351 protein-coding genes, 8 tRNA genes, 9 rRNA genes and 8 pseudogenes (1 of these 376 running past the window's edge) are annotated in these 425424 nt (G+C 65.3%); 224 read left to right on the top strand and 152 right to left on the bottom strand.

The window, feature by feature from the left end; all coding sequences use genetic code 11:
• Positions 1–392 precede the first annotated feature (392 nt).
• The 5 genes from rpmH (at position 393) to mnmE (ending at position 4395) form a co-directional block, all read left to right on the top strand.
• Entirely contained in the window at positions 393–527 is a 135-nt protein-coding gene (rpmH, locus tag IM543_23345; protein QOY94356.1) for a 50S ribosomal protein L34, read from the top strand.
• Between the two features lie 33 nt (positions 528–560).
• The gene (gene rnpA, locus IM543_23340) at positions 561–971 is read left to right on the top strand and encodes a ribonuclease P protein component (protein ID QOY94355.1); all 411 of its coding nucleotides are present in this window, start codon (positions 561–563) and stop codon (positions 969–971) included.
• On the top strand, positions 968–1231 hold the full coding sequence (gene yidD, locus IM543_23335) for a membrane protein insertion efficiency factor YidD (protein QOY94354.1): 264 nt from the start codon (positions 968–970) through the stop codon (positions 1229–1231). The genes rnpA and yidD overlap by 4 nt, the downstream gene beginning before the upstream one ends.
• Positions 1232–1241: 10 nt before the next feature.
• A complete protein-coding gene (gene yidC / locus IM543_23330) occupies positions 1242–2933 on the top strand; it encodes a membrane protein insertase YidC (protein QOY94353.1) in 1692 nt (563 codons plus the stop codon).
• 85 nt (positions 2934–3018) lie between these two features.
• The gene (mnmE, locus tag IM543_23325) at positions 3019–4395 is read left to right on the top strand and encodes a tRNA uridine-5-carboxymethylaminomethyl(34) synthesis GTPase MnmE (protein QOY94352.1); all 1377 of its coding nucleotides are present in this window, start codon (positions 3019–3021) and stop codon (positions 4393–4395) included.
• On the opposite strand, the gene IM543_23320 is transcribed toward mnmE, so the two are convergent.
• From IM543_23320 to coxB, 5 genes are all read right to left on the bottom strand, one after another.
• On the bottom strand, positions 4370–5287 hold the full coding sequence (locus IM543_23320) for a cytochrome c oxidase assembly protein (protein ID QOY94351.1): 918 nt from the start codon (positions 5285–5287) through the stop codon (positions 4370–4372). The two genes, mnmE and IM543_23320, sit on opposite strands and share 26 nt — an antisense overlap.
• Positions 5275–5730, bottom strand: a complete 456-nt coding sequence (locus tag IM543_23315; GenBank protein QOY94350.1) for a hypothetical protein — start codon at positions 5728–5730, stop codon at positions 5275–5277. Before IM543_23315 ends, IM543_23320 begins: the two co-directional genes overlap by 13 nt.
• Before the next feature lie 12 nt (positions 5731–5742).
• Positions 5743–6267, bottom strand: coding sequence for a heme-copper oxidase subunit III (locus IM543_23310; GenBank protein QOY96834.1), 525 nt, complete (start codon positions 6265–6267; stop codon positions 5743–5745).
• Positions 6268–6341: 74 nt separating this feature from the next.
• Complete coding sequence (gene ctaD, locus IM543_23305; GenBank protein QOY94349.1) at positions 6342–8282, bottom strand: cytochrome c oxidase subunit I; 1941 nt, start codon at positions 8280–8282, stop codon at positions 6342–6344.
• 9 nt (positions 8283–8291) lie between these two features.
• Positions 8292–9260 (bottom strand): cytochrome c oxidase subunit II, encoded by a 969-nt coding sequence (gene coxB, locus IM543_23300; protein ID QOY94348.1) that lies wholly within the window; start codon positions 9258–9260, stop codon positions 8292–8294.
• 321 nt (positions 9261–9581) lie between these two features.
• Here coxB and IM543_23295 point away from each other — a divergent pair, with 321 nt between their 5' ends.
• From IM543_23295 to IM543_23285, 3 genes are all read left to right on the top strand, one after another.
• Positions 9582–9971: a cupin domain-containing protein gene (locus tag IM543_23295; protein QOY96833.1), complete on the top strand. Its 390-nt coding sequence runs from the start codon at positions 9582–9584 to the stop codon at positions 9969–9971.
• A gap of 70 nt (positions 9972–10041) precedes the next feature.
• Positions 10042–10617 (top strand): DUF1439 domain-containing protein, encoded by a 576-nt coding sequence (locus tag IM543_23290; GenBank protein ID QOY94347.1) that lies wholly within the window; start codon positions 10042–10044, stop codon positions 10615–10617.
• Between the two features lie 316 nt (positions 10618–10933).
• The gene (locus IM543_23285) at positions 10934–11149 is read left to right on the top strand and encodes a hypothetical protein (GenBank protein QOY94346.1); all 216 of its coding nucleotides are present in this window, start codon (positions 10934–10936) and stop codon (positions 11147–11149) included.
• Here the strand turns inward: IM543_23285 and IM543_23280 are convergent.
• On the bottom strand, positions 11146–11775 hold the full coding sequence (locus IM543_23280) for an Hpt domain-containing protein (protein QOY94345.1): 630 nt from the start codon (positions 11773–11775) through the stop codon (positions 11146–11148). The genes IM543_23285 and IM543_23280 overlap by 4 nt on opposite strands.
• Positions 11776–11777: 2 nt before the next feature.
• On the bottom strand, positions 11778–12737 hold the full coding sequence (locus tag IM543_23275) for a CAP domain-containing protein (protein QOY94344.1): 960 nt from the start codon (positions 12735–12737) through the stop codon (positions 11778–11780).
• 111 nt (positions 12738–12848) lie between these two features.
• Between IM543_23275 and pssA the strand changes: the two genes are divergently transcribed.
• Positions 12849–13667: a CDP-diacylglycerol--serine O-phosphatidyltransferase gene (gene pssA, locus IM543_23270; GenBank protein ID QOY94343.1), complete on the top strand. Its 819-nt coding sequence runs from the start codon at positions 12849–12851 to the stop codon at positions 13665–13667.
• A 7-nt stretch (positions 13668–13674) separates the two neighbouring features.
• Here pssA and IM543_23265 read toward each other — a convergent pair whose 3' ends face one another.
• The 11 genes from IM543_23265 to IM543_23215 all read right to left on the bottom strand — a co-directional run bounded on the left by IM543_23265 (position 13675) and on the right by IM543_23215 (position 23738).
• A complete protein-coding gene (locus IM543_23265; GenBank protein ID QOY94342.1) occupies positions 13675–13986 on the bottom strand; it encodes a metal-sensing transcriptional repressor in 312 nt (103 codons plus the stop codon).
• Positions 13987–14000: 14 nt separating this feature from the next.
• Positions 14001–14927: an aldo/keto reductase gene (locus tag IM543_23260; protein ID QOY94341.1), complete on the bottom strand. Its 927-nt coding sequence runs from the start codon at positions 14925–14927 to the stop codon at positions 14001–14003.
• A gap of 206 nt (positions 14928–15133) precedes the next feature.
• A complete protein-coding gene (locus IM543_23255) occupies positions 15134–16279 on the bottom strand; it encodes a D-alanyl-D-alanine carboxypeptidase (protein ID QOY94340.1) in 1146 nt (381 codons plus the stop codon).
• A gap of 102 nt (positions 16280–16381) precedes the next feature.
• On the bottom strand, positions 16382–17011 hold the full coding sequence (locus tag IM543_23250; GenBank protein ID QOY94339.1) for an alpha/beta hydrolase: 630 nt from the start codon (positions 17009–17011) through the stop codon (positions 16382–16384).
• Between the two features lie 17 nt (positions 17012–17028).
• Positions 17029–17355: a (2Fe-2S) ferredoxin domain-containing protein gene (locus tag IM543_23245; protein ID QOY94338.1), complete on the bottom strand. Its 327-nt coding sequence runs from the start codon at positions 17353–17355 to the stop codon at positions 17029–17031.
• 72 nt (positions 17356–17427) lie between these two features.
• Positions 17428–18609 carry a VanZ family protein gene (locus IM543_23240; protein QOY94337.1) on the bottom strand — a complete coding sequence of 394 codons (1182 nt, stop codon included), beginning with the start codon at positions 18607–18609 and terminating at the stop codon, positions 17428–17430.
• Positions 18606–19232, bottom strand: coding sequence for a membrane integrity-associated transporter subunit PqiC (locus tag IM543_23235; GenBank protein ID QOY94336.1), 627 nt, complete (start codon positions 19230–19232; stop codon positions 18606–18608). The genes IM543_23240 and IM543_23235 overlap by 4 nt, the downstream gene beginning before the upstream one ends.
• Positions 19229–20176, bottom strand: coding sequence for an MCE family protein (locus IM543_23230; GenBank protein QOY94335.1), 948 nt, complete (start codon positions 20174–20176; stop codon positions 19229–19231). The genes IM543_23235 and IM543_23230 overlap by 4 nt, the downstream gene beginning before the upstream one ends.
• A 1-nt stretch (position 20177) precedes the next feature.
• Complete coding sequence (locus tag IM543_23225; protein ID QOY94334.1) at positions 20178–21044, bottom strand: ATP-binding cassette domain-containing protein; 867 nt, start codon at positions 21042–21044, stop codon at positions 20178–20180.
• Positions 21044–22186 (bottom strand): ABC transporter permease, encoded by a 1143-nt coding sequence (locus IM543_23220; GenBank protein ID QOY94333.1) that lies wholly within the window; start codon positions 22184–22186, stop codon positions 21044–21046. Before IM543_23220 ends, IM543_23225 begins: the two co-directional genes overlap by 1 nt.
• 67 nt (positions 22187–22253) lie before the next feature.
• Positions 22254–23738 (bottom strand): DUF4080 domain-containing protein, encoded by a 1485-nt coding sequence (locus tag IM543_23215; protein ID QOY94332.1) that lies wholly within the window; start codon positions 23736–23738, stop codon positions 22254–22256.
• A gap of 133 nt (positions 23739–23871) precedes the next feature.
• On the opposite strand from IM543_23215, the gene IM543_23210 reads away from it, so the two are divergent.
• The 4 genes and pseudogenes from IM543_23210 to IM543_23195 all read left to right on the top strand — a co-directional run bounded on the left by IM543_23210 (position 23872) and on the right by IM543_23195 (position 25464).
• Entirely contained in the window at positions 23872–24186 is a 315-nt protein-coding gene (locus tag IM543_23210; GenBank protein ID QOY94331.1) for a YbjQ family protein, read from the top strand.
• 3 nt (positions 24187–24189) lie between these two features.
• A complete protein-coding gene (locus IM543_23205; protein ID QOY94330.1) occupies positions 24190–24657 on the top strand; it encodes a heavy metal-binding domain-containing protein in 468 nt (155 codons plus the stop codon).
• A 149-nt stretch (positions 24658–24806) separates the two neighbouring features.
• Positions 24807–25148: pseudogene (locus IM543_23200) on the top strand (M48 family metallopeptidase).
• A gap of 64 nt (positions 25149–25212) precedes the next feature.
• Entirely contained in the window at positions 25213–25464 is a 252-nt protein-coding gene (locus IM543_23195; protein ID QOY94329.1) for a M48 family metalloprotease, read from the top strand.
• Positions 25465–25522: 58 nt separating this feature from the next.
• Here IM543_23195 and IM543_23190 read toward each other — a convergent pair whose 3' ends face one another.
• Positions 25523–26701, bottom strand: a complete 1179-nt coding sequence (locus IM543_23190; GenBank protein ID QOY94328.1) for an OmpA family protein — start codon at positions 26699–26701, stop codon at positions 25523–25525.
• A gap of 424 nt (positions 26702–27125) precedes the next feature.
• Between IM543_23190 and IM543_23185 the strand changes: the two genes are divergently transcribed.
• The 6 genes from IM543_23185 to rrf (IM543_23160) all read left to right on the top strand — a co-directional run bounded on the left by IM543_23185 (position 27126) and on the right by rrf (IM543_23160) (position 35126).
• Positions 27126–29444: an acylase gene (locus IM543_23185; GenBank protein ID QOY96832.1), complete on the top strand. Its 2319-nt coding sequence runs from the start codon at positions 27126–27128 to the stop codon at positions 29442–29444.
• Positions 29445–29953: 509 nt separating this feature from the next.
• Positions 29954–31488: ribosomal RNA gene (locus IM543_23180) — 16S ribosomal RNA — on the top strand.
• An 82-nt stretch (positions 31489–31570) separates the two neighbouring features.
• Positions 31571–31647: transfer RNA gene (locus tag IM543_23175), tRNA-Ile, on the top strand.
• A 24-nt stretch (positions 31648–31671) separates the two neighbouring features.
• A tRNA-Ala gene (locus IM543_23170) sits at positions 31672–31747 on the top strand.
• A gap of 240 nt (positions 31748–31987) precedes the next feature.
• Positions 31988–34879, top strand: a 23S ribosomal RNA gene (locus IM543_23165).
• 134 nt (positions 34880–35013) lie between these two features.
• Positions 35014–35126, top strand: a 5S ribosomal RNA gene (rrf, locus tag IM543_23160).
• The 16S, 23S and 5S rRNA genes sit together here with 2 tRNA genes alongside, the layout of an rRNA operon.
• A 160-nt stretch (positions 35127–35286) precedes the next feature.
• Here the strand turns inward: rrf (IM543_23160) and IM543_23155 are convergent.
• From IM543_23155 to IM543_23145, 3 genes are all read right to left on the bottom strand, one after another.
• The gene (locus IM543_23155) at positions 35287–36876 is read right to left on the bottom strand and encodes a response regulator (protein QOY94327.1); all 1590 of its coding nucleotides are present in this window, start codon (positions 36874–36876) and stop codon (positions 35287–35289) included.
• A 17-nt stretch (positions 36877–36893) separates the two neighbouring features.
• Positions 36894–39836, bottom strand: a complete 2943-nt coding sequence (locus tag IM543_23150) for a response regulator (GenBank protein ID QOY94326.1) — start codon at positions 39834–39836, stop codon at positions 36894–36896.
• Between the two features lie 125 nt (positions 39837–39961).
• Complete coding sequence (locus IM543_23145; protein QOY94325.1) at positions 39962–40372, bottom strand: DUF2061 domain-containing protein; 411 nt, start codon at positions 40370–40372, stop codon at positions 39962–39964.
• Between the two features lie 537 nt (positions 40373–40909).
• Between IM543_23145 and IM543_23140 the strand changes: the two genes are divergently transcribed.
• The 6 genes from IM543_23140 (at position 40910) to aqpZ (ending at position 47172) form a co-directional block, all read left to right on the top strand.
• A 16S ribosomal RNA gene (locus tag IM543_23140) occupies positions 40910–42444 on the top strand.
• Positions 42445–42524: 80 nt separating this feature from the next.
• Positions 42525–42601, top strand: a tRNA-Ile gene (locus tag IM543_23135).
• A 104-nt stretch (positions 42602–42705) separates the two neighbouring features.
• Positions 42706–42781 (top strand) — tRNA-Ala (locus tag IM543_23130).
• A 226-nt stretch (positions 42782–43007) separates the two neighbouring features.
• Positions 43008–45883: ribosomal RNA gene (locus IM543_23125) — 23S ribosomal RNA — on the top strand.
• Between the two features lie 140 nt (positions 45884–46023).
• A 5S ribosomal RNA gene (rrf, locus tag IM543_23120) occupies positions 46024–46136 on the top strand.
• A gap of 286 nt (positions 46137–46422) precedes the next feature.
• A complete protein-coding gene (gene aqpZ, locus IM543_23115; protein ID QOY94324.1) occupies positions 46423–47172 on the top strand; it encodes an aquaporin Z in 750 nt (249 codons plus the stop codon).
• Between the two features lie 43 nt (positions 47173–47215).
• On the opposite strand, the gene IM543_23110 is transcribed toward aqpZ, so the two are convergent.
• Entirely contained in the window at positions 47216–48433 is a 1218-nt protein-coding gene (locus IM543_23110) for a M20/M25/M40 family metallo-hydrolase (GenBank protein ID QOY94323.1), read from the bottom strand.
• A 246-nt stretch (positions 48434–48679) separates the two neighbouring features.
• Here IM543_23110 and IM543_23105 point away from each other — a divergent pair, with 246 nt between their 5' ends.
• The 3 genes from IM543_23105 to IM543_23095 all read left to right on the top strand — a co-directional run bounded on the left by IM543_23105 (position 48680) and on the right by IM543_23095 (position 52241).
• On the top strand, positions 48680–49123 hold the full coding sequence (locus tag IM543_23105; GenBank protein ID QOY94322.1) for a hypothetical protein: 444 nt from the start codon (positions 48680–48682) through the stop codon (positions 49121–49123).
• Positions 49124–49269: 146 nt separating this feature from the next.
• Positions 49270–50751: a DUF2868 domain-containing protein gene (locus tag IM543_23100; protein QOY94321.1), complete on the top strand. Its 1482-nt coding sequence runs from the start codon at positions 49270–49272 to the stop codon at positions 50749–50751.
• Complete coding sequence (locus IM543_23095) at positions 50748–52241, top strand: DUF3482 domain-containing protein (GenBank protein ID QOY94320.1); 1494 nt, start codon at positions 50748–50750, stop codon at positions 52239–52241. Before IM543_23100 ends, IM543_23095 begins: the two co-directional genes overlap by 4 nt.
• Here IM543_23095 and IM543_23090 read toward each other — a convergent pair.
• Positions 52238–54307, bottom strand: coding sequence for a TonB-dependent receptor (locus IM543_23090; GenBank protein QOY96831.1), 2070 nt, complete (start codon positions 54305–54307; stop codon positions 52238–52240). The two genes, IM543_23095 and IM543_23090, sit on opposite strands and share 4 nt — an antisense overlap.
• Positions 54308–54912: 605 nt before the next feature.
• Here IM543_23090 and IM543_23085 point away from each other — a divergent pair.
• The 6 genes from IM543_23085 to IM543_23060 all read left to right on the top strand — a co-directional run bounded on the left by IM543_23085 (position 54913) and on the right by IM543_23060 (position 60629).
• Positions 54913–56447: ribosomal RNA gene (locus tag IM543_23085) — 16S ribosomal RNA — on the top strand.
• Between the two features lie 80 nt (positions 56448–56527).
• Positions 56528–56604, top strand: a tRNA-Ile gene (locus IM543_23080).
• Positions 56605–56708: 104 nt separating this feature from the next.
• Positions 56709–56784, top strand: a tRNA-Ala gene (locus tag IM543_23075).
• Positions 56785–57010: 226 nt separating this feature from the next.
• A 23S ribosomal RNA gene (locus IM543_23070) occupies positions 57011–59886 on the top strand.
• 137 nt (positions 59887–60023) lie between these two features.
• Positions 60024–60136 (top strand): 5S ribosomal RNA (gene rrf, locus IM543_23065).
• A 217-nt stretch (positions 60137–60353) separates the two neighbouring features.
• Positions 60354–60629, top strand: a complete 276-nt coding sequence (locus IM543_23060) for a hypothetical protein (GenBank protein QOY94319.1) — start codon at positions 60354–60356, stop codon at positions 60627–60629.
• A 113-nt stretch (positions 60630–60742) separates the two neighbouring features.
• Here IM543_23060 and IM543_23055 read toward each other — a convergent pair whose 3' ends face one another.
• Both IM543_23055 and IM543_23050 read right to left on the bottom strand, forming a co-directional pair.
• Positions 60743–62128 carry a DHA2 family efflux MFS transporter permease subunit gene (locus IM543_23055; protein QOY96830.1) on the bottom strand — a complete coding sequence of 462 codons (1386 nt, stop codon included), beginning with the start codon at positions 62126–62128 and terminating at the stop codon, positions 60743–60745.
• Between the two features lie 363 nt (positions 62129–62491).
• Positions 62492–63061: an acyloxyacyl hydrolase gene (locus IM543_23050; GenBank protein ID QOY94318.1), complete on the bottom strand. Its 570-nt coding sequence runs from the start codon at positions 63059–63061 to the stop codon at positions 62492–62494.
• Positions 63062–63204: 143 nt separating this feature from the next.
• On the opposite strand from IM543_23050, the gene IM543_23045 reads away from it, so the two are divergent.
• Complete coding sequence (locus IM543_23045; GenBank protein QOY94317.1) at positions 63205–63903, top strand: suppressor of fused domain protein; 699 nt, start codon at positions 63205–63207, stop codon at positions 63901–63903.
• Positions 63903–64796 (top strand): NAD(P)-dependent oxidoreductase, encoded by an 894-nt coding sequence (locus IM543_23040; protein QOY94316.1) that lies wholly within the window; start codon positions 63903–63905, stop codon positions 64794–64796. Before IM543_23045 ends, IM543_23040 begins: the two co-directional genes overlap by 1 nt.
• Positions 64797–64903: 107 nt before the next feature.
• Here the strand turns inward: IM543_23040 and IM543_23035 are convergent, their stop codons facing one another.
• Positions 64904–66097 (bottom strand): amidohydrolase, encoded by a 1194-nt coding sequence (locus IM543_23035; protein ID QOY94315.1) that lies wholly within the window; start codon positions 66095–66097, stop codon positions 64904–64906.
• A 148-nt stretch (positions 66098–66245) separates the two neighbouring features.
• On the opposite strand from IM543_23035, the gene IM543_23030 reads away from it, so the two are divergent.
• The 4 genes from IM543_23030 (at position 66246) to IM543_23015 (ending at position 73127) form a co-directional block, all read left to right on the top strand.
• A complete protein-coding gene (locus IM543_23030; protein ID QOY94314.1) occupies positions 66246–68348 on the top strand; it encodes a molybdopterin oxidoreductase family protein in 2103 nt (700 codons plus the stop codon).
• 25 nt (positions 68349–68373) lie between these two features.
• Positions 68374–69498: an aminopeptidase gene (locus tag IM543_23025; protein ID QOY96829.1), complete on the top strand. Its 1125-nt coding sequence runs from the start codon at positions 68374–68376 to the stop codon at positions 69496–69498.
• Positions 69499–69654: 156 nt separating this feature from the next.
• Positions 69655–71340, top strand: a complete 1686-nt coding sequence (locus IM543_23020) for a long-chain-fatty-acid--CoA ligase (protein ID QOY94313.1) — start codon at positions 69655–69657, stop codon at positions 71338–71340.
• A gap of 104 nt (positions 71341–71444) precedes the next feature.
• Positions 71445–73127 carry a long-chain-fatty-acid--CoA ligase gene (locus IM543_23015; protein ID QOY94312.1) on the top strand — a complete coding sequence of 561 codons (1683 nt, stop codon included), beginning with the start codon at positions 71445–71447 and terminating at the stop codon, positions 73125–73127.
• Between the two features lie 6 nt (positions 73128–73133).
• Here the strand turns inward: IM543_23015 and IM543_23010 are convergent, their stop codons facing one another.
• Positions 73134–74711 (bottom strand): alkaline phosphatase D family protein, encoded by a 1578-nt coding sequence (locus IM543_23010; GenBank protein QOY94311.1) that lies wholly within the window; start codon positions 74709–74711, stop codon positions 73134–73136.
• Positions 74712–74715: 4 nt separating this feature from the next.
• Entirely contained in the window at positions 74716–75156 is a 441-nt protein-coding gene (locus IM543_23005) for an acyl-CoA thioesterase (GenBank protein QOY94310.1), read from the bottom strand.
• Positions 75157–75218: 62 nt separating this feature from the next.
• Between IM543_23005 and IM543_23000 the strand changes: the two genes are divergently transcribed.
• The gene (locus tag IM543_23000) at positions 75219–77078 is read left to right on the top strand and encodes an ABC transporter ATP-binding protein/permease (GenBank protein QOY94309.1); all 1860 of its coding nucleotides are present in this window, start codon (positions 75219–75221) and stop codon (positions 77076–77078) included.
• Between the two features lie 42 nt (positions 77079–77120).
• On the opposite strand, the gene IM543_22995 is transcribed toward IM543_23000, so the two are convergent.
• Positions 77121–78407 (bottom strand): amidohydrolase family protein, encoded by a 1287-nt coding sequence (locus IM543_22995; GenBank protein ID QOY94308.1) that lies wholly within the window; start codon positions 78405–78407, stop codon positions 77121–77123.
• A gap of 91 nt (positions 78408–78498) precedes the next feature.
• A complete protein-coding gene (locus IM543_22990; protein ID QOY94307.1) occupies positions 78499–79761 on the bottom strand; it encodes a dicarboxylate/amino acid:cation symporter in 1263 nt (420 codons plus the stop codon).
• 217 nt (positions 79762–79978) lie between these two features.
• Between IM543_22990 and IM543_22985 the strand changes: the two genes are divergently transcribed.
• From IM543_22985 to IM543_22960, 6 genes are all read left to right on the top strand, one after another.
• A complete protein-coding gene (locus IM543_22985; GenBank protein ID QOY94306.1) occupies positions 79979–80704 on the top strand; it encodes an amino acid ABC transporter ATP-binding protein in 726 nt (241 codons plus the stop codon).
• An 86-nt stretch (positions 80705–80790) separates the two neighbouring features.
• Positions 80791–81840, top strand: coding sequence for a dihydroorotase (gene pyrC, locus IM543_22980; protein QOY94305.1), 1050 nt, complete (start codon positions 80791–80793; stop codon positions 81838–81840).
• Positions 81841–81846: 6 nt separating this feature from the next.
• Positions 81847–82641 carry a DUF3025 domain-containing protein gene (locus IM543_22975; GenBank protein QOY94304.1) on the top strand — a complete coding sequence of 265 codons (795 nt, stop codon included), beginning with the start codon at positions 81847–81849 and terminating at the stop codon, positions 82639–82641.
• Positions 82642–82664: 23 nt separating this feature from the next.
• On the top strand, positions 82665–83693 hold the full coding sequence (locus IM543_22970; GenBank protein QOY94303.1) for a Gfo/Idh/MocA family oxidoreductase: 1029 nt from the start codon (positions 82665–82667) through the stop codon (positions 83691–83693).
• 64 nt (positions 83694–83757) lie between these two features.
• Entirely contained in the window at positions 83758–84096 is a 339-nt protein-coding gene (locus IM543_22965; GenBank protein QOY94302.1) for a hypothetical protein, read from the top strand.
• Between the two features lies 1 nt (position 84097).
• The gene (locus tag IM543_22960; GenBank protein QOY94301.1) at positions 84098–84466 is read left to right on the top strand and encodes a VOC family protein; all 369 of its coding nucleotides are present in this window, start codon (positions 84098–84100) and stop codon (positions 84464–84466) included.
• A gap of 36 nt (positions 84467–84502) precedes the next feature.
• Here IM543_22960 and recG read toward each other — a convergent pair whose 3' ends face one another.
• Positions 84503–86566 carry an ATP-dependent DNA helicase RecG gene (gene recG, locus IM543_22955; GenBank protein ID QOY94300.1) on the bottom strand — a complete coding sequence of 688 codons (2064 nt, stop codon included), beginning with the start codon at positions 86564–86566 and terminating at the stop codon, positions 84503–84505.
• A gap of 117 nt (positions 86567–86683) precedes the next feature.
• On the opposite strand from recG, the gene queA reads away from it, so the two are divergent.
• The 5 genes from queA (at position 86684) to secF (ending at position 92396) form a co-directional block, all read left to right on the top strand.
• Entirely contained in the window at positions 86684–87715 is a 1032-nt protein-coding gene (gene queA, locus IM543_22950; GenBank protein ID QOY94299.1) for a tRNA preQ1(34) S-adenosylmethionine ribosyltransferase-isomerase QueA, read from the top strand.
• Positions 87716–87736: 21 nt separating this feature from the next.
• Entirely contained in the window at positions 87737–88876 is a 1140-nt protein-coding gene (tgt, locus tag IM543_22945; protein QOY94298.1) for a tRNA guanosine(34) transglycosylase Tgt, read from the top strand.
• A gap of 199 nt (positions 88877–89075) precedes the next feature.
• Positions 89076–89408, top strand: a complete 333-nt coding sequence (yajC, locus tag IM543_22940) for a preprotein translocase subunit YajC (GenBank protein QOY94297.1) — start codon at positions 89076–89078, stop codon at positions 89406–89408.
• 63 nt (positions 89409–89471) lie between these two features.
• Positions 89472–91370 carry a protein translocase subunit SecD gene (secD, locus tag IM543_22935; protein QOY94296.1) on the top strand — a complete coding sequence of 633 codons (1899 nt, stop codon included), beginning with the start codon at positions 89472–89474 and terminating at the stop codon, positions 91368–91370.
• A 3-nt stretch (positions 91371–91373) separates the two neighbouring features.
• Entirely contained in the window at positions 91374–92396 is a 1023-nt protein-coding gene (gene secF, locus IM543_22930; GenBank protein ID QOY94295.1) for a protein translocase subunit SecF, read from the top strand.
• 263 nt (positions 92397–92659) lie between these two features.
• Here the strand turns inward: secF and IM543_22925 are convergent, their stop codons facing one another.
• The gene (locus IM543_22925; protein ID QOY94294.1) at positions 92660–93580 is read right to left on the bottom strand and encodes a LysR family transcriptional regulator; all 921 of its coding nucleotides are present in this window, start codon (positions 93578–93580) and stop codon (positions 92660–92662) included.
• Between the two features lie 23 nt (positions 93581–93603).
• On the opposite strand from IM543_22925, the pseudogene mdcA reads away from it, so the two are divergent.
• The 9 genes and pseudogenes from mdcA to mdcH all read left to right on the top strand — a co-directional run bounded on the left by mdcA (position 93604) and on the right by mdcH (position 101029).
• A pseudogene (mdcA, locus tag IM543_22920) lies at positions 93604–95236 on the top strand (malonate decarboxylase subunit alpha).
• Positions 95237–95253: 17 nt separating this feature from the next.
• Positions 95254–96147, top strand: a complete 894-nt coding sequence (locus tag IM543_22915; GenBank protein QOY96828.1) for a triphosphoribosyl-dephospho-CoA synthase — start codon at positions 95254–95256, stop codon at positions 96145–96147.
• A gap of 2 nt (positions 96148–96149) precedes the next feature.
• Positions 96150–96449, top strand: coding sequence for a malonate decarboxylase subunit delta (locus tag IM543_22910; GenBank protein ID QOY94293.1), 300 nt, complete (start codon positions 96150–96152; stop codon positions 96447–96449).
• Positions 96446–97312 carry a biotin-independent malonate decarboxylase subunit beta gene (locus IM543_22905; GenBank protein QOY94292.1) on the top strand — a complete coding sequence of 289 codons (867 nt, stop codon included), beginning with the start codon at positions 96446–96448 and terminating at the stop codon, positions 97310–97312. Before IM543_22910 ends, IM543_22905 begins: the two co-directional genes overlap by 4 nt.
• 20 nt (positions 97313–97332) lie before the next feature.
• Positions 97333–98154: a biotin-independent malonate decarboxylase subunit gamma gene (gene mdcE, locus IM543_22900; GenBank protein ID QOY96827.1), complete on the top strand. Its 822-nt coding sequence runs from the start codon at positions 97333–97335 to the stop codon at positions 98152–98154.
• A 100-nt stretch (positions 98155–98254) separates the two neighbouring features.
• Positions 98255–98674: a malonate transporter subunit MadL gene (gene madL / locus IM543_22895; protein ID QOY94291.1), complete on the top strand. Its 420-nt coding sequence runs from the start codon at positions 98255–98257 to the stop codon at positions 98672–98674.
• Between the two features lie 15 nt (positions 98675–98689).
• On the top strand, positions 98690–99463 hold the full coding sequence (madM, locus tag IM543_22890; protein ID QOY94290.1) for a malonate transporter subunit MadM: 774 nt from the start codon (positions 98690–98692) through the stop codon (positions 99461–99463).
• A 7-nt stretch (positions 99464–99470) separates the two neighbouring features.
• Positions 99471–100103 (top strand): malonate decarboxylase holo-ACP synthase, encoded by a 633-nt coding sequence (locus tag IM543_22885; protein QOY94289.1) that lies wholly within the window; start codon positions 99471–99473, stop codon positions 100101–100103.
• The gene (gene mdcH, locus IM543_22880; GenBank protein QOY94288.1) at positions 100100–101029 is read left to right on the top strand and encodes a malonate decarboxylase subunit epsilon; all 930 of its coding nucleotides are present in this window, start codon (positions 100100–100102) and stop codon (positions 101027–101029) included. The genes IM543_22885 and mdcH overlap by 4 nt, the downstream gene beginning before the upstream one ends.
• Before the next feature lie 298 nt (positions 101030–101327).
• On the opposite strand, the gene IM543_22875 is transcribed toward mdcH, so the two are convergent.
• The 4 genes from IM543_22875 to IM543_22860 form a co-directional block, all read right to left on the bottom strand.
• Positions 101328–103670: a family 43 glycosylhydrolase gene (locus IM543_22875; protein ID QOY94287.1), complete on the bottom strand. Its 2343-nt coding sequence runs from the start codon at positions 103668–103670 to the stop codon at positions 101328–101330.
• Positions 103671–103811: 141 nt separating this feature from the next.
• Positions 103812–104657: an HDOD domain-containing protein gene (locus tag IM543_22870; GenBank protein ID QOY94286.1), complete on the bottom strand. Its 846-nt coding sequence runs from the start codon at positions 104655–104657 to the stop codon at positions 103812–103814.
• A 79-nt stretch (positions 104658–104736) separates the two neighbouring features.
• Positions 104737–105018 carry a hypothetical protein gene (locus IM543_22865; GenBank protein ID QOY94285.1) on the bottom strand — a complete coding sequence of 94 codons (282 nt, stop codon included), beginning with the start codon at positions 105016–105018 and terminating at the stop codon, positions 104737–104739.
• Entirely contained in the window at positions 105015–105482 is a 468-nt protein-coding gene (locus tag IM543_22860; protein ID QOY94284.1) for a MarR family transcriptional regulator, read from the bottom strand. The genes IM543_22865 and IM543_22860 overlap by 4 nt, the downstream gene beginning before the upstream one ends.
• Before the next feature lie 180 nt (positions 105483–105662).
• Between IM543_22860 and IM543_22855 the strand changes: the two genes are divergently transcribed.
• From IM543_22855 to IM543_22810, 10 genes are all read left to right on the top strand, one after another.
• The gene (locus IM543_22855; GenBank protein ID QOY94283.1) at positions 105663–106604 is read left to right on the top strand and encodes a helix-turn-helix domain-containing protein; all 942 of its coding nucleotides are present in this window, start codon (positions 105663–105665) and stop codon (positions 106602–106604) included.
• Positions 106605–106774: 170 nt separating this feature from the next.
• Positions 106775–108016, top strand: a complete 1242-nt coding sequence (gene astC / locus IM543_22850; protein QOY94282.1) for an acetylornithine/succinylornithine family transaminase — start codon at positions 106775–106777, stop codon at positions 108014–108016.
• A gap of 93 nt (positions 108017–108109) precedes the next feature.
• The gene (locus IM543_22845; protein QOY94281.1) at positions 108110–109138 is read left to right on the top strand and encodes an arginine N-succinyltransferase; all 1029 of its coding nucleotides are present in this window, start codon (positions 108110–108112) and stop codon (positions 109136–109138) included.
• Positions 109139–109149: 11 nt separating this feature from the next.
• Positions 109150–110184: an arginine N-succinyltransferase gene (gene astA, locus IM543_22840; protein QOY94280.1), complete on the top strand. Its 1035-nt coding sequence runs from the start codon at positions 109150–109152 to the stop codon at positions 110182–110184.
• Complete coding sequence (gene astD, locus IM543_22835) at positions 110177–111658, top strand: succinylglutamate-semialdehyde dehydrogenase (GenBank protein ID QOY94279.1); 1482 nt, start codon at positions 110177–110179, stop codon at positions 111656–111658. The genes astA and astD overlap by 8 nt, the downstream gene beginning before the upstream one ends.
• 14 nt (positions 111659–111672) lie before the next feature.
• Complete coding sequence (astB, locus tag IM543_22830; GenBank protein ID QOY94278.1) at positions 111673–113016, top strand: N-succinylarginine dihydrolase; 1344 nt, start codon at positions 111673–111675, stop codon at positions 113014–113016.
• 152 nt (positions 113017–113168) lie between these two features.
• Complete coding sequence (locus IM543_22825; GenBank protein ID QOY94277.1) at positions 113169–117896, top strand: NAD-glutamate dehydrogenase; 4728 nt, start codon at positions 113169–113171, stop codon at positions 117894–117896.
• Positions 117897–117900: 4 nt separating this feature from the next.
• Positions 117901–118914 carry a succinylglutamate desuccinylase gene (locus IM543_22820; protein ID QOY94276.1) on the top strand — a complete coding sequence of 338 codons (1014 nt, stop codon included), beginning with the start codon at positions 117901–117903 and terminating at the stop codon, positions 118912–118914.
• Positions 118915–119019: 105 nt separating this feature from the next.
• Positions 119020–120129 carry an NADH:flavin oxidoreductase/NADH oxidase gene (locus IM543_22815; GenBank protein ID QOY94275.1) on the top strand — a complete coding sequence of 370 codons (1110 nt, stop codon included), beginning with the start codon at positions 119020–119022 and terminating at the stop codon, positions 120127–120129.
• Positions 120130–120241: 112 nt separating this feature from the next.
• Positions 120242–121111 (top strand): DUF2807 domain-containing protein, encoded by an 870-nt coding sequence (locus tag IM543_22810; GenBank protein ID QOY94274.1) that lies wholly within the window; start codon positions 120242–120244, stop codon positions 121109–121111.
• A 123-nt stretch (positions 121112–121234) separates the two neighbouring features.
• On the opposite strand, the gene hmpA is transcribed toward IM543_22810, so the two are convergent.
• Positions 121235–122425, bottom strand: coding sequence for an NO-inducible flavohemoprotein (gene hmpA / locus IM543_22805; GenBank protein QOY94273.1), 1191 nt, complete (start codon positions 122423–122425; stop codon positions 121235–121237).
• A gap of 295 nt (positions 122426–122720) precedes the next feature.
• On the opposite strand from hmpA, the gene IM543_22800 reads away from it, so the two are divergent.
• Both IM543_22800 and IM543_22795 read left to right on the top strand, forming a co-directional pair.
• Positions 122721–124184 carry an amino acid permease gene (locus tag IM543_22800; GenBank protein ID QOY94272.1) on the top strand — a complete coding sequence of 488 codons (1464 nt, stop codon included), beginning with the start codon at positions 122721–122723 and terminating at the stop codon, positions 124182–124184.
• Positions 124185–124196: 12 nt separating this feature from the next.
• The gene (locus tag IM543_22795; protein QOY94271.1) at positions 124197–124856 is read left to right on the top strand and encodes a hypothetical protein; all 660 of its coding nucleotides are present in this window, start codon (positions 124197–124199) and stop codon (positions 124854–124856) included.
• Here IM543_22795 and IM543_22790 read toward each other — a convergent pair.
• The 4 genes from IM543_22790 to IM543_22775 form a co-directional block, all read right to left on the bottom strand.
• Positions 124837–125925, bottom strand: a complete 1089-nt coding sequence (locus IM543_22790) for an alpha/beta hydrolase (GenBank protein ID QOY94270.1) — start codon at positions 125923–125925, stop codon at positions 124837–124839. The two genes, IM543_22795 and IM543_22790, sit on opposite strands and share 20 nt — an antisense overlap.
• Before the next feature lie 181 nt (positions 125926–126106).
• Complete coding sequence (locus tag IM543_22785; protein ID QOY94269.1) at positions 126107–128266, bottom strand: S46 family peptidase; 2160 nt, start codon at positions 128264–128266, stop codon at positions 126107–126109.
• Positions 128267–128409: 143 nt separating this feature from the next.
• Complete coding sequence (gene cls, locus IM543_22780) at positions 128410–129687, bottom strand: cardiolipin synthase (GenBank protein QOY94268.1); 1278 nt, start codon at positions 129685–129687, stop codon at positions 128410–128412.
• A gap of 69 nt (positions 129688–129756) precedes the next feature.
• Complete coding sequence (locus tag IM543_22775) at positions 129757–130026, bottom strand: GlsB/YeaQ/YmgE family stress response membrane protein (GenBank protein ID QOY94267.1); 270 nt, start codon at positions 130024–130026, stop codon at positions 129757–129759.
• 284 nt (positions 130027–130310) lie between these two features.
• Here IM543_22775 and IM543_22770 point away from each other — a divergent pair.
• A pseudogene (locus tag IM543_22770) lies at positions 130311–130826 on the top strand (hypothetical protein).
• Between the two features lie 486 nt (positions 130827–131312).
• Positions 131313–131828: a hypothetical protein gene (locus tag IM543_22765; GenBank protein QOY96826.1), complete on the top strand. Its 516-nt coding sequence runs from the start codon at positions 131313–131315 to the stop codon at positions 131826–131828.
• Positions 131829–131895: 67 nt separating this feature from the next.
• On the opposite strand, the gene IM543_22760 is transcribed toward IM543_22765, so the two are convergent.
• From IM543_22760 to IM543_22750, 3 genes are read right to left on the bottom strand one after another with little or no spacing between them, the layout of a single operon-like run.
• Entirely contained in the window at positions 131896–132471 is a 576-nt protein-coding gene (locus tag IM543_22760; GenBank protein QOY94266.1) for a polyisoprenoid-binding protein, read from the bottom strand.
• A gap of 54 nt (positions 132472–132525) precedes the next feature.
• A complete protein-coding gene (locus IM543_22755) occupies positions 132526–133074 on the bottom strand; it encodes a YceI family protein (GenBank protein ID QOY94265.1) in 549 nt (182 codons plus the stop codon).
• 8 nt (positions 133075–133082) lie between these two features.
• Positions 133083–133619 carry a cytochrome b gene (locus IM543_22750; protein ID QOY94264.1) on the bottom strand — a complete coding sequence of 179 codons (537 nt, stop codon included), beginning with the start codon at positions 133617–133619 and terminating at the stop codon, positions 133083–133085.
• Between the two features lie 223 nt (positions 133620–133842).
• Here IM543_22750 and IM543_22745 point away from each other — a divergent pair, with 223 nt between their 5' ends.
• The gene (locus IM543_22745; GenBank protein ID QOY94263.1) at positions 133843–135798 is read left to right on the top strand and encodes a TonB-dependent receptor; all 1956 of its coding nucleotides are present in this window, start codon (positions 133843–133845) and stop codon (positions 135796–135798) included.
• Positions 135799–135930: 132 nt separating this feature from the next.
• On the opposite strand, the gene purB is transcribed toward IM543_22745, so the two are convergent.
• Positions 135931–137322, bottom strand: a complete 1392-nt coding sequence (purB, locus tag IM543_22740; GenBank protein QOY94262.1) for an adenylosuccinate lyase — start codon at positions 137320–137322, stop codon at positions 135931–135933.
• A gap of 157 nt (positions 137323–137479) precedes the next feature.
• Between purB and IM543_22735 the strand changes: the two genes are divergently transcribed.
• Both IM543_22735 and IM543_22730 read left to right on the top strand, forming a co-directional pair.
• Positions 137480–138094, top strand: coding sequence for a glutathione S-transferase N-terminal domain-containing protein (locus IM543_22735; GenBank protein ID QOY94261.1), 615 nt, complete (start codon positions 137480–137482; stop codon positions 138092–138094).
• Positions 138091–139041 carry a fructokinase gene (locus IM543_22730; protein QOY94260.1) on the top strand — a complete coding sequence of 317 codons (951 nt, stop codon included), beginning with the start codon at positions 138091–138093 and terminating at the stop codon, positions 139039–139041. The genes IM543_22735 and IM543_22730 overlap by 4 nt, the downstream gene beginning before the upstream one ends.
• A 152-nt stretch (positions 139042–139193) precedes the next feature.
• Here IM543_22730 and bfr read toward each other — a convergent pair whose 3' ends face one another.
• Positions 139194–139664 carry a bacterioferritin gene (bfr, locus tag IM543_22725; protein ID QOY94259.1) on the bottom strand — a complete coding sequence of 157 codons (471 nt, stop codon included), beginning with the start codon at positions 139662–139664 and terminating at the stop codon, positions 139194–139196.
• 118 nt (positions 139665–139782) lie between these two features.
• Positions 139783–139992 (bottom strand): bacterioferritin-associated ferredoxin, encoded by a 210-nt coding sequence (locus tag IM543_22720; protein QOY94258.1) that lies wholly within the window; start codon positions 139990–139992, stop codon positions 139783–139785.
• A gap of 217 nt (positions 139993–140209) precedes the next feature.
• Here IM543_22720 and IM543_22715 point away from each other — a divergent pair, with 217 nt between their 5' ends.
• Genes IM543_22715 through IM543_22705 form a run of 3 tightly spaced genes read left to right on the top strand, consistent with a single transcriptional unit; the run spans position 140210 to position 142636 of the window.
• Positions 140210–140470, top strand: coding sequence for a ferrous iron transport protein A (locus IM543_22715; protein ID QOY94257.1), 261 nt, complete (start codon positions 140210–140212; stop codon positions 140468–140470).
• Between the two features lie 3 nt (positions 140471–140473).
• Entirely contained in the window at positions 140474–142354 is a 1881-nt protein-coding gene (locus IM543_22710; protein QOY94256.1) for a ferrous iron transporter B, read from the top strand.
• Positions 142355–142363: 9 nt separating this feature from the next.
• Positions 142364–142636 (top strand): hypothetical protein, encoded by a 273-nt coding sequence (locus IM543_22705; GenBank protein QOY94255.1) that lies wholly within the window; start codon positions 142364–142366, stop codon positions 142634–142636.
• 15 nt (positions 142637–142651) lie between these two features.
• On the opposite strand, the gene IM543_22700 is transcribed toward IM543_22705, so the two are convergent.
• The gene (locus tag IM543_22700) at positions 142652–143035 is read right to left on the bottom strand and encodes a hypothetical protein (protein ID QOY94254.1); all 384 of its coding nucleotides are present in this window, start codon (positions 143033–143035) and stop codon (positions 142652–142654) included.
• Between the two features lie 241 nt (positions 143036–143276).
• Here IM543_22700 and IM543_22695 point away from each other — a divergent pair, with 241 nt between their 5' ends.
• The 3 genes from IM543_22695 (at position 143277) to IM543_22685 (ending at position 145231) form a co-directional block, all read left to right on the top strand.
• Positions 143277–143957 carry a glutathione S-transferase gene (locus IM543_22695; GenBank protein ID QOY94253.1) on the top strand — a complete coding sequence of 227 codons (681 nt, stop codon included), beginning with the start codon at positions 143277–143279 and terminating at the stop codon, positions 143955–143957.
• A 77-nt stretch (positions 143958–144034) separates the two neighbouring features.
• Positions 144035–144820, top strand: coding sequence for a 5'-3' exonuclease (locus IM543_22690; protein QOY94252.1), 786 nt, complete (start codon positions 144035–144037; stop codon positions 144818–144820).
• 12 nt (positions 144821–144832) lie between these two features.
• Positions 144833–145231, top strand: coding sequence for a response regulator (locus IM543_22685; protein ID QOY94251.1), 399 nt, complete (start codon positions 144833–144835; stop codon positions 145229–145231).
• A 28-nt stretch (positions 145232–145259) separates the two neighbouring features.
• On the opposite strand, the gene IM543_22680 is transcribed toward IM543_22685, so the two are convergent.
• On the bottom strand, positions 145260–145979 hold the full coding sequence (locus IM543_22680) for an excisionase family DNA-binding protein (protein ID QOY94250.1): 720 nt from the start codon (positions 145977–145979) through the stop codon (positions 145260–145262).
• 181 nt (positions 145980–146160) lie between these two features.
• On the opposite strand from IM543_22680, the gene IM543_22675 reads away from it, so the two are divergent.
• Positions 146161–147921 (top strand): EAL domain-containing protein, encoded by a 1761-nt coding sequence (locus IM543_22675; protein QOY94249.1) that lies wholly within the window; start codon positions 146161–146163, stop codon positions 147919–147921.
• Positions 147922–148033: 112 nt separating this feature from the next.
• Here the strand turns inward: IM543_22675 and mnmA are convergent, their stop codons facing one another.
• Complete coding sequence (gene mnmA / locus IM543_22670; GenBank protein ID QOY94248.1) at positions 148034–149146, bottom strand: tRNA 2-thiouridine(34) synthase MnmA; 1113 nt, start codon at positions 149144–149146, stop codon at positions 148034–148036.
• A gap of 63 nt (positions 149147–149209) precedes the next feature.
• Positions 149210–149692 carry an NUDIX hydrolase gene (locus IM543_22665; protein QOY94247.1) on the bottom strand — a complete coding sequence of 161 codons (483 nt, stop codon included), beginning with the start codon at positions 149690–149692 and terminating at the stop codon, positions 149210–149212.
• 261 nt (positions 149693–149953) lie between these two features.
• Here IM543_22665 and IM543_22660 point away from each other — a divergent pair, with 261 nt between their 5' ends.
• The 3 genes from IM543_22660 to IM543_22650 are packed head-to-tail and all read left to right on the top strand — an operon-like array spanning position 149954 to position 152884.
• Entirely contained in the window at positions 149954–151066 is a 1113-nt protein-coding gene (locus IM543_22660; protein QOY94246.1) for a Re/Si-specific NAD(P)(+) transhydrogenase subunit alpha, read from the top strand.
• A gap of 22 nt (positions 151067–151088) precedes the next feature.
• On the top strand, positions 151089–151430 hold the full coding sequence (locus IM543_22655) for an NAD(P) transhydrogenase subunit alpha (protein QOY94245.1): 342 nt from the start codon (positions 151089–151091) through the stop codon (positions 151428–151430).
• Positions 151427–152884 (top strand): NAD(P)(+) transhydrogenase (Re/Si-specific) subunit beta, encoded by a 1458-nt coding sequence (locus tag IM543_22650; protein QOY94244.1) that lies wholly within the window; start codon positions 151427–151429, stop codon positions 152882–152884. The genes IM543_22655 and IM543_22650 overlap by 4 nt, the downstream gene beginning before the upstream one ends.
• A 66-nt stretch (positions 152885–152950) precedes the next feature.
• Here the strand turns inward: IM543_22650 and IM543_22645 are convergent, their stop codons facing one another.
• Genes IM543_22645 through IM543_22630 form a run of 4 tightly spaced genes read right to left on the bottom strand, consistent with a single transcriptional unit; the run spans position 152951 to position 157268 of the window.
• Entirely contained in the window at positions 152951–154111 is a 1161-nt protein-coding gene (locus tag IM543_22645; GenBank protein ID QOY94243.1) for an FAD-dependent monooxygenase, read from the bottom strand.
• Positions 154101–155456, bottom strand: coding sequence for a Xaa-Pro aminopeptidase (gene pepP / locus IM543_22640; protein QOY96825.1), 1356 nt, complete (start codon positions 155454–155456; stop codon positions 154101–154103). Before pepP ends, IM543_22645 begins: the two co-directional genes overlap by 11 nt.
• 14 nt (positions 155457–155470) lie before the next feature.
• Positions 155471–156193: a nucleotidyltransferase family protein gene (locus IM543_22635; GenBank protein QOY94242.1), complete on the bottom strand. Its 723-nt coding sequence runs from the start codon at positions 156191–156193 to the stop codon at positions 155471–155473.
• Positions 156194–156209: 16 nt separating this feature from the next.
• Complete coding sequence (locus IM543_22630) at positions 156210–157268, bottom strand: phosphotransferase (protein ID QOY94241.1); 1059 nt, start codon at positions 157266–157268, stop codon at positions 156210–156212.
• 96 nt (positions 157269–157364) lie between these two features.
• On the opposite strand from IM543_22630, the gene IM543_22625 reads away from it, so the two are divergent.
• The 6 genes from IM543_22625 to IM543_22600 all read left to right on the top strand — a co-directional run bounded on the left by IM543_22625 (position 157365) and on the right by IM543_22600 (position 164737).
• Positions 157365–159644: an LPS-assembly protein LptD gene (locus IM543_22625; protein QOY94240.1), complete on the top strand. Its 2280-nt coding sequence runs from the start codon at positions 157365–157367 to the stop codon at positions 159642–159644.
• A 102-nt stretch (positions 159645–159746) separates the two neighbouring features.
• Positions 159747–161150, top strand: a complete 1404-nt coding sequence (locus tag IM543_22620; GenBank protein ID QOY96824.1) for a peptidylprolyl isomerase — start codon at positions 159747–159749, stop codon at positions 161148–161150.
• An 8-nt stretch (positions 161151–161158) separates the two neighbouring features.
• The gene (gene pdxA / locus IM543_22615) at positions 161159–162196 is read left to right on the top strand and encodes a 4-hydroxythreonine-4-phosphate dehydrogenase PdxA (GenBank protein ID QOY96823.1); all 1038 of its coding nucleotides are present in this window, start codon (positions 161159–161161) and stop codon (positions 162194–162196) included.
• Positions 162197–162218: 22 nt separating this feature from the next.
• The gene (gene rsmA, locus IM543_22610) at positions 162219–162998 is read left to right on the top strand and encodes a 16S rRNA (adenine(1518)-N(6)/adenine(1519)-N(6))-dimethyltransferase RsmA (GenBank protein ID QOY94239.1); all 780 of its coding nucleotides are present in this window, start codon (positions 162219–162221) and stop codon (positions 162996–162998) included.
• 207 nt (positions 162999–163205) lie between these two features.
• Positions 163206–163379: a hypothetical protein gene (locus IM543_22605; GenBank protein ID QOY94238.1), complete on the top strand. Its 174-nt coding sequence runs from the start codon at positions 163206–163208 to the stop codon at positions 163377–163379.
• A gap of 146 nt (positions 163380–163525) precedes the next feature.
• A complete protein-coding gene (locus IM543_22600; GenBank protein QOY94237.1) occupies positions 163526–164737 on the top strand; it encodes an ISL3 family transposase in 1212 nt (403 codons plus the stop codon).
• A 146-nt stretch (positions 164738–164883) separates the two neighbouring features.
• Here the strand turns inward: IM543_22600 and IM543_22595 are convergent, their stop codons facing one another.
• Together IM543_22595 and IM543_22590 are read right to left on the bottom strand one after the other, a co-directional pair.
• Positions 164884–165531 carry a hypothetical protein gene (locus IM543_22595; GenBank protein QOY94236.1) on the bottom strand — a complete coding sequence of 216 codons (648 nt, stop codon included), beginning with the start codon at positions 165529–165531 and terminating at the stop codon, positions 164884–164886.
• A gap of 19 nt (positions 165532–165550) precedes the next feature.
• Positions 165551–166144, bottom strand: a complete 594-nt coding sequence (locus tag IM543_22590; protein ID QOY94235.1) for a hypothetical protein — start codon at positions 166142–166144, stop codon at positions 165551–165553.
• A gap of 265 nt (positions 166145–166409) precedes the next feature.
• On the opposite strand from IM543_22590, the gene IM543_22585 reads away from it, so the two are divergent.
• Positions 166410–167120, top strand: coding sequence for an HAD family hydrolase (locus tag IM543_22585; GenBank protein ID QOY94234.1), 711 nt, complete (start codon positions 166410–166412; stop codon positions 167118–167120).
• Between the two features lie 83 nt (positions 167121–167203).
• Complete coding sequence (gene hrcA, locus IM543_22580) at positions 167204–168220, top strand: heat-inducible transcriptional repressor HrcA (protein QOY94233.1); 1017 nt, start codon at positions 167204–167206, stop codon at positions 168218–168220.
• Between the two features lie 53 nt (positions 168221–168273).
• On the opposite strand, the gene fur is transcribed toward hrcA, so the two are convergent.
• A complete protein-coding gene (gene fur / locus IM543_22575) occupies positions 168274–168702 on the bottom strand; it encodes a ferric iron uptake transcriptional regulator (protein QOY94232.1) in 429 nt (142 codons plus the stop codon).
• Positions 168703–168869: 167 nt separating this feature from the next.
• On the opposite strand from fur, the gene IM543_22570 reads away from it, so the two are divergent.
• From IM543_22570 to IM543_22460, 23 genes are all read left to right on the top strand, one after another.
• Entirely contained in the window at positions 168870–169406 is a 537-nt protein-coding gene (locus IM543_22570; protein ID QOY96822.1) for an outer membrane protein assembly factor BamE, read from the top strand.
• Positions 169403–170212 (top strand): 4-hydroxy-tetrahydrodipicolinate reductase, encoded by an 810-nt coding sequence (gene dapB / locus IM543_22565; GenBank protein QOY94231.1) that lies wholly within the window; start codon positions 169403–169405, stop codon positions 170210–170212. The genes IM543_22570 and dapB overlap by 4 nt, the downstream gene beginning before the upstream one ends.
• Positions 170213–170214: 2 nt before the next feature.
• A complete protein-coding gene (locus tag IM543_22560) occupies positions 170215–170541 on the top strand; it encodes a barstar family protein (GenBank protein ID QOY94230.1) in 327 nt (108 codons plus the stop codon).
• Between the two features lie 174 nt (positions 170542–170715).
• The gene (locus tag IM543_22555) at positions 170716–173358 is read left to right on the top strand and encodes a leucine--tRNA ligase (GenBank protein ID QOY94229.1); all 2643 of its coding nucleotides are present in this window, start codon (positions 170716–170718) and stop codon (positions 173356–173358) included.
• A gap of 3 nt (positions 173359–173361) precedes the next feature.
• Positions 173362–173883: a hypothetical protein gene (locus tag IM543_22550; GenBank protein QOY94228.1), complete on the top strand. Its 522-nt coding sequence runs from the start codon at positions 173362–173364 to the stop codon at positions 173881–173883.
• Between the two features lie 9 nt (positions 173884–173892).
• The gene (locus IM543_22545; protein QOY94227.1) at positions 173893–174906 is read left to right on the top strand and encodes a DNA polymerase III subunit delta; all 1014 of its coding nucleotides are present in this window, start codon (positions 173893–173895) and stop codon (positions 174904–174906) included.
• Between the two features lie 130 nt (positions 174907–175036).
• Positions 175037–176302 carry a glutamate-5-semialdehyde dehydrogenase gene (locus IM543_22540; GenBank protein ID QOY94226.1) on the top strand — a complete coding sequence of 422 codons (1266 nt, stop codon included), beginning with the start codon at positions 175037–175039 and terminating at the stop codon, positions 176300–176302.
• 27 nt (positions 176303–176329) lie between these two features.
• Positions 176330–176743 (top strand): CopD family protein, encoded by a 414-nt coding sequence (locus tag IM543_22535; GenBank protein QOY94225.1) that lies wholly within the window; start codon positions 176330–176332, stop codon positions 176741–176743.
• 133 nt (positions 176744–176876) lie between these two features.
• Positions 176877–178076 (top strand): class I SAM-dependent RNA methyltransferase, encoded by a 1200-nt coding sequence (locus tag IM543_22530; protein ID QOY96821.1) that lies wholly within the window; start codon positions 176877–176879, stop codon positions 178074–178076.
• A gap of 6 nt (positions 178077–178082) precedes the next feature.
• Positions 178083–179372 (top strand): multidrug effflux MFS transporter, encoded by a 1290-nt coding sequence (locus IM543_22525; GenBank protein QOY94224.1) that lies wholly within the window; start codon positions 178083–178085, stop codon positions 179370–179372.
• 329 nt (positions 179373–179701) lie between these two features.
• The gene (locus IM543_22520) at positions 179702–181879 is read left to right on the top strand and encodes an HDOD domain-containing protein (GenBank protein QOY94223.1); all 2178 of its coding nucleotides are present in this window, start codon (positions 179702–179704) and stop codon (positions 181877–181879) included.
• A gap of 3 nt (positions 181880–181882) precedes the next feature.
• Positions 181883–184096 carry an EAL domain-containing protein gene (locus IM543_22515; protein ID QOY94222.1) on the top strand — a complete coding sequence of 738 codons (2214 nt, stop codon included), beginning with the start codon at positions 181883–181885 and terminating at the stop codon, positions 184094–184096.
• A gap of 7 nt (positions 184097–184103) precedes the next feature.
• Positions 184104–185693: an SEL1-like repeat protein gene (locus IM543_22510; protein ID QOY94221.1), complete on the top strand. Its 1590-nt coding sequence runs from the start codon at positions 184104–184106 to the stop codon at positions 185691–185693.
• Between the two features lie 174 nt (positions 185694–185867).
• On the top strand, positions 185868–188651 hold the full coding sequence (locus tag IM543_22505; protein ID QOY94220.1) for an insulinase family protein: 2784 nt from the start codon (positions 185868–185870) through the stop codon (positions 188649–188651).
• Positions 188652–189109: 458 nt separating this feature from the next.
• Positions 189110–190477, top strand: coding sequence for a group II intron reverse transcriptase/maturase (gene ltrA / locus IM543_22500; protein ID QOY94219.1), 1368 nt, complete (start codon positions 189110–189112; stop codon positions 190475–190477).
• A 192-nt stretch (positions 190478–190669) separates the two neighbouring features.
• Complete coding sequence (locus IM543_22495; protein ID QOY94218.1) at positions 190670–191899, top strand: putative DNA modification/repair radical SAM protein; 1230 nt, start codon at positions 190670–190672, stop codon at positions 191897–191899.
• Positions 191896–193404 (top strand): UdgX family uracil-DNA binding protein, encoded by a 1509-nt coding sequence (locus IM543_22490; GenBank protein ID QOY94217.1) that lies wholly within the window; start codon positions 191896–191898, stop codon positions 193402–193404. Before IM543_22495 ends, IM543_22490 begins: the two co-directional genes overlap by 4 nt.
• 228 nt (positions 193405–193632) lie before the next feature.
• Positions 193633–194382 (top strand): choline dehydrogenase, encoded by a 750-nt coding sequence (locus IM543_22485; protein QOY96820.1) that lies wholly within the window; start codon positions 193633–193635, stop codon positions 194380–194382.
• Positions 194383–194402: 20 nt separating this feature from the next.
• Entirely contained in the window at positions 194403–196442 is a 2040-nt protein-coding gene (locus IM543_22480; protein ID QOY96819.1) for a HAMP domain-containing protein, read from the top strand.
• Between the two features lie 94 nt (positions 196443–196536).
• Positions 196537–197556, top strand: coding sequence for a TraB/GumN family protein (locus IM543_22475; GenBank protein ID QOY94216.1), 1020 nt, complete (start codon positions 196537–196539; stop codon positions 197554–197556).
• A 63-nt stretch (positions 197557–197619) separates the two neighbouring features.
• A tRNA-Gly gene (locus tag IM543_22470) sits at positions 197620–197693 on the top strand.
• Between the two features lie 158 nt (positions 197694–197851).
• On the top strand, positions 197852–198763 hold the full coding sequence (locus IM543_22465) for an aldo/keto reductase (GenBank protein ID QOY94215.1): 912 nt from the start codon (positions 197852–197854) through the stop codon (positions 198761–198763).
• Positions 198760–199452, top strand: a complete 693-nt coding sequence (locus tag IM543_22460) for a hypothetical protein (protein ID QOY94214.1) — start codon at positions 198760–198762, stop codon at positions 199450–199452. The genes IM543_22465 and IM543_22460 overlap by 4 nt, the downstream gene beginning before the upstream one ends.
• Before the next feature lie 204 nt (positions 199453–199656).
• On the opposite strand, the gene IM543_22455 is transcribed toward IM543_22460, so the two are convergent.
• A complete protein-coding gene (locus IM543_22455; protein ID QOY94213.1) occupies positions 199657–200415 on the bottom strand; it encodes a PEP-CTERM sorting domain-containing protein in 759 nt (252 codons plus the stop codon).
• A gap of 148 nt (positions 200416–200563) precedes the next feature.
• Positions 200564–201691 carry a succinylglutamate desuccinylase/aspartoacylase family protein gene (locus IM543_22450; protein ID QOY94212.1) on the bottom strand — a complete coding sequence of 376 codons (1128 nt, stop codon included), beginning with the start codon at positions 201689–201691 and terminating at the stop codon, positions 200564–200566.
• Between the two features lie 180 nt (positions 201692–201871).
• On the opposite strand from IM543_22450, the gene trmB reads away from it, so the two are divergent.
• Positions 201872–202552, top strand: a complete 681-nt coding sequence (gene trmB / locus IM543_22445; GenBank protein ID QOY94211.1) for a tRNA (guanosine(46)-N7)-methyltransferase TrmB — start codon at positions 201872–201874, stop codon at positions 202550–202552.
• Positions 202553–202693: 141 nt separating this feature from the next.
• Here the strand turns inward: trmB and IM543_22440 are convergent, their stop codons facing one another.
• From IM543_22440 to IM543_22430, 3 genes are read right to left on the bottom strand one after another with little or no spacing between them, the layout of a single operon-like run.
• Entirely contained in the window at positions 202694–203995 is a 1302-nt protein-coding gene (locus tag IM543_22440; GenBank protein QOY94210.1) for a sugar MFS transporter, read from the bottom strand.
• 35 nt (positions 203996–204030) lie between these two features.
• A complete protein-coding gene (gene recQ, locus IM543_22435) occupies positions 204031–205854 on the bottom strand; it encodes a DNA helicase RecQ (protein QOY94209.1) in 1824 nt (607 codons plus the stop codon).
• 23 nt (positions 205855–205877) lie between these two features.
• On the bottom strand, positions 205878–206711 hold the full coding sequence (locus tag IM543_22430) for an undecaprenyl-diphosphate phosphatase (GenBank protein ID QOY94208.1): 834 nt from the start codon (positions 206709–206711) through the stop codon (positions 205878–205880).
• A gap of 253 nt (positions 206712–206964) precedes the next feature.
• On the opposite strand from IM543_22430, the gene IM543_22425 reads away from it, so the two are divergent.
• The 3 genes from IM543_22425 (at position 206965) to IM543_22415 (ending at position 211402) form a co-directional block, all read left to right on the top strand.
• Positions 206965–207375, top strand: coding sequence for a hypothetical protein (locus IM543_22425; GenBank protein QOY94207.1), 411 nt, complete (start codon positions 206965–206967; stop codon positions 207373–207375).
• Positions 207376–207459: 84 nt separating this feature from the next.
• Positions 207460–207669 carry a hypothetical protein gene (locus tag IM543_22420; protein QOY94206.1) on the top strand — a complete coding sequence of 70 codons (210 nt, stop codon included), beginning with the start codon at positions 207460–207462 and terminating at the stop codon, positions 207667–207669.
• A 112-nt stretch (positions 207670–207781) separates the two neighbouring features.
• The gene (locus IM543_22415; protein ID QOY94205.1) at positions 207782–211402 is read left to right on the top strand and encodes a hypothetical protein; all 3621 of its coding nucleotides are present in this window, start codon (positions 207782–207784) and stop codon (positions 211400–211402) included.
• 139 nt (positions 211403–211541) lie between these two features.
• Here IM543_22415 and IM543_22410 read toward each other — a convergent pair whose 3' ends face one another.
• Complete coding sequence (locus tag IM543_22410) at positions 211542–211757, bottom strand: proteinase inhibitor (protein ID QOY96818.1); 216 nt, start codon at positions 211755–211757, stop codon at positions 211542–211544.
• A 69-nt stretch (positions 211758–211826) separates the two neighbouring features.
• Between IM543_22410 and IM543_22405 the strand changes: the two genes are divergently transcribed.
• The gene (locus IM543_22405) at positions 211827–213491 is read left to right on the top strand and encodes a recombinase family protein (protein ID QOY94204.1); all 1665 of its coding nucleotides are present in this window, start codon (positions 211827–211829) and stop codon (positions 213489–213491) included.
• 38 nt (positions 213492–213529) lie between these two features.
• Here IM543_22405 and IM543_22400 read toward each other — a convergent pair whose 3' ends face one another.
• The 5 genes from IM543_22400 to IM543_22380 all read right to left on the bottom strand — a co-directional run bounded on the left by IM543_22400 (position 213530) and on the right by IM543_22380 (position 218109).
• Positions 213530–215278 carry an AAA family ATPase gene (locus IM543_22400; protein QOY94203.1) on the bottom strand — a complete coding sequence of 583 codons (1749 nt, stop codon included), beginning with the start codon at positions 215276–215278 and terminating at the stop codon, positions 213530–213532.
• Between the two features lie 123 nt (positions 215279–215401).
• A complete protein-coding gene (locus tag IM543_22395) occupies positions 215402–216103 on the bottom strand; it encodes a conjugative relaxase (protein ID QOY94202.1) in 702 nt (233 codons plus the stop codon).
• The gene (locus IM543_22390) at positions 216097–217305 is read right to left on the bottom strand and encodes a type IV secretion system DNA-binding domain-containing protein (protein QOY94201.1); all 1209 of its coding nucleotides are present in this window, start codon (positions 217303–217305) and stop codon (positions 216097–216099) included. Before IM543_22390 ends, IM543_22395 begins: the two co-directional genes overlap by 7 nt.
• A gap of 1 nt (position 217306) precedes the next feature.
• Positions 217307–217633 carry a hypothetical protein gene (locus IM543_22385; GenBank protein ID QOY94200.1) on the bottom strand — a complete coding sequence of 109 codons (327 nt, stop codon included), beginning with the start codon at positions 217631–217633 and terminating at the stop codon, positions 217307–217309.
• Entirely contained in the window at positions 217630–218109 is a 480-nt protein-coding gene (locus IM543_22380) for a hypothetical protein (GenBank protein QOY94199.1), read from the bottom strand. Before IM543_22380 ends, IM543_22385 begins: the two co-directional genes overlap by 4 nt.
• 674 nt (positions 218110–218783) lie before the next feature.
• On the opposite strand from IM543_22380, the gene IM543_22375 reads away from it, so the two are divergent.
• The 4 genes from IM543_22375 to IM543_22360 are packed head-to-tail and all read left to right on the top strand — an operon-like array spanning position 218784 to position 221237.
• The gene (locus IM543_22375) at positions 218784–219062 is read left to right on the top strand and encodes a hypothetical protein (protein QOY94198.1); all 279 of its coding nucleotides are present in this window, start codon (positions 218784–218786) and stop codon (positions 219060–219062) included.
• 7 nt (positions 219063–219069) lie between these two features.
• Positions 219070–220209, top strand: a complete 1140-nt coding sequence (locus IM543_22370; GenBank protein QOY94197.1) for a hypothetical protein — start codon at positions 219070–219072, stop codon at positions 220207–220209.
• A 7-nt stretch (positions 220210–220216) separates the two neighbouring features.
• Positions 220217–220849 (top strand): DUF3885 domain-containing protein, encoded by a 633-nt coding sequence (locus tag IM543_22365; GenBank protein ID QOY94196.1) that lies wholly within the window; start codon positions 220217–220219, stop codon positions 220847–220849.
• A 46-nt stretch (positions 220850–220895) separates the two neighbouring features.
• Positions 220896–221237 carry a hypothetical protein gene (locus IM543_22360; GenBank protein ID QOY94195.1) on the top strand — a complete coding sequence of 114 codons (342 nt, stop codon included), beginning with the start codon at positions 220896–220898 and terminating at the stop codon, positions 221235–221237.
• 77 nt (positions 221238–221314) lie between these two features.
• Here IM543_22360 and IM543_22355 read toward each other — a convergent pair whose 3' ends face one another.
• Entirely contained in the window at positions 221315–221575 is a 261-nt protein-coding gene (locus tag IM543_22355; protein QOY94194.1) for a YkgJ family cysteine cluster protein, read from the bottom strand.
• 331 nt (positions 221576–221906) lie between these two features.
• Here IM543_22355 and IM543_22350 point away from each other — a divergent pair, with 331 nt between their 5' ends.
• The 6 genes from IM543_22350 (at position 221907) to glf (ending at position 227549) form a co-directional block, all read left to right on the top strand.
• Positions 221907–222791 carry an SDR family NAD(P)-dependent oxidoreductase gene (locus tag IM543_22350; protein ID QOY94193.1) on the top strand — a complete coding sequence of 295 codons (885 nt, stop codon included), beginning with the start codon at positions 221907–221909 and terminating at the stop codon, positions 222789–222791.
• 121 nt (positions 222792–222912) lie between these two features.
• Entirely contained in the window at positions 222913–223557 is a 645-nt protein-coding gene (locus tag IM543_22345) for a TetR/AcrR family transcriptional regulator (protein ID QOY94192.1), read from the top strand.
• Between the two features lie 163 nt (positions 223558–223720).
• Positions 223721–224374 carry a protein-L-isoaspartate O-methyltransferase gene (locus tag IM543_22340; protein ID QOY94191.1) on the top strand — a complete coding sequence of 218 codons (654 nt, stop codon included), beginning with the start codon at positions 223721–223723 and terminating at the stop codon, positions 224372–224374.
• Between the two features lie 7 nt (positions 224375–224381).
• Positions 224382–224714, top strand: coding sequence for a sulfurtransferase (locus tag IM543_22335; protein ID QOY94190.1), 333 nt, complete (start codon positions 224382–224384; stop codon positions 224712–224714).
• Positions 224715–224754: 40 nt separating this feature from the next.
• Positions 224755–226128 (top strand): TolC family outer membrane protein, encoded by a 1374-nt coding sequence (locus IM543_22330; GenBank protein QOY94189.1) that lies wholly within the window; start codon positions 224755–224757, stop codon positions 226126–226128.
• Positions 226129–226394: 266 nt separating this feature from the next.
• Positions 226395–227549, top strand: coding sequence for a UDP-galactopyranose mutase (glf, locus tag IM543_22325; protein QOY94188.1), 1155 nt, complete (start codon positions 226395–226397; stop codon positions 227547–227549).
• A 102-nt stretch (positions 227550–227651) separates the two neighbouring features.
• On the opposite strand, the gene gloA is transcribed toward glf, so the two are convergent.
• The 3 genes from gloA to IM543_22310 all read right to left on the bottom strand — a co-directional run bounded on the left by gloA (position 227652) and on the right by IM543_22310 (position 229009).
• Positions 227652–228065 (bottom strand): lactoylglutathione lyase, encoded by a 414-nt coding sequence (gene gloA, locus IM543_22320; protein ID QOY94187.1) that lies wholly within the window; start codon positions 228063–228065, stop codon positions 227652–227654.
• 178 nt (positions 228066–228243) lie between these two features.
• The gene (locus IM543_22315; protein QOY94186.1) at positions 228244–228675 is read right to left on the bottom strand and encodes an OsmC family protein; all 432 of its coding nucleotides are present in this window, start codon (positions 228673–228675) and stop codon (positions 228244–228246) included.
• A 10-nt stretch (positions 228676–228685) separates the two neighbouring features.
• Complete coding sequence (locus IM543_22310; GenBank protein ID QOY94185.1) at positions 228686–229009, bottom strand: hypothetical protein; 324 nt, start codon at positions 229007–229009, stop codon at positions 228686–228688.
• A gap of 147 nt (positions 229010–229156) precedes the next feature.
• On the opposite strand from IM543_22310, the gene IM543_22305 reads away from it, so the two are divergent.
• From IM543_22305 to IM543_22265, 9 genes are all read left to right on the top strand, one after another.
• The gene (locus tag IM543_22305; GenBank protein QOY96817.1) at positions 229157–230059 is read left to right on the top strand and encodes a DUF3667 domain-containing protein; all 903 of its coding nucleotides are present in this window, start codon (positions 229157–229159) and stop codon (positions 230057–230059) included.
• 160 nt (positions 230060–230219) lie between these two features.
• A complete protein-coding gene (locus tag IM543_22300; protein ID QOY94184.1) occupies positions 230220–231131 on the top strand; it encodes an NAD kinase in 912 nt (303 codons plus the stop codon).
• A 22-nt stretch (positions 231132–231153) separates the two neighbouring features.
• Entirely contained in the window at positions 231154–232818 is a 1665-nt protein-coding gene (recN, locus tag IM543_22295) for a DNA repair protein RecN (protein QOY94183.1), read from the top strand.
• Positions 232819–232993: 175 nt separating this feature from the next.
• Positions 232994–234097 carry a ferrochelatase gene (locus tag IM543_22290; GenBank protein ID QOY94182.1) on the top strand — a complete coding sequence of 368 codons (1104 nt, stop codon included), beginning with the start codon at positions 232994–232996 and terminating at the stop codon, positions 234095–234097.
• Positions 234098–234482: 385 nt separating this feature from the next.
• Positions 234483–235097 carry a nucleotide exchange factor GrpE gene (gene grpE / locus IM543_22285; GenBank protein QOY94181.1) on the top strand — a complete coding sequence of 205 codons (615 nt, stop codon included), beginning with the start codon at positions 234483–234485 and terminating at the stop codon, positions 235095–235097.
• A 114-nt stretch (positions 235098–235211) separates the two neighbouring features.
• A complete protein-coding gene (dnaK, locus tag IM543_22280; protein ID QOY94180.1) occupies positions 235212–237143 on the top strand; it encodes a molecular chaperone DnaK in 1932 nt (643 codons plus the stop codon).
• 144 nt (positions 237144–237287) lie between these two features.
• A complete protein-coding gene (gene dnaJ, locus IM543_22275; protein ID QOY94179.1) occupies positions 237288–238421 on the top strand; it encodes a molecular chaperone DnaJ in 1134 nt (377 codons plus the stop codon).
• Positions 238422–238528: 107 nt separating this feature from the next.
• On the top strand, positions 238529–239224 hold the full coding sequence (can, locus tag IM543_22270; GenBank protein QOY94178.1) for a carbonate dehydratase: 696 nt from the start codon (positions 238529–238531) through the stop codon (positions 239222–239224).
• Positions 239196–239570, top strand: coding sequence for a nucleotide pyrophosphohydrolase (locus tag IM543_22265; protein ID QOY94177.1), 375 nt, complete (start codon positions 239196–239198; stop codon positions 239568–239570). The genes can and IM543_22265 overlap by 29 nt, the downstream gene beginning before the upstream one ends.
• A gap of 42 nt (positions 239571–239612) precedes the next feature.
• Here the strand turns inward: IM543_22265 and IM543_22260 are convergent, their stop codons facing one another.
• Positions 239613–241223 (bottom strand): MCP four helix bundle domain-containing protein, encoded by a 1611-nt coding sequence (locus IM543_22260; GenBank protein ID QOY94176.1) that lies wholly within the window; start codon positions 241221–241223, stop codon positions 239613–239615.
• A gap of 330 nt (positions 241224–241553) precedes the next feature.
• Between IM543_22260 and IM543_22255 the strand changes: the two genes are divergently transcribed.
• From IM543_22255 to IM543_22240, 4 genes are all read left to right on the top strand, one after another.
• Entirely contained in the window at positions 241554–242918 is a 1365-nt protein-coding gene (locus IM543_22255) for a hypothetical protein (protein ID QOY96816.1), read from the top strand.
• Between the two features lie 335 nt (positions 242919–243253).
• On the top strand, positions 243254–244036 hold the full coding sequence (locus tag IM543_22250) for a gamma-glutamyl-gamma-aminobutyrate hydrolase family protein (GenBank protein ID QOY94175.1): 783 nt from the start codon (positions 243254–243256) through the stop codon (positions 244034–244036).
• A 131-nt stretch (positions 244037–244167) separates the two neighbouring features.
• A complete protein-coding gene (locus IM543_22245; protein ID QOY94174.1) occupies positions 244168–245538 on the top strand; it encodes a glutamine synthetase in 1371 nt (456 codons plus the stop codon).
• Positions 245539–245566: 28 nt separating this feature from the next.
• Positions 245567–247021 carry an aspartate aminotransferase family protein gene (locus IM543_22240; GenBank protein QOY94173.1) on the top strand — a complete coding sequence of 485 codons (1455 nt, stop codon included), beginning with the start codon at positions 245567–245569 and terminating at the stop codon, positions 247019–247021.
• A 97-nt stretch (positions 247022–247118) separates the two neighbouring features.
• Here IM543_22240 and IM543_22235 read toward each other — a convergent pair whose 3' ends face one another.
• Positions 247119–248582, bottom strand: a complete 1464-nt coding sequence (locus tag IM543_22235; GenBank protein ID QOY94172.1) for a sodium:solute symporter family protein — start codon at positions 248580–248582, stop codon at positions 247119–247121.
• A 143-nt stretch (positions 248583–248725) separates the two neighbouring features.
• On the opposite strand from IM543_22235, the gene IM543_22230 reads away from it, so the two are divergent.
• Positions 248726–250213 carry an aldehyde dehydrogenase gene (locus IM543_22230; GenBank protein ID QOY96815.1) on the top strand — a complete coding sequence of 496 codons (1488 nt, stop codon included), beginning with the start codon at positions 248726–248728 and terminating at the stop codon, positions 250211–250213.
• Between the two features lie 11 nt (positions 250214–250224).
• Here IM543_22230 and IM543_22225 read toward each other — a convergent pair whose 3' ends face one another.
• The 3 genes from IM543_22225 to IM543_22215 form a co-directional block, all read right to left on the bottom strand.
• On the bottom strand, positions 250225–250968 hold the full coding sequence (locus IM543_22225) for a response regulator transcription factor (protein ID QOY94171.1): 744 nt from the start codon (positions 250966–250968) through the stop codon (positions 250225–250227).
• Positions 250965–252014, bottom strand: coding sequence for a histidine kinase (locus IM543_22220; protein QOY96814.1), 1050 nt, complete (start codon positions 252012–252014; stop codon positions 250965–250967). Before IM543_22220 ends, IM543_22225 begins: the two co-directional genes overlap by 4 nt.
• Positions 252015–252170: 156 nt before the next feature.
• Complete coding sequence (locus IM543_22215; GenBank protein ID QOY94170.1) at positions 252171–253763, bottom strand: response regulator; 1593 nt, start codon at positions 253761–253763, stop codon at positions 252171–252173.
• A gap of 178 nt (positions 253764–253941) precedes the next feature.
• Here IM543_22215 and IM543_22210 point away from each other — a divergent pair, with 178 nt between their 5' ends.
• The 3 genes from IM543_22210 (at position 253942) to IM543_22200 (ending at position 256540) form a co-directional block, all read left to right on the top strand.
• A complete protein-coding gene (locus tag IM543_22210) occupies positions 253942–254418 on the top strand; it encodes a GNAT family N-acetyltransferase (protein QOY94169.1) in 477 nt (158 codons plus the stop codon).
• Between the two features lie 276 nt (positions 254419–254694).
• Positions 254695–255117 (top strand): hypothetical protein, encoded by a 423-nt coding sequence (locus IM543_22205; protein ID QOY94168.1) that lies wholly within the window; start codon positions 254695–254697, stop codon positions 255115–255117.
• On the top strand, positions 255104–256540 hold the full coding sequence (locus tag IM543_22200) for a peptidase (GenBank protein ID QOY94167.1): 1437 nt from the start codon (positions 255104–255106) through the stop codon (positions 256538–256540). The genes IM543_22205 and IM543_22200 overlap by 14 nt, the downstream gene beginning before the upstream one ends.
• A 66-nt stretch (positions 256541–256606) precedes the next feature.
• On the opposite strand, the gene IM543_22195 is transcribed toward IM543_22200, so the two are convergent.
• The gene (locus IM543_22195) at positions 256607–259333 is read right to left on the bottom strand and encodes a DUF4214 domain-containing protein (protein QOY94166.1); all 2727 of its coding nucleotides are present in this window, start codon (positions 259331–259333) and stop codon (positions 256607–256609) included.
• A 232-nt stretch (positions 259334–259565) separates the two neighbouring features.
• On the opposite strand from IM543_22195, the pseudogene IM543_22190 reads away from it, so the two are divergent.
• A pseudogene (locus IM543_22190) lies at positions 259566–259942 on the top strand (VOC family protein).
• A gap of 114 nt (positions 259943–260056) precedes the next feature.
• On the opposite strand, the gene thpR reads toward IM543_22190, so the two are convergent.
• The 7 genes from thpR to IM543_22155 all read right to left on the bottom strand — a co-directional run bounded on the left by thpR (position 260057) and on the right by IM543_22155 (position 265854).
• Positions 260057–260572, bottom strand: a complete 516-nt coding sequence (thpR, locus tag IM543_22185; protein ID QOY94165.1) for an RNA 2',3'-cyclic phosphodiesterase — start codon at positions 260570–260572, stop codon at positions 260057–260059.
• A gap of 9 nt (positions 260573–260581) precedes the next feature.
• A complete protein-coding gene (gene panB, locus IM543_22180; protein QOY94164.1) occupies positions 260582–261430 on the bottom strand; it encodes a 3-methyl-2-oxobutanoate hydroxymethyltransferase in 849 nt (282 codons plus the stop codon).
• 72 nt (positions 261431–261502) lie between these two features.
• On the bottom strand, positions 261503–261976 hold the full coding sequence (gene folK / locus IM543_22175; protein QOY94163.1) for a 2-amino-4-hydroxy-6-hydroxymethyldihydropteridine diphosphokinase: 474 nt from the start codon (positions 261974–261976) through the stop codon (positions 261503–261505).
• A complete protein-coding gene (pcnB, locus tag IM543_22170; protein QOY94162.1) occupies positions 261973–263391 on the bottom strand; it encodes a polynucleotide adenylyltransferase PcnB in 1419 nt (472 codons plus the stop codon). The genes folK and pcnB overlap by 4 nt, the downstream gene beginning before the upstream one ends.
• The gene (locus IM543_22165; GenBank protein ID QOY94161.1) at positions 263384–264058 is read right to left on the bottom strand and encodes an HAD family hydrolase; all 675 of its coding nucleotides are present in this window, start codon (positions 264056–264058) and stop codon (positions 263384–263386) included. The genes pcnB and IM543_22165 overlap by 8 nt, the downstream gene beginning before the upstream one ends.
• A complete protein-coding gene (hda, locus tag IM543_22160) occupies positions 264055–264738 on the bottom strand; it encodes a DnaA regulatory inactivator Hda (protein ID QOY94160.1) in 684 nt (227 codons plus the stop codon). Before hda ends, IM543_22165 begins: the two co-directional genes overlap by 4 nt.
• A 33-nt stretch (positions 264739–264771) precedes the next feature.
• Positions 264772–265854 carry an AI-2E family transporter gene (locus IM543_22155; protein ID QOY94159.1) on the bottom strand — a complete coding sequence of 361 codons (1083 nt, stop codon included), beginning with the start codon at positions 265852–265854 and terminating at the stop codon, positions 264772–264774.
• Positions 265855–265986: 132 nt separating this feature from the next.
• Between IM543_22155 and purM the strand changes: the two genes are divergently transcribed.
• Positions 265987–267030, top strand: coding sequence for a phosphoribosylformylglycinamidine cyclo-ligase (purM, locus tag IM543_22150; protein QOY94158.1), 1044 nt, complete (start codon positions 265987–265989; stop codon positions 267028–267030).
• Between the two features lie 70 nt (positions 267031–267100).
• On the opposite strand, the gene IM543_22145 is transcribed toward purM, so the two are convergent.
• The 5 genes from IM543_22145 to IM543_22125 form a co-directional block, all read right to left on the bottom strand.
• Entirely contained in the window at positions 267101–269140 is a 2040-nt protein-coding gene (locus IM543_22145; GenBank protein ID QOY94157.1) for a S9 family peptidase, read from the bottom strand.
• A 132-nt stretch (positions 269141–269272) separates the two neighbouring features.
• Entirely contained in the window at positions 269273–271345 is a 2073-nt protein-coding gene (locus tag IM543_22140; GenBank protein QOY94156.1) for a cation acetate symporter, read from the bottom strand.
• Positions 271342–271659 (bottom strand): DUF4212 domain-containing protein, encoded by a 318-nt coding sequence (locus IM543_22135; GenBank protein ID QOY94155.1) that lies wholly within the window; start codon positions 271657–271659, stop codon positions 271342–271344. Before IM543_22135 ends, IM543_22140 begins: the two co-directional genes overlap by 4 nt.
• Positions 271637–273085 carry a sensor histidine kinase N-terminal domain-containing protein gene (locus tag IM543_22130; GenBank protein ID QOY96813.1) on the bottom strand — a complete coding sequence of 483 codons (1449 nt, stop codon included), beginning with the start codon at positions 273083–273085 and terminating at the stop codon, positions 271637–271639. The genes IM543_22135 and IM543_22130 overlap by 23 nt, the downstream gene beginning before the upstream one ends.
• Before the next feature lie 196 nt (positions 273086–273281).
• A complete protein-coding gene (locus tag IM543_22125; GenBank protein QOY94154.1) occupies positions 273282–273983 on the bottom strand; it encodes a response regulator transcription factor in 702 nt (233 codons plus the stop codon).
• 250 nt (positions 273984–274233) lie between these two features.
• Between IM543_22125 and recA the strand changes: the two genes are divergently transcribed.
• The 7 genes and pseudogenes from recA (at position 274234) to ltrA (IM543_22090) (ending at position 281654) form a co-directional block, all read left to right on the top strand.
• Positions 274234–275334 carry a recombinase RecA gene (gene recA / locus IM543_22120; protein QOY94153.1) on the top strand — a complete coding sequence of 367 codons (1101 nt, stop codon included), beginning with the start codon at positions 274234–274236 and terminating at the stop codon, positions 275332–275334.
• Positions 275335–275343: 9 nt separating this feature from the next.
• The gene (recX, locus tag IM543_22115) at positions 275344–275802 is read left to right on the top strand and encodes a recombination regulator RecX (protein QOY94152.1); all 459 of its coding nucleotides are present in this window, start codon (positions 275344–275346) and stop codon (positions 275800–275802) included.
• Between the two features lie 542 nt (positions 275803–276344).
• Positions 276345–276920 carry a DUF2889 domain-containing protein gene (locus tag IM543_22110; protein ID QOY94151.1) on the top strand — a complete coding sequence of 192 codons (576 nt, stop codon included), beginning with the start codon at positions 276345–276347 and terminating at the stop codon, positions 276918–276920.
• 71 nt (positions 276921–276991) lie between these two features.
• The gene (gene sucC, locus IM543_22105; GenBank protein QOY94150.1) at positions 276992–278161 is read left to right on the top strand and encodes an ADP-forming succinate--CoA ligase subunit beta; all 1170 of its coding nucleotides are present in this window, start codon (positions 276992–276994) and stop codon (positions 278159–278161) included.
• Positions 278162–278178: 17 nt separating this feature from the next.
• Positions 278179–279060, top strand: a complete 882-nt coding sequence (gene sucD, locus IM543_22100) for a succinate--CoA ligase subunit alpha (GenBank protein QOY94149.1) — start codon at positions 278179–278181, stop codon at positions 279058–279060.
• Positions 279061–279403: 343 nt separating this feature from the next.
• On the top strand, positions 279404–279850 hold the full coding sequence (locus IM543_22095; GenBank protein QOY96812.1) for a pilin: 447 nt from the start codon (positions 279404–279406) through the stop codon (positions 279848–279850).
• A gap of 463 nt (positions 279851–280313) precedes the next feature.
• Positions 280314–281654, top strand: a pseudogene (ltrA, locus tag IM543_22090) (group II intron reverse transcriptase/maturase).
• Positions 281655–281778: 124 nt separating this feature from the next.
• Here the strand turns inward: ltrA (IM543_22090) and IM543_22085 are convergent.
• From IM543_22085 to IM543_22075, 3 genes and pseudogenes are all read right to left on the bottom strand, one after another.
• Positions 281779–283884: a S9 family peptidase gene (locus IM543_22085; GenBank protein QOY94148.1), complete on the bottom strand. Its 2106-nt coding sequence runs from the start codon at positions 283882–283884 to the stop codon at positions 281779–281781.
• 329 nt (positions 283885–284213) lie between these two features.
• A pseudogene (locus IM543_22080) lies at positions 284214–285472 on the bottom strand (IS3 family transposase).
• A 54-nt stretch (positions 285473–285526) separates the two neighbouring features.
• A complete protein-coding gene (locus IM543_22075) occupies positions 285527–286195 on the bottom strand; it encodes a flagellar brake protein (GenBank protein QOY94147.1) in 669 nt (222 codons plus the stop codon).
• A gap of 342 nt (positions 286196–286537) precedes the next feature.
• Between IM543_22075 and IM543_22070 the strand changes: the two genes are divergently transcribed.
• The gene (locus IM543_22070; protein ID QOY94146.1) at positions 286538–286942 is read left to right on the top strand and encodes a LysM peptidoglycan-binding domain-containing protein; all 405 of its coding nucleotides are present in this window, start codon (positions 286538–286540) and stop codon (positions 286940–286942) included.
• 49 nt (positions 286943–286991) lie between these two features.
• Here IM543_22070 and moaC read toward each other — a convergent pair whose 3' ends face one another.
• On the bottom strand, positions 286992–287498 hold the full coding sequence (gene moaC, locus IM543_22065; GenBank protein ID QOY94145.1) for a cyclic pyranopterin monophosphate synthase MoaC: 507 nt from the start codon (positions 287496–287498) through the stop codon (positions 286992–286994).
• A 4-nt stretch (positions 287499–287502) separates the two neighbouring features.
• Here moaC and IM543_22060 point away from each other — a divergent pair, with 4 nt between their 5' ends.
• Complete coding sequence (locus tag IM543_22060) at positions 287503–289164, top strand: M48 family metallopeptidase (protein QOY94144.1); 1662 nt, start codon at positions 287503–287505, stop codon at positions 289162–289164.
• Positions 289165–289346: 182 nt separating this feature from the next.
• Here IM543_22060 and IM543_22055 read toward each other — a convergent pair whose 3' ends face one another.
• Genes IM543_22055 through IM543_22045 form a run of 3 tightly spaced genes read right to left on the bottom strand, consistent with a single transcriptional unit; the run spans position 289347 to position 291168 of the window.
• Entirely contained in the window at positions 289347–289934 is a 588-nt protein-coding gene (locus IM543_22055) for a DUF2946 family protein (GenBank protein QOY94143.1), read from the bottom strand.
• Between the two features lie 4 nt (positions 289935–289938).
• Positions 289939–290925: an alpha/beta fold hydrolase gene (locus IM543_22050; protein ID QOY94142.1), complete on the bottom strand. Its 987-nt coding sequence runs from the start codon at positions 290923–290925 to the stop codon at positions 289939–289941.
• Positions 290926–290973: 48 nt separating this feature from the next.
• Positions 290974–291168: a zinc-finger domain-containing protein gene (locus tag IM543_22045; GenBank protein ID QOY94141.1), complete on the bottom strand. Its 195-nt coding sequence runs from the start codon at positions 291166–291168 to the stop codon at positions 290974–290976.
• Positions 291169–291414: 246 nt separating this feature from the next.
• Between IM543_22045 and IM543_22040 the strand changes: the two genes are divergently transcribed.
• The 12 genes from IM543_22040 to IM543_21985 all read left to right on the top strand — a co-directional run bounded on the left by IM543_22040 (position 291415) and on the right by IM543_21985 (position 304129).
• Positions 291415–292188 (top strand): AzlC family ABC transporter permease, encoded by a 774-nt coding sequence (locus tag IM543_22040; protein QOY94140.1) that lies wholly within the window; start codon positions 291415–291417, stop codon positions 292186–292188.
• Positions 292181–292525: an AzlD domain-containing protein gene (locus tag IM543_22035; GenBank protein QOY94139.1), complete on the top strand. Its 345-nt coding sequence runs from the start codon at positions 292181–292183 to the stop codon at positions 292523–292525. Before IM543_22040 ends, IM543_22035 begins: the two co-directional genes overlap by 8 nt.
• Before the next feature lie 68 nt (positions 292526–292593).
• Complete coding sequence (locus IM543_22030) at positions 292594–293772, top strand: phosphoglycerate kinase (protein QOY96811.1); 1179 nt, start codon at positions 292594–292596, stop codon at positions 293770–293772.
• A gap of 85 nt (positions 293773–293857) precedes the next feature.
• The gene (pyk, locus tag IM543_22025) at positions 293858–295318 is read left to right on the top strand and encodes a pyruvate kinase (GenBank protein QOY96810.1); all 1461 of its coding nucleotides are present in this window, start codon (positions 293858–293860) and stop codon (positions 295316–295318) included.
• A 19-nt stretch (positions 295319–295337) separates the two neighbouring features.
• On the top strand, positions 295338–296402 hold the full coding sequence (locus IM543_22020) for a fructose-bisphosphate aldolase class II (GenBank protein ID QOY94138.1): 1065 nt from the start codon (positions 295338–295340) through the stop codon (positions 296400–296402).
• 275 nt (positions 296403–296677) lie between these two features.
• Positions 296678–297574: a phosphoribosylaminoimidazolesuccinocarboxamide synthase gene (locus IM543_22015; GenBank protein QOY94137.1), complete on the top strand. Its 897-nt coding sequence runs from the start codon at positions 296678–296680 to the stop codon at positions 297572–297574.
• A 4-nt stretch (positions 297575–297578) separates the two neighbouring features.
• Positions 297579–298088: a 5-(carboxyamino)imidazole ribonucleotide mutase gene (gene purE / locus IM543_22010; protein ID QOY94136.1), complete on the top strand. Its 510-nt coding sequence runs from the start codon at positions 297579–297581 to the stop codon at positions 298086–298088.
• Complete coding sequence (locus tag IM543_22005; GenBank protein ID QOY94135.1) at positions 298081–299292, top strand: 5-(carboxyamino)imidazole ribonucleotide synthase; 1212 nt, start codon at positions 298081–298083, stop codon at positions 299290–299292. The genes purE and IM543_22005 overlap by 8 nt, the downstream gene beginning before the upstream one ends.
• Before the next feature lie 2 nt (positions 299293–299294).
• Positions 299295–300353: a threonylcarbamoyl-AMP synthase gene (locus IM543_22000; protein QOY94134.1), complete on the top strand. Its 1059-nt coding sequence runs from the start codon at positions 299295–299297 to the stop codon at positions 300351–300353.
• A gap of 244 nt (positions 300354–300597) precedes the next feature.
• A complete protein-coding gene (locus IM543_21995; GenBank protein QOY94133.1) occupies positions 300598–301968 on the top strand; it encodes an SGNH/GDSL hydrolase family protein in 1371 nt (456 codons plus the stop codon).
• Positions 301969–302025: 57 nt separating this feature from the next.
• On the top strand, positions 302026–302709 hold the full coding sequence (locus IM543_21990; GenBank protein QOY94132.1) for an OmpW family protein: 684 nt from the start codon (positions 302026–302028) through the stop codon (positions 302707–302709).
• A gap of 232 nt (positions 302710–302941) precedes the next feature.
• Complete coding sequence (locus IM543_21985) at positions 302942–304129, top strand: MFS transporter (protein ID QOY96809.1); 1188 nt, start codon at positions 302942–302944, stop codon at positions 304127–304129.
• On the opposite strand, the gene IM543_21980 is transcribed toward IM543_21985, so the two are convergent.
• From IM543_21980 to IM543_21970, 3 genes are all read right to left on the bottom strand, one after another.
• Positions 304109–305041: a LysR family transcriptional regulator gene (locus IM543_21980; GenBank protein ID QOY94131.1), complete on the bottom strand. Its 933-nt coding sequence runs from the start codon at positions 305039–305041 to the stop codon at positions 304109–304111. The two genes, IM543_21985 and IM543_21980, sit on opposite strands and share 21 nt — an antisense overlap.
• 189 nt (positions 305042–305230) lie before the next feature.
• Positions 305231–306433: a DUF4861 domain-containing protein gene (locus IM543_21975; protein QOY94130.1), complete on the bottom strand. Its 1203-nt coding sequence runs from the start codon at positions 306431–306433 to the stop codon at positions 305231–305233.
• A 17-nt stretch (positions 306434–306450) separates the two neighbouring features.
• Positions 306451–307863 carry a glycoside hydrolase family 88 protein gene (locus IM543_21970; protein ID QOY94129.1) on the bottom strand — a complete coding sequence of 471 codons (1413 nt, stop codon included), beginning with the start codon at positions 307861–307863 and terminating at the stop codon, positions 306451–306453.
• Positions 307864–308029: 166 nt separating this feature from the next.
• On the opposite strand from IM543_21970, the gene garD reads away from it, so the two are divergent.
• From garD to IM543_21940, 6 genes are all read left to right on the top strand, one after another.
• Positions 308030–309571, top strand: coding sequence for a galactarate dehydratase (garD, locus tag IM543_21965; GenBank protein QOY94128.1), 1542 nt, complete (start codon positions 308030–308032; stop codon positions 309569–309571).
• A gap of 148 nt (positions 309572–309719) precedes the next feature.
• Entirely contained in the window at positions 309720–310538 is an 819-nt protein-coding gene (locus IM543_21960; GenBank protein ID QOY94127.1) for an NAD(P)-dependent oxidoreductase, read from the top strand.
• Positions 310539–310542: 4 nt separating this feature from the next.
• Entirely contained in the window at positions 310543–311424 is an 882-nt protein-coding gene (locus IM543_21955) for an aldose 1-epimerase (GenBank protein QOY94126.1), read from the top strand.
• The gene (locus IM543_21950; GenBank protein ID QOY94125.1) at positions 311421–313874 is read left to right on the top strand and encodes a family 43 glycosylhydrolase; all 2454 of its coding nucleotides are present in this window, start codon (positions 311421–311423) and stop codon (positions 313872–313874) included. Before IM543_21955 ends, IM543_21950 begins: the two co-directional genes overlap by 4 nt.
• 57 nt (positions 313875–313931) lie before the next feature.
• Positions 313932–314327, top strand: a complete 396-nt coding sequence (locus tag IM543_21945) for a cupin domain-containing protein (protein QOY94124.1) — start codon at positions 313932–313934, stop codon at positions 314325–314327.
• A gap of 2 nt (positions 314328–314329) precedes the next feature.
• Positions 314330–314626 (top strand): hypothetical protein, encoded by a 297-nt coding sequence (locus tag IM543_21940; protein ID QOY94123.1) that lies wholly within the window; start codon positions 314330–314332, stop codon positions 314624–314626.
• Here the strand turns inward: IM543_21940 and IM543_21935 are convergent.
• Positions 314607–315416, bottom strand: coding sequence for a YdcF family protein (locus IM543_21935; protein ID QOY94122.1), 810 nt, complete (start codon positions 315414–315416; stop codon positions 314607–314609). The genes IM543_21940 and IM543_21935 overlap by 20 nt on opposite strands.
• 129 nt (positions 315417–315545) lie before the next feature.
• Here IM543_21935 and IM543_21930 point away from each other — a divergent pair, with 129 nt between their 5' ends.
• Positions 315546–316046, top strand: coding sequence for a hypothetical protein (locus IM543_21930; protein QOY94121.1), 501 nt, complete (start codon positions 315546–315548; stop codon positions 316044–316046).
• 28 nt (positions 316047–316074) lie between these two features.
• Here the strand turns inward: IM543_21930 and IM543_21925 are convergent, their stop codons facing one another.
• The 8 genes from IM543_21925 to IM543_21890 form a co-directional block, all read right to left on the bottom strand.
• A complete protein-coding gene (locus IM543_21925; GenBank protein QOY94120.1) occupies positions 316075–316545 on the bottom strand; it encodes a DUF4426 domain-containing protein in 471 nt (156 codons plus the stop codon).
• A gap of 170 nt (positions 316546–316715) precedes the next feature.
• Entirely contained in the window at positions 316716–318533 is a 1818-nt protein-coding gene (locus tag IM543_21920) for a glycoside hydrolase family 28 protein (GenBank protein QOY94119.1), read from the bottom strand.
• Between the two features lie 45 nt (positions 318534–318578).
• Positions 318579–319730, bottom strand: a complete 1152-nt coding sequence (locus IM543_21915) for a pectate lyase (GenBank protein QOY94118.1) — start codon at positions 319728–319730, stop codon at positions 318579–318581.
• Between the two features lie 102 nt (positions 319731–319832).
• Complete coding sequence (locus IM543_21910) at positions 319833–322679, bottom strand: TonB-dependent receptor (protein QOY94117.1); 2847 nt, start codon at positions 322677–322679, stop codon at positions 319833–319835.
• A gap of 371 nt (positions 322680–323050) precedes the next feature.
• Positions 323051–323749, bottom strand: a complete 699-nt coding sequence (locus IM543_21905) for a FadR family transcriptional regulator (protein QOY94116.1) — start codon at positions 323747–323749, stop codon at positions 323051–323053.
• 143 nt (positions 323750–323892) lie between these two features.
• Positions 323893–324276, bottom strand: a complete 384-nt coding sequence (locus IM543_21900) for a BlaI/MecI/CopY family transcriptional regulator (GenBank protein ID QOY96808.1) — start codon at positions 324274–324276, stop codon at positions 323893–323895.
• Between the two features lie 107 nt (positions 324277–324383).
• Positions 324384–327602 (bottom strand): hypothetical protein, encoded by a 3219-nt coding sequence (locus IM543_21895; protein QOY94115.1) that lies wholly within the window; start codon positions 327600–327602, stop codon positions 324384–324386.
• Entirely contained in the window at positions 327599–328318 is a 720-nt protein-coding gene (locus tag IM543_21890) for a rhamnogalacturonan acetylesterase (protein QOY94114.1), read from the bottom strand. Before IM543_21890 ends, IM543_21895 begins: the two co-directional genes overlap by 4 nt.
• A gap of 169 nt (positions 328319–328487) precedes the next feature.
• Between IM543_21890 and IM543_21885 the strand changes: the two genes are divergently transcribed.
• From IM543_21885 to IM543_21855, 7 genes are all read left to right on the top strand, one after another.
• Complete coding sequence (locus tag IM543_21885; GenBank protein ID QOY94113.1) at positions 328488–329216, top strand: FadR family transcriptional regulator; 729 nt, start codon at positions 328488–328490, stop codon at positions 329214–329216.
• Between the two features lie 150 nt (positions 329217–329366).
• Positions 329367–330284 carry a 5-dehydro-4-deoxyglucarate dehydratase gene (gene kdgD / locus IM543_21880; GenBank protein ID QOY94112.1) on the top strand — a complete coding sequence of 306 codons (918 nt, stop codon included), beginning with the start codon at positions 329367–329369 and terminating at the stop codon, positions 330282–330284.
• Between the two features lie 2 nt (positions 330285–330286).
• Positions 330287–331867, top strand: a complete 1581-nt coding sequence (locus IM543_21875; GenBank protein ID QOY94111.1) for an aldehyde dehydrogenase (NADP(+)) — start codon at positions 330287–330289, stop codon at positions 331865–331867.
• Between the two features lie 122 nt (positions 331868–331989).
• Positions 331990–333393 (top strand): MFS transporter, encoded by a 1404-nt coding sequence (locus tag IM543_21870; protein QOY96807.1) that lies wholly within the window; start codon positions 331990–331992, stop codon positions 333391–333393.
• Positions 333394–333401: 8 nt separating this feature from the next.
• The gene (locus IM543_21865) at positions 333402–334289 is read left to right on the top strand and encodes an SMP-30/gluconolactonase/LRE family protein (GenBank protein ID QOY94110.1); all 888 of its coding nucleotides are present in this window, start codon (positions 333402–333404) and stop codon (positions 334287–334289) included.
• Between the two features lie 60 nt (positions 334290–334349).
• Entirely contained in the window at positions 334350–335285 is a 936-nt protein-coding gene (locus IM543_21860) for a cupin-like domain-containing protein (GenBank protein ID QOY94109.1), read from the top strand.
• A 143-nt stretch (positions 335286–335428) separates the two neighbouring features.
• Complete coding sequence (locus IM543_21855; protein ID QOY94108.1) at positions 335429–337564, top strand: PAS domain-containing protein; 2136 nt, start codon at positions 335429–335431, stop codon at positions 337562–337564.
• A gap of 139 nt (positions 337565–337703) precedes the next feature.
• Here IM543_21855 and IM543_21850 read toward each other — a convergent pair whose 3' ends face one another.
• The 4 genes from IM543_21850 to IM543_21835 all read right to left on the bottom strand — a co-directional run bounded on the left by IM543_21850 (position 337704) and on the right by IM543_21835 (position 342247).
• On the bottom strand, positions 337704–337916 hold the full coding sequence (locus IM543_21850; GenBank protein ID QOY96806.1) for a hypothetical protein: 213 nt from the start codon (positions 337914–337916) through the stop codon (positions 337704–337706).
• A gap of 129 nt (positions 337917–338045) precedes the next feature.
• Complete coding sequence (locus tag IM543_21845) at positions 338046–340022, bottom strand: EAL domain-containing protein (GenBank protein ID QOY96805.1); 1977 nt, start codon at positions 340020–340022, stop codon at positions 338046–338048.
• 316 nt (positions 340023–340338) lie between these two features.
• Positions 340339–341532, bottom strand: a complete 1194-nt coding sequence (locus tag IM543_21840; GenBank protein ID QOY94107.1) for an acyl-CoA dehydrogenase — start codon at positions 341530–341532, stop codon at positions 340339–340341.
• A 208-nt stretch (positions 341533–341740) separates the two neighbouring features.
• Complete coding sequence (locus IM543_21835) at positions 341741–342247, bottom strand: flavin reductase family protein (protein ID QOY94106.1); 507 nt, start codon at positions 342245–342247, stop codon at positions 341741–341743.
• A gap of 118 nt (positions 342248–342365) precedes the next feature.
• On the opposite strand from IM543_21835, the gene msrA reads away from it, so the two are divergent.
• Positions 342366–342905, top strand: a complete 540-nt coding sequence (msrA, locus tag IM543_21830) for a peptide-methionine (S)-S-oxide reductase MsrA (protein ID QOY94105.1) — start codon at positions 342366–342368, stop codon at positions 342903–342905.
• A 30-nt stretch (positions 342906–342935) separates the two neighbouring features.
• Here msrA and IM543_21825 read toward each other — a convergent pair whose 3' ends face one another.
• Together IM543_21825 and pdxH are read right to left on the bottom strand one after the other, a co-directional pair.
• Positions 342936–344138 carry a class I SAM-dependent methyltransferase gene (locus tag IM543_21825; GenBank protein ID QOY96804.1) on the bottom strand — a complete coding sequence of 401 codons (1203 nt, stop codon included), beginning with the start codon at positions 344136–344138 and terminating at the stop codon, positions 342936–342938.
• A gap of 75 nt (positions 344139–344213) precedes the next feature.
• Complete coding sequence (gene pdxH, locus IM543_21820; GenBank protein QOY94104.1) at positions 344214–345431, bottom strand: pyridoxamine 5'-phosphate oxidase; 1218 nt, start codon at positions 345429–345431, stop codon at positions 344214–344216.
• Between the two features lie 88 nt (positions 345432–345519).
• Between pdxH and tcdA the strand changes: the two genes are divergently transcribed.
• The 4 genes from tcdA to IM543_21800 all read left to right on the top strand — a co-directional run bounded on the left by tcdA (position 345520) and on the right by IM543_21800 (position 348847).
• The gene (gene tcdA, locus IM543_21815; GenBank protein ID QOY94103.1) at positions 345520–346413 is read left to right on the top strand and encodes a tRNA cyclic N6-threonylcarbamoyladenosine(37) synthase TcdA; all 894 of its coding nucleotides are present in this window, start codon (positions 345520–345522) and stop codon (positions 346411–346413) included.
• A 35-nt stretch (positions 346414–346448) separates the two neighbouring features.
• Positions 346449–347018 carry an FKBP-type peptidyl-prolyl cis-trans isomerase gene (locus IM543_21810; GenBank protein QOY94102.1) on the top strand — a complete coding sequence of 190 codons (570 nt, stop codon included), beginning with the start codon at positions 346449–346451 and terminating at the stop codon, positions 347016–347018.
• Positions 347019–347147: 129 nt separating this feature from the next.
• The gene (gene cysK / locus IM543_21805; protein QOY94101.1) at positions 347148–348080 is read left to right on the top strand and encodes a cysteine synthase A; all 933 of its coding nucleotides are present in this window, start codon (positions 347148–347150) and stop codon (positions 348078–348080) included.
• A 95-nt stretch (positions 348081–348175) separates the two neighbouring features.
• The gene (locus IM543_21800; protein ID QOY94100.1) at positions 348176–348847 is read left to right on the top strand and encodes a type II secretion system protein; all 672 of its coding nucleotides are present in this window, start codon (positions 348176–348178) and stop codon (positions 348845–348847) included.
• Positions 348848–348852: 5 nt separating this feature from the next.
• Here the strand turns inward: IM543_21800 and IM543_21795 are convergent, their stop codons facing one another.
• From IM543_21795 to IM543_21775, 5 genes are all read right to left on the bottom strand, one after another.
• The gene (locus IM543_21795) at positions 348853–349833 is read right to left on the bottom strand and encodes a cation transporter (protein QOY94099.1); all 981 of its coding nucleotides are present in this window, start codon (positions 349831–349833) and stop codon (positions 348853–348855) included.
• The gene (locus tag IM543_21790; GenBank protein ID QOY94098.1) at positions 349830–350156 is read right to left on the bottom strand and encodes a winged helix-turn-helix transcriptional regulator; all 327 of its coding nucleotides are present in this window, start codon (positions 350154–350156) and stop codon (positions 349830–349832) included. The genes IM543_21795 and IM543_21790 overlap by 4 nt, the downstream gene beginning before the upstream one ends.
• Before the next feature lie 85 nt (positions 350157–350241).
• Positions 350242–353067, bottom strand: a complete 2826-nt coding sequence (locus tag IM543_21785) for an insulinase family protein (GenBank protein ID QOY94097.1) — start codon at positions 353065–353067, stop codon at positions 350242–350244.
• Positions 353068–353078: 11 nt separating this feature from the next.
• The gene (locus IM543_21780) at positions 353079–354020 is read right to left on the bottom strand and encodes a metallophosphoesterase (protein QOY94096.1); all 942 of its coding nucleotides are present in this window, start codon (positions 354018–354020) and stop codon (positions 353079–353081) included.
• A gap of 13 nt (positions 354021–354033) precedes the next feature.
• Positions 354034–354579 (bottom strand): CinA family protein, encoded by a 546-nt coding sequence (locus tag IM543_21775; protein ID QOY94095.1) that lies wholly within the window; start codon positions 354577–354579, stop codon positions 354034–354036.
• 453 nt (positions 354580–355032) lie between these two features.
• Here IM543_21775 and IM543_21770 point away from each other — a divergent pair, with 453 nt between their 5' ends.
• Complete coding sequence (locus tag IM543_21770; GenBank protein ID QOY94094.1) at positions 355033–357078, top strand: response regulator; 2046 nt, start codon at positions 355033–355035, stop codon at positions 357076–357078.
• Positions 357075–359720 carry an EAL domain-containing protein gene (locus IM543_21765; GenBank protein ID QOY94093.1) on the top strand — a complete coding sequence of 882 codons (2646 nt, stop codon included), beginning with the start codon at positions 357075–357077 and terminating at the stop codon, positions 359718–359720. The genes IM543_21770 and IM543_21765 overlap by 4 nt, the downstream gene beginning before the upstream one ends.
• Before the next feature lie 74 nt (positions 359721–359794).
• Here IM543_21765 and thiL read toward each other — a convergent pair whose 3' ends face one another.
• Positions 359795–360757: a thiamine-phosphate kinase gene (gene thiL / locus IM543_21760; protein QOY94092.1), complete on the bottom strand. Its 963-nt coding sequence runs from the start codon at positions 360755–360757 to the stop codon at positions 359795–359797.
• A 211-nt stretch (positions 360758–360968) separates the two neighbouring features.
• Between thiL and IM543_21755 the strand changes: the two genes are divergently transcribed.
• From IM543_21755 to IM543_21735, 5 genes are all read left to right on the top strand, one after another.
• Positions 360969–363251 (top strand): NADP-dependent malic enzyme, encoded by a 2283-nt coding sequence (locus IM543_21755; GenBank protein QOY96803.1) that lies wholly within the window; start codon positions 360969–360971, stop codon positions 363249–363251.
• Between the two features lie 282 nt (positions 363252–363533).
• Positions 363534–364577: a GDP-mannose 4,6-dehydratase gene (gmd, locus tag IM543_21750; protein ID QOY94091.1), complete on the top strand. Its 1044-nt coding sequence runs from the start codon at positions 363534–363536 to the stop codon at positions 364575–364577.
• Between the two features lie 3 nt (positions 364578–364580).
• Complete coding sequence (locus IM543_21745) at positions 364581–365522, top strand: GDP-mannose 4,6-dehydratase (GenBank protein QOY94090.1); 942 nt, start codon at positions 364581–364583, stop codon at positions 365520–365522.
• Between the two features lie 35 nt (positions 365523–365557).
• Positions 365558–366655, top strand: coding sequence for a glycosyltransferase family 4 protein (locus IM543_21740; protein ID QOY94089.1), 1098 nt, complete (start codon positions 365558–365560; stop codon positions 366653–366655).
• Positions 366656–366664: 9 nt separating this feature from the next.
• Entirely contained in the window at positions 366665–367834 is a 1170-nt protein-coding gene (locus tag IM543_21735) for a glycosyltransferase family 4 protein (GenBank protein QOY94088.1), read from the top strand.
• 122 nt (positions 367835–367956) lie between these two features.
• Here IM543_21735 and IM543_21730 read toward each other — a convergent pair whose 3' ends face one another.
• Positions 367957–368949 (bottom strand): response regulator, encoded by a 993-nt coding sequence (locus IM543_21730; GenBank protein QOY94087.1) that lies wholly within the window; start codon positions 368947–368949, stop codon positions 367957–367959.
• Between the two features lie 21 nt (positions 368950–368970).
• A complete protein-coding gene (locus tag IM543_21725) occupies positions 368971–372306 on the bottom strand; it encodes a PAS domain S-box protein (protein ID QOY94086.1) in 3336 nt (1111 codons plus the stop codon).
• 235 nt (positions 372307–372541) lie between these two features.
• On the opposite strand from IM543_21725, the gene IM543_21720 reads away from it, so the two are divergent.
• A complete protein-coding gene (locus tag IM543_21720) occupies positions 372542–373309 on the top strand; it encodes a transporter substrate-binding domain-containing protein (GenBank protein QOY94085.1) in 768 nt (255 codons plus the stop codon).
• Between the two features lie 200 nt (positions 373310–373509).
• On the opposite strand, the gene IM543_21715 is transcribed toward IM543_21720, so the two are convergent.
• Together IM543_21715 and IM543_21710 are read right to left on the bottom strand one after the other, a co-directional pair.
• Positions 373510–373719: a cold-shock protein gene (locus IM543_21715; GenBank protein QOY94084.1), complete on the bottom strand. Its 210-nt coding sequence runs from the start codon at positions 373717–373719 to the stop codon at positions 373510–373512.
• 634 nt (positions 373720–374353) lie between these two features.
• Positions 374354–375440: pseudogene (locus IM543_21710) on the bottom strand (IS3 family transposase).
• Positions 375441–375494: 54 nt separating this feature from the next.
• Here IM543_21710 and IM543_21705 point away from each other — a divergent pair.
• Both IM543_21705 and IM543_21700 read left to right on the top strand, forming a co-directional pair.
• Complete coding sequence (locus IM543_21705) at positions 375495–375857, top strand: glucosaminidase domain-containing protein (protein QOY94083.1); 363 nt, start codon at positions 375495–375497, stop codon at positions 375855–375857.
• A gap of 99 nt (positions 375858–375956) precedes the next feature.
• Positions 375957–376490 carry a DUF1353 domain-containing protein gene (locus IM543_21700; protein QOY94082.1) on the top strand — a complete coding sequence of 178 codons (534 nt, stop codon included), beginning with the start codon at positions 375957–375959 and terminating at the stop codon, positions 376488–376490.
• Between the two features lie 62 nt (positions 376491–376552).
• Here IM543_21700 and IM543_21695 read toward each other — a convergent pair whose 3' ends face one another.
• The 14 genes and pseudogenes from IM543_21695 to hutC form a co-directional block, all read right to left on the bottom strand.
• Positions 376553–377113, bottom strand: a complete 561-nt coding sequence (locus IM543_21695; GenBank protein QOY94081.1) for a PEP-CTERM sorting domain-containing protein — start codon at positions 377111–377113, stop codon at positions 376553–376555.
• Between the two features lie 362 nt (positions 377114–377475).
• Positions 377476–378453: an IS481 family transposase gene (locus IM543_21690; protein QOY94080.1), complete on the bottom strand. Its 978-nt coding sequence runs from the start codon at positions 378451–378453 to the stop codon at positions 377476–377478.
• Positions 378450–378770, bottom strand: a complete 321-nt coding sequence (locus IM543_21685) for a hypothetical protein (GenBank protein QOY94079.1) — start codon at positions 378768–378770, stop codon at positions 378450–378452. The genes IM543_21690 and IM543_21685 overlap by 4 nt, the downstream gene beginning before the upstream one ends.
• Positions 378771–378900: 130 nt before the next feature.
• The gene (locus IM543_21680; protein ID QOY94078.1) at positions 378901–379473 is read right to left on the bottom strand and encodes a hypothetical protein; all 573 of its coding nucleotides are present in this window, start codon (positions 379471–379473) and stop codon (positions 378901–378903) included.
• A gap of 312 nt (positions 379474–379785) precedes the next feature.
• The gene (locus tag IM543_21675; GenBank protein ID QOY94077.1) at positions 379786–380031 is read right to left on the bottom strand and encodes a hypothetical protein; all 246 of its coding nucleotides are present in this window, start codon (positions 380029–380031) and stop codon (positions 379786–379788) included.
• 24 nt (positions 380032–380055) lie between these two features.
• Positions 380056–380850: pseudogene (locus tag IM543_21670) on the bottom strand (site-specific integrase).
• Between the two features lie 169 nt (positions 380851–381019).
• Positions 381020–381104 (bottom strand) — tRNA-Leu (locus IM543_21665).
• Positions 381105–381243: 139 nt separating this feature from the next.
• Positions 381244–381711 carry a hypothetical protein gene (locus IM543_21660; GenBank protein QOY94076.1) on the bottom strand — a complete coding sequence of 156 codons (468 nt, stop codon included), beginning with the start codon at positions 381709–381711 and terminating at the stop codon, positions 381244–381246.
• A 238-nt stretch (positions 381712–381949) separates the two neighbouring features.
• Positions 381950–383671 (bottom strand): glycosyltransferase, encoded by a 1722-nt coding sequence (locus IM543_21655; GenBank protein ID QOY94075.1) that lies wholly within the window; start codon positions 383669–383671, stop codon positions 381950–381952.
• A gap of 127 nt (positions 383672–383798) precedes the next feature.
• Positions 383799–384068, bottom strand: coding sequence for a type B 50S ribosomal protein L31 (locus IM543_21650; GenBank protein QOY94074.1), 270 nt, complete (start codon positions 384066–384068; stop codon positions 383799–383801).
• Positions 384069–384269: 201 nt separating this feature from the next.
• The gene (gene rho / locus IM543_21645; GenBank protein QOY94073.1) at positions 384270–385532 is read right to left on the bottom strand and encodes a transcription termination factor Rho; all 1263 of its coding nucleotides are present in this window, start codon (positions 385530–385532) and stop codon (positions 384270–384272) included.
• 151 nt (positions 385533–385683) lie between these two features.
• Positions 385684–386010 (bottom strand): thioredoxin TrxA, encoded by a 327-nt coding sequence (gene trxA / locus IM543_21640; GenBank protein QOY94072.1) that lies wholly within the window; start codon positions 386008–386010, stop codon positions 385684–385686.
• A gap of 231 nt (positions 386011–386241) precedes the next feature.
• On the bottom strand, positions 386242–386661 hold the full coding sequence (locus IM543_21635) for a response regulator (protein QOY94071.1): 420 nt from the start codon (positions 386659–386661) through the stop codon (positions 386242–386244).
• Between the two features lie 92 nt (positions 386662–386753).
• Entirely contained in the window at positions 386754–387470 is a 717-nt protein-coding gene (hutC, locus tag IM543_21630; protein ID QOY94070.1) for a histidine utilization repressor, read from the bottom strand.
• Positions 387471–387629: 159 nt separating this feature from the next.
• Between hutC and ada the strand changes: the two genes are divergently transcribed.
• From ada to IM543_21585, 9 genes are all read left to right on the top strand, one after another.
• The gene (gene ada / locus IM543_21625; GenBank protein QOY96802.1) at positions 387630–388685 is read left to right on the top strand and encodes a bifunctional DNA-binding transcriptional regulator/O6-methylguanine-DNA methyltransferase Ada; all 1056 of its coding nucleotides are present in this window, start codon (positions 387630–387632) and stop codon (positions 388683–388685) included.
• The gene (locus IM543_21620) at positions 388682–389371 is read left to right on the top strand and encodes a 2OG-Fe(II) oxygenase (protein QOY94069.1); all 690 of its coding nucleotides are present in this window, start codon (positions 388682–388684) and stop codon (positions 389369–389371) included. Before ada ends, IM543_21620 begins: the two co-directional genes overlap by 4 nt.
• A 99-nt stretch (positions 389372–389470) precedes the next feature.
• Complete coding sequence (locus tag IM543_21615) at positions 389471–391141, top strand: amidohydrolase (GenBank protein QOY94068.1); 1671 nt, start codon at positions 389471–389473, stop codon at positions 391139–391141.
• 232 nt (positions 391142–391373) lie between these two features.
• Positions 391374–393077: a urocanate hydratase gene (locus IM543_21610; protein QOY94067.1), complete on the top strand. Its 1704-nt coding sequence runs from the start codon at positions 391374–391376 to the stop codon at positions 393075–393077.
• A 12-nt stretch (positions 393078–393089) separates the two neighbouring features.
• The gene (hutH, locus tag IM543_21605; protein QOY94066.1) at positions 393090–394652 is read left to right on the top strand and encodes a histidine ammonia-lyase; all 1563 of its coding nucleotides are present in this window, start codon (positions 393090–393092) and stop codon (positions 394650–394652) included.
• Between the two features lie 19 nt (positions 394653–394671).
• Positions 394672–395472 (top strand): N-formylglutamate deformylase, encoded by an 801-nt coding sequence (gene hutG, locus IM543_21600; protein QOY94065.1) that lies wholly within the window; start codon positions 394672–394674, stop codon positions 395470–395472.
• Positions 395469–396857 (top strand): formimidoylglutamate deiminase, encoded by a 1389-nt coding sequence (locus tag IM543_21595; protein QOY94064.1) that lies wholly within the window; start codon positions 395469–395471, stop codon positions 396855–396857. Before hutG ends, IM543_21595 begins: the two co-directional genes overlap by 4 nt.
• Positions 396854–397474 (top strand): HutD family protein, encoded by a 621-nt coding sequence (locus tag IM543_21590; protein QOY94063.1) that lies wholly within the window; start codon positions 396854–396856, stop codon positions 397472–397474. The genes IM543_21595 and IM543_21590 overlap by 4 nt, the downstream gene beginning before the upstream one ends.
• A complete protein-coding gene (locus IM543_21585) occupies positions 397467–398699 on the top strand; it encodes an imidazolonepropionase (protein ID QOY94062.1) in 1233 nt (410 codons plus the stop codon). Before IM543_21590 ends, IM543_21585 begins: the two co-directional genes overlap by 8 nt.
• A 299-nt stretch (positions 398700–398998) precedes the next feature.
• Here IM543_21585 and IM543_21580 read toward each other — a convergent pair whose 3' ends face one another.
• The 4 genes from IM543_21580 to IM543_21565 all read right to left on the bottom strand — a co-directional run bounded on the left by IM543_21580 (position 398999) and on the right by IM543_21565 (position 402012).
• Positions 398999–399487, bottom strand: coding sequence for a GNAT family N-acetyltransferase (locus tag IM543_21580; protein ID QOY94061.1), 489 nt, complete (start codon positions 399485–399487; stop codon positions 398999–399001).
• Positions 399484–400422: an EamA family transporter gene (locus IM543_21575; protein ID QOY94060.1), complete on the bottom strand. Its 939-nt coding sequence runs from the start codon at positions 400420–400422 to the stop codon at positions 399484–399486. The genes IM543_21580 and IM543_21575 overlap by 4 nt, the downstream gene beginning before the upstream one ends.
• A 151-nt stretch (positions 400423–400573) precedes the next feature.
• Positions 400574–401020, bottom strand: coding sequence for a DUF962 domain-containing protein (locus IM543_21570; protein QOY94059.1), 447 nt, complete (start codon positions 401018–401020; stop codon positions 400574–400576).
• Positions 401021–401052: 32 nt separating this feature from the next.
• Entirely contained in the window at positions 401053–402012 is a 960-nt protein-coding gene (locus tag IM543_21565; GenBank protein ID QOY94058.1) for a LysR family transcriptional regulator, read from the bottom strand.
• A gap of 142 nt (positions 402013–402154) precedes the next feature.
• On the opposite strand from IM543_21565, the gene IM543_21560 reads away from it, so the two are divergent.
• The 7 genes from IM543_21560 to IM543_21530 all read left to right on the top strand — a co-directional run bounded on the left by IM543_21560 (position 402155) and on the right by IM543_21530 (position 411629).
• Positions 402155–402370, top strand: a complete 216-nt coding sequence (locus IM543_21560; GenBank protein QOY96840.1) for a hypothetical protein — start codon at positions 402155–402157, stop codon at positions 402368–402370.
• The gene (locus IM543_21555) at positions 402367–403218 is read left to right on the top strand and encodes an alpha/beta hydrolase (protein QOY94057.1); all 852 of its coding nucleotides are present in this window, start codon (positions 402367–402369) and stop codon (positions 403216–403218) included. The genes IM543_21560 and IM543_21555 overlap by 4 nt, the downstream gene beginning before the upstream one ends.
• Positions 403219–403549: 331 nt before the next feature.
• Positions 403550–404776: an efflux RND transporter periplasmic adaptor subunit gene (locus tag IM543_21550; protein QOY94056.1), complete on the top strand. Its 1227-nt coding sequence runs from the start codon at positions 403550–403552 to the stop codon at positions 404774–404776.
• A 3-nt stretch (positions 404777–404779) separates the two neighbouring features.
• Positions 404780–407965: an efflux RND transporter permease subunit gene (locus IM543_21545; GenBank protein ID QOY94055.1), complete on the top strand. Its 3186-nt coding sequence runs from the start codon at positions 404780–404782 to the stop codon at positions 407963–407965.
• Between the two features lies 1 nt (position 407966).
• Positions 407967–409466, top strand: a complete 1500-nt coding sequence (locus IM543_21540; GenBank protein QOY94054.1) for an efflux transporter outer membrane subunit — start codon at positions 407967–407969, stop codon at positions 409464–409466.
• Positions 409467–409737: 271 nt separating this feature from the next.
• Entirely contained in the window at positions 409738–411012 is a 1275-nt protein-coding gene (locus tag IM543_21535) for an alpha-amylase (protein ID QOY94053.1), read from the top strand.
• 80 nt (positions 411013–411092) lie between these two features.
• Positions 411093–411629 (top strand): DNA-deoxyinosine glycosylase, encoded by a 537-nt coding sequence (locus tag IM543_21530; GenBank protein QOY94052.1) that lies wholly within the window; start codon positions 411093–411095, stop codon positions 411627–411629.
• 36 nt (positions 411630–411665) lie between these two features.
• On the opposite strand, the gene IM543_21525 is transcribed toward IM543_21530, so the two are convergent.
• The 3 genes from IM543_21525 to IM543_21515 form a co-directional block, all read right to left on the bottom strand.
• Positions 411666–412805 carry a tetratricopeptide repeat protein gene (locus IM543_21525; protein QOY96801.1) on the bottom strand — a complete coding sequence of 380 codons (1140 nt, stop codon included), beginning with the start codon at positions 412803–412805 and terminating at the stop codon, positions 411666–411668.
• A gap of 125 nt (positions 412806–412930) precedes the next feature.
• The gene (locus IM543_21520; GenBank protein QOY94051.1) at positions 412931–413179 is read right to left on the bottom strand and encodes a DUF1272 domain-containing protein; all 249 of its coding nucleotides are present in this window, start codon (positions 413177–413179) and stop codon (positions 412931–412933) included.
• 45 nt (positions 413180–413224) lie between these two features.
• The gene (locus IM543_21515) at positions 413225–414082 is read right to left on the bottom strand and encodes an HDOD domain-containing protein (protein ID QOY94050.1); all 858 of its coding nucleotides are present in this window, start codon (positions 414080–414082) and stop codon (positions 413225–413227) included.
• A gap of 179 nt (positions 414083–414261) precedes the next feature.
• On the opposite strand from IM543_21515, the gene IM543_21510 reads away from it, so the two are divergent.
• A complete protein-coding gene (locus IM543_21510; protein QOY94049.1) occupies positions 414262–414831 on the top strand; it encodes a DNA-3-methyladenine glycosylase in 570 nt (189 codons plus the stop codon).
• Between the two features lie 83 nt (positions 414832–414914).
• Here IM543_21510 and IM543_21505 read toward each other — a convergent pair whose 3' ends face one another.
• Both IM543_21505 and IM543_21500 read right to left on the bottom strand, forming a co-directional pair.
• Entirely contained in the window at positions 414915–416642 is a 1728-nt protein-coding gene (locus IM543_21505) for an MCP four helix bundle domain-containing protein (GenBank protein ID QOY94048.1), read from the bottom strand.
• Positions 416643–416678: 36 nt separating this feature from the next.
• Entirely contained in the window at positions 416679–417146 is a 468-nt protein-coding gene (locus IM543_21500) for a cache domain-containing protein (protein QOY94047.1), read from the bottom strand.
• 256 nt (positions 417147–417402) lie between these two features.
• On the opposite strand from IM543_21500, the gene IM543_21495 reads away from it, so the two are divergent.
• The 4 genes from IM543_21495 (at position 417403) to IM543_21480 (ending at position 423771) form a co-directional block, all read left to right on the top strand.
• Positions 417403–419388, top strand: a complete 1986-nt coding sequence (locus IM543_21495) for an acyltransferase (protein ID QOY94046.1) — start codon at positions 417403–417405, stop codon at positions 419386–419388.
• A 210-nt stretch (positions 419389–419598) separates the two neighbouring features.
• Positions 419599–421023 (top strand): 4Fe-4S cluster-binding domain-containing protein, encoded by a 1425-nt coding sequence (locus IM543_21490; protein ID QOY94045.1) that lies wholly within the window; start codon positions 419599–419601, stop codon positions 421021–421023.
• A gap of 44 nt (positions 421024–421067) precedes the next feature.
• Positions 421068–422357 (top strand): MFS transporter, encoded by a 1290-nt coding sequence (locus tag IM543_21485; GenBank protein QOY94044.1) that lies wholly within the window; start codon positions 421068–421070, stop codon positions 422355–422357.
• Between the two features lie 97 nt (positions 422358–422454).
• Positions 422455–423771, top strand: a complete 1317-nt coding sequence (locus tag IM543_21480; protein ID QOY94043.1) for a sorbosone dehydrogenase family protein — start codon at positions 422455–422457, stop codon at positions 423769–423771.
• 34 nt (positions 423772–423805) lie between these two features.
• Here IM543_21480 and IM543_21475 read toward each other — a convergent pair whose 3' ends face one another.
• Together IM543_21475 and ctaD (IM543_21470) are read right to left on the bottom strand one after the other, a co-directional pair.
• The gene (locus IM543_21475) at positions 423806–424135 is read right to left on the bottom strand and encodes a hypothetical protein (GenBank protein QOY94042.1); all 330 of its coding nucleotides are present in this window, start codon (positions 424133–424135) and stop codon (positions 423806–423808) included.
• 2 nt (positions 424136–424137) lie between these two features.
• Positions 424138–425424, bottom strand: partial view of a cytochrome c oxidase subunit I gene (gene ctaD / locus IM543_21470; protein QOY94041.1) — the 3' portion only. It continues 1236 nt past the right edge of the window; only the last 1287 of its 2523 coding nucleotides appear in the window; its start codon lies off the right edge, out of view; the stop codon is at positions 424138–424140.

Here is a 425424-nt window from a genome sequence, read left to right as displayed (position 1 = left end):
ACTTCGCTAGTTGATACGTAACACGCTATTTTACCTGTCTCGGCCGAAGTTATCCACAGGTTAGGCCCACTATTTTCAACCGGCGCCGCGCTTTTTGCAGCATCGCAGAAGACAGGGCGGGTGCGCACCGCAGCGCATCAGGAGAGGGGCGGGGGAAGGACGGAGAAACAACGGCCTCCTTGACAGCTGGACTGGAAATCGAGTCTAATTCAGGGTTCCCCGTCCGTGTGTCCGATCAAGCCGATAAATGTCGGTGTGGCGCAGCCCGGTCGATACGAGTATTTGCTAAGGCGTGACGCTGGCTTAACCATCTGCGAACTGTCATTGGCGACGAATCCTGACACGACGTCAGACCCGATTTTGCACTTTCTTTTGCTTTAAGCGAGACCACCATGAAACGTACTTACCAACCTTCCGTCGTCCGTCGCAAGCGCACGCACGGCTTCCGCGCACGTATGGCTACCCGTGGTGGCCGTCAAGTCCTGAACGCTCGCCGCGCCAAGGGCCGCAAGCGTCTGGCTGTCTAAGTTTCTTAGATCAGCAGATCGACGCGGTCAGCCATGACAGGCGAAGGTTCGCACGACTTCGCGCGCGTTCGGCGTATCGTTAAAACGGATGAGTTTTCATCCGTTTTTCGTTTGCGGCCGGCGCAAAAATCCGCGCATTTCGTGCTCTATACCCGGCCCAACGCCTTGCCGCATGCGCGGCTGGGCGTCGTTGTGGCCAAGCGTTTCGCACCGCGCGCCGTCACCCGCAATACGATCAAGCGCGTCACGCGTGAGCTGTTCCGCAGCACCCGGCTCGAACCCTTCGATTGCATCGTGCGCCTGTCGCGTCCGGTCAATGGCAAGGACGGGCCGGCGACCACGCGCGCCCTGAAGGCCGAGCTGCGCGCCGAGCTGACCCGCCTGTTCGCTTCCCAGCGCGCGCGCCGCAGCACGCCGGCGCCGGCAGCGCCCCCGACGCCATGAAGACGCTGCTGGTCTGGTTCCTTCGCGGCTACCAGCTGCTGCTGTCCCCGCTGCTCGGGCAGAAATGCCGTTTTTATCCGACCTGCTCCAATTACGCGATCGAGGCGCTGCGCGTGCACGGCGCCGCCCGCGGCTCGCTGCTGGCCGCGCGCCGCGTGTGCCGCTGCCATCCGTGGAATCCGGGCGGCGTCGATTTCGTGCCTGCGGCGGACGAGAACAAGCAACCTCCACCAGCCGCTCGCGGTTGTAACCACTCCTGACTAGACTCCAATGGAACTCAATAAACGTACCGTCCTGTGGATCGTGTTCGCCATTTCCCTGATTGTTCTCTGGAACAACTGGATGGTGGCTAACGGCAAACAGTCGCTGTTCTCGCCGGGCGTCGCCACGCCGGCCCCGCCAGCCGCCCAGGTGGCGCAGCAGCAGGCCAAGACGAATGACGTGCCGGCCGCCGCGCAAGCCGGCGCCGCCGCAGTCCCGGGCGCGCCCGGCGCACCGGGCGCGGTCCCGGCCGCCGCCACCATCCCCGCGACCCAGCGCGTCACCATCACCACCGACGTGGTGAAGGTCGACATCGACACCCTCGGCGGCGTCATCAAGCGCCTCGAACTGCTGAAATTCCCGGACCACTTCGACAAGACCAGGAACCAGGTGCTGTTCAACGTGGGCGGCAACGACACCTACCTGGGCCAGACCGGCCTGGTCGGCAGCACCCCGGCCGGCGTGATGCCGAATCACCAGACCCCGTTCGTGGCCCGTCCGGGCGTGCGGTCCCTGGACGCCAACGGCACCGTGCAACTGGTGCTGGACGCGGAGCAGGGCGGTGTGCGCCTGACCAAGACCTTCACCTTCCGCAAGGGCGACTACACCATCGGCGTGCGCCATGACGTGACCAACCTGACGGAAGCGCCGGTACAGCCTTCGCTCTACCTGCAGCTGCAGCACGACGGCAACAAGCCGGCCAACGATTCGTGGTTCATGTCGAGCTACACCGGTCCGACCCTGTACACCGCCGAAGACAAGTACCAGAAGCTGAGCTTCGAAGACATCGAGAAGGGCAAGGCCGAGCACTCGGCCAAGGCCAACAACGGCTGGGTCGCGATCTCGCAGCACTTCTTCGTCTCGGCCTTCATCCCGGCCGACAAGGCGCAGCGCGACATCTACACCAGGAAGATCGCCACCAACCTGTATGCGATCGGCACCGTGCAGCCGCTGGGCGCCGTGGCGCCGGGCGCGACCGTCTCGAGCGACGCCCGCCTGTACTCGGGCCCGCAGGACGAGAAGACCCTGGAAACCATCACCCCGGGCCTGGAGCTGGTGAAGGACTACGGCGTGCTGACCATCATCGCCAAGCCGATCTTCTGGGTGATGGATCAACTGCACGCACTGCTGGGTAACTGGGGCTGGACCATCGTCGCCCTGACCGTGCTGATCAAGCTGGCCTTCTTCCCGCTGTCGGCGGCCGGCTACCGCAGCATGGCCAAGATGCGCGTGGTGACCCCGAAGATGCAGGCGATCCGCGAGCGCTACAAGAACGACCCGCAGAAGATGCAGCAGGCCACCATGGAGCTGTACAAGACCGAGAAGATCAACCCGCTGGGCGGCTGCCTGCCGATCCTGGTGCAGATGCCGGTGTTCTTCGCGCTGTACTGGGTGCTGCAGTCGTCGGTCGAGATGCGCGGCGCGCCGTGGATCCTGTGGATCCAGGACCTGACCCAGCCCGACCCGTTCTACATCCTGCCGGTCGTGTACGCGGTGTCGATGTTCATCACCACCAAGCTGAACCCGCAACCGACCGATCCGGTGCAGGCGAAGATGATGCTGTTCATGCCGCTGGCATTCTCGGTGATCTTCTTCTTCTTCCCGGCCGGCCTGGTGCTGTACTGGGTGGTCAACAACATCCTGTCGATCGCGCAGCAGTGGGTCATCACCAAGAAGTTCGAGACCGGGGCGGCGAAGTAATCGTCCTTCCGGCTTCACCCGAAAGCCCGCGCTTGCGCGGGCTTTTTACATTCCGCGCTTCACCGTATCCCTTACAATCCCCCCCATGAAACTTGACACCTCCCCCATCGCCGCGATCGCCACCGCCCCGGGGCGCGGCGGCATCGGCGTCGTGCGCGCCTCCGGCAAATCGCTGGCCGGCCTGGCCGACGCCCTGTTCCCGGGCGTGAAGCTGGCGCCGCGCCACGCCACCTACCTTCCGTTCAGGGCCGCGGGCGGCGACGTGATCGACCAGGGCCTGGCCCTGTACTTCCCCGGCCCGCATTCCTACACCGGCGAGGACGTGCTCGAACTGCATGGCCACGGCGGCCCGGTGGTGCTGCAGATGCTGCTGGGGCGCGTGCTGGAAGCAGGCGCTCCCCTCGGCCTGCGCCTGGCCGAACCCGGCGAATTCACCCGCCGCGCCTTCCTGAACGACAAGCTCGACCTGGCCCAGGCCGAGGCCGTGGCCGACCTGATCGACGCCTCCACCGAAGCGGCGGCAAAATCGGCCTCGCAGTCGCTGTCGGGCGCGTTTTCCCAGGTGGTGCACACGCTGGTGGACCAGACCATCAATCTGCGCATGCTGGTCGAGGCGACCCTCGACTTCCCGGAAGAAGAAATCGACTTCCTCGAAAAGTCGAACGCGCGCGGCCAGCTGGCCGGCATCATCGAGGCGCTGGAAAACGTGTTCCGCCAGGCCGCGCAAGGCGCCCTGCTGCGCGAAGGCCTGAACGTGGTGCTGGTGGGCCAGCCGAACGTGGGTAAGTCCTCGCTGCTCAATGCCCTGGCCGGGGCGGAAGTGGCGATCGTCACGCCGATCGCCGGCACCACGCGCGACAAGGTCACCGAGACCATCCAGATCGAGGGCATCCCGCTCAACATCATCGACACGGCGGGCATCCGCACCGATGAAGGCATCGACGTGGTCGAGCGCATCGGCATCGAGCGCACCTGGGGCGAGGTCGGCAAGGCCGACGTGATCCTGCACCTGCTGGACGCCAACCTGGGACCGAGCGCGGAAGACGAAAACATCGTGGCCGCCTTCCCGCCGGGAGTGCCGGTGCTGCGCATCTGGAACAAGATCGACCTGTCCGGCCACAAGCCCTCGATGGACGTCTCGCCCGACGCCACCCACCTGTACCTGTCGGCCAACGAACAACTCGGCATCGACCTGCTGCGCGCCGAGCTGCTGCGCATCGCCGGCTGGCAGCAGACCGGCGAATCGCTGTACCTGGCGCGCGAGCGCCACCTGATCGCCCTGCGCGGCGCGCGCGAGCACCTCGAGCTGGCGCGCCAGCACGCGCTGCAGGACGACCAGTCGCTCGACCTGTTCGCCGAGGAGCTGCGCCTGGCGCAGGACCAGCTCTCCAGCATCACCGGGCAGTTCACGCCGGACGACCTGCTGGGGGTGATCTTCAGCCGTTTTTGTATCGGGAAATAGCGGGCGCGTGGCGGCGCTCTTCGTCGCGCAGCCATTCCATGCAGAGCAGCCCGAGCAGGCCGAGGTGCACGATGCTGGCCGGCACCCACATGATCAGTCCCGCCAGTTGCTGGTCTTGCAGCGCCGCCTGCATGGCCGCTTCGGGCAAGCCGGCGGGAACGTAGAAGGGGCGCTGCGAAAAGGTCAGGATGGCGCCCAGGAAGCCGTTCTCGATGCCGAAGCCGACGCCCAGCAGCAAGGCGCCGCCGAAGCCGAGCCGGGCCCGCCCGCGCGGTGCGAACAGCAGGTAGAACAGCGCCAGCGACGTCAGGAAGAAGCAGGCGTGTTCGAGCGTGTGCACGCCTTCGTCCGCCAGGGCGCGCAGGTAGGGACCGGGCAGGTGCCAGAACCACAGCACGAACGAGGCGGCGCCCCACACCAGCAGCGGATGCAGCAGCACCTGCAACAGCCGGCGCGGGGCGGCGTTGCCGGCCCAGCGCCGCGTCAGCGCCTGCCGGCGCGCCGGGGGCAGGCTCCAGGTCCAGGCCAGCACCGGGGCCGCATGCACCAGCAGCGGCGGCGCCACCAGCATCAGCAACAGGTGCTGGGTCATGTGGGCGGCGAACGAGTGCTCGGCCATCGCGTCCAGCGGCGACAACAGCGCCACCACCAGTACCAGCATGCCGGCAGCGAAGGCCTGCGCGCGCCAGCGTCCGATCACGCCCGCCTTGCCGGCGCGGCGCAGCCGCGCCAGGCCGGCCGCATACGCCAGCGCGCTGGCCGCCAGCAGGGCGCTCAGCCACCAGTCGGCGATCCAGGCCGGGGTAGCGTCGTGCTCCTGGCCCAGGTGGGCCAGCGCCACGCCTGGCGCAAACAACAGGCAAGCGAGGACTGCGGCGTTCAGAGTCCGCATGGCGGCACCAGGAGCAGCACGCTGGTGGTCAGCAGCAGGCCGCCCAGGAACAGCAGGCTGCTGATCACGCCGCACAGGGCCATGAAGCGGCTGCGCCCCTCGCCGGTTTCGAGCAGGTGACGGTGGCCGCCCGGCAGTTCGGTACGCGTGTGGCGCAAGTCGCGCCAGGCCAGCAGCGCGCACAGGAGCGCGACCGCGATCGCGGCGGCGCTCAGGATCGCGAGCGCCAGCTGCAGGTGCGGCAGCACCGGCCGGGGCAGTGACGTGTCCTTGGGGTAGCAGGCATAGGCGGCGGCGCCGTAGCCGAGCGTGATCTGCACCGTCCACGCCAGCGGCGCCCCGGCCAGGATCAGCAGCTGGCGCAATGCGCTGATCCTTCCGGCGTGCGGGGACGGGTGGCCGGCATCGGCGCGCGCCTGTTCGGTGCTGTCGGCATGCGTCATGTCGGTCTCCGGTCAGCTCAGGCGCGGGCTCAGGAACAGGCTGGCATACACCGCCAGCCAGACCACGTCGACGAAGTGCCAGTACAGCACCCCGATCGACAGCGGGGCATGGCGCCGGGGCGTGAAGTAGCCGAGCAGCGCCCAGGCCAGCAGCGCCGCCAGCATCAGCATCCCGACCGCCACGTGCAGCATGTGGAAACCCGTGATCGTGAAGTACAGCGAGCCGTAGGCATCGGTGGAGAGCGTGAACGGCTTGCTGTGCCATTCGCCGAACTGGACGCCCATGAACACGCCGCCCAGCACCAGCGCGCCCAGCAGGCCGGAAGCCTGGGCGGCGCGGCTGCCGTGGCGCGCGCCGCGCTCGCTCCACCACGCGCAGGCGCTGCTGGCCAGCAGCAGGCCGGTGTTGAGGCTGGCCTTGAACAGTTCCGGCGGCCCCTGCGGCGGCCAGCGTCCGGCATGCTGCGAGGCCATGTAGAAATAACTGAACAGGAGGTAGGCGAACAGCGAGGCCTCGGTACCGATCAGCGTCCACATGCCCCACAGGCCGGTCGAGCGGTGGTATGTGGTGCCGACCGGCAGGGCGTCGGCGGTGCCTCCATGCGCACTTGTCACGATGGCTCCTTCTGCAATAGTTCAGCGCGTGGCCACAGCCAGGACAGGAGGGCGGCGCCGGCGGCAAGGGCGCCCAGGCCGGCCCCGATCCAGCTGTGCAGCAGCAGGGCGGCGCACAGCAGCGTGGCCGCGGCCGCCAGCATGATCGGCGCCAGCGAATCGCCCGGCATGCGCAGGATGATTTCCGGATCGGCGTCGAGGGCGCTGGTGCCGACGGTCTCGCGCCCATGGTCGAGCAGCATGCCCTGGCCCAGCGTGGACGATGGATTGCCGTCGTCCAGGTCGTCCTCCCAGAGCGGATGGCGGCTGCGAATGGTCGGGATGACGACGAAATTGTAGGGCGGCGGCGGCGAGGGCATCGACCATTCCAGCGTCGCCGCCCGCCACGGATTGGGGCCGGACGGCGCGCCCTTGCGCAGGCTGCGCACCAGGTTGAACAGGAACAGCAAGATGCCGGCGGCGAACACGAAGGCGCCGATCGAGGTGAGCATGTTCGCGGTGTTCCAGCCCAGGCCGTCGGGGTAGGTATAGATCCGGCGCGGCATGCCCAGCAGGCCCGAGATGTGCATCGGGAAGAAGCCGAGGTTGAAGCCGACGAAGGTGAGCCAGAAGCTCCACCTGCCGATGCGCTCGTCCATCATCTTGCCGGTGACCTTGGGGAACCAGTAGTGGATGCCGCCGATCACCGGGAACACGTTAATCCCCAGCAGCACGTAATGCAGGTGGGCGACCACGAAATAGGTGTCGGTCAGTTGCCAGTCGAGCGGCACGGCGGCCGTCATGACGCCCGACACGCCGCCGACCACGAACAGGAACACGAAGGCCACGAAATACAGGAAGGGCACCGCACGGACCGGGTTGCCGGTCCAGATCGTGGCGATCCAGGCAAACACCGAGACCGCGCTCGGGACCGCGATCACCATGCTGGCCACGCCGAAGAAGGACAGCGACAGCGGCGGCAGGCCGGTGGCGAACATGTGGTGGACCCACACGCCGAACCCGATGATCATGGTGGTCACGGTGGCCAGCGCCACCGCGGTGTAGCCGACCAGGGGCCGCCGGCAGAAGGTCGGCAGGGCGTCGGACACGATGCCCATCGCCGGCAGGACCAGCGCGTACACCCAGGGGTGGCCGAACATCCAGAACAGGTGCTGCCACAGCAGCGGGCGCCCGCTTTCCGCGTCGAAGAAGTGGGTGCCGTACTGGCGGTCCATCCAGAGCAGGAAGAAGGCCAGGCTGACCGCGGGCACCGCGAGCAGGTTGCCGACCGAGGCCGTCAGCGTGCCCCAGACGATGATCGGCACCCGGTTGATCGACATGCCCGGCGCCCGGGTGCGGAACAGCGTGACCACGAAGTTGGCGGCGCCGACCGTGGTCGAGATGCCGAGCAGGACCATGCCGAGCGCGTAGATGTCGATGTTGACGCCGGGGTCATAGGTACGGTTGGCCAGCGGGACATAATTGAACCAGCCGGCGTTCGGCGCCAGGCCGAGCGGGAAGCTGGCGTACACGAACAGTCCGGCAAACAGGAAGACCCAGTAGGACAGGGCGTTCAGGCGCGGGAAGGCCATGTCGCGTGAGCCCAGCATCAGCGGCCACAGGTAGTTGGAAAATCCCGACAGCACCGGCAGCGCGTACAGGAAGATCATGGTCACGCCGTGCATGGTGAACAACTGGTTGTACTGTTCCGGCGACAGCAGGGCCTGGTCGGGACGGGCCAGCTGCACCCGCATCACCAGCGCCTCGAGGCCGCCGGCGACCAGGAACAGCATCGCCGTGACGATGTAGCGGATGCCGATTTCCTTGTGGTCGACGGTGGACAGCCAGCCGAGCAGGCCGGGTTTGGTTTTCCATAAGTGCTGCAGTTCCGCGGCCACCGGAGAGTCATAGCCCGCCTGGACGTTGGCGGGCTGGCGAAGCAGGTCGGCGTCGTTCACGGTCGGCTCCTAGCGCAAGGTGGTGAGATACGCGACGACGTCGCGCAGCTCGCTGTCCGACAGGACGACGGCGGGCATCCTGGCTTCGGGCTTGACCTGCTGGGGATGGGCGATCCAGCGGGCCAGGTGGGCGGGATCGTTGGGCAAGGTGCCGGCGGCGATGGTCCGGCGTGACATCAAATGGGTCAGGTCCGGCCCGAGCAGGCCGTCGGCGTCGGTGCCGCGAATGGCATGGCACACCGCGCAATGCTGCTGCACCAGGCGTGCGCCGGGCAGGGCCGGGCCGGGCGCGGCCGGCGCCGCCGCCGCGAGCTGGGCCTGCCACCAGGCGCGGAACGCTGGCTCGGGCTCGGCCACCACCTGCATCGCCATGTGGGCGTGCTGGGCGCCGCAGTATTCGCCGCACTGGCCCCGGTAGACGCCGGGGCGGTCGGCCTGGATCCAGCTGACGTTGGTGAGGCCGGGAATGGTATCGGTCTTGCCGCCGAGGCGGGGCACCCAGAACGAGTGGATCACGTCGCCGCCTTCGAGCTCGAGGCGCACCGGCTTGCCGACCGGGATGTGCAGCTCGTTCGCGGTGAGAAAGGCCGCATTCCCACCTGCCTCCGCGCCTTCGTAGCGCAGGCGCCACCACCATTGCAGCCCGGTCACGCGCACCGTGAACGCCGGCGCGACGGCGGGCCTGGTCACCGCCGACAGGGCCAGCAGGGTCCAGATCGCGCAGGCCGCCAGCACCACGCTGGAAATGCCGGTGCCGATGTAAATCCAGCGCAGGCCGGAGTTGGCCGAGGTGCGCTCCACCGCGCCGAAGCCGGGCCGGTGCGGACGCCGGCGCAGCACGGCGCCCAGCAGCAGCGCCGCAATGATCGCCACCACCGCCAGCGAGACCGCGATCAGGCCCCAGTTCAGGCGCGTGACCGGATCGGCCGCAGGCCCGGCCGTGACCAGGTAGGACATGGGCGTATCGGCCGGGTTCATGATGTTCCCTCGTGTCCTCGATCCTTCCCGTCTGCGTGCCCGTGCGTCTTCATGTTGTTGTTCGCGGTGACATGAATACTCACTGTACGACCGGCGCGGTTGCCGGTATGTTAAATAGATAACATAGCAAAACATTTGTGCAAATGCATTTGACGCTGACCGCCGCCGGTGGAACCGCTGCTGCCGGCCTCGGCCTCGGCCCCGGGCCGCTTCGCACGCCACGGCTGGCTGCGGGTAGAATGGCCGGCGTCACCACTACCGACAGAGAGAGCAGCGCATGTGCACATTCGATTCCCAGGCTTCTTCGCAGCGGGCGATGCCATGCTGAGCATGACCAGCGTCGCCGTCGACGAGGCCTTGAAGGAAGTGACGGCCTACTGGACGCCGCGCATCATCGGCCAGGTGAACGACCAGTACGTCAAGGTGGCGAAGCTGAAAGGCGAACTCGCATGGCACGATCATGCCGAGGAAGACGAAATGTTCTTCGTCGTGTACGGCAAGCTGAAGATCGAGTTCGAAGACCGCGAGGTCCTGCTTGGTCCCGGGCAGTTCTGCATCGTCCCGAAAAAGACACGCCATAACCCGGTTGCCGAGGAAGAGTGCGGCATCATGCTCATCGAGACGGTGTCGACCAGGCACACCGGCGAGCTGGTCATCGCGCGGACGGTCCCGATCGAGGCCCAGCTCGGCCAGGACCGTCCCGCCCCGTGAATCGTCACGGCGCTGTCGGGAACGCCATGCTAGGCTAGCCTCCTACAGACTGGACAGGAGGGCGGCAAAGATGGCGGACAAACACGGTTTCAATCGGCGGCGCCGGCTGGTGCACGCAGGCGTGCTGCTGGCGGCCAGCGCGCTGCTGTCTTCCTGCGCCAGCCTGTCCGGCCCGCGCAAGGTCGAGGTCCCGCTGGGCAAGCTGCAGGCCGGCCTGGAGCGTCGCTTCCCCCTCAATCATCCGCTGATGGGGCTGTTCAACATCCGTTTGTCGCGGCCGATGCTGTCGATCCAGCCGGAGCCCGACCGGGTAGCGCTGGCGCTGGACGCCAGGGTGTCGCCGCCGTTCGCGCGCGACGCCTGGGTCGGCAGCCTGGCCTTCTCCGGGCGGCTCTACGTCGATCCCGGCCGCCCGGCCGTCATGATGGCCGAACCGCGCGTCGACCGCATCGCGATCGGCGCCAGCCCCGAGGCCGAACGCCAACTGGCGCGCGTGGCCAGTTCCCTCATCGACACCGTGGTGCGCGACACCCCGGTCTACACCTTCGACATGCACGAACTGCGCTATGCAGGCGTCCAGTACATCCCAACACGGATCGAAACCACACGTTCTGGTTTGCTGGTGACGCTGGAACCGGCGAAGTAAGCCTCAGTGGCATCCGCGCCACGCGCACGTTTGCTTGCGTACAAAGAAGTTAGCAGTACGTTATTATTTTTTCCGCCCGTGGACGCGTTTATTGGCAGATACAACGTTAGTACTTGGGGGAATTGTTGTTCGGACGCCGAATCGGAAGTTCAAGATTGCAGAGCCGGTTCATTCGGCGCACACTGAGGCGCTTGGATTTGCATAGAACTGCCGTGGCGTGAACCTGCTGCTGCGCGCGCTTGAGGTTTCTCATGGGCACGATGTTCCGCTGAAGTAATCTTGGTTGGACTTCAGTCTGTCGTGTAGGGGGTGGATCTTGGAAACGACACAGGAAAGTTTTCCGGACAAGGGGCTGGTTGCCGAGCCAGTGCTGGCCGCGGTCACCGCCGTGTCTCCAGTCATGCCGTCGCGAGCGGCGCTGCCTGCGAAAGGCTCATGCTGGTACTGCGAGAAACCGCTCGACAGCGTGCGACGGTTTTGCGGCAAGGGCTGCGCCGATTCCTTTGACGAGGAAGCGGAATTTACCCGCTAGGCAGAAGCGCCGGGGCTGGCTGCCTGGCGCTCTTGCCTCGTACGAAGAATGTCCAGGGCCCGTTCGTAATCGAACGCGGCCACTGCCGACTCCAGCTCCGCCATGCGCGCGGCGCCCAGCCGGGTGCACAGCCCGGCGCGCTTTTTCGCCATGAGGTCCTGGGCGCGGCTGTCGCCGATGTCGAGCAGCGCGCACAGCCGTGTGACATCGCCTTCGGCCAGCACGGCCTCGACCGTGCCGGGGCTGCCGGACGGCGGTGCGGCGATCAGCCCGTCTATCTGCGCGATCACGCGCGCCAGCTGTGCTTCCAGCCGGTCGAGCAGCAGGGAGTCGGCAGGCAGGCCGGCGCGCAGGATCTGTTCGGTCTCCATCGCCAGCGCCCGCAGGGCGCGCGCCTCGATCATCGCCGCCGCACCCTTCAGCGTATGGGCCAGCCGGTGCGCCAGCGTGGCGTCGCCGGCGGCGATCGCGTCGCGCAGGCTTGCCACCTTGCCGGTGTAGTCGGATCGGAAACGGCCGAGGATGCGCCGGTACATGGCCTCGTCGCCCATCACCCGTTCGATGCCGGCGGCGACATCCAGCGCCGGCGTGGGGGCAGCGTCCGCGCTGCCAAAAGGAGAGAGCATGCTCACCGCGTCACAAACGACCAGTCGCGCGTGACCGGCGCGCCGTTCACCGTGCCGGAGAAGCTGACTTCGTAGGTGGTGGCGCTTTTCAGCGGCGCCAGCGGGACGATCGCGATGGCGGTGCGCTGCCTGGCGGTGGTCGAGGAATTCACTACCTGCACCTGCAGGTTGGCGCCGCCGCGCGGACGCACGGTGAAGGTCTGCATCGTCAGCGGGGCGTCGATGTTCGCATGCACGCTGATCGGGTAGCCCACGTCGTTGATGCCGGCGACCGGGTCCGGGTCTTCGCTGTCGCTGTGGAAGACCGGCGTCACCCCGGTCTGGCCGCTGAACGGCCAGATCACGACGCTGTTGGCGCCGATGCCGGGGCCGAAGCCGTCGCGCGTCGCGAAGTCGGCGGTGAAGTAGTGATACCGGCTGGCGGAAGTGGCGGCGCCGGTGCCGAGCTCGCGGAACTTCGGCTCGAACATCACGAAGCGGTGGTAGATCGCGGTGATCAGTTCTTCGGCCATGAAAAAGCCGTTGCCGTTGGTCGTGCCCGAGATCACCTCGCCATAGGCGTACCCATTGGCCGGAATGATATAGCCGGCCGCGTTCAGGCGATCCAGCAGGGTGGCGCCGGTAAAGCCCGGGCTGCCCGGCTTCTGGTCGTGGCTCATCACGTTGTTGGTGCGCAGGTATTCGGAATGGCCCTGCGCGGCGTTGTTGATCAAGGCATTCTCGGTGACCGCCGGCACGCCAAGCTGGGCACGGCGATAGTTGATCCAGTTGCGGCCATCGACCGCGATGTCGTTCGTCAGCGCAGGTGCGGCAGGATCCGCGGCGGTCGGGGCGCCCGGCACCGGCGCCACGGACATCGGGCTGACGGCGCCCGTGCTGTCGCCACCACCACCACAAGCGGCCAGGGTCGACGCGGCCACCAATGCGGCAATGAGGGAACGCCAGCGCGGCATATAGCTCATGTTGCAACTCCTGTAAATACGTGGGAAACGAAGCGACATTCTAGAGCAAAAGAGCGGTCGCTGCCCGCGGTCGTGGTGTGAGGCGCCGCCATATTTTGCTCCCTGTAGAATATGGCATCGATCCTATTGCCGAGCCATCAATTGTCGCAACCTAAGCCAACCAGTCGGCAGCGCCTCGCGCGCGCCAAGTTTGCCCTGCCCAGTTTCGTGACGCTGCTGTCGATCGCGTGCGGCTTCGGCAGCATCGTGATCTCGGTGGATAACGCGCACGTCGGCGATCCGGGCGATTATCGCCTGGCCGCCATCCTGCTGGTGCTGGCCGGCGTGTTCGATGCGCTCGACGGCTACGTGGCGCGTCTCACCAAGACCCAGTCCAGCTTCGGCGTGCAGCTCGACTCGATCGCCGACGTGATGAACTTCGGCTGCGCGCCCGGCCTCCTGTTGTATTGCTATGGCTTCGCGCAGATGAGCGTGGCCCATCCGACCCTGGTGCGCATGGGCGGACTGGCCTGCTTCGTGTTCGTCGCTTGCGGCGCGCTGCGCCTGGCGCGCTTCAACGTCATGGTGGGCCGCACCGACCCGCGCTATTTCGTCGGCATGCCGATCACCGCCGGCGCCGCCTGCGTGGCCTCGGTGGTCGTGGCCTGGCCCGATCCGGCCACCACCATGGCGCAGTGCTTCGCCATCATGGCGCTGATGGTCGGGGTGGGCACGCTGATGGTATCGACCATCCGTTTCCCCAGCTCGAAGCACCCGAGCGGCAAGGTGATGCTGGTGCTGGTGGCGGTGTGCCTGGTGCTGCTGGCCGTGCTGCAGACGCGCTTCTTCGTGCTGTTCTTCCTGCTGTATGTGTGCGCGACCCTGCTGCTCAACATCGCCTGGCGCACCGGCTGGACCGGGATCGCGCCGCCCAAGGTCTACGAGGAATAATGTAGGCTCAAACGAATTTGTCGAGCATCGCGGCCAGGTGCACGGCGCGGGCCCGGGCTTCCTCGAGGTCGGCGGCATTGCCGGCCTGGGTCTGGATCGCGCCGGCGAGCAGCTGCACGAAAGAGCGATCGAGCGCCTTGCGGGCTGCCGCCATCTGCTGGGCCACGGCATCGACATCCGATGGCGCCGCGGCGAGCGCGATCAGCTTCTGCACCCCGCGCAACTGGCCCTCGATGCGCGCCAGCCGGTTCAGTAAATCCTTCTTCTGCTGCGCGCTGAGGGCACTGCCCTCGACGATCTTGAGCGGGGTGTCGGCCATGTATGCACCGTTCTTCAGGCGACTTCGTGCCCGCGCGCGGCGCGCAGGATGCGGAACCAGTCGCCGCGTTCGAGCCGGAACGCGGCGCCGGCCACCGCTTCCCGAATCGCGTCGATGCGGCCGGTGCCGGTGAGCGGGATCGGGCGGCTCGGCAACTGCATGATCCAGGCGAACAGCACGCTGGCGAAGGACTGTTCCATGCGCTCGGCGATCTGGCCGATGACGGCGCGAACCTCGACCGCCCTGGCGTCGTCCGAGGTGAACAGGCGCCCGCCGCCCAGCGGCGACCAGACCATCGGCGCGATGCGCAGGTCCTGCATGCCGTCGAAGGTCTGGTCGAACATCGCGCTTGTCAGCATCGGCGAGAACTCGACCTGGTTGGTGCTGAGTGCCACGCGGCGGTTCAGGCATTCGAACTGGTGGCGCGTGAAGTTCGACACGCCCACGTGCCGCACCTTGCCGGCCTGCTGCAGGCGGGTGAAGGCCTCGGCGATCTCGTCGAAGTCCATCAGCGGGTCGGGGCGGTGGATCAGCAGCAGGTCGAGGTGGCCGGCGCCCAGCTGGCGCAGCGATTCCTCGGCCGAGGCAATGATATGGTCGGCCGTGGTGTCGTAGTGCTGGATGCCGTGCTGCGGGCGCTTGCTCGATACCAGCTTGATGCCGCACTTGCTTACCAGCTCGATGCGCGCGCGCAGCGATGGCTGGGCGCGCAGGGCTTCGCCGAATACGTTTTCGACGCCGTAGTTGCCGTAGATGTCGGCGTGGTCGAAGGAGGTGACGCCAAGCTCGATGCACTGCTCGATGAAGGCCACGCGCTGCCCGACCGACATGCCCCAGTCGTTCATGCGCCACATGCCGGCCACGATGCGCGAGAGTTCGAGACCGCCCTCGCGGGTGGCGATGCGGGGGCAGTGCAGGGCGGCGGGGAGCGGGTGGGTCATCGCGGGCTTTCGTGTGGACTTGAATGCACGATTATAGCGGCACTGCGATGTGCTTTTCGTAGGGTGGGCGGGTCTTCCCGCCCACCCGGCGATCGCTGGAGGCGCCGATGACGATCCGGATGATCTTGCGTCGAACTATCACCGCGTGGGCGGGCAAGCCGCCCACCCTACCGAAACAATAAAAAAGCTGCGCGGTCAGGCTTTGCTTACTGGATCCACAGGCGCATCGCATCCCATGCGCGGCCGAACATGCCGGCTTCCGGCACTTCTTCCAGCGCCACCACCGGCAACGCGATCAGCGGTTTGCCGTCGACCATCATCTTGAGCGTGCCGACCTGCGCGTGGCGCGCCAGCGGCGCGACCAGCGGGTCCTTGCGCTCGAGGACCGGCTTCATCTTGCCGGCCACGCCCTTCGGCACGGTCACCAGCACGTCGCGGGTGAAGCCGAGCTTCACGTTCGCTTCCGAACCTTTCCATACCGGCACGGTCGACACTGCCTGGCCCTTCGAATACAGCTTGACGGTGTCGAAGTTCTGGAAGCCCCAGTTCAGCAGCTTCTGGCTTTCCTGGGTGCGGATCCCGTCCGAGCTGGTGCCCAGCACCACCGAGATCAGGCGGCGCTGGCCGGCGTTGCCGTTCGGGCGGCGCGCCGAAGCGATCATGCTGTAGCCCGACGACTCGGTGTGGCCGGTCTTCATGCCGTCCACGGTCGGGTCCAGCCACAGCAGGCGGTTGCGGTTCTGCTGGGTGATCTTGTTGTAGGTGAACTGCTTGATCGAGTCGATCTTGTAGAACTCCGGGAAGTCGCGGATCACGTTCGCGGCCAGCACCGACAGGTCGCGCGCGGTCGAGTAGTTGTTCGCGTCCGGCAGGCCGTGCGGGTTGGCCCAGCGGGTGTTCTTCAGGCCCATGCGCTGGGCCTCGCGGTTCATCAGGGTGACGAAGGTGCCTTCGTCGCCCGCCACCGCTTCGGCCAGCGCCACCGCGGCATCGTTACCCGACTGGATCATCAGGCCGTGCAGCAGGTCGTCGACCGACACCGGCGTGGCCGGGTCGATGAACATCTTCGAGGAGCTGCCGTCCACTTTCCAGGCGCGGGTCGACACGTTCACCATCGTGTCCAGGGTCAGGCGCTTGTCGCGGATCGCGGCAAAGGTCACGTAGGCCGTCATGATCTTGGTGAGCGATGCCGGTTCGATACGGGCGTTCGGGTCTTGGGCGGCGATGATCTGGCCGCTGGTCGCGTCGAGCAGCAGCCACGACTTGGCTGCGATGGTCGGTGCCGGCACGGTCTGTGCGCTGGCCGAAGCCATCAGCAGGCTGGCGGCCACGGCCGCTAACAGTTTTTTCATGGGAGTGTTCGTCTGTAAAAATTACTAATGCAGAAGTGCGCAAGGCAATACCCCTGAGGTATTGCCTCAAATGAAGAGACTAATTATTGCACAGCGAAAGCGTCAAATGTCACGCCGCCACATTTCTACGACAAGATTTTTGATGTGGCCAAGCTTGCGGTGGAAGAAGTGGTCGGCGCCCGGGATCACGGTCACCGGGATGTCGAGCGGGCGCGCCCAGTCGAACACTTCCTGCAAGGTGATCGTGTCGTCGAGTTCGCCGTGAATGAGGATGGTCTCCGGCGGGACCGGCGGCATCGGCCACTTGCCGGCCGCGGTGCCGACCAGCACCAGGCGCTCGGCCGGGCGGCCCTCCTCGATCAGGCGTTGCTGGAACTGGGCCTGCACGAACGTGCCGAAGGAAAAGCCGGACAGGGCCACCGGCAGGCCCGGGTATTGCTGCGTCATGTGGCGGTACATGATGTCCATGTCGTCGACCTCGCCGCGGCCGTCGTCGTGCACGCCCTCCGATTCGCCCACGCCGCGGAAGTTGAAGCGCGCGGTGGCGTAGCCGAGGGTGACAAAGGTGCGCGCCAGGGTCTGGGCCACCTTGTTTTCCATGGTGCCGCCGTACAGCGGGTGCGGATGCGCCACCAGGGCGATGCCGCGCGGTGCGCCTTCCGGCAGGTCGAGGATGCACTGCATCTTGCCGGCGTGGCCGTCGAGGGTAAACTTGTGCGAATACTTGTTCATTACGTGTGGGTGCTGGTTCAGATTTTCAGGCGCTCGACGACCTTGCCGCCCACCAGGTGGGTGTCGATGATGTCGTCGATGTCGTGCGTGTCCACGTAGGTGTACCAGGTGCCTTCCGGGTAGACCACGAGCACCGGGCCTTCCTCGCAGCGGTCGAGGCAGCCGGACTGGTTGATGCGCACCTTGCCCTCGCCGTTCAGGCCGAGTTCCTTGATGCGCTTCTTGGCATGCTTCTGGGCTTTCTCGGCGCCGCACTTGCCGCAGCTCTGGCGGGCATCCTTGCCATCGCGCTCGTTCATGCAGAAAAAGACGTGGTGCTTGTAGAAGGATTGATCGTCGTTCATGTCGTTCTCGTCAAAAGGTGGAGCAAGGTCGGCGCAAGGCGCCATGATACGGCAAATGGCGCAGGCGCCCCGTCAGGGAGTGCTGTCGGCAGCCTCGGGCTGCGGCTCCTGGCGGTTCAGCTTGTGCGAGGGCAGCAGCAGGAACCACAGCGCAAAAAAGGGCCACAACAGCGACATGAACTGGGCCGCCCCATTGAAGTTCAGGAACTTGCCCTGCACCCAACCCTGCAGGGTGGAAACGAAATACGGGTTCACCGGGATGGTGTTGACCACCACCAGGCTCAGGACCAGGGTGACCACCGCCAGCCGCCGCTGCGCCACCTGCGGCGCGAACACCAGGCCGGACAGCATGAGCATGCCGATGATGAAGCCGCCCTCGGCGCCCGGCGTCACCCACACGAAGGCGTTGTCCGGCCGGAACAGCAGCGAGCTGGCCAGGGCCTTGACCAGCAGCCCCGTGGCCAGGAAGGCAAGCATCAGCAGGAAGCGCGGGGCAGTGCGCCGCACCAGGCACATCAGCGTGAGCACGGCGCCGGTCATGCCGCAGGCGGTGATGATGGTCTCGGACAGCCAGAACTGCTCCACCGTCATCATGGTATCGGGCCGCAGCAGGGCCACCAGGTCGATCTCGGTATCGAGCCAGCGCGACAGCCAGTCGGAGACGATGGGCAGCACCTGGCCGTGACCGAACAGGTAGCTTTGCGGGTAGATCTGGGCCAGCGGCCACAGGGCCACCAGCACCAGGCCCTGGCTGGCGTAGGGCGCGAACCAGCGGCGGCGCAGTTGGAACAGGCGGCTGCGGTCGAGCAGGCCGGGCGCCCACCAGGCGCCCAGGACCGCGCCCACCAGGCAACCGCCCGCATTGGTGAGCAGGTCGAGGTTGGACGGCACGCGGCTGGGCAGGAAGTTCTGTACGGTCTCCATCGTGATCGTGACCAGCACCCCGCCGATCGCCGCCAGCAGCACCGCCCACACGCCGCGGACGCGCGGGTACATCGACAGCACCATCAGCACGCCGAGCGGAACATAGCCGACTACATTGACGCCGACGTCGAAACCGGTCCAGTAACGCTGCTTGACCAGGTTCAGGAAGGTGAATGGCGGCACGCCGCTATCGCGCCAGCCCGTGAACGGGTACCAGCTGGCATAGACGATCAGCAGCAGGTAGGCCAGCAAGGCCGCGCGTGCGATCGGCGAGCCGCGTCCTTCGCGCGGGCGCTCGCGCTGCTCGACGGCGACGCTTGGCGCGGTCATTGCTTGCGGGTGTCGAGCGTCGCCAGCCAGGCCAGGATGTCGGCGGCAACGGCGTCGGTGCTGGCGGCCAGGGCCTGCGCGCCGCCCGGCGCGTCGGCGCTGGGAGCCGGCGTGGCGCGCGTGAAGCTGCGCTGGTCGATCAGGCGGTGGTCGTTGAACAGCGAAGCGCGCAGGGTCAGCTGGCCTTCGCTGCGGCCCACGCCGCTGAAGGCATGGACGAAGTCGTCGACTTCCACGCGCAGCAGCGGCACCCCGGTGGAGGCATCGGTGGCCGACAGCACCTTCATGCCCGACTGCGCCAGGCGCGCCTTGACGCGCTGGGTGAGCATCTGCAGCGGGTTGCTGGACCAGCGGCTGTTGGCATAGGTGCGGGCCTGCAGCGCGTCGGCATAGTTCAGGCGGTAGTACATGCGCTCGTTCTCGAGGGCGGACGGGCCGGTGGCGTCCATCACGACCAGCGCCGGCATCCCCGCCGGCGCGGCCGCCTGCTGGCTGCCGGGGGCCGCCGGACCGAAGTCGTAGGTGGTGCTTTCCCGGACCTTGGTGCTGGCACAGCCTGCCAGGAAGAGGGCGGTAGCGGTCAGGGCGATCAGGGAACGGTGTGCAGTCACGGTGGTCCTCATTTGGTCGGGGGCACGAAGCCCGGTTCACCCGGGCCCGGCTGGGCGCTCGGCGCGCCGAACAGGATGCTCTGCGGGCGGTCGGACAGCGAGGTGGCGGTACGCTTCACGGCGCGCAGGGCGCCGCGCGCCTCGTCGGTCATCTGGACGACATGCGGCAGGGTTTCGAGTTCGAGTTCGCTGGTCGCGGATTGCAGCGAGCCGACCGCGCCGTTCAGGCGCTCGATCGGACCATCCGGCGCCTGCAGGCGCGTGGCCAGCTCGCCGTAGCTGTTGGCGGTGGCCTGGATGCTGGTGGCGGTGGCGTCGAACGTGCTCAGGCTGCGTTCGAGCTTGCTGGTGATGGCCGGCAGGCGTTCGATGGCCGGCTCCAGCTTGCGCGGGATCGCGGCATAGGCGTCGGCCGCCTTGCCGATGCTGTCGAAGGCGCCGACGATGGTCTTCTGGTTCTCGTCGGTGACCATCTTGCTCAGGCTGTCGGTGATCTGTTCGGTTTTCTCGAGGATGGACAGGCCGCGCTTTTCGAGGATGTCGAGCAGGCCGGGACGCAGCGGGATGCGCGCCGGCTGGCCCTCGCGGGTCGACAGGCGCGGCGAACCGGTGCGGTCGTCGTCGAGCTGGATGAAGGCGATCCCGGTCACGCCCTGGTAGCCGAGCGAGGCGAAGGTGGTGGTGGTGATCGGCGAATCCTGCTCGACCGAGAGCCTGATCAGGATCTGGCCGGTGACGCGCGGGTCGAACACGATCTCGTCGACGCGCCCCACTTCCAGGCCGCGGTAGCGCACCGTGGCCTGCGGGTTCAGGCCCGGGATCGACTGCGTGGTGACGATCTCGTAGGGCAGCAGCTCGGTGCGGTCGCGGTTGAACCACAGCCCGGCCAGCACCGCCGCAACCACCAGGGCGATCGTAAAGACGCCTGTCATCAGGGCATACGACCTGTTTTCCATACTAGTCCTCCGAATCGTTCCGGGCGTGGCGCTCTTCGAGCACTTCCAGTGCCCGCTGGCCGCGCGGGCCCAGGAAAAAGTGTTTGATGAACGGATGCTGGACCCGCAGCACGTCGCACGCCGGTCCCACCGCCAGCACGTGCTTCTCGGCCAGCACCGCAATGCGCGACGACAGCGCGAACAGGGTATCCAGGTCGTGCGTGACCATGACGACGGTGAGCTTCAGTTCGCTGTGCAGGGTCTGGATCAGCGACACGAAGGCATCCGACAAATCGGGATCGAGGCCCGCCGTGGGCTCGTCCAGGAACAACAAACGCGGCTCGAGCGCCAGGGCGCGCGCCAGGGCCGCGCGCTTGATCATCCCGCCCGACAGGTCGGACGGCATCTTGTTGGCATGTTCGGGGCCGAGACCCACCATGTCCATCTTGAGCAGCACCGCGTCGCGGATCACGTCCTCGGGCAGCGCGCGCAGTTCGCGCATCGGGAAAGCGATATTGTCGAACACGCTCAAGGCCGAGTATAGCGCGCCCTGCTGGAACAGCATGCCCCAGTGGTTGCGCATGTGTTGCAGCTGTTCCGGATCGGCCTGGGTGATGTCCTCGCCGAACACCTTCACGCAGCCTTCCGACGGGTGCTCCAGGCCCAGCATCTGGCGCAGCAGCACGGTCTTGCCGGTGCCGGAGCCACCGACGATGGTCAGGATCTCGCCCGCATAGATGTCGAGATTCAGGTCCTGGTGCACCACGGTGCGGCCGAAGCGCGTCCACAGATTGCGGATCTCGACCACCGGCGCGCCGACGTCTTCGTCGGGGCGCTTGTTCAGTTGCTGCGGCTGGCGCTGATTGGGTTGCTGGGTGTTGTCGGCCATCAGAACCCCACGTCGTTGAAGATGATGGCGAACACCGCGTCGGCCAGGATCACCACCGTGATCGCGGTGACCACGGCGGTGGTGGTGCCGCGTCCCAGGCTTTCGGTATTGGGCTCGATGCGCAGCCCGAAGTGGCAGGAAACCAGCGCGATGAGCATGCCGAACACGCAGCCCTTGAGCAGGCCGATCGTGTAGTTCACCACCGGCACCGCGTCCGGCAGCTTCTGGATGAAGTAGCGGAACGACAGGCCCAGCTCGATCTTGGCCGAGACCATGCCGCCGATCAGCGCCATGGCGTCGGTCCAGACCACCAGCAGCGGCATCGAGACGGCGAGGGCCAGCACCTTGGGCATGATCAGGCGCTGGCCGTGCGAGATGCCCATCACCAGCATGGCGTCGAGTTCCTCGGTCACGCGCATCACGCCCAGCTGCGCGGTGATCGACGAGCCCGAGCGGCCGGCCACCAGGATCGCCGCCAGCAGCGGGCCGAGTTCGCGGATCACCGACATGCCCAGGATGTTGACGATGTAGATGTCGCCGCCGAACATGCGCAGCTGCTGCGAGGACAGGAAGGAGAGCACGACCCCGATCAGGAAGCCGACCATCGCCGTGATGCCGAGCGCCTGGAAGCCCGAATGGTAGATATTGGCCGAGATCTCGCGCCACGGACCGGCCTGCGGGCGCCGCAGGAAGCGCCCGATGTCCATCACCAGCTGGCCGATCAGGCCGACAAAGCCGCGCAGGTGCTCGAAGAAGGACAGGATGCCGCTGCCCAGGACGATCAGCCAGTTCAGCGGGCTGACCTTCTGGCGCGGCAGCGTGATCGCGCTGGCCTTCTCGATGCGGCCGAAGATTTCTTCCTGGCGTGGGTCGAGCTTGAGATGCGCGGGGCGTTGCTTGCCCCAGGCGTTCCAGAACATCTGGGCGCCGACGTGGTCGAGGCGCTCGATGCCCGACAGGTCCCAGTCGAGGGTCTGCTTGTGCTTGAGCGAGGCCAGGGTGCGGTTGATCGCCTTGAGGACGCCGCGCCGCCCCAGCGTATGGACTTGCCAGACCCCGCCGGCAACGACAGATTGTCCCGCGCCGCCGCCGCCGGGCTCGGGATGCTGGATGGTTAATATTGGCGCATTTTCAATCTGCATTGCGCCAGTGTAAAAGAGAATCGTTATCGCTGCTACACGCTTACTCTAGCGTGCCTTGCAGCCGGTGTCATGCCGCCAGGTGGCGGACCTGGCGCTGCGGTGCGGCGGCCACCGGTTTCTGCGCCGGCGCCGCATCCACCTTGCCCGCGTAATCGCTGGCCAGCAGCGCCGCGGCGTCTTCTTTCGCCATGCCGCGCAGCTGCAGCCACTCCTGCACCAGCTTCGCCAGCTTCTCGAGCGCGATGCGGTGGGTGGCGTCGGTCTTGGTGTAGATCCAGTCCGAGAAGGCCATGAAGTTGTCGAACGGGGCCTCGCCCAGCAAGCGACGCGTGGTGTTGGCGAAGCGCCCGGAATTGGCGACCAGGTCCCAATAGCGCGCGAAGCGCACCAGGCGCTGCATGGTCGCGAAGTCGACCTGCTTCGTCGCCAGCACGGTATAGGGCGGGTAGGGGTCGTAGACCATGCCGAAGGCTTCGGTGTGGCGGATGATCGGCGTGCCGCGCAGACGCTTGAGGATGCCGAACTGGATTTCCTGGGCGCCCAATCCGACCAGCTGGTCGAAACCGCGGGCGAAGCTGGCCACGTCTTCGCCGGGCAGGCCGGCGATCAGGTCCACGTGCAGGTGGGTGGTCGAATGTTCGGTCAGCCAGCGGATGTTGTCCGCCGCCTTGGCATTGTCCTGGCGCCGGCTCACCAAGGCCTGCACCTCGGGGTTGAAGCTCTGGATGCCGATCTCGAACTGCAGCGCCCCGGGCGGGAACTTGGCGATGCTTTCCTTCAGCGCTTCCGGCAGGTGGTCGGGAACCAGCTCGAAGTGCGCGTAGACCGGGTCGTCCGGGTTGGCCGCGAGTTTGTCGAGGAAGAACTGCATGATGCGCAGGCTGGTCTTGACGTTCAGGTTGAAGGTGCGGTCGACGAACTTGAACAGGCGCGCGCCGCGCGCATACAGCGATTCCATCTCGGTGAGAAAAGCGTCGAGGGGGAAGGGCCAGGCGGTCTTGTCGAGCGAGGACAGGCAGAACTCGCACTTGAACGGGCAGCCGCGCGAGGCTTCCACGTACAGGGTGCGATGGGCGATGTCTTCGTCGCTATATAAAGAATAGGGCAGGGCGATTTCCGCCATGGGCGGCTGCACGCCGGCCTGCACCTTCATCAAGGGCTTGGGGCCGTTCAGGATCTCGCCGCACAGCTTGGGGAAGGTGACGTCGCCCCAGCCGGTGACCACGTAGTCGGCCAGCCGCACGATGGCCTGCTCGCCGGTCTCGTGCGACACTTCGGGGCCGCCCAGCACCACCGTCACCTGGGGCGCCACGCGCTTGAGCATCGCCACCAGGCGGGTGGTCTCTTCCACGTTCCAGATGTAGACGCCGAGGCCGACGATGCGCGGCTGGTGCGCCAGGATGCGCTCGACCAGGTCGCTGGTCTTGGCGCCGATGACAAATTCCTGGATCCGGGTCTGCTCCTGCAGCGGTCCCATGTTCGCCAGCAGGTAGCGCAGGCCGAGCGAGGCGTGCGTGTAGCGCGCGTTGAGCGTGGAAAGCAGGATGGACATGATGGGGAACAGGCGGGAAAAGGCGTCATTCTACTGCGCCGAGGGCGTGCGCCGGCGAGGATATGCATCATGAATTGCTTCTGCAACAGACCCGTATCTACAATCAGACACTTTTTTTTTAAATGGAACCGCCATGCTACTTACCAATATCGAAACCATTCCTGGCAAGGAGATCGTCGTTTGCCATGGCGTCGTCTCCGGCAGTTCGGTGCGCGCCAAGCACGTGGGTCGCGACATCATGGCCGGCCTGAAGAACATGGTCGGCGGCGAGCTGCGCGGCTATACCGAGCTGCTGGAAGAATCGCGCGCCCAGGCCACCGAGCGCATGAAGGCGCAGGCGGCGCAGCTGGGCGCCAATGCGATCGTCAACGTGCGCTTCTCGACCTCGTCGGTAGCGACGGGCGCCGCCGAGATCTATGTGTACGGCACTGCGGTGACGGTCGGCTGAACGATGGAATATCTCCTCCTGCTGGCTTTCTGGACGGTCCCGGTGGTGCTGGGCTACGTCTTCGGCCGCGCCGCCGAGTCGCGCCACTACCGCTCGATCATCGCCAGGGAAAAGGAACAGCTGAAGCTTCCGGCTACCTCGCTGAAAACACCGGTACGCGGCGGGCCGGTGGCGCGCAGCGAACTGGTGACGGGCAGCGTCGTCGTCTCGGTCGACTATTTCAAGAAGGCGGCGTCGGCCCTGCGTTCGCTGGTGGGCGGCCCGGTCAAGTCCTATGAAACCCTGCTCGACCGCGCCAAGCGCGAGGCGGTCCTGCGTCTCAAGGAGAGCTGTCCGGACGCGGACGAGATCGTCAACCTGCGCCTGGAAACCATGCCCCTGGCGGGAAACCAGCGCAACCAGGTCACCGGCGTCGAGGTGCTGGCCTACGCGACGGCCATCTATTACGAGGCGGATGCGGTCGCGGCATGAAATACCAGACTTCGCTGCCCGAGCATAACGACAACGTCTCGCACGAGCACCCGCTCAAGGACTTTGTCCTGATCCTGCTCGGCCTGTCGCTGGCGGTGCTGGCGGGTATCTGGGCCCTGGGCCTGCTGGTGGACCAGGTGGTCGACTCGATGCGCCCGGAGACGCAAGCGCGGCTCACCCGGCTGATCGCGCCGCCGCCCTTGCCGCCGACCCGGCCCGAGACCGCGCCGCGCGAAGCCTGGCTGCAGTCGCAAGTCGATGCGCTGCGCCGCTGCGCCGGCCTGGACGCCCCGGTGAACGTGCGCCTGGTGGCGTCCGACGAGGCCAATGCCATGGTCCTGCCTGGCGGGACCGTGTTGGTGCATGCAGGCCTGCTGGACCGGGTGGAATCGGAGAACGGCCTGGCTTTCGTGCTGGCCCACGAACTGTCCCACCTCGTCCATCGCGACCACCTGCGCGCGCTGGGACGCAGTCTTGTCATGATCGCTGCGGCGACCGTATTGACCGGCGACGGATCGTGGACGGCCGGGGTGCTGGCGCCGGCCCAGCACCTGGGTGAGGCCGGTCATTCGCGCGCGCGAATCGCTGGCCGATGCCAGGGCGCTCCAGATTCTCCAGTGCCGCTATGGTCACGTGGGCGGCGCCAGCGAATTCTTCGAGGCGCTCGGCAGGCAGGATGGCGAAGCGCCGGCCTTCACCCATTACCTGGCATCGCATCCGTCGATGGCGGCCCGCATCGAAGCGCTGCGGCTGGCGATGCGCCAGGCCGGCCTGCGCAGCGGTCCCGTCCAGCCCCTGCCGCGCTGACCAAAAACAAAGAGCCGCACCGGCTTGCGCCGGGCGGCTCCTTGTCGATGTGCCGAGCTTACTGCTTGACGGTACGGGTGCCGACCACTTCGATGGTCACGCGACGGTTCTTGGCGCGGCCTTCGGCGGTGGCGTTGTCGGCGACCGGCTGGGACTCGCCCTTGCCTTCGGTGTACAGACGGGCCGGATCCAGGCCTTTCGACACCATGTAGGCCTTGACTGCTTCGGCGCGGCGCAGCGACAGCTTCTCGTTGTAGGCGTCGGTGCCGACCGAGTCGGTATGGCCGACGGCGATCATGACTTCGGTGTCCAGGCCTTCCAGCTTCGCCATGAACTCGTCCAGTGCAGCTTTGCCTTCCGGCTTGACGATTGCCTTGTCGAAGTCGAACAGGGCTTCAGTCGCGATCGAGACCTTTTCCGAGGTCGGGACCGGTTCCGGTGCCGGCTGCACCGGTGCGGCGACCGGTGCCGGTGCTGGTGCCGGCGCTGCCTCGACGACCGGTGCCGGCGCCACATAGGCCGGTGCGGTCGGACGGCCGAACTTGTACACCAGGCTCAGCGAGGTCAGGTGCACGTCGCCGCTGTTGTACGAACCGTCGGTCACGCGGTAGCGTTCGATTTCTGCGCGCAGCGCCAGGGCTTCGCTCAGTTTGAACTCGGCGCCCAGGCCCAGTTTCGCGTGACGGCGGCCTTCGTTTGGCGGATTCGGGTTGGTCACCGCGTTCAGCACATTGCCCGAGTAGCTGGTACGTGCTTTCGCGTACTGCACGCCGGCGCGGGCCAGCAGCGACAGGCGCTCGGTCAGCGGCAGCTGGCCGACCAGGTCCAGGTTCACGCCGCGGAAGTCGGTCTCGCCGCGCAGCGCGCCGCCGGTGGTGGTGGCGTCGAAGCTGAAGTCGCCCAGGTCGAAGTAACCGGCTTCGACTGCGAAATAGCGGTTCAGCTGCTTGCCGAAGAACAGCTTGTAGCCGGTGTCGCGATTGTCCGCGTTATACGAATTCAGCGGGAGGCCGGCTTCCGACATGCGGCGTGCCAGGTCGCTGTTGTAGATCTTGGCGCGCGAACGGCCAACGCCCGCACCCATGTACCAGGCGCTGTTGGCCCAGTCAGGGTTCACGAAGGTCGCATCGGCTTGCGCCGGCTGCTGGGCCATGGTGTCTTGCGGCGCGGCGTGGGCGCTCATCATGCTTGCGCAGGCCAGTGCGATCAGTGCGGCGAGTTTGCTGGAAGTTTTCATTGTTTTATTTTCACTCAATAACATGGTTGATAATCGGGCCCAAGGGACACGAATCTTGGGTTACTTGCTCAGCAAAGTATTACCTTTTGGCATCTTGCTTACTGTTCGTTATCTCGCATAAGAAGCAATATTCTCGAAATAACAACACCGGATTGTACTAAATAGTACGGCTGTCTTGAGATTCCGTGCGAAGCGGGGCGGGTCGGTCTTTTGCTCATCCATTTAATTCGCTCGGCATATCGTGCGGACAATCTTCGGAGGTAAAGTGGCGCGCTAACGTTAACTCGCGTTCCAACGCAGAAAGGCTCCCATGCAAGGTCGTCCCGGCTCCCTCCGGCTTCCTGTCAGGCTGGTGTTCGCAACCTCGATCGCTCTGGCGCTGGGCGCCTGCGGCCGCGGCCAGGACTCCCAGCAGACCGCCACGATGTCGCAAACCTCGGCCCGCACCGCGGCTGCCCCGCACATCAAGGTCGATGTCGCACGGACGACCCACGGCGTGCCGCACGTTCGGGCTACCGATTTCCGCAGTCTCGGCTATGGACTGGCCTATGCCTATGCCCAGGATAATGTCTGCATGTTTGCCGACTCCGTCCTGACCGTGCGCGGCGAGCGCGCGCGCTTCTTCGGCGCCGATGCGCGTCCGCGCCAGCGCACCGGCGACGAGTACGGCGGCGGCAGCGGTTTCATGGACCTGAAAAACGAAGACAGCGATTTCTTCTTCAAGGGCTATGTCGACCTCGACCGCCTGCGTGCCGACTATGCCGCCGGCCCTGCGGAGCCGCGCCAACTGCTCGACGGCTTCGCCCAGGGCTATAACCGCTACCTCAAGGACCATGCCGGGAAGCTGCCCGCAGCCTGCGCCGGCGCCAAGTGGGTCAAGCCGATCAGCTTCGACGACATGGTTCTGGTGGTGGCCGAAAAGGCGCTGCATGCCTCGGGCCAGGTATTCGCAGCGGACTTCGTGGCCGGCGGCCGCACTCCCGGCGAGACGGTGAGACTGGCCAAGCTGGCGCCGCGCAAGCTCGATACGCGCAGCCTCGTGGCCCAGCTCGAGCATCTCAAGCGGCAAGGCATCGGCAGCAATGCGCTGGCGATCGGCAAGGAGGCATCTTCCAACGGCCGCGGCCTGCTGCTGGGTAACCCGCACTTCCCCTGGACCACCACCGACCGCTTCTACCAGGCGCACCTGACGGTCCCGGGCCGCTACGATGCGATGGGCGTGATCATCGGCGGCGTGCCGGCGGTCGTCATCGGCTTCAACCGCGACGTGGCCTGGAGCCACACCGTGACCACCGCGTACCACTTCACGACCTTCCGCCTGGCCCTGGACGCCGGGGACCCCACCGGGACCACCTATCTATATGACGGCAAACGGCGCAAGATGACGTCGAAGACCGTGACGGTCGAGTCGGTGCAGCCGGACGGCTCGGTACGACAGCGCAGCAAGACCTTCTATTTCAGCCACCAGGGCGCGGTCATCGTCCGTCCCGAAGCAGGCATGGACTGGAGCTCGACCGCCGCATTCGTGCTGGCCGACCCGAACCGCAACAATGCCCGCATGCTCGAGCAATGGCTCGGCATCGGCAGGGCCGGCAGCGTGCGCGAACTGAAAGCGTCGATCGACAAGGTGGTCGGCCTGCCGTGGGTGAACACCATCGCCGCCGACCGTGCGGGCAACACGCTGTACGCGGACGCCAGCGTGGTGCCGCACATGAACACCGACAAGTTCATCAACGGCTGCCTGCTGCTGGAGGCGGCCCTGCTGTTCGACGGTTCGCGCAGCAGTTGCGGCTTGGGCCAGGACCAGGGCGCGCCGCAAGGCATCTATGGCCCGAACAACGCGCCATGGATGATGCGCACTGATTATGTCGGCAACTCCAATGACAGTTATTGGCTGACCAATCCAAAAGCCTTGCTGACCGGCCCCGCGCCATTCGGCTATTCGCCACTGTATGGCAGCGTCGGCGTCGAGCAGAGCCTGCGCACCCGGCTTGGCTTCCGCCAGCTCGAGGAGCTGCTGGCGCAAAAGCGCACGCTGGCGCTGGCCGACATGCAGGCCTTGGCCTTCTCCAACCGCGTGCATGCCGCCGAACTGGTGCTGCCCGAATTGCTGACCGCCTGCGCGGGCGCAAGCGATGCGCTGGTGCGCCAGGCATGCACGACGCTGCAAGCCTGGGACCGTCGCGCCGATGTCGACAGCCGCGGCGCTGTCCTGTTCCGCGAGTTCTGGAGCATCGCTTCGGCGATTCCGGACAAATGGGCCACGCCCTTCGACCCTGCCGATCCGGTACACACGCCGCAGGGCGTGGCGCCGGCAGCGATGCCGGCGATGGTGGCGGCCTTGCGCAGCGCGGCCGACAAGCTGCAGTCGCTCGGCGTGCCCTTCGATGGCCGGCTCGGCGACTACCAGGTGGAGCCGCGTAACGGCGTGCGTATTCCCCTGCATGGCGGGAATGGCGACGAAGAGGGCAGCTACAGTTCGCTGACCATGGCCACTCCGCTCGGCTCGACCGGCTACGTCGGTGTGGTCTGGGGCCAGAGCTACATCCAGACCGTCGGCTTCGACGCCCATGGACCGGTAGCGCAGGCGGTGCTGACCTATGGCCAGTCGACCGACCCGAAGTCGCCCTGGTACGCGGACCAGACCGCGGCATACTCGCGCAAGGAATGGCCGGTGCTGCCGTTCACGCAGCAGAAGATCAAGGCTGATCCGCACTACGCGACCATGACCCTGCGCAATTAAGAAAGAGGCAGGCGGCTGTATGGATGAGCGACATGTTCCGGCGAAGGCAGGAACATGTCCGCTCCTGGCCTTGTGATCATTTCGACGCAGGCCGGCTTGAAATGTCTCCAAAAATCACGTCTGGCACTTGCGTCAGCGCCGCCGGGTTTGATATAGTTCTCTTCCTCCGACGCTGCTTCGATTCGCAAAACGAACGACAGCGAAAGAAAAAAAGAGAAGCTTGACGATCGACGCAAAACACCGCATAATCTCGCTTCTCTGCTGCTGACGAACACAACGCTTCGTACGGTGCAGCAAGGTAGTACAGAACAAGTTCTTTAACAATCAACAGTCGATAAGTGTGGGCGTTTGATGAAGGTGCCGGCTGGGTTCGCTCAGCCGCATACTTAAATTATCAAATGTTCACAAAAGTATTAAGCGTTGTCTCAGCAATGAGATAACGGTCAGTATCTTGAGTGAGCGACTCCGTAGCAATACGGATGACTCGAAAGAGTCAACAAACAGAGATTGAACTGAAGAGTTTGATCCTGGCTCAGATTGAACGCTGGCGGCATGCTTTACACATGCAAGTCGAACGGCAGCACGGGCTTCGGCCTGGTGGCGAGTGGCGAACGGGTGAGTAATACATCGGAACGTACCCAGAAGTGGGGGATAACGTAGCGAAAGTTACGCTAATACCGCATACGATCTACGGATGAAAGTGGGGGACCTTCGGGCCTCATGCTTTTGGAGCGGCCGATGTCTGATTAGCTAGTTGGTGGGGTAAAGGCTCACCAAGGCGACGATCAGTAGCTGGTCTGAGAGGACGACCAGCCACACTGGAACTGAGACACGGTCCAGACTCCTACGGGAGGCAGCAGTGGGGAATTTTGGACAATGGGCGCAAGCCTGATCCAGCAATGCCGCGTGAGTGAAGAAGGCCTTCGGGTTGTAAAGCTCTTTTGTCAGGGAAGAAACGGTGCGGACTAATATTCTGCGCTAATGACGGTACCTGAAGAATAAGCACCGGCTAACTACGTGCCAGCAGCCGCGGTAATACGTAGGGTGCAAGCGTTAATCGGAATTACTGGGCGTAAAGCGTGCGCAGGCGGTTTTGTAAGTCTGATGTGAAAGCCCCGGGCTCAACCTGGGAATTGCATTGGAGACTGCAAGGCTTGAATCTGGCAGAGGGGGGTAGAATTCCACGTGTAGCAGTGAAATGCGTAGAGATGTGGAGGAACACCGATGGCGAAGGCAGCCCCCTGGGTCAAGATTGACGCTCATGCACGAAAGCGTGGGGAGCAAACAGGATTAGATACCCTGGTAGTCCACGCCCTAAACGATGTCTACTAGTTGTCGGGTTTTAATTAACTTGGTAACGCAGCTAACGCGTGAAGTAGACCGCCTGGGGAGTACGGTCGCAAGATTAAAACTCAAAGGAATTGACGGGGACCCGCACAAGCGGTGGATGATGTGGATTAATTCGATGCAACGCGAAAAACCTTACCTACCCTTGACATGGAAGGAATCCTGAAGAGATTTGGGAGTGCCCGAAAGGGAACCTTCACACAGGTGCTGCATGGCTGTCGTCAGCTCGTGTCGTGAGATGTTGGGTTAAGTCCCGCAACGAGCGCAACCCTTGTCATTAGTTGCTACATTTAGTTGGGCACTCTAATGAGACTGCCGGTGACAAACCGGAGGAAGGTGGGGATGACGTCAAGTCCTCATGGCCCTTATGGGTAGGGCTTCACACGTCATACAATGGTACATACAGAGGGCCGCCAACCCGCGAGGGGGAGCTAATCCCAGAAAGTGTATCGTAGTCCGGATTGTAGTCTGCAACTCGACTACATGAAGTTGGAATCGCTAGTAATCGCGGATCAGCATGTCGCGGTGAATACGTTCCCGGGTCTTGTACACACCGCCCGTCACACCATGGGAGCGGGTTTTACCAGAAGTAGGTAGCTTAACCGCAAGGAGGGCGCTTACCACGGTAGGATTCGTGACTGGGGTGAAGTCGTAACAAGGTAGCCGTATCGGAAGGTGCGGCTGGATCACCTCCTTTCTAGAGTAGCACCAGGAGCTTGTCTCCATCATCAAGCGTCCACGCTTATCGGCTGTTAGTAAAGAGAACAACAGTGTATGTCGGGGCTGTAGCTCAGCTGGTTAGAGCACCGTGTTGATAACGCGGGGGTCGTTGGTTCGAGTCCAACCAGCCCTACCAAGTTATCGTCATCCGGATTAGTCTGGGGGATTAGCTCAGCTGGGAGAGCACCTGCTTTGCAAGCAGGGGGTCGTCGGTTCGATCCCGTCATCCTCCACCATTACCTGGTTCTGAAAGCACAAACGTAAGCCTCTGCGGTTTAGGTTTGGTCTTTTCGAGATCACTGTTTTTTCGTTCTTTAACAATCTGGAAGAAGTAAAGTTTTTTTAAGCGTGTAAGCGAGTCAGCAATGATGAGCGAGCACACTTAGGGTAGTAATCAAGTATCAACAAACATGCAACAAGCTGTACTCTTGATTTTCTATGACGATCCCTGTTGTCAGCAGGGGCCAACGTTATAGGGACAAGCGAATAAGTGCACATGGTGGATGCCTTGGCGATTACAGGCGATGAAGGACGTAGTAGCTTGCGATAAGCTGCGGGGAGTGAGCAAACACACTTTGATCCGCAGATTTCCGAATGGGGAAACCCGGCCTTATAGGTCATTGCATACTGAATACATAGGTATGCAAAGCGAACGCGGCGAACTGAAACATCTAAGTAGCTGCAGGAAAAGAAATCAACCGAGATTCCCAAAGTAGTGGCGAGCGAAATGGGATGAGCCTGTACGTGATAGTCGATTGGATAGTGGAAGCTTCTGGAAATAAGCGCCATAGCGGGTGATAGCCCCGTACACGAAATCCAAACGGTGGTACTAAGCGTACGACAAGTAGGGCGGGACACGAGAAATCCTGTCTGAACATGGGGGGACCATCCTCCAAGGCTAAATACTCGTAATCGACCGATAGTGAACCAGTACCGTGAGGGAAAGGCGAAAAGAACCCCGGGAGGGGAGTGAAATAGATCCTGAAACCGTGTGCATACAAACAGTCGGAGCCTCTTCGTGGGGTGACGGCGTACCTTTTGTATAATGGGTCAGCGACTTACATTCAGTGGCGAGGTTAACCGAATAGGGGAGCCGTAGAGAAATCGAGTCCGAACAGGGCGACAGTCGCTGGGTGTAGACCCGAAACCAGGTGATCTACCCATGGCCAGGATGAAGGTGCGGTAACACGCCCTGGAGGTCCGAACCCACTAATGTTGAAAAATTAGGGGATGAGCTGTGGGTAGGGGTGAAAGGCTAAACAAACCTGGAAATAGCTGGTTCTCTCCGAAAACTATTTAGGTAGTGCCTCAAGTATCACCATCGGGGGTAGAGCACTGTTATGGCTAGGGGCTCATTGCGAGTTACCAAACCATTGCAAACTCCGAATACCGATGAGTGCGAGCTTGGGAGACAGACGTCGGGTGCTAACGTCCGGCGTCAAGAGGGAAACAACCCAGACCGCCAGCTAAGGTCCCAAAGATTGGCTAAGTGGAAAACGAAGTGGGAAGGCTAAAACAGTCAGGATGTTGGCTTAGAAGCAGCCACCATTTAAAGAAAGCGTAATAGCTCACTGATCGAGTCGTCCTGCGCGGAAGATGTAACGGGGCTAAGCCAGTCACCGAAGCTGCGGATATATTTCTCGTGATTTATCACTTGATCTATATGGTAGGAGAGCGTTCTGTAAGCCTGCGAAGGTGTCTTGTGAAGGATGCTGGAGGTATCAGAAGTGCGAATGCTGACATGAGTAGCGATAATGCGGGTGAAAAGCCCGCACGCCGTAAGCCCAAGGTTTCCTGTTCAACGTTCATCGGAGCAGGGTGAGTCGGCCCCTAAGGCGAGGCAGAGATGCGTAGCTGATGGGAAGCAGGTTAATATTCCTGCACCGTCGTATGATGCGATGGGGGGACGGATCGCGGAAGGTTGTCTAGCTGTTGGAATAGCTAGTTTTTGACTCATAGAAGGCGCTTAGGCAAATCCGGGCGCGGAATTCAAGGGGTCGAGACGAGTGGCTTTATGCCGCGAAGCAATCGGAAGTGGTTCCAAGAAAAGCCTCTAAGCTTCAGTCATACGAGACCGTACCGCAAACCGACACAGGTGGGCGAGATGAGTATTCTAAGGCGCTTGAGAGAACTCGGGAGAAGGAACTCGGCAAATTGGTACCGTAACTTCGGGATAAGGTACGCCCCGGTAGCTTGACCACTTTACTGTGGAAGGGTGAAAGGGTTGCAATAAACTGGTGGCTGCGACTGTTTAATAAAAACACAGCACTCTGCAAACACGAAAGTGGACGTATAGGGTGTGACGCCTGCCCGGTGCTGGAAGATTAAATGATGGGGTGCAAGCTCTTGATTGAAGTCCCAGTAAACGGCGGCCGTAACTATAACGGTCCTAAGGTAGCGAAATTCCTTGTCGGGTAAGTTCCGACCTGCACGAATGGCGTAACGATGGCCACACTGTCTCCTCCCGAGACTCAGCGAAGTTGAAATGTTTGTGATGATGCAATCTACCCGCGGCTAGACGGAAAGACCCCATGAACCTTTACTGTAGCTTTGCATTGGACTTTGAACCAATCTGTGTAGGATAGGTGGGAGGCTTTGAAACCGGGACGCCAGTTCCGGTGGAGCCAACCTTGAAATACCACCCTGGTTCGTTTGAGGTTCTAACCTTGGTCCGTTATCCGGATCGGGGACAGTGCATGGTAGGCAGTTTGACTGGGGCGGTCTCCTCCTAAAGTGTAACGGAGGAGTTCGAAGGTACGCTAGGTACGGTCGGACATCGTGCTAATAGTGCAATGGCATAAGCGTGCTTAACTGCGAGACCGACAAGTCGAGCAGGTACGAAAGTAGGACATAGTGATCCGGTGGTTCTGTATGGAAGGGCCATCGCTCAACGGATAAAAGGTACTCTGGGGATAACAGGCTGATTCCTCCCAAGAGTTCATATCGACGGGGGAGTTTGGCACCTCGATGTCGGCTCATCACATCCTGGGGCTGTAGCCGGTCCCAAGGGTATGGCTGTTCGCCATTTAAAGTGGTACGTGAGCTGGGTTTAAAACGTCGTGAGACAGTTTGGTCCCTATCTGCCGTGGGCGTTGGAAATTTGAAGGGGGCTGCTCCTAGTACGAGAGGACCGGAGTGGACGAACCTCTGGTGTACCGGTTGTCACGCCAGTGGCATTGCCGGGTAGCTAAGTTCGGAAGAGATAACCGCTGAAAGCATCTAAGCGGGAAACTTGCCTTGAGATGAGATTTCCCGGAGCCTTGAGCTCCTTGAAGGGTCGTTCGAGACCAGGACGTTGATAGGCTGGGTGTGGAAGTGCAGTAATGCATTAAGCTAACCAGTACTAATTGCCCGTACGGCTTGTCCCTATAACCTTGGTAGGATATAGAACAAGTCAGGAATACAGCTGCAGTTTGTTGATACTGCTACCCAAGAATAAAAAGAACTTACTTCTTCCCGGATTGTGAGTTTTACCGATTGGTAAAACTCAGACAAGTCAAAGCCTGATGACCATAGCAAGTCGGTCCCACCCCTTCCCATCCCGAACAGGACCGTGAAACGACTTTGCGCCGATGATAGTGCTGCAACCAGTGTGAAAGTAGGTTATCGTCAGGCTAGTTATATGAAAAAGCCCGCAGAGTGATCTCTGCGGGCTTTTTTGCGTTTGCACGCAACACGCCATCACCCTGATCCGTACTGCGCATCCTCGCCTTGCTGGGGGATGCGTGTTAAAAAGCGGAGCCGCAGCTTCGCTGGCCGACTCCCCGCCAGGCCCTCAGTCTTCCTGCAGCAGTTGCTGCACCAGCCGCGACATCTCATCCAGCCGGTAGGGCTTGCGCAGCAGGTGAGTTCGTTCGAGGATCTCGTCGTCCGTCCCGCCTTCGCCCGGATAACCCGATGCAAACAGCAGTTTCGCCTGCGGAAGGTAGGTCGCGATGGCCGCCGCAAGTTCCTGCCCGCGCACCTGACCGGGCATGACCAGGTCGGTGAACACGAGGTCGATGGGCAGGCGTTGGCGAATCATGCCCAGGGCCGTCTCGCCGTCCTTGGCTTCGAGCACACATAGTCCGAGCTTGCGCAGGACCTCGACACAGACCTGGCGCACCGCGGCTTCGTCTTCCACCACCAGCACCGTGTGGACCGGCGCCGCTGCCGTAGGCGCTTGCGCCGCCGCATCGGCTGCCGACTGCAGGGGGAAATACATGCTCACGGTGGTCCCCTTGTCCGGCACGCTGGCCAGTTCGATCTGCCCGCCGCTCTGTTTGACGAAGCCGAAGGCCAGGCTGAGTCCCAAGCCGGCCCCGCGCTTACCCTTCTTGCTCGAGAAGAAGGGTTCGAATGCGCGCCGCTGTAGCTCCTCGCTCATGCCGCTACCGTTATCGGTCAGGCGCACCCGCAGCAGGGCTGGCGGCTCGCCGGACCCGCTGTCCGGCAACTGCGTCGCGTCGACCGCAATCTCGAGCCAGCCATCGCTTTCCATGGCCTCGGCCGCATTCTGCACGAGGTGCAGAATCGTCTTTTCGAACTGGCCCGGGTCGAGGCAGGCGCTCAGGCCGGCCTCCGCCGCCAGGCTCAGCCCATGGCTGCCCAGCGCCTGGCGGATCGTTTCTTCCATGCTGCGCAGGTGGCCACCGACGTCGAGCGTCGTGGGCGCGAGGGGCTGACGGCGTGCGAAGGCCAGCATCTGCGACGCCAACTGGGCGCCACGGCGCACACCTTCCGACGCGGCGTCCAGGCGCTTCACCGTCCGCTCGTCGCTGCGGTGCGCCATGCGCAGCAGCTGCAGGTGTCCGTTGATCAGCTGGAGTACATTATTGAAGTCGTGCGCCACGCCGCTCGTCAGCTGGCCGATCGCTTCCATCTTTTCCGCTTCGTGCAGCGACACCTGCGCATGCGCCAGCTCGCGCGTGCGTTCGAAGAGTTCGGCCTGGCTTGCGCGCAGCGCGTCGTGGGCGCGGTCGCGGTCGCGGATCGCGAGATAGGCGCGCGAATGCGCGAGCAGTCGTGCCATCAGCTCGACCCGGTCCGGCCACTTCACCAGATAGTCGATCGCGCCCGCCTCGAAGCCGTCCGCCTTGACGCGCGCACTGGTGTTCGAAGACAGCATGATGACCGGGATCTCCGCCACGCGCGGGTCGTTCTTGAGCGCCTTGATCACGTCGAGCCCGTCGATCAGCGGCATGTGGAGGTCCACCATCATCACGGTCGGCAGAAATGCCACCGCCGTCTCGAGCGCCTTCGTGGGATCCTGCTGGTACTCGAGCACAAGCCCGGGCTGGTCCTCCAGCATGCCGGCGACCAGCTCGGCATTGATCCGATGGTCGTCGATCAGCAGGACCCGGGTTGCGGTCGTTGTGGTGAACATATCGTCTGGGGTCCGCGTCAGGGGAAAGGTTCGCCGGCTTCTAGCGCGGCCAGGGCGATGCACTGTTCGAGCTGCAGGAGATCGTAGGGTTTGGGTAGCACGACAATGCCGCTATCCGGCGGAACGCTCACGTTGTGTCCTTCACCCGAGGTCAGGATGACCCGCAGCGCGGGCTGTATGGCGACTGCGCGCGAGGCAAGCTCGCTGCCCGACATGCGCGGCAGATTCAGGTCGGTAAACAGGAGATCGACCTCGTGCTCACCCAGCAGCATGAGCGCGTGCTCGGCCGAACCGCTGCCGCTGGCGGCATGGCCCAAAGCGGCGAGCAACTCGCAGGCGAGTTCGCGCGTGTCCGGATCGTCTTCGACGACCAGAATCCGGCGCGCCTCGTCATGCACCGACACCGTGCGCACGGTATCGTCCGCAACGGCCGGCGCCGCCATGGGGACCGACAGGCCCGCCACCCCGAGCTGACGGCGGATCGCCTGGGCCAGCTGCTCCCGGTTGTAGGGCTTGGGCAGCATTTCGATCGCATCGTCACACGAGCCGGCGGGCAACTGGCCCGTGGTCAGGAGGATACGCGTATCCGGCGCGAGCTGGCGGGACTGCGCCACCAGTGACGCACAGTCGACCGCTCCGGGCATCGACAGGTCGCTGAACAGCAGATCGACCGGCAATCCCGAGCGCAGCACGGCGAGGGCCTGCTCCCCGTTTTCCGCGCTCAGCACCTTGTAGCCGAGACCGGAGAGCAGTTCGGTCGTGCTGTCGGCCACCGCCGCGTCGTCATCCACCACCAGGATGGTTTCGTCGCCGCCCGGCACGCTGGCATTCACGGCGGCCCAGTCGTGCACCGCGTCGCCATCGGCGCGCGGCAGCAGGATCGTGATCGTCGTCCCCTGGCCCGGGCTGCTGTCGATGCGGATCTCGCCACCGCTCTGCTTCACGAATCCGTAGACCATGCTCATGCCGAGGCCGGTGCCTTCGCCGGTGGCCTTGGTCGTGTAGAAGGGGTCGAAGATCTTGTCGAGGACATCGGGCGTCATGCCGCAGCCGGTGTCGGTGATCGACAACAGCACGTGCGCATCGGACGCCGCTCTCCGGTCATTGCTGACGCCGATGGTCAGGCGCCCGCTGCCGCCCATCGCGTCGCGCGCGTTGATCGCCATGTTGAGGATCGCATTCTCGAGCTGATTGCGGTCCACGCGCGCGTTCCAGAGTCCCGGGCTACGGCGCAGGTCGAGCACCACCCGGTCGCCCAGGGCGCGCAGCAACAGCGACTCCATGTCGGCGAGCAGGCGCCCGAGGTCGGTCGCCACCGGTTGCAAGGGCTGCCGGCGTGCGAACGCGAGCAGTTGCGAGGACAGCTTCGAACCGCGTTCGACGGCCGCGACCGCGCTCGCCACGCGTGCGCCGAGCACGCTGCCGATGCCGTCCAGCTCCATCAGCTGCAGGTTGCTGGAGATGATCTGCAACACGTTATTGAAGTCGTGGGCCACGCCGCTGGCCAACTGGCCGACCGCTTCCATCTTGTGGGCCTGGCGCAGCGCATCCTCGGCCTTGAAGCGCTCGGCTTCTTCGATGACGACCTTGCGCTCCAGCGACTGGTTCAGCGCGCGCAGCGCGGCTTCGGCCTGGCGCAGGTTCTCTTCGGTGCGCTTGCGTTCGGTAATATCGAAGGCCACCCCGAGGTAGCGCCGCTCGCCCGCGACCGTGCTCGGCACCGCCTGGCCGCGCCGGGCGATCCAGCGCCGCTCGCCGGTATCGGCCCGCATGATCACGAATTCGGAGAAGCCGAGTGGATTCGACTCGCTGCCCAGGCGATTCGGCCCCGCCAGGTGCAGATAGGACGGGTCCACCAGGCTGACCAGCAGGTCCGCAGTGATCTCGGTATCGGGTGCAAAGCCCCAGATGCGGCGGTAGGCGTCCGACACCACCACCTTGCCGGTGCTCGGGTACCATTCGAAGGTTCCGATCTCACCGGCCTCCTGGGCGACACGCAAACGCTCCTCGGTCAGGGCGTGATCGGTCACGTCGACGCCTTCGACGAAGATGCCATAGGTGCGTCCGCCAACATCATCCTTCAGGGGCTGATAGACGAAATCGATGATCCGGCGCTCCATCCCTGCGCCATTGCCACGGTCCAGCTGGACTTCGATGTTGCGGCCATGATAGGGCTCGCCGCTCTGGTAGACACTATCCAGCAGTTCGTAGAACCCCTGTCCTGCCAGCTCGGGCAAGGCAAGCCGGACCGGCTTGCCGAGCACCGCCCGATGCTGTACCAGTTTGGCGTAGGCGTCATTCGCCAGCTCGAACACATGCTCGGGCCCGGTCACCACCGCCATGAAGCTCGGCGCCTGCCGGAACAAGGTGTTGAGGAAGTCCATGTCGCCGCTCAAGCGGCGATTGGTGTGTTCGAGGCTGCGGCGCAGCGTATCGAGATCGGCGTTGACCTTCTGGAGGTGGTCTTCGTGCTGTTGCCGCTGCTGTTCCGCGCGCACGCGCTCGGTGGTTTCGATGACGGTCGCCAGCACGCCCCGCACCGCGCCATGTTCGTCCACGGCCGGGCCGTAATACAGATCGAACCAGACTTCTTCGGGAGCGCCGTGGCGGTGAAGCACGAAGCAGGCATCGCGGAAGACCCGCTCTTCACCTGCGAAGCAGGCGTCGAACACTTCCTTGTTGAAGTTCCAGGCTTCCGGCCAGGCCTCACGTACCGAGCTGCCGAGGACGTGGGGGTGTTTGTCCCCGCATACCTGCGCATAGCCGTCGTTATAGATCAGGATACGGTCGTCGCCCCAGACCAGGGCCATGCTGGCGGGAGAACGCAGGACGACATCGGTCAACGTGCGCAGGGCAGCCGACCAGTTGTCGAGGGGACCGAGCGGGGTCTTGCTCCAATCCCGCGTTCTAATCAGCTCGGCTGCTTCGGAAGGCGAGGCGGGCCAAACGATCTTGCTCATCACTCCCTCGCTCGTGGATGGCGAAGATCGCCAGGGGCCGCGTTGCGGACAACGTGTCCGCCTCAGCGCGACAGTGTAACACCGGAGGCTGAGCTCCTAATGTCTTTACTGAATGCCAACGCAGCTCAGGCAGGGCGCAAGCTGCCGGTGAAGCGACACGCCAGCCTGTCCCAAAGACGGTCATGGACCGGAAGAAGCAGGACGTTGCAGATTGGCTCGATCGCGGCGGCTATCCCGCCGAGTGCGAGCGAGCCCGTGGCGAAGTACATGACGCCGAAGGCAACCACCGTGTGCAGTGTGGTCTGGCTCAGCTTTTCCGCGGCAATGCGCAGATAGTGATTGCGCTCCCGCCCGGCGCGCGCACGGAATCCGGCCCAGGCCTTCTCATGCAGTGGAAGGAGTAACACATTGATCAACGGTTCGATGATGATCGCCATGCCCCCTAACACGACCGAGCCGGTGAACGCATAGGCGATCATGAACCCGATTGTCATGTGAGCGAGCACTTGGCTGGTTTTCTTGGCGACGATGACCATGCTTGTCTTCCTTATGCTCCGCAAACAATGCTGAAGGTAAAGGATAGCGATGCTCGTCCATAGTGGGAATTGAATAAATTTTAATGAAGTGATAGTTAGGGTCTATTAAGTAAAGTGGACAACGGCGACGCAGAAGCGCAACGATTTTGTTGACCACCTACTTGCCAGGCATGCTCTCCTTTGCTATAGTCTTGCTCCTCGACGCGAAACGCAGCTTCTAAGGCAGCGGTAGCGAAAGAGGCGAGGGGTTGACGAGTTAAGCGAAACATTGCATAATCTCACTTCTCTGCTGCTGACGAACACAACGCTTCGTACGGTGCGGCAAGGTAGTACAGAACAAGTTCTTTAACAATTAACAGTCGATAAGTGTGGGCGTTTGATGAAGGTGCCGGCTGGGTTCGCTCAGTCGCATACTTAAATTATCAAATGTTCACAAAAGTATTAAGCGTTGTCTCAGCAATGAGATAACGGTCAGTATCTTGAGTGAGCGACTCCGCAGCAATGCGGATGACTCGAAAGAGTCAACAAACAGAGATTGAACTGAAGAGTTTGATCCTGGCTCAGATTGAACGCTGGCGGCATGCTTTACACATGCAAGTCGAACGGCAGCACGGGCTTCGGCCTGGTGGCGAGTGGCGAACGGGTGAGTAATACATCGGAACGTACCCAGAAGTGGGGGATAACGTAGCGAAAGTTACGCTAATACCGCATACGATCTACGGATGAAAGTGGGGGACCTTCGGGCCTCATGCTTTTGGAGCGGCCGATGTCTGATTAGCTAGTTGGTGGGGTAAAGGCTCACCAAGGCGACGATCAGTAGCTGGTCTGAGAGGACGACCAGCCACACTGGAACTGAGACACGGTCCAGACTCCTACGGGAGGCAGCAGTGGGGAATTTTGGACAATGGGCGCAAGCCTGATCCAGCAATGCCGCGTGAGTGAAGAAGGCCTTCGGGTTGTAAAGCTCTTTTGTCAGGGAAGAAACGGTGCGGACTAATATTCTGCGCTAATGACGGTACCTGAAGAATAAGCACCGGCTAACTACGTGCCAGCAGCCGCGGTAATACGTAGGGTGCAAGCGTTAATCGGAATTACTGGGCGTAAAGCGTGCGCAGGCGGTTTTGTAAGTCTGATGTGAAAGCCCCGGGCTCAACCTGGGAATTGCATTGGAGACTGCAAGGCTTGAATCTGGCAGAGGGGGGTAGAATTCCACGTGTAGCAGTGAAATGCGTAGAGATGTGGAGGAACACCGATGGCGAAGGCAGCCCCCTGGGTCAAGATTGACGCTCATGCACGAAAGCGTGGGGAGCAAACAGGATTAGATACCCTGGTAGTCCACGCCCTAAACGATGTCTACTAGTTGTCGGGTTTTAATTAACTTGGTAACGCAGCTAACGCGTGAAGTAGACCGCCTGGGGAGTACGGTCGCAAGATTAAAACTCAAAGGAATTGACGGGGACCCGCACAAGCGGTGGATGATGTGGATTAATTCGATGCAACGCGAAAAACCTTACCTACCCTTGACATGGAAGGAATCCTGAAGAGATTTGGGAGTGCCCGAAAGGGAACCTTCACACAGGTGCTGCATGGCTGTCGTCAGCTCGTGTCGTGAGATGTTGGGTTAAGTCCCGCAACGAGCGCAACCCTTGTCATTAGTTGCTACATTTAGTTGGGCACTCTAATGAGACTGCCGGTGACAAACCGGAGGAAGGTGGGGATGACGTCAAGTCCTCATGGCCCTTATGGGTAGGGCTTCACACGTCATACAATGGTACATACAGAGGGCCGCCAACCCGCGAGGGGGAGCTAATCCCAGAAAGTGTATCGTAGTCCGGATTGTAGTCTGCAACTCGACTACATGAAGTTGGAATCGCTAGTAATCGCGGATCAGCATGTCGCGGTGAATACGTTCCCGGGTCTTGTACACACCGCCCGTCACACCATGGGAGCGGGTTTTACCAGAAGTAGGTAGCTTAACCGCAAGGAGGGCGCTTACCACGGTAGGATTCGTGACTGGGGTGAAGTCGTAACAAGGTAGCCGTATCGGAAGGTGCGGCTGGATCACCTCCTTTCTAGAGTAGCACCGGAGCTTGTCTCCACATCAAGCGTCCACGCTTATCGGCTGTTAGTAAAGAGAACAACAGTGTATGTCGGGGCTGTAGCTCAGCTGGTTAGAGCACCGTGTTGATAACGCGGGGGTCGTTGGTTCGAGTCCAACCAGCCCTACCAAGTTATCATCGTCGGGTTTAGTCTCTAAAAATCATCTGGCTTTGCCAGTGATTTTTACCTGGATCCACGAAAAAGTAGGTTTGTACTTTTTCGTGATGATTTATGGGGGATTAGCTCAGCTGGGAGAGCACCTGCTTTGCAAGCAGGGGGTCGTCGGTTCGATCCCGTCATCCTCCACCATTACCTGGTTCTGAAAGCACAAACGTAAGCCTCTGCGGTTTAGGTTTGGTCTTTTCGAGATCACTGTTTTTTCGTTCTTTAACAATCTGGAAGAAGTAAAGTTTTTTTAAGCGTGCATGTAAAAGTGCACACTTAGGGTAGTAATCAAGTATCAACAAACATGCAACAAGCTGTACTCTTGATTTTCTATGACGATCCCTGTTGTCAGCAGGGGCCAACGTTATAGGGACAAGCGAATAAGTGCACATGGTGGATGCCTTGGCGATTACAGGCGATGAAGGACGTAGTAGCTTGCGATAAGCTGCGGGGAGTGAGCAAACACACTTTGATCCGCAGATTTCCGAATGGGGAAACCCGGCCTTTTAGGTCATTGCATACTGAATACATAGGTATGCAAAGCGAACGCGGCGAACTGAAACATCTAAGTAGCTGCAGGAAAAGAAATCAACCGAGATTCCCAAAGTAGTGGCGAGCGAAATGGGATGAGCCTGTACGTGATAGTCGATTGGATAGTGGAAGCTTCTGGAAATAAGCGCCATAGCGGGTGATAGCCCCGTACACGAAATCCAAACGGTGATACTAAGCGTACGACAAGTAGGGCGGGACACGAGAAATCCTGTCTGAACATGGGGGGACCATCCTCCAAGGCTAAATACTCGTAATCGACCGATAGTGAACCAGTACCGTGAGGGAAAGGCGAAAAGAACCCCGGGAGGGGAGTGAAATAGATCCTGAAACCGTGTGCATACAAACAGTCGGAGCCTCTTCGTGGGGTGACGGCGTACCTTTTGTATAATGGGTCAGCGACTTACATTCAGTGGCGAGGTTAACCGAATAGGGGAGCCGTAGAGAAATCGAGTCCGAACAGGGCGACAGTCGCTGGGTGTAGACCCGAAACCAGGTGATCTACCCATGGCCAGGATGAAGGTGCGGTAACACGCCCTGGAGGTCCGAACCCACTAATGTTGAAAAATTAGGGGATGAGCTGTGGGTAGGGGTGAAAGGCTAAACAAACCTGGAAATAGCTGGTTCTCTCCGAAAACTATTTAGGTAGTGCCTCAAGTATCACCATCGGGGGTAGAGCACTGTTATGGCTAGGGGCTCATTGCGAGTTACCAAACCATTGCAAACTCCGAATACCGATGAGTGCGAGCTTGGGAGACAGACGTCGGGTGCTAACGTCCGGCGTCAAGAGGGAAACAACCCAGACCGCCAGCTAAGGTCCCAAAGATTGGCTAAGTGGAAAACGAAGTGGGAAGGCTAAAACAGTCAGGATGTTGGCTTAGAAGCAGCCACCATTTAAAGAAAGCGTAATAGCTCACTGATCGAGTCGTCCTGCGCGGAAGATGTAACGGGGCTAAGCCAGTCACCGAAGCTGCGGATATCTAGCAATAGATATGGTAGGAGAGCGTTCTGTAAGCCTGCGAAGGTGTCTTGTGAAGGATGCTGGAGGTATCAGAAGTGCGAATGCTGACATGAGTAGCGATAATGCGGGTGAAAAGCCCGCACGCCGTAAGCCCAAGGTTTCCTGTTCAACGTTCATCGGAGCAGGGTGAGTCGGCCCCTAAGGCGAGGCAGAGATGCGTAGCTGATGGGAAGCAGGTTAATATTCCTGCACCGTCGTATGATGCGATGGGGGGACGGATCGCGGAAGGTTGTCTAGCTGTTGGAATAGCTAGTTTTTGACTCATAGAAGGTGCTTAGGCAAATCCGGGCACGGAATTCAAGGGGTCGAGACGAGTGGCTTTATGCCGCGAAGCAATCGGAAGTGGTTCCAAGAAAAGCCTCTAAGCTTCAGTCATACGAGACCGTACCGCAAACCGACACAGGTGGGCGAGATGAGTATTCTAAGGCGCTTGAGAGAACTCGGGAGAAGGAACTCGGCAAATTGGTACCGTAACTTCGGGATAAGGTACGCCCCGGTAGCTTGACCACTTTACTGTGGAAGGGTGAAAGGGTTGCAATAAACTGGTGGCTGCGACTGTTTAATAAAAACACAGCACTCTGCAAACACGAAAGTGGACGTATAGGGTGTGACGCCTGCCCGGTGCTGGAAGATTAAATGATGGGGTGCAAGCCCTTGATTGAAGTCCCAGTAAACGGCGGCCGTAACTATAACGGTCCTAAGGTAGCGAAATTCCTTGTCGGGTAAGTTCCGACCTGCACGAATGGCGTAACGATGGCCACACTGTCTCCTCCCGAGACTCAGCGAAGTTGAAATGTTTGTGATGATGCAATCTACCCGCGGCTAGACGGAAAGACCCCATGAACCTTTACTGTAGCTTTGCATTGGACTTTGAACCAATCTGTGTAGGATAGGTGGGAGGCTTTGAAACCGGGACGCCAGTTCCGGTGGAGCCAACCTTGAAATACCACCCTGGTTCGTTTGAGGTTCTAACCTTGGTCCGTTATCCGGATCGGGGACAGTGCATGGTAGGCAGTTTGACTGGGGCGGTCTCCTCCTAAAGTGTAACGGAGGAGTTCGAAGGTACGCTAGGTACGGTCGGACATCGTGCTAATAGTGCAATGGCATAAGCGTGCTTAACTGCGAGACCGACAAGTCGAGCAGGTACGAAAGTAGGACATAGTGATCCGGTGGTTCTGTATGGAAGGGCCATCGCTCAACGGATAAAAGGTACTCTGGGGATAACAGGCTGATTCCTCCCAAGAGTTCATATCGACGGGGGAGTTTGGCACCTCGATGTCGGCTCATCACATCCTGGGGCTGTAGCCGGTCCCAAGGGTATGGCTGTTCGCCATTTAAAGTGGTACGTGAGCTGGGTTTAAAACGTCGTGAGACAGTTTGGTCCCTATCTGCCGTGGGCGTTGGAAATTTGAAGGGGGCTGCTCCTAGTACGAGAGGACCGGAGTGGACGAACCTCTGGTGTACCGGTTGTCACGCCAGTGGCATTGCCGGGTAGCTAAGTTCGGAAGAGATAACCGCTGAAAGCATCTAAGCGGGAAACTTGCCTTGAGATGAGATTTCCCGGAGCCTTGAGCTCCTTGAAGGGTCGTTCGAGACCAGGACGTTGATAGGCTGGGTGTGGAAGTGCAGTAATGCATTAAGCTAACCAGTACTAATTGCCCGTACGGCTTGTCCCTATAACCTTGGTAGGATATAGAACAAGTCAAGAAATACAGCTGCAGTTTGTTGATACTGCTACCCAAGAATAAAAAGAAACTTACTTCTTCCCGGATTGTAGAAGTTTGACCATGTGGTCAAATTTCTAGACAAGTCAAAGCCTGATGACCATAGCAAGTCGGTCCCACCCCTTCCCATCCCGAACAGGACCGTGAAACGACTTTGCGCCGATGATAGTGCTGCAACCAGTGTGAAAGTAGGTTATCGTCAGGCTAGTTATATGAAAGAGCCCACCAGGTGATCCTGGTGGGCTTTTTTGCGTCTTCAAGCAATACGCCAGCGCCCTGATGCGCACTGCGTACACACGATGCCGCTTCGATCCACTGCCAAGCAGCGTCAAATAGTTCTGCACCAGCACGTCACAAACCACTGTAAGTTTGTGGTACATCAAAGAACCCCAGACTCTCGCCCTAGGTACTTCCTCCCACAACTACAATCCATTGAGCGGCACCTGTAAAATCAGTGCCGCCGCCGCTTGTGTTCCATTGCGGAGGAAATCATGTTCAGTAAACTGCTCGCAGAGTTCATTGGTACGTTTTGGCTGGTCTTGGGGGGCTGTGGCAGCGCAGTGCTTGCCGCGACATTTCCCGAGGTCGGTATTGGCCTGACGGGCGTCTCGCTCGCTTTTGGCCTGGCTGTCCTCACCGGCGCGTATGCACTCGGTCCGATTTCGGGAGGCCATTTCAATCCGGCCGTGTCGGTCGGCTTGTGGGCGGGCGGCCGCTTCCCGGCACGCCATGTTGCACCCTATATCGTTAGCCAAGTGGCCGGCGCCGTGGTCGCGGCCGGCTTACTCTATCTTATCGCCAGCGGCAAGCCGGGCTTCGATGTGCAGGCAGGATTCGCTGCAAACGGTTATGGCGCCCACTCGCCTGGAAATTTTTCCCTGGGAGCGGGTCTGGTCTGTGAACTCGTGATGAGCTTCATGTTCGTCCTGGTGGTACTCGGTGCAACCCATGCCAGCGCGCCGGTAGGCTTTGCCGGTATCGCCATTGGTCTTGCGCTCACCTTGGTCCACCTGGTCAGTATTCCGGTCACGAATACCTCGGTCAATCCGGCGCGTAGTACCGGTCCTGCCCTGTTCGTCGGCGGATGGGCTGTCGCGCAGCTATGGCTGTTCTGGCTTGCGCCCTTGCTCGGCGGTGCGCTGGCAGGGCTGCTGTATCGGACGGTGCTGCAACGCGACCTGAGCGAACCCGCGGTCAAGGGACAGCCGAGGCCGGAAAGTGCGCAAGCCGCACATGTCTGAGCGAACTGGCCTGGATGCGACACCGGGTGGAGAGCCGTCCCGCCTATTCGCTGGATAGCTCGACCACGTAGGCCGCAGCCAGGCGCGCGAACTTCAGCGCGTGCGTGGCTTGCCCGCCGGAGTTGGCCAGGGTGTCGCGGGAACTGTGGATTGCCGGGTTGTCGCGCGCCATTGCCGACTCGAAGGGCATCGAGACAGGGTAGCCTTGGGCGTCCCAGCTTGCATGGTCCGAGCAGGCGTAGCCGCACTTGTCATACCCCAGTTTCAGATCCGGAAGATAGGCGCCGACCAACTGGGCGATGAACGCGTTCTGCGCACTGTTCGTATAGTCGGTGAGCAGGTAGATGTCCTTGTCCGCGCCTTTGTAATTGGTCATGTCGAGCTGGAGCACCCCTGCGACCTTGCGCCTGGCCTGCCTGAACTGGCGGGCGATATCCTGCGAGCCGCGCAATCCCACTTCTTCCGCAGCGTAAGCAATGAGGTGGATCGTCCTGCGCGGGCGGTAGCCACTCGCGATGAGCGCGCGCAGCGCTTCGGTCATGCTCGCCACACCGGAAGCATCGTCATCCGCGCCCGGCGCCCGTGCGGTCTCGCTCATGCCGAAGCTGAGGATGGAATCCAGGTGCGCGCCGACCACGACGCTTTCATCGGCCAGGTCGGTGCCGGCAATGGTCAAGATGATGGAAGGCTGGGGATAGGCCGGGTGTGCGAGCTGGGCGACGGCAATGTCCTCGCGGCCGGCGGCGAGTTCGCGCCATGTCGACAGCAGCCAGTTCGAGGCCTCGACCCCGCTTCGACTGGTGTAATAGCGGTTCGCAAAGCCGCTCAAGGCCAGGATCGTCGAAGCGATATGGCTTTCGTGCATGCTCGCCAATATGGCCTGGACGCGCTCGCGCTCTCGGATGCCATACGAACGCAGCTCGGGAACGCTTGGACGCCGGTCCAGGGCAGCGCGTGCAGCGGCTTCGCTGGCGTGATACATGAAGCCGCCGCACAGCCCCATTCGCTGATGGATGACACCGGCGATCGCCGCCAGCCGGTCTTCGTCCAGCACGACCGCATGCACTTTTTCCGAGCCGCCGTCCACCTGCAGTTGCCGGCTTTCGATCGACACCAGCTCGGGCGCGGCCGTTTTCGCCTGCCGAAAGGCAGCGTCGCCCATGGTCATCCACGCCTTGTTCCCGGCCGATGCGCCGGCGGCCGCGGCAAGGCTGAGGCAAAGGGACGCAAACAGGCAGGGCTTGAGCAGGCGCGACCTCATGCTGTTTCCTCTTGGCATGGCAGAAGAAAAATCCTAGCAGTCCGGATAACGCCAGCGTTTGGCGATTCTCAAGTCATTCGGAAGACGTCGCTGCGGACAGTCGTCGAAGCGGCTGATTTTCTGCCCACTTGACCGGAGCGTGACCGTACGCTGATTCCTACACTGGCTCGGAGTCCGCGCCTATACAGGCTCACTGGTTCGGCGCGCATGATCGATCCATCGGTTCAGCGAAGCGAAGGAGGAATCATGAAATCGAAAGAAAAGAACCTCGGTGGAGACAAGCGTTCGCGCGGCATCCACAAGCCGAAAGGCGTCACGGTTGCCGAGGGCAGCATGCAGACCCGCGCGCCGGGCGCCGTCATGCCTGGTGGCCCGGAGTCGCCATTCCCGATGGCCCACACCGGCTCGCAGCAGTCGGACACGAACGGCCGCGGTCAGCGCGGCGGCGCCGGCGCGGTCCACCAGGGCTGGAGCGCACGCCAGCGCGGCCAGCGGATGCAGGCGCAGGCGGAACAGAATCGCATGGGCGAGCCCCAGCAATCCGGGCAGGGCGGCATCGAGCAGTACCAGCATGCGGGCTCCCAGCAGTCGGATTCGGGCAAGGGCGGCGCGAAAGGCCTGGAACGCCGGCCGGACCAGCCCGCGTCCGACTTCGTCAGCAAGCCGAACAAGAAGAATCCCGGCAGCTGAGCGCCGCGCAAGCCACTGCGACCCGGGTCTCCCGGGTTTTTTGTGCCCACGACGTGCGCAGCACAAGCGTGGGAACTGCCGCCTTCGCGCAAACTGGGGCACAATGCACCTGTCAGCCTTGCTATTTCAACCATGACAGGAGAAGCATGAACGAACAGGTTGCACGCAATGTCGTGCTTGTGCGCGCCATCGAGTCCGCCGACGTCAAGCACGAGGTCTTGAGCGACGACGATCGCAAGTATGCCAGCCGCAGCGCCAAGGAGCTCGCCGCCTGGCAGGCCGCAGACAGCAAAACGGCCGTCACCCAGCATCACTTCCTGCAGCAGCGTTCCGAGCAGATCCTCAAACGCCTGGGGGAACGCTCGCCTGCGTTCGGCGCCTTCGCCCGTCGCAGGCTGGGCCTGGGCGGGGTCTGGCTGGCCCTGCCTTTCCTGGCCCTCGTCAGCGGCGCGGCCATCGACCGCATCGCCGACCCGCAGCGCGTCGACCTGCTGTCCGCGCCTTTCCTGCTGATCATCGCCTGGAACCTGCTGGTCTACCTGGGCATGCTGGTGTGGGCACTCGTTCCGGGCAAGCGCCATGGATGGGCGGGGCCGAAGCTGCTGGGGCGCCTGAGCGTCGGCAAGGCGGTGGTGCCGCGCAAACTGCCTACGCCCCTGGCCGAGGGGCTGGCCGTCTTCATGGGCGAATGGGCTGCGCTGAGCGCACCGCTCACCCGCGCGCGCCTGAGCCGCACCGTCCATCTTGCCGCTGCCTGCTTCGCGCTCGGCGCCATCGCTTCGCTGTATGCGCGCGGGCTGCTGACCCAATACGTGGTCGGCTGGGAAAGCACCTTCCTCGACGGGCGCCAGGTGCACACCCTGCTGTCCTGGCTGTTCATGCCGGCGATGAACGTCTTCCCGTTCCTGGAGGGCTTCTCGCTGGCCGAGATCGAGCTGCTGCGCTTCGGCCGCACCGTCAGCGCCGCGAGCGGCGAGCGCTGGGTCCACCTGTACGGCGCCACGCTGCTGCTGTTCGTCGTGTTGCCGCGCCTGCTGCTGGCAGCCTTTGCTGCATGGCGTGCACGGCGCCTGGCGCGGCACTTTCCGCTCGACCTCGACCAGCCCTATTACCGCAAGCTCGCCGACAGCATCGGCGCCGGCACGCCGGCACTGCTGCGCGTGCTCCCCTACAGCTACACGCTGGACGAGGCGCGCGACCGCGGCCTGTGGGCAATCGCGGCCGGTGCATTCGGTGCGCAGACACGGGTCCAGCTGCGCCCCACCAGCGCCTACGGCGCCGAGCCGAAGGATGTGTTGCGCGACACCGCGCTCGACGAACCGGGCGTGACCGTGACCGCCGTCCTGTTCAGCCTCGCGGCCACGCCCGAGAAGGAAAACCACGGCGCCTTCCTCGACTACCTGAGCAAGCGGGTGCGGCGCGGCGTTGCCGTACTGGTGGACGAGTCGCCGCTGGTCGAGCGCATCGGCGAGGGGCAGGACAATGCCGCGCGCGTCGCCGAACGTGTCGCCTTGTGGCGTCAGTTCTGCAGCTTCCACGGCACCTCGGCCACCTTCGTCAACCTGCTCCAGCCCGACAAATATCCGCTCGAACTGGGCGCGGGGCTCAGCTTGCCGGAGCTGCGATGAACGACACGCTGAACAACCCGGCGACAAAAATCCAGTTCGCGCTCGTTTCGCATACCAATAACGGCAAGACGACGCTGGCCCGCACCCTGGTCGGGATGGACGTTGGAGAAGTGCGCGACGCCGCCCACGTGACCCAGTTCGCCGAAGCGCACCTGCTGCAGCAAAGCGACGCCGGCGATACGCTGCTGCTGTGGGACACGCCTGGCTTCGGCGACTCGGTGCGCCTGCTGAAGCGCCTGTCGATGACGGGCAACCCGATCGGCTGGTTCCTGCGCGAGGTCTTCGACCGTTACCGCGACCGCCCGTTCTGGCTCAGCCAGCAGGCGCTGCGCGCGGCCAAGGAAGAAGCCGACGTCATCCTCTACCTGGTCAACTCCTCCGAGTCGCCGCAGGACGCCGGCTACCTGCCGTCCGAGATGAAGATCCTCGAGTGGCTCGGCAAGCCGGTCGCCGTGCTGCTCAACCAGATGGGGCCACCGCGCCCGGGCGACGACGAGTCGGGAGAGCAAGCACGCTGGCGGCAGCACCTGGCCCGGTTCCCGGTGGTGAAGGACGTGCTGGCGCTCGACGCCTTTGCCCGCTGCTGGGTGCACGAACACGTCTTTTACGAAGCGATCGGACGCCTGATCGACGAAGCAAAGCAGCCCGGCTATGCACGGCTGCTCACGGCCTGGGCCGCCACCAACCAGTTGCGCTACGACGGCGCGCTGCGCGTCTCGGCGGAACTGCTTGCCGCGGCTGCGCGTGACCTCGAACCGATTCCGGACGAGGGTAGGAGCATGCTGCGCAGCGCGCTCAAGGCGGTCGGGCTGGGCAAGGACGAACAGCGGCGGCAGGAGCTCGCGATGGCGGCGCTGGTCGCGCGCCTGAACGACCGCATCAACGGCGCGACGGCGCGCATGCTGGCCCTGTACCGGATCGATCCGGGCCAGGCGCTGGCGATCAATGCGCGCGTGCGCGATAACTTCGCCGTGCGCGCGCCGGTCGACAAGGCCCAGGCAGGGCTGCTTGGCGCGGTGGTCTCGGGAGCGGCCACGGGCCTGTCGGCCGACCTGATGGCCGGCGGCCTGACCATGGGCGCCGGGGCATTGCTGGGCGCGATCGTCGGCGGATTGACGATGGCCGGCGCGGCCTGGGGTTTCAACCAGCGCCTGGACCGCAACAAGCCGAGCGTACAGTTCGCCGACCCCTTCCTGCAGTCGTTGTTGACGGGGGCGGTGCTGCGCTACCTGGCGGTGGCGCACTTCGGCCGCGGACGCGGCAACTGGGTCGAAGGGGAAGCGCCGGCCTTCTGGCAGCTCGAGGTCGAGCGCGCCCTGGGCGAGCGTGCGGCGGCGCATCCGGATCTGTGGCAGTCGGTGCGCGCGGCGCCGGACGCCGCCGCGGCGGCACAGCTGGTGGTCGCCGTGCTGCGTCCCGCTACCGACGCCACGCTGGCCAAGCTGTATCCGGGCGTGGCGCTGCCCGGCCTGGTGGCCGTCAAGCCCTAGAACTGATACTGCGCGCTGGCGCCCACGACCCAGTTGCGTCCGGGCGCGGGTTCGTAATAGCGGCGGTTGGCGTCGCCCACGATGACCGAGCCGACATAGGTCCGGTCGAACAGGTTGTTCAGGCGTGCGAACTGCCTGAGCTTCCAGCCGCCCAGCTGCTGGCTGGCCTGTACCCGCGCGTTGACGATGGCATAGCCCGGCGCCGGCGTGGCGCTGTTGGTGTCTTCCGCGTAGACGCGGCCGTTGGCGATCGTCTCCAGTGCCGCGCCGAAGCGCCCGGACTGCTCCTTCCAGCCCAGCTCCCCGTACAGGCTGGTCTTCGGAATGCCCGGCAGGCGGCTGCCTTCCGGCACGGCGCCGAAGCCCTCGTCGTAGATGGCGCGCAGCGCCGTGAGCGCCAGGCGTGCATTCCAGCCGGCGCCGAGCTCCGCATCCAGCGACAGCTCGCCGCCGCGGCGCAGCGTGGCGCTGGCATTGCGGTAGCTGGTGCGGCCGCCCGAGGAGCGGTCGACCACCAATTCACCCTCGGTGCGCACCTGGTAGACGGCGGCGTTGACGCGCACCCCGGGCGCGAGCATCGCCTTGACGCCCGCTTCGAGGTGCTTGCCGATCGCCGGAGCCAGGCCAAAATTGAAACCGTCGCCGCTGCCCGAGTAAAACTGCTCGTTCAGGGTCGGGGTTTCGAAACCGCGCGCGGCGCTGGCATACACGTTCAGCGAAGGCGAGACCTTGTACAGCACGCCAAGCAGCGGCGCAGTATGGCTGTAGGAGACGCTGCCGCTGTCGTCGCCGTTGGCCAGGAAGCGGTCGCTGACGTCGAAGCGCACGCGGCTGCGGCGCACGCCGCCGGTAAGCACCCAGGCGCCGCGCTCCCATTCCAGCTGGGCGTAGGGGTCGACACTGCGTACTTCGTCCTGTTCGTCGCGTCGCAGCGCGCCCTGCAGGCCGAAGGTATCGCCGATGAAGTTCTCGAACCCCAGGCGCGCGTCGACCGAGCGGGCCAGTTCGATGCCGACCGTGGCGCGCAGCGTGCCGCCGGCCAGTTCGCGCACCGCGCGCCAGTTGGCGTCGATGCCGTGGAAGTCACGGTCGAAATCGACCACGCCGCCGGAATTAGTGGGTGCTGCCTGGAAGCCGCGCGAGAAGGACAGGTACTGGACCACGCGGCGGTTGCCGCCGTAGGCGGTCAGCAGGAGGCGGTCGGGGCCGAAGCGCTGCTCCCAGCTCAGGCCGAACTGCTGGTGGTCGATGCTCTTGCGCGTGTTGTAGCGTTCCGCCAGCGTGCGCTGGGGCGATTGGGTGTCGGTAGCGTCGGTTTCAGCGGCGCGCGGGTCGCGCTGGTACGTGGCCCAGGTGATGCCGAGCGGGTCCTGGGTGTCGTCCTGGCGCAGGCCGCTCGCGGTCAGGACCAGGCGGCTGTGCGCGCTCGGTTCGACCACCAGCTTGGCATAGGCCTGGTCGCGGGTGGCGGCGCTGTGCGCGCGGTAGCCGTCGGTCTCGAAGCGCGACGCGTCCAGCAGGTAGCCCAGTTTGCCGCTGCGGCCCTCGGCATTCACATCCAGCTTGCGCAGGCCATAGCTGCCGGCAGAGAAACTGGTCTCGACGGCGGGCGCGCCTTTCGGTTCGCGCGTAAAGAGCTGGACCACGCCGCCGGAGTGGTTGCCATACAGGGCGGAGAAGGGGCCGCGCAACACTTCGATGCGCTCGGCCATGTCGAGGTTGAAGGTCGCGGCCTGGCCCTGGCCGTCGGGCATGGTCGCAGGGATACCGTCCGCCACCAGGCGCACGCCGCGCACGCCGAAGGCGGAGCGGGCGCCGAAGCCGCGCGACGAGATCTGCAGGTCTTGCGCATAGTTCTGGCGGTCGCGTGCGACCAGACCCGGCACCGCCGCCAGGGCTTCGGAAGCATTCACGCGCGGCTGGGTGTCACGGATTTGCGCTGCGTCGACGATATCGACGGCGGCGGGCAGGTCGAAACTGCTGTGTTCGGAGCGGGTGCCGGTTACCACCACCACATTGATCGGGTTGCGCACATCCTGGGCAAGGCCATAGAGCGGCACGCACATGCATGCGGTCGCAAGGGCGCTGCGGCGGAACAGGTCTCGCTTCACTGGTTCTCCATTCGCTTTATAAGACACCCGCGAGCGCGGGGCGTATCCTGGCACGCAATATACCCCCCATGGCAAAAACATACACACACCGCTCCGGGGCAGTTTTTTCCAAAAGGGCCTTGCGGGCACGGAAAACGTTTGCTATAGTTCGCCTCCGCTTCCGGGAGCGCTGCAAAGCGTCACCGAAAACGTCAACGAAATCAGAGGCTTAGCTTGCCGAGATCAGTTGATGAGGTCGAAAGAAGAAATTCTGGGACGAAGCGAACAAGGAGTTGACGAGTTAAGCGAAACGCTGCATAATCTCTCTTCTCTGCTGCTGACGAACACAACGCTTCGCACGGTGCAGCAAGGTAGTACAGAACAAGGTTCTTTAACAATCAACAGTCGATAAGTGTGGGCGTTTGATGAAGGTGCCAGCTGAGCAATCAGCTGCATACTTAAATTATCAAATGTTCACAAAAGTATTAAGCGTTGTCTCAGCAATGAGATAACGGTCAGTATCTTGAGTGAGCGACTCCGCAGCAATGCGGATGACTCGAAAGAGTCAACAAACAGAGATTGAACTGAAGAGTTTGATCCTGGCTCAGATTGAACGCTGGCGGCATGCTTTACACATGCAAGTCGAACGGCAGCACGGGCTTCGGCCTGGTGGCGAGTGGCGAACGGGTGAGTAATACATCGGAACGTACCCAGAAGTGGGGGATAACGTAGCGAAAGTTACGCTAATACCGCATACGATCTACGGATGAAAGTGGGGGACCTTCGGGCCTCATGCTTTTGGAGCGGCCGATGTCTGATTAGCTAGTTGGTGGGGTAAAGGCTCACCAAGGCGACGATCAGTAGCTGGTCTGAGAGGACGACCAGCCACACTGGAACTGAGACACGGTCCAGACTCCTACGGGAGGCAGCAGTGGGGAATTTTGGACAATGGGCGCAAGCCTGATCCAGCAATGCCGCGTGAGTGAAGAAGGCCTTCGGGTTGTAAAGCTCTTTTGTCAGGGAAGAAACGGTGCGGACTAATATTCTGCGCTAATGACGGTACCTGAAGAATAAGCACCGGCTAACTACGTGCCAGCAGCCGCGGTAATACGTAGGGTGCAAGCGTTAATCGGAATTACTGGGCGTAAAGCGTGCGCAGGCGGTTTTGTAAGTCTGATGTGAAAGCCCCGGGCTCAACCTGGGAATTGCATTGGAGACTGCAAGGCTTGAATCTGGCAGAGGGGGGTAGAATTCCACGTGTAGCAGTGAAATGCGTAGAGATGTGGAGGAACACCGATGGCGAAGGCAGCCCCCTGGGTCAAGATTGACGCTCATGCACGAAAGCGTGGGGAGCAAACAGGATTAGATACCCTGGTAGTCCACGCCCTAAACGATGTCTACTAGTTGTCGGGTTTTAATTAACTTGGTAACGCAGCTAACGCGTGAAGTAGACCGCCTGGGGAGTACGGTCGCAAGATTAAAACTCAAAGGAATTGACGGGGACCCGCACAAGCGGTGGATGATGTGGATTAATTCGATGCAACGCGAAAAACCTTACCTACCCTTGACATGGAAGGAATCCTGAAGAGATTTGGGAGTGCCCGAAAGGGAACCTTCACACAGGTGCTGCATGGCTGTCGTCAGCTCGTGTCGTGAGATGTTGGGTTAAGTCCCGCAACGAGCGCAACCCTTGTCATTAGTTGCTACATTTAGTTGGGCACTCTAATGAGACTGCCGGTGACAAACCGGAGGAAGGTGGGGATGACGTCAAGTCCTCATGGCCCTTATGGGTAGGGCTTCACACGTCATACAATGGTACATACAGAGGGCCGCCAACCCGCGAGGGGGAGCTAATCCCAGAAAGTGTATCGTAGTCCGGATTGTAGTCTGCAACTCGACTACATGAAGTTGGAATCGCTAGTAATCGCGGATCAGCATGTCGCGGTGAATACGTTCCCGGGTCTTGTACACACCGCCCGTCACACCATGGGAGCGGGTTTTACCAGAAGTAGGTAGCTTAACCGCAAGGAGGGCGCTTACCACGGTAGGATTCGTGACTGGGGTGAAGTCGTAACAAGGTAGCCGTATCGGAAGGTGCGGCTGGATCACCTCCTTTCTAGAGTAGCACCGGAGCTTGTCTCCACATCAAGCGTCCACGCTTATCGGCTGTTAGTAAAGAGAACAACAGTGTATGTCGGGGCTGTAGCTCAGCTGGTTAGAGCACCGTGTTGATAACGCGGGGGTCGTTGGTTCGAGTCCAACCAGCCCTACCAAGTTATCATCGTCGGGTTTAGTCTCTAAAAATCATCTGGCTTTGCCAGTGATTTTTACCTGGATCCACGAAAAAGTAGGTTTGTACTTTTTCGTGATGATTTATGGGGGATTAGCTCAGCTGGGAGAGCACCTGCTTTGCAAGCAGGGGGTCGTCGGTTCGATCCCGTCATCCTCCACCATTACCTGGTTCTGAAAGCACAAACGTAAGCCTCTGCGGTTTAGGTTTGGTCTTTTCGAGATCACTGTTTTTTCGTTCTTTAACAATCTGGAAGAAGTAAAGTTTTTTTAAGCGTGCATGTAAAAGTGCACACTTAGGGTAGTAATCAAGTATCAACAAACATGCAACAAGCTGTACTCTTGATTTTCTATGACGATCCCTGTTGTCAGCAGGGGCCAACGTTATAGGGACAAGCGAATAAGTGCACATGGTGGATGCCTTGGCGATTACAGGCGATGAAGGACGTAGTAGCTTGCGATAAGCTGCGGGGAGTGAGCAAACACACTTTGATCCGCAGATTTCCGAATGGGGAAACCCGGCCTTTTAGGTCATTGCATACTGAATACATAGGTATGCAAAGCGAACGCGGCGAACTGAAACATCTAAGTAGCTGCAGGAAAAGAAATCAACCGAGATTCCCAAAGTAGTGGCGAGCGAAATGGGATGAGCCTGTACGTGATAGTCGATTGGATAGTGGAAGCTTCTGGAAATAAGCGCCATAGTGGGTGATAGCCCCGTACACGAAATCCAAACGGTGGTACTAAGCGTACGACAAGTAGGGCGGGACACGAGAAATCCTGTCTGAACATGGGGGGACCATCCTCCAAGGCTAAATACTCGTAATCGACCGATAGTGAACCAGTACCGTGAGGGAAAGGCGAAAAGAACCCCGGGAGGGGAGTGAAATAGATCCTGAAACCGTGTGCATACAAACAGTCGGAGCCTCTTCGTGGGGTGACGGCGTACCTTTTGTATAATGGGTCAGCGACTTACATTCAGTGGCGAGGTTAACCGAATAGGGGAGCCGTAGAGAAATCGAGTCCGAACAGGGCGACAGTCGCTGGGTGTAGACCCGAAACCAGGTGATCTACCCATGGCCAGGATGAAGGTGCGGTAACACGCCCTGGAGGTCCGAACCCACTAATGTTGAAAAATTAGGGGATGAGCTGTGGGTAGGGGTGAAAGGCTAAACAAACCTGGAAATAGCTGGTTCTCTCCGAAAACTATTTAGGTAGTGCCTCAAGTATCACCATCGGGGGTAGAGCACTGTTATGGCTAGGGGCTCATTGCGAGTTACCAAACCATTGCAAACTCCGAATACCGATGAGTGCGAGCTTGGGAGACAGACGTCGGGTGCTAACGTCCGGCGTCAAGAGGGAAACAACCCAGACCGCCAGCTAAGGTCCCAAAGATTGGCTAAGTGGAAAACGAAGTGGGAAGGCTAAAACAGTCAGGATGTTGGCTTAGAAGCAGCCACCATTTAAAGAAAGCGTAATAGCTCACTGATCGAGTCGTCCTGCGCGGAAGATGTAACGGGGCTAAGCCAGTCACCGAAGCTGCGGATATCTAGCAATAGATATGGTAGGAGAGCGTTCTGTAAGCCTGCGAAGGTGTCTTGTGAAGGATGCTGGAGGTATCAGAAGTGCGAATGCTGACATGAGTAGCGATAATGCGGGTGAAAAGCCCGCACGCCGTAAGCCCAAGGTTTCCTGTTCAACGTTCATCGGAGCAGGGTGAGTCGGCCCCTAAGGCGAGGCAGAGATGCGTAGCTGATGGGAAGCAGGTTAATATTCCTGCACCGTCGTATGATGCGATGGGGGGACGGATCGCGGAAGGTTGTCTAGCTGTTGGAATAGCTAGTTTTTGACTCATAGAAGGCGCTTAGGCAAATCCGGGCGCGGAATTCAAGGGGTCGAGACGAGTGGCTTTATGCCGCGAAGCAATCGGAAGTGGTTCCAAGAAAAGCCTCTAAGCTTCAGTCATACGAGACCGTACCGCAAACCGACACAGGTGGGCGAGATGAGTATTCTAAGGCGCTTGAGAGAACTCGGGAGAAGGAACTCGGCAAATTGGTACCGTAACTTCGGGATAAGGTACGCCCCGGTAGCTTGACCACTTTACTGTGGAAGGGTGAAAGGGTTGCAATAAACTGGTGGCTGCGACTGTTTAATAAAAACACAGCACTCTGCAAACACGAAAGTGGACGTATAGGGTGTGACGCCTGCCCGGTGCTGGAAGATTAAATGATGGGGTGCAAGCTCTTGATTGAAGTCCCAGTAAACGGCGGCCGTAACTATAACGGTCCTAAGGTAGCGAAATTCCTTGTCGGGTAAGTTCCGACCTGCACGAATGGCGTAACGATGGCCACACTGTCTCCTCCCGAGACTCAGCGAAGTTGAAATGTTTGTGATGATGCAATCTACCCGCGGCTAGACGGAAAGACCCCATGAACCTTTACTGTAGCTTTGCATTGGACTTTGAACCAATCTGTGTAGGATAGGTGGGAGGCTTTGAAACCGGGACGCCAGTTCCGGTGGAGCCAACCTTGAAATACCACCCTGGTTCGTTTGAGGTTCTAACCTTGGTCCGTTATCCGGATCGGGGACAGTGCATGGTAGGCAGTTTGACTGGGGCGGTCTCCTCCTAAAGTGTAACGGAGGAGTTCGAAGGTACGCTAGGTACGGTCGGACATCGTGCTAATAGTGCAATGGCATAAGCGTGCTTAACTGCGAGACCGACAAGTCGAGCAGGTACGAAAGTAGGACATAGTGATCCGGTGGTTCTGTATGGAAGGGCCATCGCTCAACGGATAAAAGGTACTCTGGGGATAACAGGCTGATTCCTCCCAAGAGTTCATATCGACGGGGGAGTTTGGCACCTCGATGTCGGCTCATCACATCCTGGGGCTGTAGCCGGTCCCAAGGGTATGGCTGTTCGCCATTTAAAGTGGTACGTGAGCTGGGTTTAAAACGTCGTGAGACAGTTTGGTCCCTATCTGCCGTGGGCGTTGGAAATTTGAAGGGGGCTGCTCCTAGTACGAGAGGACCGGAGTGGACGAACCTCTGGTGTACCGGTTGTCACGCCAGTGGCATTGCCGGGTAGCTAAGTTCGGAAGAGATAACCGCTGAAAGCATCTAAGCGGGAAACTTGCCTTGAGATGAGATTTCCCGGAGCCTTGAGCTCCTTGAAGGGTCGTTCGAGACCAGGACGTTGATAGGCTGGGTGTGGAAGTGCAGTAATGCATTAAGCTAACCAGTACTAATTGCCCGTACGGCTTGTCCCTATAACCTTGGTAGGATATAGAACAAGTCAAGAAATACAGCTGCAGTTTGTTGATACTGCTACCCCAAGAATAAAAAGAAACTTACTTCTTCCCGGATTGTGAGTTTTACCGATTGGTAAAACTCAGACAAGTCAAAGCCTGATGACCATAGCAAGTCGGTCCCACCCCTTCCCATCCCGAACAGGACCGTGAAACGACTTTGCGCCGATGATAGTGCTGCAACCAGTGTGAAAGTAGGTTATCGTCAGGCTAGTTATATGAAAAAGCCCACCAGGTGATCCTGGTGGGCTTTTTTGCGTTTGCACAAGCAAAATCCCGCAGAACGGATCCGGTGCAAGGTCGACCCAGGACCTTGTTTCTGCAATAAGGAAGCGGGTTAGCAAACGTAACTTCCGTTGAAACCATCCTGCGTGCGCCTAGACTGAACCCAGGTTCACCATCAGGAGGCGCAGATGACTGCTCGAAGCATGCATGTAATGAAACGGTGTGCGGCCGGATTGTTGTTGGCTGCCGGACTCGGCGGTTGTGCGGTATATGGCCCGCCTTACGCGGGCTACGACCCGTATTACGGCGGCGGCTACTCCACGTATGCCGGCCCGCCGGTCGAACTGAATCTTGGACTCGGCTACTACGGCGGCTCGCGCCATGGCTACGACCGCGGCCACGGCTGGCGTAACGCGCGGGGCCACCATGACGGTCGGAGCTGGGGACGCGGCCGCGGCCGGGGGCACGGCCGTCATTGACGGGTCTCTGCCGGCGTTCGATGCCCCGGGGGGGGCGGTCCAGGGGCTTGCGGCTACGGGGCGGCCACCGTGCCGCTCCTGGCGCAAGCGAGCGCCAACGGCCTTGGCTGACGCTACCGGCCCTGGCCGGTCTCGACCGGTTCCGCTTCCTTGGCCTTGACCTCGCCGCGGCTGATGCTGTCGCCGTCGTTGCGGCGCAGGCGCCAGAACACCGCGGAGGACAACAGCGTCATCGCCGCCAGGGTCGCAAAACCGTGGTGCAGAGCCTGCGCCACCATCGCCCGGTTGTCCTGCGCCACCGGTCCCAGGAACCAGGCCGTCACGATCGAGCCCGCCGCCAGGCCGAAGCTCATCGACAGCTGCTGGAAAGAGCTCGACATCGTACTGGCCATGCTCGAATCCTGCGGTTCGATGTCGGCGTAGGCAAGCGTGTTCATGCTCGAGAACTGCAGTGAGTTGAAAAAGCCCTGCGCGAGGCTGATCGCGACGATGAGGTAGAAAGACGTGCCCGGTCCGACCAGGGTGAACATGGCGATCGTCAGCCCGATGCACATGGTATTCACGGTCAGGATGTTGCGGTAGCCGAAGCGCGCCAGCAGCCTCGGCGCAAATAACTTCATGCCCATGGCGGCCAGCGCGGCGGGCATCATCAAGAGGCCCGACTGCCAGGCCGGCAGGCCCAGGCCGAGCTGGTACAACAATGGCAACAGGAAGGGCAGGCCGCCCACGCCCAGCCGGGTCACGAAGCCACCCGCCACAGAAATGCGGAAGGTACGCACCTTGAACAGGCTCAGCCGCAGTAAGGGGTAGCGGGTGCGCAGGGCGTGCCAGCTATAGGTGCCCAGCAGGCAGAGCGACAGCGCCAGCATCAGTCCGCCTGTTATCGCCCCAAGCGTGTGCTCGCCGAACACTTCCAGCAGCCAGGACAGGATCGCGGTGCCACTGCTGAACAGGAGCAGGCCGATGACGTCGAGTGGGCGTTTTTCGTGTCCCTGGTAGTCGGGCATGTGCTTCCAGACCAGGTAGAGCGCGGCCAGTCCCACCGGCACGTTGACGAAGAAGATCATGCGCCAGGTCGTCCAGTGCACGATCAGCCCGCCGACCGTCGGCCCCAGCAGCGGGCCGATCAGGGCCGGAATGATGACGAAGTTCATCGCACCCAGCAGTTCGTTCTTGGGGAAAGTGCGTACGATGGCAAGGCGCCCGACCGGCATCATCATCGCCCCGCCCAGGCCCTGCAGCAGGCGGGCGGCGGTCATCATCTGGGCATTGATCGAGAAGCCACACAGGACCGAGGCAATGGTGAAGATGCTGATCGCGGTGAAGAACACGCGCCGGGTGCCGAAACGGTCCGCCATCCAGCCGCTGAGCGGGATGCCGACGGCCAGGCCGAGGATGTAGCTGGTGACCACCGATTTCAGGCTCAGCGGCGTGACTTGCAGGCTGGCCGCGATGCTCGGGATGGCGGTGTTGACGATGGTGGCGTCGAGCTGCTCCATGAACAGGGCAGTGGCGACCAGCCATGGCAGATAGCGCTTGATGATGCTGGGGTCGGTCAATCGGGCCTCGTGATACCGGCCGGCCGGGCGGCCCGCCTCGGCCCGATTGTGTCATACATGGCAGCGGGCGCTTGTACGTTTGCCACTGAAAAACAAGCTGGGCGCGCCGAACAATTCCCCCAATAGCTGCGTGGCCGCGTCGCGCCGTACTGGCGTACGGTCTCGGCGCCGCGCCTGGCTTTCGCGGTGTTGATCAAGGCGCCGTAATACTCGCACTACGGCGCACTCGCCGCCTTGCATCGCATCGGCAAGCCGCAGCGCCGGTTCTGTTTGCCGAAACGCCCATTTATTTCTCGCGAGTACTTAGAAGCGGTAGGCCGCCTTGGCGACGATCCAGTTGGCGCCGGCGTTCGGGCTCTTGATGCTGGCGTTGGAGTAATGCTGGAACCTCAGGCCCAAGTCCCACCTGGCGGTCGTGTAGCCGACACCGATGTGGTCGCCGAACTGGAAAGCGGTGGACAGTTCCTTGTCCTCGTTCTTGTACAGGCTGGAGAACAGATTGACGCCGATGCCGACCTCGCCATACAGGCCGAGCCTGCTGTCGCTCTGGTAGCGCAGCACGGGCGTGAAGCCGGCCACGGCAATATTCTTCTTGCGGCCAGGGACGTTCTGGTAGGCGCGCAGGCGCCACAAGGCCAGGCTGGTTTCCCAATAGCCCGACAGGTGGTAGCCATTGCGTGCGAACCAGCGCTGGTCCCAATCCTTTTGCACGGCGAGGCGCAGCATGCGCTGCTCGGGATTCGTGCCGATGCCGAACGAGGCCGAGTCGATCCAGCCACCCAAGACCTGGGAGGTTTGTGCGTAGGCGGTCTGGACGCAAAAAACGGCGGCAAAGGAAGCGGCGATGCCGGCAAGTTTCTTCATGGTGGACATGTCTTACTTTCTTAACAAGACCAAAATATTGTGCAATGCACTATTGTACTAGCGTGAACAAATAGTCGCCGTTCGCCACCTTGCGCTGCCACGCAGGTATGATAGACGCCCCGCAGAACGCAAATTCTTTTCTCCAGTCTCGCATGACCGAACCGACCAGCACTCCCCTGTATCCGCTTGCCGCGCCGACCCAGCAGCAGGTAGCGCCTGCCATCCTGCCGCACGATCCCATCGCGGACCACATTGCCGCTCACCTCGGCCGGATCGATACCGTGTTCCACGACACCATCGCCGACCCGGTGCAGGTCGACATCCACGTGGTGCCGGCCAGCGAGCGTACCCCCTTCATGCGCCTGGTGACCTCGGGCATGAGCAGCCGTCCGATGACCGTGCCGGACGGCGCGCCGCCCTTCGCCGAGCTGATGCTGGCCTTGCCGGCGGACTGGAAGCTGGACGAGCAATCGGTGCAGGACGAGCGCTGGTACTGGCCGGTGGCCCTGCTGCGCCACCTGGCCCACTATCCGCACCGGCACGCCACCTGGCTCGGCCTCGGCCATACGGTGCCGAACGGCGATCCGGCCAAGCCCTACGCGAAGGGTGTCGACTTCAGCGGCGCCATCCTGCTGCCGCCGGCGTCGGCGCCGGAAGCGTTCGCTTCGCTCGAGCGCGATGGCAAGGATATTTATTTCCACTGCGTGGTGCCGCTCTACGAGGCCGAGCTGAACCTCGTGAAGCGCAAGGGTTTCCCGGCATTGCTGGATGGTTTCAACGCCAAGGGCGTGACCGACCTGATCGTCCCGGGCCGCAAGAACACCGTCAAGAAATTCCTGGGACTGTTCTGATGACAAGCATCGCCTTCCTCGGCATCGGGCTGATGGGAGGGCCGATGGTGAGGCGCATTGCGCAGTCTGGATACACCGTGCGCGCCTGGAACCGCACATTTGCCAAGGCCGAGGCCGTGCGCGGCAGCGGGGTGCACGCGGTGGCCGAGCTGGCACAGGCGGTGCATGGCGCGCAGGTGGTCATCTCCATGCTGGAAGCGGGACCGGTAGTGGGGGCGGTGATCGAGGCCGCGCTGCCCGCGCTCGACCCGGGCGCCCTGTGGATCGACATGAGCTCGACCCGGCACGACGAAGCACTGGCCTTCCACGCGCGCCTGGCGGAGCATGGATGCCGCTTCGTGGATGCGCCGGTGTCGGGCGGCGTTGGCGGCGCCGAGGCCGGGACGCTGGCCATCATGGCCGGCGGCGCGCAGGCGGATGTCGACCAGGTGTTCGACCTGCTCGCGACGATGGGCCGGCCGCAGCGCGTCGGGCCGGTCGGCAGCGGGCAGGTGGCCAAGCTGTGCAACCAGCTGATCGTCGGCGCCACGCTCAACGTCGTGGCCGAAGCCTTGCTGCTGGCACAGGCGGCCGGCGCCGATCCGGCGGCGGTGCGCGAGGCAATCCGCGGCGGCTTCGCCGGCAGCCGCATTCTCGAGGTGCACGGCCAGCGCATGCTGGACCGGAACTTCATGCCGGGCGGGCAGGTCAAGAGCCAGTTGAAAGATTTGAGAAATGTGCTGGCGGCAGCAGAGGCGGCGGGCTTGACGCTGCCGGTGACGGAACTGGTGACGCGGCAGTACGAGACGATCGAGACGCTGATGCCGACGGCGGATCATGCGGCCGCCTTGCTCGCATTGGAACAGATCAATCCCGGCTTGAGGCTGGGCGACGGGGCGGACCGACTGCCGTAGGGTGGTCGGCTCTGCCGACCGCGCGTTCAACCAGCAATCGAACAGCCGCGCTGGCTGCATTTCCGTGACGTGAACGCGCGGACGGCGAAGCCGCCCACCCTACAACATCAGCCCTTCGGCAGGCTCATCTCCACCAGCCGCACCCAGAAGCTCGCCCCGATCGGCAGCAGATTGTCATTGAAGTCATAACTGGTGTTATGCAACTGGCATGGCCCCAGCCCGTGTCCGCCGGCGCGATGCGCGCCTTCGCCGTTGCCGATGAAGACATAGCAGCCGGGCTTTTCCTGCAGCATGAAGGCGAAATCTTCGGCCCCCATGGTCGGCTCGACGTTCGTGTCGACCCGCTCCGCCCCCACCACGTCGCGCATCGCCTCGACCGCGAACCCGGTCTGTTCCGGATGGTTGATGAGGGGCGGGTAATTGCGCTTGAAGTTAAAGTTGACCGAGGCATGGAAGGCTGCCGCCACGCCGTTTGCAATTTCTTCCATACGGCGCTGGATCAGGTCCAGCACGCCGGTCGAGAAGGTACGCACGGTGCCGACCAGCTCGGCCTCGTCGGGAATGACATTGGTGGCGCTGCCCGCATGGATCTGGGTGATGGACAGCACCGCCGATTCCAGCGGATTCTTTTCGCGCGACACGATGGTCTGCCAGGCCTGGGCGATCTGCACCGCCACCATCACCGGATCGATGCCGCGGTGCGGCTGCGCCGCATGGGCGCCCTTACCGCGCACGGTCACGCGGAACTCGTTGCTGGAGGCCATCATCGGCCCGGAAACGACGCCGAAGTTCCCCTCCGGGATGCCGGGCCAGTTGTGCATGCCGTACACGGCCTGCATCGGGAACTGCTCGAACAGGCCGTCGTCCATCATGCGGCGTGCACCGCCGCCGCCTTCTTCGGCCGGTTGGAAGATCAGGTAGACGGTGCCGTCGAAGTTGCGATGCTGCGCAAGATGGTGCGCGGCGCCGAGCAGCATGGCGGTATGGCCGTCGTGGCCGCAGGCGTGCATCTTGCCCGGATGGCGCGAAGCATGGGCGAAGCCATTGATCTCTTGCATGGGCAGGGCATCCATGTCGGCGCGCAGGCCGATCGCGCGTTCCGAGCTGCCGTTCTTGATGATGCCAACCACACCGGTCACGCCCAGGCCGCGCACGATCGGGATGCCCCATTCGGTCAGGCGTGCCGCCACCATGTCGGCGGTGCGTTGCTCTTCGTAGCACAGTTCCGGATGCGCATGCAGGTCGCGCCTGATCTCCTGCAGTTCCGCTTGATGCGCAAGGATAGGTTCAACGAGTTTCATCTGACTCTCCATTTTTTGTCATGCTTGCATTGCATGGTGTGAACCATTGTAGCCTGCCTCAAACAGTCGATCAAAGAGGGGGGCACGGAGCGCGCCGGAATCGGATAGAGTATTGGTTTCACGAAGTAATTCCCCCCTTATCCCGCCCATGTCAGTCACACAAGTCCGCGCCGCCTGCCCCCACGATTGCCCCGATACCTGCGCCATCCTCGTCACCGTCGACAAGGGCGTGGCGCTGGAGGTGAAGGGCGATCCGGAGCATCCGACCACGGCCGGCGTGCTGTGCACCAAGGTGTCGCGCTATGTGGAGCGCACCTACCACCCGGACCGCGTGCTGTACCCGATGCGCCGCGTGGGCCGCAAGGGCGAGGGCAAGTTCGAACGCATCAGCTGGGACGAAGCGATCGACGAGATCGCCGCGCGCCTGACCGGGATCGCCGCGCGCGATCCGCAGGCCATCCTGCCCTACAGCTATGCCGGCACCATGGGGCTGGTGCAAGGCGATTCGATGTCTTTGCGTTTCTTTAACAAGCTCGGGGCCTCGCTGCTGGACCGTACCATCTGCGCCACGGCCGGCGCCACCGGCTACAAGTACACCATCGGCGGCGCGATCGGCACCGACATCGAACACTTCCAGGACGCCAGGCTGATCCTGATCTGGGGCGGCAACCCGATCGCCTCCAACCTGCACCTGTGGATGCGGGTCCAGGAAGCCAAGCGCCGCGGCGCCAGATTGATCGCGATCGACCCCTATCGTTCGCTGACGGCCGAGAAGTGCCACCAGCACATCGCCCTGCTGCCGGGCACCGACGCCGCGCTGGCGCTGGGCATGATGCATGTCCTGATCACCGAAGACCTGATCGACCACGACTACGTGGCGAACTACACGCTGGGCTATGCGGAACTGAAGGCGCGCGCCCTCGAATGGACGCCGGAGCGCACCGCCGACACCTGCGGCATCACGGCCGGCGAAGTGGTCGAACTGGCACGCCTGTACGGCCAGACCGCACGCAGCGGCGAGGGCGCGGCGATCCGCATGAACTACGGCCTGCAGCGCGTGCGCGGCGGCGGCATGTCGGTGCGTAACATCGCCTGCCTGCCGGCCCTGGTCGGCGCCTGGCGCCACAAGGCCGGCGGCGTGCAGCTGTCGACCTCGGGTTCGTTCCCGGCCAACCGTCCGGTCCTGCAGCGCCCGGACCTGCTCGATGGCCGCATGCCGCGCACCATCAACATGACCACCATCGGCGACGACCTGCTCAAGGATGCCTCACCCGCATTCGGCCCGAAGATCGAAGCCGTCATCGTCTACAACGCCAACCCGCTGGCGATCGCGCCCGATTCCGCCAAGGTGCAAAAAGGCTTCGAGCGCGAAGACCTGTTCACCGTGGTGCTGGAGCACTTCCAGACCGACAGCGCCGACTATGCCGACATCCTGCTGCCGGCCACCACCCAGCTCGAGCACGTCGATGCCCACCTGGCCTATGGCCACCTGTACATGATGGCCAACAACGCCGCCATCGCACCGGTGGGCGAAGCGAAACCGAACACCGAATTCTTCCGCCTGCTGGCCGCGCGCATGGGCTTCGACGACCCCTGCTTCCGCGAGACCGACGACGAACTGGCCGCCCAGGCCTTCGACAAGCGCCATGCGCGCGCCGTGCACTTCGACTGGGAATCGCTCAAGCGCAAGGGCTGGCAGAAACTCGATATGCCGGAGGCGCCGTTTGCCGAGGGCGGCTTCCCGACCCCGTCGGGCAAGTGCGAATTCTATTCGAGCAGCATGGCGCGCGACGGGCTCGACCCGGTCCCGGCGTATATCCCGCCGTACGAGTCGAGCGCCTCCAATCCGGAACTGGCGCGGAAGTACCCGCTGGCGATGATTTCGCCCCCGGCAAGGAACTTCCTCAACTCAACTTTTGTCAATGTACAGAGCCTACGCGCAACTGAGGGCGAGCCGCACCTCGACATCCACCCGAACGACGCCGCACGACGCGGCATCGATCACGGTGACATGGCGCGTATTTTCAATGACCGCGGCTCGTTCGTTGCCCGTGCACGCGTCACCGACAAGGCGCGCGAAGGGCTGGTGGTGGGCTTGTCGGTCTGGTGGAAGAAACTCGCCAGCGACGGAAAGAATGCCAACGAAGTGACCAGCCAGCGCTTGACCGACATGGGCAGGGCGCCTACTTTCTACGATACCCTGGTGCAGGTCGAAAAGGCCGCATCATCGACGCGAGATGAAATCCTCTAGATTTTCCCAGGCCTTCCGGCCCCTGATGGCCGCCGCAGCGGCGGCCCTGATGTTGTCAAGCTGCTCATCCCTCAGTTCCTCTCTTTCCTACTACTCCCAGGCCGCCCAGGGCCAGCTCGAACTGCTGACGGATTCCCGTCCGATCGATGACTGGCTGGCCGATCCCGCCACCAATACCAGGCTGCGCCACCGCCTCGAAGCGGCGCGCCAGATCCGGCGCTACGCCATCCAGGAACTGGCGCTGCCCGACAACGGCAGCTACACCAACTTCACCAACATCAAGCGTCCCTACGTGCTGTGGAACGTGGTCGCCACGCCCGAGCTGTCGCTGAAGCCCATGCAGTGGTGCTTCCCGGTGGCCGGCTGCGTGAACTACCGCGGCTACTACAGCAAGCGGGAAGCCCAGGCCTATGCGAGACAACTGCGCAGCCAGGGCCACGACGTGGAAGTGGGCGGCGTCAGCGCCTATTCGACCCTGGGCTGGTTCAGCGACCCCCTGATCTCGACATTCATCCACTACCCGGACGCCGAGCTGGCGCGCCTGATCTTCCATGAGCTGGCGCACCAGGTGGTCTACGTGCCGGGCGATTCGAAGTTCAACGAATCCTTCGCCAGCGCGGTCGAGCAGGCCGGCGTCGAAGGCTGGCTGGAGCGCTTCGGCAACCCGGCGATGGTCGAGGCCTTCGAGCGCTACACGGCGCGTAAAAGGGACTTCATGGCGCTGCTGGTGCGCTACCGCGGCGAACTCGAGAAGACCTATGCCAGCGCCATGAGCCGCGACGAGAAACGCAGCACCAAGTCACGCCTGTTCATCGCGCTGAAGGACGACTACCAGGTACTGAAGGCCAATTGGGGCGGCTATTCCGGCTACGACCGCTTCTTCGCCGAGCCGCTGTCGAATGCCCACCTGGCCTCGATCGCCACCTACAACGACTTCGTCCCGGCCTTTCGTGCGCTGCTGCGCAAGGAGCGTTCCTGGGGCGCCTTCTACAAATCGGTCAGGCGGCTTGCCGCGCTGGACAAGACCGACCGCCACCGTGTGCTGGCGACGCTGGCGGCGCCGCCCCTCACCGTACCGCTCGTGGTGCAGCGCACCATGGGCGAGGGAACCGGTTTGGAAACGGGTTTGGGAACGGGTTTGGCAAGATAAGCTCATGTAGAGGACACGTTCCAATCGACTTAAAAGAACTTGCGTCAGTTGTCGCTGCCCGATAGCATCACAAACAGGCGATAGCAAAGGCGCAAGCTTCGCGCGCGCGCGGCCGCTCGGACCACAACGACAATATACGAGACAAAAGGGCACCCGATGGACAAGATCTGGCTGAAGTCGTACCCCCCGAACGTACCAAGCGAAATCAACCCGGACCAGTACGGCTCACTGGTGCACATGCTGGAGGAATCCTTCAACAAGTACGCCGACCGCAACGCCTACGTCTGCATGGACAAGTACCTGACCTACGGCGAACTGGACGCCTGCTCCAGGAAGCTGGCGGCCTGGCTGCAGAGCCGCGGGATGGAGCGCGGCGCGCGCGTGGCGATCATGATGCCGAACGTGCTGCAGTATCCGATCGCGATCGCGGCCGTGCTGCGCGCCGGCTACACGGTGGTCAACGTGAACCCGCTGTACACGCCGCGCGAACTCGAGCACCAGATCAAGGACTCGGGCAGCGAAGCGATCATCGTGCTCGAGAACTTCGCGCACACGGTGCAGCAGGTCATGGGCAAGACCCCGCTCAAGCACGTGGTGGTGGCGAGCATGGGCGAGATGCTGGGCGGCGCAAAAGGCATGCTGGTCAATTTCGTGGTCCGGACAATCAAGAAGATGGTGCCGGAATACTCGCTGCCGAACATGGTGCGCTTCAAGGAGACGCTGTCGCAGGGCGCGAAGATGCCGTTCACGAAGGTCGAGCTCAAGTCGTCGGACGTCGCTTTCCTGCAGTACACCGGCGGCACCACCGGCGTGTCGAAAGGCGCGACGCTCACGCACCGCAACGTGATCGCCAACGTGCTGCAGACCGAAGCCTGGTCGGCGCCGGCCATGGGGCAGTCGAACGAGCAGACCGTGATCGTGTGCGCGCTGCCGCTGTACCACATCTTCGCGCTGACGGCCTGCGCGATGTGGGGCATGCGCACCGGCGCGCTGAACATCCTGATCGTGAATCCGCGCGACATCCCGGCTTTCATCAAGGAGCTGGGCAAGTACAAGGTCAACATGCTGCCGGCGGTGAACACGCTGTACAACGCGCTGGTGAACCACCCCGACTTCGCCAGCCTGGACTTCTCGGGCCTGAAGGTGTCGAACGGCGGCGGCATGGCGGTGCAGAAGGCCGTCAACGACAAATGGAAGCAGATCACCGGCTCCAGCATCATCGAGGGCTACGGCCTGTCGGAGACCGCGCCGGTGGCCACCTGCAACCGCGCCGACGTGAAGGACTTCACCGGCACCATCGGCCTGCCGATCCCGTCCACCGACATCGCGATCCTGGACGACGAAGGCAAGCCGATGGGCGTCGGCCAGATCGGCGAGATCGCGATCCACGGCCCGCAGGTGATGGCTGGCTACTGGAACCGCCCGGACGAAACGGCCAAGGTCATGACGCCGGATGGCTATTTCAAGTCCGGCGACGTCGGCATCATGGACGAGAACGGCTACGTGAAGATCGTCGACCGCAAGAAGGACATGATCCTGGTCTCGGGCTTCAACGTCTACCCGAACGAGCTGGAAGGCGTGATCGCCGGCCACCCGGGCGTGCTGGAATGCGCCGTGATCGGCGTGCCGGACGAGCATTCCGGCGAAGCGGTGAAGGTGTTCGTGGTGCGCAAGGACCCGAACCTGACCACCGAGCAGCTGATGGATTACTGCAAGCAGCAGTTCACCGGCTACAAGAAACCGAAGTACATCGAGTTCCGCGACGAGCTGCCGAAGACCAATGTCGGCAAGATCCTGCGGCGCGCATTGCGGGACGAGAAGCAGGCGGAAACCACCGCCTGACGCAGCACGACGGCCGGCCTGAAGGGCGGGCCTGCGAAGCCGCCCGTGTCCCGGGCGGCTTCGCGTTTTATTGGACAGTATCAGACACGGAAGGTGAGGCACGGATGGACAAGTTTTGGCTCAAGTCGTACGAGGAGGGGGTGCCCGCGGAGATCGACCCGACGCAGTACCGCTCCCTGACGCATCTGCTGGAGGAGGCGTTCCGCAAGTACGCCGACCGCCAGGCCTATGCGTGCATGGGCAAGACCCTGACGTTCTCCGAACTGGACCGCCTGTCCAGCCGCATGGCCGCCTGGCTGCAGGGCAAGGGCCTCAAGCCCGGCGCGCGCGTGGCCATCATGCTGCCGAACGTGCTGCAGTATCCGGTGGCGATGGCCGCAGTGCTGCGCGCCGGCTACGTCATCGTCAACGTCAATCCGCTGTACACCCCGCGCGAACTGCAGCACCAGCTCAAGGATTCGGGCGCCGAGGCCATCGTGGTGCTGGAAAACTTTGCCCACACGCTGGAGCAGGTCATCCAGCACACCCAGGTCAAGCACGTGGTGGTGGCGAGCATGGGCGACCTGCTGGGCGGCGTGAAGGGCCTGCTGGTCAACCTGGTGGTGCGCAAGGTCAAGAAGATGGTGCCGGCCTGGTCGCTGCCGGGCTCGATCGCTTTCAAGCGCATGCTGGCCGAGGCTTCCGGCGCGACCCTGCATCCGGTCGCCATCGGCCATGACGACATCGCCTTCCTGCAGTACACCGGCGGCACCACCGGCGTCTCGAAGGGCGCGGTCCTGCTGCACAAGCACGTGATCGCCAACGTGCTGCAGAACGAAGCCTGGTTCGGGCCGACTTTAGCCAAGCTCAAGCCCGGCGAGCAGGCGCAGTTCGTGTGCGCGCTGCCGCTGTACCACATCTATGCGCTGACCGTCTGCGCGCTGCTGGGCCTGCGCGTGGGCGGCATGAACCTCCTGATCCCGAACCCGCGCGACATCCCCGGCTTCATCAAGGAGCTGGCCGACTTCCGCATCAACATCTTCCCGGCCGTGAATACCCTGTACAACGGCCTGGTGAACAACCCGGAATTCGCCAAGCTCGATTTCTCGGGCCTCCTGGTGTGCCCGGGCGGCGGCATGGCGGTGCAGAAGGCGGTGGCGGACAAGTGGCTGGCGATCACGGGTATTCCGATCGTCGAGGGCTACGGCCTGTCGGAGACCTCGCCGGTGGTCACCGCCAACCGCTGCGACATCACGAACTTCACCGGCACCATCGGCCTGCCGCTGCCCTCGACCGAGATCCGCATCCTGGACGAAGCCGGCAACCAGGTTCCGTTCGGCACCGCCGGCGAAATCGCCGTGCGCGGCCCGCAGGTGATGGCCGGCTACTGGCAGCGCGACGACGAGACGGCCAAGGTCATGACCCCGGACGGTTTCTTCAAGACAGGCGACGTCGGCATCATGAACGACGAGGGCTATACCCGCATCGTCGACCGCAAGAAGGACATGATCCTGGTGTCGGGCTTCAACGTCTACCCGAACGAGGTCGAAGACGTGGTGGCCGCGATGCCGGGCGTGCTGGAAGTAGCCTGCGTCGGCGTGCCGGACCAGCACTCGGGCGAGGCGGTCAAGCTGTACATCGTCAAGAAGGACCCGGCGCTCAGCGGCGACCAGGTCATGGCGTACTGCAAGGAGCAGCTCACCGGCTACAAGCGTCCCAAGTTCGTGGAATTCCGCGAGACGCTGCCGAAGACCAACGTCGGCAAGATCCTGCGGCGCGAGCTGCGCGACGAGAAGACGTCGGCCTGAAGCTCGTCAGGCCAGGCGCTCGGCGCCGGCCACGCCATCGGCCACGCGGAACGCAGCCAGTTCCGCGATGGCCGACTTCGCATCGCGCACGTCGTCCAGCCCCATGAAGTGCGTCAGCGTTTCTTTCTGCCCCACCTCCAGCAGCATGTAGCCGCGCCGGTCGCTGCGCCCGTACAGCAGGTGCGGGTTGTTGTCCACGTGTGCCAGCGTGCGCTCCTGCGAGCGTGAATTCGAGGTCACCGAGGTGCCCACGAATTCCGTCGCCACCACCGCATTCTGCTTCGATGCCGGCCTGGAGAAATCCGGGCGCAGCGAGGCCGCATAGAAGGTGTGCACGTCTCCTCCCAGCACCAGCGGATTATGCGCGCCGTGCTTCACGATGGTGTCGAGCAGGCGCCTGCGCGCCGCCGGGTAGCCGTCCCAGCCGTCGGTCCAGAAGCGCCCGTCATCGGGCTTCACGACCGGCACGCTGCTCGACTGCGCCATCAGGGTCTGCTGCGCCAGGATGTTCCAGGTCGCGCGCGAGCTCGTCAATCCCTGTTCCAGCCAGGCTTCCTGCCGCGCCCCCAGCATCGTGCGGCGTGGGTCGCGCAATGCATCGCAGGCGCGCGCGAACACGGCGTTCGAGCCGCCGCGCGTGGTGGACTTGGCGCACGCCTGCGGCGAGCGATACTGGCGGTCGTCGAGCACGTGCAGGCGCGCCAGCCGCCCCCAGTCATAGCGCTGGAACAGCGGCACCGACGCGAAGCCGTCGCGTGTCACCCGCGGCAGGCGCAGCGGCATGTGTTCGTAAAAAGCCTGGTAGGCGGCGGCGCGCCGGGCTGCGAAGTGCTGCGCCATGCGTTCGTCGCGCAGGCCGGCGTAATCGTTGGCCACCTCGTGGTCGTCCCAGGTCACGATCCAGGGCGCGGCGTGGTGCGCCGCCTGCAGGTCGGGGTCGCTCTTGTACTGCGCATAGCGCTTGCGGTAGTCCGGCAGCGTGAACGATTCGTCGCTGCGCACCGCCCGGTCCGGATGGCGCAGCTGGTAGGGGCCCCACTCGTAGATGTAGTCGCCAAGGAAGGCGACCAGGTCGGGATGGCTGGCCGCGATGTGGCGGTGCGCCGCATAGCTGCCGAACTCCCAGTGCTGGCAGGAGGCTACCGCCAGCCTGAGCCCGGCCGGCATCTCGTCGCGGGCCGGCGCGGTGCGGGTTCGGCCGACCGGGCTGACGGCGTCGCCCAGCATGAAGCGGTACCAGTACCAGCGCCCCGGCGCCAGGCCTCTCACGTCCACGTGCACGCTGTGCGCCAGTTCGGGCGCGGCGAGCGCCGTGCCTTTCGCGGCAATCCTGTGAAAGCCTTCGTCGGCGGCGACTTCCCAGCGCGCCGTCAGTGCGACCGGCGGCGTGGATTCGGGCTTGAGCGGGTCGCTCAGGATGCGGGTCCAGAGAATGACGGCATCGGGCAGCGGCGAGCCGGACGCGACGCCCAGGCTGAAGGGGTAGGGGCCTTTCGAGCCCGATGCGCAGCCGGCCAGGCTGCCGCCGGCCAGCGCACTCGAGAAGCGCGCCGCGTCGAGCAGGAAGGAGCGACGCGACGCCATTGGCCTAGCTATGCGAAATGAGCGAGTCGAGCGGCGGCAGCTGGCGCGGCTTGCGGTCCGGGCCGGTGGCGACATAGGTCAGCTGCGCCTCGGTCACTTTCACCACATCCGCCTGCAGGCGGTTGCGCTCGGCATAGACTTCGACGCATACGGTGATCGAGGTATTGCCGACCTTGACGATGTTGGCATAGAAGGACAGCAGGTCGCCCACGAACACGGGCTGCTTGAACAGGAAGGAATTCACGGCGATCGTCGCCACGCGTCCGTTCGCGCGGCGGGTGGCCGGCAGCGAGCCGGCGACGTCGACCTGGGCCATGATCCAGCCGCCGAACACGTCGCCGTACACGTTGGCATCGGACGGCGCGGGCATCACGCGCAGCTCCGGCATCTTGCCTTCTGGCAGGCGGGTGGTCGGGGCGGCGGCGGCATTTTGTGGCGTGGTCATCTTGTTTTCTCGGTAAAAGCTACAATCGTCCCGAATTGAACCATAAATCCCCCAGCCCTGCCATGCGCCGCACACCCTCCAGTAACGTACCCCTGCCGCCCGATTCGAAGGGCGTTCCCCGCAATGACTGGGCCACCCTGCGCACCCTGTTCCCTTATCTGTGGGTTTACAAATGGCGGGTGCTGGCCGCGCTCGGCGCGCTGATCGGCGCCAAGATGGCCAACGTCGGCGTGCCGCTGGTGCTCAAGCAGCTGATCGACCAGCTCACGATCGACCCGAAAGACCCGCAGGCGCTGCTGGTGCTGCCGCTCGGGGCGCTGGTCGCCTACGGCCTGCTGCGCCTGTCCACCACGGTGTTTACCGAGCTGCGCGAGTTCCTGTTCGCGCGCGTGACGCAGCGCGCGGTGCGCACCATCGCATTGAAAGTGTTCCGCCACCTGCACGCGCTGTCGCTGCGCTTCCACCTGAACCGCCAGACCGGCGGCATGACGCGCGACATCGAGCGCGGCACGCGCGGCGTGAATTCCCTGATTTCCTACTCGCTGTTCAACGTGCTGCCGACGCTGGTGGAAATGACGCTGGTGCTCGGTTACCTGGTGCTCAACTACGACATCTGGTTCAGCGTGATCACCGCGGTGGCGCTGAGCAGCTACATCGCGTTCACCGTGATCGTGACCGAGTGGCGCACGCACTTCCGGCGCACCATGAACGAGCTCGATTCCAAGGCGAATACCAAGGCCATCGACTCGCTGCTCAACTACGAAACCGTGAAATACTTCGGCAACGAGGAGTACGAGGCCACGCGCTACGACCAGGGCCTGCAGAACTACGAGAACGCCGCGGTGCGTTCGCAGACCTCGCTGTCGTTCCTGAACACCGGCCAGTCGCTGATCATCGCCACCGCGGTCACCCTGATCCTGTGGCGCGCCACCGAAGGCGTGATCGCCGGCACCATGACCCTGGGCGACCTGGTGCTGGTCAACTCCTTCATGATCCAGTTGTACATTCCGCTGAACTTCCTCGGCGTGATCTACCGCGAGATCAAGCAGAGCCTGGCCGACATGGAGCGCCTGTTCTCGCTGCTCGACCAGAACCGCGACGTGGCCGACGGCCCGCATGCGCAGCCGCTGGTGACCGATGTCGCCAACAACGGCGCGCAGGTCGAGTTCTCGCACGTCGAGTTCAGCTACGAAGCCAAGCGCCAGATCCTGTTCGACGTCGATTTCACTATTCCCGCGGGCACCACGACCGCGGTGGTGGGGCATAGCGGCTCGGGCAAGTCGACCCTGTCGCGCCTGCTGTTCCGCTTCTACGACGTGAACGGCGGCGCGATCCGCATCGACGGCCAGGACCTGCGCGACATCACGCAGGCCTCGCTGCGCGCGGCGATCGGCATCGTGCCGCAGGACACGGTGCTGTTCAACGACACCATCGAGTACAACATCGCGTATGGCCGCCCGGGCGCCTCGCGTGACGACATCGTGGCGGCGGCGCGCGCGGCCTCGATCCACGACTTCATCGAGAGCCTGCCGGACGGCTATGCCAGCATGGTGGGCGAGCGCGGCCTGAAGCTGTCGGGCGGCGAGAAGCAGCGCGTGGCGATCGCGCGCACGCTGCTCAAGAACCCGGCGATCCTGATTTTTGATGAGGCGACCTCGGCGCTGGATTCGAAGTCGGAGCAGGCGATCCAGGCGCAGCTGAAGGAAATCGCCAAGGACCGCACCACCCTGGTGATCGCGCACCGCCTGTCGACCATCGCCGACGCGCAGCAGATCATCGTGCTGGACCACGGCCGCATCGTCGAACGCGGCACGCACGGCGCACTGCTGGCGGCGCGCGGGCTGTATCAGCAGATGTGGGAACGGCAGCTGGCGCGGCCGGATGAAGAGCTGGCTTCTCCGCCGCTGGAGGCGGCCAAGTGAGAAGGTGGGCGCCGTAGCACACGGCGCCCATGGTGCACGATGTTACGGCTGCTTGTAGACCACGCCGTCCTTCATCACGAACTTGACCTGCTCGAGGGTCTTCACGTCGCGCAGCGGATCGCCTTCGACCGCGATGATGTCGGCGGCAAAGCCCGGCTCCACCGAACCCAGGCGCTTGTCCTGGTCGAGCAGGGTGGCTGCGTGCACGGTCGCGGCGCGGATCGCCTCGACGGGCGACATGCCGGCTTCCACCATGTAGCCGAATTCCTTGGCATTCTCGCCGTGCGGGAACACGCCGGCGTCGGTGCCGAAGGCGATCTTGACGCCGGCCTTGTGGGCGCGCGCGAAGGTGGCCTGCAGCTGCGGGCCGATCGCCGCCGCCTTTGGACGCACCAGGGCCGAATAGTAGTTCGGGTCCCTGGCCTTGTCCGCCACGTAGCGGCCGGCCGAAATGGTCGGCACGTACCAGTGGCCGGTCTTCTTGAACAGGGCGATCACCTCGTCGTCCATCAGGGTGCCGTGCTCGATCGAGTCGACCCCGGCGCGCAGCGCGCGCTTCATGCCCTCGGCGCCGTGGGCGTGGGCCGCGACCCGGAAGCCGTAGTCCTTGGCGGTGCTGACGATGGCCTTGAGCTCGTCTTCGGTGTACTGCGAGTTCTGGCCGTTGGCGGCCTGGCTCAGCACGCCGCCGGTGGCGGTAATCTTGATCAGGTCGGCGCCTTCCTTGTAGCGCTGGCGCACGGCCTGGCGGCCTTCTTCCGGGCTGTCGATCACGCCCTGCTCGGGGCCGGGCGTGCCCACTTTCTCGCTCAGGAAGTGCGACAGGTTGTTGGTCGGGTCGGCGTGGCCGCCGGTGGTGGCGATCGACTTACCCGCCGTGAACATGCGCGGGCCGGGAATCTCGCCGGCCGCAATGGCGCGCTTGAGCGACACGTTCAGGCCATCGGCCGCGCCCAGGTCGCGCACCGTGGTGAAGCCGGCCATCAGGGTACGGCTGGCATATTTCACCGAACGCAGGGCCATGTCGGCCGGATCGGCGGTCAGGCGGTCGCGGTAGGCGTCCACGGCCGGCGCCGTTTCGCTGGTCAGGTGCACGTGCATGTCGATCAGGCCCGGCAGGCAGGCGTGGCGCGACAGGTCGACATTCCCCTGGGCCTGGGTCGTCGGCCCGACCGACTTCACCACGCCATTCTCGACCACAATGCTGACGCGCTCGCGCCAGCTGCCGCTCTTGACGTCCAGCAGGCGGCCGCAGTCGATGGTCTGGGTGGCGGCGCTGGCGCCGGTCGCGACCAGCAGCAGGCCTGCCGCGGTGCTCAGTTTTTTCATGTCTCGCTCCTCATGTTGTTATAGGCAGTGATGGAAAAAAGGCCCTCCATTGCTGGAAGGCCTTCGGTAGTGCAATCGCTTCGCGGCGTTGTCAGCGCAGCGGCGAGATGGCCGGATCCTTGTTCGGATCCGCCAGGTCGCCTTCCCACTTCGCGACCACGGCGGTGGCGATGCCGTTGCCGATCACGTTGGTGGCCGAACGGGCCATGTCCAGGAAGTGGTCGATGCCCAGCAGGAGCAGCAGGCCGGCTTCCGGGATGTTGAACTGGGCCAGGGTGGCGGCGATCACGACCAGCGAGGCGCGCGGCACGCCGGCCATGCCTTTCGAGGTCAGCATCAGCACCAGCATCATGGTCAGCTGGGTCGACAGCTCCAGCTCGATGCCGTAGGCCTGGGCGATGAACACGGCCGCGAAGGTGCAGTACATCATCGAGCCGTCGAGGTTGAACGAGTAGCCGATCGGCAGCACGAAGGCGGCCAGGCGGTTCTTGACGCCGAAGCGCTCCAGGCCCTCCAGGGTCTTCGGGAAGGCCGCTTCCGACGAGGCGGTCGAGAAGGCCAGGATGGTCGGGCCGCGCAGTTCGGCGATCAGGCGCAGCACGCGCGGGCCGAGGAAGGCCATGCCGATCAGGATCAGCACCACCCACAGCAACAGGATGCCGACATAGAACTCGGCCATGAAGATGCCGTAGGTCGACAGCACGCCCAGGCCGCTCTTGGCGATGATGCCGGCCACCGCCGCGAACACGGCGATCGGCGCGAAGTTCATCACGTAGCCGGTCAGCTTCAGCATGATGTGGGCGATACCGTCCACCGCGTCGATCAGCGGCGTGGCGCGGGCGCCGACGGCCGCCGCCGCGGTGCCGAAGAAGACCGAGAACACGACGATCTGCAGGATCTCGTTGCGGGCCATGCCGTCGAAGATCGAGGTCGGAATCAGGTGGGTGATGAAGTCCTTCATGGTCAGGCCGGTGGTGGTGATGCCCGACGCGGTGCCGACCGGCGGCACCGCACCCGACAGCGCCATGGCGTCGCCCGGACGGAACAGGTTCACCAGGATCAGGCCCAGCGACAGCGAGATGAGCGAAGCGATGAAGAACCAGCCCAGCGCCTTGATGCCGATGCGGCCCACTTCCTTGGCGTCGCCCATCTTGGCGATGCCGACCACCAGGGTCGAGAAGACCAGCGGTGCGATGATCATCTTGATCAGGCGAAGGAACATGGTGGTGATCAGCGACATGGTGTCCGCGAATCCGGCCGGGTCCGCCAGATTGATGTTGGCCACATAGCCGACGACGATCCCCAGCGCGAGGCCGACCAGGATATAGGTTGTCAGGCGGTTCTTTTTATCCATAATGCTTCCTGTCTCGTGGAGCTGTGCAAAACCCGCGGCAGGGATCGCACTGTCGCAAGGCGAATAATCGGGTGAAATCCGGGGAGAACGGCGGGTCGTTCTGGTAGGTAAGGCAAGTTCCGAAGTATCCTTGTCGCTAGAAATGCTGTCAAGCATGCTTACAACGCGTGCAACAGTGCGCAACAGCCGTCGCGGACGGCGCAAATACAGGCACCAGATGATCGAAATCGAGAATGTCAGCAAGTGGTACGGCAATGTACAAGTGCTGCGCGACTGCAGTACCCGGGTCGCGCGCGGCGACGTGGTCGTGGTATGCGGGCCGTCCGGCTCGGGCAAATCCACCCTGATCAAGACCGTCAACGGGCTGGAACCCTTTCAGGAAGGACAGGTGCGGGTGGACGGCATTCCGGTGGGCGACCCCAGGACCGATCTGCCGCAGCTGCGTGCGCGCATCGGCATGGTGTTCCAGAACTTCGAACTGTTCCCGCACCTGTCTGTACGCGAAAACCTGACACTTGCCCAGGTCAAGGTGCTGGGCCGCAGCAAGACGGAAGCGCTCGAGCGCGGCCTGGCCTATCTCGACCGCGTCGGCCTGCTGGCGCACAAGGACAAGTTCCCGAGCCAGCTCTCGGGCGGGCAGCAGCAGCGGGTGGCGATCGCGCGCGCGCTGGCGATGGATCCGGTGGCGATGCTGTTCGACGAGCCCACCTCCGCGCTCGATCCGGAGATGATCGGCGAAGTCCTCGACGTGATGGTCGGGCTGGCGCAAGAAGGCATGACCATGATGGTGGTCACCCATGAGATGGGCTTCGCGCGCAAGGTGGCCGACCGGATCGTTTTCATGGACCACGGCAGCATCGTCGAGGACAGCCCGAAGCAGGACTTCTTCAGCGCCCCGCGTTCGGAGCGGGCACGCGAGTTCCTGGCCCGTATTATTCATTAGTCAAGCTCGCGCCGGGGACGACGCTGGACGCGCTGCGCGGGCGACGCTGCGGGTAAAATGTCGGCATCCGCAATCCGAGAGCCGCCATGTCCCCTATCGACACCCCTGACACCATCACCATCACCCGCCCCGACGACTGGCACCTGCACCTGCGCGACGGCGCGGCGCTGGCCAGCGTCCTGCCGCACAGCGCGCGCCAGTTCGCGCGTGCGATCGTGATGCCGAACCTGAAGCCGCCGGTCACCACCACCGCCATGGCGGCAGCCTACCGCGACCGCATCCTGGCGGCGCTGCCCGAAGGCGTCTCCTTCGAGCCGCTGATGACGCTGTACCTGACCGACAACACCGATCCGGACGAGATCCGCCGCGCCCAGGATTCCGGCTTCGTCCATGCGGTCAAGCTGTACCCGGCCGGCGCCACCACCAATTCCGACGCCGGCGTCACCGACCTCAAGAAGTGCTACCGCGTGCTGGAAGTGATGCAGGAAGTCGGCATGCCGCTGCTGGCGCACGGCGAAGTGACCGACAACGACATCGACCTGTTCGACCGCGAAGCGGTGTTCATCGAGCGCGTGATGCGCCCGCTGCGCAGCGCCATGCCGGTCCTGAAGGTGGTGTTCGAACACATCACTACCAAGGAGGCGGCCCAGTACGTGGCCGAGGCCGAGGGGCCGATCGCGGCCACCATCACCGCCCACCACCTGCTGTACAACCGCAACGAGATCTTCCGCGGCGGCATCCGCCCGCATTACTACTGCCTGCCGGTGCTCAAGCGCGAAGAGCACCGTCTGGCGCTGGTCACCGCCGCCACCAGCGGCGACGAGCGCTTCTTCCTGGGCACCGACTCGGCGCCGCACGCGGTGCATACCAAGTACGCCGCCTGCGGCTGCGCCGGTTGCTATACCGCGCTGCACGCGATGGAGCTGTATGCCGAAGCCTTCGCCCAGGCCGGGGCGCTGGACAAGCTGGAAGCATTCGCCAGCCTGAACGGCCCGGCCTTCTACGGCCTGCCGGTCAACGAAGGCACCATCACGCTCAAGCGCGAAGCCTGGACCCTGCCGGAAACCCTGCCGCTCGGCGAACACCAGCTGGTGCCGCTCAACGCCGGCGAAACCATCAACTGGAAGATGGTGTAAGCCTGCATGCTGTCGCAGATCGACTGGCCGCGTCCGTGGTACGACACGGTGCGGCCCGTTTTCGAAAGCCTGGCGCTGGAGGGTGAGGCGTTCCTCGACGCCTTCAACCGCAGCGCCGCAGCCCTCGGCCTGCGCAACCACCAGGGCCTGCCGCTGCGCTTCGTACCCCAGGACGCGCTGCCCGAAGGCACGGCCTACGAAGCGTTCATCGGCGCCACCGGCCAGGTGCCGACGCGCGACAACCTGCACGACTTCTTCAACGGCCTGGTGTGGCAGAGCTTCCCGCTCATCAAGCGTGAGCTGAACGCCCTGCAGGCGGCGCAGATCGCCCAGGCCGGCGTCGGCAAGTCGCGCGGTCCGGCGCGCGACGCCGCCACCATTTTCGACGAGAACGCCGCGCTGCTGCTGGTGCGCGAGGGCAGCGCCGGACGCGCGCTGGTGGACGCGCTGCGCGCCCACGCCTGGGCCGACGCGCTCCATGAAAAGCGCGCCATGTTCGATGGCGATGTGCGAATCTGGCTGTTTGGCCACGCGCTGATGGAGAAGCTGGTGGCGCCGCGCAAGGCCATCACCGCGCATACGCGCGTCGTCTTCGCCGGGGAGGATGTGCTCGCGCTGGCGCCCGATGCGCAGCGTGCCTGGATCGATACCCACGTGGCGCAGCAGCTGGCCGCCGAAGGCTTGAGCAACGCCGGCTTCACGCCGCTGCCGGTGCTCGGCGTACCGGGATGGTGGCCGGAGCAGGACCTGGATTTTTACCTCGACACAAGCATCTTCCGTCCCAAGCGCCAGGCGCGTTGACGGAAGCACTGAAAGGAATACCGATGGCAAACGCAGTACGCTGGGGCATCCTCGGCACGGGCAAGATCGCGCGCGCCTTCGCCAACGCACTCAAGGACGTGCCCGGCGCCGTGCTGGCGGCGGTCGCATCGCGCAGCCCCGACAAGGCGCAGGCCTTCGCGCAGGAATTCGCGCAGGGATCGACGACAGCCGCCATGGCCTATGGCAGCTACCAGGAGCTGCTTGATGCGGCCGGCATCGACCTGGTGTATGTGGCCACGCCGCATCCCCAGCATGCCGACAACGCCCTGATGGCGCTGCGCGCCGGCAAGGGCGTGCTGGTCGAGAAGCCGTTCACGATGAATCTGCGCGAAGCCGAGCAGGTGGTGACGCTGGCGCGCTCGCGCCGCCTGTTCCTGATGGAGGCGATGTGGACGCGCTACCTGCCGGCCTTCGACGAAGTCAGGCGCATCATTGCCTCCGGCGAGATCGGCACGGTGCACCAGGTAGTGGCGGACTTCGGCTTCACCGCCAACTTTGGCGCCGAACACCGTGTATTCAATCCCGATCTCGGTGGCGGGGCGTTGCTGGACCTGGGCATCTACCCGCTCTCGATCGCAACAGCGCTGCTCGGCCCGGTCGCCGAGATCAGGGCGCAGGCCGAGCTGGGAACCACCGGCGTCGACGTGCAGACCGGCTTCACGCTGCGGCACGAGGGCGGCGGCCTGTCGGTGTGCAGCTGCTCGTTCCAGGCCCGCACCCCCTGCGAGCTGACGGTGTCGGGGACGCGCGGCCACGTGCGCATGAACACCATGTTCCACCGTGCGACCAGCGTCACGGTCAGCCTCGACGACGGCAGCACGCGCACGGTCGATACCCCGTACATCGGCAACGGCTACGTGCACGAAGTGATCGAAGCGCAGCGCTGCCTCAAGGCCGGCCTGCTGGAAAGCCCCGGCATGAAGCTCGAGGAAACGCTGGCGCTGATGGGCGTGATGGACGAGATCCGGCGCCAGATCGGCCTGAGCTACGCGAGCGACCGCGGGAGCGTGCGACGCGCCCATGCGGCTTGAATTGACAAGCCGGGACACTGCGCGAATACTGGGGCGGATCGGCTCACCATCCAGCGGAGTTTCCATGCGCATCGCTTGTTCCCTTGTCCTGGCCGCCGGCCTGTTTTCCAGTGCCGCCGTCTGGGCCGATCCGGTCCCGGCCGACAAGATGGCCTATGTCGGCGCCTGGCAGGGCAAGGACATGCGGCTGTCGCTGTCGAAGGACGGCAAGATCAAGTACCAGCGCGACCAGGAAAAAAAGAAGGTCGACCTCAGCATCGACCTGCTGGGCTTCAATGGCAACCATTTCGATGCCGGCTGGGGCTTCGTGCGCTCCACCTTCGTGGTCAGCAAGCCGCCGCACCGCGAGGGCGGCAGGTGGAAGATGACGGTGGATGGCGTCGAGCTGACCCGGGAGGAATGAGATGGGGCTGCGCACCGTCACCCCCATCCTGCGCATCTTCGACGAAGCCAAGGCGCGCGAATTCTACGTCGGTTTCCTCGGCTTCCAGGTCGACTGGGAGCACCGTTTCGAGCCCGGCCTGCCGCTCTACCTGCAAGTGTCGCGCGGCGCTTGCCGGCTGCACCTGAGCGAACACCACGGCGACTGCTGCCCCGGTGCGGCAATGCGCATCGAGGTCGACGACATCGATGCCTACCACGCTGAACTGGTGGCGCGGCAGTACGGCTACGCCCGCCCGGACATCGGCGACACTCCCTGGGGCTCGCGCGACATGTCGGTGAAGGATCCGTTCGGGAACCGGCTGACGTTTACGAATGCGATCAGTACCTGAGCGCTTCTCGCCGTTCAGTCCGGTATCGATCCCGGCTCAGACCCTCAGGAACTCTTCCCGCCCGCCCAGCCAGCGCGTCAGGTGCGCATCGATGACCGCCATGTACTCCGGCCGGTCGCCGTTGTCCAGCAGGTACTGCGCCACGTCGCGCGCCTTGTCCACGATCCACTGGTCGCTTTCCAGGTCGGCAAAGCGCAGCATCGCTTCGCCCGACTGGCGCGCCCCCAGGAACTCGCCGGGGCCGCGGATCTCCAGGTCGCGCCGCGCGATCTCGAAGCCATCAACGGTCTCGCGCATGGTCAGCAGGCGCTGCTTGGCCACCTGGCCGAGCGGGCTTTGGTACAGCAGCAGGCACACGCTCGCGGCCGAGCCCCGTCCCACGCGGCCGCGCAGCTGGTGCAGCTGCGACAGGCCGAAGCGTTCGGCATGCTCGATCACCATCAGCGAAGCGTTCGGCACGTCGACCCCGACCTCGATCACGGTGGTCGCCACCAGCACGTGGATCTCGCCTGCGATGAAGGCGTCCATGATCAGCTGTTTTTCCGCCGGCTTGAGGCGTCCGTGCACCAGCCCCACCACCAGGTCCGGCAGGGCCTCGGCCAGGGTTTCGTAGGTCTCGGTGGCGGTCTGCAGCTGCAACACCTCGGATTCCTCGATCAGTGGGCAGACCCAGTACACCTGGCGTCCTTCCTGCGCCGCCGCGTGCACGCGCTCGATCACCTCGTCGCGCCGGTTCTGGTCGATGGCGCGGGTGACGATCGGGCTGCGTCCCGGCGGCAGCTCGTCGATGACGGATACCTCGAGGTCGGCGTAGTAGGTCATGGCCAGGGTACGCGGAATCGGCGTGGCGGACATCATGAGCTGGTGCGGCACCAGGCCGTCGCTGCCCTTGTTGCGCAGGGTGAGGCGCTGGCCGACGCCGAAGCGGTGCTGCTCGTCGACGATCACCAGGCCCAGGCGGGCGAACTGCACCGTGTCCTGGATCAGGGCATGGGTGCCGATCACCAGCTTCGCTTCGCCCGACTCGATCAGCTCCTTGGCCGCGTCCTTTTCCTTTTTCTTGAGGCTGCCCGTCAGCCAGGCCACCTTCACGCCGAGCGGCTCCATCCAGGCGGCGATCTTGCGGAAGTGCTGCTCGGCCAGGATTTCGGTGGGCGCCATCAGGGCGGCCTGGTAGCCGCTGTCGATGGCCTGGGCGGCGGCCAGCGCCGACACCACGGTCTTGCCGCTGCCGACGTCGCCCTGCAGCAGGCGCTGCATCGGGTAGCCTTCGCGCAGGTCGGCGCCGATCTCTTTCACGACGCGCTGCTGCGCGCCGGTGAGCTGGAAGGGCAGGGCGTCCAGGAAGGCCGAGGACAGGGCCCCGACCGCAAGCAGCTGCGGTGCGCCTTTTTCGCGCCGGGAGCGCTGCGCCCGCTTCAGGGACAGCTGCTGCGCCAGCAGCTCGTCGAACTTCATGCGGGTCCAGGCCGGGTGGCTGCGCTCGGTGAGCGCATGGTCGTCGACGTCGGCCGGCGGATAGTGCAGCAGGCGCACCGCGGGTTCGAAGTCCCACAGCTGCAGGCGCGAGAGAAAGGCGTTGGGCAGGGTGTCGCGCCAGTCGATGCGCTTCATGGCGTCGGCGATCGCGCGCCGCATCACGGTCTGCGACAGGCCTTCGCCGGCCGGATAGACCGGCGTGAGCGAGCTGGGCAGCGGCGCGCCCTCGTTGATCACCTTGTACGTGGGGTGGACCATCTCGGCGCCGAAGAAGCCGTGTTTCAGTTCGCCCCGCGCGCGTACCCGCACGCCCTCGGACAGCTGCTTGACCTGGCTGCCGTAGAAATTCATGAAGCGCAGCTGCAGCTCGCCGGTGTCGTCGGCGATCTGCACCAGGAGCTGGCGCCGCGGCTTGTACGTGATCTCGTTTTTGGTCACGACCCCTTCGACCTGCCAGGTCTGCAGGCCGCGCATGCTCGCCTCGCGGATCGTGACGACCCGGGTCTCGTCCTCGTAGCGCATCGGCAGGTGCAGCACCAGGTCCATGTCGGTGCGCAGGCCGAGCCGGAGGAGCTTCGATTCGATCGTTTTGGGAGCGGATGTGGTCTTGGTGGCGGGCATATTGCGGCAGTTGAGGCTTTGCTGGCGTAAAATAGAGGGTTCGCCGCACGCGTTGCAGCCTCCGGGTTTCCCCCTATTGTAAGGCTGACAGGCTTCATTTTCCCAGAATTGACAACAATGTACTCGCTTTCCGATTTCGATTTCGAGCTGCCGCCAGAGCGCATCGCGCAGCATCCGCTGCCTGACCGGAGCGCCTCGCGCCTGCTGCAGCTCGATGGCGACCAGATCACCGACCGCCATTTTGCCGACATCGTCGACCAGCTCCAGCCGGGCGACCTCTTGGTGATGAACAATACGCGCGTGCTCAAGGCGCGCTTCTTCGGCGTCAAGGAAACCGGCGGCCAGGTCGAGGTGCTGGTCGAGCGCGTGCTGGACAACCGCACCGTGCTGGCACAGGTGCGCGCGTCCAAGTCGCCCAAGCCGGGCAACCGCATCCGCCTGGCCGAGGCCTTCGAGGTCACGGTCGGTGAGCGCGCGGGCGAATTCTTCACCTTGCATTTTCCCGGGGAGGGGGGCGATGTGTTCGAGCTGATCGAAGCCCACGGCCGCCTGCCGCTGCCGCCCTACATCGAGCACAATGCCGACGCATTCGACGAGCAGCGCTACCAGACCGTGTACTCGAAAGAGCCGGGCGCGGTGGCCGCGCCGACCGCCGGCCTGCATTTCGACCAGCCGCTGCTCGACCGCCTCGCCGAAAAAGGCGTCAAGCTCGCCTACGTGACCCTGCACGTGGGCGCCGGCACCTTCCAGCCGGTGCGGGTCGAGGACCTGTCGGCGCACCAGATGCACTCGGAGTGGTACACGATCCCGCAAGAGACGGTGGACGCCGTGCGTGCGGCAAAAGCGGCGGGCCGCGACGTGGTGGCGGTCGGAACGACCAGCCTGCGGGCGCTGGAGTCGGCCTCGCAGTCGGGCCAGCTGGTGGCGGGCAGCGACGATACCGCGCTGTTCATCACCCCGGGCTACCGCTTCAAGACGGTGACCCGCCTGATCACCAATTTCCACTTGCCGAAGTCGACGCTCATGATGCTGGTGTCGGCCTTTGCCGGCTACGACCAGATCCGCACGGCCTACCAGCATGCGATCGCCAACGAATACCGCTTCTTCAGCTATGGCGACGCCATGCTGCTGACGACAAGCTCACGTTAAATACGCCCGTTAAAGAAACCGATGCTCGAATTTACCTTACTGAAAAAAGACACCAGCGGCCTGTCGCATGCGCGCCGCGGCCGCCTGAAGCTCAACCACGGCACCATCGAAACCCCGATCTTCATGCCGGTCGGTACCTACGGCTCGGTCAAGGCGATGAACCCGGTCGAGCTGAAGGAAGTGGGCTCGCAGATCATCCTGGGGAACACCTTCCACCTGTGGCTGCGCCCGGGCACGGCGGTGCTGGACAAGTTCGGCGGCCTGCACAAGTTCATGGGCTGGGATGGCCCAATCCTGACCGACTCGGGCGGCTTCCAGGTGTTTTCGCTGGGCGCGATGCGCAAGATCACCGAAGAGGGCGTCAAGTTCGCCTCGCCGATCGACGGTTCGCGCCAGTTCCTGTCGCCGGAAGTGTCGATGCAGATCCAGCGTTCGCTGAACTCGGACATCGTGATGCAGTTCGACGAGTGCACGCCGTATGAGATAGATGGGCGACCCGCCACTAGCGAGGAGGCGGCCAAGTCGATGCGCATGTCGCTGCGCTGGGCGCAGCGCTCGATGAACGAATTCAAGGCCGGCGAGAATCCGAACGCGCTGTTCGGCATCGTCCAGGGCGGCATGTACGAGCACTTGCGCGACGAGTCGTTGGCGGGGCTGGAAGACATCGACTTCCCCGGCCTGGCGATCGGCGGCCTGTCGGTGGGCGAACCCAAGGAAGACATGCAGCGCATCCTGGCCCACGTCGGCCCGCGCCTGCCCGAGAACAAGCCGCACTACCTGATGGGCGTCGGCACGCCGGAAGACCTGGTCGAAGGCGTGGCCAACGGCGTGGACATGTTCGACTGCGTCATGCCTACCCGGAATGCGCGCAACGGCTGGCTGTTCACCCGCTTCGGCGACGTCAAGATCAAGAATGCCCGCTACAAGGACGACACGGCGCCGCTGGACGAGAGCTGCGATTGCTACTGCTGCAAGAACTTCTCGCGCGCCTACCTGCACCACCTGCACCGCTCGAACGAGATCCTGGGCGCGCGCCTGAACACCATCCACAACCTGCACTTCTATCTGAAGATCATGCAGGAGATGCGCGATGCGATCGACGCCGACAAATTCAACGAGCTCCGGATCCAGTTCCGGGCGGATCGCTCGCGCGGCGTGTAAGCGGGCGCTTACTGCTCGGCTGGCAATCGGGTTCTTGCGAGAACCCTTTTTTTTACCATTGCCAGGCGCTTGCGCTTATTTTTCCTGCAACATCTTGCAATCTGGAATTGCAAGCCTACATAGCCCCAGATTGTCCCCGGCCGCAGTGCCGGTGCTAGAATACACCGCTTATTTTTTAATCCTCACAATTGGAGTCCTTGTGTTCATTTCCAATGCGTACGCGCAAACCACGACCGCAGCCGATCCTGGCCTGATGGGTAGCCTGACCACGTTCCTGCCGCTGATCCTGATGTTCGTGGTCATGTATTTCCTCTTGATCCGCCCGCAGCAGAAGCGCCAGCGTGAGCTCAAGACGATGATGGACGCGCTGACCAAGGGCGATGAAGTGGCGACCGCCGGCGGCATCCTGGGCCGTGTCGTGAAAGTGGCCGACACCTATGTGACGATCGAAATCGCGGCCGGTACCGAGATCGTGGTCCAGAAGAACGCAGTGACGACGCTGCTGCCGAAAGGCACCCTGAAGGCCTTGTAAGCCGGTAAGCACCATCCGCGGCCTCCGGGCCGCATCGTGCCCAACATTGAACGCTGGAACACTATGAATCGCTATCCCGTCTGGAAATATCTATTGATCGCCGTCGCGCTCCTGCTGGGTGCGTTGTACACGGCGCCGAACTACTTCGGCGAAACGCCGGCCCTGCAGGTCACTACCGGTAAATCGACGGTCAATGTCACCAGCGCCACCGTCGGCATGGTCGAGGATGCGCTCAAGCGCAACGGTGTTCCGGCCACTGCGGTCGGCCTCGAAGGCAGCGGCAACAGTACCTCGGTGCGTGCGCGCTTCCCCAGCACCGACGCCCAGTTCAAGGCCAAGCTGGCGCTCGAACGCGACCTGAACCGCGACGCGGAAAATCCGGATTACATCGTCACCGTCAACCTGGCCAAGAACACCCCGGCCTGGATGGAAAAGATCAACGCCAAGCCCATGAACCTGGGCCTGGACCTTCGCGGCGGCGTCCACTTCCTGCTGCAGGTCGACGGCAAGGCCGTGCTCGACACCAAGGTGAAGGGCGTGCAGGCCGGTGTGCGCAGCCAACTGCGCGACAAGAACATCCGCCACGCCGGCATCGAGCGCGTGGGCGACAGCATCGAAGTGCGCTTCCGCGACGCCGAGACCCGCGCCGCCGCGCGCGAGGCACTGGCCGCGCAATTCCAGGAGCTGGCCTTCCTGGACGCCGCCGACGGCACCGAGCTGAAACTGGTCGTCACCCTGAAGCCGGACGCGCTCAAGCGCACCGTGGAAGACGGCGTGAAGCAGAACATCGCCACCCTGTCCAAGCGCATCAACGAGCTGGGCACCAGCGAACCGCTGATCCAGCAGCAGGGCGCCGACCGCATCATCGTCCAGCTGCCCGGCGTGCAGGACGTGGCGCGCGCCAAGGACATCATCGGCCGCACCGCCACCCTGGAGCTGCGCATGGTCGATTCGACCGTGACCCCGGGCACCGAACTGACCGCCGCCATCCCGCTGAACTCGGAACTGTTCACCGAGGGCCGCGGCGCCCCGATCGTGGTCTCGAAAGACATCATCCTCACCGGCGACTACATCTCGAGCGCGGTGGCCAGCTTCGACTCCAACCAGCAGCCGGCCGTGTCGCTCGACCTGAACGGCGACGGCGGCCGCCGCATCCGCATGGCCACCCGCGAAAACGTCGGCAAGCGCATGGCCATCCTGCTCAAGGAAAAGGGCAAGTACAGCGTGCTGTCGGCCCCGACCATCCAGAGTGAGCTGGGTTCGACCTTCCAGATCACCAACATGGGTACCTCGGAAGACGCCAACGAACTGGCGCTGCTGCTGCGCTCGGGCGCGCTGTCGGCGCCGATGGAATTCATCGAAGAACGCGTGATCGGCCCGCAGCTGGGCGCCGAGAACATCGAGCGCGGCCTGAAGTCCACCATCTGGGGCTTCGTCGCGATCGCCATCTTCATGGTCATCTACTACCACGTGGTCGGCTTCGTCAGCGCGCTGGCGCTGGCGGCCAACGTGCTGTTCCTGCTGGCGCTGCTGTCGATGATGCAGGTCACGCTGACGCTGCCGGGTATCGCGGCAATCGCGCTGGCGCTGGGTATGGCGATCGATGCCAACGTCCTGATCAACGAGCGCATCCGCGAGGAATTGCGCGCCGGCGCCGCACCGCAGGTGGCGATCAACGCCGGCTTCAAGCATGCCTGGGACACCATTTTCGACTCCAACATCACCACCCTGATCGTCGGCCTGGCGCTGCTGATCTTCGGTTCCGGTCCGGTGCGCGGCTTTGCCGTGGTGCACTGCCTGGGCATCATGACCTCGATGTTCTCGGCCGTGTTCGTGGCCCGCGGCATCATCAACCTCTGGTATGGCCGCAAGAAGAAACTGACCAGCATCTCGATCGGCACGGTCTGGAAAGACGGTTTCACGCCTAACAAGCAAAACGCGACTCAGGGAATTCAGGAATAAACCATGGAATTTTTCAAGATCAAACGGGACATCCCGTTCATGCGTCACGCCCTGATCCTCAACGTGATCTCGGCGCTGACCTTCCTGGCGGCGGTGTTCTTCCTGGCGACCAAAGGCCTGCATCTGTCGGTGGAATTCACCGGCGGCACCGTGATGGAGCTCAGCTATCCCCACGCGGCAGACCAGGAAAAAATCCGCAACACGCTGCGCGGCATCGGTTACGAAGCGCCGGAAGTGACCAGCTTCGGCAATGCGCAAACCGTCCTGCTGCGCCTGCCGATCATCGAGGGCCAGGCGGCGGCCGGCTCCTCGACCAAGGTGTTCGACGCCGTCTGCGCATCGGAACAGGGCACGCCGAAGGTCACCCAGGTCACCACCGACAAGGGCGAACAGGTCAACCGCACCAGTTGCGTGAACGCGGGCGACCAGGAACTGGTCAGCCTGCAGCGCGTCGAGTTCGTCGGCCCGGCGGTCGGCGACGAGCTGGCCCAGAACGGCCTGAACGCCCTCATCATGACGATCATCGGCGTGGTCGCCTACCTGGCGATCCGCTTCGAATGGAAGTTCGCGGTCTCGGCCATCATCGCCAACCTGCACGACGTGGTGATCATCCTGGGCTTCTTCGCCTTCTTCGAGTGGGAATTCTCGCTGACGGTGCTGGCGGCGACCCTCGCGGTGCTGGGCTATTCCGTCAATGAGTCGGTCGTCATCTTCGACCGGATCCGCGAGATGTTCCGCAAGCAGCGCAAGATGAGCGTGCCGGAAGTGATGGACCACGCAATCACCAGCACCATCTCGCGCACCATCATCACCCACGGCTCGACCCAGATCATGGTGCTGTCGATGCTGCTGTTCGGCGGCCACGCACTGCATTTCTTCGCGCTGGCGCTGACCATCGGCATCTGCTTCGGCATCTATTCCTCGGTGTTCGTCGCCGCGGCCATGGCCATGTGGCTGGGCGTGAAGCGCGAAGACCTGATCAAGCCGGTCAAGGAAAAGGACGAGACCGACGGCGCCGTCGTCTAAGGCCCGCCCCACCAGAACATGCCGCCCCGGCCCCGCCGCGGCGGCATGTTTGCATGTAGATCAAGCCGATGTCACAAATTTGGCAGTTTTCGTGCGGTAACGCACAGAGTTGCGTAATGGCGATCCCTATAGTGGACCTGTCTCTTTCAGGACATCCCTAGTTTTGGACTTCACCCGCTCCCCAACCGGAGCGGTTTTTTTTTGCCCGGAGCGCGGCCTTGGCAATACTTTGCCAACAATGCGCTGGTGTGGCGCCAGGCGCGTCAGGCGACCAGATCTTTTCGCCGCGCATACATCCTGCACTCGGCCGCCAGCGCCAGCAGGTTCGGATCGCGCTCGCGCCGCTGGGAATAGAGCAGGGTGATCGATTGCTTCGATGCGAACTTGCGTGCCAGCGGCACCAGCCTGATGCGGGTACTGAAGGACGCGATCCGGCCAGGCAGCAGCGCAAAACCCATCCCTTCGCCCACCAGGTTGATCAGCGAGAAAATGTCGCTGACCTCCATGGCGATCTTGGGCTTGTGCCCACTGCCGTCAAAAGCGTGGAAGAAACTGTGCGCGGTCACAAACCCTTGTTTCAAGGTCAGGAACTTCTGGTCCAGGGTGTCTGCCAGGTCGACTTCGGGAAGCTTGGCGAACGGCGAATCGGCCGGCACGGCCAGGTAGATCGCGTCGTCGAAGATCGGCACCGACACCAGGTCGCCGCCCGTGGGTGGCTCGATCAGGCCGATGATGACGGCATCGAGGTTGCCTTCGCTCAGGTCGCGCAGCAGGGCCTGGTTCGAGCCCATGGTCAGGCTGACCTCGACGTCCGGCTTGCGCAATTTCAGTTCGACGATGATGCGTGGAATGCAATGCAGGGTCAGCGAATGCAGCGTGCCGATGCGCAGTTTAGTAGCGTTCACATTCGCGAGCTCGCGTACGCGCTTGACGCCCTGCTGGCAAGCGTCGAGCGTCCTGCGCGCATGCTCGGCGAAGACGTGCGCCGTCTCGAGGGCAATCAGGTGTCGTCCAGAGCGCTTGAACAGCGGACAGCCGAGGCCTTCCTCCAGGGTATGCAAGGCCCGGTGGATGCTGACCGCGCTCTGGCCAAGTACTTCCGACACGCGCGCCAGGCTGCCTAGCTCCATGAAGGCCAGGAATATCTCGAGTTTCTTGAGCGTGATTTCTTCGTCGATGATCATGTTGTCACAGAAAACTCGCCCAAGTGGAGCCGCCGGCGACAGGAAAACAGCGCCGCCTCGCACTTGCCCAACCGTATGCATCCGGCCGGGTGATCCCGACCGATCAGATCGTTCCAGCGCTGGAAGCCCTGATCTCCCCCCGGCGACCGCGTCGTCCTGGAGGGCAACAACCAGAAGCAGGCCGATTTCCTGGCCCGCGCGCTGGTGCAGGTGGATCCCGCGAAAGTGAACCATCTGCACCTGATCATGCCCAGCGTCAGCCTGCCCGAGCATCTCGACCTGTTCGAACTCGGCATCGCCCGCAAGCTCGACTTCGCGTTTGCCGGCGGGCAGAGCCTGCGCATCTCCCAGTACCTGAAGGACGGCCAACTGGAAGTCGGCGCCATCCACACCTATGTCGAACTGTATGCGCGCCTGTATGTGGACCTGACGCCGCAGGTGGTCATGGTGGCCGGCTACAAGGCCGACCGGCAGGGCAATCTCTACACTGGCCCGAGCACCGAAGACACGCCCGCCCTGACCGAAGCCGCGGCCTTCCGCGACGGTATCGTGATCGCCCAGGTCAACGAGATCGTCGACGACCCGGCCGACCTGCCGCGGGTCGACATCCCGGGCTCCTGGGTCGACTTCGTGGTGCAGTCCGACAAGCCGTTTTTCATCGAACCGCTGTTCACGCGCGATCCCCGGCTCATCAAGCCTGTTCACGTGCTGATGGCGATGATGGCCATCCGCGGCGTGTACGAGCGCCACCAGGTGCAGTCGCTGAACCACGGCATCGGCTTCAATACCGCCGCGATCGAACTGCTGCTGCCGACCTACGGCGAACAACTGGGGCTCAAGGGAAAGATTTGCCGCAACTGGACGCTGAACCCGCACCCGACCTTGATTCCCGCCATCGAATCGGGCTGGGTCGAGAGCGTCCACTGCTTCGGCGCCGAGCTGGGCATGGAGAACTATGTTGCCGCCCGCCCCGATGTGTTCTTCACCGGCCGTGACGGTTCGCTGCGCTCGAACCGGCTGCTGTGCCAGCTCGCCGGACAGTATGCGGTCGACCTGTTCATCGGCTCGACCTTGCAAATGGATGGACTGGGCAATTCGTCGACCGTGACGCGCGGCCGCCTGACCGGCTTCGGCGGCGCGCCGAACATGGGCCACGACCCGCACGGGCGGCGCCACGCCACGCCGGCGTGGATGTCGATGATCGATGCAACCGATCCCTTAAATCGCGGCAAAAAGCTGGTCGTGCAGATGGTGGAGACCTTCCAGGACAACGGTCAGCCGAGCATCGTCGAGAGCCTGGACGCGGTCCAGGTGGGCCGCGACACCGGCATGCCGCTCGCCCCGGTGATGATCTACGGCGACGACGTGACCCACGTGCTGACCGAGGAAGGCATCGCCTACCTGTACAAGTCGCAGTCGCTCGAGGAGCGCAAGGCCATGCTGGCGGCCGTCGCGGGCGTCACGCCGATCGGCATGCGCCACGATCCCAAGGAGACCCAGCGCATGCGCAGCGCCGGGCTGATCGCCCTGCCCGAGGATATCGGCGTGCGGCGCGCCGACGCTACCCGTTCGCTGCTGGCAGCGAAGAGCATCGGCGACCTGGTCGACTGGTCCGAGGGCTTGTACGAACCCCCGGCAAAGTTCAGGAGCTGGTAATGAACAGCCCGGACATCATGGACGCCCTGATAGCGCGCACGGCCGGCGCACCCACCCGGCCGACGGCCCAGTCCGCCACTCTGCTGGCCGACGGCGCCGTGGCCGCACTGATCGACGAAGCCATGCTGACGCCCAAGCCCGGCCTGGTCGACCTGCGCGGCCGCGGGGCGCACAGCGACATGGACTGGAGCCTGATGTGCCATTCGGCGCGGGTGCTGCATCCGACCTTCGATGCGCTGGCCCAGGCCGGCGGCACGATACCCGACATGCCCACGCTGCGCGCCCGGATCGGCCAGATCGGCCGGCTGGGCGAAGCGGCCATGCTGGAGGCGACCGGCGGTATCAACACCCATCGCGGTGCGATCTGGGCGCTGGGCCTGCTGGTCACGGCGGCCGCCCAGGTCCCGGGCGCGGCCTGCGCATCGGACATCGCCCGCCGTGCCGGCGCGCTCGCCCGTTGCCCCGATCGCTTTGCCCCGGTTCATACCAATAACAAAGGCGAAGCCGCATGCAAGCGCTATGGCGTGGGCGGCGCGCGCGCCCAGGCCCAGGCGGGCTTTCCGTCCGTGGTCGACAGCGCCCTGCCGCGGCTGCGCGCTTCGCGCCGGCAGGGAAACAGCGAGATCACCGCCCGGCTCGACTGCCTGCTGGCCCTGATCGCGCAGCTCGACGATACCTGCGTGCTGTCGCGCGGCGGCACCGAGGCGCTGGCGGCCATCCAGGACGGGGCGGCGCAGGCGCTTGCCGCCGGCGGTGCAGGCACGGCCAGCGGCAAGCGTGCGCTGCGCACGCTGGATGGGCTGATGGTCGGGCTGAGGGTTTCGCCCGGCGGCGCGGCGGACTTGCTGGCCGCCACCCTGTTCCTGGACCGCCTCCAGCACCAACGATCGAACCGACAGCGCAAGGACTAAACATGGAAAAATTCACGAGACAATTCGCCGCCGCCGCACCGGCGCCGCGGCGCGCCATGGCCGGGGTGGTGGGTTCCGGCGACCTCGAAGTGCTGGTCGAACCCGCCAGCGACGGCGCCACCAGCATCACGGTCACGACCTCGGTCGACGGCAAGCAGGCGGTCTGGAACGCCGTGCTGGAGCGGATGTTCGACGGCGCCGGCCTGCCGGCCGTGAACATCGACATCAACGACTGCGGCGCCACGCCGGGCGTGGTCCGCATGCGCCTGGAAGAGGCGATGGAAGAGGCGAAGAAACCATGAGTACGACAGCCATGAACAGCACGGATTTCCGGCAACGCGACAGTTTCATCGAGCTGGGCGCGCGCCAGCGCGCCATTGCATTGCTCGACCAGGGCACCGCCCGTGAACTGCTGGGGCCGTTCGACCGCGTCAAGTCGCCCTGGCTCGAACCGCAGGGCATCACGGCGCAGGCCGACGACGGCGTGGTGGTGATGAAAGGCACGCTCGGGCAGCAGCCGGCCGTCGTGCTGGCGATCGAAGGCGGCTACGAGGGCGGCAGCATGGGCGAAGTGGGCGGCGCCAAGATCGCCGCCGCGCTGGAATTGGCGGCCGAGGACAACCGGCAGGGCGTGCCCACCTGCGCGGTCATCCTGTTCGAAACCGGCGGCGTGCGCCTGCAGGAGGCCAACCTCGGCCTGGCCGCCATCGCCGACATCCACGCGGGGATCGCCGACCTGCGCCGCTATCAACCGGTGATCGGGGTCAGCGCCGGCACCGTCGGCTGCTACGGCGGGATGTCGATCGCCGCCGGACTGTGCAGCTACCTGGTGTGCACCCGCGACGCCCGCCTGGGCCTGAACGGGCCGCAAGTCATCGAGCAGGAAGCCGGCATCGCCGAATTCGACTCGCGCGACAAACCCTTCATCTGGAGCCTGACCGGCGGCGAGCAGCGCTACCAGAGCGGGCTGGTGGATGCCTACGTGCAGGACGACCTGGCACAGATCCATGCAGCCGTCCTGCAGTGCCTGCGCGCCGGCCTGCCGCGGCAGCATCGCAGCGACCGCTTCCGCGACTACCTGGCCCGGCTGGCCGAGGTCGACACCTCGGTCCAGGCCACCGCGGAGAGCGTCCGCCACATTTACACGAAAGGAAGCGCATCGTGAGCACCGTTCCGAATCCGAAGCTGAATCCCAGCCGCGGCCTGACCTGGTTCTCCAGGCTGACCGGCCAGGCCTCTCCCGTCCCCGGCTACAGCCAGGCGCTGCGCGTCGCGGATGCAGACCTGGACGGCCACCCGGCGCGCTTCATCGCGGTCGTGCCCGATCCGGACAACCGCTTCCCACGGGTACGCGACGGCGAAGTCGGACTGGTCGAGGGATGGGAAATCGCCAGGGCCGTGCGTGAACTGGCCGAGGCCGAGCGCGAGCAGGACAGCAAGAGCGCGATCGTCGCGATCGTCGACGTCACCAGCCAGGCCTATGGCCGGCGCGAGGAAGCCTTCGGCATCCACCAGGCGCTCGCCGCCGCCGCAGCCGCCTACGCCGATGCGCGGCTGGCCGGGCATCCGGTGATTGCGCTCATCGTCGGCAAGGCGATTTCCGGCGGCTTCCTGGCGCACGGCTACCAGGCCAACCGCATCATCGCGTTCGACGACGACGCGGTCAGCGTGCATGCAATGGGTAAGGCATCGGCGGCCCGCATCACGCTGCGTTCGGTCGAAGCGCTCGAACAGCTCGCCGCCCAGGTTCCGCCGATGGCCTACGACATCCGCAATTACGCCTCGCTCGGACTGCTGTGGCGCCTGTTGTCGGTGGCCGACGCCGACGCAGCGTCCGACGGCGATGTCGAACTGGTGCGCAGCAGCTTGCTGGCGGCGCTGGCGGACATCCGGGCCACGCTTGATCGCGGCTTGAGCGGACGTCTCGACGCCGACAACCGCAGCGCCTCGCGCAAGGTCCGCGAACTGATGCGGGCCCAATGGCAATCCGACCCGACTCACGGCTGAAAGGAGACCGGCACCCGCTTGTTCCCACGACGCTGCCCAGCGGGCAGCAGCAGTAAGCACAACAATAAAAGCAAGACAACCAATCTATTGGAGACTGATCATGATTGTTTTTGGTGTAGCACTTCTCGCGTTCTGCACATTGGCCGGGCTGTTCATCGGCGATGTCCTTGGCGCCTTGCTTGGCGTGAAAGCGAATGTCGGCGGTGTCGGCTTTGCCATGCTGCTGCTGTTGTTCCTGACCGACCTGTTCAAGCGGCGCGGCATGCTGGTCCACGCATCCGAGCAAGGCATCGGATTCTGGACTGCGATGTACATTCCGATCGTGGTCGCGATGGCGGCGCAGCAGAACGTGGTCGGCGCCGTCAAGGGCGGGCCCGCGGCGATCCTGGCCGGCGTGCTGGCTGTCGTGGTCTGCTTCGCGCTGATTCCGCTGGTCGCGAAGATCGGCAAGGGCCGCTACGGTCCCGGCCCGCCGGTCGGCGCCCCCGACCCGTCCGGCGCCGCCAGTGCGCAACGTTGATCCAGGGAGAACGGCATGAATACGACGCAAGACATCCTGGTCGACCTGTTGGCCAAGAACGGCCTGCTGACCGCCTTCGCGGTGGTCGGCCTGACGATGTGGATTTCCTACTTCCTGTCCGCGCGCCTGACGCGTGGACACCTGCACGGTTCGGCGCTGGCCATCATGATCGGGCTGCTGCTGGCCTACATGGCCGGCACCGCGACCGGCGGCACCAAGGGCGTGGTGGACCTGAAGCTCCTATCGGGCATGGGCCTGCTGGGCGGCGCCATGCTGCGCGACTTCGCCATCGTCTCCACCGCCTACGGCGCCAGCCTGTCCGACATGCGCCGTTGCGGACTCTCGGGCATCGTCGCGCTGCTGCTCGGCGTGGTCCTGTCCTTCGTGATCGGGGCCGGCGTCGCCTATGCGTTCGGGTATACCGACGTGGTCAGCATGACCACCATCGGCGCCGGCGCGGTCACCTATATCGTTGGCCCGGTGACGGGGGCCGCCATCGGCGCCAGTTCCGATGTGGTGGCGCTGAGCATCGCCGCGGGACTGGTCAAGTCGGTGCTGGTGATGGTGGGGGCGCCGTTCTTCGCCAAGTCGATCGGCCTGGATAACCCGCGCACCGCGATGGTGTACGGCGGGATGATAGGCACGACCAGTGGCGTATGCGGCAGCCTGGCGGCGATCGATCCCAAGCTGGTTCCCTACGGCGCCATGACCTCGACCTTCTACACCGGGCTCGGTTGCCTGATGGGGCCATCGGTCCTGTTCTTCGCCACCAGGGCGCTGTTCGCCTGAGGCCATCATGCACGCCCATCTCCCACCGCTGCGCCCACACGATCTGCTGTGGGTATCGGACTGGCAGGCGTTCGAGCCCGACGGCGCCCTGCCGTCGTGGGCCGAGGCGGCGCAGCGCCGCGGCTGCCCGCTCGTCGTGCGGCGCGCGCGCACCGCCAGCGATGCCTTGCTCCCGGTGGGACTGCGCGGCGAAGCACGCAGCGAGCGGCTGGCCGGCGTGCTCCGGCGCTCGGCGGTACGCGCGTGCGCCAGCCCCGAGACGCTGGTCCGGCGCGAGTTGACGCAGCCAGGCGCGGCGCCGATCCTGACTGCGCTGCGCCGGCTCGCTCCCCGACTCGATGGCAGTGGCCTGGCGTGGGGGCCCACCGGCGGGCTCGGCTTCGCCCTGGCGACCGGCTGGCCGGTCCTCCATCCGGCCAGCGATATCGACTTGCTGGTACGCGCCCCGACTCCGCTGACGGCAAGCCAGGCAAGCCTGCTGCAGGAGGTGAGCGCGGACGCCGCATGCCGCGTGGACCTGCAGATCGATACCGGACATGGCGGTTTCGCCTTTGCCGAATGGATCAGGAACGGCGGCCGGGTGCTGCTCAAGACCGATACCGGACCGCGCATGACCGACGATCCGTGGGAGGCGCCATGACCGTGCTGTTCACCTTCCCCGGCCAGGGCGCCCAGCGCCCGGACATGCTGCACCGCCTGCCGGACCATGCCGAGGCCGCGCGCACGCTGGCCGAAACCGGCGAGGTGCTCGGGACCGACCCGCTGGCGCTGGACACGCCCCAGGCGCTGGCGTCCAGCAGGGCGGTTCAGCTATGCCTGCTCATTGCCGGCGTGGCAATGGCACGCAGCTTGACCGCGATGGGCGCGCAGCCGGGCATGGTGGCGGGATTGTCGATCGGCGCCTATCCGGCGGCGGTCATTGCGGGCGCGCTGGATTACCCCGACGCCGTCGCGCTGGTCGCGCGGCGGGGCAGGCTGATGGACGAAGCTTTTCCCCATGGCTACGGGATGGCGGCCATCGTCGGCCTGACCCAGCCGCAACTCGACCCCCTGATCGACGGGGTGCACACGGCGGCCAGTCCGGTCTACCTGGCCAATCTGAACGCCGAGCGGCAACTGGTGATTTCCGGCGCCGACGCCGCACTCGATGCCGTGATGGCATTGGCGCGCGCGCAAGGCGCCAGCAAGGCGGAACGCCTGGCCGTCAGCGTACCCTCGCACTGCGCGCTGTTCGACGCCGCGGCCGACGACATGCTGGCGGCCTTCGGCCAGGTCGCCCTGCGCCGTCCGCACACGACCTTCCTCAGCAGTAGCATGGCGCGCATGCTGGCCGATCCGCTGCGCATTGCCGAGGATCTCGCGACCAATATGGCGCGCCAGGTGCGCTGGGGCGACACCGCGCGCCTGGCCTGGGAGCGCGGCGCCCGCCTGGCGGTGGAAATGCCGCCGGGCCTGGTGCTGACCAATCTGACCGCCCCGGAACTGTGCGAGGGACTGGCGATTGGCTGCGACAATACAGGCACCGACACTGTCCTGGCGCTGTGCGCGCGCTTTGCACGCACCTGACGCTGCATTAGCCCGTCACCGTCGGGCGCGCCAAGGTGTGTCAGCGCACAGAGCGCCTGGACCGACACGCTTATAGTGGAACTGTCTCTTTCAGGACATCCCTAGTTTTGGACTTCACCCGCTCCCTCACCGGCGCGGGTTTTTTTTGCCTGTCGCGCCGGCGTGAAGAAATGCGCTCCTGTGTGAACCAGCGCACGGAAGCGGGCTCGTGCGAGACCTATAGTGGAACCGTCTCTTTCAGGACATCCCTAGTTTTGGACTTTGCCCGCTCTGTGGAGCGGGCATTTTTTTGTCCGGCTCAGCGCGCCAGGGCGGCGATGTCGGCATCGCCCAGGGCGCCGCCATAGATGCGCAGCTCATCCATGGCGCCCTGGTAGGGCGCATCCCACCAGTTCACCCCCAGCGCGAACACGCCGCCGGTGGTGCTGAACACGTTCGGGAAGTTGCTGCCGCTGAAGCGCTTCACCCCGTCCACGTAGACATTGACGGCGCCGTTCCTGACGCTGAAGGCCACGTGCGACCAGCGGCCCACCGGCAGGTTCATGCCGACGCCGGCGTCGTACCAGGCCGTTCCCGACCACAGCATCGAGGCGCCGTTGACGAATTCATGTCCCTTCGGCAGGAAGCTGATCCAGGAATCCGTGGTCCGGGCGCCGAAGAAGGTGGGCGTGAACGCCGTCAGTTGCGCCGGCTTGAGCCAGAGTGCGACGGTGTAGCTGTTGGAGCTGATCAGGCCGTTGGGCAGGCGGATGCCGCTGGCGCCGTTGAAGACTGCGGCCTTGCCCTTGACGCCCGCCTCGAAGCCGATGCTGCCGCCCGCGGCGTCGATCCGGTTGCCGACGACCGCGCCCGCTGCGGATGCGCCGCTGGCGTCGAGCAGGTTGCCGTCGAAGGGGTAGTGCGCCAGCAGGCCGCCGGCCTTGCGCACCGTGACCGTGAAGGTTTTCACCATGCTGGCCGGGCCCTTGCTGATGCGTGCGCTCAAGGTCACAGTGAGGTCGGTCGCGGCCGGCGTCACGACCCCGCTGTTGCTGACGACGGCCGGGTTCGACGAGCTCCAGCCGATGGTCGCGCCGCGCGCCGCCGAGGTCGGCAGGTTCAGGTTGGCGCTCACGGCCGCGGTATTGCCCAGGCTGAGCTCGTCGTAGATGGCCTTTACCACCTGCGGATCGCTACGCTGGACCAGGCGGCTGCCGAACACCGCCACCCCTTCGCGCGACAGGGCCGACAGGGTCATGACGTAGCTTTGCGAGGTTTCGTCCCACTGGTTCAGCAAGACCCCCTTGTAGGGCGAGGGGGAGCCGGACAGCCGCAGCTCGACGCCATTGCTGCCGGACAGCAGCCAGCTGCCCGTCACGGCGCCGCTCACCGCGCCATTGGCGTGCAGCGTGACCGGCTGGGACTTCTTGACGGCGGCAGAGATGTCCTTGCCATGGTTGACGAACAGGTAGTCGCCATGCACGAAGCCGCGCGGCACGGCGCTCGCGCTTTCTTTTGCGTAGCGATAGGGCGCGACGACCGGCCAGCCGTCGGCATTCATGAACATCTGGTGTACCCGGACTTCGTGCTGTTCGCCGCGCTCGGGGAAGCGCGCATGGAACACCAGGAAATGCTTGCCGGTCGCGGCATCGTAGTAGGCCGAGTTATGGCCGGGCGACACGTAGCCGGTGCCGATGCCGGTCCCCGCTTCGCCGAGCTTGCGCTCGAACAGGTAACTTCCCATCAGCTTGACGCCGTAGGGCGCGATCGAGGCGTCGTCGAACAGCGGCCTGGCCGGATCGGACTTGACCCTGGCCATGTCGTTGCCCTGGGCGTCCAGGTAGGGGCCGTCCGGCTTGAGCGAGCGCGCCACCCGCATGTTGTAGCCGCCGTTCGCATCCAGGCCGCCGAAGGAGGTGAACAGGTAGTAGTAGGACGTGGCCGGGCTGTACAGTACGAACGCCCCTTCGATGCGGCTGTAGTTGCCGCCCATCAGGCGCTTGCCGTAGCCCTGGCCCGGCAGCGGCATGCCGTTGGTCGGGTTCATCTGCATGATGAAGATGCCGCCCGAATACGAGCCGTAGACCATCCACAGGCGGCCGGCATTGTCGGAGAACACATGCGGGTCGACCGTGTTCGGATGCTTCAGGGCGTCGTACACCGTGCCGTCGGGGCTGGGCTGGCCCCACATGCCCGAGCGCAGGATGATGCCCTTGTCGACGTAGGGTCCTTCGATGCGCTCGGCCACCGCCACGCCCAGGGCGGAGCGCGGGGAGTCGCCCTTGCAGGCGTTGTAGTACATGTAGAACCTGCCGTCGGCCAGTTGCCTGACGTCGGCCGCCCACAAGGTGTTCGATTGGGCCCAGGCAAAGGTGTCGGCCAGTTCCGTGAACACGTTGGCGGCGCCGTTCAGGAACAGGGGATTGCTGGCGCCGACGCCGTTGCTTACCTGCTGCCAGTTCATCAGGTCGGTGGACTTCGCGGCGGCCAGGTGCGAGCCGAAGACGTAATAGGTGTCGCCGGCCTTGATCACCGAAGGGTCGTGGACCGATGCGTTCTTGAAGCTGATCGGGGTGACGCCCGGACGGGCGGCGGCGTGCGAGGATGCCAGGGAGGCGGCCAACAAGGCCCCCATCCCCCATAGCGAAAGGGTGTTCTTCATTGCATGTCTCCGTGATCGTTATTGTCGTGATTCCGGCCCGGACGAGCGCTGCATGCAAGAGTGAAGAAGTCTCTGTCGTTTTACTAATGAGATTAATGCGGCGGCCGATACCCGTATCGGTATCGGCGCATCGTCGCCCGCTTACAGCAGGGCGGTAGTCAGGCTCTTGACTTCGTCGGCCGACTCGGCCAGCACGTGCGCCAGGGTGCCTTCGCCGACGGTGAAGTCGATGGTGGCTGCCGAGTCGAGCGTGGTCGCGCCCGGGCGCTCGTACAGCGGGGAGGGGAAGGGGGCCAGGTCCTTGGCCAGCAGCAGGGTATCGCCCAGGGTTTCCGGCGGCAGGGCGCGCATGCCGTTCCACAGGGCTTCGATGGCGCCCATCACCGGCACCGGCACGCCCAGCTTGAGCAGGACGCCGCGGCCGATCGCCACTTCGCCGTGTTCGATCCACTCGTCGGCGCCACCCTCGGCGGCGCCGTCCAGCAGGCCCGGAAACTCCTCGGCACGCGAGAGCACGTAAAAGCCGCCGACGTCATGCACGATGCCGGCGAACATGGCCGTTTCCGGATCGACGAAGGAGACGCGGCGCGCGATCACCTGGGCCAGCGCGGCCACGTGGGCCGAATGGATCCAGAGGGCGTCGGCCTTGGCGCGCAGGCCGGGGTCGACGATTTCGCTGGCCAGTTGGCGCACGATGACCGAGGCCGCCAGTGCACCGAGCGTACGGAAACCGACCCGCTGCACCGCTGCGCGGACATTGGTGACGTCGTGTCCGGCGCGGTTGTAGGCCACCGAATTGGCGATCGCCACGGTGCGCGCGGCCAGCAGCGGCTCGGCCTGCACCAGGCGCGCCGCCATGTCGGTGTGGCAGTCGGCTTCGTTCAGGGCGCGCTGCAGCTTGAGCGTCGCGTCGACGTTCGTAGGAAAGCTGAGTTCGCCGCGGCTGACCTCGGCGGCGATGCTCTTGAGGGCGGAGAGTCGGTCCATCAAAAAATTATACGCCGATCCCACTGTCCAGTCGTAAAAAATTGCCTTATGGCATTGTTTTCACGACCTGGTTGGGGATTCAGGGTTCGCTGAAGATGGCGTCGCAGCCTTCTTTCTGCTCTTCGGTATCCTGCAGTTCGTCGACCAGGCCAAGGTCGAGCAGCTCTTCGGTGGCATTCATGAAACTGTTGAGCTTGGTGGCGCCGATGAGGCGGTAGATCTCGCCGGATTCGTTGCGCACGCCGATCAGCATGACTTCCTGCTGGACTTCGTCCAGGGGCGCGACGTCGAGCAGGATGTTACCGATGATGTGTTTGTCGAAATGGGCAGGCTTTTTGCCGTCGATCAGGGATGTTTTCAAGGCAATTCCTTTGCTTGTGATGGGTGGGGAGGAAGGCCGGCGGCGGCGATCTGGTCGCGCAGCTTGCGCAACACGCTGTCCAGGGCGTCGAAGTCGGCATCGGCGTAATGGTGGAACAGCTGCCTGCCGCGCGCCACCACCTTGGGAAACACGTTGGCGAAGGCCGTGTCGCCGGCGGGCGTGAGGCGCACGAAGAAAGAGCGCTTGTCGTCGCTGCTGCGTTCGCGCACCACCAAGCCCTTCTGTTCCAGCCGCTCGATCACGCCGGTGAGTGTGCCCTTGGTGATCAGGGTACGCTCGCCGAGCTCCTTGTAGCTCATGCCGGGCGTATTGCCCAGTGTGGCAATGATATCGAACTGCGCGTGCGTCAGTCCGTGCTGGCGCACCGCTTCGCCGGAAAAACGTTCGAAGCCCTGCATGCACTCGGCCAGCAGCCGCACACTCTTTAGATATCGTTCCCCCATGGGCAGGATTATAGCCGCCCCTCGGGCTTTTGCCGGATCGGCATCACGTGGCGGACGGGGCCGTGGTGCTTGTTCGCCTGCTCTTTATCCTTCGCTCTTTATCTCCGGTATCATAACGGCCGATGCGGTCCGCCGGACGCCATGCCCTTTCCCCCTTGATGACAGCGCCGATCCATTCCGATGCAGCCTGCTGACCTGTCCCAACTGGCGCAGGAGCGGCCGCTGCGCGTGCTGCTGGTGAACGCGGGCGAGCCGGACATGCTGACCTGGTCCGGCCTGGTCCAGCCGCTGCGGCTGGCGGCCAAACTGCTGGGCCCCGAGCTGCTGCACGTCGACGTGCGCAGCCCCGACAAATTCACGGGCGACGCCGCGCGCCATTGGCACCTGGTGCTGCTGGTCGCCGACGAGGCCGAGGCCGCCCTGAAGCCGGCCAACTGCCGCGCCCTGGTGGAACGCTGCCGCGCCGCGCCGTTCTGGGGCGGGGTCGGCGCCGGGGTGCTGTGGCTGGCCGATGCCGGCGCCCTGCACGGCGTGCGCACCGCGCTGCCCTGGGCGCTGTACCCGGACACCAATGCGCTGGCCGAGCAGGCCCTGTTCACCCCCAACCTGTACGAATTCGACCGCAACCGCCTGACCTGCTGCGGCGGCGCGGCCAGCATCGATTTTGCGCTGACCCTGGTCGAGATGCTGTTCGGCGCGAAGCTGGAGGCCCAGGTCAAGGAAATCCTGTGCGTGGACCGGGTGCGCGGCCAGGACGAGCGCCAGCGGGTGGCGCTGCAGGCGCGCTTCGGCACCCTGCAGCCGAAGCTGACCGAGGCAGTGGCCCTGATGGAAGCCAACATCGAAGAGCCACTCTCGACCGACGAGATCGCGCAGCTGGCCGGCGTGTCGCGGCGCCAGTTGGAGCGCCTGTTCAAGCAATACCTGGGCAGCCTGCCGTCGCGCTACTACCTCGAGCTGCGCCTGCAACGGGCGCGCAAACTGCTGCTCGAGACCAATAATTCGATCGTGCAGGTGGGCCTGATGTGCGGCTTTTCCTCGGGCTCGCACTTTTCGACGGCCTTCGGGGCCCTGTTCGGGAAGACCCCGCGCGAAGAGCGCCAGCGCAAGCTGGGGCAGTAAAGCGGGGGGGCGCCGGGCCAAGTGGATTGCCAAACCCGCAATATTTCTTCGACTAAAAACGAAAATCCCTGTCGCACTTCTGCAAGAACTTGTCAGGGCGGCTTTCTATAATGGCTCGAGCCTGTGCGGACCTTTCGCCGCGCACAACGATCATTGATGAGGAAGAAGCCATGAACGCAAACCTTGATTCCGGTGTCACCACGCGGCCTGTCACCCGGCAGACCTTCGACGACGTCCTGGTCCCGACCTACGCCCCGGCCGCGATGGTGCCGGTGCGCGCAGCGGGCCTGGACCTGTGGGACCAGGAAGGCAAGCGTTACCTGGACTTCACCTCGGGCATCGCCGTGTCGAGCCTGGGCCACTGCAACCCGGCCCTGGTCTCGGCGCTGACCGAACAGCTGGGCAAGATCTGGCACCTGGGCAACGGCTACACCAACGAGCCGGTGCTGCGCCTGGCCCTGGCCCTGACCGAAGCCACCTTCGCCGACCGCGCTTTCTTCTGCAACTCGGGCGCCGAAGCCAACGAAGCGGCCCTGAAGCTGGCGCGCAAATATGCGCACACCAAGTTCGGCGCGCACAAGTCGCGCATCGTGTCCTGCCTGTCGTCCTTCCATGGCCGCACCCTGTTCACCGTGTCGGTGGGCGGCCAGCCGAAGTACACCGAAGGCTTCGAGCCGCTGCCGCAGGAACTGAGCCACATCCCGTACAACGACATCGACGCCGCGCGCGCCGCGATTACCGACGACGTGGCCGCCGTGATCGTCGAACCGATCCAGGGCGAGGGTGGCGTGATCCCGGGCGATCATGCCTACCTGAAGGCCGTGCGCGAGTTGTGCGACAAGACCGGCGCGCTGCTGGTGTTCGACGAAGTGCAGTCGGGCGTCGGCCGCACCGGCGCCTTCTACGCCTACATGGACACCGGCGTCACTCCGGACATCCTGACCTCGGCCAAGGCGCTGGGCAACGGCTACCCGATCGGCGCCATGCTGACCACCGACGAGATCGGCCAGCACTTCAACGTCGGCTCGCACGGCACCACCTACGGCGGCAACCCGCTGGCCAGCACCGTCGCCCTGAAGGTCGTCGAAACCATCAACACCCCAAGCTTCCTGGCGCGCGTCAAGGAAGCCAGCGCCAGGATCTTCGCCAACCTCGAGAAGCTGGCAGGCGAGTACCCGCAGGTGTTCGGCAAGCCGCGCGGCCTGGGTCTCCTGATCGGCCTGCCGATGGCCGGCGACTACAAGGGCCGTTCCAAGGACTACACCAAGCTCTGCGAAAAACTCGGCCTGATGCTCCTGATCGCCGGCCCGGACGTGGTGCGCCTGGCCCCGGCCCTGGTGGTGTCGGACGAGCAGATCGCGGAGGCGGACCGCCTGATGCGCGAAGCCGTGCAGGCCCTCATCGCCGCGTAACACCGGTGCGACCACGGCCGGCCGGCCCGGGAAAGCATTCTTTCCGGGCCTGGCCGGCCTCGCTGCTTGTTTGATCTCTTTCCAGGAGTCCGCATGTATGTAGTTCGTCCGGTTGAACGCGCGGATATCGGCGCCCTCGAGGCCTTGGGCGCGGTGACGATCCCCGGCGTGCACACGCTGCCGCGCACGCGCGAAGCCATCGTCGCGGCGGTCGAGCGTTCGATCGCCTCGTTTGCCGCCCACGTCGACATCCCGAGCGAGGAGTCGTACCAGTTCGTGCTGGAAGACCTGCGCACGCGCGAAGTGGTCGGCACCTCGTCGATCCACGCCTCGGCCGGCTCGAACGGCACCTATTTCGCGTTCCGCAACGACGTGATCCAGCAGGTCTCGCGCGACCTGAACATCAGCCACAGCGTGCATGCCCTGACCCTGTGCTCGGAGCTGACCGCCTATTCGCACCTGTCGGGCTTTTATATCCGCAACCGCGACAGCGCGGGCGCGGAAGCCGCGCTGCTGTCGCGCGCGCGCCTGCTGTACGCCGTGCTGGCCCCGCACCGCTTCGGCGACCGTTTCTTCGTGCCGCTGGCCGGCGTGACCGACCAGGACGGCCAGTCGCCGTTCTGGAATGCGCTGGGTCGCAAGTTCTTCAAGATGGACTTCCTCGAAGCCGAGCGCGTCATCGAGGGCGCCCGCAACCGCACCCTGATCGTCGAGCTGATGCCGCACTATCCGGTCTACGTGCCGCTGCTGCCGGGCGACGCCCAGGCCGCGCTGGGCCAGATCCATCCGAGCGGCCAGCTCGCCTTCAACCTGCTCACGCAAGAGGGCTTCCAGGCCGACGAGTACATCGACATCTTCGACGGCGGCCCGATCCTGCAGGCCCACCGCAATGCCCTGCGTTCCTTCAGCGCGTCGCAGTTGCGCCAGGTCGAGAGCGCCGGCCGCGCCGCCGGCGGCGACGAGCTGGTCAATTATGCCGTGGCCAGCACCGAACAGAACTTCCGCGCCGTCATCGCCGCCTGCCCGCCGGCCGAATCCAGCCAGGCGATCTGCCTGCCGCGCGAGGCCCAACAGGCCTTGGGCGTTTCCGCAGGCGACAGCGTCACCTGCGTGCGCATCTGAGAGAGGACCCGATGCTCGTAATCCGTGCAGTGAAAACCGACGACCTGGACGCCCTGATCGAGATGGCGCGCCAGGCCGGCAGCGGCATGACCACGCTGAAACCCGATCGCAAGATGCTGGGCGACCGCGTGGCGACCGCAGTGGCCTCCTTCAACCAGACCATTCCGCCCGAACAGCGCGACTACATGTTCGTGCTCGAGCACACCGACCATGGCAGCATCGCCGGCGTGTGCGCGATCAAGGGTGCGGTCGGCCTGACCGAGCCGTTCTACAACTACCGCATCGGCACCCTGGTGCACTGCAGCCGCGAACTGAACGTGTTCACGCGTATGGAGACCCTGTACCTGTCGAACGACCTGACCGGTTCATCCGAACTGTGCTCGCTGTTCCTGCTGCCCCAATACCGCGCCGGCTTCAACGGCAAGTGGCTGTCCAAGAGCCGTTTCCTGTTCATCGCCCAGTTCCAGCAGCTGTTCACCGAAAAGATCATCGCCGAGATGCGCGGCTTCCAGGACGAGAGCGGCACCTCGCCCTTCTACGAAGGCCTGGGCCGCCACTTCTTCAAGATGGATTTCGACCACGTCGACGGCCTGACCGCGCTCGGCAAGAAGTCCTTCATTGCCGAGCTGATGCCGCGCCAGCCGCTGTACGTCGACTACCTGCCGGAATCGGCGCGCGAGGTCATCGGCAAGGTCCACACCTCGACCCTGCCGGCGCGCAAGCTGCTGGAGAAGGAAGGCATGCACTACGAAGGCTACGTCGACATCTTCGACGCCGGCCCGGTGCTGCAGGGCCGCGTGTCCGAGCTGCGCGCGGTGCGCGACAGCGTGCTGGCGCTTGCCGAGGAAGGCATGCCCGAAGGCGAAACCGAACACCTGCTGGTATCGAACACCGACCTGGCCGATTTCCGCATGATCCTCACCCGCGCCGTGCCCGGCGCCACCCGTGTCGCATTGTCGGCCCAGGAGCTGTCGCAGCTGCGCGTGCAGGCCGGCGACGATGTGCGCACGCTGCCCCTCAACACAAGGAAGAACGCGAATGCCTAATCTCTCGAACTACATCGACGGCGAGTGGCTCGCCGGCAGCGGTCCCGAACTGGTCACCATCGACCCGTCGACCGGCCGCCAGACCTGGACCAGCAAGGCCTCCACCGAGGAAGACGTGGCGCGCGCCGCCACGGCCGCCCGCAATGCCTTCGAAGCCTGGGCGCTCGCGCCTTTGGCGCAGCGCATCGCGGTCTGCACGCGCTTCCGCGACCTGCTCAAGGAGCACAGCGAAGAACTGGCATCGATCATCGCCGAGGAAGTCGGCAAGCCGCTGTGGGAAGCGCGCACCGAGGTGGCCACCATGGCCAACAAGATCGACATCTCGGTCCAGTCCCATGGCGCCCGCACCGGCGAGACCGCCTCCAAGGTCGCCGACGGCAATGCCGTGCTGCGCCACCGTCCGCATGGCGTGTTCGCCGTCTACGGCCCGTACAACTTCCCGGGCCACCTGCCCAACGGCCACATCGTGCCGGCCCTGATCGCCGGCAATACCGTGGTGTTCAAGCCGAGCGAGTATGCGCCGCGCACCGCGGTGAAAACCGTGCAGCTGTGGGAGCAGGCCGGCCTGCCCAAGGGCGTGCTGAACCTGGTCAACGGCGGCCGCGACACCGGCGTGGCGCTCGGCCAGAACCCGGACATCGACGGCATCCTGTTCACCGGCAGCAGCCAGACCGGCATGGCCCTGCACAAGCAGTTCGGCGGCCAGCCGGGCAAGATGCTGGCGCTGGAAATGGGCGGCAACAACCCGCTGGTGGTGTGGGACATCCCGCAAGACCCCAAGCTGCTCGACGCCGCCGTGCACCACACCGTGATGTCGGCCTTTATCTCGGCCGGCCAGCGCTGCACCTGCGCGCGCCGCCTGATTGTCCAGGACGGCCCGCAAGCCGCGGCGTTTCTTGACCGCTTGGTCAACATCGCCGCGACCCTGCAGCCCGGCCCCTCGACGGCCGAGCCGCAGCCTTTCATGGGCCCGGTCGTCTCGAGCGCCGTGGCCGCCCGCCTGGTGCAGGCCCAGGCCGACATGGCCGCCAAGGGCGGCAAGGTGCTGTTGCAGATGACGCAACTCGATCCGAATGCCGGTTTCGTCACCGCCGGCATCGTCGACACCACCGACGCGCAGGGCATCCCCGACGAAGAGTGGTTCGGCCCGCTGCTGCAGGTGATCCGCGTGAAGGACTTCGACCAGGCGCTGCGCGTGGCCAACGCCACCGAGTACGGCCTGGCCGCGGCCCTGCTGTCGCCGTCGGAAGAACTGTGGAAGCGCTTCGCGGTGCGCGCCAGGGCCGGCATCGTCAACTGGAACCGCCCGACCACCGGCGCGGCCAGCTCGGCGCCGTTCGGCGGCGTCGGCAAGTCGGGCAACCACCGCCCGAGCGCCTACTACGCCGCCGACTACTGCGCCTATCCGGTCGCCTCGATCGAGACGGCCGAACTCGAACTGCCGGCCAAGCTGTCGCCCGGCCTGACCTTTTAAGACCCATGCCGCTTATGCTGACTGCTCGCGAATACAACTTCGACGGCCTGGTCGGGCCGTCCCATAACTACGCCGGCCTCTCGTTCGGCAACGTCGCCTCGTTCAGCAATGTACGCAGCGCCTCGAACCCGCGCCAGGCCGCCCTGCAGGGCCTGGCCAAGATGCGCGAACTGGCTGCGCGCGGTTTCGCGCAGGCCGTGATGCCGCCGCAGGCGCGCCCCAATTTCCGCCTGCTGCGCCGCATCGGTTTTTCAGGCACCGACGCCGACGTGCTGGCGCGTGCCTTCCGCGAAGCGCCGGTGATCCTGGCCTGCGCCTATTCGGCGGCGCCGATGTGGACCGCCAACGCGGCCACCGTCAGCCCCTCGAGCGACACCGCGGACGGCCGTGTGCATTTCACGCCGGCCAACCTGAACAACAAGCTGCACCGTTCGGAAGAGCACCTGCAGGCTACCCGCACGCTGCGCGCAATCTTCAAGGATTCGAGCCGCTTCGTGGTGCACGACGCACTGCCGCCGGTGCCTGCCTTCGGTGACGAAGGCGCGGCCAATCACACCCGCTTCGCCAGCGCGCACGGCGCGGCCGGCGTCGAGTTCTTCGTGTACGGCCGCACCGAGTTCGACCCGGCGGCACCGTTCCCGAAGAAGTACCCGGCGCGCCAGACGCTGGAAGCCTCGCAGGCGGTGGCCCGCCTGCACGGCCTGGACCCGGCGCGTACCGTGTTCGCCTCGCAGAACCCGGACGTGATCGACCAGGGCGTGTTCCACAACGACGTGATCTCGGTCGGCAACGGCAACGTGCTGTTCTACCACGAGCAGGCCTTCGTCGACGAAGCGGTCACCCTGGACGCGCTGCGCCGCGCCCTGGCCGGCGTCGATACCGACCTGGTGCCGGTGCGCGTGGCCAGCGCCCAGGTGCCGGTGGCCGACGCCGTGGCCAGCTACCTGTTCAACAGCCAGCTGCTCACCAAGCCGGATGGCCGCATGGCCCTGGTGGTGCCGCACGAGTGCCGCGAGAACGGGGCGGTCGACCGCTACCTGGGCGGCATGGTCGCCGGCGGCGGCCCGATCGACGAACTGATCGAGTTCGACCTGCGCCAGAGCATGCGCAACGGCGGCGGACCGGCCTGCCTGCGCCTGCGCGTCGCCCTGACCGCGGACGAAGCGCAGGCCATGCACGGCGGCGTGATCATGAACGATGCCCTGTACGCGCTGCTGGTCGCGTGGGTCGAGAAGCACTATCGCGACCGCGTCGAGCCGAAAGACCTGGCCGACCCGCAGCTGGCCATCGAATGCGCCGCGGCGCTCGAGGAGCTGGAACGCATTCTCGGCCTGCCTGGTCTTTACGATCTGTCGTAAAGCGCCGCCGGCATGTTCTAATAACGGATTGGCGCGCCGGGAATACGGGCGCGCACGGAATTCGGACGGGAGACCCCCGTCCATATAAAGCCGGGTCGGCGCGAAGCCACAAGCAAGAGCGCGCCCCTGCACACAAACTTTGGAGAAGCAACATGAAAGACATGTCTCAAGACTTGCGTAGCCAGACGCTCGCGCTGGTGGACGCAAACCAGTCCACCGGCGCCAATGCGCAGGTGGGAGCGCTCATCAGCGCCTGGCTCGGTTCGCTCGACGACGAGGACCTGGCCGGCACCGCGCCCGAGAGCCTGGCCCCGGTGCTGTGGGAAGGATTCTCGCAGCTGGCCCAGCGCAGCGGCCCCGGCTGCCAGATCGCCACGATGCGCTATGCGGACAGCCGCGGCGGCATGGCGACTGCCCTGCTGATCCTGAACGACGACATGCCTTACCTGGTCGATTCCTTCGTCATGGCCCTGCGCAAGGAGCGCCAGAGCGCCGCCGGCGTGATGAACGCCGTGCTGCCGGTGCGCCGTGACGCGAGCGGCCTGGCAAGCGCCGTCGGCGAAGCCGGCGCACCGCTGGAATCGATCGTGCTGATCCTGATGAGCGACGAGCTCGAATTCTCCGAACTGGATGCCCTGACCGCGCGCATCCGCATGGTCGCCAACGACGCCGCCACCGTGAACCGCGACGCCGTCAAGATGGCCGACCGCTTGACCGCGGTGGCCGCGGCTGCTGCCAACGCCGGCACCCCGGAAGGCCAGGAAGTGGCCGCCTTCCTCGAGTGGGCCAAGAACGAAGGCTTCGAGCCGTTCGGCTACGCCTACTATGTGGTGAAAGAGGGCGTGCGCGAGCTCGAGCGCGACATCCCGAGCCGCATCGGCGTGCTCGCCGACACCGCCCACCCAGTCTATGGCACCTGCCTGGCGAACATCCCGGGCGACTTCGAAACCCTGTCGCGCCGTGCCGACACCCTGTCGATCGTCAAGGCCGACGTCGAGGGCACGCTGCACCGCGACCAGCCGCTCGACTTCATCGGCGTGCGCGACACCGATGCCCAGGGCAAGATCCTGGGCGAGCACTGCTTCGTCGGCCTGTTCACCCGCGCCGCCACCGCGACCCCGCTGGCGCGCCTGCCGTTCGCGCGCGGCCGCGTCGCCAAGGTGCTGTCGATCGCCGGCGTGCGCCAGGAAGGTTTCCGCGCCGAGAAGTTCGTCGAGATCCTCGAGTCGCTGCCGCGCACCGAAGCGCTGGAAGCCGATCCGGAATGGCTGGCCCAGGTGTGCAGCTCGGTCGTGTCGCTGTACAAGCAACCGCGCCCGAAGGTCTTCGCACGCCGCGACGTGTATGCGCGCCACCTGAACGTGCTGGTCTACCTGCCGCGCGAGCGCTTCAGCGCCGCCGTGGCATCGAGCCTGGCCTCGGCCCTGAAGGACAGTTCGGGCGCGCGCGACGTGCGCGTCCAGACCCTGGTGGCCGACGGCCCGCTGGCGCGCGTCTACCTGATCGCGCATGCCGCCCGCTACCCGCTCGACCTCGAAACCGACATCCAGCAGCCGCTGCTGGCGGTGCTGGATGGCTGGCATGACCGTTTCGCCGCCATGTGCAACGCGGTCGAAGACCACGCGCATCGCAGCAGCCTGCGCAAGCTCGGCGCCAACCTTCCGGTCTCGTTCGTCACCGCCACCGCGCCGGAAATCGCTTTCCGCGACCTGCAGGCGGTGCTGAAGAACGGCCAGCACGACCGCGTCAGCGTGCGCATCGAGCCGGGCGCGAGCCGCGGCACCGCGGCGCGCGACGCCTCGATTCGCCTGTACTCGGGCGAGACCGTGCCGTCGCTGTCGCGCATCCTGCCGGCCCTGCAGAACGCCGGCATCGCGGTCGACCGCGAGCAGACCTGGTCGTTCACCACCGCGGACGGCAAGCGCCACAACGTCACCGCGCTGGCCGTGGACGATGAAAGCGGCGCCAAGCTGATCAAGCCGGGCATCGCCGAGGTGGCCGAAGAGCTGTTCACCGCCCTGTTCAACGACGAGGCCGAAGACGGCCGCATGAACGGCCTGACCATCGAGGGCGGCCTGTCGGTGCGCGAAGTGCAGCTGGTGCGCGCCTACATCAGCTACTGGCGCCAGCTGGGCTCGAAGTTCTCGGTGCGCTACATGGCCGAAACCCTGCGCACCCAGCCGGCCCTGGCGATGGAATTCGTCACCGGCTTCCTGCTGCGCTTCGATCCGAAGCTCGGCGAGGCCGAGCAGGCTTCGGGCACCGCCAAGCTGGTCGCCCTGAAGGCCGGCCTGTCGAGCGTGAACCACGCCGACACCGAGGAAATCATGGCGGCCCTGGTCGACCTGGTGCTGGCCACGGTGCGCACCAACTACTTCCAGAAGCTGGAGCAAGGCTCCAGCGGTGACAAAATAATCTTCAAGGTCGACACCAGCAACCTGGCGCTGGCGCCGGAACCGCGTCCGTACCGCGAGATCTACGTGTTCTCGCGCCGCTTCGAAGGCGTGCACCTGCGCGGCGGCCCGGTCGCCCGCGGCGGCCTGCGCTGGTCGGACCGCATGGAAGACTACCGCACCGAAGTGCTGGGCCTGGTGAAGGCGCAGATGGTGAAGAACGCCGTCATCGTGCCGGCCGGTTCGAAGGGCGGCTTCGTGTGCAAGCAGATGCCGGCCAACGCCCCGCGTGAAGTGGTGGCGGCCGAGGGCGAGTCGGTATACCGCCTGTTCATCTCCAGCCTGCTGGAAGTGACCGACAACCGCTTGCGCGGCACCATCGTTCCGCCGGAGAACACCGTGCGCTACGACCAGGACGATCCGTACCTGGTGGTGGCCGCCGACAAAGGCACCGCGACCTTCTCGGACATCGCCAACAGCATCGCCGTCAAGCGCGGCTTCTGGCTGGGCGACGCCTTCGCCTCGGGCGGCTCGAACGGCTACGATCACAAGAAGATGGGCATCACCGCCAAGGGCGCGTTCGAAGCGGTCAAGCGCCACTTCTACGAACTGGGCCACGACATGAACACAACCCCGGTGACCATGGTGGGCGTGGGCGACATGTCGGGCGACGTGTTCGGCAACGGCGTGCTGCTGTCGCGCCAGCTCAAGCTGCTGGCCGCGTTCGACCACCGCCACATCTTCCTGGACCCGACCCCGGATGTCGAAGTCTCGTTCAAGGAACGCGAACGCATGTTCGCGCTCCCACGCTCCTCGTGGGAAGACTATGACAAGAGCCTGATCTCGCAGGGCGGCGGCGTGTACCCGCGCAATGCGCGCTCGATCGACCTGAGCCCGGAAGTGCGCGCCGCGCTCGACATCGCGGAAAGCTCGCTGTCGCCGGAAGAGCTGATGCACCGCATCCTGCTGGCGCCGGTGGACCTGTTCTACAACGGCGGCATCGGCACCTACATCAAGTGCTCGAGCGAGACCCACGCCCAGGTCAAGGACCGCGCCAACGACCGCATCCGCGTCGATGGCAACGAATTGCGCTGCAAGGTGGTGGCCGAGGGCGGCAACCTGGGCGCGACCCAGGCCGGCCGTATCGAGTTCGCCCTGTGCGGCGGCCGCATCTTCACCGATGCGATCGACAACTCGGCCGGCGTGGACTGCTCGGACCACGAAGTCAACATCAAGATCTGGCTGGACACCGAAGTCAACGCCGGTGAGCTGACGGAAGAAGACCGTAACCGCGTGCTGAACGATATGACCGGCGCGGTCGAAGACCTGGTCCTGCGCGACAACACGCTGCAGACCCACCTCCTGACCCGCGAAGCGCAGGCGCAGGCCACCGCTTCGGTGGTGGACGGCTATGCCGCCCTGATCACCAACCTGGAATCGGAAGGCGCCGTCTCGCGCGAGCTGGAACAGCTGCCGACCGATGCCGAGCTTGCCCGCCGCAAGGCACTCGGCCTGGGCCTGAGCGCACCGGAACTGGCGGTCGTCGTCGCCAACGTGAAGAACCGCTTCAAGCGCACCCTGGCGGCGCTCGATCTCACCAAGGAGGTCTGGGCCGAATCGCTGCTGCGTCCGTACTTCCCGGCGCAGCTGGTCGCTACCCGCGATCCGCTGAACCACCCGCTGGCCAATGCCATCCTGGCCACCGTGCTGGCCAACGAGGCGGTCAACCGCTGCGGTCCGCTGATGCTGCGCGACCTGGCTGCCGAGCACCGCGTCGACGAAACCGAAGTGGTCAAGGCCTGGGCGCGCGCCTGGTCGGCGCTGCACCTGGCGCCGGTGTTCGATGCCCTCGACGCCGACGCGCTGAAGGTGCCGCGTGACGTCTCGATGGCGGTCGATGCGCGCACCCGTTCGCTGCTGCGCGCCGTGATCGAAGGCGTGCTGTCGCTCCCGAGCGGCACCGACGGCATGGCCGAGCTGTCGACCTTGTTCGCCCAGGCCGACCAGCTCCGCGTCTTGAGCCCGGCCCGTTCGGAAGCGGACGGTCACAGCGGCCTGCCGGCGCCCTTCAACGCGGCCTGGAAAGCGGTCGAGACCATCGAGTCGCTGGCCACCTTCCTGTTCGCGGCGGTTTCGGTGCAGCGTCCGGGCGGCATGAGCCTGGCCCAGTTCCTGCAGGTCGGCATGGCCCTGCGCCAGCAGGCCGGCATCGACATGCTGGAGCGCGGCCTGAAGCTGCCGGCGCAGAGCAAGGCGCAGGAACAGCTGCGCAACTACGCGATGCAGGCCCTGCGCCGCACCCAGCAGCGCCTGCTGCTGCAAGTGATCGAGCGTGCCGGCCAGGGCGTCGACCCGCTCGCAGCTGTCGAGGAAGTGACCAAGGCGCGTGGCCTGACCGGCTTCGCACAGCCGGTCGAGCTCGAGCAGGCCATGCTGGACGTCTGGGCGCTGTCGGAAGGCTCCAGCCCGGAACGCCTGGCGGCATAAGCAGATGAGCGCGGACGCCAACAAGGGTAACAGCGCTGCGCTGCCGGAGGCGGTGCGTGCGCTGGCCGAAGCCGATTTCGGCGCGGTCGCGCAGCGCTTCGCACAGGCCGGCTTCGCGGTCGGCCTGCCGGCGCCCGGCATCCTCACCGTGAAGGGCGCCGCAGCCGACGTGCAGCGCCCGAGCGTGCTGGTGTCGGTGGGCGTGCACGGCGACGAGACCGGGCCGATCGAGATGCTGGCCTGGCTCATCGAAGCCCTGTCGCGCACTCCGGAGGCGCTGGCGGTGGACCTGATGCTCTGCGTCGGGAACATCGACGCGATCGCCGCCGGCAAGCGCTTCATCGACGCCGACCTGAACCGCATGTTCCGTGCGGACAGGGGGGCGCTGGCCACGGCCGCCGAAGCGGGGCGGGCCGATGCGCTGATTGCTGCCACCTGCGCCTTCTTCGACGGGGCGGGGCCGCAGCGCTGGCACCTCGACCTGCACACGGCCATCCGGCCCTCGCACTATCCGATGTTCGCGATCGTGCCCGAGATCATTGCCGATGCACCGCGCAAGGTCTTGCTCGACTGGCTGGGGCAGGCGGCGATCGGCGCCGTCATCATGAACCCGAAATCGGTGGGCACCTACAGCTACTACTCGGCGGAGCACCATGGCGCCGCCGGCAGCACGGTGGAGCTGGGGCGGGTCGGTACGCTGGGGCAGAACGACCTGTCGCAGTTCGCCGATGCCTCCAGCGCGCTGGACCGTCTGCTGCGTGGCCTGCCCGGCCTGCCGGCCAAGGCGGCGCCGCACGTGTTCGCCACCGCGCGGCAAGTGATCAAGCTGTCGGATGCATTCAGCATGTCGGTCGGGCGCGAGACCTGGAACTTCACGTCGATGAAGAAGGGGGAGGTGATCGCGACCGATGGCGAGACCGTGTACCGCGTGGAGCATGACGAGGAACTGGTCGTGTTTCCGAATCCGGATGTGCGGATCGGCTTGCGTGCGGGCCTGATGGTCACGCGGATCGGCTGAGCAGATACACCGGGGGAGCATTGCTCCCCCTTTTTTTCAGGCAAGCCCGCAGCACCGAAACCGCCACCAAGCTAGACTGACGCCTTTGCGCAAAGCGGAGGCCGCATGAGCAGCATGCTTTTTTCCCCAGCCAACCTGGGTCCCCTGCACGTCCCCAACCGTATCGTCATCGCCCCGATGTGCCAGTATTCGAGCATCGACGGCCTGCCGACCGACTGGCACACCATCCACCTCGGTAACCTGGCGCTGTCCGGCGCCGGCCTGCTCATCATCGAAGCCACGGCCGTCACGCCCGAGGGACGCATTTCCCCGGACGACCTGGGCCTGTGGTCCGACCTCCACCAGCAAGCGCTGGCGCCGGTGATCCGCGCCATACGTCGCTATTCCCCCATCAAAATCGCGATCCAGCTGGCCCACGCCGGCCGCAAGGCCTCGACCGCGGTCCCATGGGAAGGCGGCGCCCAGATCGCGCCGGACCAGGCGCGCGGCTGGCAGACCCTTGCGCCGTCGGGCCTGGCGCACACCGAAGGCGATGTGCCGCCGCTGGCGCTCGACGCGCAAGGCCTGGCGCGCGTCAGGCAGGGTTTCGTGGATGCCGCCCGCCGCGCGCATGCACTGGGCCTGGACGGCATCGAGCTGCATGCGGCCCATGGCTACCTGATGCACCAGTTCCTGTCGCCGCTGTCGAACACGCGCGACGACGACTACGGCGGCTCGTTGGAAAACCGCATGCGCTTCCCGCTCGAGGTCGTCGATGCGGTGCGCGCCGCCGTGCCGCGCGAGATGGCGGTGGGCGTGCGCATCTCGGCCACCGACTGGGTCGAGGGCGGCTGGGAGATCGAACAGAGCCTGCGCTTCGCAGCCGCGCTCAAGGAGCGCGGCTGCGACTTCATCCACGTTTCCAGCGGCGGCCTGTCGCCACTGCAGCAGATTCCCCTCAAGCCGGGCTACCAGGTCGATTTCGCCGAGCGCATCAAGCGCGCCACCGGCATGCCGACCATCGGCGTGGGCCTGATCACCGAGGCCCGGCATGCGGAAAGCATCCTGCAGCAGGGCCAGGCCGACTTCATCGGCATGGCGCGCGCCATGTTGTACGACCCGCGCTGGCCCTGGCATGCGGCGGCGCAGCTGGGCGAGCAGGTGTTCGCGCCGCCGCAGTACTGGCGTTCGCAGCCGCGTGAACACAAGGATTTGTTCTCCTCCTCACGCGTCTGACGACGCCCAGGCGCAGCTCAGCCGGCGTTTCTTGCAGCCTGTCGCACGCCGCGCGCGGCGCGACAGGAGGGTTGTTAGAGTCATATCCGTCAACAACCACGAAGGAAACACCATGCGTTCGCTTATCGCCCTTGCCACCATCGCCGCCGTCGCCTCCCTGGGCGGCTGCGCCATCATCGTGTCGCCCAACGACGGCGACGTGCGCATGCATACGGTATTCAGCGACAGCACGGTCGAGGGCGACGGCGTGGCCGCGCGCGACCAGCGCCAGGTGGCGGCGCTCGGCGAACTGGACGTGAGCGGCTCGATGCAGGTCGAGGTGCGCGTCGGCCCGGCGCCCTCGCTGCTGGTCGAAAGCGACGCCAACCTGCTGCCCTACATCCGTACCGAGACGCGCGGCAATACGCTGCAGATTTCCAACGAGCGCCACCTGCGCAGCAAGACGCCGGTGCGCATCGTCTACACCACGCCGCGCCTGAGCGAAGTGCGGGCCTCGGGTTCCGGCCAGGTGTTCGTGCGCGACCTGAACGGCGCGCCGCTGGAAGTGCGCAAGAGCGGTTCCGGACGGGTAGCGCTGGCCGGGAAGGTCGACAGCCTGCATGCGCGCGTGAGCGGCTCGGGCGTGCTCGACGCGGGCGAGCTGCGCAGCGCCAGTGCGGATCTCGGCCTGTCGGGTTCGGGCCGCGTGCACATCGGCGAGATTCGCGGCGACTATGCGCGCGTGAGCGTGGCCGGTTCCGGCGTGCTGCAGGCGGCGGGCGCGGTGCGCTCGCTGAATGCCCGCGTCGCCGGTTCGGGCAGCCTGGACCTGGCGGCGCTGTCGACCCAGGACGCCGACCTGGCGGCCGACGGTTCGGGCGGCATCCGCGCCACCGTGAAGCAATCGCTGGTCGCGCACGGCGGCGGTTCGGGCGGGATCCGGGTGTACGGCCATCCGGCGCAGCGCAGCGTCACGGGGCGTAACGTGCATCTGCTGGATTGATGTTGTAGGGCGGTCGGGTCTCCCGACCGCGCGTTCAACTATCGGATGCGTCGATGCACAGCATGCACTGCTTGAACGCGTGGGCGGCAAAGCCGCCCACCCTACGCGTTGTGGTGCTTGAAATTACAGCAGGTTGTCCAGCAGGTCCGGACCGAACACCTCGCGGTGCAGGCGGGCCGCCGGCGCGCCTGCCGCCAGCAGGGCGTTCCACTGGGCCTGCATGAAGGGCAGCGGTCCGCACAGGTAGACATCGGTCTCGCCGCGCGGCCACGAGGGCAGGCGCTCGAGGTCCATTTTTCCCTTCAGGGCGTCGGCTGCTTCCCCGTCTTCGTAGAAGGTCACCACGTGCAGGTACGGCATGCGCGCCCTGGCGGCGGCGATATCGGCCTGGTGCGCATGGTGCGCCTCGTTGCGTGCGGCGTGGGCGAAGATCACGCGGCGCTCGGGATTGACCGTCGCGATGCGGTTGAGCGCCGCGATCATCGGCGTGATGCCGACGCCCGCCGACAGCAGCACGACCGGTTCGTTCGACTCGGTATCGGGCAGGAAGTCGCCGAACGGATGGGTCACGTTCAGCACGTCGCCCACGTTCACGTGATTGTGCAGCCAGGTCGACACCTCCCCGGGCGCCGCCACGCTGTTGCCATCTTCGCGCTTGACCGAAATGCGCATGCTGTCCTTGCCGTTGGCGTCCGACAGGCTGTACTGGCGCAGTTGGCGGCGGCCGTCCTTGAAATCGACCGCCACGCTCACGTACTGGCCGGCCTTGAAGGGCGGCAGGGCGCCGCCGTCCAGCGGGACAAGGCGGATCGAGATCACGTTGTCGCTCTCGCGCACCACTTCCGTCACGCGCATCGCGCGGGTCTCGCCCGGCCGCACGCCGGCTTCCTCGTACATCTTCGCTTCCGCATCGATCAGCAGGCGGGCCAGCGAGGTATAGGCCTCTTCCCATGCCTTGAGCAGTGGCTCGGTGGCGGCATCGCCCAGCACGGTCTTGATCGCGCCCAGCAGGTGGTGGCCGACGATCGGGTAATGGTCGGCACGGATGCCCACCGAGGCGTGCTTGTGCACGATACGGCCCACCACGGGACCGAGCGCGGCGGCGTTGCCGATATTGGCGGCATACGCGAACACCGCCGAGGCCAGCGACTGTTGCTGCACGCCGCTGGTCTGGTTACCCATGTTGAACAGGTTCTTCAGCTCCGGATGGGCTTCGAACATGCTGCGGTAGAAGGTGGTGGTGATGGTCAGGCCGTGTTCGCGCAGGACGGGAACGGAAGCGTCGATGTAGGGACGGGAAGCGCTCGAGATCATGTTGGTTCCTTATGGATGCCGCTTATAGATGCCGCTTATAGATGCATAAATAATGCATGTTTAAAGCCAAAAAAATGGTCCGGACTGGCAGGTGGATGGGTGCGGACGCCGCCATTCTATCAAAAGATGCTGAGTAAATGCATCTTTGGGCAAACAATTTTATTGAGCGTACGCAAAACCCCTATAATCGCTGGTTTGACTGGTTTTGATCAGTAACTAAGAAATTGGTAACCACGCAAGCTGCCAATGTGAGACAAACCGCGCCGCGCAAGGCTGCGCCACCAAAGGACATGCCGTGAATCTGACCCTGGGCCAAAAGCTGATTCGTACCAAACAGGCTGAACGCCATCGTGAAGGCGAACACACGGGAGGGGGCCTGCAGCGTTCGCTCGGCCTGTTCCCGCTGACGATGATCGGCGTCGGCGCCACCATCGGCACCGGCATCTTCTTTACGATGGTCGAGGCGGTACCGAAGGCGGGTCCGGCCGTGGTCCTTTCCTTCCTGCTGGCCGCGCTCACCGCCGGCCTGACCGCGCTGTGCTACGCCGAACTGGCGGGCCGGGTGCCGGCCGCCGGTTCCTCGTATTCCTTCGCCTATGCGACCGTCGGCGAGTTCGCCGCCTTCATCGTGGCCGCCTGCCTGCTGCTCGAATACGGCCTGGCCGGCAGCGCCGTGGCGATCGGCTGGTCGGACTACCTGAACAACTTCCTGGTAAACGCCTTCGGCTGGGAGATTCCGGCCCACCTGCGCTCGCCGATGTTCGTATCCGATCACCATAACGTCCACTTCAGTCCGGGCAATTTCAACCTGCCGCCGGTGATCCTGGTGGCGATGTGCTGCCTGCTCCTGATCCGCGGCACCAAGGAATCGGCGACCACCAATGCCATCATGGTGCTGATCAAGCTGGCGATCCTGATCTTCTTCGCGGTGATCGCCTTCACCGGCTTCGATGCCGCCAACTTCACGCCTTTCTTCAACCCTGACCGGGAGAGCGGCTATGTGGGCATGGCCGGCGTGACCGCCGCCGCCGGCACCGTGTTCTTCTCCTTTATCGGCATCGACACCATCGCCACCGCCGGCGAGGAAACCAACAACCCGCGCCGCAACGTGCCGCTCGGGATCCTGGCAGCGCTGGTGATCGTCACCGCCTTCTACCTGCTGGTGGCGGTGGCCGCGGTCGGCGCCCAGCCTTCGCACATGTTCGCGGGGCAGGAGGCCGGCCTGGCGGTGATCCTGCAGAACGTGAGCGGCAAGGCCTGGCCGGCGCTGGTGCTGTCGCTCGGCGCCGTGGTGTCGGTGTTCTCGGTGACCCTGGTGACCATCTACGGCCAGACGCGCATCCTGTACGCGATCAGCCGCGACGGCCTGATCCCGAAGACCTTCCAGAAGGTGAACCAGCGCACCCTGGCCCCGGTCAGCAATACCATCATCGTCTGCCTGGTGGTGGGCGCGGTGGCCGGCCTGGTCGATTCGACCTTCTTGTGGGACATGGTGAGCATGGGCACGCTGACCGCCTTCATCGTGGTCTCGATCGCGGTGCCGGTGATCCGCGCCAAGCAGGGCCACGGCGAGCCGGGCGCCTTCCGCGTCCCTTTCGGCCCCTACGTGATCCCGGGCCTGTCGGTGCTGGCCTGCCTGTACATCATGAAGGACCTGTCGCCGGCCACCTTCCGCGTATTCTTCATCTGGATGGGCGTGGCGGTGGCGACCTACTTCCTGTACAGCGTGCGTCACAGCCGCCTGAACAAGGCGCAGTAAGCAGGGGTGGTGGTGGAGAATTTCGAACGGCGGCGCGACCGCTTCGCGCTGTTCGACGGCATGGACAGCGCGGCGGTCAACATCTGCTTCCCGCTCGCGCTGCCGGATTTCCGGCCCTGGTGCAAGGAGCAGGGCCTGGCGCCGTTCCACGTGCTCTTGTGCGCCGTGCTGCGCGCGGTGCTCGAGGTGGAGAATTTCCGCTACCGCGTCCTCGACGGCGAGGTGATCCGCATCGACCGCCTGATTCCGTCCTTCACGGTGGTCAACCAGCACCATGACCTGAACTTCGCCCAGTTCGACTGGAGCGACGATGTGCGCGAGTTCGTCGCGCGCGGCATCGCGGCGCGCGAAGCGGCCAGCAGCATGGCGGCGCTGAACATGGCGTATGCCGCCCGCACGCCGCTGCAGGCCAAGGAGCAGGTCTTTGTCACCTGCATCCCCTGGCTGGCCTTCACGGCGATCCAGCATCCGAGCGCCTCGCTGGCGCAGCCGGACATCCCATCCTTCGCCTGGGGCAAGTTCCGCGACGCCGGGAGCGGCCGCCTGGAGCTGCCGTTCTCGGTGCAGGCGCACCACGGCTTTGTCGACGGCTTCCACATCCACCGGCTGGCCGAGCAGATCGCGGCCGAGCTGGAAGCGATCATGCGCAGTCTCACTTCACCAGCGGCCTGACCACCTCGAGCAGGCTGACGAGAAGCTTGCCCGGTTCTTCCCAGGGAATCATGTGCGCCGAGCGTTCGAACCAGACGATGCGCTTGTAGGGCGCGTCCACCTTCTCCATCCAGGCCACCGTGGGCGCGGCCGGCGTGGTGTAGTCGTGCCGCCCCAGGAACATCACGACCGGGATCGGGAAGCGCTTCACGCCTGAAAAATCGACTTCGAGGAATTCCGGCAGTACGCGGCCCAGCGTCAGCACGCTGCCCTGGTCGATGTCCTTCACCTGGGCCGGCGTGTAGTCGGGCGAGAGCAGGGGGCCGCGGAAGAAGTAGGCCGACTCGCCGCGGAAGGCCGACAGGCCGCCGTAGTATTGCGGCCACTTGCGCGCGATGATGATGCGTTCGCGCGTGATCGGCTGCCCGCCCGGGTAGGGCGCGATCGAGGCCATCTCCTTGACCGCTTCGGCATTGTTCTCGCGCCTGGCGCGCTCGAAGGCATAGTCGAAGCTGATGCGCTCGTTCTCGCGCATGTTCAGCACCTGGCCGATGCCCACGTAGGCATGGAACAGGTCGGGACGCTTGAGCGCTGCGCGCATGCCGATGATGGTGCCCCAGCTGTGGCCCATCAGGATCAGCTTGCGCTTGCCGTAGCGCGCCTGCAGGTGCTCGGCCACCTCGATCGCGTCATCGACGTAGCGCGCGATGCGGATGGTGTCGGCCACCTTGTCGGGATCGGTCTCGCCGTAGCTCTTGCCGGCGCCGCGCTGGTCCCAGTTCGCCACGGTGAAGTATTCCTCGATCGGGCGCTGGAACTGCCACATGGTCGGCGTCACGGGCGACGCCGGGCCGCCGTGCACGAACAGGATCATGGGATTGTCGCGGTCCTGGCCACGCACGTTCAGCCACTGCTCGACCCCGCCGATGCGGGTCTTGTACGACTCCTGCACGCCGCTCGGCGCGCTGATGCGGCCCAGGTCTGCGACGATGGCGCGCGCCTTCGCATACGGGTCGGGCGCATCCTGCGCCAGGGTGCATGCCGAGGCCGAGGCCAGCAGCGCACCGATCAACAGCCAGATTTTCTTCATAGGTGCTCCTTTCCTGTCGATGGAAGGAGCATAGCGCCGCATCTGCATGCCTGCATCCGGCGCGCGACGGACTGCAGGATCGGCGGCACGAACGGCGCCGGCCATCCGGGAAAAGAAAAGCCACGCGGCCTTGCGGCGGCGTGGCTTCTTTATTCCGGCCCCGCCGGTGCCGGGAGAACGTTTATTGCACGTTCATTTCCTTCAGCAGGTTGTCCGCCTTGTCCACGTGTTTCATGTTCCACAGGATGTAGCGGATGTCGACCTGGATGTCGCGGGTCATGGCCTTGTTGAAGTCCCAGTCCGAGATGATCGAGTCCAGGGTGCCGTCGAAGGCCAGGCCGATCAGCTCGGCCTTCGAGTTCAGCGCGGCCGAACCCGAGTTGCCGCCGGTGATGTCCAGCGTCGCCAGGTAGTTGACCGGCACGGTCTTCAGCTTCGGATCGACGTACTTGCCGAAGTCCTTGGCCTTGATCGCGGCCAGCTGGGCATCCGGCGCATCGAACTCGCCTTCGCCGGTGTGCTTGGCCACCACGCCCTTGACGGTGGTGAACGCGGTCCAGCCTTCGGTGCCGTCGGCGCCGACGTCACGGCCGGCGATCTTGCCGAAGGTCGCGCGCAGGGTGCCGTTGGCATCCGGATAGACGGCCTGGCCCTTGCTGTTCATGAAGGCGATCTTGGCCTTCATGTAGTTCGCGTAAGCCTGCTGGATCTTGCCGGCCAGTTCTTCTTCCTGGGCTTCTTCGCGCATGGCGGCGTCGTACATGGCGACCGCAGCCTTGATGAAGCTGTCGTCCGAGGCCTGGAATTCGGCCGGCGACTTCGTCAGCCACGCAGTGCGCGCTTCCTTGTTGGCCAGCTTCGAACCGGCGTAGATGCGGTCCAGCGCGGCCTTCAGCTCGGCATCAGTCATGCCCGGCTTGATGCCCAGGGCGGCGTCGAAGGCGGCGTCATGCTCGCTGGACGGTTGCGCGTTGTACTTGGTCAGGAAGTTCAGCACCAGCGCCTTGTCGACCTTTTCGTCGTAGGTGCGGTCCTGGCCGGCGATGATCGAGTTCCAGCGCGGCAGGTCGCGTTCCTGGTAGCCCGACTTGCGCTCGGCGTCCGGCTTGGTGCGCTCGTTGGCCAGGCGGTACAGCGAACGTGCCGAGGACAGGAACTTCGGCTGGGAGTAGCCCAGGAAGAATTCCTTCTTGGCATTGGCGTCGCGCTCGGCGATCAGTTTCTCGGCCGCTTCGATGTCGGCGGCGTATTGCGCCTTGCGCGCCGGATCCGCGTTGACCCAGGCCTTCAGGGCATTGTGTTCGGCGGTCTTGCGCTGCAGGAAGTCGCTGTTCGCGTACGACGTCAGCATGCCCTTGCGGTTTTTGTAGTAGTTGTTGACGCCGGCAATCTGGCCGGCATACTTCAGCCTGGCAGCCGGATCGTTCTTGGTCTCACGCTCGATGATCGCCAGGACTTCGCCCGATGCCTGCACGAAGGCCGGGTAGTTCCAGGTGAAGGTCGACGCCACTTCGGATGGCAGGCGGTGGCGGTTGGTGCGGCCCGGGTAGCCCAGCACCATGATGAAATCGCCTTCCTTCGAGCCTTCGGTGGCGATCTTCAGGTGGTGTTTCGGCTGGTAGGGCACGTTGTCCTTGGAGAACTCGGCAGCCTTGCCGTCCTTGCTCACGTAGGCGCGGTAGAAACCGTAGTCGCCGGTGTGGCGCGGCCACATCCAGTTGTCGGTGTCGCCGCCGAACTTGCCGACGCCGGCCGGCGGCGCGTGCACCAGGCGCACGTCACGGATTTCGAGCTGCTTCAGGCGATAGAACTCCAGTCCGCCGTAGTAGCTGGCCACGGTGCAGCGGTAGCCGGCTTCCTGTTCGCATGCGGCCACCAGCTTCTTCTGGTTCTTCTCGATGGCGTCGATGCGTGCCTTGCCGTTCAGCTTGGCCACTTCCGGGGTGATGACCTGGTTGGTGACGTTCGCCACTTCCTCGGTCACGTAGACGCGGCTGCCCGGCGCGGCCGGCAGCTCGTCGCCCATGGTCTTGGCCAGGAAACCGTTGGCGAGCAGGTCGCGTTCCGGGGTCGAGTTGACCGCCACGCTGTTGTACACGCAGTGGTGGTTGGTGACGACCAGGCCCTGCGGCGAGACGAACGAGGCCGAGCAGCCGCCCAGGCTCACGATCGCGCCCATCGGGAATTCGGTCAGCTTGGTCAGGGACGCCGGGTCCAGCTTGAGGCCGGCGGCTTTCAGTTGCTTGGCTACTTGTGGCAGCTGCTGCGGCATCCACATGCCTTCGTCCGCTTGTGCGGCGAAGCTGGTCAGGATGGCCAGCGAGAGGAGGGTCTTTTTCATTCGCGTCTGTCTGGTTGGGATGGGAACTCATGGGCTCCGCGGAGCATCCATGAGTATCCGTAATCCACATGTGCATCGTCAACCACTATTTCGCCCTGCCAAAGGATTGTTTTGCCTTTACGACCTTGTCTGGCAGCTTGTTCTTAGAGTTGGGCACCGACCAACGAGGCCATTTTGGTGGTGAAGCGCTGCCACCATGAGCGCTCCCGGAATTCCGCCTTCGTCACCCGGTTCGCATGCCGCCAGTCATCCTCGAAGATCGCCGTCTGTTCGCGTGCGAAGCCCGCATGCAGGACGTTGAGGTTGGCTTCGTCGTTGATGCTGAACGAGCGGTTGTCGAAGTTGGTCGATCCCACCGACACCAGCAGATTGTCGACGATCAGCGCCTTCACGTGGTACATCGTGGGCTGGTATTCGGCAAGCTGCACGCCGGCGGCCAGCAGTTCGCCCCAGCGCTCGCGCGAGGCCGCCTTGACCAGGTCCGAGTCGATATGCTTGCCCGGCATCAGGATACGCACGCGCACGCCGCGCTTGGCCGCGGCGATCAGGGTGCGGATGGTGAGGTCGTCGGGCACGAAGTAGGCGGCCGACAGGTCGATGGCGTGGCGCGCCGCGGTGATCGCCATCAGGTACATCAGGTGCATCGATTCCGCGCCGCCGGTCGGCGAGCTGGAGAACATCTGGGCCGGCATGTCCCCGACCGGTTCAAGGGCCGGAAAATAGTCGGCACCGTCCAGCACGGTACCGGTCGCCTTGGTCCAGTTATCGTTGAACACAGCCTGCACCTGGCCGACCACCGGGCCCTGGATGCGGAAATGCGTGTCGCGCCAGTGATCCTGGTCCTGGGCGTTGCCGCGCCATTGGTCGGCGATCCCGACGCCGCCGGTGAAACCGATCTTGCCGTCGATCACCAGCAGTTTGCGGTGGGTACGGTTGTTCAGTCGCGCCAGCTTCCACCAGACCGGCTTATGGTAGCGCTGCACCTGCACGCCGGCCTGCTTCATGGCGTCGATCTGCGCGAGGCCAAGCTTGATGCTGCCCATGAAATCCAGCATCACATGGACCTTGACGCCGGCACGGGCACGCTCGATCAAGGCTTCGGTGAATTCGCGTCCGATGCTGCCGGACCAGTAGATATAGGTTTCGAAAGTAATCGATTTCTCGGCCGAGCGGATCGCGTCCAGCATGGCTGGGAAGATCTGGTCCCCGTTGAGCAGCACATCTACCTTGTTGCCTTCGAGGATGGGCGGGCCAAGCAGGACGCCGAGCGAGCGACGGAACTGCGGGTCGTTGGTGTCGTACTGCCGTGTCAGGCGGCTTTCGATCTGCGTTTCGCCTGGCATGAAGTTGAGCACGAATATGCCGGCGACCAGCGTGAGTGCGGCCGTGACCAGGATCGTCCAGAATCGTTTTGGTGTCATGATGAATTGCAGGCGTAAAAAAACCAACGCACGAAGCGTTGGTTTTTAGAAAGAGCTTTTCACTGCAGATTAACGGACACGGCCGCGACGCAGCAGGTTCACGATAGCCAGCAGGATGACAGCACCCAGGAACGAGACCAGCAGCGACGAAACGCTGAAGTCGTCCGAGTTGATGGTACCCGAGCCGAACAGCGGCGACAGGAGCCAGCCGCCCAGGAAGGCGCCGACAATACCAACCACGACATTGAGAATCATGCCCTGCTCAGCGTCGGTTTTCATGACCATGCTGGCGAGCCAGCCCAGAATGCCACCGACAACGATCCAAATGATGAACAACATGGTGTACCTCCTTCAAGTGTAAGAAAACATACCCCCAGGCCGATGAATTGCCGTGGCCATGGAGAAAAGTCTAGAGACCAGTCCCCTTCAGGTCGGTGCGGCAACGAACGTTAGACGGCGAATCTGCAAGCCCGTTCTTGTCCGCCGTACGGCTGAGCGAAAAGAAACGGATAGAGTGCGTCAGCGAACAGAAGAGGTCTGGTGCGGCGCATAAGGTTTCAACACTTGCAATACCAATTCCCGTTTGCAGGACCAAGCACCTGAACCTTCTGAAAGGATTCGCCATGAGTAACTACGATTCGAATAACAACCAGAGCCGCACCCAGAATTCCCGCATGGTCACGGGCCTGTTCCCTGACCGCGCCAGTGCAGAACGTGCCTACTCCTCGATCTCGACCCGTGGTTACGGCAAGGACGACGTCAACCTGATGATGTCGGACGAGGCCCGCAAGACCCACTTCAAGGACACCGACACCGAACTGGGCAGCAAAGCCGCCGAAGGCGCCGGCATCGGTGCCGGCATCGGCGGCACCATCGGCGCCGTGCTGGCAGGTATTGCCGCCGTCGGCACCACCCTCGTACTGCCGGGCGTTGGCCTGGTGGTGGCCGGCCCGCTGGCCGCGGCCCTGGCCGGCGCCGGCGCCGGCGGCATCACCGGCGGCCTGATCGGCGCACTGATCGGCGCCGGTATTCCGGAAGAGCGTGCCGCGCACTACGAAGAAGGCATCAAGCGCGGCGGCATCGTGATGGGCGTGCACGCACGTTCGGACGAAGACGCACGCCACATCGAACAATCGTTCACCGACAATGGCGGTAGCCACGTGATCGGCGCCGGCATCGGCGCCGCCGGCGGCGCGGTCGCCGGCGCGGCCATCGGTTCGGCAGCCGGTCCGATCGGCACCGTGGCGGGCGCCGCCATCGGCGCGGTCACCGGCGGCATGGCCGGCAAGGGCGTGGGCGAAGTCGTCAACCCGAAAGCGGGCGACGACCTGTCGGAACACTACCTGGCCAAGGGCGTCGGCTCGAGCGGCGGTGCCGCGGTCGGCGCCATCGCAGGCGCGGCGGCCGGCCCGATCGGCATGGCTGCCGGTGCGGTGGTGGGCGGCCTGGCGGGCGGCGCAGCCGGCCGCGGCGCGGGCGAAGTCGTGAACCCGAAAGGCAATGACGACCTGAACGACCATCACCTGGCACAAGGCGTCGGCGGCGCCGGCGGCGCGGCCGTGGGTGCGGCGGCAGGCTCGGTGGCCGGCCCGATCGGCACCGCCGCAGGCGCCGTGATCGGCGGCCTGGCCGGCGGCGCGGCTGGCCAGGGCACGGGCGAAGTCGTCAACCCGAAACGCGACGACGAACTGCGTGACCACCACCTGGCGACCGGTGCCGGCGCCGGCGCCGGCGCCGCTGTCGGCGGTGCGGCCCTCGGTGGCGCGGTGGGCGGCCCGATCGGTGCGGTGGCAGGGGCCGGCATCGGCGCGGCCATCGGCGGCATGGCCGGCAAGGGCGTGGCCAAGATGGTCAACCCGCAAGAGGAAGACGCCCACTGGCGCGGTCAGTACCAGACCCAGCCGTATTACACCCCGGGCTACACCTACGACGACTATGCACCGGCCTACGCGCTGGGCTACAACTCGGCAGGCCGCTATCCGGGTAGCTACGACATGCACGAGCAGGACCTGTCGAGCGAGTGGGAGCGTACCAAGGGCACGTCGCGCCTGAACTGGGACCAGGCCAAGCACGCCTCGCGCGCCGCATGGCACAAGGTCGAGCGCGCCATCCCGGGTGACGCGGACCACGACGGCCGCTAAGCAGCGGTTCTCGTAGAACGAAAAAAGCCTCGGTGCTGCACCGAGGCTTTTTCTTTGGTGAAACGGATTACTGCTTGACCGCTTCCACCTGGATCGCCAGCTTCACTTCCGGCGAGAAGCGCGGCAGGCCGTAGTTGATGCCGAAGTCGCTGCGCTGGAAGCTGCCGCTCACGTCGGCGCCGCACACCTCGCGCTTGAGCATCGGGTGGTCGATGCACTTGAACTTGCTGATGTTCAGGGTCAGCGGCTTGGTCACGCCATGCAGGGTCAGCTCGCCTTCGGCCGCGGTCGGGACGTCGCCGGTGAACTTGATCGACTTCGACTTGAAGGTCGCGGTCGGGAATTGGGCGGCGTCGAAGATGTCCGGCGATTTGGCGTGCGCATTCATCTTGTCGTGGCCGAAGTCGATGCTGTCGATGTCCACGGTGATGTCGAGGGTGCCGGTCTTGGCCTTGCGGTCCAGGGTGACGGTGCCTTCGGTCTTGTTGAACTTGCCGCGCCAGACCGAGATGCCCATGTGGTCGGCTTCGAAGCTCGGGTAGGTGTGGTTCGGTTCGATCTTGTAGGTGTCGGCGGCGAAGGCGATGCCGGCGCCAAGGGTGCTCGAAGCGGCCAGGGCCGTGATCAGGTGCTTGATTTTCATGGATTTTTCCTTGCGTGTGTTGAAGTGCTTGTGACCTTGATGCGGGGGCCGCGCTTATTGGGCTGCAACGCGGAATTTAATGACGACTTCATCGGCGACCATGCTGGTGTCCTTCCACTCGCCTTCGCCGATGTTGAAGGCCAGCCGCTTGATCGGCAGCTGCCCTTCGAATACCTGTTTGCCGCCTTCGGTCTTCACGCTCAGCGGGAAGCGCACGTCGGCGCTGCGGCCTTTGATGCTCAGCTTGCCTTTGACGTCCAGCTTGCCCGGGCCGGCCGGGGCGATGGCCGTGGACACGAACGTCGCCTTCGGGAACTGGGCGGCGTTGAACCATTCCTTCTTGGCGACTTCCTTGTTGTATTCCGGGTCGCCCAGGTCGAAGCTGGCGGTCTGGATCTCGACGCTGGCCTTCGAGGCGGCCGGCCTGGCGGCGTCGTAGTCGATCTGCGCGCTGAATGCCTTGAACTTCGCCTCGACCGGCACGCCCATCTGCTTGAACGTGGCCGTCACGCTGCTTCTTGCGGGGTCGGTCTTCAGCACTGCGGCGCCGGCGAGGGCGCTGGCCAGCGCGGAGGCCAGCAGCAGGCCCTTGATTGTCTTCATGAGAACTCCTAACGGGTAGAAAAAGGCAGCATGCGCGCCATCACGCCGTCACGGTCGACGAGCAGGTGCTTGAACGCGGCCGCCACGTGCAGGCCGACCAGCCCGGCCAGCAGCATGTTGAGCCAGTAGTGGATGTCCTTCAGTACCGGCTTGAGAGCAGGATCGGGCCCGATCAGCACCGGCAGCTCGAGCACGCCGAACCAGACGATCGGATAGCCGCTCGCCAGGCTGTAGAGGTAGCCCGACAGGGGCACCGCGAACATCAGGAAGTACAGCAGCCAGTGCAGGCCGTGCGCCGCACCGCGCTGCCAGGCCGGCATGCTGTCGGCGTAGGCGGGCGGGTGGCGCAGCAGCCGCCACAGCAGGCGCAGGGCGGCCAGCAGCAGCACGCTGACGCCGGCCCATTTATGCCAGTTGAAATACTTCAGCTTGGTCGGCGTGATGCCGGGGATGTCGGTCATCACCCACCCGAGCGTGAAGGTGCCGACGATCAGCAGCGCGAGCAGCCAGTGCAGCACGATGGCCGGGGTGGTGTAGCGTTGCATAAAGATGATTATGTTGGAAAGTTGTACGTGTTAGAACTAACTATACCAGTCTTTACTTCATGCTGCTGCCCGCCGATATTTTCGCTGGGTACACTAGCACGGATTGCAAAACATGCACAGCAGGCGGCGGCGGAATGTAAAATCGCCTCAACAGAACATTTAGCAGAAATAACTGGCGAAACCATATGGTGCCAGTACGCAAAAGATGATCGTCAACCACACTATGCCGTGTCCTTCCATTTTCACGCTCAGGGTCCTGGTGGCCGCCTGCGTGGCGCTGTCGCCGGCCATGCCGGCGCTTGCCGAGGAGCGCGACCTCCAGCCTGAGCAGCTGGTCGACCTGTCGATCGAAGAACTGGCCAACATTCCGGTGCTGTCGGTGTCCAAGCGCCCCGAGCGGCTGCAGGACGCCGCCGCGGCCGTGTTCGTCATCACGGCGGACGACATCCGCCGCTCCGGCGCCACGACCCTGCCGGGCGTGTTGCGCCGGGCGCCCAACCTGCATGTGGCGCGGCTCAGCAGCTACGCCTATTCGATCAGCGCACGCGGCATGAACCAGAGCGGCAACAGCCTCTCGAACAAATTGCTGGTGCTGATCGACGGCCGTTCGGTGTACACCCCGCTGTTTTCCGGCGTCTTCTGGGATGCCCAGGACGTCCTGCTCGAAGACATCGAGCGCATCGAGGTGATCAGCGGCCCGGGAGGCGTGCTGTGGGGCCTGAACGCCGTCAACGGCGTCATCAACATCACCACGCGTTCGGCGCGCGCCACCCAGGGCACGCTGGCCGTGATGCAGGCCGCGACCGACGGCGCCATGGCCGGCTTCCGTCATGGCGGCAGCACGGCGAGCGGCATCGCCTGGCGCGCCTTCGGCAAGACCACCTACCGGGAGGACAGCGAACTGGCGAGCGGCGCACCGGTCGACGACGGCTACCGCCGCACCCTGCTGGGCGTGCGCGCCGATTGGGAGCGTGGCGGCGACCGCTACAGCCTCATCGGCAACGCGTATCGCGGCCGCTTCGGCCAGCCCGCGCCAGGCGAGATTACCGGGCCAAGCAGGCCGGCGGCGCTGGGCGGCGTGCGTTCGGACGGCGTCAACCTCAGTGTGCGCTGGGACCGCGCGCTCGACGCGGGCGGCAGCCTGATGGCCCAGGCGTATATCGACCATACGCTGCGGCGCGCCGACCCGTTCTTCGGCGAGCGCCTGACCACGACCGACCTGCAGTTCCAGCACACGCTGGCCCCGGCCGGCCGGCACAACATCGTCTGGGGCGCGAATTACCGTTCCAGCCGCGACCGGGTCGACAACAGCGAGTTTGCCGCCTTCCTGCCGGCGCACGTCACGCAGCAGTGGGCCAGCCTGTTCATGCAGGACGAGATCGCGCTGGCGCAGGACTGGCGCCTGGCCCTGGGCAGCCGCCTCGAGTACAACGAGTACACCCGCCTCGAATGGCTGCCGAGTGCGCGCCTGTCGTGGCGCCTGTCGCCGCGCCACGCGCTGTGGGCGGCGGCCTCGCGCACGGTACGCGCACCCTCCCGGCTCGATGCCGATGCCTTCCTGCCGGGACGCGCTCCCTACCTGCTGCGTGGCGGACCGCGTGTGCGCGGCGAAGTGTCGCAGGTGTTCGAGCTGGGCTACCGTGGCCAGCCGATCGCGCCGCTTTCGTATTCGGTCACGCTGTTCCATCACGATTACGATCACCTGCGCACCACCGAATTCGATCCGACGCGCAGCTTCATCACCTTCGACAGCCTGATGGAAGGACGTTCGAGCGGCATCGAGGCCTGGGGCAGCTTGCAGGTGATGCCGCGCTGGCGCCTGTCCGCGGGCTGGACGGCGATGCACCAGAAGCTGCGCCTCAAGCCCGGCAGCACCGACGTCAACGCGACGCTGGCGGCGGCGCGCGACCCGGCGCACACCGCGCAACTGCGTTCGCTGTACAACATCGACGACCGCCGCGACCTGGAAGTGAGCGTGCGCAAGGTGGCCGGCAAGTCCGCGCCGGACGTGCCTTCCTACACGGCGCTCGACGCGCGCCTGGGCTGGCGCGTCCGGCCGGGGCTGGAGCTGTCGGTGACCGGCGAGAACCTCACCGGCGGGCATGGAGAGTACGGGACGATCGTGTACCGCGCCGAGGTCGAGCGGCGGGTGGGCGTGAAGCTGATGTGGGAGTATTGAGACGCGTGTAATGCGCGTTTTGCGTAGGATGGGCGGGTCTCCCGCCCGCGCGTTCGCGTCAACCTGATGCTGCCTGCGCGGCCGTTCTTGCGCTGCTTGAACGCGCGGACGGCGAAGCCGTCCACCCTAGGATCAGATGGCCTTGGCCAGTTCGGCGGCCAGGCCGGTGTAGTTCGCCGGCGTCATTTGCAGCAGCAGCTCCTTGGCTTCCTGCGGGATCGCCAGCTTGCCGATGAACTCCTGCAGCGCGTCGCGGGTGATGCCCTTGCCGCGGGTGAGTTCCTTGAGCTGTTCGTACGGGTTCTCGATGCCGTAGCGGCGCATCACGGTCTGCACCGGCTCGGCCAGCACTTCCCAGCTCGCATCCAGGTCCTGCTCCAGGCGCGCCGCGTTCACTTCCAGCTTGTTCAGGCCGCGCAGGCAGCTGTCGTAGGCCAGCAGCGCGTAGCCGAAGCCGACGCCGATGTTGCGCAGCACGGTCGAATCGGTCAGGTCGCGCTGCATGCGCGAGACCGGCAGCTTCTCGGCCATGTGGCGCAGCACCGCGTTGGCCAGGCCCAGGTTGCCTTCCGAGTTCTCGAAGTCGATCGGGTTGACCTTGTGCGGCATGGTCGACGAACCGATCTCGCCGGCGCGCAGTTTCTGCTTGAAGTAACCCAGCGAGACGTAGGTCCAGATGTCACGGTTCAGGTCGAGCAGGATGGTGTTGGCGCGCGCGATGGCGTCGAACATCTCGGCCATGTAGTCGTGCGGCTCGATCTGGATGGTGTACGGGTTGAACACCAGGCCGAGGCGCTGCTCGATGACCTCTTTCGAGAACGCCGGCCAGTCGAAGCCCGGGTAGGCCGCTAGGTGCGCATTGTAGTTGCCGACCGCGCCGTTCATCTTGCCGAGGATCTCGACGTCGGCGATGCGCTTGACGGCGCGCTGCAGACGCGCGACCACGTTGGCGAATTCCTTGCCGAGGGTGGTCGGGCTGGCGGTCTGGCCGTGGGTGCGCGACAGCATCGGCAGCGCCGCGTTGGTGTGGGCGATCTCGGTCAGCCTGGCGATGATGCCCTGCAGGGCCGGCAGCATCACGCCATCGCGCGCGGCCTTGAGCATCATGCCGTGCGAGGTGTTGTTGATGTCTTCCGAGGTGCAGCCGAAGTGGATGAATTCGCTCGCCGCCACCAGTTCCGGCACGTCCTTCACCTGCTCCTTGAGCCAGTATTCCACCGCCTTGACGTCATGGTTGGTGACCGCCTCGATCTCCTTGATGCGCGCTGCCTCGGCATCGCCGAAGTTCGCGGCCATGCGCTCGAGGTGAGCATTCGCTTCGGTCGAGAACGGCTTGATCTCGGGGAAGCCGGCCTGCGACAGGGCCTGCAGCCAGGCGATTTCGACCTTCACGCGGTGGTGCATGAAGCCCGCTTCGGACAGGATCGGGCGCAGCTTGTCGGTTTTCGGCGCGTAGCGGCCATCCAGCGGGGACAGGGCCGACAGGGCAGCCGACTGGGTAGAGGAGGGGACGGTAGAGGTCATGGCGGGCGGTCCGTGCAAAAACGCGGATTTTACCATCGGCCGGGTCGTCCGGCCTTGCGCGCGCTGTCCCGCGCCCCGAGCGGAAAGCCATTTCGGCGCAGACAAGCGCCGAAATGGCGATGCTATACTGGCACCCAATCCTCTTATTCGGGCATGTATGAAACTCATCGGTTCCCTCACCAGTCCCTTTGTGCGCAAAGTCCGCGTCGTGATGGCGGACAAGAAGCTCGATTTCAGTTTTGTGCAGGAAAACGTCTGGGCCGCGGAGACTTCCATCGGGCAGGTCAACCCGCTCGGCAAGGTCCCCTGCCTCGTGATGGAAGACGGCAGCACGCTGTACGACTCGCGCGTGATCGCCGAATACCTCGACACCATCTCCCCCGTCTGCAAGCTGCTGCCGCCGAACGGCCGCGACCGCACCGAGGTCAAGGTCTGGGAAGCGCTGGCCGACGGCGTGCTCGATGCCGCCATCCTGGTCTTCATCGAGCGGCGCGACCGCGCCCCCGAGCAGCAGAGCGCGCAGTGGATCGCGCGCCAGCTGGGCAAGGTGGATGCCGGCCTGCGCGAGATGTCCGCCAGGCTGGGCGACTCCGCCTACTGCATGGGCATCCACTACACGCTGGCCGACGTCGCCGTCGGCTGCACGCTGGGCTGGCTCGCCCTGCGCTTCCCCGACATCGACTGGCGCGGCGCGCATCCGAACCTGGCGCGCCTGGCCGACAAACTCGCCGAGCGCGCGTCCTTCCGCGACACCGCGCCTCCCGTCGCGTGAGCGTCCCGGCCCAAGCCCAGGCGAGCAGCGTCGCCACGGTGGTATTCGGCGAAGCGCTGGTCGACGATTTCAGCACCGAGCAGGTGGTCGGCGGCGCGCCCTTCAACGTGGCGCGCCACCTGGCCGCCTTCATGGCGCCGCAGCTGATGCTCACCCGTATCGGCAACGACAAGCCGGGCCTGGCGGTACGCGCCGAATTCGAACGTTTCGCGATGAGCGAAGCCGGCCTGCAGCTCGACCCCCTCGAGGAAACCGGCCGCGTGCTGGTCGAGCGCGGCGCGCGCGGTCACCGCTTCACGATCCTGCCGAACCAGGCCTACGATTTCATCGACCTCGCCCGGGCGCAGGCGGCGCTGGAGAACACCCGGCCCGGCATTTTCTATTTCGGCACCCTGGCCCAGCGCAACGAACGCTCGCGCACCACCCTGATGGCGCTGCTCGGGGCCACGCCGGCGCTGCGCTTCCTCGACCTGAACCTGCGCGAGGGCCAGGTCGAAGAACGCACCGTCACGCGCTCGCTGCAGGAAGCGAACATCGCCAAGGTCAACGAAGAAGAACTGCAGGCGCTGTTCAGCTGGTACTTCCAGATCAAGCCGGACGATCCGGCCCTGGCGGCCGAGGAAGTACGCGCCTCCTGCCAGGCGCTGCTGCAGATGTTTTCGCTCGACGCGCTGATCGTCACGCTGGGGCACCGGGGCTCGGTGTACTTCGGATCGGACGGCGGCGTGATCATGAACCGCGACAATCCGGCGCCGCCGTTCGTCATCGACACGGTGGGAGCGGGGGATGCCTTCTCGGCGATTTTCCTGCTGGGGAAGATGCGCGGCTGGCCGCTGGATGTCAGCCTGGCGCGGGCCAACGAGTTCGCGGGCGCGATCTGCGCCATCTCGGGCGCGGTGCCGCGCGACCTGGGTTTTTACGACCAGTGGATGAGGAAGTGGCGGTAGTGCTGAGCTAGCGAAATTGGGTTCCGGCCTGCGCCGGAACGACGGTCTTGCGCTTGGCGCGCTTGATACCGCTAACGTTCGATTCGTCATGCGCGCCACTGGCGCCCATGACTCCCGGCGCAGGCCGGGATCCAGGTTCACGCAGCGCAGCCTTACTCGCCGATCTGGCTCTGCAGATAATTCTGAATACCCACCTTCACGATCAGGTCCAGCTGGGTCTCCAGCCACTCGATGTGCTCTTCGGTATCCTCGAGGATCATCAGGAACAGGTCGCGGGACACGTAGTCCGCCGCCGCTTCGGCCGCCGCGATGCCTTCCTTGACCGTCACCTGGGCCGCGCGCTCGAGCTTGAGGTCGCATTCCAGCATTTCCTGGGTCGACTCACCGATGAGCAGCTTGTGCAGCGCCTGCAGGTTCGGCAGGCCGTCGAGCATCAGGATGCGGTCGATCAGCTTGTCGGCGTGCTTCATCTCGCCGATCGATTCGTCGTATTCCTTCTTGGCCAGCTTGCCGAAACCCCAGTGGCGGTACATGCGCGCATGCAGGAAATACTGGTTGACCGCGGTGAGCTCGTTGGTCAGCTGCGCGTTGAGCAGCCGGATGATGTTGGGATCGCCCTTCATGGATTGCTTTCGGTGATGTGAACGCCAACATCATAGCAAACCACGGCGGGCGCAGGGGAAGCGCAAGCTGCGCAAATCGCCCGCCCGGGCCAGGGCGGGAGGAAACAGCGCAATGCGCTCAGGCCGCCTGTGGCGTGCGGCGCAGTTCGGTGACGACGGTCTTGCTTTCCAGGTGTTCGTTCAACACTTCGCGCGCATAGCTGACGCACTTGCCGCACATCGTACCCACCCCCAGCTCGCGGTGCAGGTCGGCGACCGAGGAGATGCCGAGGTCGACCGCCTGGCGGATTTCACGGTCGGAGATGTTGTTGCAGACACAGACGATCATCGTTTGGATTCCTTGACGTTTTTGCCAAATAAATGAGAATCAATCTCATTCGTGTTCTATTCTCCGTAAACTCGATCGCGTTTGCAACAGGAATTTCGCGTTTGTGCGCGCTTTCCGTGGTCTGTGATCAAAGCGCAAATAGAAATAATTCGCATTTAGGTTTATGATGCTCATATCTGTCTCATCAGCGCTACACCAGCACATTCCGGACGCGACCATGACCCTAGCCCCGACCCTCACCACGCTCGATGCCCTGCAAGCCGGCCAGAGCGCCACCGTGATCCACCTGGCGCCCACCGCGCAGCAGGGTGGCATCGACGTCCAGCGCCGCCTGATGGAACTCGGTTTCGTGCCGGGCGAGCGCATCCGCATGCTCAAGCGCGGCCTGCCGGGCGGTCCGCTGGCGGTCAAGGTGGGCCAATCGACCTTCGCGCTGCGCCGCTTCGAAGCGGCCCTGGTGTCGATCCAGCCGGAATAAGCGATGGGCGTCATGGAACAACAGGTGGCGTCGCGCACGCCCCTGGTCGCACTGCTCGGCAATCCCAACTGCGGCAAGACCGCCCTGTTCAACCGCCTGACCGGCGCGCGCCAGAAAGTGGCGAACTACGCCGGCGTGACCATCGAACGCAAGGAAGGCAGCTTCACTTCGCCCGACGGGCGCGCCTTCCGCGTGCTGGATCTGCCGGGCGCCTATTCGCTGTCGGCCCAGACCCCGGACGAAGTCATCACCCGCGACGTGATCGGCGGCCTGCGCGCCGGCGAAGCCTCGCCCGATGCGCTGATCTGCGTCGTCAACGCCACCAACCTGCGCCTGAACCTGCGCCTGGTGCTGGAAGTGCGCCGCCTCGGCCTGCCGATGGTGCTGGCGCTGAACATGGTCGACGTCGCGAAGAAGCGCGGCATCGAGATCGACACCGCGAAGCTGTCGCAAGAACTCGGCATGCCGGTGGTCGAGACCGTGGCCATCCACACCGGCGGCGAAGCCGCCCTGCTCGAGCAGCTCGACCGCATGCCCTTCGCCGAGCGCGTCACGCCCCATCCGCTGGCCGCGATCGACGCCGTGCCGGTGGAACAGACCCAGAAGGAAGTGCGCCGCATCCTGGCCGCCACCGTGGCCGATGCCCACGACAAGGGCAACCTGTCGGAATCGATCGACCATGTGATCCTGCACCCGGTCGCCGGCCCGCTGATCCTGGCGGCGCTGATGTTCGTGATCTTCCAGTCGGTGTTCGCCTGGGCAGCGGTGCCGATGGACATGATCAGCGCCGGCGTCGAAGCGATCGGCGCCCAGGTCGGCAGCCTGATGGCGGAAGGGCCGCTGCGCAGCCTGATCGTGGACGGCATCATCGCCGGCGTCGGCAGCGTGCTGGTGTTCCTGCCCCAGATCCTGATCCTGTTCTTCTTCATCCTGCTGCTGGAAGACTGCGGCTACCTGCCGCGCGCGGCCTTCCTGCTGGACCGCATCATGGGCAGTGTCGGCCTGTCGGGCCGCGCCTTCATTCCGCTGCTGTCCTCGTTCGCCTGCGCGATCCCGGGCGTGATGGCGGCGCGCACCATCCAGAACCCGCGCGACCGCCTGGTGACGATCATGATCGCGCCGCTCATGACCTGCTCGGCGCGCCTGCCGGTGTATGCCCTGATCATCGCCGCCTTCATTCCCGACCGCCAGGTCGGCGGCGCCTTCAACCTGCAGGGTCTGGTGCTGTTCGTCCTGTATTTCGCCGGCATCGTCAGCGCCATGGCCGTGGCCTGGTTCCTGAAGGGCCGCGGCGGCTACCACCAGCAGCCGCTGATGCTGGAGCTGCCGGCCTACCACTGGCCGCACCTGCACACGCTGGCGGTCGGCCTGTGGGAGCGCGCCAGGATCTTCCTGACCCGCGTCGGCACCGTGATCCTGACCCTGATGGTCCTGCTCTGGTTCCTGTCGAGCTTCCCGGGCGCGCCGGAAGGCGCGATCCATCCGCCGATCTACTACAGCGTGGCCGGCATGCTGGGCCGCGCCCTGGCGGTGGTGTTCGCGCCGATCGGCTTCGGCTGGGAGATCTGCATCGCCCTGGTCCCGGGCATGGCCGCGCGCGAAGTCGCGGTCGGCGCGCTCGGCACCGTGTACGCGCTGTCGGGCGGCGAAGAAGTGGCCGACGCGCTGGCGCCGGTGATCTCGCAGGCCTGGCCGCTGGCCACCGCGCTGTCGCTGCTGGCCTGGTACGTGTACGCGCCGCAGTGCATCGCCACCCTGTCGGTGGTGCGCCGCGAGACCGGCAGCGTGAAGTACGCCTGGATCATGGCCGGCTACATGTTCGCGCTGGCCTACGCGGCCTCGTTCATCACCTACCGCGTGGCGCTGTACTTCACCGGGGCATAAGGAAACACCATGTGGCAGGAGTTGATCGTCGGAGTGATCGTCGCGCTGGCGGCCCTGTACGCCGGCGCGAAGTACCTGCCAGCCGCCTGGCGCCGCGCTCTCGTGCACCGCTTATCGCGGGGCGGACAGCAGTCCAGGCTGGTGAAATGGCTGGACACCTCGGCCAGCTGCGGCAGCGGCTGCGACAGCTGCAATACCTGCGGCGACGAGCAAGCGGCCGAACCCGTGCCGCCGCCCGGCAGGGGCAACGGCAAGGTCATCAAGATCCACGAGCGGCGCTAGCCGCGCCGGCAGCGCTCAGGGCGCCGTCACGCTGACGACGTGCCAGGCGCCGCCGACGCCGTCGCCGGTCTTGTCTCCCGCTTTCTTGTCCTTCACGAAGGTGTACAGGGGCTTGCCCTTGTACGCCAGTTGCTTCATGCCGTCTTCGCGCGTGACGACCGAATAAGGCGTCGCCGGGACGCCATCGGCCACCACCGGCGGCCAGTTCCTGGCGCAGGTGGCGACGCACGCGCTCTTGCCGCTGTCCGGCGTGTCCTTGTCGTAGATATAGACCGTCATGCCGGCGCTATCGACGAGCACGCCGTTCGCGGTTTTCAAGGGCGCGCTGTCGGCGCCGAGGGCGGTGGCGGAAAACAGCAGGGTGCTGAGGACGGCGGTACTGACGCGAAGCAATTTCATGATGGCCTCCTGGTCGGTCACTGCGTGGGTGGAGGTCCATTCTAGCCCGTGCGCGCGTCCAGGGACGCCACCGCCGCAATCGAACGCCAACCGGCGGGGGCGTCTCCGGGCTCGCGGCGCCGGCAGGCAAGATCGATGCCACGCGCTCCATGCATGGCCTGACGATATCAGCGGCTCGTCCGTGGGCAGGCGCACGACATGCTAAGCTGGCGGCCTGTCGAACAACCACGAAACCACGCCCATGATCGTCGTCCATCACCTGAACAATTCGCGCTCGCAGCGCATCCTGTGGCTGCTCGAAGAACTGGGGCTCGACTACGAGATCAAGAAGTACCAGCGCGATCCGAAGACGATGCTGGCGCCGCCGGAACTGAAGGCGGTGCACCCGCTCGGCAAGTCGCCGGTGATCACCGACGACGGCCCCGGCGAACCCATCGTCGTGGCGGAGTCCGGCGCAATCGTCGAATACCTGACCGGCCGCTACGACAACGGGCGCCTGGTGCCGGCTGCGGGCACGCCGGAGCGCCTGCGCTACACGTACTTTTTGCATTTCGCCGAAGGCTCGGCCATGTCGCCGCTCCTGATGAAGCTGGTGTTCGACAAGGTCGAGAAGGGGCCGATGCCTTTCTTCGCCAAGCCGATCGCGCGTGCGATCGCGCGCAAGGTCAAGGACGGCTTCATCATGCCGAACATCCGCAGCCAGCTCGACTTCCTCGAAGCGGAGCTTGGCAAATCCAGCTGGTTCGCCGGCGAGGAATTCAGCGCCGCCGACATCCAGATGAGCTTTGCGCTGGAAGCGGCCGCCTCGCGCGGGGGACTCGGCAGCCAGTATCCGAAGCTGGCGGCCTTCCTGCAGAAGATCCACGCGCGTCCGGCCTACGGGCGCGCGCTGGAGCGCGGCGGCAAATACGACTACGCATGACAGGCGGGGCGCCGGCCACTTTCTTCGGCGGCGCGCCCGGTTTATCATGACGGCGCCGTATCAACCATTCCACCACCATGAGCAAACAGGGAAAGCTGCTCGCGATCGATGGCCTGAACATCGTGCGCCGCGTCTACGAGGCCAGCCCCGAACCGGATTCCGACCTGAAGGCCGGCATCGCGCTGCGCCATGCGTTCTCGTCCTTTCGCAAGGTGCTGGAAACGCACGCGCCGACCCACGTGCTGGCGGCCTTCGATTACGGCGGCCCCAACTGGCGCCATGCCATCTACCCGCGTTACCGCGAGGGCCGCGCCGCGATGCCGGCGCCGCTGCGCGCGGCCCTGCCCGAGTTCCACGAGCGCCTGCGCCAGGCCGGCCTGCAGGTGCTGGCGGTGCCCGAGGTCGAGGCCGACGACGTGATCGCGACCGGCGTGATGCGCTGGCTGCAGGAAGGGCGGGGCGAGGCGATCGTCGCGACCACCGACAAGGACCTGCACGTCCTGATCGCGCACGGCGCGCTGGTGTGGGACCACTTCAAGAACGAATGGCATGACGACGCCTGGGTGCGCCAGCGCTTCGGCGTGGCGCCCGAACTGCTGCACGACCTGCTGGCGCTGATGGGCGACCCGACCGACGGCGTGCCGGGCGTGTCGAAGATCGGCATGAAGACGGCGGCGCGCCTGCTCAACGCCTACGGCAACCTGGATGCCGTGGTGGCGGGCGCCGGCATCCTCAAGACGCCGCTGGGCGAAAGACTGCGCGCCGAGCGTGAGATACTCGAGATATCGCGCTGCCTGGTGTCGCTCAAGCTGGACGTGCGCCTGGGCGTGACCTGGAACATGCTGGCTTATGAATCGAACTGAAGGGAAGAGGCGATGCTCAAGGCATTGATCGTGGACGGCAGCGCCATCGCGCGCGGCCTGCTCAACACCGTGCTGACCGACGGCGGCTACGAGGTCGTCGCGCAGACCCATACCGGCACGCTGGGCTATGGACTGGCGATGAAGCACCGCCCGCAAATCGTCTGCATCGCGCGCGAGCAGGTCGAGGACGGCAGCCGCATCGTCGAGGAACTGCGCGCCCAGTTGCCGAAGGCGATGGTGTTCATGGTCTCGGGCACGCTCGACGCGGTCGCCATCCAGCAGGCGCTGGGGCGCGGCGTGCATGGCTTCATCGTCAAGCCCTTCAAGGCCGACGCCGTGCTCAAGACGATTCGCAATACCGTGATCGCGGTGGTGCGCAAGCAGCAGGCCGGCGCCGGCAACGCCGGGTAGCCGCGTCGCGCGCGGCCGTTGCGGGCGCTCAGCCGCGCCGCTTGATCTCGTCCGATGCGATCGCCGCGAGCTCGAGCAGGGCGCGCAGTTCGCGCCCGCGCAAGCGGCGCGGCTCGCGGTCCAGCACGCACAGGGTGCCGAAACGCCGGCCCTGCGCATCTTCCAGCGGCACCCCGGCATAGAAGCGCACGTGCGGCGCCTGCGTGACCAGCGGATTGGCGGCGAACCTCACGTCGCCGGCGGCGTCGCCCACCACGAAGGCTTCGCTGGAAGCCAGCGCCTGGTTGCAGAATGCCCATTCGCGCGGCGTTTCCCGCAGGTCGAGGCCGACGCGCGCCTTGAACCACTGGCGCTGCGGGGTCAATACCGTGACCAGGGCCATCGGGCAGTCCGTCACCTGCGCGGCCAGCCGCACCAGGCGGTCGAAGACCTCCTCGGACGGCGTGTCGAGCAGCGCCTGGCTGGACGGCGCCTTCAAGGCCGGCAATGCATGCTCACCCGGGGCGGACGCCATGCCTGCCCCGGCGTCCGGCGCACCAGGATTGCCGGGCGTGTCGCGCTCTGCTTGCCCCTGCTGCTGGCGCTCCTGCAGTTGGCGCACCCCGCTCAGGCGCACACGCCGGTGTCCGCCGGGTGTCTTCCAGGCCGGCAATGCGCCGCTCTCGATCCAGATCTGCACGGTGCTGACGGCAACGCCCAGCAGGCGCGCCGCTTCCCGCGTGGTCAGGATCGGATCATCCTTGCTCATGTTCTGATGTATTTGTGGTCGATCCGGCCATTCTACCGGAAAAGTGCCAATATTTGACGGAAATGATCGCGATAACAAACTATAATTGACTGTGAGCATTACTTTATCGGGGAAACGCTCTATAATCGTCATTTCTGATAAAAACGTGCGCCTTCTCGGGTGTGCGACTGCCAAGGCCGCCATGCATTCAACGTACGACCTGTCGATACAGGAAGCCAGCCGCCTGGACGCCCTGCGTCAGCTGGACTTGCTCGACACCGCTCCCAGCGAAGCCTTCGACCGCATCACGCGCATGGCCGCGCAGCTGCTTGGCTTGCCGATCGCCGCGGTCTCGCTGACCGATACCGACCGCCAGTGGTTCAAGTCGAAGGTGGGCGTCGAGCACAGCGCAATCCCGCGCGTCAAGGCGCCGTGCGCGGCGGTGGCCGACAGCGGCGCCATGCTGGAAGTGCCGGACCTGCTGGAGAGCGCGAGTTTCCGCGACAGCCCGCTGGCCGACAGCGGGGTCCGGTTCTATCTCGGCGCGCCGCTGGTGACGAAGGCCGGCCACTGCCTGGGGGCGATGTGCGTGCTCGGCACCGAGCCGCGCGCCGTCACCGAGGCGGACCGCAGCACGCTCAGCGACCTGGCGGCCATGGTGATGGCGCAGATCGAACTGCAGCATGCGCTGGGCCGGATCGACCCGGTCAGCGGCCTGCCCAACCGGAACCAGTTCGTCAGCGACGTGCGCGACCTCGCCATCGTCAGCGCCCAGGGCTCGCCCCAGCTGGCCGCTCTGGTCAGCCTGGCCACGCCGGAAGAGCTCAGCGATGCGATGCGCGTGATGGGCAGCGCCTGGCTCGACGAGATCGTGCGTGCGGCCGTGCCGGCGCTGCGCCGCCTGGCCGGCGGCGGCAAGATCTACCACGTCGGCCCGACCCAGTTCGCCTTCCTGGCCCCGCTCGGCCTGTCCCTGGCGCGCTTCAGCGGCATGCTGATGGACTGGCTGGCCGCGCGTATGCCGATGGGGCAGGCGGGCTTCCTGACCACCGCCACCGTGGGCCTGGTGCGCTTCGCCGTCGGCCAGGATGCGCCGCTCGACGTGCTGCGCAACCTGCATAGCGCCGCCCACGACGCGCGCGACGCCGAATCCAGCCTGCGGGTGTACTCGCCCGAGCAGGACGCCGCCTATCGCCACCGCTTCTGGCTGATCAGCGAGCTCGGTCGCGCGCTGGCGCAACCGAGCGAACTGCACCTGGTCTTCCAGCCCAAGGTCTCGCTGATCGATGGCAGCTGCCTTGGCGTGGAAGCCCTGCTGCGCTGGAACCATCCGGAGGCCGGCCTGATTCCGCCCGGCGAATTCATGCCGATCGTCGAAACCACCTCGTTGGCGCGCGCCACGACGGAATGGGTGCTGGCGGCAGCCTTGCGCCAGCTGGCGGCCTGGCGCGCGCTCGGCGTGCGCTTGCAGGTGGCGGTGAATGTCTCCGCGGTGAACCTCGAGGAGCCCGACTTCAGCGACCGCGTGCTCGATGGCCTGGCGCAGCACGGCCTGCCGCCTTCCTGCCTGGCGCTGGAGATGACGGAAAGCGCGCTGATGCGCAAACCGAAGGTGGCGCACGAGACGATGGCGCGCCTGGCCCAGGGCGGCGTGAAGATCGCCATCGACGACTTCGGCACCGGCTACAGCAGCCTGTCCTACCTGCAGGACATGCCGGCCGACGTGGTCAAGATCGACCAGTCGTTTGTCCGCGGCATGGAAAAGGACGAGCGCACGCGAGCGCTGGTGACGACCATGATCAAGCTGTCGCATGACCTGGGCTACCGGGTGGTGGGGGAGGGCGTGGAGACGGAAGCGGTGGCGCAGCTGCTGCGCGCGGCGGGCTGCGACGAGGCGCAGGGCTATCTCTATGGGCGCCCGATGGCGCCGGCGGCGGTGGCTACCTGGCTGGCAAGCAGGTAATGTAGGGTGGGCGGGTCTCCCGCCCACGCGTTCAAATCAAGGAAATGCTGCCTGCTCGGCTGTTCTTCTGCTGGCTGAACGCGTGGGCGGCGAAGCCGCCCACCCTACGAAATCAGAAGGCGTTGGCGTCGATGATCCCGCCGCCCAGGCAAACATCGCCGTCGTACAGCACGGCCGACTGCCCCGGCGTCACCGCCCACTGCGGTTCGTCGAAATCGAGAGAGAAGCGCGCCATCCCATCGGCGCGCACGGTGCAGGCCACGTCGGCCTGGCGGTAGCGGGTCTTGGCCGACAGCACGCGGCCTTCGCCTGGCGGGGCCGGCGGCTCGCCCGCGGTCCAGCTGGCCTGGCCGGCTTCCAGGCGCGGCGACAGCAGCCACGGGTGATCGTGTCCCTGCACGATGTAGAGCGTGTTGGTGGCCACGTCCTTGCGCGCCACGAACCACGGCTCGCTGGTGCCGTCCGCGTTCTTGCGCGATTTCAGGCCGCCGATCCCGATGCCCTTGCGCTGGCCCAGGGTGTAGAAGGACAGGCCGATGTGCTCGCCCACGGTCTCGCCGGTGTCGAGCTTCATCGGGCCCGGCTTGTGCGAGAGGTAGCGGTTCAGGAATTCACGGAAAGGGCGCTCGCCGATGAAGCAGATGCCGGTCGAGTCCTTCTTCTGCGCGTTGGGCAGGCCGAGCCGCTCGGCGATCTGGCGCACCTCGGTCTTCGGAATCTCGCCCAGCGGGAACAGCGACTTCGACAGCTGGGCCTGGTTCAGGCGGTGCAGGAAGTAACTCTGGTCCTTGGTGTGATCGAGGGCCTTCAGTAATTCGAAGCGGCCGTCGTTCTCGCGCACGCGCGCATAGTGGCCGGTCGCGATCAGGTCGGCGCCGAGCTTCATGGCATGGTCGAGGAAGGCCTTGAACTTGATCTCGGCATTGCACAGCACGTCCGGGTTCGGGGTACGGCCGGCCTGGTATTCGCGCAGGAATTCCGAGAACACGCGGTCCTTGTATTCGGCGGCGAAGTTGACCGCTTCGATGTCCACGCCAACCACGTCGGCCACGCTGGCCGCGTCGATCCAGTCCTGGCGCGTCGAGCAGTATTCGGAGTCGTCGTCGTCTTCCCAGTTTTTCATGAACAGGCCGATGACTTCGTAGCCCTGTTCCTTCAGCATCCACGCCGCGACCGAGGAGTCGACACCGCCCGACATCCCGATCACGACTTTTTTCTTGCTCATTTCAATTCCAATTTAAGTAATGGGACATCGGGAAACCGTCGCAGCAGGTTTGCCGATGTTCCATCAGATACCGCCTTCGAAGACCGACGGGTGGGTGTACAGCAGGTGCAGCGGGGTACGGCGGCCGGCCAGGTAGTCGTCCACGCACTGCAGCACGATCGGGCTGCGGTGGCGCTCGGCGGTGGCGGCGATCTCGTCGCGCGTCATCCACATGGTGCGCAGGATGCCGTCGTCGAGCGGCTGGTCCAGTTCGCGGCCGGCGTGGCCGCAGAAGGTGAAGCGCAGGTAGGTGACGTCGGCGCCGCGCGATTTCGAGTAGTAACGCGACATGTACATGCCCACCAGCCCGGTCGGGATGAACTCGTGCGCGGTTTCCTCCAGCGCCTCGCGCACCACCGCCTGTTCGAGCGACTCGTGCGGGTCGAGGTGGCCGGCCGGCTGGTTCAGCTTCACGCCTTCGCTCGTCTCTTCCTCGATCAGCAGGAAACGTCCATCGCGCTCGATGATCGCAGCGACGGTCACGGATGGTTTGAAGATGTCGGTCATGCGCGTCCTTGAAAATGAGCCGACATTCTACCTTGACAGATGGCATCTCTGCTCATCCCTCGACGCTACGGTGTGCTTGCCTGTCGTTAAATCGCCTTGATTTACTGCAAACAATTGGTCCTTGGTGCTAGCCGGCCTGTAAGGTTTTCGCGAGAATCAAGCATTAAGTTTTTAGTATTTGTTTTTCAGCAACTCTCATGCGCACTTGATATAAATACATGTTAGATTGTGGACAGATGTGTCCATTGAACGGAGGGATTCATGAGAATTGGCATACCGGCCGAGACCAGGCCGGGCGAGACCCGCGTTGCTGCAACTCCCGAAACCGTCAAGAAACTGGCCGCACGCCATCAGGTGCTGGTGGAAAGCGGTGCCGGCGTGCGTGCTTCGTATCCGGACTCCGCCTATGAGGCGGCCGGCGCCGCCATCGTCGACGCCGCCGCCGCCTTCGGCGCCGAGATGGTGCTCAAGGTACGCAGCCCCGACAACGCCGAGCGCGAGCGCATGCGGCCGGGCAGCGTGCTGGTCGGCATGCTCAATCCCTTCGATACCGAGAACCTGGCGCTGCTCGCCGGCGCCGGCCTGAGCGCCTTCGCGCTCGAGGCCGCGCCGCGCATCACGCGCGCCCAGTCGATGGACGTGCTGTCGAGCCAAGCCAACATCGCCGGCTACAAGGCGGTGATGCTGGCCGCGAACACCTACCAGCGCTTCATGCCGATGCTGATGACGGCCGCCGGCACGGTCAAGGCGGCGCGCGTGCTGATCATGGGCGTGGGGGTGGCCGGCCTGCAGGCCATCGCCACCGCCAAGCGCCTGGGCGCCGTGATCGAAGCTTCCGACGTGCGCCCGCCGGTGAAGGAACAGGTGGAATCGCTCGGCGCCAAGTTCATCGACGTGCCCTACGAGACCGACGAGGAGCGCGAGATCGCCAAAGGCGTGGGCGGCTATGCGCGGCCGATGCCGGCAGCGTGGATGCAGCGCCAGGCGGCGCTGGTGCACGAGCGCGCCAGGCAGGCCGACATCATCATCACCACCGCCCTGATCCCGGGCCGCAGGGCGCCGGTCCTGATTTCCGAAGAGACGGTGCAGGCCATGAAGCCGGGCTCGGTCATCGTCGACATGGCGGTCGAGCAGGGCGGCAACTGCCCGCTGACGGAACTGGGCCGCACGGTAATCAAGCACGGGGTGCATATCATCGGCGAGCCGAACCTGGCGTCGATGGTGGCGGCCGACGCCTCGGCCCTGTACGCGCGCAACGTGCTGGATTTCCTCAAGCTGGTCATCGACAAGGAAGACAGGTTCGTGATCGACCGCGAGGACGAGATCGTGCGCGCCACCCTGGTGTGCGCGGACGGCGCCGTGTTGCGTACTTAAGAACAGACCCGAGGAGCGAAGCATGGACATCAGCCATACCATCATCAACCTGATCATCTTCGTGCTGGCCATCTATGTCGGCTACCACGTGGTCTGGAACGTCACCCCCGCACTGCACACGCCGCTGATGGCGGTCACCAACGCGATCTCGGCCATCATCATCGTCGGCGCCATGCTGGCCGCCGGCCTCACCGAAGGACTGGCCGGGCAAGTGGCCGGCACCATCGCGGTGGCGCTGGCCGCCGTGAACGTCTTCGGCGGGTTCATGGTCACGCGCCGCATGCTCGAAATGTTCAAGAAGAAGGAGCCGAAACGGTCCGCCGATCCGGCCGCCAAGACCACTGCAACGGAGAAGCGCGCATGAATTTCATCAGCATGAACCTCGTGACGCTGTTCTACCTGGTGGCCTCGGTCTGCTTCATCCAGGCGCTCAAGGGCCTGTCCTCGCCGTCGACGGCGCGCATCGGCAACAGCTTCGGCATGGCCGGCATGGCGATCGCGGTCGTCACCACCATTGCCCTGATGCTCAAGCTGCAGGCCGAGCTTGCCACCGGAAGCGGCATGGGCTTCACCCTGGTGCTGCTGGGCGTGGTGGTCGGCGGCGCGATCGGCGCGGTGGCGGCAAAAAAGGTCGAGATGACCAAGATGCCGGAACTGGTCGCGGCCATGCACTCGCTGATCGGCCTGGCCGCCGTGTGCATCGCGATCGCCGCGGTGTCCGAGCCCTGGGCCTTCAATATCGCCACCCGCGATACCCCGCTCCCCTTCGGCAACCGGCTCGAACTGTTCATCGGCACCTTTGTCGGCGCGGTGACCTTTTCGGGTTCGGTGATCGCCTTCGGCAAGCTGTCGGGCAAATACAAGTTCCGCCTGTTCCAGGGCGCGCCGGTGCGCTTCGCCGGGCAGCACATCCTGAACCTGGTGCTGGCGATCGCGATCGTCGCGCTGGGCCTGGTGTTCTGCTTCGCCGACGGCGTCGCGCCCAGCTGGACGCCGTTCATCATCATGGCCGCGCTGTCCTTCGTGCTGGGCGTGCTGATCATCATTCCGATCGGCGGCGCCGACATGCCGGTGGTGGTGTCGATGCTGAACTCGTACTCGGGCTGGGCGGCGGCAGGCATCGGCTTCTCGCTGAACAATGCGATGCTGATCATCGCCGGCTCGCTGGTGGGGTCGAGCGGCGCGATCCTCTCGTACATCATGTGCAAGGCGATGAACCGCTCCTTCTTCAACGTGATCCTGGGCGGCTTCGGCGGCGAGGCCGTGGTCGACGATGGCGGCGCCAGGGAACAGCGGCCGGTCAAGTCCGGCTCGGCCGACGACGCCGCCTTCATCCTGCAGAACGCGGAATCGGTGATCATCGTCCCCGGCTACGGCCTGGCGGTGGCGCGCGCCCAGCACTCGGTGAAGGAACTGGTCGACAAGCTGATCGCGCACGGGGTGCAGGTGCGCTACGCGATCCACCCGGTGGCGGGCCGCATGCCGGGCCACATGAACGTGCTGCTGGCCGAGGCCGAGGTGCCGTACGACCAGGTGGTCGAGATGGAAGACATCAATGGCGAGTTCGGCCAGACCGACGTGGTGCTGGTGCTGGGCGCGAACGACGTGGTGAACCCGGCGGCGAAAGATCCGAAGTCGCCGATCGCCGGCATGCCGATCCTGGAAGCGTACAAGGCCAAGAGCATCATCGTGAATAAACGCTCGATGGCGTCCGGCTATGCCGGCCTGGACAACGACCTGTTCTACCAGCCGAACACGATGATGGTGTTCGGCGACGCCAAGAAGGTGATCGAATCGATGGTCAAGGCGGTCGAGTAGCAGGGTGGCGGGTCTGCCTGTCCCGTAGGGTGTACGGCGAAGCCGTACACCCTACAAAAACATATGCTAGCGGCGGCCAAACATCATCAGCTCGGCCAGCAGCAGGCGCGCCGGCTTGAGCACATCCAGCGCCGCCAATGACAGCCCGAGCAGCGGCTGCAGCGGGCCGCTGCCGGTAAAGGCGCGCGCCATGGTGTCGGTCAGCGAGATCGTCAGGCGGCGGTCCTGCGCGCGTTCGGCCATGAAAGCATCGACCGCGCCCGGGGTGGCGCCGCGCCCAAGCTGGCGCGCCAGCACGGCGGCGTCGCGCAGGCCCAGGTTCAGGCCCTGTCCCGCCACCGGGTGCAGGGTTTGCGCGGCGTTGCCGATCGCGACCGTGCGGGCGGTGGCGCGCGCTTCGGCGTTCAGGCCGAGCGGGAAGGCCACGCGCGGCGAGGCCGCCGTGAATGTTCCGAGGCGGGTGCCGAAGGCCTCGCCCAATTGCGCAAGAAAAGCGGCATCGTCGAGCAGCTGGACGTCGGTCGCACGCTCCGGCGTCATGCACCACACCAGCGCATATTGATGACCATCATGGTGGGGGCCGGCGCCATCCTGCGGCAGCAGCGCCAGCGGACCCTCGTCGGTGAAGCGCTCGAAGGCGCGGTGGGCGACAGGCGCGCTCACGCTCACGCGCGCGATCAGGGCCGTCTGGCCGTAGTCGCGCTGCTGCGCCAGGCCCGCCTGCTGGCCGAACACGCCGCCCTCGGCCTGCACCGCCAGCTGCGCGAACACGCTGCGGCCGTCGTCCAGGCGCAGCTGCACGCCATCGTGTTCCTCGTCGAAGGCCGCGACCCGGGCCGGGCGCAAGGTGGCGACGCCGGCCTTGTCGCAGGCGCGCGCCAGTGCGTCCACCACGTCGCCGTAGCGCGCCACGTAGCCCAGCGCCGGCAGCTTGTGTTCGGCGCGGTCCATCAGGCTGCGGCCCAGCTGGCCGCGGCGCGAGACGTGGATCTCGTGGATCGGCGTGGCCGGCAGTGGCCAGGCCCGCACTTCTTCCAGCAACTGCACGCTGCCCCAGGACAGCGCGATCGAGCGCGGGTCGGTAATCGCCTGGCCCAGCGACTTGCCGTCGATCAGGGCGATCCGTTTGCCGTCCACGCCACGGCGGACCAGGAAGGCGGCCAGCGCCAGTCCCACCGGGCCGGCGCCGCAGATTGCCACATCGACTTCGAGGCGTTCATCCGTCATTCAAGCGCTCCTCCATCAGCTTTTCAATGTCCGCAACCGTCTTCGGTGCGGCGCCGGACAGCACCCGGCAGCCGTCATCCAGCACGATCACGTCGTCCTCGACCCGGATGCCGATGTTCCAGTACTGCTCCGGCACGCCTTCGGCCGGGCGCACATACATGCCCGGCTCGACCGTCAGCGCCATGCCCGGCAGCAGGGGCCGCGAAGGCCGCTCGGCCGCGCCCAGGTCGCGATACGGTCCGACGTCATGCACATCCATCCCGAGCCAGTGGCCGGTGCCGTGCATGTAGAACTGCAGGTGCGCCTTGTCGGCGACCGCATCTTCAGGCGAGCCGTATTTCGCCTTGTCGAGCAGGCCCAGGTCGAGCATGCCGGCGGCCAGCACCCGCACCGCCGCCTCGTGCATGGCGCTGTAGGGGCGGCCGGGTGCGATCGCGGCGAGCGCGGCTTCCTGCGCCTGCAGCACCAGCTCGTACAAGGCTTTCTGCGGTTCGCTGAAACGCCCATTCACCGGCCAGGTGCGCGTGATGTCCGAGGCGTAGCCATCGAACTCGCAGCCGGCGTCGACCAGCACCAGCTCGCCCTCGCGGCATTGGCGATTGTTCTGGTTGTAGTGCAGCACGCAGGCGTTGCTGCCGGCGGCGACGATCGGGGTATAGGCCGGGAACTGGGCGCCGTGGCGGCGGAATTCGTGCAGCAGCTCGGCCTCGATCTCGTACTCGAACACGCCGGGACGGGTAAAGCGCATCGCGCGCGCATGGGCGCCGGCGGCGATGCCGGCCGCGCGTGCCATCAGGTCCTGTTCGTCGGCATCCTTGAGCAGGCGCATCTCGTCGAGGATGCCGAGCAGGTGGTGGGTGGTGCCGGGCGCCGCGATGCCGCTGCGGCCCTGGGCGCGCACCGCCTTGAGCCAGCCGCCGACCTGGGCGTCGAGCGCGGCGCTGTGGCCGAGCGCGTAGTACAGCGCCGGCGCATTGGCCAGCAGCTTGCCCATTTGGGCGTCGAGTTCGCTGATCGGAAACGCTTCGTCGAAGCCGAATGCCAGGCGCGCGGCTTCCGGGCCGTAGCGGTAGCCGTCCCAGATCTCGCGTTCCAGGTTCTTCTCGCGGCAGAACAGGATCGCGCGTGCCGCCGCGTCGCCGCCTGGCGCGACGAGCACCAGCAGGCTTTCCGGTTCGGTGAAGCCGGTCAGGTAATAGAAATAGCTGTCGTGCCGGTAGGGATACTCGCTGTCGCCGTTGCGCAGGACTTCCGGGGCGGTGGCCAGCACCGCGACCGATCCCGGCTGCATGCGCGCCGCCAGGCGCGCACGGCGTTCGATACAGGACGCGACGGACGCGGTCATGACCCCGGGTGCAGTCATGAACCTGTTTTGGCCGCACCCAGCGGCGCGTTGAGTTCTTCGAGCTGGTGCGCGGTGCCGACGTTGACCCATGGTCCCTGGTACAGCTCGCCGCCGACGCGGCCCTGCTCGATGAACTTGCGCATCAGGGGGCCGAACTTGACGAAGTCGCCGGCCTCGATGCCGTCGAACATCTCGGGACGGTAGACGCCGATGCCGGCAAAATTCCACTTCACCTGGCCTTCGTTGCGCAGCGTGTACATGTCGAGCGCGAAGTCGCCGTCCGGGTTGTGCCAGGGGTTCGGCGTCAGCCACAGCCAGGCGATGTCGCGCTTGTCGGGCGGGTAGGGAATGCCCAGCATGTCCTTGTCCTTCAGGACGTCGACCACCTGCGAAAAGTCGAAGTAGGGCGCGTAGATGTCGCCCGACACCGCGAGGAAAGGCTCGTCGCCCAGCAGGTGCAGCGCATTGGCGATGCCGCCCGCGGTCTCGAGCGGGGTCGGCTCGTGCGAGTACACGATGCGCGCGCCGTACCTGCTGCCGTCGCCGAGTTCTTCCTCGATCATGTGGCCGAGGTGCGAGTGGTTGATGACGATGTCCTTGATCCCGGCGCGCACCAGGTTCAGCACGTGGTAGGTGATCATCGGCCGTCCGCGCACCTTGAGCAGCGGCTTGGGGCAGGCGTCCGTGAGCGGGCGCATGCGCTCGCCGCGGCCGGCGGCGAAAATCATGGCTTTCATGAAAAGGGAATCGTCCTCAGAAGGTGTAGCCGACCGCCGGCGCCTTGTCCTCGAGCGCGTCGAGGAGGCGGAGCAGCGGTTTCAGTTCGGTGTAGCGGTTGGCGGTGCGGCGCACGTAGTTCATCACGGTCGGCAGGTCGCCCAGGTAGTGCGGCTTGTTGTCGCGGTAGTTCAGGCGGCAGAAGATGCCGAGGATCTTCAGGTGGCGCTGCAGGGCCATGAATTCGAAGTCGCGGTAGAAGGCGTCGATGTCCGGGTTGACCGGCAGGCCGACCTGTTTGGCGCTCTGCCAGTAGCGCACCACCCAGTCCAGCACGATCTCTTCGTCCCACTGGATGTAGGCGTCGCGCAGCAGCGAGCCGAGGTCGTAGGTGATCGGGCCGTAGACCGCGTCCTGGAAGTCGAGCACGCCGGGGTTGCCCTGCTCGAGCCACATCAGGTTGCGCGAATGGAAATCGCGGTGCATGTAGACCTGCTGCTGCGCCAGCACGTTGGACGTGATCGCCTCGAACACCTTGTCCAGCTGTTCCTGCTGCTTGGCGTCGAGCTGCACGCCCAGGTGGCGCTCGATGAACCATTCCGGGAACAGGTTCATCTCGCGCAGCACGAAGGCGCGGTCGAACTCCGGCAGCTTGCCGGGCTCGCTGGCAAGCTGGAACTTGAGCAGGGCGTCGACCGCGTCCGAGTACATGAAGGCGGCATTGTCCGAATCCAGGCGCTGCAGGTAGGTGGTCACGCCGTGGTCGGACAGCAGCAGGAACCCGCTATCGACCTTGCGGTCGACGATGGCCGGCACCGTGACGCCGGCGTCCAGCAGCAGTCCCTGCACGTGGATGTAGGCCGGCACGTTCTCGCGCTCCGGCGGCGCATCCATGGCCACGAGGGTGGCGCCGAGTTTCTCGCGCATGCCTGGAACAACGTCGTAGCGGAAATAGCGTCGGAAGCTGGCATCCGCGGACGCCGGGCGGCCGCTTTCCACTTCCACCAGGCCGGTCGAGGCCAGCCATTCTGTCAATTGCTGCAGGCGTGCGTCGGAGCCCGTGGAAGTGGAGGAGTTTTGATACAAAGAAGACATGAAGCGGCCTGGTGAATCCGGTTGGTTGAGCTAATTCCCATATAATAAGGGATTCATTCCAAAAATACCGCCCTTTATGGCGCACGCAGATTCTCCATGAGCTGGTTTTCGGCCCACCCATTTCCCCCGCGGCAGGCGCTTGCGCTGTATGTACTGGCTGCCGCCGCTGCCGGCGCCACGGCGCCGCTGTACGCACAGACTGTACCCCCCGCACCACAGCCGACCGCACATGGCGACGAGCAGGCGCTGCCGATCACGATCAGCGCCGAGGAAATCAGCGGCCGCCCCGATCGCCAGATCAATCTCGAACGCAATGTCGAACTGACACGCGGACAGACCCGCCTGACCGCCGATACCGCCTGCTACCTGCGTGTCGAAGACCAGGTCACGGCAAGCGGCAACGTCAACATGTGGCGCTTCGGCGACCGCTACAAGGGCGACGAACTGCAGCTGAACCTGGAAACCGGCAAGGGTTATGTCCTGCGTCCCGAATACCGTTTGCAGCTGAATAACGCCCAGGGCAATGCCTCGCGCATCGACTTCCTCGGCGAGAACGTGGCGCTGGTGCGCGAAGGCACTTACAGCACCTGCGAAGGCCCGGACCCCGACTGGTACCTCAAATCGAGCACGCTGCGCCTGGATAGCGGCCGCGACGTCGGCCTGGCCGGCAAGACCGTGATCTATTTCAAGGACGTGCCGATCCTGGGCACCCCGGCCCTGTCGTTCTCGCTGTCGGGCGCGCGCCGCTCCGGCTGGCTGGCGCCCACCGTCGGCTTCGGCTCCAAGGGCAAGGCCGAGGTCATGGTGCCGTATTACTTCAACATCGCCCCCAACCGCGACCTGACGCTGTTCCCGCGCCTGATGCTCGACCGCGGCCTGCAGCTCGGCGCCACCGGGCGCTACCTGGGCGTGACCGGCCTGGGCGCCTACAACGGCGAGACCCACCTCGAGGGCCTGCGTCACGACCGCGAGACCGGCGAGGACCGCTGGCGCGTCGACTCGTTCCACACCCAGGCCCTGGGGCCGGGCTGGTCCTACGGCTGGAACCTGCACGCCGCCTCCGACAACGAATACCCGAGCGACTTCTCGCGCACCGTGGCCGCCAGCGCCGAGCGCCAGCTGCTGCGCGAGGTGCGCACCGACTACGTCGGCCAGTACTGGAACCTGTCCGCGCGCGCCCAGAACTACCAGGTGCTGCAGGATCCGGCGGCGACGCCGACCAACGGCCTGTCGGTGCCGCGCCCCTACGACCGCCTGCCGCAGATTAACTTCCACGCCGGCCGCTACGACGTGCAGGGCTTCGACTGGGCGGTCGATGCCGAGGCGGTCAGCTTCTGGCACCCGGACCTGGTGCGCGGCAACCGCGCGGTGGCCGTGGCTTCGGTCAGTTATCCGATCGTGCGCCCGGGCTGGTTCCTCACGCCGAAAGTGATCAGCCACCACAGCAAGTACGACCTGGACCGCACTGCCGCCTATACCGGGCCGACCAAGCTGTCGCGCAGCCTGAATACCTTCTCGCTCGACAGCGGCCTGGTGTTCGAGCGCGACACCCGGCTGTTCGGCGACGCCATGACCCAGACCCTGGAACCGCGCCTGTTCTACGTGTACACGCCGTACAAGGACCAGGACCTGTTCCCGGTATTCGACACCGGCCGCGCCGGCTTCAACTACGCCCAGCTGTTCAGCGAGAACCGCTACGTCGGCGCCGACCGCGTGTCCGACGCCAACCAGCTGACCGCGGCCGTGGTGTCGCGCTACATCCAGCCGGACGGCGCCGAGCGCCTGCGCCTGGCCTTCGGCCAGCGCCTCTATTTCAGCGAGCCGCGCGTGCGCCTGCCGGGCGAGCCGCTGCACCAGAGCCGTTCCGACCTGCTGCTGGCGGCTTCGGGGCGCATTTCCGAGACCTGGAGCTTCGATAGCGGCGTACAATACGACGCGACCGGCAGCAACCTGTACAGCTCGAACCTGAGTACGCAGTGGCGGCCGGCCCCGATGAAGGTCCTGAACGCCGAATACCGTTACCAGCGCGGCAGCTTCCGCAACGTCGACCTGTCGGCGCAGTGGCCCCTGTCGGCCCGCTGGTACGGCGTCGGGCGCGTCAGCTACGCGCTGCGCTCGTACACCGTGGGCAATGCGACGCCGGGCAAGGGCAAGCTGCTCGAGAGCCTGGTCGGCCTGGAGTACAAGGCCGATTGCTGGGTGTTCCGTGCCGGGGTCCAGCGCTTCGTGACCGCCGCCCAGACCACGTCGACGCCGATCTTCTTCCAGCTCGAGCTCAACGGCCTGTCGCGCCTTGGTTCGGGCAACCCGCTCGAGACGTTCAACAAGAGCGTGCCGGGCTATACGCAGCTGAACAGCAATGTGGGGCGTCCCTGAAATTTAAGGACGCCTTAACCGCTGTCAGGTAGACTGCGGGGTTGGCAATTGAATGATTATTCACCCTGAATGAGTGCTTTCCAGATGACGCGTTCCACCCGTATGCACATTTCCCAGCGCGCAGGCAAGCCTGCCAAGGCCGCGCTCGCGGCAGCCCTGCTGTGCGCGCTGGCCGCGGGCCAGGTCATGGCCCAAGCCACGGCGCCGGCTGCCACTGCCGCCACCAAGCCGGGCAGCGGTTTCCTGCCGCCAGCCTCCAGCAACGCCAAGGTGCTCGATTCGATCCACGTGGTCGTCAATGACGAAGTGATCACCAAGAACGAAGTGCGCAATCGCGTGGCCCAGACCGCGCAGAACCTGAAGGCGCGCAACGTGCAGCTGCCGGACCAGGCCACCCTGGAGCGCCAGGTGGTCGAAGCCATGATCGTCGAGCGCGCACAGCTCCAGCTGGCCAAGGAAATGGGCGTGCGCGTCGACGACCGCAGGCTCGACGCCACCATTGGCCGCATCGCCGAAAACCAGAAGATGTCGGTCCAGGAAATGCGCAACCAGATGGAAAAAGAGGGCCTGCCGTATGGGCAGTTCCGCGAAGACATCCGCAACGAGATCATGCTGCAGCAGTTGCGCGAGCACGAAGTGGATTCCAAGATCCAGGTCTCGGAAGCCGAGATCGACACCTACCTGGCCGCCTCCAAGGCCGCGGCAGCCGACAAGGTCGAGATGAACCTGTCGCAGATCCTGGTGGCGGTGCCCGAGAATGCCTCGCCCGAGCAGATCGCGGCGCGCCGCGCGCGCGCCGAGGAAGTGGCGCGCCAGCTGCGCACCGGCGCCGATTTCAGCAAGATGGCCGCGACCTATTCCGACGCGAACGACGCCCTGAAGGGCGGCGAGATCGGCTGGCGCGACCCGGACCGCCTGCCGCCGATCTTCGCGACCGAGCTGCGCAAGCTCAAGCCGGGCCAGGTCACCCCGATCATCAAGACCAACGTCGGTTTCCACATCCTCAGGATGGCGGACCAGCGCAGCCTGCTCGACGCCGCCGCGGGCGAGAACGCCGTGATCCAGAAGACCCGTGTCAGCCACATCCTCATGAAGCCGACGCCGACCATGACCGCGGCCGAGGTCAAGAAGAAGCTGGCCGAGCTGAAGGAAAAGATCGCCAACAAGAGCGCCACCTTCGAAGACCTGGCGCGCCAGAACAGCCAGGAGCCGGCCAGCGCCGCCAAGGGCGGCGACCTGGGCTGGCTCGAGCCGGGCGACGCCGGTCCGGAATTCGACCAGGCCCTGGCCACCCTGAAGCCGGGCGAGGTCTCGGACGTCATCGAGTCGCCGTTCGGCTTCCACATCCTGCGCGTCGCCGAGCGCAAGACCGAGGACCAGAGCATGCAGCGCGAGCGCGACATGGCTCGCCAGGTGCTGCGCGAGCGCAAGCTGCAGGAAGCGCTGGAAGACTGGATGCGCCAGGTGCGCGACCGCGCCTACGTCGAGTTCCGCGAGGAGCAGTGATCATGGCCATGCCGGACGGACGCAGGCCAGCCCTTGCGGTCACGGTCGGCGAGCCGGCCGGCATCGGTCCCGAGATCGCGATCCGCGCAGCCTGGGCGCTGCGCGAAGAGGCCAATTGCGTGCTGGTCGGCGACGCCGCCTTCCTGGCGCTCACCGCCAGCCTGATCGACCCGGGCATCCGCCTGTCGGCCTTGTCCATCCAGGCGCTGCGCAACGGCGGCCTGCCGCACTTCGGCCAGGAGCGGCTGGCCGTCATCGACGTGCCGCTCGCCGCGCACGTGGTGCCCGGCACCCTCGACCCTGAAAACGGCCGCGCCGTGCTGGCCACCCTGGACCTGGCGATCGAAGGGGCGCAGTGCGGCTGGTTCGCCGGCATCGTCACGGCGCCGCTCCAGAAAAGCACGATCAACGACGCCGGCGTGGCGTTTTCCGGCCATACCGAATACCTGGCCGAGAAGACCAGCACGCCCAAGGTCGTGATGATGCTGGCGGGGCAGCCTGCCGGCGACCAGCCGTACCTGCGGGTGGCGCTGGCCACCACCCATCTGCCGCTCAAGGACGTGCCAGGCGCGCTGACGCCCGAGAACCTGGCCCAGGTCATCGACATCGTCGACCGCGACCTGAAGGGCAAGTTCGGCATCGCCGCGCCGCGCATCCTGGTCACCGGCCTGAACCCGCACGCGGGCGAGAACGGCTACCTGGGGCGCGAGGAGATCGAGGTCATCACCCCGGTGCTCGAGGCAGCGCGGGCGCGCGGCATCGATGCGCGCGGCCCGTACCCGGCCGATACGCTGTTCCAGCCGAAGTACCTGAAGGATGCCGACTGCGTGCTGGCGATGTACCACGACCAGGGCCTGCCGGTGCTCAAGTACGCCACCTTCGGACGCGGCATCAACATCACGCTCGGCCTGCCGATCGTGCGCACCTCGGTCGACCACGGCACCGCGCTCGACCTCGCCGCGCAAGGGCTGGGCCTGGCCGACTGCGGCAGCATGGTGGAAGCGATCCGCGCCGCCGTGCAGATGGCGGCCGTCCGCCGCCGCTGAAACGAACAATCACTAGAACACCATGAGCAAACACGTTGCACGCAAGCGCTTCGGCCAGAACTTCCTGACCGACAAACTCGTCCTGGACAACATCATCGACACCATCGGGCCGCAGCGCGGCCAGGCGATGGTCGAGATCGGGCCCGGCCTGGCCGCCATGACGGCGTTGCTGCTCAAGTCGCTCGACCACATGCATGTGGTGGAGCTGGACCGCGACCTGGTGGCGCGCCTGGAAAAGGCCTACCCGCGCGACAAACTCACCGTGCACTCGGGCGACGCCCTGAAATTCGACTTCGGTGCGATTCCGGTGCCGGAAGGGCAGAAACTGCGCGTGGTCGGCAACCTGCCGTACAACATCTCGAGCCCGCTGCTGTTCCACCTGGCCGAGTTCGCCCCGCTGGTCGAGGACCAGCACTTCATGCTGCAGAAGGAAGTGGTCGAGCGCATGGTGGCAGAGCCGGGCACCAAGGCCTACAGCCGCCTGTCGGTGATGCTGCAGTGGCGCTACGACATGGACCTGATGTTCATCGTCCCGCCGACCGCCTTCGATCCGCCGCCGCAGGTGGATTCGGCGATCGTGCGCATGATCCCCAAGCGCCAGAAACTGGAAGTGGATGGCGCCACGCTGGAAAAGGTGGTCGCCAAGGCCTTCTCGCAGCGCCGCAAGGTGATCCGCAACTGCGTGGCCGGCATGTTCACCGAGGCCCAGCTGGCCGAGGCCGGGATCGATCCGGGCGTGCGCCCGGAAGCGGTGGGCCTGGAACAGTACGTGGCGCTGGCGAACCTGCTGCCTGCCGCCTAGGGTGGGCGGCGCCATGCCGCGCGCTCGAAAACCAGCTCTGCATTGCGCCGCACAATGACGGCGTATCCCGCATTTCGTCCCTTCATCCGCCGATTTTCGCATTCCATCGCAAGCCGCTGGAGGCCCCGGGCGTGATTCCGTAAAGTGCTCCCATCGACAGCCGCACAGCAGTCAAGCGGCCCCACAATCACCCGAAGGAGCACGACAATGAACACCCTCAAGCACATGGAAGCCATCTTCATCGCCGCCCTGGTTCTCGCCGGCGTCAGCAGCTATGCGCAGGCGGCCACCAGCCGCGCGGCCGAGGCCTACAATGCCCAGGTATCGGTGGGCGCGTCGCAAGTGGCCGTGGTTAAGGTCAGCGCCAGGCGTCCGGCCTGATCGTCCGCGCGCAGCGGGCGAAAAAAAAGGTTCTTCGCGGGAAATGGGGGAAGACGGTATTGACTGGCTGAGCGGGAGGTGGTGGCGGAGGTCTGATGTTGGTAGATTGATAGTCGCCAAACAAATCAGTCTGTCAAACCACCGCCATGCTCAATGCTATGTCGTCTGTCTCATTTTGGGAAGGCCATATTGTCGACACCGTCCAGGAACAAGAAGACGGGTCGCTGTTAATCGTTCTCGACACCTGCCCGGCAAGTGATGCCGTGTGCGGAGCGTGCCTCCAGCCTTGTGCCCTGGTGCATGAACGCCGAAGGCGTAAGGTGCGCGATCGTGACGTTCTGGACAAGCGCGTCTGGCTCGATGTGCCGGTTCGGCGGCTGGACTGTCATCACTGCAATGCACGGGTGGCCGAGCACATTGTTTGGCTTGACCGGGGAGCTCGCATTACGCACCGCGTGCGCCTTTGGGTCGAGGCGTTGGCGCAGCTGCTCCCGATAGCCCATGTGGCCCGACTGACCGGCCTGCACTGGCACACCATCAAGGACATCGATCATCGGCGGCTGAAACACCTGCATGGTGACTTCTCGGCAGAAGGCGTTCAGCGCTTGGTCATGGACGAATTCGCGCTGCACAAAGGCCACCGCTATGCCACTGTGGCCTTGGATGCCGAGCGAATGCGGGTGCTGTGGGTTGGAGAGGGTAATAGCCGGGAAGCGATCCGACCATTCTTCGAGCTGCTGGGAGAGCAAGGCTGTCAGCGAATCGAAGCCGTAGCCATGGACATGAACACGGCGATGGACCTCGAAGTTCGCCAGCAATGCCCGAACGCGGAAGTCGTCTACGACCTGTTTCACGTGGTGGCCCGCTTCGGCCGCGAAGTGGTAGACCGGGTTCGCGTCGACCAAGCCAATGCCTTGCGTGCCGAATCAAAGGCCCGCAAGGTCATCAAGCGTAGCCGCTGGCTGTTACTGCGCAACCGCGACAACCTGAAAGCCGAACAGGCCGTCAAACTGGAGGAGCTGCTGGCTGCCAACCAGCCTTTGGCGACGGTCTACCTGCTCAAGACCGAGTTGAAGGAAATCTGGTATGCCCCATCGGTCCGGGAAGGTGCTCGTCGATGGAAAACCTGGCTCAAACTCGCCCTTCAAAGCCAAATCGCTCCGGTAATCCAATTCGCCAAACGTTTGGCCAAATACCGGCGCGGCATCCTGGCTTCGGCCATCTATCCGATGAGCTCATCGATCCTGGAAGGCGTCAACAACCGCATCAAGGTCATCAAGCGCATGGCCTACGGATTTCGGGATGCATCTTATTTCTTCCTGAAAATCAAGGATGCGTTCCCCGGCAAAGCGCGATGAACCAAAAAAAAGCCCGCTGTTGAGGCGGGCTTAAATCCAATTCTTTTCTGAGGAGAGTTGGAGGAGACAGGAGCGAGTATGCTGCGTTACAGCATATAAGTCCAATTTCCCTTTCGCATACGCGACATCAATTTATCGAATATCTCTCAGCTGTTCGGTACGCAGGTAATGTCGATATTGGTAACCTGGGCATCGCCCATGGTGCCGGTCGGGTTGGCCACCGTGCAGGTGCGGCCGGTCGGCTGGGACACGATGGTCACACCGTAGGTCTCGCCGTAGGCCACCGGGAGGATCATCGCGTAGTCGAAGGCCGCGCCGGTGGTGTCGGTCGTGGACGGCACGACCGCGGTGGTGCCGGTGGTGCTGCCGTTGGCCAGTACCAGGCCGGTATTGTCCTTGGTCAGGCCGGTGATCTTGCCACCGATGGAGTACTGGTTGATGGCGCACACGAAACGCGCATTGATCGCGGCCAGGCGGCCGGCGGTGTCGGCGGCGCTCAACTGATAGCTCGGATGGACGCCGCAGGTCTGGTGCGGCGGGTTGGCCTTGACGGCGACGCTGTAGGTGTCGCCGTACTCGAGCTTGTCCGGGAAGCTGAAGGTGACCGGCTCGCCCGCCTTGGCCGGCGGGGCGACCGTAATGTCGGTGCCGTTATTGGTCAGCACCAGGCTCGGATAGATCAGGCCTTCGACAGTGCCGGTGACCGTGTAGTTATCGTCGCCGCCGCCGCCGCAGGAGGCGAGGCCCAGTGCCATTGCCAGCATGCTTGCCGGACGGATCAGGGAAAACTTCATCAAGTGTGCTCCAGGTTGATTAAGTACGCGGACCGCAGGTGACCGCCACGTTGGTGACGTCGGTCGCGCCCATCACGCCGCTGCCGTTGGCCACCGTGCAGGTCTGGTTGTCCGGCTGGGTCAGGATGGAGACGCCATAGGGCGCGTCTTCGTTGATCTTGGCCATGGAGAAGGCGGTGGCGCCGGCGGCGACCGGCACGCGGTCGGCGCCGTTGACCAGCACCAGGTTGCTGCCGGTCAGGCCGCTGACCGTTCCCTTCAGCTCATGCTGCTTGAGGGTGCAGATGATCTGCACCGAGCGGATGCTGAACGCCAACTTGCCGGTATTGTCGTATTCCTTGCACTCGAGCGCGTTGCTCGGCAGGCTCTTGACCTTGACGTTGTAGCTCGAATCGGTTTCCAACAGCGTGGAAAAATAGAACTCACCGGTGCCGGTGCTGGTCGGATTGATGACCAGGTCGTCGCCGCCGTTGTTGGTCAAGACCAGGCCCGGCTTGGTCACGCCGCTAAAGCTGCCGCCGACGAACAGGTCGCCATCGCTGCCGCCGCACGCGCTCAGTGCCAGCGCGCATGCCAGCGCAGCAGCACCGGTACGCAGGGTCGAACTCTTCATAATTTCTCCAAAAAATCTGACTGGTGAACGTGCAAAGCGTGTGTCATTGACAAGTGAGTGACAAGTGAGTGACAAGTGGACACGCGCTGGGGCGAGCCTCGCCCAACATATATCGCCCAACATTTTAGTCCATTTGCCAAGCAGCTGGACGGTTTGCCTTTGTATCACGGTGTAAGTGTCGCGCGCCGGACAGGCGTGCCGGATTGCTTTCTACTGGCGTGCTCGCTATGCTTGGCCCAAGCGCCATCTTCCATCGACCCAGACCATGATCCATCGCCGCGCCTGGCCCAAAGCCGTATTGTTCGACCTCGACGACACCTTGTGGCCGATCGCCCCCGTGATCCTGGAGGCCGAGCAGATCCTGTTCGCCTGGCTGCGCGAGCACGCGCCGCGGGTGGCGCAGCAGTTCAGCATCGACACGCTGCGCCATGCCCGGCTCGAACTGCTGGCGCGCCGGCCCGAATTCCAGCTCGACCTGGGCGCCCTGCGCCGGGCCGGCCTGATCGCCGCCTTCGAGCAGGCCGGCGAGGACGCCGGCAAGGTGGAGCTGGCGATGACCGAGTTCTTTGCCGCCCGCAACGCCGTGATTCCCTACGACGACGTATTGCCCGGCCTGCTGCGCCTGAAGGGCAGGGTGCGCATCGCTTCGGTCACCAACGGCAATGCCGACCTGCAGACGATCGGCCTGGCGCGCCACTTCGAGGTCTCGGTGGCCGCGCCCGGCTTCGGCGTCGCCAAGCCCGACCCGCGCATCTTCCTGGAAGCCTGCCGCCTGCTGGGCGTCGCCCCGCAGGAAGCGGTCTATGTCGGCGACGACCTGCTGCTCGACGTTGCGGGCGCCCAGCGCGCCGGCATGCGCGCGGTCTGGATGAACCGGATCGGCAAGCGCAACGACATACCGGAGCGGGTGCGCCCCGACGCCGAAGTGGGCAGCCTGGACGGCCTGATCGACTGGCTCAAGCGCGAACACGCCTGAACTGGCGCCGTGTACGCATCAGCATGCATAATGAGGGTGCATAATACATAGAGCGAACTTTCGCCACTCCGCACTGTCAACCCATGCAACTCGAACCTCGCGCCCAGACCCTGCTGAAAGCCCTCGTCGAGCGTTACATCGCCGACGGGCAGCCTGTCGGCTCGCGCGCACTGTCGAAGATTTCCGGCCTCGACCTGTCGCCGGCCACGATCCGCAACATCATGGCCGACCTCGAAGAGATGGGCTACGTGTCCAGCCCGCACACGTCGGCCGGCCGCATCCCCACCCCGCGCGGCTACCGGCTGTTCGTCGACACCCTGCTCACCGTGCGCCACATCGACGAGCAGGCGGTCGGGGCCCAGCGCATGCACCTGCCCAGCCAGCAGCCCCAGAAGATCATCGCCAACGCGGCCCAGATGCTGTCCTCGCTGTCGCAGTTCGCCGGCGTGGTGCAAAGTCCGCGGCGCGAGTCGGTGTTCCAGCAGATCGAATTCCTGCGCCTGTCCGAGAAGCGCATCCTGCTCGTCATCGTCGATCCGCGCGGCGACGTGCAGAACCGCCTGCTGCTCACCGACGTCGACTACACGCCGGGCCAGCTGACCCAGTCGGCCAACTACCTGAACCAGAACTACGCCGGCCTCACCTTCGACGAGGTGCGCAAGCGCCTGGGCGGTGAGCTTGCCCAGCTGCGCGACGACATGGGCAAGCTGATGCAGGTGGCGGTGGAGGCGGGCAGGGAGGCGATGGCCGAGGGTGACGACATGGTGATCTCGGGCGAGCGCAACCTGCTGTCGGTGTCGGACCTGTCGTCCAACATGAGCTCGCTACGCCAGATGTTCGAGATGTTCGAGCAGAAGACCGGCCTGATGCAGCTGCTCGACGTGTCGAGCAAGGCGGGCGGGGTGCAGATCTTCATCGGCGGCGAGTCGAAGCTGGTGCCGATGGACGAAATGAGCGTGGTGACGGCGCCCTACGAGGTCAATGGCCGCATCGTCGGCACCCTGGGCGTGATCGGGCCGACCCGCATGGCCTACGAGCGGGTGATCCCGATCGTGGACATCACGGCCAAGCTGCTGTCGAATGCCTTGAGCCAGTCCTGAATGGCAATGGGGGGCAATGCCCCCCATCTTGTGCGCCCCGTTCCAGCCTGGATTTACCCCTTGCGCGGGCATCCCACCTTCACGCAATTGCCATAGATTGCCAGCGAATGCTCGGCAATCTTGAAGCCGCGCTCCACCGCGATCTTGTGCTGGCGCGACTCGATCTCTTCGTCGTAGAACTCTTCCACGTGGCCGCAGTCGAGACAGACGAGGTGGTCGTGGTGCGAACCGGCGTTGAGTTCGTAGATGGCCTTGCCGGTCTCGAAATGGTTGCGGTTCAGCAGGCCGGCCTGTTCGAACTGGGTCAGCACGCGGTAGACGGTGGCCAGGCCCACGTCCATGTTGTCGGCAAGCAGGATTTTGTAGACATCTTCCGCCGTCAGGTGCCGAACGGAGCTGTTCTGGAAGATTTCCAGGATCTTCAGGCGCGGCAGGGTAGCCTTCAGGCCGCTGGCCTTCAGGTCGGTGGGGTTGTTACTCATCTCGTTTCGCTCACGTTTGTTGCTCGTAGTTTGGCATAGTGCTTTATGATATAGCGTTTTGGAGCTCCCGCTCAAACGTTTTGAGGTTACCTATGCGCGTCAAACAAGCCGTTCTCCACCGATTCTCCAGCCGGGCAGCCCTCGCGGCCGGCCTCGCGTGCACGCTGATGCTGTCCGGCTGCGCCGCCTGGCGCAACCAGACGCGTCCCGCGCCGCCGGTGGACACGGACCCGGCGGCAATCGTCGCCGACGCACAGAAATCGGCCGCCGCCGCCAACGCCGGCGCCCAGACCGTCCAGGCCTCCAGGCTGCAGAAGTTCTTCTGGATCTTCTCGCCCTACCGTCCGGACATCCAGCAGGGTAACTTCGTCTCCCAGGAGATGCTCAACCAGCTGAAGGTCGGCCAGTCGCGCGACCAGGTCCGCTTCATCCTCGGTTCCCCGCTGCTCACCGACGTGTTCCACGAAGACCGCTGGGACTTTCCCTTCTACCTTGCGCGCGGCAACGGCGAGCTGACCACCAGCCGCGTCACCGTGTTCTTCAAGGACGACAAGGTCGAGCGCTTCGAAGGCGGCAACCTGCCGACCGAGCGCGAGTACATCGACCGCATCGCCGGCCCGGCCAAGGTGAGCAACAAGGCCAAGCAGGCAACGCGTCCGGTCGAACCGGCCAAGGTCGGCGGCGCCCCGGTCATCCAGCCATGAGTGCATTGAGAATCGCCGTCGCCGGCGCCGACGGCCGCATGGGTCGCATGCTGGTCGAGGCGATCCAGGCCGCACCCGACGCCGAGCTGGTCGGCGCGCTGGGCCTGGCCGGATCGCCCTCGATCGGCATGGACGCCGGCGCTTTCTCCGGCCAGACGACCGGTGTGCGCATCCAGTCGGACCTCGCGGCCGGGCTGAAGGACGCCGACGTGCTGATCGACTTCACCCGTCCGGAAGGCACGCTGCAGCATCTGGAATACTGCGCGGCCAACAATGTGCGGATGGTGATCGGCACCACCGGTTTCGACGAGCCCGGGAAGGCCGCGATCCGCGCCGCCGGCGACAGGATCGGCATCGTGTTCGCCCCCAACATGAGCGTGGGCGTCAATGTCACCCTCAAGCTGCTGGAAATGGCGGCCAGGAGTTTCAGCGAAGGCTACGACATCGAAATCGTCGAGGCGCACCACCGCCACAAGGTCGATGCGCCGAGCGGCACCGCCCTCAAGATGGGCGAAGTCGTCGCCAATGCGCTGGGCCGCGACCTGAACGACTGCGCCGTCTACGGCCGCGAAGGCGTGACCGGCGAGCGTGACCCGTCCACCATCGGCTTTGCCACCGTGCGCGGCGGCGACGTGGTGGGCGACCACACCGTGATGTTCCTCGGCACCGGCGAGCGCATCGAGATCAGCCACAAGTCGAGCAGCCGCGTCACCTACGCCCACGGCGCCCTGCGCGCCGCGCGCTTCTTGTCCGGCAAGCCGAACGGCCTGTTCGACATGCACGACGTCCTCGGTCTGAAAGGCTGAACATGGCAGTCGCAGAACTGAACGGCGCGGCGATCGTCGACGAAGCTTCCTTCCACCGTGAATCCCGGCGCGCGCTCGGCTTCCCGGAATCGACCGCGGACAGCATCGACGCCTGGGTCGACTGCATGAGCTACCTGCGCGACGAAGAGAACATGACCAAGTTCCGGCTCAAGCCGGACGAGGTGCTGGAAATCGTCATCCTCGACGCCGACAAGATGAAGGCGGCGGTGCCCGACCTGCTGGAAGAGATCGCGTTCTGCGTCGGCGGCATCAACGAGCGCTACGAGGACTACGGCGAGAAGCCGGCGCTGGAACTGGTGCTGCGCTAAAGTGATGTTGCAAGCGCGAACCGCCATCCAGGCCCGGGCCGGATGGCGGTTTTTCTTTTGCGGCATTGACAACAAGGCGGCCGGGCCGCCTGCACTGCGCCGCCGCACTTCGCCGCAGTGCAAAACGAACCAGTATAATGTCCGGTTCCACCCCTCATTACGTCTGCAGAAATCATGCAAGAAAAATATAGTCCAGCCGAAGTAGAACAGGCCGCCCAGGCCTACTGGAAGTCGATCGACGCCTACAAGGCCGTCGAGCACGACCCGCGTTTCCCGAAAGGCAAGTATTACGCCTGCTCGATGCTGCCTTACCCGTCGGGCAAGCTGCACATGGGTCACGTGCGCAACTATACGATCAATGACGTGATGTACCGCTACCTGCGGATGAACGGCTACAACGTGCTCATGCCGATGGGCTGGGACGCCTTCGGCATGCCGGCCGAGAACGCGGCGATGGCCAACAACGTGCCGCCCGCCGAGTGGACCTATTCGAACATCGCCCACATGCGCGGGCAGATGGAATCGATGGGCCTGGCCATCGACTGGTCGCGCGAGATGACCGCCTGCAAGCCGGAATACTACAAGTGGAACCAGTGGATGTTCCTCAAGATGCTCGAAAAAGGCATCATCTACCAGAAGACCGGCACCGTGAACTGGGACCCGGTGGACCAGACCGTGCTGGCGAACGAACAGGTGGTGGACGGCCGCGGCTGGCGTTCGGGCGCGCTGATCGAAAAGCGCGAAATCCCGATGTACTACGTGCGCATCACCGAGTACGCGGACGAGTTGCTGGACTGCGTCGAGAACAAGCTGCCGGGCTGGCCGGAGCGCGTGCGCATCATGCAAGCCAACTGGATCGGCAAATCCACCGGCGTGCGCTTCGCCTTCCCGCACCAGATCAAGGACGCGTCGGGTGAGCTCATCAACGAGGGCAAGCTGTACGTCTTCACCACCCGCGCCGACACCATCATGGGCGTGACCTTCTGCGCCGTGGCGGCCGAGCACCCGCTGGCCCAGCACGCCGCGCAGGACAACCCGGAACTGCAGGCCTTCATCGCCGAGTGCAAGCTCGGTTCCGTCATCGAAGCCGACATGGCGACGATGGAAAAGAAGGGCATGCCGACCGGCCTGTCCGTTACCCATCCGGTCACCGGCGAGCAGGTGCCGGTCTGGGTCGGCAACTATGTGCTCATGACCTACGGCGACGGCGCCGTGATGGGCGTGCCGGCGCACGACGAACGCGACTTCGGCTTCGCGAAAAAATACGACCTGCCGATCAGGCAGGTAGTGGCGGTCGACGGCCAGGAATTCTCCCTCGACGCCTGGCAGGAATGGTACGGCGACAAGGCGCAGGGCACCACCATCAACTCGGGCAAGTACGACGGGCTCGATTACACCGCGGCGGTCAATGCGGTGGCGGGCGACCTGGCCGCGCAAGGCCTGGGCGACAAGAAGGTCACCTTCCGCCTGCGCGACTGGGGCATCTCGCGCCAGCGCTACTGGGGCACCCCGATCCCGATGATCCACTGCGGCGACTGCGGCGCGGTCCCGGTCCCCGAGCAGGACCTGCCGGTCGTGCTGCCGGAACACCTGGTCCCGGACGGCACCGGCAACCCGCTGAACAAGGACGAGGCCTTCCTGGCCTGCGACTGCCCGAAGTGCGGCAAGCCGGCGCGCCGCGAGACCGACACCATGGACACCTTCATCGATTCGTCCTGGTACTACATGCGCTATACCTCGCCGGGCTCGGCGAACAAGATGGTCGACGAGCGCAACGACTACTGGATGCCGATGGACCAGTACATCGGCGGCATCGAGCACGCCGTCATGCACCTGCTGTACGCGCGTTTCTGGACCAAGGTGATGCGCGACTTCGGCCTGCTCGGCTTCGACGAGCCGTTTGTGAACCTGCTCACGCAAGGCATGGTGCTGAACGAGACCTACTACCGCGAGGACGCGAGCAGCAAGAAGACCTGGTTCAACCCGGCCGATGTCGAGCTGACCTTCGATGACAAGGGCCGCCCGCAGAGCGCCGTGCTGAAATCGGACGGCCAGCCTGTGAACATCGGCGGCACCGAGAAGATGTCGAAGTCGAAGAACAACGGCATCGACCCGCAGGCGCAGATCGAGCAGTACGGCGCCGACACCGCGCGCCTGTTCACCATGTTCGCTTCGCCGCCGGAACAAACCCTGGAATGGTCGAACAGCGGCGTGGAAGGCGCGAGCCGCTTCCTGCGCCGGGTCTGGGCCTACGGCTACGCGCAGCGCGAGCGCATCGCCGCCGCCCTGCAGGGCCAGCAGCAAGGCGCCCTGGACGACGCCCAGAAGACCCTGCGCCGCGAAGTGCACAAGGTGCTGCAGCAGGCCGACTACGACCTCAAGCGCATCCAGTACAACACCGTGGTGTCGGCCTGCATGAAGATGCTCAATACGCTGGAATCGGCCAAGCTGGCCGAAGGTGCGGCATCGGCGGCGGTCGTCGCCGAAGGCTTCTCGATCTTCCTGCGCCTGCTGAACCCGGTGGCGCCGCACATTACCCACGCGCTGTGGCAGGACCTGGGCTATGCCGCCGTGTACGGCGACATCCTCAACGTGCAGTGGCCGGAAGTCGACCCGCAAGCGCTGGAGCAGTCCGAGATCGAACTGATGATCCAGGTGAACGGCAAGCTGCGCGGTTCGGTCAAGGTGCCGAAGGATGCCGACAAGGCCGCCATCGAAGCTGCCGCGCTGGCTTCGGAAGCGGTCCAGAAGTTCATCGAAGGCACGCCGAAGAAGGTCATCGTCGTCCCCGGTAAACTCATCAACATCGTGGTGTAATCGATGAAAACAACCGTGGTGCGCCTGCCGGTTCTGCGTACGATCCTTGCCATCCTGGTCGCCGCAGCCGTCGCCGGTTGCGGCTTCCAGCTGCGCGGCTCGAGCGACCAGTACAACATGCCCTTCCAGAGCATCTACCTGGCCTTCCCCGAGACCTCGCCCCTGGGCACGGAGCTCAAGCGCAACCTGCGCGCGGTCGATTCCGTGCGCATCGAGACCGACGCCTCGAAAGCGCAGGCCTTGTTCGACGTGCTGTCCGAGTCGCGCGGCAAGTCGATCCTGTCGCTGAACAGCCTGGGCCGGGTGCGCGAGTACTCGCTGAGCTACACGCTGGTGTTCCGCGTGCGCGACGCGAACAACAAGGAATTGCTGGCGCCGACCGAAATCACCCTGCGCCGCAACATCGCCTTCGACGAATCGCAGGTGCTGGCCAAGGAATCGGAAGAGCAGCTCCTGTACCGCGACATGCAGGCCGACCTGGTGCAGCAGATCCTGCGTCGCCTCGCCGCGATCAAACCGGTTTGAACGCGAGCCATGCAACTGCGGCCTGAGGCCCTCGAGGGCCACCTGGCCAAGGGCCTCGCGCCCTTGTACGTCATCACCAGCGACGAGCACCTGCTCGCGCTGGAGGCGGCCGACCGGCTGCGCCGCACCGCCCGCGCGCAAGGCTATACCGAGCGCGACGTGCTCACGGTCGAGCGCAACTTCAAGTGGGGCGAACTGCTGGCGGCGAACCAGGCCATGTCACTGTTCGGCGACAAGAAGCTGATCGAGCTGCGCATCCCGGGCGGCAAGCCGGGCAAGGACGGCAGCGCCGCCCTGCAGGCGTACGCGAAGGACCTCAGCCCGGACAACCTCACCCTGATCACCCTGCCCAAGCTGGACTGGCAGACCGCCAAGGCCTCCTGGGTGACGGCGCTGCAGCAGGCGGCGGTGTACATCGAGATCCCGAACGTCGAGCGCGCCCAGCTGCCGGGCTGGATCGGCACGCGCTTGGGGCAACAGGGCCAGAGCGCCGAGCGCCAGAGCCTGGATTTCATCGCCGATCGCGTGGAAGGCAACCTGCTGGCGGCGCACCAGGAAATCCAGAAACTCGGGCTGCTCTACGAGCCGGGCAAGCTGAGCTTCGAACAGGTGCACGACGCGGTGCTCAACGTCGCGCGCTATGACGTGTTCAAGCTGTCCGAAGCGATGCTGGCGGGCGACCCGGCGCGCCTGGCGCGCATGCTCGACGGATTGAAAGGCGAGGGCGAGGCGCTGCCGCTGGTGTTATGGGCCGTCAGTGAAGAAATCCGCACGCTGCTAAAATTGAAGTCCGGGATGGCGCAGGGCCGTCCGCTCGGCGCGCTGCTGAAGGAATACCGCATCTGGGGCCCGCGCGAGCGCATGATGGAACCAGCGCTGCGGCGCGTGTCGATCGCCACGCTGGAAGCGGCCTTGCAAGAGGCGGCGCAGGTCGACCGCATGGTCAAGGGTCTGCGTGCGAAAGCGTTCGCGGGGGATGCGTGGGATGCCATGCTGCAGCTGGCGCTGCGTGTTGCCCGGTAGGGTGGACGGCTTTGCCGTCCGCGCGTTCAACTACACCATGGATTGACGCGTCTCGGCCATTTCCACGCTGGCTGAACGCGCGGTCGGCGGAGCCGACCACCCTACAAAAACCGAATGACGGGGCTATATGATGGACATCACCGAACACATGCACTCGATGGGCCGCAAGGCCCGTGCCGCTTCGCGGGCGATGGCGCGCGCCGACGGCGCTACCCGCAACCGCGCGCTGCTCCTGATCGCCGACGCCATCGAGCGCGACGCCGAGCAGCTGCGCGCCGCCAACCGGCAGGACATGGATGCCGCCCGCGCGGGCGGCCTGGAACCGGCGCTGCTGGACCGCCTGGCGCTGTCGGACAGCGCCATCCAGACCATGGTCGCCGGCCTGCGCCAGATCGTCGCGCTGCCCGATCCGGTCGGCGAAATCACCAACATGAAGTCGCGTCCGAGCGGCATCCAGGTCGGCCAGATGCGGGTGCCGCTGGGCGTGATCGGCATTATCTACGAGGCGCGCCCGAACGTGACCGTCGACGCGGCCGGCCTGTGCATCAAGAGCGGCAACGCCGCCATCCTGCGCGGCGGTTCGGAAGCGATCCACTGCAACCGCGCCCTGGCGAAACTGGTGGGCGAAGGCCTGCGGGGCGCCGGCCTGCCGCCGGACGCGGTGCAGGTGGTCGACACCGTCGACCGCGCCGCCGTCGGCGCCCTGATCACGATGCCGCAGTACGTGGACGTGATCGTCCCGCGCGGGGGAAAAAGCCTGATCGCGCGTCTGATGGCGGAAAGCACGGTCCCGATGATCAAGCACCTGGACGGCATCTGCCACGTGTACATCGACGACAAGGCCGACATCGCCAAGGCGCTGCCGGTGGCCTTCAATGCCAAGTGCCACCGCTACGGCACCTGCAACACGATGGAGACCCTGCTGGTCGCCCGTGCGATCGCCCCCGTCGTGCTGCCGCAGCTGGCCGAGCTGTACAGGACGAAGGAAGTCGAGCTGCGCGCGGATGCCGAGGCGCATGCGATCCTGGCCGGCTACCCCTGGCTGGCGCACGCGACCGAGCAGGACTGGAGTACCGAATACCTGGCGCCGATCCTGGCGATCCGCGTGGTCGAAGGGCTGGACGGCGCGATCGACCACATCAACACCTGGTCGTCGAAGCACACCGAATCGATCATCACCGAAGACTACAGCGCCGCGCTGCGCTTCCTGCGCGAGGTGGATTCGGCTTCGGTGATGGTCAACGCCTCGACCCGCTTCGCGGACGGCTTCGAATACGGGCTGGGCGCCGAGATCGGGATCTCGAACGACAAGCTGCATGCGCGCGGCCCGGTCGGGCTGGAGGGACTCACCTCGCTCAAGTACGTGGTGTTCGGGCACGGCGAAGTACGCCAGTAACGCATACAAAACAAGAACAAGGAAAGCATGTATCTCTGGATCAAGGCCCTGCACATCGTCTTCATCGCGTCCTGGTTCGCCGGGCTGTTCTACCTGCCGCGCATCTTTGTGAACCTGGCCCAGGAAACCAAGCCGGCAGCGCTGGAACGCCTGCTGGGCATGGCTCGCCGGCTCTACCGCTTCACCACCATCCTGGCGGTGCCGGCGTTGGTGCTGGGCCTCTGGCTGTGGCTGGGCTACGGCATCCAGGGCGGCTGGCTGCACGCGAAACTGGCGCTCGTGATTTTGACGATCGGCTACCATCACGCCTGCGGTTCGCTGCTCAAGAAATTCGAGCGCGGCGCGAATGCGCGCAGCCACGCATGGTATCGCTACTTCAATGAAGTGCCGGTGCTGCTGTTGCTGGCAATCGTGATTCTGGTGGTCGTCAAACCGTTCTGACGCAGTTCTGAAGTACCGCGGTAAGGCATCATCCACTGCGCCGGCATGGGCCGGCGCCAAGTGTTTTTTCTGATTTTTCAACGGACAAAGGGTACCCCTCATGGCCTCCTATTTCTGCCCATGCCCGCGCGGCATGGAAGCGGCGCTTGCCGAAGAGCTGGGCGAAATCGCCCAGCACAGCACCACGATGAAGGTGCACAACCAGGTGCCGGGCGGCGTGCACTGCTCCGGCTCGCTGGTGGACTCCTATCGCGTCAACCTGCACTCGCGCATTGCCTCGCGGGTGCTGATGCGCATGGGCCAGCGCAGCTACAACAACGAGAACGACATCTACGACCTGGTGCTCGAGCAGCCCTGGGAAGACTGGTTCGGCGTCAACCACACCATCCGCGTCGACGTCACCGCGGTGAAGTCGCCGCTGAAGAGCCTCGAATTCACCACGCTGAAGATCAAGGACGCCGTCTGCGACCGCTTCCGCGACCAATTCAACAAGCGTCCGTCGGTGAATACCCGCGAGCCGGACATGCGCATCGTCGGCTTCCTCGACCAGCGCAACTTCATCATCTACCTCGACACGTCCGGCGAAGCGCTGTTCAAGCGCGGCTGGCGCGAGGAGACCGGCGACGCGCCGCTGCGCGAGAACCTGGCGGCCGGCATGCTGCGCGTGGCCGGCTGGAAGCCGGGCGTGCCGCTGTTCGATCCGATGTGTGGCTCGGGCACCATCCTGGTCGAAGCCGCCCAGATGCTGCAGGGCATTCCGGCCGGCAGCAGGCGCCGCTTCGCCTTCGAGAAGTTCGCCGACTTCGACCGCGAAGCCTGGGCGGCACTCAAGGCCGAGATCAAGCCGAACCCGCTGCCTGCGGAACCGACCATCTTCGGCTCCGACATCTCGGGCGACATGGTCGCGATGACGCGCCATAACCTCAAGATCGCCGGCATCCTGTTCGAGGTGCCGCTCAAGCAGATCGAAGCCCAGCACGTATCACCGCCGACCTCGACGCCGGGCATCCTGCTGACCAATCCGCCGTATGGCGAGCGCATCGGCGTGCGCGGCGACTCCACCGTGCCGCAGGACGAAATGGCGGTGTCCTTCTACTCCGCGCTCGGCACCACGCTCAAGCAGCGTTTCGCCGGCTGGACCGCCTTCCTGTTCACCGCCGACCTGCAGCTGCCCAAGCTGCTGCGCCTGAAGGAATCGCGCAAGACCCCGTTCTTCAACGGCGCGCTCGAATGCCGCCTGTTCCGCTTCGACATGGTGGCGGGCTTCAACCGCCGCGAGGAGGCCAAACCCGCGCAACCCGCGAAACCCGCGGAACCGAATCAGGAGCAATAAGCCCCCATGCTGCCGCCGATCGAACCCGACGACTTGCCCAAGGATCCGGTCACCCCGGTTCCGCTGCCGGCGCCCCACAAGATCGCGATGCTGACGGCCGGTGGCCTGGCCACGCTGCTGGCCGGGCTCTCGATGCTGGGGCCGTTCTCGATCGACGCCTACCTGCCTGCCTTTCCGCAGATCCGCGCCGAGCTGAATGCCTCGGCGCTGGAGGTCCAGCAAACCCTCACCGCCTACATGCTGGCCTTCGCCGGCATGGTGCTGTGGCATGGCGCGCTGTCCGATGCCTTCGGCCGGCGCAACGTGGTGCTGTTCGCGCTGGTCGTGTTCGCGATCGGCACCTTCGGCTGCGCGGCGGCGTCCTCGGTGCATTACCTGTGGGTGTTTCGCATCATGCAGGGCGTGTCGGCGGGGGCGGGCGTGGTGGTGGGACGCGCCATCATCCGCGACCTGTATTCGGATGCCGAGGCGGCGCGCCTGCTGTCGATGGTGACCATGATCTTCTCGATCGCGCCGGCCATCGCCCCGGTGCTGGGCGGCTGGATCGTCACCCTGTTCGACTGGCGCGCGATCTTCCTTGCGCTGTGCCTGTACACCGTGGCGCTGGGCTGGTTCTCGTGGAAGCACCTGCCGGAAACGGTCCCCAAAGAGAAGCGCCAACCCTTCAACCCGCGCTTCCTGGCGCAGAGCTACGGCGCCATCTTCGGCTCCTTCCTGTTCCACATGAAGTCGGGCGTGGTGGCGATGAACTTCGCCGGCCTGTTCCTGTACATCGCGTCGGCGCCGGTGATGCTGCCCGAGCACCTGGGCCTGGGCCCCTCGCAGTTCGCCTGGCTGTTCGTGCCCACCGTGAGCGGCATCTTCCTGGGCGCGCTGGCGGCCAACCGCATGGCGGGCAAGCTGACGTTCGCGCGCCAGATCCGGATCGGCTTCTTCTTCATGCTGGGGGCGGTGACCTTCAATGTCACCTATCACAGCTTCCTGCCGCCGGCACTGCCGTGGAGCGTGGCGCACATGTTCTTCTTCACGTTCGGCAGTTCGATCATTGCGCCGGGGGCCACGCTGCTGGCGCTCGACCTGTTCCCGCACATCCGCGGCACCGTGGCGTCGTGCCAGTCGTTCATGACCACGCTGATGGGGGCGATCGTGGCCGGGGTGGTGTCGCCGATGCTGTCGCATTCGGTGCTCGCGCTGGCGCTCGGCCAGGCCGGCTTCGCGCTGCTGTCGATCGCCCTGTGGGCCACGGCGCGGCGCTACCGGCGCCAAAAAATCCGCGACGGCGCGATGCTGCCCTGAGCGAATCGGGCTGCTCTTCCAAGGCCCAGTCACACGGGCCTCGTTTCGTTTATGAAATAATATTTCACTAATCGATGCATATTGAAATATTATTGCAATCTTTCCGGGGCATTCCGACGTCGCCTCTACCTTTAGAGCGACTTCTCGACAACACTTTTTACAGAAAGTATTGTTCCCGATCAGAAATGTCTATATGCTAAGATAAGTTTTTCGTGCCCGGAGCAAACGCTGGAACATCGCTCTGATTGGCAGATTGATACGCAAAACTTCATGGCATCCCGTCCTGGGCTGCTTCGGACAACCCACGACAAGCGGCTACGTTTGAGACCATGCAAGCTTCGGATCAGGATATTCGCAATCGCCTGCTGATTGCCCGTCTGCCGGCCATGCCGCAGATCCTCGTGCGTCTCATCGAACACTTGCAGGCCGACGACCTCGGCATGCCGGAACTGGCCGCCCTGATCTCGAAGGATGCCGGCATGACCGGCAAGCTGCTGGCGGTCGCGAACAGCTCCGCGTACCAGCGCCACCATCGCAACGTCAATCTCGAGCAGTCGCTGGTCGCCCTCGGCACCGACATGATCAAGACGCTGGTGATCAGCGATTCGGTGTTCCAGACCTTTAACAACTTCCCGCATTCGGGCAGCACCGACCTGCGCGCCTTCTGGAAGAATTCGCTGGGCACGGCCGTGATCGCGCGCGATATCGCGCGCGCGGTCGAGTACCCGCACCTGGAAGAGGCCTACCTGGCCGGACTGCTGCACAATGTCGGCCGCCTGGCCCTGCTGGCCACCGCACCCAAGGAATACGCCTACAACTTCAGCGCGCGCGACGACGAGGACCTGTGCGCGGTCGAGCAGCGCACCTTGCAGATCACCCACGCCGAAGCCGGCGCCTGGCTGATCGAGCGCTGGCAGCTCGATTCCTTCCTGGCCGACGCGGTGCTGTACCACCACGAGCCGAGCGAGCGCCTGGAGTCGGCCCACCCCTTGATCCGCATCGTGCGCCTGGCCCACGTGCTGTCCAGCCATGCGGACGACGAGCGCCTCGTGCTCGACGCCGCCGCGCTGTGCGGCATCGATGGCGAGCAGGCGAGCCAGATGCTGGCCGGCGCCGCGCGCCAGGTCGACAAGGCGGCCGCCCACCTGGGCATCGACCTGCAAGGGGCCGACGACATCCCGGCGCCGCCGGCCTATGCGCCCCCAAGCCTGGACCCGGTGCAGCAGCGCCTGTCCGAGGAAGTGCGCAACATGGTGCTGGTCTCGGAAGTGGGGCAGAGCTTCGCGCGCCAGCAGGGCGAAAGCGGCCTGCTGGAAGCGATGACGCGCTCGGCGCGCATCCTGTTCGACTTCGGCAATGCCGTGGTCCTGCTGGAGAATCCCACCGGCCACGCCCTGGTGGGCGCGCCCACCCAGGGCAGCCAGCGCATCGCCGAATTCGCCGTGCCGCTGGCCCGGGGCGGCGCGATCGCCAAGAGCGCCCTGGAGCGCCGTCCGGCCTTCATCGGGCGCGAGCCTCACGATAGCAACGCGCTCGGCCTGGCCGAGGAACAGCTGCTGCGCCTGCTCGGCACCGACAGCATGGTGTGCGTGCCGCTGGTGGCCGGTGCGCGCTGCCTGGGCGTCCTGATCGGCGGCATCGCGGCCTGGCAGGTTCCGTACTGCCAGCGGCGCGAGCGCTTCATGCAGTCCTTCGGCGCGCAGGCCGCCACTGCGCTGGAGAACATGCTGTCCGAACGCGGCCATACCCGCCGCCAGCTGGCCCATGTGGCCGAGGAATACCGCGAGGCCTCGCGCCGCGTGGTGCACGAGGTGAACAACCCGCTGTCGATCATCAAGAACTACCTGAGTGTCCTCGACAGCAAGCTGGCGCGCCAGGAACCGGTGAGCGGCGAGATGTCGATCCTGAACGAAGAGATCGACCGCGTCGGCCAGCTGGTGAGCAGCCTGGCCGAGCTCAAGCCGGTCGACACCGGTCCGCGCCCGACCGACGTGGCCAAGGTGGTGGACGAGGTGCAGCGCCTGTTCCGCAGCACCGGCTTCGTCCCGAGCACGGTGGACATCCAGGTGATCATGCACGACGAGGCGAGCCGCATCGAGGGCGACGCCGACGTGCTCAAGCAGATCCTGGTGAACCTGGTGAAGAACGCCATCGAGGCGCTCGGCAATACCGGCGGACGGGTCGAGATCGTCAACCGCGGCCATGTGAACCGCGAGCGCCAGTTGTACCTGGAGCTGGTCGTGGGCGACAACGGCCCGGGCCTGTCGCGCGAGGTGCTGGCGCATCTGTTCTCGCCGGTGAAGAGCACCAAGGACGGCGCCCACCACGGCCTGGGCCTGTCGATCGTGCACAGCCTGGTCAAGAAGCTGGGCGGTCACATCGCCTGCCGCAGCGGCCGCAACGGCACTGCATTCGAAATTCTCCTGCCGGCGTGGTCCGGCACCGGTTCCGGCACGGCTCTAGGTAATCCCATGGCGCTGCCGGCCCGCGCGCTGGGCTCCGCATAAATCATGATCAACGCGCACAACGCCATGTTCGAGCCGGCCGCATACAGCCCGACGCTGGAAACCGACAGCCAGCCGCGCCTGTTGCTGGTGGACGACGAGCCGCGCCTGCTTTCGTCGCTGTACGAACTGCTGCGCGACCGCGGCTACTCCTTGACCACCGCATCCTCGGGCAGCGAAGCCCTGGCTCACCTGTCGCGCCTGCGCTTCGACCTGGTCCTGCTCGACCTGCGCCTGCCCGACATCGGCGGCCACCAGATCATGGACTTCATCAACGAGAAGGGCATCAACGCCGACGTGATCGTGATGAGCGGCGAAGTGGGCATCGATGCGGCGATCGGCGCCCTCAAGCGCGGCGCCTACGATTACCTGCGCAAGCCCTACGCCCGCGAAGAACTGCTGGCCACCGTCGCCAATGCGCTGAAGGGCCGCCGCCTGGCGCTCGAGAACCAGCGCATGGCCACCCAGCTGGAAAACTCGGAGAAGATGTACCGCTACCTGGTGGACTCTTCGCCGGACATCATCTACACCCTGAACCACGAGGGCCGCTTCACGTTCGTGAACGACCGCGCCTACCAGCTGCTCGGCTACGCGCGCGACGAACTGCTCGGCAAGCACTATTCGGTGCTGGTGCACGAAGAAGACCTGGAACGCGCGCGCTACGTGTTCAACGAGCGCCGCGTCGACGAACGCGCCTCGCGCAACGTCGAGCTGCGCCTGAAATGCAGGAACGGCGGCAGCGGCCACGACCGCACCTTCAACACGACCTTGATGACGATCTCGCTGAACGCGATCGGCATGCATGTGCCCGACCAGGAAGTGAAGAAGCTGGAGTTCTTCGGCACCTACGGGGTGGCGCGCGACATCACCGACCGCAAGCGCGCCGAAGAAGTCATCTCCTACCAGGCCTACCACGACATCCTGACCGACCTGCCGAACCGCATTCTGTTCAAGGACCGCCTCGGCCTGGCCGTGATCCAGGCCAAGCGCAAGAAAACCGAGCTGGCGGTGATGTTCATCGACCTGGACCGCTTCAAGCTGGTCAACGATACCCTCGGCCACGTCAAGGGCGACGAGCTGCTGCAGCAGGCCGCCACCCGCCTGAAGGAGTGTCTGCGCAAGGGCGACACGCTGGCGCGCCAGGGCGGCGACGAATTCACCATCGTGCTGCCCGAGCTGCGCGACCGCGACGATGCGCGCATGGTGGCCGACAAGTTCCTCGAGACGCTGCAGGAGCCGTTCGACCTGGACGGCCACGAAGTGCATATCTCGGCCTCGATCGGCATCGCCATCTACCCGACCGACGGCGAGTCGATCGACGAGCTGCTGCGCCACGCCGACATCGCCATGTACCAGGTCAAGGCCCAGGGCAAGAACGGCCACAGCTTCTACCACACCTCGATGCTGGACATCTCGCACCAGAAGATCGCGCTCGAGCAGGCGCTGCGCCGCGCCCTCGAGCAGGGCGAACTGGAGATGTACTACCAGCCGCAGATCGACGCGCTCACGGGGCGCATCGTCGGCGCCGAAGCGCTGATGCGCTGGAACCACCCGACCCGCGGCGTGCTGTCGGCCGGCGAGTTCCTCCCCTTCGCCGAAGAGAACGGCCTGATGCTGCCGATCTCGGACTGGATGATCGGCGCGCTGTGCCGCGACATGCTGCAGTGGAATGCGACCGGTACCGACCACGTGCGCCTGTCCCTGAACCTGTCGCCGCAATACCTGGACCGCGGCGACTTCTTCGAAAAGATGCGCAACGCGCTGGTGCGCTACGGTATTCAACCGGCCCAGATCGAGGTCGAGATCACCGAGAACATCTGCATCCGCAATCCGCAGTACGCGATCGAGCAGCTCAACAAATTGTGCCAGCTCGGCGTGTCGGTGGCGATCGACGACTTCGGCACCGGTTACTCGTCGCTGTCCTACCTGCACCGCTTCCCGATCCACACCGTGAAGATCGACCAGTCCTTCGTCAAGGAAATTCACGAAGAGGGCGGCCACTACCCGGTGATCCTGGCGATCATCTCGATCGCGCGCGGCCTGGGGCTGAACCTGATCGCGGAAGGCGTCGAGACCGAGGAGCAGGCGCGCTACCTGCGCGCCAACGGCTGCATGACGATGCAGGGCTACCTGTACTACCGCCCGATCCCGCTGGGCGAATTCATGAAGTCGCTGCGTACCCAGCCGACGCTGTTCGGCCTGCGCGCGATTCAGGCCTGATGCCGTCATGATCGACATTCCGGCCCAGCCTGGCGAGCCCGAAGCCCGCGACCCGGCCGCGCATCACACGGCCGCGCATCACACAGCCACGCATTACACAGCTGAATTCCTGCGCGTCAAAGGCATGGCCGAGCGCGGCGTGCCGAGCGCGCAGCACAGCCTGGGCTTCATGTACGCCAGCGGCCAGGGCGTCCCCCAGAACCATGAACTCGCGGTGGCCTGGTACCGCATGGCGGCCAGCGCCGACCTGGAGCTGGCACAGTACAACCTCGGCGTGATGTACCAGAAGGGCCAGGGCGTGGCCCAGGACTACGGCCAGGCCGCCTACTGGTACCGGCGCGCCGCCGAACAGGGCTATGCGCCGGCGCAGTACAACCTGGGCTGGCTGTACGCGAAAGGGCAGGGCGTGCCGCACGACGTGCAGCAGGCGCTGCACTGGTTCAGCCAGGCCGCCGACCAGGGCGAGCCGGGCGCGCAACACAACCTCGGCATGATGTACGAAACCGGCAAGGGCGTGCCGCAGGACCAGGAGGCCGCGGCCGAGTGGTACCGCCGCGCCGCAATCCAGGGCCATGCGCGCGCGCAGTTCAGCCTCGCGCTGCGCTCGAGCGGCGCGCAGGCGCTCGACTGGTTCCGCAAGGCCGCGAGCCAAGGCTATGCGCCGGCCCAGTTCAACCTCGGCCTGCGCTACGACAAGGGACAGGACATCGAGCAGGACAGCGCCGGCGCGATCCTGTGGTACGGCCGCGCCGCCGAACAGGGCCACGCCAGTTCGCAATTCAACCTCGCCCTCATCTACGACAGCGGCGCCGGCGTGCCGCGCGACGAATCGCTGGCGCTGCACTGGTACCGCCGCGCGGCAAGCCAGGGCCATGCCGGCGCCCAGGACAACCTGGGCGTGCGCTACGAGCATGGGCAGGGCGTGCAGCAGGACTTTGCGCAGGCCGCGCACTGGTACCGCCAGGCGGCCGAGCAGGGCATGCCTGCGGCGCAGTATCACCTCGGTCAGCTGTACGACGCCGGCAATGGCGTGCCCCAGGATGCGGCCCAGGCGGTGGACTGGTACCGCAAGGCCGCCGGGCAGGGCCATTTGCGGGCGCAGTTCGACCTCGGCCTGCGCTATGAAGGCGGCGTCGGCGTGGGGCGCGACGAAGCGCAGGCGCTGGAATGGTACCGGCGCGCGGCGCACCAGGATTACGCGCCGGCCCAGTACATGGTGGGCGCGCTGCTGGACCGCGCCGAGCATGCCGACCCGCTCGAAGCCACCGGCTGGTTCCACAAGGCCGCCGACCAGGGCCATGCGCTGGCGCAGTTCGAGCTGGGCCTGCGCCACGACTGCGGCAAGGGTGCCGAGCGCGATTACGAAGCGGCGCATTTCTGGTACCTGTGCGCGGCGCGCCAGGGTCATGCGCGGGCGCAGTTCAACCTGGGCGTGATGTACTCGGCGGGGCAGGGCGTGCAACGCGACCCCGTCGAGGCCTATGCCTGGCTGCAGCGTGCCGGCGGCGCGGGCGTGGCGGCGGCAGCGGGCTATCTCAAGAAAATCGCGGCGCGCATGGAGCCGCAGCTGCTGGCACAAGCGCAAGGCTCCGCCTGACTCCGCTTGAGTCTCCGGGTCACCCTGCCGTGCCCAAGACCCAACATATGCATTCATTCCTTCTGGCGCGCGCTCGGCGATTCCTGTAGGGTGGTCGGCTGTGCCGACCGCGCGTTCATCCAACGCTTGCTCGGACGGGACGCATACATACAACAACCAGTCCACGAGACGCCCATGAAAAAACTCGCACTGCCCCTGCTGCTCGGTCTCGCAACCGTAGCCGCCCTGCCTTCCCACGCCGCCACGCCGGCCAGCACCGCCAGCGCCAGGCAGGCGACGGTCTTCGACCGCAAGCCCTACAGCATCGACCACAAGAAATTCGTGCTGCCCAATGGCCTGACCCTGCTGGTCCACACCGACCACAGCGTGCCGGTGGTGGGCGTGAACATGTGGTACCACGTCGGTTCGCGCAACGAGAAGCGCGGCAAGACCGGCTTCGCGCACCTGTTCGAGCACTTCTTCTTCAACGGTTCCGAGAACTACCCGCACGGCTTCCGCGAGGCGATGGACGACCTCGGCGCGAACAACCGCAACGGCACCACCAATACCGACCGCACCAACTTCTTCGAAGACGTGCCGGTGTCGGCGCTGGAGCGCACCCTGTTCCTGGAATCGGACCGCATGGGCTTCCTGGGCAACTACATCTCCAAGGAGATGCTGGAGCGCGAGCGCGGCGTGGTGCAGAACGAGAAGCGCCAGGGCGAGAACCAGCCCTACGGGCGCGTGCGGATGGAAGTATCGAGCAAGATGTACCCATACTCGCACCCGTATTCATGGTCGACCATCGGATCGATGGAAGACCTGCAGGCGGCCTCGCTGGACGACATCAAGGAGTGGTACCGCACCTATTACGGCCCGAACAACGCGGTGATCTCGCTGGCCGGCGACATCACGCCGGAACGCGCCCATGAACTGGTGAGCAAGTACTTCGGCGCGATCCCGCCCGGCCCGCCGCTGCCGCGTACCGAGAAATGGATCCCGCAGCTGGACCGCAACATCCGCGACGAGATGGAAGACCACGTGCCGCAGGTGCGCATCTACCGCAGCTGGCACACCTCTGCTTGGCGCGACGCCGACACCCAGCGCCTGACCCTGCTCGCCAACGTGCTGGCCGGCTCCAAGAGCGCGCGCCTGGACAAGCGCCTGGTGTACGAAAAAGGCCTGGCCACCAATGTCGGCGCCTACGTCAACGATGCCGAACTGGGCGGTACCTTCAACCTGGTGGTGACGGTCAAGCCGGGCGTCGACCCGTTGGTAGTCGAGCGCGAAATGGAGCGCGTGGTAGCCGAGCTGCTGGACAAGGGCCCGAGCGACGCTGAACTCAAGCGCGTCAAGACCCGCGAGCTGGCCGACTTCGCACGCAGCCTGGAGCGCCTGGGCGGCTTCGGCGGCCGTTCCGACGTGCTGGCCGAGAGCATGACCTACGGCGGCAAGCCGGACGCCTACCTCGACCGCCTCGAGACCTTCGCCACCAGCACCCCGGGCGAGGTCAAGGCCGCCGCCAACCGCTGGCTGCGCGCCAATCACTACACGATGACGGTGCGCCCCTCGGCCAAGCTGGCGGCGACCAAGTCCACGCTCGACCGCAAGCAGCTCCCCGGCCTGGGCGACGCGCCCGACGTCAGCTTCCCGGCGCTGCAGCGCGCCCAGCTGAAGAACGGCCTGAAGGTCGTGCTGCTGGAACGCCACTCGGCCCCGATCGTCAACGTGTCGCTGGCGGTCGACGCCGGGGTGGCCTCCGATACGGTGGCCAAGGCCGGCGCCGCCTCGCTGGCGCTCGACCTGCTGGACAAGGGCACCAAGGGCGCCAATGCCCGCGACGCCTTCGCGCTGTCGGACGCACTGGAGAACCTGGGCGCGCGCCTGAGCACCGGCACCAGCCAGGACCAGTCGCTGGTGCGCCTGCAGGCGACCAGCGCCAACCTGAAGCCCTCGCTGGCCCTGATGGCCGACGCCGCGCTGGCGCCGAGCTTCCCGCAAGACCAGTTCGCGCTGTCGAAGAGCCGCCGCATCGCCGGCATCGGCCAGGAAAAGGCCCAGCCGAACAGCCTGGCCCTGCGCCTGGTGCCGTCGGTGCTGTACGGTAGCGAGCATGCTTACGGCAAGCCGGCGTCCGGCTTCGAAAGCAGCGTGCAAAGCCTCACCCGCGACGACCTGGTGGCATGGCACAGCACCTGGTTCAAGCCGGGCAGCGCCACCATCGTCGTCGCCGGCGACACCACCATGGACCAGCTGCTGCCGGCGCTCGAAGCGAGCTTCGGCAAGTGGCAGCAGGGCACGGCGCCCGCCAAGAAGATGGCGGTCGTGCCGCCGACCCAGGGCAAGCGCCTGATCCTGGTGGACAAGCCGGACGCGCCGCAATCGACCATCGTCGCGACCCACGTGTCGCAGGCCTACGGGCAGCCGGAAGACCTGGCGATCGAGCCGGTGATGACCAACTTCGGCGGCATGGCGACCTCGCGCCTGAACCGCAACCTGCGCCTGGAAAAGCACTGGAGCTACGGCACCAGCGCGCGCCTGTCGGACGTGCGCGGCCAGCGTCCGTTCATCGTCATTGCGCCGGTGCAGACCGACAAGACGATCGAGGCGATGCGCGAAGTCCAGAAGGAACTGCGCGGCGTGGCCGGCGAGCGTCCGCTGGTCGGCAAGGAGTACGAGAGCATCATGCGCAGCATGACGGCGCGCCTGCCGGGCCGCTACGCCACGCTGGCGGCGCTCGAATCGGCGGGGCTGGAGACCGTCAACCTGGGCCTGGCGGACGACTACTGGAGCAAGTACGCCTCGGGCGTGCGTGCGCTCACGCCCGAGCAGCTGGGCGCGGCATCGGGCAAGTTCATCAAGCCGGACGAGGTGGTGTGGATGGTGATCGGCGACCTGCGCAGGATCGAGGCGGGCGTGCGCGCGCTGGGCTGGGGCGAGGTGAGCGTGGTGGACGCGGACGGCAAGCCACTGCGCTGATCCACGCTTGACTTGTTGTCATGGAAAGCCCGGTCTGTGACCTGGCTTTTTCCATGGTGCGCCCAGCATGGGCGCACTCCTGCGGGTGAAAGTCCTGCCGCGGGCTGACCACAGTGAGCGAAGTGAAGCGCAACTGCATGAGGGTAACCGAGTGTGGGAAGGAAGCGTGGATCGTAAATCATGAGCCGAGGAACACGAATCGCATAGAAGGCGTTGCCGATCAGGGCGAGCGGGCCATGAACCGCAAAGCTCTTGTGGTCAAGGAGAGGTGGCGTAGATGCGGCGGTTGTGTGATGAAGGAGTGCGGCCCTTACCTGGGGACGCCCCGCCTTGTGCCTGAAAGGGCGACGAAAAAAAAATCGGAGCGGGGTCTCAGCAGAGGTCATAGTAGTTGGAGGTAGCGCTGGGAAGGCTCGACTCCGCCGACGAAGGACCGAACGAGTAGGAGTGAATCCGATATGTCGATGCAGAAGGCACAGCGTCAGATGCCCGCAAACGCGGGGCGGGAAGCCGTAGGGCAAGGTGAAGCCATGCTCGATGCTTTCAGCGACGAAGCGTTCTGCCCGCGGCATGCAACCGGAGGCACGGGGTCAGCGTTGCTGCAAGCGGCGCTGACGACAGAGAACCTGCGGCGGGCGTTCAAGCGTGTGCGTGCCAACAAGGGAGCGGCTGGCGTGGATGGACTGGACATTGACCAGACCTCGCGTCTGCTGGCAACCGAGTGGCCTCACATACGAGAACAACTGTTGGCAGGGACGTACCGGCCCAGTCCGGTACGTCGGGTGACGATTCCGAAGCCCGACGGTGGCGAGCGCGAGCTTGGCATCCCGACGGTGACGGATCGGCTGATCCAGCAAGCACTATTACAGGTGCTGCAACCGATCCTTGATCCCACTTTCAGCGAGCATAGCTACGGCTTCCGACCGGGCAGGCGTGCGCAGGATGCGGTATTAGCCGCTCAGGCATACGTCCAGTCCGGGCTGAGAATCGTGGTGGACGTGGACCTGTCGAAGTTCTTCGACCGGGTCAACCATGACATCCTGATCGACCGCTTGAAGAAACGCATCGACGACGCTGGAGTGATCCGGCTGGTCCGTGCCTATCTGAACAGCGGCATCATGGAGCATGGTGTAGTACAGGAACGGAACGAAGGAACGCCGCAAGGCGGTCCATTGAGTCCGCTGCTTGCCAACGTCATGCTCGATGAAGTGGACAAGGAACTGGAACGGCGCGGCCATCGCTTTGCGCGCTACGCCGACGACGCGAACGTCTATGTTCGTAGCGTGCGTGCGGGCCAGCGGGTGATGAGGCTGCTGCGGCGCTGCTATGCCAGACTGCACCTCGTGGTCAACGAAGGCAAGAGCGCCGTGGCCAGCGTCTTTGGCCGCAAGTTCCTCGGCTACAGCCTGTGGGTGGGGCGTGGGGGCGAAGTCAAACGCAAGGTGGCGGAAAAGCCGTTGCAAGCGTTTAAACAACGCATCAGGGAGCTAACCCGCCGATCTGGTGGACGTAGCATGCCGGATGTGGTGCAGGGACTTCGTTCCTATATGCTGGGTTGGAAAGGGTACTTCCAGTTGGCGCAAACCCCAAAGGTATGGCGCGGACTCGATGAATGGTTGCGGCACAGGCTGCGGGCTATCCAGCTCAAGCACTGGAAGCGCGGAAGCACCATGTATCGGGAGCTCCTTAAACTTGGGGCTTGGCCGTCGGCAGCGAGGCACGTAGCGGCGAACAGCCGCCGCTGGTGGCACAACAGCGATAGGTTACTCAAAACAGTGATGACTATCGGCTATTTCGACCGACTCGGTGTACCTCGCCTGTCTTGACCTCAACTACTCGAACCGCCCGGTGCGGACCCGCATGCCGGGTGGTGTGGCAGGGGAGCGGCCCTCAGGGCCGTCCCCTATGCCGATTCTGTCCCATCTTTGAACCGCCGGCAAGCATGCGCGCTTGACCCGGTCGGCCCTGTGCATACCGCGCGATAGTATACTGTATGCCCATACAGCCTATCGATCGCCATGGAACTCAACGACAAGCTCGAAATCCTGGCCGACGCAGCGAAGTACGACGCGTCCTGCGCCAGCAGTGGCGCGCCCAAGCGTTCGTCCGAGGACAAGGACGGCTTCGGCGCCACCACCGGCATGGGCATCTGCCACAGCTACACGCCGGACGGGCGCTGCGTCTCGCTGCTCAAGATCCTGCTCACCAACTTCTGCATCTACGACTGCCAGTACTGCATCAACCGCCGCACGTCGAACGTGCCGCGCGCCCGCTTCTCGGTCGACGAGGTGGTCAAGCTCACCCATGATTTCTACGTTCGCAACTACATCGACGGCCTGTTCCTGAGCTCGGGCATCATCCAGTCGGCCGACTACACCATGGAGCAACTGGTGGCCGTGGCGCGCCGGCTGCGCGAGGTGCACAAGTTCCGCGGCTATATCCACCTCAAGACCATCCCCGACGCCGACCCGCTGCTCATCCAGGAGGCCGGACGCTGGGCCGACCGTCTGTCGGTCAACATCGAGCTGCCGACCCACGACAGCGTGAGCCGCCTGGCGCCCGAGAAAAACGTCCACACCATCAAGCTGGCGATGGGCTCGATCCGGCGCAAGCTCGACGAAAAGGCCGAGGAACCGAAAGCGCCGAGCTTCGCCCCGGCCGGGCAGAGCACGCAAATGATCGTCGGCGCCGACGCCAGCGACGACCACACCATCCTCAACACCGCCGAAACCCTGTACGGCAGCTATAAACTCAAGCGCGTGTACTACTCGGCGTTCAGCCCGATCCCGCAAAGCCCCAAGAGCGTGCCGGCCGCGCCGCCGCCGCTGCTGCGCGAGCACCGCCTGTACCAGGCCGACTTCCTGCTGCGCGGCTACGGGTTTACTGCGGGCGAGCTGATGCCGCAATCGGGCAACCTGGCGCTCGACGTCGATCCCAAGCTGGGTTGGGCGCTCAGTAACCGCGAGCACTTCCCGCTCGACCTGAACCGCGCCGACGAGACCATGATCGCGCGCGTGCCGGGCATCGGCATCCGCAACGCCAGGCGCATCGTCGAGCTGCGCCGCATCCGCCGCATCCGCTGGGAAGACCTGTCGCGCCTGCGCTGCAGCATGAAGAAGCTGGCGCCCTTCATCGTCACCGCCGACTACAAGCCGGCGCAAGGCGCGGCCGGCTCCCACATCCTGCGGCGCCACCTGGCCGATGCGCCCGAGCAGATGAACCTGTGGCCGGAATTGCAGGCGGCATGAAGCCGGCACCCGCAGCCGCCGTCGCCGCCGGCCAGCCGCTGCAGGTGAGCAGCTTCGCCGAATGGCGCGAAGCGGCGCGCGCATTGCTGCGGGCCGGGGTGCCGCCCGACGCCGCGCACTGGGGAACGACCGAGGGCGGCGACCTGTTCTCGGGTGCGCCCGCCACGGCTGGGCCGGAAGATCATGGCGCCAGCCCCTTGCAAGCGGCGCAAGCGCCTCGACCCGATGCTGCGCGGTCGCCGACGCGTGTGCCGCGGTCCCTGCTGGAGATGCTGGAAAAGGCCGCGTGCTTCCGCGCCCCGGACCGCTGGCCTTTTCTCTACCGCGTGCTGTGGCGCTGGAGCCGTGGCGAACACGAGGTGCAGTCGCCCGCCGACCCCGACGGCAGCCGCCTGCACGGCATGGTCAAGGCGGTGCGCCGCGAGGAGCACGACATGCATGCCTACATCCGGTTCCGCGAGCGTCCGCTCGATGCCGGCGATCCACGCTTCGTCGCCTGGTTCGAGCCGCGCCACGACGTGCTGCCCCAGGTGGCCGAGCATTTCGTCGCCCGCATGGGCAAGGTCAGCTGGATGATCGCCACGCCCGAGGCCAGCGTGGTGTGGGACGGACAGGCGCTGCACCATACCGGCCCGCTGATGTCGAGCGCGGCGGACCTGGTCGATGCCGGCGAGGCGCTCTGGCTCACTTATTACCGCAGCATCTTCAACCCGGCGCGCGTCAACGCCCAGCTGATGCAGAGCCATATTCCTTCGCGCTTCTGGAAGAACCTGCCCGAAGGGGCGATCGTGCCTTCCTTGGTGAGCCAGGCCGAACTCGGCGCGCGCAAGATCGGGCAGGTCGAGGCGCTCGGGCGCAAGAGCGGCGCCACCATTCCGATCAGCGCCGAAGCGGCGCAGCCTGACCGCGAACAGCCCTCCCGGCTCGACGAGTGCCGGCGCTGCGAGCTGTGGCAGTACGCCACCCAGGCGGTCGGCGGCGAAGGATCGACGCGCTCGCCGATCATGATCGTGGGCGAGCAGCCGGGCGACCAGGAAGACCTGGCCGGCAAGCCCTTCGTCGGCCCGGCCGGCAAGCTGCTCGACCAGGTCTTCGCCCAGGCCGGGGTCGATCGCCAGGCCATCTACCTCACCAACGCCGTCAAGCATTTCAAATGGGAGCCGCGCGGCAAGCGCCGCCTGCACAAGACGCCGGTCCAGCGCGAGATCGAGGCCTGCCACTACTGGCTGGAAAAGGAGCTGGCCGAGGTCAAGCCGACGGTCATCGTGGCCATGGGCGCCACCGCGCTCAAGTCGGTGCTGCGCAAGGGCACGGTCACGCTCAAGGAGTCGCTCGGCAAGCCGATTCGCCATGAAGGCGCCTGGGTGGTGACGATCTATCACCCCTCGTATGTGCTGCGGGTGCCGGACGAAGCGGCCAAGCACGAAGCGTTCTCGGTCATGGTCGAGGGATTGAGGCTGGCGCACGCGCTGCTGGAGCGGCCCGGCCCGCCGGATCCGGCGTGAAGTTACCGGATTTGCTGAAGTGTTGCGTGGGCGACGCATAATGGTAAAAAGCTTCTTGTCGAAGTCTTCACATTTCCGTGAATAATCACAATTGTCTCGTAGAATTTCCGTACGGCATTAATTGCTGCACGGCCGGAGGAGTCATTCATGCCTCGGCGACCTATCTACGAGACCGACATGACTTCCCTTTCTTTCCGACTATTACCCGCCTTGTTGTTGGCGCCGGCCATGTGCGGCGCGCAGGCCAACGTCGAGGACGCCTCACCCGCGTCGCCCTCGGCCGCGCTTCCCATCACCGCCACTGTCACGCTGAGCTCGCAGTACGTGTCGCGCGGCATGCGCCAGAGCTGGGGGCGTCCCGCGCTGCAGGCGGGCCTCGACTATGCGCATCCGAGCGGCTGGTCCGCCGGCACCTGGGCCTCGACCGTCAGCGACCGCTTCATCGAAGGCGGCCGCGTCGAATGGGACCTGTACGGCGGCTACGCGGCCACGGTCGGACCGCTGGGCTACAGCCTGATGCTCATGCATTACCGCTATCCGGGCGCCCGCATCGGCAGCACCGGCACCAGCTATGACTACACCGAACTGGTGCCGGGCCTGAGCTTCAAGTCCTTCTACGCGAAGTATTACCGCACCGTGTCGCGCGACTTCTTCGGCATCACGGACGCGCGCGGCACCGGTTACCTGGACATCGGCGTCAACCACGAGCTGGGCGACGGCTACACCCTCGACCTGCACCTCGGTGACGGCCGCGTCGCCGGCCGCGGCAACGCCGTCTGGGACTGGCGCGACGCCAAGCTGGGCGTCACCAGGGCCGTCGACGGCGGCTGGAGCGTGGCTGCGGCCTACACCCGCGCCTGGGGCGCCACCGATGCCTACGACCGTTACACCACGGGCGTGCCGCGCGCCGACGGCAGTATCGCCATGTCCAATCCCGCCAAGGGCACGTTCGCCGTGAGCGTCGCCAGCAGCTTCTGAAACGAAAGACGATCATGAACATGCACCCGACGACGCGCGAGAAGCAGCATGCCTCGCGCCGCTTTTCCCTGTCGCTGAGCGCCAAGATCTGCATCACCGCCACCCTGCTGGTGGTGGCGAGCCTGGGCGTGACCTCGAGCTTCATCGCCGTCAAGAACAGCCGAAGCGCCGAGGAAGCCGCGATGCGCCAGGCACGCACCCTGACCCTCGAAGCCTCGGCCCTGCTCAAGGGCCGCATCGCATCGAACCTGGCGACGCTGGAAAGCGCGGCCGCAGTGCTGTCCTCGACCCAGGCCGGCGGGCAGGCGCTGACGCGCGCCCAGATCGCCGACCTGGTGCGCGCCACCCTGGTGGGTTCGGAAGACTTCATCGGCAGCGTGGCCGCCTACGAGCCGAACGCGCTGGACGGCAAGGACGCCGAGTTCGCCGGCCAGGCCCCGCTCTACGATGCGACCGGCCGCTACATGCCTTACTGGACCCGCAGCCCGGAGGGCAAGGTCAACGTCGAACCGATCGTGTTCGTCACCACGCCGGGCGGCAACGACTGGTACGACGTGCCGAAGGCGACCGGCCACGCGCTCTTCACCGAGCCCTACCTGTACCGGATCAATGGCAAGGACGTGGCGATCGCCACGCTGGCGGCGCCGATCATGGTCGGCGGCCAGTTCATGGGCACCGTATCCGGCGACTTCCCGCTCACCGGCCTCGGCACGATGCTCGACAACATGAAGGTGATGGACGAGGGCACGCTGGCGCTGATCTCGAACGGCGGCGTGTACGCCAGCCACAAGGACCATGCCCGCAGCGGCAAGCAGGCATCCGACCTGCCGGCTGCGGCGCTGGACGCGGTCAGGCAGGGCAAGCCCTATGAGTTTCTGGACGCCCAGGGAATCGTCCACGTGCTGCAGCCGCTGCAGGTCAGCAAGGACATGGCGCCGTGGGCCATTTCGCTGGCCTTCCCGCAAAGCGTGACGACCGCGCCGGCACGCGAGCTGGCGGCTTACGCGGCGCTGGTGGCCGTGCTGTGCGCCGCCGCCGCCGCCGTGGTGATGGTGACCGTATTGCGTCGCCTGACCCGTCCGCTGCGCGTGCTGGGCCATGCCATGACCGATCTGTCGAGCGGGAATGCGGACCTGAGCGCGCGCCTGGCCGTACGCGGCAACGACGAGCTGGCCGAGATCGCCCGCGGCTTCAACGGCTTCGTGGCCAAGATCCAGGACGTGCTGGCGCGCGTGCGCAGCAGCTCCGATGCGGTGGCGGTGGCGTCCGGCGAGATCCGCCAGGGCAACACCGACCTGTCGGTGCGTACCGAGCAGCAGGCCAGCGCCCTCGAGGAAACCGCGGCGTCGATGGAAGAGCTGAACGGCACCGTGAAGCAGAACGCCGACAATGCGCGCCAGGCCAGCCAGCTGGCCGCATCGGCGAGCGAGACCGCCACCCGTGGCGGCGAGGTGGTGGCCCAGGTGGTCGATACCATGGGCGCGATCAGCGAGGCGTCGAAGAAGGTGGTGGACATCATCGGCGTCATCGACGGCATCGCCTTCCAGACCAATATCCTGGCGCTGAACGCCGCCGTCGAAGCGGCGCGGGCCGGCGAACAGGGCCGCGGCTTCGCCGTGGTGGCCACCGAGGTGCGCAACCTGGCGCAGCGCAGCGCCGCCGCCGCCAAGGAGATCAAGAGCCTGATCGGCGACTCGGTCGACAAGGTCAGCATGGGCACCATGCTGGTCGAGGACGCCGGCAAGACGATGGACGCGGTGGTGACCAGCGTGCGCCGCGTCAGCGACATCGTCGCCGAGATCAGTGCGGCAAGCAGCGAGCAGAGCAGCGGTATCGGCCAGGTCAACGGGGCCATCGTGCAGATGGACGGCGTGACCCAGCAGAATGCGGCCCTGGTCGAAGAAGCGGCCGCGGCAGCGGAAAGCCTGCAGCAGCAGGCGGCCACGCTGGTGGCGCTGGTGGGCGAGTTCAAGGTCGAGGCCGGCGACGATGCGCAGCCGGCGGCCCGAGCGCAGCTCGCCAAGGCAGCGCCGGCGCGCCTGGCCATGCAGGCGGCATGAAACGGCGGGGCGCCGCGATGCTTAAGCCATCGCTAAGCGCCTCTTCGTATTGACGGGTTAAGCTTGACGGACAATCAACAACAAGGATGTCCTGATGCTGAAATTCGCAATCCTTCCGGCGCTGTGCCTGAGCCTGTGCGCAGCGCCCGTTCATGCGCAGACAAGCGAAGCTGCAGACCCGCCCTCAGCCGCCGCTCCCAACGACGCTGCGCCGGCAGCACCGGAACAGATCGTGGTCGTCGGCCAGAAGCCCGGTCCGGGCATGTGGAAGGTGTCGAAGGATGACCATGTGCTCTGGATTTTCGGGACTTACTCGCCGCTTCCCATCAAGATGGACTGGCGCTCGCACGAGGTCGAAGCCGTGGTCAAGCGTTCGCAGGAATACCTGGCGCCCCCCATTACCAAGCTCGAAATGTCCTACTTCCAGGCCGCGCTGGCGCTGCCCAGCCTCATCGGCATCAACAAGAATCCCGACGACGCCACACTACGCGACGTGCTGCCGGCCGAGGTCTACGCGCGCTGGCTGCCGCTCAAGGAAAAATACCTGCCCAAGAACAAGGAGCGCGACCGGCCGTTCCTGGTGGCCAATGAGCTGTTCGGCGCCGCGTTGAAGCAGGCAGGCCTGACCTCCAGCATCGACGTGCGCAAGCAGGTCGAGAACATGGTCGACCACGGCAAGCTCAAGGTGACCCGCAGCGTCAACGAACTGAAGGTGGATAACCCGCGTCAGTTGATCAAGGATTTCAAGAAGTCGCAGCTGGACGACGTGGCCTGCTTCTCGTCCACCCTGAAGCGGCTGGAGACCGACATCGATGCGATGCGCGTGCGCGCCAATGCCTGGGCCAAGGGCGATATCGACGCCATTCGCAAGCTCGATTTCGACGAGCAGGAAAGCTGCAGCAGCGTGATCCGCAACAGCGCGGTCCTGCGCGCGCACCCGGCTTTCCAGGGAGCGGAGGAGCGCCGCCGCGCCCTGTGGCTCGCCAATGCGGAGGCCGCGCTGGCCCGGAACGCCTCGACCTTCGCGGTATTGCCGATGAAAGACCTGCTCGATCCGAAGGGATTGATGGCCGCGCTGGCGGCCAGGGGCTATACGGTCGAGCAGCCGGAGTAGGCGCCGTCGCGCGGCATTGAACAATTGTCAAATCGCGACAAACCCGCGTAGAATGCTGGCAACGCGGGTGTAGCTCAATGGTAGAGCAGAAGCTTCCCAAGCTTACGACGAGGGTTCGATTCCCTTCACCCGCTCCATCCCTCAGGACCTCGCTGCCGACCAGGCCCGGTTCTCACGCACCGCATCCAGGCAGGTCCGGCTGACCGGCGCTTCAAGTCCATTCCCAAGACGGCGACATCCGGCGCACACGCGGTATGCTCGCATTCTGCTCGTCTACCCGACAAGGACCGCCCGCATGCATCCCGCTTCCCGTTCGCGCCGCCGCCTGCTCGCTTCACTGCTGGCCCTGCCGGCATTCGCGCATGCGCAGGGCCGGCCCACGATCCTGACACGTCCCGTTCCGTCTTCCGGCGAGCAGTTGCCGGTGGTCGGCCTGGGCAGCTGGATCACCTTCAATGTCGGTCGCGATCCCGCTGCCCGTGCCGACTGCCTGGCGGTGATGCGCCAGTTCTTCGCCGGCGGCGGGCGGCTGATCGATTCCTCGCCGATGTACGGCTCGGCGCAGTCCGTGATCGGCGAAGCGGTCGGCAAGCTCAGGCCGCCGCAGCTGTTTTCCGCTGATAAGGTGTGGACCGGTGCGGCCGGGCGGGGCCTGGCGCAGGCAGAGGCCTCGCGCCGCCTGTGGCAGCTTCCCCGCTTCGACCTGCTGCAGGTGCATAACCTGTTGGGCTGGGAAGCGCACCTGCCGATGCTGCTCAAGATGAAACGCGAAGGGCGGCTGCGCTACGTCGGCATCACCACCTCGGAAGGACGCCGTCATGCCGAGCTTCTGAACATCATGGCAAGCCAGCCGATCGACTTCGTGCAGGTGTCGTACAACGCGCTCGACCGCGACGTCGAGCGGCGCATCCTGCCGCTGGCGCGCGAGCGCCGCATCGGCGTGATCGTCAACCGGCCGTTCCGGCAGGGCGAGCTGACCCGGGCGCTGGCGGGCAAGCGCCTGCCCGGCTGGGCCGCGGAGATCGGCTGCACGAGCTGGGCGCAGGCACTGCTCAAGTTCATCGTCGCACACCCGGCCGTGAGCTGTGCGATCCCGGCCACCACCAGCGTGGCCCACGTGCGCGAGAACATGCTGGCCGCCACCGGGCCGCTGCCGGACGAGGCGCTGCGCCGCCGCATCGTCCAGGACGTCGAAAGGCTGGCATGAGCGAGTGGTGGAGCTATTCGCTATCCGACTTCCTGATGTTCTCGGCGCGCACGTATTATCGCCAGTTCGCGTTGATGAATCGCGCGCTGTGGCCGCTGCAGCTGCCCGCGCTGGCGGCGGGCGTCGCCATCCTGGCCTGCATGCTGCGCGTGCGGCCGGCAGGGACACGGTGTGCGTTCGCGCTGCTGGGACTGGCCTGGCTGTGGGTGGGCTGGGGCTATCACCTGCAGCGCTACGCCGACATCCATACCGGCGCGCCGTATTTCGCGGCCGGCTTCTTCATCCAGGCCGGCTTGCTGGGATGGATGGCGGCACGGCGGCCGGCGCCGCCGCCAACCGCCGGCTTTGCGGCCGGCGCGGCACTGCTGATCGTTTTCCTGGCGCTGACCGCTTATCCCGTGCTGGCGCCACTGGACGGACGCAGCGGGTGGCAAGCCGAGATCTTCGCTATCGCGCCCGACCCGACCGTTGCGGCCACGCTGGGCGTCCTGCTGTTCTGGCGTGCGCCGTGGCTGCTGTGGGTGATACCGCTGCTATGGTGCGCCGCCAGCAGCGCGACGCTGTTCGAGCTGCATGCGGCGCAGGCCTGGGTCCCGGCCGCGGTCGCGCTGCTGGCCGCCGGGATGGCAATCCGGGCCGGGCGAGGCGCCGGGATCGCTCAGGGCCAGGCCCAGGGGCTATCTGACTGAATACATCGTCGTGACAACGACATGCTCGTCATGGCGCGTAGGGTGGTCCGGGACGCGTAGTCGGCTTTGCCGGCCGCCCGTCCAACAGGCACAAGCGCAGTCGCATCGCATGGCGGAGCTGAACGCGCGGTCGGCCGAGCCGACCACCCTACGGAAATCCGCTAGCCCGTGCCGGGCATCAGTCCGGCAGGCCTGGGAGATCTTTTAACGGGCGCGCGCCTTGCGGCGGCTGGCGGCAAGACCGAGCATGGCGATGCCCAGCAGGCTCCAGCTCGCCGGTTCGGGCACGTCGGACGAGGCTTCCTCTTTCACGAAGATATCGGCCTGGAAACTCTTCAGCTTGAAATAATCGTTACCATTGCCGAGGTTCCAGGTGGCCGGGGTGCCGGCATAGGCGGAGTTATAGGCACTGACGAGCCACCAGGAGGCAGTCTTGCCTTCGGCATTGAAGTTCAGCGGCGCGTTCGTACGCAGGCTGCTGTAGTTGCCGACCAGCTCCCAGCCCGCAACGCCGAGCAGGTTGTTGATCTTGGAGGCGCCAAGCACGGGAGCCAGTTCCCCGGTATAACGCAGGATGCTGACATCGGCATCGTTGTAGACCCAGCCGGTGGCCAACTGGTTGAGGGCGACGTCGGTACCGAACTGCATCAGGATCGCATCCGTCGCGCCATTGTTGTCGATGGCATGCTGCGGGCTGCTGGTTTCGCCGCTGCGCAGGATACCGAAGCCTTCCGCATAACGGACCAGGTTGGCGCTGCCGAACTTTCCGGTTGCGGTCGCCGACCAGCCCGTCAGGCTGACGGAATGCGCCAGGCCCGCTCCCGAAGAAGTGCATTCCCGCGCCAGCTTGGTATTGGCGGGCGAGCTGCAACTGGAAGCTTGCCAGACCACGCCAGCGCTTGCGCTGCCCGAGGCGACCAACAGAAACGCGCCACAGGCGATTGCGGAAAACTTCGAGAACATGGTGGCTCCTTGGAATAAAGTTGCGTTGAGATAATAATTATTGCCATCGTATAATTGCGTGGCAAAAAACGCAACAAATTTTCTTAGAAGCCTTAGTCTAGTTGTAAATAATCAACACAATCCGGATTGCCGGCCGGCGCGGCGCCGCTCACGCAGGCAGCAGGTCGCCGCTGCGGAACGATTCCGTCCCCGCGATCTTGCAGACATGCATGCCGCGCAGCAGGTGCCGGTGCGCCGTGCTTGCAAACAGCAAGCCGGCGTGTTCCGCGCATAAGGTGCTGACCTGTCCGCTCACCGGATTGACGATGTCCGCCACCGGCTCGCCCGCGTCCACCATGTCTCCCAGCCGCTTGTGGAACACCAGCACGCCGGCATGTGGCGCGGCAAGCGGTTCGACGGCATTCAGCGGCGTTGCGCGGCAAGCCGTTTCCGGCAGCGGATCGAGCGGGATGTCGAGCACGCCCGCATGGCCCAGGTACTGCAGCAGGGCGCGGGCGTCCTGGCGTGCGTAGTCGTAGCGCACGTCGTTCTCGCCGCGCAGTTCCACCGTGACCGCGGCGCAGGCCGGCGGAATCGCCGCGTCTTCGAAATGGTCCGCCAGGTCCCACCAGAGGCGTCCGCAGGCTTCGTCGAAGGCTTCGCCGCCCGAGACCTTGGCCACCAGCAGCACCCGCGCCTCCATGAGCGCGGCCAGGGGGGCCACGGTGTCCACCAGCGGGGTGCCGGTGTACATGTGCAGCAGCGCTTCGTTATCGCAGTGCAGGTCGAGCACGATGTCGGCATCGATCGCCATCGACAGCAGGGTCTTCTTGAGCGTCTCGGTGTCGTCCTTCGGCTCCCAGCCCGCAATCTGCTTGCGCGCCTCGTCCCGGACCAGGGCGACGTTGGCGTCGGCGTCGTTGCCGAGCCGGCCTTCGAGCGACTTCTTCAGCGCATCGGCCACGTGCCGGTAGGCGCGGTTGAAGTTGGTGCCCGTCCTGAGGTCGTAGCGGCCGAAAGGCGCGCCATGCAAGACCTGCGACAGGCCCAGGGGATTGGCCGCCGGCACCAGGATGATCTCGCCCTTGATCCGGCCTTCGGCATCCAGGCGCTCCAATTCCTGGCGCAGCACGTGCGCCACCAGCATGGCCGGCACCTCGTCGGCATGGATGGCGGCCTGGATGTAAACCTTCTTGCCGCCGCCCTTGCCACTACTGGGGCTGCCGTAATGAAAGGAGGTCAGGTGGGCGGTGGCGACGTTTTCGTCGACGGCGATCGGGTGTTTGATCGAATGCATGAGAAGGCTTCCTGTGCTCGGCAAGTGCAAAGCACGATTATGCGCGATTCCGCAGCCAGGCCTCGCACGCCGGCCGGGGACTGCCCGGCGCGGCCGGCTGGGCTATAATGACAGCCTTTTTTTCCCTCATTTACGCTCCCCATGTCTTCTGATACGCCATCCAACGGCCCGGCGCGGTCGATGCTTTACGATCCGACCGAACACCGCATCCGCAGCTTCGTCACGCGCGCCGGCCGCCTGTCGACCGCGCAGGCGCGCGCGTTCGAGGAGCTCGGTCCGCAGTACCTGATCGACTACAAGAAGGCGCCACTGGACCTGGAAGCCGCCTTCGGCCGCCAGGCCCCGACCATCCTGGAAATCGGCTTTGGCATGGGCGACACCACCGCGCACATCGCGCGCCTGATGCCCGAGAAGAACTTCATCGGCGTCGAGGTGCACACGCCGGGCGTGGGCAGCCTGCTCAAGCAGATCGGCGAGCAGGGCATCGGGAACCTGCGCCTGATCCAGCACGACGTGGTCGAGGTGCTGAACCACATGATTCCCGACGGCGCACTGGCCGGCGTGCACGTGTTCTTCCCGGACCCGTGGCACAAGGCGCGCCACAACAAGCGCCGCCTGATCCAGCCGGCGTTCGTGAAGGTCCTGTGCGACAAGCTGGCGCCGGGCGGCTACATTCACCTGGCCACCGACTGGGAAGACTACGCCGTGCAGATGCTCGACGTGCTGGGCAAGGAGCCGCTGCTGCAGAACACCGCCGACGGCTACGCGCCGCAGCCGGAATATCGTCCGCTGACCAAGTTCGAGAACCGTGGCCTGAAGCTCGGGCACGGGGTGTGGGACCTGGTGTTCAGCAAAAAATAAGCGGCGTTGGCCGAGCTTGGTAGGGTGGACGGCTTCGCCGTCCGCGCGTTCAAACTACGGTAATGCAGCCCGCGCGGATATTCTTGTGCCGGTTGAACGCGCGGGCGGGAGACCCGCCCACCCTACGAACAAGGAACGCCGTCAGCCGGTAGCGTGCGTGCGCCGCGCATACAGCCCGAAATACACGATGACGGCATAGCACACGGCCGGCACGGCCAGCGCCATCTTCAGTCCCACCGCATCCGCCGCGAAGCCGGTCAGCAGAGGCACGATGGCGCCGCCCACGATCGCCACGCAGATCACGCCCGAACCTTCGGCCGTGCGCGTACCCAGGCCGGCGCAGGCCAGCGTGAAGATGGTCGGGAACATGATCGAGTTGAACAGGCCGATGGCCAGCAGCGACCAGCCCGATACCGCGCCCGTGGTGTTGGCGGACACCAGCAGCAGGCCGATCGTCACCGCGGCGGCGCAGGCCAGCACTTTACCCGGCGAGAACATGCGCAGCAGCGCCGCGCCGATGAAGCGGCCGACCATGGCGCCGCCCCAGTACAGCGGCACGTGCTTGCCGGCTTCCTCGGCGCCCAGGCCGAGCACGCTGGACTCCATCAGGTAGTTCACGATCAGCGAACCGATTGCCACTTCGGCGCCCACGTACAGGAAGATGCACAGCGCGCCGAGCGCGAAGCGCGGCTGCCTGAGCAGATCGAAGGCATGCAGGATGTTTTCCGACGGGGCCGGCGTCTCGACCAGCTTGTGGCGGTTCATCCACACGGCGCCGCCCAGCAGCGCCAGCGCGATCGCCAGGCCGATGTAGGTGTTCACCACGACCCGGGTCTCTTCCTGGCGGAAGGCATCCAGCGCCGCGCCGCTCAAGGTGGACGGGTCGACCGTCGCCAGCGAACCCAGGATCAGGATCGCGCCCACGTAAGGGAAGACCGTGGTGCCGAGCGAGTTGAAGGCCTGGGCGAAGGTCAGGCGGCTGGAGGCCGTCTGCGGCTTGCCCAGCATCGAGATCAGGGGATTGGCCACCACCTGCACGATGGTGATGCCGGCCGCCAGCACGAACAGCGCCAGCAGGAAGGTGGCAAACACCCCCGAATACGAGGCCGGGATGAACAGCAGGCAGCCCAGCGCCATCGTCATCAGGCCGACCACGGCCGAGCGCATGTAGCCGATGCGCTGCACGATGCTGGCGGCCGGGATCGAGACGAAGAAGTAGGCGGCGAAGAAGGCCGACTGCACCAGCATCGCCTGCGCGTAGCTGAGCGTGAACAGGTCCTTCAGCTTGGGGATGATGACGTCGTTCAGGCTGGTGATGCCGCCGAAGACGAAGAACAGCGCGAACACGAAGGTCTGCAGGCTGGCGGCGTTGTCTGGAACCTGGGCGTCGGCCCCGTCCTGGGATGGGGCGGCGGTGGTGCTGGTGGGAGTGGGGATGGCCATCGTGTCTATAGGTTGAACAAACTCAACCTGTGACACTACATCATCTCGTTGATGATGGCGACAATTTCATCGCCGTAGGACACCAGTTTCTTTTCGCCGACGCCGGACACGCCGCGCAGCGCATCGATCGAGGACGGTTTGACCTTGGCGATCTCGCGCAGGGTCGCGTCCTGGAACACGACATAGGCCGGCACGCCATGCTCGCGCGCGGTGCCCATGCGCCAGGAACGCAGGCGGTCGAAGATGGCCTGCTCGGAGCGCGACAGTTCGAGTTCCTCGTAGCCGCTGCTGCGCGAGGAGGCGGGACGCTTGGCCTTGACCGGCTTCTGGTACTGGCGCAGCTGCACCTTCTGCTCGCCCTTGAGCACCGGACGTGCGGCGTCGGTGAGCTTGAGCGAGCTGAAGGCGTCGTGGTCGACCGTGACGAAGCCGAGCGCGATGGCCTGGCGCACGATGGCGCGCCATTCCTGCTCGGAGCGGTCGGCGCCGACGCCGTAGACGGTGAGCTTGTCGTGGTGCCACTGGCTGATGCGTTCGGTCTGGGCGCCGCGCAGCACGTCGATCACGTGGCCGGCCGCGAACCGTTGATCGACCCGGTACACCGTCGACAGCAGCTTTTGCATCGGCACCGTGCCGTCGACCTGCACCGGCGGGATCAGGCAGGTGTCGCAGTTGCCGCAGGGGCCGGAACGTTCGCCGAAGTAGTCGAGCAGGCGCATGCGCCGGCAGGACAGGGTTTCGCACAGGCCGAGCATGGCGTCGAGCTTCATCGACAGCACGCGCTTGAAGGTTTCGTCGGCCTCGGATTCGTCGATCATCCGGCGCTGCAGCACCACGTCTTGCAGGCCGTAGGCCATCCAGGCGCTGGCCGGCAGGCCGTCGCGGCCGGCGCGGCCGGTTTCCTGGTAGTAGCCTTCGAGGCTCTTCGGCAGGTCGAGGTGGCAGACATAGCGCACGTCCGGCTTGTCGATGCCCATGCCGAACGCGATGGTCGCCACCATCGTGATGTTGTCTTCGCGCAGGAAGCGCGCCTGGTTCGCGGCGCGCTGGCTGTACTCCATGCCGGCGTGGTAGGGCAGGGCGCGGATGCCGTGCTCGTTCAGGAAGTCGGCGGTTTCCTCGACTTTTTTGCGCGACAGGCAGTAGACGATGCCGGAATCCTGCGGGTGCTCGCTGGTGATGAAGTCGAGCAGCTGCTTGCGGCCGGTGGTCTTCTCGACGATGGAATAGCGGATGTTCGGACGGTCGAAGGACGAGACGAACTGGCGCGCCTCGGTGAGCTGCAGGCGGTGCGCGATCTCGGCGCGGGTCTGCTGGTCGGCGGTGGCGGTGAGGGCGATGCGCGGGATGGTCGGATAGCGCTCGTGCAGGACCGACAGGCGGATGTACTCGGGCCGGAAGTCGTGGCCCCACTGCGACACGCAGTGCGCCTCGTCGATGGCGAACAGCGAGATCGGCGAGGCGTCGATCAGCTCGAGGCAACGCTGCGTCAGCAGGCGTTCGGGCGCCACATAGACCAGGTCGATCTCGCCGCTGCGCACCAGGCGTTCGATGCGCAGGGTTTCCTCGAAGGTTTGCGTGGAATTCAGGAAGGCGGCGCGCACGCCGACTTCTTCCAGCGCGTCGACCTGGTCCTGCATCAGCGCGATCAGCGGCGAGACCACCACGCCCACCCCGTCGCGCAGCAGCGCCGGGATCTGGTAGCACAGCGACTTGCCGCCGCCGGTGGGCATCAGGACCAGTGCGTCGCCACCGCCGGCCACGTGCTCGACGATCTCGGCCTGCTGTCCGCGGAAGGCAGGATAGCCGAAGACCGTCTCGAGGACGTGAAGGGCGCGCGCTTGAAGCTCGGAAGTCATGCTCTTGGTTTACTTGTTTGTGCTTATTCGGCCCACACGACAAGATCGAAGTGCGCGGTCACCAGTACCAGGATACCGAATACGATACGGTACCAAGCGAAGATCGTGAAGTCGTGCGTGCTGATGTAGCGCAGCAGCCAGCGCACGCACAGGAAGGCCGAGCCGAAGGCGGCCAGGCCGCCGAGGCCGAACATCGGCAGGTCGGCCATCGACAGCAGGTGGCGCTCCTTGATCACCGAATAGACGGTCGCGCCGAGCAGGGTCGGGATCGCCAGAAAGAAGGAGAACTCGGTGGCCGCCTTGCGTGACAGGCCGAACAGCATGCCACCGATAATGGTCGCGCCGGAACGGCTGGTGCCGGGAATCAGGGCGAAGGATTGGGCCAGGCCGACTTTCAGCGCGTCGAGGTAGCCCATGTCGTCCACGCTGTCCACGCGCGCCTTGTGCGCGCCGCCGGTGTGCCGGCGTTCCACCCACAGGATGACCAGGCCGCCGACGATGAAGGCGGTCGCCACCGGCACCGGGGCAAACAGTTCCGACTTGATCAGTCCGCTGAACAGGAAGCCGAGCGTGGCCGCCGGCAAGAAGGCGATCAGGACATTCACGGCGAACTTGCGCTGGGTGGGATCCGAACCGAGGCCGGCAACGACCCGCGCGATGCGCTGGCGGTATTCCCAGATCACGGCCAGCATGGCGCCGGCCTGGATGGCGATCTCGAACACCTTCACCTTCTCGCCGGTGAAATCGAGCAGGCTGCCCGCCAGGATCAGGTGACCGGTGGACGAAATCGGGAGGAACTCGGTGAAGCCCTCGACCAGGCCCATGATGATCGCTTTGATGGCGAGAAGTATATCCATGAATTCGTAACAGGTTGCGTGACAGGTGAAGAGCCGGATGCGGGTGGCGTTGGAATGTTCGGTGGAGGTACGGCGAGGTCGAAGCCTAACATGTTCACAACAGGCAAGGTCGCCCGCTGTGTCCGGTCCAAGATTGTACCTCGCCAGCGTTGCCGCCGGGTTAGCTCATGCGCATCAGGGTCAAATTCTGTCGTGCGCCGCTGCCCCCAACGCGTGCTACACTCGACCGCATGCGTATTCCTGACTCAAGCGAATGAGTATCCTTGTTGTCCTCATCCTCGCCGCGCTTGCCTGGGCAGCATTCCACGGTTGGCAATTGCCCAACTCCTTGCGTTACCGGCCCTGCCAGAGCCGGGCCTGGCGCAGCACCTTCCCGACTGCCTCGCGGAAAGACATCCGCGACTTCCTGTCCGTCTTCGTGTCGGCCTTTGCTTTCCGCGAAAGCGAGAAGCTGCATTTCCGCCCCGACGACGAAGTGCTCGGCATCTACCGCGCGGTCAACCCGACCCGCTGGCTGCCCGACACGCAGGTGCGCGAGGCGCTGGCGAAGGCGCTGCGCGACAAGTATGGCCTGATGCTCGACGAAATCTGGCACGAAGGCCTGACGCTGGGCGGATTGTTCCAGCGCGTGCAGCAGGCGCGCGGCGAACCGGTCGCCGCCTAGGCGCGCGCGGCCGTCGCGGCAGATTACCCTGCGCGGGTAAGGGTGCCATCTTGCTTTTTGTAAGGACGGCGCCATGTGGCTGCCATGCTAAAAGAGAAACTGAACTGGCGGCGGCCGCTGTTCTATGCCTTGCTGCCGATCTTCTTCGTGATGGCCTTCCTCGGCTTTCCCCTCCCCGTCGCGCCGCCGCCGGCCACCAAGCCGGCGGTCGAGCATGCCACCGTCGTCAAGAAGAAGAAAAAGCGCCTCGGGCTGCTCATGCCGGAGAAAACGGGGTCCGCAGAGAAAGACTGATCGGCGCAGCACATCTTGAGACCAGGCGGGTTATCAGCCGGCTATCGGTGTAGTTTCGAATCTCCCACAAATGCTATTCTCTGCCCTTTACGCGGCAAAAAGAATGGTTCGAATGAAGCATGCATCGTATGTCGCTGCGACAGAGTTTTGGATGGGTGTCGAGTGCCTGAGTCCCAGCAGTACACCAAAATGCAAGAAGGAGGCGCCAAGCGGCCCTTTGACCTGGGAGATCGGCGTCGATGATCAGATGCCATGGTTGAACTCTGCAAAGCAGGCGGAGGTGCAGGGATTGTTGCGGGCGAAGGCATCGCAGACGAAACAGGCTTTATCCGCATTTACGGTGCAGTACACGGTTTATTGCGGACTGATCGCGCTACCTCAGGTGGTAGAGCTGATCAGGCGGCACTTTGGCCTTGACGCCATCAAGGAGCCGGAACCGCGCAAGCCGGAGCCTGTCGCGACACTCGCGTTGACGCTGGACGCGCAAGGTTTCGTCGTTGGGAAGCCCTTTGTAAGCAGTCTCTTGTGGGCCCTGAATCAGATCCTGTCGGCGAAGCCAAACGAACATCTTGATTTCACCGGTTTTTTCGGCCAGGAGAATTTACTGGAGCGCCTGCTCGGCCAACTTGAGAGAGTGCTCGAGCACCTGTATCTCGTCAAAGCCGAAAGGCAGGATGTAGCGTCTGACAGCGAAGTATCTTCTGAAGGTAAATTGCAGCCCCTGACGATGGCGGCGATTGAAGCGCTTTGTCAGGAGGTCTACGTATCGTGCGGCGGGAGTCCGCCAGATCCGATCGCCACTGTTCGAATCCAGGCAAGAGTTCTCAGCGTGAAGCAGGCGGAGAAAGAAGATTCTTCGGACCTGCTCAACAGTTTTTTTGTCGAAGACCTCGGGAAAATTCGTCAAGAAATCAAACAAGGTAACTACGGTGCTGCGCTTGATACATTCCTGACTGGCCGGCTGCGCGACGACCGCATCGATATCCGCGATAAGAGCAGTACGTCGGTCGACAAAATAGTCCTGCCAGAACTGATGCCGCTTGGCTGCTGGCCGTCCGAACACGCGCTTGTGCGTGCGCAGCAGTTTGCGGTCAACAAAATCATGCAGCAGTTGCGCGACTCACCAGGCATCTTTTCAGTCAACGGCCCGCCCGGCACTGGCAAGACCACCCTGTTGCGCGACATTGTCGCGGCGGTTGTTGTGGAGCGAGCGCAAACGATGAGCGGGTTTGCTGATCCGCTCGATGCATTCAGGGAGCAGATAAAGGTTGAGGGATGGAACTTCGGCAAGACCTGGGCTATCCACCCGAGCCTCAGGAAGAGCGGCATTGTCGTCGCATCGTCGAACAACGGCGCTGTCGAGAACATCACCAAGGAGCTTCCGGCAATAAAAGCATTGCCTGATGGCTCATCGCTGCGTTACCTGTCGGCCCTCTCGGATACGATCGCGTCGACGTCCAAGACGAAACGACATGATGGCGCCACCTGGGGACTGATCGCTGCCGTGATGGGCAGTAAGCCTAACCGGACTGCCTTCTTCCAGAAACTGCGCTGGACTCCCAAGAAGAACCCGGACGCGAATGCGGAAGACGCAGCATTTCCCCACGTATCGCTGTGGGACTTGATGAATCCTGAAGTCTACCCGCCAATTCCATGGCGCGATGCCGTTGAGCGCTTCAATGAAGCCAATGCCAAGGCATCGGTTGCTCTACAAAGAATGCAGTCCATCGCATCGCAGGTCACAAACAAGCGCACATTCGCCGCAGCCGTCGCTCGCTACCAGAGACAACTCGCGGAATCGAAGGCCGCGATTTCGTTGGCAGTAAAGAAAACCGATGACGCAAGGCAAAATGCGGATCAGGCAGCGCGCGATTATCGTCAAGCGAAGCAGGTGGCGGATGCGCTAGGCAGGTGGCACCAGCTTTCCGCACGCGCATCCGACAAGCAGAATCAGCTTGAAAGCGAAGCGTATGGGGATCTCGATGATGAGCTGGAAAAAGTTGAATATGAGTTAGTGCTTTTTCGCGACGACAAGCATGTTGCGGAGCAGCTCCTTACTGCAGTAAAGGGCCGTAAGCCTGGTCTCTTGTCGAAGCTCTTCAGTCTGGGAAAGAAGACTGAAAAATGGGAGCAGGATTGCGAGCGTGCAGAGGGCGAACTGCGTAGCGCAACGCGCAAGCTCAGAGCTGCCGAAAAGGCGCTTGGCGACACCAGGGCAAAGTTCAAGAGCCGAGAACGATTGATTGTCGATATCAAATCGATCGATGCCGAGTTAGCGGCGGCATCAAAGCAATGCAGTGGCCTGGGCATTTCCCAGCCATCGAGCTCACGGGTAAATGAGAAACAGCTCGCCGCATTCACGGATGGCGTTCGCGCTACAACTGCCCTGTATGAAGCGGCCGAGCGTGCCAGGGCCGAGGCCGAAGCGAATCATCAAACCAATGCCAGCAAGCTGAAGCAGGCGCTGGCTGGATTCGAGAAAGCTGCTTCGGCTCTCGTTGCGGAGTCGGTCACCCCGGATATGGAGGAAACGTGGTCAGGCGCCGCACTTTCAGACGATGAATTGCAGCTGGCGGCGCCATGGTTTGACGACGAGTTGTTCCAGGCACGCCAGGAACTGTTCTGCCGGGCGATGGCGCTGCATGAGAGCTTCATTGCGCACAGCTGGTCAAAGCTCAAGAATAATCTGGGAGCCCTCATCGCGCTCAACAAGGGCGAGCTGTCGGCAGGCGACGTCGGCGCCGGAGTGGATCGCTTATGGGATTCGCTGTTCATGGTTGTCCCGGTTGTTTCCACGACCTTCGCATCGTTTGCCCGCATGTTCGATGGCTGGGAGAGGGAGGCTATCGGTTGGCTTTTGATCGACGAAGCGGGCCAGGCGACGCCACAGGCTGCCATGGGCGCTATTTGGCGCTCGCAGCGGGTGGTCGTCGTCGGCGATCCGCGCCAGCTGGTGCCGGTGGTCTCCCTTCCCCGCCAATTGATGGTCCCGCTGATGGACCGATGTGCGGCGGACCACGTATATCACCCTACCGCGTCGTCTGTGCAGGTCCTGGCCGACATGGGCAACCAGTTCGGAACCCAACTTGGTAAAGATGAGGACGCGCAGTGGGTGGGAAGCCCGTTACGCGTTCATCGGCGCTGCCTGGATCCCATGTTCTCGGTCTCCAATGCTATCTCCTACGACAACATGATGGTATATGGCGCCGGGAAGGATAAGGACGATCTGTGGTTTGGTAAGAGCTGCTGGATCGATGTGCCGGCGACCAGCCGGAACGGGAACAGCGTTCCCGAGCAGATCGATGTTGCCGTGCAGATGGCTGCTGAATTTGAAAAGCACTATGACATCAAAGCCGGGGGTAAATACAATCTTTATTTGATCACGCCCTTCAAGGACGTGAGGAATGCGCTTGCGGATGCTCTTGGGGGCCGCTTGAAGAATAAAAAGGAGGTAAGCGGGATGTTCGGCACCGTGCATACCTTCCAGGGCAAGGAGTCTGACGTCGTCATCCTGGTATTGGGCGGTACTCCCGGCAGCATCTCGAGCTTTGCAGCAGACAAGGCCAACTTGCTCAACGTGGCCCTCACCAGGGCGAAAAAGCGGATCTACGTGATCGGGTCGAAAGCTGATTGGGCAAACGCACCGTTTTACTCGACCTTGTACCACAGCACAAAACTCGAGAAGCGAAGCACTGTGCCGGAAATCATTCGCCCGAATAATACGAACGCGTGAGGGTTCCCGTGTCTTGTACGATCGACGTCTTCATGGCGCTGGGCTGATCCAACAACGGATCATCCGTGTCCCGGGGAAGTGCGCTTGAAACGATTTACCCGGCTGGATGCATGTTGCGGTGTCCTGCGCTGTTTCCTCATCAATCAGGATCGGTTTGCCGCTGCAACCAGCCTAGCCAATGCATGGCGTGTTCCCGGTTTGAGCCGCACATCTGTTCATCCGGCTGCAATGAACTACATACCGCCGGACGTTCGGGGTGCTGGAAAATCCTGCATCGCTCCTGGTCGTCAAGCTGCACGCAGCGCACGCCGGCCGGCTTGCCGGAAGTTACCTTAAGGGATGAAAGAGAAACCATTTCAAGTGTAGGGTCAATATAAAACTGCTGCATTTACTGGTTTCCTCCATCTCTTAAGGAACCAGAACCATGACCAGCACCATCACTGTAGCAGCTAAAGAGATTCCCAATCTCTTCCAGGACGACGAACGGCCAAAAGCATATTCGTATGTACGATTTTCTACGAAGCGACAAGCTAAGGGCGACAGCCTCCAGCGACAGCTCGACCGGAGCAGGGAGTATGCTGCCGAGAATAACCTCCATCTGCAAGAGAAGTCGTTCGAGGACCTCGGCGTTTCTGCGTTCGACCGTTCAAATGTCACGAAAGGAGCACTCGCCGCATTTATCCGGGCCGTAGAGTCTGGCCTAATCGAGCGGGGCTCGTTCCTGCTGGTTGAAAACCTTGACCGTCTTTCTCGGGCAGACCTGTTCGATGCAATGCATCTACTTGACGCATTGGTAAAGCTCGGTATCCGTGTCGTTACCCTCGCCGACAAAAGAATTCTTGACGAAGAGAGCGTCAAGGACCAGACGAGCCTCATCTGGGCGGTTATGGTGTTCATCCGAGCCAATGAAGAATCGGCAACCAAGTCGGACCGGGTGAAAAAGGCACATCAGCGCAAGCGCGACAACGGGTCAACGTTCGCTTTCGGCCAAGGACCGGGTTGGCTACGCCCGAACGCCAACAAAACTGGCTGGGATGTCGTTCCCGAGAAGGCCGAGAGCGTAGTCAAAGTCTTTGAGCTCGTTGCGAGCGGCATTGGTTCTACAGCAATCGCACGCATCGCGAATCGGGAAGGGTGGCCAGTGCCAGGGAAGGCAAAGGACTGGCACAAGACCTTGCCTCATAAGCTCGTGCACAACCGCAGGGTTCTCGGTGAATTCGAGCCGTCAATCAAGGATGGGAAGGCTCGCCGGCAGACTGGCGATTGCTGGCCCGACTACTACCCGAGGATTGTCTCGTTGGAGCTTTTCAACGCTGCACAGGCGGCGGCAGAGCGGCGGCGTCACCTACCCAAGCGCCGGGATGCTGGCTATCACAACGTATTTCAGGGGTTCTTGCGCTGCGGGCACTGTGGCGCGACCCTGGCGCGCAAAGGGAAGACGAGCGGTCGTAACAGCGCCGGCTATGCTCTGTACGTCTGCGCCGACCGCGACCGTGGCGTGACCAAATGCCCCAACTGGAACGCGCGTGAACTGGAGACCAAGCTCATCCCGCCGCTCATGACCTCCGTCTCTGCCGAAATACTGAAGGGGAGCGTCAAGCAGAATGCCCTCGAAGCGTTGGACCTGGAGCGCGCTGCACTCTTGCAGGACACGAAATCCTTGCAAAACTTGCTACACATTGTCGAGCAGGCAGGCGGTTCGGCTGCTCTTGCCAACCGCATTCGTGAACTTGACAGCGCGGTGGAAGCGCGCAAGGTCCACGTGATGGAGCTGTCTGCCGTTGCGAATGACCCTGTCGCGGCCGTATGGGAGGATGACGTCGAGCAGGCCATCGTGGACGCGCTTGGCGCAGTCAGGGACATCACGGACGCGCGGATGACCGAACGTGCGGAGCTGCATGAGTCGTTCACCCGCGTCATCAGGAAATTGTCGGTCTGGGCCGGCAGTCATGCCGTACTTCAGCTTCGCCATGACGACGCCAACGTTTTCATCCCTCTGTCCGAGCAGGCACCGCTTCACATGGCGCTCAAGGGCGGACTGTCGTTGCCAATCTGCGCCAGCAATGATGAAACGGCCGTGTTCGGGTGAACACGGCCTTGTCCAGCCATTGGCGAGTCCGTGAGTATCTACAGCCCCATTGCCAAGCGGGGCTTGTCCAGGTCGAGCGCCGCAGACTTCACGTCCGCCCTGGCCATGGCAGCGGGTAGCAGCTGGCGGTCATCAGTGTAGAGCCTGACCTCCTCCCTGGCACGGCTGATGGCGACGTAGAACAGACTCTCGTTCACCATCGCACTGCTTACGTCAGCGTCAATCAGGACACGGGCACAGGTCTGCCCTTGTGCAGAATGGACCGTGGTGCAGTATCCGTGTTCAAGATGCAGCGGGCTCGCACGGTCGAGCGTTACCGTGCGTCCGGTTTCTGTCTTGACCGTGACCCCGAGGCTCGTGACTGCGATTACGGTGCAGAAATCGCCGTTGATGAGGCCTCGGGCGTAGTCATTGGCGCTGACCCGCACCTTATCGCCGGCAGCGAGGTTGCGCTCGGCCACTGCGTAGACGCTAACGTGAGCCAGTAGCGCCGGCCGCCATTTGTGGTTCGTGCCATCTTGACATTGCAGTGCGACTTGGCCGCCTCCTGCCGAAACGACCTTGGCGAAATCTCCCCGGCACAGATTGAGCGATGGGTAGTCCTTCTGAGCTTGCACCAGGTCGCCGACTTGGTAGGACACCGAGCTCCTTTTTTGCGCATCGGTCAGGTCTCGGCTCACAAGAATCGATACCGCCTCACCAACGAGACCGAGGCGAGCGCGGACCTCGGCGTTGATGGCTTCGCGCGCGTGATGGGTGCCGGCCACAATCAGGGTTTGTTCGCGTTGCGCGGGAACGAGTGCGCAGTAGTGACGGGCGATGGTCGCGTACCTGTCACGAGCGTGAGCGACCTCCGCAATTCGAGGCGCAAGAAGCTTTACCGATTCCGCTACATTGCCTTCCGCAGCGTGTTCCACAGCGGTCTTCAGGTTCGCGTTGGTTTGCCGCTGAATCTCGTGCATGATTGCGGTTTCCATGCCCGCTGCCTGGAGCTGTGCGAATGGGACACCCGCACGGACGGCTTTCAACTGCTGGGTGTCGCCTACGAGCATGACGCGTGCGTTGGCGCACTCCACCAGCTCGAGAACGGCTTGCATGTCGCGTGCAGCTACCATGCCTGCCTCGTCCACCACGACCAGCGTGCCGCTATCAAGACCACGGCCACCTCTGGCCAAGAATGCGGCAATGGTCTGGGCTTCGATACCGGCGCCGCCCAGCTCCTGCGCGGCGGCCGCTGACGGTGCCAGTCCCATCGACCGCCAGCCGTTCATGGATGCGATATCGTGTACTTGCGTGAGCATGCGCGTTTTCCCGGTGCCAGCGCGTCCTTGTATGCCGACGACGCGGTGCCGGCTTGTCAGGACAAGTCGCGCCGCGCCCCACTGCCCTGCGTTGAGCTCCGTACCCTCAGTACCTGGCAACCATTGCTGGCGGACGATGGGGGCGAGTGCGTCACGTCCACGTGCTTCGATACCCAGGAATGCCCGCTCTGTCGATTGTGCCTCGGGAGTGGTGTAGACCTTGCCATTCGACAGCAGACGACCACTGCTGACCCGGCTCGCCAATTCCGCCTCGATGTCGGCCCTCGAGGCGGCACCGGTAGCGTGCCCCAATGCCCAGCTGGCCAGTGCTTCATGCCTTATCAGGCCTTGCCTTTCTATCAAGTGCTCGGCCGCAAAGTCGACTGCCGCCGCAACTCGTTGACGTTGCTCGTCCGCGCTCAGGAGCGAGGGCGCCAGCGGTGCGTAGTCGATTCCAAGCGCGATGCTCTTTTCGCGCCATGCCATGCGTAAGCTCTCACGGTCCAGGTCTCCCTTGGCCTTGCGGCTGGCGAGCGCCGCAATCTCGCGTTCTGCTGCCGAGGCGGTGCACCGGTCCTTCCCATGTTTCGCAAGGGCGTGAGCAATGGCTTAGCTGCGGCTACTGAACGCCGCCACGGCACTATCAGAAAGATGTGCGAGCTCGAAGCGGCCGTCATGATGCGTCAAGCGAACCGCATAGCCGAGTGCTTGCACCTCCAACGCCAACTCGGCGCGGTAGAGGGCACCGAGCATTTTCTGCTGGGCGTACAGCGGCGCGGCGTCGAGAGCACGCCACTGTCCATCAGCGCGGCGCGTCAGGTTCAGGACGACGGCATGCGTGTGCAATTGCGGGTCTGCATCGCGTGACAGCTCGTGCCGGAACGTAGCGACTGCCAGATTGCCCGTCAGTTCCGAATACGTCTCACCTGCTTGCGTCACGCGGCATGCGGCCAGGCGCGCCTCCACGTGCGACAGCACGCGTGCGACCGCTGTGTCGTGCGCCTTCAACAGCCGTTCGTCATCGGCAATCAGCGCCTGCATCGATACGCTCTTCGGTGCACTGAACGTCAGGTCTGAACCGGCCCGGCGCTCCCCGTCGCCGCCATGATGCATTGTTGTGCCATCCGGTAGCTTGCCATCGAGAAGCGCTTTGAACGTCGGGGTATCCACGACGCCAGCGAGACACAGTGCCTCCGCGCCCGTGCCCCACCAGGCGCTGGCGGCCTGTCCATCTTCCGAGTAGTAATCGTCAGCACTCTCGTAGTAGCTGGCAGCGGCATCACCCGAGGTCACTTTGGCAAGGCTCAGCATGCGGCCTCCTCCTGGTATGCCTCTGTGACGACATCGCGAATTTGCGGCAGTAAGCGCACTTTGCGCACAAGGCTGTCGCCGGCAAGCGTCAGATAGCCCTGTAAGCTGGGTAGTCCTGCGATTTCCGACGGCAAGACAAGCCGCTCCTGCGCCGTCTGCAGGCTGGTGCCACGGCTGGTCCCCTGCGTGCCTTGTGAACGCGAGGCGTCGGGCCGCTGTATTTCGCATTCGCCCAAGGACCGGGACAGTGCATCGCAAGTGTCCGGGTCGGTACGCGAAATGGCCAGAACCATGAGGTTCCGGAAGCAGCTACGCAACACCGTCGCGGTGTCCTTCCCATAAAGCCCGTCAAGCTGGGCCGTGCTCTGGACGCCTGCGACCACGCAGAGCCCGTGCTTGCGTCCCAAGGTCAGTGCTGATTCAAGCGATGCGAGAGACCCGAGGGCGGCGAGTTCGTCGGCAATGAGCCAGATACGCCGTGCCGGGTCCGGTGGCAGCGAGAGCACGCCATTGGCAAGTACGTCCACCCAAGTTCCCATGAGCGGGGCAAGTGCCGTCTGCATGTCGGAGCGCCAAGTGAGGAACAGACTGCCCGGCTCGTTCTCCAGCCAGCTCCGCAGGGAGAATGCACCCGGCGCGAGATAGCGTTGGGGTGCAAGCCGCGCCGCCAGGACAAACCTGGTAGACGCAAGCGCCTTCGCTGCTTCCGGGTCGAAGAGTCCCGCCGTCGCCGTGCCCGCCAATAGCTGGGCAAGTTCGCTTGCTGGTGCGATGCTGGCCCAGTAGAGCAGCCTGTCCGTCGATGTTTCGCCGGTACGGACCAGGGCGCGGAGGATTTCGCCCAGTAGCGTCTGTGCGTAGCCATGCCAAGCAGCGCTTTCGCCGTGCCCGTCAGGGACGACGCTCCGGGCAAGGCGCTCCGCATCGAAGTCCTTGCGGAACTCGTTGAACAGAGACCAGCGTTCGCTCCGGCTGTCGAACGGATTCAGCAGCCTGTCGCCATCCTGGGCATGATGCGCGAGATATCCGCCGTTGGGGTCACAGATAATGCACCGGTCGCCACGAGCGCGGGTGCCGTCGAGCAGCTCCGAGATGGCAGTAGTCTTGCCAGCACCGGTGGTGCCGGTCAACAGCCAATGCAGGGGCTCGATTTCTCGTGGTAGCGGGATGCCGGCCAAAGTGAGGGTGTCGAACTGCTGCATCTCAAGCCTCCAGCCTGGGGCCGCGGAGGTGCGCGCCCTGTAGCTCTCCCTGGCGTCGCCAGCGTGTGAAGAGCCATACGCATACCCCACTGGTCGCTAGCACGGCAACGGCGAAGGTGAGCACAAACAGCGTTTGGGTCAGGGGAGTTGCCGTTCCCGTGACAATGGACTCAAGCTGCTTGACGCCGACCGACCAGCGAAGCCCAAGGCCACGCTGCCATACTGCTGCCCAGATGACCATAAAGTTTGCCCCGGTCAGCGCCGTCCACACAGCCGCGCGGTCGAGCACGATACGGATGCTGTTCAGAAATGGGTCGCGGATATTCATGCTTTCCCTCCATTTCGCTGGGCCAGTTGCGCGCGCACGCGCGACAGGATTTGCGCATCCCGGGCCGCTGCGAGTTCGCGCAGGAGCAACACAGCTTCCAGAGCCAGCGTGTCGCCCGTGGACTGGGCTGGCGTATCGAGCAGACCACGGAGGGTTGCCAACTCAGCCTTCAAGTCGAGGGTCTTGTGGACCGCGAGCACTTGCTCGCGTACGTACTCGCTCATCGGCTGGCTGGCGATGTCTGCTTGACGGGCAATTGCTGAGTATTCGTCCGGCGAAACGCGGACCTTGATGAACCGGCTGCGCGCGGTTGTCCGTGGTACTGCGGTACCGCGCTGCGTGGCCTGTTTGTGGACCGCCGAAATCGAGGACGGTCCACCCGCAAAGCCAGTATTGGCGCGGGTTTCAGGCGCGAATGCGCCGCAATCGGAGATTGCAGAGGTGTGTACTTTCTTTGCTTGGCTTGCTCTTTGCATGGTTAGGATTTTTCGTATAGCGAACGCGATTCCGAAATCTCGGAACGACGTGGCCCGAAGGACCGGGCGGGGCCAGTCCACGCGGTAGTTAAGCCACGGGATTTATATCGAGGACATGCAAAACGCGTAGACCGTAGAGAACGGGTGGCGCCGCCTGCGAAAGGGCACGCGATTGATGAAATTGGCCGTCATGACGAGCCGCTGGGCTACGTCAACCTGTTAAACTTGCAACACGGGGCGGTATTGCTTCAACGGTTATAGCGCGCTATATGGCAATCGCCGTTGCAATACTGAGTTGTAACGAAATCTGGAGCGATGAGATGAATTTCGTAGATGAGCAACTAGCGATTTGCCAACGATTCAGCTCAGACTTCGTTCCGACGAAAGAAACTCAGAAAGTTGGAATAGCGTTGGACAGTCTGCAAATACTGCCTCTAAACGCACTTCGCCTTCCGCCGAATGAAGGAACCTGCGGTTGGTATATCTGGGGTGGTGAAATGTCGACGTCGCCGGACTTTTTCGCTCCTTTGCACGTTTCCCACCTTCCCGAAAAATGCCCGGCGCTTGTACCCTATCTTGCGCTCTCGCCTGGTTGGCGAGTGCAACTGGCACCGGGACACGAAGATGTATGGTTCGATGATGAGTTGCGATGAAACTTAGGCTGAGGTCTCTGGATGAACTTGAACGATTACCTTGAAGCGGTCGTGGATGAGAGCACCTTCCTTGCGTTCGTCGAGGCGCTAGCGGACGACCGTCGTGTAGCGGACCACACAGCAGCGGATGCAGCCGGCGAAGTTCAGAACGGCTGGGAGAATGATTCAATACAGGATTTTCTCGAAGCGGCGCACGCATGGGCGCAGGATTCTGCATTCGGTGTCAAACAAGGGCTTGCCTCAGCGTCGCCATGGAAAAAGTTTGCGGTCTTTCTTTACTGCGGAAAAATTTACGAGTGAGGCAATCATGAATGCCGCAGTAACGCGTACTATGAATCCTTTGCCGTTCCAAGACTTGGAGCCGAAGCGTTTTGAAGACCTTGTTCGACAACTTGCCTACGATTTCCGTCCATGGCGGCGCTTGGAGGCGACAGGTCGTTCAGGAGGCGACGAAGGGTTTGATGCGCGAGCTCTGGAAATTGTCGAATCGGCCGAGGTATTCACTTCTCTGGATGAGGAGGACGATGAGCCGCTGCAGGCCCTGTCTGACCGACTTTGGCTAATCCAATGCAAACGGGAGCGTGCCATTGGCCCGTCAAAGGCCAAAGGCTATCTGGATGAAATCGTGCTTCAAAAGGATGAGCCGTTGTATGGGATGATTTTTGCAGCGGCCTGCGACTTCTCCAAAAAGACACGTGATGGAATTTTCGAATGGTGTCGAGCGAACGGCATTTCAGAGGTGCACATTTGGGGGCGTGGCGAACTGGAGGATATGTTATTCCAGCCGAAAAACGACAACCTTTTGTTTGCCTACTTTGGTATCTCGCTGGTTATCCGACAGCGGTCATTAGCAACACAACTCAGGGCTGAACTTGCGACAAAGCGCAAGCTGAGCAAGACCGTAGCAACGAGCTCCGCTGAAATTTTGGTTCGTGACCCGGCAGCGTCAGCTTACCCAAGAGTTGAAAAAGGTAAGCGACCAACACAGTGGTGGGTATACCGGCCAGAAGAGCTTACACACCTTGGGTTAATGGTAAGCATTCGGTGGCACTATGCATATGTTGATACCGTGACAGGTGAGTGGGACGCAGCAGACGCAGTCACTGCCATGCCGGGTTATCACCCGTGGCGCGTCGAAGATGCTGAGAGAGATGAGCTTGAGGCGGCCGCACGCAGCTTGTGGGATGCGTTGCCAGAGCAAAATAAGGGGTGGCTCAAAATCTCCGGGTTTATTCCGTTTCGTACGATGGTTGCTATTGACGAGCTGGGTGATGATGTCTTTAAAGGGACACACGTCTATGTGCCTTTTCATCCAACGAAGGGTCCGTTCGACGGAGGGGGGTACTGGAATAGATTAAGCACGACTTCCCCCTATGATGGTGAATTTGAATCCCTAGCCGAAAAACGTATCAAAAAGTTTGATAAAAGACTTCGCATCAAAGATTGAGCCGGCTATGAAATTCAAAAGCATAATTGATGGTTTGACAGAGGCTGGAAGTTACCGGCACGCTTTGTTTTACAACTTTCCCGGTGGACTGCGATTTGAACTGTCTGAGGGTGAGAGTCCACTGGGCCAAGTGTTGACAGCTCTACGTAAGGCAACGGAAATTTGCAACGACGTCTTTGCTGATAGCGATTCAGTTCTCGTCCACTTGCAACGATTTGTGTTTTCAACGCGTTTCGAACTACGGCACTCTATTCGCGAACTCGGGATGGCCGGAATTTCCATTCCAAAAGACAGGGACGTTTGGTACGAAAAGGTAGATGAGAGTGATGATTTCGGCGAAGGATTCTGGATAAATTGCGCATTTCAGGTGCCCGCCGCCAAGTTGCAAAACCTACTTTGGTGTGCCCTGGTTACCGACTTCAGCTCAATGCATCCGAATCCGCATTGCTTGATTTACCTCGTCAACACTGCGGGGGCAATTATTGTTCACCCGTATGATGACCGGGGGATGGATGTTATCTGTCGAAAGCCGTCAGTGTTGGAAGCGCTGTACAAAAAGCACAATCACTGGCTGCTCGACTACGACAGGGAGGCCATGGAGCAAACATTCGCCCCGAAAAATACCGGTGTTAATTCGTAACGGCCTGCTTCTTGTGCGCGACGAGAACCTTTCAAGGGGAAATGTAATGGCGTTTACTCAAGAGGATTGCGAAAAGGCGCTTGCAGGAATGTCTTCGCAAACCCAGGCCCAGTTTTTGGCTGGGCTTGGGCACGTCTATACCGTCTTCGCTAGAGATTCCTACGAATTTCAAGGGCCAGAAGTTACGAATCCTAGGCTTCTTCGAGACTTCAACGAAGTGCATCACCGGCTATATGCTCAGCTCTCTGCACTTCTGATGCATGGCGAGGGCGTATTCCCGCCTGATGTACTTGCATCCTGGCTCTGCGGTGAGGGACGTAGCGATGCTTTTCGCGCAGCAAGCATAGAAGCTTTTGAGCGTTGCTTCCGCAAATTGCCTGGTGCGTAAAGCGCGCTACCGGTTAGGAGACCATTGGTCTGCAACAAAAGGCAGAGAGCCACGTTGGGCGACGCACGATGCCCGTCTTACTGCGCAGGGGCTGTCGCGCGTTCCAATTCATCCAACCAGCGGAAAGCCTGCTCCCGGCTGGAACCGCACATCTCTTCCGATGGTTGTAAGCCGCCGCAGAACGCCGGCCGTTCCGGACTTCCGAAGACGCGGCAGCGATTGTCATCCGCCAGTTGAACACACCTGACACCTGCCGGTTTTCCGTTGGGCATCCCGGGTATCGGGCTCGTAATTGAGGGGGCGATGCAGCACGCCCCGCAGTTGTCGCGGCAGTTCATGGCATCTCTTTAGTTGACAACGGGCTTTCCGTTGGGCATCCCGGGTATCGGGCTCGTAATTGAGGGGGCGATGCAGCACGCCCCGCAGTTGTCGCGGCAGTTCATGGCATCTCTTTAGTTGACAACGGGCTTGCCGCCGGGCATGCCGGGAATCGGGCTGGTGATCGAGGGCGCGGTGCAGCAGGCGCCGCAGTTGTCTCTGCACTGCATGGGAAAGAAGGAGGATGAAAGGCAGGGCAGAAGTATACCGCCCCCTGGCCCGAAGCGGGCGCGTCGCCCGCCGTTTTCCTGCTACGTTGCATTCATTGCACATCCACCAGCAGGAGGCAGCATGGCCAGTCCCCTCAAACCCCTGAACCGCCAGGTCGTCGTCATCACCGGCGCATCGAGCGGCATCGGCCTGGCCACCGCCCAGGAGGCGGGCAAGCAGGGCGCGAAACTGGTGCTGGCCGCGCGCGGGGGCGATGTGCTCGAGGCGGTCGTGCAGGGCCTGGTCGAGAACGGCGTCGATGCGATCGCCGTCGTGGCCGACGTCTCGCAGCGTACCGATGTCGAGCGCATCGCGCAGGCCGCGGTCGCGCGCTACGGCCGTATCGACACCTGGATCAACAATGCCGGCGGCACCATCTTCGGTCGCCTCGACCAGGTATCCGAGGAAGACAGCCGGCGCCTGTTCGACATCAATTTCTGGGGCATGGTGCACGGCGCGCTGGTGGCGCTGCCTTACCTGAAGCGCCAGGGCGGCGCCCTGATCAACCTCGGCAGCGAAGCCTCCGAGGTGGCGATCCCGATGCAGGGCATGTACTCGGCCAGCAAGCATGCCGTGAAAGGCTTCACCGATGCGCTGCGCATCGAGGTCGAGCAACTGGACGAAGCACCGGTGTCGATCACCCTGATCGAGCCGGCCGCGGTCGACACGCCGCTGCCCCAGCACGCGCGCAACTACATGGAGCGCGAACCGAAGCTGCCCGCACCCCAGGTCGATCCGCACGAGGTGGCGGCCGCCATCCTGCATGCCGCCGTGGTGCCGATGCGCACGCTGCGGGTCGGCGTCATGGCCGGGCTCGACGTGATGATGGAAAAAATCGCCCCCGGTCTCGTCGACCGCCTGGCGGTGTTCCAGGTGCCGCGCCAGCAGCGGGACATCCCGCCGCGCAACCCCGACGGCGCCCTGTATGCCTCGCGCGCCAACGGCCGCATCTACGGTCCCTCATGAGCTGGCGGAATAGCGTAAATACCTGTTTATATTGACAGTTTCACTAGTACAACGATAGCTTGACTGCCTGACAAGCCCCGTCTATATTCTGTGGTTCTTCAGTTGGTTCCTAGGCGGAAACATGGAATGTCCACTCGACAGCAAGCCGCGCTGGGAACGCCGCAAGGATGCCCGTCCCCAGGAGCTCCTCGCTGCCGCCATTGACCTGTTCGTCGAGCACGGCTTTGCCGCGACCCGCCTGGAAGACGTCGCGCGCCGGGCCGGCGTTTCCAAGGGCACCCTCTACCTGTATTACGCGAACAAGGAAGAACTGTTCAAGGCGGTCGTACGCGAAAGCCTCCTTCCCTTCCTCGGCAAGGCCGAGCTGTCCGTTGCCGAATTCGACGGTCATAGCGCGGACCTGCTGCGCAGCGTGATCGGCACCTGGTGGCAACAGATCGGGCAGAGCAAGGCATCCGGCCTCAGCAAGCTGATGTTGGCCGAAGCCGGCAACTTTCCCGAGCTTGTCCGGTTCTACCAGGAAGAAGTCGTCAGCCGCGGTACCCGCATGATCTCCAGCATTCTCGAACGTGGGGTCGGCCGGGGTGAATTCCGCGACGTCGATATCCCGCAGATGACGCGGGTGTTGATCGCACCGATGATGATGCTCAATGTATGGAAGCACTCGGCCGCGGCCCCTTGCGACTGCGGCGAACTGCAGCCCCAGGTCTACCTCGACAATCTGCTCGATCTCAGCTTGCACGGCCTCCTTCCCCGCAGCGGCTGAGTTGCCGTTTACGCGATCGTGCCGTTTTTTCGGCGTTCAACCCCTCCAAACTGCAGACTGTCGCAATTTCCCCTGGTCTCGCGCAAGCCATCGTTAAGATGTGCGTCCCGAGGCCGTTCAACGATAAAATATCGGATTATTTATTTTTCCACCGAGAACTCAGATGAATATCGAACAAGCCCGCTTCAACATGATCGAACAGCAGATCCGTCCGTGGAACGTGCTCGACCAGGACGTGCTGGACCTGCTGCACGTCGTCAAGCGCGAACAGTTCGTGCCGACTGCGTACCAGAACCTGGCGTTTGCCGACGTCGAGATCCCGCTGCCGGGCGGCGAAGCGATGTTCAACCCGAAGGTCGAAGCACGCATCGTGCAGGAGCTGGCGGTCAAGAAGCATGAGAGCGTCCTCGAAATCGGTACCGGTTCGGGCTACATGGCGGCACTGCTGGCGCACATGGCGCGCCACGTGACCACCGTGGAAATCCAGCCGGAAACCGCCAAGCTGGCACGCGAGAACCTGGCGCGCGCCGGCATCAGCAACGTGACGGTCGAAGACGGCAATGGCGCCGCCGGCTGGGACCAGGGCGCGCCCTACGACGTGATCGTGGTCTCGGGCGGGCTGCCGGTGCTGCCGGAAGCCCTGCTCAAGGGGGTGAAAGTGGGCGGCCGCATCGGCGTGATCCTGGGCGAGGCGCCGGCGATGAGCTTCAACCTCATTACCCGCAGCTCGGAAACGGGCTACGACACGGTCAAGCTGTTCGAGACCAATGTCAAGACGCTGACCGGTGCGCAGGCGCCGTCGCGCTTCCAGTTCTGAGGCGGCGATGCAGCACATGACCGCACCGGAGCTGGCTGCCCGGCTCGCCCAGGCCGAGGCCGGGGCAGCCGAGCCGCCACTGCTGCTGGACGTGCGCGAGAACTGGGAATTCGCCACCTGCCATATCGCAGGCTCGACCCAGATCCCGATGCACCTGGTGCCGATCCGCGCCGGCGAACTGCCGGACGACCGCGAGATCGTGTGCATCTGCCACCACGGGGCGCGCAGCATGCAGGTGGCGAGCTTCCTCGAACGTAACGGGTTTGACAACGTAACGAATTTGACGGGCGGAATACACGCCTGGGCCGACCAGGTCGATCCTTCGATGCCGAAGTACTGACCTGATTCCAATACTTTTGATGACTCCTGTGGAGAATGTAATGCAGAAACCCCTGCGCAAATCCTTTCTTGCCGTGCTGGTTGCCGGCGCGGTCTTTTCGCTGAGTGCCAGCGCGGCCGACCTGCTCCAGGTGTACCAGCAGGCGCTCGCCAACGATGCGACCTATGCCAGTGCGCGCGCATCATTGGCCGCCGGCCAGGAACGGATCACGCAGGGGCGTGCGGGACTGCTCCCCAGGGTGGGCATCACCGGCAGCAGCATCAAGAACGACAGCGACAGCTCGCCCTGGAACGAGGGCGTGCGAATTACCGATCCGGAAAGCGGCGTCAGCAGGGTCGTCGCCGCCAGCCTCTCGAACGAGCGCACCACCGAGTACACGGTGGCCCTGACCCAGCCGCTGTTCCGCTGGGACGCCTGGCAAACCTACCAGCAGAGCAAGCTGCAGCAGGCCATTGCAGAGGCGCAGTTTGCCCAGGCCCAGCAGGACTTGATGACCCGCGTGGCGCAAGCCTATTTCGACGTGCTGGCTGCCCAGGACAAGCTGGAATCGATCCGGGCCCAGAAATCCGCGGTGACCGAACAGCTGGCGTCGGCCAAGCGCAACTTCGAGGTCGGCACCCAGACCATCACCGACACCCACGAGGCGCAAGCAGCCTACGACCTGGTGATCGCGCAGGAATTCGCGGCGGTGAACGATCTCGACAACAAGCGCAACGCGCTGGAGGCGATCATCGGCACGACCCCGGCCACGCTGGCGCAGCTCAAGAGCGGCGTCACCCTGCTGCCCCCGGCGCCGGCGAACGTCGACCCGTGGGTGGCGTCGGCCTTGAATCAGAATTATGGCGTGACCGTGTCGGAGCTGCAGGTGGGACTGGCCAAGCGCGACATCTCGCGCAATCGCGCCGGCCATTACCCGACCGTGGACCTGGTCGCGAGCCACACGCGCCGCGACGTCGGCGGCCAGTTGAACAGCTCGGGCGTCCTGAAGAACAACGGCATCGGCGTGCAGTTCGCGGTGCCGATCTTCAGCGGCTTTGCCGTGACCAGCCGCGTGCGCGAAGCGATCGCGCTGGAAGACAAGGCCAGGAACGACCTCGAAGCAACCCGCCGCCAGGCGGCGCTGCAGGCGCGCCAGGCCTATCTCGGTGTGAACAGCGGCATGGCCCAGGTCAAGGCGCTGGAAGCGGCGGAAGTGTCGAGCCAGTCGGCACTGGAATCGAACAAGCTGGGCTACCAGGTGGGCGTGCGCATCAATATCGACGTGCTCAACGCACAGCGCCAGCTGTACCAGACCCGCACCGACCTGTCGCGTGCACGTTACGACACCATCCTGAACGGCCTGCGCCTGAAGGCCGCGGCGGGTTCGCTGCGCGAATCGGACCTGGCGGCAGTCAACACGCTGCTGGAAAAATAATCCGACGCGGGCTCGTCCTGCCGCCCGCATTGTTAAAAAGCCCGGTCCTCTTGGTCCGGGCTTTTTGCTTTTCAGGCTTACGCTAACTCATTGATTTGACGATCAAATAGTTGACGCACGACAAGTCGTGCGCGAGCGGATTTTTTTGCAAAGCTGATAAACTGGCAACGTTAACATACCTTCGATGGCAGTGCGGTACAGACCGCCAGTCATCGACGCGGCATCCCCGTGCCGCCGCCAGATTCTCATCCCTAAGGAAAAACAACATGCAAAAGAACATCGCGATTGTCGGCGCCGGTTTTTCCGGGGCCGTCATTGCCCGCGAGCTGGCACAGGCCGGCTACAAAGTCGAGATCTTCGAATCGCGCCCGCACATCGCCGGCAACTGCCATTCCGAGCGCGACGCCGATACCGGCGTCATGGTGCACATCTACGGTCCGCACATCTTCCACACCGATATCGAGCGCGTGTGGGAATACGTGAACCGCTACAGCCGCTTCATGCCGTATGTGAACCGCGTCAAGGCGATCACCAACGGCGCGGTGTACACGCTGCCGATCAACCTGCTCACCATTAACCAGTTCTTCGGCAAGACCTTCCGCCCGGCCGAGGCCCAGGAATTCCTGGCTTCGCTCGGCGACAAGTCGATCGAGAACCCGGTCACCTTCGAGGACCAGGCGCTGCGCTTCGTCGGCCGCGAACTGTACGAGGCCTTCTTCAAGACCTACACCGTGAAGCAGTGGGGCATGCAGCCGACCGAGCTGCCGGCCAGCATCCTCAAGCGCCTGCCGGTGCGCTTCAACTACGACGACAACTATTTCGCGCACAAGTACCAGGGCATGCCGGAAGACGGCTACACCGCGCTGGTGGAAAAGATCCTCGACGTGCCGGGCGTCACCGTGCACCTGAACACCCGCTTCGACCCGGCCCAGAAGGGCGACTACGCCCACGTGTTCTACAGCGGCCCGATCGACGCCTGGTTCAACCACGCCGAAGGCCGCCTGCCGTACCGCACCCTGGATTTCGAAGTGTTCCGCGACACCGGCGACTACCAGGGCAATGCCGTCATCAACTACTGCGACGACGCCCAGCCCTACACCCGCATCACCGAGCACAAGCACTTCTCGCCGTGGGAAAAGCACGAGAAGACCCTGTGCTACAAGGAATACAGCCGCCAGTGCGAAGAGAAGGACATCCCGTACTACCCGATCCGCCAGGCGCGCGACAAGCAGCAGCTCGAACGCTACGTGAACGTGGCGCGCGAGGAGCCGAACGTGACTTTCGTGGGGCGCCTCGGCACCTACCGCTACCTGGACATGGACGTGACCATCAGCGAGGCGCTGGCCACGGCGGACAAGTTCCTGGAATGCGCGAAGGGCAATGCGCGCATGCCGGCGTTCGTCATCGATCCGCTGGCCTGAGAATACGGGCATTGGCCGCCGGCCTGCTGGCGGCGGCCATGAAACACGACGGGCGGCATGGCGTGGATCGCCATGCCGCCCGCTTCACGACCGGAGCGCGTCTTAGCTGCTCAGGCCGGCGCCAGCGGCATTGTCCTTGCGTTCGATCAGCTCGACCTTGTAGCCGTCCGGGTCGGTGATGAAGGCGATCACGGTGCTGCCGCCCTTGACCGGGCCGGGTTCGCGCGTGATGTTGCCGCCGGCGGCGCGCACACTGTCGCAGGTGGCGTAGATATCCTCGGCCGAGATGGCGATGTGGCCGTAGGCGGTGCCCATGTCGTAGCTGTCGACGCCGTAGTTGTAGGTCAGCTCGAGTTCGGCATGGTCGGGGTTGCTGCCGTAGCCAAGGAAGGCCAGCTTGTACTTGTATTCGGGGTTGTCGCTGGTACGCAGCAGCTTCATGCCGAGCACGGTGGTGTAGAAGTCGATCGAGCGCTGCAGGTCGCCGACGCGGAGCATGGTGTGGAGGATGCGCATGGGGGTGTCCTTCTGGTGATTCGGAAAGCGGTCATTCTATGCGCTGGGCGCTGATCTTGCAGGGCACGGCCGGCGATGCGGTGTCAATGTTCGTGCGTGAGTTGAACGCGTGGGCGGGAGACCCACCCACGCTACGGGACCGCAGGACGCCACCAGCATAGGCAGCGTGCAGACGCAGTCAATTCTCGAGCTTCGCGGTCATCGTGATGTTGGCGTTCAGCAGCTTCGACACCGGGCAGTTTTCCTTGGCCGTGTTGGCCGCCTTGTCGAAGTCTTCCTGGCTGGCGCCCGGAATCTTCGCCACCAGGTCGAGGTGCACCGCGGTGATCGAGAAGCCGCCGTCGACCTTTTCCATCGAGACGGTGGCGGTGGTGCGCAGCTCTTGCGCCGTCATGCCGGCCTGGCCCAGCTGGCCCGATAGCGCCATCGTGAAGCAGCCCGCGTGGGCCGCGCCGATCAGTTCTTCGGGGTTGGTGCCCGGGCCGTCCTCGAAGCGGGTGTTGAAGCCGTATTGCGCATCCTTGAGCACGCCGCTCGCGGTCGAGACCGCACCCTTGCCGTCCTTCAGGCCGCCGCTCCAGACGGCGCTGCCGTTGCGTTTGATGGTCATCGTATTCCTTTCACAGGTTGTTGTGGTCCGACTCGTCGTTGGTGGTGTCGTGCCGGCGCATCGAACGGTTGGCGTCCGGCTGGGGCTTGGCCTGGCCGGATGCGCCGGCGGCCGGCTCGACCGCATTTTCCAGCCCGTCCGGGTTGGTGCCGTAGCAGTCGGTGTTCTGGAGGCCCTGCGCGAGGTCCTCCGCGGCCTGCTCCATGACGCCGCGCGGTTGCTGGTCCTGCGCGTCCGGCGTTTCGTCACGCTCGTAGGGCTCGCGCTTGACGTCGTCGCCGGGTTCGATCGGCGCCTTGGTGTTGATGAAGCGGTCCTTGGTTTCGGTGACCATGTGCGTTCTCCTTTGTTGCAGTCAATGCAATCGTAACCGTGCGCCGGCCAAGGGGTCGCGCAATTGAAGCCGTCGGCAAATCGCCACAATGGATGATGCTTTTTTGCAACTAACCCGATAACATGGCGACTTGGACAATATTGCGAGATCCGTATCTTGACTGCCCACACCCTCGACACCCTCCAGCACGCCCACGTCTGCAAGAACTGCGATACCGTCACCTCGGGCAACTACTGCCACCAGTGCGGCCAGGCGACCCACCTGCACGTGCCGAGCGCGCGTGAATTCCTGCACGAGTTCATCGCGCACTACGTGGCGCTCGAGGGCAAGCTGTGGCGCTCGCTCAAGCTGCTGCTGTTCAAGCCGGGATTCCTGAGCCGCGAATACGTCGAAGGCCGCCGCGTGCGCTACATCGAGCCGCTGCGCCTGTACCTCACCTTCAGCATCATCTTCTTCGCGCTGTTCAAAATGAGCGCGGTCGAGATCGTCAATACAGGAAGCCGCGCCGAGACAGCGCCGGCGCTCAGCGCGACCGCGACCCAGCCATCGGCGCAAACGCGGCACTCCGAGGACTACCAGGAGTTTCAAAACAATGCCAAGCGCCTGCTGGGCCGGATCAGCCCGAGGCTGGAGCAGGGCGCGGAGCGCCTGTTTGCGATGTCGCAGAAGGAGCTGCAGGAAACCTCCAAGCGGGTGTTCTTCAGCTACACCCCGTATGCGATCTTCCTGATGATGCCGGTGTTCGCCCTGTACCTGAAGCTGCTCTACCTCGGCTCGGGCCGGCGCTACGGCGAGCACTTCCTGTTCGCCCTGCACAGTAACGGCTTCGCCTTCTTCATGCTGAGCCTGTTCATGCTGGCCGACGGCTGGAACCTGGTGCGCTTCGCGCTGCTGGCCTGGCTGGTGTTCTACCTGCCGACGGCGATGCGGCGCGTCTATGGCGGCGGGCGGATCCTGACCGCGCTGCGCTGGATCGTGCTGCTGGTGCTGCACCTGTTCACCCTGGTGACCGCGGTGACGCTGGCGGTGGCGGTCGGGCTGCTGCTCTGAGCTTGCCGGAAGCAGGGGGCGCCCGTTATACTGTTTATTTGTACAGTTGATTGGCGGGCGCCGGCAGGGACCGTGCAGCGGCGCCGTATCAGCGGCGCCGTATGGCAGACGCTGGGAGAATCGGTTAATCTCCTAGTCCCAACCCAACCGTCCTGGACCCATGTCAGTGTCGCCTGAAAAGCAACAAATCATCGCGCTCGTGGTGCGGCAAAATACTCCCGGCATCGAGGATCCGGCCCGGCAACTGGTGGACTTCCTGGCCGCCGAAGGCTACCGGGTGGTGTTCGAGACCGATACCGCGGCTTACCTGGAACCGCTCGGCATCGCCGGCATCGAGGCCTTGAGCGTGGCCGAGATCGGCGAGCAGGCCGGTTACGCGGTGGTCATGGGCGGCGACGGCACCATGCTCGGCATCGCGCGCCAGCTCGCCAAGTACGACATCCGGCTGATCGGCATCAACTCGGGCCGCCTGGGCTTCATTACCGACATTCCGCTCGATCGCATGGTGCCGGCCCTGCACGAGATCCTGCAGGGCCGGGCCAGGGCCGAGGAGCGCACGCTGCTGCAGGCGCGCGTGGTGCGTGACGGCCAGGAGATTTTTTGCAGCGTCGCCTTCAACGACGTGGTCGTGGCGCGCGGCACCGGCGCCGGCATGGTCGAGCTCAAGCTCATCGTCGACGGCGAGTTCATGTACAACCAGCGCGCGGACGGCCTGATCGTTTCCACGCCCACCGGCTCGACCGCGTATGCGCTGTCGGCCGGCGGCCCGCTGCTGCATCCGCGCGTGCAGGGCATCGTGCTGGTGCCGATCGCGCCGCATGCGCTGTCGAACCGGCCGATCGTGGTGCCCGAGTCGAGCGAGATCGTGGTGGAACTGGTGGCGGGGCGCGACATCAGCGTCAACTTCGACATGCAGACCTTCACCAGCCTGCAACTGGGCGACCGCATCGTCATCTCGCGCTCGCCGCACACGATCACCTTCCTGCATCCGCACGGCTGGAGCTACTACCATACGCTGCGCGAAAAGCTGCACTGGAACGAATATCCGACCAACGAAGGCAAGCTTACATAAAGCACAGGAGACACGACTTTTCATGCTGCGCACTCTTACCATCCGTGATTTCGTCATTGTCGACGCCATCGAACTCGAGTTCGCACATGGCTTCACGGTGTTCACCGGCGAGACCGGCGCCGGCAAGTCGATCCTGATCGATGCGCTGCAACTGGCGCTGGGCGGGCGCGGCGACGCAAGCATGGTGCGCGAAGGCGCGGCCAAGGCCGACATCAGCGCGGAATTCGCCCTGACCACGACGGCCGCCGCGTGGCTGGCGTCGAACGAACTCCCGATCGACGAGGGCGTCGCCCTGATGCGCCGCGTGATCGACAACGCCGGCCGCTCGAAGGCCTGGATCAACGGCATCAGCGCCACCGCCGCGCAGCTGCGCGAGCTGGGCGACATGCTGGTCGACATCCACGGCCAGCATGCGCACCAGTCGCTGCTCAAATCCGATGCCCAGCGCGCGCTGCTCGACAACCAGATCGCGGTGCGCGACCCAGCCGCCCACGAAGACGTGCTGGCCACGGCCAGCGCCTATAAAGCCTGGCGTGCGCTGGTGCGCCAGCGCGAGGAATTCGAGCAGGACGCGCGCAACGTGCTGCTCGAGCGCGAGCGCCTGGAGTGGCAGGTGAGCGAACTCGACAAGCTGGCGCCGAAGGCCGGCGAGTGGGCCGAGATCAGCAACGAACACAGCCGCCTGTCGCACGCGGCCAGCCTGCTCGAGGGCGCGCAGGAAGCGCTGCAGGCCATCTCGGAAGCCGATCACCCGATCCTGTCGCAGCTGTCCTCGCTGAACGCCAGGCTGGGCAAGCTGGTGGACGTCGACGCCCAGCTGCAAGAGGTGCTCGACTGCATGGAGCCGGCCCGCATCCAGCTGCAGGAAGCGGTCTACGCACTGAACAACTACATCGACAAGGTCGAACTCGACCCGGCCCGGCTGCGCGAGGTCGATGCGCGCATGGAAGCGCTGCACGGCGCCGCGCGCAAGTACCACGTCACGCCGGAAGAACTGCACGAGGAGCACGCCACGCTGGCCGCCAGGCTGCGCCAGCTGGCCGACGCCAGCGACCTCGAGGGCCTGCGCAAGCAGGAAGAAAAAGCCAGGGGCGCCTACCTGAAGGTGGCCGAGCGCCTGTCGAAGCGGCGCGCGCAGGCGGCCGTGGAGCTGGGCAAGGGGGTCACCAGCGCCATGCAGGAACTGAGCATGAGCGGCGGCAGCTTCGCCGTGGCGCTGAACCTGGGCGAGCCGGGCGCGCACGGCCTGGAACAGGTCGAGTTCCTGGTGGCCGGCCACGCCGGCGTGGCGCCGCGTCCGCTGGCCAAGGTGGCCTCGGGCGGCGAACTGGCGCGCATCTCGCTGGCGATCGCCGTGATCACCGCGCACGCGACCACCACGCCGACCCTGATCTTCGACGAGGTCGACACCGGCATCGGCGGCGGCGTGGCCGAGGTGGTGGGGCGCCTGCTCAAGCGCCTGGGCCAGCAGCGGCAAGTGCTGTGCGTAACCCACCTGCCGCAGGTGGCGAGCCAGGCCAACCAGCACTTCCAGGTGGCCAAGGGCGCGACCAGCGAGGGCCGCACCGTGTCGCGCATCGACGTGCTCGATACCCGGGCGCGCGTGGAAGAAGTGGCGCGCATGCTGGGTGGGATCGAGATTACCGAGACGACGCGCAAGCATGCCAGGGAGCTGCTGGCCTCGTAGCGCTTCCGTTTTTTGTCGCGTCCGACGATCGTGTGAACCGACGCTGCGTACACCGGCACGGACGCCTGAATCCGTCAGCCCGGCTGAGCAATTGCCCCGCTGTTGTTCGCGGTGCACACGCCAGGCAGCGGGGCGCCACTTATAATAGCGGGCGTCCCTTCAACCATCTGCGCCCATGCCCTTCAGAAAAGAACCGCCTTTCACGCACGGTACCGTGCCTTCCAGCGCCATCGTGCTGGTCAACCTGGGCACGCCGGACGAGCCGAGCCGCAAGGCGGTGCGCCGCTACCTGAAGCAGTTCCTGTCCGATCCGCGCGTGGTCGAGATTCCGGCCGCGATCTGGTGGTGCATCCTGAACCTGATTATCCTGCCGTTCCGCTCCGGTAAATCGGCGGCCAAGTACCGCACGATCTGGACCAAGGACGGCTCGCCGCTCAAGGTGCATACCGGGAAGCAGGCGGCGCTGCTGGAAAAGGCGCTGGCCGAGCGCGGCCACGAGGGCGTGAAGGTGGAGATGGCGATGCGTTACGGCTCGCCCTCGCTGCCCGAGGTGCTGGACCGCCTGCAGGCCGAGCACTGCCAGCGCATCGTGGTGCTGCCGGCCTACCCGCAGTATTCCGGCACCACCACCGCCTCGGTGTGGGATGCCGTGTATGCCCACTATGCCCGGGTGCGTAACATTCCCGAGCTGCGCCTGGTGCGCCACTACCACGATCACGAAGGCTACATCGAGGCGCTGCGGGCCCAGGTCGAGTCGTATTGGGAAACGCATGGCCGCGGCCAGAAGCTGGTGATGAGCTTCCACGGCACCCCCAAGCGCACCCTGATGCTGGGCGATCCGTATTTCTGCGAATGCCAGAAGACCGCGCGCCTGCTGGCCGTGGCCCTGGGCATGGGCGCCGACGAATACATCGTTACCTTCCAGTCGCGCTTCGGCAAGGCCGAATGGCTGCAGCCCTATACCGCGCCGACGGTGCAGGAGCTGGCGCGCCAGGGGATCGAGCGGATCGACGTGATCTGCCCCGGTTTCACCAGCGACTGCCTGGAAACCCTGGAAGAGATCAATATGGAAGTGCGGCACGACTTCGAAGCCGCCGGGGGCAAGGAATACCACTACATTCCCTGCCTGAACGCGTCGCCGGGCTGGATTACCGGCATGGCCGAGATCGCCGAACAGCACCTGATCGGCTGGCCGACCATCCTGACCCCGGCCCAGAAAGCGGCGCAGCGCCGCGATGCCCAGGTCGGCGCCCAGCACGCGGCCCAGCTCGGCGCCTGAACGGCGGTCGGGTGCAGCTTGCCAAGCTGCTAAAATAAGCGGTTACCCCGTCAATGCCAGGGCGTGGCGCCGATGCCGACGTAGGCCAGCCATGCCAGCACCGCGCAGGTGTACAGCACGATGGCGCCACTGATCAGTTGAAGTCTCATGATTTCTCATCCCCGGTAGGTGCGGTTCCACCGCAAGCTTGACAGGAAGATTAAAACTTTTCTTTGAGAAATGATTCAGGAAAACCGTAAATCTTGTAACAAATGATTTCCACTTTTTCATGGGCTGACCAGGAAATGCCCTTGAAAATGTAGGACATCACCCCATGTAGGGGACCTGTGTGTCAGGCAGGACACGTACCAATTCAGCCAAGTCCTTGATTCTAGGAGTTTTTTCGATGCAAGACCAAGAAAACCAAGAGCTGGCCGACGCCAAGGCGTCGGCGCAGGGAAATGCAGCGCCACAGGCTGATGCCGCCACCGCCGCCGAGGCTGCACAAGCCGGCGCCGGCCAGGCAGGCGTCCCACCGGCCGCCGCCGAGATGTCGGCCCAGTCGGACCTGGAAGCCCAGCTGAGCGCGACCGAGGCCAAGCTGGCCGAAACCCACGATGCTTTCATGCGCGCGAAAGCCGACGCCGAAAACATCCGCCGCCGCGCCCAGGAAGACGTGACCAAGGCGCATAAATTTGCCATCGAAAGCTTCGCCGAGGCGATGGTGCCGGTGCGCGACAGCCTGGAAATGGCCCTCAAAGTCGAAACCCAGACCGTCGAAGCCATCCGCGAAGGCGTGGAAATGACGCTCAAGCAATTGACCGCTGCGTTCGAAAAGAACCGCCTGGTCGAAGTGATGCCGCAGCCGGGCGAGAAACTCGACCCGAACAAGCACCAGGCCGTGGCCGTGGTGCCGTCCGAGCAGGAGGCCAATACCGTGGTCGCCGTGCTGCAAAAGGGCTACATGATCGCCGACCGCCTGCTGCGTCCGGCCATCGTGACGGCAGCAGCGCCGAAGTAAAGCAGGAGCAGGACCTGCGGCGCTGGATGAGCTGAACGCCATCCCCCTTGAAAGCACGCAGTTATTCCCAATATTGAATCCATCCGAAACTACAGTATTTAAAAGGAAAACAACATGGGCAAGATCATCGGTATCGACCTGGGGACCACCAACTCCTGCGTCGCGATCATGGAAAATGGCCAGCCAAAGGTCATCGAGAACGCTGAAGGCGCGCGCACCACGCCGTCGATCATCGCTTACCAGGAAGACGGCGAGATCCTGGTCGGCGCGCCGGCCAAGCGCCAGGCAGTCACCAACCCGAAGAACACCCTGTTCGCGGTGAAGCGCCTGATCGGCCGCAAGTTCCAGGAAAAGGAAGTCCAGAAGGACATCTCCCTGATGCCTTACCAGATCATGGGCGCCGACAACGGCGACGCATGGGTCGGCGTGCGCGACAAGAAGCTGGCGCCGCCGCAGATCTCGGCTGAAGTGCTGCGCAAGATGAAGAAGACCGCCGAAGACTACCTCGGCGAAGAAGTGACCGAAGCGGTCATCACCGTGCCGGCCTACTTCAACGACTCGCAGCGCCAGGCGACCAAGGACGCCGGCCGCATCGCCGGCCTGGACGTCAAGCGCATCATCAACGAGCCGACCGCGGCCGCGCTGGCATTCGGCCTGGACAAGACCGACAAGGGCGACCGCAAGATCGCCGTGTACGACCTCGGCGGCGGCACCTTCGACGTGTCGATCATCGAGATCGCGGACGTCGACGGCGAGAAGCAGTTCGAAGTGCTGTCGACCAACGGCGACACCTTCCTGGGCGGCGAAGACTTCGACCAGCGCGTGATCGACTACATCATCGACGAGTTCAAGAAGATCAACGGCCTCGACCTGTCGAAGGACCCGATCGCCCTGCAGCGCATCAAGGCCTCGGCCGAGCGCGCCAAGATCGAGCTGTCGTCCTCGCAGCAGACCGAGATCAACGAGCCGTACATCGCGATGGCGAACGGCGCGCCGGTCCACCTGAACCTGAAGATGACCCGCGCCAAGCTGGAATCGCTGGTCGAGGAACTGATCGCCAAGACCATCGAGCCATGCCGCGTCGCGATCAAGGACGCCGGCGTCAAGGTCTCGGACATCGACGACATCATCCTGGTCGGCGGCATGACCCGCATGCCGAAGGTGCAGGAAAAGGTCAAGGAGTTCTTCGGCAAGGACCCGCGCAAGGACGTCAACCCGGACGAGGCCGTCGCTGTCGGCGCCGCGATCCAGGGCTCGGTCCTGTCGGGCGAGCGCAAGGACCTGCTGCTGCTGGACGTGACCCCGCTGTCGCTGGGCATCGAAACCCTGGGCGGCGTGATGACCAAGATGATCCACAAGAACACCACGATCCCGACCAAGTTCTCGCAGGTGTTCTCGACCGCCGACGACAACCAGCCGGCCGTGACCATCAAGGTCTACCAGGGCGAGCGTGAGATCGCTGCGGGCAACAAGAGCCTGGGCGAGTTCAACCTCGAAGGCATCCCGCCGTCGCCGCGCGGCACCCCGCAGATCGAAGTGACCTTCGACATCGACGCCAACGGCATCCTGCACGTGGGCGCCAAGGACAAGGCCACCGGCAAGGAAAACAAGATCACCATCAAGGCCAACTCGGGCCTGTCGGAAGAAGAAATCCAGAAGATGGTGAAGGATGCCGAGCTGAACGCGGAAGAAGACAAGAAGGTCAAGGAACTGGCCGAAGCCCGTAACCAGGGCGACGCGCTGGTGCACTCGACCCGCAAGTCCCTGACCGAGTACGGCGACAAGCTGGAAGCCGGCGAGAAGGAAAAGATCGAAGCGGCGATCGCCGACCTCGAAGGCGCGCTCAAGAGCGGCGACAAGTCGGACATCGACGCCAAGACGGCAGCCCTGTCGGAAGCGGCCCAGAAACTGGGCGAGAAGATGTACGCCGACATGCAGGCACAGCAGGCTGGCGCAGCCGGCGGCCAGCAGGCAGGTAGCGAATCGCAGCCGCAGCAGGACGACGTGGTGGACGCCGACTTCAAGGAAGTGAAAGACGCGAAGTAATCTCCGGCGGGGCAGGGCTTTGAAACCTGTCCCGCACCACGGGGCCCGCCGAGCCGCTGCGACCGTATGGTTCCCCGGCTCGGTTTTTTTGCTGCATTTACTGCATAACCCGTTTTACCAGACATAACAAGCAAGGTGCCGCCAATGGCAAAGCGTGATTTTTACGAGATCCTCGGGGTCGCGAAGAATGCGTCGGAAGACGACATCAAGAAGGCCTATCGCAAGCTTGCGATGAAATACCATCCTGACCGTAATCCCGACAACAAGGAAGCGGAAGAAAAGTTCAAGGAGGTCAAGGAAGCCTACGAGATGCTGACCAATCCGGAGAAGCGCGAGGCTTATGACCGCTACGGTCATGCCGGCGTCGATCCGAACATGGGCGGCGGCGGCGGCTTCGGCGGTGGCGCCGGCGGTTTCGGCGACGCCTTCGGCGACATCTTCGGCGATATCTTCGGCGGCGGCGGCCGCGGTGGCCGCGGCGGCGGACCCCAGGTCTACCGCGGCGCCGACCTGCGCTACAACCTCGAGATCACCCTGGAGCAGGCAGCGCACGGCTACGACACCACCATCCGCGTGCCGAGCTGGGACAAGTGCGACACCTGCCACGGCAGCGGCGCCAAGCCGGGCACCTCGCCGGTGACCTGCACCACCTGCGCGGGCCACGGCCAGGTGCGCATGCAGCAGGGCTTCTTCAGCATCCAGCAGACCTGCCCGAAGTGCCACGGCAGCGGCAAGATCATCCCGGAACCGTGCGCAGCCTGCGGCGGCGCCGGACGCATCAAGCGCAACAAGACGCTGGAAGTGAAGATCCCGGCCGGTATCGACAACGGCATGCGGATCCGCTCGTCCGGCAACGGCGAGCCGGGCACCAATGGCGGGCCGCCGGGCGACCTGTATGTGGAGATCCACATCAAGCCGCACCAGGTATTCCAGCGCGAGGGCGACGACCTGCATTGCGAAATGCCGATCTCCTTCGCCAAGGCTGCGCTGGGCGGCGAGATCGAGGTGCCGACGCTGACCGGCAAGGTGTCGTTCACGGTGCCGGAAGGCACCCAGACCGGCAAGACCTTCCGCCTCAAGGGCAAGGGCATCAAGGGCGTTCGTTCGGGCTACACCGGCGACCTGTTCTGCCATGTGATCGTCGAAACCCCGGTCAAGCTGACCGACAAGCAGAAGGAACTGCTGCGCGAGTTCGAGCGCTCGACCAGCGAGGGCGGGGCCAAGCACAGCCCGCAGAGCAAGGGCTGGATGGACAAGGTCAAGGACTTCTTCGAATAAGAAGCCGCCTCGGGAAAACCGCTGCCTGGCGTAAGCCGGCAGCGGTTTTTTTTCGCCCTGCTGGTATACTGCTGCCCATTCAGCACGCATCAACCAGGGAAAAAACAATGGATAACAAGACCAACGGTGTGAGCGCGGAAGACCTCTTCGCACGCAACCGCGCATGGGCCGCCTCGATGGTGGCCGAAGACCCGAACTTCTTCAAGGCGCTGTCGGAACAGCAGGCCCCGGAATACCTGTGGATCGGCTGCTCCGACAGCCGCGTGCCGGCCAACGAACTGCTGGGAATGGCGCCGGGCGAACTGTTCGTGCACCGGAACATCGCCAACGTGGTGGTGCACTCCGACCTGAACTGCCTGAGCGTGCTGCAGTTCGCGATCGACGTGCTGAAGGTCAAGCACATCATCATCTGCGGCCACTACGGCTGCTCGGGCGTGGGCGCGGCCCTGACCGGCGCGCGCGTGGGCATGGCCGACAACTGGCTCGGCCACGTGCGCGACGTGCGCGACAAGCACGGCAAGTACCTCGGCAACGTGGTCGGCCGCCAGGCGGTGAACCGCCTGGTGGAGCTGAACGTGGCCGAGCAGGTGATCAACGTGGCGCAGACCACCATCGTGCGCGACGCCTGGGAACGCGGCCAGCCGCTGACCATCCACAGCTGGGTCTACGGCGTGCACGACGGCCTGCTGCGCGACCTCGGCATCACCGTCAGCAGCTTCGACGAGATCGCCCCGAAGCACGCGCGCGTGCTGCAAGGTTACCTGGATGGGGAACATGTCCGCGAAGAGCGCCGCGGACAGTGATCTGGCCCGGTTGCGCGAAATCGTCCGCGCCTTCGTGGACGAGCGCGACTGGGACCAGTTCCACACCCCCAAGAACCTGGCCTCGGCCCTGAGCGTCGAGGCGGCCGAGCTGCTCGAGCACTTCCAGTGGCTGCAGCATGGCCGGCCCGAGGAGCTTGGCGAAGCCAGGCGCCTCGAGGTCAGGCACGAGATGGCCGACGTGCTGGTCTACCTGGTGCGCCTGGCCGACAAGCTCGACGTCGACCTGTTCGCCGCGGTGCAGGAGAAGATGGTGCTCAACCGCGCGAAGTATCCGGCCGAGCAGGTGCGCGGCGACGCCAGGAAATACGACCAGTACAAGAAGTAGCCTGGCGCCGGTGCGCGCTGAGCGCCTGGCGTGAAGGTGTTTCTATGCCAGCGCCAGCGCGGCGCGTGGCGCTTGCCGCATGTCGGGGTCAGGCTGGCGCGTCTTCCCCGCGCCGCTGTCGAGGCGGAACACGCTCACCACATCCGCCAGGCCGATTGCCTGCTCCTGCAGCGATTGCGCCGCCGCCGCCGCTTCTTCCACCAGCGCCGCGTTCTGCTGCGTCACCGTATCCATTTCGCTGACGGCCTGGTTGATCTGGCCGATGCCGGTTTCCTGCTCGCGGCTGGCCATCGTGATCTCGCCCATGATGTCGGTCACGCGCGCCACGCTGGTGACGATCTCGTCCATCGTCGATCCCGCCTGGGCGACCTGGCGGCTGCCTTCGCCGACATTCGCCACCGAGGTGTCGATCAGCGCCTTGATCTCCTTTGCCGCGTTGGCCGAGCGCTGGGCGAGCGTACGCACCTCGGAGGCCACCACCGCGAAACCGCGGCCCTGCTCTCCGGCCCGGGCTGCTTCCACCGCCGCGTTCAGGGCGAGGATGTTGGTCTGGAAGGCAATGCCGTCGATGACACCGATGATGTCGACGATCTGGTCCGCGGATTCCTTGATCGCGGCCATCGTGGTCACGACATCGGCAATCACCGTGCCGCCGCGTTTGGCCACATCCGATGCCGTCATCGCCATCTGATTGGCCTGCTGCGCATTGTCGGCATTCTGGCGCACGGTGCTGGTCAGTTCTTCCATCGAGGAGGCGGTTTCCTCCAGGGAGCCGGCCTGCTGTTCGGTGCGCGCGGACAGATCGAGGTTGCCCATTGCGATTTCGGACGACGCGGTCGTGATCGTATCGGTGCCGCTGCGTACCTGGCCGACGATCTTGCGCAGGCTGGTATTCATTTCCTTCAGGGCAGCCAGCAATTGCCCGGTTTCGTCGGTCGAGCTGACCTCGATGTTGCTGGTCAGGTCGCCTGCCGCCACGGTGCGCGCCACCTCGACGGCGCGCGTTATCGGCCTGGTGATCGAACGCGTGATGGCCCAGCCGGTGGCTGCCGCCACCAGCAGCGCGGCCACGCCCACGGCGCTCAGCCACAGGCGCGCCTGTTCATACTGTTGCTGGGCTGCCGCATGGTCTTCCTGGTTGCGCGATTTCTGGATCTGGATCACTTCGGCGATCGCGTCTTGCCAGGCAGCGGCGGCCGGGATGACCTTCGATACCAGCAGGACATGGCCTTCCTCGGCGCTGTTTGCACGTCCCAACTCCCTGGTTTGATCGATCAACGCGGAAGCGGTCGCGCGCGTGCTGCCGATGCGCGCCAGCACGGCCTTGGTTTCGGCCCGGGTCACCATCTGCTCGAGCAGGGTGGCGGCGCTGTCGTAGTCCTTCCATGCGGCCTCGATGCGCTTGTCCGTGGCGGCGATGCCGGCTTGATCGGTTGTCAGGATGAGGTCGCGTACGCCAATCGCAATGCGGCGCTGCGCATCGCGCATGTCGTTCGCGCTGTCGAGACGCACATTATTCACGTCGACCACTTTTGCGATCAGCGTGTTCAAGGTTGACATGTTGTACAGGCCCATGCCAAGGATGACGACCAGGATCGCCAGCAGGATGCCAAAGCCGAAGGCCAGACGCTGGCCAATGTTTAGATTTTTCATTTGTCTCTCGTGGGAAACCGGTGGGGACGCGGAAATACGGGTGCATCCTCTGCACCAGGCTTGCGCAAGCCTTTACGTAGTCGCGAGCATCGCGGCAAGTAAAACTGGTAAATAGTTGACCAGTTTAGTAGGACTAATCCTACGCTGCAAGCAACACCTGTTTCCCTGTAGAAATTGAACAACAGGTGGTCTCAGGGGAGGGCGGGCGTGTTTCGTGCAGCCTGTCCCGGTTTTTCTGCCGACTATCGCATGCGACTTTTTTAAACAGTGCGCTTGTTCGTAGAATCTGGACACTCAGATAACAAGGAAGAATCCATGCTACATCGCACTATCTCGACCACGATCCTGGCAGCCGCGGCCCTCGCGGCCCTGTCCGGCGCCGCCTGCGCCCAAGACGTCACGCCGGGCAGCGCCGACTTCGAAGCGCGCCTGTTCGACTCGCCCGCGCTCGCCTCGCCCTACCGCGAGAACCTGAGCGAAGACGAAAAGATCGCCGGGCTGTCGAAGTTCTGGTCCGAAGTGAAGTACAACTTCGTCTACGTCGACAAGCTCAAGGCGCTCGACTGGGACCGGCTCTACCTCGAGACCATCCCGAAGGTGCGCGCCACCACGTCCACCGCCGAGTACTACCGGGTGCTGATGGCACTGTGCGCGAAGCTGCAGGACGGCCACACCAACGTCTATCCAGGCCAGGAACTGCGCGACAGCGCGATGGCGCGCCCGCTCCTGACGACCCACCTGGTCGAGGGCAGGGTGCTGGTGCGCGAGGTATTCGATCCGGCGCTGCTGGCGCGCGGCGTGGCCCCCGGCGTCGAGATCGTCGCGGTGGACGGCGAGCCGGCCATTGCCTATGCCGAACGCGCGGTCGCACCCTATGTGAGCGCCTCCACCCCGCAAGACCTGGAACAACGCGTGTACGGATTCCAGTTCCTGATGGGGTCGGTCGACAAGGCGCCGCGCCTGGGCCTGCGCGACGCCCGGGGCCGGGCCTTCGAGGCCGAGGTGCGCCGCGTCGACTGGGCGAGCTTCGGCCAGGCGGTCGCCGCGCGCCGCCAGCCCTTCGAGCTGCGCAAGCTGCCGGGCAATGTGGCCTATGTGGCGCTGAACGGCTTCGGCGACAGCAAGGCCGCCGACGGCTTCCTGGCCGCCTTCGGGCAGATCGCGTCGAGCGCGGCCCTGGTCATCGACCTGCGCAACAACGGCGGCGGCAATTCCAGCGAAGGCTACCGCGTGCTGGCGGCGCTGACCGACAAGCCTTTCGCCACCAGCAAATGGTCGACCCGCCAGTACCTCCCGACCTACCGCGCCTGGAAGCGGCCGATGCCGGACTTCGACGGCGAGGCCCGTGAGCACCAGCCCGACGGCAAGCGCCACTTCCGCGGGCCGGTGGCGGTCCTGACCTCCGCCGGCACGTATTCGGCGGCGGAAGACTTCATGGTGGCCTATGAGGGCATGCACCGCGGTCCGATCGTCGGCGCGGCAACCGGCGGCAGCACCGGCCAGCCGCTGCTCGTGCAACTGCCGGGCGGCGGCATGGCGCGCATCTGCACCAAGGCCGATACCTACCCGGACGGGCGCGCCTGGGTCGGCCACGGCATCCAGCCGACCGTCAGGGCAGCGCCGACCGTGGCCGACCTGCGCCGCGGCCGCGATACCGTGCTGGAGGCGGCCCTGGCCACGCTGAAACCGCACTGAGGACGCCGGCATTGATTTCTGCGGTGAAATAAAATTTCATGGAGCTAGCTGGTATGAAATAATATTTCACCGCATGCGCCTGCCTTAACGTGTTGGCATGCTTCCCGAGTTACCGTTAAGCTTTTGCTATGGGATTTTTCGAGACCCTATCCGGTAGGTAGGCGCTCGCCCTCGGCAGATTAGCAGGAAGGAAACACATTCCGGCCGCGCCATTGATCTGGCGCAGTTGACTTTGCATGGATTCACTGTGCAGCTGATCTACATCATTGGCCACTCGCGCCCGAACCAGAATGCTCCTATCATCGGTTCGTGCGCTTCACGACAAGGTAGAGACCATGCGCCCCATCGTCATCGTCCCCGCGTGCACGCGTGATTTCGGCGAACATCCTTATCACGCGGCCCAGTACAAGTATGTCGACGCCGTCGACCTCGGCGCCGATTGTGCGCCCATGATCCTGCCCTCGCTGGGCGAAGCGCTCGACCTGGAAACGGTGCTGGCCCTGTGCGACGGCATCATGCTGACCGGCTCGGCCTCGAACGTGCACCCCAGCTACTATTCCGAGGAAGTGCTCGACCCGTCGCTGCCGCAGGACCCGGCGCGCGACCTGACCACGCTGCCCCTGGTCCGCGAGGCGGTCAAGCGCGGCATCCCGATCATCGCGATCTGCCGCGGCTTCCAGGAGATGAACGTGGCCCTTGGCGGCAGCCTGCACCAGGCGGTGCAGACCGTGGCCGGCAAGTTCGACCACCGCGAGAATCCCGAACTCGGCATGGACGAGCAGTACGGCGACGCCCACAACGTCACACTCTGTCCCGGCGGCTGCCTCGAGGCCATGCTGGGGCAGTCCGAGATTCCGGTGAACTCGCTGCACGGCCAGGGCGTCAACGAGCTCGCCCCCGGCTTGCGCGTCGAAGCAGTCGCGGAAGATGGGCTGGTCGAAGCCTTCTCGGTGCCTGCCGCGCCCGGCTTCGCGCTGGCGGTGCAGTGGCACCCCGAGTGGCGCATCCAGCACAACCCGTATTCGATGAAGATGTTCGGCGCCTTCGGCAAGGCCTGCCGCGAATACCAGGCGCAAAAACAGGCCCAACTGCACACCCGGCTGCGGAGCAGTGCATGAACACGTACACCCCCGGGATGGCCTATTACTGGGTGACCAGTGCGGTTCCCTAGCTTCCCTGCCTGAAGTGAGCAGCGCCGCCGGCCGTCGCCGGTCTTGCGCCCGATATCGACACAGACAGTGAGGCAATCATGGCAATCCGCGACAATTTTTCTTACACCGACATGGAGGAGTGGCTCAACGCAAAGCGGGCCACCGAAATCGAGTGCCTGGTCCCCGACCTGACCGGCGTTGCCCGTGGAAAGATCCTGCCCCGCGCCAAGTTCACCGAAGACCGCGGCATGCGCATCCCCGAAGTGGTGCTGGGCATGACGGTCACCGGCAATACGCCCGAGCGCGACGAATCCTATAACCGCGCCATCGCGGCCACCGACCGCGACATGATCCTCAAGGCCGACCCCACCACCATCACCATGGTGCCCTGGGCGGTCGATCCCACCGCCCAGGTCATCCACGACTGCTACTTCTCGGACGGCAGCCTGGTCGACTACGCGCCGCGCAGCGTGCTGCGCCGCGTGCTCGGGCTCTATGCCGAACGCGGCTGGACACCGGTGGTGGCGCCGGAACTCGAGTTCTACCTCACCGCCAAGAACATCGATCCCAACCTGCCGCTGTCCTCGCCGGTGGGCCGCAGCGGCCGCGCCGAGACCAGCCGCCAGGTCTACAGCATCGACGCCGTCAACGAATTCGACCCGCTGTTCGAGGACATCTACGACTACTGCGAGATGATGAACCTCGACGTCGATACGCTCATCCACGAGATCGGCGCCGGCCAGATGGAGATCAACTTCCTGCATGGCGACCCGCTCAGCCTGGCCGACAAGGTGTTTTACTTCAAGCGCACCCTGCGCGAGGCCGCGCTCAAGCACGAGATGTACGCCACCTTCATGGCCAAGCCCATGGCCGACGAACCCGGCTCGGCGATGCACGTGCACCAGAGCGTGGTCGACGCGAAGAGCGGCCGCAATATCTTCAGCAACCCCGACGGCACCGCGGCGCCGGCCTTCCGCCACTACATCGGCGGCCTGCAGCGCTACATGCCATCGGCGATGGCGATCATCGCGCCTTATGTCAATTCCTACCGCCGCATCGTGCGCCATTCGGCCGCGCCGATCAACCTGCAGTGGGGCATGGACAACCGCACGGTGGGCTTCCGGGTGCCGGTGTCGGGCGCGCAGGACCGGCGCGTCGAGAACCGCGTGATCGGCGCCGACGCCAATCCCTATCTTGCGCTGGCCGTCACGCTGGCCTGCGGCTACCTGGGCATGCTGGACGCGGTCGAGCCGGGCGAGATGGTCGACGTCAGCGCCTACGACATGCCGGTGGAGCTGCCGCAGGGCCTGTCCGAGGCCATCACCCTGTTGCGCCGCGAAGACCGCCTGCGCGAGGTCCTTGGCGAACGCTTCATTGACGTGTACTCTGCAGTAAAGGACCTCGAGCACCAGGAATTCATGCGTGTCATCAGTCCGTGGGAGCGCGAGCACCTGCTGCTGCACGTCTGACTGGGGTCCACATACATGGGAGCCAGTCATGACCACCAATACCCCGGTCGCCTCGTTGCGCGTCACCGCACCCGAGGCACAACAGACCCATCAGGAAAGCTATGACACCCAGGAACTGCAGCGGCTCGACAGCGCGCACTTCCTGCACCCGTTCACCGACCATGCCGCGCTGAGGGAGCGCGGCGCGCGCGTGATCGTACGCGCCGACGGCGTCTACCTGTGGGATTCGGAAGGCAAGAAAATCATCGACGGCATGGCCGGCCTGTGGTGCGTGAACGCGGGCTACGGTCGCGCCAGCATCGCCGACGCGGTGCATGCCCAGATGCTGCAGCTGCCCTTCTATAACAGCTTCTTCAACACCACCAACGTGCCGGCGGTGAAGCTGGCGACACTGCTGGCGCGGCTCGCGCCGCCGCAGTTCCAGCACGTGTTCTTCACCGGCAGCGGCTCGGAAGCGAACGACACCATCGTGCGCATGGTGCGGCGCTACTGGCAGCTGGCCGGGCAGCCCGGCCGCGACGTGATCATCAGCCGCCACAACGCCTACCACGGCAGTACCATGGCCGGGGCCTCGCTGGGCGGCATGGCGGGCATGCACGCGCAGGGCGGCTTGCCGATTCCCGGCATCGTCCATATCGGCCAGCCGCATTATGCGGAAAGCGGGCGCGGCATGAGCGAAGCCGAGTTCGGCCTGCTGGCCGCCGGCTGGCTGGAAGCGAAGATCCTCGAAGTCGGCCCGGAGCGGGTGGCGGCCTTCATCGGCGAGCCGGTGCAGGGCGCGGGCGGCGTCATCATCCCGCCTGGGACCTATTGGCCGGAAATCCAGCGCATCTGCAACAAGTACGACATCCTGCTGGTGTCCGACGAAGTGATCTGCGGCTTCGGGCGCCTGGGCAACTGGTTCGGCTGCGAGCTGATGGGCTTCCAGCCCGACCTGATCGCCTTCGCCAAGGGCGTCACCTCGGGCTACGTGCCGCTGGGCGGGGTGCTGGTGGGCGGGCGCGTGGCGCACACCCTGATCGACAAGGGCGGCGACTTCAACCACGGCTTCACTTATTCGGGCCACCCGGCCGCCTGCGCGGCGGCGCTGGAGAACCTGCGCATCATCGAGACCGAAGGCCTGGTCGAGCGCGTGGCGCTGGAGACCGGCCCGCACCTGAAAGCCTGCTTCGCCGCGCTGGCAGCGCATCCGCTGGTGGGCCATGCCGAGACCTGCGGCCTGGCGGCGGGGCTGAACCTGGTGCGGCGCAAGGGGGCCACCGTGCACGACTGCGAAGCCTTCCCGGCGGAGCACGCGGTGGGGATGGTCTGCCGCCAGCACATGTTCGACAACGGCGTCATCATGCGCGCGGTCGGCGACCGCATGATCGTCGCGCCCCCGCTGTCGATCACGACGGCGCAGATCGACGAGATGCTCGAGCGGATTGCGTACTGCCTGGATCTGACGCTGGAAGAGGTGGTACGGCGCGGCTGGATGGATTAAGCGCCGGTGGCGCGCTGTGAACCTGGGTTCCGACCATTACCCCAAAGACCGTCATCCCCGCGCAGGCGGGGATCCAATTCCGTTGCGTCGTGCCGGCTCAGGCCTTCGCCCCCACGATATGCTCGGTCGGCACACCGCCATTCCTGAACACCTGCGGCGCCAGCGAGCCCGCGAACATGCCGATAAAGGCTGCCAGCAGTCCGGCCAGCTGGCCCGGGAAGTGCTCGCCCCAGGTGGTCACGCCTTCGAAGAACAGGAGCCACACCAGGATGCCCGCGCCGATCGACACGATCGCGCCCTGGGTGGTCGCGCGCTTCCAGTACAGGCCCATCACCAGCGGCACGAAGGCGCCGACCAGGGTCACCTGGTAGGCGCTCGACACCAGTTCGTAGATCGAGGTGCCTTCCATCGCGATCGCATAGATCAGCACCATGGCCGCGAAGATCACGATGGTCAGGCGCATCGCGGCCAGCTTCTGGCGGTCGCCCATGCCGGGCTTCAGGTTCAGCAGGATGTTCTCGACGAAGCTGGTCGACGGCGCCAGCAGGGTGGCCGAGGAAGTGCTCTTGATCGCCGACAGCAGGGCGCCGAAGAACAGGATCTGCATCACCAGGGGCATCTTGGTCATGATGAAGGTCGGCAGCAGGCGCTGGTAGTCGTTCTTGGCGATCTCCATGGCCGAGCCGCCCATCACCACCACCGCCGCGGCGACGATGAACATCGGCACGAAGGCGAACAGGATGTAGCTGGCGCCGCCGATCACGGCGCCGGTGCGCGCGGTCGGCGCATCCTTGGCCGACATCACGCGCTGGAACACGTCCTGCTGTGGAATCGAGCCGAACATCATGGTGACGGCCGCGCCGATGAAGAACATGATGTCGGTGAAGCTCGGCTCCGGCAGCACGCGCCACAGGTCGGCCTGCTGCGCCATCGCCAGCACCTTGTCCGGGCCGCCGGCCAGGTCGGCCGCGAAGAAGGCGATGATGGTCATGCCGACCACCAGCACGATCATCTGGATGAAGTCGGTGATCGCCACCGCCAGGAAGCCGCCCACCACCACGTAGATCAGGACGGCCAGGGTGCCGATCACCATGCCGGTGGCCGGGGCCATCGCGCCATTGGTGAGCACCGTGAACACCAGGCCCAGCGCGGTGATCTGCGCCGCCACCCAGCCCAGGTAGCTGAGGATGATCGCCACCGAGCAGAAGACCTCGATGCCCCTGCCGTAGCGCTGGCGGTAATAGTCGCCGATGGTCAGCAGGTTCAGTTTATACAGCTTCGAGGCGAAAAACAGGCCGACCAGGATCAGGCACATGCCGGCCCCGAACGGGTCCTCGATGATGGCGTTCAGGCCGCCCTGCACGAACTTGGCCGGCACGCCCATCACGGTCTCGGCGCCGAACCAGGTCGCGAAGGTGGTGGTGATGACCATGATCAGGGGCAGGCTGCGGCCGGCCACGGCGAAGTCGCTGGTATTCTTGATCCGCGTGCCCGCCCACATCCCGAGTCCCAGCGTCCCGAGCAGGTAAAGCGCGACGAAAACGATCAAAGTGGTGTTCATGCGGTGGGATTCCGGAAGAAGAAAGTTATCGGGCGGAAAATCCGCGATTATAAAGGCAGATCTGGCGCTTGGATCAACTTTGCCAGGATTTGCCATCGAGTGTTGCTCAACTGGAAAGGAAAACTGACATGTCGGACAGCCGCATCTCCACCACATCCTGGCACGACCGGGCCGCAAGCCTGGCCATCGACGGCCGCGCTGTCATTGACGGATTCCGGGTCGATGCCCGCGCCGGCGCCCGCTTCGACTGCCTGTCCCCGGTCGACGGCCGCAAGCTGGCCGAGGTGGCGCGCTGCGACGCGCCCGATGCCGATGCCGCCGTCGCCAGCGCCCGCGCCGCCTTCGAGGACCGCCGCTGGGCCGGCATGGCGCCCGCCGCGCGCAAGCGCGTCCTGATCCGCTTCGCCGACCTGATGCTGGCGCACCGCGACGAGCTGGCGCTGCTGGAAACCCTCGACATGGGCAAGCCGATCCGCTACAGCCTGAGCGTGGACGTGCAGCTGGCCCAGAACTGCATCCGCTGGTACGGCGAAGCGATCGACAAGCTCTACGACCAGGTCGCGCCCACCGGCGCGGACAGCCTGGCCCTGATCACGCGCGAGCCGGTCGGCGTGGTGGCGGCCGTCATTCCCTGGAACTACCCGATGCTGATGGCGGCCTGGAAGATCGGCCCGGCGCTCGCCGCCGGCAACAGCCTGGTCCTGAAACCGTCCGAGAAAGCGCCCCTGAGCGCGCTGCGCCTGGCCGAGCTGGCCCTGGAGGCGGGGGTGCCGCCCGGCGTGTTCAACGTGCTGCCCGGCCATGGCAACGAGGTCGGCAGCGCGCTCGGCCTGCACATGGACGTCGATTGCATCGCCTTCACCGGCTCGACCCGGGTCGGCAAGCAGATCCTGCAGATGGCCGGGCAATCGAACCTGAAGCGCGCCTGGACCGAACTGGGCGGCAAATCGGCCAACATCGTCTGCGCCGACTGTCCCGACCTCGATGCCGCCGTGGACGGCGCGATCGGATCGATCTACTTCAACCAGGGCGAAAGCTGCAACGCGCCCTCGCGCCTGTTCGTCGAGGCCGCGGTCAAGGACGCCTTCCTGGAAAAAGCGTTGGCGCGGATGGGGCGCTATGCGCCGGGCGACCCGCTGGATGAAGCGACGGTGATGGGGGCCATCGTCGACCCGCTCCAGATGCAGACGGTGCTCGGCTATATCGAGGACGGCAAGGCCGCCGGTGCGCGCCTGCTGGCCGGCGGCAAGGCGGCGCGCCAGGACAGCGGCGGCCTGTACATCGAGCCGACCCTGTTCGACGGCGTCGACCCCGGCATGCGCATCGCGCGCGAAGAAATCTTCGGCCCGGTGCTGTCGGTGCTCTCGTTTACCGATCTGGACGAGGCGGTGCGCCAGGCCAACGCCACGCCCTACGGGCTGGCGGCGGCCGTCTGGACCGCCGACATGGGCAAGGCGATCCGCACCTCCCGCGCCCTGCGCGCGGGCACGGTGCACGTCAACCAGTACGACAACGACGACATCACGGTGCCCTTCGGCGGCTACAAGCAGTCGGGCAACGGGCGTGACAAGTCGCTGCATGCCTTCGACAAGTACACGGAACTCAAGACGACCTGGATCCAGGTCGGCTGACCGGGCCGCCCTCAGATCGCCATGTCGCGCAGGATTTTCGAGGCGTCCCGGTTCGCCCCCAGCACCGTTCCGTCGCGCATGTGGATCTGCAGCTGCGACTGGTCGTCCGCGCGCATCGAGTCGACGAAGTCGAGGTTGACCAGGGCCGAGCGGTGGATGCGCACGAAGCGCGCCGGGTCGAGCTGGGCCTCCAGGTCGGAGATGCCGATGCGGACCAGGAAGGTCTGGCCACGCGCCGCGATCACCGTGTACTTGGAATCGGCCTTCATGTATGCGATCTCATCGAGCGCGAGCGGGAAGATGCGGCCGCGGTCGCGCACCAGGATCCGTTCCAGCCGCGCCGGGGGCCCGTTCTTCGCATGCGTCAGGGCGCTGTCGAGCGTGTCCCGTGCCTGGGCCGTCCCGTCGAGCAGGCGCGCCACCGCCGCCGCGAAGCGCGCCTGCGTGAAGGGCTTGAGCAGGTAATCGACCGCGTGCAGTTCGAAGGCCGTCACCGCGTACTGGTCGTAGGCGGTGGTGAACACGATCTGCGGCAGGTAGTCGAGCCGGCGCAGCACGTCCAGGCCGCTCATTTCCGGCATCTGGATGTCCATGAACACGACCTCGGGCCGCAGGCGCGTGATCCGGACCAGGGCTTCGGCGCCGTCGGCCGCCTCGCCCACCAGGCGCAAGCCGGGATGGCCGTAGATGGCGTCGCGCAGCACGTCGCGCGCCAGCGGTTCGTCTTCGGCGAAAAAGGCGGTCTTGGTGTTCATGCGTAGCTTTCCTCGGGTGCAGTCAGGTGGGCGGGAATGGTCACCGACACGCAGAAACCCTGGCCCGGCGCGCACTGCACGCGCAGCGCGGCGCGGCTGCCGTAGTCCAGCTGCAGGCGCCGCTCGACGGTGCGCAGGCCCAGGCCGGATGAGGTGGCGATCAGCGCCGGGTCGGCGCCCGGGCCGCTGTCGCGCACGCTCATGGTCAATGCGCCGCTGGCGGGGTCGCGCCGGGTGCGGATGCACAGGATGCCCGGCCGGCTGTGCGGGTTGAAGGCGTGCTTGATGCTGTTCTCGACCAGCGGTTGCAGCGACAGGGCCGGCAGCGGATGGTCGCCGGCGTCCGGGTCGAGATCCCAGTCGACGTGCAGCCGTTCGCCCAGGCGCAACTGCTCCAGCTCGAGGTAGTCGCGCACGAAATCGAGTTCGGCATCGAGCGTGACGCGGTCGCTGCCGCCGCGTTCGGTGTCGAGCACGTAGCGCAGCATGTCCGAGAACTGGAACAGCGCGGTCTCGGCGGCGGCCGGGTTGCGCTGGGTGAGCGCGATGATCGAGTGCAGGGTGTTGAACAGGAAGTGCGGATTGAGCTTGTTGCGCAGGGCGCTCAGCTCCGAGGCGATCACGAGGTTCTGCGCTTCCTTCATCGCCAGCGCCTGGCGGTGCGCCGCCTCGTAGGCGCGGATCAGGTGGAAGATGCCGGCGCCGAGCAGGTAGGTCATGACGTGGTAGAGCAGTGGCCACACGTACCAGCTGATCGGCCTGGCGATGCTGAACATGATCCAGAACGGCATCTGCGAGACGATCGAGAAGGCAAACGCAGTCACGATGTGCAGGCCGATCATGCTGGGGAAGCGGTAGCCGCGGCGTTCGAACAAGCCGCTCAGCGGCCAGGCCAGCGCCAGCAGGGTGGCGGAGGGAAGCAGGCTGGCGAAGGTCAGCAGCCAGCGCGGCCCGTCGAAGCGGCCGTCGGCGAGCCTGTCCAGCTGGTCTGCGAAGGACAGGAACACCCCGTAGATCGCCCAGCTGGCGATGTAGATGCGCCACATGAGGGAAAGGCGGACCGGTGTGGAAGTTGCTGTGTTCATGGCGCGAGTATCGCCCTGCTCGGGGTGGGATGGGCCGGCCATGTCACGAATTGCGGGATTCGCGATCCTGAATGCGGAAATGCGGCGCCGGCCACGAGGCGCATCGCCGATCGCCCCTCAGGGGCAGGGCAGGGTGATGGTCAGCCGGGTGCGGCCATGGCCGGTGTCCATGCTCGCGCTGCCGCCCTGCACTTCGGCCATCAGGCGGACCGAGTAGGTGCCCAGGCCGTTGCCGCCGATCTTGCCCGATGGGGCGTACTTCTCGAAGAAGCGCTCGCGCGCCGCCGGCGGCACCTCGCCGGCGTTGTCGATCGTGACGTGCAGCTTGCCGTAGCCCGGCGCGATGCCCACGCTGACCCGGCCGCCCGGGGGCGAGGCCTCGATCGCGTTCTTCAGCACGTTGTTGAACAGCGAGTAGCACAGCAGCGGCTCACCCAGGCAGGTGACGCCCTCCGGTTTGTCGTAGGCGACCTGGACCTCGTCGCCGTCGAAGGCAAAGCGCATCTGCTGGCAAACCCGGGCCAGCATCTCGCCCAGGTCGAAGGCTTGCAGCGCCGGCTGGTAGCTGCCTTGTTCCATCTTGTAGACGTCGAGGCTGCGGTTGATCATCTCGAGCGCGTTCTCGGCCGCGGTCTCGATCATGTGCGCCTGCTCGCGCTGAGCTTGCGTGAGCGGGCCGGCCAGCAGCGCCTGACTGCCGTGCAGGGCCACGGCGATCGGGCTTTTGAGGTCGTGGCGCGTGATGCGCTCGACGTCCTCGCGCAGGCGCGCGTTCTCGATCAGCAGTTCGTTCTGGCGCTTGACGTCCTGCATGGCGGTGGCCAGCAGCAGGTGCGCCGACAGGCGCGCCTTCAGGATGGTCGGATCGGCCGGCTTGGACACGTAGTCCACCGCGCCCAGGCGCAGGCCGGCGACCACGTCCTCGGTGCCGTCGCGCGCCGACAGGAAGATGATCGGGATGTGCGCCGTCTTCGGATTGGCCTTCAGCCGGCGGCAGGTCTCGAAGCCGTCCATGACCGGCATCATGATGTCGAGCAGGATCAGGTCGATGTGGAAGGCATCCGCGATCTCGAGCGCCTTCCTGCCGCTGATCGCCACCTTGATCGCATACTCGTCCTTCAGCACGCCGGCCAGCACCTCGATGTTGGTGGGGATGTCGTCCACGATCAGCACCGTCGATTTTTTCACCCGCTCGGCGATCGGCGCATCCAGGCCGATCACGTTCGATTCGGGCAGCAGGGCGGGCGCGGGGGCCGCAGCCGGCGCCGGCGTCGGGGCTGGCGCGGGCGCCGCCGAATGCGGGCGCGCGAACGGGCCGGGTGCGCTCTCCAGTGGCACGCCCAGCATGCCCATGAACTTGCAGGCGAAGCTGTGCACCGTGAAGGGCTTGATCATGTACGCGTTCACGCCGGCCTGCAGCGCAGTGCGCACCGACTGCGGGTTGGCTTCCGCAGTGAGCATCATGAACGGCGTGCCGGTGTAGCGGTGATCGGTGCGCATCCACTTGAGCAGGTCGATGCCGCTCATGACCGGCATGCCCCAGTCGCCGACCACGATGTCGATCTGCTGCTTGCGCATGAGGTCTTGCGCAGTCTTGCCGTTATCGGCCTGGAACACGTTCAGGAAGCCGAGTTCCGCCAGCACCTGGCGCACGTGGGTGCGGATCAGGAGGTAATCGTCGACGATGAGGATGGCAGCGGACTTGTCCATGATGTTCTCGTACTGAAGTAGATGAAGTTTAGCAACTTCTTGGCAAGCCGCATACGGCAGAAGCGCCCGATTGTTGTATGCATGACAGCACCGATCGCTGCCGGGATCGCGACCGCGACGGGCGCCGGCATCGCCGGGGGGCGGCCGTAGGATAATCATGCGTTTTGGGATCGATACCATGCACATCCGTCCTGTCGCCAGCGGCGAAGAAGACGCATTACTGGCCGTCTTCCAGTCTTCCGTGCGCGGCCTGGCCAGCCGCGACTACACGTCCGAGCAGATCGAGGCATGGGCGCCGGCGGCCGCCGACGCCGCCTGGCGCATGCAGTGGAACGCCCGCATCCGTGCGAACCGTCCGTGGGTGGCCGAGGTCGACGGCCGCCCGGCCGGCTTCGCCGACCTGCAGCCATCGGGCTACATCGACCAGTTCTTCGTGGCGGCCGAATACGCCGGCCAGGGTGTCGGCGCGGCGCTGATGCGCCATCTGCACGAGGTGGCACGGTCCCTGGAGATCGGCGAACTGTGTGCCGATGTGAGCCTGACTGCGCAGCCATTCTTCCGGCATGCCGGCTTTCGCCTCGACAGCGAGCAGGTCCCGGTCGTACGCGGTGTCGCACTGCGTAACGCGCGCATGCGCAAGACATTGTCCGTGTAGACCGGGCTCCGCTCCGTATCACGCGGACGACCGCATTCGCAAGCGCCTGGCCCCCATGCGAGAAAAATACAACGCAGCAAAACTGCGTCAGAGTTCGTGTTTTCACAGGAGAAGCCGAACAATATATGCATGTCGACACGCAGAACGATACAATATTTTTAACAACTATTGAGCAGTCTCATTGTCTCCAAGGATATAGTTCCTGCCAACCGGCTCTACCGTCGGGGATAGAAAGATGCACCGATCGAAGTACATTTCTCTGAGAGACAAGACAACATGCACACTCCCGTGTTCACACTGCGTAGCGTCGTCGCCATTGCGGCGCTGGCGCTCGCCGGTTCGGCCTTCGCTGCCGGGCAGGAAGGCCAGACCGTTGCCAAGGACCGTGTCACCGGCAAGCTCCGCAACGCCACCGCCGCCGAAGTCAAGGAATTGAACGAGCAGCGCAAGGCTGCGCAGGCCGCACGCAAGGCCGAGCGCCAGGCCGCCGGTGCCCCGGCGACCGGCGTCGCGCGCCTGCAGCAGAACGGCATCGTGGCAGCCCACGTCGACGAAGAGTCGATCATGTACTCGGTCGTGCACCGCACCGCGGACGGCAAGCTCGAACGCGAATGCGTCCACGGCAAGAGCGCCGCCGAATCCAACCTGAGCAGCCCAGTGTCCACGCAATCGAAGGAGCACCAGCATGAAGTTCAATAAGCGCCCAAGCCTGACCCTGGTGGCCGCGGCCCTGGCCCTGGCATGCGGCGCGTCGGGCTCGGCCCAGGCAGCTGCCCAGATCGTGATCAACAACCTGAATGCGCCGGGTGTCGGCTTCAACGACACGACGCCGGCCACGCCGGTCGGCGGCAACATCGGCACCACCCTCGGCGAGCAACGCCTGATCGCGTTCAAGCACGCGGCCAACATCTGGGGCGCCACCCTGACCAGTTCGGTGCCGATCGTCATCAACGCGCAGTTCATTCCGCTGTCCTGCACCGCCACCAGCGCCGTGCTGGGCAGCGCCGGCGCCACCCAGGTGTTCGCCGACTTCCCCGGCGCGCCGAAGGCCGGCACCCTGTATTCGTACGCACTGGCCAACAAGCTGTACGGCAGCGAAATCTCGGATACCCCGGGGCCGCAGATCAACGCCAGGTTCAACTCCGAACTGGGCAAGTCGAACTGCCTGGCCGGCAGCGCGTTCTACCTCGGCCTGGACGCCAACGAAGGCAGCAACATCGACTTCGTCGCCACCCTGCTGCACGAAATGGGCCACGGCCTGGGCTTCCAGACCTTCACCAATGGCGCCAGCGGTTCCCAGCTTGCCGGCTACCCGTCGGCCTGGGACCACTACCTGCTCGACAACACGACCAACAAGCTGTGGGTCGACATGACCAATGCCGAACGTGCCGCATCGTCGCTCAAGCCGTCCGGCCTGTCCTGGACCGGCCCGCGCGTGACCGCGGCGGTGCCGTCGGTGCTCACGGCCACGCCGCAGCTGCGCGTGATCGGCGCCGGCGCCGGTTCGCCGGGCGGCGACCTGTATGCGGTGGGCGAAGCCGCGTTCGGCCCCGCGATCGACAAGTCGCCGCTCACCGGGCAGATCGCCCAGGTCGCCCTGCAGGCGGACAGCCCGGGCTCGGCCTGCACGCCGTTCAACGCCGCCAACACCCAGGCGGTGCGCCGCAAGATCGCCCTGGTCAGCCGCGGCACCTGCGGCTTCACGGTCAAGGTCAAGAACGCCCAGGACGCCGGCGCGATCGGCGTGATCGTGGCCGACAACGCACCGGGCCCGGTCACCGGCATGGGCGGCGCCGATCCGTCGGTCACCATCCCGTCGCTGCGCGTGACGCAGGCCGACGGCGCCCTGATCGCCGCCAGCCTGACCAAGCCGAACGGCAATGCCAACGGTACCGTGGCCAAGTTCGAGCGTTCCAAGAGCGCGATCTCGGGCGCCGATGCGCAGCGCCGCATCACGATGTTCACGCCTGATCCTTACCAGCCGGGTTCGTCGGTGTCGCACTACAACACCACCGCGACCCGCAACCAGCTGATGGAGCCGTCGATCAATGCCGACCTGACCCACTCGGTCACGGCGCCGACCGACCTGACGCTGGAACTGTTCAAGGACATCGGCTGGTAATCGCCGCCTCCGCACGAACCCGAACCGCCTGCATGCGCAGGCGGTTTTTTTTCGACTGGCGGAAGATCAGAAGATGAAGTCGCTCATCGTCGGCACCCCCGTGGTGCCGTACATGGCGAACACCATGTCGGTGTCGCTGGTGTAGTTGCCGTCGCCGTTGACGTCCACCAGCATCCAGCCATCCTTGGCGCCCCACATGGCGAAGGCGACCGAGCGGTTGGTGCCGTTGTCGTTGAACACGCCGACGCCATCCTTGAGCGTCGATTGCAGGATGTGGTCGGTGTTCGAAGCCACGGCAAGCCTGGCAAAGCCATCCCGGTTGGCGCCGGCCGCCAGGTGCAGGCCGGACAGGTCGATCTTGTCCACCCCGACCTGGAAGTCGAAGACCGTGTCGAAGCCGCTGACCTGCTTGCTGTTCTGGGTGGCCCAGACCAGCTGCGAATCGCTGGCCTTGGTGAACTTGATGACGTCCTGGATCTGCTCGTAACGGTACAGCAGCACCTCGTCCTTGCCGGCGTTGCCCTGGAAGACCACGCCGGTATCGGTGGCCTGGCACACGTCGACGCCCTGGCTGCCGATGTAGGTCAGCGCCGTCTTGGCCGCGCCGGCGCTGCGGCCGACGCCGTCGATGTAGATGTTGCCGCTCGAGCCGGAGGCGTCGATGGTCGTGAGCGTGTCCGAATAGACCCGCGCGATGTCCACGCTGGCGTCGCCCGTCACCTGGAGCGTCTTGCTGCCCGCGGCGCGCAGGTAGGAGAAGCTGTTGACGTAGTCGGCCGCGACCCGGGCTTCGTTGCCGGGCGTGGCCGGGTTGTCGGCTTCGAGCTTGTCGACGGTGGAATGGAGGGCAATCGTCTCGATGCCGCTGGTCTCGACCGTGTTGGCCTGGACCTGGCCGGTGATCCTGCCTTCGGCGCCGGCGTCGTTCGCGGTCATGCTGATGCTCAGCCTGTCGTTGCTGCCGGAGGCATCCTTCATGGTGAACTTGATGTCGGCGCCGATCACCAACTGGTCGGCCGGCTTGCCGGCGAGGTCGAGGTTGAGGTCCTGGCTCACCATCTCGATGGTCGAGTCGGCCCTGCCGTTGGTGAAGCTCACCGGGCCGTTCAGGCGTGCGTGGGTATGCAGGGTGGTGACGCTGCCGACCCGGTCGAGGTCATAGCTGCCCTTGCCGCTCGAGAAGTCGAGGGTCTCGAAGTTGCTGTAGACCGGGGTGCCGGAGGTGCCGAGCAGGGCGGCATCCTTGATCACGATGGTATCGAGGCCGGCGCCGCCGTCGACCTTGGCGCCGCTCAGGGCGAGCTGGACGAAGTCGTAGTGGTCGTTGCCGGCGCCGAGATCGACCACCGCGTTATTCGCCAGGGCTCCGAGCATGGTGAGCTTGTCCACGCCCGAGCCGCCCTTGACCGCCAGGCCTGCCGCGCTGGCCACGGTGAGCGTGTTCGCACCGCTCGACTGCGAGGCGTCGATGGTCGTCAGGGAGGCGATACCCGAGACGTCGGCGCTGAACTCGCCTGCGCTGGCCAGGCGCATGGCCGCCAGCTTGTCGTCCGCCGCCAGCGCGGTGGTGGTCAGCTGGAGGACGCTGGCGTTGTCGATATTCAGTGCGGTGGCCTTGGCGGCGGCCAGGTTGACGTTTGATCCGGCGCCGTCTTCCCCGCTGCCGACCTTCAGGTTGAGGGTCCTGGCCGCGCTATCCGTGACCGTCGCGCCGTTGCCGACGCCGTTCAGGTGCAGGGCCAGGCTGTGGTCCGCCGTGCTGTTGTTGATGGTCGCGGCCTGGTTGGTGTTGGCCAGGCCGACGGTGGTGAGCGCATTGCCGGTGAACGTGGCTGCGGCGGTGTTGCCGCTGGTGTACACCGTGTGACCGCCATGCGTGGTGATGGCGCCGCTGCTGGTCTGGACGTTGAGCTCGACCTTGTCGCCGACCTTGACGTTGACGGCGCCGCCGGCATCGATGGCTACCTGCTGCAGGTCGGCGAACGCCGACAGGTCGTAGGCGCCGGCATTGCCGACCGCGCCCCCCGTGCCGATGACGAGTTCCTGGATATTGGTCAGCGTCGCCCCGGCCGGCGGGGTGGCCGCAAGTAAGCTGCCCTCGTCCATGACGAGCAGCGCGTTGCGGCCGCCGCCGCCGTCGATGCTGTCGTTGGCCGAGAAGGTGGCGGCGTTGGCGTGGTAGACGTCGTCGCCGCCGCCGCCCTTGAAGGCAAGGCCGCTATCGGCATTGGCGCTCAGGGTGAACATGATCGGCGCCTTGCTCGCCGCGACAAAGTCCGCGGCCGACGCGTCCAGCCTGGCGAGCGCCGTCGCCAGCGATGCGTCGGTGGTGACGGCCGACGTCAGCTGCTTGGCGAATGCCAGCGCGTCGCTACCGTTGTAGGCGGCGCTTTCGGGATGCAGGTCCAGCACGCCGGTGAAGCCGGTCGCAAACTTGACCTTGTTCTGGAAGGCGACCAGGTCCGCGCCCTGTGCGCCGCCTGCAATGGCGGTGACCACGCCGTCCACCGTGATCTGGTGGTCGTCGAGCGTCTTGGCCCAGTAGTCGAGGCCTGCCGGCTCGCCGTCGCGTCCGAACAGGTTGCGGTAGACGGTGTTGACCACGGTGCGGTTGTCCTTGCCGCCGTAGACCGACACGTATTCATCCGAGGAGGCGAAGGCGGCGGAGACGGCGGCCGTGTCGCCGCCCTGGGATGCGACGACGCCCTGCCAGTATGCCAGCCCGGCCGGATCGGCGGGGCGGTTGTAGTAGGCGACGTACAGTTGTTGGATTGCGGTTTCGTAGTTGGCCATGCTGTGCTCCAGAGCGTTCGGTTCGTCGAGTGGCGACGGTCACATGCCTCGCCCGATGAGAAACATTCTGGCATGGGCATCGTGCGATTACCGCCCCCTCCCGAGGGGGAACTCAGATGGGTATGCACCCTGTCTGCATGCGCCGCGCCGCGGCGTCCGGCACGAACGAAAGAGCCGGTTATACTCGCGGCGGCAGCACCCCATTCGCATGCAACGCACAGGAGGAACAAGGATGTTCAGTCACGTCATGGTAGGGTCGAACGATATCGCGCGCTCGAAGCGTTTCTATAACGCGGTACTGGGCACGCTCGGTGTGGGAGAGCCCGTCGAGAACAAGGCGCCGACCGGCCAAGCCCGCCTGTTCTATCGGCACGAGGGCGGCAGCTTCGGCGTCTCGGAGCCGATCAATGGCGACGCCGCGCGCTGCGCCAACGGCGGCACCATCGGTTTCAAGTGCAGTTCGCCCGAGCAGGTGCGGCAGTTCCATGATGCGGCAGCACCTGCGAAGACCCGCCCGGCCTGCGCGAGGGCAGCATGGGAAGCCTGTACCTGGCCTACGTGCGCGATCCGGACGGGAACAAGCTCTGCGCCGTGCACCGCCCGAAATAAGTTCGGCTGGCGCTGCGCTGTCTGACGGATGCCGGGCACGGGATAGCGAATTTGCGTAGGGTGGTCGGCTCGGCCGACCGCGCGTTCAGCGCCGGCATGCGATGCAGATGGACCCTAGCCGTAGCTGCGCAGGATCGTGTAGACGCCGTCCGTTGACGCGAGCAGCGCATAGCCGCGCACGTCCCACGCTACCGGCGCGCCTTGTGCGGGCAGCGTGGCGCCGCCTGCGCGGCGCGCCAGCGTCACGTGCGGACGGTAGCGGCGCGCTTCCGGCTGCAGGCCGAGGGCCACCAGCGCCTCCGACAGACGCGCATGCAGGGCGGCCAGCCCCGGCGGCGTGCGCTCCGGCTCGAGCACCGCGATCCCGTTGTGCCACAGCGTCGCGTGGGTAAGTTCCAGACGGAAGGGCTCGAAGGGCACGTCGACACCGTCCAGCAGTTCGGGCAGGCGTTCGCTCGGCAGGCTGCCGAGGAAGTGCAGCGTCACATGCAGCTTGTCGGCCGGGACGGGGCTGGCGCCCTGCGGCCAGCCACAGGCGTCGCGCCACTGCAGCAGCAGATCGCGCAGCCCGTGATCGGGCCACAGGGCCAGGAACAGACGGGTCGTGGATGATGGCGCCGGTCCGTCCATGGCGTCTCCTTAGAAGCAGTGCTCCGGCGCCGGGAAGCTGCCGTCCTTGACCGCCGCCACGTAGCTCGTCACGGCGGCGTCGATGCTGGTCTGGCCATCCATGAAGTTGCGCACGAAGCGCGCCTTGCGGCCCGGGAACACGCCCAGCAGGTCGTGCATCACCAGCACCTGGCCGGAGCAGTCCGGGCCGGCGCCGATGCCGATGGTCGGAATCGACAGCAGTTCGGTGACTTCCTTGCCGAGTGCGGCCGGAATCGCCTCCAGCACCACCAGTGCGGCGCCCGCCGCCTGCAAGGCCAGGGCGTCGGCCTTCAATTGCTCGGCCGCGGCGTCGGTCTTGCCCTGCACCTTGAAGCCGCCGAAAGCGTGCACGAACTGCGGCGTCAGGCCGATGTGGGCGCACACCGGAATGCCGCGCTCGACCAGGAAGCGCACCGTCTCGGCCAGCCAGGCGCCGCCTTCGATCTTGACCATCTGGGCGCCGGCGCGCATCAGGGTGACGGCATTGTTGTAGGCCTCGACCGGGGTCGTGTAGCTGCCGAAGGGCATGTCGGCCAGCACCAGCGCCAGCTTGGCGCCGCGTGCGACCGAGGCCGTGTGGTAGGCCACATCGGGCACCGTCACCGGCAGCGTCGAATCGTGGCCGGCGCAGACCATGCCCAGCGAATCGCCGATCAAGAGCACGTCGACCCCGCAGCGGTCCATCAGCGAGGCGAAGCTGGCGTCGTAGGCGGTCAGCATGGCGATCTTGTCGCCGGCGGCGCGCATGGCCAGCAGCGCGGGCGCGGTGACGGCCTTGCGGACGGGTTTCGGGGCATCGTTGGCGGCCGGATCCTGACCCTGCAGGTAAGCGCTCATGGAAATCCTTTTAAGACGGTCGTACGGAAACGCGTAGTGTAATGCCCCGCGCGCAAACGCGCAGGACCTTCTTCAACCGATCTTCTCGACCGCCTGGCTGGCGACCAGCGGCAGGTAGTCGCGCACCGGGCCCAGGCCGGGGATGACGATGTCGGGTGCGATCTCGGCCAGCGGCGCCAGCACGAAGCCGCGCTCGTGCATGCGCGGGTGCGGCACGGTGAGCGACTCGGTGGCGATGCGCTGGTCGCCGTACAGCAGCAGGTCGAGGTCGAGCGTGCGTGGGGCGTTGCGGTAGGGGCGCTCGCGGCCATGCGCCTGTTCGATGTCCTGCAGCGCCGCCAGCAGCCCGTGCGGATCGCAAGCGGTGTCGATGCAGGCGACCGCGTTGATGTAGTCTGGGCCCTTGGCGTCGACCGGCGCGGTGCGGTACAGGCCCGAGGTTTCGATGACCGTGGTGCCGTCCAGCCGGGCGAGCCGGCGCAGCGCATCGAGCACGTTGGCCTGGGCGTCGCCCAGGTTGGCGCCGATGCCGACGTAGGCGATCATTCCTCGCCGCCGCCCTGGGGCTGCGATGCTGCGCCGTCGCCGCCGCTGTTGCCACGACGGGGGCCGCGGCGCGGCGCACGCTTGCGCTTCTGCGGTTCGCCGCTGCGACCCGGCGCGCCTTCGCGCGCCGCGCCGCGGTCGCGCTGGTTGGCGGACGCCAACAGGGCTTCGCGCTCGCCGCCTTCGGCCGCGTAGAACGCGGTCCACCATTCGCCGACCTCGCCCGGCAGTTCGCCCGATTCGCAGCGCAGCAGCAGGAAGTCGTAGCCGGCGCGGAAGCGCGGGTGTTCGAGCAGCTTGAACGGCGCCTTGCCGGTGCGGCGCTCGAAGCGCGGCTGCATGGCCCAGATGTCGCGCATGTCGGTGGCGATGCGGCGCTGCAGGGCCAGGTTCTCGGTCTGGGTGTCGAGCACGTCGTCGGCCGCCAGGTGCAGCGCCGGGATCGGCGCTTCGCCGGCGGCGCGGTAGGCATTCCATTTTTCCAGCACCTGGTGCCACAGCAGCGAGGCGAACAGGAAGCCGGGCGAGACGCCCTTGCCGGCTTTTACCCGGCCGTCGGTCGATTCCAGCGCCAGGGTGACGAACTTCATGCCGATCGGCTGTTCCAGCACCACGTCCAGCAGCGGCAGCAGGCCGTGGTGCAGGCCGGCCGAGCGCAGCTCTTTCAGGCAGGCCAGCGCATGGCCCGACAGCAGCAGCTTGAGCATTTCGTCGAACACGCGCGCCGCCGGCACGTTGTCGATCAGGGGGGCCATGACCGGAATCGGCGCGCGCGTGGTCGGCTCGATGGTGAAGCCGAGTTTCGCGGCGAAGCGCACCACGCGCAGCATGCGTACCGGATCTTCGCGATAGCGCGCCTCCGGCATGCCGATGATGCGCAGCAGCTTGGCGCGGATGTCGTCCATGCCGCCGTGGTAGTCGTGCACCGTCTGGGTGGCCGGGTCGTAATACATGGCGTTGATGGTGAAGTCGCGGCGCGCCGCGTCTTCGTGCTGCGGACCGAAGTTGTTGTCGCGCAGGACCCGTCCGTGCTCGTCCTTCGGCGCGTTGTCGCTGCCGTTGCCGCGGAAGGTGGTCACCTCCAGCAGGTCCTGGCCGAACATCACGTGCACGATCTGGAAGCGGCGCCCGATGATGAAGGCGCGCCGGAACAGGCGCTTGACCTGCTCGGGCGTGGCATCGGTGGCGATGTCGAAGTCCTTGGGCTTCACGCCCAGCAGCAGGTCGCGCACGGCGCCGCCCACCACGAAGGCCTGGAAGCCGGCTTCCTGCAGGGTCTGGGTGACCGTGATCGCGTTACGCGACACGTTGCGCGGGTCGATCTTGTGTTCTTCCGGCCCCAGGATGAGCGCCTGGGTCGGGTCGCGGCCGTCGTCTTTTACGCCGAGGATCTTGCGGATGAATTTCTTAATCATTGAAGAGATGAATGGTTGGCCAACCCTGCGATTGCGCGTGGGCGGCGAGCTTGGCGCTCGGGTTGGTGGCGACCGGATGGCTGACGATCGACAGCAGCGGCAGGTCGTTGTGCGAGTCGCTGTAGAAGTGGCAGCGCTCGAACGCATCGAAGCTGTGCCCGAGGCGCGCCAGCCATGCGTGCATGTGGGTGATCTTGCCCGGGCCCGAGGTCGGGGTGCCGGACAGCTTGCCGGTCAGCTTGCCGCTGGCGTCGACTTCCGGCATCGCGCCGATGTGGTGCGCCACGCCGAAGCGTGCCGCGATCGGCGCCGTGATGTAGTGGTTGGTGGCGGTGATGATCGCCACCAGGTCGCCGGCTTCCTGGTGCTCGCGCACCAGTTGCAATGCCTGCGGCCTGATCGCCGGCTCGATCACTTCCCGCATGTAGCGGGCGTGCAGGGCGTCCAGTTCGGCGCGCGGGAAGCGCGCCAGGGTGCCGAGGGCGAATTCGAGGTATTCCACGGGGTCGAGCACCCCCGCCTGGTACTGGGCGAAGAACTCGTCGTTACGGCGGCGGAAGGCGATTTCGTCCACCGCCTTGATGCGGACCAGGAACTCGCCCCATTCGTAGTCCGAATCGATCGGCAGCAGGGTGTGGTCGAGGTCAAACAGCGCAAGGTTTTTCATTCTTTGGGTTCCGACTGCTGGTTTTCTTGCAGCAACAAATCACGCAGCAGCGGCAGGGTGACAGGGCGCTGGGTCTCGAGCGAATACTGGTCGAGCGCGTCCAGCATCGTCGCCAGCGACCGCATGTCGCGCTTGAAGTGAGACAACAAATAGGGTAACACGCTGGCCGACAGCGTCAAACCGCGCGCTTCGGCGGCCTGGGTGAGGGCGGCGATCTTTTCGTCGTCCGACAGGCCCTTGATCTGGTACACCAGGCCCCAGCCCATGCGCGTGCGCAGGTCTTCGCGCACCCCCAGCACCCCGGGCGGCACCGGGCCGGTGCTGACCATGTAGGCGCCGTGCTCGCGGATCTGGTTGAACAGGGCGAAGGCGTCGATCTGGCGCTGCGGCGAGAGGCGGTCGCAGTCGTCCAGCAGATACAGGGTCACGTCCTCGGCATGGACGAACTGGTCCTCCGGCGCGTCGAACGGGATGTAGCGCGAGGCCGGGCTGGCCGCCAGCGCCTGCAGCAGGTGGGTCTTGCCGGCGCCGGTGTCGCCCCACAGGTAGGCGAAATGCTCGCGCGAAGCACGCTGCGCGAACTGGTGCATCAGGTGCGCCAGTTCGGCATTCTCGCCCACCTGGAAGGTGTCGAGGCTGTGCGCCGGATCGGCGCCTAAATCGAGCACCAGCTGTTTCATCGCGTTGGAGTCACGTTAAAAAAATCATATGCGTCAGGCATTATAAAAGCTGCTGCGCAGATAGTGGGCGCGCACGTGGCGGAAACCGACCATCAGCACCGCCGAAGCAGGCAGGGCCAGCAGCACGCCGGCGAAGCCGAACAGCTCGCCGAAGGCCATCAGGGCGAAGATCACGGCCAGCGGGTGCAGGCCGATGCGCTCGCCCACCAGGCGCGGCGTCAGGATGAAGCTTTCGATCAGCTGGCCCACGGTATAGATCGCCACCACCCAGGCCAGGCCCGCCCAGCCGGCGAATTGCAGCAGCGCCGCCACCAGGGCCAGCAGCAGTCCCAGGCCGAAACCGAGGTAGGGCACGAAGCCCAGCAGGCCGGTGAGCACGCCGACCGGCAGCGCCACGTCCAGTCCCAGGATGGCCAGGGCCGCCGAGTAGTACACGGACAGCACGATCATCACCAGCAGCTGGCCGCGCAGGTACTGGGCCAGCAGCTCGTCGGTCTCGCGCGCCATGCCGCCCACCTGGCCGACCCAGCGGCGCGGGATCGCGCCGGCGATGCGGGCCAGCAGGCGGTGCCAGTCGAGCAGCAGGTAGAACAGCACCACCGGCACCAGGGTCAGGGTGGCGACCCAGCCCAGCACCGCGCTGCCGCCCACCCGCACCTTGGCCAGCACCGAGGTCCAGAGGTCGTCGCCGCCGGCCGCGATCTGCTGTTCGACCAGCTGGCGCAGGCCGGCGCTGTCGAGCTTGACGTTGATGCCGTAGCCGGCCAGCCAGGGTGCGACGAAGGTGTCGAGCCAGGTGAAGAAGGCGGGAATCTTGGCCTGCAGCAGGGGGATCTCGGCGCGCAGCACCGGCACCACGGTCAGCACCAGGGCGATGAGCACCACGAAGAAGGCCGCCAGCACGAGCGACACGGCTAGCACGCGCGCCATCCCGCGCCGGCCGGGGCGGGCCCGCGCCAGGCGGTCCACCGCCCCGCCCAGCATGTAGGCGAGGATGGCCGCGGCGATGAAGGGCGACAGGATCGGCCCCAGGGTGACCAGGAGAAGTGCCACCGCCAGCCAGAGCGCGAACCAGAATGCGGACTGTTTTTGCTCTGGCGTGAGGAATAGTGGCATGCGTGTTCTTGTTATTTGTCTTTGCGGTTTCGCCAACAATCGGAATGGCGGGGGCGGTTTTGCTAAAATAGCGGATTGACCAGGTCTGACGGTCTGCCGCCTTCTATTTTACCGCCTCCGCTGCCAAATACCATGAGCCAACCATCTAATGTTTCCCTCTCCTACCGCGACGCCGGTGTCGACATCGACGCAGGCGACGCCCTGGTCGAAGCAATCAAGCCGTTTGCCAAGCGCACCATGCGCGAAGGTGTCCTCGGCGGCATCGGCGGTTTCGGCGGGCTGTTCGAGATCAGCAAGAAGTACAAGGAACCGGTCCTGGTGTCGGGCACCGACGGCGTCGGCACCAAGCTCAAGCTCGCTTTCGAGCTGAACCGCCACGACACGGTCGGCATCGACCTGGTCGCCATGAGCGTCAACGACATCCTGGTCCAGGGCGCCGAGCCGCTGTTCTTCCTCGACTACTTCGCCTGCGGCAAGCTGGACGTGCCGACCGCCACCGCCGTGGTCAAGGGCATCGCCCAGGGCTGCGAACAATCCGGCTGCGCCCTGCTGGGCGGCGAAACCGCCGAGATGCCTGGCATGTACCCGGACGGCGAATACGACCTGGCCGGCTTCGCCGTCGGCGCGGTGGAAAAATCGCAGCTCATCGACGGCAGCAAGATCGCCCCGGGCGACGTGGTGCTGGGCCTGGCCTCGTCGGGCATCCACTCCAACGGCTATTCGCTGGTGCGCAAGATCATTAGCGTCGCCAAGCCCGACCTGGAAGCCGACTTCCACGGCCGTAAGCTGGCCGACGTGCTGATGGCGCCGACCCGCATCTACGTCAAGCCGCTGCTGGCCCTGATGCAATCGATGGAAGTGAAGGGCATGGTGCACATCACCGGCGGCGGCCTGGTCGAGAACATCCCGCGCGTGCTGGGCGAGAAGCTCACCGCGGTGCTGGATGCGCAATCGTGGACCATGCCGCCGCTGTTCCAGTGGCTGCAGCAGCACGGCGGCGTGGCCGATGCCGAGATGCACCGCGTGTTCAACTGCGGCATCGGCATGACCGTGATCGTGGCGAAGGAAAACGCGGACGCCGCCATGGCCCAGTTGCAGGCGGCCGGCGAGACCGTCTACCGCATCGGCGAGATCCGCGCGCGCGAAGAAGGCCAGGCGCAGACCGTGGTGCAATGACAGCGGTTTGCTGCTGACGTGAAAACGGGCGCCGCGGCGCCCGTTTCTGTGTGCGGCGCTGTCGTCGCGCTTATTTCGCCGCGCCCGCGCCGATGTTCCGGTCCAGGAAGCGCTCGACCCGACTCCAGAAGTCGATGTTGTTCTTCTCCAGCGAGAAGCCGTGGCCTTCTTCGGGGTATTCGACCCACTCGACGTCCTGGTTGGTTTTCATGAGCGCATTACGGAACAGCGTGCCGTGGTTGATCGGCACGCGACGGTCGACACCGCCGTAGGCCAGCAGCACGGGCTGCGTGATGCGGGCGGCCTGTTCGATCGGCGAAGTCGCCTTGAGCTGGGCCGCGTCCTTGACCGGGTCGCCGACCATTTCCGGCATGCCGTAGGCCTTGTACTCGTCCGGGGTGTCGTTGGTGAAGCTCCAGCCGCCGTTGTACATCAGGTTGATGTCGGTGACGCCCACCCAGTTGATGCCGCACTTGTACAGATCGGGATCTTTCACCAGCCCCATCAGGGTGGCATAGCCGCCGTAGCTGGCGCCCGCGATGCACACGCGCGCCCCGTCGGCGATGCCCTTGTCCACCGCCCAGCGCACGCCGTCGGCAATGTCGTCCTGCATCGCCAGGCCCCACTGCTTGAAGCCGGCCTTGAAATGCTTGATGCCGAAACCCTGGCTGCCGCGGAATTCCGGTTCCAGCACCGCATAGCCGCGCGACGCCAGAAATTGCGACTCCGGGTGCCAGCCCCAGGAAGCGCCGCGTACGTAAGGGCCGCCGTGCACCAGCACCACCATCGGAAGCTTGTTCCTGGCGCCGCCGGCCGGCAAGGTGAGCAGGGCCGGAATCTCGAGGCCGTCGCGCGCCTTGTAGCGCACGAACTGCTGGCGCCCCATCTCGGACGGCTTGATGCCGGGTTTGGCGTCGGCGATCTTGTTCAGCTGCCTGGTCTTGATGTTGTACAGCGAGTAGATGCGGGGGACGACGTCCGAATAAGAGTGCACCAGCACCCAGGGCGAATCGCTTTGCGCCGGCACGGTGACCATATTGATGGTGGCCGGCAGCAGCTTGTCCAGCTCGGCCTGGATCGCCTTCATGCCCGGGTCGAACCATTCGTTCGACGTCGCATCGGTGGTGAAACGGATGCCCAGCACCTTGTCGCGGTTCGCGACCAGGCCGCCATCGAAGTCGAAGCCGGCAGTCGTCACCAGTGGCTGCGGGTCGATCTTGCCGGTGGCGATGTCGAAGATGTGGACCGAGGTCGTATCGCGTCCGCCGCTGCGCGCCAGCACGTACAGTTTGCCCTCCGCGTTGAAACCGAGCGGCTGCAGCGCCTTGCTGCCGTCGCCGTAGGCGGGATAGCTGGCCAGCACGCGCCAACTGCCGGTCGCCGGCTCGCGGTAATGCAGCGTGATCGTGTCCTTCTCAAACGACGATGCCAGGCGCGGCTCGCCCTGGTGGTCGAGCATCCAGCCGCGTACCTCGCCCGGGCGCGGCACGGTCTGGGTAGTGCCGGTCAGGGTGTTCAGGCGCAACAGGTCGACACTGCGCACTTCGCCGGCGGTATCGAAATTCGGGCTCGTCACATACACGTAGTCGGAGTCGCGGGAGCCGGCCTGGGGCAGCAGGTAGGTATGCCAGGGCAGGACCCTGCGGGTGGTACGGGTGCCGTGGGTACTGCCCATGCCGCTGCGGTCGGCCAGTTCGACGAACTTGCGGCCGTCGCGGTTGATGGCATACAGGCCGGGCGCGTAGCGCTTGTTGCCCAGGCCGACATTCTTTTCCTCGGTGGTGAAGACCAGGCGTTCGTTGTTGATCCAGCGGATCGTGCCGACGTCGGCATCGTTGTACGAGGCGATGACCTTGGCGCTGTTGTTCGAGAGGTCGATCACTGCCAGGGAATCGCGCTTGCCCGGGGCGCCCAGGCGCACCGCCAGGAAGTGCGCGTCCGGCGACAGCACGGCGCCGCCAAACGGGGAGTTGGCGAAGAAGCTGGAGATGGGCGGCGGCGCGGCCTTTGCCTGCGCCTGCGTATCGGCATGGACTGGTTGGGCGCAGGCGAGTGCGACGGCGCAGGCGAATGCTGCGCCGCGCAGCGAGCGTGATAGCGAGGTATGCATGAATCTCTGTTCGGTTGTCGATATGTCTGCGGTTGTGGTCCCGCGCGCTCAACAATAACAGTCCTGCGGCGGGAAAGGCAGCTTGCCATGCAGATGTCATGCAGCCTGCATGAGAATTGTGGTCACCCCGCCTCAGGGTTTGCCTGATTGTTCTTCTTGCGGCGCCCGGATATAGTCGACCATCCCCAGGCTGGTGCGGCTCGGCGGCGCGCTCAGCAGGCTGCCGACCACCGTGGCCAGCAGTCCGGCCGGCACCCCGAACACCCCGGCCGCCAGCGGCTGGATGCCGAGCCAGGACGCGTCCAGGCTGCCGCCCAGGGTCGGGCTGGCGCGCAGCATGTACCACAGGCAGACCATGAAGCCGGTGACCATGCCGGCGATCGCGCCCATGTGGTTGGCGCGCTTCCAGAACACGCCCAGCACCAGCACCGGAAAAAGAGTGGAACCAGCCAGTGAGAAGGCCGCGCCCACCAAGGAGAGGATGTCGGCCGGCTTCTGCGAGGCGGCGTAGGCAGCGATGAAGGCCACCGCCAGCAGCAGCAGCTTGGAGATCGTGACCCGCTTCTGGGTCGAGGCGCCCGGGTCGACCATCTTGTAGTAGACGTCGTGCGAGAGGGCGTTGGAGATCGCCAGCAGCAGGCCGTCCGCGGTGGACAGCGCCGCCGCCAGGCCGCCGGCCGCCACCAGGCCCGAGATCACGTAGGGCAGGCCGCCGATCTCGGGCGTGGCCAGCACCAGCACGTCGGCATCGATCGCGATCTCGGCCAGCTGCACCACGCCGTCGCGGTTGATGTCGGCGATGCTGAGCAGGGGCTTGACCTTGTCGACATTGGCCCAGTACGAGACCCAGGTGGGCAGCGCCGAGAAGTCGCTGCCCACCAGCGCGGTGTAGATGTCGTACTTGGCCAGCACCGCCAGCGCCGGGATGGTCAGGTAGATCAGCAGGATGAAGAACAGGGTCCAGAACACCGAGACCCGGGTCTCGTCCACCGAGGGCGTGGTGTAGGCGCGCATCAGGATATGGGGCAGGGCGGCGGTGCCGAACATCAGGCAGAACACCACCGCCAGGAAGTTGTTGCGGCGCTTGTCCGATTCTTCTTGCGTCGCGCCGGGGAAGGGCACGGCGTGCGGCACCGGCGGGCGCGCCCGCGCCAGGTTGGCGTCGCGTTGTTGAAGCCACAGCGTGCGCGCCTCGTCGGGCGAGCCGGGGTAGGTGTTGAAGGCACGTTCGGCCTGGCGCACCTCGCCCAGCGAGGCATTACTGGTGCGCACCGCCACCAGCTGGTGCTGCGCCTCCAGCTTGCCGGTTTCCCACGAGCCCGGCAGCCCCGCGAGGCGGGCCGAATACGCAGCGGCGCGGCGGCGGAACTCGGCGCGCACCTGTTCCTCGCGCGGGTCCTGTTCCAGCTGGCGCTCGCGCACGGCAAGCTTGGGTAGCAGTGAGCCATAGGCCAGCTGCGGCACCGGGTTGTCGGCATGCTTGGCCGCCAGCCAGATGCTCGGAATCAGGAAGGCCACCAGCAGGATGATGTACTGCGCCACCTGGGTCCAGGTGATGCCGCGCATCCCGCCCAGGAAGGAGCACACCAGGATCGAGGCCAGGCCCAGGAAGATGCCGACCGAGAAATCGACCCCGGTGAAGCGCGAGGCGATCAGGCCGACCGCGTAGATCTGCGCCACCACGTAGGTGAACGACACCAGGATGGTGGCGCCCACCGCCAGCGCCCGCACCGGGCCGCCGCGCCCGCCCGCGCCGCCGCCGTAGCGCACCGCCAGGAAATCGGGGATGGTGTACTGCCCGAACTTGCGCAGGTAGGGCGCGATGAGCAGGGCCACCAGCACGAAGCCGCCGGTCCAGCCCATGATGTAGGCCAGGCCGTCGAAGCCGTACAGGTACAGGCCGCCGGCCAGGCTGATGAAGCTGGCCGCCGAGATCCAGTCGGCGGCGGTGGCCATGCCGTTGAACAGGGCCGGCACGCGCCGCCCGGCCACGTAGTATTCGGTGACGTTGGAGGTGCGCGCCACCACGCCGATGGTGGCGTACAGGACGATGGTCGCAAACATGAAGCTGTAGCCGATCCACAGGCGCGGCATGCCCTCCTGCTCGAGCAGGGCCAGCGCCACCAGGAACAGCGCGAAGCAGGCGGTGTACCAGAGGTAGTAGCGCGACAGCTTGCGAAAGTAGGGCGGCTTGTTCGCGCTCATGGGTGCTCCGGGACGGCGGCCGCATGCAGGCGGTCGAGCCGGCGCATGCGCCAGGCGTAGAAGGCGATCACCCCCAGCGAGACCAGCGAGGCGCCCTGGGCCGCCATGTAGAAGGACAGCGGCCAGCCGAACAGGGTGAAGCGCGACAGCTCGCGCGCGAAGAACACGGTGCCGAAGCCGGTGCACAGCCACAGCGTCATCAGGACCAGGGTCAGCCGGCGCGTCGCCCCCCAGTGCGCGGCGCCGGCTGCGGCCAGCTGCAGGTGCGGATCGCTGGAAGGAGGCAGGGGCTCAGTCGGCATCGATGGGTTCATGGACAGGAGGCGGGAAGGTCAGGCGGAACAGGCTGCCCGGGTACTTGGACGCGTGGCTGCGCGGATTGTTGAAGATGTCGATCTCGGCGCCGTGCTGCTGGGCGATTTCGCGCACGATCGCCAGTCCCAGGCCGCTGCCCTGCACGTTGCTGCCGAGGATGCGATAGAAGCGATCGAACACGTGCGCGCGCTCGGCGGGGGCGATGCCCGGACCGGTGTCCTCGACTTCGAGCAGGGCATGTTCGCCGTCGCGCCGCACGCGTACCGTGACGCTGCCGCCCTGCGGGGTGTAGCGCAGCGCGTTGTCGATCAGGTTCGACAGCAGTTCGCGCAGCATCAGTGCGTTGCCGGCGATCCGGATCGGGGCGTCGGATGGCGCTTCGGGCGACTCGTAGCCGAGATCGATGCGGTGCACGAACGAGGCCTGCACCCAGTCCTGCACGGTGGCGCGGGCCAGCTGCGTCAGGTCGATTTCTTCGAAGGCGAGGCCGGCGTGCGGCTGGTTCTCGGCGCGGGCCAGGGCCAGCAACTGGTTGACCAGGCGCGTGGCCGATTCCGAGCTCTTGGCCAGCTGCTCGAGCGAACGGTGGATTTCGTCGGGGTCGACCTGGCGCAGGGCCAGCTCGGACTGCATGCGCATGCCCGCCAGCGGCGTCTTCATCTGGTGCGCGGCGTCGGCGATGAAGCGCTTCTGCATCTCGACGGTCTGGGCCAGGCGCTCGAGCATGTCGTTGAAGGAGCCGACCAGCGGCGAGATCTCTTCCGGCACCTGGCGCGGGTCGATCGGCGACAGGTCGTCCTGCGGCCGTGCGCGGATGCGTTCCTGCAGCTCGGCCAGCGGGGACAGGCCGCGCGACAGGGCGAACCAGACCAGCGCCAGGATCACCGGCAGGATGATGAACTGGGGCAGGATCACGCCCTTGATGATTTCGTTGGCGAGGTGGGCGCGCTTGTCCAGGGTTTCCGCGACCTGGACCAGGGCCAGGCCGGGCGCGGAATCGGCCGGCACCGGGCCGGGCCGCAAGGGGTCGAGGTTGACGTACGAATAGGCGACGCGCACCGGCGTGCCGTGGATGGTGTCGTTGCGGAACACCACGGCGCCGCTGTAGGCGCGCTCGGCGCTGTCGCCGCTGTCGGCGCCGTTGGCGGTGCGGGGGCGCGGCAGGTCGCGGTCGCCGTCGATGTGGCTGCCGTCCGGCGCGCTGATCTGGAAATACACGCTGTCGACGTCGTCGGCGCGCAGCACGTCGCGCGCGCTGGCGGGCAGCTGCACCACGGGCCGGCCGGCCACCGTGCGGATCTGCTGCGACAGCACGGTGACGCGGTCTTCCAGTGCATCGTCGAATGGCTGGTTGGCGATCGACTTCGCCACCAGGTAGGTGATCGCGATGCTCATCGGCCACAGCAACAGCAGCGGGGCCAGCATCCAGTCGAGAATCTCGCCGAACAGCGAATGGCGGATGTTCTCGTCGGGCTCCGGATTCGGCGGGACATAGGGAGGGACATAGGGCGGGACATAGGACGGATACCCGGCGCCCGCGCCGGGCGCGGACGCGTCCTGCCCCGCGCCCGGCGGGGGCGCGTCGGCAAGCCCGGCGTCGCGTTCGTTCACTGGGCTTCGTTCACTTGTTCTCGGATGCCGCCGCGCGTGGGGCGTCGGAGAATTTCTCGAGGCAGTAGCCGAGGCCGCGCACGGTGGCGATGCGCACGCCGCCGATCTCGATCTTCTTGCGCAGCCGGTGCACGTAGACCTCGATGGCATTGTTCGAGACTTCCTCGCCCCATTCGCACAGGTGGTCCACCAGCTGCTCCTTCGAGACCAGGCGCCCGGTACGCGCCAGCAGCACCTCGAGCAGGCCGAGCTCGCGTGCCGACAGGTCGAGCATCTGGTCGTTGATGTAGGCGCTGCGGCCGACCTGGTCGTACACCAGCGGACCGTGGCGCACCACGGCAGGGCCGCCGCCGGCGCCGCGCCGGGTCAGGGCGCGTACCCGCGCTTCCAGTTCGGACAGGGCAAAGGGTTTGGCCATGTAGTCGTCGGCGCCGAGGTCGAGGCCCTCGACGCGCTGCTCGACCGAGTCGGCCGCGGTGAGGATCAGCACCGGCAGCAGCGACGAGCGCGCACGCAGGCGGCGCAGCACCTCCAGCCCGGACAGCCTGGGCAGGCCGAGGTCGAGGATGAGGAGATCGAACTCCTGGGTAGTGAGGGCCGTGTCGGCATCCTGGCCGTTCTTGACGCAATCGATCGCATACCCGGACTGGCGCAGGGAACGCGTGAGTCCGTCGGCAAGTACGCTATCATCTTCGGCGAGCAGAATTCGCATGGGGACCACCTGTAAAACGTTAGACCTTCGAGAAGCTCTATTGTGTTTGATTTATCGCAACAATGCGAGTCTCGTGGATAACAACACAGGCGCTTTTTTCGCTTGCCAAAACCACTGGTTTTATATACAGTATTGGTCTGGATTCGATGTATACGCACCACTGGCTTTTTGTACAGCATCTTGTACAGTACTAACCTTGATTTGCGCGGTAGCGATCCTACCTTGCCCACTCCACAGCTGAAAGTACACCATGGACGACAAAAAACTCGCAGTAAACGCCGCTGAAAAGGGCAAGGCGCTGGCCGCCGCCCTGGCGCAAATTGAAAAGCAGTTCGGCAAGGGCTCGGTCATGCGCATGGACACCAACGCGCCGGTCGAGGAAGTGCAGACTGTTTCCACCGGCTCGCTGGGCCTGGACATCGCGCTGGGCGTCGGTGGCCTGCCGCGTGGTCGTATCGTCGAGATCTACGGCCCGGAATCGTCGGGTAAAACCACCCTGACCTTGCAGACCATCGCCCAGATGCAGAAACTGGGCGGCACCTGCGCCTTCATCGACGCCGAGCACGCGCTCGACGTGACCTATGCGCAGAAGCTGGGCATCAAGCTCGACGAGCTGCTGATCTCGCAGCCGGACACCGGCGAACAGGCCCTCGAAATCACCGACGCGCTGGTGCGTTCGGGTTCGGTCGACCTGGTGGTGATCGACTCGGTGGCGGCACTGACCCCGCGCGCCGAGATCGAAGGCGACATGGGCGACTCGCTCCCGGGCCTGCAGGCGCGACTGATGTCGCAGGCGCTGCGCAAGCTGACCGGCTCGATCAACCGCACCAATACCCTGGTGATCTTCATCAACCAGATCCGCATGAAGATCGGTGTCATGTTCGGCAGCCCGGAAACCACCACCGGCGGTAACGCGCTGAAGTTCTACGCCTCCGTGCGCCTGGACATCCGCCGTACCGGCTCGATCAAGTCGGGTGACGAAGTGATCGGTAACGAAACCAAGGTCAAGGTCGTCAAGAACAAGATCGCGCCGCCGTTCAAGGAAGCCCACTTCGACATCCTGTACGGAGAAGGCACGTCGCGCGAAGGCGAAATCCTGGACCTGGGCGCCGACAACAAGATCGTCGAGAAGTCGGGCTCGTGGTACAGCTATAACGGCGAACGCATCGGCCAGGGCAAGGACAACGCCCGTCAGTTCCTGAAAGATCGTCCGGTACTGGCACGCGAAATCGAGAACAAGGTCCGTGCCGCGCTGGGCGTGCGCGAGCTGCCGCCGGTTGCTGCCGAAGAGGGCGGCAAAGAAGGCGGTAAAGATGGCGGCAAGCCGAAGCTGCAGGCAGTCGGCGAGTAAGCCACGCCCATGCCCGCACCCCAGCTGAGCCTCAAAGCGCGCGCGCTTCGCTACCTGTCGATGCGCGAGCACAGCCGGCTCGAGCTGGGGCGCAAGCTGGCCCGTTACGCCGAGGAGGGCGACGACGTGGAAGCCCTCCTGGATTTCCTTGAAAAAAACAACTGGCTGTCGCAAGAACGCTTTGCCGAATCGCTCATCAACCGGCGGGCGGCACGTTTCGGCAATAGCCGGGTGATGGCCGAGTTGCAAAGCCACGGTGTCAAAGGCGAAGCCCTGGACGAGATCAAAGCCTCGCTTGCCGACAGCGAGACGGCGCGTGCCTCCGAAGTGTGGCAGCGCAAGTTCGGTACCGTCGCCGCCGATGCGGCCGAGCGAGCCAAGCAGATGCGTTTCCTGCTGCAGCGTGGTTTCTCCCAACGCGCTGCGCGGGTCGCCATGCAGGGCGCTCCCGACGACGACGAGCTGTAGCAGAACTGGAACCTCGGTCTGCTGCAATGAAGAGCCGGCCTGGCCCCAGGCTGCTCCGACGATATGCCAGGCGTGGCCGCAGGCCTGTTGTATCACCCTCGATGGTGCGGCGTTCATGCACCAATCGATGAATCACGCTTCTTTTATAGAGAGAGCGTGGAGAAACCCTGCTCCGGCGCCAGCGTGGAGCGTCATTTCCGATATGCCTCGGCATATTCCTCAACGGATAATGGCGCTGCACGCTGGCGCTGTCCGTTCAGCATTCCCTTTGTTAAGCCCGTCCGGTCCGCGCGCCAATTGGTCCTGCCAGGTACCAAACTCGTCCAGCCACCTGCAAGCTTGACGACTCGGCAAGAAATCGCTGCCGAATCGCTGCAGCGCGGCAAAATCGCCTCTGTTGCAGTGCAACCGACAACGCCCTGTGCTAAACTTCCACGGTTTAAGCAGCGCCGCATGAGCGGTTGTTGTCGTAGAAGCTACGGCAACGTGCATGAAGCACACTGGCTGCACCACTAACCGCCGCGCAAGCGGCATTGGTTTTTATGCCCCTGTCTCCTCCCGTATCGCGCTCGCTCCGGCATACGCGCGCCATCACCGTCGAAGCCTATGCGCGCGATGATGGCCTGTGGGATCTGGACGCCAGTATCCGCGACGTCAAAACCCGTGACATCGAGCTCGGCTCGGGCACGCGCCCGGCTGGCCTGCCGGTGCACGACCTCAAGCTGCGCGTCACCATCGACCGCAATATGACCATCGTGGACGCCGAAGCTGCGTCCGATGCCGTTCCCTATCCCGGTTTCTGCGAGACCATTGGCCCTGCTTATAAAAAGCTGGTCGGCCTGTCGCTCATGAACCACTTCCGGCTGCATCTGAAAGACCGCCTCTCGGGCGTGCTCGGCTGCACCCACCTGACCGAATTGGCCCAGGTGCTGCCCACGGCAGCGCTGCAGGCCTTTGCCGACGACGTGTTCGACGATCGCGGCGGCGCCGACGCCAGTGTTCACACCAGCGCGGCCGAACGGCCTTTCGAGCTCGACCGTTGCCATGCGCTGCGCAGCGACGGACCGGCCGTGGCCACCTACTATCCCCGCTGGTCGATCAAAGCTGTGTCGGGTTAGGATTCGCTGTTTGTCATTTTGTAATTCAACCGTATTACTCATTCAGTACATAGAAAAGAAGGGAAGCCAGCATGAAAATCCATGAGTATCAGGGCAAAGAGATCCTCCGAAAGTTCGGAGTGACCGTTCCGCGCGGCATTCCGTGCATGACGGTGGAAGAGGCCGTCAAGGCCGCTGAAGAGCTGGGCGGCCCGGTCTGGGTCGTCAAGGCCCAGATCCATGCCGGTGGCCGTGGTAAAGGCGGCGGCGTCAAGGTCGCCAAGTCGCTGGAGCAGGTCAAGGAATACGCTGACCAGATCATGGGCATGCAGCTGGTGACCCACCAGACCGGCCCGGAAGGCCAGAAAGTTCGCCGCCTGCTGATCGAAGAAGGCGCGGACATCAAGCAGGAACTGTACGTGTCGCTGGTCACCGACCGCGTCACCCAGAAGATCGTGCTGATGGCCTCGTCGGAAGGCGGCATGGACATCGAAGAAGTCGCGCACAGCAACCCGGAAAAGATCCACAACGTCGTGATCGAACCGTCGGTCGGCCTGACCGACGCGCAGGCTGACGACGTCGCCCGCAAGATCGGCGTGCCGGAAGGCTCGATCGCAGCCGCCCGCGCCAACCTGCAAGGCCTGTACAAAGCCTACTGGGAAACCGACTGCTCGCTGGCCGAAATCAACCCGCTGATCGTGACCGGCGACGGCAAGGTCATCGCCCTGGACGCCAAGTTCAACTTCGACCCGAACGCCCTGTTCCGTCACCCGGAAATTGTCGCCTACCGCGACCTGGACGAAGAAGATCCGGCCGAAGTCGAAGCCTCGAAATTCGACCTGGCTTACATCTCGCTCGACGGCAACATCGGCTGCCTGGTGAACGGCGCCGGCCTGGCCATGGCCACCATGGACACCATCAAGCTGTTCGGCGGCGAGCCGGCCAACTTCCTGGACGTGGGCGGCGGTGCGACGGCTGAGAAAGTCACCGAAGCATTCAAGATCATGCTGCAGAACCCGGGCCTGAAAGCCATCCTGGTCAACATCTTCGGCGGCATCATGCGCTGCGACGTGATCGCCGAAGGCGTGATCACCGCATCGAAGGCTGTCTCGCTGAAGGTGCCGCTGGTGGTCCGCATGAAGGGCACCAACGAAGACCTGGGCAAGAAGATGCTGGCCGAATCGGGCCTGCCGATCATCGCCGCAGACACCATGGAAGATGCAGCGAAGCAGGTCGTTGCCGCCGCTGCTGGCCAAGCCTAATTCGCAAAGGAAATAACATGTCGATTCTGATTAACAAAGACACCAAAGTCATCACCCAAGGTATCACCGGCAAAACCGGCCAGTTCCACACCCGCATGTGCCGCGACTACGCGAACGGCCGTGAAGCCTTCGTGGCAGGCGTGAACCCGAAGAAAGCTGGCGAAGACTTCGAAGGCATCCCGATCTACGCATCGGTCAAGGAAGCCAAGTCGGAAACCGGCGCCACCGTGTCGGTGATCTACGTTCCGCCGGCAGGCGCTGCCGCTGCGATCTGGGAAGCCGTCGAAGCCGAACTGGACCTGGCAATCTGCATCACCGAAGGTATCCCTGTCCGTGACATGATGGAAGTCAAGGACCGCATGGCCAAGGCCGGTTCCAAGACCCTGCTGCTGGGCCCGAACTGCCCAGGCCTGATCACCCCGGACGAAATCAAGATCGGCATCATGCCGGGTCACATCCACAAGAAGGGCCGCATCGGCGTCGTGTCGCGCTCGGGCACCCTGACCTATGAAGCAGTCGGTCAGCTGACCGCACTGGGCCTGGGCCAGTCGTCGGCAGTCGGCATCGGCGGCGACCCGATCAACGGTCTGAAGCACATCGACGTGATGCGCATGTTCAACGACGATCCGGATACCGATGCAGTGATCATGATCGGCGAGATCGGCGGCCCGGACGAGGCGAACGCTGCTCAATGGATCAAGGACAACATGAAGAAGCCGGTCGTCGGCTTCATCGCCGGCGTCACCGCGCCTCCGGGCAAGCGCATGGGCCACGCCGGCGCGCTGATCTCGGGCGGCGCCGATACCGCGCAAGCCAAGCTGGAAATCATGGAAGCCTGCGGCATCACCGTCACCAAGAACCCGTCGGAAATGGCGCGCCTGCTGAAGGCCATGCTGTAATCTGACGACCTCACGGTCGACGAAGACGGGGAGCCGAGGCTCCCCGTTTTTTTTTGCCTCCATGTCCGTGCGTCGCCATCACCCGTGCCAGCCAGATCGCGTCCGGCATGACAAATTGCGTAACGTAAACTATCCAACTGACAAAAATTGCTGGCCTCAGGTGACAAAATTTGTCACTCATCAAGCCAAAACTTGTCCTGGCACGGGGTTTCCTTATCTCGGTGCTAATAAAATCAGCATTTTTTGGGCTGGCACGCCGATTGCATATAAGAAAGCGTGGCAACAAGCAGTAACCCAATTACCTGAAACACCACCTGGAGAGATAGAAATGAACATCAAGCAAATGCAAACCAAGAAAGCTGAAGGCGGTTTCACCCTGATCGAGCTGATGATCGTCGTCGCGATCATCGGTATCCTGGCTGCTGTGGCAATTCCGGCATACCAGGACTACATCGCCAAGACCAAAGCAGGTGCCGCTTACGGTGAGGTTGCTGCCGGCAAAACTGGCTACGAGCTGGCTGTTGTGGAAGGAACCGCTTCCACTGAAGAAGAGTACCTTGCTAAGTCGGGTCTGGGCGAGGACACCACCAACTGCGAGAACGCCGCTGTTGCCCCGGGCGATGACACCGCAGTGCTGACCTGCACCGTCAAGAACCCGGGCCGTCTGGCTGCCGAGGGTGCAACCCCGACCATCGCCCTGCACCGCACTACCGCAGGTACCTACCACTGCGTGGCAACGGGTCTCGCGGATGAAAAGTTCGTCCCGGCCGGCTGCACCCAGGCACAGTAATTAAGCTGTATCTAAGTAAAAAGAGACCGCCTCGGCGGTCTCTTTGTTTTTGGTGCGCCCAGCATGGGCGCACTCTTGCGGGTGCAAGTCCCGCCGCAAGCTGACCACAGCGAGCGAAGCGAAGCGCAACTGCGTAAGGGCGACCAAGCGTGGGGAGGAAGCGTGGAGCGAATCTGCGAGCCGATGAACAAGAATCGGATACAAGGCGCTGCCGAGCAGGGCGAGCGGGCCAAAAACCGCGAAGCTCTTGTGGTCAAGGCGAAGTGGCGTAGATCCGGCGGTTGTGCAGTGAAGGAGTGCGTTCTTACCTGGGGAGATCTCGCCTCATGCCTAAAAGGGCGACGATGAAAAAAAATCGGAGCGAGAAGTCAGCAGAGGCCGTAGTAGCTGAGTTTTTTTTTAGCGAAGGGCCGAACGAGTAGGAGTGTCGAACAACTTGTCGATGAATCGTGTACAGCATCAGATGCCCGCAACAGCGGGGCGGGTCGCAGTAAGGCGGGGTGAAGCCTCGTCCAAAGTGACCAGCGATGAAACACGGCTCCCGCGACAGGACATGACAGGCACAGGGCGAGACTTGCTCACGCAAGCGCTCGCGAGGGATAACATGCAACGCGCGTGGAAACGCGTGAAGGTGAACAAGGGAGCCGCAGGCGTCGATGGTCTGGACATTGCCCGGACCGGACAGCATTTGAAGCACGCTTGGCCTCTCATCAGACAGCAACTGATGAATGGCACGTACCGGCCCATGCCGGTAAGGCGCGTCGGCATTCCGAAGCCGGATGGAAGCGAGCGTGAACTGGGGATACCCACCGTGACCGACCGTCTGATCCAGCAGGCACTACTACAGGTGCTGCAACCGCTGATCGATCCCACCTTTAGTGAACACAGCCACGGGTTCCGGCCCGGCCGGCGTGCGCGTGATGCCGTGCTAGTAGCGCAGCAGTACGTGCAAGATGGCTACCGCACCGTGGTCGACGTCGATCTGTCGAAGTTCTTTGATCGGGTCAACCACGACATCCTGATCGACCGCCTGAGGAAACGCGTGAACGACGCTGGAGTGATCCGGCTGGTGCGCGCTTATCTGAACGCGGGCATCATGGATGGTGGTGTGGTGGTCGAACGGGGAGAAGGAACGCCGCAAGGCGGACCGCTTTCGCCGCTGTTGGCCAACGTGCTTCTCGACGAGGTGGATCGTATGCTGGAACGACAGGGGCATCGCTTTGCCCGCTATGCCGACGACTGCAACGTGTACGTACGCAGCCAGAAGGCGGGCGAACGGGTGATGGCCCTGCTCAAGCGCCGATACGACAAGCTGCACCTGAAGATCAACGAATCGAAAAGTGCAGTGACCAAAGCGTTTGGCCGCAAATTTCTTGGCTATGAACTATGGATGGCCCCGAAAGGCGAGGTGAAACGCGCGGTGTCGAAGAAGGCGCAGGAGGCGTTTCGGCAAAAGATCAGGCAGCTTACCCGCCGATCGGGCGGGCGGAGCATCGAACAGGTGATTGAAGGACTGCGTTCTTACGTGCTGGGATGGAAGGGCTACTTCGGTCTGGCGTAGACTCCGAAGGTCTTGAACAGGCTGGACGAATGGATGCGTCATCGACTGCGTGCAATCCACCTCAAGCATTGGAAGCGTGGAACGACGATTTACCGCGAGCTGCTGAAACTAGGGGCGAGACCCAATGTTGCTCTGCTGATGGCCAGGAATGGCCGCCGCTGGTGGCACAACAGCAAGCTTGCCTTGAACAACGTGCTGACGATTGCCTACTTGGACCGTCTTGGCATGCCTCGCCTCACTTAACCTCAACTACTCGAACCGCCCGGTGCGGACCCGCATGCCGGGTGGTGTGGCAGGGGACCGGTCAGACTATCTGACCGCCCCTATGCCGATTACAGTGAAAAATGCTGCCGCGGCAGCACCCCGCTTACCGTTTCAAATAACGATCCAGCCAGTTCACCACCGTGTGATGCCACTGCAGCGAGTTCGCCGGCTTGAGCACCCAGTGGTTCTCGTCCGGGAACACCAGCAACTGGCTGTCGATGCCCTTGCGTTGCAGCGCGGTGAAGGTCGACAGGGCCTGCGCGGTGGGAATGCGGAAATCGAGGTCGCCCTGGATCACCAGCATCGGCGTTTTCCACTTGTTCACGTGGAGCACCGGATTGAAGCGCTCGTGATTGTCCGGCACTGCGAAATAGGCGCCGCCGTTTTCCCAGTCGGTGAACCATTGTTCCTCGGTCGAGTAGGCCATGCCGCGGCTGTCGAACACGCCGTCGTGGTTCACCAGGCAGCGGAAGCCGTCGTTCCAGTTGCCGGCGATCCAGTTCATCATGTAGCCGCCATAGGACGCGCCCAGCGCACAGCTGCGCTCGCGGTCGAGCCATGGGTACTTTTGCACCGCCGCAGCCAGGCCCTTCTGGAGGTCCTCGAGCGGCTTGCCGCCCCAGTCGCCGCTGATCGAGTCGGTGAACTTCTGGCCGTAGCCGGTCGAGCCGTGGAAGTCGATGAACACGGTGGCATAGCCGGCGCCCGCATATACCTGCGGATTCCAGCGGTAGCTCCAGCCGTTGCCGAAGCTGCCCTGCGGGCCGCCGTGCACCAGGAAGGCCACCGGGTATTTCTTGCCCGGCTCGGCATTCCAGGGTTTCATCACGTAGCCATGGACGGTATCGCCGTTGGCGCCGGCAAAGCTGAACTGCTCGTACTGGCCCCAGCGCACGTCGGCCAGGCGTTCGGCGTTCAGCTTGGTCAACTGCGTGGGCTGCGTGGGCTGGCCGCCCAGTTTCATCGTGAACAGCTGCGCGCCCGAGGCCAGGTTGGCCTGGGTGTAGGCGACGGTATCGCCGCGCACATCGAAGCCGCCCACCGCGCCCTTGCCGGTCAACGCGGTGACCTTGCCGCTGGCGACGTCAATCGAGAACAGGCGGTGCTGGCCCAGGTCTTCGGCATCGACGATCAGGGCCTTGCCGTCGGCGCGCCACTGCAGGCTGCCGGCCGAACGGTCCCAGTCGGCGGCCAGCTTGCGCTTCTGGCCGCTGGCCACGTCCATCAGCATGATCTGGTAGCGGTCGGCCTCGAAGCCGGGACGGGCCATCGCCAGGTAGGCGAGCGTGCCGCCATCGGGCGAGTACACGCCCTTGGTATCCCAGGCCGGGTTGTCCGGCGTCAGGTTGCGCGGCGCGGCGCCGCCCGCGGCCGGCACGGTGTACAGGTCGAAGTTGGTCGACCAGGCTTCGGTCTTGCCGGCGATGCGGGCTGCGAACACGAGGCTCTTGCCGTCCGGGCTGAAGCGGAATTCCTCGCGGTCGCCGAAAGGCTTCGAGGGCACGTCGCCATCGAGCGCGCCGGACAGGCTCACCGGGGCGCCGCCGAGCTTGCCGCTACGGTCGAGCGGCGCCGAGAACAGCACGTTGTTGCGGCCATCGCGCCAGGTGTCCCAGTGGCGCACGAACAGGCGGTCGTACAGCTTGCCGCTAGCCTTGTCTTTTTCTTCCGCATCGAGGCGCTGTTTGGTGCAGGCCAGGTCGGCGCAATCGCGGAATACCGACAGGCTCATCGCCACGCGGTCGCCGCTCGGCGCCACGCGGAAGCTCTCGACGTCGAGCGGCAAGTCGGTCACCTTCACCGGCTTGCCGGCCTTGCCGCCTGCAATCGGGAGTCGCCACACCTGCGACGAGCCCGAGCGGGTCGACAGGAAATACACGGCGTCGCCGGAGGCCGACCATTCCGGTTCGGTGCTGCTCGCGCTGTGCTCGGTCAGGCGCTGCGGCGCCGGATTGGCGGCGCCCAGGTCGACCATCCACAGCTCGGTGTGGCCGCGGTTCTTCTTGATGTCCGTGCTGCGCACGGTGTAGACGACGCGACTGGCGTCGGGCGACACGGCCGGGCTGCCCACCCGTTCCATGTTAACCAGGTCTTCCACGGTAAAGCCGCGTGGCGCGGCCATTGCGCTGGTGGCGGCCAGGGTCGCTGCCGCGACCGGTAGTAAGCTGATCCGGCATCCCGGCAGTAAACTCGGCAAACGAAGATTCATGCTCCATCCTTGTAGTCGTCACGGTGCGCGGCAGGACGCCGTGCACGCAGGCCAGCAATTTACCATGAGGTAAAACTCCCGGGCCGGATAGCGTGTTCCGCGAGACTGTCGAATGCTCGAGCGGCCTGGATTGCCGGTTCAAGCCCGACTTGCCCGCGCTGACAGGCGCCGCCGCCAGGCTCTCCAGGACGACTGGATGCCACGGTCCCGTTCCGGCGGGGGGGCGGCTAGACGATCTTGAGCCGGTCTGCCAGCAATGCCTCGTAGGTCATGTTCTGGAGCAGCGTGTAGTTGATCTTGCCCCGCTATTCCCGGACACAGCCTGATGCTTAGTTAGCGTCAGTTTCCAGAGCCTGACGCGGTCGCTCTTTTCTAAACATGCGCGGCGATTTATAGCGCAGCGCCGAGTGAGGATGCACCTCGTTGAAATGCCTGAAGGCGTCGGGCAGCTGGGCCAGCACGACGGCGCCGTCACGCCGGTCCATGTCGCCGACGTAATCGCGTTTAAACGTGTTCACGAAGCTCTCGGCCATGCCGTTCGATTGCGGGCTGTTGACAGGCGTGTGCACCGGCTTGATGCCCAGTTCATGTGCCAAGGCGTGCGTTTCAATTGCCCGGAAAGCGCCGCCGTTGTCGCTCAAGAATTCAAGCGTAATCGCCCGCTCGTTTGTGCTTCCGAAGCGTGCCTCTACCGCCTCGATCATCATGTCGCGCACCGGTTCTCCTGGCAGGCCGCGGCCAATCCAGGCACGCCAGGCGATGATCTCGCGGTCACAGCAATCCTTCATGAATACGCCCGTCACGACATCGCCGTTGTCGCAGGCGATCTCGAAGCCGTCCGAACACCAGCGCTGGTTCGATTCCTCGACGGCTACCTTGCCATCATGAGCGCGGCCGCTGTCCCGGCGCTTGGGCGACTTTGGCAGCAGCAAACCCTCTGCTTTCATCACACGGTACATGCGCTTGTGATTGACGGGCCGCAGGCCCATCAGGCTGCGCGTGCGGTTCACCAGGGCGCCGGCGCGGCGATAGCCGTAAGTCGGCAATGCCGTGATCTCGGCACGTACGGCGTCCGCAATCATCGCGTCAGCAACCGGGTTAAGCCTGATCAAGGTGCGACCGTCGATCCAGTCCGCAGGACGCGCAAGGCGATCAATCACGTTCGAGCGCGCTACACCAAGGACAGCGCAGACCGGCTTCACTGGCCGTCCTTGTCCAATAAGGGTGAGCGCGCAATCCACTTTTTTTCGCGCGCTACCTCGACCGCTTCGCGCAGGATTTCCGCCTCCATCGTCTTCTTGCCGAGCATGCGCTGCAGTTGTGCGATCTGGGCGCGCGCGGCAGCCAGTTCGCTTGCCGGCACCACCGACTCGCCTGACTGGACGGCCACCAGGGCGCCCGCGCGTTCCAGCTTGCGCCAATTGAACAGCTGGCTGGCACTGATGCCGTGCTTGCGAGCGACCAGCGATACGCTCATCCCCAGCTCGTACGTTTCCTTGACCAGTGCAGCTTTCTCCTGCACTGACCAGCGACGGCGCCGCTCCTCGGACACTGTCACTACTTCGATGGTTTGGTTGTTCCTAGTCATATTCACAGTCGTATTCCTATCCGTAAGGATACCGCACCGACCGTGTCTGGTGAATCAGGGGGCTATCTCATAGTGCATGGGATCGAGGTCGACGAACTGGACGCCATAGGTGTAGACGTCGGGCTGGTCCGGCGCCGGCCGGGCGACCGTCATGTTCCTGACCGCAGCCCGGGTCTCGACCGGCACGCCCTCGTTCGCAGGCGGGGTCGCCAGCGTGAAGGCCAGCGTCAGGAGCTCGCTGCCGGGCGGCAGCGGATAGGCGGATTCGATCCGCGCTCCCGTCACCGACACGTTGGTCAGCATGCAGGCAAGTAGCGAGCCATCGTCTCCGACCCTGGCCGCGCGTGCCGGAATCTCGGCCTTGACCCGCATCGCGCCGCGCAGGCTGGTGCCCTGGATCGCCGTCGGGAAGGACAGGTGGACGTAGTTCAGCGGCCGCGGAAACACCCGCTCGACCGAGCATGCGAACGAGCACACGTTCACCCCCGAGAACACCCGGATCGTCAGCGGGTCGCCTTCCGTCATGGCGATCGGCGCCCCATTCTCGGTGGGGATCTTGATGATGAGGTACTCGTCCTTGGCGTAGCCGATCAGGGTCGAGAAATACTGGGCGGGCTTCAGGTGGCGGTAGGCCGTCACCTGCAGGCGAACGCCGACCTGCAGGTTCATCGTCTCGAACTCGACATCCTGCGGCGTGAGTTCCCGTGTCGGTGCGGTGATCATTTGATGCTGAGTCTGGCTCGCCCTCGGCAGGGCAAAAGGCGGCATCATATCAGTTTATTTGGTTCCTCAACGCCCCCATTATCATGGTGAATATTGAAGGGAATTCGAGCGGCGCCTGCAGCCTGCCCGTTCGCGCACAAGTGCCGATCTCGAGCATTCGAAGTTTTTAACGAAAGATGCATGAAGATCGAAGAAAATTAGCAGAATGGTTCTTGATTTTTTAGTCACGGCGCATACTGTCATACGTATGGGCGTTATCCGGTGCCGCCTGGCATGGTCGAGCCGGCGGCGCATTGCTGTCATGTGACGGCAGCTCCTTTCAATTAACTGATGGAGGTCGATATGAAAACAACACTACTCACCGCACTCGCTTGCATTCCTTTGCTGGCCGCCTGTAAAAAAGACGAACCTGTGCCGGTGGCACCGGAACCTGTCGTGGTAACACCTGCCGAGACGACCACGACTACCCCGCCAGCAAGCATGCCGCCTGCCACGATGGAGACGGAGGCCGCGCCGGCAGCGACAAGCATGCCTGAACCCGCACCTGCATCGGGCTCGTCGGGCTCATCGGTTGCCGGCGCGACGGAAGGCAGCGGCGACGGCATGTACATGGTGGAAAAGGGCGACACGCTGTGGAGCATCGCGGAGAAAAACGCGATCAACCATGGCGACCTGGCGAAATGGAATAACGTCAACGATCCCAAGGAATTGCACGTTGGCCGCAAGCTGAGGCTGACCGCCCCATGAGCTTGAGCGCTCCAGGTAACTGAACAGGCCGGCGCAGCGCAGCTGGCCGTCAGCGGTCGGCTTGCGCAGTCCAGTCCCCGGACTTGCCGCCGTGCTTCTCCAGCACCCGCACATTGGTCATCACCATGCCGCGGTCCACCGCCTTGCACATGTCGTAGATGGTCAGCAGTCCGACCTGCACGGCGGTCAGCGCTTCCATTTCCACCCCGGTCTTGCCGATGGTCTCGACCTGCGCCCGGCAATGTACGCTGGAAGCAGCCGCATCCACTTCGAAATCCACCGCCACCCGCGTGATCGGCAGCGGGTGGCATAGCGGCACCAGGTCGCCGGTGCGCTTCGAGGCCATGATCGCGGCGATGCGGGCGATCCCGATGACGTCGCCCTTTTTCGCATTGCCGGACTGGATCAGCGCCAGGGTTTCCGGCTTCATGCGGATGGTGCCGGCCGCGACGGCGATGCGGTGGGTGTCCTGCTTGGCGCCGACGTCGACCATGTGGGCCTGGCCGGTGGCATCGAAGTGGGTCAGCTGATCTGTGCTCGGGTGGGAAGTGCTCATTGCCATGGTGTCAAGGTTGAGGAACAAAGTATGCCGCCGGCCGCAACGCGGCGGCGGATGGGGGTATCATAGCATTGTGAAATACGCTCCCAGCCCAGCATCGGCGCGCCGCTGGCGCCCTGCGTTGACCGCCCTGGCCTTGTGCACGGCGGCCGCTTTTGCCATTGCCGCACCCGCCGAGCCCCTGCAGAAGCCAGACAATTTCCGCTTGCCCACGCTCGGCGACAGCGCACGCCAGGACTTGTCGCCCGTGCTCGAGCGCAAGCTCGGCGAGGAGATCATGCTCGACGTCCGGCGCGATCCCGCCTACCTCGACGACGATCCGATCATCGAATACCTGAACAATCTCGGCAATGCGCTGGTCGCGGCCGCGCCGGGTGCGCGCGGCGAGACCAATGCCGATTTTTCCTTCTTCGCCATGCGCGATACCGCCCTGAACGCGTTCGCGCTGCCGGGCGGCTTCATTGCGGCGCATACGGGCCTGATCGTGGCGGCGCAGAACGAGTCCGAGCTGGCCGGCGTGATGGCGCACGAGATCGGCCACGTATCGCAGCGCCATATCGCCCGCATGCTGGGGCAGCAGAAGCAGGATGTGCTGTTGCCGCTGGCGGCGATGATCCTGGCCGCGCTAGCCGCCAAGTCGAGCCCGGATGCCGCGATGGGCGTGCTGATGGGCGGCCAGGGCCTGGCCGTGCAGCGCCAGCTCAATTTCAGCCGCGACGCCGAGCGCGAGGCCGACCGCGTCGGTTTCCAGATCATGGGCGCCGGCGGCTACGACGTGACCGGCATGGTGGGCTTCTTCAAGCGCCTGCAAAGCGCCAGCAAGCTGGCCGGCGATATTCCCGCCCACCTGGCCCACCTGAGCAGCCACCCGCTGACGGCCGAGCGCCTGGTCGACATGCAGGCGCGTATCCGCGCGATTCCCAAGAAAGCGCGGGTGGACAACCTCGACTTCCAGCTGGTGCGCGCGCGTGCCCGCGTGCTGCAGGACGAGAGCGTCAGCGGGCGCCGCGACACCCGGACCGCGCTCGAGACCCAATTGAAGGAGTCGCATCGCCAGCTGCAGGCCGGCGCGCAGTACGGCCTGGCCGTGCTGGCGCTGCGCGAAGGGAAGCTCGCCCAGGCGCAGGACTGGCTCGACAAGGCGCGCGCCACCGTGAAGCCGAAGGAGGGCGTGCTGTCGGTGGCGTCCACCGCGGGCGACGGCGCGGCGATGTTCGCCGGCATGTCCATCGAGATCAAGCTGGCCCCGGGCCAGCCGCCGGCGGCCGCCCAGGAGGCGCTGAAAGAGGCCGATGCGGCGCGCCAGCGCTTTCCGCTGTCGCGCGCCATCGCCCACCAGTATGGCGAGGCCTTGATCGCCACCGCGAAATACGACGAGGCCACCCGTTACCTGCGTGAGCAGACCCAGCTCTACCGCGAAGACGGCAAGCTGCATGACATGCTGGCACGCGCCTATTCGAAGCAGGGCAAGATCGCCTTGCAGCACATGGCGCTGGCGGAATCGTATGCGATCTCCGGCGCACTGCCGGCGGCGGTGGCGCAGCTCGAGCTGGCGCGCAAGGCGGGCGATGTGTCGTTCTATGACCAGGCCGTCATCGATGCGCGCGAACGCGCGCTGAAGGCGCGCCAGAAGGCCGAGAAGGAAGAAGACAAGGAAAGGTGACGCGGAAAGTTACCCGCTAAGCGTAGGGTGGGCGGCGCCACCCGGCGGCTTGCCCGGCCGGTGGCGTCGGTGCCGCCCGCGCGTTCAACCGGTACATGTATGCCACAACGCGTCCGTGCGCTGAACGCGTGGGCGGCGTGAGAGGTACAGTCAGCGTCGAGTTCGGGGTGGAGCCGCCCACCCTACATCCCGGGCGCCTGCACGTAGCCGAAGCGGCGCTGCAGGGCTTCCGCCGACAGCCGTTCCACCCGCACCCGGCCCGCGTCCGTCACCAGCGCCAGTTCGGCCGTGTCGTCCTCGAGCCAGGCCATGATCGCTTCGACCGAGGCCGGACGGCCATCGAGCTCCATGCGTGCCAGCACCTGGGCCACGTCGCGGTCGTCGAGCTGGGCGACGATCTCGCCCGCCTGCAGGATCAGGGCGCCGGCGTCGGTCATGAACGCCGACTCCGGCCGGGCCAGCGCCTGCCCGGTCTGCAGCACGAAGCCCTGGCTGGGGTCGGTGCGCGCGATGAAGGGCGTCGCTTCCAGGTTCACGTACACGCGCTGCGGGCCGTTCTGGAAAAACCAGCGGCCCTGGTCGTCGTGGGCGTAGTTGCGGTTGATGAAACCGAGCAGCGCCGCATTGCTCAGTTTGTCCCCCGGCGCATTGGCGCGCTGCGCCGCCTCGTCGCGCATGCGCCAGTTGCCGCGCGCATCCAGCGCCAGCCAGCCGTAGCAGTGGGGCACGTTCGGCCATCTGGCCATTGCCTGTTTTACGATGTCGTCCATAGTCTCAAGCTTCGCATGGTTCGTGCGCGCCCGGCGCGCGGCTCGGATGGGGCACGGCGCTGTCGAAGAAGTCGAGGATGCGCCGCGGCAGCCAGTCTATCCGCCCGGGAAATGGCCCCACGGGAAAACCGACGTGCCCTCCTTGCTCAGGATACTCCAGCGTCACCGCCTGCGCGGCGGACTGGGGCAAATAGCGGCCCGGCAGGAAGGGATCGTTGCGGGCGTTCAGCACCAGGGTCGGCACCGTGATCGCGTGCAGCACGTGGCGCGCGCTGGCGCGGTGCCAGTAGTCGTCGGTGTCCTTGTAGCCGTGCAGCGGCGCCGTGACCACGTTGTCAAAAGCGTGGAGGTCGCGCGCCTGCATCAAGGCGGCGCGGTCGAACAGGCCGGGATAGCGTTCCAGCTTGGCCAGGCACTTGGGTTTGAGCGTCTGCAGGAACATGCGGGTGTACAGCAGGTTGAGGCCGGACGACAGCGCCTCGCCGCCGCGCGCCAGGTCGAGCGGGGCCGATACCGCGCAGGCGGCGTCGACGATCTCCGCCCCGTGTCCCGATTCGCCCAGCCAGCGCAGCAGCGCGTTGCCGCCCAGCGAAACGCCGGCCACGAACAGCGGGCCTGGGGCACGTGCGTGCAGCTTGCGCACGATCCAGTCCACCTCGAGGGCGTCGCCGGAATGGTAGAAGCGCGGCATCAGGTTGGCCTCGCCCGAGCAGCCGCGGAAATGCGGCACCGCGCCGGACCAGCCACGCTCGCGCAGCGCGGCCATCAGCGCGCGTGCATAGTGACTGTCGGAAGAGCCTTCCAGGCCGTGGAACAGCACCACCAGCGGCTGGCCCGGCTGGCCATCGACGAAATCGACGTCGATGAAGTCGCCGTCGCTGCTCGTCCAGCGTTCGCGCCGGTAATCGACGGGCGGCTTCGGCGTGCAGGTCGCCGGATAGATGGTCTGGAGGTGGCCGCCAGGCAGCCATGCGGGCGCACGGTAGGACATGGAGGAGACGACGGGTATCGGGGTGCGGCGGTGGGCCGCACCAGAAGATCAGTGGTGCTTGAACTCGACGCCCGGGGCCAGGCGGTACTGGGTGCCGCAATACGGGCACTTGGCGTCGCCGTGGTGGTCGAAATCGAGGAAGACGCGCGGGTGCGAGGACCACAGCGGCATTGCCGGATTCGGGCAATGCGCCGGCAGGTCTTTGGCCTCGAGTTCCACCACAGGCATCGTCTTTTGGTTCATCTGGTTTTCTCCGACAAGGGGATTTGGACAAAAATACGATTCTATCCGATTCAACCTGCATATCGAAATGATCGGTAGAATATCAAGCTGATCATCATAGAGCCCGGGCGCTGTATTTGCCAATGCGTTGCCAATGCTTTGCCCATCCGTTGCCAGCCCGGCGCCGCACCTTTACAGACGTTTCATGCCCGATCGTTTCAAGCCCGTCACCGCCCCCGCCCATGACGGCAGTTGCAGGAAAACCACATGAGCCCGGCCCAGCCGCCAGGCCGGGACCACGCTGCCGCCGTGGAATCCGCCGAAGCCCATGATCCCACTGCCTGGCGCGCAGGTTTCAAGACCGGCCTGCCCACCCTGTTCGGCATCGGCGCCTGGGGCCTGGTGGTCGGCATCGCGATGGTCAAGAGCGGCCTGAGCGCCGTGCAGGCGGTCGGCATGACCCTGCTGGTCTTTGCCGGTTCCGCCCAGCTTGCTTCACTTCCCCTGATCGCGGCCGCTGCGCCGATCTGGGTCATTTTCGCCACCGCGCTGGTGGTCAACCTGCGCTTCGTCATCTTCTCCGCCTTGCTTGGGCCGCATTTTGCGCACCTGCCCTGGAAGCAGCGTTTCCTGCTCGGCTATGTCTCTGGCGACCTGACCGTCGCGATGTTCCTGCAGCGCTATCCGACCGCCGAGCGTGTCGCCGGCAAGCTCTCTTACCTGAAGGGCCTGATGTACCCGAACTGGTTCTCCTGGCAGGCCGGCTCGCTGATCGGGATCTTCCTCGGCAGCGCCATCCCGAGCGAATGGGGCCTGGGATTTGCCGGCACCCTGGCGATCCTGTGCATCATGGTTCCGCTCATCATCAACAATGCGGCGCTGTGCGGCGTCGTGGTCGCGCTCGCGGTGTCGGTGCTGGCCTACGGCCTGCCGTACAAGCTCGGCCTGCTGCTGGCGGTCCTGGTCGGCATGCTCACTGCCATGACCGTCGAGGAAACCTTGCTCAAGCGCACTGCCAAGCGAAAGGCCAAGCATGTCTGACTGGGAAATCTGGGCCACCATCGGCGTGCTGTGCGTCGCCACCGCCGCCACCCGCAGCTCGTTCTGGCTGATCGGCCACCGCGTGACGATTCCGCCGCGGGTGCAGGAAATGCTGCGCTATGCGCCGGCCTGTGCGCTGGCGGCGATCATCGGGCCCGACCTGCTGATCGATCCGCAAGGCCAGGCGCAGTTCACCCTGGCCAACCCGAAGCTGATCGCCGGCCTGGCCGCACTCGGCTTTTATCTCTGGCGCCGCAACATGCTGATGACCATTATGTTCGGCATGGGAGCCTTTACACTGTTGCGCGTATTGCAGGTTTTCGAGCCCCTGCGCTAATGTACAATGACGTTTTTTCACTATTCACTGTTGACTAGCCCATGGACGAAGTTCTCAGTTTCACCCGCTTGCAAGACCTGATCGACCGCGACGCGCTGAAGAACAAGCGCGTATTCATCCGCGCCGACCTGAACGTACCGCAGGATGACGCTGGCAATATCACTGAAGACACCCGTATCTGCGCCTCGGTACCGGCGATCCAGGCTGCCCTGAAGGCCGGCGCCGCGGTGATGGTGACGTCGCACCTGGGCCGTCCGCTTGAAGGCGAATTCAAGCCGGAAGACAGCTTGGCGCCGGTCGCCGCGCGCCTGTCCGAGCTGCTCGGCCAGCAGGTAGCGCTGAAGCAGAACTGGGTCGACGGCGTGGATGTCGCGCCGGGCCAGGTCGTGCTGCTGGAGAACTGCCGCGTCAACAAGGGCGAGAAGAAGAATTCGGACGAGCTGGCCCAGAAGATGGCCAAGCTGTGCGACGTCTACGTCAACGACGCCTTCGGCACCGCGCACCGCGCCGAAGCTACCACCCACGGCATCGCCAAGTTCGCCCCGATCGCCGTCGCCGGCCCGCTGTTGGCGGCTGAGCTGGACGCGCTGGGCAAGGCCCTGGGCAAGCCGGACCGTCCGCTGCTGGCCATCGTGGCCGGCTCGAAGGTGTCGAGCAAGCTGACCATCCTGCAGAGCCTGGCCGGTAAGGTGGACAACCTGATCGTCGGCGGCGGCATCGCCAACACCTTCATGAAGGCGGTCGGCCTGAACATCGGCAAGTCGCTGGTCGAGAACGACCTGGTCGGCGAAGCCAGGCAGATCATCGACATGATGGCCGCGCGCGGCGCCCAGGTGCCGATTCCCGTGGACGTGGTCTGCGCCAAGGAATTCAGCCCGAGCGCCGCCGCGACCGTGAAGGACGTGGCCGACGTGCTCGATGACGACATGATCCTGGACATCGGTCCGAAGACCGCCGCCATGCTGGCCGGGCAGGTGGCCAAGGCCGGCACCATCGTCTGGAACGGCCCGGTGGGCGTGTTCGAGTTCGACCAGTTCGCCGAGGGCACCAAGACCCTGGCCATGGCCATCGCCAAGTCGAAGGGCTTCTCGATCGCCGGCGGCGGCGACACCCTGGCCGCGATCGCCAAGTACGACATCGGCGACCAGATCGGCTACATCTCGACCGGCGGCGGCGCCTTCCTCGAGTTCCTGGAAGGGAAGACCCTGCCGGCAGTCGAGATCCTGCTCCAGCGGAAGAGCAACTAAGACCACACAGTACCAGCGCAGCCCCGGGGGCTGCGCTTCTCTTTTCAGAATCAAGGAAAGCCATCACATGCAAGCTGCGCGCCCCCTGTACAACGCCACCAAGATCGTTGCCACCATCGGTCCTGCATCGACCGATTTCGACATCCTCGTCAAGATGATCCGGGCCGGCGTCGACGTCGTGCGCCTGAACTTCTCGCACGGCAAGGCACAGGATCACATCGACCGCGCCACGCTGGTGCGCCGCGCCGCCGCCGAATGCGGGGTCGAAGTGGCGATCATGGCCGACATGCAGGGCCCCAAGATCCGCGTCGGCAAGTTTGAAGAGGGCAAGATCTTCCTGAACAATGGCGACAAGTTCATTCTCGACGCGCGGTGGGGCGAGAACGGCGAACTGGGCAACCAGGAACGCGTCGGCCTCGACTACAAGGCGCTGCCGCGCGACGTCAAGCCGGGCGACAAGCTGCTGCTCAACGACGGCCTGATCGTGCTGGTCGTCGACAAGGTGGTCGGCCAGGAAATCTGCACCACGGTCAAGGTCGGCGGCGAGCTGTCGAACAACAAGGGCATTAACCGCCAGGGCGGCGGCCTGACCGCGCCGGCGCTGACCTCGAAAGACATGGAAGACATCAAGACCGCGATGAGCTTCCAGGCCGACTACCTGGCGATCTCGTTCCCGAAGAATGCCACCGACATGGAAATGGCGCGCCAGCTGGCCAACATCGCCGGCGAAGCCTACGGCCACAAGCCGATGATGATCGCCAAGATCGAGCGCGCCGAAGCGATTCCCGTGCTACAGGAAATCCTCGACGCTTCCGACGGCATTATGGTCGCCCGCGGCGACCTGGCGGTGGAAGTGGGCAACGCGGCCGTGCCGGCGCTGCAGAAGCGCATGATCAAGATGGCGCGCGCTTCCAACAAGCTGGCCATCACCGCGACCCAGATGATGGAGTCGATGATCGTCAACGCGGTGCCGACCCGCGCCGAAGTGTCGGACGTGGCGAACGCGGTGCTGGACGGCACCGATGCCGTGATGACCTCGGCCGAAACCGCATCGGGCAAGTATCCGGTCGAAACCGTCGAGATGATGGCCGCTATTTGCCTGGAAGCGGAACAATCCGAATACAACAAGCAGGACGCAGATTTCCTGAATGTCCAGTTCACCCGCATCGACCAGTCGATCGCCTACGGCACCCTGTTCACGGCCCATCACCTGAAGGTGAAGGCGATCGTGGCGCTGACCGAATCGGGCTCGACCGCGCTGTGGATGAGCCGCCACTCGATCGACACCCCGATCTTCGCCCTGACCCCGCTGCAAACGACGCAGCGCAAGGCGTCGCTGTACCGGAACGTGCGAGCATTCCACCTCCTGCAGGAAGGTGGCAGCCACGCGGTGCTGCGCCGTGCGGAAGAGGTCCTGATTCGCGAAGGCATGGTGCGCAAGGGCGACATGATCGTCGTGACCTGGGGCTCGCCGATGGGCCAGGCCGGCGGCACCAACGCGCTCAAGATCGTGCGCGTGGGCGAGCTGGACGAAATAGTTTCTTAATTGTTTGGAGTAATCAACCATGGCACTCGTATCGATGCGTCAACTGCTGGACCATGCCGCCGAACACGGCTACGGCCTGCCGGCATTCAACGTCAACAATCTTGAGCAAGTGCAGGCCATCATGGCCGCCGCCGACGCCGTCAACGCTCCGGTGATCATGCAAGCCTCGGCCGGCGCCCGCAAGTACGCCGGCGAAGCCTTCCTGCGCCACCTGATCGACGCCGCCGTCGAAGCCTATCCGCACATCCCGGTCGTCATGCACCAGGACCACGGCCAGTCGCCGGCGGTCTGCATGGCCGCGATCCGTTCGGGCTTCACTTCGGTGATGATGGACGGTTCCTTGGAGGCCGACGGCAAGAGCGTGGCTTCGTATGAATACAACGTCGAAGTGTCCAAAGAAGTCGTGAAATTCGCGCACTCGATCGGCGTGACGGTCGAAGCCGAACTGGGCGTGCTCGGTTCGCTCGAGACCATGAAGGGCGACAAGGAAGACGGCCACGGCGCCGACGGCACCATGACCCGCGAGCAGCTGCTGACCGACGTGGCCCAGGCCGCCGACTTCGTCGCCAAGACCCAGTGCGACGCCCTGGCGATCGCCATCGGCACCTCGCACGGCGCCTATAAATTCACCCGCAAGCCGACCGGCGACATCCTGGCGATCGACCGCATCAAGGAAATCCACACCCGCATCCCGAACACCCACCTGGTGATGCACGGCTCGTCGTCGGTGCCGCAGGAACTGCTGGCGATCATCCGCGAATTCGGCGGCGACATGAAAGAGACCTACGGCGTGCCGGTCGAGGAGATCCAGGAAGGCATCAAGCACGGCGTTCGCAAGATCAACATCGACACCGACATCCGCCTGGCCATGACCGCTGCGATCCGCAAGTACATGTTCCAGAACCCGTCGAAGTTCGACCCGCGCGACTACCTGAAGCCGGCCCGCGAAGCCGCCACCGAGGTGTGCAAGGCGCGTTACCTGTCCTTCGGCTGCGAAGGCATGGCGGGCAAGATCAAGCCGCTGCCGCTGGACAAGATGGCCGAGCGCTACAAGGCCGGCGAGCTGTCCCAGATCGTGAAGTAAATGTCGTAAGTGAAGCCAGGCTGCGTTGCAGGAGCCGCGCAGCCAGCTTCATCCTCAGCCTTTATCAACGTCATCCCGGCGCAGGCCGGGACCCAATTCCTCCGCGCAGTCGACAGCGGTATTGCAGTTGGTACGCGAGCAAACTTGGGTCCCGGCCTCCGCCGGGACGACGGAGTGCAAATTGACGTAAAATTACGCGCTGGCCCAGGCCACTCCCCCAGACCTGACCCACTCGACCGGCACCATCCCGGCCCCGTTTCCCTGATATCCCATCTATGAACAGCCTCTACCAATCCACCATCCAGTCCCTGCCACTGCTCGGTCGCGGCAAGGTACGCGACAACTACGCTGTCGGCGACGACAAGATCCTGATCGTCACTACCGACCGCCTGTCGGCCTTCGACGTGGTCATGAACGAGCCGATCCCGGCCAAGGGCATGGTGCTGAACCAGATGAGCGACTTCTGGTTCGAGAAGCTCGGCCACATCGTGCCGAACCACCTGACCGGCGTCGCCCCGGAATCGGTCGTCGCCCCGAACGAGGTGGAGCAGGTGCGCGGCCGCGCGGTCGTGGCCAAGCGCCTCAAGCCGATCATGGTCGAAGCCGTCGTGCGCGGCTACATTATCGGCTCGGGCTGGAAGGACTACCAGGAAAGCGGCGCCATCTGCGGCATCGAGCTGCCCGCCGGCCTGCGCCAGGCCGACAAGCTGCCGCAGCCGCTGTTCACCCCGGCCGCCAAGGCCGACATCGGCGAACACGACGAGAACATCTCGTTCGAGGAAATGGAAAACCGCATCGGCAAGGAACTGGCCGCCAAGATGCGCGACATCAGCATCCAGCTCTACACCGCCGCCGCCGAATACGCCGCCACCCGCGGCATCATCATCGCCGACACCAAGTTCGAATTCGGCCTGGACGACAACGGTACCCTGCACCTGATGGACGAAGTGCTGACCGCCGACTCCTCGCGCTTCTGGCCGGCCGACTCGTACGCGCCGGGCATGTCGCCGCCTTCCTTCGACAAGCAGTTCGTGCGCGACTACCTGGAAACCCTGACCGACTGGGGCAAGACCGCGCCGGCGCCGAACCTGCCGCAGGACGTCATCGAGAAAACCCAGGCCAAGTATTTCGAAGCCATCGAACGCCTCACCGGCGAGAAGCTGAAGGCATAAGCAGATGACTGATCAAGCAAAAGCTGTCGTTGGCGTCATCATGGGTTCCTCGTCCGACTGGGACGTGATGAAGAACGCGGTGGACGTCCTGAAGCAGTTCGGCGTGCCCTTCGAAGCCCAGGTGATCTCGGCGCACCGCATGCCCGACGAGATGTTCACCTATGCCGAAACCGCGCGCGCGCGCGGCCTGCGCGCGATCATCGCCGGGGCAGGGGGCGCCGCCCACCTGCCGGGCATGGTGGCCGCCAAGACCATCGTGCCGGTGCTGGGCGTGCCGGTGCCCTCGAAGTACCTGCGCGGCGAGGATTCGCTGCTGTCGATCGTGCAGATGCCGAAAGGCGTGCCGGTGTCGACCTTCGCCATCGGCGAAGCCGGCGCCGCCAACGCGGCCCTGACCGCGGTCGCCATCCTGGCCGCCACCGACGAGGCGCTGGCGCACAAGCTCCTGGCCTTCCGCGCCGAGCAGACCGCGGCCGCCCAGGCCATGACCCTTCCCGTACTGACGCATGAGTGACGTCGCATCCAAGGGAGCATTGCTCCCGGCCGCCAATCCGTCGGCCTGGCTCGGCGTGATGGGCGGCGGCCAGCTTGGCCGCATGTTCGCCCATGCCGCCCAGGCGATGGGCTTCAAGGTGGCCGTGCTCGAACCAGGCATGGACTGCCCGGCAGGGCAGGTCGCCGAGCGCCTGATCAACGCAAGCTATCTCGACGCCGCGGGCCTGGCCGAGCTGGCGCGTACCTGCGTGGCGGTCACCACCGAATTCGAAAACGTCCCGGCCGACAGCATGGCCTGGCTGGGCGAGCGCAGCTTTGTCGCGCCCAGCGCATCCTGCGTGTCGATCGCCCAGGACCGCATTGCGGAGAAGCGCTTCTTCGTGGAGTGCGCACCGCGCTCCGGCGTGATGCCGGCGCCGCACAAGACCATCGCCTCGCATGCCGACATCGACGCCATCGATGACGACCTGCTGCCGGGGATCCTGAAGACCGTGCGCATGGGCTACGATGGCAAGGGCCAGGTGCGCGTGCGCACCCGCGAGGACGTGCGCGCCGCCTTCGATGCCATGGACGGCGTGACCTGCCTGCTGGAGAAGATGCTGCCGCTGGCCTACGAGGTCTCGGTGCTCACCGCGCGCGGCATCGACGGCGCCTCGGTGGTGTATCCGATCGCCGAGAACGTGCACCGCGACGGCATCCTGTTCACCACCACCGTGCCCGGACCGAACGTGTCGGAGGCGTGCGCCAGGCAGGCGCAGGATGCGGCGCGCGCCATCGTGGCCCAGCTGGGTTATGTGGGCGTGCTGTGCATCGAGTTCTTCGTGCTCCAGGACGGCACGCTGGTGGTCAACGAGATGGCGCCGCGCCCGCACAACAGCGGCCACTACACCATCGACGCCTGCGTCACCAGCCAGTTCGCGCAGCAGGTGCGCGCGATGGCGCGCCTGCCGCTGGGCGACGTGCGCCAGCATTCGCCGGCCGTCATGCTGAACATCCTGGGTGACGTCTGGTTCGAGGGCGACAGCGAAGGTGACGCAAGTGCGGCACGCGAACCCGCCTGGGACCGCGTGCTGGCGCTGCCGGGCGCCAACCTGCACCTGTACGGCAAGGACGACCCGCGCCGCGCGCGCAAGATGGGACATGTCACTTTCGTGGCGCCCACCCTGGAGCAGGCGCAGGCCAGCCTGCGCCAGGCCTGCGCCATCCTCGGCATCCCGGAGTGAGCATGGCAAGCGAGAATCTCGACCAGGCTGCGATCGACGCCGCCGCACGCGCGCTCGAAGACGGCGCGCTGGTCGCCTTCCCGACCGAGACCGTGTACGGTCTCGGGGCGGATGCCGAGAACCCGGCCGCGGTGGCCGCCATCTATGCCGCCAAGGGCCGCCCGCAGGATCATCCGGTGATCGTGCACCTGGCGCCGGATGCGCCGCTCGACTACTGGGCTGCCGACATTCCGGCCGAGGCCCATGCGCTGGCCGCGGCGTTCTGGCCGGGCCCGCTGACCATGATCCTCAAGCGCGCGCCGAACATCCCGGACGCCGTCAGCGGCGGCCAGGACACGGTCGGCCTGCGCTGCCCCTCGCACCCGGTGGCGATCGCGCTGCTGCGCGCCTTCAAGGGCGGCCGCGGCGGCGTGGCCGCGCCCTCGGCCAACAAGTTCGGCGCGGTCAGTCCGACGCTGGCCGAACACGTGCGCGACGAGTTCGGGCAGGACGGCAGCCTGGCCATGGTGCTGGACGGCGGTGCATCACAGGTCGGCATCGAATCGACCATCGTCGACCTGTCACGCCTGGCCACCCACGGTCCGGTGCTGCTGCGTCCGGGCCATATCAGCGCCGACGCCATCGCCGCCGTGATCGACCAGGTGCCGGCCGCGCCGGATGCCGCAGCACCGCGCGCTTCGGGCACGCTCGAATCGCACTACGCGCCGCACACGCCGGTGGCGATGCAAGACGGCGCGCAGTTGCGCCAGACCCTGCGTGAATTCGCCGCGGCCGGCCGCAAGGTCGCACTGATCCATTACTCGGAGCTGCCGCTGACGGACACGCCGCCGACGCATGCGGCCCTGCGCCTGCCGGCCACGCCGGATGGCTTCGCCCACGCCCTGTACGCCGCGCTGCGCGCGATGGACAACCACGGCGCCGACGTGATCCTGGTCGAGGCGCCGCCGCAAGGCGGAGCCTGGCTGGGCGTCAACGACCGCCTGCGCCGCGCCGCTCACGGCTCGACCGGCATCGTGCACGGCCTGCTCAATCAAGTCACCCCGCGGTCCCCCCTCGCCTGAGTACCCTGATCGGGTAGAGCGCCCGTACGTACGGGCGTTCTTCAAAACCACACCCCCTCGAGAAAGCACTTCTTGCGGGCTCGACGGGAGGGCTATAATCGCCCTCCCGATCTGTTTGCTCTTGTCACCAAAAACTGACGTATGGACAAGCATTTCCCTATACAAGCAAGTTGAACACTGGCATATTATTGTGATGCGAATAGCACGCCCGTTCGTTTCAGAATAAACCATCTTAGGAGACACAATGCGTCACACCAAACTCGCGCTGACCCTGCTGACTGCAGCGGTGCTGGCGGCCTGCGGCGGAACCAGCCCAAGCGGCGGCGACCAAACGCAAGCACTCACCTTCACCCAGCAGGTCTCCTTCGGCGACAGCCTGTCCGACGTGGGCACCTATGCCGTTGGCGCGGTCAAGCAGGCCGGCGGCGGCAAGTTCACCATCAATGGCGACGGCACCGCGAAGAGCCCTGAGCTGAACGGCAAGATCTGGGTCGACTTCCTGGCCGCCGAGCTGAAACTGCCGGCGCCGTGCCCGGCCCAGACCGGCCTGCTGGGCGACCCCGCGCTGGGCTTCTCGGTGCCCGTGACGAACAACCTGAATTGCTTCAACTACGCCCAAGGCGGCTCGCGCGTGACCAACCCGATTGGCCCGGGCAACCCGTCCACCGGTTCGCCGATCGGCGAGATGACGGTGCCGCTGGTGACCCAGGTCGCCAACCACCTGTCCCGCAACGGCAACAAGTTCAGCGGTACCGAGCTGGTCACCGTCCTGTCGGGCGGCAACGATGTGCTGATGCAGCTGGCCACGCTGTCGGCTGCGGCGACCGCCGCCGGCACCGCCGCCGGCGCGCAGACCTTTGCCACCTCGCTGACCGCCCAACTGGCCGCCGGCGCCACCAACCCGCAGACCGCCGCCCAGGCGATCGGCGCGGCCATCATGGCCGAAAGCGCGCGCCCCGGCTCCACTTCCCAGACCATCGTCGGCGCCGCCGTGGGCGCTGCCGCGGTCCAGCCGGGCAATGCCGCCGTCGCCCAGGTCTCCGTCTACGGCCCGATGGTGGCCAAGGCCCAGGCCGACGCGGCCGCGGCCGGCGCCAAGGCCGGCGCCGACTACGCTACCGCCAACGGTCCGAAGCTGGTCCAGGAACTGGGCGCCGCCGGCGCGCAGATGGCCGCACTGGTCAAGAACGAGATCGTCGGCAAGGGCGCCAAGTACGTCGTGGTCGCCAACCTGCCGGACGTGGCCAGCACCCCGGCCGCCAAGTCGAAGACCGCCGACATCCAGCAACTGACCGCCGCCATGGTCAACGCCTTCAACACCCAGCTGAAGAACGGCCTGGGCGCCGACGATCCGCGCATCCTGTATGTCGACCTGTACACCGTCAGCAACGACCAGGTGAAGAATCCGGCGCCGTACGGGCTGACCAACACCACGACCCCGGCCTGCGGCCCGAACGCGCTGGGCACCACTTCCCTGATCTGCACCAACGCCAACACGGTGGCCGGTGACGTCAGCCACTACATGTTCGCCGACGAGATCCACCCGACCCCGTTCGAGAACAACCTGGTGGCGCGCTATGTCCTCAAGGATATGGCCATCAAGGGCTGGCTGTAAGCACTGCTGCGAGGCCTGCCGGGAACGGCGGGCCTCTATAAACATTCAGGAGAAAAAATGAAAGTACGTTTCAACAGCGTCGTCAAAGTGCTGGGCGTGGCCGCCGCGCTGGCCTGTGCTTCGACCGCATCGGCCCAGTCGGCCGGCCAGTTCACCGCCAAGATCGGCGTCAACCAGCTGACCCCGAAGGTCGAGAGCGGCGACATTAGCGCGCCGGCCCTGCCGGGCACCAAGGCCGATGTCGAGAAGGATACCCAGCCGGTGCTGGTCCTTGCGTACGGCCTGACGGACAATATTTCGCTCGAAACCGCCCTGGGCACGCCATACAAGCACAAGATCTACGGTGCCGGCGCGATCGCCGGCACCGGCGAGCTGGGCACCGTGCAGGCACTGCCGGCGACCCTGTTCGCGCAATACCGCTTCGGCGCCCCGGACGCGATGTTCCGTCCCTTCGTCGGCATCGGCGCCACCTATGCCTACTTCATGAAGGAACGTGGTTCGGCCAAGATGACCGCGATCACCAACCCGGGCATGGGCGTGCCGACCACCTTCAGCATCGACAACAAGTTCACCTACACTGCCCAGATCGGCATGGCGGTGAACTTCAACGCGAAGTGGTTTGCCGACGTGACCGTCAACAAGGCCCGCCTGCGTACCGATGTGCACTTCTCGACCGGCCAGACCCAGTACATGAAACTGGATCCGGTGGCGGTGGTGCTGGCGGTCGGCTACAAGTTCTAGGCTGCGTTTCCCGTTGCCTCAAGGCCCGCCGCGTGCGGGCCTTTTTCATGGTGCAGGCAGCGCAAGCTGCCGGCGGTCGAAAACAGTGTTGCGCGGCACGCTGTCAATCGATGGGCCGGGCGAACCTACAATGCTCCCAACGCATCCGGTCCGGTCCGCTGTCCGGCTGGCCTATCCACACCGCTAGGAGCACCCCATGAACCACCCCTGCGCCCCCGACATATCGCCCGGCATGCTGCGCCTGTTGGCCGTCTCGGCAGGCCTGATCGTCGCCAACCTGTATTACGCCCAGACCCTGGTCGGCCCGATCAGCGCCGCCACCGGCCTGTCTGCGCAGGCCGCCGGGCTGATCGTCACGCTGACCCAGGTCGGCTACGCCCTTGGCCTGCTCTTCATCGTCCCGCTCGGCGACCTGCTGGAAAACCGCAGGCTGGTGTTCGTGGCGCTGCTGGCCACCAGCGCGGCCCTTGCGCTGGCCGCCTCCAGCACCAGCGCCTGGACCTTCCTTGCCGCCTCGCTCGGCATCGGCCTGGGCTCGGTCGCGGCGCAGGTACTGGTGCCCTTCGCCGCCCACCTGTCGCACGAAGCGACGCGCGGACAGGCGGTCGGCAAGGTGGTCAGCGGCCTGCTGCTCGGGATCATGCTGGCCAGGCCGGCCGCCAGCCTGGTGGCCGACCATGGCGGCTGGCACCTGGTGTTCGGCATTGCCGCGCTGCTGATCCTGGTGCTGGCCTTCGTCCTGCGCCGCAAGCTGCCGCTGCGCCAGCCGGCGCATCGGCTCGGATACCGACAACTGATCGGTTCGCTGTGGACGCTGCTGGCGACGACGCCCCTGCTGCGCCGCCGCGCCGCCTATCACGCCGGCCTGTTCGGAGCCTTCAGCCTGTTCTGGACCGTCACGCCGATGGTGCTGGAAAGCCCGCGCTTTCACCTGACGCAGACCGGGATCGCGGTGTTCGCCCTGGTCGGCATGGCCGGCGCCATCGCGTCGCCGATCGCCGGGCGCCTGGCCGACCGCGGCTACACCCTGCCTGCCACCGCGGCCGCCCTGGTGCTCGGCATCCTCGGTTTCGCGCTGCCCCTGTACCAGCCCGCCTCGCGCGCGCTGGCCATCGGCGTGCTGGTGGTGGCCTCGATCGTGCTGGACATGGCGGTGGCCGCCAATCTGGTGCTGGGCCAGCGCGCCATCTTCGCGCTCGGCGCCGAGGTGCGCAGCCGCCTGAACGGCATCTACTTCGCGCTGTTCTTCGGCGGCGGCGCGCTCGGGTCGGCGGCGGGCGCCTGGGTGTATGCGCATCACGGCTGGGATGCGGCACTGTGGACCGGAATGGCCTTCCCGCTGGCGGCCCTGGTTTACTGGTGCGCCGAGCTGGCGCCGGCCGGCAAGCCGGCGCAAACCTCAGTCGAGGGGAACACCTGACTGCGCCAGATGTTCGGCCAGCAGGTCGACGAAGCTGCGGATCTTTTCCGAGCCGCGCCGGTTGCTGCCGTAGAGCGCATACAGCGCCACGTCCATCGGGCCCGGATTGACGTCGAAGTCTGCCAGGACCTGTACCAGGCGCCCGCTGCGCAGGTCCTCATGCACCAGCCAGCGCGCCAGCATCGCCACGCCCAGGCCGGCGACGGCGGCCTGGCGCAGCACTTCCGCGTTATCGGCCTGGACCACGCCCTGGAACGCGATCTCTTCGACCGGCGCATCGGGGCCGCCGTCCTTGCGGCGCAGGCGCCAGCCGCGCCGATGGTCGGCAAAGCTGAACGGCAGGCAGTCGTGCCGCGCGAGATCGGCAGGAAGCAGGGGCAGGCCGCGGCGCCGCAGGTAGGCAGGGCTGGCGCACAGCACCCGGCTGTGTCCGGCCAGGCGGCGCGCCACCAGCCTGGCCTGCGGGTCGAGGCTGCCGATGCGGATCGCCACGTCGACCGATTCGTCGACCAGGCTGATTGCGGTGTCGCTCAGGCGCAGGTCGAGCTGCAAGCGCGGATGGCGCGCGCGCAGCGCGGGCAGGATCGGCGCGATGTGCAGCGCGGCGAAGCTGACCGGGGCCGCGACCCGCAGCAGGCCGGCGACACCCGTGGCGCTGCCGCTGGCGGCGTCGTCGGCGGCATCGAGCTGCGCGAGGATGCGCAGCGCATCCTCGTGGTAGCCGCGGCCTGCTTCGGTGAGCGTGACGCTGCGGGTCGAACGGTTCAGCAGGGCCACGCCGAGACGCGCCTCGAGCGCGTCGACCACACGCGTGACCGACGACGTCGCCACGCCGAGCTGGCGCGCGGCTTTCGAGAAGCCGCCGCAGGCGGCGACGGTGCAGAAGGTCTTGAGTTCGGCGAATCGGTCCATGGACTTCCTATGATGCCGGTGAAAGATGCTGCCAGCTCATCTTTCCATATGGCGGGCCGCATGACAAGAACGACGGGGCGCAAGGAAAAAAGCCCGCGCGAGGGCGGGCCGAAAAGCACTGCAGGAGATGCCTGGAACCTCGAGCGTCGGAACGTGCAGCGCAGCCGCGCCACGCGGATGCCTGGCGGCTTAGCGCTGGCGCGCGAGCGTCACCCGCACCGGATTGCCGGCGCGCGCCGCGGTGTCCTGCGCCAGCCGCTGCCATTGTTGCGCCGTGGTGATCTCGCCGGCGCGGCTCCAGGCGCCACCGGCGTAGTAGCGCAGCGGCTTGCCGGAGCTGGCCTTGGCCAGGATCAGTTCGTTCAGGGCGTCCTGGGTGAAGCCTTCCGCGTTCGGCAGCACCACCGCCGTGCCGAAGGCGCCGTTGCTGTCCTGCTCGACCCACTGCAGCAGCACCGGACCGTCGCGCTTGACCGTGATCACCGGGTTCTGTCCCTTGTCGCTCGGGGTCTTGTTCAGGCCCACGGCGACGGTGATCGGTTCGTTCCCATCGTACTGGAAGCTGCTGTCGATGCGGTCCAGCTGGTGGCCGGCGTCGACGGTGAAGCGCTTGATCTCGCTGACTTGCCTGCCGGCCGCATCCCAGGCGGCGTAATGCAGCTCGAACACCGCGCGCACCGGGCCGTTGGCCAGTACCTTCCACGACGCGTAGTTGACGCTGGTGTGAAGCTGCTTGCCGTCCCACACGCCGGTGCCGCCCGTGCCGCGCGACTTGCCGACGTTGTACATGTCCATGCCCTCACCCTCGTCGTGGTGGTAGTGGTCATGGCCCTTGTTGTACCAGCGGTCGACGATCGGGTAGGGCACCCGCTTGAACCACAGGTCCAGTCCGCTCGTGACCAGTACCTCCTTGTTCATGCCCGCCGGCGAGGGGGCGGCCAGGGCCGGACCGTAGGTACGGTGCGCGATCTTGTCGTTTTCCCAGGCGAAGTCGTCGAGGCGCTCCGGCACGTAGCGCGCAAAGGCCTTGGGGGCGAACACCGGCGCCACCGTGTCGATCTTCTCGACGGTGAAGGCGGCGCGCTGTTCGCCCGGGGCGAAGCTGTGCTGGAACAGCAGTTCGCCGTAGGCGATGCCCGCGTTGTGCGGATCCTTCGACAGCGGCGCGACGTTGGTCACCTGGTAGGGCAGCACGCGCCCCTTGGCATCCTTGACCGCGATCTTCTGGACCAGGGCGCCCGGCAGCGCGGCATTCACGTCGCTCCACGGAATCGAGATCGTCTCGGACGGACGCGCGATGGACAGGTCGTGCCGGACGGTGACGGCCAGCTTTTCAGCGGCGCCGGCGTCCAGCGCCGCAGCCAGGGCTGCTGCAAGGATCAGTCGTTTCATGGTTCGGTGGTCCTCGTTCAGTGGTGTTCGCGGTAATCGGTCTTGCCGCCCTTGGGCAGGTAATGGTAGGTGCGCACCTTGTGCTGGATCTCGAAGGCCGGGTTGTTGATCAGCTTGATGATCTCGGCGCCGGCCAGCAGCATCGGGCCGTAGCCGTGCAGCGCGTGCACGCTGGTCGGGCGGTTGTAGTAATAGACCATGTCGCCGGCCAGCGTCGTGCCGACGCAGGTGCCTTCCACCTGGCCCTTGGCATTGATGCGGGTCGACAGGCCCGCCCAGCCGGCCTGTGCGATCGAGCCGTAGGTGGTGGGGCTGACCCAGCCCTGGTTGACCGCGTGTGCAATCACGTAGGTGAAGATGGCGCTGGCCGAGGTTTCGAGGTAGGAGTCGTTGCGGTCCAACATCTGGTGCCACAGGCCGGTGCCCGACTGCAGTTCGGCGATGCCCTTGATCGCGGCGCGCAGCTGGTTCAGCACCTGCGGGTAACCCGGGTGGTCCTTCGGCAGCACGTCGAGCAGGTCGGACATGGCCAGCACCGCCCAGCCGTTGGCGCGCGCCCAGTAGAAACGCGGCGCGTCCGGGTGGTTGGCGTGCCAGCCGTGGGTGTACAGGCCGAGCTGCGGGTTGAACAGGCGCCTGGTCATGCCCGTCACATTGTCGACGGCGTCGTCGAAGTGCTTGCGCTTGCCGGTCAGGCGGCCCATCTCGGCCAGCGCCGGGATGCTCATGTACATGTCGTCGGCCCACAGCGAGACTTCCTGCGGACGCTTGCGCGCCATGGTGCCGTCTTCCAGGCGGAACTGCTTGTTGGCCACCCAGTCGCTGCAGGTGTCGATCATGGTTTGCAGGTCCGGACCGACCCTGGCCAGGCGCGCGCGGATCAGGGCGGCGCACATCGAGCCGGCATCGTCCAGCGAGCGCGGGTCGAGGAAGCGCGAGAAACTGTTGGCCCGTTCGAGGTGGAAGCGCCGTTCCTGGGCGCGGAAGTAGGGGAGGGTCTGGTCGAAGAACTGGAAGTGGCGCCGGGTCATCGCCATGAAGCTCGGGTCGCCGGTGGCTTCGGCAGCTTTCAGCAGGCCGGAATGGACCACGCCCATCTCGTAGACCTGGATGCCGTAGTCGCCCGCGCTGGGCGCGAAGATGGCGTCGGCGACCGGGGTCTTCAGATCGGTGATCGGCTGGCCGGTCTTCTTGCTGATGATGCGGGTCGGCGTGGCGCCGTCCAGGTAGGCGCGGATCGATTCGAGCTGGGCCGTCACTTCCGCCACCGCCGGCTTCTTGTACGGCACCGGATACGTACCCTCGGCCGGGTCTTCGAGCTTCTTGTTGTCGGTGTTGCGGTACTTGCCACCCTGGGCCAGGGCGGGGGCGCAGGCGAAGGTGCAGCCTGCAAGGAAGGCAAGCGAGGCTGCCAGCGCGGTCGTCTTCATATGTCTCCAGTCGAAGAATTGTTCGGGTCGTTCGTCCGACTCATTGTTAAACGCGTATTTGGTCAGTCCATTCTAATTTGGTCCGACCAAAATCGCAAGGTGGACTAGCCACTGCGCGGAGTGTATGGCATACTGAAAAAGAACCTACCGACCAAGGCAACACATCATGAGCACCCAAGTTCCGCGCACGATCCGCATGCAGGCCAGCGACAACGTCGCCATCGTCGTCAACGACGGCGGACTGCCCGCGGGCACCGTCTTTCCGGACGGCCTGACCCTGATTGAAGCGGTCCCGCAAGGCCACAAGGTGGCGCTGGCCGACCTGGCGGATGGCGATGCCGTGACCCGCTACGGCGTGACGATCGGCTATGCCAGCGGCGCGATCCCGCGCGGCAGCTGGGTATCGGAGCGTGTGCTGCGCATGCCGGAAGCACGTTCGCTCGAAGACCTGCCCATCGGGACGCGTGCGGTGGCCGCCGGCCCGGCACTCGAAGGCCATACCTTCGAAGGCTACCGCAACCGGGACGGCTCGGTTGGTACCCGCAACATCATGGCCATCACCAGCACCGTGCAGTGCGTTTCCGGGGTGATCGACTACGCGGTCAAGCGCATCAAGGAAGAACTGCTGCCGCGCTACCCGAACGTCGAGGACGTGGTCGCGCTCGAGCACGTGTACGGTTGCGGTGTCGCAATCGACGCGCCAGGCGCCGACATCCCGATCAAGACCATCCGCAACCTGTCGCGCAACCCGAACTTCGGCGACCACGTCATGGTCGTCAGCCTGGGCTGCGAGAAGCTGCCGCCGGCGCGCCTGTTCCCGGCCGGGGCGATCCCGATCGGCAACGCCGAACCCTCGGTCGTCACCCTGCAGGACCAGCAGCACGTCGGCTTCATGTCGATGATCGACAATCTGATGCGGACCGCCGAGCAGCACCTGGAGCTGCTCAACGCGCGCCGGCGCGAGACCTGCCCGGCTGCCGACCTGGTGGTCGGCGTGCAGTGCGGCGGCAGCGACGCTTTTTCGGGCGTGACCGCCAACCCGGCGGTGGGCTTCGCCACCGACCTGCTGGTGCGCGCCGGCGCCGCCGTGATGTTCTCCGAGATTACCGAAGTCCGCGACGGCATCGACCAGCTCACCGCGCGCGCCGCCACCCCCGAAGTCGCCCAGGCGATGGTGCGCGAGATGCAATGGTACGACGATTACCTGGTGCGCGGCGGCGTCGACCGCAGCGCGAATACCACGCCCGGCAACAAGAAGGGCGGCCTGTCGAACATCGTGGAAAAGGCCATGGGCTCGATCGTCAAGTCGGGCACCACGGCGATCACCGGCGTGCTGTCGCCGGGCGAGAAGCTGCAGCAGAAGGGCCTGATCTACGCCGCCACCCCGGCCAGCGATTTCATCTGCGGCACCCTGCAGATGGCCGCCGGCATGAACGTGCACATTTTCACCACCGGCCGCGGCACGCCGTATGGCCTGGCGGCGGTCCCGGTCATCAAGGTGGCCACCCGCACCGAGCTGGCGACGCGCTGGCACGACCTGATGGACGTGAACGCCGGCCGCATCGCCAGCGGAGAAGCGACGATCGAGGACGTGGGCTGGGAACTGTTCCGCCTGATCCTCGACGTGGCCAGCGGGCGCAAGACCTGGGCCGAACACTGGAAACTGCATAATGCACTGGCGCTGTTCAATCCGGCGCCGGTGACCTGAACAACGAATTGGGCGTTGTTGCCGCTGCACGAATATTTGCGTCCATTGTCCGCTACGGGGATTTGAACGCGTGGGCGGCAGAGCCGCCCACCCTACGAAAAGCCCGCAAGCGTTCATGGCAACGCCACGAATATCAAGGAGTCTTGGAATGACCGACACTGCAACAGGCAAACCCTTCAAACGCATCCTGCTGACCGGCGCCGCCGGCGGCCTGGGCAAGGTGCTGCGCGAGCGCATCAAGCCATGGGCGGACGTCGTGCGCCTGTCCGACGTCGCCGACATGGGCGAGGCGCGCGAGGGCGAGGAAATCGTCCAGTGCGACCTGGCCGATAAACAGGCGGTGCTCGCGCTGCTCGACGGCGTGGACGCGGTGCTGCACTTCGGCGGCATCTCCACCGAAAAGCCCTTCGAGCCGATCATGCAGGCCAACATCCTGGGCGTGGCCAATTTGTACGAGGCGCTGCACAAGGCCGGCACCCGCCGGGTGATCTTCGCCAGCTCCAACCACGCGATCGGCTACCACCACGTCAACACGGTGCTGGACGCGAACTCGCCGACCCGCCCCGACAGCTACTACGGCCTGTCGAAGGTCTTCGGCGAGCAGATCGCGCGCTACTACTACGACCGCTTCGGCATCGAGACCGTGTGCATCCGCATCGGCTCGAGCTTCCCGGAACCGGCCAACAAGCGCATGATGAGCACCTGGTTCTCCTACGACGACCTGGTCGAGATGCTGCGCTGCTCGCTGTTCGCGCCGCGTGTCGGCCACACCATCGTGTACGGCGTCTCGGACAACGACAGCGTATGGTGGGACAACCGCCTGGCCTCGCACCTCGGCTACAAACCGAAGGACAGCTCGTCGCGATTCGCCCACCTGTTCCCGGATACCGCCGAGTTCCCGGCCAGCGACGACGTCACCACAACCTACCAGGGCGGCAAGTTTTTGCTCGACGGGCCGCAATACTGATCCGATGCTCGACCGGCTCACCCTGCGCAACGCCCGCCTGCTGGCGGAGGTCGTGCCCCAGGCGGGCGGCGGCCTCGCGCGGCTGGACTGGCTGGGCGGCGATGGCGCGCCGCCGCGAGCGCTGCTGCGCCCGCTGCCGTCCGACGTGACGGCCATGCCGCTGCCGGGGCAGCTGGCCTGTTTTCCGCTATTGCCCTGGTCGAACCGGATGGCGCCGTCCGGCTTCGCCTTCGAGGGGACGCGCCACACACCCGCCCCCAACCGTGCGGGCGAGCCTTGCCCGATCCACGGCGACGCCTGGCAGCAGCCCTGGCGCGTGGCGGCGCATGTCGACACTTCCTTGACCCTGACGCTGGACCGCCGGGACGCGCAGCCCTTCGCCTACACGGCCGAGCTGCACTACACCCTGGTCGACGATGCGCTGGTGCTGGAACTGAGCGTATGCAACGCCGGCCGCAGGGCGCTGCCCTTCGGGATCGGCCTGCATCCCTGGATGCCCGACCCGAGCGGCGCGCTGCTCCAGGCCGGCGCCAACAGCGTCTGGATGGCCGGCCCCGACAAACTGCCGGTGATCCGCCAGGACATTCCTTCGCATTGGCGCTTCGCTCATCCGGCGCCCCTGCCGCAGGACGGCGTGGACAACGTCTTCGAAGGCTGGCACGGGACCGCCCGCATCGCCTGGCCGGCACGCCGTGTCGCACTGGAGCTACAGGCCGACATGGATTATTTCATCCTCTACGCTCCGCCGGGACGCGACGTGTTCTGCTTCGAGCCGGTGGACCACCCGATCAATGCGCACAACCTGCCGGGCTACCCGGGCTTGACGGTGCTTGCACCGGGCGCGACGCTGCGCCGTCGTTGCGCCTTCCGCGGGGCGGCGCTATGAAGCGTCTGCCCGCTGCGCTTCTGCTGGCCCTCGCCATGGCGCCGTGTGCGGCGCAGGCCCAGGCCCCGTTCAACGCCGACACCACCTACCGCAAGCTGGTGCGCGACTATCCGTTCATCCGTATCGCCAGCGCCGAGGCGCCGGCGCCGGTGCAAGTGCGCAAGGACCTCGTCTATGCGCAGCGCGGCGAGCTGGCCCTTCGCCTCGACCTCTACCTGCCCGGACCGGGCGCCGGGCCTGCGCCGCTGGTGGTGCTGGTGCATGGCGGCGGCTGGGGCAGCGGCCAACGCGCCAACATGGCGCCGCTGGCGGCGCGGCTGGCCGCGCGTGGCTACGCGGCCGCCACCGTCAGCTATCGCCTGTCGGGCCAGGCGCGCTACCCGGCCGCCATTGACGACGTGACGCAAGCCGTGCGCTGGTTGCGCAGCGGCGCGGAAGGCTTCGGCATCGACCCGGCGCGCGTCGCGATCGCCGGGGGTTCGGCCGGCGGCCAGATCGCCTCGCTGGTCGGCATGCTCGCGCCGCAGGCGATCCGCGCCGTGGTGAGCATCGACGGCCTGTCCGACTTCACCTCGGAGCAGGCGCGCAGGTACGAGGACGACCCGGCCAAGAATCCCTCCGCCGCCGGCGCCTGGTTCGGCGGCCGCTACGCCGAGAAGGAAGCGCTGTGGCGCGACGCTTCGCCGCTTACCCATGCCGGCAAGGGGAGCCCGCCGGTGCTGTTCATCGTCAGCGGCGTGCCGCGCTTCTCGGTGGGCCGCGAAGCGATGGCGGCCAGGCTGGCGTCGCACGGCATCCACACCGATACCGTGGCGCTGTCCGGTACCCCGCATGCGTTCTGGCTGTTCGACCCGTGGGTGTCGCCGACCGTCGATGCAATGGCCGCCTTCCTGGCGCGCACGCTCGGGCCCGGGGCTGGCACGACAGAGGCGCGCGCACCATGGTCGCCCGACCTGGGCGACGGCCGCTATCGCAACCCGATCCTGCACGCCGACTATTCCGATCCCGATGCGATCCGTGTCGGCGACACCTACTACATGGTGGCCTCCAGCTTCGCGAACGCGCCGGGCCTGCCGCTGCTGTCCTCGCAGGACATGGTCAACTGGGAGCTGAGGGGCCACGCCTTGCCGCAGCTGACGCCGGGCGCGCAGTTCGTCGCGCCGCAGCATGGCAAGGGCGTCTGGGCGCCATCCCTGCGCTACCACGACGACACATTCTGGATCTTCTACCCGGACCCGGACCAGGGCGTGTACGTCACCACGGCCGCCAGCTTCGACGGCCCGTGGAGCGCGCCGCACCTGCTCCTGGCGGGCAAGGGCATCATCGATCCGGCCCCGCTGTGGGACGATGACGGCAAGGCGTATCTGATTCACGCCTGGGCCAGGAGCCGGGCCGGCTTCAACAACGTGCTCACGCTGCGCAGGATGGACCCCAGCGGGCGCCGCCTGCTGGACAGCGAAGGCACGGTCGTGATCGACGGCGACAAGCTGCCCGGCTACCGCACGCTGGAAGGGCCCAAGCTGTACAAGGCGAACGGCTGGTATTACGTGTTCGCGCCGGCGGGCGGCGTCGAGGAGGGCTGGCAGTCGGTATTTCGCTCGCGCAGTATCGACGGACCCTACGAATCGCGCATCGTGATGCACCAGGGCGCCACCCCGGTCAACGGGCCGCACCAGGGCGCCTGGGTGACGACGCCGCAGGGCACGGACTGGTTCTTCCATTTCCAGGACAAGCGCGCCTACGGACGCGTGGTCCACCTGCAGCCGATGCGCTGGGAAGATGGCTGGCCGCTGATCGGCGAGCCTTCAAACACGCCCGGGACCGGCCAACCGGTGCTGGAACACGCCAAGCCGGTGGCGGGCAGCGTCGCGCAGCGGGTTCCCGCGACGGGCGACGAATTCGACGGCAAGGTGCTGGGCCCGCAGTGGCAATGGGCGGCGAATCCAGACCGGCGCTGGTACGCGCTCGATGCGCGCCCTGGCGTGCTGCGCCTGTTCGCCCAGCCGGAGGCGCCGGTGCGCAGTCTGGCGTCGGTGCTGACCCAGAAGTTCCCGGCGCCGGCCTTCGGCGTCACCGCCAAAGTGGCGCTGAACGCACGGCGTGACGGCGACCAGGTAGGACTCGGCACGCTGGGCCTGGCAAGTCACTGGTTCGGCCTGCGCCGCGTCGAGGGCCAGCCGCGCGTGCTGAGGGTCAGCTGCGGCCAGGACGGCAAGTGCGTCGAAGCGCTGGGCGAGGTGTTGCCGGGCTTTGCGGCGCACCTGCGCATGCAGGTCACTGCCGGCGCCTTTGCGTCGTTCTGGTACAGCGCCGATGGGCTGCGCTATACCCAGCTCGGCCAGCCCTTCGAGGCCAGCATGGGCCGCTGGGTCGGCGCCCAGGTCGGCCTGTTCGCCACCGGCGCAGAGGGCGCCTTTGCCGACATCGACTACCTGCGCGTCACGCCCTGAAGGAATTCGGTCGGTGATAGACTTGGGGGTATTCCGCACCCTAGCACCGGAGCCGCCATGGTCCTCGACCCGCAGCATACCTATGTGTACCTTGCCGACGATGGCGGCGCCCGGGACCTGCCAGGCGCATCCTTCTGGCAAATGCCGCCATCCGAACTCGCGCGCTACGCGCAAGGCTGGCTGATTTCTGAGTTCGCTTTCACGCAAGACTGGCCGAACTGGGAGATGCATCCGCAAGGCGACGAATTCGTGTATCTGCTGTCCGGCGCCGTCGAGCTGCAGCTCGATCGGGGCGCAGAAGTGGAGAAAATCGTGTTGGAAGCTTCGGGCGCCGTCGTGGTGCCGCGCGGCGTATGGCATACCGCCAAGGTGCGCGCGCCGAGCCGCATGCTGCACGTAACGCGTGGCGAGGGTACCCTGCACAGGCCGGTCCGGCCGGAACCGGGGGGATGATCGTGACCGGACTCTTTCTGTTCATCGCGCTGTTCCTGTCGTGCGTCGCCGCGGTGCTCTACCTCGCGCCGCGGCTGAAGATCCTGAATATCGTCCACTACGACTCTGCCGAGCAGGCGGTCCGGATCAATCGCTATGCCGCGGCCAGGCTGCTGCTTCCCGTGATCGTGTTCCTCGCATGCGCCTGGATCGTCGAGATGCGGCCGGAACTGGCGGTGCCGCTGCTCTTTCCGAGCATCATTGCGGTGCTGATCGCGGTGGTCTGGATCGCCGCCGGCGTCACGCGCCTGGCGCCTTGAGCGCCGCCCGCTCCTTGCCGCCCTCGCGCACCCGGTACCACGCGAGCCCGATCAGTTCATACAGGGCGTACCAGGAGCGGCGCATGCCCTCGGCGCTGGGCACCCAGGCGTGCAGGCTGCGGGCCTGTCCGCCGAAGAACATGGTGGGCGCCTCGACGACCTCGAGTCCGGCGCGCTCGAAGGCGGCGCGCGCGCGCGCCATGTGCATCGCCGTGGTCACCAGCAGGACGCGGCGCACGCCGTCCGCCCGCAGCATGGCGGCGCTGAAGGCCGCGTTTTGCGCGGTGTCGCGCGAACGTCCCTCGATCCACCGCACCGGCACGCCGAAGTCTTCGCGCAGTGCCGTCGCCATCGCGTCGCCGAAGGTATAGCCAGGCTCGCTGCCGCCGCGCTCGCCGGCGCTGCCGCCGCTGACCAGGATCGGCAGTCCGGTGCGCCGCTGCAGGTGCGCCGCATAGCGCAGGCGCGCCAGCGCGACATAGTCGGGGATGTCGCGTCCGCCGTATTCCGGCGCATTGCGCAGCTGCCCGGCGGCCAGCACCACGATCGCCTGCGCGCCGCTGCGTTCGGGCGCCTGGAGCGGCGCGGTCATGCGCTCCAGCGGCGTGACGAACCAGTCCGCGACCGCGGTGGTGGACAGCAGGGCGAGCGCCGCCAGCCCGGCGCCGGCCAGCACGCGCCCCATCCGTGGCCAGCGGCGCCAGATCGCCAGGCCGATGACGATCACGAGGAACAGGTTGGCCGGCGGAAGGATCAGGTCGCGCGGTAGCGCATTGAGCAGCTCAAGCATGGGTGTCGGGCGGTTTGTCGGTCGTGTGATTGCAAGGGGGAATGGAAACGGGCATAGTCATGCATGTCCAGTTGACCATCATCAACGTCTTTTAGCATACAACTCCCCACGAGCACAGGAAAGGCCGCCATGACGCAGTCGAACATCATCTTGCTCGCAGTGTCTCCGCTGATCATGTGGCGCGTCTACAAGCGGGTGCAGCGCCTGACATTGCGGCAGCAGTCGCGTTTGTGGCGCCACTGGTTCGGCGTGACTTTCCTGCCCGTCGCCTTGCTGGCGATGGGATTCATGCTGCTGGCGAAACCTGTCGTGTTGGCAAGTCTATGCGGTGGCGTCGCGGCGGGCGGCATGCTCGCCGTCGCCGCCTTGCGCCGCACCGGCTTCGAACGTCGCGGCGGCGACTACTTCTATACGCCGTATGCCCCGATCGGACTGGTGGTGGCGATGGTGTTCATCGCGCGCGTCCTGTACCGCGTCGTCGACATGCTCACCCTGGGGGCGCAGCAGGCGCCATCGTTCGGCGCCAGTCCGCTCTCGATGGGCATCATGGGCGTGGTGGCGGCGTATTACCTGGTCTACGCAGGCGGACTGCTGCGCTGGCGCCGCGCCGAGTCGCGCGCCATGGGGTGACGCGGGGCAGCGAATCGGTGCCGAAGCTTCATTGCACCTGGCGCTCGTCAGGCAGGTCGCCACGTCCCCACATGCGCTCGCGGAACGTCAGGATCAAGGGCTCGCCGGCGCCCTGTGGGGTCGCCTGGATCGTGAAGTCGAGCACTTCTCCATGCACGAAGTCATACGCGCCGGTATAGGAAACGTAACCGTTGACGGTGGTGGGAGCGAGCGTGACCGGCCTGCTTTTCCCGGTCAGGCTGCGCGCGGAAACCTCGACCTCGGCAGCGACGGTCTGCCGGTCTTTCATGAGCGTGACGTTCAGGACGCCGCGCGTGGGCGCGCGTTCGATGCCGTGTTCGCGCGCGGTGCCGGGCGCCAGCATGTTCGACGCGACCGTGCTGGCGCGCAGCGTGTACGCGCCGGATGTCACCTCGTGCGACTGGCCCCACGCGGGAGCGATCGCCAGGGTCGATATGCATAGTACGCAGGCGGCGTGCCATGAGCGGGGCAAGACCATGATGGTTTCCTCCTGTAACGAGTCCAGCTTGCGTCCGGGTTGCGGACGGCGCGGCAGACCGCGCGACGCTGGCCTCAGGCTACCACCGGTGATGCATGGCGGGCGCACGTACAGGAACGCATGGGCTTCGATGTACGCCAGACCTGGCCTTCATACGCCGTGCGGGCGGTTCACGCCTGCAGCGTCGTGTTGTAGACCTTGCCGGCGATTTTTACATTGCGCAGCTTGACGTTGCGGACGTTGTAGACGAACCATGGCTGGGCTGCGTTCACCGGGGTGCCGAAGTCGCAGTCGGTGATGGTCACGTCGCGGATCGGCAGGATCTCTGCCGGCTGCGCGCCGTTGTAGTCGAAGGCGACCGGACCCAGCAGCAGCAAGGCCTGGTAACAAGACCGCGGGCCGTCCGGCGTGGCGACATTGCCGACCCTGACCCCGGAAATATGGATGTTTTCCACGATCGGCGGGCGGGTGCGCACATTGTCGGCGGTGGGGGCGTAGTCGCAGTCGATGGTCACCACGGCGCCGGCCGAGGACCCCACGCTCTTCGGCGGGATCGGTGAGCCGGGCAGCGGGTTGTAGACCTGGGGCTTGAGGTTCACGCCGTTCGGCATGCTCACGTTGCGCACATAGAAGTGGCGCAGGAAGCCGCCGCGGTTCATGTTGGTCTTCATGCGGATCGCGGTGTTGAGCGGGTCGGTGGCCCAGTGCTCGTTGCGGAACTCGATGTCCTGCGCGTACACGTGCTGGATCCCGCCCGACATTTCGCTGCCCAGGGTCACGCCGCCGTGGCCGCTGTTCATGACGCACTTCTGGATCACCACGTTCTGGGTCGGGCCGAACTGGGTGTCGCGGTTCTTGCCGGCCTTGATCGCGATGCAGTCGTCGCCGCTGTTGAAGGTGCAGTCCTGCACCAGCACGGTGTCGCAGGCCTCCGGGTCGAAGCCATCGCTGTTCGGGCCCATGCTGTCCATGTGGACGCCGCGGATCTCCAGCTTGCTGCAATTGACCGGGTGGTGCTGCCAGAACGGCGACTGGTTCAGCTGGTAACCCTGCAGCAGCACGTTGGTGCAGCCGATGAATTCGACCATGCACGGGCGCAGGTAGTGGCCGCGCCCGAAGATGCGCCGGGCGACCGGCACGCCCGCTTCCGACAGGGTCGGCAGGTAGGCTTCGTCGGTGCGCCATTTGTCGTCCTTGCCTTCCATGAGCGCGACCTGCGCCGGGCCGAGATGCGGTGCGACCTGCCTGATCGAGGTCGGGTTGGCCGGGTTGACCGCGGTCTGGGCCTCGTGCTGGCGCGGGCCGGCCTTGCGCTTGCCCTTCCAGTCCCACCAGGTGTCCCCATTGGCCTGCGGCACGCCGCCCTGGCCGTCCAGGATGCTGGTCCAGTCTTCGCCGGTCAGGGCGATATTGGTCTGGCCGAAGGCATAGACCAGCGGCGAGTAGTTCAGGACGTCGTTGCTCTGCCAGCGCGAGATCACCAGCTTGCCGTTCGGGCCGCAGTCGTAGTCGCCGTACTTGGCGAAGTCGTCCGGATCGTTGCTGAAATAGACGTGGGCGCCCTTGGCCAGGTGCACGTTGACGTTCGACTTCAGGACGATCGGTCCCTTCACCAGCCAGTTACCGGCCGGGATCACGACCCGCCCGCCGCCGGCGGCGTTGCAGGCGGCGATGGCGGCCGCGATCGCCGCGTAGCAGTCCTTGGCGCCCGGCGCCGGCGTGCTGAGCTTGCCCTCTTCGTGGTGGGCGACATAGCCGGTCACCATGATCGCTTCGCAGGCTTCGGCGCCGTAGGCGGTGATCGGGAAATCGCGCTTCGGGAAGACCAGGGGTTTCCTGAACTGGTCGATGATGCCCTGGGCGCGCGCCCACGGATCGTTCCCGCCCGTGGCGGCGAGTGCCGGGCCGGCGACCGTCAGGCCGGCCACCGATGCCGAGGCGGCGCACAGCAGCGAGCGGCGTTGCGAATTGATCTGTCTCGTTTTCATGTCGTTTTCCTTGATGGTCGGGCAATCGGTGGTGCAGCGGCAGGGCTACCTGCCGGCGCCGGCATGGGCGCGTACGTGGGCAGGCACGGCGTGGGCCGGGAGCGGTGCGAAGGGGTAGGGCACGGCCCACGCCGCGTGCCTTGCATCGTCCTGCGTACCGCAAGGTGCGAGCGGCGCCCCGTTCAGCAGCGAGCCGGTGTCGGCGAACGTACCGGCGTCCGTACCGGCAAAGCTGCGGATGGCATCGGCGCAGCTGCGCGCGCCGGCGATCTCGAAGGCGTTCGCGTGCGAGACGATGCGCGCCTGCTTGGCCACGCCGACACTATACCCGTGGCGATAGACCGGATGGCGGCGGTCGCCGACGTGGTAGTTGTTGAAAAGGTGGACCTGGCCGAAACGCACGCGCGGCGAACGGCTGGCGATGTACTCGAACAGGTTGTTGCTGATGGTGACGCGCAGGCGGCCGGCGTCCCCCGGGGCCTTGTCGCTCGCGCCGATCAGCATGTTTTTCTCGTGCAGGGCGAAGTGGTTGTACGACACGGTCACCAGGTCGCTGGCGTCGCGGATGTCGAGCGCGCCGTCATGGCACTGCTTGTGCTTGCCGTTCGCGCGCGGCAGGGTATCGTCGGTCAGCGGCGCATCGGTGAAGCTGTTGTGGTCGACCCAGACGTGGTGCGCGCCGACGATCGAGATGGCGTCGAAGTCCGCGTTCCAGTTGCCGTCCCGGCCGTCCTCCGGGTCCCAGCGCGGTTCGACATCGCAGGGGTTGCGCAGGTTCAGGTTGCGGATGACGACCTGCGACACCTTCGCCACCACCAGGTGCGCGTTGACGAAGCCCGACCCGGCGCCGAGGCCGACCAGGGTGGTCCGGGCCGGCAGGGCGACCTTGCCGCGCCTGGCCTGGTCGGCGTTGCTGGCATAGGGATGGCCTTCGCTCATGTCGATCACCCCGTTCACCTGCACGATGCGCGGGCCCTGCACGGTCTTGCCGAGCGCGTTGCGTAGTTGCGCGGCGTTGCTGACGGTGAGGACATTGGCGGCCGGCGCATCCGCGCCGCCTCGGGTGCCGCCTTCGAGCGCGGCCCAGCCGTCGGGCGGGGCTGCCTGGCGAATCGAGACATCCGCGGGAGCGGGAGCCACGGCCGCGCAGGCCGACAGCGCGAGCAAGGGAATGGGGGCGAAGGGGAACTGCTTCATAGGCTCGCTTGCGTGGGCGGTACGCCGGCGCACCGCGTGGAGTAGGAAGTGAAGACGCAGGACGGATGTTTCCATCCGCCCTGCGCAGGGCGGGGACGCGGTTTAGAACGCGTAGTCCGCACGCACCGTGAAGGTGCGGCCGATCGGCTTGGCGACGTTACGTGCGAACACGACGCGCGAGCTCAGGCGCTGGTTCGACAGCGGCGGATCCACGTCGAACAGGTTGTTCACGCCGGCGCCGACCTTCAGCTGCTTGTTGACCTTCCAGCTGCTCGACAGGTTGTAGACGCGGTAGGGCGCGATGCGGTTGAAGAAGGGCTGGCCCGGTTTCTGGGTCGTCAGGGCGTTGGTGTCTTCGTAGCTCGACGCATACTGCTGCGTCAGCTGGACGAAGAACGGGCCGTAGCTCCAGTTTGCGCGGGCCTGGTGCTTCCACTTGAACACGTAGGTGTTCGAAGAGGTGGCGCCGGTAGACAGGGCGCCGTTCTTGCCGACGCTGTCGAACCATTCACCGCCTTCCTCGTCCTGGCCTTCGTACTTGTCGGTGTAGCTGCCGTCCATCGAGAAGCCGAAGCGGCCCCAGTGCGCGGTCGGGACCATGTAGTTCAGGCCGATGTCCACGCCCTGGGTACGCAGGCCGCCCATGTTCAGGCGCGTTTTCGTGATGTACTGCAGCGTGCCGTCCGGATTACGTACGAACAGGTCCTGGTACTTCGCGATGTTGTTGAAGATCGTGTCTTCCGATACCTGGGCAATCGTCCCCGTCATGTCGATCTTCCAGAAGTCGACGGTGGCGACGAAGTTCTTGAACGGCTCGAGCACGAGACCGACGGTATAGGTCTTCGATTTCTCCGGTTGCAGGTCCGGGTTGGCGCCGGTCAGGGTGGTCAGACGCGTGTTGCAGACGGTGGTCGGATCGAGGTTCAGGCCGGCGTAGCGCGGGTCGGTGCTCGGGGTGCCGGTGCCGGTCACGCCGGGCGTCGCGCTCGGGCACAGCAGCGGATCATCCCAGTTCGACGACGACGGCGTCAGCGTACGCTCCGCGCCGTACAGTTCCGGCAGCGTCGGCGCGCGGAAGCCCTTGCTCACCGTACCGCGCAGCATCAGCTGCTTCATCGGCTGGTAGCGGACGCTGGCCTTCGGGTTGACGGTGTTGCCGAAGTCGCTGAAATGGTCGGCGCGTACCGCGAAGTTCAGGTTCAGTGCCTTGGTGACCGGCGCATCGAGTTCGGCATACATGCCGGCCACGCTGCGCGCGCCGCTCGGGTTGCGGCCCGGGCTGCCCGATACCTTGTAGACGACTTCGTCGCCCAGCATGTTCGCGTTCTCTTCGAAGGTCTCGCGGTGCCAGTCCGCGCCCACCGCCAGGCCCAGGGCGCCGCCGCCGAGGTCCATCAGGGTGCGCGACAGGTTCAGGTCGGCGCCGTAGTAGCGCACGTCGGCATTCCGGTAATCCATGCCGTCGGCCGAGATGCTCTCGAGGTAGGCCAGGCCGGTCGCGTCCTGCGGGCCGAACGGGTTCAGGGTGCCGTTGGCGACGCCGGCGTACAGGCCCGGCGTGCGCACGAAGTTGTCGCGGAAGCCGACGTCGCGCTTGCTGTAGGCGTAGGACGCGCCGACCCGGTAATCCCAGCTGCCGAATGCATTGAGCTGGCCTTCGTCCTGGACCACCAGGCGGTGGTTCTGCTGCTCGTCGTGGCTGGTGACCGGGCCGAGTTCGTCCAGGCTCCAGGTCAGGGCCAGGTCTTCGCCGTTCAGGCCGGCCACGGCCGGCACGCCGCCGCTGCCGCCCGGATACCATTTGCTGGCCCTGGTGATCATCAAGGGCACGCGCGAGGCGGTCAAGCGGTCGTAGTTCACGTTGGCGCCGAAGGGTTGCGGCGCGTCCGAGGCGTCGATGTAGGACTTGGACAGGTTCAGTTCGACGCTCAGCAGCTTGCCTTCGCCGTGCGCGATGGTGGCGCGGGTATGCAGGGTGGCCTGCTGGGCTTCCGGCAGCAGCTCGGGATAGTAGGTCGGGTCGGTGATGCAGGTCTTGCCGCCATTGGCGCTGGTGCGGGTCGACGGGATCGTGGTCTGGATCGCGTACGGGGTCACGCAGCCGGCCGCGAAATACGGATTGCCGGTGATGCCGGCCGACTTGCCGTTGCGGTAGATGGTGAAGTTCGCCGGCGAGGCCGCGCCGCCCGAGGTGTTCGGGGAGAACGGGGTGCCGCCGAGCTGGGCGATCTTGGCCGGGTCGGTGATGTCGGGGCGATCGCGCTGCAGCAGCGAATCGCGGCGCTGGATATCGAAGGCGGTGTAGACGTTCCAGCCGTCGGTGGCCAGGTCGCCCTTGCCGGCCACGAAGCCGGCGCGGCGCTGGGCGCCGCCGCCCGAGGCTTCCGGCTGCACGGTGCTGGCGCTGAGCTTCACGCCGGTGATCGATTTCTTGGTGATGAAGTTGACCACGCCGGCGATCGCATCGGTGCCGTACAGGGCCGAGGCGCCGTCGCGCAGCACTTCGACGCGCTCGATGGCGGCCATCGGGATGACGTCGACGTTGACCGAGCTGTCGCCCAGGGCTTCATTGGCCAGGCGGCGGCCGTTGAGCAGGACCAGGGTACGGTTGGTATTCAGGCCGCGCATGTTGATCATGGTGCCGCTGCCGCCGCCGCCCACCGGCTCGTTGGTCGAGGCGACGGTCAGGGCCACGGCGACTTCCGACATCGTGGTCAGGCCGCGGTTGGTCAGCTCTTCGGCCTTGATCGTGGTGAGGGGGAGGGCATTTTCAGTGGCGAGGCGCTTGATCGAGGAACCGGTGACTTCGACACGCTGCATCGGCGCTTCCTGCGCCGCTGCGGTGTTCATCATGGTGAGCACTGCGGCAGTGACTGCCGACAGAAGGAAGCGCGGTTCGGTACGGCGTGCCTCGGCCATGCGTGGCCCGGTAATTCGTTGATTTTTCACTGCATGTCTCCTGCTTTGGTCGTCGAGTGCGTCCGGTCTGTTCCTGGATCGCCCGTATCAATGTTCCGTCCTATCGTTCGGGGCCAGTCGAGTCATTCAGCGGCGCCATGAAGGATATTCAGCGGATTGGTCTTGGAGATTCTACTTTGGTCTGACCGCTTTCGCAATCTGGACTTGCCACTTATTTTCTGGCCTGTACAGGCGTAAATGCGGTTGAACCAATTGGCGAAGGACTAATATTGCTGGGAGACCGCGCGGCCTGGCGCGGTTCGGCGCGATTCGGCGCGATTCGGCGCGGGGCCGGTGCGCGTGGTGTACTGGGAGGGGAGTCGGGCCGCCGGACCGGAGAATCCGGCCCTGGCCCAGGGGAATCAGCCGCGCGAGAAGGTGCGGGTCACGCGGTCGAGGTGGGCGCGCATCGCCGAACGGGCGCCGGCCACGTCGTGCGACGCGATGGCGGCGAAGATGTTGCGGTGGTCGATCAGGGTCTGTTGGCGCAGTTCCTCGGTCTGGAAATGCTCCTTCAGCTTGTGCCAGAGCGAGCCGCGCTGGCTCCACAGGTATTCGATCACGCCGACCATCGCGCTGTTGCCGGTGGCGCGGGCGATCGCCAGGTGGAAGTTGCGGTCGGCCGATTCGTTGCCGCTGCGGTCTTCGTGGTGTTGCTCCATCTCTTCGACGGCGCGCAAGATGGCGTCGATGGCCGAATCGCTGGCGTGCTTGGCGGCGAGCGCGGCGACTTCGACTTCGATCAGGCGGCGCGCCGCCAGCACTTCGAACGGCCCCGGGCCGGCGCTCGGCACCTCGGCCTGCGGCTTGGCCTGTTCGCTGACGTAGACGCCCGAGCCGCCGCGCACTTCGACCTTGCCGCCCAGTTCGAGGGCGATCAGGGCCTCGCGCAGCGAAGTGCGGCTGACGCCCAGCTTGGTGGCCAGCTCGCGCTCTGCCGGCAAGCGCTCGCCCGGGCGGATGTTCTCCGCGCGGATCAGCTCCTCGATCTTGCTTGATACCACCCGGTACAGCCGTGGCTCGTTAACGCTGGTTTCGTTCAGCGCAGCGGTTTTCTTCATCGATGGGTCCGTCGTGGAAAAGTGGTGGCCGATGCCAAACAGCGCATCTTAGTTTGGTGCGGATAATGTTGCAAGTGGACCAACCACTTATATGCCAACAGTGTGGCGAAGCCGCCGCTGGACGCGTTGTTCGGTTCTGCCGCTCATTGCCCGCCGTCGGTACCGACATCGAATTCGTCGATCAGCTTGCGCAGCTCCAGGATGTCCGATGGCGACAGCTTGCCCTGCATGCCGAAGTGCGCGACCAGCGGTGCGATGCGCCCACCGAACAGGCGCTGCACCAGGCTTTCGCTTTCGCGCGCCAGCCAGGCGTCGCGCGGCAGTACGGCATGGTAGAGAAAGCGTCGCCCATCCTTCTGCGCGGCGATGGCGCCTTTCTTGAGCAGGCGATTGAGGAGGGTCTTGACGGTGGCGGTCTGCCAGTGCTGGGTTTCATGCAGCGCCACCACGACCTGCTCGGCCACGACCGGGCCGGGCGCGCGCCACAGCACTTCCATGACGTGCGACTCGGCCTCGCTGATGTTGATTCCTGAAGTACTCGGCATGACAGTATCATTTACAGTTGTAATCTGAATCAATGATTACCGCTGTAAATGACGCTGTCAAGCGCCGGACGCCGTTGATGCGCGCCGGGTCAGGGCCGGGGATTCCAGCCGCGTCCCGCGAATACCGCGGCGCGGCTGGACAGGCGCGCGGCTTGCGCCCGGTCGAGCTGGTAACCGCCGTAGCTGCGCGGCTGCCGGTCCTCGGTCTTGTTGCCGTATTCGCTCCAGCCGCCCTGCAGGGGATTCGGCAAGGGCTTGCGGTACCAGGCGTCCGGGGCGATGTGCGGGCCGACGCTGCACTCGATGAAAGCGACCTTGTCCCAGGTGTTGGCGGTGCCCGGCGAGCGCGCGAAGTAGGTGGCGCCATCGGGCGGCAGGTTCCCCAGCGGGCCGGGCCCGCGCGTCAGGCGCGAGCGCAGGAACACGAAGCCCGGTTCGTCGGGTCCCACGGTGCGCGCCTGCACGATGTAGCCGCCGCTGTCGGGGTTGGCGCTGTCGCCGACGGTGCGCAGTTCGCTCTCTTCGAACAGGGCGGTGCGGTTGTTCCCCCACACGAAATCGACATTGCCTTCGATGAGCGACTGGTAGAACCAGGCGTAGCCATGCAGCTGCAGCGTGTCCTGCTCGCTGATGAAACGGGCGTTACGGGCGATCAGGCGCCCCTGGTCGCTGCTGAAGAAGATGGTCTCGGCCTGCGCCGAGTGACCGTCGCTGCGGCGGGTGCTGTTGTGCAGCGCGATGTCGCGCAGTTCCAGCATGTCGACATCCTGGGCCAGGAACAGGGAGCGGCCGCCCAGCACACCGGCCGAACCGTCCGGTTGGCCGGCGCCCGAACCGGGGTTGCGGGTCTCGCTGTTGGCGGCGCGGACGATCGTCGCTTCGCGACTCTGGCCACGCAGCATCACCTTATCCTTGTCGCGCAGGTACAGCAGTTCGGGATAGACGCCGTCGCGCACGTTCACGGTGATCGCCTGGTCGCGCGGCAGGGACATGGCGTGGTCCAGCGCGCCCTGCACGGTGCGGAAGTCGGCGCGCCCGTCGTCGTCGACGCTCACGCTGTCGCCGACCGGCAGGTAGGGCGTGGTGCGGAAGGACCAGCGCGCGCCCCGGAAGTCCTGGGCCCGGACCAGACGGGAATCGATCACCGCTTCGTAGTCGGCGCCGCGTTCCAGCGGCTGCGGCATCCGCACGTACAGTTCCTTGCCGATCACCCGGATCGGATGCTGGCGCACCAGGCGCCGGCGCCCCTGCGGGCCGAGCGCCGTGACCGTCTCGCCGGGGCGGATCACCGCGACCAGCGCCGCGTCCCGGTCCTTGCCGCGCTTGCGGTAGACGCGCACGCTGCCTTCGCCGCTCAACACCGGTTGGTCGGCGAAGACCAGGCGCAGCGGCGCATCCGGCGGAACGCCGCGCTCGCCCTGGGCCGGAAAGGCGGTGACGGAGGCGGGAAGGGTGGCCTTGCCTGGCCCGGCGAAGGGCGCGCCCACCTCGACCATGAAGATCGCCTGCGCCCATGGATCGTCGAGACTGTGCACGGTCACGGCGGTGCGGCCGGGCGCATGCGCCCTTATCCGTACGCCGCCATCTGCCGCCTCGACCGCGACGATGCGCGGATCGGCGGCGCTGGCGCCCAGGCGGGTCGCGCCGCCAACGCGCAGGAGCTCGGGCGCGTCGCCGGCCTGCAGCGCCAGCCGGGCCGTGCCGACGTGCACGGTGACGCGTTCGGGCGCGCCGGCAGGGCCCCCGCGCAGGTCGAGCAGCGTGCCGGCGCCGGCATCCCAGGCCACCGGCTGCACCGCGGGCAGCGGCGGTGCCACCAGCCAGGTGGCGCGGTCGCCGTCCACCGACACGGTGAGCAGCTGGCCCTGCGGGCCCTGTTCGGCCGCGTAGCGCAGCACCACCGGCGCACCCGGCAGCGGCGCATTGCGGCGCACCTGCTTGATGCGCTTGACCTGGCCGCCGCGCGACTCCAGCAGCTCCACCATCATCACGTTGCCGTCCTCGCTCAGTTGCAGGCTGGCGCCTTGCCAGTCGCCGTTCGCATCCTGGCGCGCACGCAGCTGGAAGGGGCTGCCTGCGGCAGGCACGATGCGCGCCTCGGCATAGCCGTCCGCCCGCTGCGGCAGGGTGCGCGGGCCGGCGTGCTCGCGCACGTGGCGCGCCACCTCGGCCGCCGGCAGGGCGGTGAAGCCGTACGGGACGCGCCGCCCCGCATTCTCGCGCCCGGCGCCAAAGGGACAATCCTCGAGCGGCGCGCCGTTCAGCAGCGAACCGGTGTCCGCGAACACACCCGGGCTTGCGCCCGGATCGCGCACGAGCTGATTGCAGCGCGTGGCGCCCGCGATGTCGAACGCATTCGCATCCGAGACGATGTGCGAGGCATGGGCCGCGCCGATGCTGTAGTGGTGGCCGTAGACCGGGTGCCCGCGCTCGCCCACGTAGTAATTGTTCAGCAGGTGGACCTGGCCGTAGCGCACCCGTGGGGCGCGCGCGGCCACGTGCTCGAACAGGTTGCCCTTGAGCGTCACGCGCAGGTGTCCCCCGTCCCCGCTCGCGCGGTCGCTCGACCCGATCAGCATGTTCTTCTCGTGCAGCGCGAAGTGGTTATAAGTGACGCTGACGAAGTCCGCGCCCGCGTTGATGTCGAGCGCACCGTCGTGGCATTGCTTGCGCATGCCGTTTTCGACCGGCTGCAGGTCGTCGGTCTGCGGCGCGTCGGTGAAGCTGTTGTGGTCGATCCACACGTGGTGCGAGCCCGACACCGTGATGGCGTCGAACAGCGCGTTCCAGTTGCCCCTGGCGCCGTCTTGCGGATCCCAGCGCGGCGCGACATCGCAGGGATTGCGCAAGGCGAGATTGCGGATGACCACCTGCGAGACCTTCGCGACCGCCAGGCTGCCGTTGACGACACCGGCGCCCGGCGCCACGCCGATCAGGGTGGTGTTCGAAGGAATGCGCAGCGTGCCGCGCCGGGCCTGGTCCTGGCTGCTGTCGAACGGGCGGCCTTCGCTCATGTCGATGCTGGCTGCCACGCGCACGATGCGCGCCGGCGCCGGCGCTTGCAGGGCGGCCAGCAGCTGGGTGCGGTCGCGTACCGTATAGACGTGGTCCGGGGCAGCCAGGGCGCCGCCGCGGGTGCCGCCTTCTTGCGCGGCCCAGCCGTCGGAGGGGGCATGCTGGCGTTCAGCCAGGGCCACCGCTGTCGGAGTGGCGGACGGATGGGCCGCAGGGGCGGCGACCGGCGTATCGGGAGAGGTCGCGGCGGCGCCGGCCAGTGCCAGCGCGATGGCCGCCAGCGGCGCGCTCACCGCGCGCTCCGCATCGACGCGGACAGGGCCGGCACCTGGCGCACCAGTTCGCTGGCCACGATGCTTGAAAAGCGCTCGGCCCCCAACGGGCCCAGGTGGGTGTAATCGAAGTTGGCCCCGTCGCGCGCCAGCTTGTCTGCCTCCTTGGGACCCAGCGCTTGCACCGCCGCCAGCGACAGTGCGTTCAGGTCGACCAGCGGCGCTTTCGTGCTGCGCGCGATCGCGCGCACCGTGCCGGCCCAGGGCGCGAGGTCGTTGTGCACGTAGCCATTCTTGAAGCTGCGGCGGGTCAGGGGCGTGACCAGCACCGGCACGCCGCCGAGCGAACGCGCATCGAGCACGTAGCGTGTCATGTTGGCCGGGAATTCCGAGACATAATCGGTGGAGCGTCCTGGCTTGCCCGGCTGGTCGTTGTGCCCGAACTGGATCAGCACATAGGTCTTGCGAAAACCGGCGCCGTCGCGCAGCAATTCCATGACTTCATCCCAGCGCTTCTCGGCGCGGAAGCTGCCCGAACTGCGGCCGCCGCGCGCCAGGTTGTGGCAGGCGGTTTCCGGCGTCAGGCGCGCGCACAGGGCGTCGCCGTAGCCGGTGGTACTGGCCATGGTCGAGTCGCCGACCAGGATCACGCGGTCGGGCAGGGCGGGCGCCGCATTGGCCTGGAGGGCGAACAGCAGGGGAAGGGCGCAGACGAAGGGGTGGTTGATAGCTGGCATGGGCGGGCTCCTGGATGTCGTCCGATTCTATTTTGGACTGACCAATTTATCAAGTGGCCTGTCCGGATATCTGCAATCGGACGGCGGAATACTTGTCTTGTCATAAGACGTCAGACATCTTGTCTTGCTATATAATCGTGTCGTCCTCCTTTCACGCCCAAGCACCCCCATGATCCCTTCGCAGCGCAAACCCCGCAACCTGGCGCAGGGCGTCGTCGAGCAGATCAGCGGCAGCATCCGCCAGGGACTGCTCAAGCCCGGCGAAAAACTGCCGACCGAATCGTCGATGATGGCCCAGCATGGGGTCAGCCGCACGGTGGTGCGGGAAGCCATTTCGCACCTGCAGGCATCCGGGCTGGTGCAGACGCGCCACGGCATCGGCACCTTCGTGCTGGAGCGCCCGCAGGCCGGGCTGGCGATCGATGCCGAAAGCATCCTGACCCTGCGCGACGTGCTGTCGATCCTGGAGCTGCGCATCGGCGTCGAGACCGAGACCGCCGGCCTGGCCGCCGCGCGCCGCAGCGACGACCAGGTGCAGGAGCTGGGTGCGGCGCTGGGCGAGATGCACGAGGCGATGGCGGTCGGCAGGTCGGCGGCCGAGGCCGACAAGCGCTTCCACCTGCTCATCGCCCAGGCCACCGGCAACCGCTATTTCGTCGACATCCTCACCCAGCTCGGCAACGCGATCATCCCGCGGGCGCGCCTGAACACGGTGGCGCTGGAGCAGGACAAGCCCGCCAATTTCAACGAGCGCGTCAGCCGCGAGCACGACGACATCTTCCGCGCCATCGAGCGCCGCGATCCCGAGGCCGCACGCGCGGCCATGCGCACCCACCTGTCGAACAGCCGCGAGCGGCTGGTGCAGGCGCAGCGCCGGATCGAATCGATGATCAATTAAAAAAATCGGCACATAGCGCTTGCGAGGTCCTCATTTCAGTTGTACGATGACATACAACTTAAGACGGTTTTAATTTGCCGCGGTTTTTACTTGCCGCACTTTGCGTCTGTCAACGAGCAACCCAACTATCCCTGTCCTGGAGACCCCGTAATGCAACCCCTCGAACTACAAAAAGTCCTGTCGCACGGCCTGCTGTCCTTCCCGATCACCGACTTCGACGCCCAGGGTGAATTCAACCCGGCCGGCTACCGCGAGCGCCTCGAGTGGCTGGCTCCCTACGGCGCGACCGCGCTGTTCGCCGCCGGCGGCACCGGCGAATACTTCTCGCTGCATGGCGAGGAATACGGCCAGATCGTCAAGACCGCGGTCGACACCTGCGCCGGCACCGGCGTTGCGATCCTGGCAGGCTGCGGCGGCCCGACCCGCGCCGCCATCGCCCACGCACAGGAAGCCGAGCGCCAGGGCGCCCAGGGCCTGCTGCTGCTGCCGCACTACCTGACCGAAGCCAGCCAGGACGGCCTGATCGACCACGTCGAAGCGGTGTGCCGCTCCGTGAAGATCGGCGTCGTGGTCTACAACCGCGCCGCCTGCCGCCTGACCCCGGATTCGCTGGCCAAGCTGGCCGACCGCTGCCCGAACCTGATCGGCTTCAAGGACGGCATCGGCGACATCGAGCTGATGGTCGCGATCTGGCGCAAGATGGGCGACCGCTTCAGCTACCTGGGCGGCCTGCCGACCGCGGAAGTGTACGCCGGCGCCTACAAGGCACTGGGCACCCCGGTGTACTCGTCGGCCGTGTTCAACTTCGTGCCGCAGCTGGCGATGGACTTCTACCACGCCACCGCCGCCGGCGACACCGCCACCACCAACCGCCTGATCGACGAGTTCTTCCTGCCCTACCTGGAGATCCGCAACCGCAAGGCCGGCTACGCCGTCAGCATCATTAAGGCCGGCGCCCGCCTGGTCGGCCATGGCGCCGGTCCGGTGCGTCCGCCGCTGACCGACCTGACCGCGGCGGAAGACGAGATGCTGCTGGCCCTGATCCAGAAACAGAAGAACGCGGTGTGAACATGCAGATCACTGGCGAAATGATCATCGGCAGCCAACTCGTCCGCGGCAGCGCGGGCGAGGTGCTGGCCTACAACCCGTCCACCCGCGAAGAGTTCGGGCCAGGCTTCGGCCAGGCGCTGGGTGCCGATGTGGAACGTGCCTGCGCACTCGCTGCGCAGGCCTTCGATCCCTACCGCGCACTGCCGCTGGAGCAGCGCGCGCGCTTCCTGGAAGCGATCGCCGAGCAGGTGCTGGCCATCGGTCCGGTCCTCATCGAGCGCGCCCAGCAGGAAACCGGCCTGCCGCAAGCCCGCCTCGAGGGCGAGCGCATGCGCACCGTGAACCAGCTGCGCCTGTTCGCCAAAGTGGTGCGCGACGGCCGCTTCCTCGGCGCGACCATCGACAGCGCGCTGCCCGAGCGCACCCCGCCGCGTCCCGACCTGCGCCTGGCCAAAATCGGCCTCGGCCCGGTGGTGGTGTTCGGCGCCAGTAACTTCCCGCTGGCCTTCTCGGTCGCGGGCGGCGACACCGCATCCAGCCTGGCGGCAGGCTGCCCGGTCATCGTCAAGGCCCACGGCGCCCACCTCGGCACCTCGGAACTGGTCGGCCGCGCCGTCCAGCGCGCCGCCATCGAGTGCGGCATGCCGGAAGGCGTGTTCTCGATGATCTTCGGCGATGGCCGTACCATCGGCCAGCAGCTGGTCAGCCACCCGGCCATCAAGGCGGTCGGCTTCACCGGTTCGCGCGGCGGCGGCACCGCGCTGATGCGTACCGCGGCAAGCCGCCCGGAACCGATCCCGGTCTACGCCGAGATGAGCAGCGTGAATCCGATGTTCCTGCTCCCGGCAGCGCTGGAAGAGGGCGGCGCCGCATTGGCGAACGGCTTCGTCGATTCGCTGACCCTGGGCGTCGGCCAGTTCTGCACCAACCCGGGCCTGGTGTTCGCGGTCAAGGGCGCGGCGCTGGACGCCTTCACCGCGGCGGCCACCACGGCGCTGGCAGGCAAGGGCGCCGGCACCATGCTGACCGCGGGCATCCACGATGCCTATAACAGCGGCATAGGACGAATGACAAGCGCCAGCGGCGTGCGCCTCGTGGCGCAGGGCGGCGTCGATGGTATCGGCTGCGCCGCCCAGGCCGCGCTGTACCAGTGCGAGGCGGCCGACTTCCTGGCCAACCCGGACCTGCAGGACGAGGTCTTCGGCCCGGCCGCGCTGATCGTGCGCTTCGACAGCGCCGAGCTGCTGCTGCAGGCAGCCGAGCAGCTGCATGGCCAGCTGACCGCCACCGTGCATGTGGCGCCAAACGACCATCCGCTGGCCGCACGCCTGCTGCCGATCCTGGAGCGCAAGGCCGGCCGCGTGCTGTTCAACGGCTTCCCGACCGGGGTCGAGGTGTCGCACGCGATGGTCCATGGCGGTCCGTTCCCGGCCACCAGCGACAGCCGCAGCACCTCGGTGGGCGCGAGCGCGATCGACCGCTTCCTGCGTCCGGTGTGCTACCAGAACGTGCCCGAAGGCTTGCTGCCGGAGGCGCTTCGCGACGACAATCCACTGCGCCTTGCACGCGTGCTGGATGGCGACCTGAAGGTGGTAGCGTAATTCGTCGCCGGTAAATGTGGAGGGGCGCCTGTGCGCCCCTTTGCAGTTTCGATTGATGTACCAGCTGGAGGAGACGCCGGCTGTTTCGTTTGAAAAGAACTGATCCCATGAATCAGCAAGTCATGAGCGCCCATACCGAGCAGCGCGCAGATCGCACCCCGGAGCTCGCCTCCACGGTCGGCAAATACCGCTGGACCATCTGCGCCCTGCTGTTCTTCGCCACCACCATCAACTACCTCGACCGCCAGGTCCTGAGCCTGCTCGCGCCGCTGCTCACCAAGGAATTCGGCTGGTCGAACACGGACTACGCCAACATTACGGCGATCTTCCAGTTCGTCTACGCGATCTCGATGCTGTTCGCCGGCCGCGTGATCGATCGTCTGGGCACCAAGCGCGCCTTCGTGCTGGCGATCGTGGTCTGGTCGCTGGGCGCCATCGCCCATGCCTACGCGATCGGCATCGGCACCGCGGTCAACAGCGTGTTCACCACCCTCGGCCTGGCCGCCGTGCCGGTGTCGATCATCGGCTTCATGGTCGGCCGCGCGGTGCTGGCGATCGGCGAAGCGGGCAACTTCCCGGCCGCGATCAAGGCCACCGCCGAATACTTCCCCAAGCGCGAGCGCTCCTTCGCCACCGGCATCTTCAATTCCGGCGCCAACATCGGCGCGGTGCTGGCGCCCTTGACGGTGCCCCTGATCGCCGAATTCTGGGGCTGGCAGGCGGCCTTCATCGCGGTCGGCGCCATCGGTTTCATCTGGATGGGCGCCTGGATCTGGCTGTACGACACGCCGGAGCGCCAGAAGCGCCTGAGCGCGGGCGAGCTGGCCTACATCAACAGCGACAGCGCTCCGGCCGAGGCCGCGCCAACTGCCGCCAAGCCGAAAGCGTCGTGGTTCAAGCTGCTGGGCTACCGCCAGACCTGGGCCTTCGCGTTCGGCAAGTTCATGACCGACGGCGTGTGGTGGTTCTTCCTGTTCTGGCTGCCCAAGTACATGTCGGCCCAATACGGCTTGACCGGGCCGGAGATGGTCGTGCCGCTGGCGGTCCTGTACAGCATGACGATGGTGGGGTCGATCGGCGGCGGCTGGCTGCCGACCTGGTTCCTGAACCGCGGCCATAGCATCTACCAGGGCCGCATGCGCGCCATGTTCACCATTGCCCTGTTCCCGCTGGTGGTGCTGCTGGCCCAGCCGCTCGGCTACCTGGGCTTCTGGATCCCCGTGATCCTGATCGGCATCGGCGCCTCGGCGCACCAGGCCTGGTCGGCCAACCTGTTCACCACCGTCTCCGACATGTTCCCGAAACACAGCATCGGTTCGGTGGTCGGCATCGGCGGCATGGCCGGCGGCCTGGGCGGCGTCCTGATCACCAAGCTGGGTGGCTGGCTGTTCGACTACTACGGCGCCCTGGGCCACCTGGAAACCGGCTACATGATCATGTTCTCGATCTGCGCGCTGGCCTACCTGACCGCCTGGCTGGTGATGAAGGCCCTGGTGCCGGCGCACCGCGAGATCACCGACCTGTAATGGCGGGCATGGACCTCCGGCGTATCGAAGGGGTGCACTGCGCCACCGGCGAAAGCCCCACCTGGAACGCGGCTGAGGAAGCCTGGTACTGGGTGGACATCCCGGCGCGCCGCGTCTGGCGCATGATGCACGCCAGCGGCGCGCTGCGCCACTGGGAAGCGCCCGAGATGGTGGCCTGCGTCGCCGCCGCCGACGACGGCAGCCTGGTGGCCGGCATGGAAAGCGGCATCTTCCGCCTGCAACTCGGTGACGACGGCCAAGCCCAGGCGAGCTGCCTGGCCGCGCCGCGCGAGGCGGAGCTGGGCGCGGGCATGCGCTTCAACGACGGCCGCTGCGACCGCCAGGGCCGTTTCTGGAGCGGCACCATGTTCATGGACATGGGCGCGGCGCGCGCGGTCGGCGGGCTGTATCGCTACAGCAGCGACGACGGCCTGCACGGCCCGGTCGTGCGCGGGCTGCTCACCCAGAACGGCCTGGCCTGGTCGCCCGACGGGCGCACCATGTACCTGTCGGATTCGCATCCGCAGCGCCGCATGGTCTGGGCCTTCGACTACGACATCGAGCAGGGCATCCCGCACAACAAGCGCGTGTTCCTCGACCTGGGCGGGCAGAAGGGCCGCCCGGACGGCGCCGCCGTCGACCTCGATGGCTGCTACTGGAGCTGCGCCAACGACGCCGGCCTGCTGCAGCGTTTTACCCCGGGCGGGAAACTGGACCGGGAGGTCGCGCTGCCGATGGCCAAGCCCTCGATGTGCGCCTTCGGCGGGCCGGCGCTCGACACCTTGCTGGTGACCTCGATCGATCCGGGCACGGGCGGGGATGCCGGCGCGGTCGTGCTGCTGCGCCCGGGCGTGAGTGGCGTGGCCGAGACGCCCTTCGTCACCTCGCGCGCCTGATTCGACTTTTCTGCTTCCACACGCTACCCTGAGCGCGGTTTCGTGTGGAGTATTCAAAGCATGCAGGGTAGGGAGAGAGAATCGAAAGGGCCGCTGCCGCCGCTGCCGACCCTGGCGGCAACGCCGGAAGACGCGGCGGCCAGGAAGCTGGCGCAGGAAGCGCGCGACGCGGCGGTGCGCGGCGTGGCCTCGATCGCGGCCATGCGCCAGGCGGTCAAGGACCATGCGCGCGGCCTGCCGCTGCTATCCGAGGTGCCGCGCCTGAAGCGGCTCGACGCCGCGGCGTTCACCGAGCGTGCCGTGCTGGGACTTCCCTTCATCCTGACCGGCGTGGTCGGCCGCTGGCCGCTGTGCAGGCTCACCCCGGACGAACTGCGCGCGCGCTACGGCGAGACGCCGGTCCGGGCCCGGGTCGGCGACTACATCCGCCAGCCCTTCCGGGCCGATCGCCCGATGCGCGACATGCTGCTGCGCGACTACCTCGACCTGGAGCCGGAGCGGATGCATGGCGCCGACGAGCCGCCACCGTATGTCGGCAACATGGAACTGCGCGAGCTGAACCACCTGTGCCACTGGCCCGCCTGGTTCCGCAAGATGGGCCCGCCCCGTTTCTGGCTCGGCCCGGTCGGCACCATGACGCCCCTGCATTGCGACTTCGACGACAACATCTTCGCCCAACTCTGGGGCCGCAAGCGCATCTTCCTGGCGCCGCCGCACCACGACGCCTTCCTGTACGCGAACGAAGCCAACCCGGTGCTGTTCGGTTCGCCCTTCGATCCGGAAGCGCCGGACTTCGATGCCTACCCGCTGGCGCGCGGCGCCGCCACGGTCGCGTGCACCGTCGAGCCGGGCGAACTGCTGTATGTGCCGGCCGGCTGGTTCCACCAGGTACGGGCACTGGAGTTTTCGCTATCCGCCAACCGTTGGGCGCGCGGGGTGCCGCTGGCGCTGCGCGCCGATGCGTCGGTGCAAGGCCATGCGTGGGGCGGGGCTTAAAGCAATGGCCCGGGTGGAAGTAAACACGACATGTTGCGCGAAAATCGCGGGAAGCATCGATTCCGAACGCTAGCGCGTCCGAATTCACCTTGAAACCTTGCACGCGGTGTAAAGTAGACGCCTTTGTCCACGATGCTTTCCTCATGACGTCCGAACACGTCTCCACGCCGTCGGTTTCCATCCAGCCATTGACCGCTATCCACATCGACGACGAGGTGGTACAACTTCGAGCGCACATCGAGCGTCTCGACATGGCGCTATCCGCGTCGGGCGTCGTTGGGCTGTGGGATTGGATGGTCGGCACCGACCTGCTCCATGGCGACGCCAATTTCGCTCGGCTCTACGGCCTCGATCCCGACGCTACCGCCGCGGGTTTGACCATGGAGGAATACCAGAAGTTCGTGGTCGTGGACGATCTCGCGGAGCTGCGCAAGGACATCCGCGAAACCTTCGATCGCGGCGCGGATTTTCTGGTGGAGTATCGTCTCGTGATCCCTGGCCAGGCTCTCCGCTGGGTGGAGTGCAAGGGGAAGCTCATCCATGACGCCACGGGAAACCCCGTCCGCTTCTCAGGCAGCGCCGTGGACATCACCAAGCGCAAACAAAAGGACGAGGAAATCCGCCTGAGCGCGGTCGCGGCGCGTGCCGACGCCGAACGCGTTCAACTCGCCTTGGCCGCCGGCGCCATCGTCGGCACCTGGGTGTGGGACATCAAGTCGGATCAGTTCACCATCGACGAAGGCTTCGCCAACACCTTCGGCATGGATCCCGCATTGGGTCGTCAAGGCATCAGTCTGGAGCGGGTGATGGACACCGTCCACCCGGACGACAAGTCCGGGCTGACTGCCGCCATCGCCTACGCGGTGGAGCGCGGCGGCCCCTACCTGCATCAATACCGAGTGCGGCGGCGCGATCAAATCTATTATTGGGTGGAGGCCAACGGTCGCGTCGAACGCGACGCCGCCGGAAAGCCTGATCGCTTCCCTGGCGTGTTGATCGACATCACCGCGCGCCGAATTCTGGAAGCGGAGCGTGATCGGGTAGCCGCGGAGCTGCGCGATTTGAATGCGACGTTGGAGCGGCGGGTGGTCGAGCGCACCTCCACGCTGCTCGAAACCCAAGAGGCGTTGCGCCAGTCCCAAAAAATGGAGGCGGTCGGACAGCTCACCGGCGGATTGGCGCACGACTTCAACAACCTCCTGGCTGGCATTTCGGGTGCGTTGCAGCTCATGCATCTGCGCGCGCGCAACGGCCAATTCAAGGATTTCGAGCGCTACATTCTCACCGCTCAAAGCGGCGTCAAGCGCGCCGCCTCGCTCACCCATCGATTGTTGGCGTTTTCGCGACGCCAGACGCTCAGCCCTCGTTCAGCCGATGTGAATCGGCTCGTCGACGACATGCAGGAGCTGATCCAGCGGTCCGTCGGCCCGCGTATTTCCATCGACGTGGTGAAGGCGGCCGGCTTGTGGAACGCGCTCGTCGACGCCTCACAGCTTGAAAATGCGCTCTTGAACCTCTGCATCAACGCGCGTGACGCCATGCCCGACGGCGGGCGGATCACCATTGAAACCACCAACCGTTGGCTTGACGAGCGCGCCGCCCGCCAGCGCGACGTGGCGCCAGGCCACTATTTATCGCTGAGCGTCACCGACTCGGGCGTGGGCATCGCGCCGGACATTCTCGAGAAAGTCTTTGAGCCGTTCTTCACCACCAAGCCTATCGGCGAAGGGACTGGACTTGGCTTGTCGATGGTCTACGGGTTCGCCAAGCAATCGGGTGGACAGGTTCGCATCTACTCCGAGCCGGGCATGGGCACAACCGTCACCATCTACCTTCCGCGGCATGAGGGGGAAGTCGATCACGACGCACCCGACGCCGTCGCGGCCATCGCGCCGACCCCAGCGACAACGCGCAACGTGCTGGTGGTCGACGACGAACCCATGATTCGCATGCTCGTCATCGAAACGATCAACGACCTCGGCTACAACGCCTTGGAGGCCAGCGACAGCGCCTCGGGTTTGAAAATCCTGCAGTCCGACGTTGCGATCGATTTGCTGGTATCCGACGTCGGCTTGCCAGGTGGCCTCAACGGTAGGGAAATGGCCGACGCCGGCCGGCAGTCCCGTCCAGACCTGCCAGTGCTGTTCATTACTGGATATGCCGAAAATGCTGCGATCGGCAACGACCACGTCACGCCTGGCATGCATGTGATGAGCAAACCTTTCGACATGCAAGCGCTTGCTTTCCGAATGCACGCTATCGTCGAGGCACGCGGCTAACATTGCGCGAACGAGAAAATTCGCTGGTCTGCTCACGCATCTGTTGGCGGTATGTCGAACGTTTTGGTAGGCGTTCCTGGCTTTGCAGAAAACATGGTCTTCTCGCAGACCGCCGCAGCGCCGCAGCGCCGCTCGATGCTCAGCCGGGCATGAGCTCGACATGTTCGCCGTGCTTGGCGAACTCATGAAAGATGTCATCGAGGTAAGTAGCCAGTTCTTGCGCTAACAAATTCGGCGGGATCGCCACATCGTTCAGCCGTGTCCGTTTTCCCAGTTCCAAGCGATACACGACCCAGGCGTCGTTCTCACGCCGGACGTCCACCTGAAAGCGACCGTAGATGTTGAACTTCATCGTGTATTCCTCGCGGAGATCGATTGGCGCGCGTGACGACAACGGTGGCTGCTGTTGGGCCTGAAGCCGGCCCTTGCGCCCGGCATGGCAGGCCGCCCAGGCCGAAACATCGCGGACTGTCACGCCCGCTCAATGCACCGTGCGCGCGTACTGCGTGAAGTGCTCGGCGCTCAGCGCGTGCTGGTACAGGAATCCCTGGTAGATGAAGCAGCCCGCGTCCGACAGGAACTGGCGCTGGCCCGGCGTCTCCACGCCTTCGGCGATCACCTGCAAGCCCAGGCTGTCGCCCAGCGCGATGATCGAACGGACGATGGAAGCGTCGTTCTGGTCGGTCAGCACATCGCGCATGAAGGACTGGTCGATCTTGAGCTGGTCGAGCGGGAGTTTGCGCAGGTAGGCCAGCGACGAGTAGCCGGTGCCGAAATCGTCCAGCGAGAAGCTGATCCCGCGCTGCTTGAGCACGCCCATGGTGCGCGCGGTATGGACGAAATCGCTCACCATCAGGCTCTCGGTCAGCTCGAGCTTGAGGCTGGACGGCTGCACCCCGGTTTCCTCGAATATCTGCTGGAGCATCGGCACGAAATCCGGCTCCATGAACTGGCCGGCGCTGACGTTGACCGACAGCGTCAGCCCGGCCGTGTCCGGATAGCGCTGCCAGCGCGCCAGTTCGGCGCAGGCGGTGCGCAGCACCCAGCGGCCGATGTCGACGATCAGGCCGCTCTCTTCGGCGGCCTGGATGAATTCGGCCGGATAAAGCAGCCGGCCGTCCGGCAGGCGCCAGCGCAGCAGGGCCTCGGCGCCGATCACCCGGCTGCTGCGGTCCAGCTGCGGCTGGTAGTGGAGCACGAATTCCTTGTCGCGCAGTGCGCGCCGCATCGCGCTTTCCAGTTCGGCCCGGGCCGACCACGCGGCCTGCACCGCCGGGTCGTGGAAGCGGTAGGTGTTGCGCCCGCAGGCCTTGGCCTGGTACATCGCGGCGTCGGCCTGGCGCAGCGTCGATTCGACCGTGTCCACGGCGCCGCACATCGTGGTCACGCCGATGCTGACCGACACCGAATACATCGAATCGGCCAGCTGGAACGGGGCCGCCATGGCGGCCACCACCTTGGCCGCCACCGTCTCGGCTTGCGAGGCCGCGCCTTCGGGTGTGTCTTCCACCGGCTGGATCAGGATCACGAATTCGTCGCCGCCCAGGCGCGCCACCATGTCGGCCTCGCGCACGCAATGCTCGAGGCGGCGCGCCACCGCCTGCAGCAGCATGTCGCCGGCGGCGTGGCCCTGGGAATCGTTGAGGTACTTGAAATTGTCGAGGTCGCAGAACATGAGGGCGCCGCACTTGCGCGTGCGCGCGCTGCCCAGCAGGGAGCGGCGCAGGTGGTCGAGCAGGCTGGCGCGGTTCGGCAGGTCGGTCAGCGCGTCGAAGAAGGCGAGGCGGTAGATCTTCGCTTCGTTGTGCTTGCGCTCGCTGATGTCGGTGCTGATCACCAGGATCTTCTGCGGGGCGCCCGTTTCCTCGTCAGGGGCCATCAGCGTCCAGCGGGTGTCGGTCTCGATGCAGACGCCGTCGCGCCGCAGGTGCGACAGTTCGCCGCTCCATTCGCCGTTGGCAAGCGTGTTCTCGTAGGCGCCGTGGTAGGCCGGCAGGTTCTCGCACAGCAGGTCGGAGAACTTCTTGCCGCGCGCTTCGGAAGCGCTCCAGCCGTAGAGCCGTTCGGCGCCGTTGTTCCAGTAGGTGATGCGCGAGTTCAGGTCCATCGCAATGATGGCATCGCGTGCCTGCTGCAGGTAGGAAGCCTGCTCATGCACCAGCATGTGGGCCTCGCGCAGCGGCGTGTAGTTGAACATGAATCCTTCCAGGATCCGTCCACCCCCTTGCGCTGGCGCGCCGCCCTGTTCATAGATCCATTTGACCTCGCCGTCGGCACAGCGGATGCGATAGGTCAGCTGGAAGGACCTGTTTTGCTGCAGCGCGAGTGCGACGCCGCGTTCGGTGGCGGCGCGATCTTCCGGGTGGATCAGGCTGGCGAAGTTCAGACCCGGTCGGGCCAGGAAGGCGGCGGGCGGGTAGCCGGTCAGCTTCTCGACGCCCGCGCTGATGAATTCCATGGTCCATTCGGCGTCGCACAGGCAGCGGTAGGCGACGCCCGGCAGATTCTGAAGCAACAGTTCAAGAGACAAGCCATATGCGTTGCCGCCATGTGCATTGTCCACTGCTGTCGATTGCGGTCCGTCAAGAGCGCTCATGCGGCCTCTCGAAGTGATCTGGGAATACTGGCGATGTACTTATGCGTTGCTGCTAGCCATGGTAGCGCAAAAAAGCGGCATATTGACGCAACGCGATTGAAATTGGAAAAGAATGTTGTAGCTGGGCCAGCGCCCACAGGAAATAGCGCGCCGCCGGGCGGCGGCGCGCCGGAGGGGATCAGAACGCGGCGATGCCGGTCTGGGCGCGACCGAGGATCAGTGCGTGGATGTCGTGGGTGCCTTCATAAGTGTTGACCACTTCGAGGTTGACCATGTGGCGCACGATGCCGAATTCATCCGAAATGCCGTTGCCACCGAGCATGTCACGTGCCACGCGGGCAATATCCAGGGACTTGCCGCAGGAATTGCGCTTCATGATCGAGGTGATCTCGACGGCGGCGGTGCCTTCATCCTTCATGCGGCCCAGGCGCAGGCAGCCCTGCAGGCCGAGGGTGATTTCGGTCTGCATGTCGGCCAGCTTTTTCTGCACCAGCTGGTTGGCGGCGAGCGGCTTGCCGAACTGCTTGCGGTCCAGCACGTACTGGCGCGCGGTGTGCCAGCAGTCTTCGGCCGCGCCCAGCGCGCCCCAGGCGATGCCATAGCGCGCCGAGTTCAGGCAGGTGAACGGACCCTTCAGGCCGCGCACGTCCGGGAAGGCGTTTTCTTCGGGGCAGAACACCTCGTCCATGACGATCTCGCCGGTAACCGAGGCGCGCAGGCCGAACTTGCCGTGGATCGCCGGCGCGCTCAGGCCTTTCCAGCCCTTTTCCAGCACGAAGCCGCGGATCGCGCCTTCGTCGTCCTTGGCCCAGACCACGAACACGTCGGCGACCGGCGAGTTGGTGATCCACATCTTCGAGCCGCTGAGCGAATAGCCGCCCTCGACCTTGCGGGCGCGGGTGACCATCGAGCCCGGGTCGGAACCATGGTTCGGTTCGGTCAGGCCGAAGCAGCCGATCCACTCGCCGGTGGCCAGCTTCGGCAGGTATTTTTGTTTGGTTTCTTCGTTGCCGAATTCAAAGATCGGCACCATCACCAGCGAGGACTGCACGCTCATCATCGAGCGGTAGCCGGAATCGACGCGCTCGACTTCGCGCGCGATCAGGCCGTAGGCGACGTAGTTCAGGCCGGGGCCGCCGTATTGTTCCGGGATGGTCGGGCCGAGCAGGCCGAGGTCGCCCATTTCGCGGAAGATCGCGGTATCCATGCGCTCGTGGCGGAAGGCCTCGAGGATGCGCGGCTTCAGCTTGTCCTGGCAGTAGCTCGCGGCGGCGTCGCGCACCATCCGCTCTTCATCGGTGAGCTGGCTGTTCAGCAGCAGCGGGTCATCCCAGTGGAAAGCGGCTTTGCGGGGCGAATCGGAATGGCTCATGGATCTTCCTGTCTCGGTGGGGTTTTTCTCACAATAACGGAGGCGCGCGCCCGTCCCTGGGGCACGCCATAGCCTGATTATTATAGGAATGCTGCGCCGCCGTATCTTTTGAAACTGCGACAGGCATTTTCATTTTTACTCGGTACAAAGCAAGTCTCTACGGGCAACAATAGCCGCATGCTTCCCGCAGCGAGAGCGGGTGCCTGTGCTAGCCGGTCGCCCCGAAGCGGCCGCCGTGGAACAGCAGCGCCGGTTGCGGGTGCACCGCGCATTCCTCGACTTCGCCGACGAAGATGACGTGGTCGCCTTCCGGATAGCGGCTGCGGTTATGGCATTCGAACCAGGCCGAGACGCCTTTCAGGATCGGCAGGCCGGTCCGCGACAGTTCGTACTCGACGCCGTCGAAGGGATTGTCGACGCTGCGGCGCGAGAAGCGCAGGGCCAGTTCCTGCTGGCCAGCGGCGAGCACGTTGATGACGTAGTGCGAGTTGCCGCTGAAAATGGGCAGGCTGTTGGCGCCGGCGCCCAGGCTCCACAGGACGAGCGGAGGCTCGAGCGAGACCGAGTTGAAGGAACTGGCGGTCAGCCCGCGGAACGAGCCGTCGGCAAGACGCGTGGTGATGATGGTGACACCGGTGGCGAATTGCGACAGGGCATGGCGAAAATGCGCCGAATCGAAGCCGCGCGTCGTGGCGCGGGGAGAGCGTGTATTCATTGGATCGCCATTATGCCACTGTCGGACGCTTGACCGGTTTCTCATCCCGAGCGCCCTGCATGAAAGCGCGCTTTGCGTTACATTAAGAAGTATCGAAACTGACGAAACAAGGTGTGCGATGAGCGAGCAAGCAGGGAGCGAGGTAGCCATTCTGGGGGGCGGATGCTTCTGGTGCCTGGAGGCGGTCTACCTCGAGGCGCGCGGCGTGACGCGCGTGGAATCGGGCTACATGGGCGGCCAGGTCGACCGGCCGACGTACGAGCAAGTGTGCGCCGGCACGACCGGTCATGCCGAGGTGGTGCGGGTGGAGTTCGACCCGTCGGTGATCAGCTACCGCGACATCCTGGAGGTCTTCTTCACCATCCACGACCCGACCACGGTGGACCGCCAGGGCAACGACGTCGGTTCGCAGTACCGCTCGGTGATTTTCACGACCTCGCCCGAGCAGGAAGCGACCGCGCGCCAGGTGATGGCCGAAATGGCATCGGTGTGGGATGCGCCGATCGTGACCCAACTGCTGCCGCAGGAGACCTGGTACAAGGCCGAGGACTACCACCAGAATTATTTCGCGCAGCATCCCTTGCAGGGCTACTGCGCGTTCGTGGTGGCGCCGAAGGTGGCGAAGTTCCGCAAGACCTTCAGCGAGCGCCTCAAGTAGCAGGGCGGCAATGCCATGATGTGAACGCGCCTACGGGTACATGTACTTGCGTGACCACGGCAGTCGATCCGCGTTCCCATCGGCCTTCCCGCACACGATCTGGTACAGGCTGATCCGGCCATGCGCGAAGGCGTAGGCGCAGCCGGCCAGGTAGAGGTGCCAGATGCGGAAGCGCTTCTCCTCCGTCAGGGTCCGGATGTGCGCGGCATTGCCTTCGAAGTTGTCGGTCCAGATCGCGCAGGTCTTTGCATAATGGCGGCGCAGGTTTTCGACGTCGCGTACTTCCAGCCCGCCTTCCTGCATGGTCCGCACCACCGTGGACAGGTGGGCCAGCTCGCCGTGCGGGAACACATACTGGTCGATGAATTCGCCACCGCCGTAGGGCGTGGCGCTGTTGTCGACATTCGTGGTGGTGATCCCGTGGTTCATGACGACGCCGTCGGGCGCCAGCAGCCGGTTCACGCGCGAGAAATACGCGGGCAGGTGCTGTACGCCGACGTGCTCGAACATGCCGACGCTGGTGATGCGGTCGTATTCGCCGTCGACGTCGCGGTAGTCCTGCAGGCGGATCTCGACCTGCCCCTGCAGGCCGGCGCGCGCGATCCGCTCGCGCGCAAGCAGCGCCTGGTTCTCGGACAGGGTGACGCCGAGGCAGCGGGCACCGAACCCTTGCGCGGCGCGCAGCACCAGCGCGCCCCAGCCGCAGCCGATATCCAGCAGGCGCTGGCCGGGCCGCAGGTCGATCTTGCGCAGGATGTGGTCGATCTTCTTCTGCTGCGCCGTGGCCAGGTCTTCGTCGCCATTCTCGAAGTAGGCGCAGGAATACACCATGGCCGGATCGAGCCAGGCGGCGTAGAAGTCGTTGGAGACGTCGTAGTGGTAGCGGATCGCCTCGGCGTCGCTCTGGCGGGTGTGCGGCGCAAGGTGGGGGCGCAGGCGCAGCAGCTCGCCCAGCCGGCCGCGCCCCTTGTCCAGGTGGGCCGCCAGGGCATTGCCGACTTGGATGATATCGGCGGCGCATCCCTTGATGTCGATCGCGCCCTCGACATAGGCGCGTCCCAGGCTGTACAGCGAGGGAGAGCGCAGGTAGCGCAAGGCCGCGCGGTCCGGCACCCGGATGGTCACGCGCGCGGGTTCGGCGGAGAATTCGAGTTGCCGGCCATCCCACAGTTCGACCCGCAAGGGCAGGGACAGCTTGTCTCGCAGGCCTGTGCTCCAGGCTGACAGCATCATCTGTTCGAACACGGCATACCTCCGGCATGAACGGCCGGCATGCGCGCTCGATGGCTAGCGTGCGCTGCGGCCGGCCTACGGTTGCAGGCGCAGGCGGCGCCAGCTGCCGTCTTCCTGCCGCTCGTAGACGATGCGGTCGTGGAAGCGGGAGCGGCGCCCCTGCCAGAATTCCAGGCGCTCGGGCACCAGGCGGTAGCCGCCCCAGTTGCCTGGTCGCGCCGGGTCTTCACCGGCCTGCCGTGCCACGGCCTCGTAATGCTGTTCCAGCTCGGCGCGGCTGCCGATCGGCGCACTCTGGTGCGAGGCAATGGCCGACAGGCGGCTTTTCAGTGGCCGGCTGCGGAAATACCGGTCGCTTTCCTCGCTCGCGGTGCGCTCTACACGTCCTTCGATGCGAACCTGGCGTTCCAGTTCGCTCCAAAAGAACAACAACGCTGCATATTGATTATCCTCTAACTCCTGGCCTTTGCGGCTGTCGTAGTTGGTATACCAGGTGAAACCGCGCTCGTCGAATTGCTTCACCAGCACGATGCGCGAACTCGGGCGCCCGTTGGCGGCCACGGTGGCCACCGACATGGCGTTCGGCTCGTTCACCTCGGCCTTCAGCGCCTGCTCGAACCACTGCGTGAACTGCAGGATCGGGTCGTCCAGCACGTCGGTCTCGTTCAGGCTGGCCTGGCCGTAGTCCTTGCGCAGGTCGGCCACGGCCTGACCGATCGACGCGGCAGGGGAGGAGACTCCCGCAGCCTGGCGCGCGGCTGGTCCGATGCCGCGGCGTGCCTGCATCGCCTTGCCCAGTTGGGCCATCTGCTCCGGGCTGAACAGGCGCAGCGCCATCGGCGCCATGCTTCCTTCCTCGCGCTCCATGTGGGAACAATAGCGCTGGCAGAAGCGCTGCACCGCGCTGGCAGACAGCGTGGCAGCCTGGCCTTCGGCGATGGCGGTCAATTGCTCGTGCAAATCCTGCCACAGCGCATCCATGTCCTTGTGATCCTGCAGGATCACCGGCGCCAGCGCCTGCAGCGTGGCCGCGTCCTCGCCCTGGGCGACGGCGCGCAACATCGGGATCAGGTCCTGTTCCTCGTCCTCGTGGTGCAGGTGGGCCGCCTTCTCGAAGTAGTTCAGGACCGCGCGCGCGGCCTGGCGCGCCTGTTCGTCGGCGCCGAATTCCGGCAGGTGCGCGAGCAGCTTGTCGAGGGTGGCCAGCTGCTTGCGAATGCGGTCGTGGCAATGCTTGAGGACGGCGATCGGCTGGTCGAAATCGGGGGCGGTGTCGTGCAGGTGGAGAGTCATTGGCGTTTTGTTGACACACGAGAAGAATTTGGTTGACTAGGAGTTATTTTAGTGCAGATGCGCAAGCGACGTCCGCTAAAATGACGGGATGAATCGCATTGATACCCCTACCCTGGCAGCCACCCTGGACGAGGAAGTCGACTTTGCGCGCCGCTTCGGCGGGATCGCGCGCCTCTACGGCGAGCGTGCACTCGAACGCTTCCGTGCGGCGCACGTTTGCGTGATCGGTGTCGGCGGCGTCGGCTCCTGGATCGTCGAGGCGCTGGCGCGCAGCGCCGTCGGCCACCTGACCCTGATCGACCTCGACAACGTGGCCGAATCGAACATCAACCGCCAGCTCCAGGCCTTGAGCTCGACCATCGGCATGGCCAAGATCGCCGCGCTGAAGGAGCGCATCGCGCAGATCAACCCATTTTGCAAAGTGACGCTGGTCGAAGACTTCATCGACCCGGAGAACATCGAGACGATGATCGCCGGTAAAGGTTTTGATTACGTCGTGGACGCCATCGACGGCGTCAAGTCGAAGGCGGCCCTGATCGCGTATTGCAGCGCCAAGCAGCTGCCCCTGGTCGTCATCGGCGGCGCCGGCGGCCAGACCGATCCGACCAGAATCGAGGTGCGCGACCTGGCCCGCACCGAGCAGGAGCCCCTGCTCAAGAAGGTGCGCAAGATCCTGCGCGCCCATTACGGTTTCGCCAAGGGCGAGAAGAACAAGTACCACATCGACGCCGTGTTCTCGATGGAGCCGCTGCGCTATCCCGACAGCGGCGAGGCCTGTGCGGTGGATCCGAACGGTATTACCGGCCTGAACTGCGCCGGCTTCGGTTCGAGCATGGTGGTCACGGCCACCTTCGGCATGGTGGCGGCCGGCCACCTGCTGCGCAAGCTGGCGGACGCCGCGAACGCGCAGCCCCTGCCGGCGGTCGCGCAAGCCCCTGCTGACGCACAAACTGTGCAAGCGGAAGAGGCCTTGCTATCATAGGATCAGTTATCGATCACTTTGATGGAAGAGCCCACATGATCCGTCGTACCGCATTTGCCGCACTGATGCTGGCCGCCTGTGCCGCCAGCGCCCAGGATACCGCCACCCAGCAGCAGGACGCGTCCAAGCCGACCACCCAGCCGCCGCCCGAGCAGCAGACCGTGCCGCAGGCAAGCCAGCCCCAGGCGGTCCAGCCGCAAGGTGTCACGCCGCAAGAAGCCGCGCCGCAGGCCGAGCCGGTGATGCCGGAGCCGCCGGCGCCGCAGGTCGAGATCATCGACCGCGTGGTCGGCAAGGGCAGGGAAGCCACCATCGGCAGCACGGTGCTGGTCCACTACACCGGCTGGCTGCACAAGCCGCTGGCGCCCAAGCAGCGCGGCAAGAAGTTCGATTCCTCGCTCGACCGCGGCGATCCGCTCGAGTTCCAGCTGGGCGCAGGCCGCGTCATCAAGGGCTGGGAGCAGGGCGTGGCCGGCATGAAGGTGGGCGGCAAGCGCACCCTGGTCATCCCGAGCGCGCTGGCCTACGGCAAGCGCGGCGCCGGCGGCATGATTCCGCCGGACGCCGATCTGATCTTCGACGTGGAACTGGTCAAGGTCAAGTAAGAGCGCCCAACGATTCCCCTCATGGCTGCGTTGCATCGTCTCGTCGTACTTGCGTACTGCCTTCGACGACGCGCCTTGCCCTGAGGGTTTTGTTAGACGCTCAACAATAAACCCACTCCGGAGCCCGGCATGCGTATCGCGAACGACGTTACTGAACTGATCGGCAACACTCCCCTCGTACGAATCCGCAGGCTGGCCCCGAACGCCGGCGCCGAGATCGTCGGCAAGCTCGAATTCCAGAACCCGGCGCACAGCGTCAAGGACCGCATCGGCCTGGCCATGATCGAGGCCGCCGAACGGGCCGGCCTGATCAAGCCCGACACCGTCATCGTCGAACCCACCAGCGGCAACACCGGCATCGCGCTGGCGATGGTGTGCGCCGCGCGCGGCTACCGTTGCAGGCTGGTGATGCCCGAGACCATGAGCAACGAGCGGCGCATGCTGCTGCGCGCCTATGGCGCCGAACTGGTGCTCACTCCCGGCAGCGAAGGCATGCTGGGTGCGATCCGGCGTGCCGAAGAACTGGTGGCGGCAGATCCGCGCTGCTTCATGCCGCAGCAGTTCAACAACCCGGCCAACCCGGAAGTCCACCGCAACACCACGGCCGAGGAAATCTGGCGCGACACCGACGGCAAGGTCGACATCCTGGTGGCCGGCATCGGCACCGGCGGCACCATCACCGGCGTGAGCGAAGTGCTCAAGGCGCGTAAACCTGGCTTCCAGTCGATCGCCGTGGAGCCGGAAGCCTCGCCCATGCTGTCGAAAGGCACCAAGGGGCCGCACCCGATCCAGGGCATCGGCGCCGGCTTCGTGCCGGCGGTGCTCAATACCGGCATCTACGACGAAGTCATCGCCGTGAAGAACGAGGACGCCTTCGAGACCGCACGCGCCGCGGCGCGCGAGGAAGGGCTGCTGGTCGGGATTTCGTCCGGCGCCGCCTTGTGGGCCGCGATCCAGGTGGCGCAGCGGACGGAGAACGCGGGCAAGCTGATCGTGACCATCCTTCCCTCGTTCGGCGAGCGCTATCTCAGCACGGCGCTGTACGCGAACCTGGCCGGCTGATCGGCGCGCGCCGGCTAGCGGCGCAGATTTTCCTATCCCTGCATGAGGCAGGGCAGTCAACGGCTGCCCGGGTAGCTTGATCGACGATCAAGTGCATGCCTGCATCGCACAATATTTCCCTAAGGATATATGTTGCCTTAGGTCATCATCGCGATTTTCCTCCGTCTTATGCTGTCATCGACGGTGCGATATGCGTTCGACGTCGAACGCTCGCACCGACGTTCATCGGCATATTTTCCACGGAGCGGGCTGTGGCCAATTCACATTTCAAAGCGGGCAAGCAGGGCGGTTTCACCCTGATCGAACTGATTGCGGTGATCGTGATACTCGGTATCCTGGCGGCGACTGCCTTGCCGAGATTTTCCAACCTGGCCGGAGACGCCCGTGCCGCCAACCTGAAGGCGGCCAAGGGCGCTCTGATATCGACGGCAACCATGGTGCGCGCCAAGGCAATGGTCAGTAACAACATGTCGACTGGCACGGTCACCTTCGAAGGCCAGACCGTGTTGATTCGCAATGGCTACCCGGCAGCCGCGGACCTCGGCGAGGTGCGGATGTTCGCGGCGGCGGCCGGCCTCGGCATGGGCGTGGGGCTCAACGACGACTACAACATCAGCTTCGAGTACGGCGGCCTGACGGTCTCGCCGAAAAACGTGAGCCCGTCGAACCGGGCTACTTGCGCGGTGACCTACATCGAAGCGAGCGCTCCGGACAGGCCACCGACGTATATCGAGCATTCCAGCAGCGGCAGGTTCATCTGCGACTGAACGGCCTAGTGCGCATGGGCATGGTCGTGGCTGTCATGGCCGTGGCCGCCCAGCGCACAATGGTGATGCGTTGTTCCTTCCTCTACCTGCAGCGTGCAGTGGTGGATGCCGAAGTCGCTCCGTAGTTTCGCCGCCATCTGGTCCAGCATCCCGTCGCCCGGATACCCGTCCGGCATCACCACGTGCGCCGTCAGCGCGGTTTCGGTGGTGCTCAAGGCCCAGATGTGCAGGTCATGCACTTCCTTCACGCCCGGCTGGGCGGCCAGGTATGCTTGTACCGCGCCGGCGTCCACGCCGGGCGGCACCGCCGCCATCGACAGCAGCACCGACTCGCGCAGCAGCGACCAGGTGCCGAGCACGATCACGACCACGATCGCCAGGCTCACCGCCGGGTCGATCCAGGTCCAGCCGGTGCCCATGATGGCCAGCCCCGAGATCACCACGCCCAGCGACAGCGCGGCGTCGGCCGCCATGTGCAGGTAGGCCCCGCGCAGGTTCAGGTCGCCCTTGCTGCCGGCCATGAACAGCCAGGCCGAGAAGCCGTTGATCACGACACCGATCGCCGCGACGATCGATACCGTCAAGCCCTGTACCGGCGCCGGTTCGGTGAAGCGCTGTACCGCCTCCAGGGCGATGGCGCCGCAGGCCACCATCAGCAGCAGGCCATTGGCCAGCGCCGCCAGGATCGACGAGCCGCGCAGGCCGTAGGTATAGCGCCGGGTCGGCGCGCTCTTGGCCAGCGCCGCCGCGCCCCAGGCCAGCATCAGGCCCAGCACGTCGGACAGGTTGTGGCCGGCGTCCGCCATCAGGGCGGTGGAATGGGCGATGAAGCCGTAGATGAATTCGATGGCCACGAACAGCGTGTTGACGCCGATCGCCAGGGCAAAGGCGCGCCCGTGCCCGGCCGGGTCGGGCATGTGGTGGTGGTGGTGGCCGAAGCCGTGGCCCTCGTGCTTGTGGCCGTCGTGCTTGTGATCGTGACTCATGCGTCCATTCCGGTGGCTGGTTCGGCGATGTGCTCGAACATGTTGGCGAGCAGGCTGCTGATGTGGGCGTCGGCAGCGGCGTAGAAGACCTGCTTGCCCTGGCGCTCGGCCTTGACGATGCGGGCCGCGCGCAGCAGGCGCAGGTGATGGCTGACCAGCGAGCTGGACAAGTCGAGGGCGGCGGCGATGTCGCCCACCGCGGTCGGTTGCGCCAGGCAGGCCAGCACGATGCGCAGGCGGGTGGCGTCGCCGAGCAGGTGGAACAGGTCGGCCAGCTGCTCGACCGCGCCGGCGGCGTGCTCGAATTCGGGTAGTGTCGTCATATTCAACATGTGAAGATTTGTTCACATGTTAGATGAAACACCGGCGCCCGGCAAGTGCGGGCTTGCACGGGCCGGTGCGGTCAGCCTATTGCCGCGGATGCGGCAACTGCCCGTCGCTGTCGCGCACTTCCGCCGTCCCCAGCCGCAACGGCTGCAGCTGCGGCAGCATGCGCTTGCGGTCGCCCACGGCCACCACGACCATCTTTTCCGGCACCAGGTGCTTGCGCGCGGCGGCCTGCACCTGCTCGGCCGTGACGCTGGAGAGCTGGGCCGGCAGGCGGGCATAGTAGTCGAGCGGCAAGTCGTAGACGAAGGTCTCGGCCAGGCTGGCGCCGATGTCGGCATTGGTCTCGAACTGGCCGGGCAGCGACAGCACCTGGGCGTCGCGCGCGGCAAGCAGCTCGGCGGGCGGCAGCGGTGCGTCGCGCATGCCGTTCACCTCGCGGAAGATCTCGCGCACCGCGGCGCCGGTGGCATCGGCCCGGACGCTGCCGGCGATGACGAAGGGCCCCGGCGTGCGGTCGGTGCGGAAGTACGAATGGATGCCGTAGGTATAGCCTTTTTCTTCGCGCAGCTTGTTGTTGAGGCGACTGGAGAACATGCCGCCCAGCGCGCCGTTCATGACCTGCAGGGCCGGATAGTCGGGGGTGTCGCGCGCCACGCCGATGCTGCCGACCCGTAGCGCGGTCTGGACCGCGTCCGGCTGATCGACCACGACCAGACGGGCCCGTGTGCCCGCCGGGTCGGGGCCGCCGCCGGCCGGCGCCTCGGCGCGCGGCCAGGCTGCGAAGCGCGCTTCCACCAGCGCTTTCAGCTCGTCGTGCGCAATGTCGCCCGATACCACCAGCGCGGCATTCTCCGGCACATAGTGGCGGCGCCAGAAGTCCACCAGGTCGGCGCGGGTCACCGCGCGGATCGCCGGTTCGGTGCCGAGCTGGCCATGGCCCTTCGGGTGCCTGCTGCCGTACAGCGCGCCGAGGGAGGCCACTGCCGCCACGGCTTCCGGGTCGTCGCGCTGCTGGATCAGTTCGCCGATCCGGTCGGCGCGCTGGCGCTCTACCTCCGCGATCGGAAAGGCGGGACGCAGCACGATGTCGGCCAGCACCTCGAGCGACGGGGCGAAGGTGGCGCGCAGCGACAGCAGCGAGACGGCGGAGGCGTCGGCGCTGCTGCCGCTGTCGAGGAAAGCGCCCAGTTGCGCGATCTCGTCGGCGATCTGCGGTGCGCTGCGGGTATTCGTCCCTTCTTCCAGCATCTGCGCGGTGAAGCCGGCCAGGCCCGGCATCGCGGCCGGGTTGGCGGCGCTGCCGCTGCGCACCACCAGCTGGGCCGATACCAGGGGCAGGCCCGGCTTGTAGTGGTGGATCACGCGCAAGCCGTTGGCGAGCGTGAAGGATGCGCCCTGCGGCAGCGAGAACTGCGGCGTCGGGCCGGCCTTCGGCTGCTCTGCACGCCAGGGCTCGGGTGCGTTGATGGCATTCCCGGCGTCGCCCGGCGCCGGCGCGGCGCCGCGCTTCGCCTTCGGCGGGCGCGGATCGTCGATCACCGGCTTGCCGGGCAGGCCGGTGACGACCGCGCGCGCCTGCCGGTCCAGGTGACTGCGCACCGCGCGCTGCACGTCGGCCGGGGTGATGCTGCGCAGGCGCGCCAGGTCCTTGGCCAGGTAGCCGGGGTCGCCGGTGTACTGGTTGTAGTGGTTGAGCTGGTCGGCCAGCCCGTCGCCGCCGAGCTTCTCGATGGAGCTCAGGAGCGCGGTCTCGATGCTGTTGCGGGCGCGCTCGACCTCGCGCTGCGAGGGGCCGTGCTCGCGCAGTTCGGCCAGTTCGGCGTCGACCGCCGCTTCCAGCGCGCGCGCTTCGACGCCGGGGCGGGCGGTGACGTCGATCACGAAGGTCGAGGTCAGGCCGTAGGAATTCTGGGTGGCGTCCACGTCCTGGGCGATCTGGCGCTCGTAGACCAGCTTCTTGTACAGCCGGCTCGATTTGCCGCCACCCAGGATCGCGGCGGCCACCGCCAGCTCGGCGTCGCCCGGCCGGTAGGCGGGCGGCGTCAGCCAGCCCATGAAGATGCGCGGCAGCTCCACGCGGTCGCGCACCACCACGCGGCGCTCGCTGGTGATCGGGGGCGTCGCCACGCTGGGACGCGCCACCGGCGCGCTGCGCTTGAAACTGCCGAAATAGCGTTCGACCAGGGCGAGCGTCTTCGCCTTGTCGATGTCGCCGGCGATCACGATGCTGGCGTTGTTCGGACCGTAGTAGCGCGCGAAGAAGCGGCGCACGTCTTCCAGCTTCGCGTTCTGGATGTCGGCATGCGAGCCGATGATCGACGCGTGGTAGGGATGGCCCTTGGGGAACAGCGCATGCGCCAGCGCTTCCTCCACCAGGCCGTAGGGTTCGTCCTCGACCGTCTGGCGGCGCTCGTTGCGCACCACGTCCTGCTGGTTGGTCAAGGCTTTCTGGTCGAGCACGTCGAGCAGGTAGCCCATGCGATCGGCGTGCACCCACAGCGCCAGCTCCAGCTGGTTGGCGGGCACGGTGTCATAGTAGCTGGTCTGGTCGTAGCCGGTGCCGCCGTTGCTGTCGGTGGCGCCGGCGCCTTCCAGCAGGCGGTCGGCCATGCCGCGCGGGATGTGGCGCGTGGCCGCGAACATCATGTGCTCGAACAGGTGGGCGAAACCGGTCAGCCCGGGCGCCTCGTTGGCCGGGCCGACGTGGTACCAGATGTTTACCGCCACGATGGGCAGGCGCCGGTCTTCGACCAGGATCACCTGCAGCCCGTTGGGCAGGGTGGTTTTCTCGAAGGCGACGGTGGGCAGCGGGATGGGCGACGGGGCGGGCGCGGACTGGGCGCCGGTGGGTGGAACGAATGTGGTCATCATCAGAATAAGAACGAGCAGCCGGAAGTATCGCATGCGCTGCTCCTTCAGTGGCAGCTGCCACGTCCATGGTCGAGCGTGGCGCCGGCCGGCACGCGGCTCGGGTCGGCCGGCAGGAAGCGCCATTCGTAGGCGCCGTCGAGCAGGCGCAGCGCCAGCACGCCATCGTAACTGGCTTCGCGCACCTCGCTGTGGGCGGTGAGCTGCAGGAAAGGCGTGGCATAGGCGCCGCCGGTGCCGACCACGAACTGGCGCACGCCCCTGGCCCGGTCGAGCCGGCCATCGGCATCCTGCGGCGCGAAACGCTCGTAGTCGTGGTCGTGGCCCGACAACACGAGCTCGGCGCCGGCCGCATGCAGCAGCGCGAACGCGTCGCGCATGCGGCCCGGGCCGAGGTGGCCGCCCGAGGTGTACAGCGGATGGTGCCAGAAGGCGAGGGTGCAGGTACTCGGCCGGCGCGCCAGTTCGGTGCGCAGCCAGGCGATCTGGGCGGCGTGCGCGGCGCCTTCCAGGTTGCTGTCGAGCGAGATCACCAGCCAGCTGCCGAGCCGCAGGCTGTACCAGGGCTGCTGCGGGCTGCCGGCCCGTTCGCCGAAATAGGCGAAATAGGGCTTGGCGCCGGGCGTCGCATACTCGTGGTTGCCGGGTGTGGGCCAGGTGCGGTCGCGGAAGCGCCCCCAGGTCGGGCCGTAGCAGTGTTCGAACTCGGCCGCCTTGCCGGCGGGGTAGGTATGGTCGCCCAGGGTCAGCACGGCGGCCGGCGTGCCGGCATGTGCGTCGGCGCGCAAGCGCCCCTCGACCAGCCTGGCCGTGGCGGCCGCTCCGGACCAGCGCGGGTCGGGATGCTTGCAGCGCGCGATGTCGCCGGCCGCGTACACGGTGTATGCGGCCGAAGGGGGCGGCGCGGCGGCGGGCGGGCCTGCCAGGCCAGGGCCGGCCGCCGCGAGCAGCGCCAGGCCGCCCAGCAGGCGCTGCGCCATCCGGATCATGGGCGCGGCCGGTTTATTCGATGAAGCGCAACAGTCCGCGTAGCGCGTGCGCCACGGCCTGCTCGCGCACCGACTGGCGGTCGCCCTGGAACACCAGGCGCTCGGTGTGGGTCGTCTCGCCGCGCGACCAGCCGAAGCACACGGTGCCGACCGGCTTGCCCGGCACCGCGCCGGTCGGTCCGGCGATGCCGGTGGTCGACACCGCCACGTCGGCGTTGCTGTTGGACAGAGCGCCCTCGGCCATCTTGCCGGCCACTTCCTCGCTTACCGAACCGAACTGCGCGACCAGCGCCGCCGGCACCTCCAGCAGTTCGGTCTTGGAGGCATTCGAATAGGTGACGAAGCCGCAGTCGAACCAGCCGGTGGAGCCCGGGATGTCGGTGATCGCCTGGGACACGCCGCCTCCGGTGCAGGATTCGGCGGTCGCCAGCATCAGGCGCTTGGCCTCGAGCGCCCGGCCAACTTGGGTAGCAAGATCGAGAATATCGTTCGTCACGTGAGACTCCTTTGGGTGCGGATGGACTGAGCCCTTACTGAACCGAGGCCGGTGCGGGCGCATGGATGCGCCCCGCGGTTTCATTCTAGCGCGGTCCGTGCCCTGCTGACACACAAAGCTTGCATGAAATGCTGTATGGATTTTTACCCACCTCGCATGGGCTGTCTCGGCGAGCGCCGACTCGATGAATCGTGAAAAGTTCCGTGCGACATGTCACGAAACGCTCCGCTATGCTGTACGCGCCGCCGTGCTCACCCGGCGGCGCCGATTTGACACGCCGGAAGTGCGCCTGTTCCACGCTCTTGCCGCGCGCATTTGCCGCGCATTTGCCTATTCACCGCTGATTCCGTTTTCCGTAGGATCCAGGATGCCGCTCGAACCACCTGCGCGTGACCGGAAGGATCCGGCGCTACCGTGCGGCACCGCCGCCGTGGCGCTCCCTGCCTTCCTTCGAATGGACCGGCATGGCCGCGCCGGCGGCCAGCGCTCGGCTGCCCGGGCCGGGCCGGGGACCGCATGAGCCAGTTCCGCTCCATCCGCAGCAAGCTGGTACGGGCCGTGATGGCGACCACGCTGGCCGCCCTGCTGGTGTCGGTCGCGATCATCGTCGGCTACGACCTGCGCAGCTACCAGCGCAGCCTGGTCAACGACCTTGCCACCCAGGCCGAGCTGGTCGGCCACATGACATCGGCCGCGCTCGCCTTCGACGACCCGCGCCTGGCGAACGAGAACCTGGCGCTGCTGCGTACCCGCCCGCAGGTGCGCGCCGCCGCCATCTATGGCGCCAACGGCGCGCTGTTCGCCTCTTACCGGGCGCCGGGCGAGTCGCGCGCGTTGCCCCAGGTCCTGCCACCCGCGCATGCCCGCGACGGCGACGACCTGGTGGTCCGCCAGCGCATCGCCGAAAACGGCGACACGCTCGGCACCGTCTACCTGCGCGCCGAGAACCGGCTGCTGGCGCGCATCCTGGATTACCTGAGCATCGCCGCCCTGGTGACGCTGCTGGCGATGGGCGTGGCCTATCTGCTGATGCGCCGCATGGGCCACGTGGTGACGGCGCCGATCGTGGCCATCACCGAGATCGCGCGCGACGTCGTCGCCACCCGCGACTACTCGCGCCGCGCGCCGCGCATCAGCAACGACGAGGCCGGGGAACTGGTCGACTCCTTCAATGCCATGCTCACCGAGATCGAGGGCCGCACCCGCGAGCTCGAGACGTCGAGCAGCGAGATCGCGCGCGAAGTGGCGCAGCGTTCGCGCGCGCAGCAGGAGATCATGCGGCTCAACGAGCAGCTCGAGCAGCGCGTCGACGAGCGCACCCTGCAGCTGGCCCTGGCCAACGCCGAACTGGCCAATGCCATCGAAGAGGCGCGCAGCGCCAACCAGGCCAAGTCGGCCTTCCTGTCCTCGATGAGCCACGAGCTGCGCACGCCGCTCAACGCGATCCTGGGCTTCGCCCAGATCCTGACCTCGGATACCCTGCCTTCGACCCTCGAGCAGAAAAAGGAATTCGCGAACCACATCCTGAAAAGCGGCCGCCACCTGCTCACCCTGATCAACGAGATCCTCGACCTGGCCAAGGTGGAGTCGGGCACGGTGACGCTGTCGATGGAGCCGGTGGCGCTGGGCGACACGCTGCTTGAAACGCGCACGATGGTCGAGCCGATCGCGGCCAGCCGCGGAGTGCGGGTGCTGTTCCCGGAAACGCCGGGCGCCGTGGTGCTGGCCGACCGCACCCGCCTGAAGCAGGTGCTGCTCAACCTGTTGTCGAATGCGGTGAAGTACAACCGCGAAGCCGGCGCCGTGGTGGTGAGCTGCGAGCAGGTGGCGCCGAACCGGCTGCGCCTGTCGGTGCAGGACACCGGCGCCGGCCTCGATGCCGAACAGGTGGCCGGGTTGTTCCAGCCCTTCAACCGGCTCGGCCAGGAAGGCGGCAGCCAGGAGGGCACCGGCATCGGCCTGGTGGTCACCAAGCGCCTGGTCGAGCTGATGGGCGGCGACATCGGCGTCTCCAGCAGCCCCGGCGTGGGCAGCGTGTTCTGGATCGAGCTGGCCAGCACCGCGCCGCTGGCGGCGCCGGCGGCGGAAGGCGCGGACGACGAGGCGCCGCAGGTCCAGGCCGCACCAGGCGAGGCAGGAGCGCAGCTGACCCCGCACCTGCTCCTGTATGTCGAGGACAATCCGGCCAACCTGCGCCTGGTGGAAGAGATCGTGCGCTTTCGCTCCGACCTGCGCTTGCTGTCGGCGCTCGACGGCCACGTCGGCCTGTCGCTGGCGCGCGCCCACCGGCCGGAGATCATCCTGATGGACCTGAACCTGCCCGGCATGAGCGGCATCGAGGTGCTCAAGCAGCTGCGCGCCGACCCGCTGACCGCCGGCATTCCGGTCATTGCCCTGACCGCCAACGCCATGCCGCGCGATATCGAGCGCGGCATGGCCGCGGGCTTTACCCGTTACCTGACCAAACCGATCGACATCGACAAGTTCACCGAGGCGATCAACAGTACGCTGGCCCAGCTCCGTGCCAAGGGAGCCGCGCCGGCCGAAAGGAAGGCCGAATGATTTCACTGCAAGATATCCGCCGCGCGCGCATCCTGGTCGTGGACGACGAACCCGTCAACGTCCAGCTGCTCGAGTACCTCCTGAAGACCACCGGGTACGAGAATGTCTCGGCTACCCATGACCCGCGCCAGGTGGTGTCGATGCACCTGAAGCAGCGCTACGACCTGATCATCCTCGACCTGCACATGCCGGGCATGGACGGCTTCGACGTGATGGAGGCGCTCAAGCCGCTCGAGAGCGATTCCTGGCTGCCGGTGCTGGTGGTGACGGCCGAGCCGGACAAGAAGCTGGCCGCGCTCGAAGCCGGCGCTCGCGACTTCATCGGCAAGCCTTTCGACACGGTCGAGGTCATGACGCGCATCCGCAACCTGCTGGAAGTGCGCCTGCTGCACCGCGAGTCGCAGGACTACGGCGTGCAGCTCGAGCGCGAGGTGCGCGAGCGCACCGCCGAGCTGGCGCGTTTTCGCGGCGCGATGGATGCGACGCCCGATGCGATCTTCCTGATCGATACCGCCTCGATGGCGATGGTCGACGTCTCGGACGGCGCCTGCCGCATGCTGGGCTTCTCGCGCGACGCGCTGCTGCGGATCGATCCGGTGGCGCTGGGCCTGGCCACGCGCGAACTGCTGGAGCGCCACCTGGCGGCGGTCAGCGAAGCGCCCTCGGTTGCGCGCGGGGAAGGCGGGCAGATGACCCACGAGGCGAAAATCGAATACGGCGCGCTTCCCGGCGACATCGTCGAAACCGAGCTGCTCAGGGCGGGCGGGCAGGGCGCGGTACCGGTGGAAATCAGCTGGAAACTCCAGGACCTGGGCAAGAGCCGCATGCTGATCGCGGTGGCGCGCGACATCAGCGAGCGCCTGCATGCGCAGGAACGCATGCGCCACATGGCCAGCTACGATGCGCTCACCGGCCTGCCGAACCGCACCCTGTTCTTCCAGAACCTGCGCGACGCGATCGAACTGGCGCGCGACAAGCACTGGCGCGTGGCGGTGCTGTGCATCACGCTCGACCGCTTCAAGATCATCAACGACTCGCTCGGCACCGCGCTCGGCGACGAGTTGCTGCGCCAGTTCAGCACGCGCCTGGTGCGGGTGGTGCGCCTGCGCGACACCGCCGGCCGCCTGGGCGGCGACGAGTTCGCGCTGATCCTGACCATGACGCGCGACCAGCAGGAAGCCGTGAACGTCGCCAACGAGGTGCGCGAGGCGCTGCGCTTGCCCTTCGACCTGCACGGCCAGCAGGCCGCGCTGACGGCCAGCATCGGCATCGCGATGTATCCGGAAGACGCGACCGAGCCGGGCACCCTGGTCAAGTATGCCGACACCGCCATGGTGCGCGCCAAGGAAGCGGGACGCGACGGTTACCGCTTCTTCACGGCCGGCATGAACGTGCAGGTGCTGGCGCGCCTCGACCTCGAACTGGCGCTGCGCGGCGCGCTCGAGGGCGGCCAGTTCGTGCTCTACTACCAGCCCAAGCTGGAGCTGAACACCGGCCGCGTCTCGGGCGTCGAAGCGCTGCTGCGCTGGAACCGGCCCGGCTTCGGCCTGGTCTATCCGGCCGAATTCGTCCCGATCATGGAAGAAACCGGGCTGGTGGTGCGCGTCGGCGAATGGATCGTCGACGAAGCCTGCCGCCAGATCGCCGCCTGGAACGCGCAAGGGGTGCGCGACGTGCGGGTGGCGGTGAACGTCTCGAGCCGCCAGTTCGTCGAGGGCGACCTGGAAGGCGTGATCCGCGCGGCGCTCGAGCGCCACGCGATCGAGCCGGGCCTGCTCGAGCTGGAGCTGACCGAAAGCGCGCTGATGTCGAACGCCGAGCACACCATCGCGGTGCTGGGGCGCCTGAAGGAGCTCGGCATCCGCATCGCGATCGACGACTTCGGCACCGGTTACTCGTCGCTCGCCTACCTCAAGCGCTTCCCGATCGACAAGCTCAAGATCGACATCGCGTTCGTGCGCGACATCGTCACCAACCCGGACGACGCGGCGATCGCGCTGGCGATCATCAGCATGGCGCACAGCCTGCACATGCAGGTGATCGCGGAAGGCGTCGAGACGCGCGCCCAGATGGCCTACCTGCGGCGCCACCGCTGCGACGAAATCCAGGGCTTCCACTTCGCGCGCGCGCTGCCGTGCGAGGAACTGGCGCGCCTGGTCCTGGACAACCGCGCCCAGCCCGACCAGCCGCCGGCCCAGGACGACAAGGCGCAGACCCTGCTCATTGTGGACGACGACGTCAACGTGCTGACCGCGCTGCACCGCCTGTTCAGGCGCGACAACTACCGGGTGCTGACGGCCTCGTCGCCGGCCGAAGGCTTCGAATTCCTGGCGCTGTACCGGGTGCAGGTGATCCTGTGCGACCAGCGCATGCCGATGATGAGCGGCACCGAGTTCCTCAGCAAGGTCAAGGAGATGTATCCGGACACGATCCGCATCATCCTGTCGGGTGACACCGGGGTGGAGACGGTGCTCGACTCGATCAACCGCGGCGCCATCTACCGCTTCTATACCAAGCCGTGGAACGAGCTGCAGCTGCGCGAGAACATCCGGCTGGCGTTCCGGCACTACTGGCTGACGTATGGGCCGTACGACGACCGCAAGACGCCGCGCGAAGACGAGGGAACGTCAAACGCGGAATGAACGCGCGTTCGGCAAAGCCGAACACCCTACAATGTAGGCTTACCGTAGGGTGGGCGGGTTTCCCGCCCACGCGTTCAACTGAAGTGATCCCACCCGCTCAGCTTGAGCTCGAGCGGCGCCCCTTGCGCATCCACGAAACGCAAGCCCGGTTCCGCCTCGATGGCGCCGACGCGCGTCACCGGCGTGCCGCTGGCGCGCCCTGCCTCCAGCACCGCCGCACGCTGGGCCGCCGGCGCCGTGAAGCACAGTTCGTAGTCGTCGCCGCCGGCCGCGGTGAACCTGCGCCGCAGGTCGCGCGCTTGCCGCGCCAGCACCGGCCCGGCCGGCAGCGCATCCACGTCCAGCGTCGCCCCGACCCGCGAGGCGGCCAGGATATGCCCGAGATCGCCGACCAGGCCGTCCGAGATGTCGAGCGCCGCATGGGCGATCGGCTGGGCCGAGAGCGCCAGGCCCAGCGCCACGCGCGGCGCCGGCATGTGCATCCGCTGCGCCGCCTGCGCGTGGTCCGCTTCAGGCAGCGCTACTTCGTTCCAGTAGCCTGCCAGCGCCAGGCGCGCGTCGCCCAGCGTTCCCGAAATCCAGATGTCGTCGCCCACTTGGGCCGCATCGCGCCGCAGCGCATGCCCCGGCGCCAGTTCGCCGAACACCGTGATGCAGATGTTGAGCGGCCCCTTGGTGGTGTCGCCGCCGACCAGTTCGCAGCCGTGGGCGTCGGCCAGCGCGAACAAGCCGCGCGAAAATCCCTCCAGCCAGGCCGGATCGGCGGCGGGCAGGCTGAGCGCCAGCGTGAAGGCCAGGGGGCGCGCGCCCATCGCCGCCAGGTCGGACAGGTTCACCGCCAGGCTCTTGTGGCCCAGCATGCAGGGATCGGCGCCGGCGAAGAAATGCCGGTCCTCGACCAGCATGTCGCTCGAGATCGCCAGCTGCCGGCCCGGCGTCGGAGTGAGCAGGGCGCAGTCGTCGCCGATGCCGAGGTCGGCCCGGCCCGGGCGCGGGCGCTGGAAGAATTGTTTGATGAGGTCGAATTCGGAAAGCATGCCGCATTCTAAACCCCGCATTCATCCATACGCGGAGCTATAAGCTGAGCTCATATGAAAGCTTGACTTATAAGCAAGTCTTATGAATCAAGTCGCTGCTTGTTGAAAATACGTAGCCCTTGTCAACTGTTCGTCTGATAAAATTGGAGGTTCCCCTCTAGTTTCAGGAAAGCTGCCAGGCATGGACTCGTCATCGGACAAGAAAGAAGAACTGCGTCAACAACTGCGTGCTGCAGCGCTCGAATATCACCAGATTCCCCGCCCCGGCAAGATCAGCGTCACCCCGACCAAGGGCCTGCTGAACCAGCGCGACCTGGCGCTGGCCTATTCGCCGGGCGTCGCCGCGCCCTGCGAGGAGATCGTCAAGGACCCGGCCAACTCGTATAAATATACGGCGCGCGGCAATCTGGTCGCCGTGATCACGAACGGCACCGCCGTGCTCGGCCTGGGCAACATCGGCCCGCTGGCCTCGAAGCCGGTCATGGAAGGCAAGGGCGTGCTGTTCAAGAAGTTCGCGGCGATCGACGTATTCGACATCGAGATCAACGAGAACGACCCGGACAAGCTGGTCGACATCATCGCCTCGCTCGAGCCGACCTTCGGTGGCGTCAACCTGGAGGACATCAAGGCGCCGGAATGCTTCTACATCGAGCGCAAGCTGCGCGAGCGCATGAAGATCCCGGTCTTCCACGACGACCAGCACGGCACCGCGATCATCGTCGGCGCCGCCATCCTGAACGGCCTGAAGGTGGTCGGCAAGGACATTAAAAACTGCAAGCTGGTGGTGTCCGGCGCCGGCGCCGCGGCGCTGGCCTGCCTCGACCTGATCGTCGACCTCGGCTTCCCCGTAGAGAACATTTTCGTGACCGACCTGGCCGGCGTGGTCTACAAGGGCCGCGTCGAGTTGATGGACCCGGACAAGGAGCGCTTTGCCCAGGATACCCCGCACCGTTCGCTGCGTGACGTGATCCCGGGCGCCGACATCTTCCTGGGCCTGTCGGCCGGCGGCGTCCTGAAGCAGGACATGGTCGAGTCCATGGCCGCCAACCCGCTGATCCTGGCGCTGGCCAACCCGAACCCGGAGATCCTGCCGGAAGACGTCAAGGCCGTGCGCAGCGACGCCATCATCGCCACCGGCCGCTCGGATTATCCGAACCAGGTCAACAACGTCCTGTGCTTCCCCTACATGTTCCGCGGCGCGCTGGACTGCGGCGCGACCACCATCACCCGCGAGATGGAAATCGCCGTGGTGCACGCGATCGCCGACCTGGCCCACGCCGAGCAGTCGGACATCGTGGCCTCGGCCTACGGCATCAACAACCTGTCCTTCGGCCCGGAATACCTGATTCCGATGCCCTTCGATCCGCGCCTGCTGACCCACATCGCTCCGGCGGTGGCCAAGGCCGCGCAGGACGGCGGCGTCGCCACCCGCCCGATCGACGACCTGGCCGCGTATGCCGAGAGCCTGCAGCAGTTCGTGTACCGCAGCGGCACCTTCATGAAGCCGCTGTTCTCGGTGGCCAAGGGGGCGCCGATGGAAGCCAAGCGCATCGTCTACGCCGAAGGCGAGGACGAGCGCGTGCTGCGCGCGGTGCAGGTGGTGGTCGACGAGAAGCTGGCGCGCCCGATCCTGGTCGGCCGCCCGGCGGTGCTGGAAAAGCGCATCGAGAAGTTCGGCCTGCGCCTCAAGCTCGGCCAGCACGTCGACGTGATCAACCCGGACTACGACGAGCGCTACCGCGACTACTGGCAGGCCTACTACGAGATGGCCAAGCGCAAGGGCGTGACCATCGACCTGGCCAAGATCGAGATGCGCCGCCGCCATACCCTGATCGGCGCCATGATGGTCCACAAGGGCGATGCCGACGGCCTGATCTGCGGCACCTACGGCACCACCTGGATGCACCTGCACTACATCGACCAGGTGCTGGGCAAGCGCGCGGGCACGAACGTGTACGCGGCGATGAACTTCCTGATCACGCCGGACCGCCAGCTGGCCATCGTCGACACCCACGTCAACGAGAACCCGAGCGCGCAGGAGCTGGCCGAGATCACCGTCATGGCGGCCGAGGAGCTGGAGCGCTTCGGCATCCAGCCGCGCGCGGCCCTGCTGTCGCATTCGAACTTCGGCACCGCCAACAGCGCGTCGGCCCAGAAGATGCGCGCCGTGCTGCCGCTGGTGCAGCAGGCCAAGCCGGACCTGGAAATCGACGGCGAGATGCATGGCGACACCGCGATCGAAGCCAAGGTGCGCATGAAGATCATGCCGAACTCGGCCCTGACCGGCGACGCCAACCTGCTGGTGATGCCGAACATCGACGCCGCCAATATTTCCTACAACCTGGTCAAGAGCGCCGCCGGCAACGGCATCGCGATCGGTCCGGTGCTGCTGGGCTGCGCACGGCCGGTCCACATCCTGACCCCGTCGTCGACGGTGCGCCGCATCGTCAACATGACGGCCCTGTGTGTCGTGGATGCAGTTTCACAAAGATAAGTAAGCACTGACCCTCGTTAGAGCACGCGCCTGATGCAGGATTTTGATCTGCATCAGGCGTATTTGTCTCTGAATTTCGTTATTTGTCTTCGCGCAAATACAACGGTAACAAACCGTAAGCGGGCGACGTACCCCAGCCATTTCGGGGCATAATGTTCGCATAAGTGTTGCTTTTATTGCACGAGTTTCTAATGTGCAAAGCTGACACCATCTTCCTCTCTGATACAATCCCGGCTGCCCTGCGTCTGGCTGCTTGCGAGACCACTTCTAGAACCCAAGAACATGCAAACAACAAAAAGAGCCCTGATCACTGGCATTACCGGCCAGGACGGCGCCTACCTGGCGCAGATTCTCCTGGAAAAAGGTTACCACGTGACCGGCACCTTCCGTCGCTCCAGCTCGGTTAATTTCTGGCGCATCGAAGAGCTCGGCATCGACAAGCACCCGAACCTGTCGCTGGTCGAATACGACCTGACCGACCTGTCGTCGAGCATTCGCCTGGTCGAAGGCAGCCAGCCGGACGAGGTCTACAACCTGGCGGCGCAGAGCTTTGTCGGCGTGTCCTTCGAGCAGCCGGTCACCACCGCCTCGATCACGGGCCTGGGCGCGGTCAACCTGCTGGAAGCGATCCGCATCATCAATCCGAAGATCCGCTTCTACCAGGCGTCGACCTCGGAAATGTTCGGCAAGGTGCAGGCGATCCCGCAGGTGGAGGACACGCCCTTCTATCCACGCAGCCCCTACGGCGTCGCCAAGCTCTACGCGCACTGGATGACGGTCAATTACCGCGAATCCTACGGCATCTTCGGTTCCTCGGGCATCCTGTTCAACCACGAGTCGCCGCTGCGCGGCCGCGAGTTCGTCACCCGCAAGATCACCGACTCGGTCGCCAAGATCGTCCTGAACAAGCTCGACGTGCTCGAACTGGGCAACCTCGACGCCAAGCGCGACTGGGGTTATGCCAAAGAATATGTCGAAGGCATGTGGCGCATCCTGCAAGCCGACGAGCCCGACACCTTCGTGCTGGCCACCAACCGTACCGAGACCGTGCGTGACTTCGTCACGATGGCCTTCAAGGGCGCCGGCGTCAGCGTCGAATTCAGCGGCGAAGGCGAGAACGAAGTCGGCCATTGCGCCCGTACCGGCAAGGCCCTGGTGCGCGTGTCGCCCAAGTTCTACCGCCCGGCCGAAGTCGACTTGCTGATCGGCGACCCGGCCAAGGCCAAGCGCGTGCTCGGCTGGGAGCCGACCACCACGCTCGAAGAACTGTGCCAGATGATGGTCGACGCCGACCTGCGTCGCAACGAAATCGGATTCTCGTTCTAGATCATGGAACGCATGGCCACGGATGACATCCCGGCGTTCATCGGCGGGAGAGAAGGCGAGGGGCGGCGCGCGCTGATCACCGGCCTGCGCGGCTTCACCGGCTACTACATGGCGCAGGAGCTGACGGCCGCGGGTTACCGCGTCTACGGCACCGTCCTGCCGGGCGAAGAGTGCGGGCCGGATGTCTTCGAGGTCGACCTGTGCGACTGCGACGCCGTGGCGCGCGTGGTCGACGCGGTGCAGCCCGACGTGGTCGCGCACCTGGCCGGCATCGCCTTCGTGGCCCACACGAATTCCGAACTGATCTACCGCGTCAACGTGGTCGGCACGCGCAACCTGCTGCAGGCCCTGGCCGATGGCAAGCACCGCCCCACCAGCGTGCTGCTGGCCTCATCGGCCAACATCTACGGCAATGCCAGCGTGCCCGTCATCGACGAGAACGTGCCCCCGAGTCCGGCCAACGACTACGCGGTCAGCAAGCTGGCCATGGAATACATGGCGCGCCTGTGGATGGACAAGCTGCCGATCACCATCGCGCGCCCGTTCAACTATACGGGCGTCGGCCAGACCGAGAACTTCCTGCTGCCCAAGATCGTCTCGCACTTCCGCCGCAAGGACCAGCGCATCGAACTGGGCAACCTGGCGATCGCGCGCGATTTCTCCGATGTGCGCATGGTGGTGCGCGCCTACCGCCGCCTGATGGCCGTCGCCCCCAGGGGCGAAGCCTTCAACGTCTGTTCCGGCAACTCGCACTCGCTGGCCAACCTGATCGACATGATGAGCGAGATCGCCGGCTACCACATCGACGTGCACGTCAATCCGGCTTTCGTCCGCGCCAACGACGTGCTCACGCTGTCGGGCAGCAACAGCAAGCTGACTGCCGTCATCGGCCAACTCGACCCAACGCCGCTGTCCGAGACGCTGCGCTGGATGTACCAGGCGTGAGCGCGGGCGGTCTCACCGTCGGACTCGGAACGACCATGATCGAACCGGGCCTGACCGGCGGCCGCCTCGATGGCATCGGGGTCTACACCCGCGCGCTGATGCGCCACCTGCCGCGTACCGGCTGCAGCGTGTCGCCGTATTCCTGGCCGCGTTTCCGCGCGGACGGCGGCATCAGCATCGGGCAGCCGATGCCGCAATCCTTCGAAACCGCCTCGCTGGTCGACCTGGCCACCCCCGGGGCGCACCGTGTCCACATGCCGGCCGACCTGTTCCATGTGACCGACTACCGCATCGTGCGCATGGATTGTCCGGTGGTCGCGACCCTGCACGATGCGCTGCCCATCAAGTATCCCGAGTGGTGCAATCCGCGCCTGCGCAGCGTCAAGAACTGGCTGCAGCGCAAGGCGACGGCCAAGGCCGACCATGTCATCGCGCTGTCCCACTTCGCGATCGACGAACTGGTGGCGTGCTTCGGCGTGAACCCGAACCGGGTCTCGGTAGTCTACTGCGGCGTGGATGACGAATGGCTCGAGACGCCTCACGCGTCCGAGGTGGCCGCCACGCTCGCACAACTCGAACTCAAGCCCGGTTACTTCCTCACCGTCGGCACGCTGCAGCCGCGCAAGAACGTCGACCGCCTGCTCGATGCCTGGCTGAGCCTGCCCAAGGCCCTGCGCGACGAACGCGCGCTGGTCGTGGTCGGCGCGCGCGGCTGGCGCTGCGAGGCGCTGGTCACCCGTCTCCAGCGCGTGCAGGCCGACGGCGAGAACCTGGTCTGGCTCGACAAACTCACCGACCAGCAGGCGCTGCGCCACCTGTACGCCGGCGCCGGCGTGTTCGCCTTTCCCTCGCTGTACGAAGGCTTCGGCATCCCCGTGGTCGAGGCTTTCGCCTCGCATGTCCCGGTGGTGGCCTCGAACGCCAGTTCGCTGCCCGAGGTGACGCAAGGCGCGGCGCTCGAGGTCGATCCGCTCGACACCGGGCTGCTCGCCGAGGCGCTGCACACCCTGGCGCTCGATCCCCGCGAGCGCGCGCGCTGCATTGCAGCGGGACGCGCGCGCGCCGAACAACTGACCTGGCACGCCACCGCACGGCAGACCGCCGAGGTGTACCGTGCAGTACTTTCGCAGTAAGCTTCCAACATGCGTGTCCTTCATTTCTACAAGACGTACTATCCGGACTCGGTCGGCGGCATCGAACAGGTGATCCGCCAGCTGTGCGTCGGCACGACGCGCCTGGGCGTGAGCAACACCGTATTGTCGCTGTCGCGCCAGAAGGACCTGGCGCCGATCAGCGTCGACGGACACACGGTGCACCGGGTGCCGCTGAACTTCGAGATCGCCTCCAACGGCTGCTCGGTGCAGGCCCTCGGCGCGCTGGCGCGCATGGCGCGCGAGGCAGACGTCGTGCACTACCACTTCCCCTGGCCCTTCATGGACCTGGCCCACTTCATGGCGCGCGTCAACAAGCCGACGGTCGTCAGCTACCACTCCGACATCGTGCGCCAGAAGCGCTGGCTGCGCCTGTACCAGCCACTCAAGTACCGTTTCCTCGACAGTGTCGACGCCATCGTCGCGGCCTCGCCCAACTACCTGGCCTCATCCGGCGTGCTGCAGCGCTACCGCGACAAGACCCGCGTCATCACCTACGGCCTGGACAAGGCCACCTACCCGAACGTCGAACCTTGCCGCCTGGCACACTGGCGCGCCCGGGTGGGACCGAAGTTCTTCCTGTTCGTTGGTGTGTTGCGCTATTACAAGGGTCTGCACGTCCTGCTCGAGGCGGCCAAGGGACTGGACTATCCGATCGTGATCGTCGGCACCGGTCCGGAAGAAGCGGCACTGAAGGAACAGGCCGCGCGCCTGGGGCTGAAGCACCTGATCTTCACCGGCGCACTGGAAGAAGCCGACAAGGCGGCCTTGCTCAGCCTGTGCTATGCGCTCGCCTTCCCCTCGCACCTGCGCTCGGAAGCCTTCGGCATCTCGCTGCTGGAAGGGGCCATGTACGGCAAACCGATGATCTCGTGCGAGATCGGCACCGGCACCACCTATATCAACCGCGACGGCGAGACCGGCCTGGCGGTGCCGCCCGAGGATCCGCAGGCATTGCGCGGCGCGATGCAGGCGCTGTGGGAGCAGCCGGAGCTGGCGCGCCGCATGGGCGCGCGCGCCGAAGCGCGTTACCACGAGCTGTTCACGTCCGAGCAGATGGCGGCCAACTATACCGACCTGTACAAGGAGCTGGTGGCGCGCAGGGCGTCCGCGAATGCGGGGGCGGGCGTGGGACTGGCGGGCGTGCCGCCGGCGGGGTGATCGTCGTTGTAGGGTGGTCGGCTCTGCCGACCGCGCGTGCAGCCGGCCTCTGATGGCCGATGCGCGTCATATCACCGTCTAGTTGAACGCGCGGACGGCGAAGCCGTCCACCCTACGAACCCTCAGGCTTCCGCCCAGCGCTCCTGCACCGCCCGCACCGCCGGCATCTGCCCGATGAACAAGTCCACCAGCGCCGGGTCGAAGTGCCGGCCTTTCTGCTCGCGCAGGAAGTCGAGCGCCTCCTGTTCGGTCCAGGCGCGCTTGTAGGGCCGCTTCGAGGTCAGGGCGTCGAACACGTCGGCGATCGCCACGATGCGCCCGGCCAGCGGGATTTGCTCGCCGCGCAGGCCGTTCGGATAGCCGCTGCCGTCATACTTCTCGTGGTGCGTGAGCGCGATCTGCGAGGCCAGCGCCAGCATGCCGCCGGCGTGTTCGCCGATGATCTCGGCGCCGATCATGACGTGGCTCTGCATGATCTTCCACTCGTCCGGATCGAGCGGGCCGGGTTTCTGCAGGATGCGGTCGGGGATGCCGATCTTGCCGACGTCGTGCATCGGGGCGGCGTGCAGCAGGTCGTCGGCTTCCAGTTCGCCCATGCCGGCCGCAATGCCGAGGATGCGCGAGAAGTGGCTCATGCGGATCACGTGCAGGCCGGTCTCGTTGTCCTTGTACTCGGCCGCCAGGCCGAGCCGCTGAACGATCTCGAGGCGGGTCGCGCGCAGCGCTTCCATGCGCACCAGCGACAGGTGGGTGCGCACGCGCGCACGCACGATCGGCGGGCTGACCGGCTTGGTGATGTAATCCACCGCGCCGGCCTCGAAGCCTTCCAGCTCGTCGGCGGTGTCGGTCAGGGCGGTCACGAAGATCACCGGCGTTGCCGCGGTATCCGGATTGGCCTTGAGCGAGGCGCACACTTCGTAGCCGGACATGCCCGGCATCATCACGTCGAGCAGCACCAGGTCGGGACGCTCCTGGCGCGCCAGTTCGAGCGCGCGCGCGCCATCCTTGGCAAACAGCAGGCGATAGTGGTCCTGCAGGATCTGGCGCAGCAGTTGCAGGTTGCTGGCCTCGTCATCGACTGCCAGGATCAGCGGACGGTTGTTCGGTTGGGTCATGCGGATCAATCCAGAAAAACGTTATTCCCCCAGCGTGGCCATCACGGCTTCCAGCTGTTCCAGGGCGGAGTCGAATTCGAAGTCGCCGATCGCGGCCTGGATCTGGGCCACGCGCGGCGCCACCGGATGGCCGGCCAGCGCGGCCGCCAGGCCTGCCAGCGCGGCGTCGTCGAGGGCGCCGCGGCGCAGGGCCTGCAGCAGCACGCCGCCGGCGCGGCGGGCGCGCGCCAGGTCATGCGGGGCGGCTTCAGGCGCCACCGTCGGCTGCGGGCTGCCGGCATGGATCGCGGCCAGCGCCTCGGCCAGGGCGGAGGTCGAGGATTCCAGCGCCAGGGCGGCGTCGCGTTCGTCGGTCGGCACGGCATTGGTGGCCTGCTCGAGCCTGGACAGCGCGTCCGACAGCTGTTCCAGGCCGACATTGGCAGCGACGCCGCGCACCTTGTGCGCGAGCATGCGCAGCGCCTGGTGCGAGCCGCCCGCCGCGTGCATCTGCAGCGTGGCGCCGAGGTCGGCGTACTGGCGGCCGAAATGATCGAGCGCCTCGGCGTAGACGTCGGCCTTGTCGGCCCAGCGGTGCAGGCCGGCGCGGCGGTTCAGCACCGCGCGCGGCGGCGCCGGCAGCACGGCCAGGTCCGCATTCGACTGGGCCTGCTGCTGGTCCAGGCCCAGCACGCGTGCGATCTCGTGCGACAGCGTGAACCAGTCCACCGGCTTGGTGGCGAAACCGTCCATGCCCACTTCGACGCTGGCGCGGCGGTGCTCGGCCAGCACGCTGGCGGTCATGGCGATCACCGGCGTGCGGCGCCGGCCCGTCGCGGCTTCGTGCGCGCGGATCGCGCGGGTGGCCGAGAGACCGTCGAGGGTCGGCATCTGGAAGTCCATCAGCACCAGGTCGAACTCGCCGCTGGTGGCCTGCGCCAGCACCGCCGCGCCGTCCGCCACGGCCGTGAGCGTATGCCCGCGGCGCGCCATCAGGAGCTGCAGCAGTTCCAGGTTCTGCGGCACGTCGTCGGCGGCCAGCACGCGCAGCGGCGGCAGCACGGCCGCGCTGCGCACGCGCGGCGCTTGGCTGGCGAAGCGCGCCAGCACCAGCGGCAGGCGCACGTGGAACGTGGTGCCCTGGCCAAGCTCGCTCTCGGCCCAGATCTTCCCGCCCATCAGCTCGACCAGCTGCTTGCTGATCGTGGTGCCCAGCCCGGTGCCGCCGAAGCGGCGCGTCATCGAGGCGTCGGCCTGGGTGAACGGGTCGAAGATCGCCTGCAGGCGCTCGGGAGCGATGCCGATGCCGGTGTCGCTGACGGCGATGCACAGCTGGTCACCCTCCGCACCGACGCGCAGCGTGACGCTACCCTGCGGCGTGAACTTGATCGCGTTGTCGATCAGGTTGGTCAGCACCTGGCGCACCCGCAGTTCGTCGCCGCGCAGGCCGGTCGGCAGCGCCGGGTCATAGTGGATGTCGAGGTGCAGCCCCTTGGCGCGCGCATTCGGGGCCAGGGTCGAGGACAGTTCGTCGATCAGCGAGAGCAGGTTGTAGTCGTTCTGCTCCAGCTCCACCGCGCCTTTTTCCAGCTTGGCGGTGTCGAGGATCTCGTTGAGCAGGCGCAGCAGCGAGCGGCCGGCGTTGCGGACGGTATCCAGGTGGCGCCGCTGTTCCTTGTTCAGCTCACCGTCGAGCAGCACGTCGGTGAAGCCCAGGATCGCATTCATCGGCGTGCGGATCTCGTGGCTCATGTTGGCCACAAACGTGGCGCGCGCGGCGGCAGCCTGTTCGGCCTTGTCCTTCGCCTCGCGCAGCGCGTCTTCCATCTGGCGGCGTTCCGTGATGTCGAGGATGACGCCGTCGAGCCAGCTCATCTTGCCCTGGTCATCGCGCACGCCGCTGCCGTTTTCCCACAGCCAGCGCACACTGCCGTCGGCGTGCAGCAGGCGATATTCGACCAGGTAGGGGCGGTTCTCGCGCAGCGCCGCCTCCAGTTCCTCGTTCACCAGCACGCGGTCGGTCGCATGGATCAGCGTGCCGAACAGGCGGCGCGGCCGCTCGCCGATGAAATCCGCCGCCGGATAGCCGGTGACGCGTTCGACGGCGTCGCTGATGAAGACCATCGGCCAGTCGCCCCCGAGCATGCAGCGGAAGGAGACACCGGGGATGTTGCCGATCAGGGAGCGAAACTGGGCCTCGCTGGCATGCAGCGCCTGCATGATGGCGCGGCGCTCGCTGATGTCGGTGATGAAGCAGACGAACAGATCCTGCTTGTCCAGGCGCGCGTGGCCGATCGCGCGGCGAATCGGTACCAGGCTGCCGTCCTTGCGCTTGCCCATGATCTCGCTGCTGCCGGACATCGCGCTGGTGTAGCCGTCGAGCATGAGACCCAGCAGGCCGTCGTGCGAGGCCGCGTCGTCGTCGGCGATCAGGAGGCTGGCGCTGCGGCCGACGATCTCGTGCCGCTCCCAGCCGAAGATACGCTCGGCCGAGGCGTTGAATTCGCTGATGGTGCCGTCGCGGGCGATGGTGATCACGCCATCCACCGTGGTGGTGAGCAGGGCGCGCATCCAGGCTTCGCTGCGGCGCAGGTCGATGAACATCTGGCGGTAGCGCAGCAGGCCGTTGGCGGCCATCACCAGGCCGGTGAAGGCGACGGTGGTCAGCGAAATCGCGATCGCCAGGAACGAGCTGCTCGCGGTGTCGATGGGCGCACCTGCGGCGCCTGCCGGCACCTGGCCGACGAAGCGCGCGGCGGCCATGCCGGTGTAGTGCATGCCGGCGATGGCGCAGCCCATGACGCTTGCGGCCAGCAGCAGGCGCTGCGATTCGCGCAGCGACTTGAAGCGCGACAGGCCGAAGCGCACGCCGAGCGCCAGCGTGGCCAGCACCACAGCGACCACGATCGACAGGGCGAACATGGCCGGATCGTAGCGCAACTCCAGGCGCATCTGCATGCCGGCCATGCCCGAGTAATGCATGGCGCCGATGCCGGCGCCGACCACGATGCCGCCCACCAGCAGCCCGGCCGGACCGAGGCGCTGGCGCGAGATCAGCGCCAGCGCCACCGCCGAGGCGCCGATGCTGGGCAGCGCCGACAGCAGGGTGACCAGCGGGTCGTAGGTGATGGGCGTGCAAAGGTTGAACGCCAGCATGCCGATGAAGTGCATGGCCCAGACGCCGGCCCCGAGGGCAAGGCTGCCGCTGGCGAGAACGAGGGCGCGGTGGCTGCGGCTGGCAGCCGCCTGGCCGGCGATCTGCAGGCCCATCCACGAAGAGAAGATGGCGATCAGGACCGAAAGCAACACAAAGCGCGGTTCATAAGCGCCGAATGTGAGCAGCGATGGATCGTCCGGAACGGAAAATAATTGCAGCATGGGCGACTTTTGCGATGAACTGGGCAATGAAAAGCGCCCGAAAAAGGTCTGGGCAGTATCGCATTTTCACGTAGGAAAGTCTTGTTGTGATCCGGCATGATCCGCGTTTGACACGGTAATGTGTCGCACTTGCGCCACCCCGGGCGGCGTGCGTCATTACATGCGTTGCCGAAAAAAACTTGGTAGTGCTAACCTGCATTCATCAACACGCACACACCCATTCGGCCCGATAGAAATGTTGTTAAAAAAGTATCTTGCGATGGCACTCGGTGTGCTCAGTGCTGCGGCCCATGCCGCCGTGGACGCGGTGCCCGCAGTCCGGCCGCGCTTGTATCTCACCACCGAAACCTCGGCACCGTCGAGCATGCTGGATGGGGCGCGCGTGATCGGCATCGCCACCGACAAGGTGCGTGAGGCAATGCAGCGTGCCGGAGTCGACTACCGCATCGAATTGCTGCCGTGGAAGCGCGCCTACCTGGCGGCGCAACAGCGGCCGGATGCCTGTGTCTATTCGACCTCGCGCACGCCCGAGCGGGAAGGGCTGTTCAAGTGGGTTGGGCCGACCGACGTCGGCGAGTGGGTCATGATGGGGCGCGCCGACAGCAGGCTGAAGTTGCGCAGCCTCGACGATGCCCGCGGCCTGCGCATCGGCACCTACAACGGCGACGCCCGCGACGCCTACCTGCGGGGGCGCGGATTCCGGGTCGACGCCGCCAACGAAGACCTGGCCAATGCCGGCAAGCTGCTGCTCGACCGTATCGACCTTTGGGCGGCCAGCCTGCGCAGCGGCAGCACCATCCTGTCCCGCTACGGCTACGACAAGAAGATCGTGCCCCTGCTGGTATTCAAGCGCATCGAACTGTACCTGGCCTGTAACCCGGGCGTTCCGGATGCGGTGGTCACCCGCCTGAATGCCGCCTTCGACACCATCGCACGCGACGGCACTGGACGCCGTATCGAACGCGGCTACGAGGACTGGGGGCAGCCGATCCGGCTGCCTTGAGGAGGCATACTGGCGATCGCGGTATGGCCGGGCTCGGCAAAAAGAGCCACGTCGGCGCCGACCGATGGCTGCACGATGCCGGCTCCGCAAACAAAAAATGCCGCTCAGTCTGCACTGAACGGCATTCTCCATCGCGGCTTTTGCGCTGCGGCCTCGCCCACGCTATCTGCGTGGTGCGCGCCGCAGATCAGGTACGCCGATTAGATGGCGCAGATGTTTCCGGCTTTTTCGCCCTTGGGTCCGGTCGAGCGAACGAAGGAAACGCGCTGGTTTTCCGCCAGGCTTTTAAAACCTTGCGATTGAATATCCTGGAAATGGGCGAACAAGTCGCCGCCGCCTGCATCAGGCGTGATAAAGCCGAAGCCTTTCGCATCGTTGAACCATTTTACGGTGCCAGTTTGAGTAGTCATGTGAATTCCTTTTGTTTGCATAGGCAAAATTGCCCGAGGCGCACAATCGACCAAGAGAAGGAGTAACGGGAGGAAATCAAACGGGACTGCCGAAAGGCAAGACGGGAAAGAAAGACCAACAATAACAACGACTTGATGTAGTGCCAGGTAGAAGATACAGGTCTTTCGCCCATTGTCCTAATCATTTCGGATTTAATTTTACGCGCGTGCATTCCGGGCGCCGCTGCCGTAAATGGAGGGAAAGATTATTGGAATATGGAAACCCACTCAAGCGAGTCTCGCGGAATGAAAGTCATACAGGCAACCAAGACAAAACAGCGGATGGACGTCTTCGTTCGCGCCACGCTGGCCCCCATACCTGCCCGCCATTCCGTTCTGAACCCGTTTGCATCGTCTTGCAACAGTCTCTGTCGCAGTCGCGTGTTCCCCATGGAGACCGTATGCGGTTCGGATGTAAGGAAAATCGACAAGAAAAGCCTTGGTCGCGACCGGACCAAGCGAGATGAAGCGAAGGGGAGATAGCAAAAAACCCGCTCTCTGTAGCAGATAGGCGGGTTTCGAGCCAGGACAACAGTGTGATTCAGCTAAGTGGTTCGGTAATCCCTCCATTTTTAGAGCACGCCAAAAGTAGAGGTTAAGCGGCAAGGGCAAGTTTCTGTTTTGGTGTGATGCCACCTATTGCCATGTTGGGCCGGTCGTGATTGTAGGTCCACAGCCAGCGAGTGGCAAATTCCTGGATTTCGTCGAGCGTTCAAAGAGGTGATGCGCCAGCCAATCGTAGCGCACGGTCGTGTTGTAACGCTCGACGTAGGCATTTTGCTGAGGCTGGCCTGGCTGGATGAAATCGATGCGGATGCCGCGTCTGGCGGCCCAGGCCAAGGTCACGGCGCTGATGTACTCGGGGCCGTTGTCGCAGCGAATCGCATTCGGTTTGCCGCGCCATTCGATAATACGGTCCAGTGATCTGATGACGCGCTCGGATGGCAGCGAGAAATCGACCTCGATTCCCAGGCCTTCCCGATTGAAATCATCGATGACATTGAACAGGCGGATGCTGCGCCCGTCGGCAAGCTGGTCATGCATGAAGCCCATCGACCAGCTTTGGTTGATCGCAGTCGGCACGGCCAACGGCAACGGCTTCTCGCGTACCAGACGATGGCGCGGCTTGATTCGCAGATTCAGCTCGAGCTCACGGTAAATCCGGTAACCCCTTTTGTGGTTCCATTTGAAGTCTTTGACGTTGCGCAGGTACAGGAAGCACAGCCCAAAGCCCCAGTTGCGCTGGTTGTTCGTCAGCCGTACCAGCCAATCAGCGATGACGCTATTTTCCGCGTCCAGATTGGCCTTGTACCGGTAGGAGGTATGGCTGATGCCAAACGCCCGGCACGCCAGGTTAATCGTGGCTGACCGCTGTGCCACGGCCCACTGCGCCATCTCTCGCCGCTGAGATGGCGCTACCATTTTTTTGTTAGCGCCTCCCCGACAATTTCGGCCTTCAGACGCTCCTCGGCATACATCTTCTTCAGGCGCCGGTTCTCATCCTCGAGTTCCTTCATGCGAGCCATGAGCGACGCGTCCATCCCGCCATACTTGGCGCGCCACTTGTAGAACGTGGCGTTGCTGATGCCGTGCTCGCGGCACAGCTCCGGGACAGGGCTGCCGGCTTCGGCTTGCTTCAGAATGGCGATGATCTGGCTGTCGGTAAAGCGGGACGTCTTCATGTAGAGCTTTCTGTATCTTAAGTAGAAAATTCTACTTCTGAACGCGCTCTTTTTGTGTGGGGATTACCGTCCAAGCTGGCCAGCCGCGGGCGCAACCTGTTCGGCGTGAAGGCTGATCGCGCCTGGAAGGGCGAGACGCTCGACATGCTGACGACCGAAGTCGTGCGCGGCAAGTCCATTAAGGTGGTCGCCAAGTGGCGCGTGTACCCGACCTGGGACGCGTGCATCCTCGACCGAGCCAAGTTTTTCCGCGACAACCCGCGCTACAGCAAGTGCTGGGCCGAGAAGACCGGCGCCGGCTGGGCTCGCGCGGTGCACGCCGCTGGCTATGCTACCGATCCGGCGTACAGCGACAAGCTGATCGCCACCATGAACGCCCGCAACCTGACCCGTTTCGACACCCTGGAGGCCGCATAAAAAGCTGATCGCACTCGCCCTACTGGCTGCTCTCGCCGGCTGCTCCGGCTTGACCGTCAAGGCCTCATACCAGTACCCGGCTCCGGGCGCGGCGGTGAAATGAAGGCGCCGGCCCGGTTTCACACGCAGCTGTCGGTCGAGCAGATCGATGACGAGCACTGGCAGCTCACCGCGCTGCTGGCCTTCTACTCGGCGAAGTTCGACCGGATGATCCTGGTGCCCAACGGGTTCATCACCGACTTTGCCAGCGTGCCGCGCTGGCCGCTCGCCTACTGGCTGTTCGCCGGTGTGGGCCAGGCTGCGGCAGTGGTGCACGACTTCCTGTACAGCGGCGGCGCGGTGCCGCGCGAGGTGGCGGACGCGATCCTCCTTGAGGCCATGGAAGTGTGCGGGGTCTCAGCCTGGCGACGCTGGCCTATGTTTTGGGCGGTGCGGGTGCGCGGCGGAAGCCGCTACCGCACCGTGCCGCTCGCCAGGCCTGAGCAGCACCTGGTGGGCAAGCTCGATCGGAGCCCGAGCTGGAATAGTTCGCCGGTGCCGGCCGCAACGCCAGGCGATCCGGCCAGACTGATGGCCAGGTCGACGTGTAACGCGGTCATGCGGTCGGATCGGGTATGCATTGGGGAATGGTAGCTAGCACGGCGACTACTGCGCTTGCGCCAGGTCAAAGTGCACGCCGATCCGGCGATTACAACCTATAACTTGCGGCGACGAGCAAAACCTAGGCCTGCCATTGCAAAACCAATCAGCGCGATTGAGCTTGGTTCAGGAATACTCGCTTCCTTCGACCATCTTGCGAATGTGACGTTGTCAAGCTTGGTACGGGTACCAAAATCCATTAGTTCGATCCTGTCAGGCATGTTGACAGCGTTATGAAATCCTGCAGCATAGACTTTGTCGCCTGAAAGCAAATATGGGGTAGCGAACCAGCAGTCGCCTCCGAATTCGCATCCCGGAATCACCGGATTAAATTCCGAGCCGGCAAAAACTTGGGTTGCGAGAGCGCTTGCAGCCTTCAACGCTGATTGCTCGTCTTTAAAGGAAAATCCCACGTTGTCACAACGTAGCGCAAAGCTACAGGGGCCTGACAGAAAGTCGACATTAAAGCTTTTATTGTCGATAACAATAGCTGTAGCTCCGGTCAGGACTCCACCTTCGTAGATTAGGATGGGCGCAGCGCTGGCACTTGCTGCAATTAATGCGGTCGAAAACGTAAGTGCTTTCAAAAACATACGGTACTTACTGGCGTTTTTCATTGTGGATCCAATAGTGTTGGTCCAGCAAACTTAGCAACTTGTGTGCCAAGGGGAATAGTAGTTTATTTTCAACGGCTTGCATAATGGGGAGTTTCTTAATGTAAACTTTTCCGACAGTAAGCGGCAACTAAGCGGTCTTCACATGCAAAGTTTTCGCCTTAACGGCTTTCATCGTCGCCTCGATCGCAGCGTACTCGATTCGATCGATCTCGACTGCCGCCCGCAATAGCGCGCTTCACCGCATCGAAAAGCTCCTGATACTTCTCGTCAACCACGATCCGGTCCGCAAAGTCCGGATGCCGAGTATGCTCGATCGTGTAGTCAACAATCTTGCTAGTGGTGACTCAACCATGAACACGCGCTTAGCTGTCGAGTCCCGTTTGATCATAAACGCGTTTAACGAATAACTCCGGCCGCTTTTGTTGCCATTCCTTGAGAGCGAGGATGGGGGTTTTACTGCCGATGGCGCGTTGTGGAATGTGGTGGTTGTACAGCTTCAGATAGTTCAGCAAAGTGGCCTGCAGATCGGCCCGGCTATCGAAACGGGTCTGCTGCAGCAATTCGTTGATGCGCCCGTTGAAGCGCTCGACCATGCCATTGGTTTGCGGATGGCGTGGCGGCGCCAGGCGATGTTCTGCAGGCAGGGCTGCGCAGGCGACGTCGAATGCGTGTTTGCCGCTGGGCTTCTTGTCCTTGGTGGTGAAACGGTCGGTGAATTGCGAGCCGTTGTCGGTCAGGATTTTGCTGATCTTGATCGGCGAAGCCAACTTCAAACGGCGCAGAAAATCGACGCTACTTTTCTCCGTCATGTCGCTGTAGATGTGCATGAAGACCCAGCGCGTGGCGCGATCGATAGCGACGAACAGATAGCGGCGTGAGGTCTCGTCCGGCATCTGCGGCAGGTACTTGATATCGATGTGGATGAAGCCGGGTTCGTAGTCCTTGAAGGTCTTCTTCGGCGTGATCTTCTCTCCCTCTGCCGTCGCAATCAAGTCCGTCAGGCGCGACATGCCTTCACGCTTTAGCAGGCGCGCAATGCCCGCGCGCGAGACGGCCGGATTGATGTACTGCTTGGTAATGAACAGAAGATCGTCGAGCGGCAGGTAGAGTGACTGGCGCAGAGACAGAACAATGGCTTCCTGGGCCTGGCTCAAGGTTGTATGCAGTGTGTGAGCGCGGTGCGAGCGATCGTGTACGTCATCGCGTCCAAGCCACTTCTGTGCAGTGGCTCGCGTGATGTTGAAAACCTTGGCAGCTTCTCTGGAAGACAGGCCCGAATCCTTGATCTCCTGGCGGATCTTCGGTGTGGTACGGGCCTGTGGATGAATGCGTGAACTCATGCTGCCAACTGCTCCTGGTGCGATTGAATGCCGGGACTGCTGAACCCAGCAATCAAGTCGCCCAGCATAGCTTTTGCACGAAACAAAGGCCAGCTACGGCGAGGAATATGATCGCACGATACTGAACACTTAGCCTCATGGCCGGCACCTTCGATCAGCAGCGGCAGCATCGACTTGAACGGGTCGCACCGGTCGCTAAAGTAGTGTACCAAGCCACGTTCGGCCTGGCCGACGGCCGGGTCAAATTCGATGGTGGGATGCTGTTGTATCTCGATGAACGTGCTTGTACTGCTCCACAAACGGATTTTGATCCGCACGGATACTACCGTTTGCGAAGGCAAGAGCTAGGATTTTGTGGAGCAGAGAAGGCGCAGTAGCGCGCATGGTTGAGCGGTTTTCGCTACGGCTTCCCAAGCTTAAGATATATCTGCTCCTAGGCGCATAGGATCAAAACGGTAATATCTCGATCGCGCGCTTCGCCCCCTCAACCGCGTCCGGGAGCTTTGTTCCAACGTTGATTGCTCCGCTAGCGCAACTCCCAATCGCATCTACAAATCCTTTCAATCGCGATCTCTGAGGGGCCACTTTTGTAAGTTCAGCTTCAGCCTCTTGAACTAAAAAGATCGGCGCGCCCTCAACATCAGCTGCATGAAGTTCGGCCTTTAGCGCGGCCACCGCGGCTGCGACATCAGAGTGCTGGCTTGAAACTGAGACGTTTGTCAGGGTCGCGGAGGAATGATTCCCTGTTTGAAGGTCGGCCACGCTTGAGCCAGGAATATTGATGACGTGAGGAGGTTGGTACTGAGCAGGTTGCGGTGCCCTTGAAAGTACTGCGCAAAATAATTCGATCTCAGCCTCAAGCGTTGCAACAGCACGGACGCGTGCAGCCTCGGAGTCTCTTGCCTGAACACCGATACGGCTTTCTCTGGCAGCACGTTCAGTAAGCCCTCCAGCCGTGCCCCTGAGGTATGGAGTACTGAAGAGCTTCAACTTTTCAGCCAAGTCTGGAGAATAATCCACTCTTCCTGTCGTAACGCAGCGATGCAGAATTTCCCAGATACCCGCTCCCCCGGCGTGTGATTAGCTGTGCGCAAACGGCGTCGAGGGTAAGAATGTAGCGGCTAGAGTGAATAAAGCCAACCTCGTTCGCAGAACGTCGTACCTGTGCAAACTCATTTGGAAGCTCGTCATTCATCTGGACGTCAATGAAGATATCGATTTGGCGACGTGCAATCGCAAGAAGGTCTTCCATATTCGGCGTAGCTTTCAGCGTTGGTTAGGTGAGGGAGCTCTGCCTCCTATAGGGAAGATACCAATGCATCATTGGCGTGATCATCTGTAGGAGTTCTCGTCCCTCATACGATCTCGGTATTCTGTCAGTGTCTCGATCAGGATATCCAGTTGCGACTTGCGAGTAGCGAGCGGGTACTCTGCCGGCGTCGACCTCAAGATGTCATGGTGATCAATCCAAAACAGGCCATCGCCCTTAACAAACTGTCTAAACTCATCGTCTGACATATTTGCCATAGTGGGTATGTCAACTGCCTCGATGTCGATTTTTCCTTTGAAGGTGGTCATAGCTGTCCTATGTAGGGGGGCACCTTAGTCTAGCCGGGTAGCAATCTCTTCGGCAGTCTCATTGTAATACGCTTGCAACTGCTTCAGGTCACGGTGCCCGACCATGCGTGCTAGGTCGAGGACATGCAGTTTCTTTGCCAGCGTGGTGATGGCCAAGTGGCGTGAGTCGTGAAACGTAGCGTCCTCGATTCCGGCCCGCGTCTTGGCCTTGCGGAATAACGTATCGAGCGATTTGGTTGAGAGAGCAAATATGCTGGCACCATCCTGCGCTGATGGCAGTAGCTCGAGCAGCTCCATCGCGCGCTTGGTCAGCGGGACTTTCCGCCTGGTGCCATTCTTGGCCTCAGTCAGCGTGGCCACGCGGCCAGCCACGTCGCGTGGGAGAAGTCCGCAGATCTCGCCAGCGCGCATCGCTGTCTCGATTGCGAACAGAAACGCCACGGCAACCCGTTGGCTGACTGTCTCGGCCAGCATCTCGTCTCCTAAGTCGAAACCTAAAGCAAAGCAGATGCGCTCGATTTCGTCGTCGGTGTACAGCCGGTCGCGCGGTTCAGATTCCTTTGGTCGGCGGACATTCGTCGTCGGGCTGGCAGCGATCCACTTCCATTCCTTTGCCGCGACTGTAAAAACGTTCGACAACAAATTGAGTTCGCGGTTGACGGTTGAGCCGCTGATGGCCTTGCCGGAGCGGATATCTCCCTCGCGTGCAGTGGCCCATGCAACTGCTTCAGCCTTCGTGGAAAATATTCTTGATTCGCGGACACCCTAGATTGCAATCTGGACGCGCCAGCCAGTTGTCCTCTTTGCATATGAAGCCACGCTCTAAACTCCTGCTGAGTAGTTTCGTGCGTAATTATTGCGTAAAACGTGCGTGATGAGTGGGAGATAAAGCGGGAAAGTGTCGGGAGCCTTCTAGCACGCCGCGCTCCCTAAGTCGTTGAATTCACTTAGGAAGCGGGTAAAAGCGGTGTGCTGCGTTGGGTGTAGTTGGTGCCTCCGGCCGGAATCGAACCGGCACGCCTTTCGGCGCTTGATTTTGAGTCAAGTGCGTCTACCAATTCCGCCACAGAGGCCCAATAGCAGGCGCGCATCTTAGCACATGGATTGCGGAGCTGACCAGTATCACGACAAAAGACGCGGAAACGGCCCGACCTGCGCAGCTCGCAAGGCCCCACCGGAACCGTCCGGCGCGACGGGCAAGCACCGCCTGGATCAGCAGGAAATACGTTGTTGCAGCAGGCGCAGGCTGCCGACCGGGCCGACGACCTGCAGCGTGTGCGGATGCACCGCCACTTCGATGGCACCCTCGCGGCCGCGCAGCCAGGGCTGTGGACGGAAATAGCTGATGCGGTCGGGGTCGGATGCCATGCGACGGTAGCCGAGCGAGACCAGGGCTTCGTCGAGGGTGCCGATCATGTAGTGCGAATCGAAGCGGGTGCGCATCTCGAAGCGTCCCGGCCCCACCATGGCGACCGGCAGTAGCCCGCCGGCCAGGGCCGGCAGCACGATGTAGGGCAGCGGGGTGCCCGGGTCGATGGCATGCAGCGCCAACATCAGCAGCGGCAGGCCGACCGCCACCGTGAGGACCCAGGGAAACAGCTGGCGCCAGGTGGCGGGACGGCGTAGAAAATACGGCCGTTCGCGAATCCGTACGATTTCCGAAAAGGTAACGCTTTTCATGGTATCTCCTCCAGCGCTGCTTGATCGGTCGAGCCTGTGTGCCAACAAAAAACGACCTGTTTTATTGTGACGACCGGCCCCACGGCTCAGTTGACTCCCATCAAACGCACCGCCTTGCAGTCATAGATTCTCATATTCGCGCTGGTGTGCCGCGCACTGGTGAAAAACATGCAGGAATCATGCCAGGAAAAACAAAAGCCGCCGGTGGCGGCCGGCGGCTTGTTGGTGGGGAGGGGTGTCAGCGCGGGCGCCGGAACAGGCGGAAGCGTTCGTCGCGGTCGGAGGCGCGCCGGCCTTCCCACAGCACTTCGGCGCCGCGCAGCCCGTAGCGGCGCGCCAGCGCGCTGTCGTCGCGGCTGCGGATGCTGTCGCGCAGCAGGACGTACTGGCAGCGCCCGCCGGCCAGGCTGACGAAGGGCAGGCGGCCGAAATAGGCGATCGAGGCGCGCTGGGCCGGGCCCAGGTTGGTCTCGATGCAGTCGGCGTCGGCCGGCAGGCGCGCCGCGATCTGCTGGGCTACGGTGGCGTAGCTCTTGCTGTAGTTCAGGTCCGGCAGGAACAGGGTCATCAAGAGCACCCACACCAGGATCAGCCCGCTAGAGGACAGCACCACCGCGCGCCACAGCACCGAGGGCTGGCGCGACAGGCGCCAGTGGACCAGCATGATCCAGCCGATGCTGGCGGCGGCCGCCACCAGGAAGGCGACGATGCCGACTTCCGGCTTGAAGCCCGGCACCAGCTTGAGTGCGTTCTTGGCCAGCTGGGCCGGCCAGCCGGTGAGCTTGGCGATCCAGAACAGCCAGATGAGCGCGCCCAGGATGGTCAGCACCATCACCGAGAACCAGTCGATCGCATTGATCGCGCCGCGCTTCATGGTGGGCAGGCCGAAGGCGGCCATCAGCGCCAGCGGCGCCAGCATCTTGAGGAAGTCGCCGTTCTCGAGCGCGGGGTCGCACAGCAGCAGCAGCGTCAGGGCGACGAAGAACATGACCGGCATCACGATGTGCAGCAGGTGCTGCTGGCGGCGCCAGGCCCAGATCGCCCACAGGGCGAAGGGCCAGGCCGGCCAGAAGAACCAGACGCCGATGCGGAGGAAGTCCTTCAGCGATGCCAGGGTCGGCAGGCCGACCTGGCCGGCGTTCCAGTCCAGCCATTCGCCGACCGGCGACAGGCCGTAGGGGCGCAGCAGGGCGGCCGGCACGATCCAGACCAGGGTGATAAGAAATCCGACACCGGCCGCGATCGCCAGGTGGCGCAAGGTGTCGCGGGTGGCCAGCTTCAGGTAGCGGGTGCAGGCATACAGCGCCAGCACCAGCGCCGCCGGCGCCAGGATGCCGCGCGTGAGCGAAAGCAGCCCCAGCGACAGCCCGACCAGCACCGCGTTGCGGGTCGAGGAGGTTTCGACGTAGCGCACCGCGCGGTACAGGAAATAGGCGAGCAGGGCGCCCTGCAGGGTGGCGGCCAGGGTCAGGTGGCTCTGTACCAGCAGGCCGAGGCAGCCCAGGTAAATCAGGACCGCGGTATCGCCCAGCGTACGGCCGTAGTCGTCGGGTTCGGGCTGGCCGCCGAAGGCCAGGCGCAGCGGCTGCGCTTCGGCGCGCCGGCCCAGGTGGAAGGCGGTGTACCAGAGCGACATCGCGCCGGTAACAAAAATGCCGATGGTCGAGACGCGCGCGGCCAGCACGTCGCCCAGGATCCAGCCGAACAGCTTGATGCAGATGGCGCCGAGCCAGAAGGCCAGCGGCCCTTCCTCGGCGGCGGCCAGGCCGGCGATGTTCGGGTACAGCCAGTCGTCCAGGCCGCCATGCGCCATGGTCCACATGATGCCGAAGGGGCCGGCGTCTTCCTTCCACGGGTGACGGCCGATCAGGCCCGGCAAAATGTACAGCATGCCCAGCGCGAGCAGGGCCCAGCGGGGCAGTGCCAGGGTGGCGGCAGCGGGAAGGCGGACGGGTTTCATCGTTCAGTGAAGCGGGAAAGAATAGTCGCGTAGTATAGCCGCGAAAAAAAAAGAAGCCGGAGAACCGGCTTCTTTTCTGGCAACTCCGGGCCTTGTCGCCCGGGAGCTTGCGTGGTGCCTGGGCGAATTAGCCGTTGGCGACCGAGGTCTTCGAACCGACCGAACCGAACTTCTGGCGGAACTTCTCGACGCGGCCAGCGGTGTCGACGATCTTGTGCTTGCCGGTGTAGAACGGGTGCGATTCAGCCGAGACTTCGATCTTCACCAGCGGGTATTCCTTACCTTCGTAGGTAGCGGTTTCGCGGGTGTTGATGGTCGAACGGGTGATGAACTTGAAGTCGCAGGACACGTCGTGGAACAGGACTTCGCGGTAATCCGGATGGGTATCGGTCTTCATGATTGTGCTTTCGATATAGTTGGTAGCCAAACGGCACTTCGTCGGTCGACTTGCTTCTTGACCCGATTGCCGATCACTTGCCAGGGTTGGACTGAACCGGAGATTATAGGGTGGTTCAGGTCCGCAGGCAAGGCGCTTGCAGCTGCGCCAAAGAAAAAGGCGACCCGCAGGCCGCCTCATCGCGCAACAGGCTGCGACGGCTTAGCCGCCGCGGCGCATCATGTCAAAGAATTCGACATTGTTCTTGGTCGCGCGCATCTTGTCGAGGATGAACTCCATCGCCTCGATCTCGTCCATCGAGTACAGCAGCTTGCGCAGGATCCAGATCTTCTGCAGCTGGTCCGGCTTGATCAGCAGTTCTTCGCGGCGGGTGCCCGACTTGTTCAGGTTGATCGCCGGGTAGACGCGCTTCTCGGCCAGGCGGCGCTCGAGGTGCACTTCCATGTTGCCGGTGCCCTTGAATTCCTCGTAGATCACGTCGTCCATGCGCGAACCGGTCTCGATCAGGGCGGTGGCGACGATGGTCAGCGAGCCGCCTTCCTCGACGTTACGCGCGGCGCCGAAGAAACGCTTCGGACGCTGCAGGGCGTTGGCGTCGACACCGCCGGTCAGCACCTTGCCCGAAGCCGGGATCACGGTGTTGTAGGCACGCGCCAGGCGGGTGATCGAGTCCAGCAGGATCACGACATCCTTCTTCATCTCGACCAGGCGCTTGGCCTTTTCCAGCACCATCTCGGCGACCTGCACGTGGCGGGTGGCCGGTTCGTCGAAGGTCGAGGCGACCACTTCGCCGCGCACCGATCGCTGCATCTCGGTCACTTCTTCCGGACGCTCGTCGATCAAGAGGACGATCAGGGTCACGTCCGGGTGGTTGGCGGTGATCGCGTGCGCGATGTGCTGCAGCATGACCGACTTGCCCGACTTCGGCGAGGCCACCAGCAGGCCGCGCTGGCCCTTGCCGATCGGCGAGATCAGGTCGACGATACGGCCGGTGATGTTCTCGGCGCCGTTCATGTCGCGCTCGAGGCGCAGCGGTTCGTTCGGGTGCAGCGGCGTCAGGTTTTCGAACAGGATGCGGTGCTTCGAGGCTTCCGGCGACTCGCCGTTGACCTTGTCCACCTTCACCAGCGCGAAGTAGCGCTCGCCGTCCTTCGGCGTACGCACTTCGCCTTCGATCGAGTCACCCGTATGCAAGTTGAACCGGCGGATCTGCGACGGCGAGATGTAGATGTCGTCGGTCGAGGCCATGTAGCTGGCGTCCGGCGAGCGCAGGAAGCCGAAGCCGTCCGGCAGGACTTCGAGGGCGCCGTCGCCGAAGATCTGTTCGCCCTGCTTGGCGCGCTTCTTCAGGATCGCGAACATCAGTTCCTGTTTGCGCAGGCGGGCTGCGTTGTCGATGTCGAGGCCGATGGCCATCTCCAGCAGCGCGGAGACGTGCATTGCCTTCAGTTCAGATAAATGCATGTTTGTGTGGGTGTCCCGTGACGGGAAAGTATGGTAGGGGAGGGAACTACGAGGTTAAATTTAAAAACTGCGAAGCGGGAAGCACCGGAGCCGGTTCGCTTCACGACATGACGGCAGCGCGGGCGCGCTGCCGTCGCCTATGGTAACAGTATCAGATATTGCTGTCGATAAACTGAACCAGCTGGCCCTTGGCCATGGCGCCGACTTTCTGTGCAGCGGCAGCGCCATTCTTGAACAGGATCAGGGTCGGGATGCCGCGGATGCCGAACTGGGCCGGGACGGCCTGGTTGGCGTCGACGTCGACCTTGGCCACCACCAGCTTGCCTGCGTACTGCTGGGCAACTTCTTCCAGAATCGGTGCAATCATCTTGCACGGGCCGCACCACTCAGCCCAGAAATCGACCAGGACCGGGAGCTCGGACTTGAGCACTTCGGCATCGAAGCTTGCATCGGTGATGTGTTTAATGTTTTCGCTCATTATGTTCCTCAAAAGAGGTAAGGATCAATTAACGCCTGTGGCCAGTAGTGCCAAACCTGCGTAGTCCTGGCCGCGTTCCGCGTACTGCTAATTGAATAACTAGCTGCTACACAATGGTGGAGGCACTGCGTGCAAAATTCAATATGGAAAGGCGGCTAGGAGGTGTCAGGCGGGGATGTGCCGAATAATACCCCATTTTTTCAGAAAGTGTGGGTCGCTTTGTACAAAATCTCAACATTGCACCGCGCGCCGCAGCTGCTCGATCGCCAGCGGCTTGCGGAAGGCGCCCGCCACCTGCAAGCCGAGGGCGCGTGCCAGCTCGCTGGCCGCATCGCGCACGCCGTCTTCCATGCCCGTCACTAGAATCACCCGGCCGTTGAAGCCCTGGTCGGCCGCGGCCTGCAGGAACTCGATGCCGTCCATGTCGGGCATCGCCAGGTCGCAGACCAGCAGCTCGGGCGCATGGCGCGGCAGGGCCACCAGTGCGCGCCGCGCGTCGTCCTCGGCGTGAACGTCGAAGGGGCCGCCGCCGCCACCCTTGTCGAGCATGTCGAACATGTCGCGCAGCACCGCGAGCATGAAGCGGTCATCGTCGAGCAGCAGCACGCGCCGGGGCGCGGCCTGCGGTGCGGGCGAGGAAGGGGGCTTCATGCAGGCTGGTCAAGATCGGGTCGAAGGAGGCCATTATGAAGAAGTTTCCTGGTTCCGTGAAGATATTGAACACCTTTCGCACGCAGCTGGCCTCAAACGCTGCCGGTAAAGCGCGCCAAGTGGCCTGGATGCCACATCGTGGCCACCGAGGCGACCCGCCCGCCCGAGGTGGTGCGGCGCTGTAGCACCAGGCAGGGCAGCCCCGCATCGATTCCCAGCAGGACGGCGATCCCGGCCGGCGCCGGCTGCGCTTCGATGGCATAGGTAGCGCCCTGCAGCGGCGCGGCCGCCATCAGGTGTTCGTTCGGCGTGATGCTGCTGAAGTCCTGGTCCAGGTAGCTCGGCGCGCAGGCCGGGTTGACCCAGCGGTCTTCGACCTGGATCGGCAGGTCGTTCTCGAAATGGACGATGACCGAGTGGTACAGCGCGGCGCCCGGAGCCAGCTCGAATTCGGCGGCCAGTTCCTCGGTGGCGGTATCTTCGCCGAGCAGGCGCAGATCGCTGCGGTGGGCGCGGCCGCGGGCACGGATCTCGTCGGCGATGTTGCGGATCTCGACCAGCGTCGCCTGGTACTTCTGCGGCGCCACGTAGGTGCCCGAACCCTGGCGCCGCACCAGGATCTGCTCGGCGGTCAGCTCGCGCACCGCGCGGTTGACGGTCATGCGCGAGACGCCGAACTGGCGCACCAGCGCCTGCTCGGACGGCACCAGGTCGCCTTCTTTCCAGCGGCCCGACGCGATTTCGGCAACCAGGTAATCCTTGATTCGCTGGAAAATAGGGGTGCTGTCTTGCGCGATCGATTCTTCCAAACTACTCTCCGGGAAGGCATGGGCGGCAGTCTGCCGCGACACCAAATTCTAGCATCGCCGTCAAATGCAATTTGAAAGCAAGCCGCGGAGTGCCTTGCGGCCGGCGCTTCGTTACGCTGGGCGCATCTTTACCTGGAGGAGGACGTCATCATGACCGCCATGAGCAGCCTGTTCGATACCGACGAGGCGCGCTGGGCCGCCGTGCAGCGCCGCGACCGCGACGCCGACGGCCGGTTCTACTATTCCGTGCGCAGCACCGGCGTGTACTGCCGCCCCTCCTGCCCGTCGCGGGTGGCGCTGCGCGCCAACGTCGCCTTCCACGCCAGCTGCGCCGACGCCGAAGCGGCCGGCTTTCGCGCCTGCCTGCGCTGCAAGCCGGCGCAGGCGCCGCTCGCGGAGCGCCAGGCCGCTGCGGTGGCGCAGGCCTGCCGCCTGATCGACGAGGCGGAACTGTCCCCCGACCTGGACAGCCTGGCGCAGGCCGCCGGCATGAGCCGCTTTCATTTCCACCGCATCTTCAAGGCGCATACCGGCATCACGCCGAAAGCCTACGCGGCGGCGCGCCGCACCGCGCGCCTGCAACAGGGACTGGCGGCCGCGCCGAGCGTGACCGACGCGCTGTACCAGGCCGGCTTCGGCTCGAGCGGCCGCTTCTACGAAGCCAGCGCCGCGGCGCTCGGCATGACGCCGGGCCGCTACCGCGCCGGCGGGCAGGGCGAGACCATCCGCTTCGCGCTTGCCGGCTGTTCGCTCGGCGCGATCCTGGTGGCGAGCACCGCGAAAGGCATCTGCGCGATCCTGATCGGCGACGAGCCGGAGCCGCTGCTGCACGACCTGCAGGCGCGCTTCCCGCGGGCCGAACTGGTCGGGGCGGAGCCCGGCTTCGAACGCACGGTGGCGCAGGTGCTGGCCTTGGTAGAGGCGCCGCGCCTGGGGCTCGACCTGCCGCTCGACGTGCGCGGCACCGCCTTCCAGCGCCGCGTCTGGGAAGCGCTGCGCGCCGTTCCGGCCGGCGCCACGGTCAGCTACAGCGAACTGGCCGAGCGCCTCGGCATGCCGAACGCCGCCCGTGCCGTGGCGGGCGCCTGCGCCGCCAATCCGGTGGCGGTGGCGATTCCCTGCCACCGCGTGGTCCGCACCGACGGCGCGCTGTCCGGCTACCGCTGGGGGATCGAACGCAAGCGCACCCTGCTCGAGCGCGAGGCCGGTCAATGACGCCGATCGACTGGGAGCGCGTGGCCGCCGAACTCGACGCCTTCGGTTGCGCCGTGATTCCGGGGCTGCTGGCGCCGCAGGACTGCGTGGCCGCCGGCGCGCTGTACGACCGGCCCGTGCTGTTCCGCAGCCGGGTCGTGATGCAGCAGCACGGCTTCGGCAGGGGCGAGTACCAGTATTTTGCGTACCCGTTGCCGGCGCCGCTGGCGGCGCTACGCACCGCCCTGTATCCGCCGCTGGCCGCCATCGCCAACCGCTGGAACGCGCTGCTGGGCATCGAGTCGCGCTTCCCGGACGAGCACGCGGACTACCTGGCGCGCTGCCATGCCGCCGGCCAGCGCCAGCCCACGCCGCTGCTGCTGCGCTACCGCGAGGGCGACTACAACTGCCTGCACCAGGATCTGTACGGCGAGCTGGTGTTCCCGCTGCAGGTGGCGGTGCTGCTGTCCCGGCCCGGTGAGGATTTCGACGGCGGCGAATTGGTCTTGACGGAGCAGCGCCCGCGCATGCAGTCGCGGGCCGAGGTGGTGCCCCTTGGCCAGGGCGACGCGGTCGTGTTCGCGGTCAACCAGCGGCCGGTACAGGGTACCCGCGGCGTCTACCGGGTGGCGATGCGCCATGGCGTGAGCCGGCTGCGGCGCGGCACGCGGCATACCCTGGGGATCATCTTCCACGACGCCGGCTGAGTTTCCGTCCGGCGCTATGCCCCTTCCTTGAATTTCTATACACTCTCCGTGCCGCGCCCACGAAGCGCGGTCACCCATATAAAACGGAGAATAGAAAGCATGCGCGTGCGCCAGATCCCCCTGTGTTCATTGATCGTCCTCGCCGGCCTCGGCGTCCTCTCGTCGGCCCATGCCGACACCGTCATCACCAACGCCAACGGCTATACCCTCAATGCCAAGGGCGAGCTGGTGCAGTTCAGCGCACTGGCTTTCGACGATAAAGGGCGCATCACGGCTGTCGGCAGCGATGCCGAGGTGGCAGCCAGGGTGAAAGCTGCGCGCCAGGTCGACATGGGTGGCCGCACCGTGCTGCCGGGCCTGATCGACGCGCACGGCCACGTATTCGGCTTGGGCCAGCAGCTGACCCAGCTCGACCTGTCCGGCACCACCTCGCTGGCCGGCGCCACGCAGGCGATCGCCGCCTATGCCAAGGCGAATGCGAACCACGCCTGGATCCGCGGCCGCGGCTGGAACCAGGAAAACTGGAAGCTGGGCCGCTTCCCGACCGCCGCCGAACTCGATGCCGCGGTCTCCGACCGCCCGGTCTGGCTGGAACGCGTCGACGGCCACGCCGGCTGGGCCAACAGCCGTACGCTGGCGCTGGCCGGCATCACCAAATCGACGCCCGACCCGGCCGGCGGCAAAATCATGCGCGACGCGAGCGGCGAGGCCACCGGCGTGCTGGTCGACGCGGCCCAGGAGCTGGTGACCAAAGTCATGCCGGCCCAGACCGAGCTCGAGGCCCGCACGGTGCTCGACCGCTCGCTGCAAGAGCTGGCGCGGGTCGGCCTGACCGCCGTGCACGACGCCGGCATCGGCGTGGGCGAAGACCGCCTGTACCGCGATTACGCCGACAAGAACAAGCTCACCGCGCGCGTGTACGCCATGATCGGCGGCACCGGCGAGGATTTCGACCAGTTGGCAAAGAACGGCCCGCTCAAGGATTATGCCGACGGCATGTACGCGCTGCGCGCGGTCAAGCTTTATTCGGACGGTGCGCTGGGCAGCCGCGGCGCCGCGCTCATCAAGCCCTACAGCGACGAGCCGCATTCGCACGGCCTGCTGTTCTTCAAAGCCGCGCAGATGGATGCGATGATGACCAAGGCCATGCGCAAGGGCTACCAGGTCAATGTGCACGCCATCGGCGACGCCGGCAACAAGCAGATCCTGGACATCTACCAGAAGGAACTGAAAGCGACCAAGAGCGAAGCACAGCGCCACCGCATCGAGCACGCCCAGGTCGTGGCGCCGCAGGACATCCCGCGCTTCAAGACCCTGGGCATCATCCCGTCGATGCAGCCGACCCACGCCACCTCGGACAAGAACATGGCCGAGACCCGCGTCGGCCCGGAGCGCATCAAGGGCGCCTACGCCTGGCGTACTTTCCTGCACCAGGGCTCGCGCATCGCCTGCGGTTCGGACTTCCCGGTGGAGTCGCCGAATCCCTTCTTCGGCATCCACGCCGCCGTCACCCGCATGGACCACGCCGGCCAGCCGGTGGCGGGCTGGTACCCGAACCAGGCGATGTCGCTGAAAGAGGCCTTCCGCTGCTTCACCCTGGACGCCGCCTACGCCGGCCACCAGGAAAACAGCCTGGGTTCGCTGGAGCCGGGCAAGCATGCCGACTTCATCGTGATCGACCGCGACCTGTTCCGCATGCCGACCTACGACATCTTCAAGACCGGCGTGCTGGAAACCTGGGTGGGTGGGAAGCAGGTATTCAAGAAGTAATCCGAGGATATCGTAGGGTGGGCGGCTTTGCCGCCCACGCGTTCAAACAGTGGGTGAGTAGAAGTGGTGTGACGATTCATGTGATTGTTGAACGCGCGGACGTTTGTAATTCCGGGCATTGCCCGAAATTACCTCGTCCACCCTACAACGGCATCAAGTGCAACGATAAATGTAGTTGACGTGGTTGTATAGACAACCTAGACTCATCGCTGATTCCAACCCAGGAGCCGCCATGAATTCACCGATGCCCCCCGACCCTCGTTTCGATCCCTCGCGCGTGATCCGCGCCCCGCGCGGCAGCGAACTGTCGTGCAAGAGCTGGCTTACCGAAGCCGCCTACCGCATGATCCAGAACAACCTCGACGCCGAGGTCGCGGAAAACCCGCAGGCGCTGGTCGTCTACGGCGGCATCGGGCGCGCCGCCCGCAACTGGGAATGCTACGACCAGATCCTCGCCTCGCTGCGCGCGCTGGAAGACGACCAGACCCTGCTGATCCAGTCGGGCAAGCCGGTGGGCGTGTTCCGCACCCATGCGGATGCGCCGCGCGTGCTGCTGGCGAACTCCAACCTGGTGCCCAAGTGGGCCAACTGGGAACACTTCAATGAACTCGACCGCAAGGGCCTGTTCATGTATGGCCAGATGACCGCCGGCAGCTGGATCTACATCGGCACCCAGGGCATCGTGCAGGGCACCTACGAGACCTTCGCCGAAGCCGGCCGCCAGCACTTCGGCGGCGACATGGCGGGCCGCTGGATCCTGACGGCCGGCCTGGGCGGCATGGGCGGCGCCCAACCGCTGGCCGCGAGCTTTGCCGGTGCGGTCTCGCTCAACATCGAATGCCAGCAGAGCAGCATCGACTTCCGCCTGCGCACCCGCTACCTCGACAAGCAGGCGAAGGACATCGACGAAGCGCTGGCGATGGTCAAGGAAGCCACCCAAAAGCGCGAAGCCGTCTCGATCGGCCTGCTCGGCAATGCGGCCGAGGTGCTGCCCGAGCTGGTACGGCGTGCACGCGCCGGCGGCATGGTGCCCGACCTGGTCACCGACCAGACCTCGGCCCACGACCTGATCAACGGCTACCTGCCCTCGGGCTGGACGGTCGAGGAGTGGAAGGCCGCCCAGCAGGACCCGGCCCGGCACGCCCGCCTGAAAGCGGCGGCCGCCGCATCCTGCGCGGTGCACGTGCGCGCCATCCTCGACTTCAAGGCCCTGGGCGCCCACGCCGTCGACTATGGCAACAACATCCGCCAGGTGGCCAAGGACGAGGGCGTCGAGGATGCCTTCGACTTCCCGGGCTTTGTGCCGGCCTACATCCGTCCCCAGTTCTGCGAGGGCCGCGGCCCGTTCCGCTGGGTGGCGCTGTCGGGCGACCCCGAGGACATCTATAAAACCGACGCCAAGATCAAGGAGCTGTTCCCGCAGCATGCGCGGGTGCACCGCTGGCTCGACATGGCGCGCGAACGCATCGCCTTCCAGGGCCTGCCGGCGCGCATCTGCTGGCTCGGCCTGGGCGAGCGTCACCTGGCCGGCCTGGCCTTCAACGAGATGGTACGCACGGGCGAGCTGAAAGCGCCGATCGTGATCGGACGCGACCACCTCGATACCGGCTCGGTGGCGAGCCCGAACCGCGAGACCGAGGCCATGCGCGACGGCACCGACGCGGTGTCCGACTGGCCGCTGCTGAATGCCCTGCTGAACACTGCAGGCGGCGCCACCTGGGTCTCGCTGCACCATGGCGGCGGGGTCGGCATGGGCTATTCGCAGCACTCGGGCGTGGTGATCGTGGCCGACGGCACCGAGGCGGCAGCGCAGCGCCTGGCGCGCGTGCTGGTCAACGACAGCGGCTCGGGCGTGATGCGCCATGCCGACGCCGGCTACGACAGCGCCATCGAGACGGCCAAGCGCAACGGCCTGATTCTTCCGATGATCAAATAAAGTACAAGCACCATGAGCGACGCACACCACCATCTCACCCTGCAACCCGGCCAGCTGGCGCTGGCCGACCTGCGTGCCGTCTGGGCCGCGCACGTGCCCCTGAGCCTGGCGCCCGAGGCCTGGAAGGCCGTCGAGGCCTCCTGCGCCCTGGTCGAGCGGATCACCGCCAAGGGCGACCCGGCCTATGGCATCAACACCGGTTTCGGCATCCTGGCCAAGGCCCACATCCCGAACGAGCAGCTGGAAGCGCTGCAGCGCAACCTGATCCTGTCGCACGCGGTCGGCACCGGAACGCTCATCGCCGACAACATCGTGCGCCTGATCCTGCTGACCAAGATCGGCAGCCTGGCGCGCGGCTATTCCGGCGTGCGCCCCCTGATCGTCGAGACCCTGATCGCCCTGTACAACGCCGGCATCATGCCGGCGATTCCCTCGCAGGGCTCGGTCGGCGCCTCGGGCGACCTGGCGCCGCTGGCCCACATGACCCTGGCCATGCTGGGCGTGGGGCCGGTGCGCTATCGCGGTGAACTGATGGACGCGAAGCAGGCGCTGGGCGCGGCCGGCATCGAGCCGGTGACCCTGGCCGCCAAGGAAGGCCTGGCCCTGATCAACGGCACCCAGGTCTCGACCGCGCTGGCGCTGCACGGCCTGTTCATGGCCGAGCGTGTGCTGGAGGCGGGCATGGTGGCCGGCGCGCTGTCGGTCGACGCCGCACGCGGCAGCGACGCGCCCTTCGATGCGCGCATCCATGCGGTGCGCGGCCAGCCCGGCCAGATCGCGGCGGCCCACATCTATCGCGAGCTGATGGCGGGCAGCGCCATCCGTGCTTCGCACCTGGTGGGCGACGAGCGCGTGCAAGACCCGTACAGCCTGCGCTGTCAGCCGCAGGTGATGGGCGCGGCGATGGACCTGATCGGCAATGCCGGCCGCACCCTGCTGATCGAGGCGAATGCCGTGACCGACAATCCCTTGCTGTTTGCTGCGCCGGATGTCGCCGGAGGCGGCGACATCCTCTCGGGCGGCAACTTCCATGCCGAGCCGGTCGCCTTTGCCGCCGACACGCTGGCGCTGGCCATCGCCGAGGTCGGCGCTCTGTCCGAGCGCCGCATCGCGCTGCTGATCGACGCCAACCTGTCCGGCCTGCCGGCCTTCCTGGTCAAGGAACCCGGCCTGAATTCGGGCTTCATGATCGCCCACGTCACCGCGGCCGCGCTGGCCTCGGAGAACAAGTCACTGGCCCATCCGGCCAGCGTCGACAGCTTGCCGACCTCGGCCAACCAGGAAGACCACGTCAGCATGGCCACCTTCGCGGCGCGCCGTCTCGACCAGATGGCGCACAATACGTCCGTGATCGTGGGCATCGAACTGCTGGCGGCGGCGCAGGGCATCGAGTTCCACCGTCCGCTGAAGAGTTCCGGGCACCTCGAGCACGTGCATGCCCAGCTGCGCGCGCGGGTGGCGCCGTACGACGCCGACCGCTTCTTCGCCCCGGACATCGAGGCCGCGCGCCTGATGGTCGTGAACGGCGAGCTGTCGGCATCGGTCAAGGAACTGTTCACGGTACTGCATCCATAAACATCAATCAGGAGAGGCAATGGATTTCCGGTTCAAGGCAGGCAGGCTCCCCATGCTCGTGTCGATGCCCCATGCGGGCACCGACATTCCGGACGAGGTCGCAGGCACCCTGGCGCCCTGCGCCACGGCGCGCGCCGACACCGACTGGCACCTGCCCGAACTCTACGGCTTCCTGGAAGAGATGGGGGTGTCGACCATCTCGGCGCGCTGGTCGCGCTACCTCATCGACCTGAACCGGCCGCCGGAAGACACCAACCTGTATCCGGGCCTGGACACCACGGGGCTGTGCCCGGTCGATACGTTTGGGCGCGAAAGCCTCTACCTGCCCGGCATGCAGCCTTCCGGCGCGGAAGTGCGGCGCCGCCTTGAGCGTTACTGGACGCCCTACCACGCGCAGTTGCGCACCGAGCTCGAACGCCTGAAGCGGCAGTTCGGCCGCGTGGTGCTGTGGGATGCGCACTCGATCGCTTCCGTCGTTCCACGCTTCTTCGAGGGCCGCCTGCCGGACCTGAACTTCGGCACCGCCGACGGCAAGTCCTGCGACCCCGGCCTGGAAGGCGCGGTAGTGGGTATCGCACGCGCCCAGGACCGCTTCAGCATCGCGCTCAATGGCCGCTTCAAGGGCGGCCACATTACCCGCCAGTACGGCCAGCCCGGCCAGGACGTGCACGCGATCCAGCTCGAGATGTGCCAGTGCCTGTACATGAACGAAGCGCCGCCCTTCGAATACCGTCCCGAGGTCGCGGCCCGGGTCCAGCCGCTGCTGAAGGACATGATCGGCGCGGCCGCGGCATGGGCAAGCGAGCGGGTGCGCGCATGAGAGCCCTGTTCGCGCGCCATGCATTGCTGCCCGAGGGCTGGCGGCGCGACGTGCTGCTCGAATGGGATGCGCAGGGCGACCTGACCCGCGTCGAGGCACAGGCCGCGCCGCCCCTGGGGGTAGCGCGCGCCGACTACGTCATCCCCGGCATGGTCAACCTGCACTCGCACGCCTTCCAGCGCGCGCTGGGCGGGCTCACCGAGCGTGCGGCGGATGGTCCGGACTGCGGTCCCGACAGCTTCTGGACCTGGCGCGACCTGATGTACCGCTTCGCGGCGCGCATCACTCCCGACCAGATCGAGGCCGTCGCCGCCCAGCTGTTCGTCGAATGCCTGCGCCACGGCTACACCTCGCTGTGCGAATTCCACTACCTGCAGCGCGGCCCCGATGGCGAATCCTATGCGCGGCCGGCCGAAACCGCCGAGCGCGTCGCCGCCGCCGGCCAGGCCACCGGCATGGGCCTGACCCTGCTGCCGGTGCTGTACAGCCACGCCGGCTTCGGCGAACAGCCGCTACGCCCCGAGCAGCGGCGCTTTCGCACGGGCGTCGACGATATCCTCGGCATCGTCGAGGCGCTCCAGCCGCTGCGCGGCGGCCAGCTCGAAGTCGGCGCCGCGCCGCATTCGCTGCGCGCGGCCACCATCGGGCAGATGCGCGAACTGGTTTCCAGCCTGCCGGCCGGGCGTCCGCTGCACATCCACATCGCCGAGCAGCAGGCTGAAATCGAGCAGAGCATCGCGTTCTCGGGCCGCCGCCCGGTCGAATACCTGATGGAGCAGGTCGAGGTGGACGGGCGCTGGTGCCTGGTGCACGCGACCCACCTGAACGACGAGGAAATCCAGGCGATCGCGCGCAGCGGCGCGGTCGCCGGCCTGTGCCCGACCACCGAGGCCAACCTGGGCGACGGCCTGTTCCCGCTGCAGCGCTTCATCGCGCTTGGCGGGCGTTTCGGCATCGGCAGCGACAGCCATGTGTCGCAAAGCCCGGTCGAGGAACTGCGCTGGCTGGAGTATGGCCAGCGCCTGGCGCACCAGCGCCGCAACATCGCGTTCACCGAAGGGCAGCGCGATGTCGGCCAGTACCTGTGGCAGGCCGCCCTGCGCGGCGGCGCACAGGCGGCGGGGCGCAAGGTGGGGGCGCTGGCGGAAGGCCTGCGCGCCGACCTGCTGGTGCTGGATGGCGGCCATCCGAACCTGGACGGCGTGCCCGACACCGATGTCCTCGGCCGCTTCCTGTTCTGCGGTAACGACAACCTGGTACGCGAGGTGCTGTGCGGCGGGCGCTGGGTGGTGCAGGACGGGCGCCACGTGGCGCAGGACGCGGTCAGGCAACGCTATCGCCAGGCCATGATTGAATTGCGCAAATCTAGTGAGGTGGGCCCATGACCGTACTGATCCCGTTTGCAGGACTGTCGCCGGTGCCGTGGAAGAACGGCACCGGCAGCACGACCGAAATCGCCATCGGGCCGCCGGATGCCGGCTTCGAGGATTTCGAATGGCGCGTGAGCCTGGCCACCATCGAAAAGGATGGCGCGTTCTCGCTGTTCCCGGGCGTGGACCGCACCCTGGCCCTGGTCGACGGCCACGGCATGACGCTCGAGATCGACGGCGAGCCGACCATGGTGACCGAGACCGAGCCGGTGGTGGCCTTCGACGGCGCCTCGAACGTGATCGCAAAGCTCAGCCGCGGCGCCAGCACCGACTTCAACGTCATGACGCGCAGCGAGCGCTGCTACCACACCTTCGGGCGCCGCCGGCTGGCCGGCGACTCCACCGTGTCTTCTACATTCGTGGCGCGCGCCGATGTGACCGTGCTGTTCCTGGCCGAGGGCGATTCCCTCGAACTGCGCAACGAAGAAGAGCGTATCGGCCTGGTGCGCTACGACGCGGTGGTGCTGGAGGCCGGCTCGACCTGGAAGCTGGACGCGGGGCGCGGCAGCATCTACATCGTGGACGTCTGGTACCACGACGAAGAAGACGAGGACGAAGCATCCTATGAATGACGTGGCGGACCTGTTGTTCACCAACGTGCACCTGGCCACGATGGCGCCTGGCGCCGCCGATGGCTATGGCGAGATGCGCGATGCCGCGCTGGCCGTGAAGGATGGCCGCATCGCCTGGCTCGGCGCGCGCCGCGACGCGCCGCCGGCGCGCCTTGAGCACGACTGCGGCGGCGCCTGGATGACGCCGGGCCTGGTCGACTGCCATACCCACATCGTCCACGCCGGCAACCGCAGCCACGAGTGGGAAGCGCGCCTGAACGGCGCCACCTACGAGGATATCGCGCGCCAGGGTGGCGGCATCATGTCGACGGTGCGCGCCACCCGCGCGGCCAGCGTCGATGCTTTGCTGGCGCAAAGCCTGCCGCGCGTGGCCAGGCTGCTCTCGGAAGGCGTCACGACGCTGGAGATCAAGTCCGGCTACGGGCTGGAGCTGGAAGCCGAGTCGCGCATGCTGCGCGCCGCGCGCGAGGTCGCGGCGCGCCTGCCGGTGCGGGTCGCCACCACCTTTTTGGGCGCCCATGCGCTGCCGCCGGAATTCGCCGGCCGTCCGGACGCCTATGTCGACGAGCTGTGCCAGCGCATGCTGCCGCAGCTGGCCCGTGAAGGCCTGGTCGATGCGGTGGACGCTTTCTGCGAAACGATCGGCTTCACCCATGCGCAGACCGCGCGCGTGTTCGACGCGGCGCGTGAACTCGGCCTGCCGGTCAAGCTGCATGCCGAGCAGCTGTCGGACCAGCAGGGCGCCGAACTCGTGGCGCGCCATGGCGGGCTGTCGGCCGACCACCTCGAATACCTGAGCCAGGCGGGCGTCGACGCGATGGCGCGTGCCGGCACGGTGGCCGTGCTGCTCCCGGGCGCCTACTACTTCCTGCGCGAGACGGTGCAGCCGCCGATTGCCGCGCTGCGTGCGGCGAAGGTCCCGATGGCCGTCGCCACCGACTGCAACCCGGGCACTTCGCCGATGACCTCGCTGCTGCTGGCCATGAACATGGCCTGCACCCTGTGGCGCCTGACGCCGCAGGAAGCGCTGCAGGGCGCAAGCAGCCATGCCGCGCGTGCGCTCGGCCTGCACGGCGAGATCGGCACGCTGGAAACCGGAAAACGGGCCGACCTGGCCCTGTGGGAGATCGCGCGGCCGGCCGACCTGGCGTATGCCATCGGCGCGAATCCCTGCCGCACGGTCGTCAACGACGGCGTGGTGCGGGCTGCGCACGTCGCATTCTGAAGCGGATACGGTGCAGATTAGGCGCGGATGAGGCGTATCCGCGACGCTTCATCCCCTGCACATCTACTTGATTTGACTCGCGTCAAACCGAAAAATTCGAACTCGGGAATGATCACTTCAACGGCAAGAAAAACAGCTCGGTAACAAGCGTAAGCAGATGTAAGGCTTAATTGATCATTAAGAATCCACACCTATAGTAGAAACGTGTGATTCACCATCTCCCCTCCCCATTTGACGAAAATGGGTTCGCCCACGGCGCCTCCCGGCCCCGTGGGTTTTTCTTTGCGCGCTCGTTTGGCTCAGGCGCGGCGCTCGGCCAGTGCGTCGAGGGTGTCGCCGGTGAGGCGGCAGATGCGCCAGTCGGGCAGGATCTCCGCGCCCATCTGCTTGTAGAAGCCGATCGCCGGCTCGTTCCAGTCCAGCACCGACCACTCGAAGCGGCCGCAGTTGCGCTCGACCGCGATTTGCGCGAGGCGGGTCAGCATCTGCGTGCCATAGCCCTTGCCGCGGTGCGACTGGCGCACGTACAGGTCCTCGAGGTAGAGGCCCTTCTTGGTGAGGAAGGTCGAGAAGTTATGGAAGAACAGCGCGAAGCAGACCACTTCGCCGTCTTCCTCGCCCATGATGGCTTCGCAGGACGGGCGCTCGCCGAACAGGCCTTCGTGCAGCAGGTCTTCGGTGGCTACCACCAGGTGTTCGAGTTTCTCGAACACGGCCAGCTCCAGGATCATGGAATGGATGTGCGCGACGTCGGTGGGCTGGGCAGGACGGATGGAGAAAGTGGTCATGGCGTTTCGAGTGGATTGTTCAGGTTTGCGGATACGACTTTGTTGGCCGCCGGCGCGCGCAGGGCCCAGGCCACGCTGGCCAGGCACAGGATCATGCCGGCGAATTCGACCGGGCCGGGACGGTAGCCTTCGAGCTTGATCGACAGCAGCACCGACAGCACCGGCGTGATGACGCCGATGTACACGGTCTTCTGCGCGCCGATACGCCCGATGAGGGTGAAGTAGGCGAAGAAGGCGATCACCGAGCCGAAGATCGACAGGTAGACCAGCCCGCCCCAGTAGGTCGGGCTGGCGGGCAGCACGAAGCGGTCGCCGTGCGCCAGCGACCACACGGTCACCATCGATGCGCCCCACAGCATCGACCAGGCCATGGTCAGCGGCAGGTTGGCGCATTCTTCCTTCACCTTGGTGACCACGATGCTGCCGGCCGAACTGGCGATGGTGGCGGCCAGCGCCAGGATCACGCCGGCGATGAAGGCGGGGCTGCCGCCCTGCTGGAAATCGCGCCACGCGGCGCCGATCGAATGCCAGAACAGCAGGGCGACGCCGGCGATCGCGACCACGCCGCAGGCGATGGTGCGGCGGTTGATGGCGGTGCCGAAGAACAGGCTGCTGAGCAGCGGCGTCCAGAACACCATCAGCGCGAACATCACCGCCACCAGGCCCGAGACCACGTATTGCTCGGATTGATAGGTGCACAGGTAGGAGATGCAGAAGGTGAGCACGCCCTGCAGCGCCATCCAGCCGTGGGTGCGCAACGGCAGCCGCAGGCTGTCGCGCCGCACCAGGCAGATCGCAAACAGCGTGGCCGCGGCCAGGAAGAAGCGGTAGGCGACCGAGACGGCGGGCGGCGCTTCGCCCAGTTGCAGGGTGATGGCGAAGAAGGTCGACCCCCAGATCAGGGCGGCGACGGTAAACAGGACGGAAGAGGGCATCGCGCGAGTATACGTTCTCCCGGGCATTTGTGCATGGCGGGTCGTAGGGTGGGCGGGTCTCCCGCCCGCGCGTTCAAATCACGTTTGAATGGACGCGCCGTGATTGCGCATACGGTACTTGAACGCGCGGACGGCGAAGCCGTCCACCCTACTAGTAAGCGAGGTTCAGGCGGCGGTACAGGAAAGACAGCACGAACAGCGGCCCAATGAGCAAAAAGCGCAGATCGTCGAAGAACGAGGGCTTCCTGCCTTCGATCTTGTGGCCGATGAACTGGCCGATCCAGGCCACCACGAAGACCGCGATCGACACCGGCAGCACCGTCATGTCGGGCATCAGGGCCAGCACGCCCAGCATGACGGCGCTCATCGCACCCATGCCGATGGCGAAGCCGTGCGACAGCCTGGCGTAGTAGTAGAGCGAGGCCAGCGTGGCGGCGACGGCCACCAGCGGATGGATCGCCCACAGGATGCCCAGCAGGCTCAGGACGATCAACGGGATGCACACGAAGTGGATGATCTCGTTGGTGTGGTGGCGGTGGCTTTCGGCGTAGCGCGCCAGCAGGAGGTCGATGTCGCGTGTTTGGGAACGGTGGTCCATGGCTGTCTCCGGCGTTTTTGTTTGCGACGATTCTACACCGTCCGCGCCTGGCTTTCGGCCGCCGGCAGCCCCGCCCGCGGGGCCTGCAGGCGCAGGTTCGGATGCGCCGCGAACAGCTCCGAGATCCATTCGACGAACACGCGCACCTTGGCCGACAGGTGGCGGTTCTGCGGGTACACCACGTGCACCGGCAGCGGGTCGATGCTCCACTCGGGCAGCACGCGCAGCATGCGCCCGGCTGCGATGTGCTGCAGCAGCAGGTAGTCCGTCATGTTGATGATGCCGAGGCCCGCCAGGCCCGCGTGCACGTAGGCGTTCGAATCGTTGAGCGCGATGGCGCCGGGCAGGGTGACCTCGATGCGCTCGCCGTCGCGGGTGAAATCCCACTGGGAGATCTTGCCGGTCTTGGCAGAGAAGTAGTTCACGCAGCGGTGGCGCTCCATGTCGCGCGGGTGCTGCGGCATCCCGAAGCGCTCGATGTAGCTGGGCGCGGCGGCGGTGACGAAGTTGATCACGCCGATGCGGCGCGCGATCAGGTTCGGGTCGAACAGCTCGCCGCCGCGCACCGCGCAGTCGACCCCTTCCTCGACCAGGTCGACCGGCCGGTCGGTGCTGCCCAGTTCCAGCGTGATGTCCGGGTAGCGCTCGAAGAAGGCGGGCAGGGCGGGGATCAGGATTTCCGAGGCCAGGCCGGTGGGCGTGTCGATGCGCAGGCGTCCGCTCGGGCTCAGGCGGTGGCGCGACAGCGATTCCTCGGCGTCGCGCACGTCCGACAGGATCTGCACGCAACGCTCGTAATACGCGGCGCCGTCCGAGGTGATCATCACCTGGCGGGTCGTGCGGTGCAGCAGCTTGACCGCCAGCGTGGCCTCGAGCGTCTGCACCAGCGTCGAGACGGTCGCCTTGGGCAGGTTCAGCATCTCGGCAGCCTTGGTGAAACTGCCGCAGTCGACGACATGGATGAATACTTCCATGGCCTGGAGCTTGTTCATGGACCGGTCCTTGTATTGCTTGTCTGTTCGATTGTTCGGTAATCTGAACAATCAATTCGTTATTGCCATCTTTATCTGATTGTAGTCCATGGCTATAGTGTGTGCATCGCAACATAAAGTAAAGACATACACGAAGCTGGCCATGAGCATGCGGGACGGAATCTTCACCACGGTAGCAGTTGCCCTGAGCGGGGTAGCGCTGGCAGGCTTGCTGGGGACCGACGCCTATTCGCAGGCGGCCGGCGCGGAAGCGCGCGGCCTGAAGGCGCTCTCGATGCAGGTCGAGATGCGCTGCGATGCATGCCCGCAAGGCAAGGCCGACCGCTGGGCCGTGGCGCCCGAAGGAGGCAAGCGATGAGCGCGGTGGTGGAATTGCAACAGACCGCCATCGCGGTGGACGTGCGCGAGTTGGAAGCTGCCGGGGCCCAGGGAGCGCTGGCCGCGCGCCTGTACACCGCCGGCAAGTCGGCAAGCACCCCGGCCAAGCGCGACACCCTGATCGTGTTCTTCCATGGCGGCGGCTTCGTTTCGGGCGACATGGAGGAAGCGGACGAGTTCCTGCGCCACCTGGCTCAATGCAATGAAGAGCGCGCGGTGCTCGCCTCGAACTACACGCTGGCCACCGTCAGCCCGTTCCCGGCCGCGGTGGAAGATGCGCACGCGGTGCTGTTGTGGACCACGAAGAACAAGGCGAAGCTCGGCTGGTCCGGCAAGAAGCTGGTGGTGATGGGCATCGAGGCCGGCGCCAACCTGGCCGCGGTCTGCGCCCTGATGGCGCGCGACCGCGCCGCCCCCAGGCTGGCCGGCCAGATCCTGATCATGCCGATGCTCGATCCGGGCCTGTCGACCTGTTCGATGCGCCAGATGAACGAGTGCCCGGACCGCGAAAAAGTCACCAGCGACTGCGCCGCCGCCTACCGCGGCTACCTGCCGCACGCCGCCGACCGCGCGCATCCGTACGCCTCGCCCTTGCGCTCGAGCCGGCTGAAGAACCTGCCGCCGGCCCTGATCCTCTCGGCCGAGGACGACCCATTGTGCGACGAGGCCGAACAATACGGCGCCAAACTGATCAATGCCGGCGTGCGCACCACGGTGCGGCGCATGCCGCCGGCGCCCCTGCAAGACCCGGACGGGCGCAACGAATGTGCATGCAAGGTGCACGCGCTCGCGGAAATCGCCACCTTCCTTGCGGGGCTGGAGCGCTGACCGCCCAGCACCGGCACCCACCGTCACTGCCTTCCGAACACCACCGTGCCACGCGCATGGGGGAGGCCCCGTTTTTCCCAAAAGCCGTCGCCGAGGCGACGTGAGGGACCGTCTTCGAAAGAGGTGAGTATGTACCAGGCACCTGCAAACCGACGCCAGCGGCGCTGTTGACGCCCGCGCCGGGGCCGCGCTGAGCGCGCGGCCCCTTCTCCAGTAAGAAATCCGCCATCCACGCCTGCGGGCGCGGAACAGGCCCCCTTTTTCCTCGCCTCCGGCTCGCATCCGGCGGCGACAGGGATCTTTTTGTCTCATCAAACAAGAAAGGTTGATCATGAATAGCCAACAACACATGGGCAAGCCAAGGACACTCGCCGGACTGCTGGCAGCCGCAGGCCTGGCGGGCGCGGTGCTCGCCGGCTGCGCCGACGCCAACAGCGAGGAGGACGCAGCGGCGGCGGCGCCGGCCGCAGCGCCGGTCTCCGCGGCGGTCGTCATCGAAAAGCCGGTGGCCGAAACCCAGGAATTCTCGGGCCGCCTGGAGGCGGTCGAGATGGTCGAGATCCGCTCGCGCGTCAGCGGCTACATCACCGCCGTCAATTTCAGGCCGGGCGCCGAAGTGAAGAAGGGCGAGCTGCTGTTCGTGATCGACCCGCGGCCCTACCAGGCCGAAGCCGATCGCGCCGGCGCCGGCGCGACCGCGGCGCGCGCCCGTGCCGACCTGGCGCGCCTGGAACTGCAGCGCGCCGAACGCCTGCTGCTCGATAAAGCCATCGCCCAGCGCGAGTTCGACGAAAAAGCCGCCGCGCAGAAGGAGCTCGAGGCCAGCGCCCGCGCCGCCCAGGCGCAGTTCGAAGCGGCACGCCTGAACCTGGCCTATACCAGGGTGCTGGCGCCGATCGACGGCCGCGTGTCGAAGGCCGAGATCACCCTCGGCAACCTGGTCGATGCCAGCGCCGTGCTGACTTCCGTGGTTTCGCTCGACCGCATCTACGCCAGCTTCGACGGCGACGAGCAAACCTACCTGCGCGTCGGCACCCGCGCCCAGCGCGCCCAGGGAGCGGTCGTGAAAGTCGGCCTGGCCAACGAAGAAGGCTTCCCGCACGAAGGCAGGCTCGAATTCGTCGACAACCACCTCGACGCCCGCACCGGCAGCGTGCGCATGCGCGCCCTGCTCGCCAATCCGGAGCGCGCGCTGGCCCCCGGCCTGTTCGCCCGGGTGCAGGTGGGGAGCGGCGTGGCCGAGAACAGCATCGTGATCAACGACCGTGCCGTGGGCACCGACCAGAGCCGCAAGTTCGTGGTGGTGGTCGGCGGCGACGGCAAGGCCGAGTACCGGCAGGTTCAACTGGGCCCGGTGGTCGACGGCATGCGCGTGGTGCGCGCGGGCCTGAAGGCGGGCGAGAAGATCGTCGTCAACGGATTGCAGCGCGTGCGCCCCGGTGCCCCGGTCGCGCCGCAGATCGTGCCGATGGATGCGGATTCGTCGGCGACTGCAAGCACGGCGGTGGCCAAGGCCAAGGGCGAACAGGTCGCCATGAACACCGCAGGCAAGGAGTAATCCATGAACTTCTCACGCTTCTTCGTCGACAAGCCGATCTTCGCGGTCGTGCTGTCGGTGATCGTCTTCGTGGGCGGCCTGATCGCGATCTTCCAGCTGCCGGTGTCCGAGTACCCGGAGGTGGTGCCGCCGTCGGTGGTGGTGCGCGCCCAGTACCCGGGCGCGAACCCGAAGGTGATCGCCGAAACCGTGGCCGCGCCATTGGAAGAGCAGATCAACGGCATCGAGGACATGCTCTACATGAGCTCCCAGAACACCTCGGACGGCGCCCTGGCCCTGACCCTGACCTTCGCGATCGGCACCGATATCGACCGCGCCGAGAGCCAGGTGCAGAACCGCGTGCAGCGCGCGCTGCCGCGCCTGCCGGAAGAGGTGCGCCAGATCGGTGTCACCACCGTCAAGAGTTCGCCCAACCTGACCATGGTGGTACACCTGCATTCGCCCGATGGCCGCTATGACGACCTGTACCTGCGCAATTATGCGGTGCTGAACATCAAGGACCAGCTGGCGCGCCTGAACGGCATGGGCGACGTCCAGCTGTTCGGCTCGGGCGACTACGCCATGCGGGTCTGGCTCGATCCGCAGAAGGTCGCGGCGCGCAATCTCACCGCCGGCGACGTGGTCGCCGCCATCCGCGAGCAGAACGTGCAGGTCGCGGCCGGCGTGATCGGCCAGGGCCCCACGGAAGGCGCGCAGTTCCAGCTGACCGTCAACACCCAGGGCCGCTTGTCAAACGCCGAGGAATTCGGCGACATCGTGGTCAAGGCCGGCGAGGACGGTGCGGTGACGCGCCTGAAGGATGTGGCCCGCATCGAGATGGGGTCCAGCTCCTACGCGCTGCGTTCCCTGCTGAACAACAAGTCGGCGGTCGCGATCCCGATCTTCGAAGCGCCGAATGCCAACGCCTTGCAGCTGTCCACGGATGTGCGGGCCACGATGGAAGCCTTGTCGAAGGACTTCCCGGAAGGCGTCGAGTACAGCATCGTGTACGACCCGACCCAGTTCGTGCGCGAGTCGATCGACTCGGTGATCAAGACCCTGCTGGAAGCCGTGGTGCTGGTGGCCCTGGTCGTGATCGTGTTCCTGCAGACCTGGCGCGCCTCGATCATCCCGCTGCTGGCGGTGCCGGTGTCGGTGGTCGGCACCTTCGCCGTGATGCTGATGTTCGGCTTTTCGATCAACACGCTGTCGCTGTTCGGCCTGGTGCTGGCGATCGGCATCGTGGTCGACGACGCCATCGTCGTGGTGGAAAACGTCGAGCGCAACATCGGCCACGGCTTGTCGCCGCATGACGCCACCATCCAGGCCATGCGGGAGGTCAGCGGCCCGATCATCGCGATCGCGCTGGTGCTGTGCGCCGTGTTCGTGCCGATCGCCTTCGTTTCGGGCCTGACCGGCCAGTTCTACCGCCAGTTCGCCCTGACCATCGCGATCTCGACCGTGATCTCGGCCTTCGTCTCGCTGACCCTGGCGCCGGCCATGTCGGCCGCCCTGCTCAAGAGCCACGATGCACCGAAAGACCGCCTGACCCGTGCCATGGACAAGCTGCTGGGCCGCTTCTTCGCCGCCTTCAACCGCTTCTTCGGCCGTGCCTCGCACAGCTACGAAGGCGGCGTGAAGACCGTCCTGCGCCGCAAGACCGCGACCTTGGGCGTCTACCTGGCGCTGGGCATTGCCGCGGTCTTCATGTTCAAGGTGGTGCCGCCGGGCTTCGTGCCGGCCCAGGACAAGGGCTACCTGATCGGTTTCGCCCAGCTGCCCGATGCCGCCTCGCTGGACCGCACCGATGCGGTGATCCGCCGCATGTCGGCCATCGCCAAGGAGATCCCGGGGGTGGAATCCTCGATCGCTTTCCCGGGCCTGTCGATCAACGGCTTCACCAACGCGCCCAATGCCGGCATCGTGTTCACCGGCCTGAAACCGTTCAGCGAGCGCAAGGGCAAGCCGGAGCAGTCCGCCGACGCCATCGCCGCCGAAATCAACAAGCGCATGGGCGAAGTGAAGGATGCGTTCGTGATGGTGCTGGCGCCGCCGCCGGTGAACGGCCTGGGCACCACCGGCGGCTTCAAGCTGATGCTGGAAGACCGCGGCAACCTCGGCTACGACGAACTGTACCGGGCCACCCAGGCGCTGCAGGCCAAGGCCTGGGGAACGCCGCAGCTGGCGGGCGTGTTCTCGAGCTACCAGATCAACGTGCCGCAGCTGTTCGCCGACGTCGACCGGGTCAAGGCCAAGCAGCTTGGCGTGCCGCTGGCGACCATCTACCAGACCTTGCAGGTGAACCTGGGCTCGCTGTACGTGAACGACTTCAACCGTTTTGGGCGTACCTACCAGGTGCGGGTGCAGGCGGATGCGCAGTTCCGCTCGCAGCCGGAGCAGATCGCGCAGCTGAAGGTGCGCAGCGACAAGGGCGAGATGATCCCGCTGTCCTCGCTGATGCAGGTGAAGGACAGCTATGGACCGGACCGCGTCCAGCGCTACAACAACTATGTGGCGGCCGACATCAACGGCGGTCCGGCCCCGGGCGTTTCGTCGGGCCAGGCCCAGGCCATCATGGAGCAGCTGGCCAGGGAAACCCTGCCGAAAGGGATCGCTTACGAGTGGACTGAGCTGACCTACCAGGAGATCCTGGCCGGTAACACCATGATGCTTGTGTTCCCGCTGTGCGTGCTGCTGGTGTTCCTGGTGCTGGCTGCCCAGTACGAAAGCTGGACCCTGCCGCTGGCCGTGATCCTGATCGTGCCGATGTCGATCCTGTGCGCGCTGGTGGGCGTGAAGTTGACCGGCGGCGACAACAACATCTTCACGCAGATTGCCCTGTTTGTGCTGGTGGGGCTGGCCTCGAAGAACGCGATCCTGATCGTGGAATTCGCCCGCGAGCTGGAAGACCACGGCCGCAGCGTGTTCGAGGCCGCACTGGAGGCGTGCCGCCTGCGCCTGCGTCCGATCCTGATGACCTCGATCGCCTTCATCATGGGGGTGGTGCCGCTGGTGTTCTCGCGCGGCGCCGGCGCCGAGATGCGCCATGCGATGGGCGTGGCGGTGTTCGCCGGGATGCTGGGCGTGACCTTCTTCGGCCTGTTCCTGACGCCGCTGTTCTATGTTTTGCTGCGCACGCTCGGCAAACGTTTCGAGAAAAAAAACCCGCTGGCGAAGGCGCCGGTGCCGGACCTGGAAGGAGTGCATTGAGATGAGCAGCATGATCGCACGGGGTGTGGCCCCGGCATTGTCCACATTGTTGGCAGCCTTGCTGCTCAGCGCCTGCGCCACGCCGGCGTTCAGGCAGCCGGCCATCGAGACCCCGGCCGCCTTCCGCGAGGCCAACGCGCCGGCCGCCGAAGTCGATGGCATCGACGGTGCGCGCTGGAAGCCGGCCCGGCCTGCCGAAACGCAGCCGCGCGGCCAGTGGTGGCTGGCCTTCCACGACCCGGCGCTCACCGCCCTGGTCGAGGAGGCCGGCGCCAACAACGCCAACCTGGCGGTGGCAGCAAGCCGCGTCAAGCAGGCGAGGGCGATTGCCGGCATCGCAGCGGCGGACAGGGTGCCCCAGGTCGGCGTGGGCATCGGCGCCGAGCGCGCCCGTCCGTCTCCCTTGGCGTCTGGACTGCCGCAGGGCACGCCGACCCGGCCGGTGACGACTTATACGGCCAGCCTGAGCGCGAGCTACGAGGTCGACCTGTTCGGCCGCGTGGCGGCCGGCGTGTCGGCGGCGCGCAGCGATGCGGCGACCATCGAGGCGAATTACCGCTCGGTGCTGCTGGCGCTGCAGGCCGACGTGGCGCAGACCTACTTCCGCCTGCGCGCCCTCGACGCCGAACTGGACACGGTGGCGCAGGCCGTGCGGCTGCGCGAAGAGAGCGTCGAGGTGACGCAGCGCCGCTTCGACCTGGGCGACATCGGCGAGTTCGACCTGTCGCGGGCCCGCACCGAGCTGGCGGCGGCGCGCGCCGAGGCGATCGGCCTGCAGCGCCAGCGCGCGACTGCGGAACACGCGCTGGCGGTCCTGCTGGGCAAGCCGGCCGCGCACTACGCGGCCGGCAAGAATCCCCTGCTGGATGCGAGCGCGCTGCCCCGCATCCCGGCCGGCCTGCCGTCCTCGTTGCTGGAGCGCCGCCCCGACATCAATGCGGCGCAGCGGGCCATGGAAGCGGCCAATGCCCGCATCGGCGTGGCGCGCGGCGCGATGTTCCCGGCCTTGAACATCAGCGCGGCCGGCGGCGGCGTCGGCGACGCCTTGTCCGACGTGTTCAGGTGGAGCAGCCGTTCCTGGGTGCTGGGCCTGCTCACGTCGATGCCGATCATCGACGGCGGCCGCAACCGCGCCAATATCGCGCGCAGCGAAGCGGTGCTGGAGGAATCGGTGGGAGCCTACCGCCAGAGCGTGCTCACGGCCTTTGCCGAGGTCGAGGACAAGCTGGCCGGCCTGCGCATCCTCGCTGGCCAGGCCGGGCAGATCGATGCGGCCGTGACGGCGGCCCGCCGTTCGGCTGACCTGGCGCAGAAGCTGTATGACGCCGGCCGCTCCAGCTACCTCGAGCTGCTCGATGCGCAGCGCAACCTGGCCGCGGTCGAACGCACGGTCGTCCAGTTGCGCGGCGAGCGCGCGCTGGCGACGGTGGCCCTGGTCCGCGCGCTGGGCGGCGGCTGGGACCCGGATCCTGCCGACGCCGTGGCGCTGGCAGGCCACTGATCTTTCACTTTTCCGTATAACTGTTGCCCTTTGCGGCGGCGCGTGCATGCGCCCGCCGCTTTTTTCTGCATGGTAGTGAAACTACATAACAAATCGAAATTCTGTTGACACACTATCGCCACGGGGACAGAATTGGCCCGTCAATTGCCCGTATGTACGAGTGAAATAGCACTTATGGTAGTTAAACTACTCACCATGCATGGCTGTTGATTGTTGTTATCGCTTTCTAGAAGGAATTCATTACCAATCCGTACCATCCACCGGAGGAGACATGAAGAAGAAAGTCAGCGTTACAGCCCTGCTCGCAACGAGTGCCCTGATGCTGTCGGCCCATGCCGGCGCAGCCACCCCGCCGGCCCAGGCCGGCAACAGTTCCGCCGTCCTGCTGCAAGGCTTCCACTGGAACTCGGCGGGCTACAGCAACCCGAACTGGTACAACACCCTGGCCGGCAACGTCGCCGACCTGAAGGCCATGGGCTTCAGCCACGTGTGGCTCCCGCCCTCGTCCGACTCGGCGGCACGGGAGGGCTACCTGCCGCGCCAGTTGAACAATCTGGGTTCCAGCTACGGCAGTTCGGCCGAGCTGACCAACGTGGTGCGCGCCTTCACCAACAATGGCATCAAGGCGATTGCCGACGTCGTGGTCAACCACCGTGTCGGCTCGACCGGCTGGTCCGATTTCACCAACCCCAACTGGACCCGCTACACCATCGCCAATAATGACGAGTGCAACTGCGGGCTCGGCAGCGGCGATACCGGCTCGGGCTTCAGCGCCGGCCGCGACATCGACCATACGAATGTGGGCGAAACCCAGAATGGCATCATCAACTGGCTCAACTACACCATCAAGCCGATCGGCTTCAGCGGCCTGCGTTTCGACTACGTGAAAGGCTTCGGCGCCCAGTACGCCGGGAAGTACGCAAACGCCTTCGGCGCCCAGTTCTGCGTGGGCGAGCTGTGGACCGACCTCGACCTGAACAATGTCGACGCCCACCGCCAGCAGATCATGAACTGGATCAACGGCACCAGCAACAGCTGCGGCGCCTTCGACTTCACGACCAAGGGCCTGCTCAACGACGCCCTGGCCAACGGCAACTACTGGCGCCTGCGCGATGCTTCCGGCAAGCCGCAGGGCGCGGTCGGCTGGTGGCCGGCGATGGCGGTGACCTTCGTCGACAACCACGACACCGGTCCTTCGGAAAGCTGCGGCGTCGGCCAGAACCACTGGCCGGTGCCGTGCGGCGCGGTGATGCAGGGTTATGCCTACATCCTGAGCCACCCCGGCATCCCGACGGTCTACTACCCGCACATCTACAACTGGAACCTGAAGACGCCGATCAGTGCGCTGATGGCGGCGCGCCGCACGGCGGGCGTCACCTCGACTTCGCCGGTCGCGATCCAGGCGGCGACCCAGGGCCTGTACGCGGCGATCATTACCGGCAACACGCGCCAGCTGGCGATGAAGATCGGCCCGAACAGCTGGAGCCCGGGCGCCGGCTGGACCCTGCAGACCTCGGGCACCAACTACGCGGTCTGGATGAAGTGATCCGACAGGCGGCTGCGCCGCCTTGAGACCGGTCCGGCATGGAAGCGCGGCGCCCCCGATGGCGCCGCTACAATGCCGGCATGACGACAGCAGCTTCCCCGACCCTGACCGGCTTGGCGCCGGTCATCGACGCCGACGTGCGCATCCTCGTGCTGGGCAGCTTTCCCGGCGCGGCCTCGCTCGCTGCGGGGCAGTATTACGCGCACCCGCGCAACCAGTTCTGGCGCCTGATCTCTGCCGTAATGGGCGAAGACCTGGCCGCGCTGCCGTACCCCGAGCGCCTGCCGCGCCTGCTGGCGCACCATGTCGGTGTGTGGGACGTACTGGCGGGCTGCGAACGCGAAGGCAGCCTGGATTCCGCCATCCGCAAGCCCGCCGCCAACGACTTCGCGCGCCTGCGCGTGCTGTGTCCGCAGCTGGAAACGGTCGGCTTCAACGGTCAGGCTTCCGGCAAGTTCGCGCCGCAGTTCGCGGCGCATGGGTATCGCACCGTGGTGCTGCCGTCGAGTTCCCCAGCGCACATGGCGATGAGTTTCGAGCAGAAGCTGGCGGTGTGGCGGCAGCTGGCAGCGCCGGACCAGAAGGCGCCGGCGCCGGACCAGTCGCCGCTATTCTGACCCGGAGCGCTTCGTGCGCGGCACTACAAGCAGTGCTTAGCGGAGCATCTTCCCCGTTGCCGCACTCACGCTGCGCAGATAGGCCAGCTTGGCCGAATACAGCTGCCGCATCTCCTCCCGCGTGCTGGTGTCCACCGCCCTGGCGATCTGCTCGCGCGCGTGCCTGACGTCGCCCAGGCGCAGGTGGGCCACCCCTAGCCAGAAGCGGAACTCGTCGTTGTAGGGGGCGCGCCTGACCTCGCGTTCGAACAGTTTTTTTGCTTTGTCGAAGTCGCCCTCGCGCAGCGCCAGCATGCCCTTGTCGAAGTGGTAGTAGGGCGGGAAGGGCTCGATGCTCGCGACGCGTTGTCCCAGCGCCTGCGCCTCGTCGTGCTTGCCCAGCGCGGCCAGCACCGGCTGCAGGTTACGCATCACCATCACGTTCTCCGGCTCGCGCTCCAGCGCGCTGCGGTAGGTCTGCTCGGCCAGGGCGGTGTCGCCGTGGCGGTCGTAGATCACGGCCAGCGTGTTCAGCGCCGCCACCAGGCCCGGGCGCTTGTTCACCGCTGCGCGCGCCCACCAGTAGGCGTCGTCGACGCGGTCCTGCACCAGCATTTCGGCGGCGCGGTTGTTCAGGTACAGGGCGACGATGTCGTCTTCGTCGAGTTCGCGCGCGCGCAGGCGCGCGGCTTCGTCCTGGGGGATGAAGTCGACCACCAGCATGTCGTACTGGTCGCTGGTGCGCGTCCCGCTCTCGGGGCGGTCGCCGATGCTGATGTTGACGTGCGAGCTGCCGAGATACAGGCCGGCGGTGCGGCTCCAGGTATTGTCGGCGTCGACGCTGCGAAAGCGCATCGGCATGCCCAGTTCCCGGGCGAAGGCCGCGGTCATGATCACCAGCGACAGGCAGTTGCCGGAGCGGTCGGCATAGGTTTGCGCCGCGGTGCGGGTGCGGGAAGACTCGTATTCGAGTCGCAGGTCGCTCTTGCTGTACAGCGCTTCGACCAGACCCTGGCGCTGGCCTTTCTGGCGCAGCTGCCTGGTGAAGGCCGGGCTGTTCAGGTAGGAGCGCATCTCCGGACTGAGGGTGAACAGGTCGTCGGCGCCGACTTGTTCGGAAGGCGGCGCGAAGCGCGCATCCGCGAGCGGAGGGCGGGGCGGGGCAGGTGGCTGCACGCTGGCGCAACCGGCCAGCACGGTCAGGGACAGCAGGATGGCGAAGCACTTCATGACTCACTCCGGTGGCGTACTTACACGGGAAGTATCTGCCTCTGCCGGAGCGATGTCAAAGGCGCCGTGATCGATTGCGCCAACGCCAGGCGCTATGCCGCCTGCGGGCAGCCGCCCGCTTTCAATACGCGTACGGTGGATGCAGGATTGTTCGCCAGCTTCTCCGCAGCCCTCCTGGGACGTGCCACCAGCTCACCGCCACAGTTCGGGCACTGGTTGCGCAGCACACCCGTCACGCAATCCGTGCAGAAGGTGCATTCGAAGGAGCAAATCAATGCTTCGGTCGAGTCCGGCGGCAGGTCCTTGTCACAGCATTCACAATTGGGGCGCAATTGCAGCATCTTGTTCTCCTATGTTCGGGAAGCGAGCTTGTTGCGGATGTGCTTTCACTCTTCGTGAAAAGCGTCGACCAGTTCGTCCAGCAGCTCGGCGGTTTCCTCGTCCGACAATCCCAGGTAGGCACAGGCGGCGACGCCGCCCTTGTTCCATTCCAGCGACTCGCCGTGACCCTGGTAGCGGCAGATCGCGCTCTCGGCCAGCAGCGACAGCGCCACCAGCGAACGCACCGTGCCGGCGGTGGCGGCATCATCGAGGACGGCGACATCGTGGTGGTGCAGGATCGCCCAACCGACGTCGCCCGAGAGCCCCCAGTTGCGCGCCAGCAGGCAGCCGACAGAGGCGTGGGAGGTGGAGTGGCGCTCCTCCTCCAGCGCGGTGCACGGACGCTCGGCTTCCAGGGAGGCGGCCGCGTAGGTGGCGGCATAGTCGGCGAAGCGTTCCATCAGCAGCGGCACGCCGGTGTCGCAGAACAGGCCGAAGGTATGGGCCACGTCGGCTTCGCCGATGCGCAGGCGGCGCGACAGGAACACCATGGCCTGGGCGCGGCGGGTGGAGATGTCCCAGAAGCTGGCCAGTGCCGCGCTGTTGGCCGGAATCGCCTGGCGTGCCAGCAGGCCGGTCATCAGGGACGCGACCTGGTTGATGCCCAGGAACAGGATCGCCTGTTCGATCGACTTGGCCTTGCGGCGGCCGCCGTAGATCGCCGAATTGGCGAGCTTGAGCAGGGCGCCGGACATGCCGACGTCGCTCGCCACGATCTTCCCGATCGCTTCCGGCGAGGGATCTTCCGAGGCCAGTTCACGCTGCATGTCGGCGAGCAGGCTCGGCCGGGGTGGAATACGGATCGATTTGATCAGGGCATCAACCTGGTCGAGTTGCGGAACGGGATCGGCGACGGTATGCATGGGCGGAGGCTGAATCGACTGCTATGGAAGATACTTTGGGGAAAGGCGAACAACCGTGCAACTATACCCCAGCCATTGTTTTATTGCAGTAAAGCAATTCAAATTGCTGTCATCTCGCCGAGTTCTGTGTCAATTTCACCAAAGCGACGCCTCGGAATAGCCCGGGTTAGAATCCGCGCATGGCCATCTCGACAATAGCAGGAATCGATTTTTTGCAGCCGGCGGAGATCGTGGCGCGCCAGCTGATCGGCGTGACGGTGCTGGTGGACGGCATCGGCGGACGAATCGTCGAGACCGAAGCCTACGACCGCGAGGATCCGGCTTCGCATGCCTTTTCCGGGCCCACCGAGCGTAACGCGTCGATGTTCGGGCCGCCCGCCCATGCCTATGTCTACCGCTCCTACGGCATCCACTGGTGCCTGAATTTCGTGTGCCGCGAGGAAGGCCATGGCGCCGGGGTGCTGATCCGCGCGCTGGAGCCGCTTGCCGGGCTCGACGAGATGCGGCGGCGGCGCGATGCGCAGGACGAGTGGCTGCTGTGTTCCGGTCCCGGCAAGCTGTGCCAGGCGCTGGGCGTGAGCCGCGCCCTCAACGGCATGGCGATATCGCGGCCGCCGTTCGAGCTGCTGCCCGCGCCGGCTGGGCTGGAGATCGTGAGCGGGCCGCGCATCGGGATCTCGAAGGCGATGGACGTGCCCTGGCGTTTCGGGCTGGCCGGTTCCCGCTTCGTCAGCCGCCCCTTCCGCTGAGCGCCTGACAATCGGCCCGATGGCTGCGTTGCATCGTCTTGCCCTCTGGCCGATTGCCAGGCGCTTCGCTTCAAAACGATGTTTCAGGCCTGGCGCCGGCGCTGCGGCTTGGCCGTGCCGGCCGCGGGCAGGGCGGCCACCGGGCGTCCGCGCATCGGGCTGGCCGCGCCGCGCCGCTCCTGCAGGCCCTGGAAACCCTCGTCGCCGTCGTCTTCCTCGGCCGGCTCGTCCTCGTGCGACTGCGCCAGGGCCGCGGTCTCGTCGCCGTCGATCTTGAAGATCGCCACCGCCTTGGCCAGGTTGACGGTCTGCTCGTGCAGGCTTTCGGCCGCCGCCGCGGCCTGTTCCACCAGCGCCGCGTTCTGCTGGGTCATGCCGTCCATCTGGCCGACTGCCTTGTTGACTTCGGCGATGCCGTCGGCCTGCTCGGTGCTGGCGATGCTGATCCGGCCGATGATGTCGTTTACCTGGCGCACCGAGGCGACGATGTCGCCCATGCTGGCGCCGGCTTCGCTCACCGAGGCGCTGCCGTCTTCGATGATCTTCACCGAATCCGCGATCAGGGCCTTGATCTCGCGCGCCGCCGCCGCCGAGCGCTGCGCCAGGGTGCGCACTTCGGCAGCCACCACTGCGAAGCCGCGGCCCTGCTCGCCGGCGCGCGCCGCTTCGACCGCGGCGTTCAGGGCCAGCAGGTTGGTCTGGAAGGAGATGCCGTCGATGACCCCGGTGATCTCCACGATCTTGCGCGAGCTGGCCTCGATCGATTCCATCGTCGCGACCGCGCGGCCGACGGCCTGGCCACCGTTCGAGGCCAGTTGCTGCGCCTCGGCCGCCAGGCTCGATGCCAGCCGCGCATTGTTGGCGTTTTCCTTCACCGCGGTGGTCAGTTCTTCCATCGTGCTGGCGGTCTGCTCGAGCGAGCCGGCCTGCATCTCGGTGCGGGTCGACAGGTCCAGGTTGCCGCTGGCGATTTCCTTCGAGGCGGTGTCGATCGAGTGCACCGAGCGCAGGATGCTGTGCAGGGCGCCATTCAGGCGCGAGATCGAGTGGTCGAGTGCGCGCGAGGTGTCGGCGATCTCGTCGCGCCCGTTGCCCGGCGTGCCGGACGGGCGCAGGCGGCCTTCGGCCAGGTCATGCACCACGGTGGCGATCGAGTGGATGTCCGCCAGCATGGCACGCCGTACCAGCATCGTCGCCACCAGCGACACCCCGATCGACAGCAGCACCAGGCCGGCCATGCTGAGGCCGAGCATGCGGAACTCGGCCTTGGCGGCGGTATAGGCCTCCAGGCTCAGCTTCTTTTCCAGCGCCGCCAGGTTCTGCAGCCCGGTGTCGAGGGCCACGAACTGTTTTTCGGCCTTCTGCATCGAGTTGGTGGCGATCGACTGGTCGACCTGGGCCAGCTCGATGGTCTCGCCCACCAGCTTGCGGTAGCTCGCCAGCGCCGCCAGCGAATGCTCGATCGACGTGCGCTCGGAGGGTTCGGCCAGCCTGGCCAGTTCGTCCAGCCTGGTGCCGATCGCCGCATGCTTCTTGTGGATGTCGGCGGTGAGGGCAGCCAGGCGGCTCTGGGCGAAGCTGCCGTTCACCCAGGCCAGCAGCTGGTAGATGTTGGCATGTGCGAAGCGCGCTTCGCCGGCCACGTCGGCCACCGCCTGCAGGCGCGCGGCGCGCACCTGCACCATGTGCTCGAGCGAAGCGTTCTGGCGCACCATGCCGTAGTAGGCCGCCGCCGACAGCATCGTCAGCAGCACCAGTACCAGGCCCGGGGCAAGCAGGAGTTTCGGGCCGATCCTCAGTTTGTTCAGCATGCTTTGACTCCGGGCGTGGACGATGGGCGACCAGGATTACTTCTTGTAGATACCGACTTCGAGCACCACGTCGTCGACCCGCTGGATGAAGGTCGTCTTCGGTTCGATCTTGCCGCTGGTCGGATTCTTGTACTGGTAGTCGACCCAGCCCTTGCCCTTGGCGGCGGCCAGGTCGATGATCTCGCGGCGGTATTTCTTGCCGTTCGCGTCCGGCACGTCGGTCAGGTCCTTGCCGACGATCGAAGGGTTGTAGGGGTGGGCCAGCACGATGCCGGTCTTGAGGTCGCGGATGTCCATGTACAGCTCGCCCTGGACGTATTCCGCATCCTTGGCGCTGATGCGCTTCATCATCTCTTCCTTGCCCTTGGCCTTGACCAGGGCGACGCCGCGCTCGACCATCGCAATGGCGTCCTTCTCGGTCGGGCTGTTGGCGAAGGCGGGGGCCGCGGCGATAGCGAGGCACAGGGCCGCGGCAGTAACGGACATGCTGGCGAACAGTTTCATGCTTGACTCCTCGGGTGGAATGTTCTGAGATCAATATTGCTAAAGTGCATTGGCAAATGTACCGGCCTGAGGTCGGCAGTAATTGCGGTGGCGCAATCGCATTGCATAGCAACGTAGGAACGTTGCGCATTGGTGTCAGTCGATGCCGACCCGCGGCCCTTCCACGGATCGCGGCAGCGTGTTGGTTAGTTGATCAGGATTGTTGTTTTGTTGAAATCCATTCATGTAAAATCCGTATTTTTGCTGACGGGTTTGCATGAGAGTCGAGAGACAGATCCCCTACGGCGATGCGTCGGCGCCGGTAGCGCAGACCCAGCCCCACCTGGCTTACCGTCCCGATATCGACGGACTGCGCGCCGTCGCCGTGCTCTCGGTCGTGCTGTTCCATGCCTTCCCTACCGCGCTGCGCGGCGGCTTCATCGGCGTCGACGTCTTCTTCGTCATCTCCGGTTTCCTGATCTCGAGCATCCTGCTGCGCGAACTGCAGCAGGGCAGCTTCAGCTTCGCCGGCTTCTACGCGCGCCGGGTGCGGCGCATCTTCCCGGCGCTGGCGCTGGTGCTGGCGGCCTGCCTGGCCTTCGGCTGGCTGGCCCTGTTTCCCGACGAGTACCAGCAGCTCGGCAAGCACGTGGTCGGCGGCGCCGGCTTCGCCGCCAACTTCTTCTACTGGGCCCAGGTGGGCTATTTCGACACCGCGGCCGACACCAAGCCGCTGCTGCACCTGTGGTCGCTCGGCATCGAGGAGCAGTTCTACATCCTGTGGCCCGTGATCCTGTTGCTGGCCTGGCGCCTGCGCGCGCGCTGGCGGGTGAACCTGCTGGTGGTGGCGGGAGTGCTGGCGCTGGCCTCGTTCGCGCTCAACGTGGCCGGCATCGCCGCCCACCCCAGCGCGACCTTCTACTCGCCGGCCAGCCGCGCCTGGGAGCTGCTGCTGGGCGCGGGCCTGGCCTGCCTGCAAGCGGGCCCGCCCCGCGCCGCGCGCCTGCCGGCGCCGGACCTGCTGGCCTGGACCGGCGCGGTCCTGCTGGCGGCCGGCCTTGCCCTGATCACGCGTACCAGCCTGTTCCCCGGCTGGTACGCGCTGCTGCCGGTGCTGGGGGCCGTGCTCCTGATCGCCGCCGGGCCGCAGGCCTGGTTCAACCGCGTCGTGCTGTCGAACCGCCTCATGGTCTGGGTCGGGCTGGTCAGCTACCCGCTCTACCTGTGGCACTGGCCGCTGCTGTCCTTCGCCCAGATCATCGAGTCGCGCGAGCCGCAGCCCGCCATCCGCGCCGGCGCCGTGCTGCTGGCGCTGCTGCTGGCCTGGCTTACCTATCGCCTGGTCGAGCGCCCGCTGCGCGCCGGCGCCGCGCGCGACAGGCGCGCCGTGGTCGCCGCGCTGTGCGCACTGATGATCGCCTGCGCCGGCGGCGGCGCCTATATCTACCTGAACGAGGGCCTGCCGGCCCGCAAGGCGGTGCAGGAAAACCTGGCCAACCAGAGAGCGCTGGTGGTGGTCGAGGACAAGGCCAATGCCGAGGCCTGCAAGAAGCGCTACGGCTTCGATTCCATCTACGAGTACTGCCTGCAGGCCGATCCGGCGAAGGAAGCAAGCGTGGTGCTGCTGGGCGACAGCCACGCCTATCATGTGGTGGCCGGCCTGACCAGGTATTACAGCAGCGTGGGCCAGAACCTGCTGATGCTGGGCACCCGCCACCCGTACTGGGGCCTCGAGCCGGGGAGCGATCCCTACCAGCAGGCGACCCAGCCGATGCTCGAGCTGGCCCTCGCCATGCCCTCGGTGAAGACCGTGGTGTTCTCGACCCACCTGCGCTTCGGAACCGGAGCCGACCAACGCATCTGGGTCGACGCGGCGCGCGACACCTTCCGCCGCTTCATCGCGGCCGGCAAGGAGGTGATCTTCATGAACGACGTGCCGATCGTCGGCTTCGATCCCCGCTCGTGCATCAAGCGCGCCGGCGTGGCCTCGTCGGCCACCCGGATGCCGTGCGCGATCACGCGCGCCGAATGGGAGCAGCAGATCGTCGGACACCGCCAGGTGCTGGCCGCGTTCGCACGGGAGTTCCCGCAGATTGCCTGGTTTGATTCGTCCGCCGCGCTGTGCGACGACAGCACTTGCCGCGTCATGCTGGACGGGCGCCTGATGTACCGCGATACCAACCACCTGAGCTATGACGGTGACCTGCGGGTGGGCGCGCACTACGCCGCGTGGATGCGGCAACGGACCGCGCAGCGCCACTGAAGCAGCGCGGCAGGACCGCTCCGGCAGCGCCGGGCGGTCCTGTCCAGCCATTGACCCGTTCTTTGCCTTCCTTGTGTTAGCTCCCGCTATAAGACCATTCTGATTGATTGACGGCAATTCTTCATAATTTCCGTAACGTAAGATGAATTCTTCCCGGCAACGCTTTTTCTGCGGCCGGCTCTTTCATCCCATGTTTCCTGGAGAATTCCCGTGACCACGACCGAATCGACGCCCTCCAAGTTCAAGCCCTATACCCGGCAGACGATCCACCTGGCGCGCCAATGGCAATGGCTGACGCCGGAGTTGCAGGAGGCGGTGCAGGTGGTGTCCCATGTACTGCCGTTCCGCGTGAACGCCTACGTGCTGGAGGAGCTGATCGACTGGGACAAGGTGCCGGACGATCCGATCTACCGGCTCACCTTCCCGCACCGCGACATGCTGCCCTCCAGCGAGTACGAGCAGCTGCGCGACCTGGTGCTGCTCAAGAAGGACGATGCCGCCATCGCCAGGATGGTGCACGGCATCCGCATGCGCATGAATCCGCACCCGGCCGGACAGATGACGCACAACGTACCGCGCGTGAACGATGCGCCGCTCAGGGGCCTGCAGCACAAGTACAAGGAAACCGTGCTGTTCTTCCCGAGTTCGGGCCAGACCTGTCACGCCTACTGCACCTTCTGCTTCCGCTGGCCGCAGTTCGTCGGCATGGACGACATGAAGTTCGATGCGCGCGAGTGCGGCGAGCTGGTGTCCTACCTCGAGAACCACCGCGACGTCACCGACGTCCTGATCACCGGCGGCGATCCGATGATCATGAATACGCGTTCGCTGGCCGAATTCCTCGAGCCGCTGTTGCAGCCGAGCCTGGCCCACATCCAGAACATCCGGATCGGCACCAAGTCGGTCGCCTACTGGCCGCAGCGCTTCGTGTCGGACAAGGACAGCGACGACCTGCTGCGCCTGTTCGAGCGAGTCGTCAGGTCGGGCAAGAACCTGGCCATCATGGGGCATTACAACCATGCGGTGGAGCTGCGTCATCCGATCGCCCAGCAGGCGGTCAAGCGCATCGTCGGCACCGGCGCCACGCTGCGCATGCAGGGCCCGCTGATCCGCCACATCAACGAAGACCCGAAGAGCTGGGCGGAGCTGTGGACCACCGGCGTGCGCCTGGGCGCCATCCCGTATTACATGTTCGTCGAGCGCGACACCGGGCCGCGCGACTACTTCTCGCTGCCGCTGGCGCGCGCCCACGAGATCTTCCAGGAAGCCTACTCGATGGTATCGGGCCTGTCGCGCACGGTGCGCGGCCCCTCGATGAGCGCCTTCCCGGGCAAGGTGGTAATCGACGGCGTGGTCACGATCAATGGCGAAAAGCTGTTCGCCCTGCAGTTCCTGCAGGCCCGCAATCCGGAATGGGTGCGCCGGCCGTTCTTCGCCCAGTACGATGCCGAAGCCACCTGGCTCGACCATCTCAAGCCGGCCTTCGGGCGCGACAAGTTCTTCTTCGAGCAGGAGAGCGGGGGGCCCTTGCGTGGACCCGGCGGCCGCGTCATTCCGCTGGTGCCGGCAGGGCAGCTGCACGGCGGCGAAGCCGGCGGAAGGTCCGGCGACAAGCACGCCCAGGACGCGGCCTGAGGGCCGGCCGGCACCGCCCCCCGGAACCGATCGAGACCTGGCCCATGCAGGACGCCGCCACCGCGCCACGCCTGTCCGGCGTGGCGGTATTCTTCTACGTGTTCCTGCCGTTCGCGCTGGGGCACTACCTGTCCACGCTGCTGCGCAATGTGAACGCGGTGCTGGCCTCGCACCTGGTGGGCGCGCTCGCGCTTACCCCGGGCGAGCTGGGACTGCTCACCAGCGCCTTCTTCTTCGCCTTCGCGCTGGTCCAGCTGCCGGTCGGGATCGCGCTCGACCGCTGGGGGCCGCGCCGGGTGCAGCTGGCGATGATGCTGGTCGGCGCCCTGGGGGCGCTGCTGTTCTCGCGCGGCAGCGGCTTCGGGCAGCTGCTGGCGGCGCGCGCCATCATGGGCTTCGGCCTGGGCGGCTGCTTCATGGCGGCGGTCAAGGCGATCTCCACCTGGATCACCCCAAGCAAGCTGCCATCGGTACACGGCTACCTGATCGCGGTGGGCGGCCTGGGCGCCGCCACCGCCACCATGCCGGTGCGCCTGGCGCTCGACTACACCGACTGGCGCGGCCTGTTCGCCATCCTGGCGGGGCTCACCGCCTGCTCCGGGCTCTTGATCGCGCTGCTGTATCCGCGCGACAGCGGCACGCAGCCGTCGCGCGGGCCGCTCGGCCAGGCCCTGCGCGAGGTGTTCCGCGCGCCGGTGTTCCGTACCACGGCCTCCCTGGTCCTGATCCCGCATGCGGTGTTCTTCGGCATCCAGGGCTTGTGGATCGGGCGCTGGCTGAGCGATGTCGCGCGCTTCCCGGACGACGCGGTGGCCTACCTGCTCTACATGGGCATGGCCTCGGTGATCTTCGGCGCCATTGCGGTGGGCACGATCACCGAGTGGGCGGGCAAGCGTGGCATCGCTCCGCTCGACGTCGCCGCCGCCGGCATCGGCCTCTTCCTGCTGGTGCAGGCTGCCTTCATCGTCAACTACCGGCCGAGCTTCCAGTTGCTGTCGGTGCTGTTCACCCTGGTCGGGACGATCACCGGTATCGAGTACGCGATCATCGCGCAGTCGATGCCGCGCGAGCTGACCGGGCGCGCGGCAACCTGCCTGAACCTCCTGATCTTCATCGGCGCCTTCGTGGTGCAGGCCGGTTTCGGCCTGATGATCGGGCTGTGGAGCGCCGACGGGGAAGGCCATGCCCCGGCCGTGGCCTATCGCGCGGCCTTCGCGGTGCTGGTGCTGATTCAACTGCCGGGACTGGCCGGCTTCGTCCTGCGGCGGCGGCGCCGGCGCCGGGCAGAGGCCGCGGCCCCGGTGGAAGAAGAAGGATTGGCGGTGACGTCCTGACGGCTGGGTCTTCTGTTGGTAACGGACGGCGCGACATTGCCAAACTGGCTAGTATCGAGCCAGAATGGACGCCGTCCGTTGTTCCCGGGAGAGCACCATGCGCCACCACATCCTGCCCTGCCTGTCGGCGGGCGCCATGCCCCTGCTGCTTGCCGCCTGCGCGCAACAATCCACCTTGCCGCCCGGCGCCGACGTCGGCTTGCAGCCCGTCATCGAGGCGCCGGTCAGGAGCCTGATCCCGACCGTCGACATTGCGCCAGCCAGGGGCTGGCCGCCGGGCGCCACACCGGCGGCCGCGCCCGGCCTGGCAGTCAAGGCTTTCGCGGCAGGCCTCGACCATCCGCGCTGGCTGCTGGTGCTGCCCAACGGCGATGTACTGGTGGCCGAAACCAATGCGCCCGAACGCCCGCAAGACCGCAAGGGCATCCGGGGCTACGTCATGGGCCTGGTGATGGCGAAGGCCGGCGCCGCCGTGCCCAGCGCGAACCGCATCACGCTGCTGCGCGATGCCGACGGCGACGGCGTGGCGGAGCTGAAGAGCGTTTTCCTGAAGGACCTGCATTCGCCCTTCGGCATGGTCCTGGTCGGCGACATGCTGTACGTGGCGAACACCGACGGCATCGTGCGTTTCCCCTACCGCGAAGGCGACACCGAAATCAGCGCGAGCGCGCAGCCGGTGGCGCCGCTGCCGGGCGGCCCGCTGAACCACCACTGGACCAAGAACATCATCGCCAGCCAGGACGGCCGCAGGCTGTATGCCACCGTGGGCTCGAACAGCAACGTCGCCGAAAACGGCATGGACAAGGAGGTCGACCGCGCCGCCATCCTCGAAGTGGACATCGCCACCGGCAGGACGCAAGTCTTCGCCTCGGGCTTGCGCAACCCGAACGGCATGGCCTGGCATCCGCAGACCGGCGTGCTCTGGACCGTGGTGAACGAACGCGACGAATTGGGCAGCGACCTGGTGCCGGACTACCTGACCTCGGTAAGGCGGGGCGGTTTCTACGGCTGGCCCTACAGCTACTACGGCCGGCACGTGGACGAGCGGGTGCAGCCGCCGCGCCCCGATCTGGTGCAGCAGGCGCTGGTGCCGGACTATGCGCTCGGCTCCCACGTGGCCGCGCTCGGGCTGGCCTTCTATACCGGTTCGCTGCTGCCCCGGTTCGAGAACGGCGCCATCGTCGGCCAGCACGGATCGTGGAACCGCAAGCCGCTGTCGGGCTACAACGTGGTCTATGTGCCGTTCAGGGAAGGCCGGCCGGCCGGCAAGCCGGTCGAGCTGCTCTCCGGCTTCGTCGACAGGCATGGCGACGCGCTCGGACGGCCGGTCGGCGTCGCGGTCGACAAGGCAGGGGCGATTTTGGTCGCGGACGATGTCGGGAACACGATCTGGCGCGTGACGCCCGGCCGGTGATTCGCCGGGCGGACGGCAAGCCCGCCCGCCCGCCTTACGCACACCCTTCGACCAACAGCAGGGGCAGTCCGGTCCACAGGATCCCCACCAGCGCCAGCAGGGCGCCCAGCGCCCCGGCCCAATCCAGCAGCGCGGCATCCTTTGCATGATGCAGGATGCCCCGCTCGCGCCACGCCAGCCACAGGCAGATGGCCAGCGCCACTGCCGTCGCGATGCCGAGCAGCGTCCGGTCCGGTCCCCCATCGCGCATCAGGGCCGGCGTGCACTGGGCCGCCGCCATCAGGTAGCTGAAGGTGAAGTGGGCGGCCCATACCAGCATGGGCAGGGTGCCGCGCAGGAGCTGGCGAAAGAAATGATCGTGCATGCTTACTCCATCAGCCAGGGCATCAGCGACGGCAGGCCCTGCACCAGCACCATGCCGGCGATGCCCTGCAGCGTCGTGTAGTGCCACAGCAGGGCGACGTTGTCGAGCGTGGCGCGGCTGTGCTCACCCAGGTGGCCGCGCCAGGTGCGCAGGCACAGGTAGGGGCCGGCGATCGCCAGCACCACCACGTGCAGCCCCTGGTAGCCGAGCAGCGCGCCGATCGCGGCGCCCCAGGCGCTGGCGCTCGGGTCCAGGCCGGCATATTGGTGACCGCGCAGGTCGAGCATGAACGAGGCCACGGTGCAGCCGAGCGCCAGCAGCACCAGCCAGGGCAGGCGGCGCTTGCCGAGCGCGCGCACCGCCAGCAGCATCAAGACCGAACTCGCCAGGAGCAGGCCGGCGGAGACGAACTGCCAGGGCAGGGCCGGCAAGGCGGCGCCGGGAGGCGGGCAGACCAGCAGGCGCATCGAGACATGGATGTAGGCGAAGCAGAACGAAGCGAAGATGCTGGCATCGACCACCAGCATCACCATCGTGCCCCACCAGGATTGCGAGGCCGCGCCTTTTGCGTTTACCGGAAGCACCAGGTCGTCGGCGACGCGCGCCTGTGCGATCGGCGGCTTGCGGTCCGATTCCCACAGCCAGGCGACGGTGCCGGCCACCGCCACCAGGCCGAAGGTCCAGGCCAGCAGGATCGCCTTCACCGTCAGCAGCAGGAAGAAGCCGGCCGTGCCGAGGGCGGCGATGACGGGCAGCCAGCTGTCGCCCGGCAGCACCATCAGGTAGCGCGGCTCGGCGCTGACCGGGCTGGTGGCGATGGTCTCGCGCAGGCCGGTGGCGGTGCCCGGCAGGTAATGCTGGCCGCGCGCGACTTCCTCCGACAGGCTCGGCTGGTCCCATAGCGGATTGGTCGAGCTGATGCGCGGGATGCTATGGTTGCCGTAGGAGCCTGCGGGCAGCCACTCGAGCGTCGCCGCGTTCCAGGGGTTGCCCGGTTCTTTTTCCGGCCGGCGCAGGGTGCGCACGGCATCGAAGATCAAGACCAGCACGCCGAGCGCGAAGATGAAGGCGCCGATCGTGGACAGCATGTTCAGCAGGTTCCAGCCGAGCTGCGCATCGTAGGTGTAGACCCGGCGCGGCATGCCGAGCAGGCCCGTGATATGCATGGGGAAGAAGGCCAGGTTGAAGCCGCCGAACATCAGCCAGAACACCCAGCGCGCCAGGCGCTCGGACAGGCATTGCCCCTTGACCTGGGGGAACCAGTAATACAGCGCGGCGAACACCGGGAA

It is taken from the genome of Massilia sp. UMI-21 (assembly GCA_015277795.1).
Classification (GTDB): Bacteria; Pseudomonadota; Gammaproteobacteria; order Burkholderiales; family Burkholderiaceae_D; genus Telluria.
Note: the sequence above shows the minus strand (reverse complement) of the source record. Positions and strands in the feature narration are given on the sequence as shown.

Excerpts from the sequence above, each read along its gene's own strand:
- IM543_21785 (QOY94097.1), bottom strand. The coding sequence starts at position 353,067 with ATGCGATACTTCCGGCTGCTCGTTCTTATTCTGATGATGACCACATTC.
- IM543_21655 (QOY94075.1), bottom strand. The coding sequence starts at position 383,671 with ATGAAACCCGTCCGCCTTCCCGCTGCCGCCACCCTGGCACTGCCCCGC.
- IM543_22855 (QOY94283.1), top strand. The coding sequence starts at position 105,663 with ATGCAGCCTGCTGACCTGTCCCAACTGGCGCAGGAGCGGCCGCTGCGC.
- trmB (QOY94211.1), top strand. The coding sequence starts at position 201,872 with ATGCTTTACGATCCGACCGAACACCGCATCCGCAGCTTCGTCACGCGC.
- IM543_23240 (QOY94337.1), bottom strand. The coding sequence starts at position 18,609 with ATGACCGCGCCAAGCGTCGCCGTCGAGCAGCGCGAGCGCCCGCGCGAA.
- rho (QOY94073.1), bottom strand. The coding sequence starts at position 385,532 with ATGCATTTATCTGAACTGAAGGCAATGCACGTCTCCGCGCTGCTGGAG.
- pdxH (QOY94104.1), bottom strand. The coding sequence starts at position 345,431 with ATGACTCTCCACCTGCACGACACCGCCCCCGATTTCGACCAGCCGATC.
- IM543_22340 (QOY94191.1), top strand. The coding sequence starts at position 223,721 with ATGAATATCGAACAAGCCCGCTTCAACATGATCGAACAGCAGATCCGT.
- IM543_22775 (QOY94267.1), bottom strand. The coding sequence starts at position 130,026 with ATGTTGTTCATCATTTGGATCGTTGTCGGTGGCATTCTGGGCTGGCTC.
- hda (QOY94160.1), bottom strand. The coding sequence starts at position 264,738 with ATGAAACAGCTGGTGCTCGATTTAGGCGCCGATCCGGCGCACAGCCTC.
- IM543_22965 (QOY94302.1), top strand. The coding sequence starts at position 83,758 with ATGCGCATCGCTTGTTCCCTTGTCCTGGCCGCCGGCCTGTTTTCCAGT.
- IM543_22135 (QOY94155.1), bottom strand. The coding sequence starts at position 271,659 with ATGAACCCATCGATGCCGACTGAGCCCCTGCCTCCTTCCAGCGATCCG.
- IM543_23150 (QOY94326.1), bottom strand. The coding sequence starts at position 39,836 with ATGAGCAAGATCGTTTGGCCCGCCTCGCCTTCCGAAGCAGCCGAGCTG.
- IM543_22375 (QOY94198.1), top strand. The coding sequence starts at position 218,784 with ATGAACTTGAACGATTACCTTGAAGCGGTCGTGGATGAGAGCACCTTC.
- IM543_23020 (QOY94313.1), top strand. The coding sequence starts at position 69,655 with ATGGACAAGATCTGGCTGAAGTCGTACCCCCCGAACGTACCAAGCGAA.
- IM543_21840 (QOY94107.1), bottom strand. The coding sequence starts at position 341,532 with ATGAGCCATTCCGATTCGCCCCGCAAAGCCGCTTTCCACTGGGATGAC.
- IM543_21905 (QOY94116.1), bottom strand. The coding sequence starts at position 323,749 with ATGAAGAAAACCGCTGCGCTGAACGAAACCAGCGTTAACGAGCCACGG.
- IM543_23190 (QOY94328.1), bottom strand. The coding sequence starts at position 26,701 with ATGAAAACTTCCAGCAAACTCGCCGCACTGATCGCACTGGCCTGCGCA.
- IM543_21485 (QOY94044.1), top strand. The coding sequence starts at position 421,068 with ATGCAGGACGCCGCCACCGCGCCACGCCTGTCCGGCGTGGCGGTATTC.
- IM543_22485 (QOY96820.1), top strand. The coding sequence starts at position 193,633 with ATGTGCGGCGCGCAGGCCAACGTCGAGGACGCCTCACCCGCGTCGCCC.
- IM543_23220 (QOY94333.1), bottom strand. The coding sequence starts at position 22,186 with ATGCAGATTGAAAATGCGCCAATATTAACCATCCAGCATCCCGAGCCC.
- IM543_21835 (QOY94106.1), bottom strand. The coding sequence starts at position 342,247 with ATGAATACACGCTCTCCCCGCGCCACGACGCGCGGCTTCGATTCGGCG.
- yidC (QOY94353.1), top strand. The coding sequence starts at position 1,242 with ATGGAACTCAATAAACGTACCGTCCTGTGGATCGTGTTCGCCATTTCC.
- astA (QOY94280.1), top strand. The coding sequence starts at position 109,150 with ATGCTCGTAATCCGTGCAGTGAAAACCGACGACCTGGACGCCCTGATC.
- IM543_21690 (QOY94080.1), bottom strand. The coding sequence starts at position 378,453 with ATGAGTTCACGCATTCATCCACAGGCCCGTACCACACCGAAGATCCGC.
- IM543_21475 (QOY94042.1), bottom strand. The coding sequence starts at position 424,135 with ATGCACGATCATTTCTTTCGCCAGCTCCTGCGCGGCACCCTGCCCATG.
- IM543_22110 (QOY94151.1), top strand. The coding sequence starts at position 276,345 with ATGCCCCTGTCTCCTCCCGTATCGCGCTCGCTCCGGCATACGCGCGCC.
- IM543_23265 (QOY94342.1), bottom strand. The coding sequence starts at position 13,986 with ATGGCCGACACCCCGCTCAAGATCGTCGAGGGCAGTGCCCTCAGCGCG.
- cls (QOY94268.1), bottom strand. The coding sequence starts at position 129,687 with ATGACACCAAAACGATTCTGGACGATCCTGGTCACGGCCGCACTCACG.
- IM543_22545 (QOY94227.1), top strand. The coding sequence starts at position 173,893 with ATGCAACTGCGGCCTGAGGCCCTCGAGGGCCACCTGGCCAAGGGCCTC.
- IM543_22265 (QOY94177.1), top strand. The coding sequence starts at position 239,196 with ATGTCCGCGAAGAGCGCCGCGGACAGTGATCTGGCCCGGTTGCGCGAA.
- IM543_23090 (QOY96831.1), bottom strand. The coding sequence starts at position 54,307 with ATGTGCGTGCCGCTCTATGGCCTTGCCCAGGATGTGCGCAACCCGATC.
- thpR (QOY94165.1), bottom strand. The coding sequence starts at position 260,572 with ATGGACGGACCGGCGCCATCATCCACGACCCGTCTGTTCCTGGCCCTG.
- IM543_22975 (QOY94304.1), top strand. The coding sequence starts at position 81,847 with ATGCTGTCGCAGATCGACTGGCCGCGTCCGTGGTACGACACGGTGCGG.
- IM543_22260 (QOY94176.1), bottom strand. The coding sequence starts at position 241,223 with ATGAAAAATCTAAACATTGGCCAGCGTCTGGCCTTCGGCTTTGGCATC.
- fur (QOY94232.1), bottom strand. The coding sequence starts at position 168,702 with ATGAGTAACAACCCCACCGACCTGAAGGCCAGCGGCCTGAAGGCTACC.
- IM543_23215 (QOY94332.1), bottom strand. The coding sequence starts at position 23,738 with ATGTCCATCCTGCTTTCCACGCTCAACGCGCGCTACACGCACGCCTCG.
- IM543_21505 (QOY94048.1), bottom strand. The coding sequence starts at position 416,642 with ATGCTGAACAAACTGAGGATCGGCCCGAAACTCCTGCTTGCCCCGGGC.
- gloA (QOY94187.1), bottom strand. The coding sequence starts at position 228,065 with ATGCGCATCCTCCACACCATGCTCCGCGTCGGCGACCTGCAGCGCTCG.
- IM543_22735 (QOY94261.1), top strand. The coding sequence starts at position 137,480 with ATGAAACTCATCGGTTCCCTCACCAGTCCCTTTGTGCGCAAAGTCCGC.
- moaC (QOY94145.1), bottom strand. The coding sequence starts at position 287,498 with ATGAGCACTTCCCACCCGAGCACAGATCAGCTGACCCACTTCGATGCC.
- IM543_22720 (QOY94258.1), bottom strand. The coding sequence starts at position 139,992 with ATGATCGTCTGTGTCTGCAACAACATCTCCGACCGTGAAATCCGCCAG.
- IM543_21745 (QOY94090.1), top strand. The coding sequence starts at position 364,581 with ATGGAACGCATGGCCACGGATGACATCCCGGCGTTCATCGGCGGGAGA.
- queA (QOY94299.1), top strand. The coding sequence starts at position 86,684 with ATGTACTCGCTTTCCGATTTCGATTTCGAGCTGCCGCCAGAGCGCATC.
- IM543_23235 (QOY94336.1), bottom strand. The coding sequence starts at position 19,232 with ATGAGGACCACCGTGACTGCACACCGTTCCCTGATCGCCCTGACCGCT.
- IM543_23310 (QOY96834.1), bottom strand. The coding sequence starts at position 6,267 with ATGTGGACGCTGATCGGTACCGAGGCCTCGCTGTTCGCCTACCTCCTG.
- IM543_21855 (QOY94108.1), top strand. The coding sequence starts at position 335,429 with ATGACGTCCGAACACGTCTCCACGCCGTCGGTTTCCATCCAGCCATTG.
- gmd (QOY94091.1), top strand. The coding sequence starts at position 363,534 with ATGCAAACAACAAAAAGAGCCCTGATCACTGGCATTACCGGCCAGGAC.
- IM543_21580 (QOY94061.1), bottom strand. The coding sequence starts at position 399,487 with ATGACCACTTTCTCCATCCGTCCTGCCCAGCCCACCGACGTCGCGCAC.
- purM (QOY94158.1), top strand. The coding sequence starts at position 265,987 with ATGAGCCAACCATCTAATGTTTCCCTCTCCTACCGCGACGCCGGTGTC.
- pdxA (QOY96823.1), top strand. The coding sequence starts at position 161,159 with ATGCCGGACGGACGCAGGCCAGCCCTTGCGGTCACGGTCGGCGAGCCG.
- IM543_23290 (QOY94347.1), top strand. The coding sequence starts at position 10,042 with ATGGCGGACAAACACGGTTTCAATCGGCGGCGCCGGCTGGTGCACGCA.
- IM543_22710 (QOY94256.1), top strand. The coding sequence starts at position 140,474 with ATGGGCGTCATGGAACAACAGGTGGCGTCGCGCACGCCCCTGGTCGCA.
- IM543_21735 (QOY94088.1), top strand. The coding sequence starts at position 366,665 with ATGCGTGTCCTTCATTTCTACAAGACGTACTATCCGGACTCGGTCGGC.
- IM543_21795 (QOY94099.1), bottom strand. The coding sequence starts at position 349,833 with ATGAGTCACGATCACAAGCACGACGGCCACAAGCACGAGGGCCACGGC.
- IM543_22405 (QOY94204.1), top strand. The coding sequence starts at position 211,827 with ATGACCAGCACCATCACTGTAGCAGCTAAAGAGATTCCCAATCTCTTC.
- IM543_22250 (QOY94175.1), top strand. The coding sequence starts at position 243,254 with ATGCGCCCCATCGTCATCGTCCCCGCGTGCACGCGTGATTTCGGCGAA.
- IM543_22815 (QOY94275.1), top strand. The coding sequence starts at position 119,020 with ATGAGCAGCATGCTTTTTTCCCCAGCCAACCTGGGTCCCCTGCACGTC.
- IM543_21500 (QOY94047.1), bottom strand. The coding sequence starts at position 417,146 with ATGAAACTGTTCGCCAGCATGTCCGTTACTGCCGCGGCCCTGTGCCTC.
- rsmA (QOY94239.1), top strand. The coding sequence starts at position 162,219 with ATGAGCAAACACGTTGCACGCAAGCGCTTCGGCCAGAACTTCCTGACC.
- IM543_22645 (QOY94243.1), bottom strand. The coding sequence starts at position 154,111 with ATGACGGATGAACGCCTCGAAGTCGATGTGGCAATCTGCGGCGCCGGC.
- IM543_21615 (QOY94068.1), top strand. The coding sequence starts at position 389,471 with ATGCGCGTGCGCCAGATCCCCCTGTGTTCATTGATCGTCCTCGCCGGC.
- IM543_21560 (QOY96840.1), top strand. The coding sequence starts at position 402,155 with ATGAGCATGCGGGACGGAATCTTCACCACGGTAGCAGTTGCCCTGAGC.
- IM543_22630 (QOY94241.1), bottom strand. The coding sequence starts at position 157,268 with ATGTCTTCTTTGTATCAAAACTCCTCCACTTCCACGGGCTCCGACGCA.
- IM543_23110 (QOY94323.1), bottom strand. The coding sequence starts at position 48,433 with ATGAGGTCGCGCCTGCTCAAGCCCTGCCTGTTTGCGTCCCTTTGCCTC.
- IM543_23320 (QOY94351.1), bottom strand. The coding sequence starts at position 5,287 with ATGCGGACTCTGAACGCCGCAGTCCTCGCTTGCCTGTTGTTTGCGCCA.
- IM543_21950 (QOY94125.1), top strand. The coding sequence starts at position 311,421 with ATGAAGCGTCTGCCCGCTGCGCTTCTGCTGGCCCTCGCCATGGCGCCG.
- IM543_22810 (QOY94274.1), top strand. The coding sequence starts at position 120,242 with ATGCGTTCGCTTATCGCCCTTGCCACCATCGCCGCCGTCGCCTCCCTG.
- IM543_22655 (QOY94245.1), top strand. The coding sequence starts at position 151,089 with ATGGACATCAGCCATACCATCATCAACCTGATCATCTTCGTGCTGGCC.
- IM543_22000 (QOY94134.1), top strand. The coding sequence starts at position 299,295 with ATGGCAAGCGAGAATCTCGACCAGGCTGCGATCGACGCCGCCGCACGC.
- IM543_22235 (QOY94172.1), bottom strand. The coding sequence starts at position 248,582 with ATGAACACCACTTTGATCGTTTTCGTCGCGCTTTACCTGCTCGGGACG.
- IM543_22875 (QOY94287.1), bottom strand. The coding sequence starts at position 103,670 with ATGAAGAACACCCTTTCGCTATGGGGGATGGGGGCCTTGTTGGCCGCC.
- IM543_22665 (QOY94247.1), bottom strand. The coding sequence starts at position 149,692 with ATGACCGACATCTTCAAACCATCCGTGACCGTCGCTGCGATCATCGAG.
- IM543_22960 (QOY94301.1), top strand. The coding sequence starts at position 84,098 with ATGGGGCTGCGCACCGTCACCCCCATCCTGCGCATCTTCGACGAAGCC.
- IM543_22020 (QOY94138.1), top strand. The coding sequence starts at position 295,338 with ATGGCACTCGTATCGATGCGTCAACTGCTGGACCATGCCGCCGAACAC.
- IM543_21675 (QOY94077.1), bottom strand. The coding sequence starts at position 380,031 with ATGACCACCTTCAAAGGAAAAATCGACATCGAGGCAGTTGACATACCC.
- IM543_22970 (QOY94303.1), top strand. The coding sequence starts at position 82,665 with ATGGCAAACGCAGTACGCTGGGGCATCCTCGGCACGGGCAAGATCGCG.
- IM543_22440 (QOY94210.1), bottom strand. The coding sequence starts at position 203,995 with ATGGCCATCCCCACTCCCACCAGCACCACCGCCGCCCCATCCCAGGAC.
- IM543_21985 (QOY96809.1), top strand. The coding sequence starts at position 302,942 with ATGCTGCGCCTGTTGGCCGTCTCGGCAGGCCTGATCGTCGCCAACCTG.
- IM543_22075 (QOY94147.1), bottom strand. The coding sequence starts at position 286,195 with ATGATCACCGCACCGACACGGGAACTCACGCCGCAGGATGTCGAGTTC.
- IM543_22685 (QOY94251.1), top strand. The coding sequence starts at position 144,833 with ATGCTCAAGGCATTGATCGTGGACGGCAGCGCCATCGCGCGCGGCCTG.
- IM543_23030 (QOY94314.1), top strand. The coding sequence starts at position 66,246 with ATGTCAGTCACACAAGTCCGCGCCGCCTGCCCCCACGATTGCCCCGAT.
- IM543_21635 (QOY94071.1), bottom strand. The coding sequence starts at position 386,661 with ATGAAGCCCCCTTCCTCGCCCGCACCGCAGGCCGCGCCCCGGCGCGTG.
- IM543_22525 (QOY94224.1), top strand. The coding sequence starts at position 178,083 with ATGCTGCCGCCGATCGAACCCGACGACTTGCCCAAGGATCCGGTCACC.
- IM543_21660 (QOY94076.1), bottom strand. The coding sequence starts at position 381,711 with ATGAAAAGCGTTACCTTTTCGGAAATCGTACGGATTCGCGAACGGCCG.
- mnmA (QOY94248.1), bottom strand. The coding sequence starts at position 149,146 with ATGAGCAAGAAAAAAGTCGTGATCGGGATGTCGGGCGGTGTCGACTCC.
- IM543_22040 (QOY94140.1), top strand. The coding sequence starts at position 291,415 with ATGAGCCCGGCCCAGCCGCCAGGCCGGGACCACGCTGCCGCCGTGGAA.
- IM543_22125 (QOY94154.1), bottom strand. The coding sequence starts at position 273,983 with ATGCGAATTCTGCTCGCCGAAGATGATAGCGTACTTGCCGACGGACTC.
- IM543_21570 (QOY94059.1), bottom strand. The coding sequence starts at position 401,020 with ATGGACCACCGTTCCCAAACACGCGACATCGACCTCCTGCTGGCGCGC.
- IM543_21870 (QOY96807.1), top strand. The coding sequence starts at position 331,990 with ATGAGCGCCCATACCGAGCAGCGCGCAGATCGCACCCCGGAGCTCGCC.
- IM543_22495 (QOY94218.1), top strand. The coding sequence starts at position 190,670 with ATGGAACTCAACGACAAGCTCGAAATCCTGGCCGACGCAGCGAAGTAC.
- IM543_22290 (QOY94182.1), top strand. The coding sequence starts at position 232,994 with ATGCCCTTCAGAAAAGAACCGCCTTTCACGCACGGTACCGTGCCTTCC.
- IM543_21715 (QOY94084.1), bottom strand. The coding sequence starts at position 373,719 with ATGACTACTCAAACTGGCACCGTAAAATGGTTCAACGATGCGAAAGGC.
- IM543_22360 (QOY94195.1), top strand. The coding sequence starts at position 220,896 with ATGGCGTTTACTCAAGAGGATTGCGAAAAGGCGCTTGCAGGAATGTCT.
- IM543_22155 (QOY94159.1), bottom strand. The coding sequence starts at position 265,854 with ATGCCACTATTCCTCACGCCAGAGCAAAAACAGTCCGCATTCTGGTTC.
- grpE (QOY94181.1), top strand. The coding sequence starts at position 234,483 with ATGCAAGACCAAGAAAACCAAGAGCTGGCCGACGCCAAGGCGTCGGCG.
- IM543_21725 (QOY94086.1), bottom strand. The coding sequence starts at position 372,306 with ATGCTGCAATTATTTTCCGTTCCGGACGATCCATCGCTGCTCACATTC.
- IM543_21800 (QOY94100.1), top strand. The coding sequence starts at position 348,176 with ATGCCTGCATCGCACAATATTTCCCTAAGGATATATGTTGCCTTAGGT.
- IM543_21960 (QOY94127.1), top strand. The coding sequence starts at position 309,720 with ATGACCGACACTGCAACAGGCAAACCCTTCAAACGCATCCTGCTGACC.
- IM543_23205 (QOY94330.1), top strand. The coding sequence starts at position 24,190 with ATGGAATATCTCCTCCTGCTGGCTTTCTGGACGGTCCCGGTGGTGCTG.
- msrA (QOY94105.1), top strand. The coding sequence starts at position 342,366 with ATGAGCGAGCAAGCAGGGAGCGAGGTAGCCATTCTGGGGGGCGGATGC.
- IM543_22870 (QOY94286.1), bottom strand. The coding sequence starts at position 104,657 with ATGGACCGACTCTCCGCCCTCAAGAGCATCGCCGCCGAGGTCAGCCGC.
- IM543_21650 (QOY94074.1), bottom strand. The coding sequence starts at position 384,068 with ATGAAGACCGATACCCATCCGGATTACCGCGAAGTCCTGTTCCACGAC.
- purE (QOY94136.1), top strand. The coding sequence starts at position 297,579 with ATGACTGATCAAGCAAAAGCTGTCGTTGGCGTCATCATGGGTTCCTCG.
- IM543_21810 (QOY94102.1), top strand. The coding sequence starts at position 346,449 with ATGATCCGTCGTACCGCATTTGCCGCACTGATGCTGGCCGCCTGTGCC.
- IM543_23185 (QOY96832.1), top strand. The coding sequence starts at position 27,126 with ATGTCGCAAACCTCGGCCCGCACCGCGGCTGCCCCGCACATCAAGGTC.
- recX (QOY94152.1), top strand. The coding sequence starts at position 275,344 with ATGCCCGCACCCCAGCTGAGCCTCAAAGCGCGCGCGCTTCGCTACCTG.
- IM543_23260 (QOY94341.1), bottom strand. The coding sequence starts at position 14,927 with ATGACCCACCCGCTCCCCGCCGCCCTGCACTGCCCCCGCATCGCCACC.
- IM543_21925 (QOY94120.1), bottom strand. The coding sequence starts at position 316,545 with ATGGTCTTGCCCCGCTCATGGCACGCCGCCTGCGTACTATGCATATCG.
- IM543_23315 (QOY94350.1), bottom strand. The coding sequence starts at position 5,730 with ATGACGCATGCCGACAGCACCGAACAGGCGCGCGCCGATGCCGGCCAC.
- IM543_21765 (QOY94093.1), top strand. The coding sequence starts at position 357,075 with ATGATTTCACTGCAAGATATCCGCCGCGCGCGCATCCTGGTCGTGGAC.
- IM543_22390 (QOY94201.1), bottom strand. The coding sequence starts at position 217,305 with ATGCAGCAGTTCGACACCCTCACTTTGGCCGGCATCCCGCTACCACGA.
- IM543_22425 (QOY94207.1), top strand. The coding sequence starts at position 206,965 with ATGAGTATCCTTGTTGTCCTCATCCTCGCCGCGCTTGCCTGGGCAGCA.
- IM543_21620 (QOY94069.1), top strand. The coding sequence starts at position 388,682 with ATGACGCCGATCGACTGGGAGCGCGTGGCCGCCGAACTCGACGCCTTC.
- IM543_22520 (QOY94223.1), top strand. The coding sequence starts at position 179,702 with ATGCAAGCTTCGGATCAGGATATTCGCAATCGCCTGCTGATTGCCCGT.
- IM543_22210 (QOY94169.1), top strand. The coding sequence starts at position 253,942 with ATGCACATCCGTCCTGTCGCCAGCGGCGAAGAAGACGCATTACTGGCC.
- IM543_21535 (QOY94053.1), top strand. The coding sequence starts at position 409,738 with ATGAAGAAGAAAGTCAGCGTTACAGCCCTGCTCGCAACGAGTGCCCTG.
- IM543_21790 (QOY94098.1), bottom strand. The coding sequence starts at position 350,156 with ATGACGACACTACCCGAATTCGAGCACGCCGCCGGCGCGGTCGAGCAG.
- IM543_21550 (QOY94056.1), top strand. The coding sequence starts at position 403,550 with ATGAATAGCCAACAACACATGGGCAAGCCAAGGACACTCGCCGGACTG.
- IM543_22590 (QOY94235.1), bottom strand. The coding sequence starts at position 166,144 with ATGAAGAGTTCGACCCTGCGTACCGGTGCTGCTGCGCTGGCATGCGCG.
- recA (QOY94153.1), top strand. The coding sequence starts at position 274,234 with ATGGACGACAAAAAACTCGCAGTAAACGCCGCTGAAAAGGGCAAGGCG.
- IM543_22790 (QOY94270.1), bottom strand. The coding sequence starts at position 125,925 with ATGAAGAAAATCTGGCTGTTGATCGGTGCGCTGCTGGCCTCGGCCTCG.
- IM543_22585 (QOY94234.1), top strand. The coding sequence starts at position 166,410 with ATGATCCATCGCCGCGCCTGGCCCAAAGCCGTATTGTTCGACCTCGAC.
- IM543_21975 (QOY94130.1), bottom strand. The coding sequence starts at position 306,433 with ATGAAACGACTGATCCTTGCAGCAGCCCTGGCTGCGGCGCTGGACGCC.
- IM543_22620 (QOY96824.1), top strand. The coding sequence starts at position 159,747 with ATGCACATTTCCCAGCGCGCAGGCAAGCCTGCCAAGGCCGCGCTCGCG.
- recG (QOY94300.1), bottom strand. The coding sequence starts at position 86,566 with ATGCCCGCCACCAAGACCACATCCGCTCCCAAAACGATCGAATCGAAG.
- madM (QOY94290.1), top strand. The coding sequence starts at position 98,690 with ATGAATACGACGCAAGACATCCTGGTCGACCTGTTGGCCAAGAACGGC.
- IM543_22395 (QOY94202.1), bottom strand. The coding sequence starts at position 216,103 with ATGCTGAGCCTTGCCAAAGTGACCTCGGGTGATGCCGCTGCCAGCTAC.
- IM543_21775 (QOY94095.1), bottom strand. The coding sequence starts at position 354,579 with ATGCGCCCGCACCGGCCTCGGTTCAGTAAGGGCTCAGTCCATCCGCAC.
- IM543_21740 (QOY94089.1), top strand. The coding sequence starts at position 365,558 with ATGATCGAACCGGGCCTGACCGGCGGCCGCCTCGATGGCATCGGGGTC.
- dapB (QOY94231.1), top strand. The coding sequence starts at position 169,403 with ATGAGTGCATTGAGAATCGCCGTCGCCGGCGCCGACGGCCGCATGGGT.
- trxA (QOY94072.1), bottom strand. The coding sequence starts at position 386,010 with ATGAGCGAAAACATTAAACACATCACCGATGCAAGCTTCGATGCCGAA.
- IM543_22475 (QOY94216.1), top strand. The coding sequence starts at position 196,537 with ATGCTGAAATTCGCAATCCTTCCGGCGCTGTGCCTGAGCCTGTGCGCA.
- IM543_22540 (QOY94226.1), top strand. The coding sequence starts at position 175,037 with ATGGACATCACCGAACACATGCACTCGATGGGCCGCAAGGCCCGTGCC.
- IM543_21860 (QOY94109.1), top strand. The coding sequence starts at position 334,350 with ATGCAGGGTAGGGAGAGAGAATCGAAAGGGCCGCTGCCGCCGCTGCCG.
- IM543_21825 (QOY96804.1), bottom strand. The coding sequence starts at position 344,138 with ATGATGCTGTCAGCCTGGAGCACAGGCCTGCGAGACAAGCTGTCCCTG.
- IM543_22990 (QOY94307.1), bottom strand. The coding sequence starts at position 79,761 with ATGGATAAAAAGAACCGCCTGACAACCTATATCCTGGTCGGCCTCGCG.
- IM543_22510 (QOY94221.1), top strand. The coding sequence starts at position 184,104 with ATGATCGACATTCCGGCCCAGCCTGGCGAGCCCGAAGCCCGCGACCCG.
- IM543_23045 (QOY94317.1), top strand. The coding sequence starts at position 63,205 with ATGACCGAACCGACCAGCACTCCCCTGTATCCGCTTGCCGCGCCGACC.
- IM543_23155 (QOY94327.1), bottom strand. The coding sequence starts at position 36,876 with ATGTTCACCACAACGACCGCAACCCGGGTCCTGCTGATCGACGACCAT.
- IM543_22410 (QOY96818.1), bottom strand. The coding sequence starts at position 211,757 with ATGGTTTCTCTTTCATCCCTTAAGGTAACTTCCGGCAAGCCGGCCGGC.
- IM543_22310 (QOY94185.1), bottom strand. The coding sequence starts at position 229,009 with ATGGTCACCGAAACCAAGGACCGCTTCATCAACACCAAGGCGCCGATC.
- IM543_22050 (QOY94142.1), bottom strand. The coding sequence starts at position 290,925 with ATGTCCTACCGTGCGCCCGCATGGCTGCCTGGCGGCCACCTCCAGACC.
- IM543_22600 (QOY94237.1), top strand. The coding sequence starts at position 163,526 with ATGCTCAATGCTATGTCGTCTGTCTCATTTTGGGAAGGCCATATTGTC.
- IM543_22550 (QOY94228.1), top strand. The coding sequence starts at position 173,362 with ATGAAAACAACCGTGGTGCGCCTGCCGGTTCTGCGTACGATCCTTGCC.
- bfr (QOY94259.1), bottom strand. The coding sequence starts at position 139,664 with ATGAAGGGCGATCCCAACATCATCCGGCTGCTCAACGCGCAGCTGACC.
- IM543_22755 (QOY94265.1), bottom strand. The coding sequence starts at position 133,074 with ATGAAGACAATCAAGGGCCTGCTGCTGGCCTCCGCGCTGGCCAGCGCC.
- IM543_22455 (QOY94213.1), bottom strand. The coding sequence starts at position 200,415 with ATGTTCTCGAAGTTTTCCGCAATCGCCTGTGGCGCGTTTCTGTTGGTC.
- hutH (QOY94066.1), top strand. The coding sequence starts at position 393,090 with ATGAGCGACGCACACCACCATCTCACCCTGCAACCCGGCCAGCTGGCG.
- tgt (QOY94298.1), top strand. The coding sequence starts at position 87,737 with ATGCTCGAATTTACCTTACTGAAAAAAGACACCAGCGGCCTGTCGCAT.
- IM543_22635 (QOY94242.1), bottom strand. The coding sequence starts at position 156,193 with ATGAAAGCCATGATTTTCGCCGCCGGCCGCGGCGAGCGCATGCGCCCG.
- IM543_22015 (QOY94137.1), top strand. The coding sequence starts at position 296,678 with ATGAACAGCCTCTACCAATCCACCATCCAGTCCCTGCCACTGCTCGGT.
- IM543_22195 (QOY94166.1), bottom strand. The coding sequence starts at position 259,333 with ATGGCCAACTACGAAACCGCAATCCAACAACTGTACGTCGCCTACTAC.
- IM543_21720 (QOY94085.1), top strand. The coding sequence starts at position 372,542 with ATGTTGTTAAAAAAGTATCTTGCGATGGCACTCGGTGTGCTCAGTGCT.
- IM543_22085 (QOY94148.1), bottom strand. The coding sequence starts at position 283,884 with ATGAATCTTCGTTTGCCGAGTTTACTGCCGGGATGCCGGATCAGCTTA.
- IM543_21770 (QOY94094.1), top strand. The coding sequence starts at position 355,033 with ATGAGCCAGTTCCGCTCCATCCGCAGCAAGCTGGTACGGGCCGTGATG.
- IM543_22480 (QOY96819.1), top strand. The coding sequence starts at position 194,403 with ATGCACCCGACGACGCGCGAGAAGCAGCATGCCTCGCGCCGCTTTTCC.
- IM543_23250 (QOY94339.1), bottom strand. The coding sequence starts at position 17,011 with ATGAACAAGTATTCGCACAAGTTTACCCTCGACGGCCACGCCGGCAAG.
- IM543_21585 (QOY94062.1), top strand. The coding sequence starts at position 397,467 with ATGAATGACGTGGCGGACCTGTTGTTCACCAACGTGCACCTGGCCACG.
- IM543_22315 (QOY94186.1), bottom strand. The coding sequence starts at position 228,675 with ATGACCATCAAACGCAACGGCAGCGCCGTCTGGAGCGGCGGCCTGAAG.
- IM543_22055 (QOY94143.1), bottom strand. The coding sequence starts at position 289,934 with ATGGACGACATCGTAAAACAGGCAATGGCCAGATGGCCGAACGTGCCC.
- IM543_21850 (QOY96806.1), bottom strand. The coding sequence starts at position 337,916 with ATGAAGTTCAACATCTACGGTCGCTTTCAGGTGGACGTCCGGCGTGAG.
- IM543_22380 (QOY94199.1), bottom strand. The coding sequence starts at position 218,109 with ATGCAAAGAGCAAGCCAAGCAAAGAAAGTACACACCTCTGCAATCTCC.
- IM543_23280 (QOY94345.1), bottom strand. The coding sequence starts at position 11,775 with ATGCTCTCTCCTTTTGGCAGCGCGGACGCTGCCCCCACGCCGGCGCTG.
- IM543_23100 (QOY94321.1), top strand. The coding sequence starts at position 49,270 with ATGAACGAACAGGTTGCACGCAATGTCGTGCTTGTGCGCGCCATCGAG.
- IM543_23275 (QOY94344.1), bottom strand. The coding sequence starts at position 12,737 with ATGAGCTATATGCCGCGCTGGCGTTCCCTCATTGCCGCATTGGTGGCC.
- recQ (QOY94209.1), bottom strand. The coding sequence starts at position 205,854 with ATGACTTCCGAGCTTCAAGCGCGCGCCCTTCACGTCCTCGAGACGGTC.
- astB (QOY94278.1), top strand. The coding sequence starts at position 111,673 with ATGCTGACTGCTCGCGAATACAACTTCGACGGCCTGGTCGGGCCGTCC.
- garD (QOY94128.1), top strand. The coding sequence starts at position 308,030 with ATGAGCACCCAAGTTCCGCGCACGATCCGCATGCAGGCCAGCGACAAC.
- IM543_22695 (QOY94253.1), top strand. The coding sequence starts at position 143,277 with ATGATCGTCGTCCATCACCTGAACAATTCGCGCTCGCAGCGCATCCTG.
- IM543_23255 (QOY94340.1), bottom strand. The coding sequence starts at position 16,279 with ATGAAAAAACTGTTAGCGGCCGTGGCCGCCAGCCTGCTGATGGCTTCG.
- IM543_22245 (QOY94174.1), top strand. The coding sequence starts at position 244,168 with ATGGCAATCCGCGACAATTTTTCTTACACCGACATGGAGGAGTGGCTC.
- IM543_22415 (QOY94205.1), top strand. The coding sequence starts at position 207,782 with ATGAAGCATGCATCGTATGTCGCTGCGACAGAGTTTTGGATGGGTGTC.
- IM543_22300 (QOY94184.1), top strand. The coding sequence starts at position 230,220 with ATGTCAGTGTCGCCTGAAAAGCAACAAATCATCGCGCTCGTGGTGCGG.
- IM543_21510 (QOY94049.1), top strand. The coding sequence starts at position 414,262 with ATGGCCATCTCGACAATAGCAGGAATCGATTTTTTGCAGCCGGCGGAG.
- IM543_22750 (QOY94264.1), bottom strand. The coding sequence starts at position 133,619 with ATGCAACGCTACACCACCCCGGCCATCGTGCTGCACTGGCTGCTCGCG.
- IM543_21865 (QOY94110.1), top strand. The coding sequence starts at position 333,402 with ATGGACCTCCGGCGTATCGAAGGGGTGCACTGCGCCACCGGCGAAAGC.
- pcnB (QOY94162.1), bottom strand. The coding sequence starts at position 263,391 with ATGATTAAGAAATTCATCCGCAAGATCCTCGGCGTAAAAGACGACGGC.
- IM543_23145 (QOY94325.1), bottom strand. The coding sequence starts at position 40,372 with ATGGTCATCGTCGCCAAGAAAACCAGCCAAGTGCTCGCTCACATGACA.
- IM543_21920 (QOY94119.1), bottom strand. The coding sequence starts at position 318,533 with ATGAAAACGAGACAGATCAATTCGCAACGCCGCTCGCTGCTGTGCGCC.
- IM543_22165 (QOY94161.1), bottom strand. The coding sequence starts at position 264,058 with ATGAAAAACCTTGCGCTGTTTGACCTCGACCACACCCTGCTGCCGATC.
- IM543_22385 (QOY94200.1), bottom strand. The coding sequence starts at position 217,633 with ATGAATATCCGCGACCCATTTCTGAACAGCATCCGTATCGTGCTCGAC.
- IM543_22330 (QOY94189.1), top strand. The coding sequence starts at position 224,755 with ATGCAGAAACCCCTGCGCAAATCCTTTCTTGCCGTGCTGGTTGCCGGC.
- thiL (QOY94092.1), bottom strand. The coding sequence starts at position 360,757 with ATGCTTTCCGAATTCGACCTCATCAAACAATTCTTCCAGCGCCCGCGC.
- IM543_23010 (QOY94311.1), bottom strand. The coding sequence starts at position 74,711 with ATGGCGTCGCGTCGCTCCTTCCTGCTCGACGCGGCGCGCTTCTCGAGT.
- IM543_22650 (QOY94244.1), top strand. The coding sequence starts at position 151,427 with ATGAATTTCATCAGCATGAACCTCGTGACGCTGTTCTACCTGGTGGCC.
- IM543_21980 (QOY94131.1), bottom strand. The coding sequence starts at position 305,041 with ATGGACCGATTCGCCGAACTCAAGACCTTCTGCACCGTCGCCGCCTGC.
- IM543_22070 (QOY94146.1), top strand. The coding sequence starts at position 286,538 with ATGAAAACAACACTACTCACCGCACTCGCTTGCATTCCTTTGCTGGCC.
- IM543_22370 (QOY94197.1), top strand. The coding sequence starts at position 219,070 with ATGAATGCCGCAGTAACGCGTACTATGAATCCTTTGCCGTTCCAAGAC.
- IM543_22825 (QOY94277.1), top strand. The coding sequence starts at position 113,169 with ATGAAAGACATGTCTCAAGACTTGCGTAGCCAGACGCTCGCGCTGGTG.
- IM543_22005 (QOY94135.1), top strand. The coding sequence starts at position 298,081 with ATGAGTGACGTCGCATCCAAGGGAGCATTGCTCCCGGCCGCCAATCCG.
- IM543_21885 (QOY94113.1), top strand. The coding sequence starts at position 328,488 with ATGATCCCTTCGCAGCGCAAACCCCGCAACCTGGCGCAGGGCGTCGTC.
- hmpA (QOY94273.1), bottom strand. The coding sequence starts at position 122,425 with ATGATCTCGAGCGCTTCCCGTCCCTACATCGACGCTTCCGTTCCCGTC.
- IM543_22675 (QOY94249.1), top strand. The coding sequence starts at position 146,161 with ATGCATTCAACGTACGACCTGTCGATACAGGAAGCCAGCCGCCTGGAC.
- IM543_22355 (QOY94194.1), bottom strand. The coding sequence starts at position 221,575 with ATGAACTGCCGCGACAACTGCGGGGCGTGCTGCATCGCCCCCTCAATT.
- IM543_22240 (QOY94173.1), top strand. The coding sequence starts at position 245,567 with ATGACCACCAATACCCCGGTCGCCTCGTTGCGCGTCACCGCACCCGAG.
- IM543_22335 (QOY94190.1), top strand. The coding sequence starts at position 224,382 with ATGCAGCACATGACCGCACCGGAGCTGGCTGCCCGGCTCGCCCAGGCC.
- mdcH (QOY94288.1), top strand. The coding sequence starts at position 100,100 with ATGACCGTGCTGTTCACCTTCCCCGGCCAGGGCGCCCAGCGCCCGGAC.
- secF (QOY94295.1), top strand. The coding sequence starts at position 91,374 with ATGGAATTTTTCAAGATCAAACGGGACATCCCGTTCATGCGTCACGCC.
- kdgD (QOY94112.1), top strand. The coding sequence starts at position 329,367 with ATGCAACCCCTCGAACTACAAAAAGTCCTGTCGCACGGCCTGCTGTCC.
- dnaJ (QOY94179.1), top strand. The coding sequence starts at position 237,288 with ATGGCAAAGCGTGATTTTTACGAGATCCTCGGGGTCGCGAAGAATGCG.
- IM543_23225 (QOY94334.1), bottom strand. The coding sequence starts at position 21,044 with ATGGCCGACAACACCCAGCAACCCAATCAGCGCCAGCCGCAGCAACTG.
- IM543_22555 (QOY94229.1), top strand. The coding sequence starts at position 170,716 with ATGCAAGAAAAATATAGTCCAGCCGAAGTAGAACAGGCCGCCCAGGCC.
- IM543_23000 (QOY94309.1), top strand. The coding sequence starts at position 75,219 with ATGCGCCGCACACCCTCCAGTAACGTACCCCTGCCGCCCGATTCGAAG.
- IM543_21875 (QOY94111.1), top strand. The coding sequence starts at position 330,287 with ATGCAGATCACTGGCGAAATGATCATCGGCAGCCAACTCGTCCGCGGC.
- IM543_21945 (QOY94124.1), top strand. The coding sequence starts at position 313,932 with ATGGTCCTCGACCCGCAGCATACCTATGTGTACCTTGCCGACGATGGC.
- IM543_23060 (QOY94319.1), top strand. The coding sequence starts at position 60,354 with ATGCATGTAATGAAACGGTGTGCGGCCGGATTGTTGTTGGCTGCCGGA.
- IM543_22450 (QOY94212.1), bottom strand. The coding sequence starts at position 201,691 with ATGCATTCGATCAAACACCCGATCGCCGTCGACGAAAACGTCGCCACC.
- pyrC (QOY94305.1), top strand. The coding sequence starts at position 80,791 with ATGTCCCCTATCGACACCCCTGACACCATCACCATCACCCGCCCCGAC.
- IM543_22420 (QOY94206.1), top strand. The coding sequence starts at position 207,460 with ATGCTAAAAGAGAAACTGAACTGGCGGCGGCCGCTGTTCTATGCCTTG.
- IM543_22625 (QOY94240.1), top strand. The coding sequence starts at position 157,365 with ATGAGCTGGTTTTCGGCCCACCCATTTCCCCCGCGGCAGGCGCTTGCG.
- IM543_21595 (QOY94064.1), top strand. The coding sequence starts at position 395,469 with ATGAGAGCCCTGTTCGCGCGCCATGCATTGCTGCCCGAGGGCTGGCGG.
- coxB (QOY94348.1), bottom strand. The coding sequence starts at position 9,260 with ATGAACCCGGCCGATACGCCCATGTCCTACCTGGTCACGGCCGGGCCT.
- IM543_22745 (QOY94263.1), top strand. The coding sequence starts at position 133,843 with ATGCCGTGTCCTTCCATTTTCACGCTCAGGGTCCTGGTGGCCGCCTGC.
- pssA (QOY94343.1), top strand. The coding sequence starts at position 12,849 with ATGGCATCGATCCTATTGCCGAGCCATCAATTGTCGCAACCTAAGCCA.
- IM543_22400 (QOY94203.1), bottom strand. The coding sequence starts at position 215,278 with ATGGCATGGCGCGAAAAGAGCATCGCGCTTGGAATCGACTACGCACCG.
- astD (QOY94279.1), top strand. The coding sequence starts at position 110,177 with ATGCCTAATCTCTCGAACTACATCGACGGCGAGTGGCTCGCCGGCAGC.
- IM543_22530 (QOY96821.1), top strand. The coding sequence starts at position 176,877 with ATGGAAGCGGCGCTTGCCGAAGAGCTGGGCGAAATCGCCCAGCACAGC.
- hrcA (QOY94233.1), top strand. The coding sequence starts at position 167,204 with ATGCAACTCGAACCTCGCGCCCAGACCCTGCTGAAAGCCCTCGTCGAG.
- IM543_22570 (QOY96822.1), top strand. The coding sequence starts at position 168,870 with ATGCTGTCCGGCTGCGCCGCCTGGCGCAACCAGACGCGTCCCGCGCCG.
- IM543_22910 (QOY94293.1), top strand. The coding sequence starts at position 96,150 with ATGGAAAAATTCACGAGACAATTCGCCGCCGCCGCACCGGCGCCGCGG.
- IM543_22490 (QOY94217.1), top strand. The coding sequence starts at position 191,896 with ATGAAGCCGGCACCCGCAGCCGCCGTCGCCGCCGGCCAGCCGCTGCAG.
- IM543_22715 (QOY94257.1), top strand. The coding sequence starts at position 140,210 with ATGACCCTAGCCCCGACCCTCACCACGCTCGATGCCCTGCAAGCCGGC.
- tcdA (QOY94103.1), top strand. The coding sequence starts at position 345,520 with ATGAATCGCATTGATACCCCTACCCTGGCAGCCACCCTGGACGAGGAA.
- madL (QOY94291.1), top strand. The coding sequence starts at position 98,255 with ATGATTGTTTTTGGTGTAGCACTTCTCGCGTTCTGCACATTGGCCGGG.
- IM543_23095 (QOY94320.1), top strand. The coding sequence starts at position 50,748 with ATGAACGACACGCTGAACAACCCGGCGACAAAAATCCAGTTCGCGCTC.
- IM543_21955 (QOY94126.1), top strand. The coding sequence starts at position 310,543 with ATGCTCGACCGGCTCACCCTGCGCAACGCCCGCCTGCTGGCGGAGGTC.
- IM543_22705 (QOY94255.1), top strand. The coding sequence starts at position 142,364 with ATGTGGCAGGAGTTGATCGTCGGAGTGATCGTCGCGCTGGCGGCCCTG.
- panB (QOY94164.1), bottom strand. The coding sequence starts at position 261,430 with ATGAGCGCTTACCTGCAGGGTCAGGATCCGGCCGCCAACGATGCCCCG.
- IM543_22785 (QOY94269.1), bottom strand. The coding sequence starts at position 128,266 with ATGAAAAAGACCCTCCTCTCGCTGGCCATCCTGACCAGCTTCGCCGCA.
- IM543_23210 (QOY94331.1), top strand. The coding sequence starts at position 23,872 with ATGCTACTTACCAATATCGAAACCATTCCTGGCAAGGAGATCGTCGTT.
- IM543_23040 (QOY94316.1), top strand. The coding sequence starts at position 63,903 with ATGACAAGCATCGCCTTCCTCGGCATCGGGCTGATGGGAGGGCCGATG.
- IM543_22845 (QOY94281.1), top strand. The coding sequence starts at position 108,110 with ATGTATGTAGTTCGTCCGGTTGAACGCGCGGATATCGGCGCCCTCGAG.
- IM543_22220 (QOY96814.1), bottom strand. The coding sequence starts at position 252,014 with ATGTGGCGCATCTACATCGCCAGCTGGGCGATCTACGGGGTGTTCCTG.
- ltrA (QOY94219.1), top strand. The coding sequence starts at position 189,110 with ATGTCGATGCAGAAGGCACAGCGTCAGATGCCCGCAAACGCGGGGCGG.
- IM543_21695 (QOY94081.1), bottom strand. The coding sequence starts at position 377,113 with ATGAAAAACGCCAGTAAGTACCGTATGTTTTTGAAAGCACTTACGTTT.
- hutG (QOY94065.1), top strand. The coding sequence starts at position 394,672 with ATGGATTTCCGGTTCAAGGCAGGCAGGCTCCCCATGCTCGTGTCGATG.
- cysK (QOY94101.1), top strand. The coding sequence starts at position 347,148 with ATGCGTATCGCGAACGACGTTACTGAACTGATCGGCAACACTCCCCTC.
- purB (QOY94262.1), bottom strand. The coding sequence starts at position 137,322 with ATGACCTCTACCGTCCCCTCCTCTACCCAGTCGGCTGCCCTGTCGGCC.
- IM543_21845 (QOY96805.1), bottom strand. The coding sequence starts at position 340,022 with ATGGAATTCATCAGCGCGGGCGTCGAGAAGCTGACCGGCTACCCGCCC.
- IM543_21555 (QOY94057.1), top strand. The coding sequence starts at position 402,367 with ATGAGCGCGGTGGTGGAATTGCAACAGACCGCCATCGCGGTGGACGTG.
- IM543_22215 (QOY94170.1), bottom strand. The coding sequence starts at position 253,763 with ATGGACAAGTCCGCTGCCATCCTCATCGTCGACGATTACCTCCTGATC.
- IM543_23005 (QOY94310.1), bottom strand. The coding sequence starts at position 75,156 with ATGACCACGCCACAAAATGCCGCCGCCGCCCCGACCACCCGCCTGCCA.
- IM543_22680 (QOY94250.1), bottom strand. The coding sequence starts at position 145,979 with ATGAGCAAGGATGATCCGATCCTGACCACGCGGGAAGCGGCGCGCCTG.
- IM543_21520 (QOY94051.1), bottom strand. The coding sequence starts at position 413,179 with ATGCTGCAATTGCGCCCCAATTGTGAATGCTGTGACAAGGACCTGCCG.
- IM543_22200 (QOY94167.1), top strand. The coding sequence starts at position 255,104 with ATGAAGTTCAATAAGCGCCCAAGCCTGACCCTGGTGGCCGCGGCCCTG.
- can (QOY94178.1), top strand. The coding sequence starts at position 238,529 with ATGGATAACAAGACCAACGGTGTGAGCGCGGAAGACCTCTTCGCACGC.
- sucD (QOY94149.1), top strand. The coding sequence starts at position 278,179 with ATGTCGATTCTGATTAACAAAGACACCAAAGTCATCACCCAAGGTATC.
- IM543_22560 (QOY94230.1), top strand. The coding sequence starts at position 170,215 with ATGGCAGTCGCAGAACTGAACGGCGCGGCGATCGTCGACGAAGCTTCC.
- IM543_21730 (QOY94087.1), bottom strand. The coding sequence starts at position 368,949 with ATGACCCAACCGAACAACCGTCCGCTGATCCTGGCAGTCGATGACGAG.
- IM543_22460 (QOY94214.1), top strand. The coding sequence starts at position 198,760 with ATGAGCGAGTGGTGGAGCTATTCGCTATCCGACTTCCTGATGTTCTCG.
- IM543_22365 (QOY94196.1), top strand. The coding sequence starts at position 220,217 with ATGAAATTCAAAAGCATAATTGATGGTTTGACAGAGGCTGGAAGTTAC.
- IM543_21495 (QOY94046.1), top strand. The coding sequence starts at position 417,403 with ATGAGAGTCGAGAGACAGATCCCCTACGGCGATGCGTCGGCGCCGGTA.
- IM543_22885 (QOY94289.1), top strand. The coding sequence starts at position 99,471 with ATGCACGCCCATCTCCCACCGCTGCGCCCACACGATCTGCTGTGGGTA.
- IM543_21515 (QOY94050.1), bottom strand. The coding sequence starts at position 414,082 with ATGCATACCGTCGCCGATCCCGTTCCGCAACTCGACCAGGTTGATGCC.
- IM543_21545 (QOY94055.1), top strand. The coding sequence starts at position 404,780 with ATGAACTTCTCACGCTTCTTCGTCGACAAGCCGATCTTCGCGGTCGTG.
- IM543_22690 (QOY94252.1), top strand. The coding sequence starts at position 144,035 with ATGAGCAAACAGGGAAAGCTGCTCGCGATCGATGGCCTGAACATCGTG.
- IM543_23035 (QOY94315.1), bottom strand. The coding sequence starts at position 66,097 with ATGAAACTCGTTGAACCTATCCTTGCGCATCAAGCGGAACTGCAGGAG.
- mnmE (QOY94352.1), top strand. The coding sequence starts at position 3,019 with ATGAAACTTGACACCTCCCCCATCGCCGCGATCGCCACCGCCCCGGGG.
- IM543_23245 (QOY94338.1), bottom strand. The coding sequence starts at position 17,355 with ATGAACGACGATCAATCCTTCTACAAGCACCACGTCTTTTTCTGCATG.
- IM543_21610 (QOY94067.1), top strand. The coding sequence starts at position 391,374 with ATGAATTCACCGATGCCCCCCGACCCTCGTTTCGATCCCTCGCGCGTG.
- recN (QOY94183.1), top strand. The coding sequence starts at position 231,154 with ATGCTGCGCACTCTTACCATCCGTGATTTCGTCATTGTCGACGCCATC.
- IM543_22505 (QOY94220.1), top strand. The coding sequence starts at position 185,868 with ATGAAAAAACTCGCACTGCCCCTGCTGCTCGGTCTCGCAACCGTAGCC.
- sucC (QOY94150.1), top strand. The coding sequence starts at position 276,992 with ATGAAAATCCATGAGTATCAGGGCAAAGAGATCCTCCGAAAGTTCGGA.
- rpmH (QOY94356.1), top strand. The coding sequence starts at position 393 with ATGAAACGTACTTACCAACCTTCCGTCGTCCGTCGCAAGCGCACGCAC.
- IM543_21530 (QOY94052.1), top strand. The coding sequence starts at position 411,093 with ATGACGACAGCAGCTTCCCCGACCCTGACCGGCTTGGCGCCGGTCATC.
- IM543_22130 (QOY96813.1), bottom strand. The coding sequence starts at position 273,085 with ATGCTGGCCCCGCTGCTGTTGCTGTGGCCGATGAGCATCGCGATCACC.
- IM543_21995 (QOY94133.1), top strand. The coding sequence starts at position 300,598 with ATGCGTCACACCAAACTCGCGCTGACCCTGCTGACTGCAGCGGTGCTG.
- yidD (QOY94354.1), top strand. The coding sequence starts at position 968 with ATGAAGACGCTGCTGGTCTGGTTCCTTCGCGGCTACCAGCTGCTGCTG.
- aqpZ (QOY94324.1), top strand. The coding sequence starts at position 46,423 with ATGTTCAGTAAACTGCTCGCAGAGTTCATTGGTACGTTTTGGCTGGTC.
- IM543_22915 (QOY96828.1), top strand. The coding sequence starts at position 95,254 with ATGGACGCCCTGATAGCGCGCACGGCCGGCGCACCCACCCGGCCGACG.
- IM543_22820 (QOY94276.1), top strand. The coding sequence starts at position 117,901 with ATGAGCGCGGACGCCAACAAGGGTAACAGCGCTGCGCTGCCGGAGGCG.
- IM543_22035 (QOY94139.1), top strand. The coding sequence starts at position 292,181 with ATGTCTGACTGGGAAATCTGGGCCACCATCGGCGTGCTGTGCGTCGCC.
- IM543_21890 (QOY94114.1), bottom strand. The coding sequence starts at position 328,318 with ATGCCAGCTATCAACCACCCCTTCGTCTGCGCCCTTCCCCTGCTGTTC.
- IM543_22095 (QOY96812.1), top strand. The coding sequence starts at position 279,404 with ATGCAAACCAAGAAAGCTGAAGGCGGTTTCACCCTGATCGAGCTGATG.
- astC (QOY94282.1), top strand. The coding sequence starts at position 106,775 with ATGAACGCAAACCTTGATTCCGGTGTCACCACGCGGCCTGTCACCCGG.
- IM543_22430 (QOY94208.1), bottom strand. The coding sequence starts at position 206,711 with ATGGATATACTTCTCGCCATCAAAGCGATCATCATGGGCCTGGTCGAG.
- ada (QOY96802.1), top strand. The coding sequence starts at position 387,630 with ATGAGCAGCCTGTTCGATACCGACGAGGCGCGCTGGGCCGCCGTGCAG.
- IM543_21915 (QOY94118.1), bottom strand. The coding sequence starts at position 319,730 with ATGAAGCAGTTCCCCTTCGCCCCCATTCCCTTGCTCGCGCTGTCGGCC.
- IM543_23105 (QOY94322.1), top strand. The coding sequence starts at position 48,680 with ATGAAATCGAAAGAAAAGAACCTCGGTGGAGACAAGCGTTCGCGCGGC.
- IM543_23025 (QOY96829.1), top strand. The coding sequence starts at position 68,374 with ATGGCCGCCGCAGCGGCGGCCCTGATGTTGTCAAGCTGCTCATCCCTC.
- IM543_22515 (QOY94222.1), top strand. The coding sequence starts at position 181,883 with ATGATCAACGCGCACAACGCCATGTTCGAGCCGGCCGCATACAGCCCG.
- IM543_21575 (QOY94060.1), bottom strand. The coding sequence starts at position 400,422 with ATGCCCTCTTCCGTCCTGTTTACCGTCGCCGCCCTGATCTGGGGGTCG.
- rnpA (QOY94355.1), top strand. The coding sequence starts at position 561 with ATGACAGGCGAAGGTTCGCACGACTTCGCGCGCGTTCGGCGTATCGTT.
- IM543_22700 (QOY94254.1), bottom strand. The coding sequence starts at position 143,035 with ATGAAATTGCTTCGCGTCAGTACCGCCGTCCTCAGCACCCTGCTGTTT.
- IM543_21590 (QOY94063.1), top strand. The coding sequence starts at position 396,854 with ATGACCGTACTGATCCCGTTTGCAGGACTGTCGCCGGTGCCGTGGAAG.
- secD (QOY94296.1), top strand. The coding sequence starts at position 89,472 with ATGAATCGCTATCCCGTCTGGAAATATCTATTGATCGCCGTCGCGCTC.
- IM543_23295 (QOY96833.1), top strand. The coding sequence starts at position 9,582 with ATGCTGAGCATGACCAGCGTCGCCGTCGACGAGGCCTTGAAGGAAGTG.
- IM543_22905 (QOY94292.1), top strand. The coding sequence starts at position 96,446 with ATGAGTACGACAGCCATGAACAGCACGGATTTCCGGCAACGCGACAGT.
- IM543_23055 (QOY96830.1), bottom strand. The coding sequence starts at position 62,128 with ATGGAGCAGCTCGACGCCACCATCGTCAACACCGCCATCCCGAGCATC.
- folK (QOY94163.1), bottom strand. The coding sequence starts at position 261,976 with ATGATCGCCTACGTCGGCATCGGCGCCAACCTGGGCGACGCCCAGGCC.
- IM543_22925 (QOY94294.1), bottom strand. The coding sequence starts at position 93,580 with ATGATCATCGACGAAGAAATCACGCTCAAGAAACTCGAGATATTCCTG.
- IM543_22045 (QOY94141.1), bottom strand. The coding sequence starts at position 291,168 with ATGAACCAAAAGACGATGCCTGTGGTGGAACTCGAGGCCAAAGACCTG.
- IM543_22350 (QOY94193.1), top strand. The coding sequence starts at position 221,907 with ATGGCCAGTCCCCTCAAACCCCTGAACCGCCAGGTCGTCGTCATCACC.
- IM543_22985 (QOY94306.1), top strand. The coding sequence starts at position 79,979 with ATGATCGAAATCGAGAATGTCAGCAAGTGGTACGGCAATGTACAAGTG.
- IM543_22345 (QOY94192.1), top strand. The coding sequence starts at position 222,913 with ATGGAATGTCCACTCGACAGCAAGCCGCGCTGGGAACGCCGCAAGGAT.
- glf (QOY94188.1), top strand. The coding sequence starts at position 226,395 with ATGCAAAAGAACATCGCGATTGTCGGCGCCGGTTTTTCCGGGGCCGTC.
- IM543_21930 (QOY94121.1), top strand. The coding sequence starts at position 315,546 with ATGACGCAGTCGAACATCATCTTGCTCGCAGTGTCTCCGCTGATCATG.
- IM543_22145 (QOY94157.1), bottom strand. The coding sequence starts at position 269,140 with ATGCATACCTCGCTATCACGCTCGCTGCGCGGCGCAGCATTCGCCTGC.
- IM543_22860 (QOY94284.1), bottom strand. The coding sequence starts at position 105,482 with ATGGGGGAACGATATCTAAAGAGTGTGCGGCTGCTGGCCGAGTGCATG.
- IM543_23230 (QOY94335.1), bottom strand. The coding sequence starts at position 20,176 with ATGGAAAACAGGTCGTATGCCCTGATGACAGGCGTCTTTACGATCGCC.
- IM543_22595 (QOY94236.1), bottom strand. The coding sequence starts at position 165,531 with ATGAAGTTTTCCCTGATCCGTCCGGCAAGCATGCTGGCAATGGCACTG.
- IM543_21780 (QOY94096.1), bottom strand. The coding sequence starts at position 354,020 with ATGATCCGGATGGCGCAGCGCCTGCTGGGCGGCCTGGCGCTGCTCGCG.
- IM543_22205 (QOY94168.1), top strand. The coding sequence starts at position 254,695 with ATGCACACTCCCGTGTTCACACTGCGTAGCGTCGTCGCCATTGCGGCG.
- IM543_21700 (QOY94082.1), top strand. The coding sequence starts at position 375,957 with ATGAAGGCGCCGGCCCGGTTTCACACGCAGCTGTCGGTCGAGCAGATC.
- IM543_22225 (QOY94171.1), bottom strand. The coding sequence starts at position 250,968 with ATGAACACCAAGACCGCCTTTTTCGCCGAAGACGAACCGCTGGCGCGC.
- IM543_22995 (QOY94308.1), bottom strand. The coding sequence starts at position 78,407 with ATGAAAAAACTGAGCACCGCGGCAGGCCTGCTGCTGGTCGCGACCGGC.
- IM543_21565 (QOY94058.1), bottom strand. The coding sequence starts at position 402,012 with ATGAACAAGCTCCAGGCCATGGAAGTATTCATCCATGTCGTCGACTGC.
- IM543_22660 (QOY94246.1), top strand. The coding sequence starts at position 149,954 with ATGAGAATTGGCATACCGGCCGAGACCAGGCCGGGCGAGACCCGCGTT.
- IM543_21935 (QOY94122.1), bottom strand. The coding sequence starts at position 315,416 with ATGCTTGAGCTGCTCAATGCGCTACCGCGCGACCTGATCCTTCCGCCG.
- pepP (QOY96825.1), bottom strand. The coding sequence starts at position 155,456 with ATGACCGCGTCCGTCGCGTCCTGTATCGAACGCCGTGCGCGCCTGGCG.
- IM543_23015 (QOY94312.1), top strand. The coding sequence starts at position 71,445 with ATGGACAAGTTTTGGCTCAAGTCGTACGAGGAGGGGGTGCCCGCGGAG.
- IM543_22465 (QOY94215.1), top strand. The coding sequence starts at position 197,852 with ATGCATCCCGCTTCCCGTTCGCGCCGCCGCCTGCTCGCTTCACTGCTG.
- dnaK (QOY94180.1), top strand. The coding sequence starts at position 235,212 with ATGGGCAAGATCATCGGTATCGACCTGGGGACCACCAACTCCTGCGTC.
- IM543_22605 (QOY94238.1), top strand. The coding sequence starts at position 163,206 with ATGAACACCCTCAAGCACATGGAAGCCATCTTCATCGCCGCCCTGGTT.
- IM543_21990 (QOY94132.1), top strand. The coding sequence starts at position 302,026 with ATGAAAGTACGTTTCAACAGCGTCGTCAAAGTGCTGGGCGTGGCCGCC.
- IM543_22535 (QOY94225.1), top strand. The coding sequence starts at position 176,330 with ATGTATCTCTGGATCAAGGCCCTGCACATCGTCTTCATCGCGTCCTGG.
- IM543_23050 (QOY94318.1), bottom strand. The coding sequence starts at position 63,061 with ATGTCCACCATGAAGAAACTTGCCGGCATCGCCGCTTCCTTTGCCGCC.
- IM543_22140 (QOY94156.1), bottom strand. The coding sequence starts at position 271,345 with ATGAGCGCGAACAAGCCGCCCTACTTTCGCAAGCTGTCGCGCTACTAC.
- IM543_21970 (QOY94129.1), bottom strand. The coding sequence starts at position 307,863 with ATGAAGACGACCGCGCTGGCAGCCTCGCTTGCCTTCCTTGCAGGCTGC.
- IM543_22760 (QOY94266.1), bottom strand. The coding sequence starts at position 132,471 with ATGAAAATCAAGCACCTGATCACGGCCCTGGCCGCTTCGAGCACCCTT.
- IM543_21540 (QOY94054.1), top strand. The coding sequence starts at position 407,967 with ATGAGCAGCATGATCGCACGGGGTGTGGCCCCGGCATTGTCCACATTG.
- IM543_21480 (QOY94043.1), top strand. The coding sequence starts at position 422,455 with ATGCGCCACCACATCCTGCCCTGCCTGTCGGCGGGCGCCATGCCCCTG.
- IM543_22060 (QOY94144.1), top strand. The coding sequence starts at position 287,503 with ATGGTGTCAAGGTTGAGGAACAAAGTATGCCGCCGGCCGCAACGCGGC.